At 63.7% G+C, this 448,049-nt stretch carries 422 protein-coding genes, 4 tRNA genes and 4 pseudogenes (2 of these 430 cut by a window edge); 225 read left to right on the forward strand and 205 right to left on the reverse strand.

Going from position 1 to position 448,049, the window contains the following annotated elements; genetic code table 11:
* The 6 genes in view from BIO17B3_RS02980 to BIO17B3_RS03005 are tightly spaced (at most 29 nt apart) and all read left to right on the forward strand, a layout consistent with a single transcriptional unit that may run on beyond the window.
* On the forward strand, positions 1-282 hold the final stretch of the coding sequence (locus BIO17B3_RS02980) for a phosphatase PAP2 family protein (protein ID WP_156052966.1). It extends 336 nt beyond the left edge of the window; the window shows 282 of its 618 coding nt (coding positions 337-618); the start codon falls outside the window, past its left edge; it ends in the stop codon at positions 280-282.
* Between the two features lie 29 nt (positions 283-311).
* Positions 312-1,706, forward strand: a complete 1,395-nt coding sequence (locus tag BIO17B3_RS02985; RefSeq protein WP_232054167.1) for a TolC family protein — start codon at positions 312-314, stop codon at positions 1,704-1,706.
* Entirely contained in the window at positions 1,703-2,773 is a 1,071-nt protein-coding gene (locus BIO17B3_RS02990; RefSeq protein ID WP_156052968.1) for an efflux RND transporter periplasmic adaptor subunit, read from the forward strand. Before BIO17B3_RS02985 ends, BIO17B3_RS02990 begins: the two co-directional genes overlap by 4 nt.
* Positions 2,770-5,973, forward strand: coding sequence for an efflux RND transporter permease subunit (locus BIO17B3_RS02995; protein WP_156052969.1), 3,204 nt, complete (start codon positions 2,770-2,772; stop codon positions 5,971-5,973). Before BIO17B3_RS02990 ends, BIO17B3_RS02995 begins: the two co-directional genes overlap by 4 nt.
* Positions 5,974-5,976: 3 nt before the next feature.
* Positions 5,977-6,654, forward strand: a complete 678-nt coding sequence (locus tag BIO17B3_RS03000) for a response regulator transcription factor (protein ID WP_156052970.1) — start codon at positions 5,977-5,979, stop codon at positions 6,652-6,654.
* Positions 6,651-7,991, forward strand: coding sequence for an ATP-binding protein (locus BIO17B3_RS03005; protein WP_156052971.1), 1,341 nt, complete (start codon positions 6,651-6,653; stop codon positions 7,989-7,991). The genes BIO17B3_RS03000 and BIO17B3_RS03005 overlap by 4 nt, the downstream gene beginning before the upstream one ends.
* Here BIO17B3_RS03005 and BIO17B3_RS03010 read toward each other — a convergent pair.
* Genes BIO17B3_RS03010 through uvrB form a run of 3 tightly spaced genes read right to left on the reverse strand, consistent with a single transcriptional unit; the run spans position 7,969 to position 11,950 of the window.
* Complete coding sequence (locus BIO17B3_RS03010) at positions 7,969-8,511, reverse strand: Uma2 family endonuclease (RefSeq protein ID WP_156052972.1); 543 nt, start codon at positions 8,509-8,511, stop codon at positions 7,969-7,971. The two genes, BIO17B3_RS03005 and BIO17B3_RS03010, sit on opposite strands and share 23 nt — an antisense overlap.
* A 49-nt stretch (positions 8,512-8,560) precedes the next feature.
* Complete coding sequence (locus BIO17B3_RS03015; RefSeq protein ID WP_156052973.1) at positions 8,561-9,802, reverse strand: PQQ-dependent sugar dehydrogenase; 1,242 nt, start codon at positions 9,800-9,802, stop codon at positions 8,561-8,563.
* A 54-nt stretch (positions 9,803-9,856) separates the two neighbouring features.
* Positions 9,857-11,950 carry an excinuclease ABC subunit UvrB gene (gene uvrB / locus BIO17B3_RS03020; RefSeq protein WP_156052974.1) on the reverse strand — a complete coding sequence of 698 codons (2,094 nt, stop codon included), beginning with the start codon at positions 11,948-11,950 and terminating at the stop codon, positions 9,857-9,859.
* Between the two features lie 145 nt (positions 11,951-12,095).
* Between uvrB and BIO17B3_RS03025 the strand changes: the two genes are divergently transcribed.
* The 5 genes from BIO17B3_RS03025 (at position 12,096) to queF (ending at position 16,953) form a co-directional block, all read left to right on the forward strand.
* A complete protein-coding gene (locus BIO17B3_RS03025; protein WP_013106227.1) occupies positions 12,096-13,301 on the forward strand; it encodes an amino acid aminotransferase in 1,206 nt (401 codons plus the stop codon).
* 235 nt (positions 13,302-13,536) lie between these two features.
* A complete protein-coding gene (locus tag BIO17B3_RS03030; protein WP_156052975.1) occupies positions 13,537-14,352 on the forward strand; it encodes an FRG domain-containing protein in 816 nt (271 codons plus the stop codon).
* A gap of 214 nt (positions 14,353-14,566) precedes the next feature.
* Positions 14,567-15,859, forward strand: coding sequence for a polyhydroxyalkanoate depolymerase (locus BIO17B3_RS03035; RefSeq protein WP_156052976.1), 1,293 nt, complete (start codon positions 14,567-14,569; stop codon positions 15,857-15,859).
* A 12-nt stretch (positions 15,860-15,871) separates the two neighbouring features.
* On the forward strand, positions 15,872-16,504 hold the full coding sequence (locus BIO17B3_RS03040; RefSeq protein WP_156052977.1) for an RnfABCDGE type electron transport complex subunit B: 633 nt from the start codon (positions 15,872-15,874) through the stop codon (positions 16,502-16,504).
* A gap of 29 nt (positions 16,505-16,533) precedes the next feature.
* The gene (gene queF / locus BIO17B3_RS03045; RefSeq protein WP_013123453.1) at positions 16,534-16,953 is read left to right on the forward strand and encodes a preQ(1) synthase; all 420 of its coding nucleotides are present in this window, start codon (positions 16,534-16,536) and stop codon (positions 16,951-16,953) included.
* A 20-nt stretch (positions 16,954-16,973) separates the two neighbouring features.
* Here queF and BIO17B3_RS03050 read toward each other — a convergent pair whose 3' ends face one another.
* The 4 genes from BIO17B3_RS03050 to dnaX form a co-directional block, all read right to left on the reverse strand.
* Positions 16,974-18,074 carry a hypothetical protein gene (locus BIO17B3_RS03050; protein WP_156052978.1) on the reverse strand — a complete coding sequence of 367 codons (1,101 nt, stop codon included), beginning with the start codon at positions 18,072-18,074 and terminating at the stop codon, positions 16,974-16,976.
* Between the two features lie 84 nt (positions 18,075-18,158).
* A complete protein-coding gene (recR, locus tag BIO17B3_RS03055; RefSeq protein ID WP_013106233.1) occupies positions 18,159-18,770 on the reverse strand; it encodes a recombination mediator RecR in 612 nt (203 codons plus the stop codon).
* 51 nt (positions 18,771-18,821) lie between these two features.
* Positions 18,822-19,151, reverse strand: a complete 330-nt coding sequence (locus BIO17B3_RS03060) for a YbaB/EbfC family nucleoid-associated protein (protein WP_156052979.1) — start codon at positions 19,149-19,151, stop codon at positions 18,822-18,824.
* A gap of 59 nt (positions 19,152-19,210) precedes the next feature.
* Positions 19,211-21,049: a DNA polymerase III subunit gamma/tau gene (gene dnaX, locus BIO17B3_RS03065; RefSeq protein WP_156052980.1), complete on the reverse strand. Its 1,839-nt coding sequence runs from the start codon at positions 21,047-21,049 to the stop codon at positions 19,211-19,213.
* A gap of 290 nt (positions 21,050-21,339) precedes the next feature.
* Here dnaX and BIO17B3_RS03070 point away from each other — a divergent pair, with 290 nt between their 5' ends.
* Positions 21,340-22,281 carry an alpha/beta hydrolase gene (locus tag BIO17B3_RS03070; protein ID WP_156052981.1) on the forward strand — a complete coding sequence of 314 codons (942 nt, stop codon included), beginning with the start codon at positions 21,340-21,342 and terminating at the stop codon, positions 22,279-22,281.
* 149 nt (positions 22,282-22,430) lie between these two features.
* Here BIO17B3_RS03070 and BIO17B3_RS03075 read toward each other — a convergent pair whose 3' ends face one another.
* Complete coding sequence (locus BIO17B3_RS03075) at positions 22,431-23,285, reverse strand: hypothetical protein (protein WP_156052982.1); 855 nt, start codon at positions 23,283-23,285, stop codon at positions 22,431-22,433.
* 83 nt (positions 23,286-23,368) lie between these two features.
* Entirely contained in the window at positions 23,369-26,965 is a 3,597-nt protein-coding gene (locus BIO17B3_RS03080) for a class I SAM-dependent DNA methyltransferase (RefSeq protein WP_172979094.1), read from the reverse strand.
* A 93-nt stretch (positions 26,966-27,058) separates the two neighbouring features.
* Here BIO17B3_RS03080 and BIO17B3_RS03085 point away from each other — a divergent pair, with 93 nt between their 5' ends.
* Positions 27,059-27,367: a hypothetical protein gene (locus BIO17B3_RS03085; RefSeq protein ID WP_156052983.1), complete on the forward strand. Its 309-nt coding sequence runs from the start codon at positions 27,059-27,061 to the stop codon at positions 27,365-27,367.
* A complete protein-coding gene (locus BIO17B3_RS03090) occupies positions 27,364-28,068 on the forward strand; it encodes a nucleotidyl transferase AbiEii/AbiGii toxin family protein (RefSeq protein ID WP_156052984.1) in 705 nt (234 codons plus the stop codon). Before BIO17B3_RS03085 ends, BIO17B3_RS03090 begins: the two co-directional genes overlap by 4 nt.
* 90 nt (positions 28,069-28,158) lie before the next feature.
* Here the strand turns inward: BIO17B3_RS03090 and BIO17B3_RS03095 are convergent, their stop codons facing one another.
* Together BIO17B3_RS03095 and BIO17B3_RS03100 are read right to left on the reverse strand one after the other, a co-directional pair.
* Positions 28,159-28,839 (reverse strand): 7-cyano-7-deazaguanine/7-aminomethyl-7-deazaguanine transporter, encoded by a 681-nt coding sequence (locus BIO17B3_RS03095; RefSeq protein ID WP_156052985.1) that lies wholly within the window; start codon positions 28,837-28,839, stop codon positions 28,159-28,161.
* A gap of 173 nt (positions 28,840-29,012) precedes the next feature.
* Positions 29,013-29,624, reverse strand: coding sequence for a hypothetical protein (locus BIO17B3_RS03100; protein ID WP_156052986.1), 612 nt, complete (start codon positions 29,622-29,624; stop codon positions 29,013-29,015).
* A 128-nt stretch (positions 29,625-29,752) separates the two neighbouring features.
* On the opposite strand from BIO17B3_RS03100, the gene BIO17B3_RS03105 reads away from it, so the two are divergent.
* Positions 29,753-32,593, forward strand: a complete 2,841-nt coding sequence (locus BIO17B3_RS03105) for a valine--tRNA ligase (RefSeq protein WP_156052987.1) — start codon at positions 29,753-29,755, stop codon at positions 32,591-32,593.
* A 235-nt stretch (positions 32,594-32,828) separates the two neighbouring features.
* On the opposite strand, the gene BIO17B3_RS03110 is transcribed toward BIO17B3_RS03105, so the two are convergent.
* The 8 genes from BIO17B3_RS03110 to gyrA form a co-directional block, all read right to left on the reverse strand.
* On the reverse strand, positions 32,829-33,161 hold the full coding sequence (locus BIO17B3_RS03110) for an integration host factor subunit beta (protein ID WP_156052988.1): 333 nt from the start codon (positions 33,159-33,161) through the stop codon (positions 32,829-32,831).
* Between the two features lie 147 nt (positions 33,162-33,308).
* Positions 33,309-35,012, reverse strand: a complete 1,704-nt coding sequence (rpsA, locus tag BIO17B3_RS03115; protein ID WP_013106245.1) for a 30S ribosomal protein S1 — start codon at positions 35,010-35,012, stop codon at positions 33,309-33,311.
* 74 nt (positions 35,013-35,086) lie between these two features.
* Entirely contained in the window at positions 35,087-37,066 is a 1,980-nt protein-coding gene (locus BIO17B3_RS03120) for a bifunctional 3-phosphoshikimate 1-carboxyvinyltransferase/cytidylate kinase (protein WP_156052989.1), read from the reverse strand.
* On the reverse strand, positions 37,053-37,967 hold the full coding sequence (locus tag BIO17B3_RS03125; protein ID WP_232054168.1) for a prephenate dehydrogenase/arogenate dehydrogenase family protein: 915 nt from the start codon (positions 37,965-37,967) through the stop codon (positions 37,053-37,055). Before BIO17B3_RS03125 ends, BIO17B3_RS03120 begins: the two co-directional genes overlap by 14 nt.
* 4 nt (positions 37,968-37,971) lie before the next feature.
* Positions 37,972-39,102 carry a histidinol-phosphate transaminase gene (gene hisC, locus BIO17B3_RS03130; protein WP_156052991.1) on the reverse strand — a complete coding sequence of 377 codons (1,131 nt, stop codon included), beginning with the start codon at positions 39,100-39,102 and terminating at the stop codon, positions 37,972-37,974.
* A gap of 35 nt (positions 39,103-39,137) precedes the next feature.
* Complete coding sequence (pheA, locus tag BIO17B3_RS03135; protein ID WP_156052992.1) at positions 39,138-40,235, reverse strand: prephenate dehydratase; 1,098 nt, start codon at positions 40,233-40,235, stop codon at positions 39,138-39,140.
* Between the two features lie 6 nt (positions 40,236-40,241).
* Positions 40,242-41,345 (reverse strand): 3-phosphoserine/phosphohydroxythreonine transaminase, encoded by a 1,104-nt coding sequence (gene serC / locus BIO17B3_RS03140; RefSeq protein WP_156052993.1) that lies wholly within the window; start codon positions 41,343-41,345, stop codon positions 40,242-40,244.
* A gap of 6 nt (positions 41,346-41,351) precedes the next feature.
* Positions 41,352-43,958, reverse strand: coding sequence for a DNA gyrase subunit A (gyrA, locus tag BIO17B3_RS03145; RefSeq protein ID WP_156052994.1), 2,607 nt, complete (start codon positions 43,956-43,958; stop codon positions 41,352-41,354).
* Positions 43,959-44,398: 440 nt separating this feature from the next.
* On the opposite strand from gyrA, the gene ompA reads away from it, so the two are divergent.
* From ompA to BIO17B3_RS03160, 3 genes are all read left to right on the forward strand, one after another.
* Positions 44,399-45,091: an outer membrane protein OmpA gene (gene ompA, locus BIO17B3_RS03150; protein ID WP_156052995.1), complete on the forward strand. Its 693-nt coding sequence runs from the start codon at positions 44,399-44,401 to the stop codon at positions 45,089-45,091.
* Positions 45,092-45,265: 174 nt separating this feature from the next.
* On the forward strand, positions 45,266-46,624 hold the full coding sequence (locus BIO17B3_RS03155) for an aspartate aminotransferase family protein (protein ID WP_156052996.1): 1,359 nt from the start codon (positions 45,266-45,268) through the stop codon (positions 46,622-46,624).
* 141 nt (positions 46,625-46,765) lie between these two features.
* Positions 46,766-47,638, forward strand: coding sequence for a cytochrome c oxidase assembly protein (locus BIO17B3_RS03160; protein ID WP_013123473.1), 873 nt, complete (start codon positions 46,766-46,768; stop codon positions 47,636-47,638).
* A gap of 44 nt (positions 47,639-47,682) precedes the next feature.
* Here the strand turns inward: BIO17B3_RS03160 and rnr are convergent, their stop codons facing one another.
* Positions 47,683-50,010 carry a ribonuclease R gene (gene rnr, locus BIO17B3_RS03165; RefSeq protein ID WP_156052997.1) on the reverse strand — a complete coding sequence of 776 codons (2,328 nt, stop codon included), beginning with the start codon at positions 50,008-50,010 and terminating at the stop codon, positions 47,683-47,685.
* A gap of 175 nt (positions 50,011-50,185) precedes the next feature.
* Here rnr and BIO17B3_RS03170 point away from each other — a divergent pair.
* The 7 genes from BIO17B3_RS03170 (at position 50,186) to BIO17B3_RS03195 (ending at position 55,213) form a co-directional block, all read left to right on the forward strand.
* A tRNA-Leu gene (locus tag BIO17B3_RS03170) sits at positions 50,186-50,270 on the forward strand.
* 84 nt (positions 50,271-50,354) lie between these two features.
* Positions 50,355-50,441, forward strand: a tRNA-Leu gene (locus tag BIO17B3_RS03175).
* 175 nt (positions 50,442-50,616) lie between these two features.
* Positions 50,617-51,843 carry an integrase arm-type DNA-binding domain-containing protein gene (locus BIO17B3_RS03180; protein WP_156052998.1) on the forward strand — a complete coding sequence of 409 codons (1,227 nt, stop codon included), beginning with the start codon at positions 50,617-50,619 and terminating at the stop codon, positions 51,841-51,843.
* A 162-nt stretch (positions 51,844-52,005) separates the two neighbouring features.
* On the forward strand, positions 52,006-52,623 hold the full coding sequence (locus tag BIO17B3_RS19150) for a hypothetical protein (RefSeq protein ID WP_232054169.1): 618 nt from the start codon (positions 52,006-52,008) through the stop codon (positions 52,621-52,623).
* Positions 52,544-54,478 carry a DNA topoisomerase gene (locus BIO17B3_RS03185; RefSeq protein WP_232054170.1) on the forward strand — a complete coding sequence of 645 codons (1,935 nt, stop codon included), beginning with the start codon at positions 52,544-52,546 and terminating at the stop codon, positions 54,476-54,478. Before BIO17B3_RS19150 ends, BIO17B3_RS03185 begins: the two co-directional genes overlap by 80 nt.
* Before the next feature lies 1 nt (position 54,479).
* Positions 54,480-54,635: a hypothetical protein gene (locus BIO17B3_RS03190; RefSeq protein WP_156052999.1), complete on the forward strand. Its 156-nt coding sequence runs from the start codon at positions 54,480-54,482 to the stop codon at positions 54,633-54,635.
* Complete coding sequence (locus BIO17B3_RS03195) at positions 54,632-55,213, forward strand: lytic transglycosylase domain-containing protein (RefSeq protein ID WP_156053000.1); 582 nt, start codon at positions 54,632-54,634, stop codon at positions 55,211-55,213. The genes BIO17B3_RS03190 and BIO17B3_RS03195 overlap by 4 nt, the downstream gene beginning before the upstream one ends.
* 12 nt (positions 55,214-55,225) lie before the next feature.
* Here the strand turns inward: BIO17B3_RS03195 and BIO17B3_RS03200 are convergent, their stop codons facing one another.
* The 3 genes from BIO17B3_RS03200 to BIO17B3_RS03210 form a co-directional block, all read right to left on the reverse strand.
* Positions 55,226-55,870, reverse strand: a complete 645-nt coding sequence (locus BIO17B3_RS03200; protein ID WP_156053001.1) for a hypothetical protein — start codon at positions 55,868-55,870, stop codon at positions 55,226-55,228.
* A gap of 326 nt (positions 55,871-56,196) precedes the next feature.
* Complete coding sequence (locus BIO17B3_RS03205; protein WP_156053002.1) at positions 56,197-57,900, reverse strand: IS1634 family transposase; 1,704 nt, start codon at positions 57,898-57,900, stop codon at positions 56,197-56,199.
* Between the two features lie 91 nt (positions 57,901-57,991).
* The gene (locus BIO17B3_RS03210) at positions 57,992-58,306 is read right to left on the reverse strand and encodes a hypothetical protein (protein ID WP_156055395.1); all 315 of its coding nucleotides are present in this window, start codon (positions 58,304-58,306) and stop codon (positions 57,992-57,994) included.
* Between the two features lie 125 nt (positions 58,307-58,431).
* Between BIO17B3_RS03210 and trbB the strand changes: the two genes are divergently transcribed.
* The 22 genes from trbB (at position 58,432) to BIO17B3_RS03325 (ending at position 82,861) form a co-directional block, all read left to right on the forward strand.
* Positions 58,432-59,388, forward strand: coding sequence for a P-type conjugative transfer ATPase TrbB (gene trbB / locus BIO17B3_RS03215; protein WP_156053004.1), 957 nt, complete (start codon positions 58,432-58,434; stop codon positions 59,386-59,388).
* A gap of 41 nt (positions 59,389-59,429) precedes the next feature.
* Positions 59,430-60,608, forward strand: a complete 1,179-nt coding sequence (locus BIO17B3_RS03220; protein WP_232054171.1) for an XRE family transcriptional regulator — start codon at positions 59,430-59,432, stop codon at positions 60,606-60,608.
* Positions 60,608-61,198 carry a hypothetical protein gene (locus tag BIO17B3_RS03225; protein WP_156053005.1) on the forward strand — a complete coding sequence of 197 codons (591 nt, stop codon included), beginning with the start codon at positions 60,608-60,610 and terminating at the stop codon, positions 61,196-61,198. The genes BIO17B3_RS03220 and BIO17B3_RS03225 overlap by 1 nt, the downstream gene beginning before the upstream one ends.
* Before the next feature lie 243 nt (positions 61,199-61,441).
* Positions 61,442-61,813 carry a hypothetical protein gene (locus tag BIO17B3_RS03230; protein ID WP_156053006.1) on the forward strand — a complete coding sequence of 124 codons (372 nt, stop codon included), beginning with the start codon at positions 61,442-61,444 and terminating at the stop codon, positions 61,811-61,813.
* Entirely contained in the window at positions 61,814-62,287 is a 474-nt protein-coding gene (locus BIO17B3_RS03235) for an LPD7 domain-containing protein (protein WP_156053007.1), read from the forward strand. It abuts the gene before it with no gap.
* Positions 62,288-62,361: 74 nt separating this feature from the next.
* The gene (locus tag BIO17B3_RS03240) at positions 62,362-62,700 is read left to right on the forward strand and encodes a TrbC/VirB2 family protein (protein ID WP_084440238.1); all 339 of its coding nucleotides are present in this window, start codon (positions 62,362-62,364) and stop codon (positions 62,698-62,700) included.
* A gap of 10 nt (positions 62,701-62,710) precedes the next feature.
* Positions 62,711-63,013, forward strand: coding sequence for a conjugal transfer protein TrbD (gene trbD / locus BIO17B3_RS03245; RefSeq protein ID WP_232054172.1), 303 nt, complete (start codon positions 62,711-62,713; stop codon positions 63,011-63,013).
* A gap of 42 nt (positions 63,014-63,055) precedes the next feature.
* Positions 63,056-65,503: a transporter gene (locus tag BIO17B3_RS03250; protein ID WP_156053008.1), complete on the forward strand. Its 2,448-nt coding sequence runs from the start codon at positions 63,056-63,058 to the stop codon at positions 65,501-65,503.
* A gap of 140 nt (positions 65,504-65,643) precedes the next feature.
* Positions 65,644-66,117 (forward strand): glycine zipper 2TM domain-containing protein, encoded by a 474-nt coding sequence (locus tag BIO17B3_RS03255; RefSeq protein WP_156053009.1) that lies wholly within the window; start codon positions 65,644-65,646, stop codon positions 66,115-66,117.
* Positions 66,118-66,184: 67 nt separating this feature from the next.
* The gene (locus tag BIO17B3_RS03260) at positions 66,185-68,848 is read left to right on the forward strand and encodes a DNA methyltransferase (RefSeq protein ID WP_156053010.1); all 2,664 of its coding nucleotides are present in this window, start codon (positions 66,185-66,187) and stop codon (positions 68,846-68,848) included.
* Complete coding sequence (locus tag BIO17B3_RS03265; RefSeq protein ID WP_156053011.1) at positions 68,845-69,195, forward strand: HU family DNA-binding protein; 351 nt, start codon at positions 68,845-68,847, stop codon at positions 69,193-69,195. Before BIO17B3_RS03260 ends, BIO17B3_RS03265 begins: the two co-directional genes overlap by 4 nt.
* 555 nt (positions 69,196-69,750) lie before the next feature.
* Positions 69,751-70,293 carry a CZB domain-containing protein gene (locus BIO17B3_RS03270; RefSeq protein WP_013106301.1) on the forward strand — a complete coding sequence of 181 codons (543 nt, stop codon included), beginning with the start codon at positions 69,751-69,753 and terminating at the stop codon, positions 70,291-70,293.
* An 18-nt stretch (positions 70,294-70,311) separates the two neighbouring features.
* Positions 70,312-72,405 (forward strand): bifunctional diguanylate cyclase/phosphodiesterase, encoded by a 2,094-nt coding sequence (locus tag BIO17B3_RS03275; protein ID WP_013106302.1) that lies wholly within the window; start codon positions 70,312-70,314, stop codon positions 72,403-72,405.
* 40 nt (positions 72,406-72,445) lie between these two features.
* The gene (locus BIO17B3_RS03280) at positions 72,446-72,976 is read left to right on the forward strand and encodes a pilin (RefSeq protein ID WP_156055221.1); all 531 of its coding nucleotides are present in this window, start codon (positions 72,446-72,448) and stop codon (positions 72,974-72,976) included.
* A 3-nt stretch (positions 72,977-72,979) separates the two neighbouring features.
* The gene (locus BIO17B3_RS03285) at positions 72,980-73,372 is read left to right on the forward strand and encodes an FHA domain-containing protein (protein ID WP_156053012.1); all 393 of its coding nucleotides are present in this window, start codon (positions 72,980-72,982) and stop codon (positions 73,370-73,372) included.
* Positions 73,373-73,385: 13 nt separating this feature from the next.
* Entirely contained in the window at positions 73,386-74,954 is a 1,569-nt protein-coding gene (locus BIO17B3_RS03290) for an STAS domain-containing protein (protein ID WP_156053013.1), read from the forward strand.
* Positions 74,955-75,008: 54 nt separating this feature from the next.
* Complete coding sequence (locus BIO17B3_RS03295; RefSeq protein ID WP_156053014.1) at positions 75,009-75,788, forward strand: MBL fold metallo-hydrolase; 780 nt, start codon at positions 75,009-75,011, stop codon at positions 75,786-75,788.
* Positions 75,789-75,890: 102 nt separating this feature from the next.
* On the forward strand, positions 75,891-80,945 hold the full coding sequence (locus BIO17B3_RS03300) for a diguanylate cyclase domain-containing protein (RefSeq protein ID WP_156053015.1): 5,055 nt from the start codon (positions 75,891-75,893) through the stop codon (positions 80,943-80,945).
* Positions 80,926-81,339, forward strand: a complete 414-nt coding sequence (locus tag BIO17B3_RS03305; protein ID WP_156053016.1) for a hypothetical protein — start codon at positions 80,926-80,928, stop codon at positions 81,337-81,339. The genes BIO17B3_RS03300 and BIO17B3_RS03305 overlap by 20 nt, the downstream gene beginning before the upstream one ends.
* Before the next feature lie 208 nt (positions 81,340-81,547).
* Positions 81,548-82,123 (forward strand): CZB domain-containing protein, encoded by a 576-nt coding sequence (locus BIO17B3_RS19160; RefSeq protein ID WP_156053017.1) that lies wholly within the window; start codon positions 81,548-81,550, stop codon positions 82,121-82,123.
* Positions 82,124-82,179: 56 nt separating this feature from the next.
* Positions 82,180-82,539, forward strand: coding sequence for a hypothetical protein (locus tag BIO17B3_RS03320; RefSeq protein ID WP_156053018.1), 360 nt, complete (start codon positions 82,180-82,182; stop codon positions 82,537-82,539).
* Positions 82,540-82,555: 16 nt separating this feature from the next.
* Positions 82,556-82,861 carry a hypothetical protein gene (locus BIO17B3_RS03325; protein WP_041608996.1) on the forward strand — a complete coding sequence of 102 codons (306 nt, stop codon included), beginning with the start codon at positions 82,556-82,558 and terminating at the stop codon, positions 82,859-82,861.
* A 514-nt stretch (positions 82,862-83,375) separates the two neighbouring features.
* On the opposite strand, the gene BIO17B3_RS03330 is transcribed toward BIO17B3_RS03325, so the two are convergent.
* From BIO17B3_RS03330 to BIO17B3_RS03345, 4 genes are read right to left on the reverse strand one after another with little or no spacing between them, the layout of a single operon-like run.
* Positions 83,376-84,848, reverse strand: coding sequence for a TrbI/VirB10 family protein (locus BIO17B3_RS03330; protein WP_156053019.1), 1,473 nt, complete (start codon positions 84,846-84,848; stop codon positions 83,376-83,378).
* 39 nt (positions 84,849-84,887) lie between these two features.
* Complete coding sequence (locus BIO17B3_RS03335; RefSeq protein WP_156053020.1) at positions 84,888-85,841, reverse strand: TrbG/VirB9 family P-type conjugative transfer protein; 954 nt, start codon at positions 85,839-85,841, stop codon at positions 84,888-84,890.
* A 33-nt stretch (positions 85,842-85,874) separates the two neighbouring features.
* Positions 85,875-86,519 carry a VirB8/TrbF family protein gene (locus tag BIO17B3_RS03340; RefSeq protein ID WP_156053021.1) on the reverse strand — a complete coding sequence of 215 codons (645 nt, stop codon included), beginning with the start codon at positions 86,517-86,519 and terminating at the stop codon, positions 85,875-85,877.
* Positions 86,473-87,261: a hypothetical protein gene (locus BIO17B3_RS03345; RefSeq protein WP_172979061.1), complete on the reverse strand. Its 789-nt coding sequence runs from the start codon at positions 87,259-87,261 to the stop codon at positions 86,473-86,475. Before BIO17B3_RS03345 ends, BIO17B3_RS03340 begins: the two co-directional genes overlap by 47 nt.
* Positions 87,262-87,267: 6 nt before the next feature.
* Between BIO17B3_RS03345 and BIO17B3_RS03350 the strand changes: the two are divergent.
* From BIO17B3_RS03350 to BIO17B3_RS03360, 3 genes and pseudogenes are all read left to right on the forward strand, one after another.
* A pseudogene (locus BIO17B3_RS03350) lies at positions 87,268-87,495 on the forward strand (integrase core domain-containing protein); the annotation flags it as partial.
* Positions 87,496-87,700: 205 nt separating this feature from the next.
* Positions 87,701-89,095, forward strand: coding sequence for an HDOD domain-containing protein (locus tag BIO17B3_RS03355; protein ID WP_156053023.1), 1,395 nt, complete (start codon positions 87,701-87,703; stop codon positions 89,093-89,095).
* A gap of 261 nt (positions 89,096-89,356) precedes the next feature.
* On the forward strand, positions 89,357-92,167 hold the full coding sequence (locus BIO17B3_RS03360; RefSeq protein ID WP_232054173.1) for a diguanylate cyclase domain-containing protein: 2,811 nt from the start codon (positions 89,357-89,359) through the stop codon (positions 92,165-92,167).
* Between the two features lie 50 nt (positions 92,168-92,217).
* Here BIO17B3_RS03360 and istB read toward each other — a convergent pair whose 3' ends face one another.
* The 10 genes and pseudogenes from istB to BIO17B3_RS03405 form a co-directional block, all read right to left on the reverse strand.
* Positions 92,218-93,021, reverse strand: coding sequence for an IS21-like element ISThsp10 family helper ATPase IstB (gene istB, locus BIO17B3_RS03365; protein ID WP_013104582.1), 804 nt, complete (start codon positions 93,019-93,021; stop codon positions 92,218-92,220).
* The gene (gene istA, locus BIO17B3_RS03370) at positions 93,011-94,537 is read right to left on the reverse strand and encodes an IS21-like element ISThsp10 family transposase (protein ID WP_156053024.1); all 1,527 of its coding nucleotides are present in this window, start codon (positions 94,535-94,537) and stop codon (positions 93,011-93,013) included. The genes istB and istA overlap by 11 nt, the downstream gene beginning before the upstream one ends.
* 77 nt (positions 94,538-94,614) lie before the next feature.
* Complete coding sequence (locus BIO17B3_RS19165) at positions 94,615-95,670, reverse strand: methyl-accepting chemotaxis protein (RefSeq protein WP_304940339.1); 1,056 nt, start codon at positions 95,668-95,670, stop codon at positions 94,615-94,617.
* A 119-nt stretch (positions 95,671-95,789) separates the two neighbouring features.
* Positions 95,790-96,056, reverse strand: coding sequence for a CZB domain-containing protein (locus tag BIO17B3_RS19445; protein WP_232054352.1), 267 nt, complete (start codon positions 96,054-96,056; stop codon positions 95,790-95,792).
* 174 nt (positions 96,057-96,230) lie between these two features.
* Positions 96,231-97,022 (reverse strand): annotated as a pseudogene (locus tag BIO17B3_RS19450) (methyl-accepting chemotaxis protein); the annotation flags it as partial.
* 72 nt (positions 97,023-97,094) lie between these two features.
* Positions 97,095-97,847, reverse strand: coding sequence for an MBL fold metallo-hydrolase (locus BIO17B3_RS03385; protein WP_156053026.1), 753 nt, complete (start codon positions 97,845-97,847; stop codon positions 97,095-97,097).
* A gap of 48 nt (positions 97,848-97,895) precedes the next feature.
* Positions 97,896-98,507, reverse strand: coding sequence for a chemotaxis protein (locus BIO17B3_RS03390; RefSeq protein WP_156053027.1), 612 nt, complete (start codon positions 98,505-98,507; stop codon positions 97,896-97,898).
* Positions 98,508-98,524: 17 nt separating this feature from the next.
* A complete protein-coding gene (locus BIO17B3_RS03395) occupies positions 98,525-100,501 on the reverse strand; it encodes a chemotaxis protein CheA (RefSeq protein ID WP_156053028.1) in 1,977 nt (658 codons plus the stop codon).
* 18 nt (positions 100,502-100,519) lie between these two features.
* Complete coding sequence (locus tag BIO17B3_RS03400; RefSeq protein WP_156053029.1) at positions 100,520-101,008, reverse strand: chemotaxis protein CheZ; 489 nt, start codon at positions 101,006-101,008, stop codon at positions 100,520-100,522.
* Between the two features lie 15 nt (positions 101,009-101,023).
* A complete protein-coding gene (locus tag BIO17B3_RS03405) occupies positions 101,024-101,419 on the reverse strand; it encodes a chemotaxis response regulator CheY (RefSeq protein WP_156053030.1) in 396 nt (131 codons plus the stop codon).
* Between the two features lie 92 nt (positions 101,420-101,511).
* Here BIO17B3_RS03405 and BIO17B3_RS03410 point away from each other — a divergent pair.
* The 9 genes from BIO17B3_RS03410 to BIO17B3_RS03450 all read left to right on the forward strand — a co-directional run bounded on the left by BIO17B3_RS03410 (position 101,512) and on the right by BIO17B3_RS03450 (position 108,102).
* Positions 101,512-102,275 (forward strand): IS5 family transposase gene (locus tag BIO17B3_RS03410; RefSeq protein WP_156052812.1). Its coding sequence is split into 2 segments (ribosomal slippage): positions 101,512-101,884 and positions 101,884-102,275, totalling 765 coding nucleotides; the frame shifts between segments, so codons are not numbered across the junction.
* Between the two features lie 740 nt (positions 102,276-103,015).
* Entirely contained in the window at positions 103,016-103,411 is a 396-nt protein-coding gene (locus tag BIO17B3_RS03415; protein WP_156053031.1) for a hypothetical protein, read from the forward strand.
* An 18-nt stretch (positions 103,412-103,429) separates the two neighbouring features.
* Positions 103,430-103,828, forward strand: coding sequence for a hypothetical protein (locus BIO17B3_RS03420; RefSeq protein ID WP_156055385.1), 399 nt, complete (start codon positions 103,430-103,432; stop codon positions 103,826-103,828).
* An 18-nt stretch (positions 103,829-103,846) separates the two neighbouring features.
* Positions 103,847-104,077: a hypothetical protein gene (locus BIO17B3_RS03425; protein WP_156053033.1), complete on the forward strand. Its 231-nt coding sequence runs from the start codon at positions 103,847-103,849 to the stop codon at positions 104,075-104,077.
* A gap of 514 nt (positions 104,078-104,591) precedes the next feature.
* Positions 104,592-105,551, forward strand: coding sequence for a hypothetical protein (locus BIO17B3_RS03430; RefSeq protein ID WP_156053034.1), 960 nt, complete (start codon positions 104,592-104,594; stop codon positions 105,549-105,551).
* A gap of 284 nt (positions 105,552-105,835) precedes the next feature.
* Complete coding sequence (locus tag BIO17B3_RS03435; RefSeq protein WP_156053035.1) at positions 105,836-106,693, forward strand: hypothetical protein; 858 nt, start codon at positions 105,836-105,838, stop codon at positions 106,691-106,693.
* An 11-nt stretch (positions 106,694-106,704) separates the two neighbouring features.
* Positions 106,705-107,304, forward strand: coding sequence for a hypothetical protein (locus BIO17B3_RS03440; RefSeq protein WP_156053036.1), 600 nt, complete (start codon positions 106,705-106,707; stop codon positions 107,302-107,304).
* Positions 107,305-107,559: 255 nt separating this feature from the next.
* Positions 107,560-107,751: a hypothetical protein gene (locus BIO17B3_RS03445; RefSeq protein ID WP_156053037.1), complete on the forward strand. Its 192-nt coding sequence runs from the start codon at positions 107,560-107,562 to the stop codon at positions 107,749-107,751.
* Between the two features lie 33 nt (positions 107,752-107,784).
* Complete coding sequence (locus BIO17B3_RS03450) at positions 107,785-108,102, forward strand: hypothetical protein (protein WP_156053038.1); 318 nt, start codon at positions 107,785-107,787, stop codon at positions 108,100-108,102.
* A gap of 4 nt (positions 108,103-108,106) precedes the next feature.
* On the opposite strand, the gene BIO17B3_RS03455 is transcribed toward BIO17B3_RS03450, so the two are convergent.
* The 3 genes from BIO17B3_RS03455 to BIO17B3_RS03465 are packed head-to-tail and all read right to left on the reverse strand — an operon-like array spanning position 108,107 to position 109,043.
* Complete coding sequence (locus BIO17B3_RS03455) at positions 108,107-108,439, reverse strand: hypothetical protein (protein WP_156053039.1); 333 nt, start codon at positions 108,437-108,439, stop codon at positions 108,107-108,109.
* Positions 108,440-108,453: 14 nt separating this feature from the next.
* Complete coding sequence (locus BIO17B3_RS03460; protein WP_156053040.1) at positions 108,454-108,792, reverse strand: type II toxin-antitoxin system HicB family antitoxin; 339 nt, start codon at positions 108,790-108,792, stop codon at positions 108,454-108,456.
* Positions 108,789-109,043: a type II toxin-antitoxin system HicA family toxin gene (locus tag BIO17B3_RS03465; RefSeq protein ID WP_156053041.1), complete on the reverse strand. Its 255-nt coding sequence runs from the start codon at positions 109,041-109,043 to the stop codon at positions 108,789-108,791. Before BIO17B3_RS03465 ends, BIO17B3_RS03460 begins: the two co-directional genes overlap by 4 nt.
* A 102-nt stretch (positions 109,044-109,145) precedes the next feature.
* Between BIO17B3_RS03465 and BIO17B3_RS03470 the strand changes: the two genes are divergently transcribed.
* Both BIO17B3_RS03470 and BIO17B3_RS03475 read left to right on the forward strand, forming a co-directional pair.
* On the forward strand, positions 109,146-109,631 hold the full coding sequence (locus tag BIO17B3_RS03470) for a hypothetical protein (protein WP_156053042.1): 486 nt from the start codon (positions 109,146-109,148) through the stop codon (positions 109,629-109,631).
* Positions 109,628-110,851 (forward strand): hypothetical protein, encoded by a 1,224-nt coding sequence (locus tag BIO17B3_RS03475; RefSeq protein ID WP_156053043.1) that lies wholly within the window; start codon positions 109,628-109,630, stop codon positions 110,849-110,851. The genes BIO17B3_RS03470 and BIO17B3_RS03475 overlap by 4 nt, the downstream gene beginning before the upstream one ends.
* A 40-nt stretch (positions 110,852-110,891) precedes the next feature.
* On the opposite strand, the gene BIO17B3_RS03480 is transcribed toward BIO17B3_RS03475, so the two are convergent.
* From BIO17B3_RS03480 to BIO17B3_RS03505, 6 genes are all read right to left on the reverse strand, one after another.
* On the reverse strand, positions 110,892-111,215 hold the full coding sequence (locus BIO17B3_RS03480) for a hypothetical protein (protein ID WP_156053044.1): 324 nt from the start codon (positions 111,213-111,215) through the stop codon (positions 110,892-110,894).
* Between the two features lie 27 nt (positions 111,216-111,242).
* Entirely contained in the window at positions 111,243-111,704 is a 462-nt protein-coding gene (locus BIO17B3_RS03485; protein ID WP_156053045.1) for a hypothetical protein, read from the reverse strand.
* A gap of 39 nt (positions 111,705-111,743) precedes the next feature.
* Positions 111,744-114,614, reverse strand: a complete 2,871-nt coding sequence (locus BIO17B3_RS03490; RefSeq protein ID WP_156053046.1) for a hypothetical protein — start codon at positions 114,612-114,614, stop codon at positions 111,744-111,746.
* Positions 114,615-114,712: 98 nt separating this feature from the next.
* Positions 114,713-115,141: a hypothetical protein gene (locus BIO17B3_RS03495; RefSeq protein WP_156053047.1), complete on the reverse strand. Its 429-nt coding sequence runs from the start codon at positions 115,139-115,141 to the stop codon at positions 114,713-114,715.
* Complete coding sequence (locus BIO17B3_RS03500) at positions 115,138-115,317, reverse strand: AlpA family transcriptional regulator (protein WP_156053048.1); 180 nt, start codon at positions 115,315-115,317, stop codon at positions 115,138-115,140. Before BIO17B3_RS03500 ends, BIO17B3_RS03495 begins: the two co-directional genes overlap by 4 nt.
* Positions 115,318-115,457: 140 nt before the next feature.
* Positions 115,458-116,069 carry a hypothetical protein gene (locus BIO17B3_RS03505; protein WP_156053049.1) on the reverse strand — a complete coding sequence of 204 codons (612 nt, stop codon included), beginning with the start codon at positions 116,067-116,069 and terminating at the stop codon, positions 115,458-115,460.
* A gap of 403 nt (positions 116,070-116,472) precedes the next feature.
* Between BIO17B3_RS03505 and BIO17B3_RS03510 the strand changes: the two genes are divergently transcribed.
* A complete protein-coding gene (locus BIO17B3_RS03510) occupies positions 116,473-117,015 on the forward strand; it encodes an NUDIX hydrolase (protein ID WP_013105391.1) in 543 nt (180 codons plus the stop codon).
* 14 nt (positions 117,016-117,029) lie between these two features.
* Here BIO17B3_RS03510 and BIO17B3_RS03515 read toward each other — a convergent pair whose 3' ends face one another.
* Positions 117,030-117,770 carry a sulfite exporter TauE/SafE family protein gene (locus BIO17B3_RS03515; RefSeq protein ID WP_156053050.1) on the reverse strand — a complete coding sequence of 247 codons (741 nt, stop codon included), beginning with the start codon at positions 117,768-117,770 and terminating at the stop codon, positions 117,030-117,032.
* Between the two features lie 58 nt (positions 117,771-117,828).
* Between BIO17B3_RS03515 and BIO17B3_RS03520 the strand changes: the two genes are divergently transcribed.
* The gene (locus tag BIO17B3_RS03520; RefSeq protein ID WP_013122765.1) at positions 117,829-118,566 is read left to right on the forward strand and encodes a helix-turn-helix domain-containing protein; all 738 of its coding nucleotides are present in this window, start codon (positions 117,829-117,831) and stop codon (positions 118,564-118,566) included.
* A 58-nt stretch (positions 118,567-118,624) separates the two neighbouring features.
* Here BIO17B3_RS03520 and BIO17B3_RS03525 read toward each other — a convergent pair whose 3' ends face one another.
* The 9 genes from BIO17B3_RS03525 to hrpA form a co-directional block, all read right to left on the reverse strand.
* Positions 118,625-119,104, reverse strand: coding sequence for a FixH family protein (locus BIO17B3_RS03525; RefSeq protein WP_156053051.1), 480 nt, complete (start codon positions 119,102-119,104; stop codon positions 118,625-118,627).
* Positions 119,105-119,130: 26 nt separating this feature from the next.
* The gene (gene ccoG / locus BIO17B3_RS03530; protein WP_156053052.1) at positions 119,131-120,549 is read right to left on the reverse strand and encodes a cytochrome c oxidase accessory protein CcoG; all 1,419 of its coding nucleotides are present in this window, start codon (positions 120,547-120,549) and stop codon (positions 119,131-119,133) included.
* Positions 120,550-120,656: 107 nt separating this feature from the next.
* Entirely contained in the window at positions 120,657-121,601 is a 945-nt protein-coding gene (gene ccoP / locus BIO17B3_RS03535; RefSeq protein WP_013105386.1) for a cytochrome-c oxidase, cbb3-type subunit III, read from the reverse strand.
* Positions 121,598-121,792 (reverse strand): CcoQ/FixQ family Cbb3-type cytochrome c oxidase assembly chaperone, encoded by a 195-nt coding sequence (locus BIO17B3_RS03540; RefSeq protein ID WP_013105385.1) that lies wholly within the window; start codon positions 121,790-121,792, stop codon positions 121,598-121,600. The genes ccoP and BIO17B3_RS03540 overlap by 4 nt, the downstream gene beginning before the upstream one ends.
* Before the next feature lie 9 nt (positions 121,793-121,801).
* The gene (gene ccoO, locus BIO17B3_RS03545) at positions 121,802-122,443 is read right to left on the reverse strand and encodes a cytochrome-c oxidase, cbb3-type subunit II (RefSeq protein WP_013105384.1); all 642 of its coding nucleotides are present in this window, start codon (positions 122,441-122,443) and stop codon (positions 121,802-121,804) included.
* Positions 122,444-122,462: 19 nt separating this feature from the next.
* The gene (ccoN, locus tag BIO17B3_RS03550) at positions 122,463-123,905 is read right to left on the reverse strand and encodes a cytochrome-c oxidase, cbb3-type subunit I (protein ID WP_013105383.1); all 1,443 of its coding nucleotides are present in this window, start codon (positions 123,903-123,905) and stop codon (positions 122,463-122,465) included.
* Between the two features lie 170 nt (positions 123,906-124,075).
* Positions 124,076-124,294, reverse strand: a complete 219-nt coding sequence (gene ccoS, locus BIO17B3_RS03555) for a cbb3-type cytochrome oxidase assembly protein CcoS (protein ID WP_156053053.1) — start codon at positions 124,292-124,294, stop codon at positions 124,076-124,078.
* Positions 124,295-124,303: 9 nt separating this feature from the next.
* A complete protein-coding gene (locus BIO17B3_RS03560; RefSeq protein WP_232054174.1) occupies positions 124,304-126,808 on the reverse strand; it encodes a heavy metal translocating P-type ATPase in 2,505 nt (834 codons plus the stop codon).
* A 204-nt stretch (positions 126,809-127,012) separates the two neighbouring features.
* A complete protein-coding gene (gene hrpA / locus BIO17B3_RS03565) occupies positions 127,013-130,930 on the reverse strand; it encodes an ATP-dependent RNA helicase HrpA (protein ID WP_156053055.1) in 3,918 nt (1,305 codons plus the stop codon).
* Positions 130,931-130,979: 49 nt separating this feature from the next.
* Between hrpA and argA the strand changes: the two genes are divergently transcribed.
* The 4 genes from argA (at position 130,980) to BIO17B3_RS03585 (ending at position 135,583) form a co-directional block, all read left to right on the forward strand.
* The gene (argA, locus tag BIO17B3_RS03570; protein WP_156053056.1) at positions 130,980-132,305 is read left to right on the forward strand and encodes an amino-acid N-acetyltransferase; all 1,326 of its coding nucleotides are present in this window, start codon (positions 130,980-130,982) and stop codon (positions 132,303-132,305) included.
* A 22-nt stretch (positions 132,306-132,327) separates the two neighbouring features.
* A complete protein-coding gene (locus BIO17B3_RS03575) occupies positions 132,328-132,600 on the forward strand; it encodes an oxidative damage protection protein (RefSeq protein WP_013105378.1) in 273 nt (90 codons plus the stop codon).
* Positions 132,601-132,971: 371 nt separating this feature from the next.
* Positions 132,972-134,102 carry an OmpP1/FadL family transporter gene (locus BIO17B3_RS03580; RefSeq protein WP_232054175.1) on the forward strand — a complete coding sequence of 377 codons (1,131 nt, stop codon included), beginning with the start codon at positions 132,972-132,974 and terminating at the stop codon, positions 134,100-134,102.
* 71 nt (positions 134,103-134,173) lie between these two features.
* On the forward strand, positions 134,174-135,583 hold the full coding sequence (locus BIO17B3_RS03585) for an exonuclease domain-containing protein (protein WP_156053058.1): 1,410 nt from the start codon (positions 134,174-134,176) through the stop codon (positions 135,581-135,583).
* Between the two features lie 11 nt (positions 135,584-135,594).
* On the opposite strand, the gene fdx is transcribed toward BIO17B3_RS03585, so the two are convergent.
* The 7 genes from fdx to iscR form a co-directional block, all read right to left on the reverse strand.
* Positions 135,595-135,933: an ISC system 2Fe-2S type ferredoxin gene (fdx, locus tag BIO17B3_RS03590; RefSeq protein WP_013105374.1), complete on the reverse strand. Its 339-nt coding sequence runs from the start codon at positions 135,931-135,933 to the stop codon at positions 135,595-135,597.
* Between the two features lie 20 nt (positions 135,934-135,953).
* Positions 135,954-137,849, reverse strand: a complete 1,896-nt coding sequence (gene hscA / locus BIO17B3_RS03595; RefSeq protein WP_156053059.1) for a Fe-S protein assembly chaperone HscA — start codon at positions 137,847-137,849, stop codon at positions 135,954-135,956.
* Positions 137,850-137,938: 89 nt separating this feature from the next.
* Positions 137,939-138,475 carry a Fe-S protein assembly co-chaperone HscB gene (gene hscB / locus BIO17B3_RS03600; protein ID WP_156053060.1) on the reverse strand — a complete coding sequence of 179 codons (537 nt, stop codon included), beginning with the start codon at positions 138,473-138,475 and terminating at the stop codon, positions 137,939-137,941.
* 48 nt (positions 138,476-138,523) lie between these two features.
* Positions 138,524-138,847 carry an iron-sulfur cluster assembly protein IscA gene (gene iscA, locus BIO17B3_RS03605; RefSeq protein WP_013105371.1) on the reverse strand — a complete coding sequence of 108 codons (324 nt, stop codon included), beginning with the start codon at positions 138,845-138,847 and terminating at the stop codon, positions 138,524-138,526.
* Positions 138,848-138,892: 45 nt separating this feature from the next.
* A complete protein-coding gene (iscU, locus tag BIO17B3_RS03610) occupies positions 138,893-139,318 on the reverse strand; it encodes a Fe-S cluster assembly scaffold IscU (RefSeq protein ID WP_041609169.1) in 426 nt (141 codons plus the stop codon).
* Between the two features lie 119 nt (positions 139,319-139,437).
* Positions 139,438-140,658 (reverse strand): IscS subfamily cysteine desulfurase, encoded by a 1,221-nt coding sequence (locus tag BIO17B3_RS03615; RefSeq protein WP_013105369.1) that lies wholly within the window; start codon positions 140,656-140,658, stop codon positions 139,438-139,440.
* Positions 140,659-140,779: 121 nt separating this feature from the next.
* Positions 140,780-141,316 carry a Fe-S cluster assembly transcriptional regulator IscR gene (iscR, locus tag BIO17B3_RS03620; protein ID WP_013105368.1) on the reverse strand — a complete coding sequence of 179 codons (537 nt, stop codon included), beginning with the start codon at positions 141,314-141,316 and terminating at the stop codon, positions 140,780-140,782.
* A gap of 279 nt (positions 141,317-141,595) precedes the next feature.
* Between iscR and BIO17B3_RS03625 the strand changes: the two genes are divergently transcribed.
* From BIO17B3_RS03625 to BIO17B3_RS03640, 4 genes are all read left to right on the forward strand, one after another.
* The gene (locus BIO17B3_RS03625; protein WP_156053061.1) at positions 141,596-142,495 is read left to right on the forward strand and encodes a LysR family transcriptional regulator; all 900 of its coding nucleotides are present in this window, start codon (positions 141,596-141,598) and stop codon (positions 142,493-142,495) included.
* 18 nt (positions 142,496-142,513) lie between these two features.
* Positions 142,514-143,590, forward strand: coding sequence for a selenide, water dikinase SelD (gene selD / locus BIO17B3_RS03630; protein ID WP_156053062.1), 1,077 nt, complete (start codon positions 142,514-142,516; stop codon positions 143,588-143,590).
* A 244-nt stretch (positions 143,591-143,834) separates the two neighbouring features.
* A complete protein-coding gene (locus BIO17B3_RS03635; protein WP_156053063.1) occupies positions 143,835-144,428 on the forward strand; it encodes a TRAP transporter small permease subunit in 594 nt (197 codons plus the stop codon).
* The gene (locus BIO17B3_RS03640; protein WP_156053064.1) at positions 144,429-146,228 is read left to right on the forward strand and encodes a TRAP transporter large permease subunit; all 1,800 of its coding nucleotides are present in this window, start codon (positions 144,429-144,431) and stop codon (positions 146,226-146,228) included.
* A 72-nt stretch (positions 146,229-146,300) separates the two neighbouring features.
* Here the strand turns inward: BIO17B3_RS03640 and BIO17B3_RS03645 are convergent, their stop codons facing one another.
* Positions 146,301-146,927, reverse strand: a complete 627-nt coding sequence (locus BIO17B3_RS03645; RefSeq protein WP_156053065.1) for an SCO family protein — start codon at positions 146,925-146,927, stop codon at positions 146,301-146,303.
* A 162-nt stretch (positions 146,928-147,089) separates the two neighbouring features.
* Between BIO17B3_RS03645 and BIO17B3_RS03650 the strand changes: the two genes are divergently transcribed.
* Complete coding sequence (locus BIO17B3_RS03650; RefSeq protein WP_156053066.1) at positions 147,090-147,338, forward strand: hypothetical protein; 249 nt, start codon at positions 147,090-147,092, stop codon at positions 147,336-147,338.
* Between the two features lie 6 nt (positions 147,339-147,344).
* On the opposite strand, the gene BIO17B3_RS03655 is transcribed toward BIO17B3_RS03650, so the two are convergent.
* Positions 147,345-147,971, reverse strand: coding sequence for an SCO family protein (locus BIO17B3_RS03655; RefSeq protein ID WP_156053067.1), 627 nt, complete (start codon positions 147,969-147,971; stop codon positions 147,345-147,347).
* Positions 147,972-148,241: 270 nt separating this feature from the next.
* Between BIO17B3_RS03655 and BIO17B3_RS03660 the strand changes: the two genes are divergently transcribed.
* Positions 148,242-149,198, forward strand: coding sequence for a hypothetical protein (locus BIO17B3_RS03660; RefSeq protein WP_156053068.1), 957 nt, complete (start codon positions 148,242-148,244; stop codon positions 149,196-149,198).
* A 36-nt stretch (positions 149,199-149,234) separates the two neighbouring features.
* Here BIO17B3_RS03660 and clpB read toward each other — a convergent pair whose 3' ends face one another.
* The 3 genes from clpB to BIO17B3_RS03675 all read right to left on the reverse strand — a co-directional run bounded on the left by clpB (position 149,235) and on the right by BIO17B3_RS03675 (position 155,257).
* Positions 149,235-151,820 carry an ATP-dependent chaperone ClpB gene (clpB, locus tag BIO17B3_RS03665; protein ID WP_156053069.1) on the reverse strand — a complete coding sequence of 862 codons (2,586 nt, stop codon included), beginning with the start codon at positions 151,818-151,820 and terminating at the stop codon, positions 149,235-149,237.
* Between the two features lie 104 nt (positions 151,821-151,924).
* Positions 151,925-154,327, reverse strand: coding sequence for a Tex family protein (locus tag BIO17B3_RS03670; protein ID WP_156053070.1), 2,403 nt, complete (start codon positions 154,325-154,327; stop codon positions 151,925-151,927).
* A gap of 63 nt (positions 154,328-154,390) precedes the next feature.
* Complete coding sequence (locus BIO17B3_RS03675; RefSeq protein WP_156053071.1) at positions 154,391-155,257, reverse strand: MBL fold metallo-hydrolase; 867 nt, start codon at positions 155,255-155,257, stop codon at positions 154,391-154,393.
* Positions 155,258-155,353: 96 nt separating this feature from the next.
* On the opposite strand from BIO17B3_RS03675, the gene BIO17B3_RS03680 reads away from it, so the two are divergent.
* From BIO17B3_RS03680 to BIO17B3_RS03705, 6 genes are all read left to right on the forward strand, one after another.
* Positions 155,354-155,698 (forward strand): helix-turn-helix transcriptional regulator, encoded by a 345-nt coding sequence (locus tag BIO17B3_RS03680; protein ID WP_156053072.1) that lies wholly within the window; start codon positions 155,354-155,356, stop codon positions 155,696-155,698.
* 114 nt (positions 155,699-155,812) lie between these two features.
* A complete protein-coding gene (locus BIO17B3_RS03685) occupies positions 155,813-156,262 on the forward strand; it encodes a YeeE/YedE family protein (protein WP_013105355.1) in 450 nt (149 codons plus the stop codon).
* Between the two features lie 3 nt (positions 156,263-156,265).
* Entirely contained in the window at positions 156,266-156,733 is a 468-nt protein-coding gene (locus BIO17B3_RS03690) for a DUF6691 family protein (RefSeq protein ID WP_156053073.1), read from the forward strand.
* Between the two features lie 155 nt (positions 156,734-156,888).
* The gene (fdxA, locus tag BIO17B3_RS03695) at positions 156,889-157,212 is read left to right on the forward strand and encodes a ferredoxin FdxA (RefSeq protein ID WP_156053074.1); all 324 of its coding nucleotides are present in this window, start codon (positions 156,889-156,891) and stop codon (positions 157,210-157,212) included.
* A 73-nt stretch (positions 157,213-157,285) separates the two neighbouring features.
* Entirely contained in the window at positions 157,286-158,377 is a 1,092-nt protein-coding gene (locus BIO17B3_RS03700; protein WP_156053075.1) for an NAD(P)/FAD-dependent oxidoreductase, read from the forward strand.
* 72 nt (positions 158,378-158,449) lie between these two features.
* Positions 158,450-158,525, forward strand: a tRNA-Asn gene (locus tag BIO17B3_RS03705).
* A 156-nt stretch (positions 158,526-158,681) separates the two neighbouring features.
* On the opposite strand, the gene BIO17B3_RS03710 is transcribed toward BIO17B3_RS03705, so the two are convergent.
* Positions 158,682-161,027 carry a UvrD-helicase domain-containing protein gene (locus tag BIO17B3_RS03710; RefSeq protein ID WP_156053076.1) on the reverse strand — a complete coding sequence of 782 codons (2,346 nt, stop codon included), beginning with the start codon at positions 161,025-161,027 and terminating at the stop codon, positions 158,682-158,684.
* 121 nt (positions 161,028-161,148) lie between these two features.
* On the opposite strand from BIO17B3_RS03710, the gene BIO17B3_RS03715 reads away from it, so the two are divergent.
* Both BIO17B3_RS03715 and BIO17B3_RS03720 read left to right on the forward strand, forming a co-directional pair.
* Positions 161,149-162,126: a GMP reductase gene (locus BIO17B3_RS03715; protein WP_013105331.1), complete on the forward strand. Its 978-nt coding sequence runs from the start codon at positions 161,149-161,151 to the stop codon at positions 162,124-162,126.
* A 70-nt stretch (positions 162,127-162,196) separates the two neighbouring features.
* Entirely contained in the window at positions 162,197-163,408 is a 1,212-nt protein-coding gene (locus tag BIO17B3_RS03720) for a YbfB/YjiJ family MFS transporter (RefSeq protein ID WP_156053077.1), read from the forward strand.
* Here BIO17B3_RS03720 and rfaD read toward each other — a convergent pair whose 3' ends face one another.
* The 4 genes from rfaD to BIO17B3_RS03740 are packed head-to-tail and all read right to left on the reverse strand — an operon-like array spanning position 163,409 to position 166,806.
* A complete protein-coding gene (gene rfaD, locus BIO17B3_RS03725) occupies positions 163,409-164,401 on the reverse strand; it encodes an ADP-glyceromanno-heptose 6-epimerase (protein ID WP_156053078.1) in 993 nt (330 codons plus the stop codon).
* Complete coding sequence (rfaE1, locus tag BIO17B3_RS03730) at positions 164,398-165,327, reverse strand: D-glycero-beta-D-manno-heptose-7-phosphate kinase (protein WP_156053079.1); 930 nt, start codon at positions 165,325-165,327, stop codon at positions 164,398-164,400. The genes rfaD and rfaE1 overlap by 4 nt, the downstream gene beginning before the upstream one ends.
* Positions 165,324-166,496: a lipopolysaccharide assembly protein LapB gene (lapB, locus tag BIO17B3_RS03735; protein ID WP_156053080.1), complete on the reverse strand. Its 1,173-nt coding sequence runs from the start codon at positions 166,494-166,496 to the stop codon at positions 165,324-165,326. The genes rfaE1 and lapB overlap by 4 nt, the downstream gene beginning before the upstream one ends.
* Positions 166,486-166,806 (reverse strand): lipopolysaccharide assembly LapA domain-containing protein, encoded by a 321-nt coding sequence (locus tag BIO17B3_RS03740; protein WP_156053081.1) that lies wholly within the window; start codon positions 166,804-166,806, stop codon positions 166,486-166,488. Before BIO17B3_RS03740 ends, lapB begins: the two co-directional genes overlap by 11 nt.
* Before the next feature lie 211 nt (positions 166,807-167,017).
* Here BIO17B3_RS03740 and BIO17B3_RS03745 point away from each other — a divergent pair, with 211 nt between their 5' ends.
* Positions 167,018-168,535, forward strand: coding sequence for an AMP nucleosidase (locus BIO17B3_RS03745; protein WP_156053082.1), 1,518 nt, complete (start codon positions 167,018-167,020; stop codon positions 168,533-168,535).
* 8 nt (positions 168,536-168,543) lie between these two features.
* On the opposite strand, the gene purM is transcribed toward BIO17B3_RS03745, so the two are convergent.
* Entirely contained in the window at positions 168,544-169,587 is a 1,044-nt protein-coding gene (gene purM, locus BIO17B3_RS03750) for a phosphoribosylformylglycinamidine cyclo-ligase (RefSeq protein ID WP_156053083.1), read from the reverse strand.
* 155 nt (positions 169,588-169,742) lie between these two features.
* Between purM and BIO17B3_RS03755 the strand changes: the two genes are divergently transcribed.
* From BIO17B3_RS03755 to folK, 5 genes are read left to right on the forward strand one after another with little or no spacing between them, the layout of a single operon-like run.
* The gene (locus tag BIO17B3_RS03755) at positions 169,743-170,801 is read left to right on the forward strand and encodes an AI-2E family transporter (protein ID WP_013122729.1); all 1,059 of its coding nucleotides are present in this window, start codon (positions 169,743-169,745) and stop codon (positions 170,799-170,801) included.
* A 3-nt stretch (positions 170,802-170,804) separates the two neighbouring features.
* On the forward strand, positions 170,805-171,557 hold the full coding sequence (gene hda, locus BIO17B3_RS03760; protein WP_156053084.1) for a DnaA regulatory inactivator Hda: 753 nt from the start codon (positions 170,805-170,807) through the stop codon (positions 171,555-171,557).
* Positions 171,558-171,584: 27 nt separating this feature from the next.
* A complete protein-coding gene (locus tag BIO17B3_RS03765; RefSeq protein WP_156053085.1) occupies positions 171,585-172,256 on the forward strand; it encodes an HAD family phosphatase in 672 nt (223 codons plus the stop codon).
* Complete coding sequence (gene pcnB, locus BIO17B3_RS03770) at positions 172,253-173,689, forward strand: polynucleotide adenylyltransferase PcnB (protein ID WP_156053086.1); 1,437 nt, start codon at positions 172,253-172,255, stop codon at positions 173,687-173,689. Before BIO17B3_RS03765 ends, pcnB begins: the two co-directional genes overlap by 4 nt.
* Positions 173,690-173,695: 6 nt before the next feature.
* A complete protein-coding gene (folK, locus tag BIO17B3_RS03775) occupies positions 173,696-174,202 on the forward strand; it encodes a 2-amino-4-hydroxy-6-hydroxymethyldihydropteridine diphosphokinase (protein ID WP_156053087.1) in 507 nt (168 codons plus the stop codon).
* A gap of 21 nt (positions 174,203-174,223) precedes the next feature.
* On the opposite strand, the gene BIO17B3_RS03780 is transcribed toward folK, so the two are convergent.
* Positions 174,224-174,652, reverse strand: coding sequence for a TM2 domain-containing protein (locus tag BIO17B3_RS03780; RefSeq protein ID WP_156053088.1), 429 nt, complete (start codon positions 174,650-174,652; stop codon positions 174,224-174,226).
* A gap of 9 nt (positions 174,653-174,661) precedes the next feature.
* Positions 174,662-175,189: a GNAT family N-acetyltransferase gene (locus BIO17B3_RS03785; protein WP_156053089.1), complete on the reverse strand. Its 528-nt coding sequence runs from the start codon at positions 175,187-175,189 to the stop codon at positions 174,662-174,664.
* Positions 175,190-175,433: 244 nt separating this feature from the next.
* On the opposite strand from BIO17B3_RS03785, the gene rpsP reads away from it, so the two are divergent.
* The 6 genes from rpsP to BIO17B3_RS03815 all read left to right on the forward strand — a co-directional run bounded on the left by rpsP (position 175,434) and on the right by BIO17B3_RS03815 (position 179,481).
* Entirely contained in the window at positions 175,434-175,682 is a 249-nt protein-coding gene (gene rpsP, locus BIO17B3_RS03790) for a 30S ribosomal protein S16 (RefSeq protein ID WP_013105316.1), read from the forward strand.
* Between the two features lie 92 nt (positions 175,683-175,774).
* Positions 175,775-176,317 carry a ribosome maturation factor RimM gene (gene rimM, locus BIO17B3_RS03795; RefSeq protein WP_013122724.1) on the forward strand — a complete coding sequence of 181 codons (543 nt, stop codon included), beginning with the start codon at positions 175,775-175,777 and terminating at the stop codon, positions 176,315-176,317.
* Positions 176,318-176,328: 11 nt separating this feature from the next.
* A complete protein-coding gene (gene trmD / locus BIO17B3_RS03800; RefSeq protein ID WP_232054353.1) occupies positions 176,329-177,093 on the forward strand; it encodes a tRNA (guanosine(37)-N1)-methyltransferase TrmD in 765 nt (254 codons plus the stop codon).
* 110 nt (positions 177,094-177,203) lie between these two features.
* Positions 177,204-177,608 (forward strand): 50S ribosomal protein L19, encoded by a 405-nt coding sequence (gene rplS, locus BIO17B3_RS03805; protein WP_013105313.1) that lies wholly within the window; start codon positions 177,204-177,206, stop codon positions 177,606-177,608.
* Positions 177,609-177,700: 92 nt separating this feature from the next.
* Positions 177,701-178,411 (forward strand): CoA pyrophosphatase, encoded by a 711-nt coding sequence (locus BIO17B3_RS03810; RefSeq protein ID WP_156053091.1) that lies wholly within the window; start codon positions 177,701-177,703, stop codon positions 178,409-178,411.
* A gap of 95 nt (positions 178,412-178,506) precedes the next feature.
* On the forward strand, positions 178,507-179,481 hold the full coding sequence (locus tag BIO17B3_RS03815; protein WP_156053092.1) for a CobD/CbiB family protein: 975 nt from the start codon (positions 178,507-178,509) through the stop codon (positions 179,479-179,481).
* Positions 179,482-179,551: 70 nt separating this feature from the next.
* Here BIO17B3_RS03815 and htpG read toward each other — a convergent pair whose 3' ends face one another.
* Positions 179,552-181,516 carry a molecular chaperone HtpG gene (gene htpG / locus BIO17B3_RS03820; RefSeq protein WP_156053093.1) on the reverse strand — a complete coding sequence of 655 codons (1,965 nt, stop codon included), beginning with the start codon at positions 181,514-181,516 and terminating at the stop codon, positions 179,552-179,554.
* Between the two features lie 60 nt (positions 181,517-181,576).
* The gene (locus BIO17B3_RS03825; protein ID WP_156053094.1) at positions 181,577-182,452 is read right to left on the reverse strand and encodes a TatD family hydrolase; all 876 of its coding nucleotides are present in this window, start codon (positions 182,450-182,452) and stop codon (positions 181,577-181,579) included.
* Between the two features lie 180 nt (positions 182,453-182,632).
* Between BIO17B3_RS03825 and BIO17B3_RS03830 the strand changes: the two genes are divergently transcribed.
* The 10 genes from BIO17B3_RS03830 to maiA all read left to right on the forward strand — a co-directional run bounded on the left by BIO17B3_RS03830 (position 182,633) and on the right by maiA (position 197,926).
* Complete coding sequence (locus BIO17B3_RS03830; protein WP_156053095.1) at positions 182,633-185,533, forward strand: bifunctional glycoside hydrolase 114/ polysaccharide deacetylase family protein; 2,901 nt, start codon at positions 182,633-182,635, stop codon at positions 185,531-185,533.
* Positions 185,534-185,564: 31 nt separating this feature from the next.
* Positions 185,565-189,320, forward strand: a complete 3,756-nt coding sequence (locus BIO17B3_RS03835; RefSeq protein WP_156053096.1) for a tetratricopeptide repeat protein — start codon at positions 185,565-185,567, stop codon at positions 189,318-189,320.
* 37 nt (positions 189,321-189,357) lie between these two features.
* On the forward strand, positions 189,358-189,942 hold the full coding sequence (locus BIO17B3_RS03840; protein WP_156053097.1) for a penicillin-binding protein activator LpoB: 585 nt from the start codon (positions 189,358-189,360) through the stop codon (positions 189,940-189,942).
* Between the two features lie 34 nt (positions 189,943-189,976).
* A complete protein-coding gene (locus tag BIO17B3_RS03845; RefSeq protein WP_013105305.1) occupies positions 189,977-191,452 on the forward strand; it encodes a hypothetical protein in 1,476 nt (491 codons plus the stop codon).
* On the forward strand, positions 191,449-192,597 hold the full coding sequence (locus tag BIO17B3_RS03850; RefSeq protein ID WP_013105304.1) for a HEAT repeat domain-containing protein: 1,149 nt from the start codon (positions 191,449-191,451) through the stop codon (positions 192,595-192,597). Before BIO17B3_RS03845 ends, BIO17B3_RS03850 begins: the two co-directional genes overlap by 4 nt.
* 14 nt (positions 192,598-192,611) lie before the next feature.
* A complete protein-coding gene (gene pelF, locus BIO17B3_RS03855; protein ID WP_013105303.1) occupies positions 192,612-194,279 on the forward strand; it encodes a GT4 family glycosyltransferase PelF in 1,668 nt (555 codons plus the stop codon).
* The gene (gene pelG / locus BIO17B3_RS03860; protein ID WP_013105302.1) at positions 194,280-195,650 is read left to right on the forward strand and encodes an exopolysaccharide Pel transporter PelG; all 1,371 of its coding nucleotides are present in this window, start codon (positions 194,280-194,282) and stop codon (positions 195,648-195,650) included. It begins immediately after the preceding gene.
* 70 nt (positions 195,651-195,720) lie between these two features.
* Positions 195,721-196,266, forward strand: coding sequence for a VOC family protein (locus BIO17B3_RS03865; protein WP_013105301.1), 546 nt, complete (start codon positions 195,721-195,723; stop codon positions 196,264-196,266).
* Positions 196,263-197,276 carry a fumarylacetoacetate hydrolase family protein gene (locus tag BIO17B3_RS03870; RefSeq protein WP_013105300.1) on the forward strand — a complete coding sequence of 338 codons (1,014 nt, stop codon included), beginning with the start codon at positions 196,263-196,265 and terminating at the stop codon, positions 197,274-197,276. The genes BIO17B3_RS03865 and BIO17B3_RS03870 overlap by 4 nt, the downstream gene beginning before the upstream one ends.
* A gap of 5 nt (positions 197,277-197,281) precedes the next feature.
* Positions 197,282-197,926: a maleylacetoacetate isomerase gene (maiA, locus tag BIO17B3_RS03875; RefSeq protein WP_013105299.1), complete on the forward strand. Its 645-nt coding sequence runs from the start codon at positions 197,282-197,284 to the stop codon at positions 197,924-197,926.
* Between the two features lie 19 nt (positions 197,927-197,945).
* Here the strand turns inward: maiA and phhA are convergent, their stop codons facing one another.
* Both phhA and hppD read right to left on the reverse strand, forming a co-directional pair.
* A complete protein-coding gene (gene phhA, locus BIO17B3_RS03880) occupies positions 197,946-198,812 on the reverse strand; it encodes a phenylalanine 4-monooxygenase (RefSeq protein ID WP_013105298.1) in 867 nt (288 codons plus the stop codon).
* Between the two features lie 16 nt (positions 198,813-198,828).
* The gene (gene hppD / locus BIO17B3_RS03885; RefSeq protein ID WP_013105297.1) at positions 198,829-199,944 is read right to left on the reverse strand and encodes a 4-hydroxyphenylpyruvate dioxygenase; all 1,116 of its coding nucleotides are present in this window, start codon (positions 199,942-199,944) and stop codon (positions 198,829-198,831) included.
* 176 nt (positions 199,945-200,120) lie between these two features.
* On the opposite strand from hppD, the gene kynB reads away from it, so the two are divergent.
* The 4 genes from kynB to BIO17B3_RS03905 are packed head-to-tail and all read left to right on the forward strand — an operon-like array spanning position 200,121 to position 203,413.
* Positions 200,121-200,759 carry an arylformamidase gene (gene kynB, locus BIO17B3_RS03890; protein WP_013105296.1) on the forward strand — a complete coding sequence of 213 codons (639 nt, stop codon included), beginning with the start codon at positions 200,121-200,123 and terminating at the stop codon, positions 200,757-200,759.
* A gap of 16 nt (positions 200,760-200,775) precedes the next feature.
* Positions 200,776-202,059, forward strand: coding sequence for a kynureninase (kynU, locus tag BIO17B3_RS03895; protein ID WP_013105295.1), 1,284 nt, complete (start codon positions 200,776-200,778; stop codon positions 202,057-202,059).
* Positions 202,056-202,913 (forward strand): tryptophan 2,3-dioxygenase, encoded by an 858-nt coding sequence (kynA, locus tag BIO17B3_RS03900; protein WP_013105294.1) that lies wholly within the window; start codon positions 202,056-202,058, stop codon positions 202,911-202,913. The genes kynU and kynA overlap by 4 nt, the downstream gene beginning before the upstream one ends.
* Before the next feature lie 11 nt (positions 202,914-202,924).
* Positions 202,925-203,413 carry an Lrp/AsnC family transcriptional regulator gene (locus tag BIO17B3_RS03905; RefSeq protein ID WP_013105293.1) on the forward strand — a complete coding sequence of 163 codons (489 nt, stop codon included), beginning with the start codon at positions 202,925-202,927 and terminating at the stop codon, positions 203,411-203,413.
* Positions 203,414-203,520: 107 nt separating this feature from the next.
* Here the strand turns inward: BIO17B3_RS03905 and BIO17B3_RS03910 are convergent, their stop codons facing one another.
* From BIO17B3_RS03910 to BIO17B3_RS03920, 3 genes are all read right to left on the reverse strand, one after another.
* The gene (locus BIO17B3_RS03910; RefSeq protein WP_041608919.1) at positions 203,521-203,793 is read right to left on the reverse strand and encodes a hypothetical protein; all 273 of its coding nucleotides are present in this window, start codon (positions 203,791-203,793) and stop codon (positions 203,521-203,523) included.
* Positions 203,787-203,990, reverse strand: a complete 204-nt coding sequence (locus BIO17B3_RS03915; protein ID WP_013105291.1) for a DUF3563 family protein — start codon at positions 203,988-203,990, stop codon at positions 203,787-203,789. Before BIO17B3_RS03915 ends, BIO17B3_RS03910 begins: the two co-directional genes overlap by 7 nt.
* A gap of 149 nt (positions 203,991-204,139) precedes the next feature.
* Positions 204,140-205,792 carry a PAS domain-containing methyl-accepting chemotaxis protein gene (locus tag BIO17B3_RS03920; RefSeq protein WP_156053098.1) on the reverse strand — a complete coding sequence of 551 codons (1,653 nt, stop codon included), beginning with the start codon at positions 205,790-205,792 and terminating at the stop codon, positions 204,140-204,142.
* 431 nt (positions 205,793-206,223) lie between these two features.
* Here BIO17B3_RS03920 and BIO17B3_RS03925 point away from each other — a divergent pair, with 431 nt between their 5' ends.
* A complete protein-coding gene (locus BIO17B3_RS03925) occupies positions 206,224-206,370 on the forward strand; it encodes a hypothetical protein (RefSeq protein ID WP_155816238.1) in 147 nt (48 codons plus the stop codon).
* 40 nt (positions 206,371-206,410) lie between these two features.
* On the opposite strand, the gene cysE is transcribed toward BIO17B3_RS03925, so the two are convergent.
* Both cysE and BIO17B3_RS03935 read right to left on the reverse strand, forming a co-directional pair.
* Complete coding sequence (gene cysE, locus BIO17B3_RS03930; RefSeq protein ID WP_013105289.1) at positions 206,411-207,178, reverse strand: serine O-acetyltransferase; 768 nt, start codon at positions 207,176-207,178, stop codon at positions 206,411-206,413.
* A 70-nt stretch (positions 207,179-207,248) separates the two neighbouring features.
* Positions 207,249-208,031 (reverse strand): RNA methyltransferase, encoded by a 783-nt coding sequence (locus tag BIO17B3_RS03935; protein ID WP_013105288.1) that lies wholly within the window; start codon positions 208,029-208,031, stop codon positions 207,249-207,251.
* A gap of 61 nt (positions 208,032-208,092) precedes the next feature.
* On the opposite strand from BIO17B3_RS03935, the gene BIO17B3_RS03940 reads away from it, so the two are divergent.
* A complete protein-coding gene (locus BIO17B3_RS03940; RefSeq protein WP_041608918.1) occupies positions 208,093-209,121 on the forward strand; it encodes an inositol monophosphatase family protein in 1,029 nt (342 codons plus the stop codon).
* A 224-nt stretch (positions 209,122-209,345) separates the two neighbouring features.
* Positions 209,346-209,906, forward strand: a complete 561-nt coding sequence (gene phaP, locus BIO17B3_RS03945; protein ID WP_013105286.1) for a TIGR01841 family phasin — start codon at positions 209,346-209,348, stop codon at positions 209,904-209,906.
* Between the two features lie 181 nt (positions 209,907-210,087).
* Here the strand turns inward: phaP and BIO17B3_RS03950 are convergent, their stop codons facing one another.
* Positions 210,088-211,092 (reverse strand): ketopantoate reductase family protein, encoded by a 1,005-nt coding sequence (locus tag BIO17B3_RS03950; RefSeq protein WP_013105285.1) that lies wholly within the window; start codon positions 211,090-211,092, stop codon positions 210,088-210,090.
* A gap of 80 nt (positions 211,093-211,172) precedes the next feature.
* On the opposite strand from BIO17B3_RS03950, the gene BIO17B3_RS03955 reads away from it, so the two are divergent.
* From BIO17B3_RS03955 to waaC (BIO17B3_RS03975), 5 genes are all read left to right on the forward strand, one after another.
* Entirely contained in the window at positions 211,173-213,263 is a 2,091-nt protein-coding gene (locus BIO17B3_RS03955; RefSeq protein WP_156053099.1) for an FUSC family membrane protein, read from the forward strand.
* 70 nt (positions 213,264-213,333) lie between these two features.
* Positions 213,334-215,499 (forward strand): methionine--tRNA ligase, encoded by a 2,166-nt coding sequence (gene metG, locus BIO17B3_RS03960; protein ID WP_156053100.1) that lies wholly within the window; start codon positions 213,334-213,336, stop codon positions 215,497-215,499.
* A gap of 54 nt (positions 215,500-215,553) precedes the next feature.
* Positions 215,554-216,066: a TIGR00645 family protein gene (locus BIO17B3_RS03965; RefSeq protein WP_013105282.1), complete on the forward strand. Its 513-nt coding sequence runs from the start codon at positions 215,554-215,556 to the stop codon at positions 216,064-216,066.
* Between the two features lie 49 nt (positions 216,067-216,115).
* Positions 216,116-217,015 (forward strand): Kdo hydroxylase family protein, encoded by a 900-nt coding sequence (locus tag BIO17B3_RS03970; RefSeq protein WP_156053101.1) that lies wholly within the window; start codon positions 216,116-216,118, stop codon positions 217,013-217,015.
* On the forward strand, positions 217,012-218,028 hold the full coding sequence (waaC, locus tag BIO17B3_RS03975) for a lipopolysaccharide heptosyltransferase I (protein WP_156053102.1): 1,017 nt from the start codon (positions 217,012-217,014) through the stop codon (positions 218,026-218,028). Before BIO17B3_RS03970 ends, waaC (BIO17B3_RS03975) begins: the two co-directional genes overlap by 4 nt.
* 343 nt (positions 218,029-218,371) lie before the next feature.
* On the opposite strand, the gene BIO17B3_RS03980 is transcribed toward waaC (BIO17B3_RS03975), so the two are convergent.
* On the reverse strand, positions 218,372-219,220 hold the full coding sequence (locus BIO17B3_RS03980) for a DMT family transporter (protein ID WP_156053103.1): 849 nt from the start codon (positions 219,218-219,220) through the stop codon (positions 218,372-218,374).
* A gap of 90 nt (positions 219,221-219,310) precedes the next feature.
* Between BIO17B3_RS03980 and BIO17B3_RS03985 the strand changes: the two genes are divergently transcribed.
* The 10 genes from BIO17B3_RS03985 to BIO17B3_RS04030 all read left to right on the forward strand — a co-directional run bounded on the left by BIO17B3_RS03985 (position 219,311) and on the right by BIO17B3_RS04030 (position 229,330).
* Positions 219,311-219,988: a winged helix-turn-helix domain-containing protein gene (locus tag BIO17B3_RS03985; protein ID WP_156053104.1), complete on the forward strand. Its 678-nt coding sequence runs from the start codon at positions 219,311-219,313 to the stop codon at positions 219,986-219,988.
* Positions 219,989-220,139: 151 nt separating this feature from the next.
* Entirely contained in the window at positions 220,140-222,485 is a 2,346-nt protein-coding gene (locus BIO17B3_RS03990; protein WP_156053105.1) for a TonB-dependent receptor, read from the forward strand.
* Between the two features lie 90 nt (positions 222,486-222,575).
* Positions 222,576-223,292: a MotA/TolQ/ExbB proton channel family protein gene (locus BIO17B3_RS03995; protein WP_156053106.1), complete on the forward strand. Its 717-nt coding sequence runs from the start codon at positions 222,576-222,578 to the stop codon at positions 223,290-223,292.
* Between the two features lie 92 nt (positions 223,293-223,384).
* On the forward strand, positions 223,385-223,792 hold the full coding sequence (locus tag BIO17B3_RS04000; RefSeq protein WP_156053107.1) for a biopolymer transporter ExbD: 408 nt from the start codon (positions 223,385-223,387) through the stop codon (positions 223,790-223,792).
* Entirely contained in the window at positions 223,789-224,553 is a 765-nt protein-coding gene (locus BIO17B3_RS19420; RefSeq protein ID WP_156053108.1) for an energy transducer TonB, read from the forward strand. The genes BIO17B3_RS04000 and BIO17B3_RS19420 overlap by 4 nt, the downstream gene beginning before the upstream one ends.
* Positions 224,553-225,584: an ABC transporter substrate-binding protein gene (locus BIO17B3_RS04010; protein ID WP_156053109.1), complete on the forward strand. Its 1,032-nt coding sequence runs from the start codon at positions 224,553-224,555 to the stop codon at positions 225,582-225,584. Before BIO17B3_RS19420 ends, BIO17B3_RS04010 begins: the two co-directional genes overlap by 1 nt.
* A 19-nt stretch (positions 225,585-225,603) precedes the next feature.
* Positions 225,604-227,325, forward strand: coding sequence for an iron ABC transporter permease (locus BIO17B3_RS04015; RefSeq protein ID WP_156053110.1), 1,722 nt, complete (start codon positions 225,604-225,606; stop codon positions 227,323-227,325).
* Positions 227,326-227,328: 3 nt separating this feature from the next.
* On the forward strand, positions 227,329-228,429 hold the full coding sequence (locus BIO17B3_RS04020) for an ABC transporter ATP-binding protein (RefSeq protein WP_156053111.1): 1,101 nt from the start codon (positions 227,329-227,331) through the stop codon (positions 228,427-228,429).
* On the forward strand, positions 228,429-229,172 hold the full coding sequence (locus BIO17B3_RS04025) for a COG4280 domain-containing protein (protein ID WP_013105269.1): 744 nt from the start codon (positions 228,429-228,431) through the stop codon (positions 229,170-229,172). Before BIO17B3_RS04020 ends, BIO17B3_RS04025 begins: the two co-directional genes overlap by 1 nt.
* The gene (locus tag BIO17B3_RS04030; RefSeq protein WP_172979059.1) at positions 229,169-229,330 is read left to right on the forward strand and encodes a hypothetical protein; all 162 of its coding nucleotides are present in this window, start codon (positions 229,169-229,171) and stop codon (positions 229,328-229,330) included. Before BIO17B3_RS04025 ends, BIO17B3_RS04030 begins: the two co-directional genes overlap by 4 nt.
* A 25-nt stretch (positions 229,331-229,355) precedes the next feature.
* Here BIO17B3_RS04030 and BIO17B3_RS04035 read toward each other — a convergent pair whose 3' ends face one another.
* Entirely contained in the window at positions 229,356-229,841 is a 486-nt protein-coding gene (locus tag BIO17B3_RS04035; protein ID WP_156053112.1) for a hypothetical protein, read from the reverse strand.
* Between the two features lie 196 nt (positions 229,842-230,037).
* On the opposite strand from BIO17B3_RS04035, the gene BIO17B3_RS04040 reads away from it, so the two are divergent.
* Both BIO17B3_RS04040 and BIO17B3_RS04045 read left to right on the forward strand, forming a co-directional pair.
* On the forward strand, positions 230,038-232,731 hold the full coding sequence (locus BIO17B3_RS04040; protein WP_156053113.1) for a bifunctional YncE family protein/alkaline phosphatase family protein: 2,694 nt from the start codon (positions 230,038-230,040) through the stop codon (positions 232,729-232,731).
* A gap of 181 nt (positions 232,732-232,912) precedes the next feature.
* Positions 232,913-235,021, forward strand: a complete 2,109-nt coding sequence (locus BIO17B3_RS04045; protein ID WP_232054176.1) for a TonB-dependent receptor — start codon at positions 232,913-232,915, stop codon at positions 235,019-235,021.
* Between the two features lie 16 nt (positions 235,022-235,037).
* Here BIO17B3_RS04045 and BIO17B3_RS04050 read toward each other — a convergent pair whose 3' ends face one another.
* On the reverse strand, positions 235,038-236,741 hold the full coding sequence (locus BIO17B3_RS04050) for an IS1634 family transposase (protein WP_156053114.1): 1,704 nt from the start codon (positions 236,739-236,741) through the stop codon (positions 235,038-235,040).
* A 139-nt stretch (positions 236,742-236,880) separates the two neighbouring features.
* Here BIO17B3_RS04050 and BIO17B3_RS04055 point away from each other — a divergent pair, with 139 nt between their 5' ends.
* Positions 236,881-237,120 carry a TonB-dependent receptor gene (locus BIO17B3_RS04055; protein ID WP_172979058.1) on the forward strand — a complete coding sequence of 80 codons (240 nt, stop codon included), beginning with the start codon at positions 236,881-236,883 and terminating at the stop codon, positions 237,118-237,120.
* The gene (locus BIO17B3_RS04060; protein ID WP_156053116.1) at positions 237,120-238,532 is read left to right on the forward strand and encodes an alkaline phosphatase; all 1,413 of its coding nucleotides are present in this window, start codon (positions 237,120-237,122) and stop codon (positions 238,530-238,532) included. The genes BIO17B3_RS04055 and BIO17B3_RS04060 overlap by 1 nt, the downstream gene beginning before the upstream one ends.
* A 27-nt stretch (positions 238,533-238,559) precedes the next feature.
* Here BIO17B3_RS04060 and BIO17B3_RS04065 read toward each other — a convergent pair whose 3' ends face one another.
* Entirely contained in the window at positions 238,560-239,759 is a 1,200-nt protein-coding gene (locus BIO17B3_RS04065) for an ammonium transporter (RefSeq protein WP_156053117.1), read from the reverse strand.
* 239 nt (positions 239,760-239,998) lie between these two features.
* Between BIO17B3_RS04065 and BIO17B3_RS04070 the strand changes: the two genes are divergently transcribed.
* From BIO17B3_RS04070 to panC, 4 genes are all read left to right on the forward strand, one after another.
* Positions 239,999-240,196 carry a DUF3460 family protein gene (locus tag BIO17B3_RS04070; RefSeq protein WP_013105261.1) on the forward strand — a complete coding sequence of 66 codons (198 nt, stop codon included), beginning with the start codon at positions 239,999-240,001 and terminating at the stop codon, positions 240,194-240,196.
* Positions 240,197-240,236: 40 nt separating this feature from the next.
* Complete coding sequence (locus BIO17B3_RS04075; protein ID WP_156053118.1) at positions 240,237-241,085, forward strand: ScpA family protein; 849 nt, start codon at positions 240,237-240,239, stop codon at positions 241,083-241,085.
* An 86-nt stretch (positions 241,086-241,171) separates the two neighbouring features.
* Positions 241,172-242,032, forward strand: a complete 861-nt coding sequence (panB, locus tag BIO17B3_RS04080) for a 3-methyl-2-oxobutanoate hydroxymethyltransferase (RefSeq protein ID WP_156053119.1) — start codon at positions 241,172-241,174, stop codon at positions 242,030-242,032.
* Positions 242,033-242,053: 21 nt separating this feature from the next.
* On the forward strand, positions 242,054-242,899 hold the full coding sequence (gene panC / locus BIO17B3_RS04085; protein WP_156053120.1) for a pantoate--beta-alanine ligase: 846 nt from the start codon (positions 242,054-242,056) through the stop codon (positions 242,897-242,899).
* A gap of 30 nt (positions 242,900-242,929) precedes the next feature.
* On the opposite strand, the gene BIO17B3_RS04090 is transcribed toward panC, so the two are convergent.
* Positions 242,930-243,709, reverse strand: a complete 780-nt coding sequence (locus tag BIO17B3_RS04090) for a class II aldolase/adducin family protein (RefSeq protein ID WP_156053121.1) — start codon at positions 243,707-243,709, stop codon at positions 242,930-242,932.
* Between the two features lie 157 nt (positions 243,710-243,866).
* Between BIO17B3_RS04090 and nadB the strand changes: the two genes are divergently transcribed.
* From nadB to BIO17B3_RS04110, 4 genes are all read left to right on the forward strand, one after another.
* Entirely contained in the window at positions 243,867-245,432 is a 1,566-nt protein-coding gene (nadB, locus tag BIO17B3_RS04095) for an L-aspartate oxidase (protein ID WP_156053122.1), read from the forward strand.
* Positions 245,433-245,438: 6 nt separating this feature from the next.
* The gene (locus BIO17B3_RS04100) at positions 245,439-246,275 is read left to right on the forward strand and encodes an inositol monophosphatase family protein (RefSeq protein ID WP_232054177.1); all 837 of its coding nucleotides are present in this window, start codon (positions 245,439-245,441) and stop codon (positions 246,273-246,275) included.
* Positions 246,276-246,449: 174 nt separating this feature from the next.
* Positions 246,450-246,839 carry a MarR family winged helix-turn-helix transcriptional regulator gene (locus BIO17B3_RS04105; RefSeq protein ID WP_232054178.1) on the forward strand — a complete coding sequence of 130 codons (390 nt, stop codon included), beginning with the start codon at positions 246,450-246,452 and terminating at the stop codon, positions 246,837-246,839.
* A gap of 33 nt (positions 246,840-246,872) precedes the next feature.
* Positions 246,873-247,268, forward strand: a complete 396-nt coding sequence (locus BIO17B3_RS04110) for a DUF1398 domain-containing protein (protein ID WP_156053125.1) — start codon at positions 246,873-246,875, stop codon at positions 247,266-247,268.
* Between the two features lie 106 nt (positions 247,269-247,374).
* Here the strand turns inward: BIO17B3_RS04110 and BIO17B3_RS04115 are convergent, their stop codons facing one another.
* Genes BIO17B3_RS04115 through BIO17B3_RS04130 form a run of 4 tightly spaced genes read right to left on the reverse strand, consistent with a single transcriptional unit; the run spans position 247,375 to position 251,423 of the window.
* Positions 247,375-248,208, reverse strand: a complete 834-nt coding sequence (locus tag BIO17B3_RS04115; protein ID WP_156053126.1) for a DUF4197 domain-containing protein — start codon at positions 248,206-248,208, stop codon at positions 247,375-247,377.
* 16 nt (positions 248,209-248,224) lie between these two features.
* Complete coding sequence (locus tag BIO17B3_RS04120; RefSeq protein WP_156053127.1) at positions 248,225-250,060, reverse strand: GspE/PulE family protein; 1,836 nt, start codon at positions 250,058-250,060, stop codon at positions 248,225-248,227.
* Positions 250,061-250,096: 36 nt separating this feature from the next.
* Positions 250,097-250,882: a spermidine synthase gene (locus tag BIO17B3_RS04125; protein WP_156053128.1), complete on the reverse strand. Its 786-nt coding sequence runs from the start codon at positions 250,880-250,882 to the stop codon at positions 250,097-250,099.
* A gap of 1 nt (position 250,883) precedes the next feature.
* On the reverse strand, positions 250,884-251,423 hold the full coding sequence (locus BIO17B3_RS04130; protein ID WP_232054179.1) for a DNA-deoxyinosine glycosylase: 540 nt from the start codon (positions 251,421-251,423) through the stop codon (positions 250,884-250,886).
* 71 nt (positions 251,424-251,494) lie between these two features.
* Between BIO17B3_RS04130 and BIO17B3_RS04135 the strand changes: the two genes are divergently transcribed.
* Positions 251,495-251,568 (forward strand) — tRNA-Gly (locus tag BIO17B3_RS04135).
* A 34-nt stretch (positions 251,569-251,602) separates the two neighbouring features.
* Complete coding sequence (gene trmB / locus BIO17B3_RS04140; RefSeq protein WP_156053129.1) at positions 251,603-252,313, forward strand: tRNA (guanosine(46)-N7)-methyltransferase TrmB; 711 nt, start codon at positions 251,603-251,605, stop codon at positions 252,311-252,313.
* A gap of 12 nt (positions 252,314-252,325) precedes the next feature.
* Here the strand turns inward: trmB and BIO17B3_RS04145 are convergent, their stop codons facing one another.
* The 3 genes from BIO17B3_RS04145 to BIO17B3_RS04155 form a co-directional block, all read right to left on the reverse strand.
* Positions 252,326-253,174: an undecaprenyl-diphosphate phosphatase gene (locus BIO17B3_RS04145; protein ID WP_156053130.1), complete on the reverse strand. Its 849-nt coding sequence runs from the start codon at positions 253,172-253,174 to the stop codon at positions 252,326-252,328.
* 55 nt (positions 253,175-253,229) lie between these two features.
* A complete protein-coding gene (locus tag BIO17B3_RS04150; protein WP_156053131.1) occupies positions 253,230-254,486 on the reverse strand; it encodes an NRAMP family divalent metal transporter in 1,257 nt (418 codons plus the stop codon).
* Between the two features lie 121 nt (positions 254,487-254,607).
* Positions 254,608-255,888, reverse strand: a complete 1,281-nt coding sequence (locus BIO17B3_RS04155) for an Nramp family divalent metal transporter (protein ID WP_156053132.1) — start codon at positions 255,886-255,888, stop codon at positions 254,608-254,610.
* A gap of 200 nt (positions 255,889-256,088) precedes the next feature.
* Between BIO17B3_RS04155 and BIO17B3_RS04160 the strand changes: the two genes are divergently transcribed.
* Both BIO17B3_RS04160 and BIO17B3_RS04165 read left to right on the forward strand, forming a co-directional pair.
* On the forward strand, positions 256,089-256,739 hold the full coding sequence (locus BIO17B3_RS04160; protein ID WP_156053133.1) for a protein-L-isoaspartate O-methyltransferase: 651 nt from the start codon (positions 256,089-256,091) through the stop codon (positions 256,737-256,739).
* Between the two features lie 186 nt (positions 256,740-256,925).
* The gene (locus tag BIO17B3_RS04165; protein ID WP_013105241.1) at positions 256,926-257,270 is read left to right on the forward strand and encodes a rhodanese-like domain-containing protein; all 345 of its coding nucleotides are present in this window, start codon (positions 256,926-256,928) and stop codon (positions 257,268-257,270) included.
* Here BIO17B3_RS04165 and BIO17B3_RS04170 read toward each other — a convergent pair.
* From BIO17B3_RS04170 to BIO17B3_RS04180, 3 genes are read right to left on the reverse strand one after another with little or no spacing between them, the layout of a single operon-like run.
* The gene (locus BIO17B3_RS04170; RefSeq protein WP_156053134.1) at positions 257,264-258,571 is read right to left on the reverse strand and encodes a 3-deoxy-D-manno-octulosonic acid transferase; all 1,308 of its coding nucleotides are present in this window, start codon (positions 258,569-258,571) and stop codon (positions 257,264-257,266) included. The two genes, BIO17B3_RS04165 and BIO17B3_RS04170, sit on opposite strands and share 7 nt — an antisense overlap.
* A complete protein-coding gene (gene waaC, locus BIO17B3_RS04175) occupies positions 258,568-259,620 on the reverse strand; it encodes a lipopolysaccharide heptosyltransferase I (RefSeq protein WP_232054180.1) in 1,053 nt (350 codons plus the stop codon). The genes BIO17B3_RS04170 and waaC (BIO17B3_RS04175) overlap by 4 nt, the downstream gene beginning before the upstream one ends.
* A complete protein-coding gene (locus BIO17B3_RS04180; protein WP_156053135.1) occupies positions 259,617-260,993 on the reverse strand; it encodes a phosphomannomutase/phosphoglucomutase in 1,377 nt (458 codons plus the stop codon). Before BIO17B3_RS04180 ends, waaC (BIO17B3_RS04175) begins: the two co-directional genes overlap by 4 nt.
* Positions 260,994-261,094: 101 nt before the next feature.
* Between BIO17B3_RS04180 and BIO17B3_RS04185 the strand changes: the two genes are divergently transcribed.
* From BIO17B3_RS04185 to BIO17B3_RS04195, 3 genes are all read left to right on the forward strand, one after another.
* Positions 261,095-261,949, forward strand: coding sequence for a symmetrical bis(5'-nucleosyl)-tetraphosphatase (locus BIO17B3_RS04185; protein WP_156053136.1), 855 nt, complete (start codon positions 261,095-261,097; stop codon positions 261,947-261,949).
* A 143-nt stretch (positions 261,950-262,092) separates the two neighbouring features.
* Positions 262,093-263,814 carry an AMP-binding protein gene (locus tag BIO17B3_RS04190; RefSeq protein ID WP_156053137.1) on the forward strand — a complete coding sequence of 574 codons (1,722 nt, stop codon included), beginning with the start codon at positions 262,093-262,095 and terminating at the stop codon, positions 263,812-263,814.
* A 54-nt stretch (positions 263,815-263,868) separates the two neighbouring features.
* Positions 263,869-264,567: a class I SAM-dependent methyltransferase gene (locus BIO17B3_RS04195; protein ID WP_156053138.1), complete on the forward strand. Its 699-nt coding sequence runs from the start codon at positions 263,869-263,871 to the stop codon at positions 264,565-264,567.
* Between the two features lies 1 nt (position 264,568).
* Here the strand turns inward: BIO17B3_RS04195 and orn are convergent, their stop codons facing one another.
* Positions 264,569-265,180 (reverse strand): oligoribonuclease, encoded by a 612-nt coding sequence (gene orn / locus BIO17B3_RS04200; protein ID WP_156053139.1) that lies wholly within the window; start codon positions 265,178-265,180, stop codon positions 264,569-264,571.
* 96 nt (positions 265,181-265,276) lie between these two features.
* Here orn and BIO17B3_RS04205 point away from each other — a divergent pair, with 96 nt between their 5' ends.
* The 4 genes from BIO17B3_RS04205 to BIO17B3_RS04220 are packed head-to-tail and all read left to right on the forward strand — an operon-like array spanning position 265,277 to position 268,241.
* Positions 265,277-266,590 carry a M48 family metallopeptidase gene (locus BIO17B3_RS04205; RefSeq protein ID WP_156053140.1) on the forward strand — a complete coding sequence of 438 codons (1,314 nt, stop codon included), beginning with the start codon at positions 265,277-265,279 and terminating at the stop codon, positions 266,588-266,590.
* Between the two features lie 6 nt (positions 266,591-266,596).
* Positions 266,597-266,941 carry a 4a-hydroxytetrahydrobiopterin dehydratase gene (locus tag BIO17B3_RS04210; protein WP_156053141.1) on the forward strand — a complete coding sequence of 115 codons (345 nt, stop codon included), beginning with the start codon at positions 266,597-266,599 and terminating at the stop codon, positions 266,939-266,941.
* Between the two features lie 17 nt (positions 266,942-266,958).
* Positions 266,959-267,924 carry a ribosome small subunit-dependent GTPase A gene (gene rsgA, locus BIO17B3_RS04215; RefSeq protein ID WP_156053142.1) on the forward strand — a complete coding sequence of 322 codons (966 nt, stop codon included), beginning with the start codon at positions 266,959-266,961 and terminating at the stop codon, positions 267,922-267,924.
* Entirely contained in the window at positions 267,921-268,241 is a 321-nt protein-coding gene (locus tag BIO17B3_RS04220) for a putative signal transducing protein (protein WP_156053143.1), read from the forward strand. The genes rsgA and BIO17B3_RS04220 overlap by 4 nt, the downstream gene beginning before the upstream one ends.
* Here BIO17B3_RS04220 and BIO17B3_RS04225 read toward each other — a convergent pair whose 3' ends face one another.
* From BIO17B3_RS04225 to BIO17B3_RS04235, 3 genes are all read right to left on the reverse strand, one after another.
* The gene (locus BIO17B3_RS04225) at positions 268,242-269,285 is read right to left on the reverse strand and encodes a hypothetical protein (protein WP_156053144.1); all 1,044 of its coding nucleotides are present in this window, start codon (positions 269,283-269,285) and stop codon (positions 268,242-268,244) included. It lies immediately after the preceding gene.
* A gap of 121 nt (positions 269,286-269,406) precedes the next feature.
* On the reverse strand, positions 269,407-270,342 hold the full coding sequence (argF, locus tag BIO17B3_RS04230) for an ornithine carbamoyltransferase (RefSeq protein WP_156053145.1): 936 nt from the start codon (positions 270,340-270,342) through the stop codon (positions 269,407-269,409).
* Between the two features lie 30 nt (positions 270,343-270,372).
* Entirely contained in the window at positions 270,373-271,560 is a 1,188-nt protein-coding gene (locus tag BIO17B3_RS04235; protein ID WP_156053146.1) for an acetylornithine transaminase, read from the reverse strand.
* Positions 271,561-271,794: 234 nt separating this feature from the next.
* On the opposite strand from BIO17B3_RS04235, the gene BIO17B3_RS04240 reads away from it, so the two are divergent.
* Positions 271,795-272,208, forward strand: coding sequence for a DUF3579 domain-containing protein (locus BIO17B3_RS04240; protein WP_156055224.1), 414 nt, complete (start codon positions 271,795-271,797; stop codon positions 272,206-272,208).
* Positions 272,209-272,330: 122 nt separating this feature from the next.
* Here the strand turns inward: BIO17B3_RS04240 and rpsT are convergent, their stop codons facing one another.
* On the reverse strand, positions 272,331-272,651 hold the full coding sequence (rpsT, locus tag BIO17B3_RS04245) for a 30S ribosomal protein S20 (RefSeq protein ID WP_156053147.1): 321 nt from the start codon (positions 272,649-272,651) through the stop codon (positions 272,331-272,333).
* A gap of 113 nt (positions 272,652-272,764) precedes the next feature.
* Between rpsT and murJ the strand changes: the two genes are divergently transcribed.
* From murJ to glp, 5 genes are all read left to right on the forward strand, one after another.
* A complete protein-coding gene (murJ, locus tag BIO17B3_RS04250) occupies positions 272,765-274,303 on the forward strand; it encodes a murein biosynthesis integral membrane protein MurJ (RefSeq protein WP_013105222.1) in 1,539 nt (512 codons plus the stop codon).
* Between the two features lie 87 nt (positions 274,304-274,390).
* Positions 274,391-274,777 carry a TraR/DksA family transcriptional regulator gene (locus BIO17B3_RS04255; RefSeq protein ID WP_013105221.1) on the forward strand — a complete coding sequence of 129 codons (387 nt, stop codon included), beginning with the start codon at positions 274,391-274,393 and terminating at the stop codon, positions 274,775-274,777.
* 10 nt (positions 274,778-274,787) lie between these two features.
* Positions 274,788-275,141 (forward strand): hypothetical protein, encoded by a 354-nt coding sequence (locus tag BIO17B3_RS04260; protein WP_156053148.1) that lies wholly within the window; start codon positions 274,788-274,790, stop codon positions 275,139-275,141.
* Between the two features lies 1 nt (position 275,142).
* A complete protein-coding gene (gene mobA, locus BIO17B3_RS04265; protein WP_156053149.1) occupies positions 275,143-275,748 on the forward strand; it encodes a molybdenum cofactor guanylyltransferase MobA in 606 nt (201 codons plus the stop codon).
* Complete coding sequence (gene glp / locus BIO17B3_RS04270) at positions 275,745-277,031, forward strand: gephyrin-like molybdotransferase Glp (protein ID WP_156053150.1); 1,287 nt, start codon at positions 275,745-275,747, stop codon at positions 277,029-277,031. The genes mobA and glp overlap by 4 nt, the downstream gene beginning before the upstream one ends.
* Before the next feature lie 18 nt (positions 277,032-277,049).
* Here glp and BIO17B3_RS04275 read toward each other — a convergent pair whose 3' ends face one another.
* The 3 genes from BIO17B3_RS04275 to upp form a co-directional block, all read right to left on the reverse strand.
* Positions 277,050-277,493, reverse strand: coding sequence for a hypothetical protein (locus BIO17B3_RS04275; protein ID WP_156053151.1), 444 nt, complete (start codon positions 277,491-277,493; stop codon positions 277,050-277,052).
* Positions 277,494-277,579: 86 nt separating this feature from the next.
* Entirely contained in the window at positions 277,580-278,899 is a 1,320-nt protein-coding gene (locus BIO17B3_RS04280; RefSeq protein WP_156053152.1) for a solute carrier family 23 protein, read from the reverse strand.
* Positions 278,900-278,975: 76 nt separating this feature from the next.
* Complete coding sequence (gene upp / locus BIO17B3_RS04285; protein ID WP_156053153.1) at positions 278,976-279,611, reverse strand: uracil phosphoribosyltransferase; 636 nt, start codon at positions 279,609-279,611, stop codon at positions 278,976-278,978.
* Between the two features lie 215 nt (positions 279,612-279,826).
* Between upp and BIO17B3_RS04290 the strand changes: the two genes are divergently transcribed.
* The 9 genes and pseudogenes from BIO17B3_RS04290 to BIO17B3_RS04325 all read left to right on the forward strand — a co-directional run bounded on the left by BIO17B3_RS04290 (position 279,827) and on the right by BIO17B3_RS04325 (position 289,254).
* The gene (locus BIO17B3_RS04290) at positions 279,827-281,104 is read left to right on the forward strand and encodes a cytochrome c (RefSeq protein WP_156053154.1); all 1,278 of its coding nucleotides are present in this window, start codon (positions 279,827-279,829) and stop codon (positions 281,102-281,104) included.
* 199 nt (positions 281,105-281,303) lie between these two features.
* Complete coding sequence (locus tag BIO17B3_RS04295) at positions 281,304-282,551, forward strand: amino acid ABC transporter substrate-binding protein (protein ID WP_156053155.1); 1,248 nt, start codon at positions 281,304-281,306, stop codon at positions 282,549-282,551.
* A gap of 93 nt (positions 282,552-282,644) precedes the next feature.
* Entirely contained in the window at positions 282,645-283,526 is an 882-nt protein-coding gene (locus BIO17B3_RS04300; protein ID WP_156053156.1) for a branched-chain amino acid ABC transporter permease, read from the forward strand.
* On the forward strand, positions 283,519-284,454 hold the full coding sequence (locus BIO17B3_RS04305) for a branched-chain amino acid ABC transporter permease (protein ID WP_172979057.1): 936 nt from the start codon (positions 283,519-283,521) through the stop codon (positions 284,452-284,454). Before BIO17B3_RS04300 ends, BIO17B3_RS04305 begins: the two co-directional genes overlap by 8 nt.
* A complete protein-coding gene (locus BIO17B3_RS04310) occupies positions 284,444-285,160 on the forward strand; it encodes an ABC transporter ATP-binding protein (protein ID WP_013122628.1) in 717 nt (238 codons plus the stop codon). The genes BIO17B3_RS04305 and BIO17B3_RS04310 overlap by 11 nt, the downstream gene beginning before the upstream one ends.
* Positions 285,157-285,882, forward strand: a complete 726-nt coding sequence (locus BIO17B3_RS04315; protein ID WP_156053157.1) for an ABC transporter ATP-binding protein — start codon at positions 285,157-285,159, stop codon at positions 285,880-285,882. The genes BIO17B3_RS04310 and BIO17B3_RS04315 overlap by 4 nt, the downstream gene beginning before the upstream one ends.
* A gap of 42 nt (positions 285,883-285,924) precedes the next feature.
* Positions 285,925-286,227, forward strand: a pseudogene (locus tag BIO17B3_RS19345) (MASE2 domain-containing protein); the annotation flags it as partial.
* A gap of 45 nt (positions 286,228-286,272) precedes the next feature.
* Entirely contained in the window at positions 286,273-287,010 is a 738-nt protein-coding gene (locus BIO17B3_RS04320; protein WP_255421409.1) for a GGDEF domain-containing protein, read from the forward strand.
* A gap of 102 nt (positions 287,011-287,112) precedes the next feature.
* Positions 287,113-289,254, forward strand: coding sequence for a sensor domain-containing diguanylate cyclase (locus BIO17B3_RS04325; RefSeq protein WP_156053158.1), 2,142 nt, complete (start codon positions 287,113-287,115; stop codon positions 289,252-289,254).
* Between the two features lie 94 nt (positions 289,255-289,348).
* Here the strand turns inward: BIO17B3_RS04325 and BIO17B3_RS04330 are convergent, their stop codons facing one another.
* From BIO17B3_RS04330 to BIO17B3_RS04360, 7 genes are all read right to left on the reverse strand, one after another.
* Entirely contained in the window at positions 289,349-290,284 is a 936-nt protein-coding gene (locus BIO17B3_RS04330; RefSeq protein WP_156053159.1) for a fasciclin domain-containing protein, read from the reverse strand.
* Positions 290,285-290,393: 109 nt separating this feature from the next.
* A complete protein-coding gene (locus BIO17B3_RS04335; protein WP_156053160.1) occupies positions 290,394-291,137 on the reverse strand; it encodes an SDR family NAD(P)-dependent oxidoreductase in 744 nt (247 codons plus the stop codon).
* Complete coding sequence (locus BIO17B3_RS04340; protein WP_156053161.1) at positions 291,130-292,320, reverse strand: FAD-binding domain-containing protein; 1,191 nt, start codon at positions 292,318-292,320, stop codon at positions 291,130-291,132. The genes BIO17B3_RS04335 and BIO17B3_RS04340 overlap by 8 nt, the downstream gene beginning before the upstream one ends.
* The gene (locus BIO17B3_RS04345) at positions 292,317-293,876 is read right to left on the reverse strand and encodes a cryptochrome/photolyase family protein (protein WP_156053162.1); all 1,560 of its coding nucleotides are present in this window, start codon (positions 293,874-293,876) and stop codon (positions 292,317-292,319) included. The genes BIO17B3_RS04340 and BIO17B3_RS04345 overlap by 4 nt, the downstream gene beginning before the upstream one ends.
* Positions 293,863-294,060 carry a DUF2256 domain-containing protein gene (locus BIO17B3_RS04350; protein WP_156053163.1) on the reverse strand — a complete coding sequence of 66 codons (198 nt, stop codon included), beginning with the start codon at positions 294,058-294,060 and terminating at the stop codon, positions 293,863-293,865. The genes BIO17B3_RS04345 and BIO17B3_RS04350 overlap by 14 nt, the downstream gene beginning before the upstream one ends.
* Positions 294,057-295,541: a cryptochrome/deoxyribodipyrimidine photo-lyase family protein gene (locus BIO17B3_RS04355; RefSeq protein ID WP_156053164.1), complete on the reverse strand. Its 1,485-nt coding sequence runs from the start codon at positions 295,539-295,541 to the stop codon at positions 294,057-294,059. Before BIO17B3_RS04355 ends, BIO17B3_RS04350 begins: the two co-directional genes overlap by 4 nt.
* A gap of 82 nt (positions 295,542-295,623) precedes the next feature.
* Positions 295,624-297,519: a chorismate-binding protein gene (locus tag BIO17B3_RS04360; protein WP_156053165.1), complete on the reverse strand. Its 1,896-nt coding sequence runs from the start codon at positions 297,517-297,519 to the stop codon at positions 295,624-295,626.
* A gap of 142 nt (positions 297,520-297,661) precedes the next feature.
* Between BIO17B3_RS04360 and BIO17B3_RS04365 the strand changes: the two genes are divergently transcribed.
* The 6 genes from BIO17B3_RS04365 to BIO17B3_RS04390 all read left to right on the forward strand — a co-directional run bounded on the left by BIO17B3_RS04365 (position 297,662) and on the right by BIO17B3_RS04390 (position 305,311).
* Complete coding sequence (locus BIO17B3_RS04365) at positions 297,662-299,974, forward strand: TonB-dependent siderophore receptor (protein WP_156053166.1); 2,313 nt, start codon at positions 297,662-297,664, stop codon at positions 299,972-299,974.
* Between the two features lie 266 nt (positions 299,975-300,240).
* Positions 300,241-301,563 (forward strand): branched-chain amino acid ABC transporter substrate-binding protein, encoded by a 1,323-nt coding sequence (locus BIO17B3_RS04370; protein ID WP_156053167.1) that lies wholly within the window; start codon positions 300,241-300,243, stop codon positions 301,561-301,563.
* Between the two features lie 34 nt (positions 301,564-301,597).
* Complete coding sequence (locus tag BIO17B3_RS04375; protein WP_156053168.1) at positions 301,598-302,572, forward strand: branched-chain amino acid ABC transporter permease; 975 nt, start codon at positions 301,598-301,600, stop codon at positions 302,570-302,572.
* On the forward strand, positions 302,569-303,813 hold the full coding sequence (locus tag BIO17B3_RS04380; RefSeq protein WP_156053169.1) for a branched-chain amino acid ABC transporter permease: 1,245 nt from the start codon (positions 302,569-302,571) through the stop codon (positions 303,811-303,813). The genes BIO17B3_RS04375 and BIO17B3_RS04380 overlap by 4 nt, the downstream gene beginning before the upstream one ends.
* On the forward strand, positions 303,810-304,604 hold the full coding sequence (locus BIO17B3_RS04385; RefSeq protein ID WP_156053170.1) for an ABC transporter ATP-binding protein: 795 nt from the start codon (positions 303,810-303,812) through the stop codon (positions 304,602-304,604). The genes BIO17B3_RS04380 and BIO17B3_RS04385 overlap by 4 nt, the downstream gene beginning before the upstream one ends.
* Positions 304,601-305,311, forward strand: coding sequence for an ABC transporter ATP-binding protein (locus BIO17B3_RS04390; protein WP_156053171.1), 711 nt, complete (start codon positions 304,601-304,603; stop codon positions 305,309-305,311). Before BIO17B3_RS04385 ends, BIO17B3_RS04390 begins: the two co-directional genes overlap by 4 nt.
* Here BIO17B3_RS04390 and BIO17B3_RS04395 read toward each other — a convergent pair.
* Together BIO17B3_RS04395 and BIO17B3_RS04400 are read right to left on the reverse strand one after the other, a co-directional pair.
* Positions 305,294-305,608, reverse strand: coding sequence for an RnfH family protein (locus BIO17B3_RS04395; RefSeq protein WP_156053172.1), 315 nt, complete (start codon positions 305,606-305,608; stop codon positions 305,294-305,296). The genes BIO17B3_RS04390 and BIO17B3_RS04395 overlap by 18 nt on opposite strands.
* Positions 305,595-306,035, reverse strand: coding sequence for a type II toxin-antitoxin system RatA family toxin (locus tag BIO17B3_RS04400; protein ID WP_156053173.1), 441 nt, complete (start codon positions 306,033-306,035; stop codon positions 305,595-305,597). Before BIO17B3_RS04400 ends, BIO17B3_RS04395 begins: the two co-directional genes overlap by 14 nt.
* Before the next feature lie 75 nt (positions 306,036-306,110).
* Here BIO17B3_RS04400 and smpB point away from each other — a divergent pair, with 75 nt between their 5' ends.
* The gene (smpB, locus tag BIO17B3_RS04405; protein WP_013105193.1) at positions 306,111-306,554 is read left to right on the forward strand and encodes an SsrA-binding protein SmpB; all 444 of its coding nucleotides are present in this window, start codon (positions 306,111-306,113) and stop codon (positions 306,552-306,554) included.
* Positions 306,555-306,601: 47 nt separating this feature from the next.
* Here the strand turns inward: smpB and nadA are convergent, their stop codons facing one another.
* Both nadA and nadC read right to left on the reverse strand, forming a co-directional pair.
* The gene (gene nadA, locus BIO17B3_RS04410) at positions 306,602-307,699 is read right to left on the reverse strand and encodes a quinolinate synthase NadA (RefSeq protein WP_156053174.1); all 1,098 of its coding nucleotides are present in this window, start codon (positions 307,697-307,699) and stop codon (positions 306,602-306,604) included.
* A 32-nt stretch (positions 307,700-307,731) separates the two neighbouring features.
* Complete coding sequence (nadC, locus tag BIO17B3_RS04415; protein ID WP_156053175.1) at positions 307,732-308,571, reverse strand: carboxylating nicotinate-nucleotide diphosphorylase; 840 nt, start codon at positions 308,569-308,571, stop codon at positions 307,732-307,734.
* Positions 308,572-308,854: 283 nt separating this feature from the next.
* On the opposite strand from nadC, the gene BIO17B3_RS04420 reads away from it, so the two are divergent.
* A complete protein-coding gene (locus tag BIO17B3_RS04420) occupies positions 308,855-309,670 on the forward strand; it encodes a Crp/Fnr family transcriptional regulator (RefSeq protein WP_013122609.1) in 816 nt (271 codons plus the stop codon).
* Positions 309,671-309,791: 121 nt separating this feature from the next.
* Here BIO17B3_RS04420 and BIO17B3_RS04425 read toward each other — a convergent pair whose 3' ends face one another.
* Both BIO17B3_RS04425 and BIO17B3_RS04430 read right to left on the reverse strand, forming a co-directional pair.
* Positions 309,792-310,424: a ParA family protein gene (locus BIO17B3_RS04425; RefSeq protein ID WP_156053176.1), complete on the reverse strand. Its 633-nt coding sequence runs from the start codon at positions 310,422-310,424 to the stop codon at positions 309,792-309,794.
* 85 nt (positions 310,425-310,509) lie between these two features.
* The gene (locus tag BIO17B3_RS04430; RefSeq protein ID WP_156053177.1) at positions 310,510-311,100 is read right to left on the reverse strand and encodes a malonic semialdehyde reductase; all 591 of its coding nucleotides are present in this window, start codon (positions 311,098-311,100) and stop codon (positions 310,510-310,512) included.
* 98 nt (positions 311,101-311,198) lie between these two features.
* On the opposite strand from BIO17B3_RS04430, the gene BIO17B3_RS04435 reads away from it, so the two are divergent.
* Positions 311,199-311,627 carry a DUF1841 family protein gene (locus tag BIO17B3_RS04435; RefSeq protein WP_156053178.1) on the forward strand — a complete coding sequence of 143 codons (429 nt, stop codon included), beginning with the start codon at positions 311,199-311,201 and terminating at the stop codon, positions 311,625-311,627.
* Positions 311,628-311,677: 50 nt separating this feature from the next.
* Here BIO17B3_RS04435 and recJ read toward each other — a convergent pair whose 3' ends face one another.
* A complete protein-coding gene (recJ, locus tag BIO17B3_RS04440; protein WP_156053179.1) occupies positions 311,678-313,402 on the reverse strand; it encodes a single-stranded-DNA-specific exonuclease RecJ in 1,725 nt (574 codons plus the stop codon).
* 76 nt (positions 313,403-313,478) lie between these two features.
* Between recJ and BIO17B3_RS04445 the strand changes: the two genes are divergently transcribed.
* A complete protein-coding gene (locus tag BIO17B3_RS04445) occupies positions 313,479-314,414 on the forward strand; it encodes an alpha/beta hydrolase (protein WP_156053180.1) in 936 nt (311 codons plus the stop codon).
* An 11-nt stretch (positions 314,415-314,425) separates the two neighbouring features.
* On the opposite strand, the gene BIO17B3_RS04450 is transcribed toward BIO17B3_RS04445, so the two are convergent.
* From BIO17B3_RS04450 to BIO17B3_RS04470, 5 genes are all read right to left on the reverse strand, one after another.
* Complete coding sequence (locus BIO17B3_RS04450) at positions 314,426-315,631, reverse strand: bifunctional diguanylate cyclase/phosphodiesterase (RefSeq protein ID WP_232054181.1); 1,206 nt, start codon at positions 315,629-315,631, stop codon at positions 314,426-314,428.
* A complete protein-coding gene (locus BIO17B3_RS04455) occupies positions 315,615-316,700 on the reverse strand; it encodes an IS630 family transposase (RefSeq protein ID WP_370512643.1) in 1,086 nt (361 codons plus the stop codon). Before BIO17B3_RS04455 ends, BIO17B3_RS04450 begins: the two co-directional genes overlap by 17 nt.
* A gap of 61 nt (positions 316,701-316,761) precedes the next feature.
* Positions 316,762-317,934, reverse strand: a complete 1,173-nt coding sequence (locus tag BIO17B3_RS04460; RefSeq protein WP_232054182.1) for a hypothetical protein — start codon at positions 317,932-317,934, stop codon at positions 316,762-316,764.
* 235 nt (positions 317,935-318,169) lie between these two features.
* A complete protein-coding gene (locus BIO17B3_RS04465; RefSeq protein ID WP_156053182.1) occupies positions 318,170-319,855 on the reverse strand; it encodes an electron transfer flavoprotein-ubiquinone oxidoreductase in 1,686 nt (561 codons plus the stop codon).
* 91 nt (positions 319,856-319,946) lie between these two features.
* Positions 319,947-320,633, reverse strand: coding sequence for a hemolysin III family protein (locus BIO17B3_RS04470; protein ID WP_156053183.1), 687 nt, complete (start codon positions 320,631-320,633; stop codon positions 319,947-319,949).
* Between the two features lie 155 nt (positions 320,634-320,788).
* Here BIO17B3_RS04470 and BIO17B3_RS04475 point away from each other — a divergent pair, with 155 nt between their 5' ends.
* Positions 320,789-322,030 (forward strand): MFS transporter, encoded by a 1,242-nt coding sequence (locus BIO17B3_RS04475; RefSeq protein WP_156053184.1) that lies wholly within the window; start codon positions 320,789-320,791, stop codon positions 322,028-322,030.
* Between the two features lie 166 nt (positions 322,031-322,196).
* The gene (locus tag BIO17B3_RS04480) at positions 322,197-322,613 is read left to right on the forward strand and encodes a hypothetical protein (protein ID WP_156053185.1); all 417 of its coding nucleotides are present in this window, start codon (positions 322,197-322,199) and stop codon (positions 322,611-322,613) included.
* A 45-nt stretch (positions 322,614-322,658) separates the two neighbouring features.
* Here BIO17B3_RS04480 and BIO17B3_RS04485 read toward each other — a convergent pair whose 3' ends face one another.
* From BIO17B3_RS04485 to BIO17B3_RS04495, 3 genes are all read right to left on the reverse strand, one after another.
* A complete protein-coding gene (locus BIO17B3_RS04485) occupies positions 322,659-323,255 on the reverse strand; it encodes a DUF3365 domain-containing protein (RefSeq protein ID WP_156053186.1) in 597 nt (198 codons plus the stop codon).
* Positions 323,256-323,438: 183 nt separating this feature from the next.
* Entirely contained in the window at positions 323,439-324,218 is a 780-nt protein-coding gene (locus BIO17B3_RS04490) for a 2OG-Fe dioxygenase family protein (RefSeq protein ID WP_155816318.1), read from the reverse strand.
* A complete protein-coding gene (locus tag BIO17B3_RS04495) occupies positions 324,218-325,987 on the reverse strand; it encodes a glutamine--tRNA ligase/YqeY domain fusion protein (RefSeq protein ID WP_156053187.1) in 1,770 nt (589 codons plus the stop codon). Before BIO17B3_RS04495 ends, BIO17B3_RS04490 begins: the two co-directional genes overlap by 1 nt.
* 203 nt (positions 325,988-326,190) lie before the next feature.
* Here BIO17B3_RS04495 and BIO17B3_RS04500 point away from each other — a divergent pair, with 203 nt between their 5' ends.
* On the forward strand, positions 326,191-326,577 hold the full coding sequence (locus tag BIO17B3_RS04500; RefSeq protein ID WP_013105175.1) for a hypothetical protein: 387 nt from the start codon (positions 326,191-326,193) through the stop codon (positions 326,575-326,577).
* Between the two features lie 11 nt (positions 326,578-326,588).
* Here the strand turns inward: BIO17B3_RS04500 and BIO17B3_RS04505 are convergent, their stop codons facing one another.
* A complete protein-coding gene (locus BIO17B3_RS04505; RefSeq protein ID WP_156053188.1) occupies positions 326,589-328,103 on the reverse strand; it encodes a helicase HerA-like C-terminal domain-containing protein in 1,515 nt (504 codons plus the stop codon).
* Positions 328,104-328,237: 134 nt separating this feature from the next.
* Between BIO17B3_RS04505 and BIO17B3_RS04510 the strand changes: the two genes are divergently transcribed.
* Together BIO17B3_RS04510 and purD are read left to right on the forward strand one after the other, a co-directional pair.
* Positions 328,238-328,960 carry a YebC/PmpR family DNA-binding transcriptional regulator gene (locus BIO17B3_RS04510; RefSeq protein WP_013105173.1) on the forward strand — a complete coding sequence of 241 codons (723 nt, stop codon included), beginning with the start codon at positions 328,238-328,240 and terminating at the stop codon, positions 328,958-328,960.
* Positions 328,961-328,975: 15 nt separating this feature from the next.
* A complete protein-coding gene (purD, locus tag BIO17B3_RS04515; protein WP_156053189.1) occupies positions 328,976-330,259 on the forward strand; it encodes a phosphoribosylamine--glycine ligase in 1,284 nt (427 codons plus the stop codon).
* Here purD and BIO17B3_RS04520 read toward each other — a convergent pair.
* The 5 genes from BIO17B3_RS04520 to BIO17B3_RS04540 form a co-directional block, all read right to left on the reverse strand.
* On the reverse strand, positions 330,249-331,202 hold the full coding sequence (locus tag BIO17B3_RS04520) for a 1-phosphofructokinase family hexose kinase (protein ID WP_156053190.1): 954 nt from the start codon (positions 331,200-331,202) through the stop codon (positions 330,249-330,251). The genes purD and BIO17B3_RS04520 overlap by 11 nt on opposite strands.
* Positions 331,203-331,225: 23 nt before the next feature.
* Complete coding sequence (locus BIO17B3_RS04525) at positions 331,226-334,855, reverse strand: hydantoinase B/oxoprolinase family protein (protein ID WP_156053191.1); 3,630 nt, start codon at positions 334,853-334,855, stop codon at positions 331,226-331,228.
* A gap of 9 nt (positions 334,856-334,864) precedes the next feature.
* Positions 334,865-335,956, reverse strand: coding sequence for an iron-sulfur cluster carrier protein ApbC (apbC, locus tag BIO17B3_RS04530; RefSeq protein WP_156053192.1), 1,092 nt, complete (start codon positions 335,954-335,956; stop codon positions 334,865-334,867).
* Positions 335,957-336,542: 586 nt separating this feature from the next.
* Positions 336,543-337,595, reverse strand: a complete 1,053-nt coding sequence (gene pdxA, locus BIO17B3_RS04535) for a 4-hydroxythreonine-4-phosphate dehydrogenase PdxA (RefSeq protein ID WP_255421396.1) — start codon at positions 337,593-337,595, stop codon at positions 336,543-336,545.
* On the reverse strand, positions 337,564-338,307 hold the full coding sequence (locus tag BIO17B3_RS04540; RefSeq protein WP_156053193.1) for a Nif3-like dinuclear metal center hexameric protein: 744 nt from the start codon (positions 338,305-338,307) through the stop codon (positions 337,564-337,566). Before BIO17B3_RS04540 ends, pdxA begins: the two co-directional genes overlap by 32 nt.
* Positions 338,308-338,370: 63 nt before the next feature.
* Here BIO17B3_RS04540 and BIO17B3_RS04545 point away from each other — a divergent pair, with 63 nt between their 5' ends.
* Positions 338,371-339,552 carry a S1C family serine protease gene (locus tag BIO17B3_RS04545; RefSeq protein WP_156053195.1) on the forward strand — a complete coding sequence of 394 codons (1,182 nt, stop codon included), beginning with the start codon at positions 338,371-338,373 and terminating at the stop codon, positions 339,550-339,552.
* A gap of 18 nt (positions 339,553-339,570) precedes the next feature.
* On the opposite strand, the gene tatC is transcribed toward BIO17B3_RS04545, so the two are convergent.
* From tatC to BIO17B3_RS04665, 24 genes are all read right to left on the reverse strand, one after another.
* On the reverse strand, positions 339,571-340,374 hold the full coding sequence (gene tatC, locus BIO17B3_RS04550; protein ID WP_013105164.1) for a twin-arginine translocase subunit TatC: 804 nt from the start codon (positions 340,372-340,374) through the stop codon (positions 339,571-339,573).
* Positions 340,375-340,452: 78 nt separating this feature from the next.
* Complete coding sequence (gene tatB, locus BIO17B3_RS04555; protein ID WP_156053196.1) at positions 340,453-340,941, reverse strand: Sec-independent protein translocase protein TatB; 489 nt, start codon at positions 340,939-340,941, stop codon at positions 340,453-340,455.
* 129 nt (positions 340,942-341,070) lie between these two features.
* Positions 341,071-341,313: a Sec-independent protein translocase subunit TatA gene (tatA, locus tag BIO17B3_RS04560; RefSeq protein ID WP_013105162.1), complete on the reverse strand. Its 243-nt coding sequence runs from the start codon at positions 341,311-341,313 to the stop codon at positions 341,071-341,073.
* Positions 341,314-341,338: 25 nt separating this feature from the next.
* The gene (locus tag BIO17B3_RS04565) at positions 341,339-341,689 is read right to left on the reverse strand and encodes a histidine triad nucleotide-binding protein (RefSeq protein ID WP_013105161.1); all 351 of its coding nucleotides are present in this window, start codon (positions 341,687-341,689) and stop codon (positions 341,339-341,341) included.
* A 29-nt stretch (positions 341,690-341,718) separates the two neighbouring features.
* Positions 341,719-342,087: a hypothetical protein gene (locus BIO17B3_RS04570; protein ID WP_156053198.1), complete on the reverse strand. Its 369-nt coding sequence runs from the start codon at positions 342,085-342,087 to the stop codon at positions 341,719-341,721.
* Between the two features lie 10 nt (positions 342,088-342,097).
* Complete coding sequence (gene hisIE / locus BIO17B3_RS04575) at positions 342,098-342,853, reverse strand: bifunctional phosphoribosyl-AMP cyclohydrolase/phosphoribosyl-ATP diphosphatase HisIE (protein WP_156055227.1); 756 nt, start codon at positions 342,851-342,853, stop codon at positions 342,098-342,100.
* Between the two features lie 47 nt (positions 342,854-342,900).
* Positions 342,901-343,674 carry an imidazole glycerol phosphate synthase subunit HisF gene (gene hisF / locus BIO17B3_RS04580; RefSeq protein ID WP_013105159.1) on the reverse strand — a complete coding sequence of 258 codons (774 nt, stop codon included), beginning with the start codon at positions 343,672-343,674 and terminating at the stop codon, positions 342,901-342,903.
* 31 nt (positions 343,675-343,705) lie between these two features.
* Positions 343,706-344,440, reverse strand: coding sequence for a 1-(5-phosphoribosyl)-5-[(5-phosphoribosylamino)methylideneamino]imidazole-4-carboxamide isomerase (gene hisA, locus BIO17B3_RS04585; RefSeq protein WP_013105158.1), 735 nt, complete (start codon positions 344,438-344,440; stop codon positions 343,706-343,708).
* A gap of 54 nt (positions 344,441-344,494) precedes the next feature.
* Entirely contained in the window at positions 344,495-345,154 is a 660-nt protein-coding gene (gene hisH, locus BIO17B3_RS04590) for an imidazole glycerol phosphate synthase subunit HisH (RefSeq protein ID WP_013122586.1), read from the reverse strand.
* 80 nt (positions 345,155-345,234) lie between these two features.
* Entirely contained in the window at positions 345,235-345,822 is a 588-nt protein-coding gene (gene hisB, locus BIO17B3_RS04595) for an imidazoleglycerol-phosphate dehydratase HisB (RefSeq protein ID WP_013105156.1), read from the reverse strand.
* Between the two features lie 70 nt (positions 345,823-345,892).
* The gene (gene hisC / locus BIO17B3_RS04600) at positions 345,893-346,978 is read right to left on the reverse strand and encodes a histidinol-phosphate transaminase (RefSeq protein WP_156053200.1); all 1,086 of its coding nucleotides are present in this window, start codon (positions 346,976-346,978) and stop codon (positions 345,893-345,895) included.
* Between the two features lie 12 nt (positions 346,979-346,990).
* Positions 346,991-348,328 carry a histidinol dehydrogenase gene (hisD, locus tag BIO17B3_RS04605; protein ID WP_156053201.1) on the reverse strand — a complete coding sequence of 446 codons (1,338 nt, stop codon included), beginning with the start codon at positions 348,326-348,328 and terminating at the stop codon, positions 346,991-346,993.
* The gene (hisG, locus tag BIO17B3_RS04610) at positions 348,325-348,993 is read right to left on the reverse strand and encodes an ATP phosphoribosyltransferase (RefSeq protein WP_156053203.1); all 669 of its coding nucleotides are present in this window, start codon (positions 348,991-348,993) and stop codon (positions 348,325-348,327) included. The genes hisD and hisG overlap by 4 nt, the downstream gene beginning before the upstream one ends.
* 10 nt (positions 348,994-349,003) lie before the next feature.
* Positions 349,004-350,296 (reverse strand): UDP-N-acetylglucosamine 1-carboxyvinyltransferase, encoded by a 1,293-nt coding sequence (gene murA / locus BIO17B3_RS04615; RefSeq protein WP_156053205.1) that lies wholly within the window; start codon positions 350,294-350,296, stop codon positions 349,004-349,006.
* 71 nt (positions 350,297-350,367) lie between these two features.
* Entirely contained in the window at positions 350,368-350,619 is a 252-nt protein-coding gene (locus tag BIO17B3_RS04620; RefSeq protein ID WP_013105151.1) for a BolA family protein, read from the reverse strand.
* 5 nt (positions 350,620-350,624) lie between these two features.
* Positions 350,625-351,380: an ABC transporter permease gene (locus tag BIO17B3_RS04625; protein WP_156053207.1), complete on the reverse strand. Its 756-nt coding sequence runs from the start codon at positions 351,378-351,380 to the stop codon at positions 350,625-350,627.
* Positions 351,377-352,276, reverse strand: a complete 900-nt coding sequence (locus tag BIO17B3_RS04630; RefSeq protein WP_156053209.1) for an ABC transporter ATP-binding protein — start codon at positions 352,274-352,276, stop codon at positions 351,377-351,379. Before BIO17B3_RS04630 ends, BIO17B3_RS04625 begins: the two co-directional genes overlap by 4 nt.
* 62 nt (positions 352,277-352,338) lie before the next feature.
* Positions 352,339-352,629 carry an STAS domain-containing protein gene (locus BIO17B3_RS04635; protein WP_156053210.1) on the reverse strand — a complete coding sequence of 97 codons (291 nt, stop codon included), beginning with the start codon at positions 352,627-352,629 and terminating at the stop codon, positions 352,339-352,341.
* A 13-nt stretch (positions 352,630-352,642) separates the two neighbouring features.
* The gene (locus BIO17B3_RS04640; protein ID WP_156053211.1) at positions 352,643-353,275 is read right to left on the reverse strand and encodes a phospholipid-binding protein MlaC; all 633 of its coding nucleotides are present in this window, start codon (positions 353,273-353,275) and stop codon (positions 352,643-352,645) included.
* A 72-nt stretch (positions 353,276-353,347) separates the two neighbouring features.
* The gene (locus tag BIO17B3_RS04645) at positions 353,348-354,184 is read right to left on the reverse strand and encodes a VacJ family lipoprotein (RefSeq protein ID WP_156053213.1); all 837 of its coding nucleotides are present in this window, start codon (positions 354,182-354,184) and stop codon (positions 353,348-353,350) included.
* Positions 354,181-354,657 (reverse strand): outer membrane lipid asymmetry maintenance protein MlaD, encoded by a 477-nt coding sequence (gene mlaD / locus BIO17B3_RS04650; protein WP_013105145.1) that lies wholly within the window; start codon positions 354,655-354,657, stop codon positions 354,181-354,183. Before mlaD ends, BIO17B3_RS04645 begins: the two co-directional genes overlap by 4 nt.
* Positions 354,658-354,684: 27 nt before the next feature.
* Complete coding sequence (gene mlaE / locus BIO17B3_RS04655) at positions 354,685-355,470, reverse strand: lipid asymmetry maintenance ABC transporter permease subunit MlaE (protein WP_013122577.1); 786 nt, start codon at positions 355,468-355,470, stop codon at positions 354,685-354,687.
* On the reverse strand, positions 355,467-356,300 hold the full coding sequence (locus BIO17B3_RS04660; RefSeq protein ID WP_013105143.1) for an ABC transporter ATP-binding protein: 834 nt from the start codon (positions 356,298-356,300) through the stop codon (positions 355,467-355,469). Before BIO17B3_RS04660 ends, mlaE begins: the two co-directional genes overlap by 4 nt.
* Before the next feature lie 98 nt (positions 356,301-356,398).
* Positions 356,399-357,076: a Crp/Fnr family transcriptional regulator gene (locus BIO17B3_RS04665; RefSeq protein WP_232054183.1), complete on the reverse strand. Its 678-nt coding sequence runs from the start codon at positions 357,074-357,076 to the stop codon at positions 356,399-356,401.
* A gap of 174 nt (positions 357,077-357,250) precedes the next feature.
* Here BIO17B3_RS04665 and BIO17B3_RS04670 point away from each other — a divergent pair, with 174 nt between their 5' ends.
* The 8 genes from BIO17B3_RS04670 to BIO17B3_RS04705 all read left to right on the forward strand — a co-directional run bounded on the left by BIO17B3_RS04670 (position 357,251) and on the right by BIO17B3_RS04705 (position 366,352).
* A complete protein-coding gene (locus tag BIO17B3_RS04670; RefSeq protein ID WP_156053217.1) occupies positions 357,251-359,206 on the forward strand; it encodes a long-chain fatty acid--CoA ligase in 1,956 nt (651 codons plus the stop codon).
* Between the two features lie 88 nt (positions 359,207-359,294).
* A complete protein-coding gene (locus tag BIO17B3_RS04675; RefSeq protein ID WP_156055228.1) occupies positions 359,295-360,068 on the forward strand; it encodes an ABC transporter ATP-binding protein in 774 nt (257 codons plus the stop codon).
* Between the two features lie 6 nt (positions 360,069-360,074).
* Positions 360,075-360,971: a branched-chain amino acid ABC transporter permease gene (locus tag BIO17B3_RS04680; RefSeq protein WP_013105139.1), complete on the forward strand. Its 897-nt coding sequence runs from the start codon at positions 360,075-360,077 to the stop codon at positions 360,969-360,971.
* A 14-nt stretch (positions 360,972-360,985) separates the two neighbouring features.
* Positions 360,986-362,050 carry a branched-chain amino acid ABC transporter permease gene (locus BIO17B3_RS04685; RefSeq protein WP_156053219.1) on the forward strand — a complete coding sequence of 355 codons (1,065 nt, stop codon included), beginning with the start codon at positions 360,986-360,988 and terminating at the stop codon, positions 362,048-362,050.
* Between the two features lie 64 nt (positions 362,051-362,114).
* The gene (locus BIO17B3_RS04690) at positions 362,115-363,458 is read left to right on the forward strand and encodes an ABC transporter substrate-binding protein (RefSeq protein WP_156053220.1); all 1,344 of its coding nucleotides are present in this window, start codon (positions 362,115-362,117) and stop codon (positions 363,456-363,458) included.
* A 64-nt stretch (positions 363,459-363,522) separates the two neighbouring features.
* Positions 363,523-364,353, forward strand: coding sequence for an ABC transporter ATP-binding protein (locus BIO17B3_RS04695; protein WP_156053221.1), 831 nt, complete (start codon positions 363,523-363,525; stop codon positions 364,351-364,353).
* Positions 364,354-364,396: 43 nt separating this feature from the next.
* Entirely contained in the window at positions 364,397-365,710 is a 1,314-nt protein-coding gene (locus BIO17B3_RS04700; protein WP_156053223.1) for a phenylacetate--CoA ligase family protein, read from the forward strand.
* 15 nt (positions 365,711-365,725) lie between these two features.
* Positions 365,726-366,352: a cyclopropane-fatty-acyl-phospholipid synthase family protein gene (locus BIO17B3_RS04705; RefSeq protein WP_156053225.1), complete on the forward strand. Its 627-nt coding sequence runs from the start codon at positions 365,726-365,728 to the stop codon at positions 366,350-366,352.
* Here the strand turns inward: BIO17B3_RS04705 and BIO17B3_RS04710 are convergent.
* The 5 genes from BIO17B3_RS04710 to BIO17B3_RS04730 all read right to left on the reverse strand — a co-directional run bounded on the left by BIO17B3_RS04710 (position 366,271) and on the right by BIO17B3_RS04730 (position 370,798).
* Positions 366,271-367,110 carry a Crp/Fnr family transcriptional regulator gene (locus tag BIO17B3_RS04710; protein ID WP_156053227.1) on the reverse strand — a complete coding sequence of 280 codons (840 nt, stop codon included), beginning with the start codon at positions 367,108-367,110 and terminating at the stop codon, positions 366,271-366,273. The genes BIO17B3_RS04705 and BIO17B3_RS04710 overlap by 82 nt on opposite strands.
* 264 nt (positions 367,111-367,374) lie before the next feature.
* Positions 367,375-367,674 (reverse strand): H-NS family nucleoid-associated regulatory protein, encoded by a 300-nt coding sequence (locus BIO17B3_RS04715; protein WP_156053229.1) that lies wholly within the window; start codon positions 367,672-367,674, stop codon positions 367,375-367,377.
* 114 nt (positions 367,675-367,788) lie between these two features.
* Positions 367,789-369,225, reverse strand: a complete 1,437-nt coding sequence (locus BIO17B3_RS04720; protein WP_156053230.1) for an NAD(P)(+) transhydrogenase (Re/Si-specific) subunit beta — start codon at positions 369,223-369,225, stop codon at positions 367,789-367,791.
* 103 nt (positions 369,226-369,328) lie between these two features.
* Positions 369,329-369,631 (reverse strand): NAD(P) transhydrogenase subunit alpha, encoded by a 303-nt coding sequence (locus BIO17B3_RS04725; RefSeq protein ID WP_013122565.1) that lies wholly within the window; start codon positions 369,629-369,631, stop codon positions 369,329-369,331.
* A gap of 45 nt (positions 369,632-369,676) precedes the next feature.
* Positions 369,677-370,798: a Re/Si-specific NAD(P)(+) transhydrogenase subunit alpha gene (locus tag BIO17B3_RS04730; RefSeq protein WP_156053231.1), complete on the reverse strand. Its 1,122-nt coding sequence runs from the start codon at positions 370,796-370,798 to the stop codon at positions 369,677-369,679.
* Positions 370,799-371,036: 238 nt separating this feature from the next.
* Here BIO17B3_RS04730 and BIO17B3_RS04735 point away from each other — a divergent pair, with 238 nt between their 5' ends.
* Positions 371,037-371,525, forward strand: a complete 489-nt coding sequence (locus tag BIO17B3_RS04735; protein WP_013122563.1) for an NUDIX hydrolase — start codon at positions 371,037-371,039, stop codon at positions 371,523-371,525.
* A 27-nt stretch (positions 371,526-371,552) separates the two neighbouring features.
* On the forward strand, positions 371,553-372,659 hold the full coding sequence (gene mnmA, locus BIO17B3_RS04740) for a tRNA 2-thiouridine(34) synthase MnmA (RefSeq protein WP_156053232.1): 1,107 nt from the start codon (positions 371,553-371,555) through the stop codon (positions 372,657-372,659).
* Positions 372,660-372,665: 6 nt separating this feature from the next.
* Here the strand turns inward: mnmA and BIO17B3_RS04745 are convergent, their stop codons facing one another.
* The 7 genes from BIO17B3_RS04745 to BIO17B3_RS04775 form a co-directional block, all read right to left on the reverse strand.
* Positions 372,666-372,959 (reverse strand): metal-sensing transcriptional repressor, encoded by a 294-nt coding sequence (locus tag BIO17B3_RS04745; RefSeq protein WP_141130520.1) that lies wholly within the window; start codon positions 372,957-372,959, stop codon positions 372,666-372,668.
* Positions 372,960-373,064: 105 nt separating this feature from the next.
* Positions 373,065-374,072 (reverse strand): SLAC1 anion channel family protein, encoded by a 1,008-nt coding sequence (locus BIO17B3_RS04750; protein ID WP_013105127.1) that lies wholly within the window; start codon positions 374,070-374,072, stop codon positions 373,065-373,067.
* Between the two features lie 12 nt (positions 374,073-374,084).
* Positions 374,085-374,309 carry a DUF2892 domain-containing protein gene (locus BIO17B3_RS04755; protein WP_013105126.1) on the reverse strand — a complete coding sequence of 75 codons (225 nt, stop codon included), beginning with the start codon at positions 374,307-374,309 and terminating at the stop codon, positions 374,085-374,087.
* A gap of 38 nt (positions 374,310-374,347) precedes the next feature.
* Entirely contained in the window at positions 374,348-377,674 is a 3,327-nt protein-coding gene (locus tag BIO17B3_RS04760) for an efflux RND transporter permease subunit (protein ID WP_232054184.1), read from the reverse strand.
* Positions 377,667-378,758 (reverse strand): efflux RND transporter periplasmic adaptor subunit, encoded by a 1,092-nt coding sequence (locus BIO17B3_RS04765; protein WP_232054185.1) that lies wholly within the window; start codon positions 378,756-378,758, stop codon positions 377,667-377,669. Before BIO17B3_RS04765 ends, BIO17B3_RS04760 begins: the two co-directional genes overlap by 8 nt.
* A gap of 84 nt (positions 378,759-378,842) precedes the next feature.
* Positions 378,843-380,315 carry a TolC family protein gene (locus tag BIO17B3_RS04770; RefSeq protein WP_156053234.1) on the reverse strand — a complete coding sequence of 491 codons (1,473 nt, stop codon included), beginning with the start codon at positions 380,313-380,315 and terminating at the stop codon, positions 378,843-378,845.
* A 260-nt stretch (positions 380,316-380,575) separates the two neighbouring features.
* Entirely contained in the window at positions 380,576-381,196 is a 621-nt protein-coding gene (locus tag BIO17B3_RS04775; RefSeq protein WP_156053235.1) for a thioredoxin fold domain-containing protein, read from the reverse strand.
* Positions 381,197-381,235: 39 nt separating this feature from the next.
* Between BIO17B3_RS04775 and BIO17B3_RS04780 the strand changes: the two genes are divergently transcribed.
* The 12 genes from BIO17B3_RS04780 to BIO17B3_RS04835 all read left to right on the forward strand — a co-directional run bounded on the left by BIO17B3_RS04780 (position 381,236) and on the right by BIO17B3_RS04835 (position 392,275).
* Entirely contained in the window at positions 381,236-381,808 is a 573-nt protein-coding gene (locus tag BIO17B3_RS04780; RefSeq protein WP_013105120.1) for a hypothetical protein, read from the forward strand.
* A 50-nt stretch (positions 381,809-381,858) separates the two neighbouring features.
* Positions 381,859-382,320, forward strand: a complete 462-nt coding sequence (locus BIO17B3_RS04785; RefSeq protein ID WP_156053236.1) for a PTS sugar transporter subunit IIA — start codon at positions 381,859-381,861, stop codon at positions 382,318-382,320.
* Positions 382,289-382,558: an HPr family phosphocarrier protein gene (locus BIO17B3_RS04790; protein ID WP_013105118.1), complete on the forward strand. Its 270-nt coding sequence runs from the start codon at positions 382,289-382,291 to the stop codon at positions 382,556-382,558. The genes BIO17B3_RS04785 and BIO17B3_RS04790 overlap by 32 nt, the downstream gene beginning before the upstream one ends.
* A gap of 108 nt (positions 382,559-382,666) precedes the next feature.
* Positions 382,667-383,239 carry a Spy/CpxP family protein refolding chaperone gene (locus BIO17B3_RS04795; protein WP_156053237.1) on the forward strand — a complete coding sequence of 191 codons (573 nt, stop codon included), beginning with the start codon at positions 382,667-382,669 and terminating at the stop codon, positions 383,237-383,239.
* A gap of 83 nt (positions 383,240-383,322) precedes the next feature.
* Entirely contained in the window at positions 383,323-384,069 is a 747-nt protein-coding gene (locus tag BIO17B3_RS04800) for a response regulator (protein WP_013105116.1), read from the forward strand.
* Positions 384,070-384,071: 2 nt separating this feature from the next.
* A complete protein-coding gene (locus BIO17B3_RS04805) occupies positions 384,072-385,187 on the forward strand; it encodes a HAMP domain-containing sensor histidine kinase (protein WP_156053238.1) in 1,116 nt (371 codons plus the stop codon).
* Between the two features lie 243 nt (positions 385,188-385,430).
* Positions 385,431-386,297: an ABC transporter substrate-binding protein gene (locus BIO17B3_RS04810; RefSeq protein WP_156053239.1), complete on the forward strand. Its 867-nt coding sequence runs from the start codon at positions 385,431-385,433 to the stop codon at positions 386,295-386,297.
* Between the two features lie 229 nt (positions 386,298-386,526).
* Positions 386,527-387,321 carry an ABC transporter substrate-binding protein gene (locus BIO17B3_RS04815; RefSeq protein WP_231836394.1) on the forward strand — a complete coding sequence of 265 codons (795 nt, stop codon included), beginning with the start codon at positions 386,527-386,529 and terminating at the stop codon, positions 387,319-387,321.
* A gap of 57 nt (positions 387,322-387,378) precedes the next feature.
* Positions 387,379-388,269 (forward strand): amino acid ABC transporter permease, encoded by an 891-nt coding sequence (locus BIO17B3_RS04820; RefSeq protein WP_231836392.1) that lies wholly within the window; start codon positions 387,379-387,381, stop codon positions 388,267-388,269.
* Complete coding sequence (locus BIO17B3_RS04825) at positions 388,266-389,030, forward strand: amino acid ABC transporter ATP-binding protein (protein ID WP_013105111.1); 765 nt, start codon at positions 388,266-388,268, stop codon at positions 389,028-389,030. Before BIO17B3_RS04820 ends, BIO17B3_RS04825 begins: the two co-directional genes overlap by 4 nt.
* A gap of 79 nt (positions 389,031-389,109) precedes the next feature.
* On the forward strand, positions 389,110-390,090 hold the full coding sequence (locus BIO17B3_RS04830; RefSeq protein WP_156053240.1) for a TAXI family TRAP transporter solute-binding subunit: 981 nt from the start codon (positions 389,110-389,112) through the stop codon (positions 390,088-390,090).
* Between the two features lie 100 nt (positions 390,091-390,190).
* A complete protein-coding gene (locus BIO17B3_RS04835; RefSeq protein WP_156053241.1) occupies positions 390,191-392,275 on the forward strand; it encodes a TRAP transporter permease in 2,085 nt (694 codons plus the stop codon).
* A gap of 4 nt (positions 392,276-392,279) precedes the next feature.
* Here BIO17B3_RS04835 and BIO17B3_RS04840 read toward each other — a convergent pair whose 3' ends face one another.
* Together BIO17B3_RS04840 and BIO17B3_RS04845 are read right to left on the reverse strand one after the other, a co-directional pair.
* Positions 392,280-392,768, reverse strand: a complete 489-nt coding sequence (locus BIO17B3_RS04840; protein ID WP_156053242.1) for a GNAT family N-acetyltransferase — start codon at positions 392,766-392,768, stop codon at positions 392,280-392,282.
* Between the two features lie 70 nt (positions 392,769-392,838).
* A complete protein-coding gene (locus BIO17B3_RS04845; RefSeq protein WP_013122545.1) occupies positions 392,839-393,243 on the reverse strand; it encodes a hypothetical protein in 405 nt (134 codons plus the stop codon).
* A 164-nt stretch (positions 393,244-393,407) separates the two neighbouring features.
* Between BIO17B3_RS04845 and ptsP the strand changes: the two genes are divergently transcribed.
* From ptsP to BIO17B3_RS04870, 5 genes are all read left to right on the forward strand, one after another.
* Positions 393,408-395,159, forward strand: coding sequence for a phosphoenolpyruvate--protein phosphotransferase (gene ptsP, locus BIO17B3_RS04850; RefSeq protein WP_156053243.1), 1,752 nt, complete (start codon positions 393,408-393,410; stop codon positions 395,157-395,159).
* A 75-nt stretch (positions 395,160-395,234) separates the two neighbouring features.
* The gene (locus BIO17B3_RS04855; protein WP_156053244.1) at positions 395,235-396,797 is read left to right on the forward strand and encodes a M48 family metalloprotease; all 1,563 of its coding nucleotides are present in this window, start codon (positions 395,235-395,237) and stop codon (positions 396,795-396,797) included.
* A gap of 87 nt (positions 396,798-396,884) precedes the next feature.
* Complete coding sequence (locus BIO17B3_RS04860; protein WP_156053245.1) at positions 396,885-398,735, forward strand: O-antigen ligase; 1,851 nt, start codon at positions 396,885-396,887, stop codon at positions 398,733-398,735.
* A 114-nt stretch (positions 398,736-398,849) separates the two neighbouring features.
* On the forward strand, positions 398,850-399,602 hold the full coding sequence (locus BIO17B3_RS04865) for an AzlC family ABC transporter permease (RefSeq protein ID WP_156053246.1): 753 nt from the start codon (positions 398,850-398,852) through the stop codon (positions 399,600-399,602).
* A 13-nt stretch (positions 399,603-399,615) separates the two neighbouring features.
* Positions 399,616-399,942, forward strand: coding sequence for an AzlD domain-containing protein (locus tag BIO17B3_RS04870; protein ID WP_013105102.1), 327 nt, complete (start codon positions 399,616-399,618; stop codon positions 399,940-399,942).
* 35 nt (positions 399,943-399,977) lie between these two features.
* On the opposite strand, the gene BIO17B3_RS04875 is transcribed toward BIO17B3_RS04870, so the two are convergent.
* Positions 399,978-401,333 carry a sensor domain-containing diguanylate cyclase gene (locus BIO17B3_RS04875; protein WP_156053247.1) on the reverse strand — a complete coding sequence of 452 codons (1,356 nt, stop codon included), beginning with the start codon at positions 401,331-401,333 and terminating at the stop codon, positions 399,978-399,980.
* A gap of 191 nt (positions 401,334-401,524) precedes the next feature.
* On the opposite strand from BIO17B3_RS04875, the gene pyk reads away from it, so the two are divergent.
* The gene (gene pyk, locus BIO17B3_RS04880) at positions 401,525-402,958 is read left to right on the forward strand and encodes a pyruvate kinase (protein WP_156053248.1); all 1,434 of its coding nucleotides are present in this window, start codon (positions 401,525-401,527) and stop codon (positions 402,956-402,958) included.
* A gap of 205 nt (positions 402,959-403,163) precedes the next feature.
* Here the strand turns inward: pyk and BIO17B3_RS04885 are convergent, their stop codons facing one another.
* The 14 genes from BIO17B3_RS04885 to purE form a co-directional block, all read right to left on the reverse strand.
* Positions 403,164-404,867 carry an IS1634 family transposase gene (locus BIO17B3_RS04885; RefSeq protein ID WP_156053002.1) on the reverse strand — a complete coding sequence of 568 codons (1,704 nt, stop codon included), beginning with the start codon at positions 404,865-404,867 and terminating at the stop codon, positions 403,164-403,166.
* 183 nt (positions 404,868-405,050) lie between these two features.
* On the reverse strand, positions 405,051-405,722 hold the full coding sequence (locus BIO17B3_RS04890; protein ID WP_156053249.1) for an FHA domain-containing protein: 672 nt from the start codon (positions 405,720-405,722) through the stop codon (positions 405,051-405,053).
* A 54-nt stretch (positions 405,723-405,776) separates the two neighbouring features.
* The gene (locus BIO17B3_RS04895) at positions 405,777-406,559 is read right to left on the reverse strand and encodes a Stp1/IreP family PP2C-type Ser/Thr phosphatase (protein ID WP_232054186.1); all 783 of its coding nucleotides are present in this window, start codon (positions 406,557-406,559) and stop codon (positions 405,777-405,779) included.
* Positions 406,556-407,266 carry a TerC family protein gene (locus BIO17B3_RS04900; RefSeq protein ID WP_013105097.1) on the reverse strand — a complete coding sequence of 237 codons (711 nt, stop codon included), beginning with the start codon at positions 407,264-407,266 and terminating at the stop codon, positions 406,556-406,558. The genes BIO17B3_RS04895 and BIO17B3_RS04900 overlap by 4 nt, the downstream gene beginning before the upstream one ends.
* Positions 407,267-407,363: 97 nt before the next feature.
* A complete protein-coding gene (gene sucD, locus BIO17B3_RS04905) occupies positions 407,364-408,260 on the reverse strand; it encodes a succinate--CoA ligase subunit alpha (protein WP_156053250.1) in 897 nt (298 codons plus the stop codon).
* Positions 408,261-408,288: 28 nt separating this feature from the next.
* The gene (gene sucC, locus BIO17B3_RS04910; RefSeq protein WP_156053251.1) at positions 408,289-409,452 is read right to left on the reverse strand and encodes an ADP-forming succinate--CoA ligase subunit beta; all 1,164 of its coding nucleotides are present in this window, start codon (positions 409,450-409,452) and stop codon (positions 408,289-408,291) included.
* Positions 409,449-410,150: a DUF2889 domain-containing protein gene (locus BIO17B3_RS04915; RefSeq protein WP_156053252.1), complete on the reverse strand. Its 702-nt coding sequence runs from the start codon at positions 410,148-410,150 to the stop codon at positions 409,449-409,451. The genes sucC and BIO17B3_RS04915 overlap by 4 nt, the downstream gene beginning before the upstream one ends.
* 61 nt (positions 410,151-410,211) lie before the next feature.
* Positions 410,212-410,676 (reverse strand): recombination regulator RecX, encoded by a 465-nt coding sequence (recX, locus tag BIO17B3_RS04920; protein WP_156053253.1) that lies wholly within the window; start codon positions 410,674-410,676, stop codon positions 410,212-410,214.
* Positions 410,677-410,686: 10 nt separating this feature from the next.
* The gene (gene recA, locus BIO17B3_RS04925) at positions 410,687-411,748 is read right to left on the reverse strand and encodes a recombinase RecA (protein WP_013105092.1); all 1,062 of its coding nucleotides are present in this window, start codon (positions 411,746-411,748) and stop codon (positions 410,687-410,689) included.
* A gap of 139 nt (positions 411,749-411,887) precedes the next feature.
* Positions 411,888-412,619, reverse strand: a complete 732-nt coding sequence (locus tag BIO17B3_RS04930) for an OmpW family protein (RefSeq protein WP_156053254.1) — start codon at positions 412,617-412,619, stop codon at positions 411,888-411,890.
* A gap of 36 nt (positions 412,620-412,655) precedes the next feature.
* Complete coding sequence (locus BIO17B3_RS04935) at positions 412,656-413,969, reverse strand: SGNH/GDSL hydrolase family protein (RefSeq protein WP_156053255.1); 1,314 nt, start codon at positions 413,967-413,969, stop codon at positions 412,656-412,658.
* 199 nt (positions 413,970-414,168) lie between these two features.
* Positions 414,169-415,290 (reverse strand): L-threonylcarbamoyladenylate synthase, encoded by a 1,122-nt coding sequence (locus BIO17B3_RS04940; protein ID WP_370512633.1) that lies wholly within the window; start codon positions 415,288-415,290, stop codon positions 414,169-414,171.
* A 10-nt stretch (positions 415,291-415,300) separates the two neighbouring features.
* Positions 415,301-416,470 carry a 5-(carboxyamino)imidazole ribonucleotide synthase gene (locus BIO17B3_RS04945; RefSeq protein ID WP_156053257.1) on the reverse strand — a complete coding sequence of 390 codons (1,170 nt, stop codon included), beginning with the start codon at positions 416,468-416,470 and terminating at the stop codon, positions 415,301-415,303.
* Positions 416,467-416,955, reverse strand: a complete 489-nt coding sequence (gene purE / locus BIO17B3_RS04950) for a 5-(carboxyamino)imidazole ribonucleotide mutase (RefSeq protein WP_013105087.1) — start codon at positions 416,953-416,955, stop codon at positions 416,467-416,469. The genes BIO17B3_RS04945 and purE overlap by 4 nt, the downstream gene beginning before the upstream one ends.
* A 170-nt stretch (positions 416,956-417,125) precedes the next feature.
* Between purE and trxA the strand changes: the two genes are divergently transcribed.
* Positions 417,126-418,022, forward strand: coding sequence for a thioredoxin (gene trxA / locus BIO17B3_RS04955; RefSeq protein WP_156053258.1), 897 nt, complete (start codon positions 417,126-417,128; stop codon positions 418,020-418,022).
* Positions 418,023-418,086: 64 nt separating this feature from the next.
* On the opposite strand, the gene BIO17B3_RS04960 is transcribed toward trxA, so the two are convergent.
* The gene (locus BIO17B3_RS04960; protein WP_156053259.1) at positions 418,087-418,668 is read right to left on the reverse strand and encodes a DJ-1/PfpI family protein; all 582 of its coding nucleotides are present in this window, start codon (positions 418,666-418,668) and stop codon (positions 418,087-418,089) included.
* A gap of 118 nt (positions 418,669-418,786) precedes the next feature.
* Here BIO17B3_RS04960 and BIO17B3_RS04965 point away from each other — a divergent pair, with 118 nt between their 5' ends.
* Entirely contained in the window at positions 418,787-419,671 is an 885-nt protein-coding gene (locus tag BIO17B3_RS04965) for a phosphoribosylaminoimidazolesuccinocarboxamide synthase (RefSeq protein WP_156053260.1), read from the forward strand.
* Here the strand turns inward: BIO17B3_RS04965 and ubiA are convergent.
* The 3 genes from ubiA to galE all read right to left on the reverse strand — a co-directional run bounded on the left by ubiA (position 419,661) and on the right by galE (position 422,220).
* Positions 419,661-420,518, reverse strand: coding sequence for a 4-hydroxybenzoate octaprenyltransferase (ubiA, locus tag BIO17B3_RS04970; protein WP_156053261.1), 858 nt, complete (start codon positions 420,516-420,518; stop codon positions 419,661-419,663). The genes BIO17B3_RS04965 and ubiA overlap by 11 nt on opposite strands.
* 66 nt (positions 420,519-420,584) lie before the next feature.
* Entirely contained in the window at positions 420,585-421,088 is a 504-nt protein-coding gene (locus BIO17B3_RS04975) for a Dps family protein (protein WP_013122523.1), read from the reverse strand.
* A 109-nt stretch (positions 421,089-421,197) separates the two neighbouring features.
* Positions 421,198-422,220, reverse strand: coding sequence for a UDP-glucose 4-epimerase GalE (galE, locus tag BIO17B3_RS04980; RefSeq protein ID WP_156053262.1), 1,023 nt, complete (start codon positions 422,218-422,220; stop codon positions 421,198-421,200).
* A gap of 114 nt (positions 422,221-422,334) precedes the next feature.
* On the opposite strand from galE, the gene BIO17B3_RS04985 reads away from it, so the two are divergent.
* Genes BIO17B3_RS04985 through bamC form a run of 3 tightly spaced genes read left to right on the forward strand, consistent with a single transcriptional unit; the run spans position 422,335 to position 425,037 of the window.
* The gene (locus tag BIO17B3_RS04985) at positions 422,335-422,898 is read left to right on the forward strand and encodes a bifunctional 2-polyprenyl-6-hydroxyphenol methylase/3-demethylubiquinol 3-O-methyltransferase UbiG (RefSeq protein ID WP_156053263.1); all 564 of its coding nucleotides are present in this window, start codon (positions 422,335-422,337) and stop codon (positions 422,896-422,898) included.
* A gap of 31 nt (positions 422,899-422,929) precedes the next feature.
* Positions 422,930-423,832 carry a 4-hydroxy-tetrahydrodipicolinate synthase gene (gene dapA / locus BIO17B3_RS04990; protein WP_156053264.1) on the forward strand — a complete coding sequence of 301 codons (903 nt, stop codon included), beginning with the start codon at positions 422,930-422,932 and terminating at the stop codon, positions 423,830-423,832.
* Between the two features lie 56 nt (positions 423,833-423,888).
* Positions 423,889-425,037: an outer membrane protein assembly factor BamC gene (gene bamC, locus BIO17B3_RS04995; RefSeq protein WP_156053265.1), complete on the forward strand. Its 1,149-nt coding sequence runs from the start codon at positions 423,889-423,891 to the stop codon at positions 425,035-425,037.
* 105 nt (positions 425,038-425,142) lie between these two features.
* Here the strand turns inward: bamC and BIO17B3_RS05000 are convergent, their stop codons facing one another.
* From BIO17B3_RS05000 to BIO17B3_RS05010, 3 genes are all read right to left on the reverse strand, one after another.
* A complete protein-coding gene (locus tag BIO17B3_RS05000) occupies positions 425,143-425,376 on the reverse strand; it encodes a hypothetical protein (protein ID WP_079668456.1) in 234 nt (77 codons plus the stop codon).
* 182 nt (positions 425,377-425,558) lie between these two features.
* On the reverse strand, positions 425,559-426,047 hold the full coding sequence (locus BIO17B3_RS05005) for a hypothetical protein (RefSeq protein ID WP_156053266.1): 489 nt from the start codon (positions 426,045-426,047) through the stop codon (positions 425,559-425,561).
* Between the two features lie 20 nt (positions 426,048-426,067).
* Positions 426,068-427,225 (reverse strand): JmjC domain-containing protein, encoded by a 1,158-nt coding sequence (locus tag BIO17B3_RS05010; protein WP_156053267.1) that lies wholly within the window; start codon positions 427,223-427,225, stop codon positions 426,068-426,070.
* A gap of 74 nt (positions 427,226-427,299) precedes the next feature.
* Here BIO17B3_RS05010 and BIO17B3_RS05015 point away from each other — a divergent pair, with 74 nt between their 5' ends.
* Positions 427,300-427,806 carry a peptidylprolyl isomerase gene (locus tag BIO17B3_RS05015; RefSeq protein WP_156053268.1) on the forward strand — a complete coding sequence of 169 codons (507 nt, stop codon included), beginning with the start codon at positions 427,300-427,302 and terminating at the stop codon, positions 427,804-427,806.
* Positions 427,807-427,836: 30 nt separating this feature from the next.
* Here the strand turns inward: BIO17B3_RS05015 and BIO17B3_RS05020 are convergent, their stop codons facing one another.
* Genes BIO17B3_RS05020 through alaS form a run of 4 tightly spaced genes read right to left on the reverse strand, consistent with a single transcriptional unit; the run spans position 427,837 to position 433,141 of the window.
* Positions 427,837-428,421 carry a DUF2062 domain-containing protein gene (locus BIO17B3_RS05020; protein WP_156053269.1) on the reverse strand — a complete coding sequence of 195 codons (585 nt, stop codon included), beginning with the start codon at positions 428,419-428,421 and terminating at the stop codon, positions 427,837-427,839.
* 26 nt (positions 428,422-428,447) lie between these two features.
* Complete coding sequence (gene dut / locus BIO17B3_RS05025; protein ID WP_156053270.1) at positions 428,448-428,903, reverse strand: dUTP diphosphatase; 456 nt, start codon at positions 428,901-428,903, stop codon at positions 428,448-428,450.
* Between the two features lie 53 nt (positions 428,904-428,956).
* The gene (coaBC, locus tag BIO17B3_RS05030; protein WP_156055231.1) at positions 428,957-430,156 is read right to left on the reverse strand and encodes a bifunctional phosphopantothenoylcysteine decarboxylase/phosphopantothenate--cysteine ligase CoaBC; all 1,200 of its coding nucleotides are present in this window, start codon (positions 430,154-430,156) and stop codon (positions 428,957-428,959) included.
* Between the two features lie 15 nt (positions 430,157-430,171).
* Complete coding sequence (alaS, locus tag BIO17B3_RS05035; RefSeq protein ID WP_156053271.1) at positions 430,172-433,141, reverse strand: alanine--tRNA ligase; 2,970 nt, start codon at positions 433,139-433,141, stop codon at positions 430,172-430,174.
* A 115-nt stretch (positions 433,142-433,256) separates the two neighbouring features.
* Here alaS and BIO17B3_RS05040 point away from each other — a divergent pair, with 115 nt between their 5' ends.
* The gene (locus BIO17B3_RS05040) at positions 433,257-434,750 is read left to right on the forward strand and encodes an NAD-dependent succinate-semialdehyde dehydrogenase (protein WP_156053272.1); all 1,494 of its coding nucleotides are present in this window, start codon (positions 433,257-433,259) and stop codon (positions 434,748-434,750) included.
* Between the two features lie 15 nt (positions 434,751-434,765).
* Here BIO17B3_RS05040 and BIO17B3_RS05045 read toward each other — a convergent pair whose 3' ends face one another.
* Entirely contained in the window at positions 434,766-435,698 is a 933-nt protein-coding gene (locus BIO17B3_RS05045) for a histone deacetylase family protein (protein WP_156053273.1), read from the reverse strand.
* Positions 435,699-435,788: 90 nt separating this feature from the next.
* Between BIO17B3_RS05045 and BIO17B3_RS05050 the strand changes: the two genes are divergently transcribed.
* From BIO17B3_RS05050 to BIO17B3_RS05065, 4 genes are all read left to right on the forward strand, one after another.
* Positions 435,789-436,712 (forward strand): MoxR family ATPase, encoded by a 924-nt coding sequence (locus BIO17B3_RS05050; protein ID WP_013105060.1) that lies wholly within the window; start codon positions 435,789-435,791, stop codon positions 436,710-436,712.
* A 208-nt stretch (positions 436,713-436,920) separates the two neighbouring features.
* Positions 436,921-438,006 carry an IS630 family transposase gene (locus BIO17B3_RS05055; protein ID WP_370512643.1) on the forward strand — a complete coding sequence of 362 codons (1,086 nt, stop codon included), beginning with the start codon at positions 436,921-436,923 and terminating at the stop codon, positions 438,004-438,006.
* A 104-nt stretch (positions 438,007-438,110) separates the two neighbouring features.
* Positions 438,111-439,022, forward strand: a complete 912-nt coding sequence (locus BIO17B3_RS05060) for a DUF58 domain-containing protein (RefSeq protein ID WP_232054356.1) — start codon at positions 438,111-438,113, stop codon at positions 439,020-439,022.
* Positions 439,022-441,094: a DUF3488 and transglutaminase-like domain-containing protein gene (locus BIO17B3_RS05065; protein WP_156053274.1), complete on the forward strand. Its 2,073-nt coding sequence runs from the start codon at positions 439,022-439,024 to the stop codon at positions 441,092-441,094. Before BIO17B3_RS05060 ends, BIO17B3_RS05065 begins: the two co-directional genes overlap by 1 nt.
* A gap of 93 nt (positions 441,095-441,187) precedes the next feature.
* On the opposite strand, the gene rpoH is transcribed toward BIO17B3_RS05065, so the two are convergent.
* Positions 441,188-442,096 carry an RNA polymerase sigma factor RpoH gene (rpoH, locus tag BIO17B3_RS05070; RefSeq protein WP_013105057.1) on the reverse strand — a complete coding sequence of 303 codons (909 nt, stop codon included), beginning with the start codon at positions 442,094-442,096 and terminating at the stop codon, positions 441,188-441,190.
* A 165-nt stretch (positions 442,097-442,261) separates the two neighbouring features.
* Between rpoH and BIO17B3_RS05075 the strand changes: the two genes are divergently transcribed.
* From BIO17B3_RS05075 to BIO17B3_RS05090, 4 genes are all read left to right on the forward strand, one after another.
* Positions 442,262-442,687: a hypothetical protein gene (locus BIO17B3_RS05075; protein ID WP_156053275.1), complete on the forward strand. Its 426-nt coding sequence runs from the start codon at positions 442,262-442,264 to the stop codon at positions 442,685-442,687.
* Positions 442,688-442,782: 95 nt separating this feature from the next.
* On the forward strand, positions 442,783-444,222 hold the full coding sequence (locus BIO17B3_RS05080; protein WP_156053276.1) for a TolC family protein: 1,440 nt from the start codon (positions 442,783-442,785) through the stop codon (positions 444,220-444,222).
* Between the two features lie 19 nt (positions 444,223-444,241).
* Complete coding sequence (locus tag BIO17B3_RS05085) at positions 444,242-445,612, forward strand: multicopper oxidase family protein (protein WP_156053277.1); 1,371 nt, start codon at positions 444,242-444,244, stop codon at positions 445,610-445,612.
* Positions 445,613-445,672: 60 nt separating this feature from the next.
* The gene (locus BIO17B3_RS05090; RefSeq protein WP_156053278.1) at positions 445,673-446,059 is read left to right on the forward strand and encodes a copper-binding protein; all 387 of its coding nucleotides are present in this window, start codon (positions 445,673-445,675) and stop codon (positions 446,057-446,059) included.
* Positions 446,060-446,114: 55 nt separating this feature from the next.
* On the opposite strand, the gene BIO17B3_RS05095 is transcribed toward BIO17B3_RS05090, so the two are convergent.
* Positions 446,115-446,567 carry a tetratricopeptide repeat protein gene (locus BIO17B3_RS05095; protein ID WP_156053279.1) on the reverse strand — a complete coding sequence of 151 codons (453 nt, stop codon included), beginning with the start codon at positions 446,565-446,567 and terminating at the stop codon, positions 446,115-446,117.
* Positions 446,568-446,775: 208 nt separating this feature from the next.
* On the opposite strand from BIO17B3_RS05095, the pseudogene BIO17B3_RS05100 reads away from it, so the two are divergent.
* The 3 genes and pseudogenes from BIO17B3_RS05100 to BIO17B3_RS05110 all read left to right on the forward strand — a co-directional run.
* Positions 446,776-446,886, forward strand: a pseudogene (locus tag BIO17B3_RS05100) (PIN domain nuclease); the annotation flags it as partial.
* 156 nt (positions 446,887-447,042) lie between these two features.
* Positions 447,043-447,270: a SlyX family protein gene (locus BIO17B3_RS05105; protein ID WP_156053280.1), complete on the forward strand. Its 228-nt coding sequence runs from the start codon at positions 447,043-447,045 to the stop codon at positions 447,268-447,270.
* A gap of 67 nt (positions 447,271-447,337) precedes the next feature.
* On the forward strand, positions 447,338-447,622 hold the full coding sequence (locus BIO17B3_RS05110) for a YbeD family protein (protein ID WP_156053281.1): 285 nt from the start codon (positions 447,338-447,340) through the stop codon (positions 447,620-447,622).
* Positions 447,623-447,627: 5 nt separating this feature from the next.
* Here BIO17B3_RS05110 and BIO17B3_RS05115 read toward each other — a convergent pair whose 3' ends face one another.
* Positions 447,628-448,049, reverse strand: the final stretch of a protein-coding gene (locus BIO17B3_RS05115; protein WP_156053282.1) for a BatD family protein. Its footprint extends 1,045 nt past the window's final position; 422 of the gene's 1,467 nt are visible here — the last part of the coding sequence; its start codon lies off the right edge, out of view; its stop codon occupies positions 447,628-447,630.

Below are 448,049 nucleotides of genomic sequence, written 5' to 3' on the forward strand. Positions count from 1 at the left end.
ACCGTGATCGCCTCGGTCGCGACGAGCCTGCTCCTCACGCCGACATGGCGCCGGGCCGGTCTGCTGCTGGCACTGCTGGGCCTGCCGGTGGCCTGGGCGCGGGTGTATCTCGGCGTGCATTGGCCGCTCGACATGGCGGGCGCCGCGCTGGTGGGATTGATGGCCGCGCTCGTCGTCCATCTGGCGCGGCATCGTCTGCTGGAGCCCGCCATGCCCTTGCTCACGGGCCTCTATCGCAAACTGTTCGCACCGGCCATTCGTCAAGGCTGGGTTTTACGATGAAGCAAATTGTCACCCCACAGCCCACTGCCATGACGGTTCCCCATTTATCTCGCAGCGTTTTGCTCGCCGCTCTGCTTCTAGGCGGTTGCGCCAGCTATCACCCCGAGCCGCTGCCGACTTCCGCCGATCTGGCCGCATCGGCGAACCACCTGGATGTGGCGCGCAGCAAAATCGCGCTGCCCGCGCTGACCCGCTACAACTTCGATACCGCCAAGCCGCTGGACGCCACCGGGCTGGCCATCCTCGCCGTGCTCAACAACCCGCAGCTCAAGGCCGAGCGCGCAAGGCTGGGCGTGGCCCGCGCGCAAGCCTTCGACGCCGGGCTGCTGCCCGATCCGCAACTCGGCCTGTCGCAAGACTTCCCCGGCAACAGCGCGGGAGCAACGACTTCGGCGTACAACCTCGGGCTGTCTTACGACATTGCCGCGCTCATCACCCACCACGCCGCGCAAAGCGCCGCACAACAAGCCGCAACCCAGGTCAACCTGCAAGTGCTGTGGGCCGAATGGCAGACCGTGGCGCAAGCCCGCCTGCTCTACACCCAGATCACCGGCAACGCGGCGCGGCTGAAACTGCTGGAGCAGGAACGCGCCTTGTTCGCGCAGCGCCTGCAGCGCAGCCAGGCCGCGCTGGCGCAGGGCAATGTCACCCGGCTCGACGTGGACGCCCAGCTCGTCCCGCTGCAAGCCCTGACGCAAACCATCCAACAGATCGAACGCCAGCAACTCGGCCTGCAATCTCAGCTCCATGCCCTGCTCGGGCTGCAGGCCGATGTACCGCTGCCACTGGCCGCGCCCTCTGAACAAGCCGCGCCCACTGCCGCGCAGGTGGCCGCAGCGCTCGAGCAGCTGCCGCGCATCCGCCCCGATCTGATGGCGCTGCAAGCTGGCTATGCCGCGCAGGAGCAGAAGGTCTGGCAAGCCGTGCTCGGGCAGTTTCCGGCCTTCAATCTGGGCTTCACCCGCGCGCGCGACACCGCCGGGGTGAACACCGTGGGCTTCGGCGTGAGCATCAGCCTGCCGCTGTTCAACCGCAATCAGGGCGTGATCGCCACGCAGCGCGCGACCCGCGCGCAACTGCTGGCCGACTATCAGGCCCGGCTCGATCAGGCTGACGCCGATGTACGGCAGGCGCAGGCCGACATCGCGCTCCTGCAGCAGCAGCGTCAGACTCTGCAGGACGCCCTGCCCGCGCTGGAATCGGCCGATGCCGCCGCACAGCAGGCGCTGCAGCAGGGCGGCATGAGTCTGCTGGAATTCATCAACCAGCGCACCGCCCTGCTCGACCAGCGTCTGGCGCTGCAGGCCAACGCGCAACAGCGCGCCGAGCAAATTCTGGCCTTGCAACTGCTCACCGGTCTTGGCCCCTACCGTCAGACCGCCGCCCAAGTTACCCCGTCCAAATCCAACGCCGCACCGCTATGACCCTGCCCACTCGTGCCCGCCTCGCCCTTCTCGCCGTGCTGAGTCTGCCCTCGCTTTTCCTGACCCTTGGCAGCCTGCCGAGTGCGTTCGCCGCAGACAGCCCCATCTCCGCACAGGTACAGACCGCGCCGCTGCAACGCGGCGAGCTGCTGCATACCCTGCGCGCCTATGCCGTGGTGCAGGTGCCTGCCAGCCAGACTCAGGCCATCACCTTCCAGCATGCCATGCAGGTGCAAACCGTGGCCGTGCATGTCGGCCAGGCCGTGCGCAAGGGCGCGGTGCTGGCCACGCTGCACAGCGACGCCAGCACCGCGCTGGCCTACAGCCAGGCGCAGACCGCCGTTTCGTTTGCACAGGGCGAGCTGGGCCGCATGACCGCGCTCAAGGCGCAACAACTCGCGACGCAGGCGCAGGTCGATGCGGCGCGCAAGGCCCTGACCGACGCGCAGGCGCAACTGCACAGCCTGCAGCAACAAGGCGCGGGACAGGCGGCAACGCGGGTGCTGGCGCCGCAAGACGGCATCGTGCTGGCGGTAAGCGCCGCGCCGGGTGATCTGCTCGCGACAGGCAGCCCGTTGCTGCAACTCGGGCGCAGCGGCAGCCTGCAAGCGCTGGCCGGCGTGCCTCCGGAAGACGCGCCGCGCCTGCAGCCCGGCCAAGCCGTGCGGCTGACCTCGGTGTTCGACCCGGCGCAGCACTGGCAGGGCACCATCCGCAGCGTTGGCGCGGCCATCAACCCCAAGACCCAGCGCCTGGACGTGCAGATCGCCCTGCCTGCTCAGGCCGGTCTTCCTCCGGCTGGAGCCAGCGTGCAGGCCGACATGGTGCTCGGCCGCTGGCGCGGCTGGGTGGTGCCGCGCGACGCCGTGCTGCAGGACGAGCGCGGCGCCTTCGTGTTTCAGGACGACCACGGCAAGGCGCTACGCATCCCCGTGCAGATCGCCATTGAAAGCGGCCTGCAAACCGGCATCACCGGCGCTTTGAATCCGGCCATGCCGCTGGTCGTCGCCGGCAACTATGAACTTCGCCCCGGCATGGCGCTGCGCGTGATGGGAGCCCAGCGATGAGCAGCGCCTCGGTCTGGCTGCAACGCCATCGACGCTCCGTCTTATTTCTGCTCGCGCTGCTGGCAGTCGGCGGGGTGTTTGCCGCGTTCAAGCTGCCGGTGGGGCTGTTTCCCAATGTGGACTTCCCGCGCGTGGTGGTCAGCGCCGATGCGGGCGACCGCCCCGCCAGCCAGATGATGTTGCAAGTCACGCAGCCGCTGGAGCAGGCGGTACGCCGCGTTCCCGGCGTGGTGGATGTGCGCTCGACCACCAGCCGCGGCACCGCCGATATTTCGGTGAGCTTCAACTGGGGCACGCCCATGGCGCTGGCCGCGGTACAGGTCAACGAAGCGGTCACGCAGATGCTGCCGCAACTGCCGCCCGGCACCCAGGTGTCGAGCAAGCGCATGGACCCCACGGTCGACCCGGTCATCGCCTACAGCCTGACCTCCAAAACGCTCACCCCAACTCAGCTCTACGACCTGGCCGAATTCCAGTTGCGGCCGCTGCTGTCCAGCATCGGCGGGGTGGCGCGGGTGCAGATACAGGGGGGTGCGCAGGAGGAATATCACGTCACCCTCGACCCGCTGAAACTGCAGGCGCTGGGGCTGGCGCTGCAGGATGTGAGCAACGCCGTCAGCGCCGCCAACGGCGTGCAGGCCGTGGGCCATCTGCAAGACCGCTACAAGCTCCTGCTCGCCCTGGCCGACTCGCGCCTGCATGATGCCGCGCAGATCGGCGACATCGTGCTGCGGGCCGGGCCGGACGGCGTCATTCGCCTCAAAGACGTGGCGCGCATCTCGCGCAGCACCGTGCCGCAATGGGTGCGCATCACCGCGAACGGGCAAGACGCCGTGCTGCTCAACATCTACCAGCAGCCCGGCGGCAACACCGTGCAGATCGCCCGCCATGTGCGCGAACTGCTCGCCAAAACCCCGCTGCCGCCCGGCGCGCATCTGGCCAGTTGGTACGACCAGAGCACCCTGGTGGTGGACAGCGCCGCCAGCGTGCGCGACGCCATTCTGATCGGCGTGGCGCTGGCCGGGCTGGTGCTGCTGCTGTTTTTGCGCAGCCTGAAAATCACCCTCATCGCCATGATCACCGTGCCCGCCGTGCTGGCCGCCACCGTGGTGCTGCTCTACGCCCTGGGGATGAGTTTTAACATCATGACCCTGGGCGGCATGGCGGCCGCTGTGGGCCTGGTGATCGACGACGCCATCGTGATGAGCGAGCACATCGTGCGGCGATTGAGTGCCCCCAGGGCCGGGCTACGCCCAGCCCGCCCCCCGTGGGGGTCAAGGAAACTTGGGGCGGCCCGGCGTTTCCTTGAGAGCGAAGCACGTCATCGCGGCGAAGCGCAAGCGCGGCACAGCGGCATCCTGCATGCGGCGATGGAGTATTTGCGGCCGCTGGCCGGGTCGAGTGCGTCCACCGTGGTCATCTTCCTGCCGCTGGCCTTCCTCTCCGGCGTCACCGGCGCTTTTTTCAAGGCGCTGTCGCTGACCATGGCCGCCGCCCTGGTCATCTCCTTTTTCGTCGCCTGGCTGGCCGTGCCGCTGCTGGCCGACAAGCTGCTCTCACCCAAGGACATCGCGCGTGAAGCACAGCGTGAAAACGGCCGCTGGCTCTCTGCCGTGCAACGCGGCTATGCGCGGGTGCTGGGCGCCAGCCTGCGCCGCCCGTGGCTGGCCGCGCTGGGACTGGCGCCACTGCTGCTCGCGGGCTGGCTGGCTTACGGGCAAGTGGGCAGCGGCTTCATGCCACATATGGACGAAGGCGGTTTTATTCTCGACTACCGCACCCCGCCCGGTACCTCGCTGACCGAGACCGACCGCATCCTCGCGCAAGTGGAGCAGATTCTGCGCACCACGCCCGAGGTGCAAACCTGGTCGCGCCGCACCGGGGCGCAGCTCGGCGGCGGCGTGACCGAAGCCAACGAAGGCGACTTTTTTGTGCGTCTCAAACCCCCGCCGCGCAAGTCCATCGACGTGGTGATGGAGGAGGTGCGCCAGCGCATCGAAACCCAGGTGCCCGGTGTGAAAATCGAACTGGCGCAGTTGATGGAAGACCTGATCGGCGACCTCACCGCCGTGCCGCAGCCCGTGGAGATCAAAATCTTCGACGACAACCCGCAGCAGCTCGCCGAGCTTGCGCACCATACGGCGGCGGCCATCGGCAAGATTGCCGGCATCGTCGATGTGCGCAGCGGCATCAAGCCCGCGGGCGACGCGCTCGACATCCATATCGACCCCACCCGCGCCGCGCTCGAAGGCGTCGATCCGCAGCAAGTGCAGCAGCAGTTGCAAACCTTGATCGGCGGCAGCGTGGTGACGCAAATCCAGCAAGGTCCGAAGATGGTCGGTGTGCGGCTGTGGGCGCCGCTGGCGCTGCGTCAAACTACAGACGACATCGCCCGCCTGCCGCTGCGTGCGCCCGACGGCCATGTGTTCACCCTGGGTCGCATCGCCAGCCTCAAGGTGCTCACCGGCCAGCCGGAAATCCACCGCGAAAACCTCAAGGCGATGGCCGCGGTCACCGCGCGCATCAGCGGGCGCGATCTGGGCTCGACCATTGCCGACGTCAAAAAAATCATCGATGCGCCCGGCTACTTTCCGCCCGGCGTCTATGCCCAGCTCGGCGGGCTGTACAAGCAGCAGCAAATCGCGTTTCAAGGCCTGATCAGCGTGCTCGGCGCGGCGGTGCTGCTGGTGTTTTTGCTGCTGCTTTTTTTGTACGAGCGCTTCAAGGTGGCGATCAGCATCCTGGCCATGCCGCTGCTTGCGCTGCCCGCGGTGTTCATTGGCCTGTGGGCGGCAGGCATCGAGCTCAACATCTCGGCGATGATGGGCATGACCATGATCGTGGGCATCGTCACCGAGGTCGCGATTTTCTACTTCAGCGAAGTGCAGTCCTTGCTGCGCGAGCACCCTGAGCAGGGCCTGGACGCGGCGCTGGTGGCCGCCGGGCAGAACCGCATGCGCCCAATCGCCATGACCACGCTGGCGGCCATGCTGACGCTTGCGCCGCTGGCCCTCGCGCTGGGGCAAGGCTCTGCCATGCAACAGCCGCTGGCCGTGGCCATCATCGCGGGGCTGGCGGTACAGATGCCGCTGGTGCTGCTGGTCATGCCCGTGCTGTTCAAGCTGATGCGAGGCCGGCTGGACGACGCCGAGGCCGACGACAATCTGCCGCTGTCTGCAGTCTCTCCCCCTACCGAGTGAACCATGCGCATTCTCCTGGTTGAAGACGATCACATGCTGGGCGCCGCCACGCGCGAAGCCCTGCGCGACGCCACCCACGCGGTGGACTGGGTACTCGACGGCGCTTCGGCGCTGAGCGCGGCGCAAGGCGGCGAATACGAGCTGATGCTGCTCGATCTCGGCCTGCCCAAGCGCGATGGCCTTTCGGTGCTGCAGGCGCTGCGGCAGTCAGGCAGCAACCTGCCCATCCTCATCCTCACTGCGCGCGACGCGCTCGAAGACCGGGTGCGCGGCCTCGACCTGGGCGCAGACGACTATCTGGTCAAACCCTTCGAGAGCGCCGAGCTGCTGGCGCGCATCCGCGCGGTGGCGCGGCGCCAGGGCGGACAGGCGCAGCCAGTGCTGTCCAACGGTGTGCTCGAACTCGACCCCGTCTCCCGCGAGGTGCGGTTTCAGGGGCAGACGCAGCGTCTGACCGCGCGCGAATACGCCCTGCTCCACGCGCTATTGCTGCGCCCCGGCGCCATTCTGTCGCGCAGCGAGCTTGAAGACCGCATCTACGGCTGGAACGAAGAAGTGGAAAGCAACGCGGTGGAGTTTCTCATCCACAGCCTGCGCAAAAAACTCGCGCCAGAAGTCATCAAAAACGTGCGCGGGGTGGGCTGGCTGGCGCCGCGCGGCGATACGGACAAGGCGCCATGAATCCCCTGGCCGCACTGCGCCATTGGGGCGCGCAATCGCTGCTGCGTCGGCTGTGGCTGTGGATGACGGTGAGTGTGGTTGTCGTCGGTCTGGGCACGGCGGCGCTGTCGTACTTTTTCGGCTATCAGGAAGCCAACGAACTGCAGGACGCGCAACTGCGCCAGATCGCCAGCCTGGTGCACCGCTGGGGCCATCTTCCTGACAGCGCACTCAACCCCGCCGGGGCCGATGTCGATAAAGACGCCCGCATCGTGGTGCAGAAGCTCGGAGCACCTGTCGGAGCGCACGGCCTGCAGCTCTCCAAAGACCTGAGCGACGGCATGCATGTGGTGCAAAGCGGCGACCATGCCTGGCGCGTGTTCGTGCAGCAGGGCGACAAAGGCCGCATCGCCGTGGCGCAGCGCACCGATGTGCGCACCGACGCCGCCATCGACAGCGCGCAGCGCACCCTGTTTCCGCTGCTGGCGCTCATTCCGCTGCTGGCCCTGCTGTCTGCTTGGGTGGTGCAGCGGGCGCTGCGGCCGCTGCGGCAAATGGCGCAGGGCGTGGACGCGCGCAGCGAAGCCGATCTGCAGCCCCTGCCGCAAACCGATGTGCCGCAGGAAATCCTGCCCTTCGTGCACTCCATCAACCGCCTGCTGCAACGGTTGAATGCCTCGATGGAACAGCAGCGCCGCTTCGTCGCCGACGCCGCGCACGAACTGCGCACGCCCATCGCCGTGCTCAGCATGCAGGTGGACAACCTCAAACCGCTGCAGCTCGAACCGCAGGCGCGGCAGCGCATCGGCGCGCTGCAAGACGGCCTGCGCCGCGCCCGCACCGTGGTGGAACAGTTGCTCAGCCTCGCCCGTTCACAAGGCGAGCAGACGACGCTGCGGCAGACGCTCGACCCGAGCGGGGTGATGCGCGAAGTGATCACCGATCTGCTGCCGCTGGCCGAGAGCCGCGGCATCGACCTGGGCATCGACCGCGCCGATAAGGTGGAGATCGACACCGATCCCGCCCAGCTCTACACCCTGCTGCGCAACGCGGTGGACAACGCGCTGCGCTACACCCCGGAAGGCGGACGGGTCGATCTGCGGGTGCGGGCCGAGGGCGAACGCGCGGTCATCGAAGTGCAGGACAGCGGCCCCGGCATTGCGCCCGAGCAGTTGCAGCGCGTATTCGACCCCTTCGTGCGCCTGCCGGGCGCGCAAAGCGAAGGCAGCGGGCTGGGCCTGTCCATCATCCGCCAGATTGCGCAGCGCCTGGGCGGCGAGGTGACGCTGCAAAACGCCGCAGAAGGCGGACTGATCCTGCGCTACAGCCAGCGCCTCACTTCGGCCAGATCCGGCTGAAGTCGAAGGCGATGCGGCACTTGCCGAGGTCGAACTCCAGGGTTTCGTCCGCCACGTCCGCCAGCTTGAGGTAGCGCCCCTGCTGCAGGTGAAAGACTTTGCAGACACGATCGTCCACATTCACCAGGACGTAGTACCGCACGCCTTCGGTCTCATAGATGGTGAACTTGGCGTGCTGGTCTTTGCTCGCGGTGGACTTGGAGAGAATTTCAAACACTAATTCCGGCGCGCGGGTGATGTAGGCACCCTCGACCGGATGGCAGATCACCAGATTGTCGGGCTGCACCACGGTATCGTCGCTGATGCGCCAGTCCACGGGAAGCAGCGCGCGGCAATCGGCGCAATTCTGCAACGCGGTTTCCAGCAGCCAGGCGATCTTGTTGCTCACCTCCTGATGCGCAAGCGACGGCGCGGGCGACATGGCGTAGGCCGTGCCGCCAATCAGCTCCCAACGCCCTTCCCACAATTTGTAGTCGTCGTAGGTGTAGTGCGGCGGGTCGAATGCGTAGGCTCGGGACATGGTTCGCTCCTAGGGTGAATGCAATCTTAAACCCGCTTCAAAGCCGCTTTCACATCGGCTGCAGCCGGTAAATCTTGGCCGACGCGCCGTCTGAAATCAGGTAGATCGCGCCATCCGGCCCCTGGCGCACGTCGCGGATGCGCTCGCCCAGATCGGCCAGCAGCGCCTCGCGCGCGACCACCTTGTTGCCGCCGAGTTGCAGCCGCCACAGCGCCTGCCCGGCCAGCGCGCCGATGAAAAGGTTGCCGCGCCATTGCGGAAAAACACTGGCGGTGTAGAACGTCATGCCGCAGGGCGCGATGGATGTGGGCACCCAATAGGTCACCGGCTGCTCCATACCGGGCGCGCTGGTGGCGCCGCCCACGGGCGGGCAGTTGCCCACCGGGGCGCCATATTCGCAGCCGTAGGAAATTTTCGGCCAGCCGTAGTTGCGCCCGGCGCGGGTGATGTTGACTTCGTCACCACCCTGCGGGCCGTGCTCGCTCGTCCACAACTCGCCCGTTACCGGATGGATCGCCGCGCCCTGCACATTGCGGTGGCCGTAACTCCAGATCTCCTCGCGCACCCCGGCGCGGCCGGCGAAAGGGTTGTCTTTCGGCACGCTGCCATCCGAGTGAATGCGCACCACCTTGCCCAGGGTGTTGGACAAATCCTGCGCCGCATCGCGCTGGCTGAAGCGGTCGCCCAAAGTGATAAACAGCGTGCCGTCAGGCGCGAACACCAGCCGCGAGCCGAAGTGCGCGGTGCTGTCGATTTTGGGCGTCTGGCGGAAAATCACCTGCACGTCGCTCAGCCGCGTGCCGTCGTTTGAGAGCACCCCACGCGCCACCGCGGTGCCGTTGCGCCCGGCCTCGGCTCCCGTGCCCGCTTCGGCATAGCTCAAATACACGCGGCGATTGGCGGCAAAGGCGGGATCGAGCGCCACGTCGAGCAAGCCGCCCTGCCCGCGCGCGTCCACTGCGGGCACACCGGCAATCGGCGCCGCCACCTTGCCGTCCAGACCGACGATGCGCAGCGCGCCGGTGCGCTCGGTCACCAGCATGCGGCCATCGGGCAGAAAGGTCAGCGCCCACGGCCGCGACAGACCGCTGGCCACAATCACCGCAGCCGCTTTGACCGCGGGCTGCGTATCGCCCGGCAACGGACTGGACGCCGCCGAGGCCGGGGTTTCGCCCCACACCAGCACCGCCCCGCCGCAGCAAGCGCCCAGCACGGTGCTGCCCAGCCCTGCGCCCAGCCAGCGCAGGGTGTGGCGGCGGGTGGGCAAAGTCGGATGCGATGGCGTTTGCATGGTCAGCCTCCTGGGATCCTGGGATCGTGATGGGGATGCGAAGCAAAAACAGATTCAGGCGCTTTGCTGGGCGTCGGTGTCGTGATCGTCGCCGCCGCCGAACACCCGCTGCCGCAGCAGCCCGAGCTGGTCGCGCACCCGTGCGGCCTGCTCGAATTCGAGATTGCGGGCGTGCTCGATCATGCGCTTTTCCAGACGCTTGATCTCACGCGCCACGTCCTGCGCGTTGTCGATCTGCAGTTCAGCAATTTCACGCTCCACGCTGCCCGCGCGCAAGCCCTTGCCCGGCGTCTGCACCACGCCATCGATCAGATCGCGCACCGATTTGTTGAGCGCTGTGGGCGTAATGCCATGTTCGGTGTTGAACGCAATCTGCTTGGCGCGGCGGCGCTCGGTTTCGTCGATGGCGCGACGCATGGAGTCGGTGATGCGGTCGCCGTACAAAATGGCCATGCCGCTCACATTGCGCGCCGCGCGGCCGATGGTTTGGATGAGCGAACGGGTGGAACGCAGAAAGCCCTCCTTGTCCGCATCCAGAATGGCCACCAGCGACACCTCGGGAATGTCCAGCCCCTCGCGCAGCAGGTTGATGCCCACCAGCACGTCGAACACGCCCAGCCGCAGGTCGCGCAGAATTTCCACGCGTTCAACCGTGTCGATGTCGGAGTGCAGATAGCGCACCTTCACGCCGTTTTCGTCGAGATAGTCGGTGAGCTGCTCGGCCATGCGCTTGGTGAGCGTCGTGATCAGCACGCGCTCGCCCTTGTTTACCCGCAGGCGAATTTCGCCCAGCACGTCGTCCACCTGGCTGCTTGCCGAGCGCACCTCGATGAGCGGGTCCACCAGCCCGGTGGGCCGCACTACCTGCTCCACCACCTGATCCGCGTGCTGGCTTTCATAGTCCGCCGGGGTGGCGGAGACAAACACGGTCTGCCGCATCTTGCGCTCGAATTCGGCAAACTTAAGCGGCCGGTTGTCCAGCGCCGAAGGCAGCCGAAAGCCATAGTCCACCAGGGTTTGCTTGCGCGCGCGGTCACCGTTGTACATGCCGTTGAACTGGCCGATGAGCACATGGCTTTCGTCGAGAAACATGATGGCATCTGGCGGCAGATAGTCCACCAAGGTAGGCGGCGGCTCGCCCGGCGCGGCGCCCGACAGATGCCTTGAATAGTTTTCGATGCCCTTGCAGTGGCCGATCTCGGTGAGCATCTCCAGATCGAAGCGGGTGCGCTGCTCCAGCCGCTGCGCCTCCACCAGCTTGCCCATGCCGGTGAGCTCTTTCACCCGCTCGCGCAACTCCTGCTTGATGCCCTCCGCCGCTTCGAGCACCTTTTCTCGCGGGGTGACGTAATGCGAACTGGGGTAGATGGTGAAGCGCGGAATCTTCTGCCGCACCACGCCGGTGAGCGGGTCGAACAGGGAGAGCGACTCGATCTCGTCGTCGAACAGTTCGATGCGCACCGCCAGCTCGGCGTGCTCGGCCGGAAAGACGTCGATGCGGTCACCGCGCACGCGGAAGGTGCCGCGGGTGAAATCGACCTCGTTGCGCTGGTACTGCATGCGCACCAGTTGTGCGATCACGTCGCGCTGGCCCATGCGGTCGCCGGTGCGCACCGTGAGAATCATGGCGTGATAGTCCGACGGATTGCCGATGCCGTAAATCGCGCTCACGCTCGCCACAATCACCACGTCGCGCCGCTCCAGCAGACTTTTGGTGGCCGACAGGCGCATCTGCTCGATGTGCTCGTTGATCGCGCTGTCTTTTTCGATGAACAGGTCGCGCTGCGGAACATAGGCCTCGGGCTGGTAGTAGTCGTAATAGCTGACGAAATACTCCACCGCGTTCTTTGGAAAAAATTCGCGGAATTCGCTGTAGAGCTGCGCGGCCAGCGTTTTGTTGGGCGCAAACACAATGGCCGGGCGCCCCATGCGGGCAATCACATTGGCCATGGTGTAGGTCTTGCCCGAGCCGGTCACGCCCAGCAAAGTCTGGTAGCTCAAACCGTCGCCCAGCCCCTCGGCCAATTGCGCAATCGCGGTGGGCTGGTCACCCGCCGGCGGGTAGGGCTGATACAGGCGGAAGGGCGAGTCGGGATAGCTGACGAACTTGTCCGGGTCGAGCGAGGGAACGGGTTGCGGTGCGGACATGGGCGGAAGGTGGGAATCGGAAATGCCGTCTGCACGGCGTCACAGCGCGCCTTCAAAGGGCGACGCGGGGCGTAAAATTGCGGTTTTTTGCGGCACTCATTGTCCCGCAAGCCCGGTTTTCCCGTCACCTCACCTCCCATCTCCCATGACCCAGTCGCTTTTTTCCCGCGTGGAAATGGCCCCGCGCGATCCCATCCTCGGCCTGAACGAACAATTTGCTGCTGACCCCAACCCCAACAAGGTCAACCTGGGCATCGGCGTCTATACCGACGCCGACGGCAAGCTGCCGCTGCTGGCCTGCGTGAAAGCGGGAGAAGCGCAGCTCATGCAGGCGCCCAAGCCGCGCGGCTATCTGCCCATCGACGGCATCGCCGCCTACGACAAAGCGGTGCAAGGACTGGTGTTCGGCGCCGACCACGAGGCCGTGACCTCCGGCCGCATCGCCACGGTGCAAGGCCTGGGCGGCACCGGCGGGCTGAAAGTGGGCGCAGACTTTCTCAAGCGCCTCAACCCCAACGCGCAAGTGCTGATCTCCGACCCCAGCTGGGAAAACCACCGCGCGCTGTTTGAAGCCGCAGGCTTCAACGTGGGCACTTATCCCTATTACGACGCCGCCAAGCAGGGCGTGAACTTCGACGCCATGCTCGCTGCGCTCAACGCTGCCGCCGCGGGCACCATCGTCGTGCTGCACGCCTGCTGCCACAACCCCACCGGCTACGACATCAGCCCGGCGCAGTGGGAACAGGTGATTGCCGCCCTCAAGGCGCGCAAGCTCGTGCCCTTCCTCGACATGGCCTACCAAGGCTTCGGCGAAGGCATTGCCGAAGACGGCGCGGTCATCCAGCAGTTCCTCGCCGCCGGTCTCGATTTTTTCGTCGCCACCTCCTTCTCCAAGAGCTTCTCACTCTACGGCGAGCGCGTCGGGGCGCTCAGCGTGGTGTGCGCCAGCAAAGAAGAAGCCGGCCGCGTGCTGTCGCAGATCAAGCGCGTCATCCGCAGCAACTACTCCAACCCGCCCACCCACGGCGCGCAAATCGTCGCTACCGTGCTGGGCTCGCCTGAACTGCGCGCCCAGTGGGAGCAAGAGCTTGCCGGCATGCGCGAGCGCATCCGCGCCATGCGCAGCACCCTGGTGGAAAAACTCGCCGCCGCCGGTGTGAAGGGCGACCTGTCCTACATCACGCGCCAGAAAGGCATGTTCAGCTACTCAGGCCTCTCCGCCGCCCAAATGGAGCGCCTGCGCACCGAATTCGGCGTCTACGGCGTATCCACCGGCCGCATCTGCGTGGCCGCGATCAATCTGCACAACGTGGACTACGTCGCCAAGTCCATCGCGGCGGTGATGCAGTAACAAAAACGAAGTAGCGCACACTTCTCAGCTCGCGACCCAGATCCAACAATCGGATGGACTTGAACTCTGGCGTGCTGGAATTTCTGGCCCCGTTAACACTGATCATTAGATTAGTGCAATGACAAAACGCCAGCGTTCAAGCGCTGTTACGAGACGCCTTTGCTGCCGCGTTAGGGCAACAGCGGCGATTATTAGGGAAACAAGAGCCTGTCGCTCTATAACGAGTTAGGCACCAATGACCCAGACCATTGCTAGCCTCGAGGGGTACGTTCGAAAGATCCGCAATGTCCAGGCGGCGGATGACGAGGTGCTGATCTATCGAGGCCACTCAAATCGTCGTGAATACAAGCTGATTCCATCCCTATTGCGAGAGGATAAGTACCGGCACGCAGAGCACACGATCCTTCGGGAGCTTGTGGCAACCCACCCTGGAGAGTTCGAAGCAGATCGCACAACTCTAGAACAGCTTGTGCGGGTTCAGCACTATTCCCTTCCTACGCGCCTACTCGATGTGACTTGGAACCCGCTCGTTGGTCTCTATTTCGCTGTGAAGAGCGGCAACGGCCCTCCAGCAGAAGTAGTCATCTTTCGGGTTAAGGCCGAACTGATCAAGTTCTACGATAGCGATACAGCCAGCTGTATCGCGAACCTCGCGCACCTGAGCATCGAAGAAAAGAATGCCATTGATTTCGGCCTGGCCGACGATGAGTTCAATGCACAAAAGCCGATAGACCGACTCATTCAGTTCATCCGAGTTGAGAAACCGCACTTTCGAAGCGGAATCGACCCACAGCACCTTCGCTCCGCGATTGTGGTAAAGCCGAAGCTGAACAACAAACGCATCATTGCTCAATCGGGCGCCTTCCTCCTGTGTGGCCTATCTGTTGACCTTGAGGGCGCGCCACCAGGCGGAATCACTATCGAGAGAATCAAAATCAATGGGAACAAGAAATCGATCATTCGCGATGAGTTGGATCGAATGGCTGTGAACGACAGCACCATGTTCCCTGAAATCGAGAAGACCGCGTTGTACATCAAGGGGAAGCTATGAGGTGCCGCAGATTGGTGCCTAACTCCGGCGTTAGCAGGCTGCTGAAACTTTGCAGCACGTGGTCAGGTCTGGCCTCGTAGCACTTGTTTCGGTTTGCAGCGCATGCTGTTTGCTCTTTCCCGCCGAGAAGACGGGGTAGCAAAACCCCTGCTGCGCTGGCAGCTCTACGCGAGTAAAATTTGTGCATCGCAACAAGAAAAGGTCGGAGTCCATCATGGTGTATGACCTGTATGAAACCCAGCGCTCGCTGATGCGGCCGCTGGCTGATTTTGCCGAGGCTGCCGCCAAGTTTTACGCCAATCCGGTGTGGCCTGCGGTGCCGCACAACGTCACCCAGCGTGTCTCGGCCAGCTACGACCTTATGCACCGGTTGCTCAAAGACTACGAAAAACCCGAGTTCGGCATCAATAGCGTGCAGATCGAGGGCAAGACTGTCGCAGTGCAGCAACGGGTCGTGCTGGAAAAGCCTTTCTGTCGTCTGCTGCGGTTCAAGCGGTTTTCTGACGACGTCAGCCTGCTGGGCAAACTCAAGGATGATCCGACCGTGCTTATCGTGGCGCCGCTGTCGGGCCATCATTCCACCTTGTTGCGCGACACGGTGAAAACCATGCTGCAAGATCACAAGGTGTTCATCACCGACTGGACCGACGCCCGCATGGTGCCCACCGAGCAGGGCCGTTTCAGCCTGGACGACTACGTGGCTTACATCCGCGAGTTCATTGCTGCCATCGGCCCCGATGTGCATGTGATGTCGGTCTGCCAGCCCACGGTGCCGGTGCTGGGCGCCATTTCGCTCATGGCCAGTGCGGGCGAGATCGCGCCGCGCAGCATGATCATGATGGGCGGCCCCATCGACGCGCGCAAGTCGCCCACGGCGGTGAACAACCTGGCGATGAACAAGAGCTACGAGTGGTTCGAGAACAATGTGATCTACCGCGTGCCCGCCAACTACCCCGGCGCGGGTCGGCGCGTCTATCCCGGCTTTTTACAGCACAGCGGTTTCGTGGCGATGAACCCCGACCGCCACCTCACCTCGCACTACGACTACTTTCTCGACCTCATCCGCGGCGACAACGATGATGCCGAGTCGCATCGCCGTTTTTACGACGAGTACAACGCCGTGCTCGACATGGACGCTGATTACTACCTCGACACCATCAAGCTGGTGTTCCAGGACTTCGGATTGGTCAACGGCACCTGGACAGTAGAAGGCGAGGCGGTGCGCCCGCAAGACATCCACCGCACGGCGCTGCTCACCATCGAAGGCGAACTCGACGACATTTCCGGCGCGGGGCAGACCGAGGCGGCGCACGACCTGTGCACTGGCATCGCTTCGGTCAGCCGTCAACATTACGTGGCCGAAGGCGCCGGGCATTACGGCATTTTTGCAGGACGGCGTTGGCGCGAAAAGGTCTATCCGGTGGTGCGCGACTTCATCGCCGCGCATCCTCAAGGGGCTGCGGGCGATCCGCCGCGCAAACCGGCACGATCCCGCGCCTCCGCCTGAACCTGTTGACTCATGCCCGTTGCGACCGCCGCCCTGGCCGCGCAAATCGACGCCCTGCTGCCGCAAACGCAGTGCACCCGCTGCGGCTACCCCGACTGTGCCGCCTACGCGCAGGCCATCGCCGAAGGCCAGGCCGACATCAACCGCTGCCCGCCCGGCGGCGCGCAGGGCATTGAAAAACTCGCTCATCTGCTGCAGCGCCCGGCTACCGCGCTCGACCCATCCTGCGGAACGGAAGGCCCGCGCGAGCGCGCCGTGATCGACCCGGCCCTGTGCATCGGCTGCACCTTATGCATTCAAGCCTGCCCGGTGGACGCGATCGCCGGTGTTTCCAAACGCATGCACACCGTCATCGACGACTGGTGCACCGGCTGCGCCCTGTGCCTGCCGCCCTGCCCGGTCGATTGCATCCGCATGGAAGCGCTGACCGACCCCGCTATGGCCACCCGCAGCAGCTGGAATGCCTGGAGCCCGGCGCAGGCCGACGAAGCCCGCCAGCGCTATGCTCGGCACCTCGAACGTCACCCTCGCCCACTGGCGCGGACTGAGCCACCCGCCACACCGGCTCCTGCGGCAGACCACAAGACCGCCCTGCTGCAAGCGGCTCTGGAGCGCGCCCGGCAGCGCCAGCGCAGTGCTCCTTGAATTCTGAATTTCAGCCAAATCGCAAGAAAATGACCACAAAGCCCAGTAAATCGCTACAAACCTTCCCGAACCCCGCCCCTGAGCGCGACTATCACATCCACATGCAGGTGCCTGAATTCACCTGCCTGTGCCCGCTCACCGGCCAGCCGGATTTTGCCCGATTCGACATCGACTTCATTCCCGACAAGAAGTGCGTCGAGCTCAAAAGCCTCAAGCTCTATATGTGGAGCTATCGCGACGAAGGCGCCTTTCACGAAAAGGTCACCAACGCCATCCTCGACGATCTGGTAAAGGCCATGTCGCCACGCTTCCTGCGCGTGACGGCGCGCTGGTATGTGCGCGGCGGCATTTACACCAATGTGGTGGTCGAGCACCGCAAGCGTGGGTGGAAACCAACGCCGCGCGTCGATCTGACGCAGTTCGACGCCGCCGAACCCGCAGCGAATTAAGACGACTTAACGAAACTTGCTCAAGCCTTGAGCAGTTTTGACGGCTGAATGCGCAAAATGGCGTTCAGCCCCGTCACCAGCACCGAGCCGTCGGCCAAGGCGAGCACACCGTAGGGCAGATGCAACTCGGCGGGCAAGGCGCCCGTGGTCACCTTCTCGCCCGCGCCGGTTCCGGCCAAGGTGGAAACTTCGCCTTGCGGCGATATGCGGCGCACCCGGTTATTGCCGGTATCGGCCACGATCAGGCTGCCATCGGGCGCGAACGACAGGGTTTGTGGGTGTAAAAATAGCGCCTCCTCCACCTTGCCATCGGCAAAACCGCCCTTGCCGGGTTTGCCCGCAAAGGTCGTTACCGTGCCATCGGGCGTGATTCTGCGAATGACGTTGTTGAAGTATTCGCTCACGTAAATCTGCCCTTGCGCGTCCAGCGTCAGCCCGACCGGGGTGTTGAAGCGTGCCTGCGCTCCCCGCCCATCGCGCCAGCCGGTATCGCCGGGTGAACCGGCCAGGGTGCTGACCACCCCTTGCGCGCTGATGCGGCGCACCGTGCTGTTGTAGGCATCGGCCACATACACCACGCCTTTTGCGTTCACGCCCAGCCCGACGGGGTGATTAAATCGCGCCTGCTGGCCCGGCCCATCGGCAAAGCCTTCGACCTCCAGCTTGCCCGCTAGGGTGCTGACCCTGCCCTCCCGGCTGATGCGGCGCACCGTGTTGCTACCGGAATCGCTCACAAACAGCGTGCCATCGGTGGCCACCGCCACACATTCGGGCGAATAAAACCGCGCCTGCAGCGCCGGGCCGTTGCGGGCGTCGCGCTGCTCCACCTGCCCGGCGACAATGCTGACCTGGCCGTCAGTGCCCAGCTTGCGCACCACGCTGTTGACGTAGTCGGCCACAAAGATGTTGCCCTGCGCGTCCAGCGCCATGCCGCGCGGGTCGTGAAACCGCGCCTGGGCGAAGTCGCCGCCGTTGTACATGCCAGGGCCAATGGCGCCTGCAAAGACCTCCAGCGTGCCTGCGGCCTGCGGCGCAGCAAAAGCGGTTTGGCTGATCAAAGGGGACAAGGCCGTGCCCAGCGCCAGGGCTCCGGCCGATTGAATGAAGTGTCGTCGCTGCATGAGAGTTCAGGGGAAGTGCCCGCGACGGTTGCGCGGTTCAGGCTCAAGCTTATGTCAGCAGATTTTTACTTGCAGGTGTGCCACTCAAGTGCCGCGCCGGTCGACCAGTGCGCGGGCGATCGTGCCGAGATCGACATACTCCAGCTCGGCCCCGGCGGGCACGCCGCGCGCCAGGCGGGTAACGCGCAGGCCGCGCGGACGCAGGGTTTCGGCGATGACATGTGCCGTCGCCTCGCCTTCGTTGGTGAAGTTGGTCGCCAGAATCACCTCTTCCACTGCGCCGTCGAGCGCGCGGGTCATCAGCCGGTCGAGGCCGATTTCCTTCGGCCCCAGGCCATCGAGTGGGCTGATGCGGCCCATGAGCACGAAATACAGGCCGTGGTAGGTCAGCGTCTGCTCTACCGCGGCGAGATCGGCGGGGCTTTCCACCACGCAAAGCTGGCGGGCGTCGCGCCTGGGGTCAGCGCAGATGCTGCAGACCGCGTCTTCGGTGAGGGTGTTGCAGCGCGCGCAGCGCTGCACCGCGCCCAGCGCCGCGTCGAGCGCGCGGGCGATGTGCTGCGCGGCCTCGCGGTCGTGTTCGAGCAGGTGATAGGCCATACGCGACGCCGACTTCGGCCCGACGCCGGGCAAATGCCGCAGGGCGTCGATCAGCGCGTCGAGCGCGGGCACATGGCCGGGCGCGGCCTCATGCATGACGTGTCGAGGTCAAGTTCGGGGCCACTTCAGTTCAACTTCGCCCGTCGCTCAGAACGGCAGTTTCATGCCGGGCGGCAGGGGCATGCCTGCGGTGGCGGCGCTCATTTTTTCCTGCGATGTGGCCTCGGCCTTGCGCACCGCGTCGTTGAAGGCGGCGGCCACCAGGTCTTCGAGCATGTCGCGGTCTTCGGCCACCAGACTGGGGTCGATGTTCACGCGCTTGACGCCGTATTTGCAGGTCATCGTCACCTTCACCAAGCCCGCGCCAGACTGACCTTCGACCTCGATCTGGCCAAGCTCGTCCTGGACGCGCTTGAGGTTGTCTTGCATCTGCTGCGCCTGCTTCATCAGGCCGGAAAGTTGTCCTTTGTTGAACATGGGGTGTCCTTCGATTGAGAAATGAAATCGCCGCGCTTGCAGCAACGCGGCATTGTCGGTCAGGCGGGTGTCGGCTGCGCTGACGGGGGCATGGGTTTGAGGCTGCCGGGCACGATTTGCGCGCCCAGATCGTGCATGAGCTGCAGCACCAGCGGATCGTTGCGTATCGCAGCCTCGGCATCGGCCTGCGCCTGGGCCTTGGCGCGCGCGTCGCGCTGCATCACGCTGTCAGTCACTTCGCCGGCTTCGGCGCGCAGCACGATGTCTTGTCCCAAGGCCTGACGCACGGCAGTCTGCAGCTTGTCGAGCGACCCGGCGCGGGTGAGCTGTTCGTTGGGCACGCGCAGCAGCCACTCCGTGCCTTGCATGGCCACCAGTTCGCTTTGCTGCGCCAGCGCGCGCGGCAGGCCCGCGGGCACGTCGAGCCGCTGCACCAGCGTGGGCCAGTCGGTATCAGACGCGATGTGGGGCGTGATCTGCAGGGGCGGCTTGATGTCGGCGGGGCGGGGTGGCGTGGGCTGCGGCTGGGTTTGCGGTTCGGGCTTAGCCGCATAGTTAGTCGCCGGCGCTTCCTCCGCGGCGAGCACGGGGGCGGCGGGCGCCAATGGGGCGCTCAAGGTCGCTGCGGTACGCGGCATGGCCTTGGCTGCGGTTTGCACCGGGGGCGCGGATTTGGTGGCCGGTTGCTCGCGCTGTGCTGCGACCTGCGCCGCGGCCGACTGCGACGGTGGCGAAGCCGGAGCCGCCGCCTTGGGCAGCGCCAGCCCGCCTGGCGGCAAGCTGGGCACGCTGCCCGCGATGACCGGGGCGAAGGCCAGCAGGCGCAGCAGGGTCATGGTGAAGCCGGTGCGGTCGTCCGGGGCGAGCGACAGCTCGTTGCGGCCATGCAGCACCGTGGTGTAGGCCAGTTGCACCAGCTCCGGGCTGAGTTGTGCGGCCAGGGCGACCAGCGCTTCATGTTGCGGGTCGTCGGCATCGGCGGCCTGCGGCACGAGTTGCAGCAGGGCGATGGTTTGCAGCAGCGCGGCCAGCTCTTCCAGCGCCGCGCCGAAAGACAGACCGCGCGCTTCCAGCGCATCGGCCTGATGGATGAGCGCCACACCGTCCTGCGAGGCCAGCGCCTGCAAAATAAGGAGCAGATCGCTGCGATCGACCGTGCCCAGCATCTGCTGCACCGCCTCGGTCTCCACCCGCCCGGCGCAGTAAGCCAGCGCCTGGTCGGTGAGCGAGAGCGCATCGCGCATCGAACCGTGCGCGGCGCGGGCGATGAGCCGCAGCGCGGCGTCGTCTGCCGGCACGTTCTCGGCCTGCAGCACCTGCTGCAAATGGCCGACGATGGCGCCCGGCATCATCTGTTTGAGGTTGAACTGCAGGCAGCGCGACAGCACCGTGACCGGCACTTTCTGCGGGTCGGTGGTGGCGAGCACGAACTTCACATAGTCGGGCGGCTCTTCCAGCGTCTTAAGCATGGCGTTGAAGGCGTGGTTCGAGAGCATGTGCACCTCGTCGATCATGTACACCTTGAAGCGCCCCGCCGTGGGCTTGTAGACCGCCTGCTCCAGCAGCGTGGTCATGTCTTCGACGCCGCGATTGGAGGCGGCGTCGAGCTCGATGTAATCGACAAAACGCCCGGCGTCGATCTCGGTGCAGGCCGGGCACACGCCGCACGGCTGGCTGGTGACGCCGCCCTGCCCGTCCGGCCCGGTGCAATTGAGCGCCTTGGCCAGAATGCGCGACACCGTGGTCTTGCCCACCCCGCGCGTGCCGGTAAACAAATAGGCGTGATGCAGACGGTCGTGGTCGAGCGCATGCGTGAGCGCCCGCACCACATGGTCTTGTCCCACGAGGGAGGCGAATGATTTAGGGCGCCACTTGCGCGCCAGCGCGACGGAAGTCATGGGCCGGATTCTAGGAGCCTGTCGGGCTTGGGTCGCGTAGAGCGAAAAAAGGGTGTAGGGATGGCCTGTGGCGGCGGATTTGCCGCTCCATAGCCGAAGCTATGGAGCAAGAAGCCGCTGCCGCAGGACGCCGTACAGCCTTTTTGCAGCCCGCGATTCCCAAGTCCGACAGGCTCCTGGGAGCCTGCATCATCCCCTCTGGCTGAATCCAAAACCGTCGTGGCGCCGTAGAGAGAACAAACCCCAATCCAAGCAGACCTGCCGCCCGCTGACACCTTGCTCCACGCCCCATGCGCCCTTCCTTGCCGACCCTGACCCGACTCTGCCAGCGTCTCGCCCTGGCCTGCCTCGCCCCGCTCATGGTCGCCTGTTCGCCGGTCACCCTGATCAACCGGCTCACCCCGACCGACACCTACAGCTTCAGTGGCGACATCGCCTACGGCCCCGCCCCGCGCGAAGCGCTGGACATCTACCGGCCCAACGCTGCCACGCTGCGCAAGCCCCAGCCCGGCGGTGCCCCGGTGGTCGTGTTTTTCTACGGCGGCAGCTGGACCAGCGGCAACCGCGCCATGTACCGTTTCGTCGGCGAGGCGCTGGCCGCGCGCGGCATCGTCACCGTCATTGCCGACTACCGCCTCTATCCCGAAGTGCGCTACCCCGACTTCCTGCGCGACAACGCCCGTGCCGTCGCCTGGACGGCGCAGCACATCGCCCAGTGGGGCGGCAACCCGCACCAGATCTACCTCATGGGCCACAGCGCCGGGGCCTACAACGCCGCCATGCTGGCGCTCGACCCGCGCTGGCTGCACGCCGTCGGTCTGCGCCGCGCCGATCTGGCCGGGTGGATCGGGCTGGCCGGGCCCTACGACTTTCTGCCCATCACCGACCGAGAAGTCCAGCCCGTCTTTCACTTCCCCGACTACCCCGCCGGCTGCATGCCCATCGACTACGTTCACGACGCCCGCGTGCCGCGCACCTTCCTCGGCGCAGCGCGCGTCGACAGCCTGGTCAACCCGCAGCGCAACACCGTGCAACTCGCCCAAGCCCTGAAGGCCGACGGCGCCCAGGTCACGCTCGACCTCTACCCAGGCGTCAACCACGAAACCCTCATCGGCTCGTTCGCCACCCCGCTGCGCTGGATGTCGCCCGTGCTCGACGACGTGGTGGATTTCGTGCACCACGCGCCCCAGCCGAGCACGGCAGCTCTTGCGGCCACCCAAGCCACCCCCTGATCGACGGCCTTGCGCCGTGCTGGCGGAGCACCCAAAGTTGTCTTCCATCCGCACCCGCGGGCGGTTGGGAGACCGCTCATGCCCACCCTCACCCGAGTCCTCGCGACCCGCAGCCCAAGCTCGCGGCCGCGCTCAGCCTGGCCGCCCCGCTATTCAGTGAGCTTGCCGATGATCTTCACCGCAATACCCCCGCCCGGCACCACCGCACCGGCCAATTCGCAACCCGCGTCGAGCAGCATCTCGCGGGTCATCACCTTGCTCAGCTTGTCCTTGAACCACTGACCGTTCTCGCTGACCTCGCCAGTCAGCCCGTTCACCTCGATGACCCCGCGCTTGTCGGCGGTCGACCAGATGAACTCGAATGCGAACACCGGTCGCCAGTAAAGGTGCAGGCGCTCCACCACAATGGCGTCCGACTGGATGTGATGCGCGTTGATGCTGTTGCCGTTGAGCGCGGTGCTGGCGGCCAGCAGCGCCGCTTGCTGCGGCACCGTGGGCTTGATCAGTTCCGCGCGCTCGATCTGCTCGACCTCGGAAAACTTGTATTTGGTGCGATAGCCATCGAGCGTGCCCGGCTTGATGTCGCGCCCAAGACCATCGGAAAACTGGTCGAAAGCCATCTTGCGGTGACACATCTCGGTCACCGCAAGATCGATGCGCGCCTTGTCGCCCTGCCGCGTGACCTCGTACTGCTCGCCGTTGAGTTCAACTTTGTGCGCATAGGGGTTGTGCACCGGCACCGGGTAGGTCATCTGCGTGGTGTAGTCCACGCTGCGCGTGGAGGTCACATGCCAGAACGGCTCCAGCCGGAACTCCTTGCGGCTCAGGCGCACCGTGTCATCGCGCGGACGATTGAGCGGGTTGAACTTGGCCAGCATGCCGAACGCCGAGAGCTTTTTCTTCTCCGCCTGTTCCTCAGCGGCGCGGGCCGGGTACACCTCATCGAACAAATAGATGCGGATAGCGGATTCGTCGAGTTGCAAAGTCTGCTGCGGGAAGCTCATCGCGGGTGGTCCTGAGAGGGTGTCGCCTTGTTGGCGGCCGGGTTTCGGTGTTCAAAGTCTAAGCGCATGCCAGATCGCCAAGCTCACCCCCGCCAGCCCTGCCCCTCGCGCCGGGCGCGGCCCAGGGCTTCGAGGGTTTCGAGGATGCGGGGCAGGCTTTTTTTCCAGGGGCCGCGGCCTTTGAAGCGCGAGGTGAGCGCTTCGAGGTCGAGCGGCTGCGCGCTGGCGGCGAGCAGGTCGGCCACGGCGCGCATCTGTTCGGGCAGGGTGGACGGCCAGGGCTGGGCGGGTGGCTCGGGGATGCGCGCGGGGGTGGCGGCCACGGGCTGCTCCCCCTCACCCTCCATGCCAAGCGTGGCTTGGGTGGGTGGCGCGGCGCTGGGTTGCGGGTGCTGGAACGCCGGGCGCAGCCAGCGCACGGCGCCTGCGGCTTCTTCGGCCGCGCGGGCGTGGTTGAGGGCGAGCAGGCGGGTGAGCAAGACGGTTTTGGCTGTCGAATCGCCGTCCTCGGCGGCTGTTGGCGCAGCAAGCGGCGCAGCGAGGTCGCTCCAGCCGTAGGCGGCCAGCACGGCGGCGTCGAGTTCGGCGTGCAGTTCGGCGAGCACGGCGACCAGGCCGAGCTGATGCACCGTGCGCTCTTTGGGAGTGAGGGCGCGGCCTGCGCGCAGGGCGTCGAGCACGTTGTAGAGCGCGGTGAGGGTGAGCGCGCCGGGGTGCGCGGCGAGCACTTGTTTGCGGTGGGCGTCGATGGCTTCGGCGCGTTCGGCGATGCGCTGGCGCAGCGCGGGGGTGAGGCCGGTGTCGGCGTCGGGGAAGGGGAAGGTTTCGAAGCAGCGGGTTTTGACGTAGACCGGATCGTTACCAACTCCCAACCAACTTCCTGTTCCCAGCGCCCAGGCGACATGCGCGCTGCTGGACAGCACGCCGAGATGGAAGGCATCGTCAAGAGCGATGGCGACCAGCTTGTGATCGGGAAAAATGCCGACATCAAGGAACTGAAAAATCCGATGCTTGGCGGTTTCAACCGTGGCGATATAGCGTGATAGTCCTACCAGAGCAGATCGGAGCAAACGGCGAGGCTCGCCGAAGATCCACCAATCGCGTTTCAGTTTGGGCCGGTTGTTGAGATCGCGTTCGGGTTTCACTCGCTCCAGTAGCCATTGATAAGCAGCGGGGAAGCGCAGACGCACCTGTTCGGCTGTCAGCCCGTAAAAATCGATGATCAGTAAGCCGCGGTTGCCCCCAGTGAGATCGCGGCCGCTGCGGTAAGCGTGAATGTGAGCATCCAATCCAGGCACACGGCCCATGCCCATGTCCACTGCCTGCTCGGAGGTCACGAGAAAGCCATCGCCCGCTCGCATGACGCCATTGCTGCTGATGTTCTGCATCGCGAGCAGCGCGGGCGCCGCCGCCAAGTTGGGGCCGACTTTGAGGTCTGCATGGATCAGCCCGGTCTGTTCGCGCAGTTGCACGGTCATTTCGCCGTATTCGCCGGGGGTCTCAGTGATGACGGTTTGCAGGCGGCCTTCGCCGGCGCCGGGTTCGGCCACGGTCATGGCGATGCGCACGGCGGCGCCGCTGGCGCTGTCCACCCAGGGGTGGTCGGGGATGGCGTAAACGAGGTGTAAATCTCCGTTGAGGGCGCTTTGCACCACGCGGCGGTTGAAGGTCTGGCGCAGGCTGTTGGTGGTGATGAAGCCGAAGCGCTGCGCTTGGCCCGCCGCCACTTTGCGCGCGGCGGCGTGCCACCAGTACATGACGAAGTCGGCGCTCTCAGGCATGTCGGGCCAGGCGGCGCGCAGGGCATCCACATAGCCCTCGCCGAGCGCTTCGCGCAGCCGCTTGTCGCCGATGAAGGGCGGGTTGCCGACGATGTAGTCGGCCTGCGGCCAGTCGGCGGCGCGGGGTTGGTCGTAGGCCCATTGCGGCACTTGGGCGGCGGGGTCGGGGACGGGTTCAAAGGTGGCGGGGTGGGCGGTGTAGGTGCGGCCGTCCCAGCGGGTGCGGGGCTGGCCCTGGGCGTCGAGCAGGGGGCGCTGGGCGCTCCAGGCGAGCACGGCGTCGCGGCAGACGATGTTGCCGTAGTCGTGCACGACGGGTTCGGCCACGGCGCGGTCGCCGCGGGTGCGGATGTGCCATTGCAGGTAGCCGATCCACAGCACGAGTTCGGCCAGCGCGGCGGCGCGGGCGTTGACTTCGAGGCCGAGAAGCTGCTGCGGGGTGACGGTTTCGCCCTCTAACGCGAGTTTGTTCTGGGTTTCGCCAAGGGCGCCGAGCTGGTTGAGCACTTCGCCTTCGAGGCGCTTGAGGTGTTCGAGGGTGACGTAGAGGAAGTTGCCGCTGCCGCAGGCGGGGTCGAGCACGCGCAGGGTGCACAGGCGGTGATGAAAGCGGCGGAGTTCGGCGCGGGCGGCGTCCATCTTGGCGTCGCGCGGGCGGCCGTCGAGTTCGGCGGCTTCGTGGGCGAGCAGCAGCGCGGCGGCCTGGGCGTCGGCCCATTCGCGGCGCAGGGGTTCCATCACGGTGGGCAGCACGAGGCGTTCGACGTAGGCGCGCGGGGTGTAGTGGGCGCCGAGGGCGTGGCGTTCGGCGGGGTCGAGCGCGCGTTCGAGCAGGGCGCCGAAGATGGCGGGCTCGACTTCGCGCCAGTTGGCGCGGGCGGCGGCGAGCAGCAGATCGACCTGCGCGCGGGTGAGCGGCAGGGAGTAGGCGTCGTCGGCCGCGCCCTTGAACAACTTGCCGTTGAAGCGCAGCACGGTCTGCGCCAGGGCGACGGAGAAGCCGCCGCGGTCCATGTCGGCCCAGAGCGCGGCGAGCATGCGCTGCAGGGTGACGGGGTCGTCGCGGTGGCGCTTGAGCAGGGTGACGAAGCCGCCTTGGTCGCCCTGCCCGCCCTGTGCACTTTGGCCACCCTGCCCGCCTTCGCCCGCGCCGGGCAGCAGGCCGACGTCTTCGGCGAACATGGAGAACAGGCAGCGGGTGAGGTAGGCGGCGACAAGCTGCGGCGCGTGGCCGCTGGCTTCGAGCGAGCGGGCGAGTTCGGCCAGTTGCGCGGCGACTTCGCGGGTGACGCGGGCGCTGGCGCGGGCGGGGTCGAGGCCGAGCGGGTCGAGCCAGATACGTCGCAGAGTGTCGCGCACCTCGGCGCGGGCGAGGTCGGCGAGCGCGATGCGGTGGCTGCGCGGATCGGGGAATGGGGTGTAGGTGGCGCCGCTGCGGGTGAATTCGGCGTAAAGCTCGATCACCTGGCCAACATCGACCACGAGCAGAAAGGGCGGACGGCCGCCCGCGGCGAGTTCGGCGGGTTCGAGCGCGCGGGCGTAGCCCTCCGCCTGGGCGCGGGCGCGCAGCAGAGCGTCGTCGAAGCGGCGGGTGTCGGCGCTGGCACGCAGCTTTTTGGCTTCGAGCACGAAGGCGCCGCGCCGGTAGCAGTCGATGCGGCCGGGGCTGCTGCTGCCGTCGCCGTGGCGAAAGGTGATGGGCCGCTCGAACATGTAGTCGAGCCCGGGCGTGGGGTGCGGCACAGGCACGCCGAGCAGCTCGCACAACTCGCGCACGAAGCTCTGCGCGGTGGAGAGTTCGGAGGCGGCAACGCCGCTCCAGCGGGCGATGAAGTCGGCGGCGCGGGCGGCGTCGGGCTGTGGGACGGCGGAGGGTGACGTGGAAGGATGGGCGGTCATGGCGTGGGCGGCGTTTGGCGCGATGGTAGGGCGACCGCGCGCGCTGCCCTTCGGGCTGGCGTTCGGCATGGCGATTTGCGGCAAAATGGCCGCATGCACAGCAAACTCGATCTCGCGGTCGGACACCTGAATGCGGCTGTCGGCACGGTGGTTCGCGCCGAGGATCTCGCGCGGGCGTTGCGCGAGGGCAGCGTGGCGAATTTGGCGAGCGGCCCAGAGGCGCCGCTGGTTCGCGGGCTGCTGCACAGCGTGTTCGTCGAGATCGATCCAGCGCTCATCTTGAGCTGCGCCCGCGAGGCGCAGTCAGACTGGCAGCACGCTCATCAGCTTTACACCGAATCCCTGGCAGAAGGCCTGCCGCGCGTCAAGGCCTGGGAGCAACTGGTCGCGCAGCGGACATGACCTCGAACATGACCACACACCACGACGTGCTGCGCTTCAAAACCAGCGGTTCTTGGCTTGAGCTTGCCCGCATCGCGGTTGATTTGGTGACGGATGCCGAACAACACGCGGGGGTTGCCATGCACCCCAGGCTGGGCGGCGGCACCAGGCTGATGCTGGCCCTTGATCACCGGATCAGTGACGACATCGATCTGTTCATCCGCGATCCACAGTGGATCGGCTATCTCTCGCCACGGCTGAATGATCGTTTCGAATCGGTCGTGACGGGCTATGAAGAATCGGCCAACGCGCTGAAACTGCGATGTCCGGCGGGGGAGATCGATTTCATCGTGAGCATGTCGCTGCTGGGTCTGCCCGACGAGTTCGCGGCCGAGGTGTCTTTTGCGCTTGAGCCGATAGAAGAAGTTCTCGCCAAAAAATTGTTCTATCGGGGCTGGGCATTGACGCCACGCGATCTGTTTGACTGGCGGGCGGTGACTCGTCGGCACAGCCCGACCGGGCCTATGGGCAAGCGGATGGCCGGACTTCTTTCAGGCGACCGTCTGGCGGCGATTCGGGAGGCGCTGCTGGCCATGAAGACGTCAAACGCTGCGGCGGTCGCGTGGGAGGCGATTCGCGCCCCCGACAAGCCCGCGCTGGGCGAGTCGATCGATTGGGCGCTGACCGAGACCGAGAGCTACGCGCGCGCGGCTTCTGCGTAGGCCACGGCGGTTCGGCTTGGCCTATTGTGAGCGTTCATTTGTGAGCGTTCATTCGGGAGCGTTCCTTCGGGAGCGCCCGTTCACATCCCTTCAAGCCGCCACAGCCTGCACCGCGCTACGCGCCAGCCAGCGCTGCAGCCCGGCCAGCAGCAGGCCATAGAGCGGCAGCACGCCGAGCACGGCCATTGCCAGCTTGACCGCGTAATCCACCAGCGCGATCTCGACCCAGTGTGCGGCCATGAAGGGGTCGCTGCTGGCGTAGAAGGCGATGGAGAAGAACAGCACGCTGTCCACCAGATTGCCGAACACACTCGACACCGAGGGCGCCAGCCACCAATGGCGGCTACCGGCCAGCGTGGCGCGCAGGCGCGAGAACACGAAAATATCGAGCATCTGCCCCACGGCGTAGGCGATGAAGCTGCCCAGGGCGATGCGGAAAACGAACAGGTTGAACCCGCTCAGCGCCGCCCACCCGGCAAACGCGCCGTCGTGAAACAGCACCGAGATGGCGTAGGACAGCACCAGCGCGGGCAGCATCACCCAGCGCACCACGCGCCGCGCCGGGCCCGCCCCGAGCAGCCGGGCGGTGAGATCGGTGGCGACGTAAACCAGCGGGAAGCTGAACGCCGCCCAGGTGGTGTGCAGGCCGAACAGGGTGATGGGCAACTGCACCAGGTAGTTGCTGGCGATGATGATGGCGATGTGCAGCGCGGCCAGAGCGGCTACGACGGCGCGCTGGCGAGCGGCGCTCAAGTCAAGCGTGAACAACATGGACGACCTTTTTGCTTGGACGGTGGGTAAGGGAACCACCGGCGGCTGGCGCTCTATCGCGCAGCCTAGTTGTGAAAAAACGCAATTTTAAACCACAGCGTCGTGTGCTCGCCGCGCGCCGCTCGCAGGCAACCCAAGGCCGTCCGAAGTTGGCTTGCCGCCCGCGTTGGCGCTCAGTATCGCCCGAGCACCGATTGACCGAAGCCCTGCAGCGGCCCCAGTGGATTGCGCGTGGTTTCCACTTCCGAGATTTCAGGCTGCCCGCCCCAGAGCTTATAGACCACACGATCATCCACCACGAGCAAGAGCATGTTGAAACGCCAGCCGGTAGTGATGGTTTCGCGACGGAAGTCGAGAAAGTCGAGCCAGAAATTGCCCACCCGCTTGCGGTCGATATGGCGCTGGTCGATCTCAAAACCGCGACAGGCGGTTTGCGCCTGCATGCAGTCGCGGATGCCGGGATCGAGGGCCAAGTCATTGCCCGAGGGCGGCAGCAGCCGCCGCACGATATCGGCGTAGTTCAGGATGGTGATATTGGGCGTGGTCAACGGGTCGATGCCCTCCTGACGCAACTGGGCGGTTGTGGTGCGGTAAGGCGTAATCCGTTCATACGCGGCATGCGCCTGGGAGAAGTTGCTCCAGGGCTTGCTGGTCTGCGCCTCGCCGCGCGGCAGCAATGCGGCGCAACCGCTGAGCGCTCCGGCCAGATACAGACCAGATACCGCGGCGAGGAGGCCTCGCCAGAGCGAATACCTTGCGGAACGGCTGGAATCAGGACAAGACATTTATTGAGTGTAGAACGGCGCGACGCGCGCCCGTAAAATCGGGCGCCTTGCTTGGGCGTCGCGTCATTTGCCGCGCCCAGCGCATTTCATCCGAACCGCGACAAGCCGCCGCGCACCCGCACATTCCCATGACCGAACTTGCCAAATCGTTTGAGCCCCACAACATCGAAGCCCGCTGGACTCAGCGCTGGGAGGAACTGGGCGTGTTCGCCCCCACGCTGGACGCCGCCAAACCGTCGTTCTGCGTGCAACTGCCGCCGCCCAACGTCACGGGCACGCTGCACATGGGCCATGCGTTCAACCAGACGGTGATGGATACCCTGGTGCGCTACCACCGCATGCGCGGCGACAACACCCTGTGGGTGCCGGGCATGGACCACGCGGGTATTGCCACGCAGATTGTGGTGGAGCGGCAATTGCAGGCTGCGGGACTGAGCCGCCACGACCTGGGGCGCGCCAAATTCGTCGAAAAAGTGTGGGAATGGAAGCAGCAGTCGGGCAACACCATCACCAGCCAGATGCGCCGCATGGGCGACTCGGTGAGCTGGGAGCACGAGTACTTCACCATGGACGACAAGCTGTCCAAGGCCGTGGTGGAGACCTTCGTGCAGCTTTACGAACAAGGCCTGATCTACCGCGGCAATCGGCTGGTGAACTGGGACCCGGTGCTCAAGAGCGCGGTGAGCGATCTGGAGGTGGAAAGCCAGGAGCACGACGGCTTCATGTGGCACATCCTCTACCCGTTCAGCGACGGGCCCATCGACGGCGTGCGCGGCATGCACATCGCCACCACCCGGCCCGAAACCATGATGGCCGACGGCGCGCTGGCGGTGCATCCAGAAGATGAACGCTACGCCAAGTTCATCGGCAAGTATGTCGACTTGCCGCTGTGCAACCGCAAGATTCCCATCATCGCCGATGGCTTCGTCGAGCGCGATTTCGGCTCGGGCTGCGTGAAAATCACCGGCGCGCACGACTTCAACGACTACGCCTGCGCGCTGCGCCACGACATTCCGCTGATCACCATCTTCACCGAAGACGCGCGCATCAACGAAAACGGCCCTGCCGCGTACCAGGGGCTCGACCGCTACGCCGCGCGCAAGGCGCTGCTCAAAGACCTGGAAGCGCAGGGCTTTCTCGAAAAAGCGGTGCCGCACAAAAACATGGTGCCGGTCTGTGCGCGCACCGGCCAGATCGTCGAGCCCATGCTCACCGATCAATGGTTCGTCGCCACCACCAAGCCCGGCCCGGACGGCAAGAGCATTGCGCAAAAGGCCATCGACGCGGTGGCCGACGGCGAGGTGAAGTTCGTCCCCGAAAACTGGGTGAACACCTACAACCAGTGGATGGCCAATATTCAGGATTGGTGCATTTCGCGCCAGCTTTGGTGGGGCCACCAGATCCCGGCGTGGTATGGCGAGAACGGCGAAATTTTTGTGGCCCGCAGCGAAGCCGAGGCGCGCGACAAGGCGTCCGCCGCGGGCTACAACCGCACGCTCACCCGCGATCCGGACGTGCTCGACACCTGGTATTCCTCCGCGCTGGTGCCCTTCGCCACCCTGGGCTGGCCCGAGCCGACGAAGGAGATGGATCTGTTCCTGCCCTCCTCGGTGCTGGTCACGGGCTTCGACATCATTTTCTTCTGGGTGGCCCGGATGATCATGATGACCACGCACTTCACCGGCAAGGTGCCGTTCAAGCACGTTTACATCCACGGCCTGGCGCTGGACGCGCACGGCAAAAAAATGAGCAAGAGCGAGGGCAATGTGCTCGACCCGGTCGATCTGATCGACGGCATCGATCTCGCCCCCCTGCTCGACAAACGCACCACTGGCCTGCGCAAACCCGAAACCGCACCCGCGGTGCGCAAGGCCACCGAGAAAGAATTCCCGGGCGGCATTCCCGCCTACGGCGCTGACGCGCTGCGCTTCACATTCGCCTCGATGGCCACGCTGGGCCGCAACATCAACTTCGACACCAAGCGCTGCGAGGGCTACCGCAATTTCTGCAACAAGCTGTGGAACGCCACGCGCTTTGTGCTGATGCAGGTGAGCGAGTTGTCGGCGTTCGACCGTGGCATGGATCAATGTGGCGGCGACTGCGGCCCCGAAGGCTATATGCACTTCAGCGCCGCCGACCGCTGGATCGTCTCGCAATTGCAGCGCACCGAACAGCAGGTGGCGCAGGGCTTTGCCGACTACCGCCTGGACTTCGCCGCCCAGGCCATCTATCAATTCGTCTGGGACGAGTATTGCGACTGGTATCTGGAAATCGCCAAGACCCAGATCGCCCACGGCACACCGCAGCAACAGCGCGCCGCCCGCCGCACCCTGGTGCGCACGCTGGAGGCCGTGCTGCGTCTGGCCCACCCCATCATGCCCTTCATCACCGAAGAACTATGGCAGACCGTCGCGCCGCTGGCCGGGCGCAGCGGCGCCAGCCTGGCCGTGGCGCCCTACCCGCTGGCGCAGCCCGAGAAAATAGACGCGGCGGCCGAAGCGGAAATTGCCGCCTTCAAGCAACTGGTCGACGCCTGCCGCAATCTACGCGGCGAACTGGGCGTCTCGCCAGCGCAGCGTCTGCCGCTGCTGGCCTGCGGCGACGTGAGCCTGATCGAGCGCCACCGCCCCGCCCTGCAAGCCCTGGCCAAGGTGTCGGAGGTCAAGGTGTTCGCCGACGAGGCCGCCTGGAAAGCCGCCACGCAATCCGCACCCACCACCGCGCTGGGCGCCACGCAGTTCGCCCTGTTCGTCGAGGTGGACGCCGCAGCGGAGCACGCGCGCCTGGGCAAGGAAGTGCAGCGGCTGCAAGCCGAAATCGCCAAGGCGCAAGGCAAGCTCTCCAACGCCAGTTTCGTTGACCGCGCCCCGGCCGCCGTGGTGGCGCAGGAGCAGGAACGTCTACGCGATTTCCAGGCGCTGCTGCTCAAGGTGAAAGAGCAGATCGCGCGTTTGCCGACTGCCCCATAAAAAAGTCCCGTGCCCTTCGCAGGGCACGGGACTAGGAGTCTGTCGGGCTTGGGGCGTGGATGGCGAAAAATGGCGGTGTGGATGCCCTGTGGCGGCGGATTTGCCGCTCCATAGCCGTCGCTATGGAGCAAAAAACCGCTGGCGCAGGGCGCCGCAGCGCCATTTTGCAGCCCGCGATCCTCAAGTCCGACAGACTCCTAGGGTTCAGTCGCCAGAATCGACCGCTAAAGCACGCTCAATCGACCACGTTCTCGGTCTGATTTCGCCCATCCACCTTGCGCTCTTCGGTCTGGTAATCCACCAGTTCACGCAGAGTCTTGCCCGGCTTGAAATGCGGGATGCGCTTCTCGGGCACGGCCACCTGCTCACCCGAGCGTGGATTGCGCCCGATGCGGGCCGAACGATGGCTGACACTGAAGCTGCCGAAGCCTCGGATTTCGACACGATGCCCGTCATCGAGGGCCTGCGCCAGCGCGTCGAGAATGGTCTTCACAGACAGTTCAGCGTCGCGGTGGGTCAGTTGGGGAAACTGAGCGGCCAGGATTTCAACGAGATCAGAGCGAGTCATAAGGGGTACAGGTGAAAACGGCGGCCCCGGTGAACACCGTAGGCCGCCGCACATCAGGACCGCGTTGGGTTTGCGCCAAGTTCGACGCTACCCAACACAGCAGCCCGCACGGGCGAGTCGATCAATGCAAACGAGCAACGCAACTGATCAAGAGCCTTTGTCCATCTTGGCGCGCAGCAGCGCACCGAGGTTAGTGGTGCCGGCTTCGCGGGTGTCGCCCGCCAGACGGTCCATGGCTTCCTGCTGTTCGGCGGCGTCTTTCGCCTTGACCGACAACTGGATGTTGCGGGTTTTGCGGTCGATGTTGACGACGACCGCAGAGACTTGATCGCCTTCCTTGAGCACGTTGCGGGCGTCTTCGACGCGCTCGCGCGAGATCTCGGAAGCACGCAAATAGCCTTCGATGTCGCTGCCCAGATCGATGGTGGCGCCCTTGGGGTCCACCGCTTTCACGGTGCCTTCGACGATCTTGCCCTTGTCATTCAGCGCAGCGAAGGACATGAACGGATCGTCGAGCATCTGCTTGATACCCAGCGAAATGCGCTCGCGCTCGATGTCGATGGCCAGCACCACGGCTTCGACGTCCTGGCCCTTCTTGTAGTTGCGCACTTCAGACTCGCCGGTGTCGTTCCAGGACAGGTCGGACAGGTGGATGAGGCCGTCGATGCCACCGGGCAGGCCGATGAACACGCCAAAATCGGTGATCGACTTGACCGGGCCGGCAACCTTGTCACCACGCTTGTGGTTGGCGGCGAATTCGTCCCAGGGGTTGGCGCGGCACTGCTTCATGCCCAGGCTGATGCGGCGACGGTCTTCGTCGATTTCCAGCACTTGCACTTCGACCTCGTCGCCCAGTTGCACCACTTTGCTCGGAGCGACGTTTTTGTTGGTCCAGTCCATTTCGGAGACGTGAACCAGGCCTTCGATGCCCGGCTCGATCTCGACGAACGCACCGTACTCGGCGATGTTGGTGATCTTGCCGAACAGACGCGTGCCCGCGGGGTAACGGCGCGAAACGCCATGCCACGGGTCGTCGCCCATCTGCTTGAGGCCCAGGGAAACGCGGCCCTTCTCGGCGTCGAACTTGAGCACTTTGGCCGTGACTTCCTGACCGGGGGTGACCACTTCGCTGGGGTGACGCACACGACGCCAGGCCAGATCGGTGATGTGCAGCAGGCCGTCGATGCCGCCGAGGTCGACGAAGGCGCCGTAGTCGGTGATGTTCTTGACCACGCCGGTGACCAGCGAGCCTTCTTGCAGGGTTTCGAGCAGCTTGGCGCGTTCTTCGCCTTGGCTGGCTTCGACCACGGCGCGGCGCGACAGCACCACGTTGTTGCGTTTGCGGTCGAGCTTGATGACCTTGAACTCCATGGTCTTGTTCTCGTACGGCGTGGTGTCCTTCACCGGCCGCGTGTCGAGCAGCGAGCCGGGCAGGAAGGCGCGAATGCCGTTGACCATGACGGTCAGGCCGCCCTTGACCTTGCCGGTCGTGGTGCCTTCGACGAATTCGCCGGTTTCCAGTGCCTTCTCCAGCGACAGCCAGGAGGCCAGGCGCTTGGCCTTGTCGCGCGACAGCACGGTGTCGCCGCGGCCGTTTTCCAGCGCGTCGATGGCAACCGAGACGAAATCGCCAACGTGAACGTCGGCTTCACCCTGATCGTTGTGGAACTCTTCGATGGGGATGTAGGCGTCGGACTTCAGCCCGGCGTTGACCACGACAAAGTTCTGATCGACCGCAACGACTTCGGCGGTAATGACTTCGCCGGTGCGCATGTCGCGTGATTGCAGGGATTCTTCAAACAGTGCGGCAAACGACTCGGTGGAAGCAGCACTTGGGGAGACAGAGGACATTGAGTTAAGACCTTCAAACCACGAAAGACCGTGGGGTTGGAGAGAGAAAAAACTGAGACGCGCAGGGCGCGCGTTCAGACGGATTGACGCCACAAAGCCAACACAGCTTCAACCGTTTGCTCAAGGCTCAGATCGGTGCTGTCCAGCAGTTGGGCGTCTGGTGCGGGCTTCAGCGCAGCCACGTCACGCTGGGTATCGCGTGCGTCGCGCAGCTCAAGCTCCGCAAAAACGTCTGCAAGTATAGCGGGAATCCCTTGTGAAATCAATTGCTTATACCGGCGCTCGGCGCGACTGTGGGCACTGGCGGTGAGGAAGACCTTGAGGGGCGCGTCTGGAAAGACGACAGTGCCCATGTCTCGACCATCGGCCACGAGCCCCGGCGCGCGCCGAAAGCTGCGCTGCAAGGCAAACAAGGCTTCGCGCACGGAGGGAATGGCGGCGATGGTCGAAGCGGCTTGCCCCACGGCTTCAGTGCGAAGTTGTGCCGCGTCGAAAACTTGTCCGTTCAGATCGATGCCGCCCGCAGTAAAGGTCACGGGCAGATCGGCCGCGAGCCGGGCCAGCGCGTCGCTGTCGTCCAGCGGCACGCCCTGCTGCAATGCCTCCCAGGCGGTGAGGCGGTAGAGCACGCCCGAGTCGAGGCAATCGAAGCCCAGCGCCTCGGCCACGGCGGTGGCGATACTGCCTTTGCCGGAGGCGGTGGGGCCGTCGATGGCGATGACCGGCACGGGCCGGGCGATGCGGGCAAAGTCGTCGAAATAGCCGGGGTAGGTCTTTGCCACACAGCCCGGATCGAGAATGCGGATGTCGGCATGGCCGAAGCTGGCGAGCGAAAAACACATGGCTATGCGGTGATCGTCGTAAGTGGCGATAGCCGCACTGCGCCACTGCGCTGCGGGCAAGGGATGCACACGCAGCCAGTCGGGGCCGGATTCGACCTGCGCCCCGAGCTTGGTCAACTCGGTGGCCATGGCGTGGATGCGGTCGGTTTCTTTCACGCGCCAACTGCCGATGGCGGTCAGCGTGGTGGGCGCGTCGGCGAACAGCGCGGTCATCGCCAGGGTCATGGCAGCGTCGGGAATGGCCAGACAGTCGATGTCGCCACCGCGCAGCGCGGTCAATCCGGCTTGCAGGCCGTCGGTTTCGATAAAGTCGTCGCCCCAGCGCACTTGGGCGCCGAGGTCTTCGAGCACACGCGCAAACGCCACGTCGCCCTGAATGCTGTCGCGCCCCACGCCCTCCACCCGCACCGGCGCGCCCCTGCCGTGCCATTGACCCAGTACGCCCGCCGCCAGAAAGTAGGAGGCCGACGACGCATCGCCCTCCACGGCGATGCGGCCAGGGCTGCGCAAGCGGCTGCCCGCAGGAATGACAAACCGTTCCCACCCGGTGCGCTGCACCTGCACGCCAAAGCGCCGCAGCAGGTTGAGGGTGATCTCGATATAGGGTTTGGAAATCAGCTCGCCCTGCACCGCAATGGCGATGTCGTGATCGCTCGCCTTGAGCGGCAGCGCCAGCAACAGGGCGGTGAGAAACTGGCTGGAGACATCGCCGCGCACGGCCACGTCGCCATTCAGGCGGAAATGGCTGGCCCCGATGTGCAGCGGCGGATAGCCTTCCTGCCCGGTGTAGCGGATGTCGCAACCGAACTGCCGCAGCGCATCGACCAGATCGCCGATCGGGCGCTCATGCATGCGGGGCACGCCGTGCAGCGCATAGTCGCCTCCCAGCAGCGCCAGCGCGGCGGTCAGCGGCCGGATCGCGGTGCCCGCGTTGCCCATGAACAGATCGGCCTGCGCTGCCGGAAAGCGCCCTGCCCCGCCCTGCACATGAGCCGTCTGGCCCTCGCGCCGCACGGCAATGCCCAGCGCTTGCAGCGCAGCGAGCATCACGCGGGTATCGTCGGAATCGAGCAGGCCGGTGATCTCGGTCTGCCCCTCTGCCAGCGCCGCAAGCAGCAGGACGCGATTGGAAATGCTCTTGGAACCGGGCAGCTTCACCCGTCCGCCCGCGCCGATGAGCGGCGGCAGATCGCGCGCCTCAGACGTCATCATCGGACGACGCCGGAGCGTCCCAGCCCTGCCGCACCTGGCTGGCGCGGCGAATCAGCGCCTCGACCGCGCTCCAGTTGCCCTGCTGAATCTGCGCTTCAAAACCCGCCAGCGCCTGTTTGTAGAGTTGCAGTTGCCGCAGCACTTCGTCGCGATTGGCCTGCAGCACGTCGCGCCACATGTGCGGATCGCCCCCGGCGATGCGGCTGAAGTCGCGAAACCCCGGTCCGGCCAGTTGCAAAAAGGCGCTGCCCTGCGGCTGGCTGGAGAGCGCATACACATAGCTGAACGCCAGCAGATGCGGCAGGTGGCTGACGGCGGCAAAGGCCGCATCGTGCTCTTCGGGCGACATCACCGAAACCACGCCGCCGATCGACTCCCACGCCTGGGTGGCGATGTCCACAAAGCTGTCGCTGTTGGCCGCAAGCGGCGTGATGACCACGCGCTTGCCGTCGAACAAACCGGCTTCGGCATGCAGCACCCCGCTCTTTTCCTTACCCGCTATTGGATGGCAGGGCACGAACTGGCTTTGCCGCGCGCCGAGTTGCGACTGCGCCGCCGCCACCACATTGCCCTTGGTGCTGCCGACGTCCATCACCAGGGCGTGGGGTTCGAGCCCGTGCCGCAACTGCTTGAGCAGATCGCCGGTGGACACCACCGGCACGGCCAGCAGCACGAGATCGGCGCCATGCACCGCACGCAGCGCCGAATCGGCCTCTTCGTCGATGATGCCGCGTTCCAGCGCGGTGCGGGTGGTCGTGGGCGACTTGCTGTAGCCCACGACGCGCCGCGCCAGCTTGGCACGACGCGCAGCCAAGGCGAACGAGCCGCCGAGCAGGCCGACCCCGAGAATGGCCAGACGCTCGAACTGTACAGAGGCTTCGTCGCCGATCACAGTGTCCATGGCCTCAGCTTGCGGCATAGTGGTCGCGCAGTGCGACGATGCAGGTGGCGTTTTCCGCCTCGGTACCCACCGAAATGCGCAGCCATTGGGGCAGTCCGTAGTTGTCCACCGGACGGGCGATCACGCCGCGCTGCAACAGCGCCAGATTCAATCGCGCGCCAGCCTTTGCATCATCGCCCACCTTCACCAGAATGAAGTTGCCTTGCGAGGGGATGTAGCGCAGGCCCAGCGCATCGAACGCCGCAGCCAGCTGCGCCTGACCAGCCCGGTTGACCGCATAGGCCTGATCGATGAAAGCCAGATCGTCCAGCGCGGCAAGCGCCGCGGCCTGTCCTAGCGTGCTGGTGTTGAAGGCCGAGCGCACCCGGTTGAGCACATCGGTCAGCGCCGGCTGCGACACGCCGTAGCCCATGCGCAGGCCCGCCAGGCCGTAAGCCTTGGAAAAGGTGCGCGAAACAATCAGATTGGGAAATTCGCGCACCCAAGCCATGCTGTCGTAACGCAGCGCGGGTTCGATGTATTCCACATAGGCTTCGTCGAGCACCACGGCGATGTGCGACGGCACCTTGCGCAGAAAGTCGTGCAACTCGTCAGCCGGCAAAAACGTGCCGGTTGGATTGTTGGGGTTCGCCACGAAGATCAACTTGGTCTGCGGGGTGATGGCGGCCAGCATGGCGGGCAGGTCGTGACCAAAATCGCGGTCGGGCACGACCTGATGCGTTGCCCCTACGCCCTGCACCGCTTGCGTGTAAACGATGAAGCTGTAGCGCGAATACATGCCGGCATCGGCGTCGGTCAGCAAGGCACGCGCGGCCATTTCCAGCAGGTCGCTCGAACCATGGCCGAGGGTGATCCACTCCGCCGGCACACTCAGCTTGCTGGCCAGCGCCTGTTTCAGCGCGTAGCCGTCGTTGTCGGGGTAGCGGGTGCTGTCGGCCATCGCGGCCATGATGGCCTCACGCGCCTTGGGCGACATGCCCAGCGGGTTTTCATTCGAGGCCAGCTTGACGATGCGCTCGGGCTGCAAACCAAACTGCCGCGCGACTTCGGCGATGGGCTTGCCCCCGACGTAAGGTGAAATGGCCTGGACGTAATCGGCGCCCCAGCGGGCTTGGGTGGCGTGTTGTTCTGACATGTTCAAACTCTCGGGAGATGCGAGCCGTGCTCAGCTCAGTTGTCGCGTGGTTTTTTATCGATGGGGTAGGAGCCCAGGCACTTGTACATCGCGCATACTCCTTGCAGCTCGCGCAACGCGGTTGCCACACGGGGTTCGTCTTGGTGCCCTTCGACGTCGATATAAAAAGCGTATTCCCATTCGCCCGAGCGCGCCGGGCGCGACTCGAACCGGGTCATGCTCACCCCGTGCGCGGCCAGCGGTTTGAGCAGGTCGTACACCGCACCGGCGCGATTGGGCACGGAGAGAATGAGGCTGGTGCGGTCGGACCCGGTGGGTTCGGGCTGCGCCGCGCCGAGCACGACAAAGCGCGTGGTGTTCTGCGCCTCGTCCTGAATGGCGCGCGCGGCGATGTGCAGGCCGTAAAGCACCGCGGTCGCCTCGGCGGCGATCCCGGCGATGCTGGCGTCTTCCGCAGCCAGCCGGGCGCCCTCGGCATTGCTCGATACGGGACGAATTTCGGCATTGGGCAGATGCGTACGCAGCCAGCCTGCGCACTGGGCCAAAGCTTGAGGATGCGCAGCGACCGTCTGGATGCCCTGTAGATCAGGCTCCTGCCGCATCAGAAAATGCCGCACCGGCAAACTGACCTCGCCGCACAGATGCACCGGATGCGCCAGCAGCAGATCCATGCTGCGCGCCACCGCACCTTCGGTACTGTTTTCCACCGGCACGATGGCGAACTCGCTCTCACCACTTAGATAGCTGCGAAACACATCGTCGATGGTCGCGCAGGGAAAGCCTTGCGCACTGGCGCCGAAGAACCGCCGCGCCGCCTGCTCGCTGAACGTGCCCGCAGGGCCCAGATACGCCACGCGCTGCGGCGCCTCCAGCGCGCGGCAGGCCGACATGACTTCGCGCCAGATGGCGCTCACGCCGGCATTGCGCAGCGGCCCGGCATTGTGCTCATGTAGCTTTTCGATCACCTGGCGTTCACGCTCGGGACGGAACACGGGCATATTCAAGCGCTGCTTGATATGGCCGATCTGCTGCGCGGCTTCGGCCCGCTGGTTGAGCAGCGCCAGAATCTGTTTGTCGAGGGCGTCGATCTGGTCACGCCAGGGGCTCAGGTCATCTTGGGAATCTTGGCTCATCGGATTTCAGCCGTGGCGTTTTTCAAAGTCTTGCAAGTAGTTCACCAGCGCCTGCACGCCTTCGAGCGGCATGGCGTTGTAGATCGAGGCCCGCATGCCGCCCACCGACTTGTGCCCCTTGAGTTGCAGCAGCCCAGCCGCCTCGGCGCCTTGCAGGAAAGCGGTGTTCAAAGCGGTATCACGCAGATGAAACGGCAGATTCATGCGCGAGCGGCAATCGCGGGCCACGCGGGTTTCGTAAAGCTGCGAGGCATCGAGCGCGTCGTACAGCAGATGCGCCTTGGCAATATTGCGCGCTTCCACCGCGGCCAACCCTTCAAGTCCATCGAAACGCTGGCGCTTGATCCACTGCAACACCAGTCCGGCGATGTAGATCGCGTAAGTGGGCGGCGTGTTGAACATGGAATGGTTGGCCGCCACCACGGCGTAGTCGAAGGCGCTGGGGCAATGCGGCAGGGCATGGCCCAGCAGATCGCGGCGAACGATGACCAATGTCAGCCCGGCGGGGCCGATGTTCTTTTGCGCACCGCCATAGATGCAGGCGTAGCGCGACACCTCCACTGCACGCGACAACAGGTGCGAGGACATATCGGCCACCAGCGGCACGCCGCGGCTGTCGGGCACGAAGTGAAACTCCACCCCGTCGATGGTTTCGTTGGTGCAGACGTGCAGATATTGCGCGTCGGGGCGAATGCTCCAGGCGGCGTTGTCGGGAATACTGCCGTAGCCTTGATCGTCGTGGGCGCTGGCGCTCAGGTGCACATCACAGTATTTGCGGGCCTCTTGCTGGCTTTTTTGCGACCAGCTTCCGGTCACCACATAGTCGGCCTTGGCCCCGCGCGATAGATTCAGCGGAACAATAGCGTTCTCCGCAATCGCCCCGCCTTGCATGAACAGCACGGCGTAGTCGTCAGGGATCTGCAGCAACTCGCGCAGATCGGCCTCGGCCTGCGCGATGATGGACTCGAACTGCGGCCCGCGGTGGCTCATTTCCATCACGCTCATGCCGCAGCCGTGCCAGTCGAGCATCTCGGCCGCGGCCTGTTCCAGCACCTCTTCAGGAATGGCGGCCGGTCCGGCAGAGAAGTTGTAGGGGCGTTGCTTGACCATCTCGGCTCACTCCGCGGCCGTGTCGGCGCCGCTGTCTTCCGCCGGGGGCGGCTCGGTCGGGGGCAGCTCGTCGTCGTCCGCCTCCACCACCGGCTGCACCTGGATGAGATGCGCCTTGGCGTCAAGCGCGATCAGGGTGACGCCCTGCGTCGCCCGGCCCATTTCACGAATCTCTTCCACCCGCGTGCGCACCAGTACACCGGTATCGGTGATGAGCATGATTTCATCGCTGGTCCGCACCAGGCAGGCCGCCACCACCTTGCCGTTGCGCTCCGAAGTCTGGATGGCGATCATGCCCTTGGTACCGCGCCCATGACGGGTGTATTCGGTGATGGACGTGCGCTTGCCGAAGCCGTTTTCCGTGGCGGTCAGCACGCTCTGGGTTTCGTCTTCGGCCACCAGCAAGGCGATGACGGACTGATCGGCTTCAAGCTGCATGCCGCGCACCCCGCGCGCCTCGCGGCCCATCGGGCGTACGTCGGCCTCGTCGAAACGCACCGCCTTGCCCGCATCCGAAAACAACATGACGTCGTGCTGACCATCGGTGATGGCCGCACCGATGAGGTAGTCGTCGTCATCGAGCCCGACCGCGATGATGCCCGCGGTACGACGGTTGGCGAACGCCGTCAGCGGCGTCTTTTTCACCGTGCCGCGCGCGGTCGCCATGAACACATAGTGCTGCTCGTCGAAGGCCTTGACCGGCAGTACGGTGGTGATCTTCTCACCGGCCTGCAACGGAAACAGATTGACCAGAGGTTTGCCGCGCGAGCCGCGTCCGCCCATCGGAGACTCGTACACCTTCATCCAGTACACCCGGCCCCGGTTGGAGAAGCACAGCAGCATGTCGTGGGTGTTGGCCACGAACAGTTGCTCGACCCAGTCGTCTTCCTTGGTGCCCGTGGCCAGCTTGCCGCGGCCGCCGCGGCGCTGCGCACGGTATTCCGCCAGAGGCTGGCTCTTGACGTAGCCCGAGTGCGAGATGGTGACTACCAGGTCTTGCGGGGTGATGAGGTCTTCGACGTCGATGTCGTAGGCATTGACCTCGATGTGCGAGCGACGCGCATCGCCGAACTCGGCACGCAGGGCGCTCATTTCGGTGGTGATGATTTCGGTCATGCGCTCAGGCTTGCCAAGGATGTCGAGCAGATCGGCGATCTGTTCCATGACGTCCTTGTATTCGCTCACGATCTTGTCCTGCTCCAGGCCGGTCAGGCGCTGCAGCCGCATCTGCAGGATTTCCTGCGCCTGCGTCTCGCTGAGGTAATAACCGTCGGGTTTGAGGCCGTAACGCGCGTCGAGATCGTCGGGTTGGAACTGGGTGATGTCACCCTCCACGCGCGACAGCATGGCGCGCGCCTCGCCCGGCTCCCAGGCCTGCGCCAGCAGACGCTCTTTCGCCACCGGCGGCGTGGGCGCGGCCTTGATGAGTTCGATCATGCGATCGACATTGGCCAGCGCCACAGCCAGACCTTCGAGCACATGCCCACGTTCACGCGCTTTGCGCAGGTCGAACACCGTGCGGCGGGTGATGATCTCGCGGCGGTGCGACAAAAAGGCCGCGATCATCTGCTGCAGGTTGAGCAAACGCGGCTGACCATCCACCAGCGCCACCATGTTGACGCCAAAGGTGTCTTGCAGCTGGGTCTGCTTGTACAGATTATTGAGCACCACTTCAGGCACTTCGCCGCGCTTGAGTTCGATGACCACGCGCATGCCCGACTTGTCGGACTCGTCCTGGATGTGGCTGATGCCTTCGATCTTTTTCTCTTGCACCAGCTCGGCGATGCGCTCAAGCAAGGTGCGTTTGTTGACCTGGTACGGCAACTCGTCGACGATGATGGCCTGACGCTGGCCCTTTTCAAGATCTTCAAAGTGGCAACGCGCCCGCATCACCACCCGACCGCGTCCGGTGCGGTAAGCGTCGCGCACACCCGAAGTGCCATAGATGATGCCCGCCGTCGGGAAGTCGGGCGCAGGCACGCGCTCCATCAACTCCTCGATCGTCGCCCCAGGGTTGCGCAGCAAATGCAAACAGGCGTCGAGCACCTCGCCCAGGTTGTGCGGCGGAATATTGGTGGCCATGCCCACCGCAATGCCCGACGAGCCATTGATCAGCAAATTGGGCAGACGCGCAGGCAAAAGAAGGGGCTCCTGCTCGGAGCCGTCATAGTTGGGGCCGAAATCGACGGTTTCCTTGTCGATATCAGCCAGCATTTCGTGCGCGATCTTCGACAGCCGGATTTCGGTGTAGCGCATGGCCGCGGCGTTGTCGCCGTCCACCGAGCCAAAGTTGCCCTGTCCGTCCACCAGCATGTAGCGCAAGGAAAAATCCTGCGCCATGCGCACGATGGTGTCGTACACCGACTGGTCACCGTGCGGGTGGTATTTACCGATCACGTCACCCACGATGCGCGCCGACTTCTTATAAGGCCGATTCCAGGCATTGCTCAATTCGTGCATCGCATACAGCACGCGCCGATGCACCGGCTTGAGGCCATCTCGCACATCGGGAAGTGCACGACCCACGATCACGCTCATCGCGTAATCGAGGTAGGAGCGGCGCATTTCCGTCTCTAGGCTGATTGGCAGGGTTTCTTTGGCAAAAACGGACATGAGTGAGTGCTTCGCAGCAATAGATCAGACGTCGGAGCGACCAGACCGGGCCCGACAAACCGGGCGTCGCCCGTCTAGCAGACACGCCCCCAGTCAAGCGAACGATGTTAGCAGCCCGTATTTCGTGGTCCGGTTTCAGCGCAGCAGCGAAATGGATGACGGAATGTGGAGCAGAAAAATCACGCTAATGTTGCGAAACAGCAACGTCGGTATGCGCACCTCGGGGCATAACGTAAACGAATCGTTTCAGCAATTGAACGTCACAGACGCTGTGGCACAATGTCTTCGGGTTTACTAGTAGTGAATGCGTCAGGTGTCGGGTTCTCGGGCAGTGAACGAGTTCAAGCGGCAATTGCTCACACCCCAAAGCATCCTGGCGCTTATTATGGCAACACGCAGTTCTGGCTGCGATGAACGATCAACGACCGAGAGGAAATAACATGATCCACCCCAAAAAAATCGCAAAATTGTTCGCAGCTGCGGTTCTCGCAACATCTTCGCTGGCGGCTGCCCATGCCGGTGAGGCTCGCAGCATCAACAACTGGCAAGACCCGTACGGTCTGACCTGGATGAACGGCGACAACAAGCTGTGCTGGCAAGACAACTTCTGGACGCCGGCAACCGCCTCCAGCGAAGCTTGTGGCCTGCCTGTCGTGGCCAAGGCTGAACCTGCTCCGGCGCCTGCCCCCGCACCTGCCGCCGCGCCTGCGCCCGCCCCCGCCCCCGCTCCGGCCCCTGTGCCTGTGAGCGAAAAGGTCACCTACAACGCCGACGCCTTCTTCCAGTTCAACAAGGCTGTTCTGCTGCCCGCTGGCAAGGAAAAGCTCGATGATCTGGCTGGCAAGATCAAGGCCATCAATCTGGAAGTCGTGATCGCCACCGGCTACACCGACAGCTTCGGCAGCGTGGCTTATAACCAGAAGCTCTCCGTTCGCCGTGCTGAAGCCGTGAAGGCTTATCTGGTGAGCCAGGGTGTCCCGGCTGACAAGATCTACGTCGAAGGCAAGGGCAAGACCGACTTCCGCGTCGATCCCAAGAGCTGCAAGGGCACGTTCAAACAACAAGTGGAATGCCAAGCCCCCAACCGCCGCACGGTGGTTGAGGTTGTCGGTACCCACATGGTCACTAAGTAAGCTGTTTCAAGAAAGCTGCCGACTTAGAGCTGACTGCTTCACCGAAAAAGCCCCGCCCTGCGGGGCTTTTTCTTTTTGGCGCGGTGCCGCTGCTTGACAACGCCTTCGCTATATTTGAGGGGGCACAGACCGAAACATCGGAGCCACACACATTCCCGTTCACAGGAGAGTTTCATGGATCAAGCCGAACTTCAGCGTTCTGGCGCAATGACCGAGCTACCGTCGATGGACCAGCTCTGGATGCCGTTCACCGCCAACCGGCAGTTCAAGGCCGCCCCCCGATTGCTCGTCAGTGCGCAAGGCATGTATTACCGCTCTCACGACGGACGTCAAATTCTGGACGGCACATCGGGCCTGTGGTGCGTCAACGCGGGCCACGGCCGACCGGAGATCAGCGCGGCCATTGCCCATCAGGCGCAGGAGATGGACTATGCCCCCCCATTCCAGATGGGCCACCCTGTGCAGTTCGAGGCGGCCAATCTGCTGGCCGAAATCGCCCCCGCTGATCTGAAAAAGGTGTTTTTCACCAACTCCGGCTCAGAGTCGGTGGACTCGGCCCTGAAGATCGCCCTGGCCTATCACCGGGCGCGCGGTGACGGAACGCGCACCCTGTTCATCGGGCGTGAGCGCGGCTATCACGGCGTGGGATTCGGGGGCATCTCCGTGGGCGGTATGGTGGCGAATCGCAAGACCTTCCGCGGTTCGCTGCTGCCCAATGTGGATCATCTGCCCCACACTTACGCGCCTGACCATCAGGCTTTTTCGCGGGGCGTACCGGAATGGGGCGGACACCTTGCCGATGAGCTCGAACGCATTGTGGCGCTGCATGATGCGAGCAATATCGCCGCCGTGATCGTCGAGCCCGTCGCTGGGTCAACCGGTGTGCTTGTGCCGCCCAAGGGGTATCTGGAACGGCTGCGCGCGATATGCGACAAATACGGCATTCTGTTGATTTTCGATGAGGTCATCACCGGCTATGGTCGGCTGGGCACGCCGTTTGCCGCACAGTATTTCAAGGTCACGCCCGACATCATCACCACCGCCAAGGCGGTGAACAATGCGGCGGTGCCGCTGGGCGCAGTGTTCGTGCGTAATGGCATTTACGACGCGGTCGTGAACGAATCTCCGGACGGCACCGTCGAATTTTTCCACGGTTACACCTATTCGGGCCATCCTCTGGCCATGGCCGCTGCCGTCGCGGCGCAAAAGATTTACAAGCGCGACCAGCTGCTCACCCGCGTGCAGGACGACGGCATTGCACACTACTGGCAGGAAGCGCTGCACGCCCTGCGAGACGTGCGACACGTCAAAGACCTGCGCAATATCGGGCTGATCGGCGCCATCGAGCTGGAGTCGCGGCCTGCCGGCGTGGGCAAACGGGCCTTTGAAGCGTTTGTCGGCTGCTACGCACGCGGCCTGCTGGTGCGGTACACGGGCGACACCCTTGCGCTGTCGCCGCCGCTCATCATCGAGCGCGGCCAGATCGATCAGATCATGTCGACCCTTCGGGACGTTCTGCGCACCATCGACTGAACGGTTCGCCCCCTTTGTCAACCCGGCCTCGCGCCGGGTTTTTCATGTCTTGTCGGCCTCTCGACCTCGAGACTGTCGCCGCGCGTTAAAGTGCGTGTCTTATCGCGAATTCCACTTTCCTTTCTTTTTTCCCCTCCACACATGGACTCCCTGCTGCGTTGGTTCATACCCTGGGAACTGTCTCCAACGGCCCTCGTCCTGTTGGCGACTGCGGCTGTTCTCTATGTGCGCGGCTGCCGCAGACGGAAGATTTCAGTCTCGCGCCAGGTTCGGTTCTGGCTGGGATGGGTGCTGATGTGGCAAGCCTTCCAAACCCGCTGGGACTACTACGCCGAACATCAGTTTTTCGTGCATATCTCGCAGCAAATTTCGCTGCATGATTTCGCGCCGCTGCTCATGATGTGGAGCTATCCGCTCGCTGTGCTGCGAGCCGGCATTCCCGTGAGCATCAGGGTGCGCTGGCTGAAGCCTTTTCAGCGCAACGCAGTTGTACGGGCGACCAAGCTCGTGCTGTTCAACCCTTACTTCGCCGCGTTATTGTTTGGCGGTATGGCATTGCTCTGGCTGATTCCGTCTTTTCACCCCTTTGTCATGCTCAATGCGCCGACCTACCGGTTGATGAACTGGAGTATGGCGCTTGATGGTCTTTTGTTCTGGTGGCTGGTTCTCGATACCCGTCCCAATCCGCCTGCCCATCTCTCGCCGGGAAAGCGGGTTTTTCTACCTCTGCTGAGCATGCTACCGACCATGGTATGGGGCGCGATCCTCGCTCTGAGCATGACCGACTACTACCCGATTTATGAAATTTGCGGACGCGCGCTGAGCCTCGACCCATTGACTGACCAACACCTTGGCGGCCTGATCCTGTGGATTCCGGGCTCTTTCCCCATGATCCTGGCCAGCATGATCGCGTTGCGCAGTTGGATGCGGCTTTCAGACCGAGGCCGACTCAAAACGCGGCCTAATAAGCGCACCGTTGCTTCGGCTACGCCCGCCGTACCACCCGTCGTTTGAGACTTTGCACCTGTCGAGTTCGAACGGCGCAGGCTGCAAGCGGCTCAGCGGGCCCGTTTGCGCGGGCTGGTCGACTTGCCAGTCTTGCGATCTGCGGACGATTTTCCATTCGCCGCCTTGCCGTTGGCACTTGACGCGGCCGCGGTTTTAATCGCGGCCTCCACGGGGCCCCGCTGGCCCTTGCCGCCCGATTTGGCCACTCCTTTGCCCACCCCGTTTGACGACGTCCGGGATTTGCGCACACCGGCCGACATTTGCGGATTCAGCGCAAACACGTCTTCGTCGACTCCCTTGATCTCTCCGGAAGTCGGTAAAGGCTTGTTCGACGGGCTGGACTTGCCGCCTTCGCGCACCAGACGGAAGTCAATCTTGCGGCCATCCAGATCGACCCGGCTGACCTGCACGAGCAGACGCCCGCCCAAGGCGTAACGAATACCGGTACGTTCACCGCGCAACTCGCCGCGCGCTTCGTCGTAGCGAAAGTAATCGGCGCCAATTTCCGAGACGTGCACCAGGCCTTCGACAAACAGGGCATCGAGTTGCACAAAAAGGCCAAAGCCGGTCACTGCGGTGATCGTGCCCGCATACTCCTCGCCGAGCTTGTCGCGCATATACCAGCACTTCAGCCAACTCTCGACATCGCGGCTGGCCTCGTCGGCCCGACGCTCATTGGACGAGCAATGTACCCCGGCCGCCTCCCAGATCGGCATGTCCTTAGCCTGCTCCTTGGATACCGGAGCTGCCGGAGCCACGCTTGCAAGCTGACGCTGCGGCGCGCGGCGCGCGTTCTGCTCGCCACGATTGAGTTCGATGCGTTCGCTGAACTTCGGGGTGTAATGCGTGCCGTGCAGAATGGCCTTGATGCCGCGATGGGTGAGCAGATCGGGATAGCGACGAATCGGGCTGGTGAAATGGGTATAGGCGGGATAGGCCAGGCCGAAATGCCCGCTGTTGTGCGGCGTATAAATAGCCTGCTGCATGGAACGCAGCAGAAGCGTCTGAATCTGTAGGGCGTCCGGCCGCTCCTCGATGGACTGCGCCAGCGCCTGATAGTCAGCGGGTTCGGGCGCCCCTTTGCTGCCTAGCGTGAGCCCGAGATTGCCCAGCAGGGTGCGCAGCGTTTCGAGCTTTTCGGGCGTGGGGCCTTCGTGAACGCGATAGAGCGCAAGCTGTTTGTTGCGTTCCAGAAAATCGGCGGCACACACATTGGCTGCCAGCATGCATTCCTCGATCAGCCGGTGCGCGTCGTTGCGATGTCGCGGCACGATGGCCTCGATCTTGCCCGCGGCATTCACCACAATCTGCGTTTCGGGAATATCGAGATCGAGCGCGCCCCGAACCTGCCGCGACTTGAGCAAGGCGTGAAACACGGCACGCAGATTGAGCAGATGTGGCACCAGCGGCGCACGTTCGCGCGCTAGCTTTCCTGCCGTGTTCGACAAGATGTCTGCAACCTCCGTGTAGGTCAGTCGCGCCTGCGAACGCATCACCGCCGGATAAAACTGATAGGCCTTGAGCTCACCCTGCGCGGAGATCAGCACGTCGCACACCATGCACAGACGATCCACCTGAGGGTTCAGCGAGCACAGGCCGTTGCTCAGCTTTTCCGGCAGCATGGGAATCACGCGCCGCGGAAAATACACCGAGGTCGCACGCTCCAGCGCATCCGCGTCGAGCTCCGTCCCTTCGCGCACGTAATGCGAGACATCGGCAATCGCCACCAGCAAACGCCAGCCCTTGGCGCGACCGATTTTCGCGGGCTCGCAATACACCGCATCGTCGAAATCCCGCGCGTCCTCGCCGTCGATGGTCACCAGCGCCACATCGCGCAAATCGATGCGCCCGGCCGAGTCGGCATCACGCACCGCGTCAGGCAAAGCCGCACTTTCGCGCAGCGCGCCGCTCGAAAACAAATGCGGTACGCCGTATTTGCGCACCGCAATTTCAATCTCCATGCCGGGGTCATCGAGTTCCCCCAACACCTCCAGCACCCGCCCGACCGGCTGCACGTTGGGCAGCGGCGGCTGGGTGATTTCAGCGCTCACCACCTGACCAGCACGCGCCTTGCCAATGGCATCGGGCGATATCAGAATGTCCTGCACATAGCGCTTGTCCTCGGGCGCCAGCAACCACGTTCCGCCCTCTTGCAACAAACGCCCGATGATGGGTCGCGTGCTCCGTTCCAGAATGCCGATGATCTGTCCTTCAGTCCGCCCCCGCCGATCGGGCTTGCCCACACGTACTCGCACCCTGTCCAGGTGCAGCACAGTACGCATCTGCTGCGGCGGAAGATAAACATCGGGGCCGCCATCATCGGGCGTGACAAAGCCATGACCATCGCGATGACCGCGCACGATACCTTCAACAATCACGGAGAATCCTTTTTTTGACTGCAGACCACTGCAGAGTCGCGGCCTTGGCGCCGCATGGAAATGAAGCCAAACATTGTTCTGACTAGTGCATTATCACCGCGGACCCCGATCAACCTCAAAAGCGCGGCCCAGTCTTTACAAGCACGAACTTTATGCTAAGATGTGTCGCTTCGTTGCCCAGATGGCGGAATTGGTAGACGCACTAGTTTCAGGTACTAGCGCTGCGAGGCGTGGAGGTTCGAGTCCTCTTCTGGGCACCAAAATTGCAGAAAGTACAGACGGGGGATTTCGATTCCCCGTTTTGCTTTCCGTCAGGCACAAATGCAAGAATGCCTGATCTCCCAGCCGGGATGGCGGAATCGGTAGACGCACTGGATTCAAAATCCAGCGCCCTTAAAAGCGTGCGGGTTCGAGTCCCGCTCCCGGCACCAGAGGCACGTTTCAGGCGTTTCCGCAACGTCTCAGCGAAAGCAAAAACAGCCTATAAAATCATCAACTTGCAACGCAAACACGTTGCCTGATGTTGCAGGTCATTCCTTGCATTCTCAAGTGGTCTTCCAGTAACCTTGCCAGTAAGCGCAGCATGCGAGTTACTGGTTACTGGAAATGGCTTCCAACTTACTGTCAGACGCGGCCCTGCGCCGTGCAAAGCCCACAGACAAGCTTCAGCGCCTGCGCGATGGCGATGGGCTGTATCTCCTGCTGAGACCGGATGGCAAGCGCTGGTGGCGCTTTGACTACCGCTGCGGTGGCAAGGACAAGACGCTCAGCGTGGGGGTCTATCCTGATGTGACGCTGGCGCGGGCTCGTCAGCGCGCGGATGAAATACGTCAACAGTTACTTGACGGCATCGATCCCAGCGTCGCACGCAAGGCCAAAGTTACTGGCGTGGTTACTGGCGTGGTTACTGGCGAAGTCTCCGATTCCTTCGAGATCATCGCCCGAGAATGGCATGCTGGACGGGCGCCTACGTTGTCCGGTAACACCTCAAAAAATATCCTGCTGCGGCTGCAAAACAACGCGTTCCCCTACATCGGCCAGAAGTCCGTGCGTGAACTACGCGCGCCGGATGTGCTGGACGTGCTGCGTCGCATCGAAGCGCGTGGGCTGGGTGAAACGGCCAGGCGGGTGCATCAACTTATTGCCCAGGTGATGCGCTATGCCGTCGCCACGGGGCGCGCGGACGCAGACCCTACTCCCGCCCTACGGGGAGCGCTCAAGCCCGTCATGGTTCGGCACCATGCTGCGGTCATCGAGCCGGTTGAGCTTGGGGCCATGCTGCGGGCCTTCGAGGGCTACTCGGGCGGCGTGGTGGTACGAACTGCTGTGCAGTTGCAGGTCATGCTGTTCGTTCGGCCTGGTGAGTTGCGGCGCATGGAATGGGCGGAACTCGATCTGGACGGCGCGCAGTGGCGCATACCGGGCGAGAAGATGAAGATGCGCGAACCGCATATCGTGCCGCTACCCCAGCAGGCCGTTGCTCTGCTCAAGGACTTGCGGCCGTTCTCCAGCCGCAGCCGGTATGTCTTCCCGTCGCCGCGCAGCAAGGATCGCCCCATGAGTGAGAACGCGGTGAACGTCGCCCTACGGGCTTTGGGTTTCGACAGAGACACCGTGACAGGCCACGGCTTCCGCGCCACTGCCCGCACCATCCTCGATGAGCATCTGCGCTACCGGGTCGAAGTCATCGAAATGCAGCTTGCGCACGCGGTGCGCGACCCGCTGGGTCGGGCCTACAACCGCACCAAGTACCTGGAAGAACGCAAGGACATGATGCAGGCTTGGGCTGACTACCTGGACAAGCTCAAGGCCGATTCCGCAATATCGCGTTGATCGAGGGTATCTCGCGCACACAGTGCAAAAAGGCAGGGGCAAGGAAATAGATGGAACCCGTTCCGCTGCCGCTGCCACAGTTGCGGCAGGAAATCGCAGGCTGCGCGCGACTGCGACGAATTCCGAAGTGGTTCCATCGACGACTCAAAAACAGACGATTTGATGGAACTGGTACCGTCTATAGCTATAGATACTCTTATAGCTATAGACGGTACCAGTCTCTTGAACCCAAAAAGCGGGAACGAAAAAACTCCACACAGCCAAGTCTTTCCTTTGCCCCTGCCATTGCCTTGGTTGGTGCCGCGCCAGCGGCATGCCTTGGCTTTTCGTTCTTCCGCGACACCCGCGCCTCGTGCCGCCCCGGCGCATATCTATATGCCGGGTGCGGTTCGCGGATTTCCTGCGTTGCTCCTTTGCCGCGATCTGCGGGTGGTGCCGACGCACCCGGCTCCTTTTTTGGAGCCGAAGATGCGCCTCATCATTGCCGAAAAACCCTCAGTCGCCCAAGCCATCGCCGGTGTCATCGGTGGAGCCAAACGCAGTGACGGTTACATCGATTGCCCGCAGGCCAAGACCCGCGTCACCTGGTGCTTCGGCCATCTACTTGAGCAGGCCAAGCCCGAAGACTATGTTGCGGGCGGCAAGGTGCTGGCGTCGCACTTGCCTGTCATCCCCACGGACTGGAAACTCTCGCCACGCGATGGCGGCGCAAGCAAGCAAGCAAGTCAAGGTGATCCGCGATCTGCTAAAAGAAGCCGCCGAGGTCGTCAACGCAGGTGACGCCGACCGCGAAGGTCAACTGCTGGTCGATGAGGTCTTGCTGTTCCTGAACTGGAAGGGCAAGACCTCGCGCCTGTGGCTGTCCAGCCTGGATGATGCCAGTGTGCGCAAAGCGCTTGCTGGCATCAAAGACAACACGTCCATGCGCCCGATCTTCGAATCCGCCCTGGCGCGTCAGCGGGCCGACTGGCTCATGGGCATGAACTGCTCGATTGCGCTGAGCCGCAATCTGCAAGCCTGCGGCGTGCCGGGCGCATGGAGTGTCGGTCGGGTGCAGACCCCGACCCTGGCGCTGCTGGTGGATCGCCAGCGCGAGATTCAGAACTTCAAACCGCGCGACTTTTATCAAGTGGTTGCGCATCTGGACGGCGACATCAGGGCTGCATGGCAGACGCCGGACGATCTGGTGGATGAAGATGGGCGCCTGCTTGACAAGGCTCGCGCTGATGCAACCTCGCATCAGATCACCGGCAAGGCTGCGAGGGTCACCCGATACACCCGCAAGACCGGCGAACGCGCGGCACCCTTGCCCTACACGCTGGGCGGGCTGCAGAAGGCCGCCAGCAGCCGTCTGGGCCTGTCCGCCAAGGACACGTTGGCCGCGGCGCAGGAACTCTACGAAGCCAAGATCACGACCTACCCGCGCACCGACTGCCCCTATTTGCCGCTGGAAATGCACGGCGATGCGGCTGGCGTTCTGAACGCCATTGGCGGCTCGGACATTGCGGGGATCGACCCCGCGCGCAAGCATGCGGCCTGGAACACCGCCAAGGTCGAGGCGCATCACGGCCTCATCCCGACCGGGCAGAACCCCGATGCGGCCAGCCTGTCGGCCAATGCCAAACGCGTGTTCGGTCTGATCCGCGAGTCCTACATCCGCCTGTTCATGCCGCCCGAGAAATTTGAGACGCGGGAAGCGATTTTCGACATTGACGGGCTGACGTTCCGCGCTGCGGCACGCATGGCGCTCGATCCCGGCTGGACGAAGCTGGGCAGCAAGGATGAAGACGAGGGGCAAGAGGAAGGCGAGGCTCAAGGCACGCTGCCCGATCTGCGAGAGGGCGAGGCCCGTACCTGTGAGCGCGGCGAGGTCGTCGCCAAGCGCACCACGCAGCCCAAGCCCTACACCGACGGCACGCTGATTGCCGTCATGACGGGCGTGCATAAGCTGGTCACCGACCCGAAACTCAAGGCGCGCCTGAAGGAGACTTCGGGGCTGGGCACTGAGGCGACCCGGGCATCGATGATCGAGGTGCTCATCACCCGCGAGTACGCCGAGCGCAGCAAGAAAGAGATCAGGCCGACACCTCGCGGCGTGCAGTTGATCGACATGCTGCGCAAGGTGGCGCCTGATCTGGCCGACCCTGGCTATACAGCACTGCAAGAGGATGCTTTGGCGGACATCGCGGCAGACCGCGCGCCTCTGGCTGCGTTCATGCAGGCGCAGGTGGATGCCACGCGGGAGTTTTCGCGGACGCTGCTGGACGGCAAGTTGACGGACAGCCAAATGGTCATGCATGCCTGCCCGGCCTGTGGCGGCAGTCGCTGCGCAAAACTCAAAAGCAAGGCCGGGAACGCCTATCACCGCTGCATGGACTGCCAGGCTGCCTTCGGCGATGACGGCGGCAAGCCGGGCAAGCGGTTCGAGGATAGACCTCAGGGCGATGGCGCACAGAAAACATCGAGCGCGTCGAGCGCTGCCGCCACCGGCCCGAAGTGCCCGACCTGCAAGAAGCCGACGTTCAAAAACGAAACCAAGACCGGCAAGGTGTACTACCGCTGCGGCGGGTGCAAGGGCGCCTGGTGGCCGGATCGTAAGGATGAAGGAAAGCTCGGCACGAAGTGGGGCCTATGAAATGAGTAACGACGAGAGTAACGGAGATTCCGGTCTCTGTGGAGAGTTTGAGGATTCCGGCTGGTTTCTCGGCACGCTTGCTGCCGTTGCCATCATCGCGTCCGCGGCGCTGGTGGCAAGCGTCTGGTTCGGTATGCTGGGTGGAGCCGCGAAATGACGCCCGTCGTAATGCTTGAGCAATGCGCACCTCAGATCGCGCCCGTGACTCTGGCGGCGATCGTTCAGCAAGAAAGCGGCGGCAATCCGCTGGCGCTGCATGACAACACCAGCGGAAAGAGCTATCGGCCTGCGAGCGTGGCGGAAGCTGCGCGCCTGACGAGGGAGTTGATCGACCGGGGGCACTCGGTGGACATCGGACTGGCGCAGATCAACAGCAAGAACCTGCACGGGCTGGGGCTGGATGTCTATCAGGCTCTCGATCCTTGCGCGAATCTGCACGCCGCGCAGACGGTTTTGATGGAGGGGTGGAAGCGCTCGGGCGATCTACGCGCCACCTTGTCTGAGTACAACACGGGCAAGCTCCGCAGCCCTGTGGGAATGGCTTATGGGGAGAAGGTGTTCGGGAAAGCTGGCGTTGTCGTGCCCGCCATCCCGGGTGGCCAGATGGCGCGGTGGGCCGCCAATGGCGGTAGCGCAGCCGCCGCGCTGCGGCCGGTTCGCCCTGTCCTCGCTTGGACGCCGCAGGCGAGCCCGCTGGCGCCCCAGGGCGGCGGACTCGAAGTGGCGCTGCGTTGATGAGGTTAAAAATCAAGACTCAACGAACAGCACGTCGCGCAAACGGGGCATCAAACGCGCAACCTCATCGCCGAGTTTTTTGGCTTTTATTGTTGAGAGAATTTCTTTTTTCCGCTGGTCTTTTTTGACGCGAAGAAGTCGTCCTGACAGCCCGGTCGCTTCCTTCCACTCGTCTTCTGTGGTACCAAACAAAGCGAAATCTTTTTCGCCCACCCCAATTTTTTTGAACAGTTCCTGGATCGCCTCGGCGTGATCCGCTTCGTCCTGCTCGTTGCTGGCGACATCGAAAAATTGGTCGTAGATTTCACCAATGTCATCGCCCTCCACATCGGACACACTCATGGGCGCATGGTTTGCATTAGCAATGCCGAAAAAACAGTATCTAGCAACCTGGTGAAAAAATGTAATCTGATCAAGATTGGGTTTTGGCGGCTCTTTTTTGAGCCGAGCAAGCACGCGAACGATAATTTCTGCCGTGCGCTCTTCCTGGTTTGCATATAGCCCCCCGGACTGCATGCTCCCGTAGTTTTCGCGGAAGGCCGGGTTATTGCGCCAAAACAGCGCCGCGCGCTTTGCCTCGCGCATCAGGGCCTCTGGCGGCCATGCGTGGAGCGGCGTAACAGAAAGCTGTGGGTTGATATTTTTTTTGGTGTTCATGATCGGATCCATTTGATGGCGTGGTTAATCAGTTCGAGAAAATCGAGAGGGCCAATTCCATTTGCCCGCTATTGCTTTTTTTGTTTCGCGGAGGCCGAATATCAAGCACCGGGGCCACGGCTCGCACCGCCCACAGGCCGAGAAAAAATACAAAATGGAGAAAGTCGGCGACGACCTGGCTGCCTGCGGCTTTTGCTTTTCTCGCCAATTTTTCGAGCGCCAGGATTGCGTGTCGCGCGACGACGTAACCCCGCGCCGCGCCCCGGAGTTCGACAGTTACGCTCGTAAGTCCGCGATATCGTTAGGGTGAGCGTCGAAACGTGCCCCTACAGGAGTGCGAGTTGGTCGTCGATCGAGGGTTTCGGGAGCTTGAGTCCTTGAAGGATGGCGTGGTCGGCGTCGCTGAGCGAGGACGTGCCGTCGCGGCGCTCGCCGCCGAGGTGAACCTGGTGGTACTGGATGCGCCGCAGTTGCTCCAGGGCACGTTCGGGTGACAGCTTGGAGTCGGCATCCTTGAGGCGCATGCGCATGACGCGGTACAGCACCAGGGCGATGAAGCAGATCAGCGCATGGGCACGGATGCGATCGGGCAGGCGGTGGAACACCGGGGCGATCTCGATCTCGGATTTGAGGATCTTGAAGCCGCGCTCGATGTCGGCCAGGCTCTTGTAGCGCCGCAGCACCTCGAGCGCCGACAACTCGGGCACATTGGTCACCAACAGCAGCTTGCCGTCGTTGAGCTCGGCACGGGCCAGCGCCTTGTCGTCGATAGCGTAGGTGAACAGGTCCGATTGCAGATCGACCTTGATGATCGAACCCAGGTGCGCCTCGGAGACCGAGCGGAACAACCAGGCCTTGGCACCGGAGTCGCTCAAGCGCCGGCCTCTGAAGGCGGTGCCGCCTTCTTGCGCATCGAGCTTGCCAGCGCGCCGCTGGGCCTCCTGCGTGAGCTCTTCGATATGCTGGCGGCGCGCTGCGGTTTGTTCCTGGGCGCGGCGTGGATCGTGGGCCCAGACCAGGCGCATGTCCTGCCAGCGGGTCTCGCCGAGGACCTCGCGGTTGGCCGTTGCGCAGCGCTGCGCGTGGATCGGCTCCAGAATCTCCGCGAACTCCGCATAACGCCGCCCCGGCACGGCCAGGATGAACTCCAGGGGCTGCTCGGTGCCGCCCACGCGTTGCTCGCGCAGCCACTCCAGATTGTCCAGGCTGAGCAGCCCGCGATCGGCCACCAGCACCACGCGCTTGACCGGGTACAGCGCCAGAACCTCCTGGACCACGGCGCTGAGCGTGGGTGCCTCGGCCGTGTTCCCTTCCCAGACCCGATGCGTCAGCGGCAGTCCCTCGGCCGTCTGCACCACCCCGAGCATGAACTGGCGACGAATCCCCCCGTCCTTGGACATGCCGAACTGGCGCAGGTCGCCGGCCAACTCGGTCTCGCCCTCCACGCCGATGGTGGTCATGTCGTAGAACACCACGGACAGGTCCTGGTCGATCAGCGGGCGCAGCAACCCGGCCAACGCCGCTTGCACGCGGTCCTGGTGCGCGACCAGCGCGTCCATCGCCCGCAGCAACTGCTGGTGGGTCACGGCCTTGGGCGCAAAGCGCGGCAGCGCCACCGTCTGCAGCCAGCGCAGCACCCCGAGCTTGGACGTCGGATCGCACAGGCGGTTGAGCACCATCAGGCGCACCAGCGCCTCGACGTCGATGCGGCTGCGCGTTCGACCAAAAACCCGCCGCAGTTCACCGAACCCCAGTTCGTCCCAAAGCTCAGTCAGCACCCACACATCGCCCAGGGCGCGGCTGGACTCAAACCTCACGTCGGCCACGGTCGCCACCGCCCCGGCGTCTGGGGGCGTGTCGCCCCGAAGTCGTTGCAGGCCGCGGATCACGCTCTCAAGCTGGCCGCCGGCTTGGTCGGCGCGCCCCAGGGTGGCCACCGTGCGTTTCTTCACCCGTCCGCTCTCATCCCGATAAGACTCGACGAGCTGGATGTAGCGGCGGCCGCCGGAGGTGGTGACTTTGATGAACATGCCGCCACAATATATCAAGCCATTCACAAATGGCAAGCGGCCTCACCATGTGGAAAAACGTGCCACCACAGGCACTTTGCGAAAAACAGCGCTAACCCCTTGTTCTGTCAAACCCAGGGTAGGCGTTTTCAGTCAATTTTTGGCTCAAGCTGTCGAACTCCGGCGCGCCGCGCGCTGCGGTCTTACTATTTTGCGCCGCGAGCATTGCCAGCCGCCGTCCAGCGCGGCCAAGTTCCCAGGTTTTTATGAATGCTGTTGGCGAGTTACAGAACTCCAGCCATACAAACCCAGATTTTTTTTGGGGCACGCTGTTAATAATGTCTTGTGCTCGTTCTGAGGCGGTCTTGCTCATTTTGGTCACCCTTATGTTCCAGTGACCACAATTTTCTTGGCGCGGCGCATCCATGTCGAATATCCACTAATAATCCAAGAATAATCAACAAATTCGCGCAGCCACTGCGCTGGGCTGAGCCTGCCGCCCGCCACTTGCCGCCTCGCGGCATATCCCTGTATCAACCACAGGGGCAAGAAATGAGCGGAGAACACCACCAAACATCGCGCGCGCGGCAGACCGAGGCGCTGCGGCGGGCCATGGGGCCTGAAATCCTCACCCCGCTCGACGACCCCAAGGTGGTTGAAATCATGCTCAACCCGGATGGCACGCTCTGGGTTGATCGCCTGGGCGAGGGCATGCAACAGACCGGCCGCATCGACGCCGTGCGGGCGCTGACCATCGTCAACACTGTGGCGGCCATGCTGGACGCCGTTGTGACGCCACAACAACCCATCCTCGAATGCGAGCTGCCCCTGGATGGCAGCCGCTTCGAAGCCTTGATCCCGCCGCTGGTCGAACGCGCCAGCTTTGCTCTGCGGAAGAAGGCGACGCTGGTCTTTACGCTTGATGACTACGTCTCCAAGGGCATCATGACGCACGCCCAGCGCCAAGCGCTCGAAGAGGCGGTCGCCGGGCGGTTGAATGTTTTGGTAAGTGGGGGAACAGGCACGGGGAAGACGACGCTGTCTAACGCCATCCTCGACGCCGTAGCCCGGCTCGACGGCGACCACCGCATTGTGGTGATCGAAGACACGCGCGAGCTGCAGGTCAATGCTGAAAACGTCGTCTTCCTGCGCACCAGCGACAACACCGACATGACCCGGCTGCTGCGCGCCACCATGCGGCTGCGGCCAGACCGTATCGTTGTGGGCGAAGTGCGTGACGGCAGCGCCCTGGCCTTGCTCAAAGCCTGGAATACGGGTCACCCCGGCGGCGTTGGCACGGTGCATGCGAATGACGCCAGCGCTGCGCTGATCCGCATCGGCCAACTCATTCAGGAAGCGGGTGTACCACCCAACCCCGAACTCATCGCCGAAGCGGTGAATGTGGTCGTTTCCATCAAGCGCACCGCCGATGGGCGCCGAGTCGAGGAAGTGGCAGCCGTGCGCGGCTGGTCGTCCAGCGGCGGGTTTCACGTCGAGCGGCTGGCCTGAAAGGTGCGAGCACTGAATGTGCACGAAAACCCACGTATAACTTGATCAAACTTGATTTATGGATGCTCGTGGACGAGAATAGACCTGCTATGCAAAAAGTTATACACAGCAACCGAGTCAAGCAGGCACTGCAAGATCGCGGGTGGACTCAGAAAGACCTTGCGAGTGCGTTGAATGTGACGGCTCAGGCGGTGACGAACTGGCTCAAGGGTGCGGACTTCCCGCGCCCAGACAAGCTGCTTAAACTGGCCAGCGAACTGCATCTTGGTTTCGGGGATCTGGTTCTGGACCCGAACGCCCAAGCGAATCAGCCCGTCATTGCTTTCCGCAAGAAGGGCGCGGCAAAGACAACCGACGAGCACATCCTGAAGGCCATGGCCATGGCCGCCTTGCTCAAACCTTTGGCCCCCTTTCTCGGCGCTGCACGCTCGCTTCGGACACAGATTCCCTCCCCGTCTACTCGCTACGAGGATCTGCAGGCTACTGCGGCAGAGGTGCGCAGGGCTATTGGAATGGGTGCGCAGGCGGTGCTGCCCTACGAGCATCTAATTGACCAGTTTCTGTCCAATGGGGCCGTCATCGTGCCGGTGCTGTGGGGCGAAAAGCGCAACCACAAGAACGCGCTCCACATCCTGCTGCGTCAAGAGCAGGTGACCTTCATCTTCCTGAATTTGGACACCCACCTAGAGGACTTCAAGTTCTGGATGGCCCACGAACTCGCGCATGTTTACACGCCCGATCTCGCCGGTACTGACGAGGGAGAAGACTTCGCGGATGCGTTGGCAGGCGCACTACTGTTTCCAATGTCATGCGCAGAGGATGCATACCGCGAGGCGTCCAAGCAACATACCGCCTCGCGCGAACTCCAGGTCCTGCAGCGGCACGCCGACGCGCACAGCATCTCGTTGTTTAGTGTGTTCCTTGAAGTCAACCGGTACGCTAGTGCGCAAGGACAGTCGGCGTTGCGCTGCACAGAAGCCGATATTCATGCGGCGCGTAACGGGCGGCGAGGTCAGTTGGTCAGCGAGAGTTTGTTCGAGCCAATGCCGCCCGATCCTGCCGCCTACATCACAGCGTCGCAGAGCGTGTTCCGTAGTGCCTTTTTCCCCGCGCTTCGGAGAATGCTCAAGTGCAAGGGAACCGGTCCTGGCTACATCCAACAGATCATGGATATCCCAATGCAAGATGCCGCGATGCTTCATGCGGAGATGAGCCGCTGATGCTGGTTCTGCTTGACACGAATGCCTATCTCCGACTGGCAAAGCGTGTCAGGCCCGTTATAGGGATCAAGTTTGGGCAGAAGGGCTACGTTCTCACGATCCACCGCTTCGTTGAGGATGAGGTCCGTCGTAACCCGAGGCTCCGCGCGAACTATCCATGGTTCGATGGGCCGGAATTCGCCAGCGAGCGCCTCGCCAAGCAGATCCGACTAACTGCGGACGAAAAAACCAGTATTGATGCGGCCCAAAGCGTGCTGCATGGATGGGTGTTGGCGGATCCCGATTCCTACACCTCTGGTGGGCGTTCTCCGCCTGGACCAACTGACTGCTGGCTGCTTGCTCTTGGGCAAGTCAAACCAGCTATCGTTGTGACGGATGACCTCGGCATGCATGCGCTGGCGAATGACTTCAGCATCACCGTTTGGCACGGCTTCGAATTGTTGGACAAACTTCGGTCCGCCAAGGCCGTTGATGCGCCGCTGATCAGAGAAATATTCGATGCCCTGGAGGCGAACAACGACATGCCAAAAACATGGCTCGAGGCGAAGCACACCTTGTTTATGAGGATCTTTGGACCGAAGGCTCGTTGATGTGATCTGTTTGTCCGCAATCAGCAATGGTTGGGGCCCTTCGCCGCATCTGAACAATAGCTTCGATCGCGCGGCAGTCCGCAACAGCGCACAAGTCTGAAAAACACAGGCAAGACCAAAGTATCGGGCGCGGTCGTTGATCCTTTCTTTGCCCCTGCCTTTGCCTTGACTCCACGCGCAGCGCGCGGGTTCTGTTTGCCGCCATCATGCATATCTCCGTAAGCACACCTTACGGAGATTCCCATGCCCGACTTGGCCAACTACAAGAACAAACCCAAGCGCGATCCGCGCGAACTTTTTTTTCATTTCCGCTGCACACGCACGGAAATCGACGCCATCAACGCCCATGCCGCGCAAGCGGGCATGCGTCCCGGCGTTTTCGTGCGCGACCTCGCTCTGTCTGGCGGCAAGCTGCGCATCGTCTCCCGTGTAGATGAAAGCGCGGTGTTTGAGTTACGCCGCCTAGGCGCGATGCTCAAGGGCCTGTACCCCAGAGAAGCGAACTGGACAAACGAAGAAAAACGCCACTACTGGTCGGCCATGAAGTCGGTGCTGGAGCACGCTGACCGACTCGCGGGCGGCAAGGGTGAAGGCGACGAGCACGAGGGCGCTTGAATGCTCGCCAAGGTCATCAAGCTGCACAACGCCCGCGGCGGGCGGGTCTCCGCGCACCACGGCGTGCAATACATCTTCCGCGAGGGCGGCGAAGAGCATGCGCTGGAAGCATTTGCGCTGGAAGACGCCCGCATCGAGATCGACCGCCGCCACCAGCGCATCGAGTACAGCGACCAGGCTGGGCGTGTGCGCATGACCGATTCTGGCCCGCGCGTCGATGTCCACATTGCGGATGCCGACACGATTCAGGCTGGCCTGCAACTTGCCGCGCAAAAGTTCGGCGGCGAGGTTTACATCACCGGCGATGCCGCATTCCGCGAGCAGGCTGCACGACAGGCCGCTCGCCTGGGTGTTGGCGTCAAGGATGCCGACCTGCAGCAGGTCGTCGAGCAGGAACGCGCGCAGATCGCGGTCGAGCGCACGCCGTCCCGGCCTCTGCGTCCTGACCGGCAACGTGATCCGCCCCTGCGCTGAATCGCGCCGTGCCGCCCCTGGGCATATCCCATCAAGCGGGCCGTCCGCTGCACTCGATCACGAAAGGATCAGTCATGAAGTTTTCCACCATCCGCAATCTGCGCGCCGCCGTCGTGCGTCGCCTCACCCTCGCTGCCGCTGTGTTTGCGGCGACCACCATGGAAGCGTTCGCTTCCACCTCTGGAGGCCTGCCGTGGGACACCCCAATCCAGACCCTGCAGAACGACTTGACTGGCCCGGTTGCCACCGGCATCAGCGTCATCGCCTTCCTCGCCGCAGGCGCTGCCCTGGTGTTCGGCGAAGAGCTGGGCGGAATCGCCAAGAAGGCCCTGTACGTCGTGCTGGGCGTGGCCATGATCGTTATGGGCAACAAGTTCTTGTCCGCCCTTGGCTTGTCCGGCGCTGTGATCTGAGGTGGCGGCCGTGGACGATCAGGACATTTCCGCGCCAATCCACGGTTCGCTCAACCGCCCGCTGCTCATGCTGGGCGGTGAGCGCACCCTGGTTCTCGGTCTGATGACTCTCGCCGGGGTGTTCGTGTTTTCGCTGGCCAAGCTGTGGGCGGCGGGTCTCGGGGTCGGCCTCTGGGTGCTCGGCACTTGGGCGCTGTCCCGCGCTGCGTCGTTTGATCCACAACTTTCCAAGACCGGACGCCGCTCCCTTGCATTCAAACGCTTTTACTCCGGTCGCGCCACGCCGTTTGGCAAGTCGCGCGAGTGGAAGTAACCCCCGGAAGTGACCCCGGAAGCAACCAACAAAGGAACACCCATGCTTGCTCTGAAAGAATTCCGTGACCGCGCCGCCGGTCTGCCCGACCTGCTGCCCTGGGCGGCCTTGGTCGATGATGGCATTGTGCTGACCAAGGCTGGCGCTCTGCTTGCGGGCTGGTGGTATCAAGGCCCCGATCTCGACTCTGCCACGAAAGGCGAACTCGGCGCCATGGCCGCGCGCATCAACAACGCGCTGTCGCTCGACGATGGCTGGGTTGTGAACTGCGACGCGATCCGCCAACAGGCTCCCGGCTACGCTGCAACCGGGGCGTTCCCCGACCGCACCACACGCCTGATCGATGACCTGCGCCGCGCGCGGCACGAGGGCCAGCATGCTGGATTCGAGAGCCGCTTTGCGCTGACGATTTCCTGGTTCCCCGATCCCGACGCCGCGGACAAAGCCGCGTCGATGTTCATCGACGGCGGTGAAAAAACCGGCGTCGCCGCCCGCAATCTGCAGCGATTCAAGGACGGCATCCGCGAAGTTGAATCGCGCCTGTCCACGGTCGTCAAGATCAAGCGCATGGTGGACACCGTGGAAGAGCACACCGGCGCTGTCACCAGCGAACTGCTGGGCTATCTGGACTCGTGCATCACGCTGCAAGCGCCGCGCCGGGTGCGCATGCCCGAAGTCCCGATGTACCTGGACGCGGTGATCGGCCAGCACGACTTCACGACTGGGTTTGAGCCGCGACTGGATGGCCGCCCCATGATCTGCCTGGCCGTTGAAGGCTTCCCGGCTTTTTCTGCCCCTGGCATTCTCGATTTCCTCTCCCGCCTGCCGGTGGCCTACCGCTGGAGCAACCGCTTCATTTACTTGTCGCAAGCGCAGGCCGACAAGGTGCTGAATTCCTACCGCAGCAAGTGGGCGCAGAAGCGCAAGAGCATGATGAACCTGGTGCGTGAGGCATCGGGTGGCGCAGCGACGCATCTGAACATGCACGCCGTGGAGCAGACCGAAGACGCGGTGGCCGCGATCAGCGAAAACCAATCCGGCGCGGTGCGCTTCGGCTACTACACGAGCGTCATTCTGCTGGCGCATGACGACAGCACGGCGCTGGATGAAATCGCCCGCGAAGTGCGCAAGATCATCGAAAACGCTGGCTTTGGCGCGCGCATCGAAACCGTCAATGCGGTTGAGGCTTACCTGGGCACGATGCCAGGCAACACGCACGCCAACGTGCGCCGTCCGCTGATCAACACGCTGAATCTGGCGCACATGCTGCCGTTCACGGCGGTTTGGGCTGGCCCGGACACCAACCCCTGCCCGTTCTACCCACCCGCCAGCCCTCCCCTGCTGTACGCCAAGACCGACGGGGCAACCCCGTTCCGCCTGAGTCTGCACGCGGGCGATCTGGGGCATACCGTGATTCTCGGACCGCCCGGCTCGGGCAAGTCCACCCTGCTGTCCACGCTGGTCGCACAGCAGTTTCGCTACAAAAAAGCGCAGGTGTTCGCCTTCGACAAAGGCTATTCCATGTTGCCCCTGTGTTGGGGCGCAGGCGGCCAGCATTACGACATCGGCGGCGAACATGGCGATCTGGCCTTTTGTCCGCTGGGCCGCTGCGATGAACCCCACGAGCAGGCCTGGGTCGCAGAGTGGATCGAGCAACTGTGCGAACTGCAGAACGTGCGCGTCACGCCCGAGCATCGCCAGAAGATCTATCGCGCTGTTGTGCAACTCGGTCAGTCCACCGACGCGATGAGCCAGCGCACGCTGACCAACTTCCTGATTCAGTTGCAGGATGCGGAACTGCGCGACGCGCTGAGCTATTACACGATCAGCGGCGCAGCCGGGCACTTACTCGATGCCGAGACCGATGCGCTGGCCGAAGACCCGTTCCAGGTGTTTGAGATGGAACACCTGATGAACAAGGGTGACAAGATCGTCTTGCCGGTGCTGTCCTACCTGTTTCACCGCATCGAGCAGCGCTTCAAGGGCCAGCCGACCTTGCTCGTGCTGGACGAAGCCTGGATCATGCTCGGCCACCCGGCGTTCAAGGCCAAGATTCGGGAATGGCTCAAGGTGCTGCGCAAGGCCAACGTCGCGGTGGTGTTCGCCACGCAATCGCTGACCGATCTGACCAAGTCGGGCATCGCCGATGTGATCTTCGAGTCCTGCCCGACCAAGATTCTGCTACCCAACCCCGAGGCGATGACCGAGAACATCCGGCCCCTCTATGAGGGTGTCGGGCTGAATCATCGCCAGATCGAGATTCTGGCGATGGCCACACCCAAGCGCCAGTATTACGTCATTCACCCGGACGGTCGCCGGTTGTTCGAACTGGGGCTGTCCGCGCCCGAACTCGCTTTTGTCGGGGTGTCAGGCAAGGAAGACATCGCGCGCATTCGAGAACTGCGCGACACGCTTGGCGATGCCTGGCCTGCGCAGTGGCTGCGCGAACGTGGGCAGTTTGATGCTGCCCAGACCTGGGAGGGGTACTGACCGGACGCTGCGCGCGGTGCAACTGCACCCGCCTACGGCGGCGCACAGGCAGGGGCAAAGAAAGTGGTTTCATCAGCCGACTCTGCCTCGTGCCGCCCCCTCGTATATCCAGGCATCAGCACTCAACACACGAGTCCATCATGCACAAACTCCTGATCCCCATTCTTTTTGCCCCTGCTTTTCTGTCTGCGTGCGCCAATCCGGGCGTGCCTGACGCGTCCGCCTTGAACTACACCGTCCAGGGATCGCAACAGGCGCAGGCCGTCCAGTTCGGCACGGTGATGGCGATTCAGCTCGTGCTGATCGCGCCGAACTCTACCGGCATCGGCACGCTGGGCGGCGCTGCTGCCGGGGGTTATCTCGGCTCGCGCATCGGCAACGGCAATGGCTCTACAGCCCTGGCCATCATCGGCGCAGTCGCTGGCGGCATCGCCGGAAGTGCGGCGGAAGGCGCGGCAACCCGCGAACAGGGCCTGCAGATCACGATCCGGCTGGACGACGGCCAGGCGGTTGCGATCACGCAAGCCGCTGATGTGCAGCTTGCAGTCGGTCAGCGCGTTGAAGTCGTCGGCAACTTTTATGGCGGCAAGGCGCGGGTCATCCCGGTGGGTTGAACGCTTTGCCGTGGTCACGGCATAACCAGACACGAGCCCAAAAACAGGGGCAAGAAAGGAATTCGCCGTGAACCTCAAAAAATTCACCCTCGCCGCCGCATTGGCGGCTTTGCCGTTGCTGGCGTCCGCGCAGACCTATCCAGCCCCGGCGCCCACGCCCGATCCGACTGCCCAGCAGAGCCTGGGCGCGTCTGCGAATCAAAACTCGACCAGCGCCTACAACGGCGGGATGTCTTACTACAACCAGCAGGCGTACCAGGCTGCGTCGAACACGGCGCAGGACATCTCGAATCAGGATGCGTCCAATTCAGGGAGCGGATACGACGGCATCGGCACCAGCGACGCCTGGCAGCAAGCCGCTGATCAGGCGCAATCGGTCGCCAACGACAACCAGGCACAAGCTGGCGCCCAGATTCCTGTGCAGCAGCAGGCGGCCACGTCTCAAAGCGCGTCATATAACGCCGAGGTGTCCGCTGCACCCGCCGTCGCACAGTCCAACAACTCCGCCGCGCAGTCCGCTGCGTCGTCCGGCGCCGCACAATCAACGGCCAGCATCACGCAGAGCACCGGCGTCCAGCAAGGTCAACCCACGGTGACGAATAACACGGGCGAATACCTGATCGCCGGGGCAGCAACGCAGGCCGCGATGAACGGCTTGACGACTACCGGCTTCACCGCGAACAAAGCCGCCTACCAGGACGCGCAAAACGCCGCGTCCTGCGGCAATCCGTGGTGTGCTGCGGGCTGGATGGCCGCCAATGCGGTTGAGCAGAACATTGCCAACGGCGCTTATGCCGCCAACGTCGCCGCAGCCCCGGTACTGGGCACGGCGCTGAACGTCGCAGCCGCCGCATCGGCGCTGAACAGCGCCAAGGGCACCCGCCGCGAACTCGGCGCGCACTACACCAGCGAGCGCAACATCCTGCGCGTGCTCGGGCCCCTGTGCATGGACGATCTGCGCGACGAATTCGCCGCCGCCCGCCACAGCAAACCCCGGCTGCAAGCCCTGTACGACAAGCTGCCCACGCTCACCTTTATCGACCCCGCCTGCGGCTGCGGCAACTTTCTGGTCATCGCCTACCGCGAGCTGCGCCGCCTGGAGAACGAAGTCATCGAGCTGCTGTTCAGCAAAGGCGGGCAGACGCGCGGCCTGCTCGACGTCTCCACCCTGTCGCGCCTGCGGGTGAGCCAGTTCCACGGCATCGAGATCGACGAATCCGCCGCGCACATCGCCCGCGTCGCGCTGTGGATCACCGACCATCAGATGAACCTCGAAGCGGCTGAGCGCTTCGGCACCACCCGCCCCACCGTGCCGCTGGTCGATAGCCCGCACATCCACCACGCCAACGCCCTGCGCACTGACTGGGCCGAAGTGCTGCCGCCCGAGCAGTGCAGCTATGTGCTGGGCAATCCGCCGTTCGTCGGCAAGAGCAACCAGAACGCCGAGCAGAAGGCCGACATGGCGCGGGTGTTCGCCAAGGTCAAAGGCGCAGGCGTGCTCGATTTCGTCGCCGCCTGGTATGTCAAGGCCGCCGCCTACATCCAGCGCAACCCGGCGATCGACGTGGCCTTCGTCTCCACCAACTCCATCACCCAGGGCGAGCAGGTCGCCGCGCTCTGGCCCACGCTGCTGCAGGCCAGGGTGAAGATTCGCTTCGCCCACCGCACCTTTCAGTGGAGCAATGAAGGCAAGGGCATCGCCGCGGTGCATTGCGTCATCATCGGCTTCGGCCTGCGCGAGCCGCAGCACTGCACCCTGTTCGATTACGGCGACGACATCAAGGGCGACGGCCAGCGCATCACGGCCAAGTGCATCAATCCCTATCTGGTCGATGCGCCGGATGTGGTGATGACCAGCCGCAGAACGCCGATACAGAACGTGCCGGAGATGGCATTTGGAAGCATGCCCAATGATGGCGGGTATTTGCTGCTCACGCCAGAAGAGCGCGCCGCACTACTCGATACAGAACCGCAAGCCGAAAAGTGGATTCACCAGTACCTTGGTGCCGATGAGTTCATTAACAAGCTCCCGCGATACTGTCTGTGGATGGTCGGCATTTCACCGGCGGAACTACGCGCCATGCCCGAGGTCTATCGCCGGGTGCAGGCGGTCAAGGCGGTGCGGTTGAAAAGTACCAGACCGACGACACAGGAGCTTGCCGCCACTCCTTATCTTTTCGGAGAAAACCGGCAACCAGACACTCCCTACCTTTTAGTGCCCAGTGTGTCGTCAGAGCGCCGCGAGTTCGTGCCGATTGGTTTCATGCCGCCCGAAGTCATCGCCAGCAATCTGGTGCTCACGATCCCCGGCGCCACGCTCTACCACTTCGCCCTCCTCAACAGCACCCTGCACAACGCCTGGCTGCGCGCCGTGGGCGGCAGGCTCGAAAGCCGCTACCGCTATTCCGCCAGTATCGTGTACAACAACTTCCCCTGGCCCGAGCCGACCGCGGCGCAGCGCGAGGCCATCGAGGCCGCAGGCCAGGCCATCCTCGACGCCCGCGCCCGCTATCCCGACGCCACCCTGGCCGACCTTTACGACCCGCTGACCATGCCCGCCGAACTGCGCCGCGCCCATCAGGCGAACGACCGCGCGGTGGACGCCGCCTACGGCTACAAAGGCGACCGCGCGGACGCCCCGCGCGTGGCGTTTTTGTTCAGCCTGTATCAGCGGCTGACCAGCCTGCTGCCGCCCCCGAAAAAGCAGGATCGGCGCGAGGTGGCGATATGACCCGATCCGAACTGATCGACAGACTGCTGGAGAGCCACCCTCACCTTGCGCGCAAGGATGCCGAAGAGGCTGTAGAAGTCATTTTGAACGCCATCATGGGGGCGGTGGCCGAGGGAAAGCGGGTGGGAATTCGCAATTTCGGCGTTTTCAGCGCTTCGCTTCGCAAGGCTCACCTGGCGCGCAATCCGAAGACCGGCAAGCCGGTGCCGAAGGCCTCCGCCCGGTTTCCAAAGTTCAGGGCTGGCAAACCGTTGCAGGCGCTGGAGCCGATTGCCCTGAAGCAAACAGCCCTGAGTCCTGTTGCCCTTGATGCGGCGAGTGCGTCGCCCATTGCGACGTCGTTCTAAAAAGTTCAGACCCGCCAATCCGGACCATGCTCGCGCAATTAAGGGGTAGACCTGCTTCGCGATCAACGGCCTGCGCGAAATGATCGGGGGTTTGACTAGAGGGTCGCGGGCATCGTGCGTCGGAATTCCGGCCAAACCATGCACAGCACTTTCACACAATTCGCTACATCGAATACACATCGTTTTATTAGGATTTGATCATAGTCAATACTAATATTATTTATAACTAGTAGCAAAAAACAGAAAACTTTGTCATTTATGAGAAATAAATCACAGAATTAAGTTTTCCGTGCGCCCCTGCAATAAGGGGATGGAAATTTCTGCCTGAAACCTGCTTAGGATGTCGTTTGTAAAGTCTGAAATTTACATTTCACCGACCTCCCATCCATGTTTTTCCCTGCGTTTGTTCCTTTGCGCCTTGCCCCTGCGCCGGCTCAGTCTCGCCACTTGAGGCACTTTTGCGTCAAGTTCTTGCATCGGGATAACACGCTTGGCTCGATGCCAGTCGCGCAGCACTGCGTTACCGGTTGACCCAACCCTACCCCGGAGAAAATGATGAGCTGGCTTGACTGGCTGCGCAAACAAGCGACCGCGAACGATCTGGGTCGCCAGACGCCCCACCCAACAACCGCCACGGCATCGTCTGCGGCAGAGGATCATCCATCCGACCTGCCCACGCCCGAAGAAGGCGACGTGCCGTCAGAACTGGCCGGTTTGGATTTCTATTCAGCCATCGCCACGCATCAGCGCTGGAAAAATCGTCTCAAAGATGTGGTCAGAGGGCAATCGCAAGAAACCCTGGACCCCGCCGTGGTGGGACGGTGCGATGTCTGTACCCTCGGCCAATGGCTGACCACGCAGGAGGGCGACCTGCGCATCGCGCCTGAGCTGATGACCCGCCTCAAAGAGGAACACGCGCACTTTCACAAGCTCGCGGCAGAGGTCATCCGCCTGTCTGATCAGGGGCTGCACCAGCAAGCGCTCGATGCCTTGCGCACCGACGCCCCCTATAACCGCTGCTCGCATCGCGTCACCAAGCTGCTGAGCCAAATCTATTTTGAGCTGAGCGAGTTTCATAAGCCCGATTCACGTTCATGACACGCCCATGGCACGCCTATGACAACCTCCAGCCCCTTCTCGATTGCAGTGCAGATGGAAGACCTGCTGCGCCATCTGCCCAGCGCCGTAGTGGCGTTTGATGCGGCAGGCCAGGTGGCGCAAATCAATCCCGCCTGCCTGGAGCTGTTTAGCCTGCGCCGGCATCCGGCAGAACTGATCGGCCTGGGGTGGCGGTCCTTTTTTGATCATCTGGCGCCGGCTTTTGAGGATTCTGAAGCGGAATTGGCCCGCATCAAGACACTGATCCAGCAGGACGCCCCAGACCAGGCGGAACTCCGCCTGCGCGACGGGCGGATTGTCTTACGCCACTACGTCCCTTTTGTGCATGAGGGCGAGATTCAAGGCGCGCTGTGGCAATTGCAGGACGTGACTGCCATCCAGGAGCAGCAAAAGCAGCTTGAATATCTCACTGAACGCGATCCGCTAACCGGGCTGCTGAATCGACGCGGCTTTGACCGTCGGCTCACCATGCTGGAGCGTCATCCATTGGGGCAACATGGCTTCACTCTGGCCTTGATTGATCTGGATGATTTCAAGCGGGTCAACGACACGCTGGGGCATCCTGCCGGAGATGCGGTGCTGGCCGAGGTGGCAGACCGGCTCAAGGCGCTGGTGCGCCTGACCGACATGCCCGCGCGCATCGGCGGAGACGAGTTCGCGCTCCTCATGCCGGAATGCCGCACGGAAGAGCAGGCCGTTCAGATTGGCGAACGCCTGCTGCGCGTGATGGCAAAGCCCATGCAGATCGCCGGAGTCGAACTCTGGCAGTCCTGCTCCATCGGCCTGGCGGTGCAACGGGGCTCGGGGCGCAGTTCGACGCCGATGTTTCAACGCGCCGATCTGGCGCTTTACGACGCCAAAACCGCCGGCCGCAATCGGTTCAAGCTGTTTTCGCAGCGGCTCAAACACCAGCATGACACCCTGCATCATCAAAGAGAGATGTTGCGCGACGCTTTGCAACAAGGCCGACTGCAACTCTTTTACCAGCCCATTCTCACGCTGGAACCGGAGCACAACGGATTTTTTGTCCACAAATTCGAGGCGCTGCTGCGGCTACACGATGAGCAGGACCAGTTGCGGCGCGCGGAAGAATTCGAAACCGCGCTGGCCGATCCGCAGTTGGGCATCGAAGTTGACCGATATGTGCTCGACGCAGCGCTGCAACAGTTGACCTTCTGGAAGCGGCAAGGCTCGCCGCTGCGTCTTGCCATCAACATTTCTCCGCATCATTTTTCGCATCCAGACTTCGTGGGCACGGTGCGCGAGCGCCTTCAGGCCTACCCCGAGGTGAGGCCGCAAGAACTCAGCCTGGAAATCACCGAGCACGGCCCCTCACTGAGTTCGCGCGTGGTGAATGCCACCATTCTTGAATTGCGGCGGCTCGGCCTGTCCATCAGCCTGGATGACTTCGGCACCGGCAACGCGAGTCTGGCGCATCTGCAACAGTTCGATGTCTCGGTCGTCAAAATCGATCGCAGTTTTGTGCGCGATCTGCTGCAGGACGGCATCGATCTGAGTCTGAGCTATGGCATGCTGCGCCTGGCGCGCATGCTGGGTATCAACGCCATTGCTGAAGGGGTGGAAACGCGCGCGCAGTGCGCAGCGTTGTGCCTGATCGGTTTCCGGCACCTGCAAGGCTACGCGTTTGCACGACCCATGCCTGCGGAACAGGTGATGGGCTGGCTCGACTCTTTTGAAACCGAACTGTCCTGGCTGGGCGTCCTGGCCAGACCGCAGGTGCTTGATGCCGAGCGAGCGGTTCAGGCGCTCGTGTCCCACCGCATGCGCGCACGCAAACTGCTCTCTCATACCCTGGATGACGCGGAGATGGCAGAACTGCGGCATCCACAAGCCACGCAGCGCTGCTATCTAGGGCGCTGGCTGGCGTCGCAGACCGATCTGTATGCGCAGCAGCCGCAGTTTCAACGGCTGGTGCAAGCGCATGCGCAGTTCCACCAGAGCTTGAGTGCCGCTATCGTCAAGACCGATGTCGATGTCGATGCCGACATGCAGCTCAGCCAGTGCAGCGATGAAGTGCATGCCGCGTTCTGGGACTGGGTGCTGCACGCGCCGCAATTGCAACCCGCCTGAGCTTGGAGCGGCTGCCATGAATAACAACCCCATGAAGGCTATGTGCAAGGGCCGCAGGCCAAGCGTTCAGCGAGATCACGGCTTCACGCTGATCGAATTGATGATCGTCGTGGCCATCATTGGCATACTCGCCGCCGTGGCCATACCCCAGTATCGCGACTACATGGTGCGCGCCCGAGTAACCGAAGGCATCAACCTGGCCTCCGGCATCAAAACCGCAGTGGCCGAGTATTGGGCCACGCACGGCAGCTTCATTTCCGACTGGCCCAGTACCGATCCCGTGTGCACCGGCGCCACCGCGGCTTGCACTCGCGCCTACGGCGCCGAACCGCCGTCGGGCACCTACAGCATCAGCGTGCTCGTGGGCTATGGCGGCACCATCATCATCACCTACAACCAGCTTCTCAACCCCAACCAAGCCACTGGATACACGCTGGTGTTGCAACCAGCGCCCGGTGAAGGCAGCTTGCGCTGGGTGTGTTTTTCCGGGGGGCAGACCAGCAAAGACGGCGTGACCACCAATGCGACCCCCACCCTGCCGTCTAAGTATGCCCCGCCACCTTGCCGTTGAATCATGAGCAAAATCCTGATCTTCTTGCCAGACGCAGTCAGCCATGCCATCGCGCTGCGCCAGCCCCGCCTGCATATCGGCCGACACCGCCACAACACCATTGCGCTGCCCGATCCGCACGTCAGCGGCGTCCATGCGGTTCTGCAGCAGACCGACGGTGACTGGTGGATCGAAGACCTCGGCAGCACCAACGGCACCTGGCTCAATGGCAAGCGCATCAACGCCTCGATCCTGCTTCCGCAAGACACGCTGCGCATCGGCGGCTGCACGCTGCGTCTGCTGCCCTCCGCCCGCGAAAACTCCGACAAACCCTCGCGGGAAAGCAGCGATCAGTTCCATGAAGCGCTCACCGTGCCCGCTGATTTCGGGCCGACCGATTTGATGCGGTCGATTTGATGCTACATGTGACATGAACAAGCGGACCAAACCCCAGCCACATACCAGTTTTCTGTCGCGTATCGCCCGATTCGTGCGTCATCCGACCACGGACTGGGCGCAAACGCGACACGAGCAGGGTGAGGTTCTCGACAAAGCAAAACAAAAAGCGCAACAACGCGAGGCGCAATGGGCGGCGCAGGCGGCCATCCTGGTTCGCAATCGTGAGTTTGACATCCTGCGCCGCGAAATGCGCAATCGGCATGCCCTCAAGAGCGAGCGGCTCGAAGGACTGTCTTTGCCGTCCACGCTTCCGCCGCCCGCGCCTGCCGCGACCCGGCAGCACACCCTGCACAAGATCGATGCCATCGAACGGCAGATGAAGAATGAACAAAGGCGGGAGAGTCGTTCCACCTTGCTAGGCGGCATGATTGAACACAGCGGTCTGGCGCATGTGGGGTTTGCCGCCTCCACGCTGCGTCCGGGTTCGTTGCGCCGCAGTCAGACGCCGCGTTGGGCGCAAAGCCAACTCCTGCCTGCCTCCCGGCTGAAAACGTCTTCGGCGCCTGCCACACGACCGCAAGGGTTGTGGGGACAAACCGTGCTGCCCATCCCCGCCGTGATCGAGCTGGCCGCCTTCGATTTCGCCGAGGGGCGAGATGCGCAAGTGGAATCGCATCTCCTGACCAGCTTGCAGACTGAGCAGGAACTGTTTACTGTGCAGCAGCTTTTCCAAGCTTTGCTCGATTTTTACTGGGCCACCGGCCAACAGGACAAACTGCAATCGCGTTCGCTCGATTATGTGCAGCGGTATGGTCAGACGCCCCTGCCTCGGCCCGAACTGGACGCTGTGGCCGCCGCGCCCCTGCAAACCGCGAGCTTTCTCGCTGCCGAGCAGTTCGACATCCTGCAGTGGCACGCCTTCGAGCGTTTCGTGGCGGATCCCGCCCGGCATCTGGTGCTGGACTGGAGCGCGCTGATCGGCATTGCCGAGCCGCTGCAGGCGGAGTTGGGCCAAGCGCTGCAAGTCCTCAATGATCGACCGGTCGAACTCGAGCTGCACGGCGAGGACATGCTGTTGGCCGCGACCCGGCTGCAGTCCAGCCCGGCGACTGCGGCGCAGAGTGCGCTGCGCCTGCAAGCCCTGCGGCTGGTCGGCGATGAAGCCGGATTTGCCGATCTTGCCGTGGAGTTGTCCATCGCCTGTGCTTGCTCCCCGGTGGACTGGGTTGCCCCGCGCTTCAAGCGCGTCGGCGCATCCGAGCGCGGCCTCACCACCTTGCACAGCGCGCACCAACCTTCCCGCATGGGCACCCAGGCGGGCGCCCTGGACGCCGGATCGATCCAGACCAGCGTGCGCCTGAGCGGAAAACTCTCCGGCAAAGACGCTACCTTCCTACGCAATCTGAGAGCGCAGTCCTTGCGAGCCGATACAGTCTCTGTGGACCTGCAGGCCGTGCAGCGCGTCGATTTTGCGGCGGCGACTGATTTGCTCAATTGGGTGGAAGCGCAGACACACCTTGGCAAATCCATTGAGCTGCGTGGCGCGCATACCCTGCTCGTGCCCTTTTTGCAATCGGTCGGTCTGCAGGTGCAGGCCTGATCCAAGCCCTCGCCTTCGTTTTCCTGTTTGTTTTTCTTCTCTTGACTGCGTCCCATGTCCATCGAACTCTATAAAGACGCCAACCACGCTTGCGTGCTGTTCACCGATCTCGTCCCCGACGAAGAAGCGGTGCAGGCCAACCAGTTCCTGATCGTTGATCACGGGGAAGGAGTCATCCTCGATCCGGGCGGAAACATGACCTACAACGAGCTCAGCTTGACCATGCGCAAATACATCGCGCCGAGCAAGCTCGACTACATCCTGGCCTCGCATGCCGACCCCGACATCATCGCCTCGCTCGACCGCTGGATGACCTCCACCCAGGCCAAGCTGGTGATTTCCTCCCTCTGGGCCCGGTTTGCCCCGCACTTCTGCAAACTGGGCAAGACCGATAACCGCGTCATCGCCGTCCCCGACGCGGGTGGCAGATTGCGCTACGGCCAGACCAGCCTGTGGCTGCTGCCGGCGCACTTCATGCATTCCGAGGGCAACTTCCAGTTCTATGACCCGGTGAGCAAAATCCTGTTCTCCGGCGATCTGGGCGTGTCGCTGCTCAGCGGGGAGAAAGCCGGGCACGCCCTCACCAGTCTTGACCCCTTTCCGCCGGGCATGGAGGCCTTTCACCGGCGATATATGGTGAGCAACAAAATCCTCAAGCTCTGGGTGCGCATGGTGCGCCAGCTCGACATCGCCATGATCGCGCCCCAGCATGGCGCGCCGCTGGTCGGCGCGGCCATCGGCCAGTTGCTCGACTGGCTCGACGGCCTGTCTTGCGGCATTGATCTCATGGGGCCGGGGCAGTATCAGATTCCATCGGGAGAACTGAGTGTTTGAGCGTTGTCCGCGCGCAGGCCTCAAGACATCTACCGCGATCCAAACGGCCCATTGCCCGCAGAACATCACGCGCCGCAGCGATTTCCCTCCGCGGAGTCGCGCATGACGCTTGCTCAGCCCCGTCAAACCCTGCGCTGGGCGCTGCTGAACGGCGCGCTGTTCCTGGGCTATGCCTTGCTGGGCACGCTGCCCGCGCTGATTTTCAGCGGGGTCTCGCCCTTCTGGCCGCCTGCGGCGCTGGCCGTGTTTGCCGCCCTGGTGTGGGGCTGGCGCGCGATGCCAGCGATTTTTCTGGGATCGCTATGGGTAAACGTCACATTGTTCGACTGGAGTCTGGCGGGCGCGCTTTGGGTGTCCTTGGGCAATGTGCTCGCGCCGATGGTCGCAAACTGGGGTCTGCGACGCAGCACCGAGGTGAAGCCGCAGTTTTGGAACTCGCCTGCAGCCGTCATCTGGTTTTTGCTCTGGATGGGCGCTGTCCAGGGGCTGCTGTCGGGCTTGATCGGCGCGGTCGGACTGGTCGCGTTCGAAGGACAGGGGATGGAGCGACTCCTTCCAACCTGTTTGGGATGGGCCATCGGCGATGCTTCCGCAGCGCTGATGCTGGCGCCCGTGGCGCATTTGCTATGGCTGCGCCGCGGCACACGCACGGGCTGGTGGCGTTTGCTGTTGCATGCGGAAGGGCTGGCCGCGCTGGCCTTCAGCCTGATGGTTTGGGGCGTTGCGTTTTTTGCGCCGAGCCTGAGCCTGCCCGCGCGCCTTGGCGTCCTGGGTATGCTGCTACTGCCGCCCATCTGGTCAGTGTTTCGATTGGATCAGTGGCTCACGCTCTTGCATCTGGCCGTCGCCTTTATTCTGGTTCTCGGCGCGACGATGGCAGGCTATGGCCCTTATGCGGGCTTGCCCATGACCGAGGCCGTCATCGGCGTGGAACTCCTCGGCATGGCGATGTCAGCGGCCATTTTGTTCGCCGGCGCCCTGCAAAGCCAAAGACAGGAGGCCATGACCGCACTGCGTGCGCTCAATAGGGAGCTGGAAAGCCGGGCGCAGGAACGTGCCCAGGCCTTGTTGCGCAAAGAGCACAATTTCCGCGACATGATCGAGCGCCTGCCCGCGCCCATCGTGATGACCAGCCCGGACGCCGCGCAGGTGCTCTATGCCAATCCGGCGGCGCGCGAACTGTTTGCCCACGGTCAGACCGACCAGTCCGATAAGGACGACCTGTCCGCCTTGGCGCAATGGCTCGACCCCGACATACGCCAGCTCCTGCTGGGCGAAGTGCGGCAACACCATGCCGCACAAAACCGTGAAATTGCCTTTCGCCGCTGCGATGGCACGGTGGTGTGGGTGCTCGCCTCGGTGATTCAAACCCAGTTCGACGAAGCGGGCGCGCTGCTGTTCGCATTCAAGGACATTTCCGAGCGGATACAGCGTGAGGTGCTGCTGCAGGCGCAGGCACTGACCGACGCGCTCACCGGCGTGCCCAACCGGCGTCACTTCATGGCGCAGGCCGCCGTGCGGCTGCGCGAACTGGTCGCGCAACAAAAAGCGGCGGCCTGGGTACTGTTCGATCTGGACGACTTCAAACTCGTCAATGACACCCGCGGGCATGCCTGCGGCGATCAGGTGTTGCAGCAAGTGGCCAGTCTGCTGCAGGCCAAGGTCCGGTCACAGGACGTGTTCGCGCGCCTGGGCGGAGAGGAGTTCTGCCTGCTACTGACTGACCTTGACGCCAACCAGGCGCTGCAACGCGCCGAAGAGATGCGCCTGGAGATTGACGGCCAGGTGACCCAATGCCCCGATGGCCAAGCGCTGCCGCTGCCAACAAGCAGCATCGGCGTGGCGTGGTGTCCCGCCGCGGCGCTGCAGGGCGTCGATGACGAGACCCGGCTCGCCGTGCTGATGGACTGCGCCGACACGGCGCTGTACGCAGCCAAAGCCCAAGGAAAAAACCGCTGCGTTCTATTCGATGGCCCTCTGCCGACGACGGATGCCGCGCCTGCAGCCCCGCGCCACGGCGTCCCGCGCGCAAACGCACAGGCTTTGCTGCCGCTCTCCTTGTTGCGCTCGCTGGCGCGCGAAGTGCATTTCGGCCGATTCTTCGAACGCGCTGCGCAGGCCGCCGCGCATCTGGTCGGCGCCGATGGCGCGGCCTTCATCGAGCGCGACGACGACTCGCTGAGCTATCGCTTTTTTCACGGCCTGCCCGACGCTTACCAGCAACGATTCGCCGCCTATCGTTTCCCCGTTGAGGCCGGATCAGCAGGACAGGCGATCCGCGAAGGCCGCGAGATTTTCCAGCCGGACTACGCCTCGGACCCCCAAGCCCTGCCGGATTTCGTGGACAGCGGCCTCAAAGCCAATTACCTCGTTCCGGTGCGCGCTGGGAGCCAAACGCTGGCCATTCTGGCGCTGGCCTGGTTTTCTCGCCACCCGGCATACGCACCCGATGCACAGCAGGCCGAGAACGTCCGGCTGCTTGCCGATTTGATGGCAGGCGCGCTGCGGCGAGAACGCCTGGAACGCAAGTTGCGCCAGCGCGCCACCCGCGATGTGCTTACCCAACTGCCCAACCGCGCCGCCCTGGAACTGCATCTGTCGCGCGCCATCAGCCGGGCGCGGCGCCAGCAACAGATTCTGGCCGTGGGCATGCTCGATCTGGACGATTTCAAACCCGTGAACGATCGCTGGGGGCACGCTGCAGGCGACGCCTTGTTGCGCGACTTTGCCCAGCGCATCCAGCAGGCTCTGCGCGATACCGATTTCATCGGCCGCCTGGGTGGTGATGAATTCGTTCTCGTACTGGAAAATTTGACGCAACAAGCCGATCTGGAGACCGTGCTGTCGCGTCTGCGCGAGGTGGTGCAGGCGCCGTTCGACTTGCCCGACGGTCAACGCGCCAGCGTCGGTCTGAGCCTGGGACTGGCGCTCTATCCCCAAGATGCCGCCGACGCCGATGCGCTGATTCGCGCCGCAGACGCCGCGCTCTATGCCAGCAAGTCCAACAAGAGCGGGCGAGCGCGTTGGTGGCTACTTTATGGCGAGCTTGGGCAACACCCCGGGCAGGCGCCTGCCGATGCGATCTGGACTGAGGTCGCATCCGGCGCCGTGCCGCCCTATGGCCCCGAGGCTGGGCGTCTATTGGGTTTGCTGCAGCCGCAAGTCGGCGCCTTTGCCGCAGGTTTTGTGCAACGGTTCTATGCCGACATGGCGCGGCAGCCCGACATGCAGGCCGTTTTGCAAACTCTCAGCGAGCCGGAGCTGGCGCATCTGCAGCAGATGCAGCAAACGCATCTGCTGAGCTTTTTCTCTGCGGATCTGGAGGAAGCGTCGCACCGCGAAGACGCCCGCAAACTGGGGCGCGTGCATGCCTTGACGGGAGTGTCCACCACGGCGCTAGTCGACGCCTTCGAGATGTATCTGCAACAGGCGATGACGCTCATCCAGCACAGCCCGCTGCGCGAGGCCGATCGCCTGGCGCTGCAACGCATCGCCACTAGCCGCTTGCGCGTCGAGCTGCGGGCGCAGGCGCAAGGCGAGCAGACCGTGCAGGAACACTACGCGACTTCGGTCCAGTCTCTCTGGCGGTCGCCCCAAGGCTTCACTAACCGCATCGACTTCCTGCGCTGGCTGCTCGACGAACTCACGCATCTGCCCGGCATGGTGGCCGCAGCCTTTGGGCGTCCGGATGAACAAGGGCGCATGGTGGTGGAATTCTCCACGCCGCGCTTCGAGACCTATGTGACGCATTTCCGGCGCCATCAGCAAGACTACCTGCCCGGGGTCGCGGACAGCGATCGCTTGGCGCAAGCCAGTCAGAGTCGCGCCTGGCGCAGCGAGCGCATCGAAACCGTGTTCAGCTTTGCCCGCGATGCGCGCGCCGAACCCTGGCGGGCGGCGGCGCAGGAGGTCGGGTTTCGTAGCGCCGCGTCGATACCCCTGCGCGATGGCGAAGACCGCATGGTCGCCATTCTCAGCGTGTATGGCGCTTATCCCAATCAGTTCGAATCGCACTGGATTCAGCGCCATCTCACGCTACTCGGGCAAGCGGTCGGGCAGGCCTTGGCCGGAATGCGGCAAGCGCCGCGCCAGGTGCTGTCCGATCAGCAGCGCCGACAATGGCGCGCTCGGCTGACGCCCGAGGGCTTGCACATGTGGGTGCAGCCGGTCATCGATTTGCGTCTTGGACGTCTCATCCGCGTCGAGGCGCTGGCGCGGCTGCGTGCAGCCGATGGACAGTGGGCCAGTCCGGCAGCGTTCCTGCCCTGGTTTGGCGCGAGCGAAATCATCCGGCTGTTCACCCTCGGCCTGGACAAGGCGCTGCAACATCTGCGCGCCTGGGAAGCGCAAGGCAGGCGCACTGCGCTGTCGATCAATCTTCCGCCCGAAGTGCTGCTGCAGCCAGACTGCGCGCGCTGGATCACCCAGGCCCTCGAGCGCGCAGCAGTGCAACCGGATCGGCTCCATCTTGAACTTCTGGAGAGCGCGGACTTCCCCGATCCACAGGCGCGGGACGCGGCGGTGCGCGCCCTGTCTGACCTTGGCGTGCATCTGGAAATGGACGATCTCGGGTCGGGATACTCCAGCCTGCTGCGCCTGAGGAGTCTGCCCTTCCAGACCGTGAAAATCGACCAGGGACTGGTGCGCGAAGCGGAAAAAGAACCGCGTCGCGTGATCGGCTTCATCGGCTCGCTCATCCGTCTGGCGCATACGCTTGAACTCGATGTGGTGGTCGAGGGGCTGGAATCACCCGGGCTGATCGAGGTGGCTGCCATCCTCGGGGCGGACCAGGGTCAGGGCTTCGCCTTGGCCCATCCCATGCCCGCTGATGGTCTGGCGGAGTGGAGCAAGACCTTCGCGCTGTCCATCGACCCGTTCCAGCCGCAGACCGTGCTGGGCGCTTTGGCGGCGCATTGGCGCTGGGAATACGGAGAACGCGACGCCCATATCACCGTCGCCGCACCAGCGCATGAGCAATGCCTCCTGGGCGGCTATCTGCGCCGCAAAGGTCTCGTGGACAGCGAGATTGGTCGTCTGCACGCGCAATTGCACGTCCTCGCCCGCGAACAAGACATTCATTCGCCGCAATACCGCGCGACTACCGACCGCATGGTCGACTTGTTGATGAAAGCCGAGCATGAGCCACAAAGACCTTGATCCCACGCAGCGCCTCGTCGATGTTGACTGGAACAAACCCGAGCTGCAGGAGTTGCTGCGCAAAACGGCGCATTTGCATCTGGACAACCGCTACCCGGTCAACAAGCGCCCCGTCTTGCTGCGGCAGGGTTGGCATACCAGCGCGCCAGCGCAGGCTGCCATCTGGGTCGATCTCGGCCCCGACGCGGCGCAGCGCGTCCTGCTCACCACCTTTGCGCTGGAGCCCGGGGAACCCATCATGCTCGATCGACGCAAACCGGGCGCTGACGAACCCGACTGGATTTACGCCGAGGTGTCCTCTTGCCGCCAGGGGCAACGCGTCGGTGACGAAGGCCTGTTCGTCGTGACGCTGCGCCTCATCATTCGCCCTCCCGTGCTGGCGGCAAGGCCATAGCCCGCGCCGAGGCCAACGCCGCTCCAAATGCAGCCTGTCATGCTTGATACGCCGTGTGCAGCCCCTGCCGGAACCAGATCGCGCGCACTAAAAGTGGGGTGCGCATTTTTGTGAGACTCTCCTCCAAAATTCGATCTGGCGCAAAGACCGGCGCGGCCTGCGCCGTCAGAATCCAATTGATGGATTTGAGAATTAGACGCCGCACACGATGAATGCTCACACCTCGCACTCGATTCGGCTGCCGCGAGCAGACCAGGAGATCGTCCCGCTGCGTTTGCGACGCTTCGCCACGCACCTGCTGCACAGTATTCGACGCGCGCAGAATATCCATATTGGGTCTTCGCCGCGACCGCCCGAACCCGCCAATCCCCACAGAATTCGCGCCCTCCCCTGCACCCCGCAATCGGCCGAGATGGATTTGCAGGACGTGATCGCAGACCACCAGCAATGGAGCGCCCGTCTGCGTCGATGCGGGTTGGGGGATCTGGGCGAGCGACTAGACGCAGAAACCGCCTGCCATCCCAACCGTTGTGCCTTAGGCCAATGGCTGAACCGCCACCGCCCGTTGGCTGCTGTGCATGCGCACGATCTGGATCGCCTCCTGCAAGAACACGCCGATTTCCACACCAAGGCCGCCGTCGTGGTTGCCTTGATTCAAGCAGGCGCAGCAGAGAGCGCCCTGCAATCCGTTCAGCATGGGGACTTTGCACAGATCTCCCAACGCCTCCTGCGCCATCTCACCGCCCTACGCGATGCCTTGGCTGGGTCAAATTCTTCGGACTGACGACGGTCCGCCTGTCCATGCGTCCCACCCTGCCTGAGTGGCCAGCACCTCGTCGAATGCCCCGCTGGGCTGTCGGCGCCGCGTTCGGCCTGGTCGTGGGTGAACTGACTGCCGCCGTAGTGTGGCAGCATGTTTCCATCCTGGAGACTTTGATCCCGCTGCTGTCCATCCTCTGGGTGGCGGGCATGAAACAGGTTTTTGCGCGCTTGCCGCGTATCCAGGTCGGATTAGCTCTGTGTGTGCTTGTAGGGACGATGTTCCTGATTCACTGGGGGGCTGCACAAGATCCGCAAGCGCTGTTCCTCTTTGACTTCATCTTGCCTTTGGCGGTGACGGCTGTTTTTTGCTCTATCTGGACGCGCAAGCGGTATATCGTGCCGCCATGTGCGCAACGCTTGCGCGCACGGCGCCCCTGAGAGGGCCTTTTCAGCAATGCCACCCTATCTTGACGCATCCGTACTGATCTCACGTCTCGAAGCCGCGCAGCGCGTGATCGCGATGGCGCGCCTGGGGCGCAAGCCGACCCGAGATGCGGCAAGGCAAACGCTCGATATGATCGATCTGGCGGAAAATCAACTCAAACGTCACAGCGGATCGGGCGTGTTCGATCTATCCGCCGCTCGCGCTGCGGCAGCGGTCCTCGCGCTGGATCATCTCCCCAATGAAGCGACCTGTATCGGCGCAGTCCGCGTGTTGGGTTGGACGATTTCCCAATTGAGGGAGAATGATCCCGCATGATTACGTCGTCAGGCCGAGTCAGCGGTGCGGCTCTGCACGAAACCGACTGCGCGGAAAGATCTGCTCGCAGCGGCTCTCGCTGCCAAGGGTGCGCGGTACGCAACATCGCTCTGTTTTCAGCACTCCAAAGCGCAGACTTGGATGACTTGCCTCTGCCGATTGATGATCTGCAGTTCTCCAACGTCAACCAAAGCGGAGGAAATCGTCGTCAGCGTTTTACGCTGCCACGCCGGTGCCGCAAGCGTGGCAAACCCCGCCGAATTGGCCGCGCCTCGCGATCTGAAGATGGCATATCCCCGCGATCCGTATCTGGCCAAAGTCGCGCAGGCCTCTGAACCGCAAAGAGAGAACCTCGTTTATGCAGAGGTGCTCTCTTGCTGCCGCGGAGTAAGAGTCGGAGATGACGGCCTTTATGTGTTGGTTCTGCGTGATCTCAAGCGGCCGCCGTTGCTAACCAGCGGCTGATCCTCACGTCACACAGAAATTTGGCTGAGTCCGGCTTGCCGTATCCGGTTCATCTCCCCAAATACGGCGGCAGAATCATCGTCCGCTTCACCAGCACGTTGAACGTGTAGCCCGGCCGGATGTTGAGCGTCGGCTGAATGTTCAGGTTCTTGTTCAGCAGGTTCGTCCCGACGGTATCGATCTGCTGCGACAAGGCGCCTGCAGCCTGCTGGCTGGCGCTCGGTGTGGTGAGCGCATTGCCGGTCTGAGGTTGGCTCAACTGCGCACCGACACCCAGCAGGCTCATCAGGATGGCGCTGCCGAAGATGCGGGCGTAGTGGTTGTCCGTCTGGTCATGCAATCCGGCCTGTCCGATGCCGTCCGTACCGCTCATGCCTTTCAGATCGATCATCGCGCCGTTCGGAAAAATCAGGCGGTTCCAGGCCACCAGCACGCGGCTCTGGCCGTAGGCCACGTCGCTGCTGTACGCTCCGATGATCTTGGTGCCTTGCGGGATCAGCACGACACTCGGATTCAGGCTGTCGTACACGGTCTGACGAACCATGCCGGTGATGGTGCCGGGCAGATCGCTGTCGATGCCGGTTTGCAACACGGCAGGAATGACCGAGCCGGCAAACAGTTCGTGGTTGGACGCCTTGGGCTGCACGGCGGCTTGCAGGTAGCCGTTGCCATCCTTGTTCTGCTGCGCGTCAAGGAACCCTTGGTTGCCTTGATTGCCCGATTGCGCCCCGGCTCCGCCCATGCCCGCACCGTTCATCCGGCTCAAAGCGGCCATCAGACTCTGCGCATTGGGGTCGTTCGCGGCCTGCGGGTTCTGTGCCATAGCTTGCGCCAGTTGATGCTGCAACGCCAGTAAGTCTTGCGGGCTGGTCTGGTTCGTCGTGGCAGTCTGCATCAAGCCCTTGCCGCCGACCCCGGTTTCAGAGAGGTGCGCGCTTTGGTCTGCCAGCACAAGCCCTTCGAGATGCTTGTAATGCTGGTCAACGAGCCATTGGTGATATTTCTGCGCGGGTGTCAAGGCCGTGGGTTGGCCCGGCTGCAGCGTGGCGCCCTGCGGATGCGCCAAGGCATCCCCGGCACCGCTGGCTGTCGCGGCGGGGGTTGATCCCGCAGGCGCGACTTGCCCGCGCACGGTAAACGCGCTGGACTGGGCCGCTTCCTGCATCGCGCTGGGTGCGGGCGGAGCGCTCATGCCGACCTGATCTGTGCTGCTCGCCGATGCGCTATCAGCGGGTGCGGATTTGTTGCCCGACGTGGCGACGCCCAGGATGATCAGCGCGCTGAGCACGGTCAGTCCGCCGAACATCAGCGTCTTGCTTTTCTTGGACAGGCGCTTGCCTTGCTTCGGGTCGGCCTTGAGCTTCATGCCCTTGCCCTTTCCGTCGCCTTTGCCCCCATCTTTTCCGCCCTTGGTTTTGCCCGGCCCGATCACGTCAGCGATCGGGGGAAGTTCTGCGGGCGCAGTGGGAGCGGGCAGCGCCGCCCCTTCGATCGCGCCTGCGGGTTCTTTGTCGTCGTTCATGTTTCTTGCCCCTGTGTTGTGGGTTCTGCCGTGAATGGCTCAGCGCGCCCAGCCGAAGAAGCCGGCGTTGCCTTGCCCGCCGTGCTGGCACACCACGGTCTGCGCAGCCTTGCCAACACCCAGCGTCAGGTTGAACTTGCTCGGCAGGCCGTCGATGACGTAATAGCCATGCACCAGGCGGCTGTTCATCAGTTCGGTGCTGCCATTGCTGGTGTTGAACACAGCGGGCGCATCGGTGTACTTCATCGACTGCGGCATCTGCAAATAGGTGTGGCCGCCACCGGCGAACACGCGCACGGGCAGCATGCTGGTGTCGTCATTGCCGTTGTCCGCCTTGCAGGTGAAGTCAAAGTCCAGCTTGGCCGGGTCGATGTCGCCCAGCGGCGCAACCACGGCCTGCTTTTTGGCTTCAGCTTTGGCTTGCTCCGCGGCGCGGGCCTGCGCGGCCTGCTGCTGCATGTTGATCACCAGCGCCTGCGGGTCGTAGAAGCCGACCAGTGGCACATAGTCGTGCGCATCACTTTCCAGGGTCATGTAATAGACCCGTCCGGCATCGGTCGTCACGACCAGGTTGGTCACCAGCCCGGCTTGCGTCGGCTTGACGATGACGACGGGGCGATCTCCGGCGTTGGTCGGTTGAACCAGCCAGCGCACGCTGTCTCCAATGCTCAGGCTGGTGATGTGCTCGCCCTGCACCAGGTTGATGACGCACACATGCAGTGGCGCGCAGGTCATGGTGGGGCGGCTCTGGCCGTAGGCGTACATCACTTGCCCGTTCGTGCCGATGATGTCATTGGCGACGCCGGTTTGCAGCCATTGCTGTGCGGCGGCGTCGGTCGCCCGGTACGACAGCGGCACGGGCGGGGTCTGGTTCACAAGCTCGTGGCTCGTGAGCCCGTTGTCCGGCGTGCCGACCTGCCGGATCGTGTTGGCGGCAAAGGCAGGGGCAAAGAAAGAGGCCGACAGGGCAGCGGCGATCAGGGTGCGTTTCATGGGGGTTTCTCCGTGGGATGGAATCGGGGTGGATCAGGACACGCTCTGCGTCCAGTTCAGGGACTGAATGAAGATGCCCAGCGGGTTATCGAGCATGACTTGCGGCTTGTCGGCCAGCTTGGCGTCCACGCCGACGGTGATCTGCGCTTTCCAGTGCGTCGTCGTGCTGTTCTGGCCAGGGATGGCTTTGACTTCGGTCCAGTTCACCTGGTAGGTGTTGGCGCCCGTCGGCAACACGCTGTTGACCTGCGGGTTGACGGTGTAGGCCGCACCGAACGGGCTGTTGGCCTTGAACCAGTCGCTGACCGTGCTGGCGGCATTGCTGGACAGCATGGCGTAGCTGCGGTTGAGCAGCGTTTGCTGCGCGGTCTGGTCGGGCAACACCATGCGGGTGTTGACGATCCAGTTGGCAAGCTGGGCTTCGATGATGCGCTGGGTCACGCCCGAGCCGTTGCTGGGTTGCGCCACGGCAATCGGGCTGCCCATCTTGTCGATGGCAACGACGAAGGGCTTGATCTTGCTCTGCGCGCCGATGTAGGCCACGCCCGCCACAGCGACTGTCGCGACGGCAAGTGCGGCAATGGCGGCAATGCGCCAGGACTTCGCACGGGCGATCTGGTCGCCGTAGCGCTCATCCCACTCGCGGCGGGCGTTCAGGTAAGGGTTGGCTTGAGCCATGTTGCGTTCTCCGGTTCAGGAATGAGGACTGTTCGTAGGGATATACGCAGGGGCGGCACGGCGTGAGCACGCTGGGCGAATGCCCCAGGCGCGCTGCAATTCCAGGCCGACAGTCCAGCCGAGTTCTGAGGGTTGGCGAAGACTGCGCGCAAAGTGATGCACGGCCTTGTTTTGTGGCGACGGCACTTTCGTGCGTGCGGCGATGGGCGGGCGACTGCTGAACATTTCGGCATCTCCGAATGTGCGGTTGCGCTGCCAGCGAAATCACGTCGCCACGCGAGACGTTGATCTCCCGGTCCAGGGTCAGGGTCACCGCGCGGCCGACCGGTGCCACGCTGAGCAGGCCGTCCATGGTGACGATGCCGCTCACGCCGGCCGTCTGCCCCGAGGCGGTGACGCGGATCTCGTCGCCCGGGCGCACACTGCCGTCGGCCACCGTCCCGCAAAACCCCCGGAACTCGGCATTCGGCCGGTTGACCCACTGCACCGGGAACACCAGGCGCTCGATCGCCCGCGGCACCACCTCGACCGCTTCCAACCACCCCATCAACGTTGGCTCGGTGTACCAAGGGGTCGAGGTCGAGCGCGAGGTCACGTTGTCACCGTGCAGGGCGCTGAGGGGGACCGCCGTCACCGAGGCAAACCCAAGCGGGGCCGCGAAGTCCGCGAAGGCCAGGCAGATCGCCTCGAACGCCTCGTACCGGAAGTCCAGCAGGTCCATCTTGTTGACCGCCAGGGCCATATGGCAGACCGCCGCAGCGCCTGGCGGGATAACGTGTTCGTCGAGCGGATCTGGCGCTCGGTCAAATACGAGCGGGTGTACCTATGGGCCTACGCCAGTGTGTGCGAAGCGCGGGCCGACATCGGCCAGTACATTGACTGGTACAACCGCGATCGGCCGCATTCCAGCCAGGACGGCAACACGCCCGAACAAGCGTATCTGGCTGGCCTGCCTATCCTGCCGGAGGCTGCCTAAAATGATTCCCAGGTGCGCCCCGAGTTGCCCACCGCGTCGGCCGTTCGTCGCAAGGTGAAGTCATCCAGTGAATGACTTCACACCCGCCGCCGTGGACAACTCTGCACCGTCCCAACCTGCCAGGCGTCCACTTATCTCTCGGGGAAATCTGTTCAGATCAACCGAGATGCCACTTCTTCCCTATCACGGCTCAAATTAGCTTTCCATGCCCGCAGCTCCAACCTTACCCAGTCAGCGCCTGATCCGATTCATCGCGGAAAAAAATCTTCCTGCTTTTGGTTTGACCTTGCAAGAAGTATTGACGGCAGCAGACAGCGATGTCTTGTCAGGCCACCAGATGGCCGAGGTGATTCTGCGTGATCCAGCATTGACCTCGCGGGTGCTGCGCGCCGCCAACGCAGCGCACCTTGGCCATAGCGGCCATGCCAAGGTCGTCACGGTCAGCCGGGCGGTCGTCATTCTGGGGGTCAATGCGATTCGCTCACTCTGCATTTCTGCATTGACGGTTGAAACACTCTCCGCTGCAACGCAGTACGGACACCGGGTTCAAGAGGCGCTGGGCCGATCACTGCATGCCGCGGTGCAGGCACGCGACCTGGGCAGACGCCAGCAGATGAACAAGGACGCCGTCGAGCGTTTGTTCGTCGAAGCCTTGCTGAGCGGCATTGGTGAAATGGCGTTCTGGTGTTTCGGAAACGAGATGGCCGATCAGCTCGAGCGTGAACTGCAATCAGGCACAGCACCGGCCAAAGCCGAATCGAAGGTTTTGGGGATCACCCTGACGCAATTGGGGCGCGAGCTTTTGCAAAACTGGAGCCTGGCATCGGTGCTTCAGGATTCCCCCGAAGTCGCTTTGGCACGCCAACTCAGCCTGGTTTCTCCTCAGGGCTGGTTGATCTCAGCGACGCGGCAAACAACGCGCGACATCGCTGTGCTGCTCAAAACCCCGGACGCCGAAATGCTGGAATTCCTGCAAGCCAATGCGACGGAAGCCGCCGCGTTGGCGACCGCACTCGGAGCTCGCCAAGCGGCTCAAGTGATTCCTGCAGAGCTACAGCACAGCGAGGAGATTCTGGACACACTCGCCCCAGATGAGAAAGGCTATTTCCACATGCCCGTCATCCACCAACAGTTGCGGGTACTCACCGAAATGGGCCATGTCGCCACGTCGCGAAAGGACCTTCCCATATTGCTGGAAACCTGTCTGGAAGGGTTGTACCGGGCGGTCGGTCTCGATCGCTGCGTGTTTTGCCTCTTGTCTCCAGATCGGACCCGACTTCAAGCCAGGATGGCCACTGGACCCGCAACAGACAGCCTGCGGCAGCGCTTCCAATGGGAATGGGGGGCTGAGATGGAATCCTGGCTGAAACCCCAGATGGTTATCTGGCATGACGTCAACACGCCAAGTCCGGATTTTTTGACCCGTGCCAGTGAAACCCTGGACTGTTTCACAGGGACGTTCTCCATTGACCAGAAAGCGGTTGGCTTTTTTTATGCCGACCGAAAACCTTCTGGCCGTCCCCTGACTCCCGAGGGTTTTGAGGGCTTTAGCAGCCTGGTTGCTCAGGCCGAATTGGTCATGCGGGCGCTTCCAAGATGAAATGACGGTGGTTGCCGGGTCAAGGAGCATCGCCCCAAAGACGGCGCCACCGCAAATTCATCACAAGAGTGACATCTTCAAGATCACGGCCTGTGTAGGATTGTGTGATCGACTTTACAAACTTCGGCGTACCTCCCGTCAAGACAACTCGGTAGCCCCTGCAGGGCATTCCTTCATTTCATCCATGCAGCGCATTCTCATTTCCGGCCGACGAACTGGCCTGCATTCATTCAGCGCGGGGATCACGTGCAGCAACCCCCGATGAACGCTTCCCTGCGCAAAACCGCGGTTCGCGTGCTGCTCTGGCTGCCCGTCGTATTCACGGTGATCTGGTTTATCAACCAGGAGCGGCTGGATTTCGAGGAAGCGCGTGAGGTGGTGAGCGAGCAAGCCCGGCATGCCGCTTTGGCCGAGGGACAGGTGATCCAACTGCGGCTGATGCAGCAATTTCAACAATTGGCCTTTGTCGCCAAGGCCATTGTGGGCGAACAAGCGCCCGAAGCGCTGGACTCCCGGGCGCAGGCTCTGCTTCGACGCTATGTTGCAAATCACCCTGAGATCCTCGCGATCAATGTTCTGACACCCGATGGCGAACGTATCGCCTGGTCGAGTTACACGCAATCCACTAAGCCGATCTTTCGCCCGGAGGATTTCACGGCATTGCCTGGTCGGCCCGATGAGTTTCTGGGACAAGACCATTATGCCAAGCGCTTTCATGCCGACGTGGTGTCGATGCGCTATCGCATGCGAGATGCGCACGGCCAGACCTTGTATTTCATTGGCACGCCCTATCGCATGGATGCCCTGCTCGCTGAGTTATCCCCCCAGGGCTGGACGATGAGCGTGCTGGATCAGCGCGATGGTCGTCTGATGAAAAGTCCGACGGCAGGGCCTGTACCGCAGTCAGCCTACTCGAGCGATCACAGCGTCGTGGAGCCCATCAACGGGTTGCCCCTTTCAGTGAGGGTGGCATGGCCCAGAGCAAAGGTCTGGCAACTCTATCGCCAAGGGCTGGCGTTGCGTTTGTTAGGGCGCTTCATTGTTCTCGGCCTTTTCGTTCTTGCGGCGCTTAGCATCAGTCGCCTGTTGCGCAGCAGAGAGCGTCTTTTGGAGAAGAACGCTCGCTTCGCGAGGTTCAACGCCCTATTGGCGCATGTCAATCAAGCAATCGCACAGGCCAGTGATGTGCCCGATCTGCTGGAAAGAGCCTGTCGTCTCGCGGTACGCGATGCTGGCATTGCACTGGCCTGGATTGGTCGTCCCGATTCACAGGGCCACTTCGTTTTTTTGGCCAAGGCCGGTGCGGCAGTTGATTACGTTAACGATCTCATTCTCAGCTCCGATGCCTCGGTGCCGGAGGGGCAGGGGAGTGCGGGTGTGGCCTGGCGCGAAGATCGGGCGATCTTCACGAGTGATGCACAGCACGCGGCTTCTCTGAGCCCTTGGCGGGAACGTCTGCAACGCTTCGGCCTGAATGCCGGAGCCAAGCTGCCCTTGCGCCGCAGCAAAACCGTATGGGCGGTGTTGCACCTTTACTTCGTGGATTCCGCGGCAGTCACTCCCGATCTGCAGCGGATCTTGCTGGATTTGGCCGACGATCTGTCTAACGGTCTCGATCGACTTGATCTGCGCGATAGCCAGATCAGGCTGCAGCGGCAACACGCCTGTCTGCTGGGCAATACGGTCGCGGGTGTGGTGATGGTCCGTTATCCGGGGGCCATCATTGCCGAGGCGAACGAGGCCGTCGCCCGCATTTTCGGCGCCCCCAGTGTTCGAGAGCTATTGGGGCGCAAAGTGGGGGATGTCGTCCCCTCTTTGCTGGACGACCGCATGGTTCAGGCGACAAGGGTGGCACTCAAGGAGGGGCAAGTCACCCTGGATGCGCTCGATATTTTGCGGCTCGATGGTCAGCAGGCTTGCATTGCAATCTCCGGTCGGCGACTTGAATCGGACCCTGGGGGCTCAACCCTGGTGGTTTGGACGGTGGTTGATGTCACAGAACGCCAGCACCTGGTGCGGCAACTGGAACAACTCAGTCGCGCAGATCCGCTAACCGGCTTGCCCAACCGGCGAGCGCTGGAACAACATCTGGATCGCGCGATCGACCGCGCGTCGCGATTGGGCTGTGCCGTTGCGGTCGGCCTGATCGATTTGGATGACTTCAAGGCCGTCAACGACCGCTATGGTCATGAGACGGGGGATGTTCTGCTCAAACAACTCGGCGAGCGCCTTCTGGCGTGCACGCGGGGTTCGGACTTGATTGCCCGGCTGGGCGGCGACGAGTTTGTGCTCGTGATCGAAGATATCGATCCTGAAGACGCCATGATGCAGTTGAGCGTCATTTTTGGGCGACTCCATCAAACCGTCGAGACGCCATTCGACCTTGGGGAGGAACGCTCTGCCAGTGTCGGTATGAGTATGGGGGTGGCCCTGGCGCCAAAAGACAGTGGCAACGCCGACTCGCTCCTGCGCCTGGCGGACGCTGCGATGTATCGCATCAAAGCCCGCAAATCCTCGCGCACCCAGTGGTGGGGACTTGTGAGTCTGGAGCATTTGGATGAAGCGCCGGAGCCGCCATTTGACCCCTTTGGCTCCGACGCGCAGATGCTGCTTGACCCGATCCACGATCTGCTGGAGTTGGTCGAGCGAGAGTTTGTGGAGACTTTCTATGTCGAACTCGCGCAACGCGCCGAGACGGCGGCCATTTTTTCCGCGCTGAACGACCAAGAGTTGGCGCGGCTGAAGTCCCGGCAGGCGGCACACTTGCGTTTCCTGCTGGACTCAGCGACGACGGCTGCGCAGATTCAGGAGCGCGGAAGGCATCTCGGCACTGTCCATGCGTTGGTTGGCGTTGCATCGTCTTGGTTGAGTGTTTCGATGCAGCTCTATCGCGACCTGCTGCATTGGCACTTGGACGCCAGCGACAGAGGTGCGCGGGAGCGCGGCCGATTGCAGCGGATCTTTGATGCCCGCATCCAAATCGACCTGCAGAGCCAGCTCGATGCCATGCTGGTCGTACAGAACGCCTACAACGCTTATCTGGCCCGCCCGTTGATTTCCATGCAAACCTGACCCACTATTTCCATCTCGATCTGACCCACCCTTGTTTGTGAACTTGAAGCTCACGTTGTGGATAAGTTCTTGGGTATCTTCTCCTTCTTGGTCGTCTGTGGGGGTTGCTGTGCAGAGCTGTTTTTGAACCGGAAGCTGTCGTTACCGGTTTCCAGAATATGGCAGTGATGCGTTAGCCGGTCTAGCAGTGCCGTGGTCATTTTGGCATCCCCGAACACGCCGGCCCATTCGCTGAAGCTCAGGTTGGTGGTGATCACGACACTGGTGCGCTCGTACAGCTTGGACAGCAGGTGAAACAGCAAGGCACCGCCTGAAGCGCTGAACGGCAGGTAACCCAGCTCATCGAGAATCACCAGATCGGCATAGGCCAGCCGGTGGGCCAACTGTCCGGACTTGCCGTTGGCCTTCTCCTGCTCCAATGCATTGACCAGCTCCACCGTGGACAAGAACCGAACCCTGCGGTGATGGTGCTCAATGGCCTGCACACCGAGGGCTGTGGCAATGTGGGTCTTGCCAGTGCCGGGCCCGCCCACGAGGACCACGTTGTTGGCATCCTCCAGGAACGCGCACCGATGCAACTGGCGCACCAGGGCTTCGTTCACTTCGCTGTGCGAGAAGTCAAAGCCTGCCAGGTCCCGATACGCCGGGAATCTTGCCCCCTTCAACTGGTAGGCCACCGAGCGCACTTCTCGCTCGGCGGTCTCCGCTTTGAGTAACTGCGACAGGATCGGCTGGGCTGCCTCGAAAGCGGGAGCACCTTGCTCGGCCAGTTCAGTGACCGCCTGGGCCATGCCGTGCATCTTGAGCTCGCGCAGCATGATCACGATGGAAGCGATGGCAGGGTCATGACGCATAGCGGACCTCCCTCAGTTGGTCATAGCGAAGCACGTTGGCCTGGGGTTCCACAGACAGCTTGAGTGCCTGGGGAGAGGTGACAGGCGCCGGGGCCGGCTTGCCATCGAGCAAGCGGTGCAAGACATTCAGGATGTGGGTCTTGCTGGCGGCTCCGGCCTCCAAGGCCAGTTCCACCGCCGCCAGCACAGCCTGCTCGTCGTGGTGCAGCACCAGCGCCATAACCTCCACCATCTCCCTATCTCCACCCGGCTGTTTCACGAGTGCAGCCTGCAGTCGCTTGAAGGCTCCAGGCAGCTCCAGGAACGGAGCACCGTTGCGCAGGGCCCCGGGCTTGCGCTGCAGCACCGCCAGGTAGTGGCGCCAGTCGTAGACGGTCTGGCCAGCGCCATGGTGGTTGCGCTCGATCAGGCGCTGATGCTCACAGACGATCTGGCCCTCGGCCGCGACAACCAGGCGATCCGCGTAGACCCGCAGGCTCACAGGCCGATTGGCATACGGCGCTGGCACGCTGTAGCGGTTGCGCTCGAAGTGGATCAGGCAGGTGGGCGAGACCCGCTTGGTGTGTTCCACAAAGCCATCGAAGGGCCGTGGCACCGGCATCAAGGCGGCCCGCTCCTGGGCCCAGACGTGAGCTACGGTACCCGGCAGCTTGCCATGCGCAATCTCGCGCCATAGCGCCTGGCAGCGTTGTTCCAGCCAGACGTTGAGCTCGTCGAGGGCCGGGAAGGCCGGCACGACTTGCCACAGCCGGTGGCGCGCATCACGCACATTCTTCTCCACCTGGCCCTTCTCCCAGCCGGAGGCGGGGTTGCAGAACTCGGCCTCGAACAAGAAGTGGCTGGCCATGGCCGCAAAGCGTGCGTTGACATCCCGTTCCTTACCCCTGCGAACCCGATCCACAGCGGTGCGCATGTTGTCATAGATACCCCGGCGCGGCACGCCACCGAACACCGCAAAGGCGTGGTTGTGCGCGTCAAACAGCATCTCGTGGGTCTGCAGCAGATAGGCGCGCAGGTAGAACGCCCGGCTGTGGCTGAGCTTGAAGTGCGCCACCTGCAGCTTGGTGCGCACTCCGGCAATAACCGCCCAGTCCTCACTCCAGTCAAACTGAAAGGCCTCACCTGGGCCGAAGGTCAGGGGCACGAAGGTGCCACGGCCCGTAGTCTGCTGGGCCACCAGGCGCTCCTCGTGCCAAAGCCGGACGAAGGCCGCGACGCGGTTGTAGGAGCCCGGGTAGCCCAGGGTCTGTAGATCCGCGTGCATCTGCTTGACGGTGCGCCGCTGCTTGCGTGATCGGCCAGCCTCGGCCTTGAGCCAGCCAGCGAGTTTGCCAGCGAAAGGATCGAGCTTGCTGGGGCTGACCCGCTTGGCGTAGTGCGGTTCGGACTCGCCTGCGCGCAGGTACTTGCGGATGGTGTTGCGAGAAAGACCGGTGCGGCGGGAGATCTCGCGGATGGACATCTGCTCGCGCAGGGCCCAGCGTCTGATAACACTCAGTGTTGCCACGTCTATCACTCCTGGTCTCCTGCTGCTTAACAAAGCAGCAGGTTAGGGTTAGTACGTGGGTCAGATTTAGATGGAAATCCTGGGGGTTACTGGGTCAGTTCTGGATGGAAATCAACAGTCATCATGGCCTCGAAGCGTTGCACCAGCACCTGCATCAGCGCGGCGGCCTGTTCGGCATCCAGGCGCTGGCGGTCGGCGTCGCTGACCAGTTGGCGCATCAGAGCGGTCTGCTCGGTCGTGACGGTGCGTACCTTGCCGAGCATGCTCTTGACCTCAACCAGCGTTTCGCCGGTATTGGTGACCAGAGCGCCGACACGCTGCACCCGTTGCACCGAGCGGGCCATATCAGTGCCGACGTCGGACGACTGGTCGCGCAGACTGTGGGTGAGGTCTTCGATCTCGTGGGTGATGCGCGCGGTCTTGCGCGCCAGATTGCGCACCTCGTCGGCGACCACGGCAAAGCCGCGCCCGTGTTCGCCAGCGCGAGCGGCCTCGATGGCGGCGTTGAGCGCCAGCAGATTGGTCTGCGAGGCGATTTCGCTGATGCCCGCAGTCAATGCTTCCACTGAGCGAACGGCATCGACAAAGCCGGTGAGCTTGGTTTCGGTGTTGGAAATGAAACGCGACACATCGGCCACTTCTTCAAGCGTGGTGGTGATGGCCTTTTCGCTGTGCTCGACTGAGGTATGGGTGGCTTCCACGCCGCTCTGCAGATCGTCGAGCTGGGTTTGCGCGGTGTGGGTTTGCAGTGCGGCGCTTTGCAGCCGTGCCGCCATATCGCCCACCCGCTGCGACAGGCCGTGGATGTCGTGATCGAAGCCGGCGGTGCGGCTTTCGGCGAACGCGAGCGACTGCGTGGTGGTGCGCAGCGCGTCCACGCCGTGCAGCAACATCTGCCGCACGCCGCCGAGCTTCTGCGCCCAATCGTCGGCGTCGATCAGGTCGATATCGCGCAGCGCGGCTTCGCCCTTGCCGCTGATCAAGTCGAGCACAGCTTGTAACACGCGCTCGCGGTCTTCGCGCACGCGTTCAAGCAGGCCGGCCTGAGGGGAAGTCTGCTGTGCACTTACAGTCAAAGCGTTTTGTATATCGCCCTGCAGAATCGGTGCAGTCGTTTCAACTTCGGGACGGATGGATTCCACTTGTTGTCTCCACACTATGCGCGGGGCGATGCGACATGCTCAACGTGCCCTGCCGTTCTCGATTGCAGTTGCCTTGCTTCGAGCCCATCAACTGGCTGCCGCCGAGGCATCACTTCGCCTCAGTCCTGAACGGCTTGCGCCAAGGATTGCAATTGCCGAAGAATCTGAGCTTCCTGTTCGACGAGTTCAGCCCCTAAACGCGTGGCGTCATCCCCACGCCCAGCATGTGTTGCTTCGAGAAGCTGCCTCGCGACGGCATGAACCTTGGCATGCACAGGCTCCAGTTCCCGAAACGCAGCAAGCCCTCCATAGGCCTGTTTTCCCGTCGTGTCGTACCACTTTCCCAAGCGACATTGATGGTGATCCGGCGCATCGCCTGCTGCCATACAGCGTTCGCCCTTGCCTGATTCGTCGAGGATTTTGGCAACGAAGATGCGGTGGTCGTCCTGGACGCCATGAAACAGAATACTCAGCGCCAATTGTTTCTGGCGATGAACTTGAGATTGCAGGTTCTGGGTCACTTCTTCGACCGAGTGAACTTCCTTGGCAGCGCTTTCACTCGTTTGGGCGATCGTCTGAGCCTGAAGGCTGATCGTCTGTGTGCTGGATTCCACCTCGATGGTGGCCGATTGCACGCGTTTTGCCAGATTGCGAACTTCGTCTGCCACGACAGCGAATCCGCGCCCTGCCTCACCGGCGCGTGCTGCTTCAATCGCGGCATTGAGGGCCAAGAGATTGGTTTGATAGGAAATCTCGCGGATGGTGGCCACAATGCGGTTGATCGACTTGACCTGCATTTGCAGGTCAGAGATAGCCTTTCCATTCCCATCAACGGCCGTTCCGACGTGGTGAACAGCGCGCTTGGCACGATCCATTGATGTTTCGATGGCGGTACTGGATTCCTCTAGTTCAGAGATCACTGTACGGGTGCGTACGGACATTTCTTCGGCTGTTTTATTCAATGTAACGTCCCGCCACGAGGCATGAAAGGCAACAACTTTTCCATCTTCATCGTGGATGGGCATGAAACGCAAGGAAAACGTCACCGTGCCGACGGTCATCACCGTGGCATGCAATTTGGTCTTACCGGCCAGCATCTCCCGAAAGATGTTTTTAATACGTTCAGGATCCTTGTGATACTGGTGGATGGATTTGTTGAATGCATTGCGCACATCCGCACCACGCAGCGCGGAATTCAGCCCGTGATGAAACCGCGCCATGGTGTCAAGAGCGGTGCGATTCATGTAGAAAATTTTGTTCTCAAAGGCGTCATCGGCGCTGGCCAGCATTTCCAGGGTGTCAAACTGTCCCAGAAACGCATCCGCCCAAAAAGTGAGTTGTTCGGTGTTCATCGTTGTGTCCTCGATTCAAGTGGGAGTTGTGTCGCGCAATCGGACTGTGGGATCAAAGGGTGCATCTGGGGGTCATGCAATGGCATTCCCCACATCGAGCGCGTCAAACCAATCGATGAAACGTTTGACGTTGTCGCCGGTATAAATCGCCCCGTGCTGCGGGCACAGGAATTCAATGTCGAGCTTGCTCACGCGTTCGCACCAGTGGCGCTTGGCCGCGTTGCTTGGCATCCAGCGTTTGTGGAAATACTCCGCGTGTTTGATGTGTGCATCGAATGCCGCGGCAGAATCGACCTCCCGCCGTTCAACAAACGCTGAATGTCCATGTGGCAGCAAAGCCGCGCCAACATCCCCGGAGAAAAACACCTTCGCCTTGGGGTCGTAAAGATGAAAATTCGCCGAGGCATGCAGATAGTGCGCGGGGATGATCTGCAGACGGGCCGAGCCCACGGCCAGCTCGCCTCCCCCGTCTGGGATGCCCTGAAGATCAGCGTCCAGTGCACCGTAGTGCCGGATGAAACCCACCCAAAGTTCCGAGACATGCCATTTGATGGTGGATTCGCAGGCGTTCCACAGGGGCAGGCTTGATGCAATGTCAGGATCCTGGTGGCTGATGAAGGCTTGTTTGATCGACGAAGGCGGGAGCACACTGACCAGCGCCGAAAAGACCTGTGGAAAAATCTCGAATCCTCCGGGATCGCACAGCAGCGTCTGGCCATCAACTTGCAGCGCATAGACATTGGAGTCAATCACGCGCTGCTCGTCCTGGTCGTAAATCGTGAACCACTGATGGGAACCTTCGGAGTAGACTTTTTCGGCTTTCATGGGAGATCCTGGGGAGGAAGTTGGTGGTCTTGCAGTGCGAGCTCGCGTTCAAAGAAGACCGTCGACACACTCGCGATAGGTGCGAAGGATCTTGCGGACTTGGGCAACGGCTTTGTCCATCTCGGAAGAAACCTGGGCGAGCGTGGCTTGGGCACTGCCCTTCAGGGCAGCCTCGATCCGTCCGTTGATCACCACGTATTCGATCTCAGCGACGATCGACTCGAAACGCCCAAGTGCTTGATTCAAACGCTGCGCAGAATGCTGAGTTTGTGTCGCTCCCCGCTCAAGTGCGCGTTGATAATCTGTAATAGTGCTATCTATCTGCGGCGCTTGTTTCCGGATGTCTTCGGGGAGCCCTACAAGTTTGTCGATTTGCTGGGTGTCACGCAGTGTTTGCATGAAACCGAGCATCAGCGGCTGAATCGTTTGCTGCACCGTGGCACTGGCGTTTTGTAATTGCTGCGCCCCTTCGCGGAACGACTGTGCCACCACGCCATAACCGATCAGTTCCTTGCCGTGACGCTTGACAAGGACTTGGGCGTTCAGGGCCTTGCGATCGATTTCTCTCAATCGGCGGCGCAGATCAATTTCGAAGGCGAAGGTCGCATCGGCCACGCCGATGAATCGTGTGCGCAAAATATCGAGCGTGTTGGAGGTCATGGACAGTTCCTAGAAGATCAGGGGTAAGCCAGCGCTTCGGTCGCACTCATCCTGGCTCCGTCTTGTTGAGTCCGAATGGCACGCGTAAGCGCTTGGGGGTCCACAATGAGGACGACAGCACCGTCACCCGAGATCGTGGCCCCCTGATACCAGGAGGCCTGGGCCGAGATATCCAGCGGCTTGACCACTGAATCTTCGGTGCCGATAGCCTCTGAAACGATGAGCAGACCCTGCTCGGTGAGAATGCCTTCCACGTCATCCTTGCCAAGTTGAAGGGTGCGGCCTTGGAGATGCAGACCCAGGTCGAGATAAGGCACGATGCGATCTTTGCCAACGTGCGCCATCAGGCGCCCTGAGATGCTGTGGATTTGGGCGGGATCGACCTCCATCAGGCTATCCACCACAGCCACCGGAAGTGCATAGGTCTCGCGCCGCAACCGAAAATACAGCACGGGCAGCACCGCCAGGGTCAGCGGGAGCTCCAATGTCAACGTCGTCCCTTGGTTGGGTTGGGTGTCAATGTCCACCCGTCCTCGCAGCGCCTGTACCGCAGAGCGCACCACATCCATGCCCACACCGCGGCCAGAGAGTTCACTGACCTGTTCCTTGGTGGAAAAGCCCGGCAAGAAAATCAGATCGAGCATTTCGCGCTCGGAGAGGTGCGCGGCATCGGCCGCGCTGATCACGCCTTTTGCAAGCGCCGATTGCAGGATTTTTTGGGGGTTCATCCCCCGGCCGTCGTCGTGAATGCGAATCTGTACTTTGTCGCCGAGATGGATGGCGGCGACCTCCAGCACGCCCTCTTCGGACTTGCCGCTGTCCATGCGCTCGGCTGGGGGCTCCAGTCCGTGATCCAGCGCGTTGCGCACCAAGTGGATCAACGGGCCTGAAAGCGCGTCAATCACGGTCTTGTCGATTTCCACGTCTTCGCCGCGCAGATCCAACCGCACCTTCTTGCCAAGGGCACGACTGGCATCTCGCACCACACGGGGCAGACTCTGAAACAAGCGCTTGCAGGGCTGCATGCGCAAACGCATCACGGTGTTCTGCAGATCGTTGACCGCCAAGTCGGTTTCGCGCGCCATCCGGACGAGTGACTCATCTTCAGTATCCATCCGGGCAACGGCCGCGGACAGCCGGTTACGCAGCAACACCAGTTCGCCGACCTGGTTCATCGCCTGGTCGAGCCGGGTGGAATCCACCCGCATGGTGGTGTCTGCCGTTGCCTCATGGCCTCCAGAAGCGGAGGACACAGCGCTCGCCTGCGCAGCGGGGGCCGTGACCGGGCTTGGAGGATGGCTCGCTGACGGCGCCATCGCTGCAGACAAGCTGGCACCGGGGGCATTATCTTTGCCGTATAGGCGGTCAAGCGTCTGGTTAAACAGCGCCTCGAGATCGTCTTCACCAGAACCCACCTGCTTCAATGAGGGTACGTCCAGGCGACTGCCCTCGGATGCTCTGCGGTTTTCGACATGAAGAACGGTCTGCCCGCTCTCGCTAAAGCGAGCCTCGATCCAAGTCTTGTCGGTCTGTTGCGCGGTAAGCGGGTCTCGCTGTGGCTTTGAACCTGCCGCTGGCTCCGGATGCGAGGACGACACCTGGCCTTTGACAGGCGCGTCGCCTCGCGCATACGCCTGCACCAGAGCGCCGAGTTCAGCAGGCCCAGGGGTGGGGTTCTCGCCTGAAGCCATTTCATCAAGCATGCGCCCAACGACATCACTTGCGCGAAGGATGGCGTCGATCATGCTGCTATCAGCCGTGAGTTTTTGGGCGCGCAGCTTATCCAGCAGGTCTTCGAGATGGTGGCACCAGTCCACCATGTTCTGGGCTTCGAGAAAGCCTGCTCCTCCTTTGAGGGTGTGGAAGGCGCGGAAGATGGCGCTAAGCGCGGCAGCGTCGGTGGGCGTAGCTTCCAAGCGCAACAATTGGCTCTGTGCGTCGGTCAGCAACTCGCGCGATTCGGCGATGAATTCCTGTAGGAGGTCGTTGTCCATGGCGAAGGGTTGAACGGTTCAAATGCCGAGTTGAGCGAGCAAATCATCGACGTTGGCCTGATCCAGGCGCTGGCCGGTGAAAGTGTCTTCCGCCCTTGCAGATTGATCCCGCAGGCAGCCGAGTTGCTCAAGCGCTTCCTGGATGCGGGTTTCGACGGCCTGCAGCAAGGTGATGGTTTTTTTCAGGCGCTGCCCAGCGAGATCCTGGCCTTGCTGGCTGGTGAGAATGGTCTGGAGGTTGTTCTTGATCGCATCCAGTTGCCCATCGATAAAGCCCCCTGCGATGGCTGTCTCTTCGATGGCCTGGATTTGCCGTTGTGCCGATTCAGCGGCATCCATGGTGACCATGGCTTGTTCTTCGCTCAGCCGCAATGCTTCTTGCAGCGGCTGGCTGGTGCCGGGGAGGTCAGTGGCCACGCCCATGATGCGCTGGACACCTTCGGCGAGAAGGGCATCGGCTTCGCGAAGTTTGCGCAAGGCGTCAGGGGTTTCAAGGAGATCTGTCATGATGCGGATGGCTGGTCAGGTTGACGGGTGGCTCAAACGGGCAAGAATGCTGTCCAATTTGGTCTTAAGCGTGTCGGCCGTGAATGGCTTGACGATGTAGCCGTTCACGCCAGCCTGCGCCGCTTCGATGATGTTTTCTTTTTTGGCTTCGGCTGTGACCATGAGCACAGGGAGGGCGCGAATGGCGGGGTTATCTGAAGCGCGAATGTGTCGGAGCAGATCGATTCCCTGCATGTTGGGCATGTTCCAGTCAGTGACGACAAACTCGATGCCTCCAGCCTCTAGCCGTTTCAACGCATGCACTCCGTCTTCCGCCTCATCAATCGCACCGGTGACATGGCCGGTCTGCATCAAAAGGCCTTTGACAATGCGACGCATCGTGGGGAAGTCGTCGACGACGAGAAACTTCAACTCAATCTCCTTCTGTACGTTTCCAACTGCTTAGATAGAGTCGTCACGAGTTGTGGCATGATGGCGCTGTTCATACCAACCGCGCTATTGAGATGCCCGAGACGCTTCATCGACACGATCTATCAGATCGGCACTGGGAATTGCTCGAACCCCACTTGCCTGGACGAGCGGGAGTTTGGGGCGGGGTTGCGCGGGACAACCGCCAATTCATCAACGCCGTGTTCTGGATTCTTCGCACCGGTGCGCCGTGGCGAGACCTGCCCGCCTCATATGGCGGCTGGAAAAACACCCATCGGCGTTTTTGCCGCTGGCGCGACAAGGGCATTTGGGAGTCGCTCCTGGAGCAGTGCATTGATGAGCCCGATTTCGAGTGGATCATGATCGATGCCAGTCACTGCAAGGTTCATCCGCACGCAGCGGGTGCGCGGGGTGGCAATCAGGCGATGAGCCGCACAAAAGGGGGCTCAACACCAAGATACATCTGGCCGTGGATGCGCATGGTCTGCCGCTCCGAGCGGTTATTACAGAAGGTACCCGAGCGGATTGTGCAGAGGCTGAGCGGTTGATGGACGGGTTCAAGATGGACTACCTGCTTGCCGACAAAGGCTACGACAGTGACGCCATCGTGGCGCATGCCCAAGCGCAAGGCGCGCAAGCCGTGATTCCGCCACGCAAGAACCGCAAGCAACCCCGCACGTATGACAAAGCACTCTACAAACTACGTCACCTGGTCGAGAACGCCTTCCTGCATCTCAAGCGGTGGCGGGGCATCGCCACGCGCTACGCGAAAAACGTCGCCTCATTCGTTGCCGCCGTGCAAATTCGCTGCCTTGCCCTCTGGCTGCAAATCTTGTGACGACACTATCTAGAACTTGCATGCCCTTTATATCGGCACAGATTAAAAATGCTTTATAAAAATATTGCTTCAACTTGTAATTTGAATTTATATATATACATATATATATTTATATAAATAAATGACGCATCACAAACAACTCCGAACCGCATCTCACAGGACGGTCTGATGCATGCCTGGAAAACGAGCGTGTTCGAAGCCGTGTTCAGCTTTGTGTGATGCCGATGCCGATTTGAGTCATCCGCCGGGTTTGCTGCGGGCCGGTTGGAACGCGCCAAAATTCAAGCCTGGCGATGTGCGCAGTTCGTTTGCCATGGCTCGGCCATCGGTCGGCATCGGCACCAATAAGCGCTGTTCCAAATGCTGCATCTCATGCGCAATGAGCCGGTCATGCCTGATCGAGATGGGAGCGCCTAAAGGAGGAGAGCTAGGGCGAGGTGCGCATTTTTTGCTGGCGCTTCCTCCAGAAATTCGATCTAAAGCAAACACCGGCGCTGCCTGTCTCGTAAAAATGTAGCTACAGGATCGGATGTCATGGTCCGCACAAGATGAACGCTGACAGCCCACACTTGATTCGACTGCCGCAAGCAGGCCAGGACATCTTCCGGCCCCGTTTACGACGTGTCGCCGCTCACCTGCTACAAGGATTTCGACGCGCGCAGCAAACTCGCGCGTGGTTGCAGCCGCCGCGACCACACGAACCCACTGATGCCCATGGGATTTGCTCAATTCCCTGCGCCATGCAATCGGCCGTGCTGGATTTGCAGACCGTGATAGCAGATCACCAGCAATGGACCGCCCGTCTACGCCGGTACGGTATGGGTGAGCTGGGCGAGCGACTAGACGCAGAAGCCGCTTGTCATCCCAACCACTGTGCGTTAGGCCATTGGCTGCTCTGCCAGCGCCCGATGGCGATCGCTCATATGGCGCATGTGCAGGATCTGGATCACCTCCTGCAAGAGCACGCTGATTTCCACGCCAAGGCCGCTGTCGTGGTTGCATTGATTCAGGCCGGCGCAGCAGAAAGCGCCCTGCAATCAGTTCGGTATGGCGACTTTGCGCAGGTCTCCCAGCGCCTCTTACACCATGTCACCGCTCTGCGCGATGCCCTGACTGCGGCAAACTCTGCGAACTGAATAAGGGTCCGCCAGCACATGCGTCCCGCCCTGCCTGAGTGGCCAGTGTTTCGTCGAACGCCCCGCTGGATAGTCTGGGCCGCGTTCGTCGCGGTCGTGGGCGAACTAACGGTGGCCGTCGAATGGCAGCACGTCTCCATCCTGGAGAGCTTGAGCGCGCTGCTGTCCATCCTCTGGGTGGTGGCCATGAAGCAGGCTTTTGCGAGCTTGCCGCGCGTCCAAGTCGGATTGGCGCTGTGTATCCTCGTGGGAATCATGTTCCTGATTCACTGGGTGTCCGCACATGATCCGCAAGAGCTGTTCCTCTTCGATTTCGTCCTGCCGTTGGGCGTGACGGCTATGTTCTGCTTCATTTGGACGCGCAAGCGGTATATCGTGCCACCGTGTGCGCAGAGCTTGCATGCGCGGCGCCCCTGAGAGGCGGCAGGTCCGGCGATGCCTCCCTATCTTGACGACTCCGCGCTGATCTCACTTCTCGAAGCAGCACAGCGCGTGATCGCGATGGCGCGCCTGGGGCGCAAGCCGTCCCGAGATGCCGCAGGGCAAACGCTCGATACGATCGAGCAGGCGGAGAATCAACTCAAAAGATACAGTGGATCGGGCGTGTTTGATCTGTCCACCGCGCGCTGCGGCAGCGGTTCTCGCACTGGATCATCTCCCCAGTGAAGCGGCCTACTTCCGCTACGCTCGCTCGGGAGCCTATGTTTTGGCGTTCAAGGCGCAGCCGAGAACGCTGCCTTTCGGGTCTCGGGCGAAGCCTGAGCAGGTGGGGACGGGACACAAACGCAGGAAACCAAGCGCGCCAGCGCGCAGGTTTTCGAGGCTTGTGACCACGGCCCCCTACCCTGTACTTGTTTATTGACGGTTGGCTTGAATTGTTACGCCTGTCAGATCGTTTTTGAATCCTGTCAGTACGCCTGTCGATGCGCCTGTCAGATCACTTTTGAAACCTGTCAAATCGTTTCTGAAACCTGTCAGTGTGCTTTTGAATTCCTGTCGGAACGATCTGCGCGGCTGTCAGATGGAATTGTTGCGCCTGTCAGATCGTTTTTGAATCCTGTCAGGGTGATTTTTAATTCCTGTCGCTCGCATTTCGATTCCTGTCACGCCGCCTGTCGAATCGAGTCTGCCGCCTGTCGCTATATCCGCGCATCAACCCACAGGGGCTGCGGAGCGTGATATGGATACAGCGAACACGGAAAATTTCATTGAAGACCCTGCCGAGCGCATCCGCCAGCGCGCGGACGCTACATTGACGCGGCGACTGCAAGACCCGCAACGCCTGTCGCCGGGCTCGCTCGTGCGTGTCCTTTTCCCCGTCATCGAGAAGCATCTAGCGGCTGGACTGACGCTGGAAGACATCGCTGCAGCCTTGCGGGATGATGGTTTCGCCATCAAAAGGACCCATCTGGTTCGGCATCTGGGCATCATTCGCGCTGAAAATGGGCTGCCGCCGCTGCAACGAGGCGTGAAAGCCGCGCTCCAACCCCAAGGGGCAAAGAAAAATGCCGACGGCCCGCACCCCGAAGTGCAGCCTGCCGCGCCCGCGCCCGCCCTGGCTCAGCCACAGACCCGGCCCACCCCGCCCGCGTCACCCCGGCCCGCCATGCCCGCCGCCCCGTCCTCGCCCGCCCCGTTCCCGGAAATCCCGCGCGGTGAGTTGACCCACACAGAGCGCTCTGAGCTTGCCAAGAAGTGGTTAGCCTCGCAGTTTGGTGACCGGCATCCGACACAGGTCAAGCCCGATGAGCTGACACCCGCCGCGCAAGAATGGCTGGAAAAGCTGTGGGACAGGCCCGCGCCGGTCAACCCGAAGACCGGCCAGCCGTATGCGTTCAAGCGGTTCACCCCGGATGGGCGGCTCACCTACGACGAACCGTGGTGGCCACCGGAAGCGGTTTCGATGGAAAACAGCAAAAGCGGGTATCACCCGGTACACGACGCGGCCACGCGGGAGACCCTCAAGAGGTATGGGCTGCGCCTCATTGCCACCAGTGAGCGGCTAATGGAGATCAGGGACAAAAACGGCAGATATTGCGTCGGCGGGTTCGGGCAAGATGACGCGGCTTGCCTGATCAGGTCGGTGCGCGAGGTGGCACAGGGGATCGAGGAAAGACGAAAGAACGGCATCCACTACTAATTTGCAGGCGAAAGGTTGCCCCTGCTTTTTGTTTTTTGGGTTCAGGAGACTGGTACCGTCTATAGCTATAGATAGTCTTATAGCTATAGACGGTACCAGTTCCATCAAGCCGTCGATTTTTGGGGTGTCGATGGTTCCACTTTGGAGTTCGGCGCGGTCGTGAGGTGGTGCGCTACGTCCATTCTGGACACGGTAGGAATCCCGGCCCGAGGGCCGAGGGCCGGGGGATGTCATTTGCCGCCCCCGCCTATATCCAGTTGTGTCCCTACCAACTGGAGATCGTGATGATCAAAACCTATTTCGTGGACGGCGACAAGGGCGGCGTCGGCAAGAGCTGCACCGCGCGCGCCCTCGCCGACATGCTGATGCAGTCCGCACGTTTCAAATTGCCGCGCCCGGTCAAGCGCCTGTTTGTCGTTGACGCGGATGCGTCGAATCAGGATGTGTGCGGCGATGGCGGGTTCATCCCGGAGCGCGTCGGTGATTGCGATGTTTCCATTCTGATGCGCGGCATCGAAACGCCCGAGCAGTGGGTGTCCGTCGGGAATGAAGTCTTCGACCTGATTCAGGACTGGCCGGAAGACGAGGACAGCCGCATTGTGTTTTCTCTGCCTGCTGGCGCGGGGCTCGCGATTGCGTCGGCAGGTGAAGTCACTGAGGTCATGAAGGCGCTGAACGCCGTGCATGTCTGGGTGATCGGAACCGATTATGAATCGGTGCGGCAGTTGCAGGATCGTTTCAACCAGTTCCCCAAGTTCTACGAACGCGGGTTCGTCGTCCTCAACATGCGTCACGGCACTCGCGACAAGTTTGCGCACTGGGACAAGAGTGGGACGCGCACGCAGGCCCTTGCGAGTGGCTGGCAGGAAATTGAACTGCCAGTGCTCACGCCATTCGTCGCGGCAGAGTTGTCGCGCACGCCGCTTCATCACGCCGAGATCAACAAGGCGGTCAACGGCGGCAAGCGTCTCGGCCTGGGTTCCCTGATCGCGGTCAAGACTTTCCGCGGGATCGCCGGTCAGCGATTAGCCGAGATGGAGCGGGAAACCGTCAGCGAGGAAAGCCTGGATGATGGAGCCATGGATGATGAAGTCCCTTCGTCCGGCAGCTTTACCGTCCGCCCCGATACGGCAGACATTTAAGGAGCGCGCCCATGAGCATTTATTCCGATTTGATCGAACGCTTCGCGCCGGACGGGTTGTCTTCACAGCAGCAAGCCGAAATCGACTCTATCCGTCTGGCGACCCAGTTCGACGACAACGATAGCCAGTGGGGCGTGATCCTGCCGATGTATTTCCTGTCCAACCGTCGCGAGCAGGCGCGCGTTGATCAGGAAGCCCTGCTAAGGGCCGTCCAGAACATCACCACGGGCGGCATTGACGCGGAAAAGCTGGGCAAGCTCATTGGCCCGCATATCGACGCCAGCGAAATCAACGTCCCTGTGCCGGAGATCAACGCAGCCAAGATCGCTCAGGCGATCGCCAAAGCAACCCTGCCTGCTTTCGAGGCCGCCCTGGCGGACCGGGTGGTCAAGATGGATGCCAAGGAAGCCCACGAAGCGATCCGCGGCGCGGTCTCCGACACCTTGTTTTCGTGGCAGGTCGCCGCCGCGGTCGCTGCCGCGTTGTTGGTGGCGATTGCGGGGTATTGGTGGGGCGGCAAGCAAGTGGAATGGCGCGACCAGCCGGTGATGCAGCAGATGCAAAGCCAGATCCAGCAATTGCGGGCTGAGCAGGCCAGAGGCCGGCGCTGAGAATTTGCCGCCCCTTGCAATATCTCTATGCGGGGGCCTAGCTGGGTGTGGTGACCGCGAGGGTGTTGTTCACGCCCTGATAACCCCAGCAGGCGGCGCGGCGTCAGACCTCCGCCGTGAGCCGCCAGGATGCCGTGATCCCTTATTCAACCCATCGCCGTGGCCGCGCCCACGGCGATTTCGGGAAGCTGACATGACGCAACAAAAGATCAGACCAGACCAGATCGACGATGAGGCGCACTACGGCATCGTCAGGTGCTCGAACTCCTCGCCGCATGGTCATGCGGCAATGACGTCCCGATGAGCGACGAGGACGCTGACTGGCTTGATGAGCAGATTGAACTGGGAATGCTGAACCGTGAGGTTTTGCCGCCAGATGTTCACCAGCAGGTCATGCAAATTTACGAGTCCGTCGAACTGACGGAACAACTTATCAAGAAACTGTGATGGGCAAGAGCAATGAACGCAACCATGAACTGTATGACTGAAGCGCAATGGGGTAGGTTGTTCGTCGCGCTGGGGCAAGTGCCGGCGATCGACGTTGCGATGAACCTTGACCGCCGCGAAACGCGCGCGCTGCACGAGCTTGCCATGAAAGGGGCGGACGCCGCGCAGCGCCGGTTCCTGCACTACGGCGACGGCGACAAGCTCGATGCCCTTGACCTGGCGCAGAAGCTGGGCATCGACCCGCAAACCGCCGAGATCAAGCCCGCGCTGACCGATGAGGAACTGGCACGGGACGCGGCGCAAGACCGGTTCGATCGGTACCTTGACGATCTCGCCCACGCGGGCGAATGATGCTTTATTTGAGCGCCCGGCGCAGGTCGTTCCAGTCCGTGCGGATGCGCCAGATGCCTGCCTGAATCCTGCGGTTGGCCCTGAGCAACAAGTCGCCTGCGTGCGGGCTGGCCCATTGCCATGCAGCAGGAAAGAGAATGGCCCAGTACCGCCAGTACGAACGGAAGAACACCAGCACGGCCCCAGCGCCCAGGATGGCAAGCCAGAGTCCGCCAGCATCACCAAGACCCAGCGCCATGTGGAACACCCAGGCGGCCAACGCGAGGGGCCACAGCAGGAGAATCGCGCCCAAGGCGTTTCGGAAGTAAGACCAGTACAGCTTGATGGTTTGCCACATGATGGTTCTCCGGTTCAGCGATGCGATGTGGCGTCTGCCAGCACTTTCGCCACCCACTTGTTCATGCTCTGCCCCTCACGCGCTGCCGCTTTGGCTGCCGCCGCATGAATGCTGGGGTCGATCCGCAGCATCAATTTGCCGGACGCCGGTTTCTCCGCGGGCTGATTGAGCTTCGCGCAAGCGGCCATGTAGTCGTCGATCGCCTCGTGGAATGCCGCCTCGAACTCGGCCACGGACTCCCCGTGAAAAGCGATGATGTCGGCGATGTCCAGCACACGCCCGACCAGGATTTTGTCGTCCGGGTCATAGCTCATGCTGGCGGTGTAGCCTTTGTAGGTCATGACGTTGTTCATGGGGTCGCTCCAATCTTTTCCAGGTACTCCCGCACCAGTCTGACGCGGTATCTCAGTGCTTCTTTTTCGGGGTGGGGCCGGTGGAAGTAGGCGCGCAACCCGTCTTTCTCGAACGTCACGGATGATCCGCTTCCCTCGATGACGCGGCACCCTGTCGCCACAAGCAACGCTTCGATGCGCGCCCACTCCAGATTGCCGTTGACAGGGTTGGAGAAGATCGCCTCAAGCGTCTTTTTGTGCTTGCTGTTCATCTAACAATGATAGCAAATAAAGATTGCATGCACAAGTGAATTTGCTATCACAAAGCGTGCCGCTTTGCCGCATATCCCTGTGTACACACACCGGACATCGCCATGCGGCCAAACACTTCCCTTGCCCCCTTCTTGATCCTCTCGGCCCTGTCGCTGGTCATTGCGTCGCCTGTGACGCTTGCAGGCATGCTCAGCCTTGATCTGTCCACGACCTGCATCCACAACAGAGCCGAGGCGAGGCGCAGCCTGAACCAAGTCAACCCGGGCCTGGGCGTCGAATACCAGTTCACGCCTGATGTCGGACTGTCTGGCGGGTTCTACCGCAACAGTTTCCGGCGAGCCAGTGTTTACGCGCTCGCCACATGGACGCCGTTGCACCTGGCTCTTCCAGCCGGGTTGACGGCCCGGATTGGAGTGGCTGGTGGTGTGGTCAGCGGTTATTCCCGCGTCAACCCGTTCGCTCCATTTGCTGCCGCTGCGCTGCTTGCAGTGCGCAATCCGCAGGGGTGGGGCATCAACCTTGTGGCGGTGCCGAACATCGCGGCCAGCTCGGGATTCGTCGGTCTGCAACTGGTGGCTCCGCTATGACGCCCGCCGCCTGGCTTCGCCGACTACGCCTGGCCTTATCGATTTTCTTTCCCGCCCTGGCTGCACTGGCCTGGGTGCTTCCAGGCCCTGTGCTGGCTGGCCCAGCGCTGTCGCCACTGCTCATCGTCGGCGTCCTGCTGGCTGATGGGCCGCTGGGCCGTTTTGTCGCGGCGCTGGCCTATTTCGGCATTGGCGGCTCGGCCCTGCCTGCCGAAGTGCAGAGCTTCTTTGGTTCGGGCTGGGTCATCGGCATCGGCTTGTGGGCGCTGTCCAGTGTGATCCTGGCCGCGCCTTGGGCCTGGGCATCGCGCGGCTGGCCCGTTGTGGCCGTGCTGATCATTGAGGCGGTGCCGCCCATCGGGTTCTTCGGCTGGATGTCGCCCATCGCGTCGGCGGGGGTGCTTTATCCGGGGTTGGGGCTGGCGGGCTTCACGCTTGGGCTTGGGCTCTTGTGGGTGCTGGCAGTGCTGGCCCGACCTACCTCGACCCTCAGCGCCCTCACACTATCCATGGTGGCGTCCGTCGTGCTTTCCGGTACGTCCATCTGGGCGAACGCCGCTTATACGTCACCCGAGCCGCCTGCGGGCTGGATCGGGGTGAATACACATGTCGGGCAGGAATCAGACGATGTGATGGCCGAGGTGGTGCGCAATCAACGATGGATCGACCAGGCCGCTGCGGCGGTCGCGCAAGAGGCAAAGGCAGGGGCAAAGAGCAGGGTCGTGGTGCTGCCAGAGGATGTCGCGGGCACGTGGGGGCCCGGCACGGCGGCGCAGGTTCGCGCGGCCATGCGTCCCGGCGATGTGTGGCTGGCCGGCGCTTCGGTGCTGGCAGACCGTCCGCATTGGGATGGGCGCTATCTGGATGCGGTGGTTGGGCTTGGACGGCGCGGCGACGCGGTGTTGTTCGCTTCGCCGGTGCCCGTGCCTGGCGGTATGTGGAAGCCGTGGGAAGGTGAGAAGTCGTACACGGCGTCGCACTGGTGGGAACCCGTGCAGACGATCGCCGGAGTGCGCACCTGGGCGTCGATCTGCTATGACCAAGGCTTGGCCTGGCCGTGGCTCCAGGCGCTCGTGCAGTGGCCTGCCGTGGTGCTGCAGGTGTCCAACTACTGGTACGAGCCTGCCGGGGCTGTAGCGCCGCGTGTCGAGGCGGAAACGACCGCGGCTTGGGCAAGGCTCATGGGGGCTGCTGTGGTGACGGCGGTGAATCGGAGTTAGCGCTTGATGCCGGGTTGAAGTTGCTTCGCCGCCCGGCTCATCACCTGGCAAGAAAGCCAAAGGGCGTGTTCTGCCGCAAGGCAACGCCCTCGGCATCCGTGCGCAGCACTTCAGCTTGGAAATCTTTGGGTTCCAACCCAAGAATTCGCTTCCATGCCGCGATGTAACGGGGGCTGCAAAGATGGCCCCGCTCCCACCGATCGACCTGCAACTGCGCGCGACGACGAACGGCTTCGCGCGCTTCCGGCAAGGCGAATTGATCGCAAGCGATGCGATGGATGTCAAACAAACGCGCATCGACCGCAGTTTTTTCAGCGATGGCTTCTCGCCGAAGAACTAACGCCGCATCCCTGTCCGACTTCATAGATGATCCCGCCCCATGAGGTAGATTTTAGTAAAACTGAGGCCCAAGAAACCCGGCTATAACCGCGGAGCGTGTTTCGTAGCGCCACGCCTCGTCGTCTCCGTGCAGCTCTGACCACGGCGTCGCGTTGTAGTTAACCAGCGCCCGACGAAATGCCTGCTGCATAGCGCTGAGCGCTTCGGCGATGGTGCCGCAACGCTGGAACAAGATGGGTTTCTCGCGTCCACGTTCCCAGCAGGCAACCAGGTGGGCCGGGTCTTTCAACATGGGCTCGCGCATATAAAAAAACAGGCCCATCTCCTGGGCGGTCGGCTCCTTCGCGTCCATCATTTCCTTGCGCATTTCCTGGCAAGCTTTGGCGGTCTCCGGGTCGAGCCACTTCTTCTCACCGATCATGCGCAAACCCTCGTCGCGCACGACAGCGTTTTGCGCTTTGCGTGGGGTGACGGGCGCTGCTGTAGCGTCTTGGGCAAATGTAGAAACAGGCATGTCGAATCTCCGGTTGTTCGTGTGTCGGTACAGGCTTGCTCACAGCGAGGCTCCGCCGCCTGGGTTGTTGTAAGGGATATGTGTAAGGGCGGCAGGCCCGGCGTGCGGGGTTGTCAGCAGGTTGTCTGCGCGCTGCGCCCGCCGACCGCCTGGCGGCCCCTGCGGGCCGGGGTCGTCCGGTTCGGGGTCGCCCTCTTCGCGCGCCAGGTCGGCCTCGATCTCGGCTGCGACTTCGGCGAGCATGGCTTCGATCTCGTCGTCGGTCGGCAGGTGCGCTGAGAGAGTTGATGTGTTCTGCGCATCGTCAGAGGCAAAGTCAAAGGCACCCGCCTTCGGCGGCGTAGAGGCAGGGGCAAAGAAAGGGTTGAGGGCGGGGGTAAGTAAGCATTCCTGGTTCGTGATCTCACCGGCGCTTGTGCACTGTACCGAATTCCCACTATTAGTATCTTTATAGGAATTCGGTACAGTCGTTTCGGTCGTTTTGGTCTGCTCAGCCGTCGCAATACCCGCGCCGAATGATGGGAAACCCACTGTCTTTCCTTGCCCCTGCCTTTGGGGTTGCGGTTCGGCGAACACATCATGGCGCTCGACCGCAACCTCAACCGCAACGGTCGTCGCTGTCAGTTGCGCAACGACTTCTACATGGATATTGGCGGGGGCGGCACAAACCGATTCCGTCGTGTCGGCTGCCCCATCTCGCCGCACACGGGTTGCTGCCGGGATTACGCCAGTGGCGCGAAGCTCGCGAATGCGCTCCGAGATCGCATCAGTCGATGCGCTGCGGCGCAGGCCGACAAGTGCTGCGCGCACGCTGCGGACGCTGACGCTGCCGCCCGCTGCCAGCACCATGCTGATCGCCTCATCAACGGCCCCAACGTCAACTTTTGGACCAGAGACGCTGCTTGGGTTGCCCACTCGGTCATGCACGCTGACGCCGTACCTTCGCAGCGCCGCATCCATCTCCGCCGTCTGCAGACCACCCCACAGGTGGACCTGCAGCGGCTTGCAACCGCGTGGATGGTTCACCGCCCGGTTGCGCCCAACGGCCTGGGCGAGCCCTTGCGCATACTCGTCCACCAGCCATGCCCTTACATCCGGCATGACAGGCATCGGCGGGCCGTCTGCGTCGGCCTTGTCCTTGTCCATGACCCGATCCCACTCGGGCATCGGGATGCCACAGTCGATCATGGCCGCGCGCACACAGGCATAGGCGCCGGCGATGGATTCCTTGCTCAACAGAGGCATGCCCACAAGCGCAATGTTGCGCCCGCCCCATGCGTCCAGCCCCCGGTCGTGCTTTCCGAACCATCCAATTGGCACACCGGTTTCGGCCTGGAAAACCTGTGCCGCGATTTCTGCGGCGTCGTCGGATAAGTAGGCTTCTTGCGAGTATTTGAGGGACGCCTTGTGCGTGATGATCGCCGCTGGCTTGTCCATCTGCGGTGCGATGCAGTCGCGGATTTCTTGCATCCGCGCCTTGGCTTTCGCGGGGTAGTCTGGCTTCTTCACGTCACCACGCGAGTACAACCGCCCGGTGACCCGCGTCACCCACATGTTCTGGTCGGCTGAGGCGTGGTGGATGGCGCCGCCCTTGGCCTCGATGAACCGCCGCATTGACTGGCTCATCGTGGCGTCCAAAAACATGACGCCTCCATGATCCCGTGCCCACTCAATCACCGGGCTGGTTTCATAGGCAAACAAGACGCTCTTTTCCTGCCGCATAGACCCCGCGGCACAGTTGCGCGCCAGCGTCGCCAGCGCACGCAGTGGGATGAAAAAGCCGTCCTCTTCTCTGTCGTAGATGACCTTTTCCCATGTTGCTGTGCCGGCCGTCGAGCCGCCCGCTTTGCTGACCTTTTTTTGCAAATCGATGATGCGGACGGTGTCCGCGCCGATGGAGATGTCACCAGCGATTTTCGACGCGAGGGCGCGGAATGTCGCGTCGATTTCGGGGATCAGATCGCGCATAGTGCACGCCTGTTCGATCTCTTCGGTCTCTGGCTTGGTTAAGGTTGTCGCGTCCTTGGCTTGCAGGAACTCGATCCGTCGTTCAAGCCGCTCGGACAGCCCGTCCAGTCTGTTGCGCCAAACCGCAATATCGCCAGCACCGATGGCCACGTCATGCGCTAGGTCGATGTGCTCGTCGACAACGATCAGGCGTTGGACTTGCCTGATCGTCAGGCCCGACTCGATGTCAGCTTCACGCCATACACCGATCGCTTCAGAAAACGCCTGCACGGGGGCAATCAGGATGGGCGCGGCGAGCTGATCGGGCAAGCCTTTGAACAAAAACTGACACGGCGGCACGCCTTCGGCGTCGATGCCGTGCCGCTGGAAGAACTGTTGTGCGCGCTCGATCCGCGCCGGGTCGCTGACGTATTTCAGCGTCGCGGCCATTCCATTCGGGCATGTCGAGCACAGCCCTTGCGCAGGCCGCTGGTTCCGCTCGCCAGCTACCGCGATAGGGACAATGCGGTAGCAAGCATGTGCGCCGGGGTCAACCGGCGCACCATTGGGCGTGCCGACTGCGGGTTCGCGGCGACCGTGATACACAACGGCGCCCATGTTCGCCAGTCGCTGTTGATACTCTTCGGCGATTTCGTGATTTGGGACAAGAATCGTGATCGGCAACCCCGCATCCTGCGCGGCCTGCGCTATGCCTGTCACCGCATTGCTTTTGCCAAGACCGACGGTCGCAGCCACGCCAAGCGGGGGCAGTGGGGCAGGCACGGGCATGGTCTTGCCACCTTCCGCACGCGCTTTGCGGTTTGCCTCGCGCGTGGCGTCGATTTCCTCAATCTTTTTAGTGTGCGCCTGAAAATAAGCGGCCATCGCAGCAGCCATCACGGCGCGCACGGGTTGCAGCTCGGCAATGCGCCGGGCGATTTGTGTTGGGGTTGGGGTTGTCATGCCATCCACCTGCTGTTGCTGGTGAATGGATATGGATTGGGGCGGCACGGCAGGCGCGGCAACAGCCACGCCCGCCACTTGGGCGGTGGGCATGCTGATCACCCCCCACCAAGGCAGCGATGGACGTGGGCAGGTCCGCTCCACACGCTGTTCAACATGCTATTAGTCGTCGTGGCTGCACGCCCCGCGCCTGCGCGGTCGTCCAGATCTGTGGCCGGTGGCATGGCGAGTCGGCCCGCGGCGATCGCCATCCAGCGTGCGACGTCGGTAGCGGGGACGCGGTGGGCACCTTTCCTGATCACCGCCCGGTACGCGAGCCAGCGCTTATCGCCGCGCCGGACGCCTCGTTCGACGCTCGACGAGAGCGCGTGTGCGTCTTTTAGCTTCGCGATTTCGGTGAACCGCGCGACCGCCGCGATCTGCTCAAGACTCAGATAGTCCGGCCAGTCGCGCAGTTTCAGCGCTGCCGCGATCCGCAGCAAATTGCGATCGATGATCCGAATTTCGATTCCGGCGGCGGCGTTCATTGCACACCCCCGGCCAGCAGGATCAGCAGGTCAGAACCCAGGTAGCGCAGCGTGCGCCCCGTCAATCGCCGCGGGGTGAGTTCGCCGCGGCGCTCCATGCGCCAAAGGGTTTGTCGAGAGATGCGCAGCGCTGCGCAAACTTCGCTTGCTGTGTAAAAAGACTCTGGTGTAAACATGTTGTGACTTCCAAAATCAAAGTCACGCTGTTCACTGCTATGCGCACCGCGCCGGGTTTTGGTAATTCCCGCGTGCAATAAAAAACCGCCCGGCGCGGGATGCGCGGGGCGGTTGCGCTGGACTAACCTCGATCAGGAGGTCAGCAGGCCCGGCCCGCGTGGCGCGGGCCGTCGATGGGTCGTTGGGCGAGGATGCGTGGGACGAGGGTGATGGACGCGATAGCTCGCGCGCCAACCCGTGCCGCTGCGCGAGGCGGTGGTGCGGCAGTAGATGCCTCGATCTTGTCTGATGCTCCGCTGAAACTCGCTTTTACAGTCTCGGCGATGCGCGCCAGCAGCGCGGCGAGCGCGTCGCCCTGAAGCTTCAGCAAATGGATGTGCCACGCCCACGCGGCGCGCTGCTCGATAGTTCGAGGCGTCAGGGGCGCTTGCTCCATCGCATCTCGTGCTCGCTCCCCGCCGCTGAGAGCATGTCGCATCTGCGCCAAGAATTCGTTTACTTGCGAATGCGTGCTGCCCGCGTTTTCCAGCCGCTCAAGCGCAATCGCCTCCGCTGGAGTGAGGTCGGTTGGGTTCCCGTCGGCGTCGTACAGCACAACCGCATCGCCAATTTGTACCGCAAAATATTCACCCTCCCAGTAGCCACCGGCGCGCTCAGCTTCGTCCAGGCAACCCAGAGGCGGGAACGGCAGACAATCGTGCCGTCCGAATCCAATGGGCTGTTCAGTGTGGGGGGTGTGGGTGTGCTGCATAGCTTGTTTCTCTAGCTTCCATCTTAGGCCAGCCGTTCGCCTTCGCAAGTCGATTTGCTGATTGTATTTTCCTGTCTGTTGCCAGAAATAGATAGCTAAAGTAAAAAACTAACCGTTTTTGTATTGTATGCGCGCTAGCAAACTTTTTGCAATAGGGCGCCTTACCAGTAGATTTTCCAGTAGCGACCAGCCGACGCTACGACGGCATTCTTTTTTATTTCAATGTGTTGCATGCGATTTTCGAGTCCCGCTCCCGCACCATCTAATCGTTTTCGGCGGTGCACAGAAGTGCAAAAGCCCTAAAGCCATCAATGCGTTTAGGGCTTCTGTGCGATGACGGCACCGGGTTGGCACTGCATTGGGTTTGAAAATAAACTGCCCTTCTGCACACAGCCAAGCCCCCATGCACAATCCTCCCATACGCCATTGCACCGCCTGCGGCTCCCCGGTGATCTACCGCGTGCCTGAAGGCGATTCCCGTCCGCGCGCGGTTTGCCCGGCCTGCGGGCACATCCAGTACGAAAATCCGCGCAACATCGTCGGCGTCATACCGGCTTGGGGGCAACAGGTTTTGTTGTGCAAGCGGGCGATCGAGCCGCGCTATGGTTTGTGGACCTTGCCCGCGGGCTTCATGGAAATTGGCGAAAGCACCGAAGTGGGCGCCCTTCGCGAGACCCGTGAAGAAGCCGGTGCCGAAGTGGCGTTGAAGGGGCTTTACGCGGTCATCAATGTGCTGCCCGCGAATCAGGTCTATTTCTTTTACCGGGGGCAACTCACCCAGCCCCAATGGCAAGCGGGAGAAGAGAGTCTCGATGTCCAGCTTTTTCACGAAGCGGACATTCCCTGGGAGCAGATCGCCTTTCGCAGCGTGGCGCAAACATTGCAGCGCTACTTCGCAGACCTGCGCGCCGGGCACTTCCAGATTCACACCTTCGACATCGCCTAAAAGCTGGGGCTCGCTCAGGCGCAGCCGCCCATCGGCAATTCGCTGCCCGCATGGAACAGTTTCCAGAAGCCATAGGCGGCAAACAACAAGAGCAACGTACCGGCAGCCAGGTGAAACCAGCGCTGATTGGTGCGCTGACTTACCCAACGCAGCGTGTGACCGGCAAACAGCATATGCGGCAGAGTGCCCAGGCCGAAGGCCAGCATGGCCAGGGCACCCTCCCAAGCCGTAGCGCTGAGAAACGCCAGAGAAAGCGCGGAATACACCAGTCCACAAGGCAGCAAACCCCAGAGTAGCCCGGCGCCCAGCCGTTTGGGAAAGGTGTTGAAGGGCAGCAGCCGCGATAGCAAGGGCTGAGTCAACCGGGTCAATCCGCGCCCAACCCAACTGCCGCCGAGCCACTTCTGCTGCCAGGCCAGCCAGCGCGGTGAAAGCACCTGTTGCAGGATCATCCATAGGCCCACCGCAACGAGCACCAGGTTGCCAAGGGTAAAAAGGCTCAGTTGCACCGGCCGCGCGCTTGCGGCCCACACCCCAGCCCCGATCAAACCGGCGATTCCCCCCAAAATGGTGTAGGACAACACCCGTGCGCCCTGTAATTGCAGCTGATTTTGAAACAACTGACGCGCCGGAAGGAGCACATGCTCAGTGGATGCGCGCTCGGAGGCCACCACCAGTCCCCCGCACATGGCGGCGCAGTGCAGCCCGCCTGTGAGGCCCATCAACAACAGGGTCAGTGGAATGGTTGTATTCATGGTGTTCTGCTGTATTCTGTAAACATCAACTGAAGCAAATATCGCGACATCCAAATCTATGAAATCGACCCCTACCCCCACCGCCACGCAGATGGAAAAACCCCATCCTTGCGATGTGTGCTTTCAAAGTAAGTTCTGCCTGCCGATCGCGCTGCAGCCGTCGGAGATGGGGCGTATCCGAGACGTGATTCAGGCAACCGTGCGGGTGCAGAAGGGCGAAGCGCTTTTCAGCACCGGCCAGGCCATGACCAAGGTGTATTCGGTGCATGCAGGATCTTTCAAATCGTATGTCACCAGTTCCGACGGACGCGAGCAGATTGTCGGTTTCCACATTCCCGGTGAGTTGATGGGCCTGGAGGGTCTGGGGCAGCACACCTATTTCACCGACACGGTCGCGCTCGAAGATAGCGAGGCCTGCGAAATCGATCTGCGTGCGCTGGAAACCACCACGCGCGACCTGCCCGCACTGCAGCATCAGCTGCATTGCATCGTCGGCGGCAAGTTGGTGCGGGCGCAGCAAGATCAGTTTTCTCTGGGCAGCATGCATGCAGATGAGCGGCTGGCCCGCTTTCTGCTCGACTTGTCCGAACGCTTCAAGGCCCGTGGCCTGTCGCCCGATGAATTCGTCTTGCGCATGAGCCGCGAAGAGATTGGCAGTTATCTCGGCTTGAAACTGGAGACGGTCAGCCGTCTGATGTCCAAGTTTCACTCCGCGGGGTTGATTCATGTGGCGCAGCGCCAGATTCGCATCACGGATCGCCGCGCCCTCGCTGAATTGTTGATGCCGCAAACCTGATCACTCTGAGTGATAGCCAGTGAATTTAGGGGCTCCGAGAGGGGCCCCTTTGTTTTGTTCAGACACCCGGTTCGAGCGTCAGCGTCGTCCCCGGAATCCAGACACCCGCGAGGCGCCAGTCTGCCGTTTCCACATGCACGCGGTAACGCACGGGCTCAAGGGGTGGGGAGAAGGCGCTGTAAGTACCTGAGGCGCCGCGGTGCAAGTCGATCTGCACGTCTTTCTGCTTGGAAAAAGGATGACGCAACATCAAGTGCAGGGTGTCGGGAGCGATCTGCTGGTTGAGCTTGAGGTCAATGCGCCCGGCTGAGATCGAGATCTGTCCCGAAAGATGCAGGGCCTGGGCATGTCGCTCGCGCTGAATGTCGCCGCCTACAGCGAGCCCCTTTTTGTAGTAGTGGTCGGTCACCAGGCTGTCGGGGGTGCGGCTGGCCAGATAGATGGTGTAGACACTGGCCAAAACCGCGATCAGGGGAAGCGCGATCAAAAACCAGGGCCATGGCTCACGGTACCAGGGGCGGGAAGCGGCGGTTTGCATGGAAACTTCTCCTGCGGTTCGGGTGTTCAAGGGACGATGAAGGTGGTCTTGCTCGACGCAGAGATCGGCTTTTCGCCTTCCGATGTGGCAATGATCTCGATTTTGTAAACGCCCTTCTTCGCATTGTCGACCGGAATAGTCACTTCCAGCGGCTCGAGAATATTGGTCGATGCGGGCAACTCGTAAGCATTTCGATCATGCACCGCCACGCCCTCCAGGCCCTTGACCTCGACGCGAATCTTTCGCGCCTTTTCCGTGGTGTTCATCAGCTGGATCTGATAGACGTTCTCGACCAGACCACCGGGAATCTCGCGCGACAGCACGCCACGATCACGCATCACATTCATCTTTAAGGGATCGCGCGTAGCCAGCCCGCCGACAAACAGCCCCACCATGATGAGCAGCAACGCCGAGTAAATGAGAATGCGCGGTCGCAGTAGATGCGCCCATTGCTGGCGCTTGCTCCACTTGTTCTTCATGGCGTTTTCGCTGGAGTAGCGAATCAGCCCGCGCGGATAACCCACCTTGTCCATGACCTGATCGCAGGCATCGACACAGGCGCCGCAGCCGATGCACATGTATTGCAGGCCATCGCGGATATCGATGCCCGTCGGGCAGACTTGCACGCAGATGCTGCAGTCCACGCAATCTCCCTTGCCTTGCGCGCGCGGGTCGACATGCTTGCCCCGTTTGCCGCGCGGCTCGCCCCGTTCGGTGTCGTAAGTGACGATGAGCGTGTCCTTGTCGATCATCACCGACTGAAAGCGGGCATAAGGGCACATGTACTTGCAGACCTGCTCGCGCATAAACCCGGCGTTGCCATAGGTGGCGAAGCCGTAGAACAAAATCCAGAACGTCTGCCAGGGGCCTAGGTTTGCGCTGATGACCTGACCGGCCAAGGTCAGAATGGGCGTGAAGTAGCCCACGAAGGTGAAGCCCGTCCACAAGGCCACTGCAATCCACAACCCGTGCTTGAGCGCTTTTTTGCCGATCTTGCGAGCATTCCAATCGGAGCCGTCGAGGCGGATGCGCGCCAGCCGGTCGCCCTCGACCTTACGCTCGATCCACATGAAAATTTCGGTGTACACCGTTTGCGGGCAGGCATAGCCGCAAAACAGTCGCCCAGCGATGGCCGTGAACAAAAACAAACCGTAGGCCGAGATGATCAGCAGCAGAGCGAGGAAGATCACGTCCTGCGGCCACAGAATCATGCCGAAAAAGTAGAACTTCCGGGTGGACAGATCGAGCAGCACGGCCTGACGGCCATCCCACTGCAACCAGGGCAAGCCGTAGAACAGCGCCTGGGTGAACACCACCATGAACACCCGCCAGTTATTGAACCAGCCAGTGACGGAGCGGGAGTAGATTTTTTTGCGAACCTCGTACAGCCACTCTTCAGAGGCTGAAATATCGTCGTCGCTGGGTTCTGGCGCCTTGGCGTTCATCGCACGTTCCGGGCTGATAAATACGGGACTGACTCAAGCGGCATCGGGGCGCATTTGATCTTGCGCCCCGATGTGGGTCAGAGAATGAAAAGAATCGAGGACTGGACTTACTTCGCCGCTTGCGCACCATGACTGATGCTGTAAACGTAGGCCGCAAGCAAGTGAATCTTTTCGGGCGAGAGAAAGTCTTTCTGCGCAGGCATTTGGCCAGCACGACCCTTCTCAATGGTGTGCGAAATGGTTTCGATGCTCGACCCGAACAGCCACTGCCGCTTGGGGTCGGCCAGATCGGGGGCGCCCAGAGCCTTGTTGCCTGTGCCGTCGGCGCCGTGGCAAGCCGCGCAGGCCGTGGCGAACAAGGGCTTGCCCTGAGCCGCCAGTTGAGCGTCGTGCTTCATACCGCTGAGGCTGCGCACATAATTAGCCACGGCGAGCACGCCGGGTTTGCCGCCAACCGCGGCCTCCATCGGCGGCATCATGCCCAAGCGGCCGTTGGTAAGGGTTTCCACCAAAACCTCGGGGCTGTTGCCGTACAGCCAGGCATTGGCGTTGTGGACGGTCAAGTTGGGAAAGCCCTTGGTGCCCCCCGCGTCTGATCCATGACACTGAGAGCAATAGGTCAGAAACATGCGCTGACCGGTGGCCATGGCCGTGGGGTTGGCGGCGAGTTCGGGAATCGGCGTTTTCATGTAGGCCGCATACAGGGGCTCAATGCGCGCATCGAACGCGGCCGATTCCTGCTGGTACATCTTGTCGCTGGAATACCCGAGGATGCCCTTGTAAAACGCCAGGCCGCCGTAGAGCGACAGGTAGATCACTGCAAAAATCAGTGTCAGGATGAACAGCCCCATCCACCAGCGCGGCAAGGGGTTGTTGAACTCCTGCAGATCACCGTCCCAGACATGGCCGGTCGTAGCGATGGGATTGCCCGCCTTGTCGCGAAACACGGTTTGCCGTGCTGTACCGCGCAGAAAAAGGAACAGGGCAACGATGGAAACAATGGTGACGCCGCCGATCCAGAAGGCCCACCCGGGGGAATAGAACTGGTTCATGATTTGGTCTTGTCGGAGGTCTTGGACTCATCGCCCTTGTCGAAAGACTCGGGCGGGTGATTCTTGGAATCGAGGAAAGGGATCATTCCGTCCTTTTCATGCGTCTTTTTGAACCGGGGCGAAAACGCCCACCACACGATGCCGGCGAAGACCACCATGGAGAGCACGAGAACGATCGAACCGAAGGACATGGCGCTTCCTCAGTAGTTGATGTAGTTGGCCTTGGACTTGTAGTTGCTCAGCGCCGTGCCCAAACCCTGCAGGTAGGCGATCAGCGCGTCTTCCTTGGTCTTGCCTTCGAGCTCTTGCGGCGCCGCAGCGATCTCGGCTTCGGTGTAAGGCACGCCCAGAGTTTTCATGGCGCGCATCTTGGCCTGGATCTGATTGGCCTCGGCAGGCTGGTGCTGCAGCCAGGTGTAAGCCGGCATGATGCTCTCGGGCACCAGATCGCGCGGTTGACGCAGATGCAGGCGCTGCCACTCGTCGGAATACTTGCCGCCGACGCGGGCCAGATCGGGGCCGGTACGCTTGCTGCCCCACTGGAAGGGATGGTCGTAAACCGACTCACCCGCCACCGAGTAGTGGCCATAGCGCTCGACCTCTGCACGCAGCGGGCGGATCATCTGCGAGTGGCAGAGGTAGCAGCCCTCGGCCAGATACACATCGCGACCTTCGAGCTGCAAGGCGGTGTAGGGCTTGACGCCGGGAATGGGCTGGGTCGTGCTCTTGTCGAAAAACAGGGGCACGAGCTGAACCAGCCCGGCGATGCTGACGACGATTGCTACCAGCACGATCATCAGACCCACGTTCTTCTCGATGGTCTCGTGATTAAAAGTTGCCATGAATATCTCCGAATCGTGATCAGGCGTGGGCCACGCTCAGTGCGGGCACCGGCGCGTCGACGGGCTTGCCCTGGCGGATGGTGCGATAGGCGTTGTAGACCATCAGGCACATGCCGAAGAGATAGATCGAGCCGCCGATGGCACGAATGACGTAGAGAGGAATGACCGCCTTGACGCTCTCGATGAAGCTGTAGGTCAGCGAACCGTCAGCCTGCATGGCGCGCCACATCAGCCCTTCGGTCACACCAGCCACCCACAGCGAGGCGATGTAGAGCACCACGCCGATGGTCGCCGTCCAGAAGTGGACTTCGATGAGGCGCTTGCTCCACATCTGAGTCTGGCCCCACAGGCGCGGAATCAGGTAGTACAGGCTGCCCATGGTGATCATGCCCACCCAGCCCATGGCGCCGGAATGCACATGGCCGATGATCCAGTCGGTGTAGTGACCCAGTGCGCTCACCGTCTTGACGGAGAGCATCGGCCCTTCGAAGGTGGACATGCCGTAGAACGACAGCGCGGTGATCAGGAACTTGAGGATGGGATCTTCGCGCAGCTTGTACCAGGCGCCCGACAGGGTCATCATGCCGTTGATCATGCCACCCCAGCTCGGCGCCAACAGGATGAGCGAGAACACCATGCCCAGCGACTGCGTCCAGTCGGGCAGCGCGGTGTAGAGCAGGTGGTGCGGGCCGGCCCACATATAAGTGAAGATCAGCGCCCAGAAGTGCACGATGGACAGGCGGTACGAATAGATCGGGCGCTCGGCCTGCTTGGGGATGAAGTAGTACATCATGCCCAGGAAGGAGGTGGTGAGGAAAAAGCCCACGGCGTTGTGGCCGTACCACCACTGGATCATCGCGTCCTGCGCACCGCCGTACACCGAGTAGCTCTTCCACGACAGCAGGCTGATGGGCAGCTTGATGTTGTTGACGATGTAGAGCAGCGCAATGGTGATGATGTAGGCGCCGAAGAACCAATTCGCCACATAGATGTGCGGTGTCTTGCGCTTCATGATGGTGCCGAAAAACACCACGGCATACGCCACCCAGGTCACGACGATCAGCAGGCTGATCGGCCATTCCTGTTCGGCGTATTCCTTGCCGCTGGTGATGCCCAGCGGATAGGTGATGGCGCACAGCACGATGACCGCCGTCCATCCCCAGAAGGTGAACTCAGCCAGCTTGGGCGCGAACAGCGGCACCTGACAAGTGCGCTGCACGATGTAGTAAGAGGTCGCGAACAGCGCCGTACCGCCAAAACCGAAAATCACCGCATTGGTGTGCAGCGGACGCAAACGCCCCCAGCTCAGCCACTCCATGCCGTAGGTCATGTCGGGAAAGACCAGTTGCACCGCAATGAACACGCCAACCAGCATGCCCACCACGGCCCAAACCAGGGTCATGACGGTGAATTTGCGCACCAGCGCATAGTTGTAAGTCTGTTTAAGCGTCAGATCGCTCATCTGCTCCACCTGTTGATAAGAAGTAACGAACCGTAATGTAGAGTATGGTCATTTACTTATGGACACACTGAATTGACATGTATCAACACATTTCATTTCGTAAGGGTAAGCACTAGGAAGAGGCCGGGGTCGCTGCGCTGTCAATGCGACACCTTGCCGCAATGTGCAGATCAAGTCCGTTGTTGCGGCCCTTCAGCGTCGGCAGACTTGTCGGCGTCTTTGTCGGTTAGCGACTCAGGTTTGGGTTTATCGTCGTCCATCAGAATGGCGTGGGCCGGGCCTTCCATATCGTCGAACTGACCGCTGCGCGCCGCCCACCAAAGCACCCCCACGATGAGCAGCACCAGCAGCACACTGATGGGGATGAGAATGAGCAGAGAGCCTTCCATGGCGCGCTTTCAAGGAGTGGGCGCAACACGATCGCGGCGCGCCAGGCGAGCTGCATTGAGCACCACCAGCAGCGAGGATGTACTCATGCCAACCGCCGCCCAGACCGGGGTGATGAAACCCGCCACCGCCAGCGGAATCGCCAGCAGGTTGTAGACCACGGCCCATATCAGGTTCTGCCGCATCACGCCCACCGTGCGCCGTCCGGTGGCGACCAGCCGAGGCAAGGCGCGCATGTCCGGGTGATGCAAGATGACATCGGCCCCGGCCCGGGCAATCGGCGCGGCGCCGGCAAAGCTCACCGAGAGATCGGCTGCCGCCAGCACCGGGGCATCGTTCACCCCGTCGCCCACCATCGCCACCACCCGCCCCTGCGCGCGCCATTGGCGCATGCGTTCGAGCTTGTCTTCCGGGCTCAGGCCGCCCTCGGCGCGCGCGATACCGAGCCGCGCGGCCCAGGCCTGAACTGTGCGCACAGCATCGCCCGACAACACCGCAACCTCGGCGTCAGCGGCTTGCAGCGACAGCAAGGCCTCCTGCGCACCGGGGCGCAGCGTTTCGGCGATATCGAACACGGCCAGCGCCCGTCCATCGAGGCTCAGGCCAAGACGGGTGAGCGGAATATCGCTGGCTTCGGGTGGCTGCGCTTGCGCCACACCCGAGAAGGCTGCATGCCCCAGCCGCAGCGTCTGTCCCTGCCACACGCCCTGCATGCCGCCATGAGGGACGGCGCGCAAATCCTGCACCGCTTCTACGGCATCGCCCTGCCCGGCGGACGCCATGAACGCCCGCGCGAGCGGATGCTGCACCCCCTGCTCCAGCGCGCGCGCCAGCGCCAGCACCTGCTCACGGCTGTAGGACGGATCGAGCAGGCGCACGGCCGAGACAACGGGTTCGGCCGTGGTCAGCGTGCCGGTCTTGTCGAACAACCAGAGATCGACCTGCGGCGCACGGTCGAGCGCGTGCCCGCGTGCGAGCAGCACGCCGTGCCGCGAGAGTTGCGCGGTGGACGCCGCCAGCGCTGCAGGCACCGCCAGCGACAAGGCACAGGGGCAGCTCACCACCAGCACGGCCACCAGTGTCGGCACGATGCGCGCCGGATCGAGCCACCACCACAGCAGCACGGTAAGCGCAGCCACCGCCAGCAAACCCAGCGTGAACCATTGCGCGGCGATGTCGGCCAACTGGGCCGAGCGCGGCTTGCTGGCCAGCGCATGCTGCATCAGCTCGACCATCTGCGCGATGCGCGTGCCCGCGCCGGTTTGCGTGGCCCGCACGATCAGCGGCGATTGCCGGTTCATGCTGCCCGCCAGAATGGCGTCGCCCGCCTGTTTGGGCACGGCATGGCTCTCGCCGGTGAGCAGGGCTTCGTCCACCAATGACGCGCCCGAGATCACCACACCGTCCACCGCGGCTGCGCTGCCGCTGGGCAACTCCACCTCATCGCCCGCACGCACCTGGGTGATGGCCACACTGCGCCAATCTTCTTCGCCGCTGGCTCGCACCCGCACGGCGGCGGGCAGTTGTTCCATCAGTTCTTCGGCCGCGTTCAGGCTGCGCTGGCGCAGGCCGTCTTCGATCAGGCGCGCGGTGAGCAACAGAGCAAGAAACATCACCACCGAATCGAAATACACATGGCTCTGGCCGTGCAGCACGCTCCACACACTGGCGGCAAACGCGCTCCACAGACCGAGAGTGACGGGCACGTCCATCCCCAGGCGACGGTTGCGCACGTCGCGCAGCGCCCCCATGAGGAAAGGCCAGCCGGAAAACAGCAAGGCAGGCAAGGTGAGCGCCAGGCTGCCCCACTGGAAAATGCCCTGCTCTGCCGCGTTGAGCCCCTCGGCATCGAGGTAGCCCGGCCAGGCGAACATCATCACCTGCATCATCGCCAGCCAGGCCACGAGGGTGCGCAATATGGCCAGACGACGGGCGCGGCGGTGGTTGAGCTCGCTTTGGTGACGCGCGTTGGGCAGCGGGCGATACCCCACCTCGGCCAGCGCCTGAAACACCTGCGCCAGTTGTACGGTGTTGGCGTCCCACTGCAACGCCACGCGGCGGGTGGAGTAGTTCACCGTGGCGGCGAGCACGCCCGGAATGGCCCGCAGCCGCTGCTCGATCAGCCAGACGCAGGCGCCGCAATGAATGCCATCGACCGCAATCTGAGTGCTCCACCGGCCCTCGCCCAGCGACCTGGCATAGGCAGAGAGAAACGCCGGGTCGGCCAGCGCCATCCACTGTTGATGGAGTTTGTCGATCTCTTCGCGCGGCAGCGCGGCCAGCGCGCCTTCGCCTGCGGTGCGGCGGTCGTAATAGGCGCACAACCCGCCCTGCACGATGATCTCGGCGGCCGCCGCGCAGCCCTGACAACAAAAGCTGCGCCACTGCCCGTCCAGCTCCATGCGCACCGGCGCGTCGCCCAAAGGCAGGCTGCAGTGATAGCAGCCGGTCGCTTCAGCAGGGTGCTTCGGCATCTGATTGGGGGCGCCGGACAGGGGAAGGATGGAACTCGACATGATGACCATGCTAGAAACTGCGCCCTCACCCCGCCTTGAGATGTATCAAGAAGTATCTATACATTGTCGAGGGTATTCCCGGATCAGCCCAGATTGTTCATTAGGACACGGGATGATGGCACGGCGGCTTGGGGATGGATTGGCCCCAAACCGCCCGCCAGCGCCCGTGTAGGGGCAAAGCCCCGCCTAATGGACAGTCTGGGATCAGCCCTGCCACTGCGCCCAGACTTTTTCCAGACGCTTGAGCGATACCGGCATGGGCGTGCGCAGCTCTTGGGCGAACAGCGACACCCGCAGTTCTTCGAGCAGCCAACGCAGCTCTTGCAGGCGTGGCGGCAAGTGCCCGTGATAACTCGCCGCCTCGCGCTGCCAGCGGGTGAGCCAAGGGGCGAGCTGGGTGCCGAGTTGCGCATCGCGGGCCGGATCGGTGCGAAATTTATCCAGCCGCCGCCCGATGGCCTGCAGATAGCGGGGAAAGTGCGCGATTTGCGCGGGCGGCGTTTCGGCGATGAAACGCGGGGGCAACAAGGCCTGCAGCTGGGCGCGGATGTCGGCGTGCAGCGCGGGCTGGTTCTTGAACGCGGCGAGTTTTTTCTGCACTTGCGCGTATTCGTCCAGAATCTGCGCCGCCAGCCGCGCCATTTCGGCGGCCAGCAGTTGAAAGCGGGGCTTGCCCTCGCTCAAGCGTTGGGCGAAGGCAGATTTGTCGGCAGGCAGCGGCTCGGCGAGAAAGGCCCGGTCGAGCGCCGCATCCACAATCTGCGCGCGCAGCAGTTCGGCGGTGCCCAGCGACATGAACTGCATCGCCGCCTGCTGGAATCCGGGCAGATTTTTTTCCGCGTGCTTGATCTGATCGCGCAGTTGCAGGGCGAACAGACGCCGCAGGCCGCTACGGTGCAACCGCGCGGCTTCCTCGGCGGTGTCGAACACCTCCACATCGACCGCGCCGCCCTTGTCCACCAGGGCGGGAAAGCCGATCAGGGTGTGCGCGCCCCGGCGTAGTTCCAGTAGTTCCGGCAGGGCGTCGCAAGTCCAGTCGGTCAGTCCTTGCAGCGCATCGGTGGGCACATTGATGGGCGCCTCGCTCGGCGCTGCGGCCGCCGCGCCGGCCGCAGCGCGGGGAGGTGCCGGGGCTTCGGACGGGGCCTTGGCGTCTTTTTGCGGAGACAGCCCGGTGCGCAGTTTGGCCAGTTCGGCAAACGCGCTGCGTGAAGCCTGACCGTGATCGGCGCGCAGTTTGTCGATGTCTCGCCCGACGTCGATGCGCCGTCCGTGGGCGTCGATCACCTGCACGTTGAAAAACAGATGGGGCCCGAGGGTTTCGAGCTTGAAGTCGGTGCGCTGCAGCGCCAGCCCGGTGTGCTCGCGCACCAGATCGCGCAAGGCGTCGAGCAGATCGCCCTGGCCGAATCGCTCGGCCGTCGTGAGCTGCGCGGCGAACGCCTCGGCGGTTTGCGGCAGCGGCACGAGGCGTGAACGCGGGCGCTGCGGCAGACTTTTGAGCAGCGCCAGAATCTTTTCCTTGAGCAGCCCCGGCACCAGCCATTGCAGCCGCTGCGCCGGTATCTGGTTGAGCGCTGCCAGCGGCGCCTGCACCGTGACGCCGTCGCGCACGCCGCCGGGGTCGAAGGTGTAGTCGAGCTGCAGCTCGAGCGCGCCGAGTTTGAGGCGATTGGGAAACGTCTCGGTGGTGATGCCGGCCGCTTCGTGGCGCATCAACTCGTCGCGCTGCAGGAACAGCAGCTTCGGCTTGGCCCGCACCGCATCGCGATACCAGCGGTCGAAACTGGCGCCGCCGTGCACTTCGTCGGGCACTTGCTGGTCGTAGAAGGCGTAGATCAGTTCTTCGTCCACCAGCACGTCGAGCCGCCGCGCCTTGTGTTCGAGACGTTCGATGTCGGCGATCAGCGCCTGGTTGTGCTGGAAAAACGGCCAGCGGCAGTCCCACTCGCCCGCCACCAGGGCCTCGCGCAGAAAGATCTCGCGCGCCTGCTTGGGGTCGAAACGACCAAAATCCACCCGTCGCTGGTTGTAAACCACCAGTCCGTACAGCGTCGCGCGCTCGAAGGCAGTGACTTGCGCTGGCTTCTTTTCCCAATGCGGATCGAGCAGGCTGGTCTTGAGCAGGTGCGCGCCTACGCGCTCCAGCCACTGCGGCTCGATGCGCGCCACGCCGCGGGCATACAGCCGCGTGGTTTCCACCAGCTCCGCCGCCATGATCCACCGCCCGGCCTTGCGCCCCAGCGGCGACGACGGATGGATGGCAAAGCGAATGCCTCTCGCGCCTAGGTACTGGGCATTGTCTTCGCCCTTGTAGCCCACGTTGCCGAGCAGGCCGCTGAGCAAAGCGCAATGAATCTGCTCATAAGTGGCTTCGGTCGTGTTGAGCCGCCAGCCCTGCTCGGCTACCAGGGTGTGAAGCTGGCTGTGCACGTCATGCCATTCGCGCAGGCGCAGCGGCGACAGATACTGGCCACGCAGTTCGCCCCACAATTTGCGCTGCGACTTTTTGTGGGCAATGGCCGCGTGGTAATGCGCCCAGAGCTTGAGCAAGCCGAGAAATTCGGAGCGCTCGTCGCTGAACTTGCGATGCGCTTCATCGGCCGCCTGCTGCGCCTCGGCGGGGCGTTCGCGCGGGTCTTGCACCGACAGCGCCGCGGCGATGATCAGCACTTCGGTCAGTGCCTCGCGGTTGCGCGCCTCCAGAATCATGCGGCCGATGCGCGGGTCCAGCGGCAGTCGGGCAAGCTCGCGGCCCAGAGGGGTGAGCGCATTGCGGTCGTCCACCGCGCCCAGTTCGGTGAGCAGCTGGTAGCCGTCGGCAATCGCCTTGCCCGGCGGCGGCTCGATGAAGGGAAACTGCTCGATGGAATCCAGCCCCAGCGCCTTCATGCGCAGAATGACCGCGGCCAGCGAAGACCGCTGGATTTCCGGCGTGGTGAAGCGCGGCCGCTCGGCGAACTCGGCTTCGCCGTACAGCCGGATGCACACGCCGTTGGCCACCCGGCCGCAACGGCCCGCGCGTTGCTGCGCCGCCGCCTGGCTGATGGGCTCGACCTGCAGCATCTCCACCTTGTTACGGTAGCTGTAGCGTTTCACCCGCGCCAGACCAGCGTCGATGACGTAGCGGATGCCAGGCACGGTCAGCGAGGTTTCGGCCACATTGGTTGCCAGCACGATGCGCCGCGCACCGCCCGAGGCAAACACCCGGTCTTGCTCGGCCTGCGACAGGCGGGCGTAAAGCGGTAGGATTTCCACGCCGACACGCTTGGTGTCGAGATGGTGTTTGCGCAGCGCCGCCTCGGCTTCGCGGATTTCGCGCTCGCCAGGCAGAAACACCAGAATGTCGCCGGAGCCGAGCCGCCAAAGCTCGTCCACCGCATCGCAGATCGCCGCAGACTGGTCGCGGTCGTCGCCCTTGTCGATGCCAAAAGGCCGCCAGCGCACTTCCACCGGATACAGCCGCCCCGAAACTTCGATGACTGGAGCAAGGCTGCCCGAAACATCGGCAAAGTGCTCCGCAAACCGCTGCGCATCGATGGTGGCCGAAGTCACGATCACCTTCAGGTCAGGACGGCGCGGCAGCAACTGTTTGAGGTAGCCCAGCAGCACGTCGATGTTCAGGCTGCGCTCGTGCGCCTCGTCGATGATCAGGGTGTCGTAGGCGCGCAGCAGCGGGTCGGTCTGGGTTTCCGCCAGCAAGATGCCGTCGGTCATCAGCTTGATCGACGCCCCGGGCTGCAGCCGGTCGTTGAACCGCACCTTGTATCCGGCAATCGCGCCCAGCTCGCTGCCGAGTTCCTGCGCCACGCGCTTTGCGATACTGGTGGCCGCCAGCCGCCGCGGCTGGGTGTGGCCGATCAGCCCCGTTCCGCCCGCTCCTAGCCCGCGGCCGATGGACAGCGCGATCTTGGGCAACTGTGTGGTCTTGCCCGATCCGGTTTCGCCGCAGACGATCACCACCTGATGCTCGCGCAGCGCACGCGCGATGTCTTCGCGCCGCAGCGAAACCGGCAGATCTTCAGGAAAGCGCACTTCGCCCACGGGCGTGGCCGCCACAGGCTTGCGCGGCGCGGCAGCATGGCGCTGGCGAGGGGGTCGGGCGGCGGTGGATTCGGGCATGGAAGACATCAAAAACAAAAGCAACCCGACATTTTCGGATAATCGGGCCATGATCGCCCAGCAAGAACAATTCGTCGATTGGCTGCGCTCCGTCGCGCCTTACATCCATGCCCATCGCGGCAAGACCTTTGTGGTCGCCATCGCCGGCGAACTGATCGCGGCCGGACGCCTCAACGCGCTGGTGCAGGACGTTGCGCTGCTCACCGCGATGGGCGTGCGCATCGTGCTCGTGCACGGCTTTCGTCCGCAGGTCGAAGCGCAGTTGCGCGAAAAAGGCGTCGGCGCGCGCTACTCGCACGGCATGCGGGTGACCGATGAAGTCGCGCTCGATGCCGCGCAGGAAGCCGCGGGCCAGTTGCGCTTCGAGATTGAAGCTACGTTCTCGCAAGGCCTGCCCAACACGCCGATGGCCGGCGCCACCGTGCGCGTGGTCTCCGGCAATTTCATCATCGCCCGCCCCGTGGGCGTGATCGACGGCCTTGATTTCCAGCACACCGGGCTGGTCCGCAAGGTCGATGCGCCCACCATTCAGCGCGCGCTTGAATATGGCGCGGTCGTGCTCATGTCGCCCTTCGGCTACTCGCCCACGGGTGAAGCCTTCAACCTCAGCATGGAAGACGTGGCCAGCAGCGTGGGCGCGGCCATCAAGGCGGAAAAGCTCGTGCTGATCACCGAGGTGGACGGCGTGATCGACGACGCGCACAACCTCATCCCCGAACTGACCGTGGCGCAGGCCGAGAGCCTGCTGTCGCGCCTGCCCGATCCGCAACAGCCCACCGACACCGCGTTTTATTTGCGCCACGCGGTACGCGCCGTGCGCGGCGGCGTGACGCGTGCGCACATCGTGCCGTTTGCCATCGACGGCTCGCTGCTGCTCGAACTCTTCACCCACGACGGCGTGGGCACCATGATCGCCGACGAGCATCTCGAACATCTGCGGCAAGCCACGGCCGACGACGTGGGCGGCATCCTGCAACTCATCGAGCCGCTGGAAGAACAAGGCGTGCTGGTCAAGCGTAGCCGCACCGAAATCGAACGCGACATCAGCTACTACACGGTACTGGAGCACGACGGCATCATCTTCGGCTGCGCCGCGCTCTACCCCTTCGCCGAGCAGAAAACCGGCGAAATGGCCGCGCTCACCGTTCACCCGTCCGCCCAAGGTCAGGGCGATGGCGAGCGCATCCTCAAACACATCGAACAACGCGCTCGGGCGCTGGGACTGCACAGCATTTTTGTGCTCACCACCCGCACCATGCACTGGTTTCTCAAGCGGGGCTTTGTGCTGGTCGAGCGCGAATGGCTGCCGCCCGAGCGCCGCCTGCGCTACGACGACCAGCGACGCTCGCGTGTGCTGGTCAAACATCTCGGTTGAAACCTCAATAAAGGACACTTTCATGGCACGCACGATTCACTGCATCAAACTCGGCCGCGAGGCTGAAGGCCTCGATTTCGCCCCCTACCCCGGCGAACTCGGCGCACGCATCTACAACAACGTCTCCAAAGAGGCCTGGGCCGCCTGGCTCAAACACCAGACCATGCTGGTGAATGAAAACCGCCTCAACCTCGCCGATGCCCGCGCCCGCCAATACCTGGCGCGGCAGATGGAAAAATACTTTTTCGGCGAAGGCGCCGAAATGCCGCAAGGCTATGTGCCGCCCACAGCCTGAGTGAACTGAGCAGCCTGAAGCTGGACGCAATACAGATACCGCACACTCACCGCACGAATACTCTATGCAGTATTTTGTGCGGCTTTTCCGGATTCCTACAACAATTCACACAGTCGCGCAATCAACACTAAACACAATGTGGTGTATGCGCATGCCCTCCTAACATCACCTCAGCCTCAAATACTCAAATCAGTATTTCGAGTCATCGCCGTGTTGGAGCGGCGCCATCAACCACCTATGGAGGCCGGGCTGCTCGCTCGGTAGGAGACAAAAGAATGCATCTGAAAAAACTGGCACTCTCGCTGGCCCTGGCCGGCATCGCACTTCCCGCAGCGCACGCGACCGACGGGTACTTCCAGCCCGGCTTCAGCGTGAAGGCCAACGGCATGGGCGGCGTGGGCATCGCCCTGCCACAAGACGCGCTGGCCGCCGCTACCAACCCGGCTGGCATGGCCCTGATTGGTAATCGTGTTGACGGTGGGCTCAGTCTGTTCCGCCCGAACCGTGAGGCCAAAATCAACGGCACGACCTACAGCGGCAATGATCAGCAGAACTTCATCATCCCGGAAATCGGCGCCAACTACATGATCAACCCGACCATGTCGGCTGGCGTGAGCTTGTATGGCAACGGCGGGATGAACTCGGGCTACAGCAACATCGGCGGATCCATGACGGGTCTGGCCAATGGCGCCGGCGTCGATCTGCAACAGATGTTCATTTCGCCCAGTTTCGCCTGGCGCGTAACGCCGACTCAAACCATCGGCGTGGCAGTGAATTTGGTGCATCAAACCTTCCGAGCAAATGGCCTGGGTGCTTTTTCTATGGCATCGCAATCCCACTCGAATCTGACGGATAACGGACACGATTCCTCCAATGGCGTCGGCGTGCGCATCGGCTGGATTGGCGAACTGGCACCCGGTTTCTCGCTTGGCGCCACCTATCAGCCCAAGACGCACATGAGCAAATTCAGCAAATACAGCGGTCTGTTTGCTGACAGCGGCAGCTTTGATATTCCGGCGAATTACGGTATCGGCTTTGCCTGGAAAACTGGCCCGCTGACGGTTGCTGGTGATGTTGAACGCATTCTCTACAGCGACGTCAGCGCGATCGGCAACACATCGACCACCTTTCTGCAGAACCCCCTTGGCGCCCCGAATGGCCCTGGCTTCGGCTGGAAAAACATCACCGTTGTCAAACTCGGCGTGGCTTATGCGATCGACCAGGCTTTGACGGTGCGCGCCGGGTGGAACCACAGCGACAATCCGGTCACCTCGCAGAATGTGTTCTTCAACACCATTGCTCCTGGGGTGATCAAGGATCACCTCACGCTGGGCATGACCTACGCTGTGAGCAACACGATGGAAGTCTCGGCCGATTACATCCACGCCTTCAAGAGCGACGTGACTGGCAATCTCGCACCGCCGCCTTATGGCCCCGGTGGCACCGAGGACCTGTCCATGTCCCAGAACACTCTGGGCGTGTCGGTGGGCTGGAAGTTCTGATTCGCCCCAACCCAGAAAACCGCGGCCTCGGCTGCGGTTTTTTTATTCCCGTTTCCCCGACAATTCCAGCCATGCTGCCCTGCTACGTTCTGCTCGATCTCGAAACCACCGGCTCTAATCCGGTGCTCAATCGCATCACCGAAGTGGCGGTCATGCGGGTTGAGCAGGGGGAAGTGGTCGCGAAGTGGAGTCGGCTGGTCAATCCGGGGCAGCGCATTCCGCCTTTCATCCAGCAGCTCACTGGCATCGACGACGCCATGGTGGCGGGAGCTCCGGCGTTTGGCGAGGTGCTGCCCGAACTACTCGCCGCGTTGGACGGCGCCGTGCTCGTGGCGCATAACGTGCGCTTCGACCACGGTTTTCTGAAGCAGGCCGCGGCGCGCGAAGGAGTGGATCTGCGGGTGAAAACCTTATGCACCGTACGCCTGTCGCGCAAGCTCTACCCGCAGGCCCGCGGGCATGGGCTGGACGCCATCATGCGCCGCCACGGGCTGCACACCACGGCGCGCCACCGGGCGATGGGCGATGTTGAGCTACTGCATCAATGGCTACATATCGCCCAGACGGAACTTGGCCCTGCCTCGGTGCAGACTGCGGCTCTGGAGTTGTTGCGCGGCAGTGCGAGCCTGCCGCCGCATCTGGAAACCCCGGTGGACGACATTCCCGAAGCGTCCGGGGTCTATCTGTTCTACGGCGAAGGTGAAGTGCCGCTCTACATCGGCAAGAGCGTGCGTCTGCGCGCCCGGGTGCTGTCGCACTTTCAGGCGGATCACCGCGACGCGCGGGAATTGCGCCTGGCGCAGGAGGTGCGGCGGGTCGAATGGCGCGAGACGGCGGGTGAGTTTGGCGCCCTGCTGCTGGAGATGCGGCTCATCAAGGAACTGCAGCCCCTGCTCAACCGGCAACTGCGCCGCGAGCGACAGCTTTGCGCCTGGCGGCTGGCGGAAGATCCCGTGGCGCGGCCGCTGCTCACGCTGGTGCGCGGTGACGCACTCGATCCGCGATTTTTCCCGCAGTTGTATGGCTGTTACCGGAGCAAGCGACAGGCCGTCGAGGCCTTACGCGCCCTCGCCCAGCGCCACGCGCTGTGCCCGCAGGCGCTGGGGCTTGAATCGGGCAAGGGCCGCTGCTTCGCGCAGCAAATCGGTCAGTGCAAGGGGGTGTGCTGTGGCCTCGAATCAGCCGAGCGGCATCACGCCCGCCTGCTGCTGGCGCTGGCTGCGAAACGCCTGCGCGCCTGGCCTTACGACGGGCCCGTCGGGCTGCGCGAGCACAGCCCTGAGCAGGATCGCACCGAGGTGCATGTATTCGACCAATGGCGGCATCTGGGCACGGCGCGTTGCGAAAACGATCTGGCCGAGTTGATGGAGGGCCGACGCGAGGCCGACAGCGGCGGCTTCGACCTGGACATCTATCGTCTGCTGCTGAGCCGTTTAGCGGGCGCCAAGGGCCCGCCGCCCGATCTGATCCGCCTGCGGTGAACCGCGACGGCTCAGCCGTGTTCCTTGGCGTGGTTGATCGAGTATTTCGGAATCTCGATGGTCACGTCTTCGTCAGCCAGAATGGCCTGGCAGGATAGACGCGAGGTGGGCTCCAGTCCCCAGGCGCGGTCGAGCAGATCTTCTTCGCTTTCGTCGAGTTCACCCAGGCTGTCATAGCCCTTGCGCACCACCACATGACAGGTGGTGCAGGCGCATTGCATGTCGCAGGCGTGTTCGATGGGCACGCCGTTTTCCAGCAGGGCCTCGCAAATCGAGGTGCCGCGCCCGGCGCTGACTTGTTTGCCTTGCGGGCAGTATTCGGGATGCGGCAGAACCGTGATGATGGGCATGGTGAGAATCGAGAAAAGTCTCAGGACGCCGTGCTGGACGGCGTGTCGGTGAGCTGCGCGATCTGATCGACGGATTGACCCGCCAGCGCGCGTTGAATGCTGCGGTTCATGCGCCGCTCGGCAAACGCATCGGTCTGCCGCGTCAGCGCCTCGGTGGCGAGGCGGATCTGATCGATGTCGCCGCCTTGTTCGGCCTGCGCCAGCGCGGCCATGTCCGTGTGAATCTGCGCGACTTCCTGCTCGCTCAGCAGATCGCGGTCGAGCTGCATGGCGTTGCGTGTGGCGGCCAGCAGGGCCTGAGCGTCCACCCGCGCTTCCTGCAGCATGCGGGCGTCGCGGTCATCTTGGGCGTGGGCCACGCTGTCGTGCAGCATCTGCGCTATTTGCGCGTCGTCCAGGCCGTAAGCCGGTTTGACCTGCACCTGGGCCTGCACGCCGGTGGTCAGCTCTTGCGCGCTGACTTCGAGCAGACCGTCGGCGTCGACGGCGAAGGTCACGCGGATACGCGCGGCGCCCGCCACCATGGGCGGAATGCCGCGCAGCTCGAAGCGCGCCAGCGAACGACAGTCGCTCACCAGTTCGCGCTCGCCCTGCACCACATGAATGGCCATGGCGGTCTGCCCGTCGCGGAAGGTGGTGAAGTCTTGCGCTCGCGCCTGAGGAATGGTGCTGTTGCGCGGCAGAATGTGCTCGACCAGCCCGCCCATGGTTTCGACGCCCAGCGACAGGGGAATGACATCGAGCAGCAATACATCGTCGGCCCCGGCATTGCCCGCCAGCGCGTTGGCCTGAATGGCTGCGCCCAGCGCCACCACTTCGTCAGGATTGAGATCGGTGAGCGGCGCCTTGCCCATGACGCGCGCAACCGCCTGGCGAATCATGGGCATGCGCGTGGCGCCGCCCACGAGCACCACGCCCTGCACGTCTGAGGCACTGACCTGCGCATCGCTCAAAGCGCGGCGCAACAGCGCAAGGGTGCGTTTCACCAGATCGGCGCTGGCCTGCTCGAAATCGTCGCGCTGCAAAGTGCCGGTGTGAGAGGCCCCATCGGCCAGTGCCACGGTGTATTCCACCGAGCTGGCCGCGCTCAGCGGTTCTTTGGCTTGGCGTGCGGCCATGCGCCACCGCCGTTGCAGGCTGGCTGACAGCTCGGGATTGCCGGCCTGCTGCCGCATCAGCGCCTCGATGCGCTGGTCGAAATCGTCACCGCCCAGCGCTGTGTCGCCGCTGGTGGCGACCACTTCGAACACTCCTTTGCTCAGCCGCAGCACGGAAAGATCGAAGGTACCTCCGCCCAGGTCGTAAATGACATACAGACCTTCGGCGCCATGATCGAGGCCGTAGGCCAGCGCCGCGGCCGTGGGTTCGTTGATAAGGCGCAGCACATGCAAACCCGCGAGTTGCGCGGCGTCTTTGGTCGCCTGACGCTGGGCATCGTCGAAGTAGGCGGGCACGGTGATCACCGCACCGACCAGCTCGCCGCCCAGCGTGTCTTCAGCACGCCAGCGCAGCACGCGCAGGATGTCGGCCGAGACTTGAACCGGCGTCATCTCGCCAGCGGCGGTCTGGAATCGGACCATGCGCGCATCGTGATTGATGCGGTAATGCGCGAGCGCCGTCGGCGGCAGATCGCTCGGGCTGCGACCCATATAGCGTTTGACCGAAACGAGGGTATTGGCCGGATCGAGCGCCTGCTCTTCACGCGCGCGCAGGCCCACTTCGGCGCGGCCATCAGCGTGGTAGTGCACCACGGAGGGCAGCAGCACCTCTCCCTGCGCATCAGGCAGACATTGCGGTGAGCCGCTGAGCACGGCGGCGACGAGCGAATGCGTGGTGCCCAGATCAATGCCCACGGCACGTCGGTGCTGGTGCGGGTCGGGCGATTGTCCGGGTTCGGAGATTTGCAACAGGGCCATGGCAAAAGGGAGGTAATCGCTCAGCTCGGCCAGTGTTGAATCGAGGTGCCGGAGCGAGGAAATGAAATCAATCGAGTATCAAACGGGCATCAAGCGGAGGGCTGCGGCAAGGAATCGGCCGTGCGCCGCAGCTCTTCGACAAAACGGTCGAGAAACAACAGGGCGCGCACCTGCTCGGCGGCCGCTTGAGGGGCGTTCTGTTCATCGAGCGCCTGACGAATGGCTTCGATGCGCTGAGCGCGCTGCGCCTGCACCTCGGCCCGCAAGGTCTCAAGCCCGCTTGCATCGGCCGCTTCCCGCAACTCATCGAGCGCTTCGCGCCATTGCATCTGCTGCATCAGAAATTCGGTCGGCATGGCGGTGTTGTTCTCTGCCTGCACCGCCACGCCACGCCGCTCGCACAGGTAGGACGCGCGCTGAACCGGGTTCTTGAGGGTGAGGAAGGCCGCGTTGGCTTGCGCCGCCATCTGCATGGCCAAGCGCTTGTCGCGATCCGACCCGGAGGCGAATCGGTCGGGATGCACTTGCGACTGCACCGCGAGCCGCGCCCGTTCCAACTGCGCTGCGTCGAGGGAAAAGGTTTCGGGAAGGCCGAACAGGGCGAAATAAGACTGAGCGAGATCCATCAGATCAAAGGCGCCGAGCGACGTCCATGAGCAAGGCGCCGAAGCCGCTCAAACCCGGAACGACTCGCCGCAGCCGCAGCGATCTTTTTCGTTGGGGTTGTTGAACTGGAAGCCTTCGTTCAAGCCCTGGCGCACGAAATCAAGCTCGGTGCCGTCCACGTAGGCCAGGCTCTTGGGATCGACCAGAATCTTGACACCGTGGCTGTCGAACACCTGATCTTCCTCAGACGCTTGATCGACGAATTCGAGCTTATAGGCCATGCCGGAGCAGCCGGTGGTCTTGATGCCCAGGCGCACTCCCAGCCCCGCACCCCGCTTGGCGAGATGGCGCTGCACCTGCTCGGCCGCGCGCTCGGTCAATGTGACTGACATCTTCAGTTCCCTCGATTCCCTTGGTCTACGTCTAATTGAGCGCGCTCAGGCTGCCTGGGCCTGCTCAGTGGCTAGCGCTTGCCCGGCAGTACGACCATGACGCTGCTGGTAATCGCTCACTGCGGCCTTGATGGCGTCCTCGGCCAGGATGGAGCAATGAATCTTGACCGGCGGCAGCGCCAGTTCTTCGGCGATCTGGCTGTTGCGAATTTCAAGCGCTTGATCGAGCGTCTTGCCCTTGACCCACTCGGTCACCAGCGAAGACGAGGCTATGGCCGAACCGCAGCCGTAGGTTTTGAAGCGGGCATCTTCGATCACGCCTTGATCGTTGACGCGGATCTGCAGCTTCATCACATCGCCACACGCCGGAGCGCCCACCATGCCGGTGCCGACCTGCGGGTCGTCCTTGGAAAAAGAGCCCACGTTACGCGGGTTTTCATAATGGTCCACCACTTTGTCACTGTAAGCCATGATCTTGTCCTCCTCGAAGCGCTCGCCGGAAGCGGCGAACGACACATCCAATAATTCCGATCTCTATTGTCGGCTATTTGCACAACCCTGATGCAGATAGGCGCTTAGCCGCAAGGAGCTCAGTGCGCCGCCCACTGGATGGTGCTGATATCGATGCCTTCCTTGTACATGTCCCAGAGGGGCGAGAGATCACGCAGCTTGGCCACACTCTCGCGCAGCTGACGCACGGCGGAGTCGATTTCCTCTTCGGTGGTGTAGCGACCGATGGTCATGCGCAGCGAGGAATGCGCCAGCTCATCGCTGCGGCCCAGGGCGCGCAACACATACGAGGGCTCCAGGCTGGCGGAAGTGCAGGCCGAGCCGCTGGATACTGCAATACCCTTGATCGCCATGATCAGCGATTCGCCCTCGACATAGTTGAAACTGATGTTGAGGTTGTGCGGCACGCGGCGCTCGAGGTCGCCGTTCACATAAACCTCTTCGATGTCTTTGAGGCCGTCGAGCAGGCGCTGCTGCAGCATGCGGGCGCGCTCGATGCTGGCCCCGAGTTCGGCCTTGGCGATGCGAAACGCCTCACCCATGCCCACGATCTGATGCGTGGGCAGGGTGCCCGAGCGCAGGCCGCGCTCGTGTCCGCCACCGTGCATTTGCGGAATCAGCCGCACCCGCGGCTTGCGCCGCACATACAGCGCGCCGATGCCCTTGGGGCCATAAGTCTTGTGCGAAGCCAAGCTCATCAGATCGACGGGCCAAGTTTGCAGATCGATCACCATCTTGCCGGTGGCCTGCGCCGCGTCGACATGAAAAATGATGCCGCGCTCGCGGCAGATGCGGCCGATTTCCGGAATGTCCTGAATCACGCCGATCTCGTTGTTGACCAGCATGACCGAAACCAGAATGGTGTCGGGCCGCAGCGCCGCCTTGAATACGTCGAGGTCGAGCAGACCGTTGGGCTGCACGTCGAGATAGGTGGCCTCAAAACCCCGGCGCTCCATTTCGCGCACGGTATCGAGCACCGCCTTGTGCTCTGTCTTGACGGTGACGATGTGCTTGCCCTTGCCTTGATAGAACTCCGCAGCGCCCTTGATGGCGAGGTTGTTCGACTCGGTGGCACCGGACGTCCAGATGATTTCCTTGGCGTCGGCGTTGATCAGCGCGGCCACTTGCTCGCGAGCCTTTTCCACCGCAGCCTCCGCCTCCCAGCCCCAGGCATGACTACGAGACGCCGGGTTGCCGAAATGCTCGCGCAGCCAGGGAATCATGGCATCGACCACCCGCGGGTCCACGGGCGTGGTTGCTGCGTAGTCCATGTAAATCGGAAGATGAGGCGTGGTGGACATGGTGGGAATGCTCAGTGGAAATGCTCAGGATGTGTGCTCGTTATCGGCGAAAATTCATCGCGAAATGCACCCGACACGTACCCGGCGCGCAGCGCCGGGCTCAAATCTCTTGAAACCAGGCTTAATTCAAAGTCTGCGCGAGGTTGAACACCGAGTTCGGCGCCTTGACCTTGATCGGCTTGGCCGTCACCGGCAACGGAGACACGGGTTTACGGGTGATGGCCACTTCTTCCACCGTGACCCCCTTGGCGAGGTTCTGCTCGACCAACCCTTTGAGGTTGACCGAATCGAGAAACTCCACCATCTTGGCATTGAGCTGCGCCCAGAGGTCGTGCGTCATGCAAGGGCCGTTGTCTTCCCCGTTGCAATTTTCTTTGCCGCCGCACTGAGTGGCGTCAAGCGGCTCGTCCACTGCGATGATTATGTCGGCAATGCTGATTTCTTCAGATTTGCGCGAGAGCGTGTAGCCGCCACCAGGGCCGCGCACGGAATCCACCAGCTCATGACGGCGCAGTTTGCCGAACAGCTGCTCCAGATAAGAAAGGGAAATATGCTGGCGCTGGCTGATGCCGGCCAGAGTTACGGGGCCGAGATGTTGACGCATGGCCACGTCGATCATCGCGGTTACGGCAAAACGTCCTTTGGTGGTCAGTCGCATGGCGGCTCTCCTCAACATGAATGATGGCCAGTTGCAACGTCAGGGCGACCGCCTTGGGCAGGCTTGCAGCAGACATTACACAGTGCCGGAATGGAAAATACCCGACGAAACTAGTGGGCTAATTCTACAAATCCCGATCTTTTTCGTCAACATCTCAGACTTTTCCCCAGCCCCAAAGTTCCGACACGGAAGGCAATTTTTTCTGTGATGGCTGCGTGGGTATTCAAGCCGTCTGGTTTATGCTTGGCTTGAAATCAATCCAACGAATAGATCAAACTCATGCGACTGACCCTGCGGCAAATGGAAGTGCTGGTGGAGATTGCGCACAGCCGCAGTGCCACCGCCGCAGGCGACACCCTGTCGATGTCGCAGTCCGCCGTCAGTGCGGCGCTGGCGGAACTGGAAGCGCAGCTCGGTGAACGCGTCTTCGACCGGGTCGGCAAACGGCTGGTGCTCAATGACTCCGGCCGCCTGCTGTTGCCCCGCGCCATGGCCATCCTCGACCAGACCCGCGGCATCGAAGCGCTGTTCAGCGCGGGCGCCGCGGCGCTGCGCATCGGCGCGAGCAGCACCGTGGGCAACGCCATTCTGCCGGGCATCATGGCGGAGTTCTGCCGTGAGTTTCCCGCTGCGCAGTTCTGTCTGCGTGTGGGCAACACCCAGGCCATCGCCGAGGCCGTGGCGCAGTTCGAGGTCGATCTCGGGCTCGTCGAAGGCGCCTGTCACCGCGACGACCTGGCCATTGCACCGTGGCTGCGCGATGCGCTGGTCGTGGTTTGCGCCCCAGACAGTCCTCTGGCGGGCCGCGAGGTCAGTCTGGAGGAGTTGCGCGCAGCCCGCTGGCTGCTGCGTGAGCCGGGTTCGGGCACCCGCGAAACCGTCGAAACCCTGCTGCTCGAACATTTGCACGGCTTCGAGCGGGCCATGGTGCTGGGTAGTTCGGAGGCCATACGCGGCGCGGCCATCGCCGGCCTGGGGCTGACCTGTATTCCCCGCCGATTGGTGCGCGATGCGCTGGATCACGGCCACCTCGTCACCGTGCGCAGCCCGCTGCCGCCCATGCACCGCACGCTCTACATCGTGCATCATCAGAAAAAGACCTTCTCCCAGCCGCTGCAACGCTTTTTGCAGTTCTGCCAGAACTGGCAGGACGATTCTTTTGTTTCTACTCCTGGCTGATTCACAAAGCCTTGTCCCATGAACTCAGCTCCCAACACCCCTGCCGCAACCGCCGCCCCCCGCCTCACCTCGCTGTCGCATGGCGGCGGTTGCGGCTGCAAGATTGCGCCGGGCGTCCTGTCCGAAATCCTGAAAAAGCACGCGCCGCTACTGCCCAGGCCTGAGGCCCTGCTGGTCGGCAACGAGTCTGCGGATGATGCGGCGGTGTATCTGCTCAACCCCGAACAGGCGCTGATTGCCACGACCGATTTCTTCATGCCCATCGTGGACGATCCCTTCGACTTCGGACGGATCGCCGCGACCAACGCCATTTCCGACATCTACGCCATGGGCGGCACGCCCATCATGGCGCTGGCGCTCGTGGGCATGCCCATCGGCGTGGTGCCGCTGGATATCGTGGGGGACATTTTGCGGGGCGGCGAAACCGTTTGCGCGCAGGCCGGCATTCCCATTGCAGGGGGGCACAGCATCGATTCGGTCGAGGCCATTTACGGACTGGTGGTCATGGGTCTGGCGCACCCCAGCCACATCCGCCGCAACGACAGCGCCCGACCCGGCGACGTGATAGTGCTGGGCAAACCGCTGGGCGTGGGCATTCAGTCGGCTGCGCTCAAAAGCGAAGCGCTCGATGCCGCGGGCTACGCGCGCATGATTGCCAACACCACGCAGCTCAACACCCCCGGCAAGCAACTGGCCCTGCTGCCCGGCGTGCATGCCCTGACCGACGTCACTGGTTTCGGCCTGCTCGGCCATCTGCTGGAAGTCTGCCGCGGCTCGGGACTGCGGGCGGAAGTGCGCTTCGCCGATGTGCCCCTCATCGAAGGCGTGGCGGAGCTGGCGAGCGCCGGCCACATCACAGGCGCATCGCGCCGCAACTGGGCCAGCTATGGCGGCGAAGTCGCGCTTGCCGCCGATCTGCCGCCGCTGGCTCAAACGCTGCTCACCGATCCGCAGACCTCCGGCGGCCTGCTCGTGAGCTGCGCGCCGGATCAGGTTGACGAGGTGCTGCGCGCCTTCCGCGACGAAGGCTTTGCCCAAGCCGCCGCCATCGGCCTATTGAAAGCGGGCACTCCGGGCATTGACGTGCGCGCCTGAGCACCGTTATCGCGCGTCCCCCTTCTTGCGCGCGGCGGCGGCGATTACCGCCGCCGCGCGCAAGACTGCTTCACCCCCTCCCCTGCGGGCAAACCCGAGCCCGGAAATTTCAGTTCGCGTCTGTTACATCTTTATACTTCGGGCGCGGACTGTTTCATCTCTGTCATGCAATAAAGCCTTGCCATGACACTTCTCTGAACAAACAGCCGTCAACGACTCGTTCACAAAACAATCGGGAGATGTCTTGAACGCCTTACTTGCCCTATCCCGCGGGATTGACTGGCTCAACGAGCGCGTGGGCCGCTTTGCCCTCTGGCTCATTCTTGCTTCGGCCATCATCAGCGCACTCAATGCGGTCGTACGCAAAGCCTTCGACTACAGCTCGAACGCCTTTCTGGAAATTCAGTGGTACTTCTTCGCCGCAGTGTTTCTCCTGGCGGCCGGCTACACGTTTTTGCACAACGAGCATGTGCGCATCGACGTGCTCTCCAGCAAGCTCTCGCCGCGTGGGCGCAACTGGATCGACATCATCGGCATCGTGTTCTTTCTGTTTCCCTTCGTGGTTGAAACCGTGCGGCTGTCGCTGCCCACGGTGATCAACGCCATCGCCTCGGGCGAGATGTCGAGCAATGCCGGCGGGCTGATCCGCTGGCCGGTTTACATCCTCGTGCCCATTGGCTTCTCGCTGCTCGGGCTGCAGGGCGTGTCCGAGTTGATCAAGCGCGTGGCATTTTTGCGCGGGCTGATCGACGACCCGCTGGTGAAGAAAAACGAAAAAACGGCAGAAGAAGAACTGGCCGAATTTATGTTGGCGCAGAAAAAAAACGAGGCCCAATAAATGACCGCCTTTCTCATTGCGAATATCGCGCCCATCATGTTCGCGGCGCTGGTGCTGTTTTTGCTGGTCGGCTTTCCGGTGGCGTTCAGCCTGGCAGCCTGCGGCCTGCTGTTCGGTTTTATCGGCGTGGAACTCGAGCTGATGCCGCAGGCGCTGCTCGAAGCCATTCCGCTGCGCATCATCGGCATCATGCAGAACGACACCCTGCTGGCCATTCCCTTCTTCACCTTCATGGGCCTGCTGCTCGAGCGCAGCGGCATGGCCGAAGACCTGCTGGAAACCATCGGCCAGTTGTTCGGCCCGATTCGCGGCGGCCTGGCGATCGCGGTGATTTTTGTCGGTGCGCTGCTGGCGGCAACCACAGGCGTGGTGGCGGCTTCGGTGATTTCGATGGGCCTGATCTCGCTGCCCATCATGCTGCGCTACGGCTATGACCGCCGTCTGGCCTCGGGGGTGATCGCCGCTTCAGGCACGCTGGCGCAGATCATCCCGCCGTCGCTGGTGCTCATCGTCATGGCCGACCAGCTCGGCCGCAGCGTGGGCGATATGTACAAGGGTGCGTTCATCCCCGGATTCGCGCTCACGGGTTTATACCTCGCTTACGTCGTGGGCGTGACCTTGATTAAACCGCAATGGGCCCCGGCGCTGCCACCCGAGGCCCGCACCATTCGCGAGCCCAACGGCGATAGCGGCCTGCGTTCGCTGGGCATTCTGTTTGGTGTGGTGTTGATTTCCAGCATCGTGCTGGCCCGCAACTACAGCGCGCTGCTGAGCTGGCGCGCGGGGCACGAAGTGATTGCTGCGACGGATGAAACCATCGTCGTGGCCATGACCTTCGGCGTGATTCTTTCGCTGGTGCTGTCGCTGCTCAACCGAGCCTTCCGACTCAATCTGTTGTCGCAGATGGCCGAGCGCGTGACATTCGCTCTGGTGCCGCCCCTCACACTGATCTTCCTCGTGCTGGGCACCATTTTCCTGGGCGTGGCCACGCCCACCGAAGGCGGCGCGATGGGCGCCGTGGGCGCGCTGATCATGGCGCTTAGTCGCAAACGGCTCAATATCGATCTGCTCAAGCAGGCGCTCAACACCACGACCAAGCTCTCCACCTTCGTGTTGTTCATCCTCATCGGCTCCACGGTGTTCAACCTGGTGTTCCAGGGACTCGATGGCCGCGTCTGGGTGGAGCATCTGCTCACCAGCCTGCCAGGCGGTGTGCTGGGCTTCCTCATCGTCGTGAACATTCTGGTGTTCGTATTGGCCTTCTTCCTCGACTTTTTCGAGCTGTCGTTCATCATCATTCCGCTGCTTGGCCCTGTCGCGGAGAAGCTGGGCATCGACCTGATCTGGTTCGGCGTGCTGCTGGCGGTGAATATGCAGACCTCGTTCATGCACCCGCCCTTCGGGTTTGCGCTGTTCTACCTGCGCAGCGTCGCGGCCAAGGACGACTACACCGACAAGGAGACCGGCAAGCGCATCGCCCGCGTGACCACCGGGCAGATCTACTGGGGTGCGGTGCCTTTCGTGCTGATTCAGATCATCATGGTTGGCTTGGTCATTGCCTTCCCGGGTCTGGTCACCAGCGGCCTGGACCATCATGCTGAAGTCGATATCAACAAGGTGCAGATCATTGGGCCGTCTGATGACAACAGCTATGAGTCCATCGCCCCACCGAGCTTTGGTGCATCAGAGGCTGCCCCGGCCGAAGGTGGCAGTGCACCAGCCGCTGTAGAGGAAGACCCCGCCGCTGCGGTGATGCGCTCGCTGCAGGCCGAGCCATCGGCGAGTGGGGCAGCGAAATAGCGCGGTTGTCGCCCATGAAAAAGGCCCGGAATTCCGGGCCTTTTTCATTCCTGGCATCAACGCACGGTTGCGTCAGCCCTCGTCGGCGATCAGTTGCTTGAGGTCGTGCACAAACGCGGCGGGAGGATTGGTGTCAGAACCCAGCAGATGAATGCGTCCACTGCGACCAAAAATGTAAACCCCCGCGCTGTGATCCACCACATAGTTCCCCTGCGCATCGGGCTTGCCATAGCTGAAGGCCACGCGGTAGCGCCGAGTCAAATCATCGATCTGTTTGATGGTGCCGGTCAGGCCGACGGCGTTGGGGCTGAATGCTGCGGTGTACGCCTTGAGTATGGTGTTGGAGTCGCGCTTGGGGTCCACGCTGACGAACAGGATACGGACATCCTTGCCCTGCGGGCCAAGCTGCTGCACCACATTCGACATGAGCTGCATGGTGGTCGGACAAACATCGGGGCAATGGGTGTAGCCGAAGTAGAGCAAAACAACCTTGCCCTTGTAGTTCTCCGCGGTGACCTTCTGCCCCAGATCGTTGGTGAGATTGAATTCGAGATTGGGCATCACTCCGGTGATGTTGCTGAGCTGCCAGGTCTGGTTGTTGTGGTGCCCGCAGCCCGCCAGCGGCAAGGCCAGCGCTCCCAGCAAAACGAGGCGGCGCGACAGGGATCGAGATTGAGACAAGATGGGAGGCAACGTCATGGTGAATTTCGCAAAAAACTTTCGTTTTCAAACAGGCTCGCATTGTGCCGTGTCCGGGCTCGGCTGAGCGTCACAACTCGCGTCACAACTCTTTACCGGGCAAGACGCAACCAAACGTCACCCAGCCACTCCAAAGCGTTCTGACTGCATCTGGAGTGTGCCATGTCCAAGCGCGCCCTTCTCAAAGCCCTGCTGGCCGGTGGGCTAACCACCCTGGCCACCGCGGCACTCACGGTTGCGGCCAGCGCGCCTCAAGCGCCGTTGATGGCGATCAATGTGCTGCATATCGCCCCGCTCGATCATCACGCATTGCCCCTCACCGCCCTGCCGCCGGGGCAACGTGTGATCGTGGTCAACGACACGCATCGTCCCTTGCAGGTCAAGGGCTTCGCACGCGGCGGCAGCGCTTAATCGCCGTCAAACCAGCTTTTGCCACCAGCTTTTGTGGGCGTCGGCGAGAAGCTGGTGCACGTCGTGGGCGATGCCTTCGGGCGGCGTGAGTTCGGTGCCGATCAAGCGGCCATTGCCGTGGGGGCCGAACACATAGATTGCTGCGCTGTGATTGACCACATAGTTGCCATGCGCATCGGGCTTGCCGTAGGAATAGCTGACGTGATAGCGACCCGCCAGCGTTTTGGTCTGCGCCACGGTGCCGCTCAGACCGATGGCGCTGGACATGAAGGCCTGGACATAGGCATCGAGCACCTTCGGCGTATCGCGCTTGGGATCGACCGTGACGAAGATCACCTGCACGTCCTTGCCCTGCGGCCCGAGCAGTTGCTCGGCGCGGGCGAGGTGCGCCATGGTGGTCGGGCAGACGTCCGGGCAGTGGGTGTAGCCGAAATACAGCACCACCACCTTGCCGAGAAAGTCCTTGGACGACTCCAGCTTGCCGCTGCTCGAAGCCATATCGGTGAATTGCAGCGGCTGCATGATTTTCGGACCGATGTAGTCCATCGCCCATTTCTGTTCATGCGGCTGCTGGGCACAACCTGAGAACGCCAGAACCAGCGCGCTCATCAACATCCATTTGAAAGCAACCATTCCCCCAGGCTCCCGATCTTTGTTTCTGTGCTGTGGTGGAGTCTGCCGACAACGTGCGAGTTCGGCGCAAACACATGCACGCACAGACTTCACATTCTGTCAGCCCCAGGGAAACTCCTGATCGGCCAAACTCAGCCCAACTGTAAAGTGAGGCGTCTCATTCAATGTATTACAGCAGCGCACTGAAATCGAAGCCGACCCGTTGCGCCACTTCCCGGTGCAATTCAACGCTCACAAGTCGCCTGACTGTCCACGGGGCCCCACCACATCATGTTCTCTTCCCATCTGCACACAGATCCAGGGCAAACGCGCCCCATCCTCTCATTTGCCGCCGTGGGCGTGCTGCTGGTCAGCTTGTTCTGTGGTGGCCTGGCGACCCGCCAGGCCGAGGCCGCGCCAACGCCTGCGGCCGCATCCGCAGCGCCCTTGCTCATGGGCTTTCAGTTTGGACTGGCCGCTGAAAACCAACAAGCCCTGAATGTCATCGGGCAGACACTCAGCGATGTCGTCAGCAACGCTGTCAGCCGCAAGGTATTGTGGTTACCGAACTTCGACCTCAAGACCGCGCAGGCGAGTTCCGAGGCGAGCAGCTACAGCTTTGCCTTTGTCAAACCGCCCAACCTGACTGCCGCCCTGCTGGCCAAGGGCTGGCAGCTGGTTGCCGTGGGCAAAGACACGATGCACTTCGGCACCGATCTGATCGCCCGGCAATGTCCCAATCAGGCCGGGAAAATTCTCGTTGGCGGCGGCAGTCTGAGCGTGCTCGGGCTCAGCACCGCTGTGCCGGAGACCTGCATCTCACCCGACGCGGTGTGGAATTCGCCGTCGGCGGTGTTGCTTGCGCCGCAAAAGGGCAGCCTGGTGGACATGATTGCGCAAAAGCTGTGGCTGGGGCATGCCAAGCAGCTGCCCAAAGTTGTCCACGTCAAAACGCAGAATGCGGTCACAGGTCTGATGCGCGACATGCATGTTGCGGCCATCGGGGTGGTGACCCCCGTGGTCTCTAAGCAGTGGCTGGCCGAGGGCGGCGTATTGTTGCAGCATCAGCCCATGCCCATGTGGGCGGTACTGGCCGCCCCAAGCGTGCCGGAGGACTCGGTGGCCAAAGTGCGCGCCGATTTGCTCGGCGCGGCTTCGGAGCGGGCCAACAAAGCCCTGGGCCTCACCGGATGGGAAGTCGGCAGCCCGAAGGCCTATGCCGACTTCCTCAAGTGGCTGAAAAGCTGAACGCTCCGCCCTTCAGCCGGTCACCCTGGCCGGTGTTCAGCCCCGTTCGAACACGATCTGACCGTTTTTGAGGTTGACCGGAATCACATCCTTCGGACCGAAGCGGCCTTCGAGAATCAGCTTGGCCAGCGGGTTCTCGATGCGCTGCTGAATCGCCCGCTTGAGCGGCCGTGCGCCGAACACCGGATCGAAGCCTTCTCGGGCAATCTCGGCCAGTGCTTCGCTGCTGACATCCAGCCGCATATCGAGCTGCGCCAGTCGCCCTTCCAGACCGCGCAACTGGATGCGCGCGATATCCGCGATCTCTTTCTCACCCAGAGCGTGGAACACCACCACCTCGTCGATGCGGTTGAGAAACTCCGGACGGAAATGCGCCTTCACCTCCTCCCACACCGCATCGCGGATGGCCTGCTGCGGTTGGCCGCTCATCGCCATGATCTGATGCGAGCCCAGATTGCTGGTCATCACAATCACCGTGTTCTTGAAGTCCACGGTGCGGCCCTGACCGTCGGTGAGCCGCCCGTCGTCGAGCACCTGCAGCAGCACGTTGAACACGTCCGGATGCGCTTTCTCCACCTCGTCGAACAGCACCACGCTGTAGGGCTTGCGGCGCACGGCTTCGGTGAGATAACCGCCTTCGTCATAGCCCACATAGCCGGGCGGCGCGCCGATGAGTCGGGCGACCGAATGCTTCTCCATGAACTCGCTCATATCGAGGCGCACGATGTGCTCGTCGGTGTCGAACAGGAACTCGGCCAGTCCCTTGGTCAGTTCGGTCTTGCCCACGCCCGTCGGGCCGAGGAAGAGGAAAGAACCATACGGCCTGCGCGGATCGGACAGCCCGGCGCGCGAGCGGCGAATGGCGTCGGACACCGCGCGAATCGCCTCGTCCTGCCCCACCACGCGGCGGTGCAGGCGCTCTTCCATATGGACCAGCTTGTCGCGCTCGCCCTGCACCAGCTTGGACACCGGAATGCCGGTCGCGCGTGACACGACCTCGGCGATTTCCTCCGCGCCCACCTGGGTGCGCAGCAGGCGCCGCGCCTGCGGCTGGTCGCCGTCCGCGGTTTCCTTGGCCTGCGCCTCATGCAGCTTGCGCTCCAACTCCGGCAGGCGGCCGTATTGCAGCTCGGCCACCTTGTTGAAATCGCCCTTGCGCTTGAGTTCCTCGATCTCGAAACGGATTTTGTCGATCTCTTCCTTGATCGCGGCCGAACCCTGCACCGCGGCCTTTTCGGCCTTCCAGATTTCGTCCAGATCGGCGTACTCGCGGTCGAGCTTGGCGAGTTCTTCCTCGATCAGTGCCAGGCGCTTTTGCGAAGCCTCATCCTTCTCGCGCTTCACCGCTTCGCGCTCGATCTTGAGCTGAATGCGCCGGCGATCGAGCTTGTCCATCGCCTCCGGCTTGGAGTCGATCTCGATCTTGATCTTGGCCGCGGCCTCGTCGATCAAGTCGATGGCCTTGTCGGGCAGAAAGCGGTCGGTGATGTAGCGGTGGCTCAGCTCCGCCGCGGCGACGATGGCCGGGTCGGTGATTTCCACCCCGTGGTGCACCTCGTACTTCTCCTGCAGGCCGCGCAGGATGGCGATGGTGTCTTCCACGCTGGGCTCATCGACCATCACCTTCTGGAAGCGGCGCTCCAGCGCGGCGTCCTTCTCGATGTATTTGCGGTATTCGTCGAGCGTGGTCGCGCCGATGCAGTGCAGTTCGCCGCGTGCCAGCGCCGGCTTGAGCATATTGCCCGCGTCCATCGCGCCCTCGCCCTTGCCCGCGCCGACCATGGTGTGAATCTCGTCGATGAACACAATGGTCTGCCCGGCGTCTTGCGACAACTCCTTGAGCACGTTTTTCAGCCGCTCCTCGAACTCGCCGCGAAACTTGGCCCCGGCCAACAGCAAGGCGATATCGAGCACCAGCAAGCGTTTGCCGCGCAGGCTGTCGGGCACCTCGTCGTTGACGATGCGCTGCGCCAGCCCTTCGACAATGGCCGTCTTGCCCACGCCCGGCTCGCCGATCAGCACCGGGTTGTTTTTGGTGCGGCGCTGCAGCACCTGGATGGCACGGCGAATTTCGTCGTCTCGGCCGATCACCGGATCGAGCTTGCCCTGGCGCGCGCGCTCGGTGAGGTCGATGGTGTATTTTTTCAGCGATTCGCGCGCACCTTCGGCCTCGGCGCTGTTGACGTTCTGCCCGCCGCGCACCGCCTCGATGGCCGACTCCAGCGACTTGCGGGAGAGGCCGTTTTCACGCGCGATGCGTCCGGCCTCACCCTTGTCGTCGGCCACAGCGAGCAAAAACAATTCGCTGGCGACGAACTGATCGTTGCGCTTGGTGGCTTCTTTCTCGGTGATGTTGAGAAGGCCATTGAGTTCGCGGCTGACCTGCACATTGCCATCGGTGCCTTCGACTTCGGGCAGACGATCGATGGCCTGCGCGGTGGCTGCCGTCAACCCCGGCACATTCACCCCGGCGCGTGCGAGCAGCGCTTTGGGGCCGTCCTGGCCGAGCAAGGCGTGCAGCAAATGCACCGGCTCGATATAGGCGTTGCCGTGATTGACCGCAAGCGATTGCGCCTCGGCCAGTGCCTCCTGAAACTGGGTGGTGAGTTTTTCGATCCGCATGGAATCCTCCGTCTTGAACTGCCCTGTAGATACGGCGTCAGGAGGATATTTTCAAGCGCGACGGTGTCAGGGCAGTTGATCTGACACGGCAAACAGGCGCATCCTCAGCGCTTGAGTTTGGCGAAGGCGGCCGCCATGGCGGTGTTCTGTGGGGACGGTGCAGCGCCCGCGCGATGGCTGCCCGTGCGGCCGCCCTCCTGGCGTTCACGCGGACGGGACTGGCCCTGCCCGCCCTGCGGGCGCGCCGCATCGCGCGCCGGGTCGGCCGGCCGCATCGACAGCGCAATGCGCTTGCGCGCCACATCCACCTCAACCACACGCACCTTGACGATGTCGCCCGTCTTGACCACCTCGCGGGCGTCGTTCACGAAGCGCTGCGCCATTTGTGAGACATGCACCAGCCCGTCCTGATGCACGCCCAGATCGACGAACGCGCCAAACGCGGTGACATTGGTAACCGTGCCTTCGAGCTGCATGCCTGCTTCGAGTTGCTTGATATCGTGCACGCCATCGAGCAGCTTGGCCGTGCGGAATTCGGGGCGCGGATCGCGGCCGGGTTTTTCCAGCTCGGCCAACACATCGCGCACGGTGAACGCGCCGAAGCGGTCGTCCACGAACTGCTCGGGGCGCAGGCGCTGCAGCGCATCCCGGTTGCCCATCAACAGGCTGATCGGCTGGCCTGCCGCAGCCAGCACCTTTTCCACCAACGGATAGCTCTCAGGATGCACGCCGGTGCGGTCCAGCGGATTGTCACCGCCGTTGATGCGCAGAAAACCCGCGGCCTGCTCGAAGGTTTTGTCGCCCAGGCCGCGCACCGCCCTGAGTGCCTCGCGGTTGGCGAAAGCGCCGGTCTGGTCGCGGTGCAGCACGATCTGCTCGGCAATGCGCGCACTCAGGCCCGCCACGCGGGCCAGCAGCGGCGCCGAGGCGGTGTTCAGGTCGACGCCGACGGCGTTCACGCAGTCTTCGACGATGGCGTCGAGCTTGCGCGACAGCGCGGTCTGGTTCACATCATGTTGATACTGGCCGACGCCGATGCTCTTGGGGTCGATCTTCACCAGTTCGGCCAGCGGGTCTTGCACCCGGCGGGCGATGGACACCGCGCCGCGCAGGCTCACGTCCAGATCGGGAAACTCGCGGCTGGCCAGACTGCTGGCCGAATACACCGAGGCGCCGGCCTCGCTCACCGTGAGCTTGGTCAAGCCAGGCTGGTTGGCGTTGCGCAGCAGTTCGGCGGCGAGCAGATCGGTTTCGCGGCTGGCGGTGCCGTTGCCAATGGAGATGAGTTGCACGTCGTGGCGTTGCACCAGCGCCGCCAGGGTGGCGAGTGCGCCTTGCACGTCGCGCCGCGGCTCGAAGGGGTAAACCGTGGCGGTATCGAGCAGTTTGCCGGTAGCGTCGACCACGGCGACTTTCACCCCGGTACGAATGCCGGGGTCGAGTCCCATGACCACCTTCGGCCCGGCAGGGGCGGCCAGCAGCAGGTCGCGCAAATTGGCACCGAATACATCGATGGCCACCGCCTCGGATTGTTCGCGCAGGCGCGACAGCAACTCGCGCTCCAGCGTGAGGGAGAGTTTGACCTTCCAGGTCCACTGTATCGCGCGGCGCAACCAGTCGTCTGCGGCGCGGCCCTGATGGCTCCAGCCCAGCAGCACGGCAAGACGCCCCTCGGCCAGGGCAGCCAGCGTCGGTGCGACCGTGCCTTCGGGCATTGGCGGCAGGTCGATGCGGACATCGAGCATCTCTTGCGCCCGCCCGCGCAACACGGCCAGGGCGCGGTGCGAAGGCACTTTATCCAGCGGCTCGGCGTAGTCGAAATAGTCGCGGAATTTGGCGCCTTCTTGCTCTTTTCCGGCGCGCAACTGGCTGATCAGGTGGCCGGTCTGCCACAGCCATTCGCGCATCGGGGCGACCACCGCCGGGGCTTCGGCCCAGCGTTCACTCAGAATGTCGCGGGCGCCGTCGAGGCAGGCCTGCGGGGAGGACGTATCTGCCGCCTCGGTGCTGTCCTGCGGGCGGACGAAACCCGCCGCCGCCTGCAGCGGATCGGTCTGCGGCTGCAGCCAAATCAGATCGGCCAGCGGCTCCAGCCCGGCCTCGCGGGCCTTTTGCGCCCGAGTGACGCGGCGCGGCTTGTAGGGCAGGTAAAGGTCTTCGAGTTCCTGCTTTTGCCCAGTCGCGCTGATGGCGGCCTGCAGTTCGGGCGTGAGCTTGCCCTGCTCGGCGATGGACTGCAGCACCACGGCGCGGCGGTCTTCGAGTTCGCGCAGATAGAGCAGGCGCTCTTCCAGCGTGCGCAGATGGTCGTCGCTCATGCCGCCCGTCACCTCTTTGCGGTAGCGAGCAATGAAGGGCACCGTGGCCCCGCCATCCATCAGTTCGATGGCCGACTGAATCTGCTGCGCCGGGAGCTGCAGTTCGGCGCTGAGCGCCTGCAGCACCCGCCGAGCGGCGGCCTGCGGGTTGGCATACGGATTCTGGGAAGCGGTATCGGCAGCGGTCATGGCGGATCAGAAGACAGGCAAAAGCCCAGCAGTCTAACCAGCCCGGACCGGCTCCGACATGGTTTACAGCGCGTTCACCGGCAGCTTGAGATAGCTGACCCCATTGGCTTCGGGTTTGGGCATTTCACCGGCGCGCACATTGACCTGCACCGAGGGCAGGATGAGCGCGGGCATGCTCAGCGTGGCGTCGCGCTTTTTGCGGAAAGCGACGAACTCCTCCTCGGTGGTCTGGGCATTGAGCTGGACATTGCCCTCACGCTCGGCCTGCACCGTGGTCTGCCAGATGGGGTCGCGTCCGCCGGGCATGTAGTCGTGGCAAAGGTAGAGCTTGGTCTGCGGCGGCAGGCTGTAGAGCTTGTGCACCGATTGGTAAAGCACATGCGCGTCGCCGCCCGGAAAGTCGCAGCGCGCCGTGCCGTAGTCGGGCATGAACAGAGTATCGCCGACAAAGGCGCTGTCGCCCACCAGATAAGTGACGCAGGCGGGCGTGTGGCCGGGGGTATGCATCACCCGGGCTTGCAGCTTGCCAATGGCAAAGGTCTCACCGTCCTTGAACAGATGATCGAAGGGCGAACCGTCGGTGGGCATGGTGCTGTCGTTGAACACCTGGCTGAACACCTTTTGCACGTCCTGAATGTGTTCGCCAATCGCGATCTGGCCGCCGAACAGCTTTTTGAGATAGGGCGCGGCGGAGAGGTGGTCGGCATGGGCATGGCTTTCCAGCAGCCAGTCCACCGTGAGCCCCTGCTCGCGCACGTAGGCGGCGATCTGGTCGGCAAAGTCGGTTTTGGTGCGACCCGAGGCGTAATCGAAGTCGAGCACGCTGTCGAGAATTGCGCAGTGGCGAGTTTCGGGGTCGATGATGCAATGGGTCGCCGTAAAGGTGGGCGCGTGAAACCAGCTCTGAACGGTGGGGGTCTGCGTACTCATACGGGTATCTCCTAGGCGGAATGCGTTGCAGAAACACTATAGAAAAGAATATATTGTTTTTCCATTAGGAGTTACCTGATTGAGTGAGCCATATCAATGTCAAGCACGCAAGATTTTGAGATTCCCAGCGTCGAGCTCATGCGGCGCAACTCGGAACAGGCGGGCGCCTTGTTGAAAACCCTGGGCAATCCTGACCGTTTGCTTATTTTGTGTCAGATCAACCGCGGGGAGATCTGCGTCAGCGACCTGGAGGTGGCCTGCGACGTCAGCCAGCCCACGCTCTCGCAGCAGCTCACCGTGCTGCGTGCGCAAGGCCTGGTGAAAACCCGTCGGGAGGGCAAGCGGGTGTATTACAGCCTGGCCAGCCCGGCAGCCAGCGCGGTGCTGATGACCCTCTATAAGATTTACTGCCACGGCGGCAACGAACCGCCTGGCAAATGAGTTGGTACCGCGACGCTCGCATGTCGGCGCGGTACGGCAAACGGCCTGACCAGAATACTGGCTGGCGTCAATAAAACCAGAGACAAACATGCCCATGTCACGAAGGAGAGACAAATGTTCAGCATCGATTGGGCGCATTTCACGCCCGGCACGGCCATTCTCGGCGGGGCGCTGATTGGCGCGGCAGCGGGCGCCATGGCGCTGGGCGGCGGCAAGATCGCCGGGATCAGCGGCATTTTCGGCGGCGCCATCAACGAAGCCCTGCAGGCCAAACGCCCCACGCCATGGCGGCTGTGGTTTCTCGGCGGACTGATCGCTGCTTCGTTCATCTGGGTAATGTTCCGCCCGGTGCCCGGCGCACATTACGGCGAGTCGTGGCCGGTGATTGCGATCGGCGGATTGATTGTAGGCTTCGGCACCCGGCTGGGCTCGGGCTGCGCCAGCGGCCATGGCGTCTGCGGGCTATCCCGGTTTTCGCCGCGCTCGATGGCGGCAGTGGGCACCTTCATCGGCATGGGCATGGCGACCACGTTCGTCATGCGCCACATCCTCGGAGGGGCCTGAGCCATGAAAACCCTCGCCTTTCTCAGCGGCATCGTGTTCGGTATCGGCCTTCTCGTTTCAGGCATGACCGATCCCGCCAAGGTCATTGCCTTTCTCGACATCGCCGGGCCTTGGGACCCGAGCCTGATTCTCGTCATGGTCACCGCCGTGGTCGTCGCACTGGTGCCCATGCAACTGGCGCAACGACGCGCCCGATCGCTCGTCGGCGAAAAAATCGCCTTTCCATCGACCCGGGGCATCACCGGAAAGCTCATTCTGGGCAGTGCCATTTTCGGCATCGGCTGGGGCATGACCGGCCTGTGCCCGGGGCCCTCGCTCGCATCGTTGGCCGCCTCGACCTGGCAGGAGTGGGTGTTTTTCAGCAGCATGGTCGCGGGCATGATCGGCTTCGAGTTGTGGCAGCGCATGGGCCAACGCACGCGCAGTGCGTCGGCCGCGCCGCTGGTCGCAGCGACTTCGCGCAAAACCTGAGCGCGTTGCCACCACTCGACCACCGTTGCCTGCCTGCCGGGCGCGGTGGTTTTTTCATGGCCTCACCCCTGCGATAGCCGGGTTTTGATCTGATGCAGAGCCGACCTGGCCGCGCCAGTTAAAATTTTGACCCTTTGATACATCCGGTTCCGCAAATGACTTTCGTCGTTACTGAAAACTGCATCCGCTGCAAATACACCGACTGCGTTGACGTCTGCCCGGTGGACTGCTTCCGTGAAGGCCCCAACTTCCTCACCATCGACCCCGACGAATGCATTGACTGCGCCGTGTGCGTGCCTGAGTGTCCGGCCAACGCCATCTACGCCGAAGAAGATGTGCCGGGCGACCAGCAGGCTTTCATCAAGCTCAACGCAGAACTGTCTCGCCAGTGGCCCAGCATCACCAAGCGCAAAGCCGCGCCCGATGACGCGGACGAGTGGAAAGACAAGCCCGACAAGCTGCAATACCTGCAGCGCTGATCTGCTCACCGCACGTTCTAACTCCATCGGCGGCCGTGTTGCCGCCTTGATCTATTTCTCAAGACCCTCTCGCATGGACCTATCCAACGCCTCTCCCGTTTCAGTCGCGGCCGACATCATTGAAACGGACGCCGTCATCATCGGCGCGGGCCCAGTCGGCCTGTTCCAGGTGTTCGAGCTCGGCTTGCTGGAGATCAAGGCCCACGTCATCGACACCCTGGCTCACCCGGGCGGGCAATGTGTCGAGCTCTACCCCGACAAACCGATTTACGACATTCCCGCCGTGCCGGTATGTACCGGGCAGGAGCTGACCGACAACCTGCTCAAGCAGATCGAACCCTTCGGCGCCACCCTCCACCTCGGGCAGGAAGTCACTGTGCTGGAACGCCAGGCCGATGGCCGCTTCCTCGTGGAAACCACCAAATCCACCCGGCTGCTTACCAAAACCGTGTTCATCGCCGCCGGGGTGGGCTCTTTTCAGCCCCGCACCCTCAAGGTGGACGGACTCGATAAATTCGAAGGCAGCCAGTTGTTCTACCGGGTTCGCAACCCGGCGCAGTTCGCCAACAAAAACCTGGTCATCGTGGGCGGCGGCGACTCGGCACTCGACTGGGCGCTGCACTTCGTTCAGTCCAGCGAAAACAAGCCGGAAAGCGTCACGCTCATTCATCGCCGCGACGGCTTTCGCGCCGCCCCCGCATCCGTCGCGCAAATGCACGCCCTTTGCGAACAGCACGAGATGCAATTCCTCGTCGGCCAAGTCAGCGGCTACGAAGAAAACGCTGAGGGTCAGCTGCACATGATCAAGGTCACAGGCAACGACGGCATCACTCGCCGCCTGCCGCTCGATATGTTGCTCGTCTTTTTCGGCCTGTCTCCCAAACTGGGCCCCATCGCGGAATGGGGGCTGGAAATCGAGCGCAAGCAACTCGTCGTCGACACCGAAAAATTCCAGACCAGCATACCCGGCATTTTCGCAGTGGGGGATATCAACACCTATCCCGGCAAAAAGAAACTCATCCTCTCCGGTTTCCACGAAGCCGCCCTCGCCGCATTCGGCGCAGCGCCCTTCATCTTCCCGGAGAAAAAAATCCACCTGCAATACACAACCACCAGCCCGAAACTGCACAAGGTTCTCGGGGTGGAAACGCCAGTGTTCGACTGAGCGTCTTCGCGCATCACTGCGAAATCTATTGACGTCAGATTGATTGCGCGGTATAGTTTTGTGCTTTGCCGTTCCTCGATAGCTCAGTCGGTAGAGCGCCGGACTGTTAATCCGTAGGTCCCTGGTTCGAGCCCAGGTCGAGGAGCCACAGAATACAGAGAAAAATCAAGGCCTTACAGCTTTTGCTGTGAGGCCTTTTTTATTTTTCAAGCCGAAAACAGGGCATGTCAGCGCTTAGCGGTCGAAAACCTTGCATGAGACGGCTGGTTCAGCCGCCTCATGCAAGCAGCTGTGCAGACTGTCCCTAATTCACTGGCGTGAGTTTGGCGATGTTCAGCGCGAGCCACTTGGCGCCGTGACGGTTGAACTTGACTTGGGCTCTGGCGTCTTCGCCGTTGCCTTCCAAGCTGAGCACGACGCCCTCACCGAATTTGTTGTGAAACACGGCTTGCCCAATTCGCAGGCCATGCGAACGCGCTCCGGGCTGACTCGCCCCCCTAACGCCTGCCGGAGAAAACCCAGTGCTTAAGGGTGATCCGGCGTTGGAAGTCGCGGGCGTGAATGACGGCACCGACACTTTCGGGGTGTAACTCCAACTGCTGTGCTGATCGGTACCGAAACCGCCGCCGAACCCCGGCTGTTTGGCGCTGAGCCACTTGAGCGATTCGGTCGGAAGTTCGTCAAAGAACCGGCTGCGCAGGTTGTAGCGCGTCTGGCCGTGGAGCATGCGGGTCTGGGCCAGACTGAGGTAGAGACGCTTGCGCGCGCGGGTGATGGCCACATACATCAGCCGACGCTCTTCTTCCACGCCATCGGTTTCGCTCAGCGCGTTTTCGTGCGGGAACAAGCCTTCTTCCAGCCCGGTAATGAACACGGCGTCGAACTCCAGTCCCTTGGCGGCGTGGACGGTCATCATCTGAATGGCGTCCTGTCCGTTCTGCGCCTGGTTGTCGCCGGCTTCGAGCGCCGCGTGGGTGAGAAAGGCGGTCAGCGGCGAGAAGGTTTCGCCAGTGGCGGGGTCGATGCCGTCTGTAGCGGCGAAGCTGTCGGGCGCGGCTCCAAGGGCCTGACGCTGCTGAGCCGTCGCCTGTAGGCCAAAGCCTTCCTGGGTGACGAAGGCGGCAGCGGCGTTGACCAGTTCCTCCAAGTTTTCCAGCCGCTCCTGACCCTCGCGTTCCTCGCGGTAGTGGGCGTTGAGGCCGCTGGCTTCGAGCACATGGCGCACCAGTTCGGGCAGGCTCATCGCGGCGGTCTGAAAGCGCATCTGCGCGACCAGATCGAGAAAGGCCTGCAGGCTGGCTGCACCACGCCCCCCGAGGGCGTCCACGGCTTCGCTCAGCGGCGTGGCGCGCAGACGGGCGGCGTCTTGCAACTGCTCCAGAGTGCGCGCGCCGATGCCGCGCGCGGGGAAGTTGACCACGCGCAGGAAGGCGGTGTCGTCCTGCGGGTTGTCGAGCAGGCGCAGGTAGGCCAGCGCATGCTTGACCTCCGCTCGCTCGAAAAACCGCAGACCGCCATACACGCGGTAAGGCAACCCGGCATTGAACAGCGCCCCTTCGATGACCCGCGACAGCGCGTTGGCGCGATACAGCACGGCGATCTCGCTGTGCACGAGCCCCTCGCGCAGCAATTGCCGGATTTCCTCGATCAGCCACTGGGCTTCGGCATAGTCGCTCGGCGCCTCGAACACGCGTACCCGTTCGCCCGCACCGGCCTCGGTGCGCAGGTTCTTGCCCAGGCGGCGCGCGTTGTTGGCGATCAGGGTGTTGGCGCTATCGAGAATGTGGCCGTGCGAGCGGTAATTACGCTCCAGTTTGATGAGGTGACGCACACGAAACTCGCGCTGGTAATCTTCCATATTGCCAGCGTGCGCCCCGCGAAAGGCATAGATGCTCTGATCGTCGTCGCCCACGGCAAACACGCAAGCGCCCTGCGCGTCCTCCGGTCCGGAGAGCAGTTTGAGCCACTGGTATTGCAGGCGGTTGGTGTCCTGAAACTCGTCCACCAGGATGTGCCGGAAGCGCTGGCGGTAATGCGAACGGATGGCGGCGTTGTCGCGCAGAATCTCGTAGGAACGCAGCAACAGCTCGGCAAAATCGGCCACGCCGTCGCGCGTGCATTGGGCCTCGTAGGCCAGGTAGATCTCGGCCAGTTGTCGGCTTTGCGGATCGCGCGCTTGCACATCGCCCGGACGCAGACCCTGATCTTTGGCGCCGTTGATGAACCATTGCACCTGCTTGGGCGGGTGGCGTTCATCGTCCACATTCAGCGCCTTGAGCAGCCGTTTGATGCTGGCGAGCTGATCCTGGATGTCGAGAATCTGAAAAGTCTGCGGCAACCCGGCCCCGCGCCAGTGCGCCCGCAGAAAGCGGTTGCACAGACCGTGAAAAGTGCCGATCCACATACCCCGCACCGGAATGGGCAGTTGCGCCGACAACCGCGCCATCATTTCCTTCGCCGCCTTGTTGGTGAAGGTCACGGCCAGAATGCCTGCGGGCGTGACTTGCCCGGTGGAAATCAGCCAGGCAATGCGCGTGGTGAGCACCCGCGTTTTGCCGCTCCCGGCGCCGGCGAGGATCAGGGCATTTTCAGCAGGCAGGGTGACAGCGGCGTGCTGCTCGGGATTGAGTTGTTGGATGAGGGCAGACATTGCGGAATTCTAGGGTGCCGAAGCGATGTGCATCGGCCTAGAATGAGTCACCGGGCCGCAAATTTCTTGCCGCCCGGTTTTTTGTGCGCGCTGCCAACGTGCGCCGCTTCTGGAGACTGTGATGGACATCTTCGACTACGACAACATTCTGCTGTTGCCGCGCAAGTGCCGGGTGGAGAGCCGCAGCCAGTGCGACCCGTCGACCGAGTTTGGCGGGCGGCGCTTTCGCCTGCCGGTGGTGCCGGCCAATATGAAAACCGTGGTCGACGCCAACGTCTGTCGCTGGCTGGCGGCCAATGGCTACTTTTATGTGATGCACCGCTTCGATGTGGATGTCGCGGCCTTCGCCCGCCAGATGCGCGATGCCGATTTGTTCATCTCGATCTCGCTGGGCGTCAAGGAAGACGACAAGGCGCTCATCGACCAACTCGCCGCCGAGGGCACGGGCGCCGACTACATCACCATCGACATCGCCCACGGTCATGCCGACAGCGTGCGGCGCATGATCGCGCACATCAAACACAAGCTGCCGCAAGCCTTCGTCATTGCCGGAAATATCGGCACCCCCGAGGCGGTGATCGATCTCGAAGCCTGGGGCGCCGATGCGACCAAGGTGGGCATCGGCCCGGGCAAGGTGTGCATCACACGCATGAAAACCGGCTTCGGCACCGGCGGATGGCAGCTCTCGGCGCTGAAGTGGTGCGCGCGAGTGGCGACCAAACCCATCATCGCCGACGGTGGCATCCGCGAACATGGCGACATCGCCAAGAGCGTGCGCTTCGGCGCCAGCATGGTGATGATCGGCTCCATGCTGGCCGGCCACGAAGAGTCGCCGGGCAAGATTGTGGAAGTCGATGGCCAGTTGTTCAAGGAGTACTACGGCAGCGCCTCCGAATACAACAAGGGCGCCTACCGCAACGTCGAGGGCAAACGCATTCTGGAGCCGCTCAAGGGCCGCCTGGCCGACACCCTGCGCGAAATGGAGGAAGACCTGCAAAGCTCCATTTCCTATGCCGGGGGCACGCAACTCGCCGACATACGCAAGGTCAACTACATCATCCTCGGCCAGAACAATGCTGGCGAACATGTGCTGATGTAAGCCGCTTGCAGGGGGCTGGGAATAGCATCTGCTGCGAGCGCTACGAGCGCCGCAAGCTCTGCGCCCCTTCATGCCAACCCGCCAATCCCCCCTCCCGATCGCTAGCAACGGCGCGCGCCTGCGTGTGCTGTTTGCAGGCATCTGCGCCCTCATCCTCACGGTGGGGCTCGCGCGCTTTGCCTACACCCCCATGCTGCCGGTGATGCACCGCGAGGCCGGTCTCACCACCCTGGCAGCGGGCTGGCTGGCGACCTTCAATTACGCCGGTTACATCACCGGCGCACTCATTGCCGCGGCGGTGGGCAATTTGCGGCAGAAGTTCGTGATGTATCGCATCGGGCTGGTGCTGGCCGTGGTGACGACCGCCGCACTGGGCTTCACCGACAACACCGCTGTCTGGGCGGTGCTGCGGTTTGTCTCCGGGCTGTCGAGTACGGCGGGGCTGCTGCTGGCCTCGGGCCTGGCGTTGAACTGGCTGATCCGCCACGGTCACCGGCCCGAGCTGGGTCTGCATTTCACCGGGCTGGGGCTGGGCATCGTGGTTTCGGGCCTGGCCGTTGGCGCCATGATGGATCGGCTCGGCTGGGCGCAGCAATGGGTGGGGCTGGGCTTGCTCGGTCTGGTGTTTTTCGTACCCGCCTGGCTATGGCTGCCCTCGCCCGCAGCGTCCGGGCCCTTGGGGGGCGCTGGTGTAAAAACCGCTGTCGTTCCGCCCCCGAGGCGCTGGATGGTTTTGTTCATCGCCGTCTATTTCTGCGCCGGTTTCGGCTATGTGATCAGCGCGACCTTCATCGTCGCCATTCTCGACAAACTGCCGGCGCTGGCGGACAAGGGCGGCTGGGTCTGGGTGATCGTGGGGCTTGCCGCGGCGCCGTCGAGCTTTGTATGGGATCGGCTGGCGCGCAGCATGGGCGACCTCCAGGCCTTGCTGCTGGCGTTCGGGCTGCAGACCGTCTCCATCATCCTGCCCGCGATGACGCTCAATCTGCCGCTGAATCTGCTCAGCGCCCTGCTGTATGGCGGCACGTTCGTGGGCATCGTCAGTCTCACGCTCACGCTGATCGGCCGCAGCTTTCCCGACAACCCCGCCAAGGCCATGGCCCGGCTGACTTTGAGCTACGGCGTGGCGCAAATTGTCGCCCCGGCGATGGCCGGTTCGATTGCCGCGCAAACAGGGAGCTACCGCAGCGCGCTGGTCATCACTGCGGTGGTGATGCTCGCGGGCATGGGGCTTTTACTGGTGATGCTGCGCGACACCGCACGGCAAGCGCAGCCGAATTGATCAGGCCGCGGCAAGCAGCGCGCGCATGTATTGCGCGGTGCCTTCTTCCACCGTGGCGAAGTGATGGGTGCAGCCCGCCGCGCGCAAATGGCTAAGGTCGGCCTGGGTGTGGCATTGGTACTTGCCGACCAGCGCATCGGGAAAAGGAATGTAGGCAATCTCGCCGCAATCCACCAATTCCGCCAGACTCAAGGCCGGTTGCCCCGCCTCCTGCCGCAGGGTGTTGACCACGGTTTGCGCCACATCGTTGAACGGCTGCGCACGACCTGAGCCGAGGTTGAAAATGCCGCTTTTGCCCGGATGATCGAAAAACCAGAGATTGACGGCCACCACATCGTCGATCCAGACGAAATCGCGTTCCTGCAACCCGGGGCCGTAGCCCTGATATTCGCCAAACAGCTTGACCTGGCCGTGTTCGCGGTATTGGTTGAAGTGATGAAACGCCACCGACGCCATGCGTCCCTTGTGCTGTTCGCGCGGGCCGTACACGTTGAAATAGCGAAAGCCCGCGATCTGCGTTGTGGCATGCGGCAGCACGCGCCGCACGATCTGATCGAACAACATCTTGGAGTAGCCATAGACGTTGAGCGGGCGCTCGAACTCGGGCGACTCACGAAACACGCTGCTGGCGCCGTAGGTGGCGGCGCTGGACGCATAGAGCAGGCGCACGCCCTGCTTCTGACCGGCGTCGAGCAGCATGCGGCTGCTGCGGTAGTTGTTGTCGAGCATGTAGCGGCCATCGTGTTCCATGGTGTCGGAACAGGCGCCCTGGTGAAACACGGCCTCGACCTTGCCGTAGTGGCCGCTGGCGAACTGCTCGAAAAACACCGTCTTGTCGATGTAGTCGCAGATCTGCAAGTCCACCAGATTGTGAAACTTGTCGCCGCGGGTAAGGTTGTCCACCGCGATCACTTCTGTAATGCCGCGGGCATTGAGCCCTTTGACGAGATTGCTGCCGATGAAACCGGCCGCACCGGTGACGATGACTCTCATGTCGTTCCCCAAAGTTCCTTCGGCGTCACGCTGGCGGTGCCCAACTTGCCGACCACAATGCCCGCCGCCCGGTTGGCCGTGCGCACCGCGTCTTCCATGGAAAGCCCGGCGCCGAGCATCACGGCCACCGTGGCAATCACCGTGTCGCCCGCGCCTGAAACGTCATACACCTCTTTGGCCTCGGTGGGAATATGCAGTTCACCGGTCTCGGTATACAGACTCATGCCTTCTTCCGAGCGCGTCAGCAACAGCGCCTTGAGGCTGAGCTTTTTGCGCAGGCCCTGCGCACGCGCGGTGAGGTCTTGCTCGCTGCTCCAGTCGCCCACCACTTGCGCCAGCTCGGCGCGGTTGGGCGTCAGCAGGGTGGCGCCGGCGTAACGGCTGTAGTCGCGGCCCTTGGGATCGACCAGAATGGTCTTGCCCTGGGTGCGCGCCAGATTCATCATCTGGTCGAGGTGTTCGAGGCCGCCTTTGCCATAGTCCGACAGCAGCACCACGTCGTGGAAGGCCAGTTCCTGCTCGTAGCGCTCCATCATCGCGGCGAGCACTTCGTGATCGGGCTTGTGCTCGAAATCCAGACGGATAAGCTGCTGCTGGCGCGACACCACCCGCAACTTGACCGTGGTCTTGAGCGTGGGGTCTTGCCGCATGGCGTTGCGGATGGGGGTATCGACCAGCAGCGTGACCAGCTTGCGGCCCGGCTCGTCCGCCCCGACCACCGACAGTAGCGTGGCCTGCGCCCCCAGCACGGCGGCGTTGAGCGCCACGTTGGCCGCGCCGCCCACGCGGTCTTCGTCGCGCTGCACACGCACCACGGGCACCGGCGCCTCGGGAGAAATGCGATCGGTCGAACCGAACCAGTAACGGTCGAGCATGACGTCACCGACGATGAGCACACGGGATTGGGCGAGTTGTTCTGCGTTCATGATCCAAGAAGGGAGAGTTCTTCCAGGCGACGGGGCGGGTAAGTCTCCCACCCCTGACAGCCTGGACAGTGCCAGAAATATTGCCGCGCCTCGAAGCCGCAGGCCGCACAGCGGTAGCGCTGGCGACTGCGCAAGGCATTGTCCACCGCGCCCTGCATGGCGGCTGCCGCTTCGGGCACGGTGGCGCCGGGCATGGGGTGTTCGAGCACGCGCTTGAGCGCCAGCAGGCTGCGATGCGACTGCAGATAGTCCTGCGCGCATCGGGCTTGCGAGGTGGGATCGGGGTCGAGCAGCAGCACGGCGTCGAGCAGGTCGATGGCGGGTGTCTGCTGCAAACGCTGACGCAGCCACATCAGCCCCTCGGCCACCTGACCGAGCTGCTGGCGCAGTTGGGCGATCTGCACCGCCGCCAGCGCAATGAATTCAGGCTGCACCAGATCGATGGATTCCAGTATGCGCAAAGCCGATTCCAGTTCACCGTGCTGCTGCGCCCACTGTGCGCGTAGCAAGCGCGGCCGCACGCCCTGAGGCGCCGCCTGCAACGCGGCGTCGAGCGACTGCTGGGCTTCCTGCAGCCGCCCTGCCGCGTGATGTTGCACGGCCAGCTCGCACCAATACTGCGCAATCTGCCGCTGATAGGCGCCGGTGGCGCGCAGCTCCAGTTCGCCGGCACGCGTAATGGCCTTGTTCCAATCTTGGGTGCGCTCGCTGATCTGCAGCAGCGCCGTCAGCGCCTGCGAGGCATAGACGCTGCGGCGCAGATCTTCGTAGGCGGATTCGGCGCGGTCGAGCAGCCCGGCCTTGAAAAAATCCTGCGCCAGGGCAAGTTGCGCGCGTTCACGCGCTTCGCGCGGCAGGTCGGCGCGGGCGAGCAGGTTCTGGTGTACCCGCACCGCGCGCTCATACTCGCCGCGGCGGCGAAACAGATTGCCCAGCGCAAAGTGCAGATCGACGGTATCGGGATCGGCAGTCATGGCTTCGATGAAGGCGTCGATGGCCTTGTCCTGCTGCTCGTTGAGCAAGTGGTTGAGACCCCGGTAGTAGGCCTGCGGGGCATCACGCCGCAGGGCGCGCTCCTTGCCCACCTGCCGCAGATCCACGCGCGCCGCCAGCCACCCCAGCGCGAACATCAAGGGCAGGATAAGCAGCCACCAAAGATCAAACTCCATCGATCGGCCTGTCGATTGGATGCTGCGGGAAATCGACCGGACCGACGCCGGTGGCAGCAGACGGCTTGAGCGCGGGCTCACTGTCGCGCGCCACCCGGCCCTGCTTGCGGTGCCGCATCCACGAAGGCAGCAGCGCCAGCGCGCCCAGCACCGCGCCCAGGGCGAACACCACGAGCAGCAGCACGATCATGGGCGTGCGCCACTCGGTGCCGAACAGCAAGTGCAGGGTGACGGTCTCCAGATTGTTCAGTGCCAGACCGAACAAAAGCAGGAAGACCACCAACCGCAAAAACCAGCTCAGGATGCGCATGGAAATAAAACCGAAACAGGGAAGATAGGGGCAACCGAGCAAGCATATTGCATTCGCCGCCGCGCGCTCTAGGAATCCGTCGGACTTGAGGATCGCGGGCTGCAAAACGGCGCTGCGGCGCCCCAAGCCCGACAGACTCCTGGTGATGTGAAAAACTCCGGGTGGACAATACCGGCCATCGTTCCGCCACTTCTCGCCATCAGCCTGCAACATGTCGCACCGCCCTCACGCCCTGCATTGCCCCGCCCCGACCGCCAGCGCCATCTTCACCGACGCGCAAGCCGCGCTCGATCAGGTGCAGGCCCTCTATGCCGCCGCCGTCACCCATCTGCGCGACAAGCTGGCCGAGTTCATCGCGGGCACTCTGCCGCCCGGCCGCGTGCGGGCCTGCTATCCGGTGGTTCGGGTGCGCATCGACAGCGTGGCGCACCCCGACTCGCGTCTGGCCTACGGCTTCGTCGCCGCTCCCGGCGTTTACGAAACCACCCTCACCCGGCCGGATCTGTTCGCCGACTATCTGCTCGCCCAGTTCCAGTTGCTGCTGACCAACCACGGCGTTGCGCTGGAAATCGGGGTGGGTGAACAGCCAGTTCCGCTGCATTTCGGCTTTGCCGGTCAGGCGCATGTCGAAGGCCATCTCAGCGTCGAGCAGCGCCAGCAACTGCGCGATATTTTCGATCTGCCCGATTTGGCCGCGATGGACGACGGCATTGCCAACGGCACCCACGACACGCCAAACGACCAGCCCATGCCGCTGGCCTTGTTTACCGCTCCGCGCATCGACTACTCGCTGCACCGCCTGCAGCACTACACCGGCACCGCGCCCGAACACTTCCAGAACTTCGTGCTGTTCACCAACTACCAGTTCTACGTCGATGAATTCGTGCGCATGGCGCATGCTCTGATGAGCCAGCCCGCCGCGTCTGCGACCGACGACGATGCGCCCTACACCGCCTTCGTCGAACCCGGCAACGTCATCACCCACCGGGCCACCGCCCAGGGCGCGGCGCGAACCGAGGGACAGGCCTCCACCCGACTGCCGCAGATGTCGGCGTATCACCTCATCCTGCCGGGTCACGGCGGCATCACCCTGGTCAATATCGGCGTCGGCCCGGCCAATGCGAAAAACATCACCGACCACATCGCCGTGCTGCGGCCGCACGCCTGGATCATGCTCGGCCACTGCGCCGGGCTGCGTAACTCGCAGCGCCTAGGCGACTACGTGCTGGCGCACGGCTATGTGCGCGAAGACCATGTGCTCGACGAGGAACTGCCGCTGTGGGTGCCCATTCCGCCGCTCGCCGAGGTGCAACAGGCGCTCGAAGGCGCCGTGGCCGACATCACCCAGTTGCACGGCTACGAACTCAAGCGCGTGCTGCGCACCGGGACGGTGGCCAGCACCGACAACCGCAACTGGGAACTACTGCCCTACCCCGGCCCCGATCGGCGCTTCAGCCAGAGCCGGGCGATTGCGCTCGACATGGAAAGCGCCACGGTGGCCGCCAACGGCTTTCGCTTCCGCGTGCCCTACGGCACCTTGCTGTGTGTGAGCGACAAGCCGCTGCATGGCGAGCTCAAGCTTCCGGGCATGGCCGACCAGTTCTATCGCCAGCAAGTCGAGCAGCATCTGCGCATCGGCCTGCGCGCCATCGCGCGGCTGCGTCAGCAGACCATGGGGCGTCTGCACAGCCGCAAGCTGCGCAGCTTCGACGAAGTGGCGTTTCAGTAAAACCGGGCTCAGCCGGTGTAGCGCACCTGATGCGCATCGGCTTGAGGACGCGGCTGAATATCCCCGATGATCCAGCCGGTCTCACCTTCGGCACGCAGGGTGGCGAGTACGGCCTCGGCCTCGGCCGCGGCCACCACGAGCACGAAGCCCACGCCGCAATTGAAGGTGCGGCGCATTTCGGCGTCATCCACGCCGCCTTCGCGTTGCAGCCAGGCAAACAACCCGGTCTGGCCCCAGGTGGAAGGGTCGAGCACGCACTGCACATTTTCGGGCAGCACGCGCGGAATGTTTTCGCTCAAACCCCCGCCGGTGATATGGGCCATGCCCTTGATGGTGTGCTGCGCCAGCGCCTTCAGCACGGGTTTGCAGTAAATGCGCGTCGGCGCCATCACCGCGCTGCGGAAATCCTGTCCGTCCAGCGTTGTAGGCAGCTCGTCCGGCCCGATGCGAGCGATGATCTTGCGCACCAGCGAATAGCCGTTGGAATGCGCGCCGCTCGACGCTAGGCCGATGACCCGGTCGCCCGCGCCAATGGTGCGGCCGTCGATGATGCCGCTTTTCTCCACCGCGCCCACGGCAAAACCCGCCAGGTCATATTCGCCCGCCGGATACATTCCGGGCATTTCCGCAGTCTCGCCGCCGATGAGCGCGCAACCGGCCTGCTCGCACCCTTGCGCCACGCCGCCGATCACTTGCGTGGCGGTCTGCACCGCCAGCTTGCCGCAGGCGAAATAGTCGAGAAAGAACAGCGGCTCGGCCCCTTGAACCAGCACATCGTTGACGCTCATCGCCACCAGATCGATGCCCACCGTGTCGTGTCGGTTCCACTCGAACGCGAGTTTGAGCTTGGTGCCCACGCCATCCGTCCCGGACACCAGCACCGGCTCGCGATAGCGCTTGGGCACCTCGAACAGCGCCCCGAAGCCGCCGATACCCGCCAGCACGCCGTCGCGCAGCGTGCGCCGGGCCAGGGGCTTGATCGCATCGACCAGCGCATCTCCAGCGTCGATATCCACACCGGCGTCGCGATAAGTCAGGGGAGTTTTTTGCATGATGGGCAGCAGAGGAAGAGGAACGGGAGCGCAGCACCCGCCCCGCATAAAATGCCAAGGCGAAGATTTTATCGAGAGCGCGCACGCGCCTGCTGCTTCGCTCCGACGCTGGCGCCGTTGCGCAAGCCTTTTTCCCCGACGCCCCGACCGCCCCCATGCTCCTGACCCCTCCCGTCAAGAATGCCCTCATCTGGCTGGTCATCGGCCTTGTCGCGCTTTGGCTGATCTGGCTGCTCGGCAGCATCCTGATGCCCTTTCTCGTCGGGCTGACGCTGGCCTACGTGCTGCATCCGCTGGTCGAGCGACTCAAGCGGCGACGCATTCCGCGCGCACTCGGCGCTGCGGTGGCGATCATCGTGGCCATCGGTCTTTTCGTCGGCCTGTTTCTCTTGCTGGTGCCTGTGGTCACTGAAATCGTGCCCTTGATCCGCGAAAAATTCCCGCTGCTGCTCCAGACCATCATCAACTGGGGCACCCCGCTGCTGGCGCGATTCGACATTCATGTGAAGTTCGATACCGCCAGCGTGCAGCAGACTCTGTCCAAATACCTGTCCGCGCACGGAGAAGACTGGGCCGGACTGCTGCTGCGCTCAGCCAGCACTGGCGGCATAAGCCTGCTGGTTCTGTTGGGCAATCTGACGCTGATTCCGGTCGTGGCCTTTTATCTGCTGCTCGACTGGACGCCAACGCTGGTGCGAATTCGCGGTCTTATCCCCCCCAAACACCGCGACGCCGTGCTGAGTTTTTTTCATGACTGCGACGTCATCCTCGGCCAGTATCTGCGCGGACAGTTGCTGGTCATGCTGATTCTGGCGTTCTATTACTCCCTCGGCCTGGTGATTGCCGGGTTCAATCTGGCCCTGCCCGTGGGCATCTTCACCGGGCTGGCGGTATTCGTCCCTTATGTAGGCTTCGGCCTGGGCCTGCTGCTAGCACTGCTGGCCGGGGCGCTGCAATTTCTGAGCTGGTACGGCGTGATTGCCGTGGCCATCGTGTATGGCATCGGCCAGTTGATCGAAAGCATGTACATCACCCCGAAGTTCGTCGGCGAGAGCATTGGTCTGCATCCCCTGCTGGTCATTTTCATTCTGCTGGCCTTCGGCACCCTTTTCGGCTTCTGGGGCATTTTGCTGGCCCTGCCCGCGGGCGCCGTGCTGCTGGTCGTGGTGCGCCGCCTGCTGGCCTGGTACCGGCAGAGCGCGCTGTTCGTCTGACCCATGCTGCAAACTACGCGCCAGCAGATTCTGCCGCTGGAATGGCAGGATGAGCGCAGCTTCGACAATTTCGATCCCGGCGTTCAGCCCGAAAATGCGCTAGCGCTGCAAGCGCTGCATGATCTGCTGCAACAGCGCCGCCACAATGCGCTGTATCTCTGGGGCGAGACCGGCAGCGGCAAAAGCCACCTGCTGTGGGCCGCCTGCCACGAGCTCCAAAAACAAGGACGTTGGGCGCTGCTGCTCACCCCGCAAACCCCCGCATCGGCCTGGCCGGATGTCACCGATCTGCTCGCCCAACAAGCCGGCGGCCTGCTGGCGGTGGACGACGCGCAGCAGCTTTCCGACTGGCAGCAGGACTGGCTGTTCGGTCTATACAACGCCGCCCGCTCGGCCGAGCTCGCCTTTCTCGCCTGCGGCAACGCCGCCCCAGCCGCGTTGCCCCTGCGCACCGACCTGCGCACCCGCCTGAGCTGGGGACTGGCGCTGCGCCTGCAAGCGCCCGACGACGCCGTGCGCGCCCGCGTGCTTCAGCGCCTGGCGCACGAACGCGGCTACTCACTCAGTCCCGAATTGCTGCACTACATGCTGACCCACCTCAGCCGCGACCTGTCGCAACTGGGCGTACTGATGGCCGCGTTTGACCGCTATGCTTTGGCCGCGCAGCGACCGGCCACCGTGCCTCTGCTCAAATCGCTGCTGGCCGCACAGCCGCAATTGCTGCACGCGGCGTCGCCCGAATCCGTTTCAGGCTGATCCCTACAGACCCAGCCTTCACACTCCATGCGCAAGCTCGCCCTCTTCGATCTCGACAACACGCTGATTCCTTTCGACTCCGACCACGCCTTCGGGCAGTACGTTGCCGAGCTGGGCTGGGTCGATGCCGAGCAACACCGCCAGCAGAACGAGGCGTTCTATCGGCAGTACAAGGCCGGCACCCTCGATCTCGCCGCCTATCTGCGTTTCGCCCTGCAGCCGATTGCCGGGCGCGACCTCGACGAACTGCACGCCGCGCATGCCGGTTTCATGCGCGACGTCGTGCAGCCGCAAATGCAACCGGCCGCGCAGCAACTGGTCGACCGTCACAAAGCCGCAGGCGATCTGTGCTGCATCGTGACTGCGACCAATACCTTCGTCACCCGCCCCATCGCCGACGCCTTCGGCGTCGAGCACCTCATCGGCGTCGAACTCGAACGCGACGCGCAGGGCCGCTACACCGGCAACTGGGTGGGCATTCCCTCGTTCCGCGAAGGCAAGATCGTTCGCACCGAACAATGGCTAGCCGCGCAAGGACTGGGCTGGGACGACTTCGACCAGATCTGGTTCTACAGCGACTCCATCAATGATCGCCCCCTGCTCGAACACGCCACCCACCCCGTGGTCGTCCATCCCGACCCCTTGCTGGCCGCCGTCGCCCAGGAAAAAGGCTGGCCCACACTTCAGTTGTTGACATGATCCGCAAATTCATCAGTCGCCTGTTCACCTCGAACAAAGCCGAAACCAACCCGCAAAACCGTGGCCAACGCCGCGACCTGCCCCGCTCCCAGCACCAAATCGACGCCAGCCGCCTTTCGCAGAACGCCCGCAACACCGTGCAGACCCTGCAACAGGCGGGTTTCGAGGCCTACATCGTCGGCGGCGCGGTGCGTGACCTGCTGCTGGGCCTCAAGCCCAAAGACTTCGACGTCGCCACCAATGCCACGCCCGAGCAGGTCAAGCCGCTGTTCAAGCGCGCTTTCATCATCGGCCGACGCTTTCGCATCGTGCACGTCATGTATGGCCGCGACATCATCGAGGTCTCCACCTACCGCGCCCTGCACGATGCGCAAGCCGCCGAGTCTGTGGACGGCAACGAGCGCACCTCGCGCCGCGCCCTGGCCGACAAGACCCTGGCGGTGGACAGCAGCGGCCGCGTGCTGCGCGACAACGTCTGGGGCACGCTCGACGACGATGCCGAGCGCCGCGACTTCACCATCAACGCGCTCTATTACGACCCGATCCGCGACGTGGTGGTCGACTACCACCGAGGCATGAAAGACCTCAAAGAGCGGCGCCTGCGCATGATCGGCGACCCCGCCGCCCGCTACCGCGAAGACCCGGTGCGCATGCTGCGCATCGCCCGCTTCGCCGCCAAACTCGGCTTCGATATCGACCCGGCCACGCTCGCGCCCATCGGCCCCAGCGCCGATCTGCTCGCCAATGTGCCGGCCGCTCGCCTGTTCGACGAAACCATCAAGCTGCTGCAGACCGGCCATGCGGTCGCCTCGCTGCAACAACTGCGCCGCCTGGGCCTGCATCACGGCCTGCTGCCGCTGCTCGATCCCGTACTGGAAAAACCCGAGGGCGAGCGCTTTATCACCAATGCGCTGCAAGACACCGACGAGCGCATCGCCCAAGGCAAGACCGCCAGCCCCAGTTTCCTCTTCGCCTGCCTGCTTTGGCATGACGTGGAGCAACGCTGGAACGCGTTGCTGGCCGAAGGCATCGCCCCCCTCATGGCGCTCGATCAGGCCGCTGACGAAGTGCTGGCCGCGCAGGCCGAGCGCCTGGCCATCCAGCGGCGCATCGCCACCGACATGCGCGAAATCTGGTCGCTGCAATCGCGCTTCGAACGCCGCACCCCGCGCTATGCCAACAGTCTGGTCGAACACCCACGGTTTCGCGCTGCCTACGACTTTCTCAGCCTGCGCGCGCGCAGCGGCCAGGCCGAGCCGGAGTTGGTGCAATGGTGGGAGGCTTTCCAGTTCGCCGACGCCGAGGGCCGTGCCGACATGCTCGCCACCGCGCCGCAGCCCAGCGCAGCCAGCAAACCCCGGCGGAGGCGGCGGCGCAAAAAACCGTCTGAAGCGAACCCTGCCGACGGCGCCAGCAACGACAGTTCCGAGTGAAACGCGATGTCCTGCGCCGATGACGTCGAAGCGTTCGTCGCCCTTGGCGCCAATCTGGGCGACGGCGCAGCCACCCTGCGTGCTGCGGTGCAAGCCATCGATGCCCTGCCGCTGACGCGCGTCGCCGCCCGCTCCAGCCTCTACCGCACCGCACCGCAACACGCCAGCGGCCCCGATTATTGGAACGCCGTCATTCTGGTGCGCACCGCCCTATCGCCCGACGCCTTGCTCGACGCGCTGCTGCGCATCGAATCCGACCTCGGCCGCCAGCGCCCCAGCGGCGAAATCAACGCCCCGCGCACCCTCGATCTCGACCTTCTGCTCTACGGCAGTCTGCAACGCCAAAGCGAACGGCTGACCCTGCCCCATCCGCGTATGGCACAGCGCGCCTTCGTGCTGGCCCCGCTGGCCGAAATCTGGCTGGAAGGCCGCATCGACGGCACGCGCGTCGCCGAACTGGCCGAACAGCGCGTCGCCGAAGGGCAGGCGATCGAAAAACTCGGGCCGCTGTGACTTGAGCCCCTCATCTCTCGCTCAACTACCGCCAAAAAATCGCTGCAGCACATAGGCGAGCCCACCGGTGAGCGAACCCACGCTCATGAACAGCGCAAAGATCACGATCAGCACCGGGCCCCAGCCGTTCTGACTGCGACGGTCAGCCGCCGTGTTCCAGCGCGCATCCCATTTGGCGTCCGGAGTGAGGCCGATCACCAGAGTCTGCACCACCACAGCGATCACCACGGCGACAAAAACCGCCAGCAAGGCCCAAGTCAGCGGGTCATCTTGATGATGGGCGACAAAGCGCCAAACCCCAAGCAAACCCAACAGAAACAAGGGGCCGTGCAGCCAGGCCAAAGGATCTCGCAAGCCGCGCAGGTAAAATCGGTGACCGCCAAGCACGCCGGTCAGCAGAGCCAGTAAAGCGGCGGTGAATTTATTTTTGAATCCGGTCTGAGCAGTCATGGCGGGCCGTCAAATCGGAGAGGTTTCGGCGCCCGCGCCCAGCGCGCGTTGCATGAACACGACATCGAGCCAGCGATCAAATTTCCAGCCGACTGCCGGCATACGCCCCAGTTCCTCGAACCCACGCGCCTGGTGCAGACCGATTGAACCGGCGTTTGCGGAATCTCCGATGACAGCCAGCATCTGCCGCATCCCGCTTCGGGTACATGTGTCGATCAAGGCATCAAGCAACTGGCCGCCAACCCCTTGACGCAAGCCGTTCGGGGCAATGTAGATGGAGTCTTCGACCGTAAACCGGAAAGCCTCGCGCGCTCGAAACCAGTTGGCATAGGCGTAGCCGATGATCTCCTGGCCGCGCACGGCGACCAACCAAGGCAGCCCGCGCGACTGCACTTCCTGCAGACGGCGCAGCATCTCGGCCTCGTCAGGCGCCAGGGTTTCGAAGGTGCCTGTGCCATGCATAACATGATGACCATAAATGGCGGTGACAGCGGGTACATCTGCCGCAGCGGCGGCGCGAATGGTGAATTCAGGCATGAAGTGCATTACGGGAGATGAGCATGTTTATAATGGCGAGTTTATTCGAGCGCCGCGCCCCAAGTTTTTGAAGGCAATACTCGTCCGACGGACGGCTGCCCTACAACACCGGTATTTGCTGCAAGGCACCTACCCAGAAAGCCTGGTTCCACGCGGTTGGTTGCCAGCGCTTGACCCAAGCGATGCCCAAACACATGGCCCACGACCCCCTCGTTGGCTCTCATTTTTTTGACAAGGAAGCAAAATGGTTGTGATCCGTCTGACCCGTGCCGGTGCCAAGGCACACCCCTTCTACCACATCGTCGCCACCGATTCACGTAGCCGTCGTGATGGTCGCTACATCGAGCGCCTGGGTTATTACAACCCGGTTGCCCGTGGCGCCGAAGTGCCCCTGCACATTGCGACCGAGCGTCTGAACCACTGGACCAGCGTGGGCGCACAGGTCTCCCCGACCGTGCAGCGCCTGGTAAAAACCGCGCAGAAGTCTGCTTGATCGGTCAGCCTGACGGGTTTTGCCTGCAGCGGGTCGGCTGAAAAGTCGTCCCGCTTTTTACTTGCTTTTTTCATCCGCGCACCGGCTTGTAAGTGGCCATTCCAGACGATCTTTACCTCGTGGGGCATATCCTCGACGCCTGGGGCGTGCGCGGCTGGGTGAAGGTCGCCCCGGACGCCCCGCAAGCGACCGCGTTGCTCAAATCCAAGACCTGGTGGCTCAGCCGTCCAGGCTTTGAAAACGAGCCCACGCCGATTGCGGTACGTCTGGTTCGGCGTCACGGCAGCGCCCTGGTCGCACTGCTCGAAGGACCGGAAGACCGTAGCGGCGCCGAAGCGCTGCGCGGGCGTCAGATCGCCGTGCGACGTGCCGACTTTCCCCCACCTGACGAGGGCGAGTTCTATTGGGCCGACCTGATCGGCTGCGAGGTGCGCAGCCCGGAAGGGGCCGATCTCGGCCGGGTCATTGGCTTGATGGAAAGCGCCGCCCACGCCGTTTTGCGCGTGCAGATTCCGCAGGCCAGCGCGGACGCCAAACCGCGCGAACGGCTGATTCCCTTCGTCGAGGCTTACATCGTCTCGGTCGATCTGCCCGCGAAGACCATCATCGCCCTGTGGGACGCCAGTTACGACTGACCCGCCCCATGCTGCGCTTTGATGTCATCAGCCTGTTTCCCGCCTATTTCGAGCCGCTGAAGTACCACGGCGTATCGCGCCGCGCCTTCGACTCGGGACAGTTGCAACTGCAATGCTGGAATCCGCGCGATTTCACCACCGATGCGCACCGAACCATCGATGACCGTCCCTACGGCGGCGGCCCCGGCATGGTCATGCTGGCCGAGCCGCTGGAACAAGCGCTAGACGCCATCGCCGACGACCGGCGTCTTGCATCGCACCCGCAAGCCCCGGTTTGGCTGTTTTCGCCGACCGGACGGCGCTTCGACCAGCGACTCGTGGAAGACCTGGCCCAATCCGGTGGCGTGACCTTGCTTTGCGCCCGCTACGAAGGTGTGGATCAACGCCTGATCGACCGCCGGGTGGACGCGGAGATCAGCTTGGGCGACTTCGTGCTCTCGGGCGGTGAGATTCCGGCCCTGGCGCTGCTCGATGCCGTCTGCCGATTGCTGCCAGGCGTGCTGGGCAGCGCCGATTCAGCCCAGCAGGACAGCTTTTCCAACGGTCTGCTCGACTGTCCGCATTACACGCGGCCCGAGCACTATCAGGGCCACGGCGTGCCCGAAGCCCTGCTCAGCGGCGATCATGCCCGCATCGCTCAATGGCGCAGGGAACAGTCTTTGCGCCTGACCTTGCAGCGGCGCCCTGACCTGATCGCGCAGATGCAGGCTGCCAACCAGTTGAGCCAGAAAGATCTGCGATTTCTGGCTGCTCTGGGGTATACTCTTCAGGTTTGATCCTCTGCTGGCCTAGCCGCTAGGCTAACTGCACTTGTTAGTGCATCATCAGCGCTGCGGCAACCACAACTGACCCACACCGGCACGGCAAGATCATTGGAGAGCATGAAATGAATCTGATCGCAACTCTGGAGCAGGAAGAAATCGCCCGCGTCAGCGCTGGCAAAACTTTTCCGCAGTTCAACCCGGGTGACACTGTCATCGTGTCCGTCAAGGTGGTTGAAGGCAACCGCAAACGTAACCAGGCCTACGAGGGCGTGGTGATCGCCAAGCGTAATCGTGGGCTGAATTCCAGCTTCATCGTGCGCAAAATCTCGGCCGGCGAAGGCGTGGAGCGTACGTTCCAGCTGTATTCGCCGCAGATCGCGTCGATCGAAGTCAAGCGTCGTGGTGATGTGCGCCGCGCCAAGCTGTACTACCTGCGCAGCCGCTCCGGCAAGTCCGCACGCATCAAGGAAAAACTGGTGCTCAAGTCTGCCGCCGCGGCTCAGGCAAACGCAACTGCAGAGGCCTAATCAGCGTTTGTCCCTGGTCATACCGGCCCAGCCGGATCACCGCCGAAGCCGACTTGCACTGCACGTCGGCTTTTTTGTTTTCTACATCAAACGTGTCCATTCTTCGCCTCACGCCCATCGACCCCGAAAGCGCTGACCTGATCGGCCGCGATGACGGTCTGCCCGCCGTCGCCCCGGAGCGGTTTGAGCCGGATTGGCTGCGGCGCCGCTTTGCCTCACCCACCGCGTGGACACCGGAGCTGTTTGAAGATTCACTACGCCTGAGTTCCCAAGCGCTGCGAGGCGCCGCCGTTCTCATTCCATTGGTACCGCGCGCCGAAGGCCTGCAGGTGCTGCTCACCCGCCGCAATCTCCACCTGCACGAACATGCCGGCCAGATCAGTTTCCCCGGCGGGCGCTGCGACCGCCAGGACATACATCCTGCCGCAACCGCACTACGCGAGGCCCATGAGGAAATCGGCCTGCGCCCGGCGGGGGCCGAAGTGCTCGGCACGCTGCCGCTGTATTGCACTGCATCGCGTTACGCCGTCACCCCCGTGGTGGCGCTCATTCCCGCCGCTGAAAACCTGCAGCCTCAACCCGACGAGGTCAGCGAGGTCTTCGAAGTACCGCTGGCTTTCCTGATGAACCCCCGGCATCACGAGCTTAGGGAGTGGAGGCCGGGCAACGATGTTGCGCCCAACCCTGTTGCCGTGCGGCGCCGCTTTCTGGTCATGCCCTATGTCGCAAACGGGCAGCGCTACGTCATCTGGGGCGCGACGGCCGCCATGCTGCGCAATTTGTACCGCTTGCTGGTTGCGTAAGGCCAAGCCCAGCCCTTCCCGCACAGCCCAACGACACGGCCCAACGAAGCTGCGAGGCGCAAAAGGCTTGTTCAGGGTTGCCTTAGGATAGATGCATGGCTTTTCTCTCCGTTCTGATCGCCCTGCTTGTCGAGCAACTCAAACCCCTGGGCCGCGGCAGCGCCGTGTATCGGCTGCGCCAGAGTCTGGCCGATGTTGCCGCGCGCAACTTCGATGCGGGACGGCCGCATCACGGCGTCGCGGCCTGGTTCATCGCCGTGTTGCTGCCCGCCTTGATCACACTGGCGATTTATCTCGTCGCGCTGCACTACAGCCTGCTGCTGGCCCTGGCGTGGAATGTGGCGGTGCTGTATTTCACCCTCGGTTTTCGCCAGTTCAGCCACTACTTCACTGATATCCAGGACGCGCTCAATCACAACGATGCAGCCACCGCGCGCAGCCTGCTCAAACAGTGGAAAGCGCTCGATACCGTGGACATGAGCACCAGTGATGTCACCCAGCAGACCATCGAACATGCCCTGGTGTCGGTGCAGCGCTATGTGCTGGGCGTGTTCTTCTGGTTCATTCTGCCCATCGGCCCGGCGGGCGCCGTGCTATATCGCCTCAGCGACTATGTGGCGGGCAAATGGAATCAGACCGACAGCGAAGCCAGCCCCGCGCTGCAGAGCTTTTCGCAAAAAGCCTTCGACCTGCTCGACTGGGCGCCCGCCCGCCTGACCGCCAGCGGTTACGCCATCGTCGGCAATTTCGAGGATGCCGTCGATGTCTGGCGCGGCTATTCGCAGCTCTGGGCCAACCGCAATACCGGGGTGATGCTGGCCTCTGCCGCGGGCGCAGTAGGCATTCGGCTCGGAGCAACAGCCGCTGCCACGCCCGCCGCCCCGACAGAGCCCGGCTGGACCCAGGAAGGCGAGAACGGCGATCTGGGCATGAGCGGCCTTGCAGCCACGATGCCCGGCGCCATCCCCCAGCCCGCGCATTTACGCAATGTGGTGGGGCTGGTGTGGCGCTCGGTGCTGCTGTGGATGCTGCTGCTGGCCATGCTCAGCGTGGTCAGCTGGGTGAGCTGAAACCAAGCTGAGAACCCCCGGTCGGGCCAAAGCCAACCCGGGAGAAGTGTTCAGCCCGGGATACCCCGGCTCAGCCCGCCAGCAAAGCGTTGACCCGGCGAACATAAGCCGCCGGATCGTCGAGTTGGCCCCCTTCGGCCAGCAAGGCCTGATCGAACACCACCTGAGCCAGATCGTCGGCATGGGCATCGTCAGTCGCCACGCGCTTGACCAGCACATGCGCCGGATTGATCTCCAGCACCGGTTGGGTCGAGGGTATTTCGTCGCGCCCGGCCTGCTTGAGCAAGCGCGCCAGATGCGCGCTCATGCCATCGTCGGCGGCGACCAGACAGGCCGGAGAATCGACCAGCCGCTTGGAAATGCGCACCTCTTTCACCCGCTCGCCCAAAGCCTGCTTGAAGCGCTCGATCAGGGCCTGATGATCGGCAGACGGCTCTTTGTCGTCCTTGGCCTCGTCGGCCTTGTCCTCCGCGCCTTTGATGTCGCTGAGATCGACCGCCCCGCGCGCCACCGATTGCAGCGGCTTACCGTCGAACTCATTGAGGAAGCCCAACATCCATTCGTCTACCCGGTCGGTGAGCAGCAGCACCTCGATGCCCTTCTTGCGGAAGATTTCGAGCTGCGGGCTGGAGCGGGCGATTTTCGGCGTCTCAGCGGTGATGTAGTAGATGGCTTTCTGGCCCTCTTTCATCCGCGCGACATAGTCGGCCAGTGACACGCTCGGCGCATCATCCTCGCTGAGCGTGGAGGCCGCGCGCAACAGCTTGGCCAGGCGCTCGCGGTTGCTGAAATCTTCGCCGAAGCCTTCCTTGAGCACCGCGCCGAACTCGGCCCAGAACGCGGCGTACTTGTCGCGCTCGGCCTGGTCTTCGCTGCCCGCCAGGTCCTCGAGCATGGACAACACGCGCTTGACCGAGCCTTCACGGATGGCGCGCACATCGCGGCTTTCCTGCAGCATTTCACGCGACACATTCAGCGGCAGATCGGCGCTGTCGATCACCCCGCGCACGAAGCGCAGATAGGTGGGCATCAGGCTTTCGGCGTCATCGGTAATGAATACGCGCTTGACATACAGCTTGACCCCGGCTTTCTGCTGCCGGTCCCACAAGTCCATCGGCGCCTTGGCCGGGATGTAGAGCAACTGGGTGTATTCGCTGCGGCCTTCGACGCGGTTGTGCGTCCAGCGCAGCGGCGGCTGACTGTCGCCGCTGAGTTGTTTGTAGAACTCGAGATATTGTTCTTCGGTGATCTCGGACTTGCTGCGCGTCCACAGCGCCGCAGCGCTGTTGATTTGCTCCCACTCGTCGGTGGCGACGTATTTGCTCTGCTCGGCGTCCCACTTCTCCTTGCGCATTTCGATGGGCAGGGAGATATGGTCGGAGTATTTGCCGATGAGGTCTTTGAGCGTCCACACCCGCAGGTATTTGTCGATCTTGTCCTCGTGCGGCGTGTCGTCGGCATCGGCGCGCAGGTGCAGGATGACATCGGTGCCCCGCTTGGCGCGGGTGATGGTTTCCACCGTGAACTCGCCCGTGCCGTCGGACTCCCAGCGCACGCCCTCGGCCTGCGTCATGCCGGCCCGGCGCGACTCGACGGTGATGCGCTCGGCCACCATGAAGCCGGAGTAGAAGCCCACGCCGAACTGTCCGATCAGCGCCGCATCGGGCTTTTGTTTGTCGCCGAGTTTTTGCATGAACTCGCGCGTGCCCGACTTGGCGATGGTGCCCAGATGCTCGACCGCCTCTTCTAGGCTCAGGCCGATGCCGTTGTCGCTGATGGTGAGCGTGCGCTTCTCGGCGTCCACCGCAATGCGGATACGCAGATCGGCATCGCCCTCCATCAACGAGGCGTCGTCGATGGCCTGAAAGCGCAGTTTGTCGCAGGCGTCGGAGGCGTTGGAAATCAGCTCACGCAAAAAGATGTCGCGGTTGGAATAGAGCGAATGGGTGACGAGGTGCAGCAGTTGCCGCACTTCAGCCTGAAAGGCGTGGGTATGCGCGGCGGCAGGGGCAGGAGTAGTTTGTTCAGTGCTCATGGTGCGTGCGGAAAAAGAAAAGAAAAAACCTACAGGCAGATACGGTCAAGACTTCAAAAATCAAGCCCCAGATTCGATCCCGAGGTTCAACGCACCGCCTAAGCGCGGCAAGGCGCGCAGGGCATTGGCCGTGGTCTGCCGGGCCGTTTGTTCCGGCGACCAGCCGCGCAGCATGGCCAGGGTTTGCGCGATGCGGGGCAACTGTTCGGACGAGTTGGGGGTCGGGGGCGAGTCGTCGCGCGCCTCGCGCGGACGGTAAAGCCAGACCGGCGGGATATCGGGCGCATCGGTTTCGAGCACCGGCGCGGTCTCGGCAACCTCGGCCGCCAGTCGGCGGATATTGAGCGCGCGCTCGAAGGTCATGGCGCCGCCGAATCCCAGAGAAAAACCCAGATTGATGAAGCCCTGCGCCTGCTGCAGGCTGCCGTTGAAGGCATGGGCGATGCCTGCGGGCCGTCCTGGCCCGAAGCCCGCGCGGCGCAGTCCGGCGAGCAAGGCGTCTTGCGATTTGCGCACATGCAGAATCACCGGCAAATCAAAGTCGCGGGCGATGTGCAACTGCGCCTGATAGAAACGCTGCTGTTTTTCGAGATCGAGTCCGGGGACGAAAAAATCCAGCCCGATCTCGCCCAAACCGACAAAACGCGGATCGACCAACGCCTCGCCCACGCTGTGCCGCAGCGCCTCCAGATCGGCCTCTTGCGCCCGGTCGACATAGAGCGGATGAATGCCCAGGGCGTAGGCCCACCCGCAGGTCTGGGCAAGCTCACGCACCGTGTCGAAATTGCTGCGCTCGACGGCCGGAATCACCCCGCCCACCACCCCCGCCTGCCGGGCATGAGCAGCCACCTCCCGCGCCCGTCCGCCAAACTCGGCGGCATCGAGATGGGCGTGGGTATCGATCCAGCCCATCGTCTGCATGGGGAACGCCGCCATCAAAACTCCTCCAAACTATGCCCTAAGCGTAAAAAATCACAGTTCCAGGCCAAATCCCCAGGCAAACCCTATAAGCGCTCCCAAAACTCATGGAAAATTGCGGACATAGTCCGTGTAGATCACAGAACGGTTCACTTCAAGGCGCGCTTTGAACGTGTGTCGTCCACCCTGAAATTCCTCATGCAACGCCGCCAATTTCTCCAATCTCTTGCGCAGAGCCGCCTGCTTGCCAACCCTTTGGGCCGCAGAGGCCTGTTGGGCTTGGGCTTGCTCGGCGCCACTGCCGGCCGAGCCCTGGCCCAGTCCGCCGCCTGCACTTGCGGAAATTGCCCCGACTGCCTGCAGGGCGGCAACACCACGCCGCCCGCAGTCGCTTTTTACTACGGCGCCCGCATTCCGGTGGACGATCTGCGCGCCTTCGACTGGGTGGTGCTCGAACCGCAGCATGCCCTGGCGCAAGATACAAAAATGGTCTCCGCGCTGGGGCAGGACACCCTGGCGCTGGCCTATGTCTCGGTGGGCGAAGTCACTGCGGATCGGCCCTACTACGCCGACATGCCCAAGGCTTGGCTGCCGACGTCGAACGCCGCCTGGGGTTCGAGGGTGATCGACCAGACCGCCGCCGGCTGGCCGCAATTCCTGCGCGAGCGCATCGTCAAACCGCTGTGGGACGCGGGCTTTCGCGCCTTTTTCCTCGACACCCTCGACTCCTATCAACTGCTGGCTAAAAGCCCGCAGGCGCAGCAACAACAGGCCAAGGCGCTGGCGGAAACCCTGCGCGGCCTGGTTGCCGCCTATCCGGGCATCCGCCTGATGCTCAACCGCGGCTTCGAGCTGGTCGACGCCACCCTGGCGCCGAGCATTCTGGCCGTGGCCGCCGAATCGCTCTATCGCGGCTGGAATCAAGCCGAAACCACCTATGTCGAAGTGAAGGCCGACGACCGCGAATGGCTGCTCGCCCGCTTTGGCGAGATGCGCAGCCGGTTCAAGCTGCCGTGCATCGCCATCGACTATTGCGCCCCGCAAGACCGCGCTGCTGCCCGGCAGACGGCGCAGCAAATCGCCGCGCAAGGGCTCATTCCCTGGGTGGCCGACCCCACGCTGGAAAGCCTGGGCGTGGGCACAGTCGAGCTGGTGCCGCGCCGCGTGCTGTTGCTGCATTCCTGCGAACAGGGCGACAGCCCGGAGCTGCAGGCGCAGAGCGCGCACCTTTACGGCGCCATGCCGCTGGAATATCTCGGCCTGGTTCCGGAATACCGTTTTGTCGGCGCCCCCGCCATCACCGAACCGCTGGCGGGCCGCTATGCCGCCGTGGTGCTCTACCCCGATGACGGCAAGATTCCACCGGACATCCGCACTCTGCTCAAGCGCGCCAAGGCTGAAGGTGTGCCCGTGGCTGTGCTGGGGTATGCCGATCTCGGTGTGCTCGACGATCTCGGCGAGCACATCGGCGACAACTCACTCTCCGCGCCGATCAAGGTACAGCGCCAGCCCGGCACGCCCAATGGTGAAGTCATACCACTCATCAGCCCGCAAGACACGGTGCCGCTGACTGCCAGTGCCGGATCGCAGGTCTGGCTGCGCGCCACCGGCGCCGATGGCCGGAGCATGGACGGCGCCGCCATCACGCTTTGGGGCGGATATGCGCTGGGCGGGTTCGGCGTGTTCAATCTACCGGGCAACACCGGCACGCGCTGGTCGGTCGAGCCGATCGAGTTTTTCCGCGCGGCGCTGCGCGTGGGCGCAGACCCCATGCCCGACATCACCACCCGCACCGGGCGACGGGCGTTTTTCGTGCACTTCGACGGCGACGGTTGGCCCAACGCCTGTGACCAGCCCGGCTCGCCGCTGGCCTGCGAAGTGCTGATCACCGAATTCCTCGAAAAATACAAGGTACCCACGCTGGGCTCGGTGATCATCGGCGAAATCAGCCACGAAGGGCTGTATCCCAAACTGGCCGATCAGTCGCAGAAATGGGCCAAACGCATGTACGCCCTGCCTTGGGTGGAAGTCGGCAGTCACACCTGGTCGCACCCGTTCAACTGGGTGGAGGCAAGCAAGACCCACAGCCTGGGCAAGCCGAGCAAGGAATATCCCTACGGTTTTTACCTGCCGCTGCCCAACTACACCTTCAGCACCAAGAGCAATGTGGTCGGCGCCGCAGACTTCATCGACCAGAAGCTCTGCCCGCCCGGCAAGAAATGCAACATGATTCTCTGGCCTGGCGACTGCAATCCGCCTGACGAGGCCGTGGCCATGGCCTATCAAACCGGCCTGGGCAATATCAACGGCGGCGGCGCACCCATCAGCAAGACCAGCCCCACCCTGTCGAACATCTGGCCCATGGGCATTCCCAAGGGCAAGTATTTTCAGGTGTATGCCGCGCAGTCGAATGAGGAAGACTTTACTCACAACTGGACCGGCCCGTTTTTCGGCTTCGAGCGCGTGGTCGAGAGCTATCAGATTACCGACTCTCCGCGCCGCATCAAGCCCATTGACCTGTATTACCACCCTTACATCGTCACCAAGGCCGCGGGCGCCAAGAGCCTGCATTTCGTTTACCAATGGGCGCTCAAGCAACCCACGCACGCCATCTTCGGCCACCAATACTTCCGCAGCGTCAACGACTGGCGGCAAGCCACGGTGGCCCGGCTGCTGGCCGGTGGCTGGCGTCTGCGCAGCGGGGCAGAAATGCGCCAGTGGACCCAGCCTGTCACCGCCGCCACGCCCGCACTGGCCAATTGCCAGAACCTCGTCGGCTGGAACGAGCATGAACAGCAGCGTTATCTGCACGCGACGGCTGGACAGGCCGTGCTGCGTAGCCAAGCCGCGGGCCAGTCCCCGGCCGCGACTGTCCCGCGTCTGATCGAGGCCAATGCCGACGTCACCCGCTGGGCCGTGCAAAACGACCGCAGCGTACAAATCAGCCTGCAAGGACATCTGCCCGTCGAAGCCCTGTTTCAACTGCCCTCCGGCTGGAGCGTGCAGGCGGCCAAAGGGGCGAAAGTCGAGCAGGCGGCCGCAGCGGTGCGGGTCAGCAGCAGCGGCGGCACCGTCGATCTCACGCTGAAGCGGGCCTGACCGACCGAGCGCTGACCGACAATCCGCCTCAATGCTGGAAAAAACCCGCCCCGCCACCCGCGACCCGCTGCACATCTCTCCAGACGATCCGCAGCGCAGTCGTCTATTTCCGCGTGGCGCCTTGCTAGGGCTGGGCCTGTTGTGCGCCGCAACGCTCGCGCTGGTCTATCCGGGGCAGAACCTGATGCGGCTGCTGAGCACCAGCGCCGACGACGGGCTGGCCATCGACTACCTGCGCCATCTCGTCGATCTGCGCGGCGGCAATATCGACCTGCGCCTGATGCTGGCGCAGCGCTATATGCACATCGGCAAATCGCAACAAGCCCTTGACACCCTGCGTTCGGTGCACACCCCGCAGGCCGACGCCCTTCGGCTGCAAATCTGGAAGGCCCGCTGGTTCGATGCCCGCGCCCTGGGGAAGACAAAAGAAGAAGCGCAGGCCCGGCAGGCCCTCTCCGCGCTGCTGCAGCGCACCCAACCCGCCAACTTCAACGAATGGCGCGACACCCTGATGCTGCTGCAAGGCCTCGACGAGCCGCAAGCCGTGCAGCGGCTCACCGGTATGTTGACCCGATTTCTGCCGCTGCCGCCCGCCGCCGCACTGCAGGCTGCGCGTCTGCTGGTGGGCGTGCACGCCGAGCCACTGGCTGCGCAGGTCTTGTTCGCCACCGCCAAGACCCGGGTGACTGAGGCCGAGCGTGAGCAACTCATCGAGCAGGCCGCCCGCGCTCTGCTGGCCTTAGGCGATCCGACGCAGGCCTATCGCCAGACCGCTGCAGCGCTGGGCAAAGGCGCGGTTGCGCCGCAGATGGCGTGGTTCATGGTGAAGCTGGCACTGGGCGCCAACCAGCCCGCCGAGGCGGGTGACTGGCTGCGCAAAGCCGTCGATCTCGACCTGCCCGCCGCCGCGCTGGGCAAGGCCCTCACTGCGGCGCAGCGCGAACTGGCCTGGCAAGTGCTGCTGGCCGGGGGCGATCTGCGCGGCGCGGTGCACATCGGCGATGCCGCGCTGGCGCAGCAGCCGGGCAGTCGCACTTGGGCCGAACGCCGCGCCCAGGTGCTGGAGTGGAGCGGCCAGCCCGACGCCGCCATGCAACAGTGGATCGCCCTGCTGCGCGCCCAGTTCACCCGCCACGCCCTCGACGAACTACGTCGGCTGGCGCTCGCGCTGCATTCGAGCAGCGGCCTGGACGCCTATTGGGAACAACGCGCCGCGCACACCGCGCTCACCACAGATGAGTGGCTGCAATACGCCCAGGCGCTGGAGGTACGCGGCCATCCTGAAAAAGCGGTGAGCATTCTGCGCCAGGCTGCGGTCAAGCAGCCCGAGGTGCTCACCTCCCTGGCTTGGCTGCTGGGCAATATGGGCGAGGTGGACGCTTCGCTGGCGACGTACGCCGAGGCGCTCGCGCGCGGCACGCTCAGTCTGCGCGGCAGTATCGACTACGCCATCGCCCTGCTGCAAAACGGCCAGTTCGAGCAGGCGCAGCAGACGCTTGAGCAAACCCAGCACCTCTCGGATGACACGCCCTGCCACAACGCGCCCGCTGCTGCAGTCATCACCGATGGCAGCGCCGCCGCCCAAACCCCGCCTTGCAACGATGTCGATTTGCTCGCTGCGCACCAGGGTTTGCTGGGCGACATCGCCTGGGACATGGGCGAACAGCGCAGCGCGCAAAGCGCCTACGGCAGCATCTGGAACAACCCGCAACTGCGCGACCGCATCAAGCCCTATCAGCTGCAACGCTTCATCATGCTCACGCAAAAATCGCAGGGCGACGCCGCCGCGCTGCGTCTGCTGCCGCAGGCCTGGGCCAAGGCCCCGTCGGAGGCGCTGGCGCTGTTGTGGCTGCAATCGCTGGTGCGTCAGCCCAGCGCCCAAGGCATCGCCGAGTGGGAACGCGTCGTGCTGGGCAGTGCCGCGGGCGCGCCGCTGCGCCAGCAGCCGCAGATGTACGCCGCACGCGCGCAGGTCTGGCGCGCGCTGGGCCGTACCGACCGGGCGCTGGCCGACCTGCACGAGGCCCTGCGTCTTTCACCCGGCAATACCGATAACCAGATCGCCCTGCTGTGGATGCTGATCGATGCCAACCAGCTCGACGCCCTGCGGCAAGACGTGGCACTCTACAGCCGCAGCCTGCAAGGCCTGCCCAATGGCCTCGACGTGCTCTCCGCCGCGGCGCAAACCCTGGGCGATAACGCCGCCGCCGTGCGCTACGGGCAGCAGCTCTACCCCCGCAAAAAGACCGATGCACTCTGGCTGCTCAACTACGGCGATCTGCTGGCGCAGGCCGGTGACAGCCGCCGCGCGCAGGCGGCCTACAACCAATCGTGGGCGCTGCTGCAAAAAGCCGCCGCTAGCGGGAAAAAATCTGTCGGCAAAACCACCGACCAGGAACTGAACGCACTGCTCGCCCGCCTGCGCCTGAGTCACGCCCGGCTCGATGGCGCGGGTCAACAAGCGTTGCTCGGACAGTTGCGCGACAAGCTGCGCAGCGGCGATCTGACCGGCCCGCAAACCCTGCAGGCCAACGCCGCGATTGCCGACTGGCTGCTGCGCCTGGACACGAATTCGGCCGCCCGCTGGTGGCTGGCGCGGCGCGTGCTCACCCCGGCGGCGCGGCAATCCATCGAGCTGCAAATGGCGCTGCGCGCGGGCGACCGCGAGGCTGTCAATCGGCTGTTGCAACAAGGCGCGGCCCGCCCTCTGCTGCCGCAAGACCGGGCGGAGGCCGAGCGCGTTGCCGGTCGGCCGCTGCAGGCCCTGGCGACCGCCGAAAAAGTGCTGGAGACGGCCGCCGAGCGCGGCCAGGACAACCCCGCGCTGCAAGCCCTGGCCCGGCAGACCGCCGAGCATCAACTGGCGCTGGCGCACCGCGCCACCGTTACGCTGGAACATCGCCAGATCGATAACGTGATCCGCCAGGGGCCGGTGCTGCGGTTGTCGCTGCAACTCGGCGGGCAGTGGCGGCTGCAGGCGCAAGCCAGCCGCCAGTCCATGCACAGCAACAACACCGCGGCGCTGGTCGGCGTGCCGTCCACCTGGAGCGACGCGGAGCTCGGCCTGCAGTGGCAGGGCGAGCGTTCGCAACTCGGCGGCACGCTCACCCACAACACCGCCGTGGGTCGCTTGAGTGGCTGGCGCATCGAGGGCGGCACGCAGCTTCCGGGTCAGGTACGGGCGCAGCTTGAAGCGGAACACCACGCCGTGGCCGATGAATCCGGCCCGCTGCAGATCGCAGGCGCGCGCGACCGGTTGGCGCTGCGACTGTCGCGCGATTTCGGGCGGGTGTGGGCTAATGTGAGCACGGCGGTGATGTCGTATGACACCCGCCGCGGCAATCCGCTGGGGCATGGCGCGAGCACGCAATTCGAATTGGGCTTTTGGTTTCGCCGCAGCGAGCCCGACCTCAGTGTGAAGCTGCTGGGCTATTCCAATCAATTCAGCGCCAACGCCGGGCCGCCGCTGCCCGACTACGCGCCGCTGGTGCCGGGCGGCGCCGCGCCCAATGCCGCGTTTTTCATCCCGGCCGGTGACGATGTGTACGGCCTGGGTTTCGGCTTCAATATGGCGCACAGCGACACCTACACCCGCCGCTGGATGCCCTATGCCGAGGTCGATGTGCTGCAATCACGCCGGTTGGGGCTGACCAATAACCTGAACCTGGGGCTGCACGGCCCGGTGTTCGGGCCCGATCAACTGTCTTTGAGTTACCAGCGCCAGCAGAACACCTCAGGCCTGAACCGGCAGTGGAGTCTGCAGTACCGTTTGTGGTTCGGTCGATGACCGCGTTCTTTTCACCCCGATGAAGCAGGAGAGTTCCATGTCCCCATCCCCCACTCCACACTCCCCCGCCCGCCGCGCCGCGCTCGGCCTGGCCGGCGCCGCCGTGATGCTGCTCGCGGGCTGCGCCGTCACCGCCCTGCCCGGCCAGTCGCTCTCGGTGCCGGCCGATGCCAAGTTCGCCGTGCTGCCGCTGAGCAACGCCACCGATGTGCCGCTGGTCGAGCGCAGGGCGCAGGCCATCACCGTCTCGCTGCTGCAGCAAAAGGGCTTGCGCGAGGTGGTGGTCTATCCGCAGAAATCCACCGACAACCCGCTCGAGGCCGAGCCCGCCGCCAGTGCCATCCAGGCGCTGGCCTGGGCCAAGCAGCAAGGCGCACGCTATGCGCTCTCCGGCACGGTCACCGAATGGCGCTACAAAACCGGGGTGGACAGCGAGCCCGCCGTGGGCATCACGCTGCAGGTCACCGATGTGCCGACAGGCCAGGTGGTCTGGAGCGCCAGCGGCGGCCGCTCGGGCTGGGGCTATCAGGCGCTGGCCGCGGTCGGGCAGTCGCAGATCGAATCGCTGCTGCGCGGTATTCGCGTGACAGCCTCTGTCGAAAAACCCGCCGCCAAGCCCTGAAGCGCTCAGCGCACAACGCCTTCCCCACCGCTGCATGAAACTCGACAATCTCTCCACCCGCGTCAGCCGCCGCATGCGCAGCGAGTCGGCGCGCATGCGCTGGCAATGGCTGCGCTATTGGCGGCCGAATACGCAGTCGGGGCGGCTGATGGCGATGTTCGAAGCCGTGCTGCTGCCGGTGCTGGTGCTGTGGCTGGGCGCCAAGCTCAGGCCGGATGATCCGCTGGGCGCTCACGCCGGTTTTCCCTGGGCCTGGTTCGGCCCCTGGCTGATCGCGGTGCGCTACGGCGCCGGGTATGGGCTGTTCGGCGTGGGGTTTTACGCGGCGTTCTGGAAGTTCTCCCCCACGCTGTTCCATAGCGCCCCCGCCGTGGAATTTCCGGCCGAGTTCTTTCTCGGCGGCATGCTGATGACCCTGATTCTGGGCGAGTTCGGCGCGGCCTTCCGCAACCGGCAGGTGCTGCACCGCGAAGTCACCAAAGACCTGACGGCGCGGCTGGAGCGCACCAAGCGCCGCCTGTTCGTCATCAAGGAAGCACTGTCCACCCTGGAGCAGGAGCTCACCGACCGTCCCATGACCCTGCGCGACGCCCTGCTCGACCTGCGCCGCACCTTCACCTTCCAGGGCAACCGTCCGGCGCTGGCCGCCCCTGCAGCCACACCCGGCCTGCCGACGCCCGCGCCCCTGCCCGACCCGCGCGCCTTTCTGCAGCTGCTCAGCCAATCGTGCCGCCTGGTCGAGGCGGGCATCTTTGTGCGTGAAATCGGCCCGCAGGGGCTGCAATGGCGGCTGGCCGCCTCGCTGGGCCAAACCCTGCCCCCGCTCGATCCCGGCGAGGTGCTGATCAACCGCATTCTGGAAACGCATCAGTCGGTGCACATCGCCCAAGCGCACCTGAACGAAACCGACGGCAGCAACCCCTGGGTCTTCGCCGCCCCGCTGCGGCTCGACGAATACGACGAGGTCGATGCCCTGCTGGCGGTGCATACCATGCCCTTCATGTCGTTCGAGGAAAACAATCTGCAGCGCCTGCAGGTTCTGTGCGCGTCCTATCTCGATTTCAGCCAGCTCGAACTCAGCGTGGAAGATGTGCGCTCGGCCTGGGTGCAGGCGCCCATCGGCCTGCAGCAAGAGTGGGCGCAGCTCAGCGAACTGGGGCAGAACTTCAAGCTGCGCAGCTACTGCGCAGTGTGGAGCGGGCAAGGCCGTGTGAGCGACGACGTGCTGGCCGAGTTCGCCGGTCTGCAGCCGGTGGAGAGCTCCACCTGGACGCTCAAGGGCCGGGGCGGCAAACCCGCGCTGATCGTGCTGCTGCCCTTGTTGAGTTCCGGCGGGCTGGCGAATTACCGCCGCGACATGGCGAGCCAGCTCGTGCAGATTCTCAGCCGCAGCAACCAGCGCCCCGATCAGGCCTTCGATCTGGACTTTCTAGAAGTCTCGGGCGCCCCCAGCTTCCTGGAGTTGCGCCGCCTGCTGAGCAGCGCCGCCGCGGAAACCAAGACCTCATGAATCCCCTGTTCTACAAGCTCGGCTCGCTCATCGTCCTGCTGGAGACGGTGGCGGCCTGGCTGCTGGTCAGCCGCGACGACACGGACCTGCTGCTGTTCTGGGCGGTGCATGGTGCGGCGGCCGTGCTGGTCGGGCTGCTGCTGTGGACGCTGCTGCCCGCCGAACTGCGCAAACCCAAGCGGCTGTCACTCACCCTTTTGACCTTGCTGGCGTTTTTCTTTCCGGTCGTCGGCGTGTTCGGCCTGCTGATCGCCGCGCGGCTGGCGCAATGGCTGCCCATGCGCCACCAGGCCACCGAGCACCTGCGCGAAGCGCCGTCGCTGCAGGTGTTCTCCGTCTCGCATATCGACGACGACCAGCGCCGCGACTTGCCCGCCGGCCAAACCGCGCGCATTGCCCGCGACCAGAGCCAGCCGCAGGCCCAGCGCATTCGCGCCGTGCTGGCGCTGCGCGAAATGTCGCCGCGCATGACCCTGCCGGTGCTGCGCAAGCTGCTGTCCGACCCCGATGAAGAAATCCGCCTGCTGGCCTACGGCATCAGCAACACCTGGGAGCAGCGACTGACCGACAGTCTGCAGGACGCCCTGCGCGAAGTCGAAGTCTTACGCCACACCGCGCCCAGCGGAGCGGCACTGGCGCGTGCTGCGCAGCGCGTCGCCGAGTTGCAGATGGAGTTCATCTATCAGGGCCTGGCCCAGGGCGATCTGCGCGACTTCGCCTTGCAGCAGGCGTTGCACTACTGCACGATCGCCCGCGACGCGCTGCCGCAAGACACCGGCCTGCAGATGATGTTCCTGCGCCTGTCTCTGGCCGCGGGCAAGACCGATGCGGCACGCGAGGTGCTCGAACATCTCGCCTCGGAAGGCGCCAGCCCGACGTTGTGGCGCCCTTACGCCGCGGAGCTGGAATGGATTGAGCGGCGATTCGGCCGCATCACCGGCGTGCTGCAACCGCTGGGCACTCGGCAGGTGGCCCCCCGGCTGCGTCCCGTGGTGCGGGTCTGGCAGACCGAAACCCCGACTCGAAGCGAGCCGGTCATCTCCGACACACCCGCCTTGCAGCGCCCAGGCAGTGCGCCGCGCCCTGCCGAGCCCACCCCGGCGCCCGGCCCGCTGAGCGATGCCGACCGCCTGCTGCTGAGCTGATCTTCTCCCTGCCCATGACGCAACCCGACTTCACCGACACGCAACCCGAGGGCCGCGAAGCCCCCTTTGAGATCGACGTCATGCTGCTACTCGAAGGCACTTACCCCTATGTCTCGGGCGGCGTGTCGAGCTGGGTGCACCAGATCGTGAGCGGATTTCCGCACCTGCGCTTTCATCTGGTGTTTCTCGGCTCGCGCGAGGAAGACTATGGCAAGCCGCGCTACCAGATGCCGCCCAATGTGGTCGGGCTCACCCATCACTATCTGTTCAGCGACGCGGTGCTGCCCGCCGCGCGCGAAGAACGCGGCGACGCCGCGACCGCCGAACTGGTGGAAAACCTGCACACCCTGATTCGCGATGGCCAAGACGCCGCCAGCCGCGCCGAAGTGCTGCGCGCCAGCCTGCAAGCCATGCAGGACAAGCTTGATCTGCACTACTTTCTGCACTCGCATCAATCGTGGGGCTACCTCACCGCCCAGTACCAACTTCGCTGCACCGATCCGTCCTTCGTCGATTACTTCTGGACAGTGCGCACCATGCACACCCCCATCTGGACGCTGGCGACGCTGGCCCGCGAACTGCCACGCGCCCGCATCTATCACACCGTCTCCACCGGCTACGCCGGGTATCTGGGCGCGGTTCTCGCGCGGCTCTACAACAAGCCGCTGGTGCTGTCGGAGCACGGCATCTACACCAAGGAGCGGCGCATCGACCTGTTTTCGGCCAATTGGATCAGCGACAACACCCCGGTGCTCGAACGTACCGCGGGCGAGGCCGGCTATTTCCGCCAGCTCTGGATACGTCTGTTCGAGTCGCTGGGCCGCATGTGCTACGACGCCGCCGATCCCGTCATTGCGCTGTACGAAACCAACCGCCTGCGGCAGATCGCCGACGGCGCCAACCCCATCACCACCTGCTGCATCGCCAACGGCATCAACGTGCCGCCCTTCGCCGCGACCCGCGCCTTGCGCCCTGCTTCGCCCCCGCTGGTGATGTGCCTCATCGGCCGGGTGGTGCCGATCAAGGACATCAAGACCTTCATCCGCGCGGTACGCGTGGCCAGCAACCGCCTGCCCGGGCTCGAAGGCTGGATCGCCGGGCCGGAGGACGAGCACCCGGAATATGCCCGCGAGTGCCACGATCTCGCCGAGAGTCTGCAACTGGGCGACACCCTCAAGTTCCTCGGCTTCCAGAAGCTCACCGAGCTCATGCCCAAGATCGGGCTGGTGGTGCTGTCGTCCATCAGCGAGGCGCTGCCGCTGGTCATGCTCGAAGGCTATGCCGGGGGCGTGCCCTCGGTCACTACCGACGTGGGCTCGTGCCGTCAGCTCATCTACGGACTGGGCGCGGAAGACGAAGCGCTGGGCGCCTCAGGCGCCGTGGTCGGCATCGCCGACGCGCAGGCGCTGGGCGAAGCCTGCGCCGAACTGCTAGGCGACACGGCCCGCTGGCAAGCCGCCAGCGCCGCAGGCATCGCCCGGGTCGAGCGCTACTACACCCAACCCATGATGTTCGACAACTACCGCGCGGTGTACGACGACGCCCTGCAACGCAGCGCCGCCCGCGACGTCGGCCTGAGCGATGAAGTCGGCGCAGTCGCCACCTGGCTGCGCGGCGAGCCGCCGCTGGACGAGCCGCCCCTCGCAGTCGATTCGAAGGCAGACGAAAAGGACTTGGCATAAATGGCCGGCATCGGCTTCGAACTGCGCAAGCTGTTGCGCTCCGAGTCCTACCTCGGGCTGCTGCGCGCCTACACCTATGCGTCCATCATCAGCTCCGGGCCGTGGGTGTTTTCCATCATCGGCCTCATCGCGGTGGGCGTGCTGTCGCTCGGCGTGGTCACGCCCGACGCGCTCATCACCCAGTTCCAGGTGACGGTGACCTATCTCATCATGGCCTCGCTCATTCTCACCGGCGGGCTGCAACTGGGTTTCACCCGGTGGGTGGCCGACCGACTGTTCGAGAAGCGCAAGGACGACATCGCTCCGGCCTATTTCGGTGTGGTGCTCGTGACCACGGCAGTGAGCGGCGCCTTGGGTTGGCTGGTGGCGCTGCTGGGGTTTGACGGCGTGGGCAATCTATACCGGGTGCTCATCGTGGTCGGGCTCACGCTGCTGTCGAACCTGTGGATCACCACCGTGTTCCTCTCGGGCCTGAAGCAGTACCGCGCCATCGTCGGCCTGTATGCGCTGGGCTACGGCATCTCGGTGCTGCTGTCATACTTCGCCCGCCGCTGGGGGCTCGACGGCTTGCTGCTCGGGTTTATCGGCGGGCAGTTTGTCATGTGGGTGCTGATGCTGTGGCTGGTGCTACGCAACTTTCCCGTGGTTCGCCCCATCACGCTGGCCTGCTTCCGCCCGCGGCAGATGTATCTCTCGCTCATCGCGGGCGGCATGCTCTACAACTTGGGCGTGTGGGCGGACAAGCTCACCTTCTGGTTCACCACCGGCACGTCCACCCCGGTCATCGGGCCGCTGCGCGCTTCCACCATTTACGACCTGCCGGTGTTTCTCGCCTATCTGTGCGTCATCCCGGGCATGGGCATTTTTCTGGTGAAGTTCGAGACCGACTTCGTCGAGTGGTACGACAAGTTCTACACCGCCGTGCGCGAAGGCGGCGCGCTGCAAGACATCGCCCGCTATCACGACGGCATGCAGGGCGTGGTGCGCGAGGGGCTTTATCAAATTCTGAAGGTGCAGGCGCTCACGTTGTTGGCGGTCTACACCTTCGTGCCGGCGCTGTTTTCGTGGATCGGCATCAGCAGCCTCTACATCCCGCTGTTTCTGGTGCAGGCCGTAGCGGCGAGCTTCCAGGTGATGTTGCTGGCCGTGCTCAACGTGTTCTATTACCTCGACCGCAGACGCGATGTGGTGGTCATCACGGCCACGTTGACGGTGCTGAATTTTGCGCTGAGCATGCTCTCCATCCACCTTGGCCCGGCCTTCTTCGGCTACGGCTTCGGCGTGGCCCTGCTCCTCACGCTGATGCTGGGCATGATGTTGCTGCAGCGCCTGTTCCGCAAGCTGGAGTATCAGACCTTCATGCTGCAGTAGTCTCCCGCGGGCCTGCAAACCGACTGTTTTGGGACTAGAGTTTCAAAGTTAACAAAACAGGAGACTCATCATGCTGGTCCAAAAGATCCATCATGTTGCCTACCGCTGCAAAGACGCGCTGCAGACCGCGCGCTGGTACGAGCAGCATCTGGACATGAAACTGGTGCTGTGCATCGCCGAAGACACCGTGCCCTCCACAGGCGAAGCCGATCCCTACATGCACATCTTTATCGACGCGGGCCAGGGCAATATCCTGGCCTTCTTCGAGCTGCCCACGCAGCCCGAGATGGGACGCGACCCCAACACCCCCGTCTGGACCCAGCACCTCGCGCTGGAGGTCGGCTCCATGGACGAACTCCTCGCCGCCAAGCAGCGCCTGCAGAACGCCGGCATCGACGTCATCGGCCCGACCGACCATGCGCTGTTTCAGTCCATCTACTTCTTCGACCCCAACGGCCACCGCCTGGAATTAGCGTGCAATACCTCCAGTCCCAAGATGCTCGCCGCGCTCGACGCCGTGAAGTGGGACATGCTCGAAGAATGGAGCCAGACCCGCAAAGCCCCGAAGCATGCCGCCTGGATGCATGACGGCCGCTACAAGGAGATGTTCCAGTGAGGCTGGCCACGCTGAAAACCGCGGCCCCGGACGGCCGACTGGTCGTGGTCAACGACACCCTGACCCTGTGCCAGCCGGTGCCCGACATCGCCCCGACCCTGCAGGCCGCGCTCGACGACTGGGCGCGCTGCGCCCCGCTGCTGCGCGATGCGGCGCTGGCCCTGCAAGCCGGAACAGCACGGCACACCCAGCCCTTCGACGCCGCCGCCTGCCACTCGCCCCTGCCGCGCGCCTTCCAATGGGCCGACGGTTCGGCCTACATCAACCATGTCGAGCTGGTACGCAAGGCACGCAAAGCCGAAGTGCCCGCCACCTTCTACACCGACCCGCTGATGTATCAGGGCGGCTCCGACAGCTTCATCGCTCCCTGCGACCCCATCGTGGCCAAGGAGAGCTGGGGCATCGACTTCGAGGCCGAGGTGGCCGTCATCACCGGGGAGGTGCCGCTGGGCGCCACGCCCGCGCAGGCGGCGCAGGCCATCCGTCTGGTGCTGCTGGTCAACGACGTCTCGCTGCGCCATCTCATTCCGGCGGAACTGGCCAAGGGCTTTGGCTTCTTCCAGAGCAAACCCGCGTCAGCGTTCAGCCCGGTGGCACTCACGCCCGACGAACTCGGCGCGGCGTGGCACGACAACAAGCTGCATCTGCCCCTGCGGGTGGAGGTCAACGGCCGCCTGTTCGGTCAACCCAATGCCGGGGTGGACATGACCTTCGACTTCGCCCAACTCATCGCGCATGCGGCCAAGACCCGCCGGTTGGCTGCGGGCACAATCATCGGCTCGGGCACGGTGTCGAACAAGCAGGGCGGGCTGTGGGGCTCCAAGGTCGAGCACGGCGGCGTGGGCTATGCCTGCATCGCCGAGGTGCGCACCTACGAAACGATCGAACAGGGCGAGGCCACCACGCCCTTTCTGCGCGACGGCGACGGGGTAGAGATCAGCATGCACGATGACCGGGGTTTGAGCCTGTTCGGCAGCATCCGCAACCGCGTGCAGGCGCTGCCGGAATGAGACCGATGAAGCTCTACACCTACTTCCGCAGTTCTGCCGCCTATCGGGTTCGCATCGCGCTGCACCTCAAGGGGCTGGCTTTCGAATCGGTGCCTGTGCATCTGCTGCGTGACGGCGGCCAGCAACACGCCGCTGGCTATGCCGCGATCAACCCCAACGAAACCGTGCCCACTCTGGACGACAACGGCCAGATCCTGAACCAGTCCCTGGCCATCATCGAGTACCTGGACGAGACCCACCCGAACCCGCCGCTGCTGCCGGGATCGGCGGCAGACCGCGCGCGTATTCGCGCCATCGCTCAGATCATCGCCTGCGACATTCATCCCATCAACAATCTGCGCGTGCTGCAGCACCTCACCCGTACCTTCGATCTGAGAGAGGCACAGAAAGCCGAGTGGTATTGCCACTGGGTCGAACGCGGGCTACAGACCGTGGAGAAAATGCTCGCAAGCGACCCGCGCACCGGCCGCTTCTGCCACGGCGACACGCCCACCCTGGCCGACTGTTGCCTCGTTCCGCAGGTGTTCAATGCCCGCCGCTTTGGCTGCAGCCTGGCGGGGCTGACCACCGTGGAGCGCATCTGCGCGGAATGCGACGAGTTGGACGCCTTCGCGCGCGCCGCGCCTGCGCGTCAGCCCGACGCCGAATAGACCCTCCTGCCCGACCGCCTCAGTCCGTTTCGGCGCTAACCATTTCGTCCACCTCGTCGGGCAGCAGCGCCCCGGCCTCGATCTCCGGAAGCATGGCGGCTTGGTCGTAGAACGGGGTGAAGTCGGGCGCCGTCGCATCGAACAATTGCTGGAAGTTGTCGATGATGAAATAGGTTGCCTGATATGAGTCGATGCGATAGCGGCTGCGCAGCAGCCGAAGCAGATCAAAGCGCACGCGCCGCGCTTGCGGGCTGTGGAGGCTGTGTTCCACCTCGCCGCCCGATGACAGAATGCCCGCACCATAAATCCGCAAACCTTGCGGGGTACGAATCAGTCCGAACTCCACCGTGTACCAGTACAGCCGCGCCAGAAACTGCAGCGCATGCTGCCCTTGCGCCTTGAGCCCGCCCGCACCGAACGCCTGCATATAGTCGGCAAACCGGGGCTCGAACAACAGCGGCACATGGCCGAACAGATCGTGAAACAGATCGGGCTCGACGATGTAGTCGAACTCCTCTGGCTTGCGCAGCCACACCGTCACCGGAAAACGCCTCGCCGCCAGCAGGCTGAAAAACGCCGCTTCGGGAATCAGCCCCGGCACGGCCACGATTTCCCAGTCCGTCGCCGCTTTCAGGCGGACGTTGATGTCGTCAAACCGCGGAATGCTGCTGCGCGCCTGCAGATGCGGCAAAGCCCGCACAAACTCCTCGCAAGCCCGCCCCGGCAACAGCGCCATCTGCCGCGCATAGAGCCGCGCGAACAACTCGTGCTCTTGCGGGGTGTAGCGCGCCCATTGCTGCGCGCAGGTGTAGTCGGCATCGCAATGCGCGTAGTCACCGCGCGGGGTGATACTGGCTTCGCCGTAAGTCACCGGAACGCTGGACATGATCGCCCTCCTATGCTCAGGCGTTCTGCGTTTCCAGCACGCCGCGGCGCATCTGGTCGAGTTCGATGCTTTCGAACAGCGCCTTGAAGTTGCCCTCGCCAAAGCCCTGGTCGCCCTTGCGCTGGATGATCTCGAAAAAGATCGGGCCGATGACGGTCTGGGTGAAGATCTGCAGCAGCAGGCGTTTTTCAGGTTGCGTCGTGCCGTCGAGCAGGATGCGATCGGCGCGCAGGCGCTCCACCGCTTCACCGTGGCCAGGCAGGCGTTTGTGGAGCAGTTCGTAATAGGTGTCGGGGGTGCCGAGAAACTCCACCCCGGCGCGTCGAAGGCCTTCCACCGTGGCGTAGATGTCGTCGGTGGCCAGCGCAATGTGCTGAATACCCTCGCCGTGATAGCGGTCGAGATACTCCTGAATTTGTCCCGCTTTCTCCTGCCCCTCCTCGTTGATGGGGATGCGGATCTTGCCGCAGGGGCTGGTCATGGCCTTGCTCTTCACCCCGGTCACCTGGCCTTCGATGTCGAAGTAGCGGATCTCGCGGAAGTTGAACAGCCGGGTATAGAAATCCGCCCATTCGCCCATGCGGCCGCGGTGCACGTTGTGGGTGAGGTGATCGATGGTGGTCAGGCCGGCGCCCACGTGCTCCGCCGCAGCATCGTTCACTGGCTCGAAGTCCACGTCGTAAATCGAGATGTCGCCGATGCCGCCGTTGCGCCCATCCTTGCCGCGCCAGCGATCGACGAAGTAGATCAGGCTGTCGCCGATACCCTTGATCGCCGGGATGTTCAGCTCCATCGGGCCGCTGCGGCTGTCGAAGCCCCAGGCGCCCAGTTCCAGCGCGCGCTTGTAGGCGGCGTTGGCGTCGTGCACACGGAAGGCAATGGCGCAGATGCTGGGGCCGTGCAGCCGGGCGAAGCGCTGCGCGAACGAGTCTGGCTCGGCGTTGACGATGAAGTTGATGCCGCCCTGGCGCCACAAGGTCACGTTCTTGTGACGATGGCGGGCCACCGCGCGAAAGCCGAGTTGGGCGAACAGAGCGCCGAGCTTTTCGGGCTCCGGCGCGGCATACTCGACAAACTCGAAGCCGTCGGTGCCCATGGGGTTCGAGGCGGAGGAGGTATTCAAGGTATTCATGCGGCTGTCTCCTTTTTTTGGAATACACAAACTGTAGGCCAGCACTCGCGCAGGGTTTCAGCAAAACTCGCGCCATTTTGGCGTATTGCGGGAAAATCCTGCGCGCATTATCCCGTACGATCCGATAAGCTGCACACATCCGCAACCCACTATCCAATCCGAGCGAAGGCCCGCCCATGAACCGCCCGCCCAGGAGCCGCGTATGGGACATCTCCCCGACTGTCTCGCCCTCCGCCCCGGTGTTTCCGGGCGACGAGCCGTTTTCTCTGGAGTGGACGGCGCGGCTCGGCCCCGGCTGCCCGGTCAATCTCAGCGCCGTGCGGTTTTCGCCCCACGTTGGCGCGCATGCGGACGCGCCGCTGCACTACGCGAACGACGGCGCGAGCATCGACGCGGTAGGCCTTGCGCCGTATCTGGGCCCATGCCGGGTGATTCACGCCCTGGATTGCGGCGCCCTGATCGACATCGCCCATCTGCAACATGCCGCAGCAAACCTGCCCCCGCGCGTGTTGGTGCGTACCCGCCACCGCGCGCTGACGGTCTGGACGGAGGACTTTGCTGCGTTCGCCCCCACGACGGTGAGCTGGCTGGCCGTGCAAGGCGTGACCCTCATCGGGCTCGACACCCCGTCGATCGATCCCGCAAGCAGCAAGACACTCGACAGCCACGCGCAACTCTTGCAGCATGAGCTGCGCGTGCTCGAAAACCTCGTGCTCGATGACGTTCCCGAAGGCGACTATGAGCTGATTGCCCTCCCCCTGAAGCTGCAAGGCGCCTGCGCCTCGCCGGTGCGCGCGGTGCTGCGCGAACTTTGACCTCCTCCTTCTTCCTATGCCAACGCTACAACGCCAAGACGGCCTCGCGCTCGACGCCGCCGATCCCCTCGCCCCGCTGCGCGAACAGTTCACCCTGCCCGACGGCGTCATCTACCTCGACGGCAATTCGCTCGGCGCCCTGCCCCGGGCAACCGCCGCGCGCGTGCAAACCGTGCTCACCGAGGAATGGGGCGAAGGCCTGATTCGCAGCTGGAACACGGCGGGCTGGATCGATCTGCCCCGGCGCGTGGGCAACAAGATCGCCCGCCTCGTGGGCGCCGCGCCCGACGAACTGGTGGTGACCGACTCCACCTCCATCAACCTCTACAAAGTGCTCAGCGCCGCGCTGTCCATCGCCCGCGCCGATGCGCCGCAGCGCCGCGTCATCGTTTCCGAGCGGGAAAATTTCCCGACCGATCTCTATATGGCCCAGTCGCTCGCCGCGCAGCACGGCATGCAGCTTGAACTCGTGGAGCAGGGCCAGGCCCTCGGCCGCCTGCACGACGACGTGGCCGTGCTCCTGCTCACGCAGGTGAACTATCGCAGCGGTGCGCTGTACGACATGGCCGCTGTCACCGCAGCGGCCCACGCGGCGGGTGCACTGACGGTGTGGGATCTGGCGCATTCCGCCGGGGCGGTGCCGGTCGATCTCAACGGCGCGCAAGCCGATTTCGCCATCGGCTGCGGCTATAAATACCTCAACGGCGGCCCGGGTGCGCCCGCCTTTGTCTGGGTGCATGCGCGCCATGTCAACCGGGTGGAGCAGCCGCTGTCAGGCTGGCACGGCCACGCGGCGCCCTTCGTTTTCACCCGCGACTACCAGCCCGCTCAGGGCATTGCGCGCTACCTCTGCGGCACGTCGACCTTGCTTTCGCTGGCCGCGCTCGATTGCGGCGTGGACACGCTGCTCGCCGCCGAGCCCATGGGCGGCATGCAGGCGCTACGTCGCAAGTCTGTGGCGCTCAGCGACCTGTTCATCCGCCTCGTTCACGAGCAACTGAGCGCGTATCCGCTCACCTTCGCCACCCCGCTCGACGCCGCCCGGCGCGGCAGCCAAGTCTCGCTGACCTTCGACGGCGACGGCTACGCCGTGATGCAGGCCCTGATCGCCCGCAGGGTGATCGGCGACTTCCGCGCCGGAGACAAAACCCGCGGCGATGCCGACCTGCTGCGCTTTGGCTTCACTCCCCTTTACCTGCGTTATGTCGATGTGTTCGACGCCGTGCAGACGCTGCGCGACGTACTCGACAGCGGCGTCTGGCGAGAGGCGCGATTCGCCCGCAAGGGAGCAGTGACATGAGCGCCGCTCAGCCAGCAGCCAGAGGCGAGGAGATCGTGCGCGAGGAAGGCGCGCAACTCGATTTTTCGCAGTCGATGAGCTATGGCGACTACCTGCATCTCGACGAGCTACTCGGCGCGCAGCATCCGCTCTCGCCCACGCACAACGAGATGCTGTTCATCATTCAGCACCAGACCAGCGAACTCTGGTTGAAGCTGATGCTGCATGAGTTGCACGCCGCGCTCGATTGCGTGCGCGCCGACGCGCTGCAGCCGGCGTTCAAGATGCTGTCGCGCGTGTCACGCATCATGGAGCAACTCGTCCACGCCTGGGACGTTCTCGCCACCATGACGCCCAGCGAATACACCGCGCTGCGGCCGTATCTGGCCAGTTCCAGCGGTTTTCAAAGCTGGCAATATCGATGCATTGAATTCCGGCTGGGCAACAAAAATGCGGCCATGCTGCGCCCGCATGCCCACCGGCCGGACCACCTCGCCACGGTAGAGGCCGCCTGGCGCGCGCCCAGCCTATACGACGAAGCCCTGCGCCTGCTCGCCCGCCGCGGCCTGCCCATTCCCCAGACCCACCTCGATCGCGACTGGGCGCAACCGTATGCCGCCCACGCAGAAGTGGAGCAAGCTTGGCTGACGGTATACCGCTCGCCCGAAGATCACTGGGACCTTTACCAGCTCGGCGAAGAACTGGTTGATCTCGAAGATGCGTTTCGCCTCTGGCGCTTCCGCCACGTCACCACCGTCGAGCGCGTCATCGGTTTCAAGCGCGGCACCGGCGGCACCGGCGGCGTGCCTTATTTGCGCAAGATGCTCGACACCGTGCTGTTTCCCGAGTTGTGGACTCTGCGCACCGATCTGTGAGCCCGCCCGCCATGCGCAAACCCCCGACTGAAGACATCGACCGCATCGACCGCAAGCTGCTGGCCCTGCTGCAGACCGATGCACGACTGACGCAGGAAAAGCTGGCCGAGCAGATCGGGCTTTCCGCCTCGGCCGTTCAGCGACGCATCCGGCGGCTGGAGCAGATCGGGGTCATCGAGGGCTATCGCGCCATCGTCAGCCCGCGCGCACTCGGCCTCAGCCTGAGCGCCCTGCTCAGTGTCCGCCTGGAAAAACACCGTGCCAGCAACCAGCGTTCGCCGCAAGACCTTTTTCGCGCCGCCGTTCAAGGCTGGCCCGAAGTGGTGGAATGCCTGGCGATGACCGGCGAGATGGACTACTTGCTGCGCGTGCATGTGCAAGACATGGAGCACTACGCCCACTTCGTGCTCGAAACCCTGCTCAAACACGAAAGCGTCGAAGACGTGAAATCCAGCTTCGTGCTCACCGAGGTCAAACCCTTCACCGGCATTTCAGTCTGATCGTCTACGTGAGCCGCTCATGAGAAAACGCAGGGCCGCCCCAAGTTTTCTCATCCCCCTCGGGGGGCCTGACGCGAACGCGGCAGGTCTGGGGGCGCTCTCAGCAATCAGACCCGCCGGGCATAGCTGCCGAGCAAGGCCTGCTCCAGTGCCGCGGTTTTGCGCTCGAACTGGGACGACGCAATGAGCGAGCGCTCGATCAGCCCCGCACGCACGGCAGTAGCGTACTGATCTCGCAGCGCGTCGAACGGCCAGTAAAGCACCTGCCGACTGACCGCATGGACCGATCCTACCCAGCCTTCGGACAGAGCCAGCCACGGCGCAGACGCTGCAGACGCGCACACCGGGCCGTGCTGCGCTGCAGCAAACGACGTCACCATGAATGGCGCTCCGTTTGATTTCGCGCCACATCGACCCAGGTCCAATCTTGGGTATGAGAGCCGCGCATTTCCAACTCGCGCACGCGGCGTTCAAAGTCACAGGCGTCGACGGATTGGGCAAGATAGTGCTCGTCCGCGCCCTGGTGCGTCTCGATGCTGGACAGGAGTTTGTCGAGAAAATGCTTGAAGTGATTCATGATGAGGTGCGGGTGATTCCTTGTGGGAACAGCCGCAAAAGAATAAGGGATAACCCTAATATTAGCCTGCTTGCCAACAAGCTGCGCGATCAGGGCTATTGCATGTTGCGTTGCAGCATCACTGCACCCTTCCCGCAGTACTCTTCCCATCAGAACGCGGTGAATCCTCCTTCGCTGGCCAGCGAACCCGTGCCCGGCATGTCCTGTGCGCCTTGCCGCTTGCGCTCTGCACGCGACAGCACGACGGGAACGCGCTCACCATTCAGGCGGAACTGCACCATGGCCTTTTCGAGAAACTTCGCCTGCTCGCTCAAGTCTTCCGCCGTCGCGGCCAGTTCTTCTGATGCCGAGGCGTTGTGCTGGGTCACCGTGTTGAGTTGCGCGACGGCCTGAGAGATTTGCTGAACCCCCGTGGCCTGCTCGCTTGACGCCGCGCTGATTTCATCCACGAGCTGCGAAGTCTTGGCGATGGCGGGCACGATCTCCTGGAGCAGATCACCCGCCCGATCGGCTTGGTGAAGCGTGGAGGTCGCCAGTTCGCTGATTTCGCGCGCGGCCGCCTGACTCTTTTCGGCCAGCTTGCGCACTTCGGCCGCAACCACCGCAAATCCCTTGCCTTGCTCTCCGGCCCGCGCGGCTTCAATCGCGGCGTTGAGCGCCAGCATATTGGTCTGGTAGGCGATGTCGTCGATGATGGAAATCCGCTCGGCGATGCTTTGCATCGCCTGCACCGTTTGCGCCACCGCGGTGCCGCCTTCGCTCGCCTGATGCGCAGCGGCCTGCGCAAGGGTGTTGGTCTGCCGGGCGCTCTCGGCATTTTGTTCGATGGAGGCACCCGTCTGCTCCAGCGTGGCCGACGTCTCTTCGACCGAGGCGGCCTGCTCCGACGCGGCCTGTGCCAGCCCCTGCGAGGCCGAGGCGATTTCCTGCGAACCTGTCGTGATCTGCGCGGCGGCGGCGCGAATGTCCTGCACCATGCTGCTGAGGTTGCCGCGCATGGTGTCCAGCGTCTGGCGCAAACGGTTTGCGCCACGCGTGTCGGTGGACACTTCGCCCAAGATCAGATTGCCCGCCGATACGGCTTCCATCTCTTTTTGCAGCGCATCGATGGGCTGCAACAGTTGACGCCGCACGGTCCAGACGAGCGATGCCAGTCCGCCCATCAGCACCACCGACAGCCCCATCTGCAGTGTGCTGATCGCCAAGCCTGCAATTTGCAGATAGCCAGCTTGCTCGGCTCCGCCAAGCGCCAGCATCAACAGGGCGATGAGCAGCAAACCCGCGCTGAAAAAGGAAACGGCCCGCTGTTGCAACACCTGCGCACCCTCGCTCAACCATCCGCGCAAGCCGGTGCGCGCTGGCTTTCCATGCCGCACCGTCCAGCCCTGCGCGCGCCCTTCTCGCAGCGAAGCGTAGAACTCTTGCGCCGCCCTCACCTGCTCGCGGCTGGGGAGCACCCGCAGTGACATATAGCCCACCATCCGGCCCTCTTCCCAGATGGGATTGGCATTGGCCTGAACCCAGTAGAAATCGCCGTTCTTGCAACGATTCTTCACCATGCCCTGCCACGGTTTGCCGGCTTGAAGATGGCGCCACATGTCATCAAACGCCTCAGGCGGCATGTCCGGGTGGCGCACGATGTTGTGGGCGGAACCCAGCAATTCGTCCTCGGAAAATCCGCTGATCTCCAGAAAAGGCCGATTCACATAGGTGAGCCGCCCTTTGAGGTCGGTCTTGGAGACGATGTATTCATTTTTCCCAAACAGGCGCTCGGTCTGGGTGACGGGCTGGTTGTTGCGCATGACTCCTCAAAGCCGCATGCTGGAGAACTTTTTCTGCATGACACGCGGCATATTCGAATATCTAGATAACGGCCCCCAAGGCTCGCGCTTGAGGCGCATCGCACAATAGTTTGATCTAGATCATGCCAATCAGGCAGCCGCTCATCGGCCTAACATAATGCTGTGGTCGGTTCTAAGGATGGATTTGGATGCCCTCGTCCAGTTCACCGTAAAGGATCACGCCGGAATGATGATCAGCCGACGCCCCAGGCGCAGCGCAAGCGCTCAGACAAAGACAGGCCAGCGTGAGCCAGATCAAAAGTCTCATGAGTCGGTTCCTTTTCATCGCCCATTGCGCACGGAGCGGTCTCCCCCTCGAGGGGGCAGCCGAGCAAAAAAAACCTGGCGCCCCTTAGAATGCGGGTTAACCCTAGACTTACATCGGTGCCATCATGGGCATAGTGAAACAAATTCTCAATTTCTTCTTCGGCTCAAACGGCAGCTCTGCCGAAACGATCCGACTTTTTGCCGTGCGTACAACCAGCCTGAATGAGCTGGAGCACATGCTGCGCGACCGTCGCGCTCTTCATCGGCATTGACGCGGCGATCATCCTGCGCGCAAGGCGCACCCCTGCGCCTTCACTCCACCAGTTTTTCCAGCTTGGCTTTATCGAAATGCTCGGTGCGCAGCGCCTCGGGCGGACAGGTCTCGGCCGGGCAAACGCCGTGACGCTCAAGCGCTTGCCAGAGCAGCGCGACCTGATGTTCGAGCTGCGCGGCATGGTCGATCAACCCGAGCACCGCGCGTGATTGCGGGTCGTCGCCGTTCTGAGTGACGGCATAGGCGGAAAACCCCATGCGCGCTGCCGTGGCCTCGCGCTGCTGATCCACTTCTTTCTGGAGGATGCGCGCGGGGTTGCCCACAGCGGTCGCCCCGGCTGGAACCGCCTTGACGACCACCGCGTTCGAGCCGATGCGCGCGCCCTCGCCCACGGTGAAGCCGCCGAGCACTTGCGCCCCGGCGCCGACCACCACGCCCGCTTCCAGAGTGGGGTGCCGTTTGGCGCCCTTATAGAGCGAGGTGCCGCCCAGCGTCACGCCTTGGTAGATGGTGCAGTCGTCGCCGATTTCCGCCGTTTCACCGATGACCACGCCCATGCCGTGGTCGATGAACACGCGCCGACCAATGGTGGCGCCGGGATGAATCTCGATGCCGGTGAGCCAGCGCCCCCAGTGCGAAATCCACCGCCCGAGCCAGTGCCAGCCGCGCTTCCAGCAGGCATGCGCCATGCTGTGAAACAGCAAGGCGTGCAGGCCCGGATAACAGGTGACAACCTCCCAGGTCGAACGCGCGGCAGGGTCGCGCTCCAAGATGATCTGGATGGTCTCACGCAATCGTTGCAGCATGGATCGGTCGCTTTACAGCTAGTGAAGGGAAAGGTCAGTGTATTGAACCCTGATTTTCCATGCCGCGGCATCAGCCCTTCGGCACTTTGCGCAGTACGGCGGTGCACACCCCGCGCAAAATCTGCACTTCGTCGCGCGTGAGTTCTGCTCGCGAAGCCAGACGCTGCAACCTCGGCAGCAGTTTGCGCGGCGCGTTGGGGTCGAGCACCTCCAAGGCCAGCAAAGCCTGCTCGACATGCGCCAGCATCCCCTGCACCTCTCCCGCCGTCGCCGCCACGCTTTCGGTCTGCGCAGGCTGCACCGCATGCAGCCCGACCTCTTTACGCCACTCCCACGCGATGACCTGCACCGCCTGCGCGAGATTGAGCGAGGTGTAGGCCGGATTGGCGGGAATGCTCAGCAGGGCATCGCAGCGATACACGTCGGCGTTGCTCAGCCCGAAGCGTTCGCTACCGAAAACAAACGCCACGCGCCGCCCCTGCTCCGCACTTCGCTGCGCCAGTTGGGGCAACCACTCCGGCGTGTGCAGCGGAGGGCCGAAATCGCGCACCCGCGCCGACAGCGCCACGACCACGCCGCAGTCCGCCACGGCGTCACCCAGTTCTCCGTGCACTTGCGCAGTCTTCAGCACATCTTCCGCGCCGCTGGCGAAAGCCAGGGTTTCGGGCTGTGTGAGCACATCGGCAAAGCGCGGAGCGACCAGCCGCAGGTTGGCGAAACCCATGTTCTTGAGGGCGCGCGCCGCGGCGCCCACATTGCCCGGATGACTGGTGCCCACGAGCACGAAGACCGTGTCATCCAGCGACGGTGCACACGCGGCCGCCTCGGCGTCGATAAAATGCGCGTCTTTCATCTGTTCTTTGTCACTTCCCGAAATTTCTCGCGCCATTGTCGTTGCTGGCGCTCAGGACACCATGCACCCCATGCTCAATGTGGCCGTTCGCGCAGCGCGCGAAGCCGGCAAAATCATCAACCGCGCGAGTCTCGATATTGACCTGCTGCGCGTCGCGCAAAAAGCCGCCAACGATTTCGTCACCGAAGTCGATCGCGCCGCCGAGCAAGCCATCATCGACGTGCTGCTCAAGGCCTATCCGCAGCATGGCATTCTGGGAGAAGAGACTGGTAGCGCCTTCGGCGATGCCTCGTCGGAATATCAGTGGATCATCGACCCACTCGATGGCACCACCAACTTCATACACGGCATGCCGGTGTACGCCGTCTCCATCGCACTGGCCCATCGCGGCGTGGTGCAACAGGCCGTGGTTTACGACCCGACCCGCGACGAACTCTTCACCGCCACGCGCGGCGCCGGGGCGTTTCTCAACAGCCGCCGCATCCGCGTTTCCAACCGCGTGCGGCTGGAAGACAGTCTCATCGGCACCGGGTTTCCGTTTCGCAAGAACGACGACATCGACACCTATCTCGAAATGTTCAAGCTCGTGGCGCAGCGCTGCGTCGGCCTGCGCCGCCCGGGCGCTGCCGCCATCGACCTGGCCTACGTGGCTGCGGGGCGCTACGACGGATTTTTCGAAACAGGGCTCAAACCCTGGGACATTGCCGCCGGCAGTCTGCTGATCACCGAGGCCGGTGGCCTGGTGGGCAATTTTGCCGGCGATGGCGACTTCCTTTTCACCGGTGAAGTGCTCGCCGCCACGCCCCGCGTCTATGGTCAGATCGTCAGCCTGTTGCAGCGGTTTTCCAAAGTCTCCCCAGCAGAATCAGAATCGGGGCGCCGCGCGGAGCCCGATTCCTCTATGACCGCCGCTCAAGTCGAGCTGATGACTGCTGCGGCCGACAAAAAATCGGGCACTCTGGCCGTACCCGAAAGCAAACGGGTGAAGGCGGCACCGCGCCGCATCAAAGCCAGCGACGTTGCCCAGCCGCGGCAAACCGAAAAGTCGCTTCCCCCTTCCGTCTACAAGCCCAAACGCCCTAAGGAATAGATCGGCAACTCATTGAAATTATTGAGATTTCAATAATTTTGCTGCAACGCACAAATTTTTCTTGCAATTCAAGAAGTCATCTCTACAATATGGATTGTGCAGTGCACAAATGAACCTGAGAAGGCCGTCATCTTCGTGACACCGTTGCGGGTTCAAAATGTGTTGGCTGCCGCCCCCTTTAGCAGTTCAACCGCAGCCAACGCCCTCAACCCAGGAGAGACATCATGATGACCCCCGAGCAATTCGCCGCAGCACAAAAAGCCCAGTTCGAAACCTTTTTCGGTCTGGCCGCCAAGTCCATGGACAACATGGAAAAACTGGTTGACCTGAACATGCAAGCCGTCAAGACCTCGCTGCAAGAAAGCGCCGATCACACCATGGCGCTTCTGTCGGTCAAAGACCTGCAAGAACTGTCGACCCTGCAATCGGGCTGGATGCAGCCGATGGCCGAGAAGGTTCTGTCCTACTCACGTCATGCCTACGAAATTGCCTCTGGCGCCCAGGCCGAATTGGCCAAGACCGCCGAGTCGCAAATTTCTGAAACCCACAAGAAGTTCATGGACCTGGCCGAATCCGCCGCCAAGAATGCCCCGGCCGGTTCGGAAACCGCCGTGGCCATGATGAAAAGCGCCATGAACGCTGCCAACAACGCCTATGACTCGGTGCAGAAAGTCACCAAGCAGGCCGCCGAAGCAGTGGAAGCCAATATGAACGCCGTAACCAGCACCGCAATGAAAGCGGCGCAAACCACCAGCCGCACCGCCGCCAAGCGCGCCGCAGCCTGATCGTTCAGCCGTTATTTCGCGGTGTGGTGGCTTGTCAACTTTTGCTCCCACGCTGCGTTGATGGCTCATGTGGCTGAGCGGCCGATTCAAAAAGCGCCGCCTATCGCCCAAACAGTTGTCTCCTCGGTACCCCAAAGGTACCCTTCCAGCCGGTCTCTGACCGGCTTTTTTTTGCCAATCTTCAAGCCTTGCAAACCTGCCGATCAAGCTCACCCAACAGAGCGCTCAGCGTTTGCAGGGTGGTCATGGGATGGTGGGCGAGGCGGGCCATTTCCAGCGGAGCGTGCAGCAAGGCGGCGATCTCCAGTGCGCGGCCGCGCTCCAGGTCTTGCAGGGTGGACGTTTTCACCGGGCCGATGCCGCGGGCGATCTCCATGCGCTGCTCGATGCTGACCAGCGGATCGCAGCCATAGGCCCGCGCCAGGCCCATGATCTCGGCCATGCCGTCGCGGATGAGGGCGACGAGTTCGGGGTTGTCGCAGATGGCGTTCATGCGCGCTCGCGTCAGCGCGGCCACCGGGTTGAAGGTGGCATTGCCGACGAGTTTCATCCAGATAGCGTCGCGGATGCGGTCGGTGACTTCCGGCTCGCAGCCCGCCGCACGCAAGAGGTCGGCCAGCGCCTGCACGCGTGGGCTGCGCGTGTGTGTGGGTTCGCCGATCACATAGCGGTATTGCCCATTGCCGCGTATCACGCCGGGGCTGGCCACCTCGGCGCTGGCGTGCACGACGCAGCCCACGAGATGCGCCGGGTCGATGGCGCCCAGCAAGCGGCCACCGGGGTCGATGCTTTCCAGATGCGCGGTGCGCCCCTGCGCCGTGCGCGCCTGCGGGCTGGTGTCGGCGTGGAAATACCACCAGGGCACGCCGTTGATGGCGGGCAGCACAACCGTATCGGCATGCAGCAAAGGGCGAAGCTGCGGCAGAACGGGGCCGAGTTGATGCGCCTTCAGGCCCAGAATCACGAGATCTTGCGGCGCGAAATCGGCCAGATCGTCGCTGGCCTGCACCTCGACACAAACCCGCTCTTGCGGGTCTTCCAGACACAGCCCGGCGCGCTGAATCGCCTGCAGATGCGCACCACGCGCCAGCACGCTGACCGTGTGTCCGGCTGCCGCAAGCCGAACGGCCAGCGTACCGCCCACGGCGCCTGCGCCAACAACCAGAATTTTCCAGGGGGATGCCATGCTCTTGCTCCTCGTAGCACGTTCAGCCGTGCGCAAATAGACAACTCTCCAACGACAATAGCACGCAAAAAACTCCTCCCATGCTGACACCGCGACAAGTCCTCGTATTGCTCCACGGCCGCTACTTCACTAGCGGGCTGGTGTCGGCCGTGGGCGTCGCCCTGTTCGGCTTGGTGACTTACGCAATCGCGGGCTTGGGCCCTGCGATCGCCCTGGGCAGCGGCGCGCTCACCGTCTGCTTCGCCGACAACCCGGCGCCCACCCGGGTCAAGCGTGTGGAGTTGTTGTTTACCAGCGTGGCGAGCACGGTTGCCTTCGCGCTGGTCGGCGCCAGCCTGTGGTGGCCTGCGGTGCAGATCGTGCTCATTCCCGTGCTGGGTTTTATCAGCGGGTTGATCGCCGTGTGGGGCAAGCGGGCGCTGGCGATGAGTTTCAGCGTGCTGTTCATTTCGGTCATCACCGTGGGTTCTCCGCCATTGCAAGGCCCGGTGCAACTGGCGGCGGCCGTGGCGCTGTTTTTCATCGGCGCATTGCTCTACACCGCCTATGCCCTGCTGCTGGCGCGCTGGCTGCGTCGGCGAACCAAAGAGCAGGCGTTGGCCGAGTTGCTGGCGCAGTTGGGACAGTTTGCGCATTGGCTGGCGAATCACTTCGGCGGGCAGTCTTCTGGATTGAGCGGCGCGGTAGCGCAACTCACCGCGATCAACGACACCTTGCAGAACACGCGCGACATCGTGCTGCGGGATGTGCGCACCGCGGCGGATCGCGCCCTGGCGGCGCGGCTGATTCTGCTGCTGGAGGTCAACGAAGCCCTGCTGGCCGGCCAGACCGATGGCGACCTGATTCTCAAGCAGTTCGACGCCACGCCCGTGCCCGATGCGCTGCGCGACTGGGCGCAGCGCATCGGCAATGCCCTCGACCAGCGCGCCGACGCCTTGTTGCGCGGCAGGCCGGCCAACACCCTGCCGGCCCACCTGCCCTGCGCGCAAACCATCGAGCATGCACTCGCCACCCTGCAGCCCAGCCAGCCCAGCGCCGAATTCGAGCAGGCCCGCATGGCCTTGCGCGCCAGTGCCGACAAGTTTCAGCGCATCAGCGATCTGCTCGCTCAAGAAAAACCCGTCGGGTCGCCGACTCAGCCCGATCCACTGCAGGGTATGGATCTGCAGGCCTTTCTCAGCCCGCTGCGCTACGACCCGAACGCGCTGTGGCAATCCATCCGCTTTGAATCACCTATCCTGCGTTATGCCATCCGTCTAGCGCTGGCCTTGTTCGCAGGCGAGTTGGTGCTGCGCGCCCTGCCCTATCACCCGCATGACTACTGGGTGTTGCTGACCATCGGCGTGATTCTGCGGCCGAATTACAGCGTCACCCGCCAGCGCATCAAAGACCGTGTGCTGGGCACGCTTCTGGGCTGCATCCTGGTTGCGGCCCTGCTCTCCACCCACCCGTCGTTGGGGGTGATGACGCTGGGGGTGTTTGTCTCCCTGGCCTTTGCGCGCACCTTCATCACTCTCAACTACCGCTTCACCGCCCTGTTCGCCAGCGTCAACGCCCTGCTGCTCGTGGCCTTGCTGGAGCCGGGCACCCAGTTTCTGGTCACCCAGCGCCTGCAAGACACGCTGATTGGTGCGGCGCTGGCCTGGGCTTTCAGCTTTGTGCTGCCCAGGTGGGAGGCCAACGATCTGCGCCGCCAGGTCGATGCCCTGCAGCGCGCCGCGCTGGGCTATGCGCGGGCCGTGCTCGACCCGCAGCAGGTCAGCGACCTGAACTACCGCCGCGAGCGCAAGCGCATTCAAGACGCGCTCGCCGCCGTGGGCGGCCTGCACGCCCGCATGCTGGAAGAGCCGCGTCAGCATCAGCTCATGCGGCGCGAACTCGCCGCGTTCATCGCCCACAGCGATCTGCTCAGCGCCCACCTCGCCACCTTGCGCGTGCTCAGGGCGCAGCGCGGCGACCGGGTGCTGTCTGCCGCCGAGCAGGCCCGCCTGCGCCACACCCTAGCCCTGTTGCAAGGCTGTCTCGGTCTAGACGGGCAGGCGACGTGCATCGAAGCGGCCGAAACCGGCGCCATCGACACCCCGATCGAGCGCCGCCTGCGCGAGGTGGAAGCGGAAGGGCGCACGATCGCCCAGTTGTCGCGTCAAATCCTTTCGCCCGTCGGCACCTAAAATAGTCGTTTGCGCGGCAACGCCCGCACGCCCCGGCACTCCCGGCCGGGCGCACTCCACCCCGTTCACCATGACTTCCAAGCGCCGATTCTTCGTCACCACCGCCCTGCCCTACGCCAACGGCCCGTTCCACATCGGCCACATCATGGAATACATCCAGGCCGACACCTGGGTGCGCTTTCAGCGCATGCAGGGCCACGAGGTGCACTTCGTCGGCGCCGACGATGCCCACGGCGCGCCCATCATGATCGCCGCCGACAAGGCGGGCAAGACGCCGCAGCAGTTCGTCGCCGACATCGCCGCCGGGCGGGCGCAATACCTCGACGGCTTTCACATCCGCTTCGACAACTGGCACAACACCGACGCGCCGGAAAACCATCAACTCGCGCAGGACATCTACCGCGCGCTGCGCAAGAACGGCCTGATTGCGATGCGCGACATCGAGCAGTTTTTCGATCCGGTCAAGGGCATGTTCCTGCCCGACCGCTACATCAAAGGGCAGTGCCCCAAGTGCGGCGCGGCCGATCAGTACGGCGACGCCTGCGAGGTATGCGGGGCGGTGTACGCGCCCACCGAACTCAAGCACCCTTATTCCACACTTTCCGGCGCCACGCCCGAGCTGCGCAAGAGCGAGCACTACTTCTTTCAGCTTTCGTCCGACCGCTGCGCCGACTATTTGCGCGACTGGACGCAGGCCGCCAACGCCCACGGTCAGCCGCATCTGCAAACCGAAGTGCTCAACAAGGTGCGCGAGTGGTTCACCACCAACGAAAACGGCCACGGCGGCCTGGCCGACTGGGACATCTCGCGCGACGCCCCCTACTTCGGCATCGAAATTCCCGACGCGCCGGGCAAATACTTCTACGTCTGGCTCGACGCCCCCATCGGCTACCTCGCCAGCCTGAAAAACCATTTCGACAAAGGTCAAGCCGCGCAGCACTGGCACGCGCCTTCGCGCACCGCGCAGAGTTTCGACGCCTTCGTCGCCGATCCGGCGGTGGAGCAGGTGCATTTCATCGGCAAGGACATCGTCTATTTCCACACCCTGTTCTGGCCGGCCATGCTGCACTTCTCGGGCCGCAAGACGCCCAGCCAGATCAATGTGCATGGCTTTGTCACTGTCGGCGGCGAGAAGATGAGTAAAAGCCGGGGCACCGGCATCTCGCCGTTGAAATACCTCGACATCGGCCTCAACCCCGAGTGGCTGCGCTATTACCTCGCCGCCAAGCTGACCGCTCGGGTGGAAGACGTGGACTTCACGCCGGAAGATTTCGTCGCCCGGGTCAACAGCGACCTGATCGGCAAATACGTCAACATCGCCAGCCGCGCCGCCAAATTCATCAGCCAATACTTCGACGGCAAGCTGGGTTATGCCCACAACACCGGCGATTTGCGCGACGCCGCAAAGGCGCTGGCCGACGACGTGGCCGCGGCTTTTGAAGCGCGCGAATACGCCCGTGCGCTGCGCGAAATCATGGCCTACGCCGACCGCATCAACACCGCGTTCGACGCTGCCCAGCCCTGGATTCTGGCGAAAGACGAAGGCCGCCGCGCCGAACTGCAAGACGCCTGCTCGCAGGCCTTGGCCGGGTTCTGGCTGCTGTCGGTCATGCTCAACCCGGTGCTGCCCGCGCTCACCGCTCGCGTGGCGCGCGAGCTGTTCGGGCTGGAGCGCGATTTCGTCTGGAGCGACGCCACCGAACTGCCGCAACACGCCGCGCCCTATCAGCACCTGATGCACCGCATCGACCCCAAGCGCCTCGACGCCCTGTTCGAGACCGATCCGCCCGCAGCGCCCGTCCTTGCCAAGCCTGTTGCCAAGCCCGCCGCCCAAGCCATGACGCCCACAGCACCGACTGCCGACGCCACGCAAGACCCCTTCATCACCATCGACGACTTCGCCAAGATCGATCTGCGCATTGCTCGCATCGCCCATGCCGAAGCCGTGGAAGGCTCGACCAAGCTGCTGCGCCTCACCCTCGACGTGGGCGAAACCACGCCCGACGGCCAGCCGCGCACCCGCAATGTGTTCTCCGGCATCTCCAGCGCCTACAAACCTGAAGACCTGATCGGCAAGCTCACCGTACTGGTGGCCAACCTCGCGCCGCGCAAAATGAAGTTCGGCCTGAGCGAAGGCATGGTGCTGGCCGCCAGCGCCGCCGACGAAAAGGCGCAGCCCGGCCTCTACATTCTCGAACCGCATACGGGAGCGCAGCCCGGCATGCGGGTGCGGTAACGCAGCCTCGTTACAGTCGCGCGCATCTCCGTCTCTCCTTTTCGCAAAGCCCTCATGAAACGCGTCGAACATGCTCTGGAAGTTCTGATTTTCGGCAGCCGCTGGCTGCTGGCGCCGTTCTATATCGGCCTGGTGCTGGGCATCGTTTTGCTGCTGGTGAAGTTTGTCAAAACCTTCGTGGGCGCGGTGTCCGTGGTGTTTTCCGGCACGGGCGGCGAGGCCATGCTGGCCATTCTGTCTTTGGTGGACATCGCCCTGGTGGCCAATCTGCTGATCATCATCATTTTTGCCGGCTACGAGAACTTCGTCTCCAAGATCGACACCGGCGGCCACGAAGACCGCCCCAGCTGGATGGGCCACGTCACCTTTTCCGATCTGAAGCTCAAGCTCATCGGCTCCATCGTGGCAATCTCGGGGGTCGAACTGCTCAAATATTTCATCAATGTGCGCCAAGCCAGCCGTGACGACATGGCGTGGGCCATCGCCATCCATCTGGTGCTGGTGTTTTCCGGCGTGATGTTTGCGCTCATGGACCGGCTGTCGGGCATCAAGGCGGACAATCACTGAGCACCCTATTCTGTGCACCGTAGGCAGTCTATTTTTTGCAGGAGGTCATATGGCCGCACTCGACGACACCATCCGCAACTTTCCCGATACCGCCTGGGATGCCAGCCCTACCGAGCGCGCACCTACCGCAGGAGTGGAGCACCTGCTCGAAGGTGGCCATGTGCTGTGCTTCCCGCAGCTGCACTTCGAACTGAGCGCAAGCGAGCGCCGCTTTCTCACCCCGTCCATCAGCGACGGCAAAGCCAAAAATATCAGCTTGCGCGATGACGGCAGCATTCGCGGCGCGTCGGGCAGCCCCCAAGACCAGGCCGAATTGCGCGACATGATTCAGCGATTCTCCCATCAGGCCCAGTCCCTGGTCGACCGGCTGTTTCCGCACTATCGGGGCAAGCTGCGCGCGGCCAAGGCCTCGTATCGCCCAATTCAGGTCGAGGGTCGCGAGACGAGCTGGCGCAAAGACGATACCCGGCTGCACGTCGATGCCTTCCCCTCCAACCCGATTCATGGCGTGCGGCTTTTGCGCGTATTCACCAATCTCAATCCCGAAGGGCGGCCGCGTCAGTGGCGGGTGGGCGAGCCCTTCCCCGAATTTCTGCAGCGTTTTGCACCACGGCTCACCCCTCCCGTGCCAGGCTCGGCGGCGGTGTTGCGCGCGCTCAAAATCACCAAATCGCACCGCACCGACTACGACCACTACATGCTGCAGTTGCACGACAAAATGAAGGCCGATCTGGCCTATCAGAAAGACGCGCCGCAGCGCAGTGTGGACTTCGCGCCGGGCACGACCTGGGTGGTGTTTTCCGATCAGGTGCTGCACGCCGTCATGGGCGGGCAATACATGATGGAGCAAACCTTCTACCTCGAACCTCGGCACCAGCTCTATCCGCACACCGCGCCGCTCAAGTTGCTCGAAGACCTGATGGGCAAAGCCTTGCTGCCCGCCGCATGACGCGAGCGCAGCTCCCACTGCGGTGGGGTCAGGGCGCCCTGCCGTCAGCCCCGCAGCGCATGCTGCTGGTGCAGTTGTCCGCCATGGGCGATCAGGTGCAGACCCTGCCCGCCGTTTCCGACATCGCCGCACGCTGGCCCGGCATCGAAATCGATTGGGCGGTCGATGCCCGCTTCGCCGACATTCCGCGGCTGCACCCCGCCGTGCGTCACGTCTTTTCCCTGCCGCTCAAGGCAGTGCAGCAGCAGCGCAGCCTCGCCGCATGGCGCGAGTTGCGCGCTGTTCTACGCGCCTTGCGCGCCGAGCGCTACGACCTGATCTGGGACCCGCACAGCGTGCTCAAAAGCGCCATCATCTCCCGTCTGGCGCGTGGCGCGCTGCGCGTCGGCTATCGCGCGCAAGACTGCGGCGGCGAGCCGCTCGCCGCCCGCGCCTACCACTTCCATTTCGCCCGACCCGTCGGCTTGCATGGCACCGAGGGGCGGCGGGTGTTTGCGCAGGCCGTGCTCGACACCGACCTGCACCGCCCGGTGGACTATGCGATCGATCAGCGCTACGCCCGCAAGCCAAGGGCGACCGAGGCCGATACGGTCTTCCTCGCGCATGGCGCTTCCAAGCCGGAAAAGCTCTGGCCGCTCGACCACTGGCAGGCGCTATCCGCCCGCCTGGTGCAGGCTGGCCTGCGGCTGCAACTGACCTGGGGAAACGCCGCCGAGCAGGAGCGTGCGCAGCGCATCATCGCCGCGCTTCCGCCGGGCAGTGCGCAGATTCTCGACCGCCGCAGCCTGCTCGACATGCTGCCCGTCATTGCGCAGAGTCGGCTGGTGGTGGGCGTCGATACCGGCTTCACCCATCTCGCCGCGGCGCTGCGTCGCCCGGTGGTGGGGCTGTTCGTCAGCACCGGGCCCGAGCTGTTCACCCCCACATCACCCCACCTGGCCCGCACCCTTGGCGGCGATGGCATTACGCCGAGCATTGACGCCGCCTGGCAAGCGGTCGAAGAATTGCGCTGACCTACACTCGCATCCCGCGTTGATGATGCGGTGCTTATGCGGCCGCCATGTCGGTGCGTCTGGCCGTGCCCCTGCTCCGGCCACCAGAACACCGAGCGATATATTGGTCACACCGCAAACCCACTGGCTGAATAGCGCCACGGGGCGCACTCTGGGCCGGCGAGCCGCGGACTTGCAGCAAGCGCAAACCCTGGCCAATCAGGGCAAGTCTCTATAGGGCTTGTCTGACTCCCAGCAACCCCAGCTTGCGCGTGAGGTAGTTGCCTGTAGTTGCCGATCTACGGTGAGCGCATCGAAGTCGGCCTGTGTGGCCCGCCAAAATCACGCTACCTGATGAAAAAACTCAGTCTTTCACCCGCATGGCCAACAACGCAGCGCCGACGATCAGCACCGTTGCCAGACCGATCCAGATGGTCAGCGCGCGCCCGGTCACGGCAATCAGCAGCAGGGTCGACGCCAAAGGCGTGAGGTAGCTCAACACCCCGATGGTGCGCGGATCCCCCAGTTTCAGCGCCCGGTCCCACAACAAAAAGGCGCCGCCCAGAGGCCCCAGCCCCATCACCCCGATCAGCAAGCCATCGCGCAGGCCGAGGTGCAAAGGCGGCTCCAGCCAGACATGACAGGCCAGCGCGAGCAGGCCCGAAATCAGGCCGAACAAGCCCAGCGCCGCCGTGGGAAACCCTTTGCCCGACTGCGCCATGCGGCGGCTGCCCAGCGAGAACGTAGCCCAGATCAGCGCCGACCCCAGGGCCGGAAGGTAGCCCCAGGCCCAGGCCGCCTCTAACGAGTGACCGCCCAGAATCGCCAGCCCCGCCCCCAGAAAACCCAGGCCGGCCGCCAGCACATGCGCCGACCGCAAGCGTACCCCGGGCAAGAGCAGCGGCGCCAGTACCACGATCAACAAGGGCCAGAGGTAATTCACCAGATTAGCCTGCACCGGCGGCGCGTGGCGCAAGGCGATGAACAACAGAAAATGGAATCCGAACAGGCCATACACGCCCAACGCCAACGCCGCGCGAGACACGCGCCACTGCCGCCAATGGCCCCACGTCGGCACGCTGCCGATGATCAGTGCCAACCCGGTCAGCGCGAAGGCCGGCACCTGAGAAAGCGCCACCCCTAGGGTAGCGAGCGTTGCCCATAGGGCAATGGCGCCGAGGGCGTAGAGATTGGCTTGGGTGCTGAGTTTCATCGCTGCGCATGGTAGTGGGCCGACCTGTCACGCTTTTGTCAAAACGGTTACGCACACTTGGCTCTCATCAGCGGACCACCTGCCCAGATCGTGCCGATCAAACATTCTGTTCTATCGCTTCAATTCGCCTCAGCCCCCACACCCTGCCAGGACAGTAACAGCCAGCCTGTCGATGCCGATGAGGCCCTACGGCGGCTGAAAGTCGGTGATGCCTGGGCCGTACTGGCTGTCAGCGGCGAGGACGTGCATGAACTGACCAACTGGCTGATGCGACTGCGACATCCACTCGGAGGCCAAACGTCCCGAGTCATCGCCTTTTTGCCAGACTGCGCCTCACCCGGCGCCATGGCTGCGCTAAACGCGGGCGCCGATGCCCTGCTGCCGATCGACAGCCCGCCGCAGCTCATACGCGCCCAGCTCGCTCGCCTGCGTGAACGCCTCGCACCGCAGACTGGAGACCGCGTCCAGCTGGAACCCCTTCTGGAGCTCGACGGACAAACGCGGACGCTCCGCATTCAGGATCATTGCCTCAGTCTGCCCTCGCAGCAGTTTCTGCTGTTGTGGGCTCTGGGCGCACGTCCGGGCGACATCCTGAGCCCGCAAGAGCTGCGATTGGCCATGGACATTCCCGCACGCGCGCACGCCGATACCGTACACACCGCGGTGGCTCGCCTGCGTCGGCACCTTCGTCCGCATGATCTGCATCAGCGTGTGCAAACCGTGCATGGCGCGGGGTATCGCTGGGCCACGGAAAAGTCGATGCAGTGAAGCGAAGCATTCGCACTGTCAAGATTTGTTTACATCTTTGGCACGGCTGGACAGGATTCAGACAGGTTCTTGCAACCCCGCGGACATATCGCAGGAATGGAATGACAGCTTTCGTCAACCCACCCGCCACCGCCCAAGGGAGCAATCAGTCATGTCTCGCCATCGACCCACCTTCAAGCCATCGCGACTCACCCAGTCCGTCCTGGCCGCCCTGCTCGTCATGCCGTTTGCCGCAGCCCACGCGCAGACCTCTCCCGAGAGTCTGGGCACGGTGCAGGCGGGCGGGCAGGAAGGTCAGAAACCTCAGCCGGCGAAAAGTCACGACGCAACCAAGCTTGAACAAACCCATGTGTTCAAGTCGGACCAATCGATCAAAGTACTCAGTAAGCGGGAGTTACAAGCAGCAGGCCCCGTCGGCGGCAGCGCGCAAGCCCTCTCGCTGGCCCCCGGAGTTGGCGTAACGGGCTATGGAGCGACGGGATCGACCAAAACCTCCATCAGTATCAATGGCATCAAACAGGGTTGGGGCGGGTTTTCAGGCGGCCAAATCGACAACGGCAGCATTGCCGTGACCTTCGATGGCGTCCCCATGTCGAATCCATCGACCGGATTGTGGGAATCGCCGCAAGTGCCGCAGCTTGGCCTCCTACAGGGAATCGGCATCACCTATGGCCCAGGCAGCGCCAAAGATCGTTGGTACAACAACATCGGCGGCGAAATTGCTTTCGTGCCGCTGCAGCCCACAGCCAAGGCGGGCGGCACGGTCGGTCTGAGTGTCGGCAGCTACGGCGCACGCAATCTGTCGTTGAGTCTGCAAAGCGGCATGCACGACGGCTGGGCCACAGTTCTCGCCGGAGGAGTAGGTTCCTCCGACAGTTATCGCACCAGCAGCGACGGCTTCAAAAACCATAGCCATAACTACGCCTGGTTCCTGAAAACACGCAAGACATTCGAAAAAGGCGATTTTTCCTTGGGCTTTTATCAGGCTGAAGGTCAGGGATATCGCCCAGTGCCGATCCCTTTGCAGCCGATCAGTGGCGTCACACTGGATGGCACTCCGAACACACCCTTGTACAGCCAATCCACATCCGGCTATTACAGTTCAATCCCTGCCAACGTCTGGTTCAAAGACGACACCAACAAGACGCGCATCATTTATGGCAAGGCCAATATTCAGGTGGACGACACCTTGTCACTGCACAATCTAGTATGGTATCGAATGGGTGAACGCCTGCATTATCACTACAATAATTATGGCCTGAGCAATCCTGCAAATCTTTACGAATACAACAACCCAAGCACGCAGGTTTATGGCGACAAAGCCTGGGCAGATATTTCATTACCTCATAATCTTGTGAGTCTAGGTGGTTTTTTCCTGAAAAGCCATTACAATTCCAGAAACGCATTCTACAATACAAATCCGCCTTATAACGGCAGCCAGAGCGTGCCAAACGCAAAATATCGCAGCGATTATTGGGATCAGACCGATCTAGCGCTGTTCATGCAAGATAAGATCAGTCCAATTGCGAACTTCGACATCACTCCAGGTATCCGGTTCATCAACTATCAAACAAATTACTACCCTGCTGGGCAGAGCGATTTCAGCCAAGCCTACGCACTGTATCCGCAGCACGACCAAGGCAAATTGCCTGCGGCGAACGTGGCACATCATGAGACCGAACCGTCGATCGCCGCCAACTGGCGCATCACACCGACGCTGGCGCTGTTTGGAAACTATGCAGTGGCGTACAAAGAGCCACAGGTCGGCGGCGGCGGGGGTATTTATCAGTCCACGCCCCCGGTTTACAACCTGGAAAAGAGCACGGACTACAACCTCGGGTTCAAGATGCATGTGAAAAACGATGGCATGCTGCGCAACTTCTTGCTGAGTGTGTCGTATTACCACCTGCACTATACGAACCAGTACATCACGCTGAGTGACGCAAACGGTAATTTCCTCGGCGATGCCAATGGCGATTCGGTTTACAAGGGCTTCAACATCGCGGTAGCGGACGACATACTGTACAACCTGCACGCGTTTGCCAACATGAATTTTGAGAGCGCCGATTTCAATAACTACACAACAGGCGGCGTGAGTTATGCAGGACTTCCCGTCTCAAACGTACCCAACAAGACTTTCAATGTCGGATTTGCCTACGAAGACTACATCTCTGGAATATTGTTAACACCTCGCATATGGTATCAATATGTCGGCAAACAGCATATGTTCGACAATAATCTCGGGGCCCCAAGCCAGAAAACCATCCCTGCCTATGGTCTGCTGAATGTCGGGCTCGATGGCGAAGTACCCTTCAGCCATGCAGCAGTGCACGACGTACGTTTCAGCGTGAATATTCTTAACGTGCTGAACAAACAATACAACCCGTTTGAGGAAGTGACCAGCGGTGGCCTGCTAGGCGGCAATTCGCAAGGGCAGATTCTGGGGCTTCCGGGTGCGCCGCGCACGCTTTACGCCAGTCTAAGTGCAAGTTTTTGACGTTAATCCGGTTGCTCGCAATCCGTCATCGGCTCTTCACCTGGGCCGGTCAAACTGCACACTGGTTCCTTGAACATCTGGAGTTAGATCATGTCTCTCGACACCCTCACCCACCTGGCCCAGACCTCGGGCGGGATTCTTTACATCATGGCCTTGCTGTTGTTTGTCGCGCTGGCCGTCAGCGTGGAGCGCTTCTGGGCGATTTCGCGCATGCTGGCTTCGGCCAAAGGCTGGATCCGCGAGCTCAAGAGCCACGCGCATGTGGATGTGAAGCAGCTCAAAGCCAAGGTGGAGGATGACGCCGATTCGCCCGCGGCACAGGTGGTCGCCGTGGCGCTGCAGCACGACCTGGCCGACCCGCTCGATCACTTCACCGACCGGCTGGAAGAAGCGGTGATGGATCAGGCCCCGCGCATCGACCGCGGGCTGTGGATGCTCGACACCATCGTCACCCTGGCGCCGCTGCTCGGTCTGCTGGGCACCATCATCGGCATGTTCAACACCTTCTCGGCGCTGTCCAACCCGGGGGCGGCCACGCAAGCGGTCACCGGCGGCGTGGGCGAAGCGCTGCTGGCCACGGCTGCGGGGCTGTTCATCGCCGTGCTCGGGTTGGTGGCCTTCAACGCGCTCAACCAGCGCGTGCGCCTGGTGATGCATCAGCTCGAGCGCATCAAGCTCATGCTGTCCAACCGCATGTACCCGCATTACCGCGAGGGCGGCGTGCGCCCGGTGGTCGTGGCGCAGAACGGGCAGGCCGTGCGCCCGGCGGCACAGCCAGCCGCAACTCTGCAGCAAAAGATGGCCTGACGCCGTTCGCACAACTTCTCCAGGTCGCGTGCGCTGGAGTTCGCACGCTTGGGCTGCGGCGCAATCTCCGCGGCATTTTTGTTTGATCCGCCATGAAATATTTTGAAGCGAAAAAAGCGCGCATCGAGATCATTCCGATGATCGACATCATGTTTTTCCTGCTGGTGTTTTTCATCATGGTCACGCTGCACATGATTCCAGACGCTGGCATCGCCTCGCGCCTGCCCACCAGTTCCACCGCGCAAAGCATGCCCAAGCCGCAGATCACCCTGGCGGTGGACAAGTCCGGCGCCATTCACTATGACAGCAAGGTGTTGTCGCCGGAGCAACTCACCGCCCTGCTCAAGAGCAAGCCGGACACCGATGCGATGCAGGTCACCATCGCCGGGGAAGAAGACGTTTCTCTGCAGCAACTCATGACGGTCATGGACGCCTGCCGCGTTGCCGGGGTCACAAAAATCGGGCTGGCAGCCCGGCAAGCCGGGGACGGCGGGCAATGAGCGCCGTGCTGCATCACCCCCCCGCCCCGTGGCGCGAAGACCAGGACGGCAAACGCTGGCCCCTGGCTGCGCTGGCGGCGCTGTTGCTCGAAGCGGCACTGATCGCCGCCATCGTGTGGTGGAGCAGCCACCCTGCGCCACCACCCCCGCCGCCGCCCGTGCAGATCGTGCTCGAAGCGCCCAAGCCCGCCCCCAAGACCGTGACCCCGCCCACGCCGAAACCGCCGGAGCCCAAACCCTTGCCCAAGCCGGTGGTCAAGCCACTGCCCAAACCTATCGTCCACAAGGTGCAACCCAAGCCGGTGCAGCCACCGCCGCCGCAGCCTGCTCCACAGCCCGCGCCTGAACCCACACCCAAGGTGCAGGCGCCGCCCGCACCCGCGCCCGACACCCGGCCCGCCATGCCGGTGGCCGCGCCCACGCCGCCCGCACCGCCGCAGCCCCCTGCTCCCCCAGCGCCGGATGTGGCCTCGATCAAGGCCACTTTCGAGGCCGAGTTGCGCAGCGCCATCCAGGCCGCGGTGCGCTATCCGCAGGCCGCCCGCATGATGCAGCTCACCGGCAAGACGCTGGTGGGCTTCGACTTCCGCGACGGCGCCGTCAGCCATCTGCACGTCGTCACCTCCAGCGGCGCCGACCTGCTTGACCATGCTGCGCTGGAAGCCGTGCGCAACGCCCCCTACCCCGCAACACCCAAGGAACTGCAAGGCAAGAACATGGCCTTCACCATCTGGGTGCGGTTTCACCTGAGCGATTCCTGATGCCAGTCTCCTTCCGTTCTTTCGTCAACAAGCTGGCGCGCCTGCTGGGCAGCACCGCGCTTTGCGCCGCCGCCCTTGGCACGGCACACGCCGCCACCCTGACCGTTTATGGCGCCATGGGCTATGACCAGCATGTGGCGCAGGCCTTCACCCAGGCCACCGGCATTCCGGTCAACCTCATTCACCTGAGCACCGGTCCGCTGCTGGCGCGGGTGCAGGCCGAGAGCCGCAACCCGCAGTGGGACGTGCTCTGGCTCGACGGCAACCAGGCCATGCAGACCTTTGCCGCGCAGGGCCTGCTGCAGTGCGGCTGGACGCCCGGGGTGCGCTACACCGCGCTGGGCCAGCAACTCGAGCCGCCCAGCCATTGCTGGCAGCCGGTAGGCGTGACCTATGCCGGCGTCATCCTCTACAACCCCAAGGCCATCGCACCGGCCGACTGGCCCAAGACCTGGAACGATCTGGCCAAGCCCGCGCTGCGCGGCAAGGTGGGCATGGACAACCCGGCCATCTCCGGGCCGACTTATCCGCTGGTCGCTGGTCTGCTGCAACACCTGGGCGATGCGCCTGGAAAGGCGTTTTTCGCGCGCCTCAAGGCCAACGGCCTCAAGGTCTTCCCCACCAATAGCGTGACCCTGCGCGCGCTGCAATACGGCCAGATCGACGCCGCCGTGGTGCAGAGTTCGGCGGCTATCGGCTTCCTGCACGAAATGCCCGGTCTGCGCATCGCCACCCCGACTCCGGCCACGGTGCTGCCGTCCGATCTGGCCATCGGCAAACAGGTTTCCGGCCCGCTCAAGCAGCAGGCGCAGCGCTTTGTGCAATGGGTGTTGTCGCCAGCGGGACAGGCCGCGATGCAGCAGGGTGATGCCAATGCAGATTCCAACTACCTGCCCCTGGTCGAGGGCGTCGCCCCGCTGCCCAGCCTCAAGCAACTGGGCACGGTGCAGCCGCTGGTGATCGACCCCGCGGTCTGGGGGCCGAAAGAGCCGCAGGTGATCGACTGGTTCACCGCGCACATCGCCCGCTGAGATTGAACAGCCACGCACCATGATCGCCCTGCTTCAAGCCATGAACTGGCTGCCCGGCGCCAAGGTCTCGCCCGCGGCCGGGCGCAAGGAACTAAGCCAGCGCCGCTGGGCGCTGCGTCTCGGCCTGCTGCTGGCTACCGCCGTATTCATCGCACTCTGGGCCTATCCGCTGCTGGGCTTTCTGCTCTCGGCCTGGGTGCCACATCTGCTGCAGGGTGACCTGCGACCGACGCTTGCTCCGCTGCGGCACGCCGTGCAGGGCTATGAACTCCATGCCCTGTTCAACTCGCTGTGGGTGGCGCTTACCGTGGGCGCTCTGTCGCTGCCGTTCGGTCTGTGGCTGGCCTGGCTGCGCGAACGCACCGATCTGCACGGACGCGGCTGGATTGAAGCTGGGGTGTGGCTGCTGCTGATCTTTCCGGATTTCTTCCTCGCCTCGGGCTGGATGCTGCTGGCCGCGCCCATCGGCCCGCTGGCCGCATGGCCTGCGGCGCTGCATGCGGCGCAATGGCTGCTCGGGCCGGTGGGCATCGTCATCACTCTGGCGCTCAAGGTCGTGCCCTATGTGTTTCTGGTAGCGCAAGGCAGCCTGCGCCACACCAGCGCGGCACAGCAGGAGGCAGCGCGCGTGCATGGCCTGTCCAGGCTGTGGCGGCTGCGGCTCGGGCTCAACGCCCTGCTGCCCGCACTGGCAGCCGGGTTTGCCATCGCCTACGCCGAATCGCTGCGCAACTTCGCGGTGGTGGCCACGCTGGGTGCGAGTAGCGGCTTCACCATGGGCACGTATGCCATCTATCAGGCGGTCAACGGCATGCCGCTGAACTTTCCGCTGGCCGCGGCCACGTCCTGGCTGCTGCTCGGGCTGGTGATTCCCGCGCTCATCCTGCAGCACCGCGTGGGGCAACGCGCCAGCCAGCACCAGACCCTGGGCGCCAAGCACCGCCCCGCCGCGCGGGTGCGGCTGCGGGCCAGCCATCAGTTGCTGCACGGCGTTTTGCTGATCGCGCTGGGCCTGTTCGCCCTGGCGCTGCCCAGCTTCGCCGCACTGGGCGTGGCCTGGCCCAAGGCGGGCTGGATGCAGATTGCCGCGTCACTGCCGCCGCTGCTTGCCGCCATCGGCTATTCGCTGCAACTGGCGCTGGTGGCCGCCAGCCTGACGGTGGGCATCGCCCTGCCGATTGCCTGGCTGATTGCCCGCCCCGGTCGCGTGGGCCGCCTACTCGACGTGGCCTTGCTGGCGATGATGGCGTTGCCGCTCATCGTGCTGGCCGCCGCCTATCTGCAGGCCTACAACCAGCCTTACGCGCCGCTGTATGGCGGCAGTCTGCTGCTGGGCATGGCCTATGTGGCGCTGGCCGTGCCCGTTACCAGCCGCGTGCTCATGGGGCCGGTGGCGCAGTTGCACCGTTCACTGGCCGATGCGGCGCGGGTGCATGGGCTGTCGCGCTGGCAAACCCTGCGCCATATTCATTTGCCGCTGTTGTCCGGCGCTCTGTTCTATGGCTGGCTGCTGGCGGTGCTGTCGATTGCCTTCGAGCTGCCGGCCTCTGAGTTGCTCTACCCCGCCGGGCATCCGCCGCTGGCCGTGGCGCTGCTGCAATACGCCGGAGGTTTCCAGTTGCATCAGCAGGCGCGGCTGCAGGTGCTGGGCATGGCCGTGCTGCTGGCTTTTGCCTTGCTGGCGCGCTGGGTCTATCAGCGTTTCACCCCCGTGGCCTGGCGCCAACTCGGCGCCCACTGAACCATGACCCTGCTCCACATCGATTCGGCGCGCAAGCGCTTCGGCGGCACCACCGCGCTGCACGACCTCAGCCTGCAACTGCAGGAAGGCGAGATCCTTTGTCTGCTCGGCCCCTCCGGCTCGGGCAAAACCACGCTGCTGCGCCTGGTGGCCGGACTGGAGCGGCTCGATGGCGGCAGCATGCGCCTGGGCGCCACCGTGATCGATGCCGCAGGCGGCCCCTTTCTGCCGCCAGAGCAGCGCCAGCTCGGCATGGTGTTCCAGGACTATGCGCTGTGGCCGCACTTGAGCGCGCTCGACAACGTCGCCCTGCCGCTGCACCGCCTGGGCCGCGACAAGTCGCGCGAACAAGCCCGCGCCATGCTGGCCGATGTGGGCCTGGCCGATCTGGCCGAGCGCCATCCGCATGCGCTCTCCGGCGGGCAGCAGCAGCGCGTGGCGCTGGCCCGCGCGCTCGCGGTGCGGCCTCGGCTGCTGTTGTGCGACGAGCCGCTGTCCAACCTCGACGCCGGGCTGCGCGAAGAACTGCGCGATCTCATCGGCAGCGTGGTGCGCGAGCACGGCATCAGCGCGCTCTACATCACCCACGACCACCGCGAAGCCCTGGCCCTGGCCGACCGCGTCGGCGTGATGGCGCAAGGCCGCCTGCTGCAGCTCAGCAGCCCGCGCGCCCTGTTGCGCCAGCCGTCAACCGAGTTCGTCGCCCGCTTCACCGGGGCGCATGGACCGTGGCCGGCGCAGCTGCGTGCTGGGCGCTTGCATGCGCCTTGGGGTGAGGTGTGTGCACCGCCGCAATGCAAGGCGCTGGCCGATGGGCCGCTCTGCCTGTATTTGCGCACCACGGCGCTGCACCTCCCCCATGTCCGCGTCAACCAGGACGCTCTGCTCTGGCCGGTGCAGGCCCGGGTGCTCAGTCGCCTCACCGTGGGCGAGCACACCGAATTGCGCATCGACCTGCACGGCGTGACCCTGCGCCTGCCTGTGCCCGATGACCTTGCGCCTGCTGCGGGCAGCACCGTCTCCTTACGCATCGCCGCCGAGCAAACCCTGTTCTACCCCACCATGACTCCCACACGCAAAACAACGACAGAGGAACTCACCTGATGAACGCAACCCAATGGGGCGGTATGACCGCCATTTTCCTGGCCTCCGCCGTCGAGTGGGTGGAAGCCTTCACCATCGTGCTCGCCGTGGCACTGACCATCGGCTGGGCCCGCGCCGCCGGAGCAGCCGCCGCCGCATTGGCGGTGGTGGCCGCGCTCATCGCCGTCACCGGCACGGCGCTGAATGTGGTGCAGGCCGACATCGACCTCATCCGCGCCGCCATCGGCCTGTTTCTGCTGCTGTTCGGTCTGCGCTGGTACGTCAAAGCCATCCGCCGCTACGCCGGGCGCACCAAGCTGCACGACGAAGCCAAGGAATTTGCCGAAACCCGCCACAAAATCGACCACGCCGAAGCCCGCGTCGCCTGGGCCGTGGCCTTCAAGGGCGTGCTGCTCGAAGGGCTGGAAGTCTGGCTGCTGGTGGTGGCGCTGGGCCGCTCCATCAGCTACGGACAGGCGGCGGGCAGCGCGGTGGCCGCCTTGCTCGCCGTCATCGCAGTGGGCCTAGTGCTGCGCGCACCGCTGACCAAAGTGCCTGAGAACACCCTCAAGTTCACCGTGGCCTGCGCCCTGCTCGCCTTCGGCACCTTCTGGAGCCTTGGCGGCCTGCTCGACGAAGCCAAAGTGTGGCCGCTGGGCGATGCCACGCTGCTCTTGCTGTTCGCCGTTTATGTCGTCGCGGGCCGCCTGTCTGCATTCAAGCTGCGCGTACCGCAACTCACCCCCCAAGGAGCCCGCGCATGAAAAAAGTCTTGCAACTCATCTTCGGCGACGCCCGCAATGTGGCCTCGGTGGCCGTGGCCGTGGCGCTGGCCTGGGGCGCCGCGCAATGGCAGCCTGCAGCCAGCGGCTGGGTGCTAGTAGCCGCACTGATCGCTGCGACGTTCTGGCAGGCAGTCTGAGCGGACTCAGCCCCGATGCAAGGTCTTACTTCGCCTTTTTCGGCCTGCCGGTCTTGATGGCGGGCACGGCCTCCAACGCGGCCAGCAAGGCGGCATCGTTGAGCGCGGCCAGCACGGCAATGCCGGCGCGCAGCACTTCGCTTTTTTTCGCAGGACGCGTCAGCTTGACCAGACGATCCTTGATCGCATCGAGCATCTCGTACTCAGCGCGAGGAATGGTGAAACTGTCGCGCACCAGTTTGATCTTGGGCGGCTTGCTCAATGCGGCAGGCGCGGACGTTGATTTCTCTGCCTTGGCGACTGCCGCCTTGCGTGCGGGCGCCTTGACGGTGGGTTTAGTCGCCCCCTTGGCAGGTGTCTTGGCTACCGCATGAGGGGTCGCCCGCTTCGCTGCGGTCTTTTGCGGCGTGGCGGGCTTGGCGGTTTTGCGTGGCCCGGAAGCGGGCGCTCGTGCGGGCACGACGGCGGATTTAGTGACTTTGGCGGACGGGTTGGATTTGGCAACAGGCATGGTGGCCTCCTTCAATGAAAATCGAATAAACAGTTTATACCGTTTTTCCAACACCGCAATTTCGCGCAGGCGATGCCTCTTGTCTGACACAAATGGTCACCTCTTTTTTTGATCTTGACATGCCCGTGACGCTGTTCCTGCCTATGTTCAACAGCTACTTGTTCAACGCCAAATTCAATGACCAGAGGTCTCCACGATGACTCGCCTTTACCCCCCTTACCCATCCCTCCTTGTGTTCGGCGCCCTTAGCCTGTCCCAGAGCGTCCTCGCGGTTCAAGCGCCAAGCGCGCTCCTGCCCAGCGGCCGCCTGCTCACCCCGGCAGGACAAATCGTTGAAACCCCGAACTTCCCCACCCAGATCGCCCTCAGCGACGGCCATGTGGCCGTGCTCACGGGAGGGGCGAGCAAACAACAAAACGTGCTGCGTTTCGCTGCCGAGACCCTGCAGCCCGAGGGCCGGGTGGGTGCCCTTTTTGCCAAGGACAAAAAGCATGCAGCACCCGGAGCGACGGTGGCACAGGGCGATCAGAATGGCGGCAAAGCCGATGACGGCGAGCAAATCATCAAGGGCCAAAGCCTGTTTCAGGGGCTGGCCGCGGGGCCTGACGGCACGCTCTACGCCACGGGCGGCAATAGCGACGACCTTCTGGCCCTCGGCTCGTCTGGCAACGGCCCGCTGCATCTGCTTCGCCGTTATCGCTTGCAGTGGCAGCCCTTCCCTCAGGATCAATACCCCTATCAATATGCCGGCGACTGGCAGCAGACCCGTCACTTCTATCCCGACAGCGTGGTCATCGGCCCGCACGGGCGGCACGCCTATGTGACCGGGATGCTGGCCAACAGTCTGGCGCGCATCGACCTGCAGACTGGGGTGACCCACTATCTCAACGTGGGCAGCTACCCCTTCGCCGTCACTCTGGCCGATGGCAGCAAACGGCTGGTGGTGAGCAACTGGGGCGGCAATGGCGTCACCATCATCGACCGCGGAGCCTGGAAGGTGCTGGGCGCAGTGCCCACAGGCCCGGTGCTCGGCCCGCGCAGCGGCGCAGCCGGCGCCCATCCCACCGCGCTGGCGGCGCAGCCCGACTCACCGAACGTCTGGGTGGCCGACGCCAACCTCGACCGCCTCGTCGCGGTGAACACACAGACCCTCAAAGTCGTGCGGGTGATCGACGACAGCCCCTACCCCGGCGCGCCGCCCGGCTCTTACCCGGACGCACTGGCGGTGTCGCAAGGCAAGTTGTTCGTGGCCAACGCCGGCAACAACGATGTCGCGGTGTACGACCTCGCCAGTGGCAAACGCCTCGCCCTCATTCCGACGGCTTGGTATCCCACAGCGGTGACGGTACAGGGCAACGCCCTGTACGTTGCCAGCGCCAAGGGCATGGGTGGCGGGCCGAATATCCACCATCAATGGGTGGGCAATTTCATGCAGGGCGTGCTGCAACGCATCGACCTGCGCGAGCTGCCCATACACGCCCCGGCCTGGACGCAAGCTGCCTTGTCGAACAACGGCTTCAGCGCCGCGCAGCGTCGGCAACTGGCGTCCGACAACGCCAAAGCCGCAGCCTGGTTGCACGGCCACATCCAGCATGTCGTGTTCATCCTGCGCGAGAACAAGACCTTTGATGAAGACTTCGGCAAGTACGCTGCGGCGGGTCATTGGGCCGACCCCGCGCTCAACCTCTACGGCCCGCGCGAACTGCCCAACCTCTACCGCATGGCCGACCTGGGCGCGCTGTTCGTCAATTTCTACGCCGATGGCGAAGTGACCTCGCAAGGCCATCAATGGACGACCGCCGGATCAGACTCCGACTTCCTTCAGCGCACCTGGCCGTTGTACTACTCCGACCGCGGCTACATCGCCAATTCGGGTTGGACGCAGTCGCTCGCACCCGGCGCCAGCGATGCGCGCAACCCTTATGCGATCTACAAAAATCTCTCCGCGCTCGGGCATTGGAGCAACCCCTGGATCACCTACCCGGCGCGGCTGTTTCTGTTCAACGATCTGCTCGCGCACAAGGTGAGTTTCGAAGACTTTGGGGAGTTTGCCTCGCGCAACAAAATCGGCGACATCTCGCCTGCACTGCGCGCCCATCTGGCCATGGACTACCCGGCCTGGGATCGCCTCATCCTCGACACCGACCGCGCCAAAGTCGTGGACAACTGGCTGCGCCATCACCCCCTGCCGCGCGCGCTCTATATCTGGCTGCCCGACGACCACACCGCCGGCCGCCACCCCTGCCTGCCCAGCCCGGACAGCTATGTGGCCAACAACGATGAAGCCACCGCGCAGGTCATCCACAGCCTGTCCAAACTGCCGGGTTGGAAGCACACCCTGGTGCTGCTGACCGAGGACGACGCGCAGTCGGGCGCCGATCACATCGACGCCCACCGCACCTTCGCCGTCGCCGCCGGGCCGTGGGTCAAGCCTGGCGTGCGGGTCACGCAGCATCTCTCGCAGGTCGATCTGCTGCGCACCATCGAAACCGTGGCCGACATTCCGCCGATGTCGCAATGGGACGCCAACGCCCATGTGCTTTCCGGCATCTGGCGCAGCACGCCCGATGCCGCGCCCTACCCCGTGCTGCCGTCTCTAGTGCCGATGCAGCGCAACCCTGGCGTCTGCCCAGTCGACGCCCCTTTTCGCGCACTGCCTGAAGTCGTGGTGCCGGGTGTCGGCCAGGTGGCCCAAAGCGCACCGCCCCCCGCTCACCGCTATACCCCGACCGCTCTGCTCAAGGTTTCCGGCCCCGAGCAGATGCGGCAGGAATGGCTGGCCAGCCGAGGCCCAGCGGCCTACGCCGCCATGCTTGCGCATGTGCAAGCCCTGGCCAAAGCCCAGCGGCGACCTGCCTCCAGCCTGATTGCCGGTCAAGACGACGACTGAAATCGATTCACCCCAAAAAGGCTTTCAAACCCATCTCACCAGGCCCCGAAAGGGGCCTTTTTCATGGCAAGAAATCCCGCGTCTGCAGAAAAACAACGTCATCGTTCTGACACATGAATTCAACAGATCTTCACATCGTGTCTCAAAAATAACGAGTTCTTTTCCCCCTTCTGCAACCACCATGAAACCCGCTGTGCATTGCCCATCACAAAACCCACTCAAGCGATCAAACCTCAAGCTCACCGTCGCCCTCGCGCTGGCTTTTGGCGCCGCAGCGCAAGCCCACGCGCAAACCAGTCTGGGCGAAGTGCAGGCGCAAGGACAGACCAGCGCCACAAAGCCGGGGGACAGCTTTTTCCTCAAAGCGCCATCGGGCACGGTAACCTCCATCCCCGAAAGCCAGCTCAACACCATCCAGCAGTTCAACCCTGAGGCCACACAGGCCCAAACCGAAATCACTGCCGGCCAGTTTCAGTCGCTCGACCCCACCGACTCGTTCACCCGCGGGCTGGAAAACATGCCCAATGTGGTCGTCAGCAGCGATGGCGACAGCATGAACGGCGACACGGTGTACATCAACGGCTTCGGACAGAATCTCATCAACTGGACACTCGACGGCATACCGCTGAACGACAACGACAGCTACGCCTTCTACACCAACGAGTTCATCCCCACGCGCCTGATCGCGGGGACGCGTTATTTTCCGGGAGCCGCTTCAGCCGCCATTCCGGGCCTGGCCGCATTTGGCGGCTCGGTCGAGACCTATTCGCTGAACCCGAGCGCCAAACCTTCCGTTTCCCTGCTCGGCGGATACGGCTCCTTCGGCAAATACAACTTCGGCACCCTGGTCAACTCCGGGCTGCTCGGCGCCAATAGCGGCGCCCCGACTTCGCTGTGGTTCTACGCGAACAAAACCCACAGCGACGGCTATTTCGACAACACGCCCAGCGACCAGAAGCAATACCTGTTCAAGAGCGTGACCCAACTCGGCACCGGCGCGCTGACCCTGTTCTACACCCAGAACAACCAGAAGTTCAATTACTACGGCGGTTGCACCAAGGCCGACTACGCCAAATATGGCGACACCTGCAACGTCTACCGCGGCGACCCGGTCGTCAATGGCAAACAAAACGGTCTCTCGCCCACCTACAACTACAACCAATATCAAAACTGGCTGACCTATGCCAAATACGAAGCCACCTTCGGCAAGGTCACCGTCTCCAACCAGCTTTATTACTACCGGGGCAACGGCTACAGCGGCGGCGCTTACACCAACAGCACCTACAACCTGCTGCAGCCCAATGGGGTGTATGGCTCGGTCAAGGCGCCAGTGGGCGGCCTGTTCATGTCGCATGGCATCAACGACACCCGGCGCTGGGGCAATATTTTCAAGCTGACCACGCCCATTACCGACAACCTGGGGCTGGAAGCTGGCATTTGGTTCAACAAGAACGACACCACGCACGACCAGCAGTTCATCAGCAGCACCACGGGCCAGTATCTGGGTTCGGTGTACGAAGAACCGGTCTCGACCAAACTCTACGAGCCCTATTTCAACTTTACCTTCAAGCCCACCGACCGCCTGACCCTGCAGGCCGGACTGAAATATCTCAAGACTGAGCGCGACTTCATCGACTATGCGGCAGTCGCCAAATCCAAGGGCGCTGCGGGGCAGTACAGCTCCAGCTTCTCGACCACCATGCCCTCTCTCGGCGTGAACTACAAGCTGGCGCAGGGCATCAACGTCTACGCCAACTACACCCGCAACAGCAATCCGCCGCAATACAACCAGTACTACACCGGCACCTACAACCCTGATCTCGCCCCGCAGAAGGCCACGACCTACGACGCTGGCGTGATCTACGACTTCGGCATGTGGAGCGGCGGCGTGGATGTATTCCGCGTCAACTTCGACGACTACATCCAGAGTTTCAGTTACACGCCGCCCGGCGCCACCCAGTCAGTCTCCATTCTGGCCAACGTGGGCAAGGCTGTGAATGAGGGCATCGCCTGGCAGAACAATTTCCAGATCGACAAAAACTGGTCGGCCTACGCCAACCTGGGGCTGCTCAACGCGCAGTTCACCTCGGCCAAGGTGCCCATGCCGTATTCGCCGCACTCCACAATGGCGCTGGGCGGCATCTACACCGTCGGCCCGTGGCGAGCCAAACTGGGCGTGCGCCACACCAGCGAGGCCTACTGGACGGACTTCAAGTCCCCCATTCCGGCGCACACCATCGCCCCGGAGTTCGACAGTTACGCTCGTAAGTCCGCGATATCGTTAGGGTGAGCGTCGAAACGTGCCCCTACAGGAGTGCGAGTTGGTCGTCGATGGCGGGTTTCGGAAGCTTGAGTCCTTGGAGGATGGCGTGGTCGGCGTCGCTGAGCGAGGACGTGCCGTCGCGGCGCTCGCCGCCGAGGTGAACCTGGTGGTACTGGATGCGCCGCAGTTGCTCCAGGGCACGTTCGGGTGACAGCTTGGAGTCGGCATCCTTGAGGCGCATGCGCATGACGCGGTACAGCACCAGGGCGATGAAGCAGATCAGCGCATGGGCACGGATGCGATCGGGCAGGCGGTGGAACACCGGGGCGATCTCGATCTCGGATTTGAGGATCTTGAAGCCGCGCTCGATGTCGGCCAGGCTCTTGTAGCGCCGCAGCACCTCGAGCGCCGACAACTCGGGCACATTGGTCACCAACAGCAGCTTGCCGTCGTTGAGCTCGGCACGGGCCAGCGCCTTGTCGTCGATAGCGTAGGTGAACAGGTCCGATTGCAGATCGACCTTGATGATCGAACCCAGGTGCGCCTCGGAGACCGAGCGGAACAACCAGGCCTTGGCACCGGAGTCGCTCAAGCGCCGGCCTCTGAAGGCGGTGCCGCCTTCTTGCGCATCGAGCTTGCCAGCGCGCCGCTGGGCCTCCTGCGTGAGCTCTTCGATATGCTGGCGGCGCGCTGCGGTTTGTTCCTGGGCGCGGCGTGGATCGTGGGCCCAGACCAGGCGCATGTCCTGCCAGCGGGTCTCGCCGAGGACCTCGCGGTTGGCCGTTGCGCAGCGCTGCGCGTGGATCGGCTCCAGAATCTCCGCGAACTCCGCATAACGCCGCCCCGGCACGGCCAGGATGAACTCCAGGGGCTGCTCGGTGCCGCCCACGCGTTGCTCGCGCAGCCACTCCAGATTGTCCAGGCTGAGCAGCCCGCGATCGGCCACCAGCACCACGCGCTTGACCGGGTACAGCGCCAGAACCTCCTGGACCACGGCGCTGAGCGTGGGTGCCTCGGCCGTGTTCCCTTCCCAGACCCGATGCGTCAGCGGCAGTCCCTCGGCCGTCTGCACCACCCCGAGCATGAACTGGCGACGAATCCCCCCGTCCTTGGACATGCCGAACTGGCGCAGGTCGCCGGCCAACTCGGTCTCGCCCTCCACGCCGATGGTGGTCATGTCGTAGAACACCACGGACAGGTCCTGGTCGATCAGCGGGCGCAGCAACCCGGCCAACGCCGCTTGCACGCGGTCCTGGTGCGCGACCAGCGCGTCCATCGCCCGCAGCAACTGCTGGTGGGTCACGGCCTTGGGCGCAAAGCGCGGCAGCGCCACCGTCTGCAGCCAGCGCAGCACCCCGAGCTTGGACGTCGGATCGCACAGGCGGTTGAGCACCATCAGGCGCACCAGCGCCTCGACGTCGATGCGGCTGCGCGTTCGACCAAAAACCCGCCGCAGTTCACCGAACCCCAGTTCGTCCCAAAGCTCAGTCAGCACCCACACATCGCCCAGGGCGCGGCTGGACTCAAACCTCACGTCGGCCACGGTCGCCACCGCCCCGGCGTCTGGGGGCGTGTCGCCCCGAAGTCGTTGCAGGCCGCGGATCACGCTCTCAAGCTGGCCGCCGGCTTGGTCGGCGCGCCCCAGGGTGGCCACCGTGCGTTTCTTCACCCGTCCGCTCTCATCCCGATAAGACTCGACGAGCTGGATGTAGCGGCGGCCGCCGGAGGTGGTGACTTTGATGAACATGCCGCCACAATATATCAAGCCATTCACAAATGGCAAGCGGCCTCACCATGTGGAAAAACGTGCCACCACAGGCACTTTGCGAAAAACAGCGCTAACCCCTTGTTCTGTCAAACCCAGGGTAGGCGTTTTCAGTCAATTTTTGGCTCAAGCTGTCGAACTCCGGATCGCCGATGCCTCGCTGCGCTACACCTGGAAGGGCGGCGACACGGTGCGCGGCTTGGGTCTGCAAAAAGTCAGCGTGGGCTTCAATGTGAACAATCTGTTCGACAAGCGCTACATCACCAAATACAGCACCGGCTTTCCGGGCAGCGCCAAAGACCCGCTCATCAAATACAACCTGCCACGCAGCTACTACCTCAGCCTGGAGGCGCAGTTCTGATGGGCGCGGCACCGAAAACCGCGTTGATCCCTCCGACCCGCCGCGCGTTCCTGCGGGGCGGTCTGGTGACTTCCGCGCTGCTGGCCACTGGGCAATGGCCCTTTCCTGCAGCCTGGGCTGAACCAGCCGCCCCCGGCGTGCTCTACGCCGGGCCGATGCAGGGCTATGTGGCTGCACGCTCTGCCCTCATCTGGGTGCAGACGCCCGGCGCAGCCGAAGTGGCGTTGGAGTATGCCCCAGAGAATCAGCCCGGCGAGAAAAAGCGCTCCGCGTCGGTTCGCACCGATGCGGCAGGGCAGTTCTGCGCTCATCTGGTCATGGACGATCTCTCTCCCGGCACGCGCTACCGTACTGTGGCCTGGGTCAATGGCAAACCGGCTGCGAATCGCACCCTCGTCGTGCGCACGCAGCCCATCTGGCAGTTTCGTTCACCGCCGCCCGATGTCACCCTCCTGACGGGTTCTTGCGCGTATCTGAACGACCCGCTGTTCGACCGGCCGGGCCAGCCTTATGGCGGCGGCTACGAAATCTATGAGCCAATGACGCAGGAAGGCGCCGATCTGATGGTGTGGCTGGGCGACAACCTCTATTACCGCGAGGTGGATTGTCAGAGCCCGCAAGGTATGGCGCTGCGCTACCGCCAACAGCGCGGCTTCGCTCCGCTGGATGCGTTTTTACGCTCAACCCCGCAAGTGGCGATCTGGGACGACCATGATTACGGCCCGAACGACAGCGATGCGAGTTTCGAGTTCAAGAACGCCTCGCTCGATCTGTTCAAAACCTACTGGGCCAACCCGACGTATGGCGTTGGCGACGTCGCCGGAGTGTTCACCAAGACCAGCATCGCCGATGCCGATATTTTTCTGCTCGATGATCGTTGGTGGCGCAGCGCAGACGCCACCAGCCCAGGTGACCGCGGCAAGGTGATGTTCGGCCCGGCGCAGATGCGCTGGCTGCGCAACGCCTTGCTGTCCTCGCGCGCCCGCTTCAAGATCGTCGCCGCCGGCGGCCAGTTTTTCAACGACGACGACGCTTACGAGGGCTGGAACCAGTTTCCCGAAGAACGCGCCGCATTTCTCGGCTGGCTGCAGCAATACCGCATCCCCGGCTTGCTGTTTCTCTCGGGAGACCGGCACATCACCGAGCTGATCCGGTATCCGCGTCCGGCCTACGGCGGCAAGCGCGACTATCCGCTGGTGGAGTTCACCTGCTCGCCGCTGAATTCCGGGCCGGCCAAAGGCGACGGCAATCCCAACCGCGTACCCGGCACGCTAGTCGCTGAGCGCAACTACGGCGTGCTCAAATTCAGCGGCGAGGGCAAGGAGCGGCGGCTGGAGCTGCAAGCCAAGAACGTCGACGGCAAGCTGCTGTGGTCGCACACCCTGGCGCTGGCCGACCTGGGCTGGAGCTAGAGCGCACATTCGCTGCCCACCGACGCCTCACCACGACGCCTCGCGCTCCGGGGTGGCGCTGATGCGGTGGATGGAGAGGTCGGCGCCGTTGAATTCCTCTTCGGCGTCGAGGCGGATGCCGAGGGTCTTTTTCAGCACGCCGTAGACCACGAAGCCGCCGATCAGGGCCACTGTGATGCCCATCAGCGTGCCGACGATCTGCGAGGCCAGCGACACCCCGCCCAGCCCGCCCAGCGCCTTCATGCCAAAAATGCCCGCGGCAATGCCGCCCCAGGTGCCACACAGGCCGTGCAGCGGCCACACCCCCAGCACGTCGTCGATCTTCCAGCGGTTTTGCGTCAGGGTGAACATCCAGACGAACAGCGCCCCGGCCACCGCGCCGACCACCAGCGCGCCCAGCGGGTGCATCACGTCTGAACCCGCGCACACCGCCACCAAACCGGCCAGCGGCCCGTTGTGCAGAAAGCCAGGGTCGTTTTTGCCCGCGGCCAGCGCCGCCAGGGTGCCGCCCACCATCGCCATGAGCGAGTTCACCGCCACCAGACCGCTGATCTGGTCGAGCTTTTGCGCGCTCATCACGTTGAAGCCGAACCAGCCCACGATCAGTATCCACGAACCCAGCGCCAGGAATGGGATGGACGAGGGCGGATGCGCCGATATCTGCCCGTTGGCGTGATAGCGGCCGCGACGCGGCCCGAGCAAGAGCACGGCGGGCAGCGCGATCCAGCCGCCCATCGCATGCACTACCACCGAGCCGGCGAAGTCGTGAAAGGGCGCGCCGAAAGTGGACTGCAACCATGCCTGAATGCCCAGATTGCCGTGCCACACAATGCCCTCGAAAAACGGGTAGATGAAGGCGACGATGGTGAAGGTGGCAATGAGCTGGGGCCAGAACTTGGCGCGCTCGGCAATGCCGCCGGAAATGATGGCGGGAATGGCCGCGGCGAAGGTCAGCAAAAAGAAAAATCGGGTCAGCTCATAGCCATGATCGCGGGTGAGCACGTCATCGCCCACGAGAAAATGATGACCGTAGGCGATGCCGTAGCCGATCAGAAAGTAGGCAATCGCCGAGACGGAAAAGTCGGTGATGATTTTGGAGAGCGCGTTGACCTGGTTTTTCTTGCGCACCGTGCCCAGCTCAAGAAAGGCGAACCCGGCGTGCATGGCGAGCACCAGAATGGCGCCGAGAAGGATGAACAACACATTTCCACTGGAGGCGTCTTGCATGGTTGGGGTTCCTGATCAGAGTGAGATAGAGAGAGCAAACTTCGTGCCCATAAATGGCGCACGGTGCCCCTGTTGGGTTCACAACCGCTCACAAACTGCGCATTTTCGGTGCATGACAGGGCTTGGTTCGCACCATATCAAGGCGTTGCGCACCGTATTCGGGCGCATTGATCAGAGCAGCCGCTTGCTTAGAATGACGAGCTCGTTGTTCCTCCTGCGGTTTCCATTCGAGAACGCCCATGCCTTTCAAAGTCAAACCTTACGTTTCTGAAGTGACGCATTTCATCCAGGATCTGAAGCACAGCGATCCGCAGCTTGAGGCCAAGCAAAAAGAAGGGCGTGCCCGGCTTTGGGACAAACCGCAAAACCCCGAGCTGACCCGGGAATTCCAGGCGGCCCGCGTGCCGCAGAAAGCCTACGTTTACGGCAGTCACTGAAGTCGCCCCGAGCGTGGCGAGCTTCGCTGCAGGCCATTCCATGACCGCCGCGCCCGGCGACGCCGCGCTGATGTCTCCGGAGGTGGACAGCACCCCGGCCACGGTCGACGGCATGGCGGTGGCGCGGCTGTACGGCGAGCCGCTGTTCGAGCTGCCGCAAGACCTCTACATCCCGCCCGATGCGCTCGAAGTCTTTCTCGAAGCCTTCGAAGGGCCGATGGATCTGCTGCTCTACCTCATCCGCAAGCAGAACTTCAACATCCTCGACATTCCGCTGGCGCAGGTCACGGCGCAGTATCTGAGCTATGTCGAGCAAATCCGCCGACACAATCTGGAGCTGGCCGCCGAGTATTTGCTGATGGCGGCCATGCTCATCGAGATCAAGTCGCGCATGTTGCTGCCGCGGCCGCCCACCGAGCCCGGCGCCGAGCCCGAAGACCCCCGTGCCGAACTCGTGCGCCGGCTCTTGGAATACGAACGCTTCAAGCTCGCCGCGCAGCAGCTCGACGCCCTGCCCGTGCTCGGACGCGACTTCTGGCGTGCGCAAGCGCTGTTCGACCGCGACGCCGCACCGCGCCTGCCCGAGGTGACGGCCGACGAACTGCAACAGGCGTGGAGCGACATTCTCAAGCGCGCCAAGCTGCATACCCACCACAAGATCACCCGCGAGCAGCTTTCTGTGCGCGACTACATGAGCCGCGTGCTGCGCCAGTTGCAAGGCAAGCGCTTCCTCGAATTTCACGAACTGTTCGACCCCGCACAGGGCGTGCCCGTCGCCGTAGTCACGCTGGTGGCGCTACTCGAACTCACCCGGGAAGCGCTGGTGGAAATCACCCAGGCCGAAGCCTTCGCCCCTCTGTATGTGCGGCTGGCTTACACCCCGAGCTGATGTCGCCAGGCTGGGAATCGAACGCTCGTTCGCAAAAACAAGCGTAGCGCGGGCATAATTCGCCGGTTTCCACCTGAGCTCAAGCCATGTCAGCAGACTCTCCCGCGCCCTACGGCGCTGCGCCCCGCAGTGATAGCGCTCCGCGCAAACCGCTCACCCTGCACCGCCTGCGCGCCATGCGTGAGGCCGACGAAAAAATCGCCATGCTCACCGCTTACGACGCGGCCAGCGCCAGCCTGCTCGACGCCGCCGGGGTCGATTGCCTGCTGGTGGGCGACTCGCTGGGCATGGTGATGCAGGGCCACGGCTCCACCCTGCCCGTCACGCTCGAACAAATGGTCTATCACACGCAGTGCGTGGCGCGCGGCAATCGCAGCGCCTGGCTCATTGCCGATCTGCCCTTCGGCAGCTACCAGGCCGGAGTCGAGCAGGCCGTGGCCAGCAGCGTGGCACTGATGCAGGCCGGTGCGCAGATGGTCAAGCTCGAAGGCGGCGGCTGGACCGCGCCCGTCATCGCCGCCCTCGTGGAACGCGGCATTCCCGTCTGCGCCCACCTCGGCCTCACGCCGCAGAGCGTGCACGCACTCGGCGGGTACCGCATTCAGGGCCGCGACGCGCAATCGGCCGACACCCTGCGCCGTCATGCGGCCGAAGTCGGCGCTGCGGGCGCGGCCATGCTGGTGCTCGAACTCGTGCCCTCCGATGTGGCAGCGCAAATCAGCGCGGCCTATCCCGGCATCACCATCGGCATCGGCGCGGGCGCGCGCACCCATGGCCAAGTGCTGGTGCTGCACGACATGCTCGACATCACCCGCGGCCCCAAACCGCGCTTCGTGCGCAACTTCATGCAGGGCGCGCCCAGCCTTCTCGACGCCGTGCGCGGCTATGTCGACGCCGTCAAGCAAGGCACGTTCCCCGACGAAGCCCTGCACGGCTATGCCGCCTGATTCTTCCTCCCGCCCTTGCCCATGCTGACCGTCCACACCGTCGCCGACCTGCGCGCCGCGCTCAAACCGCACCCCGATTGGACCCTGGTGCCCACCATGGGCAATCTCCACGCCGGGCATCTGGGGCTGATCGCCCGCGCGCGGCAGGAGAACGTTCCGGTGGTGGCGAGCATTTTCGTCAACCGCCTGCAGTTCGGGCCGAACGAAGACTTCGACCGCTACCCGCGCACCCTTCCGCACGACGCAACGCTGCTGGCCGACGCCGGCTGCGACCTGCTGTTCGCCCCTGACGAAGCCGAGATGTACCCGCAGCCGCAGACCTTCCGCGTGCTGCCCGATCCGGCCATCGCCGGCATTCTCGACGGCGCCGCTCGCCCTGGTCATTTCGAAGGCGTGGCCACCGTGGTGATGAAGCTGTTCCAGATGGTGCAGCCGCGCCATGCCGTGTTCGGCAAGAAGGACTATCAGCAGTTGCTCCTCATCCGTCGCATGGTCGAGCAGTTCGCCCTGCCCATCACCATCATCGGCCTCGACACGGTGCGCGCCGACGACGGACTGGCACTGTCTTCGCGCAACGGCTACCTCACGCCCGAAGAACGCGTGCAGGCGCCGCAACTCCAGGCCGCCCTGCGCGCCCTGGCCGAAGACGCCCGCAGCGCGACCGACCCCGAGCAGATTCACCTGCTCGAACAACAGGCCATGACCCGCCTCGACCATCTCGGCTGGACGCCCGACTACCTGACCCTGCGCCGCCGCGCCGACCTGCAGCCGCCTACCGCGCAAGACCTGCACCGCGGAACGCCCTGCGTCGCGCTGGCCGCCGCCCGCCTGGGCCGCACCCGGCTGATCGACAACCTGGAGTGCTGAACGCCCCCCGGCAACCTTGAGACGGCGCCCTCAAGCCCGGTATCCGGGATCGGTGCGTTCGAGCTTGCGCAGCAGCGCAGGCCAGACAAAGGCGCCCCCCATGCCACCGGTCTGCACTCGCATGGCCTCTGCCACGCCGCTGAGAATGCGCGGATGCACCTGGCGCAGCCCTTCCGCCCCCTGCTGACCCGCCAGCGCGGCGATCTGGATCTGACAGGCGCTCTCCAGCACATACATGCCCAGAAAGGCATCGGCGATGCTCGCGCCCACGGTCAGCAGGCCGTGATTGCGCAGAATGAGGAAGTTGGCGTCCCCGAGATCATCCTGCAGACGCGGTTTTTCGTCGGGGCGGAACGCCACGCCCTCATAGTCGTGATAGGCCACCGACGCCAGCACGAAAGTGCTCTGCTGACTGATGGGCAACACGCCGTGCTCCTGCGCGCTCACCGCCACTCCGGCGCGGGTATGGGTGTGCAGCACGCAGCCCGCGTCCGGCCTTGCCTCGTGCACCGCACTGTGGATGACGAAACCTGCGGGATTGACCGGATAGGGGCTCTCGCTCAGCTTGTTGCACTCGGCGTCCACCTTCACCAGACTCGACGCCGTGATCTCCTCGAACATCAGGCCATAGGGATTGATGAGAAATTGGTGGTCGCCACCGGTCAGCGAAAGCGGCAGCTTGGCGCTGATGTGAGTGAACACCCGATCGCTCCAGCCGTGCAAGGCCACCAGCCGATAACAAGCCGCCAGATCGCAGCGCAGCGCCCATTCCTGCGGGTCCACCGCGTGTTCCAGGTTCGGTATGTTCATGTTTGTCTCCTTCGTTTTTATGGAAGCTGATTTTCGGCCCATTTGCGCGCCTTGTCAGCGAACAAGGCGCTGGCCGCGCGAACAAGGGACAATCACCTTTTCATCACCCCTTCACTGACGCCCCTCCTGCAAGCGCTGACCCACGCGTTGACCCACCATGCCCCAAAGTGATGTTCTGATCCTCGGTGCCGGTCTGGCCGGCCTGTCCACCGCACTGCATCTTGCCGAGCGCTTCAAGGTGACGGTCCTAGCCAAACGCACGCTTGACGTCTCGTCCAGCCAATGGGCGCAGGGCGGCATTGCCGCGGTGCTGGCCGAGGGCGACAGCTTCGAGGAGCACGTGCACGACACCCTGGTCGCCGGTGCGATGCTGGGCGATCTGCCGGCCACGCGCTTTGTCATCGAGCACGGGCCGGACGCCATCGCCTGGCTGCGCGAACAAGGCGTGCCCTTCGACACCGAAGGCGCCGCGCTGCACCTCACCCGCGAGGGCGGCCACAGCCAACGCCGCATCGCCCATGTGGTGGACGCCACAGGCGCGGCCATCCAGACCACGCTGCTCGCCCGCGCCAAGGCCCATCCCAACATCACCCTGCTGGAAAACCATGTCGCCGTCGATCTCATCACCGACCGTCATGTGGACGGCAAGGCCAGCCCGCGCTGCTGGGGCGCATATGCCCTCGACACCGCCAGTGGCCGGGTCGAGACGTTCGCCGCAGCACACACCGTGCTGGCCACTGGCGGCGCCGGCAAGGTGTATCGCTACACCACCAACCCCGACACCGCCAGCGGCGACGGCATCGCCATGGCCTGGCGCGCGGGCTGCCGCGTGGCGAATATGGAATTCATCCAGTTCCACCCCACCTGCCTGTATCACCCCAAAGCCAAGAGCTTCCTCATCACCGAAGCGGTGCGCGGTGAAGGCGGCAAACTCGTGTTGCCCGACGGCACCCGCTTCATGCCCGCGCACGACCCGCGCGCCGAACTGGCCCCGCGCGACGTGGTGGCCCGCGCCATCGACTTCGAGATGAAAAAGCGCGGCCTCGACTGCGTCTACCTCGACATCACCCACAAAGGCGAAGCCTTCATCCGCCAGCACTTCCCCACCATCCACGCCCGCCTGCTCGAACTCGGCATCGACATGGCCCGCGAGCCCATACCCGTGGTGCCCGCAGTGCACTTCACCTGCGGCGGCGTGCTCACCGACCTTTCGGGCCGCACCGATCTGCCCGGCCTCTACGCCGCGGGCGAAGTGGCCTACACCGGCCTGCACGGCGCCAACCGGCTGGCGAGCAACTCCCTGCTGGAATGCGCGGTGTTCGGCAAGGCCGCTGCGCTCGCCATCCTGGAAGCCGCGCCCCCCGCCGTGCCCACGCCCCGCCGCTGGGACGAAAGCCGCGTGAGCGACGCCGACGAACTCGTGGTCATCAGCCACAACTGGGACGAGCTGCGTCGCATGATGTGGAACTACGTCGGCATTGTGCGCACCGACAAGCGGCTGGAGCGCGCCGCCCACCGCATCGCCCTGCTGCAAGCCGAGGTGGACGAGTTCTACGCCAACTTCCGCGTCACCCGCGACCTGCTGGAGCTGCGCAACCTGCTGCAAGTCGCCGCCCTCATCGTGCGCTCGGCGCAGTTGCGGCACGAAAGCCGCGGCCTGCACTACAGCCTCGACTGGCCGCAGACCGCCGCGCCCGCAGCGCCCACCATTCTCGTGCCCTGAATGCCCATGCCCACACCGCACGCCCTCCCCGATCTCGCCCTGGTCAGCGCCTTGCTGCGGAACGCCGCACGCGCCGAAATTCTGCCCCGCGCGCAGTCGCCCGACCCGCGCCTGAAGGCCGACGGCACCTGGGTCACCGACGCCGATCTGGCCATGCAAACCCGTGTGCAACACGAACTCGCCGCCCTCTGGCCGCACATCCCTTTACTGGGCGAAGAAATGTCCGCCGAAGCGCAACAGCAACTCATGGCGAAAGAAGCCGCCTCGCCAGACGGCCCCGGCCTGTGGGTGCTCGACCCGCTGGACGGCACCAGCAACTTCTCCGCCGGCCTGCCGGTGTTCGGCCCCTCGCTGGCGTGGATACAGGGCGGCCAGGTTCGGCTGGGTGTCGTCGTCGATGTGATGCGCGACGAAGTCTTTAGCGCCGCCCTGGGCGCCGGCGCATTTCTCAACGGCCAGCCCTTGCGCGTACCCGCAACACAGGTACCGCTATCCAAAACCATTGCCTGCATCGACTTCAAGCGGCTTTCAGCCCCCCTGGCCACGCAGTTGGCGATGCGCCCACCCTACAGCTCGCAACGCTCCATCGGCTCAGTAGCGCTCGACTGGTGCTGGGTCGCCGCCGGTCGCTTCCACCTCTACCTGCACGGCAGCCAAGGCCTATGGGACTACGCCGCAGGCAGCCTCATCCTCAGCGAGGCCGGCGGGCGTGAGCAAACCTTGGCAGGCGACGCCGTGTTCAACAACACCCTGGAAAAACGCTCGGCCGTGTGCGCAGGCGATGCAGAACTGTTCGCCCAATGGACTCACTGGCTGGCCGCAAACGACGGCGCCCCTCGATGAACTGATCTGGCTTGCTCTTCGTGTAAGCAATCCGGCAGTCTTGACATAGGTTTCCTTAGAAACTACATTTCAGATAGTTTCCAAGGAAACCTAATGGTTAATCGAAAAAAACAAACTGCCCTCTCTCCGCTGGAAGCCCACCTGGGCTTCTGGTTGCGTTTCGTATCCAACCACGTGTCTAGTCGCTTCCAGCAGCTGCTTGAGGACAAGGGCGTCACGGTGACCGAATGGGTGGCGCTACGCACACTCTGGTCGCAAGACGAAACCACGCATGCCGAGCTGATCTGCGCCTTGGGTATGACCAAAGGCGCTGCGTCCAAGGTCGTTTCGCGGCTGGAAGAAAAAGGGCTGGCCGGGCGGCAGCTGGCTGATGGCCGCGCCCGCGAGCAGAGCTTGAGTCTCACCGCTGCAGGGAAGGACTTGGTGCCACAGTTAGCAGCGCTGGCTGATGCCAACGACGCCCACTTCTTTGGCCACCTGCCCGCCGCAGAGCGTGATGCGCTGACCCAATCCATGAAGGCTCTGGTGCAGCGCCACCAGCTCAAAGAAATTCCCACGGCCTGATCCAAAGGGCATTACTTCAACAGAGGACAAACCATGAACGAAACAACTCTTTCAAAAATTTGCGCAACTTTTGAAGCCTCCAACCAGGGCACCATCCACTTCGGCCAAGTGATCAGCCAGTTAGTAGAAGCCGGGGTGGAGTCGTACTACGTGGACTACCGCAGTGGTCGCACAACCTATTACCTGCCAGACGGTAGCACCGCCGACTTCAGCTTCGAGCGTCCTCAGCACCGTATTGCCGATGCTTTTGATGGCGACGCTGTACGCGCAGCCATCTTGGGTGCGCAGCAGGGTAAGGTGATGTACCCCGAGTTCAAGACGCTGTCACAACGCGCAGGTTGTGTGGCCTACACGGTCTGGATTGCAGGCCGACACGTGGTTTATTTGGGCCGCCGGGGTGAAACACACATTGAGCGTTTCCCTGGTTAAGGAAGGTCTGTACAACCCGTGCCGAAACGCGAGTTGATGGGGACAACCGGGGTCAGAACAATCAGGATCTAGCCTTCCAACATCCGATCAATCATGTGCCCGCTTTTCACCGCCCCAGCGCCGCGCCGAAGACTTTGCTTAGGAGCTTGCTGCCGGTGCCCACCGGGTCGGTACGGATGGCTTTTTCTTGTTCGCCGATGGCCTGGTATAGGCGCTTGAGCGCCTCTTGGGTGACGTACTGCTGAATGCTGGCCTGATCGGCCTTGACGAGGCCGAACTGCGCGGCCTGCCCGGCGAAGCGGTTGTAGATCTGGGCGAGGCCGACCTTGTCAGTGGCCTTGGCGACGATGGGCAGGAATTTTTGCGTCAGGGTTGCTTCGGTCTTGCGTTTGAAGTAATCAGTCGCGGCCTCGTCGCCCCCGGTGAGAATGCCCTTGGCGTCTTGCACTGACATGCTTTTCACCGCATCCACCAGCAAGGTTTTGGCTTCGGGCACGGCGGCTTCGGCGGCGCGGTTGATGGCCAGATCGAGCTGGTCGGCCTGAGCGCCCATTCCGGCCATACGCATCAGGCCGCTAGCCTTCTCGATGGCGGGCGGAAGGGGAATGCGCCACTTGGCGTTGCCATAGAAGCCGTTTTCGCGGCCCAGTTCTTTCACCGCGATCTCTGCGCCGCGCGATAGTGCGGTCTTCAGCCCCTGATCGACTTCGCCGTTGCTCAACGCCGCCACCGCGGCATTCACCGCGCCCGAAGACGCCCCGTCGCTCTGCCCGGCCGAGTTCGGCTGCGCGGCTGGCTGCGCAGGCGCTTGCGCCGTGCCCAGCGCGCCGCTGAGCTGGTTGGTCAGGTTGCCGAGATCGAAGGCCATCGCGGGCAGTGGCGCAGCGAGCGCCAGCACGGCGGCAAGGGCAACGGGCAAGGCAAGGGGACGTGTTTTCATCGTGCTCTCCGGTGGGTCAGCGTTGTGGATCGGGGGTGGCGCGCAGCACTTCGTCGAGGGTGGTGACGCCTTCGGCCACCTTGATGGCGCCAGCCAGGCGCAGCGGCTTCATGCCGTCTTTGATGGCCTGCGCGCGCAGCGGCCCGAGTTCCGGGCTGCGCACCAGCAGCGCCCGCAGCGCCTCGCTGCAACTCAGCAGCTCATACAGGCCGATGCGGCCGAGATAGCCGGTGTTGCGGCATTCCACGCAGCCCACGGGTTTGTAGGGGCGCACCTCAGATTGCGTTTTCCACGGCGCCACGGCCGCGCGAAAGGCCTCTTGGTCGAAGGCGTCGTCGGGCTGCTTGCAATGCGGGCAGAGGGTGCGCACCAGACGCTGCGCGAGCACGCCGAGCAAGGTGGCACTAGCGAGGTAGGACGGCACGCCGAGTTCGAGCAGGCGGGTGATGCTCGACGGTGCGTCGTTGGTGTGCAGGGTGGAGAGCACCAGATGCCCGGTGAGCGCCGCCTGCACCGCCATGTCGGCAGTCTCGCGGTCGCGGATTTCGCCGACCATGATGATGTCGGGATCTTGCCGCATCAGCGCGCGCAGGCCTTCGGCAAAGCTGAGGTCGATGGCGGGCTGCACCTGCATCTGGTTGAACGCGGGTTCGACCATCTCGATCGGGTCTTCCACGGTGCAGACGTTCACCTCCTCGGTGGCTAGGCGCTTGAGGGTGGAATATAGCGTGGTGGTCTTGCCGCTGCCCGTGGGCCCGGTGACGAGGATGACGCCGTTGGGCTGATGGGTCAGGCGCTGCCAGTCGCGCGCTTCGTGCGCCGGAAAGCCGAGGGCGGGCATGTCGCGCACGACCACGTCGGGATCGAAGATGCGCATCACCAGCTTCTCGCCAAACGCCGTGGGCATGGTGGCTAGGCGCAGCTCCACCTCGTCGCCCGAAGGTCGACGGGTCTTGATGCGGCCATCTTGCGGACGGCGCTTTTCGACCACGTCCATGCGGCCGAGCAGCTTGACCCGGCTGGTCATCGCGCCCATCACCGAACCGGGCACCTGATAAACCGTGTGCAGCACACCGTCGATGCGAAAACGGATGACTCCCATGTCGCGCCGCGGCTCGAGGTGGATGTCAGAGGCGCGCTGCTCGAAGGCGTATTGCCACAGCCAGTCGACCACCTGCACCACGCCGGCGTCGTTGGCGTCGAGCGCCTTGCCGCTGCGGCCCAGTTCCACCAACTGCTCGAACTGGTTGACCCCGCCGGTGCTGCCGTTTTTCTGCGCATGTTTGACCGAGCGCGCGAGGTTGAAAAACTCCACCGTGTAGCGGGTGATGTCGGCGGGGCTGGCGACCTGCAGCTCGATGGGGCGGCGCAGCATGCGCTCCATCTCGGGCACCCAGCCGCGGTCGAACGGCTCGCAGGTGGCGATGGTGACCGCCTCGGTCGAGGCCGCCACGGGCAGAATGCGGTGGCGCTCGGCGTAGCTGGTGGACATGAGATCGCCGATTTTGCTGATCTCGACCTTCAGCGGATCGACGCGCAAATAGGGCAGATTGGCACGCTGCGCCAGCCATTCGGTCAACACATCCAGATCGAGTGTGCGGCCGTCGCTCAGACGCTTGAGCCCGGCCAGCGCCACGCGCTGCAGCGCATGCAGCTTGCCGCTGGCGTGGGCGCAGCGCTCCCAGCCGTAGCGGCCAGCAGCCGCGTCAATCAGGCCGTCGGCCTCCAGCCACTGCAGCAGTTCGCGCCAATCGAGTCGACCCTGCGCCGCAGGCGGCGCACCCGGTGCAGATTGCGCCTTGGGCGGGGCGGAAGGGTCGGCCGAGCGAGTGGGAGTGCGGGGGGCGTCCATAAAACCGAGTGTAGGACAGCCCCTTGTGACGCCGTGTTAACGCGCCGGATGCAGGCGCTTGAGCAAGCGCGCCCAGCGCCGCGCCGGCAGGCCGCCAGTGCGCTGCGCCACGGCATCGGCGCGCTCCAGCAGTTGCGCGCGCGTCGGCAGCGGGCTCTGCGTGGCGTCGCGCAGGGCGATGGCGATGAGGTTACCGTCGCGGTTGGGCGGCAGCTGCCACACGCTGTCGCCCGGCTGGTTGAACGCCGCGACGATGCGCTGCAGATTGCGCTCCAACACGCGCACATGGCCCGGCCCGCTGAACAGATTGACCACTATCACCCCCTGCTCGCCCAGCAGTTGGCGGCATGCGGCATAAAACTCGGCAGACTCCAGCGCGGGGGCTGCGGCTTGCTCGTCGTACATGTCCACATGCAATACCGCCGCACTGCCCGCATGGGCGGGGTCGGCCGCATACGCGCCGGCATCCGCGCACAGCACTTGCAACTTGCCGCCCGGCTCTGGCAGCGCAAACCAGCGATGCGCGGCCAGGATGACGCCCGGATTCAGCTCCACCGCCACGCAGGGCAGCCGCAAGCGCTTGAGCATGAATTTGGTGATCGCCGCGGCGCCCAGGCCCAGCTGCACCGCCGTGCCGCCGCGCCAGGCTTTGTCGGGCAACAGCAGCATCCAGGCCATCATGCGCTGCACATACTCCAGTTCGAGATCGTTGGGACGGGCGATGCGCATGCTGCCCTGAATCCAGGGCGTGCCCAGATGCAAATGGCGCACGCCGTCTTCTTCGGAAAGGGTGGGTTGGGGAAAGGTGGGTTTACGGGCCATATCAAATGAGTTTTGCAGCGATGAATGCCTCCCGCCAGGCGGCACGCTTGCGCTCCAGACTCCAGCTCGCATTCGCTGGGCTGGTGGAGGGCAGACGGCGCACCTCGGGGCCGAGGCTGCGGGTGATGCGCATGGCGCGGGCCGATTCGCCCCCGTTGTGCGCGATGAGTTGCAGCAAAGGCAGGCCCGCCACGAGCGCAGGAAGATCATTGGGCAGCGCATCCGCAATGGCACTGTCCAGACTGCCCTCGCGGCGGCAGTGGGCGTACACATCCCAGATGCCCAGCCCGCGCTCGCACACCGCCTCGATGCGCTGCGCGTAGGGCCGCTGCATCAGATCCAGCCCGAACAAATCGCCCACGATGGGCCAGAACTGATTGCGCGGATGCGCGTAATACTGCTGCGCCTGCAACGAGGCGACGCTCGGGAAGCTGCCCAGCACCAACAGGCGGCAATCGCCCCGCACCGCAGGCGCCAGCCCCCGCAGCATCGGCGCGGAAGGCGCAACAGGAGCAAGGGCGGAAGCGGACGAACGAGCCATGCCGTCATTGTCGTCGCTGCCGCCATGTCCACCACCAAGCACCTGCCTATAATCGCCAGCTTTATCGCGCTGCGGGTGTAGTTCAATGGCAGAACGGCAGCTTCCCAAGCTGCATACGAGGGTTCGATTCCCTTCACCCGCTCCAAATCATCTCCGGCTTGAGCCGGATTTTTTTCGCCATGACGGCTGACCCAAACCCCGCAACAGACGACGCCGACGCGCTCCGGCAACGCGGCATCCGCAGCTTTGTGCTGCGCGCCGGGCGTACCACCGAGGCGCAGACGCGCGCACTGGCGGAACTGGGGCCGCGCTGGATCGTGCCTTATGCCGACGCCGTCACCGATTGGTCCGCCGTATTCGGCCGCGCCGCGCCGCGGGTGCTCGAAATCGGCTTCGGCATGGGCGACGCCACGGCGCAGATCGCCGCAGCAAAGCCCGAGATAGATTTCATCGGCGTGGAAGTGCACCCGCCCGGCGTGGGCGCGCTGCTGCAGCGCATCGACGCCGCGAAGCTCACCAATTTGCGCATCGTGCAGCATGACGTGGTGCAGGTGCTGCAGCACATGATCGCGTTGCACAGCCTGGACGGACTGCACATCTACTTTCCCGATCCGTGGCCGAAAAAGCGGCACCACAAGCGGCGCCTGATCCAGCCGGAATTCGTGCGGCTGGCCATCAGCCGTCTGCGCCCGGGCGGCTATCTGCACTGCGCCACCGACTGGCAGCCCTACGCCGAGCACATGCTGGAGGTGTTGCGCGCCGAGCCGGGACTTGTCAACACGGCCGCCGATTACGCCCCGCGTCCGGACTGGCGCCCGGTGAGCAAATTCGAGCGCCGCGGCCTGAATCTCGGCCACGGCGTCTGGGATCTAGTGTTCACCACCCGGTGAACCCGCCAGACTTCATCCAGACCAGTTCACCCAGCCGCCCCAGGCGGTGACCAGCACCAGCGCGCCGAACACCACCCGGTACCAGGCGAAGGGCACGAAGCTGTGCCCGCCCACATAGCGCAGCAACCAGCGCACCACCATCAGCGCCGAGACAAATGCCACCGCCATGCCGAGGCCGAAGGTAGGCACATCGCTCAGGCTGAGCAGAGCGCGATTTTTGTAAAGCTCGTACACCGTGGCGGCCAGCAGAGTGGGAATGGCGAGAAAGAAGGAGAACTCGGTGGCGGCCGCGCGGCTGAGGCCGAACAACATGCCGCCAATAATCGAAGCACCCGAGCGGCTGGTGCCGGGAATAAGCGCAAACGCCTGCGCGATGCCAACCTTCAGCGCGTCGCTCGCACGCATGTCATCGACATGGTGAATGCGCACATGCTGCGTCGACCGCTTCTGCCAGGCTTCTGCCCAGAAGATCACCAAGGCGCCAACGATAAAAGCCAGCGCCACCGGCACGGGTGCGAACAGCCAGCGTTTGATAGCGCTGGCAAACAGCAAGCCCAGAATGGCCGCCGGGATGAAGCCGATGAGCACATTGATGGCAAAGCGCCAGGCGGTGCTGCGCCGCGCGGGTTCGGCTGCGGCCAGTCCGGTGAGCACTTCGCCAATACGCACGCGGTAATGCCACATCACCGCCAGAATGGCGCCGCTTTGAATCGCGATTTCAAACACCTTGGCCTTGTCGCTCACCCAGCCCAGCAAGCTGGCGGCGAGAATGAGGTGGCCGGTGGAAGAAATCGGCAGAAATTCGGTGATGCCCTCGACCAAGCCGAGAATCACCACCACGATGGCGGAATGCGCGTCCATGCTGACCCTTGTGACAAAAGGTTGCGATTATGCGCAAACTTTGCGTCAAAAGGGCTCACACCAGGCTGCTCAGCCCCCCATACACCCCTAAACCAGCGGTCAGCACCACCACGGCGACGACCACCCAGAAGTACGCGCCGCGCAGGCGATGTTCCGGGGGCAGTGCCTTGGTGGCCAGCGCCACCAGAAACCCCAGCACCAGCGGCAGCATCAAGGCGTTCATCACTTCCACCCCGATGGACAGGGCGACCAGATCAGGCACGAAGGCCACCACCAGCGCCCCGCCGATCACCCCCGCGCTGAACACGGTGTAGAACCACGGCGCTTGCCTCGGATGCAGTTCCAGCGAATGCTTGTAGCCGGTGACTTCGCCAAACCCCCAAGCCGCCGCCAGCGCCACCACGATGGCGGCCACCATGGCTGCACCCAGAATGCCCAGGCCAAATACGGTGCGCCCCAGCGTCTCGCCAAGCGTCGGGGTGAGCGCCTGCGCTATTTGCCCCACGGTGTTGAGCGGCGCGGTGCTGTGCCCGCTCCAAAGCACCGCTGCGGTCACCATCAGCACCGCCGCCATGATGAGCTGGGTAAGCACGGCGCCCACCGCCGTGTCCCAGCGGGCGGCGGTGTATTGCTCCGGCTTGAGCCCCTTGTCGGCCACGGCGGACTGTTGATAGAACACCATCCACGGCATGATCACCGCGCCGATATTGGCCGCCACCAAATACCAGTACGCCGGATGCTGCACCGGCACATGGCCCAGCCCCTGCAACACCTGCGCGCCATCGATGGGCGCGCGAAACGCCACCCAGACGAACACCAGTTCGAACAACCCGAGCGCGATGGCAATGCGCTCCACCCGGCGGTAAGACCCCGTCCACACCACCGCCAGCAGAAAGAACGCCGCCAGGCCGAGGCTCCAGCCGCGCGGCACGCCGAACAGCGCCCCGACCCCGGCCACCCCCGAAAACTCGGTGATGATGGCCCCGACCGAAGCCACCGCCAGGCCCGCCACCGACACCCAGGCCCAGCGCGCACCGAAGGTTTCGCGAATCAACTCGCCATGCCCCTTGCCGGTGAAAATGCCCAGCCGCACGGTGAGCTCTTGCACCACATACAGAATGGGGATGAGCACCAGCTGCAAGCTGAGCAACTGGTAGCCCCATTGCGCCCCGCTTTGCGCCGCGGTAATCACGCTGCCGACATCGGTATCGGCCAGCATGACCACCAGCCCCGGGCCGAGCACGGCCAGAAAAATGGCCAGTCGGGACAGCGCCCGCGGGCCGGGCTGTGGCAGGGTGGAACTTGCGGACATGGCATTTGCCTCTCATCTGCCCACGCTGGCGCGTAGGCTTATGCAGCAAATGCTATTCACTTTTATTTGTAATTCAATCGCATTTACTCCTGCTCACACTTCTTTCGTTCTTCGCCAACCATCAAATCAGCTTGCACAGCAATAGCGCATTCAGTGCGATGATCAGCGCCGTCACCGCCCAGCCAACCCAGCGCACCGTCGGCCGATTGACCAATTCGCCCATCAAACCCCGGTTGGAGGTGAACAGCAGCAAGGGCACGAGTGCGAAGGGAATGCCAAACGACAGCACCACCTGCGAAAACACCAGCGTGCGTGTCGGATCGATGCCCAACATCACCACCCCGACAGCCGGCAAGCTGGTGACCAGACGGCGCACCCACAGCGGCACGGTGAAACCCACCAGCCCCTGCATCACCACCTGCCCCGCCATCGTGCCCACCACACTGCTCGAAATGCCGCTGGCCAGCAGCGCCAGGGCGAACACCGTGGCCGCCCCAGCGCCCAGCATCGGCGTGAGAGTGCGATAGGCCTCGCTCAGATCATTGGCCGCGAGGCCCTGCTGATGAAAGGTGGCAGCAGCCACCGCCAGCATGGCCATATTGATCAGACCGGCCAGCCCCATCGCCAGCATCACGTCCTTCCAGGCGAAGCGCATCAGCAGTGCCCTGCGCTGAACCGGCACCTGAATGCGCCGCTGTGTCAGGCTGGAATGCAGATAGATGACATGCGGCATGACGGTGGCGCCCAGAATGCCCACCGCCAAATACACCGCATCGGAGCTGCCGCCGAAACTCGGCCTCAGCGTGCCTTGGAGGATGGGAAGCAAAGCAGGATGGCTCAGCGCCAGTTGCAGGCCGTAGCCAAGCGCAATCACTCCCACCAGCGCGGCCACCACCAGTTCCAGCGGACGAAAACCCTTGCGCTCCAGCGTCAGAATGCTCATCACCACGACAAACGCCGCCAGCACCGAAGCCCCCATGGGCAGGCCGAACAGCAGATGCAGCGCCAGCGCCGCGCCGAGAAACTCCGCCAGATCGGTCATCATCGCCACGATCTCGGCCTGCACCCAGTAAAACCACACCAGCTTGCGCGGAAAACGCTCGCGGATGAGTTCGGGCAAATTGCGTCCGGTGGCGATGCCCAGCTTGGCCGACAGACCCTGCACCAGAATCGCCGCCAGATTGGCCCAGAGCACCACCCACAGCAGGGTGTAGCCATGCTGCGCGCCCGCCTGAATGTTGGTGGCGAAGTTGCCCGGATCGACATACGCCACCGAGGCCACCACCGCCGGGCCAATAAAAGGCAAGATTCGCCGCAGCCCCTGCACGCTTTTTGGGTCTCCGCTCAGGGCGACATGCGCGGCCTGAGCGGTGCGTTGATCGAGTGTGGAGGCATACGACATGACCTTCTCCCTGCTGAACGTCTTTTCGATAATTTATGTCAATTACCGTAACTTTCTAATTGGATTTGAATATGGCAGTCTTAGCGCGGAACAATGCGGCAACCGGCGCGAAATTTGCTCTTCGGCAGACACCGCACCGCCCGCCGGTTTTGCATCACAAATTAAACTGTGGCACTTTCACCCTGCGTTGCGGAGAACCCATGAGCATCGAGCAAGCCCGTTTCAACATGATCGAGCAGCAGATCCGTCCCTGGAATGTGCTGGACGCCGGCATCCTCGAACTGCTGGGCAGCGTGCGCCGCGAAGACTTCGTGCCCGCGGCCTATCGCGGTCTGGCCTTCATGGACACCGAAATTCCCCTGCCCTGCGGCCAGAACATGCTCGCCCCCAAGGTAGAGGCGCGCATCCTGCAAGAACTCGCGGTGCGCAAGGATGAATGGGTGCTCGAAATCGGCGCGGGCAGCGGCTTCATGGCCGCCCTGCTCGGTCACCGCGCCGCTGCGGTGCAGACCCTGGAAATTCATGAAGAACTGGTGACCATGGCGCGCGCCAACCTGCAGCGCGCCGGCATGAACAACGTCACCGTCGAGCAGGCCGATGGCGCGCACTACGCCAAAAGCGCCGAATTCGATGTGATCGTGCTCTCCGGCTCGGTCGCGCAAATTCCGCAATACCTGCTGCAACGCCTCAAACCGGGCGGGCGGCTGGCGGCCATCGTCGGCGACGAACCCGTGATGCGCGCGCAGATCGTCACCCGCGCCACCGCCACCGACTTCCGCACCCGCGATCTGTTCGATACCGTGGCCACGCGGCTGGAGCATTTCCCCGAGCCCTCGCGCTTCCAATTCTGAACAGAGAGGGTGTGAATGACTCCGCCATGCCCGCTCATCGCGCCCAAAGCGTCCCAACTCGGCGTTGCAAATGCGCGCCGTGCCTACGGGCACGGCTGTGCTTTGCGCCTTGATTGGAACCCTCTGGGTGCGCTGCTCTGTCACGCCGGACTCATTCACACCCTCTGACAAAACAAGGACTCCCTGATGATCAAGCAACTCAGCGTGCGCGAACTGGCCGACAAGATCGAAGCCGCCACCGCCCCCATCACCGATTGGCAATTCCTCGACGTGCGCGAGCCCTGGGAATTTCAGATGGCGGCGATCAAGCATCCGCACTGCCCCGTCACTCACATCCCCATGAGCATCGTACCCCTGCGGCAAAACGAGCTCGATCAGAGCAAGCCGCTGGTCGTCATCTGCCGCAGCGGCAACCGCAGCATGATGATCGCCCGCTTTCTGGAGCAAAACGGCTTCGGCGAGTTGTACAACCTCAACGGCGGCATGACCGCCTGGTCGCGCGAAATCGACCCCTCGGTGCCAATTTACTGATCCGCTTGCGGGCGCTGCGAAAGCGCCTTCCCCGCGTTCTCCACAATCCAATCCGCCTGGCGCTGCGCCGCGCCCTGATGCGCCGCGGCGAAGGCGCGGGCGCTCTGGCTCGCCTGTTGCCGCAAAGGCGGGTCGTCGAGCCAACGCGCAAAAGCCGCCCACACCTGCGCCGCATCCGCCGCCCGCAGTGCGGCCCCGCCGTCGATCGCTGCCTGAGCCGCTGCAGCGAAGTTGAACTGCGACGGCCCCAGCACCACGGGGCAGCCGCAAGCGCAGGCTTCGATCAGGTTCTGCCCGCCCAAAGGCAGCAGGCTGCCGCCGATGAACGCCGCATCGGCCATGGAGTAGTAAGCCGCCATCTCGCCCAGTGAGTCGCCCAGCCACACGGCAGTCTCGGCCGTCGGGGCCCCCATGCTGCGGCGCTGCACGGCGTGGCCTTGACCCGCGAGAAGTTGCGCGACCGCATCGAAGCGCTGCGGATGGCGCGGCACCCAAACCAGCAGTGCCCGCTGCGCCAGCGCCAAAGGCAGCGCGGCCAGCAGCAACGCCTCCTCGCTCTGCCCGCCCTGCTCGCGGGTGGACGCCAGCAGCAACACCGGGCGCGCAGCAGCCGCTTTCCACTGCTCGCCGAGTTGCATCAGCGCGGGGTCGGGTCGCATGTCGAACTTCAGATTGCCCAGACTCGTCGCCTGCGCCGCTCCCAGCGCCTGAATGCGCCGTGCATCTTCAGGTGTTTGCGCCGCAGCGAACAAGCCGCCCCAGGCCACGCGCGCCAAAGACGGCCAGCGTTGCCAGCGGCTCGCACTGCGCGCGCTCAGCCGCGCATTGGCCAGCAGCACCGGCACCCCGGCTGCGCGACATTGCTCGGCCAGATTCGGCCACACCTCGGTTTCCATCAGCACCGCCACACGCGGCTGAAACCGGCGCAGAAAACGCCGCATCGGCCCCGGCAAGTCATACGGCAGCCAGACCTGCACATCGCCAGGCTGCAGCAGCTCAGCCCCGGCGGCGCGGCCAGTGGCGGTCATTTGCGTCAGCAAAAGGCGCATCTGCGGCAACTTCTCGCGCAGCGCCTCGATCAACGGCGCAGCGGCGCGGGTTTCGCCCAAAGACACCGCATGCACCCAGACCCGCGGCCCCGCAGTTGTCGCAGAAGCCGACTTGCCGCTGAACCACCCCAGCCGCTCTGCCCAATACTGCCGATACAGCGGCTCGGCGCGGCCGCGCCACCACAGCCGCAGCAAGGCAAAGGGCAAAACCAGCCGCCAGAGCAGGCCATAAACCCGCAAGGTCAGTTTCATGCCGGGGAGCGGCGATCCGCCGAAGCCGCCAGTACGTCCCGCGTGGCATTCAGCACCTCGGCCACAGCAGGCTGCTGGCCGGTGTCACCCAGACTGCGCCAGGGCCCCGCCGACTCGAAATCCACACTGTGCGGCGACGAGCCGGTGTAAACAGCCACCGCGGGCGTGCCCACTGCGGCAGCGAGATAGAGCAGACCGGTATCGACTCCAACCACCACGCTGGCCGCACGCAACACCCGCATCCATTCTGCCAGGCCGAAGGCAGCGGGGGCAACACAAGCGCGTGTCGTCGTGCCGTCCGACGCGGCGGCATTCACCGCCTCGGCCAGACGCTCAGCGCGGGCACGCTCGGCTGCATTGCCCCAGGCGAACACCCCGATACGACCTTGCGCTGCAAGCGCTTGCCCAAGAGCGACCCAGCGCGCTTCCTCCCACAGCTTGCGGTCTTTGGCGGTGGCGCTCAGCAGCAAGGCATAGGGTGCATCGCCAGCCAGCCATGCGGGACGCTCGGCCTGCAGGCTCAGACCGTATTGCGGCTTGCCTTGCGGGGCATAGCGCAAGGCCCAGGCGACCAGCGCCCGGTAGCGCGGCACGGCAGCTTCAGTGCGATGCAAGTCGGTCTTCTGACGATGGGCGTAGAACAAGGGCGCGAGCGCCTCGCGTGCGTTGCCCCACGACAGGCCATAGAGCGGACCGCGCGCCAATCGGGCGATGAGGGCGCTTTTCACCAGCCCTTGCAGGTCGATCACGGCGTCATAGGTCTCGGCGCGCAAACCAGCCTTCCACTCCCGCCATTCCTGCCGAATTTCTGGGCGCCAGAACTGCTTGCGCCAGCGCCGCAGCGCCAGCGGAATCACTCGCCTGACCCCGGGATGGGCGCGCACGATGTCGGCGTAGGCCTCCTCGACCAACCAGTCGATTCTCGCCCCCGGATGCGCGGCCAGGATGTCGTGCACCACCGGCAGCGCGTGCACCACGTCGCCCATCGAGCTGGTCTTGACGATCAGCACGCGCAAGGGCGGTGTGGACGGATTCAATACCGTGGTCAAAATGGCAGTTTCAACGAAGCATCGAGCGCCAGCAACGCGGCGCGGAACTCGGCCTGCACCCGCGCCAGCGCCGCCGCATCGGCGCCCTCGAATCGCAGCACCACGCAGGGCGTCGTGTTGGAGGGCCGCGCCAGGCCGAAACCATCGGCGTAGTCGGCACGCACGCCGTCGATGGTGGAAATATTCAAAGCGCCGGGAAAGCGGCCTTCGCGCTGCAAACGCTCGCACAGCGTGAAGTTGGCGCCCTCGGCCGTCTCCAGCTTCAGCTCCGGGGTGGAGACGGAATCGGGCAGGGCTTCGAGCACGGCCCCCGCATTCTCGGCACGAGAAAGAATTTCCAGCAGCCGCGCCGCGCCATACTGCGCGTCGTCGAAGCCGTACCAGCGATCCTTGAAAAAGATGTGGCCGCTCATCTCGCCAGCCAGCGGTGCGTCGATTTCTTTCATCTTGGCCTTGACCAGCGAATGCCCGGTGCGGCCCATCACCGGCTCGCCGCCGTGACGCCGCACCCAGGCGGGCAGCTGCGCGGTGCATTTCACGTCGAACAGAATGGGCGCGCCGGGATGGCGCTCCAGCACATCGGCGGCGTAGAGCATGAGCTGGCGATCGGGCCAGATGACGGCCCCACTGGGCGTGACCACGCCGAGACGGTCGCCGTCGCCGTCGAACGCCAGCCCCAGTTCGGCGCCGGTGTCGCGCACGGTGCGGATGAGATCTTCGAGGTTGTGCGGATCGGCGGGATCGGGATGATGGTTGGGAAAGGTGCCATCGACTTCGCAGAACAACTCCACCACCTCGCAGCCCAGGCTGCGCAGCAAGCGCGGCGCAAAAGCGCCGGATACGCCGTTGCCGCAATCGACCACCACTTTCATCGGCCGCGCCAGCTTGATGTCGCCTTCGATGCGGCCCAGATAGTCCTCGACGATGGAGGCCTGCCGCGTGCTGCCCTGTCCTTGTGCGAAGGCTTCGCTGCGGGTCAGCGCCAGCAATTCCTGAATCTGCTCACCGAACAGGGCATTGCCGCCGAGCACCATTTTCAGACCGTTGTACTCGGGCGGATTGTGGCTGCCGGTGATCTGAATGCCGCTGACCACCGGCGTGGTGGCGCAGGCGTAATACAGCATGGGCGTGGCGTTCATGCCCAGATCGATCACGTCCACGCCCCCGGCGCGCAAGCCTTCGCTGAGCGCCTGCGCCAGCGCCGGGCCGGACAGACGCCCGTCGCGGCTGATATTCACCGCCGTCTCGCCATTGCGCCGCGCCAGCGTGGCGAAGGCCTGACCGATCGCGTGGCAGGCGTCCTCGGTCAGCGTTTTGCCAACGATGCCGCGAATGTCGTAGGCCTTGAAAATCGTGGGATCAAGCTGCGCCATGCGGGGCTCCGGTGGGATGGATTGTCGAGAAGAGCACGCAAGCGTCAACTTGCGTCATTACGATGATGCGTTTGGTAAACCACGCATTTTAGGGAGAGGCTTTGGCAACGTACCTGATCGGCGATGTGCAAGGCTGCGCCGACGCCTTTGACGCCCTGCTCGACGCGCTGCAGTTCGACCCGGCGCACGACCGGCTCATCGTGCTGGGCGATCTGGTCAATCGCGGCCCGCAGTCGCTCGCCAGCATGGAGCGGCTGATGGCGCTGGGCGACAGCGCGCAATGTCTGCTGGGCAATCACGACCTGCATCTGCTGGCCGTGGCGCATGGCGTGCGCAAGGCACACCGCAGCGACACGCTCGACGACATCCTGCAATCACCACGGCGCACTGAGCTGATCGACTGGGTGCGCCGCCGCCCGCTGGCGCTGATGGAGCGTGGCTGGCTGCTGGTGCACGCCGGGGTGCTGCCGCAATGGTCGGCCGACAAAACCCTGCAACTCGCCGCCGAGGTGGAACGCCGCCTGCGCGCGCCCGATTACGTCGATTTCCTGCGTGTGATGTTCGGCAACCAGCCCGACGAATGGAGCGAGAGTCTGGCGGGGTTCGACCGTCTGCGCATCGTGGTCAACACCCTCACCCGCGCCCGTTTTCTGCAGGCCAGCGGCCCGAATCGGGGACGGCTGGATTTTCACAACAAGCAGGCCAGCGCCAACGGCGCCTCCTCCGAACTCCTGCCCTGGTTCGCCCTGCCGCAGCGCGAGACCGCGCAGACTCCCATCGCCTTCGGCCATTGGTCCACCCTGGGCCTGCGCTGGGAACACAACGCGCTATGCCTGGACAGCGGCTGCCTGTGGGGCGGCGCGCTCAGCGCATTAAAGCTGCCGCCCGCGGGTCAGCCTTGGCTGGAATTCACCCAGATCCCCTGCACCCGCAGCCTGGAGCCCATGCCGGACTGAGCTGCAAGGCCCCTGGCTTGCTGCGCAAGCCGCCCCGAGGGGGATAACTGACATCGACCTGACTGTCGACCTCTGTGCTTTCCCGCTGGCCCGCCTCAGCGGTGCGGGCTAAAGTGGGCGCATAACAACATCAGGAGACTTCGATGCAGATCAGCCACCCCATCAGCCACCCCGGCGCCCATGCCAGTTTCGTGCAGGCGCGCGACTTGCTGCAGCGCCACCGCACCGATTACGCCCGCGCCTACGCCGATTTCCGCTGGCCCGCGCTCGACCGCTTCAACTGGGCGCTCGATTATTTCGATCCCATGGCCCAAGGCAATGACGCGATTGCGCTGTGGATCGTGGAAGAAGACGGCAGCGAGGCGCGCTACAGCTTTGCCGACATGGCGCAGCGCTCGGCGCGCATGGCCAACTTCCTGCGCGCGGGCGGCGTGGCGCGCGGCGACCGCGTGCTGCTCATGCTGCCCAACTGCATCGAGCTGTGGGACGCCATGCTCGCCTGCATCAAACTCGGCGCGGTGATGATTCCCGCCACCACCCTGCTCACCCCCACCGACCTCCAAGACCGCATCGTCCGCGGCGGCGTGCGGCATGTGATCTGCCTGCCGGCCGACACCGCCAAATTCCACGACCTGCCGCAAACCGTCTGGACGCAGGTGCAAGGCCGTTTCACCGCAGGCAGCGCGCCCATCGGGTGGACAGCGCTTGCCGGGGCGCAAACAGCGGCCGCCGACTTCGCGCCCGAGGCCGACACCCGCGCCACCGATCCCCTGCTGCTCTACTTCACCTCCGGCACCACCTCCAAGCCCAAGCTGGTGCTGCACACCCATCAAAGCTACCCCGTGGGTACGCTGGCCACGATGTACTGGATCGGCCTGCAGCCCGGCGATGTGCACTGGAACATCAGCTCCCCCGGTTGGGCCAAGCACGCATGGAGCAGTTTTTTCGCCCCATGGAACGCCGGTGCGGCGATCTTCGCCTTCAACCAAAGCCGCTTCAACGCCGCGGCCACGCTGCAAACCCTGTCTCGCTGCGGCGTCACCACGCTGTGCGCGCCGCCCACGGTGTGGCGCATGCTCATTCAGGAAGACCTGAAGCGCTATCCGGTCAAACTGCGCGAACTGGTCGGCGCTGGTGAGCCGCTCAACCCGGAAGTGATCGAGCGGGTGCGCGCCGCCTGGGGCATCACCATCCGCGACGGCTACGGCCAGACCGAGACCTGCGCGCTCATCGGCAACAGCCCCGGCCAGCCGCTCAAACCCGGCGCCATGGGCCGCCCCATGCCGGGCTACCGCATCCGCCTGGTCGATGTGGACGGCAACTCAGCGGAAGAAGGCGAAGTCTGCGTCGAGACCGAGCCGCGCCCCACCGGTCTGCTCGTCGAATATGCGGGCGACGCCGAGAAAACCGCGCAGGTCATGCACGACGGCCTCTACCACACCGGCGACGTGGCGCAACGCGACGCCGACGGTTATTACACCTTCGTCGGCCGCACCGACGACGTGTTCAAGTCGTCCGACTACCGCATCAGCCCGTTCGAGCTGGAAAGCCTGCTGATCGAACATCCCGCCGTGGCCGAGGCCGCCGTGGTGCCCTGCCCTGATGCGCTGCGCCTGACCATCCCCAAGGCCTTCGTGTCATGCCGCGTCGGCTTTACGCCCAGCGCCGAACTGGCCCGGGACATTCTGCTGTTCGTGCGCGAACGCGCCGCGCCCTACAAGCGCATCCGCCGCATCGAGTTCTTCGACCTGCCCAAGACCATCTCGGGCAAGATTCGCCGGGTTGAGTTGCGCAAAATCGAAATCGACCGTGCGGCAGGGGTGCGCGGCGAACTAGAGTTTTACGAGGACGATCTCCCGGGCTGAAAGCGCCGCGCTCCGTCTCTAAAATCGCGGCCTTGCCCACCCCCAAGGCCCCCCATGATCCACAACGAACTCGACGTCCTGACCGAACTGGTCCCGCTGGGCAACGGCCTGAAGGTCATCGAACTGGGTTGCGGTAGTGCCCGGCTGCTCACCGAGCTGCTGCAGCGCTGCCCGGCCTGCGAAGCGCTGGCGCTGGAAGTCGATGCGGTGCAGCACGCCAAGAATCTGGCGCGTCTGCCCGAAATGCTTGCGCCGCGGCTGCGCTTCGTGCAGGAGAGCGCCACGGCCATACCGGCCGCGGACTGCGGCTTCGATCTGGCGCTGATGCTCAAGTCGCTGCACCACATTCCGCTGCACGCCATGCAAACCGCACTGGCGGAAACCTGGCGCGTGCTGCGCCCGGGCGGCTGGCTCTACGTCTCGGAGCCCGTCTACGACGGCGCGCTCAACGACATCGTCAAGCTCTACAACGACGAAGGCCCGGTGCGCGCCGCAGCGCAGGCCGCGCTCAACCAAGCCCTGTCAACCGGGCAATGGCAGCAGACCGCCGAGCGCCGCTTCGACATGCCCGCGCACTTCCCCAACTGGGAGTCTTTCGAGCAGCGCATGCTCTACCCCAGCTTCGCCGATCATCAGATCACCGACGATTTGCGGCAGCGCGTCAAGGCCGCCTTCGACCCGCATTGCGGCGCCGACGGCGCGCACTTCACCCGCCCGATACACGTCCGGCTACTGCAAAAGCAAGCGGCTTGATTCACCCCGCCACTTCCGGATCGACGCCCGCCACCGGCACGCGCAGGAAGTGCTCGCGGTAGTGGCGCAACTCGTCGATGGATTCCTGAATGTCGGCCAGCGCGGTGTGGGCCTGCTGCTTTTTGAAGGCGCTCACCAGCTCGGGGCGCCAGCGCCGCGCCAGTTCCTTGAGGGTGCTCACGTCGAGGTTGCGGTAGTGGAAATAGGTCTCCAGCTCGGGCATGCCCCGGGCCATGAAACGGCGATCCTGGCAAATGGTGTTGCCGCACATCGGCGACTTGCCAGCGGGCACGTATTTTTTGAGGAAAGCGATGATCGCCTTGCTGGCCTGCGCTTCGTCCACGGTGCTGGCGCGCACCCGGTCGGTGAGGCCGGATTTGCCGTGGGTGTTCTGGTTCCAGGCGTCCATGCCGGCCAGCACCGCGTCGCTTTGATGGATGGCCAGCACCGGCCCTTCCACGCGCACGGTGAGCTGCGGGTCGGTCACGACCACGGCCACTTCGATGATGCGATCGGTGTCGGGATTCAGCCCCGTCATCTCCATGTCGACCCAGATGAGGTTGTCGTCGTGACAGGTGAGGATGGAAGCGGCGGACGTGGCGGAATCGGACATGAAATGCATTCAAGTAGGGGAATGGCGACGGCGGGTCGCGAGGACAGGCCGGGTGGGATAATCTGACTGAACCTAAAGACTGACAAGGATTTTCGCATGAGCCCGCAACATCTTGCCCTCGCCTGGAGCGCGCTGTTCGCCGCCGCGCTGATAGGCGGCACGGCGCTGAAGCTCTGGCTGGCCCAGCGGCAGCAGCGCCATGTGCTCGCGCACCGTGATGCCGTGCCCGCGCCATTCCGCGCCAGCATTTCGCTCGAAGCCCACCAAAAGGCCGCTGACTACACCGTGGCGAAACTGCGCTTTGGTCTGTGGACGACGCTGTTTTCCGCCATGATCGTGCTGGTGTGGACGCTCGAAGGCGGGCTGCAGTTGCTCAACGGCTGGGTGAGCGCCACTTTCGGCACCGCCTTGGGCGGGCAGCTTGCGCTGCTGGCGGCCTTCGCCGTGATCGGTTCGCTGCTCGATCTGCCCTGGGAAGTGGCGCGAACTTTCGGGCTGGAATCGCGCTTCGGTTTCAACCGGCTCACCCCGCGCATGTTCGTGGTCGATCTGCTCAAAAACGCGCTGGTCGGCGCGGTACTCATACTGCCGCTGGCCCTGCTGGTGCTCTGGATCATGCAGGTGGCCGGGGGTTGGTGGTGGCTGTGGGCCTGGGCGGGGCTTACCGCCTTCAGCCTGCTGATGATGGTGGCGTATCCGCTAGTGATCGCCCCGTTGTTCAACAAGTTTCAGCCGCTGCCCGACGGCGAGGTGAAAACCCGCGCGCAGGCGCTCATGCAGCGTTGTGACTTTGCGTTATCCGGCCTGTTCGTCATGGACGGTTCGCGTCGCAGCGCTCACGCCAACGCCTACTTCACCGGCATGGGCGCGGCGCGGCGCGTGGTGCTGTTCGACACCCTGCTCGACCAGCTCAGCCCGGCGCAGATCGAAGGCGTACTGGCGCACGAGGTCGGGCACTACAAGCGGCGCCACATTCTCAAGCGCATGGGGGTGATGTTCGGCGTCAGTCTGGCGGGCTTTGCGCTGCTGGGCTGGCTGTCCAACCAAGTGTGGTTCTACGTCGGCCTGGGCGTCATGCCCAATCTGTTCGCCCCCAACCATGCGCTCGCGCTCATTCTGCTCAGTCTGGCGCTGCCGGTGTTTGGCGTGTTTTTCAGCCCGCTGGGTGCGGCCACTTCGCGCAAACATGAATTCGAGGCCGACGCCTACGCGGCCCAGCACAGCGACGCCCGCGCGCTAGGCGAAGCCCTCGTCACCCTCTACCGCGACAATGCCAGCACGCTCACGCCCGACCCCGTCTATGTGCGCTTTTATTACAGCCACCCGCCCGCCCTGCAGCGACTGGAACGGCTGGGCGCATTGCCCTCATCCATCGCGCCCTCTTCGGCCCACACTCCGGCGACAGCCTGAACAGCCATGACACTCCAGGATTTGCTCGACAGCCACTGCATGCCGCTAGACGCCAGCCAGCGCCTGGATACCGCGGCCATGACGCCCTACCTGCAACTGCTGGACGGCTGGCAGTTTGAAGACGGCAGCATCCGCAAGACCTACGCCTTCGGCAACTACTACCAGACCCTAGCCTTCGTGAATGCGCTGGCGTGGGTGGTGCACCGCGAAGACCATCACCCCGACTTGCTGGTGCAATACAACCGCTGCAGCGTTGCGTTCAACACCCATTCGGCCGGCGGTATTACCCGAAAAGACTTCATCTGCGCGGCCAAAGCCGACGCGATGTTTGCCCAGGGCGCCGCGCGCTAAACCGCCAAACGGCCGGCATGGACGACCTAGAGCGCCACAACCCCCAACGCCCCAAGGGCAAGCGCAGCACCAAATCCGCACCGTCCACCTCCCACGGTTTGACCGCACGCATCGTCGGCGCATTTGGGCGGCACTATCTGGCGCAGCTTGACGATGGCTCGGTGCTCGCCTGCGTGCCCCGCGGCAAGCGCGCCGAGGTGGTCTGCGGCGACCGTGTCACCCTCGCCCCGGGTGACGCGCCGCTGGCCATCGAACAGGTGCATGCGCGACGCAATGCGTTGTGGCGCGAAGATCTCTGGCGCAGCAAGATGTTTGCTGCCAACCTCGACCGGGTGATGCTGGTCACCGCCACCTATCCCGGCATCCAGCACGGCCTGATCGGCCGCGCGCTCATCGCGGCAGACGCGGCCGACATTCCCGCAACCCTGCTGCTGAACAAATGCGACCTGCCGCAAGCCGAAGCGGCGCGGGCCGAAATGCGGCTGTATCGCGATTTGGGCTATGAAGTGCTCGAACTCTCGGTGCGCACCGAGCCGCAAGCCGCGCTGGCTGCGCTGACCCCCTTGCTCAGCGGCCAGACCACGCTGCTGCTGGGCGCCTCCGGCGTGGGCAAGTCCAGCCTGACGAATCTGCTGGCGCCGCAGGCGCAGGCGCCTACGCGGGAAATTTCCGAGGCACTGTCAGCCGGCAAGCACACCACGACCGCGACACGGCTATACGACCTACCCGGCTTTCCGTCGGGAAGCGTGCTGATGGATTCGCCGGGCTTTCAATCCTTCGGTCTGCATCATCTCTCGGTGTCGCAGTTGCAGCACGGCTTTCCGGAAATCCGCGCGCGCAACGGGCAGTGCCGTTTTCAGAACTGCACCCATCGCGACGAACCGGGCTGCGTGTTCACCACCGACCCGCAAGCCATCTCTGCGTCGCGGCTGGCGCTCTACCGCACGCTCTACGCTGAACTCACCTCGGCTGCACCGCGATGAAGCGGGTGGACATCGCGCCCAATCTGGTCATCGCCACGCTTTGGGCTGATGCGCTCAACGCCGCAGGCCTGCGCGCCGAAGTGTTCTCGCGCTACCTCACCAGCATCGCGGGCGAGATTCCGCCCGATCAATGCAACCCAGCGGTCTGGGTGCTCGACGACGGCGATCTGGCGCGCGCCAAACAGTTGCTGCAGGAATTGCGCACCCCCCTGCGCGGCGCGTTCTGGACCTGCCCCGACTGCGGCGAACGTCACGGCCCGCAATTCGCCCAGTGCTGGAAATGCGGCCACAGCCGCCCGGATTCGCCCTCGTTCTGATCAGGCCGCATCGCCATCCCGGCGCATTTCAGGCGGCGCAGTCGCAACCCCAGGAGGCGCCGCGTCGAGCCAAGGGTGCGCCGCCAAAAGAAGCCCGAAAAGCCACGCCCCTATCGCCGCGGCACCGAGCGTGTCTGCCTGACTGCGGGGAAAAAAACCCAGCGCCCCGCTCAGGCTCCAGGCCAGCAGGCTGAAGATCAGCCCGCTCCACAGCAGCCAGCGGCGCGACCCGCGCGACAGCCACGGCGCCAGCAGCAAACCCGCGGCGATCAAGGTGTCGACCAGCGCGATCAGCACGGCGAACGCACCCATGCCGAGCGCTTGTGCGAGACCGGCCCAGGCCGCAATCCACTCCGCCTGCCCGTTTGGCGCGTGGGCCTGCGCCTGAATCAAAGCGTCCGACAGGCGCAGCCCGAGGCCCGGCTGCCAGACCGTCCAGACGATAGCGACCCAAAGCAGTCCGACCAGCCAGAAGGCCCAGCGCACCTGCGACAGACCGGGCCTGCGCAGCGCCGCGTCAGACCACGCCGAACCCTGCCATGCCCGCAGCAACAGCGATAGCGCAAAACCCAGCGCATAGACCAGGGCCACCGTGCCAGCGCCGCCGCCGAGAGCGCTCCACACCAGCAGTTCGTAGGCCAGCCCCAGCCATCCCATTGCCGGAAATCCCCAGCCCGTCAACAGCCCGACGGTGAGCAGGGCCTCGATGCCAAACAGCAGCGCCAGGCCCTTGCTCACCCCGGCAGCAGACAAAACGCGCCAAACCGCACCGTCCCACACGGCAAGCCAGTGCGGTTGAGCCGCCACATCAGCGGCTTGACGCGCGAACTGTGCGGCATATTGCGGGTGCAAGTGCAGCCCGAGGTTGATGGCGAAGCACACCCCGAACACGAGGCGCAGCCAACGCAGCGCCCGCATCGCAGTCTGATCGGCCACACCCGGCGGCCCAGTCTTCTCGGCGTCGGCCTGAACAAGCGGCAGCCTGACGTGAGGAACGCCATGGCCGTGCTGCGGCGCAGAAGAATTTTGTTGTGTGAACGCCATGCCTGAACTCCCGAACGATGCATCGCCTGACGATGCACCGCAACAAGATTTTGCTCAGGCCGACTTAAATGCGACTTAGGGCGGGCGTTACGGCCACCCGACCTCGCCTAGGAGAACAGTGTCAATCCAGGCGCCCCAAAAGCAGGAATTCCATCAGCGCCTTCTGGCCGTGCAGGCGATTTTCCGCCTCGTCCCACACCACGCTCTGCGGCCCGTCGATGACTTCGGCCGCCACTTCCTCGCCGCGGTGCGCCGGTAGGCAGTGCATGAACAGCGCATCGGAATGGGCGCGGGCCATCATCTCGCCATCCACCATGAAGCCCTTGAACGCCTGCTCGCGCGCCAGTTTTTCCGCCTCATAGCCCATGCTCGTCCACACATCGGTGGTGATGAGATGCGCGCCCTCGCAGGCTTGCCGCGGATCGTCGAACTCGCGCAGGTGCGCGATCTGCGCCGCGCTCAGGGGATAGCCCGGGCGGTTCTTTTCGACGCCATAGCCTTTCGGCCCGGCGAAGTGCAGGGTGAAACCGAGCACCTCCGCGGCCTGCAGCCAGGTGTAGAACATATTGTTGGCGTCGCCGATCCAGGCCACGGTCTTGCCTTGAATCGGGCCGCGATGCTCGATGTAGGTCATGACATCGGCGAGGATCTGGCAGGGATGAAACTCGTTGGTCAGGCCGTTGATCACCGGCACGCGCGAATGCGCGGCGAAACGCTCGACGATCTCCTGACCATAGGTGCGAATCATCACCAGATCGACCATGCGCGAAAACACCTGCGCCGCATCTTCGATGGGCTCACCACGGCCCAACTGGCTATCGCGGGTATTGATGTAAATGGCCGCGCCGCCGAGCTGGTGCATGCCGGCCTCGAAGCTCAGCCGGGTGCGGGTGGAGTGCTTCTCGAAAATCATCGCCAGGGTGCGATCGACCAAGGGCTGGTGCGGCTCGTAGCGCTTGAACTTGGCCTTGATCAGCGCAGCGCGGGCGAAAACGTAGTCGTACTCCTCGCGGTTCAGGTCAGAAAATTGCAGATAGTGCCGCAGCGTGGTTTTCATCACAGCCTCCTTGGATGTCTTTTGCGTGTCTTATTTCGCGGGCGCGTCCTGCAAAAAATCAAGCACCGCGGGAACCAGCGCCTGCACCAGCGCGTCGGCTTGCTCCTGGGTGAAGATCAGCGGTGGCAACAGGCGGATAACCCGCTCCTGCGTGACGTTGAGCAACACCCCGCGCTCCAGCATCCGCCCCACCAGCGCACCGGCCGGCCGGTCGAGCTCGATGCCGATCATCAGACCCTGACCGCGCACCTCCACCACGCCGGCGTGGCCGGCAAACGCATGACGCAGCGCATGCTGAATCTGCTCACCGCGCGCCTGCGCGTTGGCCAAAAGGCCATCGTCTTCGATCACGGCGAGGGTTTCCAGCGCGGCACGGCAGGCCAGCGGATTGCCGCCAAACGTGGTGCCATGCTGTCCGGGGCCGAAAGTGGTCGCGGCCGCCCCGCGCGCCAGAATGGCGCCGATGGGCACGCCCGAAGCCAGCCCCTTGGCCATGGCGATCACGTCGGGGCTCACCCCGGCCCACTGATGGGCGAACCATTTGCCGGTCCGCCCCGTGCCGCATTGCACTTCGTCGATCATCAGCAACCAACCGTGACGATCGCACAGCGTGCGCGCAGCGCGCAAGAAATCAGCGTGCGCTGGTTGAATGCCGCCTTCGCCCTGAATCGCCTCGATGAATACCGCCACGACATTGGGGTGCGTCTCGGCCACGCTTTGCAAGGCCGAGGCGTCGTTCAGCGGCACGCGCACGAAACCTTCGACCAGCGGCTCGAAGCCTTTTTGCACTTTGGGATTGCCTGTGGCCGAGAGCGTGGCCAGCGAGCGCCCATGAAACGCCCGCTCGAACACCACGATTTCCGGACGGTCGATCCCTTTGTTGTGACCGTGCAAACGCGCCAGCTTGATCGCCGCTTCGTTGGCTTCCAGCCCCGAGTTGCAGAAAAACGCCGTGTCCATGCCGCCCAAGGCGCATAAACGGTCGGCCAACTGCTCCTGCAGGGGAATCTGATACAGATTGGACGTGTGGATCAGCTTGCCCACCTGATCGGTCAGTGCGGCGACCAACCTCGGATGCGCATGCCCCAGCGTGTTGACTGCGATGCCCGAAAGCGCGTCCAGATAGCGTTTGCCCTGCGTATCCCACACCCACGCCCCCTCGCCATGCGCCAGGGCAATGGGGAGCCGCGCATAGGTGTTCATCACATGAGAGGGCATGGTCATTTCTCCTTTGCAAAAAAAGCAAACCCGGCGGGCAAGGCATAAAAAAGCACTGCGCCTCCGGGGGCAAAGTGAAATTATAGAGATCGGCGCATGACAGCTGAACTCAGGCAGCCCAGAGCATTTGTTGCAACTGCAACACAGAATCACCGTTCGGGTTTACCCGGTAATACTGCATTGCAGCATAATTGCGGCACCGCAGCAAAACTGCCTCTTCAAGGATTCACAGCCATGAGCGCCTTTCCACACTCCCTAGAACTGGTCAAACCCAGAGAAATTTTCATTCGCGGCGTCACCACCGAGGGACGCACCTTCCGCCCGAGCGACTGGGCAGAACGCCTGGCAGGCCTGATGGCCCGCTTTCGTCCCGTCGGTCTGTGCCGCAAAGAAGCCCACCTCGGTTACTCGCCCTATTGCGTGCCCACCTTGGTGGACGGCGTGCGTTGCTTGGTGGTGAGCGAGTCGCTGCGTGATATCGAGCCCATGGCGTTTGATTTTCTGCTCAACTTCGCCCGCGACAACCAGCTCGACGTGGTTGAAGCCTGCCTGACGCAAGTCGCCGCAATTGACGCTGAAATGGATGCCGAGGTAGAGGACCTGCAAACGGCGCGCGAAACGCTGCAGCGCGTGTTTCAAACCGCTTGAGTACTTCCCGCCCCCGCGCTGACTTGAAGACATAGGCGCACACAAAAAAGCCCGCAGATGCGGGCTTTTTTGTGGTCAATCTTTTGGTCAACCCAGAGGCCGACCAGAGCAGGCAAGGCAAATCAGGCCGCGACGCCGGTAGCGGCAGATGAGGCCAGCGCCTTGATCGCCGCGTTCAGGCGGCTCTTATGACGCGCTGCGGTGTTCTTGTGGAAAATCTTTTTGTCGGCGATCGAGTCCAGCACCGGGGCGTTGGCCTTGAACACTTCCATCGCCTTGGCGTGATCGCCAGCGGCGATGGCCTTGCGAACCGACTTCACAGCCGTGCGAAAACGCGAACGCAGCGCGGTGTTGGCGGCGTTGGCCTTGACGGATTGACGCGCGCGTTTGCGACCCGACGGGGTGCGAACGCTCTTCTTTTTGGCTGCGGCTTTGGTTGCCATAGTTGAAATCCTTCTGTATTGCCTGCTCGGGAAACCGGTCATTATAGACAAAAAATGGCGGGGCGCCAGCCTCTTTCGAGGCCGAGGCCTGCACATTCCTATAATGCTGCCCGGTGAATCTGCTCAAGGCCGCCTCCACCATCTCGCTTCTCACCCTGACCTCGCGCATCACCGGCCTGGTGCGGGAAATCATGGTGGCGACTTATTTCGGCGCCAGCGCCTGGACCGATGCGTTCAACGTGGCGTTTCGCCTGCCCAATCTGCTGCGCCGCATGTTTGCCGAGGGCGCGTTTTCGCAGGCCTTCGTGCCGCTGTTGTCGCAGACGCGGCAGACCCAGACGGAAGAACAAACGCAGGAGCTGATCGATCAGGTGTCCACCGCGCTGTTGTGGATACTCGCGGCGATCAGCCTTGTCGGCGTGCTACTCGCGCCCGTGCTGGTGTGGCTCACAGCGTCCGGCCTGCATCCCGAAGCGTTTGACGCGGCCGTCTGGATGACACGGCTGATGTTTCCCTACGCGGGGCTGATTTCACTGGTGGCGCTCAGCGCAGGCATTCTCAATACCTGGAAGCACTTCGCGGTGCCCGCGGTCACCCCGGCGCTGCTCAACCTGGCCATCATCGGCGCCGCGGTGGCGTTTCACAAACTGGTGCATCCGCCCATTTTCGCCCTGGCGATCGGGGTGATGATCGGCGGGGTGGCGCAGTTGGCGGTGCAATGGCCGGCGCTGCGCAAATATGCCGTGGTGCCACGCTTTCGGCTGAGCTTTCTCAAGGCCTGGCGCTCTGAGGGCGTGCACCGCGTGGTCAAGCAGATGCTGCCCGCGAGCCTGTCGGTTTCGGTGGCGCAGGTGTCCATCGTCATCAACACGCAGATCGCGTCGCACCTGCATGCGGGCAGCGTCTCCTGGCTGGCGTATGCAGACCGGCTGATGGAATTCCCCACCGCTATTCTCGGTGTGGCGCTGGGCTCGGTGCTGTTGCCCAGCCTGTCGCGCGCCAGCGCCACGCAAGACGTGGCCAAGTACAGCACCCTGCTCGACTGGGGGCTGCGCCTCACCCTGGTACTGGCGCTGCCCAGCGCCATCGCGCTGTTGATCTTCGCCCAGCCGCTGGTATCGATGCTTTACAACTACGGCCGCTTCGACCATGCGGATGTGCTGGCCACGACGAGCGCACTGCGGGCTTATGGCATCGGCCTGATCGCGTTGATTGGCGTCAAGATTCTCGCCCCCGGCTTCTACGCCCGGCAAGATTTGCGCACCCCGGTGAAAATCGCCCTGGTGGTGCTGGTGTGCACCCAGCTGATGAACCTGCTTTTCGTGCCGTGGCTGGGGCACGCTGGACTAGCGCTGGCCATCTCCGTGGGCGCGCTGCTCAATGCCAGCCTGCTGTTTCGCGGGCTGCGCCGACGCGGCATGTTTCAGCCGCAACCGGGCTGGGGGCGGTATGCGCTCAAGGTGGCTCTGGCACAACTGCCGCTGGGCGGGGTGATGTTGTGGGGCGCCGTCGCCCTGCCGTGGGACCGGGCGCATGGCGACCTGCTGCGGCTGGGCATGGGGCTGGGCCTGCTGGCCGTGGCCGCCGTGCTGTATTTCGCTACGCTGCGACTGCTCGGTTTCCGTCTGCGGCAATTCATGCACAGTGAATGATGTGTTGCGCCAACGCAAGCCGGTGCCCGCTCAGACCTTCCACAATGGGCGCATCATCTGCTGCATCAGCACAACAAGGAGAACGACATGAGCCTCGCCACTGACCTGCGCAACACCCTGCGCGACAAACTGCAGCAACGCCGCGTCCAGATGCTGGCCGACCTGAGGGACGAGTCCATCAGCGACGAGGGCACGCTCGCGGTGCGCAGCCACCGCGGCGAAACCGACGATGAGGCCGTGGTCGAATCGATGGACGCGGTGGAAATCGCCTCGACCGCGCGCGACGCCACCGAGCTTGCCGCCATCGACAGCGCGCTACAGCGTCTGGATACGCCTGACTTCGGCATCTGCATCGACTGCGGCGCGGAGATTGAGCCCGCCCGGCTGCTGGCCGAGCCCACCGTGCTGCGTTGCACCGCCTGCCAGCAGCGTTTCGAGCATCAGCATCACACGCCCGGCGGCGCGCGGCTGTAGCATCCGGGGCATGTCTGCAAGCCCCGTCACTCCTCCCCGCACCCCGCTCGGCGCACCCGGCCTTGAGCGGGTGCTCACCCGCTGGCTGATTCCGGCCTACGTGATCGGCGTGAGTCTGCCCTGGATCATTGGCGCGTGGATCAAGACCGGCTATCAGCCCGGTCTGGTGAACGGCGACCCGCAGCCCACCCGCGATCTGATCGATATTTTTTGCATCGGCATGAGCCTGTTCGACGCCACTCTGGTGTTCACCGTGGGCATCGGCTGCCTGGTGGTGTCCATCATGAAAGGCCCGGTGCGCTGGGCCGACGCCTCTTACGCCACACAACAGGTGCGCGAACCGGGCGAGCGCGAGAGGTTTTGAGATGCCTCACGCCATCGCCGTCGCCGACATCACCGGTCTGATTCTCGCCGGGGGCCGCGGCAGCCGCATGGGCGGGGTGGACAAAGGCCTACAGCCCTGGCGCGGCCAGCCGCTGGCACGGCAAGTGCTGCAGCGGCTCAGGCCCCAGGTGGGCACGGTGCTGCTCAACGCCAACCGCCACCTCGAGGTCTATCGCGGCTGGGGCCTGCCGGTGTTGACCGATGCCGCGCCGGACGAATTTTCGGGGCCGCTGGCCGGCTTTCTTGCCGGACTGCAAGCGTGTGTCACGCCGTATCTGCTCACCGCCCCCTGCGATTCACCGCTGTTGCCCACCGATCTGGCCGCGCGTCTGGGAACGGCGCTGCTGGAGTCTTCTGCGCGCATCGCGCTGCCCCGCGCGGGAGGGCGGCTGCAGCCCGTGTTCTGCCTGATGGAGGCCAGTCTGCGCGACGATCTGGGCGCCTTCCTTCAATCCGGCGGCCGCAAGATCGAGCATTGGACCGCGCAGCACCCCACGGCCATCGTCGACTTCGACGACACCCGAGCCTTCGAAAACATCAACACCCCGGACGACCTGCAGCGGCTGGACGCCGACGTTTCACCATGACCCCTTCATTCGATCTGCAGCACATCATCTCCTGCGTCAGCGGCTATGACCCCAACGCGCTTCGGGTGGACGCGGCGCTGGCGGTCATTCAGGCCAGCATGCAGCCGGTACAGGCCAACGAGCGCCTGGCGGTGCGCGCGGCACTCGGCCGGGTGCTGGCGCAGGACATCATTTCGCCCATCGACGTGCCCGCCCACGACAACTCGGCGATGGACGGCTACGCCCTGCGCGGCGCCGATCTCGCAGCGCAAGGCGACACCGTGCTTTCGATCGCCGGACGCGGGCTCGCCGGTCATGCCTTCAGCGGCGAAGCGCCCGCGGGCAGCGCCGTGCGCATCATGACCGGCGCGGTGATGCCCGCGGGCTGCGACACCGTGGTGCCGCAGGAGTTTTGCCGCGTCGAAGGCGATCAGGTCATTTTCCCGCCCGGCCTGGTGCGGCCCGGCGACAACCGCCGCCTGCGAGGCGAAGACCTGGCGCGCGGCAAGGCGGCCCTGCCCGCAGGCAAGCTGCTGCGCCCGGCCGATCTGGGCCTGATGGCCTCGCTGGGCATGGCCGAAGTCTCGGTGCGCCGCAAGCTGCGCGTGGCCTTCTTCTCCAGCGGAGACGAGCTGCGCTCGGTCGGCCAGCCGCTCGATCCCGGCTGCGTTTACGACAGCAATCGCTACACCCTGTGGGGCATGCTGGAACGTCTGGGCTGCGAAGTCATCGACCTCGGCGTGGTGGCCGACAATCCGCAGGCAGTGGAAGCCGCGCTGCGCACCGCGACCGAATGCGCCGATGTGGTCATCACCTCGGGCGGCGTGAGCGTGGGTGAGGCCGACTACCTGCGCAGCACCCTGGCGAATATGGGCGAAGTGGTGTTCTGGCGCATCGCCATGCGGCCGGGCCGTCCGCTGGCTTTCGGCCAGTTGCGCGCGGGTGCGCACAGCGCCTGGCTGTTCGGCTTGCCGGGCAATCCGGTGGCGGTGATGGTGACGTTCTACGCCTTCGTCCGCCCAGCGCTGCTGCACTGCATGGGCGCCAGCCCGCAGCCGCAGCCGATGCTGCGCGCCGTCAGCGCGCAAACCCTGCGCAAAAAACCCGGCCGCACCGAATACCAGCGCGGCCTGCTCACCCCTTTGCCCGATGGTCGCTGGCAGGTGAGCGCCATCGGCAATCAGGGATCGGGCGTGCTCAGCTCCATGTCGCAAGCGCACGGTCTGATCGTGCTGCACCATGAGCAGAGCACCGCACAGGTTGGCGATTTGGTGGACGTGCTGCTGTTCGACGGGCTGGTTTGAGCGTTCTGTTTGGGTCGCTCAGAAAATCTTGTTGATCAGATCGTCGCCCAGCCCCATACCCGCGCCCATTTCCATCGCGCGGCCAAAGCCGGAGTTGAGAAAACCGTCGAGCGCGCCCATGATGCCGCCGCCCTGCTGCTGCTGCATGGGCATGGCCGAGTTCTGCGCCATCATGCCCTGAGGCATATAGCCGGGCTGCATGGCGGCCGGCATCGCCTGCATCTGCTGCGCCTGGTTTTGCCACATGCCGTGGATGGCCTGCAGCACTTGCCCCATCTGTTGCTGCTCGGCCTGCACGCCCAGCGCAACTTCGCGCAGATCGAGCAACCATTCGCGTGCGTCCTGGTTACCGCCCTGGGCCGCCGTCTGCAGCTTGGCGGCCAGCGCCTGCAACTGCTGCCCGACCTGCTGCGCCTCGCTCTGCAATTGCTGATACTGCTGATCGATGGTCTGAATATCCATGCGGAAGCCTCCGGGTTGTTCAAAGACCTCTATTGCACCGCAGCGCCAGCGCCTTGCGGGTCAATGGATGTCAAAGTGGCAACAATTCATTCAAGCGCGTCCATCAGTTTGTCCCGCTCATCGTGTTTCGGCTGCCCGCGGCCCAGCAAGGCGTAGAGCAGGATGGCGCCGAAGGTTGCCGTGCCGATGCCGCCCAGTGCGAAGTCGCCGAACTTGAGGGTGAAGTCCGCAGTGCCGAGCATCAGGGTGATGGCCACGATGATGAGGTTGCGGCTGTCGGAGAAGTCCACCTTGTTGTCCACCCAGATGCGCGCGCCGGAAACCGCGATTAAGCCAAAAATGACAATGGCCACGCCGCGCAGCACCGGCAGCGGAATGAGGTGAATGAGCGCGCCGAATTTGGGGCTGAAGCCGAACACAATGGCAATCACCGCGGCGGTGGCGAAAATCAACGTAGAGTAGATCTTGGTCGCGGCCATCACGCCGATGTTCTCGGCATAGGTCGTCACCCCCGTGCCCCCGGCCGAGCCCGAAACAATCGTGGCGAGACCGTCGCCGAGAAAGGCGCGGCCCATGTAGCGATCGAGGTTGCGGCCGGTCATGGCGGTGACGGCCTTGATGTGGCCCAGGTTCTCCGCCACCAGAATGACCACGACGGGCACGATCAGCGTCATCGCCTTGGGCTGGAACACGGGCGTGGCGAACGTCGGCATGCCGAACCAGGCGGCATTGGTCAAGCCGGAGAAGTCCATCGGCGTGCCCAGGCCCAGGCCATTGGTGAGCACGGCGTAAATCACGCTGGCGATCAGCAAACCCACCAGAATGAGCAGCCGCTGCACCATGCCGCGAGTGTAAACCGCCACCAGACCGATGCTGACGAAGGAGATCAGCGCCATCCAGTCGTCGAAGTTGCTCGCGCCGTGACTCTTGATGGCGATGGGTGCCAGATTCAGCCCGATCACCGCGACCACCGAGCCGGTCACCACCGGCGGCATGAGCCGCTCGATCCATTTCACCCCCACGCCCATGACGATGAGGCCGATCACCGCATACACCACGCCGCAGGCGATGATGCCGCCCAGCGCAACACCGATATTCGGGTTCGCCCCGCTACCGGAATAGCCACTGGCCGCAATGACCACGCCGATGAACGAGAACGACGAGCCGAGATAACTCGGCACCCGGCCGCCGACGACCAGAAAGAAAATCAGCGTGCCGATGCCGCTCATCAAAATGGCGATATTGGGACTGAAACCCATGAGCAGCGGCGCGAACACCGTCGAGCCGAACATGGCCACCACATGCTGCAGCCCCATCACCAGGGTCTGCGGCCCGGGCAGGCGTTCATCCGGGGCGATCACCCCGCTGGTCTTGAGTTGCCATTTAGGAAAGTAGCCATCGGCCATATTGCGCTCCGCCTTGGATTGAGAGTGGGTGGGATCGGGCTTGAGCTCCGGCGTATGCCGACCGCTGCCCCGGTTTTTACTTGGTGCCGAAAATGCGGTCGCCCGCGTCGCCCAGACCCGGCACGATGTAGCCGTGATCGTTGAGCCGCTCGTCGATGGCGGCCAGGGTGATGGGCACGTCCGGGTGGGCGGCGCGCACGGTGCGCACCCCTTCGGGCGCGGCCAGCAGGTTCACCAGCTTGAGCGAGGTCGCTCCGGCGCGCTTGAGATGGGTGAGCGCGGCGGCGGCCGAGTTGCCGGTGGCGAGCATGGGATCAACCACGATCACCAGGCGTTCGGCCATGTCTTCGGGCACCTTGAAGTAATACTCCACCGGCTCCAGCGTGGCCGGGTCGCGGTACAGGCCGATGTGGCCGACGCGGGCGTTGGGCAGCAGGTCGATCATGCCGTCGAGCATGCCGTTGCCCGCCCGCAGGATGGACACCAGACACAGCTTCTTGCCCGCGAGGATGGGCATGCGGCACTGCGCCACCGGCGTGGTCACCTCGACCAGTTCCGTGGGCAGATCGCGGGTGGCTTCATATGCCAGCATGGCGGCGATTTCGCGCACCAGTCGGCGGAAGTTGTCGGTGGTGGTGTCCTGGCTGCGCGCCAGCGTGAGCTTGTGCTGCACCAGCGGATGCGAGACGACGTGGACCTGGGAATCATTCATGGCGGGCTCTTTTTGGAATTGTGACGTTGGAGTAAGAACGGCAATTTTGCGTCATCCCGCTGTACCCACCTGCTACAGCCGCAACCGTTGGTGTGCAAACTGCCGGGAATCGGATGCTACGGGTTTGCACTGAGGCGTTTGTTGAACCATACTGCAGTGCAACAGAAAAAAGAGATGCGATTCGCACCGCCCCCATTCCAACCAGGAGACTCTCAATGCGTTTACCCCTTTTGACCCTGCTTGCGGGCTGCGCGCTGGGCCTGCAGGCCCAGGCCGCCTTTGCCGCGCATCCCACCCCGAACGACCCCGAAGTGATGCGCGGCGCCTATCTGGCCCGTGCCGGCGATTGCATCGCCTGCCACACCGCGCCGAAAGGCAAGCCCTTTGCCGGCGGCCTGCCGATGAATCTGCCCATGGGCATCGGCAAGGTGTACTCGCCCAACATCACGCCAGATAAAAAGGACGGCATCGGCAACTGGACCTTCGCGCAATTCGACGAAGCCGTGCGCCACGGCAAGTCGCCGCGCCTGGGCTACCTCTACCCGGCCATGCCTTACCCCTCGTATGCCCGCATCGAACCGCAGGACATGCGTGCGCTCTACGCCTATTTCATGCACGGCGTGCAGCCAGTGGCGCAGGCCAACAAGCCCGAATACATTCCCTGGCCGCTGAACATGCGCTGGCCGCTGGCGGTGTGGGACTGGATGTTCGCCCGCGACGGCGTTTACAAACCCGACCCCAAGCAGACCGCGCAATGGAACCGCGGCGCTTATCTCGTTGAAGGACTGGGGCATTGCGGCGCCTGCCATACCCCGCGCGGCCCGTTTCTGCAAGAAAAAGCTCTGGCGCCCGGCGGGGCGGATGGCAGCCTGTATCTCTCTGGCGCGCGCATTGACAACTGGTACGCGGCCAATCTGCGCGGCGACCAGTCCGACGGTCTGGGCCGCTGGACTCCAGCCGAACTGGTGCAACTGCTCAAAACCGGGCGCACCGCCAACTTCACCATTGTCGGCAGCATGACCGATGTGATCCACGACAGCACCCAGCATCTGAATGACGGCGATCTGGAAGCGATTGCCGTGTTCCTCAAGTCGTTGTCGCCCATCCACCCGAATGCGGCGATCAACCGGCCGCAGACCCCGGTGATGACCGCCAGCGCCAAAGCTGGCGATCCGCTGTACGCGGCGCATTGCGCCATGTGCCATCAGGCGCAGGGCCAGGGCATTCCCAATGTGTTCCCCGCTCTGGCGCTCAACCCCACGGTCAATACGCCCGACCCGATCAACACCATTCGCATGATGCTGCACGGCGGACATACGGTCGAGACCAAAGGCAACCCCACGCCCATGGCCATGCCCGATCTGGGCGCCACGCTCAACGACACGCAAGTGGCCGAAATCGCCAGCTATGTGCGCAGCAGCTGGGGCAACGACGCGCCGAACGTCAGCGCGGACGAGGTGGCGAAAATCCGCAAACTCGTCGCGGCGAAATAATCCAAGCAGCCCTTCCAGGCCCGGCCCAGCCGGGTTTTTTTGCGCCCTCAAGAAAACGCCCGGGCGCCAAAGACACGTCCAGTTTCAAATCAACGCACTTGTTCACCGCTTTGCGCAAAGTCCAGACCGAGAATGAATCATGACATTTCGAAGACGCGCCAAGCACGCGTCGGTTCAGTTTCATCCTCTGGAGACTCTCATGTCCATTCGCGCATCCAAAAAAATTCTGCGTCACCTCGCAGCCGGTCTGGCTTTGAGTGCCACGGCCGTTGCCGCCCACGCCGCGGCGGCTCCGTCGCAGATCAAGATCGGCACGCTCTACGCCAGCAGCGGCCCCTTCGCCGTCGCCTCGCAAGGCCAGTATGAAGGCCTGAAGTATTGGGCCGACGCCATCAACAAAGAGGGCGGCGTGTTCGTCAAGGCGTTCAACAAAAAGATTCCCGTCAAGCTCGTCGCCTACGACGACCAAAGCTCTACCTCCACCGCGACCACGCTCTACAACCAGCTCATCACGCAAGACAAGGTGGATGTGCTCGTGGCCGACTTCGGCTCGGTGCTCACCTCGGTGGCCGTGCCGCTGGCCGCCGAGCACCACATGCTGCTGATCGACCCGACCGGCTCGGGCGCCAACTTCTTTACCAAGCCCACCAACTACCTCGCCGATGTGAGCATTCCGTCGAGCACGGTGTGGCCGGTGCCGCTGGCCAACTATCTGGTGCAGCAGAAGATCAAACGCGTGGCCATCGTCTATAGCGCCAACGATTTCGACGCCTCGCAGGCCGCCACCCTCAAGGACGTGCTGGCCAAGGCCGGCATCAAGCCGGTGTATGACCACGGCGTGCCCACCAGTGAGTCGAACTACACCATCCTGCTGCACACCATCGCCGCCACCCAGCCCGAGGCGGTGCTGGAGTTCGGCTATGCGCCCAACGACATCGCCTTCCTCAAGGCGCTGCACCAGAGCGGGCTGCATTTCCCCATGACCTTCACCATCTTTCCGGGCCAGCTGCTGTCGCTGCTGACCAAGAACGTGGGTGAAAAAGCGCTGGCCTATACCTACACCTACCCGACTCCGCCGCTGGTGAAGTACGACAAGGTGAGCTACGGCATGAACACCCAGCAGTTCGTCGATGCCTTCAAGGCGGCCATGAAAAAAGAGCCCAACTTCCTCGATTGCTCGGGCTACAACACCGGGCTGATCGTGCAGCACATGCTCGACACCGCGCCCAAGTTCGACCAGCTCGCCTTCCATCAGGCCGTCATGGATATGTCGGGCAAGACCACCACCCTGCTCGGCCCCTTCGACGTCAACGCCAACGGCGCCCAGCTCGGCCAGCCCTTCCCGGTGGCGCAACTACAGCCCAAGGACGGCAAGCTCGACGTGGTTGTGGTCTATCCGCAAGACAAGGCGACCGGCAAAGCGGTGTATCCCGCGCCCAAGCCGTAAGCGCGACAAGGCGGGTGACAAAGCGGCGCGGCAGGTGCGGCCTGTGCGCCGTTTCATTCGACTAATCCACCAAAAGCAGCTCAGGGAGGGCGCGTGGAACTGCTTGAATACGCCATCATCGGCGGCATTCTGTATGGCATTTATTTCAGCCTGATCGGCATCGGACTGAACCTGATCTTTGGCGTCATGCGCATCATCAATCTGGCGCATGGGCAGTTCATCGTGCTGGGCGCGTATGCCGCCTGGCTGGTGTCGCGCCACTTCGGTTTCAACCCGCTGTGGGGCGTGCCGACGGTGATCGTGGCCGCCATCGTCATCGGCTATCCGCTCTATTACGCCGTGGTGCCCCGACTGCAGCGCAGCGGCGACCCGGAGATGCTGTCGTTCATTCTGTTTTTCGGCGTGGGGCAGATGCTCGAAGCGCTCACCGGGCTGGGCTTCGGCGCCGATCAGCGTTCGCTGCCCAGCGAGGCGCTGGGCTCGGGCAATCTTGGGGTATTTGGGCAGGAGTTTCCGGATAGTTGGTGGTGGGCTGCCGGAGTGAGCATCGCCGCCATCGTGGCGCTGTGGCTGTATTTCACCCGCACCCGGCTGGGCTACGCCACCCGCGCCATCATGGCCAGCCGCGAAGAAGCGCTGGCGACCGGCATCAACGTGAACAAGGTCTCGGCGCTGGCCTTCGTGGCCGGGCTGGCGCTGGCGGGCATCGCCGGGGTGTTTCTGCCCTACCTACTCGGCTCGGTTTCGCCCGATCTGGGCGACAGTCTCACCACCACCTCGTTCGCCATTGTCATCATCGGCTCGCTGGGCAACCCGCTGGGCACCATCATCGGCGGCCTGGTGTTCGGGCTGGGCACGATGTTGATGCAGACCTATTACTCCTCCTGGTCCAACCTCGTGCCGTATGTGCTCTTGCTGGTGATCGTGCTCATCCGCCCCACGGGCCTGCTCGGAAAGGCGGTGCGCAGTGTCTGAACATTCTTTGCTACAACGCTGGCGACCGGGGCTCATCGTGCTGGCCTTGCTGATTGCGGTGTTCCTGTTTCTGCCGCATGTCTACGGCAACGAGTCGCTGCTGTTCACGCTGATGACTTTCATCGTGCTCGCGCAGGGCCTGAATCTGCTCTATGGCTTTACCGGCTACTTGCCCTTCGGCTATGTGGGCTTTTTCGGCTGCGGCGCTTATGCCACCTCGCTGCTGGTGCTGCACAGCGGTCTGCCGGTGCTGCTGTGCGTGGTGGGAGGCGGGCTCGCTGCGGTGGTGATGGGGCTGATTCTCGGGCCGCTGCTGCGGCTCTCGGGCGCTTACTTTTCCATCGCCAGCCTGGCGGCGTCGCAAATCCTGTATTTCGTCGTCTCCAACACCAATCTGGCCGACATCACCGGCGGGCCTTACGGGCTGAAAATCGAACAGGTGTACGCGCCTAGCGCGAGCTATCACACCATGCTGGCGGTGCTGGTGCTGGCCACCGCGCTGGCCGCCTACTTTCGCGTCTCGGCCTTCGGCATGGGGCTGCGCGCCATGAAGCAAGACCCGGTGAGCGCGTCCATGGTCGGCATCAACATCGTGCGCGCCCGGCTCATTACCTGGCTGATTTCGGCTGGCGTGGCCGGCTTGGCCGGCGGGGCCTATGCGTGGAATCTGTCGGTGTTCTATCCCGAAGCGGTGTTCACCTTGCAGATTTCGGTGTTCGCCATCGTGTTCTCGTTGTTTGGCGGGGTGGGCACGGTCATCGGCCCCATCATCGGCGCGGGAGTGCTTTACAGCTTGTATTCGGCGATCGGCATTTCAGAGCCGCAGTATTTCCAGTTGATCTACGGCGGGCTCATCGTGCTGCTGGTGTTGTTCATGCCCGGCGGCGTGCTGTCGCTGTTGACGCGGAGGGGCGTGCGTGTCTTCTGAAACCCTCCTTCAGCTTCAGGGCGTGAACAAGCGCTTCGGCGGTCATGTGGTGCTCAACGACGTGAGCTTCAGCCTCGCACCGGGAGAGATCGTCGGCCTGGTCGGGCCAAACGGCTCGGGCAAGACCACGACCATCAATGTCATCTCGGGCCTGTATCGCGCCGACAGTGGCAGTATTGCGTTCGACGGCAAGCCGGTGCACAAGGTGCCGATGCACAAGCTGGCGCAGCTCGGCATCAACCGCACTTTTCAGGTGCCCAAGACCTTTCGCGATATGACGGTGCGCGAGAACATTGAAGTGGCCGCGCACTTCGGCCATGCCGCGGGCGCGGTGGACATCAACGCCATCCTTCACGACATCGAGTTGGACAAGCAGGCCGACAAGCTGGCGGGCTCGCTCACGGTCAACCAGCAAAAGCTGCTCGATCTCGGGCGCGCGCTGGCCACGGGGCCGAAGTTGCTGCTGGTCGATGAAATCGGCGCAGGGCTCAACCCGGCCGAGCTGGGCGGCATTGCCGAGCTGCTGCGCAAGCTGTCGCAGCGCGGCATCGCCCTCATCGTGGTGGAACATCTGATGGCGTTTCTCGGCAGCATCACCCAGCGCGTCATCGTGCTCGGGGCCGGGCGCATGTTGTTCGAGGGCTCGCTCGACGCCGCCTCGCGCCACCCGGAAGTCGTGGCCGCATTCTTCGGGGGACAAGCATGAGCGCAGCAGAGACGAACGCCGCCGCCCTGCTCTCGCTACGCGATGTGCAGACCGGCTATGGCGCGCTGCAAGTGCTCTGGGGCGTCGATCTGGAGGTGATGCCCGGCGAGACGGTGCTGCTGCTCGGCGCCAATAGCGCGGGCAAGTCCACCCTGCTGCGCACCCTCATTGGGCTGCTGCCGTGCTGGCGGGGCGAGATTGCCTTCGAGGGCGAACGCATCGACCGTCTCGCACCCGATCAGCGCATTCGCCGCGGCATGGCCTATATGTCGGAACTCGGGGTGTTTCCCACCCTGTCGATCGACGAGAACATCGCCCTGGGCGGCTACTTTCTGAGCGATGTGCAGATTCGCAAACGCAAGGAGCAGTTGTTCGCGCTATTCCCCGATCTCGCCGCCAAGCGACGCGACGCGGCGGGCACGCTGTCGGGCGGGCAGCGCAAGATGCTGGGCATCGCCAAGGTGCTGATCTCCGAGCCCAAGCTGCTGCTGATGGACGAGCCGTCCTCGGGCCTGGCGCCGGTGTTCGTCAAGCAGGTCATCGAAGTGCTCAAGACCAGCATCGGCGCGGGCACCGCCCTGCTCATCGCCGAGCAGAACGTGGCCTTCCTGGAACTGGCCGACCGCGGCTATCTGGTCGATCACGGCAAGGTGCGTCTCTCGGGCACGCGGGCCGAACTCGAAGCCAGCGACGCGGTTCGCGAGACTTACTTCGGGCTGTAAACTCGGCGGCAACGATGCGGCATGTTGTCGCGTGTTGCCGCCATGCCCTACTCCACCTCCCAACAAGACGCCTTCAAACAGAGCACCTATCGCCGCATCTACCCGCTGCGCGTGGTCGGCATGGGGCTGGGCGGGCTGGCGATAGCCGGGGTGCTGATCGAACAGCACGCGCACCCGTGGCGCTGGGCGCTGATGATCGCAAGCTGCCTGCTGTGACCGCAGATCGCCCTGCTGCGAGCGCGGCTGAGCACCGACAGCTACCGCGCTGAAAAACACAACCTGCTGATCGACTCGGCCATCGCCGGCATGTGGGTGGCGTTGATGCATTTCAACCTGCTGCCCAGCGTGGTGCTGGTCACCGTCACCACCTTCGACAAACTCAGCAGCGGCATGCGCCGCCTGTGGCTGATCTCGCTGCCGGGGCTGTTTGGCGCGGCAGTGCTTACCGCGTTGATTCTGCGCCCGCCGGTTCAACTTGAAAGCTCGCTGCTGGTCGTTGCCTGCACCTTGCCGCTGCTGGTGGTGCACACCCTGTCGAGCAGCATCGGCAGCTACCGGCTCATTCGCACCGTGTCGCGGCAGAACAAGCTGCTGGAACAACTGCGCCGCACCGATGCGCAAACCGGTCTGTTCGCCCGCGACCACTGGCAGCAGCAGGCCGACGCCGCGCTGCAGCTTTTTCAGGCCGTGGGGCAGCCGGCCTGTCTGCTGATGATCGATGTGGATCACTTCAAGCAGGTGAACGATACCTACGGCCACACGGCCGGAGACGACGCCATCCGCGCAGTCGGCCAACTCATCCGCGACTGCATCCGCGAAGAAGACTGCGCCGGTCGCTACGGCGGCGACGAGTTTGCAGTGCTGTGCCAGAACACCGGCCAGCCCGACGCGCTGGGCATCGCCGAGCGCATCCGCACCGAGTTGCTGACGCTGCGGCTGCCGCATCACCCCGATGTGCGGCTGAGCAGCAGTATCGGCGTAGCCGCTGCCGCCCCGGCATTCAGCAACCTGCAAGCCTGGATGCAAGTCGCCGAAGCTGCGCTTTACTCGGCCAAGCACCAAGGGCGCAACCAAGTAGCGAGTCACCCGACTGCTCCTTACGCTGCAGCGCAGGTTCGCCCCGCCTGAATCAAAGGCCACCTACGGCGGCAATAGTTGGCAATTCGCCCGGTGCAGGTCGCCTTCGCCCCTTCAATTGAGGGGGATGTCCGTTTACATTTCTTGGCATTGATGCGCACTGACCCCGCCCCCATGCCGCACGAAGCCCAGATCACGACTGCACCGCACGCCATTGCTGCGGCACGCGTGCGGCTGTTGCTCGCCACGGTGCCGGTTTCTGCCGTGACCAATGCCTCGGTGGCGCTCATCGCCATGGCGTTTCTGCACGGCGGCGCACCCGCCGGCTTTTATGCGGTCTGGGGTGGCGTGATGATCGGCCTGCAGGCGATTCGGCTGTTGGTCTGGCTGATCTGGCGCGGGGCGTCGGCGGAAAACCTTCGTCCGGTGCAGCGCTCGCTGCGACTGCGCGTGCTGCGGGCCGCGTCCTGGGCCACGGGGATGAGTTGGGGCGCGATTCCCGCCGCCCTCTTTCCCGCGAGCCCCATCGAGCAATCGTTCGTCGCCTTCTTCTTGGCTGGGGTGAGCGGGGCTGCGGTGGCGGGTCTGGCGTTCGACGCCTGGGCTTCCGGGCTGTTCGTCGTCTCGGTCATCGTGCCGCTGGCGCTGCGCCTGATGGGGGTGCAGACCTCTTTGTCCACGGCGATGGCGGCCATGGTTTGCATCTATCTGCTCTACCTCGGCGTGGCGATACGCCGCGGGCAGCTCCAGTTCCTGCAACTGCTCGATTGGCGCACGCGGGCCGAAACCGCGCGCGCGCGCACCGCGCGGCAAGCCCAGCTCAACGCCCTGCTGGCCGAAGCCAACCAGCTTGGCACCAGTGCGCCCAATGCCGCAGCGCTCTATGCCGCGATCTGCCGCACCTACGCAGCGCTGGACGGCCAAGCGCCGCTAAGCATCGTGCAGCGCGACCCCATCACAGGAGATTTCGAGATCGCCGCGCAGTCCGGCCCGGCGCCACTGGACGTGCTGGACACCTCGCTGCTCGACACCGCCTGGGGCCAGAATCGCCCGCAGTTCCAGGGCGATGGCCGCACGCTGGACGCCTGCATCCCGCTGCATGCGCAAGGGCAGGTGTGCGCCTTGCTGCGCGTGGTCTGCGCCAACGCGGCTGAGCGGCTCCCTTGCGAAATGGACGACAGCCTGCGCGACTGGCTGCTCAACCTCGCCGCCAGCGTGGATCGCGGGCTGCAAGCCATCAGCCAGCGCGAGCGCATCGACCGGCTGCAAAACCTCTACCGCGCCCTGATCAGCGAAGGCGAAGTGGTGCTGCAGTCGCGCAGCGCAGAAGAGATGCTGCAGCGCACCTGCGACACCCTCGCCACCGACACCCAGTTCCATGCCGCCTGGCTGGCGCGGCCGGACGACAGCGGCGCCTTTCGCGTGCTGGCGCGCGCAGGCGAAGGCGCCCTGCAGCTCGATCACTTTCGCGTGCATCTGAACGACCCCAACCGCGTGCCCCTGGTGCTGCGCGTCTGGGATACCCAGACCCTGCAGGTCTGCAACGATCTGCTCCGCGACCCGGACATGCAGCCCTGGAACTCCACACTGTCGCGCTATCGCTGGCATGCCGCCCTGGCCACCCCCGTATGGCGCGGTGGCGCGCTGTGGGGGGTGCTGGTGTTCACCTCGCCACAGGCGCAGGCCTTCGACGAGCAGACCATCGCCCTGTGCGAGCAGGTCGCGGCCCTGCTGGGCTATGGGCTCGATGAACTCGACGTGAAAGAGCGCCTGAGCCATCTGCAGCGCGTCGAAGCTCATCGCGCACGCCACGACACCCTCACCGGCCTGCCCAACCGCTATGCCCTCGAACAATACCTGCCCGAAGCCATCGCCCGCGCGCGTCGGCAAGGCAGCCTGTTCGCCGTGGGCATGATCGATCTCGACGGCTTCAAGCTGATCAACGACACCTGGGGCCACAGCGCGGGCGACCGGGTGCTGCGCGAACTCACCCGTCGCCTGCAGGCCGTGCAGCGCCAGACCGATTTTCTGGTGCGACTGGGCGGAGACGAATTCGTCGTGGTGATGGAAGACCTCAACCCGCTCGAAGTCCAGACCGGCTATGCCAACAGCGTGCAGCGCCTGCGACAAGCCGTAGCCGCCCCGTTCGACATTGCGCCGAATGTGCAACTACCCATCGACATGAGCATCGGCATCTCCGCCTTCCCATTCGACGCGCAGGATGCCGACACCCTGATGCGACTGGCCGACAAAGCGATGTATGCGGCCAAAGGCCACAAATACTCAGCTTTATGAGCGCCCGGGGGCAAGGAAACTTGGGACGGCCCGGCGTTTCCTTGAGAGAACAAAAAACGCGCCCGTCAGGGCGCGTGAATGAGTGCAAACTTGATCAGAGAGTTGGAATCAGCACCTTGTTGATCACATGAATCACCCCATTGCTTGCCAGCACATTGGTGGCAATGATGTCGGCTGGTGTGCTGGTGGTATCGGTAATCGTCGGCGGCGTACCTTGGTTAATGGTGATGTCCTGTCCTGCCAGCGTAGCAATGGGGGTACCGAAAGGAATTTGCGACGCCAACACTTCTTTGTCCAAGACATGGTAGAGCAGCACGGTCTTGAGCTGATCGGTTTTCAAACCCGTGGGCGCGGCGGCAAATGCGTCATTCGTCGGCGCAAACACGGTAAACGGCCCCGGTCCGCTCAGCGCACCTTGCAGATTGGTCGCCACTACGGCCTTGACGAGGCTTGAGAAAAGTGGATTGACCTGCGCCATCTGCACCACATTGAGCACGCCGGGCGGAATCAGCACCTTGTCGATGACGTGGATCACGCCGTTTGAAGCGCCAACGTTCGGCTGCGTCACGTTCGCTTTGGTCAGCGCCGCATCGGTGATTTGAACCCCGCTCGCGGTACTGATCGCCAGCGTGGTGGGCTGACCGTTATAGCTGTAGAGCGTCTGCTGTGTCGGCCCTCCAGCGGCCAAGTTCTGCGAATTTTTCACTCCAGAGAGCACGTGATAGAGCAAAATATCCTTCAGAGTGGCCGCAGGCAAGACATCGACCATCGCGGTCGCACTGGCAAAACCCAACTCGGTCGCCAGGTTCGTAAAGGCCTGATTGGTGGGTGCGAATACGGTCAGGTTGGCACCGGGCGCATTCAGGGTATCAACCAACCCTGCTTTGGAGGCGGCTGCCACCAAAGCAGTAAAACCCTGTTGCTGCGCGACCTGCGCAAGGGTGCCTGGCGAACTGCCGCCATCACCTCCACAAGCCGCAAGGCTGAGTGCTGCACCCAGCGCGGCAAACCATTTGATCCATCTGTTCATCACACTCTCCTTTGCATCCGGGGGTTGGAAAATCGGCGGTAACACGCCGAAACGAATGTTGCTGGAAAGCGAATAACCTCGACAAATAAACGGTTTTGTCTAGGACACACTATTTCACCAGTGGCCTGATGGTTGTGAAGCCCCCATCCACCGCGATGCACTGGCCGGTGATGCGGCTGGCGGACTCTGACAGCAGAAAGGCCATGACTTCGGCGATTTGCTCGGCCGTCTGCACCCCGCCCAGCGGATATTGCTTGCCCGCGCCCTCTCGCATGGCGGCCACTTTGAGCATGCCCGCGGTCAAAGGCGTGTCGGTCATGCCGGGCGCCACGGCGTTGACGCGCAGACCGATCGGCGCGTAGGTCGCCGCCGCGCTGCGCACCAGTCCTTCCACGCCCGCTTTGGCCGCAGCAATGGCTTCGTGGTTGGCTACCCCGATCTGCGCGACGACAGAACTCACCAGCACCGCCGCGCCCAGTTGTTGCGCTGCGCGGCGCGCCTCGATCCACGCGCCGAGCACGCAAAGGGCGCTATCGAGGTTGACGCGCAGCACCTCGCGCCATTGCTGGGCGCTGGTGCGGTGCAACGGTGCGATCAGGGTGCTGCCCACGCAATGCGCCAGATGCGACGGCGTCTGGCCCAGTTGCTCCGCGCACTGCGCGATGGCCTGCGCCGCGCCCTCGGGCGTGGTGACATCCGCAGTAATGCGCACGCTGGACGGCACATCGGCCAGCGCCGCTGCGTCTCGCCCAACGGCGGCCACGCGCCAGCCCTGCGCATGCAACTGCGCACTCAGCGCCCGGCCCATGCCGCCGCGCGCACCGGTAATCAAAACAATGGGTTGCTCACTCATGAAACAGGTCTCCTTGAATAGACGATGACGGTGAAAGGATTTGCACGCGCGACCAATACGCAGAAAACGAACGGCAACGCTGCGTCGGCTCGGCAAAAGCCAGCGGCGGCATGGCCAGAGCAAGATCGTTCCAGGCTGCGGAAAGATGCGGGTTATGCCAGCCTTGCACCGAGCGCGCCGCCTTGAGCGCCTCCAGCAAAGAGGCCGTCGTCCCAAACCAGCGCACGGGCGCAAGCGCCTGCATGCGCGCGGCCACAAACTGCCAACGCGCGGCAGACCAGGGCCAGCGCGCGTGCCAATCGGTATCGCAAACCGCGACCGGCAGCCTGCCTTCTGGAACCGGCCCCAGCGCCCAGGGGTGAACCAGCCAGACATCTTGTGCGGCCACGGCCCGCGCATCCGCTTGCGAAAACCCGCCTGCGGGCGGCTCGGAGAACAAGGCGGGTTTTGCCACGCCGAAAAATTCGCCGGGTTCAGGGCCGAGGTCTCGTGGTTGACGCGCAAGCGCATCCAGTCTTTCGTAAGACGCATCGATCACGGTGCCCGGGCTATGCCAGGCGGCAGGCGCGTACTTCGCCACGTTGTCGGCATTGAACAAATAGGGCTTGGAGCTGCCCGTGCCCGCCACCCATTGCCAAGACAGGTGGTTGCTGGCGAGATCGCCATCGAGCAGGTGCGCAACCATCCAGTCGGCCCCGGCGCGCCAGTGCACCTTGCGCAGATGCACGGTGTAGGAAGCCAGCCACATGCGCGCGTGGTTGTGCAAATAGCCCGTGGCATAGAGCGCGCGCACCGCCTGGTCGATCACCGGCACGCCGGTGCGGCCTTCGCGCAGGTCCGCGGGCAAGGCGGGGGCGTAAGCACGGTCTGGCAGCGGGCCGGGGTGCTGCGATTGCAGAATGCCGCTGCCCTCGTGACGCCAAACCTGCTGAAAAAAAGCGCGCCAACCGAGTTCCTGCAACAGCTTGTCCTGCAGCCCGAGGCCGTGGCGCATCGACAGGTGCTGCACCACGTCGCGCAGACCGAGAAAGCCATGCGTCAAATACGGTGAGAGCCGGGTGACGTGCCCTTCCAAATGGTTGCGGCTGCGGGCGTAGTCTGCAGGACGCACCGCAGCGAGGCGGCGCTGCGCTGCCGCAAGGGTCGGCTCGAAAAGCGTTGCTGGTTCGGTTGCCAGAGTCATGCCGCGTCCCGGATCGACTGGGCTTGCGCCTGGATACGCGCGCGCTCGTCGGCCGACAACCGCGCCAGATTGCGCACCTGCATCACCGTGCGCGGATTGGCCGCAAGACGCGCCTCGTGCCGCAGCAAAAAGTCCCAATACAGCGTGGTGTAGGGGCAAGCCCGCGCGCCGGTGCGCTGCGCCGGATCGAACCGGCAGGCCGCGCACAGGCTGCCGCCGCTCATGCGCTGAATGTATTTGCCGCTGGCGATGTAGGGCTTGCTGGCCATCAGGCCGTCGTCCGCCGCCTGGCTCATCCCCAGGGTGTTGGGCAGTTCCACCCACTCCACCGCATCGACATAAACGGCCAAAAACCACTGGTGCACCTGCTGCGGCTGCACCCCGTGCAGCAAGGCATACAGGCCGATGACCATCAGCCGCTGGATGTGATGGGCGTAACCGTAGCGCAGGGTTTGCGCCAGGGCGTCGCGCAGGCAGGCCATGTCGGTCTGGCCGGTCCAGAACCAGGCGGGCAACGGCGCCTGCGCGCCCAGCGCGTTGCGCTCGGCGTAGCCGGGCATCTGCGTCCAGTAAATGCCGCGCACATATTCGCGCCAGCCCAGAATCTGGCGGATGAAGCCCTCGGCGCTGTGCAGCGGCGCTTTGCCCTGACGCCAAGCGGTCTGCGCCGCCTCGACCACTTCGCGCGGATTCAGGAGCTTGAGGTTGAGCGCGGCAGAAAGGTGGGCATGCCAGAGCCAGGGCTCGTTGGGCCAGAGTGCGTCTTGCCACTGGCCGAATTGGGGCAGGCGCTCGCGCATGAAGCGCTCCAGCGCCTGCAAGGCCTGCGACCGCGTCACCGGCCAGGCGAAATCGGCCAGCGTGCCCGGGTGGCTGGCGAAGCGCTGATTCACCAAAGCGATGACCTCGCGCGTGATGGCGTCTGGCGCAAACTGCGCGGGGCTGGGCACATGGCTGGGGCCGGACTTGGGAAACGCCTCGCGGTTGTCGGCATCGAAATTCCACTGTCCGCCAGAGGGCTGATCACCCTCCATCAACACATCGTGTCGCTGGCGCATGGCGCGGTAGAAAAACTCCATGCGCAACTGCTTGCGGCCTCGGGCGTGCGCGGCAAAGTCGCTGGACGAAGCGTAGAAGTGCCGGTCTTCGCGCACTTCCAGCGGCACGCCGAGCGCAGCAGCGGCAGCCTTGATCGACTGCATCACCCGCCAGTCGCCGGGCTGGGTCATGACCAACTGAGTAGGGCGCAGGCGCTGCACAGCGCGCTGCAGTTCGGCAGCCAAACTGCCCGCGTTAGCGGCGTCGTCAAGCTCGGTGTAATGCACTGTGAGGCCGGCGGCACGCAAGTCTGCCGCGAAGTGGCGCATTGCCGCCAGAAACAAGGCGATGCGCGGCTTGGAAGACCAGACATGGGTGGACTCTTCCGCCACTTCGGCCATCCACACCGCATCTTGCACGGGGTCGAACCCGTCGAACGCGCTGGCCTGCGGGTCGAGCTGATCACCCAGCACCAGCACCAAATGGCGCAGCGGCCTCGCAGGATCAGGGCTCGTCATGCCACGCTCCAACCTGGCTCTTGGCCTTGTTCCGATTTTTGCGGCAGGCTTGCGAGCAGTAGCGCACCGCCTCCCAGTTTTTCGCCCAGGCGCGACGCCAACTCATGGGGCGACCGCACACCGCGCAGGGTTTGCTGGCCAGAGCCGCCTTGTTCCCCTTGTGACCGCTTGCCGCTGCGCTCATTCGAACAACTCCTGCTGTCGCGGTGGCGCGGGTGGCGCGACCGGCGGCTTGCGCGAGCGGGAGCCGCTGGGCGGCAGGCCGCTCTTGCGCGAGCCGTGCCGCTGCTGCACCGCCCGCGCCTCGTCACTCGCCTGCGGGCTTAGGCGGATGGCATAGATGCGGTCTTTGGCCCGCTTGACGGCGCTGCGCTCATCGACGATGGGGGGTGGGTAAGACGATGTGCCCCACTCCGGCACCCACTGGCGGATGAACGCGCCCTGCGGATCATGGTCAGCTTGCTGCTTGGACGGGGAATACACGCGCAGGGTGTTGATGCCGGTGGTGCCCGATTGCATTTGCATCTGGCTCCAGTGAATGCCCGGCTCGAAATCGAGAAACTGCCGCGCCAGATGCAGCCCCGGCTCGCGCCAATGCAACCAGAGGTGATAGGCGGCGAAACTCACCAGCATGGCACGCATGCGAAAGTTGATCCAGCCGGTTGCGTTGAGGCAGCGCATGCAGGCGTCCACCATCGGGAAGCCGGTGTTGCCACTACGCCAAGCCTCGAAATACGCGGCGTTGAATTCGGGTTCGCGCAAGCCGTCGTAGGCGCGCGCAAAGTTGTGGAACTCGATGCCCGGTTCATCTTCGAGCTTTTGCATGAAGTGGCAATGCCAGCGCAGCCGCCCGGCAAAACCGCGCAGGTGATACGCCATGTTGCGCGCCGACGGCTCGCCGCTGGCCTGCAAGGCGCGAATGCGCTGCTCGGTGGCCTGATGCACCTGCCGCATGGAGAGCGTGCCGAAGGCCAGATGCGCGCTCAGGTGCGAGCAGCCCTGCGCTGCCGTGAGCGGGCTGGACAGATCGCGCCGGTACTGCGCGCCCCGCGTGTCCAGAAAGCTGTGCAGAGTGGAGAGGGCCGCCGCCGTGCCCGCAGCGGGCGTGGGGCGGGCCGCGGGCAAGCGCAGATCGCGCAGGGCCGGAAAGTCGCCCGCTGCCAGCGGCTTGGATGCGTCGCGCAGGCCCTGCGGCACAGGCACTTGCGGCGCATCCATGCGCCTTTGCCAGCGGGCCGTCCAGCCCGCACGATCACGCAGACGGCGCACCACGCCGTTTTGCGGCCATTCCTGCCAGATCACGCCTTGCTCTCGGCACCAATGCGCCACCCGTTTGTCGCGCGCATAGGTCCAGCCTGGACCGGTTTCTTCGTGGCTGAACAGATGGGTGAAACGCACCTCGCGGCGAATGTCCTCGAACACCTGAGGCACATCGCCCACGCGCACCAACAGCCTGAGACCGGCTTGCATCAGCGACTCCCTCAGCGCGGACACGCAATCCGCCGCGAACTGCACATGCTGCGCATCGCACTCCGGGCTGGCGATCCACTCCGGTTCCACCACATAAAGCGCCAGCGCCGCATCGCATTGCGCGGCGGCGTGCAACGCGGCGTGATCCTGCACACGCAGGTCGCGTTTGAACCAAACAAGCGCAAGAGTTGACATGATTCGATGATGCCATGTCCCCGTGGCACGCCGCTGCGCGCCGTCGAGTGCCATGACGGCGCCTACGGAAATTTCCGCCACTTCACAACGCGGCCGCCAAAACCCCACGCAAACTATTGACCACGGCGATTTGCTGCGCGCGCAGCAGGGCATCGGCTTGGAGCACACACTCGCGCACCCCGCCGTGGTCGATCAGCCATTGCCGCCCGACTCCGGGCAACAGGCCGCTTGTCAGCGCCGGAGTGCACCACGCGCCGCCCAAGCGCAGCAGCAGCGAGCTGCGCCCGCCTTCGCACAGTTCGCCGCGTTCGTTGCAGAAGATCTGGTCGAACGCTCCCTGCGCCTCGGCGGCGCGCCAGGCGGCGTCGTAGCGCGCACGGTGGGTGGTCTTGTGGCGCAGGAACAGGTCGGCCGAATCGAGCGCTTCGGCGGCCCGCAGCAGCCGCACCGGTTGCTGCGGCGCGGGCGGCATGGGCTGCACGTCGATCTCGACCGCGCCCGATTTGCGCAGCACCAACCGCGTGCGCCAGGGCGCGGGAGCCAGAGCCGCGCTGGCGGCCTGCCACGCCTCACAGCCATCGGCCAGTGCGGGCGCCGAAAGCGCAACGAGGCCGCGATGCGCCTCGGCCAAGGCTTGCCGGAACGCGGGCAGATCACAGGCAAAGCCGAAAAACGCTGCCGAGCGCGCCAGCCGGGCCAGATGCCGCTCGATGCGCCCGGTCTGCGCGGGCCACACGGCGGCGAAGGTTTCGATCAGACCGAAGCCCGGATCGTGCGCGGTGACAAAGCGCAGCTTGTCCCAGCATTCCTGCCACTCGGCGGCGGGGTCGGAGTCGATCACCACGCCGCTGCCCACGCCCAGTTGAAAAGCGCGGGCTCCGGCGGCCTCCCCTGTGGTCTGCACGTGGTCTTCGACCTGCAAGGTGCGAATCGGCACGCTGAACACCGCCAGCGGCCCTTGCCCGGCGTCGCGCGGGTCGATGAAGCCCAGCGCGCCGGTATAAAGCCCGCGCGGCCCGCCCTCCAGCGCGCGAATGGTCTCCATGCTTTTGCGCTTGGGCGCGCCCGTTACCGAGCCGCAGGGAAACAGCGCGGCAAAAATCTCCGCCCAGCGCCGTGGCCCGCCGCGCTCGTCGAGCACGGCCTGCACGCTGGAGGTCATCTGCCACACAGTGGGATAGCGCTCGACGGTGAAGCTCTCAGGCACGCACACCGAACCCGGCACGGCCAGCCGCCCCAGATCGTTGCGTAAGAGGTCCAGGATCATCAGGTTCTCGGCGCGGTTCTTGGGATCGGCAGCCAGCGCCAGCGCGGCCTGCGCGTCGGCTTCTGCGTCGGCGCTGCGCGCAGCGGTGCCCTTCATCGGCCGTGCGCGCAGCGTGGCCCCCTCACGCGAGAAAAAGAGTTCGGGCGAAAAACTGAGCACCCAGCGCCCGCCGAGTTTGGCCAGGCAGGAATAGCGCGTGGGCTGCGCCTGCCGCAGCGCGGCATATAGCGCCAACGGATGGCCGAACGCCTGCCCGCGCAGCGGCCAGGTGAAGTTGATCTGGTAGCTATCACCCGCGCGCAGATGCTCGGCTATGCGCGCCAGCGCCGTGGTGTAGTCCGCCTGCGTGATGCCGGGCTGCAGAGCGGCCACGCCGCAGGGCTGGCCATCATCGAGGCTGGCGCTTTGCGCTTGGAGCCACTGCTGCGTCTCGGCGGCGGTCATGCGCGTGGCCGCATCGAACGCCAGCGCCTCGACCAGAGGGGTGGCCAGGGGAGCATGCACGGGCAAGCCAGCCAGCGCCTGCGCGGCTTCGTAATGGACGAACAAGGCGACCTGACGCCCAGCGTTCAATGCGTGTTCGAGCTGCTGAAAAGCACTCTCGACTTGCTCTGCCTGCCACGCCTGCCAGTGCGCCACCGGCTGCTGGTACAGGCGGGTCAGCGGCTGCGACGGCTCCAGCGCGTCGTCGAACAACACAAAGTCTTGCATGGCGGTGAGGCGAATTCGGGGAAACCCCTGTGACAGGAGGGCGACAAATGCGACGTTTTGTCGCGCTCGGGGCGCAACAGGCATTCCTACAGTGAGACCGTCATTTTTGGCAACGGTTTGAATCCATCGCTTTCAATTGTCCATGCAAACATCTTTCTGTCCTCCGTCAAGCTCGCGTTTGTCGCGCACCGCCCTTTCAATCGCCCTGAGTGCTGCACTGGCTGCCCTGTGCGCCAGCAACGTCCAGGCCGCCGAGACCGCCTTGCCCGAAGTCGTCGTCTCGGGCGCGGCCGCTGGTGCGCAGTCCTGGGCGCAATGGCAAAGCGCCATCGATCTGGCCCAGCGCCGCGCCGCAACGAATGACACCGCCAGCCTGCTGCTGGGCATTCCCGGCCTGTCGGTCAACGCGGCGGGCGGCGTCTCCGGGCTGCCGCAGTACAACGGCCTGTCGGACGACAACCTCAACATCCAGCTCGACGGCATGGGGCTGATCGCCAGCTGCCCCAACCATATGAACCCGGTGCTGTCTTACGCCTCGCCGTCGCAGGTGCAGAGCATCACCGTGTATCCGGCGGGCATGGTGCCGGTGTCGGTCGGTGGCGACGCCATCGGCGGCGCCATCGAGGTGAAAACCCGCGCGCCGCAGTTCGCCCCGGCGGGGCATGCGTCGATCACAGGCGGCGAGGTCAGCGCGGGCTATGCCAGCAACAGCGATGCGCGCAGCCTCGGGCTGAACGCTTATTACGGCACGCCGTCGTTCGCCATCGCCTATGACGGCGCACTGACCAAGGCCGACGACTACTCCGCCGGGGGCGACTTCAAAACCCTCACCGCCACCGGCCGCCCGGGGCAGAGCCTCGCGCGCGACGTCGTCGGCTCCACCGCCTACGACGTGCGCAACCACACCTTGGGGCTGGCGTGGAAGGGCAGCGATCAATTGTTCGAAATCGGTCTGGGCTATCAGGACGTGCCGTATCAGCTCTATCCCAACCAGCGCATGGACATGCTGGGCAATACCGAAAAACGCATCAATCTGCACTGGCTCAAGCAGTTCGGCTGGGGCTCGCTCGATGCGCGCGCCTACCATGAAACCGTCGATCACTTCATGGACTTCGGCGCAGACAAACGCTTCTGGTACGGCAGCCAGACCATGCAGGGCAGCGTGGGCGGCTATCCCTGCAGCCCGATCTCGCCCACCTGCGCCGCCGGCATGCCGATGTATAGCCAAAGCCGCACCACCGGGGTGAAGCTGCAGGCGAGCATCGATCTGTCGGCGCAAGACGTGTTGCGCACCGGAGTCGATCTGCAGCGCTATCACCTCGACGACTACTGGACGCCTTCGGGCGGGATGATGTGGCCCGGCACCTTCCTCAACGTCAACGACGGCAAGCGCGACCGCATCGGCGTGTGGGGCGAATGGCAAAAGCAGCTCAGCGCACAGTGGCAAACCCTGGCGGGGCTGCGGGTGGAGCGCGTGCGCACCGATGCCGGGCCGGTGCACGGCTATGCCAACAGCAATGGCATGGGCACGATGATGAACTACCAGTTGCGCGACGCCACGGCGTTCAACACCATCGACCGCGCGCGCACCGACACCCATGTCGATGCTTCGCTGCTGTCGCGCTGGACGCTCTCGCCCGAGCAGGACCTCTCGGTGGGCCTGAGCCACACCACCCGCTCGCCCAACCTCTACCAGCGCGATCCCTGGAGCACCTGGTCGATGGCTGCAGTGATGAACAACTTCGTCGGCGACGGCAACGGCTACATCGGCAACCCCAATCTCAAGCCGGAAAAAGCCACCACCCTGTCGGCCAGCTTCGATCTGCACAGCGCCGACCGCGCTTGGACGTTCACCGCGCAACCGTTCTACACCCATGTCAGCGATTACATCGACGCGGTGCAGTGGAACGCAATGGCCAACGCGCCGCAAGCCACGCCGCTGAAAAACCAGTTCGTCGTCCTCAAATACGTCAACCAGACCGCGCGGCTGTATGGGCTGAATCTCTCGGGCAAGATGCCTTTGGGCGATGGCGCGCTCGGCCGGCTGGGGCTGCAAGGCGTGGTGAACTACACCCGAGGGGAAAACACCACCACGGGAGACAACCTCTACGCCATCATGCCGCTCAACGCCCGGTTCAGTCTCACCCAGCAGTTGGGCGGATGGAACAACACGCTGGAATGGGTGCTGGTCAAGGCCAAGACGCAGGTTTCCGCCGTGCGCAATGAAATCCCGACCGGCGGCTACGGCCTGCTCAACCTGCGCACCAGCTACAGCTTCAAGCAAGCGCGGGTCGATTTCGGCATCGACAACCTGCTCGACAAGTTTTACGCCCTGCCTACCGGCGGTGCCTACGTCGGCCAGGGCACGACCATGTCGATCAACGGCCTGCCCTGGGGCATTGCCGTGCCGGGGCCGGGACGCTCGGTGTACGCGCGGGTGGGGGTGAAGTTCTAAGCTGCCCGGATGGCGTTGAACCCGGATTTTCCATGAGGACACGGGATGATGGCGCGGCGGATTGGGGATGGATTCGGCCCTGCGCGACAAGCCCATAGCCCGAGCTATGGGCGCGAAGCGCGGGGGCGAAGACGCCTCAAGCCGTCCGCCAGCGCCCGTGTAGGGGCAAAGCCCCGCCGAATGGGAAATCCGGGTTGAAATAGCATTGCCTTTTTGCGCCGCCCCTGAAAACCGGGGCGACTGTTCCCTCACAAGGCTTTGCTCGCATGCACACCACCCGCAGAAGTTTTATTTCCACCCTGGCCGGTGGCTTGTTGCTCGGCGCCGCGCCAGTGCATGCGCGGCAGATTCCCACCGTCAAGCTCGCTTTCATCGACCCGCTCACCGGCCCCTTCGCCGCAGTGGGGCAGAACCAGTTGCAGAGTTGGCAGTTCGTGGCCGACCGGGTCAACCGCGGCAACACCGCCGGGGTGCGCTTCGAGATCGTGCCCTTCGACAACAAGGGCGCGGTGCAAGACACGGTCAATGCACTGCAGGCCGCGGTGGATCAGGGCATCCGCTATGTGTTGCAGGGCGACGGATCGGGCGCGGCGATTGCGCTCTCTAAAGCGGTGAGCCGTCACAACACCCGCCATCCCGGCAAGGAAGTGCTCTATCTCAACTACGCCGCGGTCGATTCCGCACTGACGGGCAGTGACTGCAGTTTCTGGCACTTTGCGCTGCAGCCCAGCGTGCCCATGACCCTGCAGGCGATGACCGACGACATCCGCAGCCGGCCGGAGATCAAGCGCGTCTATCTCATCGAGCAAGACTATTCCTTCGGCCATCAGGTGGCGAAGTACGCCCGCGAAATGCTGGCGCTCAAACGGCCCGACATCCAGATCGTGGGCGAAGACTTCGTGCCCCTCGGGCAGGTCAAAGACTTTTCGCCCTATATCGCCAAGGTGCAGGCCGCCAAGGCAGACTGCATCATCACCGCCAACTGGGGCCCCGACCTCACCCTGCTCATCAAGGCGGCGCAGCAAGGCGGGCTCAAGGCCGATCTCTACACCTTCTACGCCAGCAGTCTGGGCGCGCCCAGCGAAATCGGCCCGCACGACGCCGGGCGCGTCAAGCTGGTCTATTACAGCAACCCCAATCTCCCCGGCGTGCTGCAAAGCCTGCAAAAAGGTTTCCGCGACAAGTACAAGCAAGACTTCTCGGTACCCGCCACCTACACCGGACTGGCGCTGCTTACTGCCGCCATGACCAAGGCGCACAGCACCGAGCCGCTGAAGGTCGCCCGCGCGATGGAAGGGCTCAAGTTCCACACCTTCAACGGCGAGGTCACCCTGCGCGCGGCCGATCACCAATTGCTGCAGCCCATCTATGTCAGCGACTGGCAGCCGGTCTCGCCCGCCAACCCTTACGACGTGGAAAACACCGGCTACACCTTTGCGCTGGAGCACACCTACCGCCCCGCGCAGACCACCCTGCCCGCGCAATGCACCATGCAGCGGCCGCTGATGACCGAGGTCTATCCGGTCAAACCGCCCAAGGTGACGGCCAGCGCGGTGCCCGGCGCCAGCCAGGGCACGCCGTCGCGCTAAATCCGGGAGTCTGATCCCTGGCCACGGCTGCTGCATGGAGGCGCTCGCACTCTCCGCCCTCAATGGCCTGAGCTACAGCCTGCTGCTGTTCCTGCTCGCCTCAGGGCTGACGCTGATCTTTTCGCTGCTGGGCGTACTCAATTTCGCCCACGGCGGTTTCTACATGCTCGGCGCCTATCTGGCCTGGCAAAGCAGCCAGTGGCTGGGATTCTGGGGCGGACTGCTGCTTGCGCCGCTGGGCGTGGCCGTGGTGGCCACCGGGTTTGAAGTCGGCGTGTTGCGACGTCTGCGCTCGCAGGGGCATCTGCCGGAGTTGCTCGCCACTTTCGCCTTCGGCGTGGTGCTGGTGGAAGCGGCCCGGCTGTTGTGGGGCAGCGGCCCGGTGCCCTATGCCATACCCGCATCGCTGCAGGGCGCGCTGTTCGCCTTGAGCGGGGTGGACTTTCCGGTGTACCGCGGCTTTGTCATGGCGACGGCGCTGGCCGCGCTGGCGCTGGCCTGGCTGCTGCTGTGGCGCACACGCGCCGGGCTGATCGTGCAGGCCGCGCTGACGCACGCGCCCATGACTTCGGCTCTGGGGCACGATGTACGCGCGGTGCAGACCGGGGTGTTTGCCGTGGGCGGCGCACTGGCCGGGCTGGCCGGTGCGGTGGGAGGGCCGCTGCTCGTCACCGAGCCGGACATGGCCGCGCAAATGGGCGCGCTGCTGTTTGCCGTCATCATCATCGGCGGTCTGGGGTCGTTGCGCGGCGCGCTGCTGGGTGCGCTGCTGGTGGGCGAGGTGCAGACCCTCGCCGTGGCCGTCAACGGCTCCTTGGCCGACGGCCTGCAACGTCTGGGCTGGAACGCCCCGGCCGCCTGGCCTGCGAGCGACGGCATTCTCCCCAGCCTGCTGCACCTCGACCTGGCCCGCGCCGCACCGCTGCTGCCCTATGTGATGTTGGTCGGGGTGCTGGCGCTGCGCCCGCAGGGGCTGACGCGCGCGCTGTCTCGGGACGACGCGCTGTGAACGCCGCCGTGCCCGCCCCGGCGCGCGGCCGCGCTGCGCTGTTTTCGCTGCTGGTCGCGCTGCCGCTGGCCTTGCCGCTGAGCAGCGCCGGTTTCAGCCTGCTGTCGCAACTGGCCAGCGCCTGGCTGCTGCTGCTGTCGGTGGGGCTGTTGGTCACCCGCGCCGGGCTGCTCAGCTTCGGGCAGGCGATGTATGCGGGGTTGGCCGCCTATGCCGCAGCCCATGCGATGAACACGATTGCCGCCTCCGGCTGGCCGCTGCCCTTTGCCCTGGCGCCCTTGTATGGCGGCATGTTTGCCGTGGCCGTGGCGCTGGTGTTCGGCCCGATCAGCGTGCGGCGAGGCGGTTTGAGCTTTGCCATGATCACGCTGGGTCTGGGCCTGCTGGTGGCGTTGGCCGCGCCCATGCTGCAGGGGTTTTTCGGCGGAGAGGGCGGTGTTTCCACCGACCGCACTGCCGGCCCGGTCTGGCTGGGGCTCGATTTTCTGTCGCAGCGACAGCTCTATGGCGTGAGCGCCGCTTATGTGCTGCTGGGCGCGGCCTTGATGCGTGGGCTCGACGGCACCCGGCTCGACCTGCTGGCGCGCGCAGTGCGCGACAACCCCTTGCGCGTTGCGGTCAGCGGCGCCACACCGCGACGGGTTCGGCTGCAACTGGTGCTGGTGAGCGCCTTTCTCGCGGGCCTGTCCGGCGCCTTGCAAACCCTGCGGCTCGAACAGGTGAGCGCCGGATCACTCGGGCTGCCGCAATCGAGCATGGCCCTGCTGTTCAGCCTGGCCGCAGGCAGCGGCACGGCCTGGGGCGCCTTGCTGGGCGCGGGCTTGATGGTGGGCAGCGAGTCGGTTCTGGCCTCGGTTTCGCAGGCCTGGATGCTGTATGTCGGGCTCGGCTTTCTCGCCATCGTGATCTGGGCGCCGCAGGGTTTGAGCGGGGTCTTGTGCGATTTGGCGCAAGGGCTTCGCGCCCGCCGCAATCCCGATCTGCTGTGGGGCCTGGCAGCGCTATTGATCTGCGGCGGCTTGTCGCTCATCGGCGCAAGCAGCCTGATCGAACTGCTCTACGCCGTGCGTCAACAACTGCAGGTGGGCAGCACTCTGCGGCTGTATGGCGTGCCGCTGCCGATCGGCAGCGCCGATGTCTGGGTTGGCGCGGCGCTGCTGGCCGCCACGGGCGCGGGGCTGTGCGCCCTGGTGTGGCAGGCACTGGTGCCGCAGCTGCGCGCAGGCGGAGCCCGCGAATGAATGCCACATCCAACGTCACCGCCAACGCCGCATTCAACGCCACTGCGCGCCCGCCCCTGCTCGACGTGCGCGGTGTGCACTGCGTGCTCGGCGGCCAGCCCATCCTCACCGATCTGCATCTGCAGATCGAGGCTGGCGAACGGGTGGCCCTCATCGGCCCCAACGGTGCGGGCAAGTCCACCTTGTTTCAGGTGATCAGCGGCCTGCGCCCCTTGCGCGCCGGGAGCGTGTGGCTGGCGGGCCGACGGATCGACCGCATGAACCCCGCGCAGATCGCCCAGGCGGGAATCGGCCGCAGCTTCCAGTCACCGCAGGTTTTTTCCCGCTTGAGCGTGGCGGACAATCTGCGCACCTGCCTGCTTGCGGCACAACCGGCCCGGCGCTGGTGGCTGCCGTACCGACGCGATGCCGAACTGCAGCAGCAGGTCGCACACTGGCTGCAGGCGCTGCAACTGCAAGACTGCGCTGATACGCCGGCGCAAAGCATCGACTATGCCCGCCTGCGCGCGCTGGAACTCGGCCTCGGGCTGATCAACCGCGCGCCTTTGCTGCTGCTCGACGAGCCCACTGCCGGCATGAACCGGGCGCAGGCCGCGCACATGCTCGACCTGATCGAGCAGCTCTGCGGCGACCGCACCCTGCTGCTGATCGAGCACGACCCAGACGCCGTGTTCCGCCTGGCCACACGAGTGGTGGTGCTGCATCAGGGCCGCGTGCTGGCCGACGGCGCGCCTGAGGCCATTCGCCACGACGCACAGGTGCAGGCGGTCTATCTGGGCACGGCGCCATGAAGCTCCCGCCCGAGAAAACCGCGCTGCTCGATGTTCGCTCGCTGCAGGCGGGCTACGGACCTGTGCAGGTGCTGCGCGGCGTGCATCTGCAACTGCGCGCGGGGGAATTGCTGCTTGTTCTCGGGCGCAATGGCAGCGGGCGCAGCACCCTGCTCAAGTCGCTGATGGGCCTCATTCCCGCAACGGGCTACGCGAGTCTTGCCGGACAAGAACTACTCGGCCTGCCCGCGCACCGCCGCGCCCGGCTGGGGCTGGGCTACGTGCCGGAGCAGCGGGAGATTTTTCCGCGTCTGAGCGTGCGGCAGAACCTGCTTTTGGGCGCCAAGCCCGCGCGAATAGTCCCGTCGCGCTGGAACGAGGCAGCGGTGCTGTCCTTGTTTCCGGCACTGGCGCCACGCCTGCACGCGCCCGCCCAGGCACTTTCCGGCGGCGAACAGCAAATGCTCGCCATCGCCCGCGCGCTGATGGGCAACCCCGATGTGCTCCTGCTCGACGAGCCGACCGAAGGTCTGGCGCCCCAGCGGGTGGCCGCGACGGCCACGCTCATCCAGCAACTGCAGGAGCAGGGGCTGGGCGTGCTCATGGTCGAGCAAAAACCGTGGGCGCGCGAGCTGGCGGGTCGCGTCATCGTGCTCGGTGACGGCCTCACGCAGTTCGAAGGCCCGCCCGCCGACATACCGCCCGAGATCTCAGCGGCGTGGCTTTGAGGCGGCAGCCCGCAAGCGCCGCGCGGTCATGGGATCGACCTGCAAGGGACGGCACAGATCGATGCGGTCGCCGTCCTGAAGCACCTGCTGCAGCGTGACGCGCTGGCCGTCGATGCCGTAGAGGATGTCGATCCAGGTCAATTCGGGATGGGCGCTGAGCATGCCGCTGGCCTGCAGGGCCTGACCAACCGTGGCGCCTGTTGGCAGCGCAAGCCGCCTCAAGTCGGGTTCGCCGCGTTCGGGCGCGTAGAACACCGCAATGTTCACCCTGCCAACCACGGCTTCAACGCGGCCCATAAACCTGCTTGGCGCGCTGCACGAAGGCATCGACAAAGCTGCTGGCGATATGGTTGAACACCGGGCCGATGACCTTCTCCACCAGAAAGTTGGAGAACTTGTAGTCCAGCAGAAACTCGACCTTGCATGCCTTGCCGTCGGCAAGGGGGTTGAATACCCAGCGCCCGTGCAGGGCGGAAAAGGGCCCGTCCACCAGCCGCATGCGCACTTCCTGACCGGGCACGTTGGTGTTTTGCGTGGTGAAGCTCTGACGGATGCCCTTGAAGTCGATGGTCACACTGGCGCGCACCGTATCGCCGTCTTCCGACTGCACCGAGGCGCCCCCGCACCAGGGCAGAAACTGCGGATAGGCGGCCACATCGGTGACCAGGTCGTACATCTCTTGCGGGCTGTACCAGATGAGGACGGATTTGTGAACCTGGGGCATGGGCGAACGTGGGCGGATCAAGGCTTCTTAGAATGAGATGATTGTATTGAGGGCCGAACGCCCCATATTCCCCGCATGAGCATCGCCGAAAACCGCAAGGCCCATTTCAATTACTTCCTCGAAGACCGTTTCGAAGCGGGCATCGTGCTCGAAGGCTGGGAGGTCAAATCCGTGCGCGCCGGGCAGGTGCAACTCACCGACGGCTATGTGGTCATCCGCGACGGCGAGCTGTTTCTGATCGGCATGAACGTCACCGCACTCAACAGCGCCTCCACTCATGTGCGGCCGGATGCGTCGCGTACGCGCAAACTGCTGATGCACAAGGATGAAATCCGCAAGCTCATCGGCAAGGTCGAGCAACGCGGCTACACCCTGGTGCCCATCAACCTGCATTACAAGGGCGGCCGGGTGAAGCTCGATCTGGCGCTGGGCAAGGGCAAGAAAGACCACGACAAACGCGACACCGAAGCCAAGCGCGACTGGCAACGGGAAAAGGCGCGCATCATGAAGACGCGATAGCGTTTCGAAAAACGCCATGGTGCGCCAGGTTGGTGCGTCGGCGCCCGCTACGCCGCGCCGACGCCCGGAACCAGACTGCCCGCCATCGCTGCAGTCTTTTGCGCTGCTGTGAAGTCGAGCATACGCTGCACCGCCACACGGGCGCGGGCGGCCAGAGCGGCGTCGAGTTCGATGGCATTCGCCCCGGTCTCTAACACACGCGCCAGGCCAGCCAGGCTGTTCATCGCCATCCACGGGCAATGCGCGCAGCTCTTGCAGGTGGCGGCATTGCCCGCGGTGGGCGCGGCGATGAAGGTCTTGCCGGGATTTTGCTGCTCAAGCGCGTGGAACATGCCGGCATCGGTGGCGACGATGAATTCAGGCGCGTCGAGCTCGCGCGCAGCCTTGAGAATCTGCGAGGTCGAGCCCACCACATCGGCCAGCGCCACCACTGCCGCCGGGCTTTCGGGATGCACCAGCACGCGCGCGCTGGGATGCTCGGCCTTGAGCAGTTCGAGTTCGAGCGCCTTGAATTCGTCGTGCACGATGCATGTGCCCTGCCACAGCAGCATGTCGGCGCCGGTTTGCTGCTCGATATAGCCGCCCAGATGACGGTCTGGCGCCCAGAGGATTTTTTCGCCGCGCACATGCAGATGCGCCACGATGTCGAGCGCGCAGCTCGAAGTCACGACCCAGTCGGCGCGCGCCTTCACCGCCGCGCTAGTGTTGGCATAAACCACCACGGTACGGTCGGGATGGGCATCGCAGAAGGCGCTGAACTGCCGTGCGGGGCAGCCCAGATCGAGCGAGCAGTTGGCGTCGAGGTCGGGCATGAGCACGCGCTTGTCCATCGACAACATCTTGGCGGTCTCGCCCATGAAACGCACCCCGGCGACGACCAGGGTGCGCGCTGGATGACGGGCGCCGAAACGCGCCATTTCCAGCGAATCGGCCACCAGCCCCCCCGTGGCCTGCGCCAGATCCTGCAGATCGGGATGGGTGTAGTAATGCGCCACCAAGACGGCGTCCTGCGTGCGCAGCAGTTGGGCGCAGCGCGCCATCAGCGCGTCACGCTCGGCGGGGCTGGGCTCCACGGGCATGCGCGCCCAGGCCTGCGCGGTGCCGCTGACCGGGCTATCAAAGGCGATCGAAAAAGTGGCGGACATGCGGACTTCCTCTCGAATGAATGCGCAACAAATCAAAGCGCCGTAAAACGCATCGACAGATCGACGGCCTGCACATCCTTGGTCAGCTTGCCCACGGAGATGCGGTCCACGCCGGTTTCTGCAATGGCGCGCACGGTTTGCAGATCCACCCCGCCAGACACTTCCAGCACGGCGCGCTGGCCGGTGAGGCAGACCGCCTCGCGCAGTTGATCGAGCGACATATTGTCCAGCAGCACCATGCGCGCGCCTGCGCGCAGAGCCTCGTCGAGCTGGGCCAGGGTTTCCACCTCGATCTGGATGAACTGCGCCTGCGCCGCCACCGCCTGCGCCCTTTGCAGCGCCAGTGCCACCCCACCTGCGGCGGCGATATGGTTTTCCTTGATCAGCACAGCGTCGAACAGGCCGATGCGGTGATTCATTCCACCGCCCACACGTACGGCGTATTTCTGCGCCAGACGCAAGCCCGGCAGGGTTTTTCGGGTATCGACAATTTGCGCCCGTGTGCCGCGCACCACGTCCACATACTGCGCGGTACGCGTGGCCACCGCGCTGAGCAATTGCAGGAAATTGAGCATCGTCCGCTCGGCGCTGAGCAGCGCACGTGCGTTGCCTCTAATCTCCAAAAACACAGCATCTGCTTGCAACGTAGCGCCTTCAGGCGCTAACCACTCCAAATGCGCCGCCGGGTCGAGCGCGCGCACGCAGGCATTGGCCCACGGCGTGCCGCACAACCGCGCGGCCTCACGGCTGCGCACCGTGGCACGCGCCACGGCCTGCGGGTCGATGAGCGCAGCGGTGAGGTCGCCGCTGCCCAGATCCTCCTCCAAAGCCCGCCGCACATCGCGTGCGGCCAGAGTGTGCACATCCATCATGGTGATCGCGCCTTTCGTCTTTACAGGCTGAAAAGCGTTGCAGTGTAGGCGGATCGGCAAACCGTCCCGGGCGGCGCGGGTGTGTCAGGTTGTCGCGGATTGGGCACAAAGGGCTACCGCACCCGCGACAGATTGCCGCAGTTTTGTGCGCTGCAAAAATCGATATTCCGCAATGAAGCGCGCCAAAAATCAGGGTTAGTCCTAGTTATCACGGTGAATTCCCTATATTGACAAGGCCATATCAGTACTCGCTAATATTGCGCTAAATCAATGAAAGCGAGTTATGGAAACCACTTTTGCCAATCCGCAGACAACCACGGCGATTCCGCTCGCGACCCTGCGCAAAACCTTGCCGCGCAGCAAGCAGCCGGAAGCTAACCGCCTGGCGCATACCGAGGTGGTCAACGCCTGGCGCGGCGCTTCCGACTGCCGCAGCTGCGGCGTGCGCCGTATTGCGCTGTTCGGCGCGCTGCGCATGGAAGACTTCGACACCTTCCATCAGGTCATCGACGACATGCAATTTGCCCCCGGACAGCAGCTGTTCAGCGAAGGGCAGCGGGGCGACTGGCTCTACACCATCAAGACCGGCTATGTGAAGCTGGAACGCGTGCTGCCCGACGGCACCCGCCGCATCACCCGCGTGGCGCGGCGCGGCGATCTGATCGGGCTGGAGTGCTTCATTCAAGAGCCTTATATGCATCACGCTTCGGCCATCGGCGCGGTGCGGGTGTGCCGCATTCCGGTGGAAGTGATTCGCAAAATGGAAGAGCAGGTGCCCAATCTGCGCCAGGAGTTTCTGGAGCGCTGGCACCGCGCGCTGCGCGACACCGACGAATGGGCGCTGCTGCTCGGCTCGGGCGCGATACCCGCGCGCATGGCTCGTCTGCTGCTCAAACTGGCCGACCCGGAACTCAACGACACCATCACCCTACCCAAGCGCAGCGACCTCGGCGCCATGCTCGGCGTGGCGCTCGAAACGGCCAGCCGCGTGATCGCCCAGTTCGAGCGCGACAAGCTGCTCGAACATGTCGGCCCGCGCTTGTTCCGCGTCAACCGCCCTGCGCTCGGTCTCGTCGCGCAACCCGAACGCGCCGCCTGAGGCGGGCCGAAACCATCCCTTCGACAAAACGGCAGAGCGAAAGTCCCTAAAAACCGCAGCCGCCAGCTTCCTTGCAGCTTGGGCACATCCGACGCAATGTTTGCAGGATGTGCCTATTTTTTTACCCGCGCCCTGACGGCTGCTGCAGCCAGCGAGTGATGGGCTGCCATTGCTCCAGGTCTTTGGCCGCCTGGCTGGGCGGCAGGTCCCACAGGGTGAGGCCATGCGCGGCCATCTGCGGGTACAGCGTGGTCTGGCGCAGATTGCTCAGCATCGGCAGGCCGCTTTGCGTCACGAAGGCTTGTAATTGCTCGGCGGCATGGGTGCGCGGGTCGATGCGCACGCCCACTAGGCCGACATCGAAGCCGTGTTTTTCGCGCGCCTCGCGCAGTTTTTCCAGGAATTCCTGCGTGGCGTAGATGTCGAAAATCGACGCCGACAGCGGCACCAGCACTTTGTCGGCCTGTTTCATCACATCGTTCAGCCGCCAGCCATGCAGCCCGGCGGAGGTGTCGATCACCGCGTGGGTCGTGCCCTTGGGCGGTTTGGCGATGTAATCAAAGCTCATCTCCCAGGTGTCGATGCGCGGCAGCGCTGAAGCGCGCAGCGACAGCCAGAGGCGGGCCGATTCCTGCCGGTCGGAGTCGCCCAGCATGACCCCATGGCCTTGACTGGCGAAAAATCCGGCAACCTGCGTGGACAGGGTGGATTTGCCCACCCCGCCCTTGGGATTGGCGACAACGATGACCGGCATGAGGCGTCCTTTCTGCTTTGTGTTCTGGTGATGGGTACGAAATTACCAGAACCGACGCACAAACTCCACGCCGCGCACGCGCGCCCTATGCGATGCGACAAGCCTGCTCGAAGCTCAGACGCGGGCTGCGGGGGAACAACGCGCTGGCGTCGCCATAGCCGAGATTGCACAGAAAGTTCACCTTGACTTCGGTGCCCGCGAAAAATGTGGCGTTCACCGCATCGGCATCGAAACCGCTCATCGGGCCGCAGTCCAGGCCCAGCGCGCGGGCCGCGAGAATAAAGTAGCCGCCTTGCAGGCTGGAGTTGCGCATCGCCGAGGAGGCGATGAAATCCGGCTTGCCCGCAAACCAGTTGCGCGCGTCGAGATTGTGCGGAAACAGCTTCGGCAGCTGTTCGTAAAACGCCATATCCATGCCGATGATGGCGGTCACCGGCGCTTTGAGCGTCTTGGCCCGGTTGCCCTCGCTCATGCAGGGCGCAAGGCGGGCCTTGGCCTCCTGCGACTGCACAAACACGATGCGCGCCGGGGAGCAGTTGGCCGAGGTTGGCCCCCATTTCATCAGGTCGTAGAGCTGGTGCAGCAGGTGCTCGGGCACGGGCTGGTCCAGCCAGGCGTTGTGCGTGCGGGCTTGGTCAAACAGTTGGCGCAGGGCGCTGGCGTCGATCATGGGCATGGTGAGTCTCCTGAGAACAAGCTGAAATGGTCGCTCAAAACCGATTTGTAAGTGCATGCGAATCACGGGCGGATCGGCTGCGGGACAATACGCCCACCATGTTCAATCCCAGCAAAGACGAGGTTCGGCAGTTTTTTCTTTCCGCCTGGCAGCGGCATCGTGCTGGCGGCGTGCTCACGCCGCTGGAACTCATCGCGGCAGACTGGATGGAACTGCACCCCGAATATCACGCCGAGCTCACCGACCCGCAAAGCGCCAGCCGCGACTACGCCGTGGAGCAGTGCCGCACAAACCCGTTTCTGCATCTGTCGATGCATCTGACGATCGCCGAGCAGGTGTCCATCGACCAGCCGCCGGGCATCCGCCAGGCCTTCGAGCTGCTGCGCAGCAAGCTGGGCGAGCACGAAGCACACCATGCCATCATGGAATGCCTGGGCGAGATGTTGTGGACGGCGCAGCGCAGCGGTCTGCCCCCGGATGGCGCCGCCTATGTGGACTGCGTGCAACGCCGCGCAACGCGGCGCTGAGATCCCTTTGGGCGAGAACCGGGCGCAGCGAGGTTTTCGGACGCGCGTCTTCAGCCTTCGACGGCTTCGAGCACCAGTTGCACCTGGGTGAGTCCTTGCCAGGTATTGCTCTCCAGCCGGTAGGCGATACGCGCCTCATCGGGCAGAAAATCGGTGCGGCCCCAAGCCACGAGGTCGAATTGCGCGTTGCCGGGCGCGCCCTCGCTGTCGAGCAGCCGCACCTTGGCTTTGAGATGCCGTTCGCCGAGCAGCCGCTGCTGCCGCACCTGCACCCGGGCGCTGAAAAGGGGCGCGGCGAAGCCCTGCCCCCACACCTGCGCAGCAAGCAGCGACGCCATTTCGGGCAGCAGCCATTGCGCGGGTAGCGGCCCGTCCACCTCGATTCGGCGCTGCAACTGCACCGGCGCCAGCCATTCGGCGGCCACTTGCGCAAACGCGGCACGAAAGCGCTCGAAGCCATCGTCCACCAAGGAACAACCCGCCGCCATGGCGTGGCCGCCGAAGCGCAGCAACAGACCCGGCTCGCGCTTGGACACCAGATCGAGCGCATCGCGCAGATGAAAACCGGCAATCGAGCGGCCCGAGCCGCGCAGCGTGCCGTCTTCAGCCGGGGCGAACACAAAGGTAGGACGGTGCTCACGGTCTTTGATGCGCCCGGCAACGATGCCGATCACGCCTTCGTGCCAGTTGGGCGCGAACAGGCTGATGGCGGGGGCGCTGCCTTCCGCACCGAGATCCAGCCCCTCCAGCATGGCCAGCGCCTCGGCCTTGATGCCGTCTTCGATGCTGCGCCGCTCGCGGTTGAAGGTGTCGAGCAGTTGCGCGAGTTGCAGCGCGCGGGCGGGGTCGTCTGTGGCGAGGCACTCGATGCCTACGGTCATATCGGCCAAGCGCCCCGCGGCGTTGATACGCGGCCCCAGCGCGAAACCCAGATCGGCGCTGTTCACCCGCGCCGCCTCGCGCCCCGCCACCTGCAGCAGCGCTGCAACACCCGGCTGCATGCGCCCGTCGCGGATGCGCTTGAGCCCCTGCGCCACCAGCAGCCGGTTGTTGGCATCGAGCCGCACCACGTCGGCCACAGTGCCCAGCGCCACGAGGTCGAGCAAGGCGTCGAGGCGCGGCTGGCTGGCGGCGTCGAACACCCCGCGCTGGCGCAGTTCAGACCGCAGCGCCAGCAGTACATAAAACATCACCCCCACCCCGGCAATGGACTTGCTCGGAAAGTCGCAGCCCGGCTGATTCGGGTTGACGATGACCTCGGCCTCGGGCAGCGTGTCGCCCGGCAGGTGGTGGTCGGTGACGAGCACGCGGATGCCCTGCTCGCGCGCCCGCGCCACGCCCTCCACACTGGCGATGCCGTTGTCCACGGTGACGATCCAGTCGGGCTTGCCATCGGCGTGCTTCAGCGCCAACTCCACCACCGCGGGCGACAAGCCATAGCCCGTGGTGAAGCGGTTGGGCACGAGGTAGGAAACCGCCGCCCCCATCGCCCGCAGGCCGCGCAGCCCCACGGCGCAGGCGGTGGCGCCGTCGCAGTCGTAATCTGCGACGATGAGCAGGCGCTCGCCGCGCGCAATGGCATCGGCCAGCACCACCGCAGCGGTTTCCGCCCCCTTGAGCAGCGCAGGCGGCAGCAAATGCGGCAAGGCCAGTTCCAGCTCGTCCGCCTCTTTCACCCCGCGCGCAGCGAACAACTGCGCCAGCAAGGGATGCGTGCCGGCCGCTTGCAGCAGGTGCTGAGCGCGGGGATCGGGTTGGCGCAGAACGAATTGCATGGGTTCGTGTCGAGAGTCAAAACACTATTGGAACCGATGCCGCAGCGGCCCACCCCGCCCCTACACTGCGCAGTCCATGTCGCGCTCCAAACTCGTCTCTGCTCTCCTGCCCACGGTGCTGCCGTGGATGACCACGCCGCCGCTGCGGCCGCTGCTCAACTGGGGGCTGCGCCGCAGCCTGCGTGCGCCGCGCCTGGCGCACACCCGCAGCCCGGCCGACTTCGGCCTGGCGTTTGCCACCGTGCGCATCCCCACCGCCATCGGCAAAACCCTGCATGCCTGGCATCTGCCCGCACCGCAAGCCGCGCCGCGGCCCTCGCCCGCCCTCGTCATCGTGCATGGCTGGGGCAGCAATGCCGACCTCATGCTGCCACTGGCCCCCGCGCTGCATGCCGCCGGGCTTGCGCTGCTGTTCATCGACACCCGCTGCCACGGCGCCAGCGATGACGAGCCCTTCACCTCGCTGCCGCGCTTCGCCGAAGACACGGTGCACGCGGTGGACTGGTTGGCCGCCCAACCCGACATCGACCCAAGCCGCATCGCCCTGCTCGGCCATTCCGTCGGCGCGGGCGCGGTGCTTTTGGCGGCCACCTGGCGGCCGCAAATCGCCGCCGTCGTCAGCCTGGCCGCCTTTGCCCACCCCGCCGACATGATGCAGCGCTGGATGGCCGAACAAAACCTGCCAGATGCCGTCATCGGCCCCTACATCCTGCAGTATGTGCAGCGCACCATCGGCTATCGCTTCGACGCCATCGCCCCGCTCACCACCCTGCCGCAACTGCGCTGCCCCGTGCTGCTGATGCACGGCGAGCACGACACCACGGTGCCGGTGGAAGATGCGCACCGACTGCAGGCCGCTGCCGCAGCGCGCGACAGCGTGCAACTGCACATCGGCCCTGGCGGGCATGATTCGATGGACGCTTTTCTCGAGCAAATGCCCCAGGTCATCGGCTTCCTGAATCAGGTCAACAGCGCACCGTCAGATCTGGCAAACCGCATCGCCACGGACTAGGGTTGCGGCTGCTACGCCTCGATCTCCGGCCGTCCCCAGTAGTAGCCCTGTGCCCAGTCCACGCCGATGCGGCGCATGACTTCGGCGGTGGCCTCGTCTTCGATGCCTTCGGCGATGGTCAGGATGCCCAGCTCGTGCGCCATGCTGTTGATCGATCGCACCATGGCCTGCGCCCGCGCGCTGTGCGCGGCTTCGCGCACCAGCTCGGCCTCGATCTTGAGGTAGCTCACCGGCAGCTTGAGCACATAGAGATACGACGAGTAGCCGCTGCCGAAATCGTCCACCGCGAGCTGGAAACCAAAATCGATCAGCGGCTGCACCAGTTGGCGCACGGCCTCGGCATCTCCGATGAGTTGACGTTCGGTGATCTCGATGACCATGGGCTTGGCCTTGCCGGTCATATCCACCGCGCAAGTGCTGCAGAAATGCTGCGCCCGGTCGAGCAGTTGTTGCACATCTTCCGGTCGACTCAGGAAGTCGGCAGAGCAGTTGATCATGTACTTCATCGGCGTGCCGGTCTGCTCCATGCGCTGGCTGCAGCGCGCCATGACCTGCTTGGACACACGCGAATCGATGCGGTGCTCCAGGCGCAGACGGTTGGCCACGTCGATGAACTGCCCGGCCGCAATCACATCGCCGTTCTCCGCAACCAGCCGCGCGAGGGCTTCAAACCCCATGATCTGCCCGTCGGCCAGGGATACCAGCGGCTGATAGGCCACGCGGATGCGGTCGTCCTCAATGGCGCGCTTGAGGGTGAAGCCCTGCAGGTAGTCCTGCGCCGACTTGCCCTCGAACTGCTTGACCCGGTTGCGCCCGCCGGCCTTGGCGTTGTAGAGCGCGGAGTCGCACTGCCCCAGCAACTCGGCCACGGTCAGCTGGCTGTCATGCTCCCAAGCGGATACCCCGAAACTCGCCGTCAGCCGCAATTCCGCGCCGCCCACGGACATGCGGGTATGCGAGATCAGCTCGCGCAGCTTCTCCGCCGTGGCGTGCGCGGTCTCGAGCGACGAATCGGGCAGCAGCACCAGAAACTCCTCGCCGCCCCAGCGCGCCACCTGGTCTTCCTTGCGCACCCTGGTTTGCAGCAGGTGCGCGACCTGCTGCAGCACGGCGTCGCCCGCGGCGTGGCCGAAGCCGTCGTTGATCAGCTTGAAGTGATCGAGGTCGAACAGCACCAACGCGTAACCGATGCCATGGTCTCTAGTGTAGTGTTCCATTCTGTTTGGAACTTAAGCGTCTATTCGCGCGAATGACCTTCTGCAGGATGTCGCGAGCGCTCTTGGTCCAGATGAACGGCTTGGGGTTGACGTTGTGATGTGCGACGTATTCGTCGATGGCAGCCACGAGTTCGGGCACGCTGGTGAACACCCCGCGGCGCAGCCGCTCGGTGGTGATGTCGCGGAAGAATCTCTCGACCATGTTCAGCCACGACGCAGAGGTGGGCGTGAAGTGCATGTTGAACCTGGGGTGCTTGGCCAGCCACTCCTGCACAGCCGGGTGCTTGTGTGTGGCGTAGTTGTCGGCGATCAGATGCAGCGTCTTGTCCTTGGGCGTCTCGCGGTCGATCTGGCGCAAGAACTTCAACCATTCAACGTGGGTATGGTGCTGCTGGCACTGGCCGATGACCTGGCCGTCAAGCACGTTGAGTGCGGCAAACAGCGTGGTCGTGCCATTGCGCTTGTAGTCGTGCGTCATGGTGGCCGCACGGCCCCTCTTCATGGGCAAGCCCGGCTGCGTGCGGTCCAGCGCCTGGACCTGGCTCTTCTCGTCACAGCACAGCACCAGCGCATGCTCGGGCGGGGACATGTACAGCCCCACGATGTCTTCGAGCTTCTCGACGAATTTCGGATCGCGCGAGACCTTGAAGCCACGCACGATATGAGGCTTCAGACCGTGCGCCTGCCAATGCCGCATGACAGTGCTCGCACTGACGCCCAGAACCTCACCCATCTTGCGTGTGCTCCAGTGCGTGGCGGTCTCGGGCGTGCTTTGCGTGGTCAGCTCCACCAGCTTGGCTGCGTCCACCTTGACCGGCGGCGCGCCACGTGGCAGGTCGCGCTCGATGCCTTGCAGCCCCGCTTGCAGATAGCGCTCGCGCCAGCGCGCGACCTGCACGCGACCGATACCAAGCTGCTCGGCGATCTCCTTGTTCTGAACGCCCTTGGCGGCCAGCAGCACGATGCGCGCGCGCTGCGCCAGTCGCACGCTGGTGCGCTTGGAACGCGCCAGCCGCGTCAGCTCGCTTTCCTGCTCGGTGGTCAATTCAATCGCCGGGGCAACGCGCACTTGCTCTCTCCAATGCAAACCGTAGTAAAACATTGGAGACAAGCAACTCAATTAAGTTCACTCAAGAATCAAACACTACACTAGCGCGATCATGGGCGCGCTGCAGGTATTCGCCCATGCCGCGGCGGTTGAGCAGCCCGGTGAGGCTGTCCTGATTGGCCAGGCGGTACATGATTTCGGACCGATCGCGCAGTTGCGCGCTGTCGCGCTCGGCTTGTTTGCGCACCAGCCGATAGGCCAGCGTGAGCACCGCCAACCACAGCGCCAGAATAGTCAGCGCAGGCCAGTAGGCGCGCCAGAAATCACGCCAGATCAAAGCGCGCGGCACGGTCATGTTCACCAGCACGTCGTAGTGCGGCAGGCGCACCCAGGCGCCCAGGCGGGGAATGTCGTCCGAGTCCACCCGGCCGCTGAACACGCCGGAGGTGGCGCCATCCGGCGCATGCCGCGCGGCACGGGCCAGTTCTCCCTGCCGCTTGGCGCTGTAAAAGCGCGGCAAATCGTCCGTCTTGGGCGCGGGCCAGCGCGCGAGCAGGTAGCCATCTACGCGCATCAGCGCGATCGACATGCCCGGCATGGCATATTCCGCAGCCGCTACGGAACGCCGCCAGCGCTCGAGAAAGTCATTGAGCTCCACGGGCACCGCAATCAGCAACTGCGGCTGCCCCGCGGCGTTTTTCACGATCAGGCGCAGAGGAATCACCCAGCGATGCAGCATGGGGCCATACACCGCCTTGCCCACCTCCAGGCCCCCTGTGCGCCCCGCCTGCTGGATGCCCGGCCAGATGTCGGGCATGTTGCGGAAATTGGGCAAGCGCCTCTGTCCGGGCAGGGTCGTGGCAAACATCTGGCCATCGGCCATGGACAAATTGATCGACAAGGCCTGATCCGGCCCGAGCAGGGCGCGATAGCGCTGCAACAGCGGCTGGAGCTGATCGGGTGCGGCCAGCAATTCAGGACGCGTCAGCAGATCGTTGCCCAGCGCGGACATGACCGATTCATAGCGGTCGAGATAGGCCGAGGTGGCGTCCGCGAGAAACGCCGTTTCCACCCGCAGGGTGCTGCGCAGCGTGTCGTCCTGTCGCTGCCAGTTGATCCAGGCCAGCCAGGCCGCGAAAACCAAGGTGAGCCCGACCAGACCCCAATAGCCGCGACGCAGTCGGCGCGGCATGGCCGCGGCGCCTTGCGGCGCAAGCGTCTGGGCGGGGGAAAACAGCGGGGCGGAACCAGGCATGCAGCAAAAAATCTCGTACCGGTATCCCGCACGATGCTGTGCGATCTGCGCCGGTTTTTTTTAAGTTGGGCGCAGTGTAAATGCGCCTTGTCTGAAGAGCCCGTCGATTACTTCACACTTTGGCGGCCACCCCCGCGAACGCGCGTGATCCGCGCGTGATCCATCTGGCCGCTGCGCCCTGCGTCGGCAGATCGAGCCCGGGTGCACCGATAGCGATCTGCAGCGTTGACAGGCCCTACATGCCCACGTAGTTCGGCCCGCCCCCGCCTTCGGGCGCAACCCAGACGATGTTCTGCGTCGGGTCTTTGATGTCGCAGGTCTTGCAGTGCACGCAGTTCTGCGCGTTGATCTGCAATTTGTCGCAGCCGTCCGGGCCCTTGACGAATTCGTACACCCCGGCCGGGCAGTAGCGGGTCTCCGGCCCGGCATAGGTCTTGAGGTTGACCTGCACCGGCACCGACACGTCCTTGATAGTCAGATGGGGCGGCTGATTCTCCTCGTGATTGGTGTTGCTCAAATAGACCGAACTCAGCCGGTCGAAAGTGAGCACGCCGTCGGGCTTCGGATAGTCGATACGCGGGCAGTCGGCGGCCGGCTTGAGCATGGCGTGGTCGGGCACATGGTGATGCACCGTCCACGGCGGCGACTTGATGCCGATGCGCGGCAGAAACCAGCGCTCGATGCCGGTCATCAGCGTGCCCACCAGTCGGCCCTTCTTGAACCACTGCTTGAAGTTGCGCGCGGTCTTGAGTTCGGCATGCAGCCATGACTGCTCGAACGCCGCGGGATAGGCGCTGAGTTCGTCCTGCGCGCGTCCTGCAGCCAGCGCATCGGCGATGGCCTGCGCCGCCATCATGCCGGTCTTGATCGCCGCATGACTGCCCTTGATGCGCGAGGCGTTGAGAAACCCCGCTTCGCACCCCACCAGGCAGCCGCCGGGAAACACCAGCTTGGGCAAGCTCAGCAGCCCGCCGGCCGTGATGGTGCGTGCGCCGTAGCCCAGACGCTTGGCGCCGTCGAACAAGCCGCGAATTGCCGGATGGGTCTTGAGCCGCTGAAATTCCTCGAACGGACTCATCCACGGATTGGTGTAGTCCAGCCCGACCACAAAGCCGATGGCCACCTTGCGGTCTTCGAGGTGGTAGATAAACCCGCCGCCGTAAGTCTTGGGATCGAGCGGCCAGCCCGCGGTGTGCAGCACTAGCCCAGGCTGGTGTTTGTCGGCGGCGACTTCCCACAGCTCCTTGATGCCAATGCCGTAGCTTTGCGGATCGCGCCCGGCGTCGAGCTTGAAATGCGCGATCAACTCGCGGCCCAGCTGACCGCGCGAGCCTTCGGCGAACACCGTGTACTTGGCCCGCAATTCCATGCCCAGCGCGAAATGATCGGTCGGCTCGCCGTCCTTGCCCAGCCCCTGGTTGCCTGTGGCCACGCCGCAAACACGGCCCTGCTCGTCATAGAGCACCTCGGCCGCGGCGAAGCCGGGGAAAATCTCCACGCCCAACGCTTCAGCCTGCTGCGCCATCCAGCGCACCAGATTGCCCAGGCTGATGACGTAGTTGCCGTGATTCTTGAAACAGTCGGGCAGAAAAGCCGCGGGCGCGGGCTTGGCGTTGGCGTCGCTCAGGAACAAAAACTGATCCGCCGTGACCGGCTGATTCAGCGGCGCGCCCATCGCCTTCCAGTCAGGGAACAGTTCGGTCAGCGCGCCGGGATCCATGATGGCCCCGGACAGAATGTGCGCCCCCGGCTCGGAACCTTTTTCCAGCACGCAGACCGAGATCTCGCGCCCGGCCTGCTGCGCCAACTGTTTGAGATGGATGGCCGTAGCCAGTCCGCCAGGGCCGGCCCCGACGACGACGACGTCGTAATCCATGGCCTCGCGCGGGCCGAATTTTTCCAAGAGTTGATGCGGGGTCATCGCGGTCTCCACGGTCAGGCTGTTTTGAGCAGCATTTTAGGCACGGCGCCACAAAAAAAGAACGGTCGTTCTATTTTATGACGACGGCATTTCAGACAGCGTAATAGAGCACCGCGAAAAAATGACAAACGGTCCCGGCGAGCACGAACAGGTGCCAGACGAAGTGCGCGTAGCGCCAACGTTCGTCGAACACAAAAAACACCACCCCCAGGGTGTAAGACACGCCGCCCGCCACCAGCCAGAACAGCCCCATCGGCGCGATGCGCTCGGCCAGCGGCACTATGGCGATCAGTACCACCCAACCCATGCCCAGATAGAGTGCTGTGGACAGGTGCGGAAAGCGCACCCCGGCAAACGCCTTGAGCAGCAGCCCCATCGCCGCCAGCCCCCAGACCACGCCGAACAAGGTCCACCCCCATCCCCCGCGCAATACGCCCAGGGTGAATGGGGTGTAGGTGCCGGCGATCAACAGGTAAATGGCCGCATGGTCCAGTCGCTGAAACACTGCCTTGAGCCGCGGCTGCGGCAGGGCGTGGTACAGAGTGGAGGCGAGATAGAGCAGGATGGCGCTGGCGCCGAAAATCGTTGTCCCCACCACGCTGGCCACCGGCTGGTGCTCAACCGCATGAACGATGAGCACGGGCAGCGCAGCAATGGACAGCAACAGCCCGAGCCCGTGGCTGATGCTGTTGGCGATCTCTTCGCCCAGACTCTGCGATCGCAGAGCGGCGATGTCGGTTGCGCCCTCGGTTGCGCGTTCAGTTGCGATTTGTGCCATGCAGCAAATATTAAGCCGCTCCCTGAATTCGCGCACCCGACAGGCTCCTGGAAAATTCCCTGCCTGTGCAAATATCTCCCTGCCGCACTATCCTTGCGCTCACGCAAATTAAGGCTATTTTTGTGTTTTCCCGCACTCCCACAAAGATCCAGACCGTGAGTTCCACCCCCACCACCGCTGCACTCGCCCCGGCTGACAACGCCCCGGCGGAGCAGACCCGCTTTCGCATCCTCGGCGCGATCAGCTTTTCGCATTTCCTCAACGACATGATCCAGTCGTTGATTCTGGCGATCTATCCGCTGTTCAAAACCGATTTCCATCTGAATTTCGCCCAGATCGGTCTGATCACCCTCACCTATCAATTCACCGCCTCGCTGCTGCAGCCGCTGGTGGGCTACTACACCGACAAATATCCCAAGCCCTACTCGCTGGCTGTGGGCATGGGCTGCACCCTGGCCGGGCTGCTGACGCTGTCGGTGGCGCCCACCTTCCCCATCCTGCTGCTGGCCGCGGCCATGGTGGGCACCGGCTCCTCGATCTTCCACCCGGAGTCGTCGCGCGTGGCCCGCATGGCCTCGGGCGGACGCCACGGTCTGGCGCAGTCCATCTTCCAGGTGGGGGGCAATGCGGGCACCGCCACCGGGCCGCTGCTGGCCGCGTGGATCGTGCTGCCGCATGGGCAAAAAAGCGTGGCCTGGTTTTCGCTGGCCGCCCTGCTGGCCATCGTCGTGCTCATCGGCGTGGGTCGCTGGTACAGCCACCAGCACCGCCTGCCGAAGAAGCCCTTCGCCATCAAGCATTCACCGGTTCCGCCGTATCTGGTGCGCCGCACGCTGGCGGTGCTGCTGGCGCTGATCTTCTCCAAGTTTTTCTATTTGGCGAGCATCAACAGTTATCTCATTTTTTATCTGATGCACAAATTCCACGTCAGCACGGAAATCGGACAGTACCACCTGTTTGTTTTCCTCGCCTCGGTCGCTGCGGGAACGCTGATGGGCGGCCCGATCGGCGACCGGGTCGGCCGCAAGGCGGTGATCTGGGTGTCCATCCTCGGCGTGGCGCCCTTCACCCTAATGCTGCCTTACGCCAGTCTGGAGATGTCGGCGGTGCTCAGCGCCATCATCGGTTTCATGCTGGCCTCGGCATTTCCGTCGATGGTGGTCTATGCGCAGGAGCTCATTCCCGGCAAGGTCGGCACCGTGGCCGGGCTGTTCTTCGGCTTGGCGTTTGGCTTGGGCGGCATCGGCGCGGCGGTGCTGGGTCAGTTGGCCGATATGTGGGGCATCGACGCGGTGTACAAAATCTGCTCCTTCCTGCCGCTTATCGGACTCTTGGCCGTGTTTCTGCCCAATCTGCATCAACCCAAGGCAGCGCCGCCCAAACCCGCAGCCGCCTGACGGCGTTTCAGCCAAACCCGGGGCCAAACCCCGCCCCGGCGGGGTTTTTTCATGGCCGCAGAAAAATGAAACGAGGCTGAAGGGCTGCCGCCCACGGGCGAACCCGGCCCACCGGGCAAGGTCTATTTCAGGGGGTGTTCACGCAAGTCTTGAAAGGATCATCATCATGTCCATCTCGTATCAAGCCCTGCGCCGGGGCGCACTGATCGGCGCTTTAGTGGGCGTGTCGGCGGCTGGCTTGCTCAGCCCCACTCTGAGCCAGGCTGCGGAGGTTCACCACGCGGGAGATATCTCTTACCTCTGCGGCGGCGTGGGCCAAGGCAGCCTGAAAGCGCTGCAGGCGCGAGCGCCCGAATTCAATCTCGGCTTCTGGATGGTGGAAGGGCCGCAAGGGGCCTATCTGGCCGATGTGCCGATCCATGTCATGCAGCACGGCAAGACCGTGGCCCAGTTCACCGCTGGCGGCCCTTTGTGCTATCTCAAAGCGCCTGCGGGTCGGTACACCATCGTCGGGCTGCACAAACAGCAGGAACGCAAAATCGAGATGCAGACCGGAAACAAAAACGCCTACCTGCGCTGGTGAGGCGCGGGCAGGCGTTGTGCCGTTGTGCCCTGCTTCTGCGGTTGATTACAGCGGGCGGCTGATGACTACGGCGCCGCGCAGCTGTCCCGGCGCGTAGCCAGTGGCCGCATCGTGCGGGTAGTCGGTCTTGAGTTTGTCGGCTACGCCGGGTGCGAGTTGCGCGGTGTTGCCGTGGCAAGCCAGGCATTGCGTTTGCAGCACGATGGCCTTGGCGTAATGCAGGGTGGGCTTGCCGTTCTCAGTCACCACTTCGCTCCATTCCAGGGTTTCGGGCTTGACGCCGGATTTCAGATCGGCGTTCAGGTGGCCCAGCGCCTTGTGCTGCCAGACGTTGGGTGTGCCCATGTCGATATTGCGCACTCGGGTGCCCACGCGGGTGATCTTCCAACCGGTCTTGTCGGCCAGACCCATGGCAATTTCGGGGGCGATGGTTTTGCAAACCGTGATCGAGCCCGCCGGGCCGTTTTCCTTCATGCTGGCCTGCAGCTTGCCGCTCAGGGTTTTGAGCAGCTCGCCGGTGACGGCGCGAGTGGCCTGCATCTGTTCGGGGCTTGCGGCCTGTTGCGCAAGAGCGGAAACCGGCACAGCTGCAACGGCCAGCGCAGCCATCAAGGGTGGCAAATGACGAGTCAAATGACGCATGAGCATCTCTCCAGAAAATCGCGTCCTGACGACTTGCCGGACACCTTGGCGAGATTATGTAACTAATTGTGTTTCAAGTCTGCCCTAGTTCGCGAGCTTGAGCTTCATATTGATCGAAATCAAACTCGCGACAGACGACCGTCTGACAGCGGCGACATGTCGCACTTTTTTGCAGTCCCAAACTCAGGTCTGCGGATCGAGGAAGCCCCCCGCGCGATAAGTCAGCACCAAGGTATCGCGCCAGCCGCCTCTGGTTTCGCCTGCGGGCAGGACGGGGGTACTTTCGTGAATCACGCGGGTGTCGTCCATCAGCAGCACGCTGCACGGCTCGGCCAGAGTGAAGCGCACGCCGCGTTGTCCGGCGAGCTCGAACACCCGGGTTTCGCCACCGCGAATGTCGTGCCGCGAGATCAGCACCACGGCCACAAAATCCACGCCGTCGCGGTGCGCCCCTTCCGGCGTCGGGCGGCCCACACCTTCGCGGGTATCGATGCGGAACTGGTGCGCTTCGATGAACCATTGCGGCGCCGGGCGCACCTGTGCGAACAGCCGCCCCAGACCGAGCAGCAAGGGCTGCCAGAACGGTGCCCGCTGCAGCTCGTCGGTCAAGGGTGCGAACCAGCGCAACATGCCGCCGTGCAGCGCGTTATAAGAGGTCGGCTGCCAATGCGCACGGTGCGGCGCGGTCTGAAGCTCCGCCTGCCCTGCGGCCGGCTGCCGGGTCTGAATGAAGCTGCCGTGACGCCGAAAGCGATAGTGCCCGCCGTCTTTGAGGTAATCGTCGGGCGGCAGGTCGTTCCACAAACCGAGGGCCGGCGCACAGCTCGCCAGGTCATAACCCGCCATGGCGGCCAGATCGGCGGCGCCCAGCACACAAAAACCTTGCTGCTGCAAGCGCGCCAGCGCGCTGCTGCCCGCGGGCATGGGCGCGCCAAAACTCAGGGTGTCATCGGGCGCCTGCATCACTTACCCCAACTGTCTCTGAGCGTCGTGGTGCGGTTGAACACCGGCTGCGCCGAGGAATGATCGACCCGGTCGGCGACAAAATAGCCGTGCCGCTCGAACTGAAACGAGGCTCCGGCAGGAGCTATGGCCAGCGCGGGCTCGATATAGGCCTGCACCGTCTGCTTGCTTTGCGGATTGAGCACAGCGAGAAAATCGCGGCCACCCGCGTCGGGATGCGCCTCGGTGAACAGGCGGTCGAACAGCCGCACCTGCGCGGCCACACCCAGACTGGCGCTCACCCAGGTGATCACGCCTTTGACCTTCACCGCGTCCGCCCCCGGCGTGCCGCTTTTGGTGTCGGGCAACAGTTCGGCCAGCACCTTGGTGACCCGCCCATCGGCATCTTTTTCACAGCCGGTGCAACGAATCACGTAGCCGTATTTCAGCCGTGCGAGGCCGCCGGGCGTGAGGCGGTGATAGCCCTTGGGCGGAACCTCCATGAAGTCTTCACGCTCGATCCAGACCTGCGCGGTGAGGTCGAACTGCCGCCGCCCCATCTCGGAGTGGCCGGGATGGACGGGCGCGCTGCAGGGCTCGGCGTGCGCCGCATTGCCGAACACCTCGGCCCAGTTGGTGAGTTCGAGCTTGAGGGGATCGAGCACGGCCATCGCACGCGGAGCGCGCGCATCGAGGTCATCGCGCAAAGCCTGTTCGAGCACGCTGTAGTCGATCCAGGAATCGGCCTTGCTCACGCCGATGCGGTCGGTGAACAGACGCAGGCTCTCAGGCGTGTAACCGCGCCGACGCAAGCCCACCAGCGTGGGCATGCGCGGGTCGTCCCAGCCGCCCACATGGCGCTCGGCCACGAGTTGCGCGAGCTTGCGCTTGCTCGTCACCACATAGGTGAGATTCAGGCGGGCGAATTCGTACTGGTGCGGCCGCGGACTGGCGACCAAGCCCAGCCGCACGAGATGATCGAGCAGCCAGTCGTAGAACGGCCGTTGATCCTCGAACTCCAGGGTGCACAGGCTGTGGCTGATGCATTCCATCGCGTCTTCGATCGGATGCGCGAAGGTGTACATCGGGTAAATGCACCAGGTGTCGCCCGTACGGTGATGGTGAGCGAAGCGGATGCGGTAAATCGCCGGATCGCGCAGATTGATATTGGGCGCGGCCATGTCGATCTTTGCGCGCAACACCATGCTGCCCTCCGGGTGCTGGCCCGCGCGCATTTCCTCGAAACGCCGCAGGTTTTCCTCGGGCGTACGGTTGCGCCAGGGGCTGTCCACACCCGGCTCGGTGAGCGTACCGCGGTTGCGGCGCATGTCGTCGGCGTTCTGCTCATCCACGTAAGCCAGACCGTGTTCGGTCAGCGCGCAGGCGCAGCGGTACATGAAATCGAAGTCGTCGCTGGCATAGAACAGATGCGAGACACCGCCCGCATTCCAGTCGAAGCCCAGCCAATGCACCGCATCGAGAATGGCATCGACGTACTCCTGGTCTTCTTTTTCGGGATTGGTGTCGTCGAAACGCAAATGGCAGACCCCGCCGAAATCCTGCGCCAGACCGAAGTTCAGGCAGATGCTCTTGGCGTGGCCGATGTGCAAATAGCCGTTGGGCTCGGGCGGAAAGCGGGTGCGGATGCGCGCCGGATCGGTCTGCCCCGCAGCATGTCCGGCAGCGTCGGCCGGATGACCGGCAAAGCGCCGGTTCGCATAAGTGCCTTGCGCCAGATCGCGCTCGATAATCTGACGCAGGAAGTTCGAAGGTTTGTCAACAGTTTCCATAGCCCCGCTATTTGAACAGGTCTGGAAAAGGCAGGACGCGGCTGTGTTGCAGTGCAAACAGGCGGCCCTGTCCTGCGCCGGGCTGAAAGGCAAAAATCTGCCCCGATTGAAGCGCGGGAAAAAACTTCACACGTGCTGTCGGCAAGCCGGAATGGCTCTCGTTACTCAAGCACCAACCACAAGATGTTCAGGAGGTTTCCATCATGTTCCGTCACATCGTTCTGGCCCTTGCGGGCAGCGCCGCACTCATTGCCGCACCGGCGGCGCATGCTGACCGGGTGTTTTGGTCGGTCAACGTCGGCGTTCCCGGGGTGGTGACCAATTTTTCGAATGCTTACCCGGTGTATCAGGCGCCGCCGGTGGTGTATGCACCGCCGCCGCCCATGCCGCCGGTCTATTTCGCCCCACCTCCGCCCCCGCCGCGCCCGGTGTACTACGGCTATGGTCAGGTTTACACCCCGGTGGCAGTCGCGCCGCCCTACTACTACGGCGCTCCGGTGCGCCGCTGGGACCGCGATCATTGGCGGCATGACCGCGGACACGGCTGGGGTCATCGCGACCACGACCGCGGCGATTGGGATCGCCGCTGATGACTCCATGCTCAGCGGCGCTTACTGCTCCCCAGCAGGCTGCCCAGCACGCCGCGGATGATTTCTCGGCCCACGGTGCTGCCGATGCTGCGCGCAGCCGACTTGGCCAGGGTTTCGAGCATGGAATCCTTGCGGCCCGAACCTCTGGCCAGACCGCCCAGGCCCTGCCCCAGCGAATCGAGCAGACCGCCGCCTGAACCGGTTGGCGCTCCGGCAGTTGGCGCGGGCGCGGTGGCTTCTGGCGCGGCTTGCACCCGACCTTTGAGCAGTTCGTAGGCCGATTCGCGGTCTACCGTTTTTTCATACACCCCCGCCACCAGCGAACCCTGCATCAGCGCCTTGCGTTCCTCGGGGCTGATCGGCCCGATACGGCTGCCCGGCGCCAGCATCCACACCCGCTCGGTCGGTGTAGGGCGACCCTTTTCGTCGAGCAGCGACACCAGCGCCTCGCCCACCGCGAGTTCGGTGATGGCCTGGGCCACGTCCAGACCCGGGTTGGGACGCATGGTGTCGGCCGCGGTTTTCACTGCCTTCTGGTCACGCGGGGTAAACGCGCGCAGCGCGTGCTGAATGCGGTTGCCCAGCTGGCCGAGCACGGTGTCGGGAATGTCCAACGGGTTCTGCGTGACGAAGAACACGCCCACGCCCTTGGAGCGGATGAGCCGCACGACCTGCTCGATTTTTTCCAGCAGCGGTTTGGGCGCATCGTTGAACAGCAGATGCGCCTCGTCGAAAAAGAACACCAGCTTGGGTTGATCGGGGTCGCCAATTTCGGGCAGACGCTCGAACAACTCGGACAACAACCACAGCAGAAAGGTCGCATACAGACGCGGCGCCTGATAGAGCTTGTCGGCGGCGAGGATGTTGACCATGCCGCGCCCATTGCCGTCGGTCTGCATCAGGTCGTCGATGTTGAGCATGGGCTCGCCGAAGAACTTGTCGGCGCCCTGGGTTTCAAGCTGCAGCAACCCGCGCTGAATGGCCCCCACGCTGGCCGCGCTGATATTGCCGTACTCGGTTGTGAAGCTCGCCGCGTTGTCGCCCACCTCCTGCAGCATGGCGCGCAGGTCTTTCATGTCGAGCAGCAGCAGGCCGTTGTCGTCGGCGATTTTGAACACCAGATTGAGCACGCCGGTCTGCGTCTCGTTGAGTTGCAGCAACCGCGCCAGCAGCAGCGGCCCCATGTCGGAAATGGTGGCGCGGATGGGATGGCCCTGCTCGCCGAACACGTCCCACAGCGTCACCGGGCAGGCGCCGAAAGTCGGCTCGGGCAGGCCGAGGGTCTTGAGGCGTTCGGCCAGCTTGGGGCTCAGACTGCCCGCTTGTGAAATTCCGGTCAGGTCGCCCTTCACATCGGCCATGAACACCGGCGTGCCGATGCGCGAAAACGCCTCGGCCAGCACCTGCAGACTCACGGTCTTGCCGGTGCCGGTCGCGCCGGTGATGAGGCCGTGGCGATTGGACAGGCGCGGCAACAAGTGGCATTGCCCCTTGCCGTGCTGGGCGATGAGGATGGGGTCGGACATGGCGGTAGCCTGGGTGTGAAGGGGGTCGGGCGGGAATCGGGCGTACGGCGCGAAAGTAGAATTCGCAGTCTATCAACGCCCTCGCTGCACGCTGTCACCCTGCCGCAGGGCATCCTCAGGAGCATCGCACCACCATGGCCGGACATTCCAAATGGGCCAATATCCAGCACCGCAAAGGCCGTCAGGACGAAAAACGCGGCAAGGTCTGGACCAAGATCATTCGTGAAATCTCGGCCGCAGCCCGTCTGGGCGGCGGCGACCCCAACGCCAATCCCCGACTGCGCCTGGCGGTCGACAAGGCCAAGGCGGCGAATATGCCCGCCGATACGGTGAAGAAAAACATCGACAAGGCCACCGGCGCGCTCGAAGGCGTGCATTACGAAGAAATTCGCTACGAAGGCTATGGCGTGGGCGGTGCGGCGATCATCATCGACTGCCTGACCGACAACCGCGTGCGCACCGTGGCCGAAGTGCGCCATGCGCTGTCCAAGAACGGCGGCAATCTGGGCACCGAGGGCTCCGTGGCCTTCCAGTTCAGGCATTGCGGCCAACTCGTGTTCGCGCCGGGCACCTCGGAAGACAAGGTGATGGAAGTGGCGCTGGAGGCTGGAGCGGACGACGTGATCACGGATGACGACGGCGCGATCGAAGTGCTCACTCCGCCGGCCCAGTTCGAGGCGGTGCGCGCCGCGCTCGAAGCCGCCGCGCTGCAGCCGGAACTCGCCGTCATCACCATGCGCGCCGACAACACGGTCGAGCTGGCGGGCGACGACGCCGAAAAGATGCAAAAACTCATCGACGCCCTGGAAGACCTTGACGATGTGCAAGAGGTCTATCACAACGCCGCCTTTGCCTAAACCACCGCATTCACCATGAAACTCCTCGTCATCGGCTCCGGCGGACGTGAACACGCCATCGCCTGGAAGCTGGCGCAGGCGCCGCGGATACAGAAGGTCTATGTCTCTCCCGGCAACGGCGGCACCGCGCTCGACTCCCGGCTGGAGAACCTGCAGGTGGCCAACGCCGAAGAGCTGGCCGCGTTCTGCGTGCGCGAAAAAATCGCCTACACCGTGGTCGGGCCCGAAGCGCCGCTGGCCGCAGGCATCGTCGATGGCTTTCGCGCCCGCGGGCTGAAAATTTTCGGTCCGACGCGCGCCGCCGCGCAGCTCGAAAGCTCCAAAGCCTTCTCCAAGCACTTCATGGCGCGGCACCACATTCCTACCGCCGCCTACGCCACTTTTGAAGACGCCGCGGCGGCCCATGCCTATGTGGACGAGCACGGCGCGCCCATCGTCGTCAAGGCTGATGGCCTGGCCGCAGGCAAGGGCGTGGTGGTGGCGCAGACTGCCGACGAAGCCCATGCCGCCATCGACGACATGCTGCAGGCCAACCGCTACGGCGTGCAGCACAACGCGGGCCGCGCACGCGTGGTCATCGAAGAGTTTTTGCAGGGTGAGGAAGCCAGTTTCATCGTCATGGTCGACGGCCTGCATGTGCTCGCACTGGCCTCCAGCCAGGATCACAAACGCCTGCTCGATGGCGACAACGGCCCCAACACCGGCGGCATGGGCGCCTACTCACCAGCGCCCGTAGTCACACCCGAAGTGCACGCGCGGGTGATGCGCGAAATCATCCTGCCCACCGTCAAGGGCATGGCGGCCGACGGCATTCCGTTCACCGGCTTTCTCTACGCCGGGCTGATGATCGACGCCCAGGGCCGCGCCAAGACGCTGGAATTCAACTGCCGCATGGGCGACCCGGAAACCCAGCCCATCATGGCCCGCCTCAAGAGCGACCTCTCGGTGGTGTTCGAGAAGGCCATCGCCGGGCAGCTCGATCAGGTGGAACTGGAGTGGGACCGCCGCACCGCCCTGGGCGTGGTGCTCGCCGCACATGGCTACCCTGAAAGCCCGCGCAAAGGCGATGCGATCACCGGCATCCCGCCCGAGGCGGCCGACTGCATCACCTTCCACGCAGGTACCACGCTTGACCCGCAGGGCGTGCTGCGCACCTCGGGCGGTCGGGTGCTGGCGGTCACCGCGCTGGGCGATTCGCCGCGCATCGCGCAGCAGCGCGCTTACGAGGCCATCCACACGATTCACTTCGACGGCATGCAATGCCGCCGCGACATCGGCTGGCGGGCCATCAAGCGATAAGCTGAACGTTGACCTGCGCCTGCAAGCCGGGCAAAGCGGCCGGATCGAACAATTCGGTGCCGGGTTGCTGAGAAGTGCCGCTGCCGCAGGCCAGGGCGAGACGCAGGGCATCGGCGGGTGTTGCATGGCGTGAAAGCGCGGCGACCAAACCGCCGACCATCGAATCGCCCGCGCCGACGGTGGACACCACCACCACCTCGGGCGCGTGGCCGATATAGGTCTCGGCGCCCACCAGCACCGCGCCTTCGCCGCCCAGAGAGACACAGACCCACTCCACGCCTTGCGCGTGCAGCACGCGGGCCTCGCGGATGACCTCATCCCGCGTGGGCAGGGGGTGGCCGACGAGCCGTTCGAGTTCGAAGCGATTGGGCTTGATGAGAAAGGGCCGGGCGGCCACGGCCTGCGCCAGAGCCTCGCCCTGCGCGTCCACCACGGGCTTTGCGCCTTGGGCGCGCAGGGCGGCGCACAACTCGGCGTAGTAGCCGGGCGGAACGCCAGGAGAACGCGAGCCGGTGAGCACAGCGTAGCCATTGCGGGCGAGTTCGAGCACTTCGGCGCTGATGCGGTCCAGCGTCGCGGCGTCGATCACCGGCCCGGTGGCGCTGACCTCGAACTGGGCACGCGGCTGGCGCTGCTGCAAGGTGGTGTTGATACGGGTTTCGCCGTCGATGCGCACCAGATGAGGATGGTCGATCTGCCCGCCGATCAGTCGCTCGAACAGCATGCCGATTTCGCCCGCCACGGTGGCGCAGGCCCATGCCGGAATGCGCAGCCTCTTGAGCGCGCGCGCCACGTTGATACCGTTGCCGCCGGGATCAAGCCGCGTGGCGGTGGCGTGGACTTTCTGGTCTTCGATCAGTTGCGGGATGTCGTAGCTCACGTCCACGCAGGGGTTGAGCGTGAGGGTAACGATGGGCGGCATGTCGGCTTGAACGGGGGTCATGCGGTTTCCTCTTTGCGATGCCCTCAACCATAACCGCCGCCGCCGGGCGTTTGGATGACGAACACATCTCCCGGCTGCATTTCTGCGCTGGCGCAAGCGGGCAGCGGCTCGACGCGGCCATCGGCGCGCTCGATCTGGTTGACGCCCACGGCGCCAGGGGCGCCGCCCGCCATGCCGAAGGCGGGCACGCGGCGGCCATTGGAGAGAATGCCCGCGGTCATCGGCTCTAGAAAGCGGATGCACCGCACCCCGCCGTCGCCACCGCGCCAGCGCCCGGCGCCGCCCGAACCGGTGCGGATGGCGAAGCTCTCCAAGCGGACGGGATAGCGCCATTCCAGCACTTCGGGATCGGTCAGGCGGGAGTTGGTCATATGGGTCTGCACCACGGAGGCGCCGTCGAAGCCGCCGGTCTGCTGGCCCTGGGCATCGAACACGCCTCCCGCGCAGGAGCCGCCCGCGATGGTCTCGTAATACTGATGCTGCGCGTTGCCGAAGGTGAAGTTGTTCATGGTGCACTGGCTCGCGGCCTGCACGCCCAGTGCGCCGAACAGCGCGTTGGTCACGCACATGCTGACCTCCACATTGCCTGCGACTACGGCGGCGGGCGGCCGCGGCGCCAGCATCGAGCCCTCGGGCACGATGAGGTGCAGGGGCTTGAGGCAACCGGCGTTGAGCGGAATGTCGTCGTCCACCAGGCAGCGAAACACGTACAGCACCGCCGCCACGGTAACAGCCTTGGGCGCGTTGAAATTGTCGGGCTGTTGCGGCGAGGTGCCGGTGAAGTCGATCTCGGCTTCGCGCCGCTCGCGGTTGACACGGATGCTCACGCAGATGCGTGCGCCGCTATCGAGCTCCAGGCTGAACGCGCCGTCATGCAGCGCGCCGATCACCCGGCGCACCGCGGCCTCGGCGTTGTCCTGCACATGCTGCATATAGGCGCGCACCACGTTCAGCCCATAGTCGGCCACGAGCTTGCGCAATTCGTATGCGCCGGTCTGGTTGGCCGCGATCTGCGCCTTGAGGTCGGCCAGGTTCTGCTGCGGATTGCGCGCTGGCCAGCGTCCGCCAGACAGCAGCGCCAGCACCTCGGCCTCGCGCAGGCGGCCTGCGTCCACCAGCTTGAAGTTGTCGATCACCACGCCTTCTTCAAGAATGCTGCACGAGAACGGCGGCATGGAGCCCGGCGTGATGCCGCCGATGTCGGCATGGTGGCCGCGAGAACCCACGTAGAACAGCACCTCGCTCCCTGCGGCGTCGAACACCGGCGTGACCACGGTGACATCGGGCAGATGCGTGCCGCCGTGATAGGGGTCGTTGAGCATGAACACATCGCCGGGCTGCATGCTGGCGCGGTTTTCGCGAATGACCGTCTGGATGCTCTCGCCCATCGACCCGAGATGCACCGGCACATGCGGCGCATTGGCGATGAGCTGGCCCTGCGCGTCGAAGAGCGCGCAAGAGAAGTCCAGTCGCTCCTTGATGTTGACCGACACGGCGGTGTTTTGCAGTTGCACCCCCATCTGCTCGGCGATGTGCATGAACTGGTTGTTGAACAGTTCCAGCCGCACCGGGTTGACCGCGGTGTCTTCATCGCGCGCGCGGGTCTGGGTAGCCTGCCGGTGCAATTCCACATGACCGGCCGCGGTGATGCGGGCACTCCAGCCGGGCTCGACGAGCAGGGTGGTGTGGGCATCAGCGAGCAACGCGGGGCCCTCGACATGCTGGCCCGGCTGGCACTCGGCGCGCCGCACCAGCACGGTGTCTTGCCAGCGGCCGTCGATGAACACGGGCAGCCGGGCGTGCGGCGGCATGGCGCCCGTCACTTCCGTCTGCAGCGCCTCGTGGTGCAGCGGTGCGCCGCCGCCCGCGGCCTCCACCGACAACGCCTCGACCACTAGGCCGCGTTCGGGCATGTGGTGGGCATAGCGCTGCAGATAGATGCGCTCGAATTCGGCCCGCATCGCCGCCGCGTCTTGCAACGCCACCGGCAGCGCGGTGTCGCTGCCCGCATAGCGCAACAGCACGCTGACCCGCAGACGGATGCTGCCCGCGTCCACGCCCTGCGCCTGCAGTTCCTGCCTAGCCTGCGCCGCCAGCGCGTCGCGCACATCGTGCAGGCGCGGCAGCAGATCGTCGTGCAGCGGCGCTTCCACACTGCGCTGCTGCATGGCGGTCTGCTCGGCCAGCCCCATGCCGTAGGCGGAGAGCACCCCGGCGTAGCGATGGATGAACACCCGCACCATGCCCAGCGCATCGGCCACGCTGCAGGCGTGCTGCGCCCCGGCGCCGCCAAAACATTGCAGGGCGTAGGGCGCCACGTCATAGCCGCGCGCCAGCGAAATGCGTTTGATCGCCCCGGCCATGGCCTGCACCGCAACGGCGAGATAGCCCTCGGCTACATCCTCCGGGGTTTGTGGCTGGCCGGTGTCGCGGGCGATGCGCGCGGTCAGTTCGGTGAAGCGCTCGCGCACCCCGTCGGCGTCCAGCGGGGCGTCGCCCCGCGGCCCGAACACGGATGGAAAATGCTCGGGGCGAATGCGGCCGAGCATCACATTCGCATCGGTGATGGTCAGCGGCCCACCGCGACGGTAGCTGGCCGGGCCGGGGTTCGCCCCGGCCGAATCGGGCCCCACGCGCAGCCGGGCGCCGTCGAAATGCAGAACGGAACTGCCCCCCGCCGCCACGGTATGGATGTGCAACATCGGCGCGCGCACCCGCACCCCGGCCACCTGGGTATCGAACACCCGCTCGAACTCGCCCGCGTAATGCGACACATCGGTCGAGGTGCCCCCCATGTCGAAGCCGATGACCTTGGCATGACCCGCCTGCTGCGCGGTGCGCGCCATACCGACGATGCCGCCTGCCGGGCCAGACAGAATCGCGTCCTTCCCATGAAAAGCATGCGCCTCGGTCAGCCCGCCGCTGGACTGCATGAACAGCAGCCGCACCCCCGGCATTTCGGCGGCCACCTGATCGACATAGCGCCGCAGAATGGGCGAGAGATAGGCGTCGACCACCGTGGTGTCGCCCCGCGAGACAAACTTCATCAGCGGGCTGGTCTGGTGAGAGGTGCTCACTTGCGTGAAGCCGACTTCGCGAGCAATGCGCGCCGCAGCAAGCTCATGCGCGGACTCGCGCCAGCCGTGCATGAACACAATCGACGCCGCACGCAGCCCAGCATCAAAGGCATCTTGCAAATCGCGCCGCAAGGCCTCGGCGTCGAGCGGCTGCAACACCGCGCCGTCCGCGCCCACGCGTTCCTGCGCCTCGATCACCCGGCTGTAAAGCAGCTCGGGCAACACGATGCGGCGGTCAAATAGTCTGGGACGGTTTTGGTACGCAATGCGCAGCGCATCGCGAAAGCCGCGCGTGGTCACCAGTACCAGCGGCTCGCCCTTGCGCTCCAGCAGCGCATTGGTCGCCACCGTCGTGCCCATGCGCACGCTCTCCACCTGCCCCGGCGTGATCAAAGCCCCCTGCGGCAACCCCAGCAGTTGGCGGATGCCCGCCACCGCCGCGTCGCGGTACTGCTCCGGGTTTTCCGACAGCAGCTTGTGCGCCACCAAACTTCCATCGGGCCGACGCGCGACGATATCGGTAAACGTGCCTCCGCGGTCGATCCAGAATTGCCAGCGATCGGTCGGGGCAAGCATGGCAGAGGTTCAGCTGTTCTGTACGCTGATGGTCGGGAACTTGGCGGTGTAGTCGCGGCCTTGCTGCGCCACTTTCACCGCTACGGCGCGGGCGATGGATTTGTAGCTCTGGGCGATGGCGCCCTCCGGGTCGGCCACCACGGTGGGACGGCCGCTGTCGGCCTGTTCGCGGATGCGGATATCGAGCGGGAGGCCGCCAAGATAGTCCACCTTGAAATCAAGGCTCATCTTTTCGCCGCCACCCGCGCCGAAGATGTGCTCGACATGACCGCAGTTGGAGCACACATGCATCGCCATGTTCTCGACGATGCCGAGAATGGGCACGCCCACCTTCTCGAACATCTTCAGGCCTTTGCGCGCATCGAGCAGAGCGATGTCTTGCGGCGTGGTGACGATGATGGCGCCGGTCAGCGGCACGCGCTGGCTCAGGGTCAGTTGAATGTCGCCGGTGCCCGGCGGCATGTCCACGATGAGGTAGTCGAGGTCTTGCCACGCGGTCTGGCGCAGCAGTTGTTCGAGGGCCTGCGTGGCCATGGGGCCGCGCCAGATCATGGGGTTGTCGGCTTCGATCAGAAAGCCGATGGACATGATCTGCACGCCGTAGTTTTCCAGCGGCTCCATGTTCTGGCCGTCGCGGCTTTGTGGCTGGCCGGAGACGCCCATCATCATGGGCTGGGACGGGCCGTAGATGTCAGCGTCAAGCAGGCCGACACGGGCACCCTCCGCCGCCAGCGCGAGCGCGAGGTTGGCCGCGGTGGTGCTCTTGCCCACCCCGCCTTTGCCCGAGGCCACCGCGATGATGTTCTTCACTTCCGGCAGGGGTTTGAGCCCGCGCTGCACCGCGTGCGACACCACCCGGCTGCGCACCGCCACCGAGACGTTCTGCACCCCCGGCACGGCGCGCAGCGCGGCGATGACTTGCTTTTGCAGATCGGCATGCAGGCTGCGCGCTGGGTAGCCGAGTTCAACTTCGAGCGACACGTCGCCGCCGTCCACGCGCAAGTTTTTGATGGCTTTTTCCGCGACCAGCGAAGCGCCGGTTTGCGGGTCTTGAAGGGTTTGCAGCGCGGCCTGAACCGCAGAATCGAGAGCTTGGGACATGGTCAAACTGATGGAGGGGTGCCGAGTTGTTCGTGCCGATGGAATTTTGAGCCACCGTGCCGATTCAATTTTGACCCGGGGTCTGAGGGCGACTGCTGGGCAGCCGGATGGCAATAAGTCTACGGTTTTTGCTCAGGGTTGGCTTTTGGTGGGCGGGTTTGGATCCTAGGAATCTGTCGGACTTGAGGATCGCGGGCTGCAAAATGGCGCTGCGGCGCCCTACGCCAGCGGCTTTTTGCCCCATAGCTGCGGCTATGGGGCGGCAAATCCGCCGCCACAGGGCATCCCCATCGCCATTTTTCGCCATCCGCGCCCCAAGCCCGACAGACTCCTTGAGGCAAGCTGCGTCGGGCGCGGCACAGAGCGTTGTGCTGGCGGAAATGCAACCGCCGGACCTTGCCAATCATGTCCATGGTGATCACTCCTGCGCCAGCGCCTAAAAAAGCAGCAGGGCAGGTGGAACACCCGAGTCAATTCTCGCTCGGGCCGACAGGCTCCTTTCAAGCTGCCGCAGGGCAGCTTGAAGCCGCGGGCCTCATCCCCCTCTCGGGAGCCAGACGTGAACGCGGCAGGGCTGGGGGCGCTCTCAGTGCAGTACGGCAAGATCGCGGGCCATGCGAATGGCCGCAATCAGGCTGGAGGGGTCGGCTTGGTCGCGGCCGACGATGTCGAACGCCGTACCGTGATCGGGGCTGGTCCGCACAAAGGGCAGTCCCAGCGTGACGTTTACGCCCTGCTCCACGCCAAGATACTTCACCGGAATCAGTCCCTGATCGTGATACATCGCCACCACGATGTCGAAGGCGCCCGGGTGCTCGGGCGGTGCGTGACGCGCGCGCATGAACACGGTATCAGGCGGGTAAGGCCCGCTGGCGGCAATGCCCTCGCTGCGCGCCTGAGCGATCGCCGGGGCGATGATCCGCTCTTCCTCGTCGCCGAACAGACCTGACTCGCCCGCATGCGGGTTCAGCCCGGCAACGGCGATGCGCGGCTGCTCCAGCCCCCAGCCACGGGCAGCCTGATGAGCGATGCGCAAAGTCTGCAAAACGGCTTCGGTCGTCACCGCATCGATGGCTTGCCGCAAGGCCATGTGCACAGTCACCAGCACGGTCTTGAGTTGCTCGTTGGCGAGCATCATGCGCACGGGTACGCCGCCAGCCATGTGCTGCAGGATTTCGGTATGCCCGGGAAAGTTCACGCCCGCGGCATGCAGCGCCGCTTTGTGGATGGGCGCCGTCACCACGGCGGCCACCCGACCCGCGAGGGCGTCTCGGGCCGCGGCTTCGATGCACGCGTAGGCCGCTGCACCCGCGCGGGCGTCCACCTGCCCGATGACGAGATCGGCAGGCAGCGCGACGATGGGCAGCACGGGAATGGCCCCGCGCGGAACCTTCTTCCACTCGGCCAGTTCGTCGAGTTCCACGATGGCCGGACGGCTGCTGTCGGGTGAAAACCGCAGGGTGCGCGCCGTACGGGCCAGCCAAGCCGCGTCGCCGTAAACCACGCACCCATTCGCCTCGCCTTGCGCAAAAGCCCGCACGAGGGTTTCGGGGCCGATGCCGCAGGGATCGCCCATAGTCAGGGCGATCGGGCGGCTGGGCGCGGATTCAGGCGGGGTTGTCGAGGTCGATGAAGACATGGTCGAGTCCGTAGTGAGCGGCCAGATGGTCGCCGAGTGCACGAATGCCGTCGCGCTCGGTGGCATGGTGGCCGCAGGCCAGATAAGTGATGCCCATTTCACGCGCGAAATGCGCCGTGGGTTCGGAAATTTCGCCGCTGACAAAGGTGCGTGCCCCCGCGGCCCAGGCGTCTTCGATCCAGTCCTGCGCGCCGCCGGTGCACCAGGCCAATGTCCCGACAGGCGCATCGCCCTCGCCCACTACCAGGGGCGTGCGCCCCAGATCGCGCGCAACGGCCTGCGCGAGTTGGCCGATGGTCGCTTGCGGCGCGCTGCCCAGACAGCCCAGTTGCTGTTTGCCGAAGCGGCCCTGTACCGACCAGCCCAGCCGCCGCGCCAGCATGACGTTGTTGCCGACTTCGCCATGCGCGTCGAGCGGCAGGTGATAGGCGAACAGGTTGAGATCGGCGGCGAGCAGCAGCCCCAGGCGCTTGCGCTTCTGGCGGATGATGCGTGGATCTTCTCCGCGCCAGAAATAGCCATGATGCACCAGCAGCGCATCGGCCCGCAGCGCGATGGCGCGCTCGATCAGCGCCAGGCTTGCCGTAACGCCGGTGACAATGCGCGCAATCTCTTCCCGACCCTCGACCTGCAGGCCGTTTGGGCAATAATCGGTAAAACGCGCGCAATCGAGATAAGTGTCGATTTCGCCCTGCAAATGGTCTCTGCGCATGGTGGCCTTGAAGCGTGATGACGCGCCGCCATGTGGGGAGACATCTCCTCACTCGGTCCCTGTATGCGACGCCTCTGGCTGCTATTTTCCCAGACTGTGACGATTGCGCTAGCCGCGCTGTTCGTCGTCTCCACACTCAAGCCGGAATGGGTGCGTTTCGGCACTCCGGATTCCACGCTGGCAAACGCGCCGGCTGTCGTCACCATTCAGGACGCCCCGGCCGCGCCTACCGCTGCGCCCGCTGCGGGAAGCTATAGCGCCGCAGCGCTCAAGGCCATGCCGGCCGTCGTCTCCATCACCACCTCGAAGGCTCCGCGCCGTCTGCCGGGCCGTGACCCTTGGCTGCGCCAGTTTCAGGGCAGCCGCCAGCCGACCGTCGGCCTCGGCTCGGGCGTGATCGTCAGCCCGGATGGCTACATCCTCACCAACAACCACGTCATCGAAGGCGCGGACCAGATCGAAGTCAAGCTGTCCGATGGACGCGAAGCCCGGGCCACCCTGGTCGGGCGCGATCCCGATACCGATCTCGCGGTGCTGCGCATCGGGCTGAACAAGCTACCGGTCATCACATTCGGCAGCGATGCCAACGCGCATGTGGGCGATGTGGTGCTGGCCATCGGCTATCCGTTCGGCGTGGGCCAGACGGTCACGCAGGGCATCATCAGCGCCCTGGGCCGCACCCAGCTGGGCATCAACACCTTCGAGAATTTCATCCAGACCGATGCCGCCATCAACCCCGGCAACTCCGGCGGCGCGCTGGTGGACGCGAACGGCAACCTCATTGGCATCAACACCGCCATCTTCTCGCGCAGCGGCGGCTCGCTGGGCATCGGCTTCGCCGTTCCGGTCTCGACGGCGCGCAATGTCATGCAGCAACTCATCAGCACCGGACAGGTGGTTCGCGGCTGGATCGGCGTCGAACCGCAGGACGTGACCGATCAGCTCGCGCGCACCCTGAATCTGCCGCATCCGGAAGGCGTGGTGATCATCGGCGTGCTGCGCAAAGGCCCGGCTGACGAGGCGGGCGTGCGCCCCGGCGATGTGGTGCTCGATGTGGCGGGCAAGCCGGTGGTCAATACCGGCCAACTGCTTAACGCCGTGGCGGCGCTCACGCCCGGAAGCGAAGCCGCGATTAAGGTGCTGCGCGGCGGCAAGGCCACCACGCTGCAGGTCCGCATCGGCACCCGTCCGCAGAACATCGGCCAGATGCCGCCCGCTGAAAACGGAGAAGGCGTGCTGCCCTGAGCTTGTTTAGCGTAGCGCTCAGGCTGCTGGCGACTGCGCGTCTTTCTCTTCGTCGGAAGGCGGCGCCGAGTACTTGACCAGATACTTCGCCGCGAGAATGCCGACCTCGAACAGCAGAATCATCGACAGCGCCAATGAAGTCTGCGACACCACATCCGGCGGCGTGACGATGGCCGCCACGATGAACGCCACCACGATGAAATAGCTGCGCCAGGATTTGAGCTGCTCAACCGTCACCAGACCGAAGCGCACCAGCACCATGAGCACCACCGGCACCTCGAACGCGGTGCCGAACGCCATGAACATGGTCAGCATGAAACTCAAGTACGCCTCGATGTCCGGGGCAGCGGTGATCACTTTCGGGGCGAACCCCTGAATGAAGGTGAACAACCGCCCGAACACGAAGAAGTAGCAAAACGCCACCCCCATGTAAAACAACAGCGTGCTGCTGATGATCAGCGGCATGACCAACCGCTTTTCATGGGTGTAGAGACCAGGCGCAACAAAGGCCCAGACCTGATAGAGCACTGCAGGCAAGGCGATCATGAACGCCACCAGCAGCGTGACCTTGATGGGCACCACAAAAGGTGAGATCACGCCAATGGCGATCATCGTCGAGCCCTTGGGCAGATGCGCGATGAGCGGTTGGGACAGCAGATCGAACAGACCCGAGGGGCCGGGGTAGATCGACAGCACAAGGAACACCACACCGATGGCCGCAATGGCGCGGATGAGTCGATTGCGCAGCTCGATCAGATGCGAGATGAACGGCTGCTCGGCCTCGGGGCTGTCCGGTGTCACTGTTTTCTTGGGGTCAGACACGGGCGATGCACTCGATTGCAAAGAGAGGATGGAACAAGCAGAAGGGGCGCCGCATCGGCACACTGATCACCACGGCGATCAGCGTTTGACGCGGTAACGCGCCATACGCGCCGCACCCGACAAGGCCTGGGTGCGCACGCGCGCCTGCCGCCGGTACCACTGAGGAACCGTATTGCCCGAGAGTTTTTTGCGTTTCTTGGTCGGATAGTCCGGGCTGGGCAGACTGGGGGACGAAAAACCATCGGCCATGGAAGGCTCGGCCTCGCCGCTCAGACCCGCCGTGGCTTCCTTCCAGGCATCGTCAAAGCTGCCCTGAACCTCGGCCAGGTTGTCGCTCACCGACTTTTTCATATCCTGCGCTGCGGTCTCAAGGGACGATTTCACGTTGCGCAGCTCTTCAAGATCGATTTGGCGATTGACCTCGGCCTTCACTTCAGCCAAGTAGCGCTGCGCGCGGCCCAGCAGGTTGCCCGCAGTGCGAGCCACGCGCGGCAGCTTCTCCGGCCCGAGTACAACAAGGGCCACCACGCCGATCAGGCCGATTTCGGACATTCCGATGTCAAACATGGGCGGTCAGTGGAAGCAATGGCTCAGCAGGCAAGCCGAGCAGGAAAAAAGATACGAAATACGATATACAAAAAAATCGGGGCAAGACAAAAAACCGGCATCGCTGCCGGCTCGCGGTGAGGGCCAATTTCAGGAAGACGACTTCTCTTTGGCTTGCACGTCAATGGCTTCTTTCTTGGCGCTAGCTTCAGCGGCAAGCTGCTTGTCGGCCTCGGCAGGTTTGTCATCTGCGCTGGCATCGCGCATGCCGTCCTTGAAGCCTTTCACCGCAGAACCGAGGTCGGAACCCATGTTCTTCAGCTTCTTGGTGCCGAACACCATCATCACAATCACCAGCACGATCAGCCAGTGCCAAATGCTAAATGAGCCCATGATTTACTCCTTCGCCGCAAAAAAATTAAGGGGCCTGTTTTTTCCACGGACGGGGACCGCCCATAACGTGCAAGTGCAGGTGAAACACTTCCTGCCCTCCATTCTGGCCGGTGTTGATGACGGTACGAAACCCGTCATCACAACCCTGCTCACGCGCCAGTCGGGGTACAAGCTGCAACATTTTACCGAGTAAAGCCTGATGCTCCGTACCCACATCGAACAAAGACGATAGATGCAGTCGGGGAATGATCAGGAAATGGACGGGCGCCGCCGGGTGAATGTCGTGAAATGCGACCACATCCTCGTCCTGGTACAGCACTTTGGCGGGCAGTTCACCCGCGGCGATTTTGCAGAAAATGCATTGGGAATCAGTCATGGCGGGACGGCAATAGCGAGGGAAAAGATTCAGAGAGAAGGACGCACCTGCTTGCGCTCGGTGAGTTTGAGCCAGCCTTTGACCACACGGTAAATGGTCCAGAAATACACCACGGCCAGCACCAGAAAACCTAGACCAAAAACCCAGATCAGGGCAAAGCCGATCACCGACCAGAACAGCGCCCACCAGAAGGTGCGAATCTGCCAGCGCAGGTGATTCTCCACCCAGGTGCCGCGGGCGTCATCGAGCTTCACATAGTCGATGATTACGCCGATGACCGCCGTGATGCCCCAGAAAAAACTCAGCGCCTGCAACACATAGACGACCAGCGCAATCGTTTTGAGACCCTCGACGTCTTGAGGGCCGGGTTGATCGATGAGGGTTCTTGGATCGTTCATGGCGCCGAGCTCAGGGGTTGACCGCGCGCGCGGCAAACTCGGCCAGACCCGACCTGCCTTCGCGGCGCTCCAGTTCGGCAAGCACTTGCTGCGGCGTGAGGCCATGCTGGGCCAGGGCGATCAGGCTGTGGAACCACAGGTCGGCGGTCTCGTACAGAATTTTCTCCGCCTCGCCATCCTTGGCCGCCATGACGAGCTCGGTAGCTTCTTCGCCGATTTTTTTCAGAATGGCGTCTTCGCCCTTGTGAAACAGCCGCGCCACATAAGACGCGCTCGGGTCGGCCCCTTTGCGGCTGACGATAGTGGCGTAGATGCGCGCGAGCGCCGCGCTGGAATCGGCGGCCCCGGCCGCGTCAACCTGGCCATGCGCGGACGCGCCGTCATAGATCTGTGCCGGGTCTTTCAGTACCGGATCAGCCACCTTCCAATGGCCGTGATCGAGGCTGTTGAAAAAACAGGACTCGCGCCCGGTGTGGCAGGCAATGCCGCCCGCCTGCTCCACTTGCAGCAGCACCACGTCGCCGTCGCAATCGAGGCGGATATCGCGCACGGTCTGCACATGGCCGGACTCTTCGCCCTTGTGCCACAGCTTGTGGCGCGAGCGCGACCAATACACCGCTTCGCCGCGTTGGTGCGTCAGCTCCAGCGCCTCGCGGTTCATCCAGGCGAACATGAGCACGCGCCCAGTATGCGCGTCTTGCGCGATGGCGGGCACGAGCCCGCGGGCATCCCATTTGACTTGATCGAGCCAGTTCATGGAATGGATTTTAGGCGTTCCACCCCCGCCCTGACCCAGCAGTTTGCGCAGGACGCTCACAGCGCCAGATCGGGCCGCATGGCGATGCCGCGCGCGGCCAGGTACTGCTTGGCCTGCCCCACGGTGTATTCACCATAGTGGAAGATGCTGGCGGCGAGCACGGCGTCGGCGTGGCCTTCGAGAAAGCCCGCAGCAAGGTGGTCGAGACTGCCCACGCCGCCCGAGGCGATGACGGGCACGCTCACCGCGTCTGACACGGCGCGGGTGAGCGCCAGATCGAAGCCGATCTTGGTGCCGTCGCGGTCCATGCTGGTGAGCAGGATTTCACCCGCCCCCGCCTGCGCCATGCGCACCGCCCACTGCGCGGCGTCGAGCCCGGTCGCCTTGCGGCCGCCGTGGGTATAGACCTCCCAGCCCTCGCCGTCGGCGCGGCGCTTGGCGTCGATGGCCACGACGATGCATTGCGCGCCATATTTGGCCGAAGCATCGGCGATGACTTGCGGGTTGGCCACTGCGGCGGAGTTGAAGCTGACCTTGTCGGCCCCGGCGTTGAGCAGGCGGCGCACGTCGTCCACGGTGCGCACGCCGCCGCCCACGGTGAGCGGAATGAAGACCTGCGACGCGACCGCCTCGATCTGGTGCAGCAGCAGATCGCGGGCGTCGCTGGTGGCGGTGATGTCGAGAAAGGTGAGTTCGTCCGCGCCCTGGGCGTTGTAGCGAGCGGCGATTTCCACCGGATCGCCGGCATCACGCAGTCCGACGAAATTGACGCCTTTGACCACGCGGCCGCCGTTCACGTCGAGACAGGGGATGATGCGTTTGAACAGCATGATGGGGTCGCCTAGAGTGCGTCAGGCCGCGTCAGCGGCTGGTGACGTAGCGTTGGGCGGCGGCGAAATCGAGCGTGCCGGTGTAGATGGAGCGGCCGCAGATCACGCCTTCGACGCCGCTGCTTTCCACCGCGCAGAGCTTTTCGATGTCGTCCATGCCCGACAGGCCGCCGGAGGCGATGACCGGCACATCGAGCACTTCGGCCAGTCGCACGGTGGCCTCGATATTGATGCCGGTGAGCATGCCGTCGCGGCCGATGTCGGTGTAGATCACGCCTTCGATGCCATAGTCTTGGAACTTACGTGCCAGATCGGCGACTTCGTGGCCGGTGAGTTTGCTCCAGCCATCGGTGGCGACTTTGCCGTCGCGGGCATCGAGGCCGACGATGATGTGCCCGCCAAAGGCGCTGCAGGCATCGCGCAGGAAGCCGGGGCTTTTCACCGCGGCCGTGCCGATGATGACAAAGCTCAGTCCCTGATCGAGATAGGCCTCGATGGTGTCGAGATCGCGGATGCCGCCGCCGAGCTGCACCGGAATCTCATCGCCCACCTCGTCGAGAATCGCGGCAATGGCCTCGGCATTGCGCGGCTTGCCCGCGAAGGCGCCGTTGAGATCGACCAGATGCAGGCGTTCAGCACCCTGGTCGATCCAGTGCCGGGCCATGGCGGCGGGATCTTTGGAGAACACCGTGGCGCCTTGCATTTCACCTTGTTCGAGGCGAACGCACTGGCCGTCCTTGAGGTCGATTGCCGGAATGAGCAGCATGATGTCAGGGCAAATGAAAAGAGTGGCTCGAAGAAAGTTGAGGAAACCGCACCGTCAGGGCGACCAGTGCAGAAAATTGCGATACAGCATCAGCCCCGCGTCGGCGCTTTTTTCGGGGTGAAACTGGGTGGCGAAAAGATTGTCGCGCGCCACCGCGCTGGCAAACCGCACGCCATACTCGGTCTCGCCAGCACTGTGGTTGCCGTCTTGCGGCGCGGCGTAAAAACTGTGCACGAAGTAGAACGCCGCACCATCAGGCACCTGCGCCCATAGCGGATGCAGCGCCCCACGCGCATCGCGGCCCTGCCACACCGCGTTCCAACCCATATGCGGCACTTTGTAGCGGCTGCCATCGGGCTGCAACTGGCCGTCGAGCTCGAAGCGCTGCACCTGGCCGGGAATCAGGCCGAGACCATCGACATGACCTTCGGTGCTGTGATCGAGCAGCATCTGCATGCCCACGCACACGCCGAACAGAGGTTTGCTGGCGGCCGCTTGCAGCACGGCCTCTTGCAGGCCAGACTCGCGCAGCTCACGCATGCAGTCGGGCATGGCGCCCTGGCCGGGCAGCACTACGCGGTCGGCTGCGCGCACCACGGCGGGGTCGGAGGTCACGACCACGTCGAACTCGGAGCCTGCGGCGACATGCGCCACGGCTTGCGACACCGAGCGCAGATTGCCCATGCCATAGTCCACAACGGCAACGCGTTTCATCGATTCAGGAAAGGAGGCGGTTTGACTTCAGCAAAGCAGCGCGAAAGACAGAAAGACAAGAGCGGACCTGTAATGCCAATTTACAGCGAACCTTTGGTCGAGGGAATCACCTCGCCCATGCGAGGATCGCGCTCGGCGGCCGCACGCAGGGCGCGACCGAAAGCCTTGAACACGGTTTCGCACTGGTGATGAGCGTTGTCGCCGCGCAGATTGTCGACATGCACGGTGATGGCGGCGTGGTTGACCAGCCCCTGAAAAAACTCGTGGGCCAGATCGACGTCGAATTCGCCAATCATCGCACGGGTGAACGGCACATGCCATTCCAGACCGGGGCGGCCTGAAAAATCGATGACCACGCGGCTCAGGGCTTCATCGAGCGGCACATAGGCATGGCCGTAACGGCGGATGCCCTTCTTGTCGCCGATGGCCCGCGCCAGCGCCTGGCCCAGCGTGATGCCCACGTCTTCGACCGTGTGATGCGCGTCGATATGCAAATCGCCCTTGGCCTGGATGTCGAGGTCGATCAGCCCGTGCCGGGCGATCTGGTCGAGCATGTGATCAAAGAAGCCCACACCGGTGGACAGTTTGGAGACGCCGGTGCCGTCGAGGTTGAGGGACACGGTGATTTGCGTCTCGGCGGTGTTGCGGGAAACCTGGGCAGTGCGCATGGGAAAGTGGCGTCAAAAACGGCGGTCAATACGGTAGCCAATACGGCGGTAAATAGGCGCAATCCTAACGTCAGCGCGACGCCGCCGCCTGCTGCGCAACGGCGTCGTAAGCGTTCAGCAAGGCTTCGCACTGCTGCGGGGTGCCGATGGTGATGCGCAGAAAGTCGGCAATGCGCTGCGGGCGGGCGAATTGCCGCACCAGAATGCGCTGCTTGCGCAACTGCGCCGCCAGGCTTGCGCCCTCGTGTGCGGGGTGGCGCGCGAACACGAAATTCGCCTGCGAAGGCAGCACCTCGAACCCACGCGCGCGCAGGCCTTCGCTCAAGGCCTCACGGCTGGCTTGAATGCGTGCGCTGGTCTGCGCCAGCCAGGCGGCATCCGACAGGGCGGCTGTGGCACCAGCGAGCGCGAGACGGTCTAGGGGATAGGAATTGAAGCTGTCTTTCACCCGACTGAGTGCTTCGATCAGATCGGGGTGGCCCAGCGCATAGCCCACGCGCAAGCCGGCCAGCGCCCAGGCCTTGGACAGGGTACGGATCACCAGCAATTGCGGATAGCGGTCGATCAAGGGTGCAGCGGTCTGCGCACCGAAATCGACATACGCCTCATCGACCACCACCACGGAATCGGGATTACCCGCCAGCAGACGTTCCACTTCCGCCAGGGGCAGCGCCATGCCGGTTGGGGCATTGGGATTGGGAAAGATGATGCCGCCATTCGGCCCGGCCTGCAGATAGTCATCGACGGCAATCGAGAAGTCGGCACGCAGCGCGATCTCGCGAGTCTCGATGCCATACAGGCGGGCGTAAACGGGATAGAAGCTGTAGGAAATGTCGGGATGCAACAACGGCGCCGGATGACGCAGCAAGGCCATGAAGGCATGGGCCAGCACTTCGTCCGAGCCGTTGCCGACGAAGACCTGCTCGGCCTTCAGTCCGTGATGGTGTGCAATCGCGGCCTTAAGCCCGGTGGCCTGCGGATCTGGGTACAGACGCAAATCGCCCGTGGTCTGCGCCGCGATAGCCTGCAGCACCTTGTCGCTGGGCGGATAGGGGCATTCGTTGGTGTTGAGCTTGATCAGCCCATCGATGCGCGGCTGTTCGCCCGGCACATAAGGGGTCAGACCGTGAACGACTTCGCTCCAGAATCGGCTCATGGCAGCTCCGTTTCAGCGCAGCCGCATTTCGGCGGCGCGGGCGTGCGCGGTCAGCCGCTCGCCGTGGGCCAGCACGCTGGCGATACGGCCGAGTTGCTGCGCGCCCTCGGCGCTGACCTCGATGATGCTGGAGCGCTTGATAAAGTCGTACACCCCCAGCGGCGAGGAGAACCGGGCCGTGCCCGAAGTGGGCAAGACATGGTTGGGCCCGGCGCAGTAGTCGCCGAGCGACTCGGAGGTGTAGGCGCCGAGAAACAGCGCGCCAGCGTGCTTGAGCGCGGGCACATATTGATGCGGGTTCTGCGCGGAAATCTCCAGGTGCTCTGGCGCGATGCGGTTGGCCAGCTCACAGGCCTGCGCCATGTCACGCACGCGGGTGAGCGCGCCGCGGCCGTTCAGCGAGGCGGTGATGATGTCTCTGCGCGGCATGTCGGGCAGCAGCCGGTGGATGGCCTCGGCCACGGCGTCGATATAGGCCGAATCGGGACAGAGCAGGATGCTCTGCGCCAGCTCGTCATGCTCGGCCTGGCTGAACAGATCCATCGCCACCCAGTCGGGCGGCGTGCTGCCGTCGGCGAGCACCAGAATCTCGGACGGCCCGGCGATCATGTCGATGCCGCAAACGCCGAACACCCGCCGCTTGGCCGCGGCCACATAGGCGTTGCCAGGGCCGACGATTTTGTCCACCGCGGGCACGGTGGCCGTGCCGTAAGCCAGAGCGCCCACCGCCTGCGCCCCGCCGATGGCGAAGGCGCGGCTCACGCCGGCCACGGCCGCAGCGGCCAGCACCAGCGGATTGCGCTCGCCGCCCGGCGTGGGCACGACCATGATGATCTCTTGCACACCCGCCACATGCGCCGGAATGGCATTCATCAGTACCGAAGAGGGATAGGCCGCCTTGCCGCCGGGCACGTAAATGCCCACGCGGTCGAGCGGCGTGACCTTCTGGCCGAGCAGAGTGCCGTCTTCATCGCGGTACTCCCAGCTCTGGCCGACTTGTTGCAACTGGCGCTCGTGGTAGCGGCGCACCCGGATGGCGGCCGCCTCCAGCGCGCTGCGCTGCTCCGCAGTGATGGCGGCAAGCGCGGCCTGTAGCTCGGCCTGACTGATTTCGAGCGCGGCCATGTCGGGCGCGTCCAGGCGGTCGAATCGGCGCGTGTAGTCGAGCACGGCGGCATCACCGCGCTGTTGCACATCGCGCAGGATGTCGGCCGCGCGGGCATCGATCTCGGCGTTTTCATCGGCCATGCGGGCGAACAGGGCGCGGTATTGCGTCTCGAAATCGGGGCCGGTGGCGTCCAGCCGTCGCAGTTGCAGGGCATGGACCGGAGCATTGAGCGGGGCGTTCATGCAGCGGCCTCCTCGGTGGTTTGCGCGGCTTGGCGCAGTTGGTCGATCAGAGGTTTGAGCAAAGCCGTGCGGGTTTTGAGCGCGGCCTGGTTGACGATGAGACGCGCAGAAATGTCCATGATGTGTTCCACCTCAACCAGGCCATTGGCCTTGAGCGTGCCGCCAGTGGACACCAGATCGACGATGGCATCGGCCAGCCCGGTGAGCGGCGCCAGTTCCATCGAACCATAGAGCTTGACCAGATCGACGTGCACGCCCTTGGTGGCGAAGTGCTCGCGTGCCATGTGCAGGTATTTGGTGGCCACCCGCAGACGCGCGCCCTGTTTGACCTGGCCTGCGTAGTCGAAATCATGCCGTACCGCCACGCTCAGGCGGCAGCGGGCAATGCCCAGATCGACCGGCAGATACAAGCCGTCCGCCCCGCTGCCGGCGAAGTATTCGCGCAGCACGTCCAGCCCGGCCACGCCGATGTCGGCGCCGCCATAGCGCACATAGGTGGGCACATCGCTGGCCCGCACCAGCACCACGCGCACATCGGGCCGATTGGTCGGCAGGATGAGTTTGCGCGTGGACTCGGGATCGCCCGACACCGTGATGCCCGCCCGCGCCAGCATGGGCAGGGTGTCTTCGAAAATTCGTCCCTTGGACAGTGCGAGGGTCAGCATGTCGGTTTCCTTACTTGCCGCTGATGCGGTCGCTGATACGTTCGATCTGCGCGCCCAGGCCGCGCAGCTTGACCTCCATGGCGTCATAGCCGCGGTCGAGGTGATAGATGCGGTCGATCACGGTTTCGCCTTCAGCCGCCAGCGCCGCCACCACCAGGCCCGCCGAGGCGCGAAGGTCGGTCGCCATGACGGTGGCGCCAGAGAGCTGCGGCACGCCATGCACCACGCAGGTGTGACCGTCGATATCGATCTGCGCACCCAGCCGCATGAGCTCCTGCACATGCATGAAGCGATTCTCGAAAATGGTCTCGGTCATGCGCGCGGCGCCTTCTGCCAGGCAGTTGACCGCCATAAACTGCGCCTGCATATCGGTGGCAAAACCGGGGTATTCGGTCGTGCGCACAGAGACGGCGCGCGGACGACCGCCGGGCAGCGCATCGGCCCGCAGGCGAATCCAATCGGCGCCGGTGTCGATCTGGGCTCCGGCTTCGCGAAGCTTGTCGAGCAAGGCGTCCTGGTGTGCAGGCTCGGCTGCCTGCACCGTCACATCGCCGCGCACGGCCAATGCGGCGCACAGAAAAGTGCCGACTTCGATGCGGTCGGGAATGATGCGGTGCGACGCGCCGTGCAAAGCGTCCACGCCCTGAATACGAATCTGCGAGGTGCCGTCGCCGCGGATCTGCGCGCCCATGGCACGAAGCAAATTGGCGAGATCGACAATCTCGGGCTCGCGCGCCGCGTTGTCGATCAGGGTCTCGCCCTCGGCCAGCGTGGCGGCCATCATCAGGTTTTCGGTGCCCGTCACGGTGACCATGTCGGTGGTGATGCGCGCGCCGCGCAACCGGCCCGAAGGCGTCGCCACGCGGGCCACGATATAGCCATGTTCCACCGCGATGTCCGCCCCCAGCGCCTGCAAGCCCTTGATGTGCTGATCAACCGGGCGTGCGCCGATGGCGCAACCTCCGGGCAGGCTCACCCGCGCCTGCCCGAATCGCGCCAGCAAGGGGCCGAGCACCAGCACCGAGGCGCGCATGGTCTTGACCAGCTCATACGACGCTTCGTAGTGATTCACCGCTGCGGCACTGAGGCGGATCTGCCCGCCGTCCTGTTCGACCTGAGCGCCCAGGCTGCGCAGCAGTTTGGCCAGGGTGCGCACATCCATGAGCTGCGGCGCGTTGCTCAACTGCACCGTCTCGGCGGTGAGCAGCGCGGCGGCGATCAACGGCAGCGCGGCGTTCTTCGCCCCGCTGGCCTGCACCACGCCTTGCAGCGTGCGCTGCCCGGTGATTCTGAGTTTGTCCATGATGACCTTCAGCTCGGCAGTCTTGCGCTACCCAGCAGCACGCGTCGTCGCGCGCGAAAAAGGACGGGATTTTAGGCGTTAGGCATTGCCGCGAACTCCTGCGGGGTGAGCGTTTTCATGGACAGCGCGTGAATTTCCGCGCGCATGCGCTCGCCGAGTGCGCCGTAGACCAGTTGATGCCGCTGCACCCGGTTGCGCCCCTCGAAAGCCGCGCTGACGATGGTGGCGTAAAAATGCTGGCCGTCGCCTTCGACGTGCAGATGGCTGCATTCCAGCCCGGCGGCGATGTAGCGGTGGAGGTCTTGGGGGGTGGGCAAAGACATGGGGTTCAGTTCCGAAGTTTGGTGCCGCGCACCAGCATGGCCAGGGCGATGCCGCCGCAAAGCAGGTTACCCAGCAGCGCCGCCAGCAGACTGACCCAGGGCGAAACGTCGCCCGAGCCGAAAAAGCCGTAGCGGAAGCCGTCGATCAGGTAGAAAAACGGGTTGAGGTGCGAGGCCAGTTTCCAGAAACCCGGCAGGCTGTGAACCGAGTAGAACACGCCCGACAGAAACGTCGCGGGGGTGATGATGAAGTTCTGGAAGGCGGCCATCTGATCGAACTTCTCCGCCCAGATACCGGCAATCAGGCCGAGCGCACCCAGCATGCTCGCCCCCAGAATGGCAAAAATAAGAATCCATAGCGGATACACAAAGGTCAGCGGCACGAACCACATCGTCACCAGCAGCACCCCGGCGCCGACCATCAGCCCCCGCAGCACCGAAGCGCCCACGTAGGCCACGAACAGTTCCCAAGGTTTGAGCGGCGACAGCAGCACGAACACCAGATTGCCGGTGATCTTGGACTGGATGAGCGAAGACGAGGTGTTGGCGAACGCGTTCTGCAACACGCTCATCATCATCAGACCGGGGATGAGGAAGGCGGTGTACGGCACATGCCCAAACACCTGCAGGTGCGCCGTGAAGGCGTGGGAGAAAATCAACAGATAGAGCAGCGCCGTGACCACGGGAGCCGCGACAGTCTGGAAGCCCACTTTGATAAAGCGCTGCAGTTCCTTCTGCAGCAGGGTGTACAGCCCGGTCATCGCGCGGCTCCGATCAATTCGAGAAACACGTCTTCGAGGTCGGCGCGGCGCAGCTCCAGTTCATCGATCTCACAGCCCGCCTGGCGCAGCGCGGCGAGCTTGGCCTCCACATCCTGCGCGCCCCGCACCGCCAGCGCGACGCGCCCGCCCTGCTCGGCGCCCAGCCCTTCGGGCAAGCGTCCCTTGAGCAGGCGGAAGTACAGCACCGACGACGCAAACCGCTGCAGCAGCGCCTCGGTGCGATCGAGCGCGACCACCTTGCCGCCCTTGATCACCGCGATGCGTTTGCACAGCGCCTCGGCTTCTTCGAGATAGTGCGTGGTGAGCAGCACGGTATGGCCTTCGGCGTTGAGCCGGGCGATGAACTCCCACAGTGATTGCCTCAGTTCGACATCGACTCCCGCAGTGGGCTCGTCGAGCACGATGACCTGCGGCCGGTGCACCAGCGCCTGCGCCACCATCACCCGGCGTTTCATGCCGCCGGACAAAGCCCTCATGTTCTTGTCGGCCTGCGCGGTTAGCCCGAGGTTGTGCAGCAATTCGTCGATCCACGGATCGTTCTGCCTGAAGCCGAAATAGCCCGATTGAATGCGCAGCACCTGGCGCACGGTGAAAAACGGGTCGAACACCAGTTCCTGCGGGACGACGCCCAGCAGACGGCGGGCCGCAGCGGCGTCGCGCTGCACATCAAAGCCGGCCACTCGCACATGACCCGAAGTCGGGCGCGTGAGGCCGGCCAGCATGCTGATGAGCGTGGTTTTTCCCGCGCCGTTGGGGCCGAGCAGACCGAAGAACTCGCCGTCGGCAATGTCGAGCACGACGCCATCGACGGCCAGGTTCTGGCCGTACTGCTTGACGACGCGATCAAAGGAAACAGCAGGAGGATTTGATGACATGGACGATGAACAGCGCCCGCGCAGACCGGGCGCGACGCGCCGCTCCGCTCGGGCGAGAAAAATCAGGGATGCTCGGCTGCCGGGCCGAACAGAAACTCAAGCCCGTAAGCCTTCGCCAGATCACGTAATCGGGCAGGAATGGCCTTTACCTCTAGGGCTTGCTGAGGGGCGACACGGCGCAATTCGAGCAAGAGGGCCAGCGCGGCGGAATCGAAGGTGTGCAAGGCGCCCGCATCGACCACCCAAGGCGTTGACTGCGCACCCGAAGCCTCACCTAAAGTCGCCAGCGCTTGGCGCCGCACGGCCGAGGCGGTATCGAGGGTCAGGTCGGCGGGCAGGGCGTAAACCGGCATGGTGCAATCCAGATCAGCCCTTGGCCTGGGCGAGGTTCTGGTTTTTTTCCTTCAGCGTGGCGATCAGGCCATCGATGCCTTTTTGCCCGATCTCCTGGGCGAACACGCTGCGGTAGTTGTCGACCAGCCAGATGCCCATGACGTTGACATCGGTGATCTTCCAGCCAACCGGGGTGTTCTCCAGGCGGTAGTCGAGTTGCAGCGGTTCGCCGTTGTTGATCACGCGAGTGCGCACCGTCACATCCTGCGCATTCGCGGGTTCACGGTAAGGCAGCATCTTGACCTTCTGATCCTTGATCTGCTTGACGGCGCCGGCGTAGGTATAGACCAGCAGTTGTTTGAACTGCTGCTCCAGCGCGGTGCGCTGTGCCGGAGTGGCTTCGCGCCAGTAGCGCCCCAAGGCGCTCTGAGTGATTTTCTGGAAGTCCACATTGGGCAGGATTTTCTGCTCCACGAACTGCATGACCACCTCGGGATTGCCCGAGCGTAGTTTTGGATCCTGCTGCACATCGCGAATGATCTCGTTCGACATGGTCTCGATCAATTGCGGCGGCGAGAGCGTGTCTGCGGCCTGAGCGAGCACCGGAACCCCGGCCAGCATCACCGCGGAGGACAGGGATAAAGCCATGAAGTGGCGTCGAAGCATGGGAGGTTCTCCAGTTCTTGTGTTGTGTCGATTAACGCGCGGCCGCCCCTGAGGATGACAGCGGCAGTCGGTTCAGTGCGAGGGGGCGTCTGGCTTGGCGTCTGCCTTGGCAGCCGAGTTCGCCGCACTGGCCGCGGCAGTTGGCGTCGGGGAGGCAAAACTCATCAGGCCCCCGTTCGCGTCGTCGTAGCTGTACTTAGCCAGCGGATTGGGCTCGCCCAGATCGATGATGGGCCGGTCGCGCACCTCTTCAACCTGGGATTTGCGGCGCTGTTCGTAGGCGCTGCGTGTAAAGACGTAGGGATCGAGCGCAATCTGGTCGAACAGATTGGAGGCGCTCAACAGATTGGCGCGGGTATTCACCAGATTGAGCGCCAGTGCGCCATAGCTGGCGCTGGGCGGGCTGATCTGCGCCGTTGGGCCATAAGCGAGAAACACCCCGGTGCCAGCGGCGTCGCGCACCGTGCTCGGTCCGTAGAACGGCAGCACCACATACGGCCCGGAACCCACGCCCCAGCGCGCCAGCGTGAGCCCGAAGTCGTTGGGATGTTTGTAAATGCCCATCTCGGTAGCGATGTCGAGGGTGCCAAACAGACCGAACACCGAGTTGACCCCCACGCGCATAAAGGTACTCAAACCATCGTGCACATTGCCCTGCAGAAAGTCATTGGTCATCGACCACACATCGCCAAAATTGCCGAAGAAATTGGTCACACCGTGGCGAATCGGCGTGGGTGTGACGGCTTTATAGCCGGTGGCAACTGGTTTGAGCACGGCCTTGTCGACCTTGTCATTGATGGTGAACATCGCCCGGTTGTAAGGCTCTAGCGGGTCTTGCGGGTTGTGCGTGGCACAGCCGCCCAGGGCAGCCAGCGCCAACAACGGAATGAATCGCGCCATCGGTTTCATTTGCCGTCTCCCGCCCCGCTCGAAGCGGCTTTGTTGTAGAGGAATTGACCGATCAGATTTTCGAGCACCACGGCCGACTGAGTATTGCGAATCACTGAGCCGTTGGCCAGATTCTTTTCACTGCCACCGGGGCTGAAATCAATGTATTGATCGCCCAGCAAACCGGCCGTCAGAATCTTGGCCGAAGTATCCACCGGGAATTTGAAACGCTGATCGATGGCCATGTGCACATCGGCCTGGAAGGTCTGATTGTCAAAGGTGATGGACGTCACCCGCCCCACGACCACGCCCGCGCTCTTCACCGGCGCGTCTGCCTTGAGGCCGCCAATATTGTCAAACCGGGCCGTCACCGTATAGGTTGGCCCCCAGTTGATCTGCAGCAGATTGCCCGCCTTGAGCGCCAGAAACAGCAAGGCGGCAGCTCCCAGCACAACGAGTATGCCCACCCACAGATCGATTTTTCGTTGATTCATTTGCGACAACTCCAGGGCCTCATGCCCTCAGGTGCTGAACATCATGGCGGTCAGCACAAAGTCCAGTGCCAGTACCGCCAGCGAAGCAATGACCACGGTGCGCGTGGTGGCCCGCGACACGCCCTCGGGCGTCGGCTGACTGCGCCAGCCCTGCAACAGCGCGACGAAGGTGACGGCCAGGCCGAACACCACGCTTTTGATCACCCCATTACCCACATCCTTGAACACATCGACGCCGCTTTGCATCTGCGACCAGAACTGCCCGGCATCGACGCCGATCATCACCACCCCCACCACATAGCCGCCCATGATGCCCACCGCGCTGAACACAGCCGCCAGCAGGGGCATGACAATCACACCAGCCCAGAACCGCGGAGCAAGCACCCGCACCACCGGATCGACGGCCATCATCTCCATCGCCGCAATCTGCTCGCCGGCCTTCATCAGACCGATTTCGGCAGTCAGCGAGGTGCCCGCGCGACCGGCAAACAGCAAGGCGGTGACGACGGGCCCGAGCTCGCGCACCAGCGACAGCGCCACCAGCACCCCCAGCGCGCTCGACGAACCGTAGCGCGACAAGGTGTAGTAGCCCTGCAGCCCGAGCACGAAGCCGACGAACAGGCCTGACACCGCAATGATGACCAGCGACAGATTGCCGAGAAAATACATCTGCTGAATCAGCAGGCTGGGACGCATGAACACCCGGCCGACCAGCCACAGCAGCCGCACGAACAAGCGCGCCGCATAACCCAGGCTGGACAGCAGTTGCCGCGTGCCAACGCCGATGGAAACCAGTCTGTCAGCCACCGTCATGCCCGCTCCTTGCGCACGCTGTCAGGCCGCAAAAAATCATCGCCAATCGCCGCGGCCGGGTAATGAAAATGCACCGGGCCGTCGGGCTCGCCGCGCACGAACTGATGCACCAGGGGATCGGTGCTCTCGCGCATCTGCTGCGGCGTGCCGTGGGCGATCAAGCTGCCATTGCCCAGGATATAAACATAATCGGCGATGTCGAAAGTCACCTCGACATCGTGCGACACCACAATGCTGCTCAGGCCCAGCGCGTCGTTGAGGCTGCGGATCAACCGCGCCGAGATGCCCAGCGAAATGGGGTCGAGCCCGGCAAACGGCTCGTCATACATCACCAGCGCCGGATCGAGCGCAATGGCCCGCGCCATCGCCACCCGTCGCGCCATCCCGCCCGAAAGCTCTGCGGGATAAAGATCGCGCGCTCCACGCAGCCCGACGGCGTTGAGCTTCATCAGCACCAGATCGCGAATCATCGAATCCGGCAAATCCGTGTGCTCGCGCAAGGGAAACGCCACGTTGTCGAACACGCTCATATCGGTAAACAGGGCGCCGAACTGAAACAACATGCCCATGCGCCGCCGCATGGCGAAAATCTGATCCTGCGACGCACCGGCCAGGTCTTGTCCCTCGAACCGCACCGAACCCCGCTGGGGCCTGACCTGCCCGCCGATCAGCCGCAGCAGCGTGGTCTTCCCCCCGCCCGATGCGCCCATCACCGCGACCACCTGACCCCGCTGAATGGTCATGTCGATGTGACGCAGAATCGGCCGCTCGCCATACCCAAAATCGAGCGCGTCGATCTGGACAATGGGCCGAGCAAAAGTGTCTTGCATGTTTGGAGGGATGTTGGGCGGGAAAGACAGACGAGACGATTCAGTCTTCTCTTCGGAAAATGCCCCGCACCGCAGGGCAACTGGCGCATTCTAAGGACTTACCCTAGACCTCGCAGAACCGATGCTTCGCCCTCGGCCCCGTCGGATTCGTATGCCCGCAGCGCATTGAGATCGGGCACTTCAATTCCGCCATAGCGTAGCTGCAGTAATCCCAGACTGCAGAGATGACTCAACGCCTTGTTCACCCGTTGACGCGATAGACCGCAGAGATATCCAAGCTCTTCCTGAGAGATGCGCAGCCACCTATCCACGCCGGGATAAAGGATGGGATGAAACATAGCGGCAACCGTACGGGCAACCCGTTCATCTGCACCTGAAAGTCGGTCAATTTGGAGTTGGCCTATGAACTGCCCGAGCCGCTCGTTGAGTTGGTTGACGATGACCCGATTGAACTCGAGACTACGGTCCAACAGCCAGAAAAAGCACTCGGCCGGCAACAGACCGATATGGCTATTGCGCAACGCAATGACGTCATAGCGCCAATGCTCGCTTTTTAGCAGAGTGCCCTCACCGAACCATCCGCCCGGTGCCACGCCCGTGTAAGTCAGAGATTTTCCGCTGACCGAGACCGAGGAAATCTTGACCAGCCCGTCCAGCACACCTACCCAGTACCGCGCCTCATCGCCACGGTGACAAATCATCGCACCCGCATCAACATTTTGCCGATGCAAGGAGCCACGCACCCGCTCTCGCTCGTGCTCGGTCAGGACATGCATCCAAGCGCACGACCCTTCACTCTCCGTGTAATCCCTAGTCATTTTCTGGATGAATTGTCAGCTGGAAGACAAATATGCACCAAACAACTGCATACACTCCGTTTCAAAATGTAATTTCACCTGGGTTTTTGTCATTCGGTTGTAACCGTCTACCCGGTAGCCAAAGGAGGAGACATGGAGTATGCGCATTCCGCTGGGAGGACATTCCCCCAGCTTCTTTGCGAGCAGGCCAGAATCCGTCCCAAGGGAATCGCGTGGCGCGAAAAGGAGTTGGGCATCTGGCAGGAAACCACCTGGGATCGGGCACTCGACTGGGTACAGCAGCTTGCAGGTGGTCTTGCCAAATTGGGGGTCAGCCGAGGCGACCATATTGCAATCATCGGCGAGAACCGGCCGCGCCTTTATGCCACCATGCTGGCCGCTCAATGTTTGGGCGCAATCCCCTCACCGCTTTACCAAGACGCCGTCGCAGCCGAGTTGGTCTACCCACTGCAAATCGCCGAGGTGAAACTCGCGGTGGCGGAGAACGAGGAGCAGGTCGACAAGCTGCTGGACATCCGCGATCAGCTTCCATTTCTGCAGCACATTCTTTATCACGATCCGCGCGGGCTCAGAAAGGCCGAGGCGGCCTGTCTCCTCAGTCTTGATCAGATTGAAACCGAGGGCGCTGACTGGTGGACCCACCATTCTGGCGGCTTCGATGCCGTCGTGCAGTCCATCGAGACAGACGACGTGGCTGCACTCTTCTTCACTTCTGGCACCACCGGCAAACCCAAAGGGGTTGTGCACACGCACGGTAGTTTGATCGACCGCGCTCGTGCCGGTGCTGCCTTTGACCGACTTGGGCCACAGGAAGAGGTACTCGCCTACCTGCCACCGGCTTGGATCGGACAGAACATCTTTTCCTACGCCCAGCATCTGGTCTGCGGATACACGGTGAACTGCCCGGAATCGCCTTCGACCGTGGCGATCGACCTGCACGAAATCGGCCCGACTTATTACTTCGCCCCGCCCCGGGTATTCGAAGCGCTGCTCACCGACGTGCGCGTGCGCATGGACGATGCCGCAACCCCCAAGCGCCGCTTGTTCGACGCCAGTCTGGCCATCGCCCAAAGGGTGCACGCGGCGAAAGACAATGGCAAGCCGCCCCGCAAGCTTGATCTCTTGTTGTTGCCCATAGCCGACCTATTGATACTGGCGCCGCTGCGCAACGTGCTGGGAATGAGCCGAATCCGCGTGGCCTATACCGCGGGAGAGGCAATCGGGCCGGAACTATTCCGTTTCTATCGGTCTATTGGCATCAACCTCAAACAGCTCTATGGCTCCACTGAAACCGCCGTCTTCGTCTGCATGCAACCCGATAACGGCGTGCGCAGCGACAGCGTCGGTCTTCCAGCGCCGGGCGTGGAACTGCGGGTCGCTGAGCACGGAGAAATTCTGCTTCGCAGCGCTGGTCTGCTGCGCGAGTACTACAAGAACCCGGAGGCCACTTCCGAAGTGCTTGATGCCGACGGTTGGTACCACACCGGAGACGCCGGTTGGCTGGAACCGGATGGTCAGCTGCGCATTATCGATCGCGCCAAGGATGTGTCGGCACTCTCGGGCGGAGCGTTGTTTGCCCCCAAACTGATTGAAAACAGGCTGAAGTTTTTCCCGGCAATCAAAGAGGCGGTGGCCTTTGGGGCAGGACGCGACCATGTGGTCGCAATGATCAATATCGACTTTCCAGCGGTAGGGAGTTGGGCCGAAAAGTTCGGTCTGCCGTACACCGGTTACGCCGATCTTTCAGGCAAGTCAGAAGTCGCCGATCTCGTGGCTGAGTGCGTAGCCAAGGTCAACGCCGATCTTGCCGCAGACCCACACACGGCCGCCTTGCAGATCCACCGCTTTGCCGTACTCCACAAGGAGCTCGATCCGGACGACGACGAACTCACACGGACTCGAAAGGTACGCCGCCGTTTCGTGGCAGAAAAATACGGCAGTCTTGTCGCTGCGTTGTATGACCCCGCTCAGACTCATCACCATCTGAGCGTGCAGGTGCGCTTTGACGATGGCCGCACGGGCACCGTTCAGTCTGACTTGAGACTGCGCAATGCCCAGGTTTACCCGGCACTGCGCTCGGCTGCCTGATCTCGTGAGACCCACCATGGCCGCCCTGTTCGACACCGCATCAGCCTTCACACAACCTTCGTCGGCGCAAGCGCTCGCCGCACCCCAAATGCCGGTGTTGCGGCTGGAAGATATCCACCTGCAATTCGGTGGCATCAAGGCGCTGCAGAGTATCGGCTTCGATGTTCAGCCAGGCGAAATCCGGGCGATCATCGGACCCAACGGCGCCGGAAAGAGTTCACTGCTCAATGTGATCAATGGCGTCTATCAGCCCCAGCAGGGACGCTTGACTTTTGCCGGCCAAACGCTGGGTTTGATGCGCCCCGTTCTCGCGGCAAAATTGGGCATTGCACGTACCTTCCAAAATCTGGCGCTGTTCTCGGGCATGAGCGTGCTCGACAACATCATGGCGGGTCGCAATCTGCACATGCGCTGCGGCCTGCTCTCTCAGGCCTTGCGGCTCAGACCAGCCGTGCGCGAGGAGGTCACGCACCGCTTGGTGGTCGAACGCATCATCGATTTCCTCGAAATCCAGGCTTGGCGCAAAGTGCCTGTGGGACGTCTGCCTTACGGTCTGCAGAAACGGGTAGACCTGGGCCGCGCCTTGGCGATGGAGCCCAAGCTACTACTGCTCGATGAGCCTATGGCCGGCATGAATCTGGAAGAAAAGGAAGACATGAGCCGCTTCATCCTCGAAGCGCGCGAGGAGTTCGGCACAACGATCGTATTGATCGAACACGACATGGGGGTGGTGATGGATCTGTCAGACCGAGTCGTTGTGCTGGACTATGGCAGCCAGATTGCCGATGACACCCCTGATGCGGTACGCGCGAACCCGGAGGTGATCCGCGCCTACCTCGGATCCGCCACACAGGAAGGGTGAGAAACCATGGGATTTTTCATCGAAACCATCATCGCCGGCCTCATGTCCGGCGTGCTCTACGCCCTGATCGCGCTGGGCTTCGTGTTGATCTACAAAGCCTCCGGGGTGTTCAACTTTGCCCAGGGTGCAATGGTGCTATTCGCCGCGCTGGCCATGGCGCGACTCCAGGAACACATGCCCTGGCCGCTGGCCTTTCTGCTGGCTTTCGCCATCATGGTGGTGCTTGCCTGGTTGATTGAAAGGCTGGTGCTACGCCATTTGATCAATCAGGAAGGCGTCACCTTGTTGATGGCGACCCTTGGCGTGGCTTACTTCCTCGAAGGGCTGGGACAAATGGTCTGGGGTGACGACATTTACCCCATTGATCTCGGCATGCCCAAGCAGCCCACCATCATGTTGGAGTCATTGATACCGGGCGGCATCCTGGTGAGCAACGAAGACCTCATCGCCGCAGGTTCGGCAGCGGCCCTAGTTGCTCTGCTCACCCTATTCTTCCAGAAATCGGGCGTTGGTCGGGCATTGCGTGCCGTCGCCGACGACCACCAAGCAGCGCAGTCCATCGGCATCCCGCTGTCACGCATGTGGGTGATTGTGTGGTCCATCGCCGGCTTGGTCGCTTTGGTGACCGGAATGATCTGGGGCTCCAAGCTGGGGGTGCAATTTTCGCTATCGCTTATTGCCCTCAAGGGTCTGCCGGTGGTCATTCTTGGCGGGCTCACCTCGGTGCCGGGAGCTATCGTCGGTGGCCTCATCGTCGGCCTCGGCGAGAAGCTTGCCGAGGTCTACCTCGGCCCATTGCTCGGTGGCGGAATTGAAAGCTGGTTTGCCTACCTGCTTGCCCTACTGGTACTTCTCGCGCGGCCGCAAGGGCTTTTTGGCGAACGCATCATCGACCGCGTTTGATAGGAGGCAACTCGATGCTCTATCGTGAAAATGGCCAGTTCAAGACCCGCTACGTCGATGACGCCCAGATCTTCCCGATCCGTCAGGATCGCTTGTTCATCGGCGCCGTGTTGTTGATCGCCTTTGTCGCCGTGCCCTTGCTGGGCTCGGATTACCTGCTTCGCGCTTTATTGGTGCCGTTTCTCATACTGGCGCTGGCCGCTATTGGTCTCAATGTATTGGTCGGCTACTGTGGCCAGATTTCGCTTGCCACGGGCGCTTTTATGGCAGTAGGCGCCTACGCGGCCTTCAACTTGATGGTGCGTCTGCCCGGCATGCCGCTACTGATCGCGCTGGTACTGGCCGGACTGATTGCTGCCCTGGCTGGCATGGTGTTCGGTCTACCGAGTTTGCGCATCCGAGGGCTATATCTGGCCGTAGCCACACTAGCCGCGCAGTTCTTTTCCGACTGGGTATTCGCTCATGTGCCGTGGTTGACCAATGGGTCATCGTCTGGGTCTGTTACTGCCCCTCAGTTGCAGGTCTTTGGCTTCGTGATTGACAGCCCCACCCGCAAATATCTGTTCTGTCTAGTCATACTGAGCGTTCTCGCCCTACTCGTCAAAAACCTGGTGCGTGGCCGTAAGGGTCGCGAATGGATGGCCACGCGCGACATGGATGTGGCGGCCAGCGTGATCGGAATTTCTCCGGTGCGTGCCAAGTTGTCCGCGTTCGCCGTGAGCAGCTTCATTGTCGGCATCGCGGGCGCACTCTGGGCCTTCGTTCATCTCGGATCCTGGGAGCCTGCCGCGTTCAATATTGATCTCTCGCTCAAGCTGCTGTTCATGATCATCATCGGCGGCCTAGGCTCGGTGATGGGCAGTCTGTTCGGCGCGGCCTTCATCGTGCTGCTTCCCATTTTTCTCAACCGCCTGCTCAGCTTTCTCGGGCTGCAAGCGTCCACTAGTTTTATTTCGCACCTGGAGTTGATGACCTTTGGGGTGTTGATCGTGCTGTTCCTGATCGCTGAGCCGCATGGCATGGCAAAGCTATGGAGCACGGCCAAGAACAAACTGCGGCTATGGCCTTTTCCGCACTGAGTTTTCCAAGCGGCGTAATCGCCGCACCTTGCCTGACCTCACCAAAACGATGAAGGAGACCCTCATGAACATGCGAAAAACCCTATTGGGCGCGACCGCCATGGTCGCGCTGGCAGCCTCGCTCGCTGGCCCGCTGGCGCAGGCTGCGGCAAATGAACAGTTCTTCCCAGTGCTTGTCTACCGTACCGGCCCCTACGGCCCGAACGGCGTACCGTGGGCCAATGGGTACGTCGACTATCTCAAAATGATCAATGCACGAGATGGTGGCGTCAATGGCGTAAAGCTCACCTGGGAGGAGTGCGAGACGGCCTACGCAACAGACCGCGGCGTTGAATGCTACGAGCGCCTCAAAGGGAAAGGCCCGACTGGGGCCACCGTAGTGCAACCACTATCCACCGGGGTGACGTTTGCTCTCACGGAAAAAGCCCCAAAGGACAAGATTCCGCTGATCACCGCAGGCTACGGACGGTCTGAATCCGCCGACGGCGCAGTCTTCAAGTGGAACTTCCCGATGCTCGGCACCTATTGGACCGCTGCGGACATCATCGTGCAGGCGCTCATCAAGCGTGAGGGCGGGGCCGGAAAGCTCAAGGGAAAGACGATCGCACTCGTCTATCACGACTCTCCCTACGGGAAAGAGCCCATCGCGATGCTTGAGGCCCGCTCCAAGATGCACGGTTTCAAGTTCATCAAGTTGCCGGTCACCCACCCTGGCGTCGAGCAGAAGGCGACTTGGCTGCAGGTCCGCCGGGAACGGCCCGATTATGTGCTGCTGTGGGGATGGGGCGTGATGAATGCAACCGCGCTGAAAGAGGCCGTAGCCACAGCCTATCCACTGGATCGGATGTATGGCGTGTGGTGGTCTGGCGCTGAGCCGGATGTGAAGGATGTTGACGAATCCGCCAAAGGCTACAACGCGCTTGCCATGCAGTACGGCGCTGGAGTCGGCAAGGTGCAGCAAGACATCTTGAAATACGTCTATGACAAGAACAACGGCACTGGCGCACGGGATCTGGTCGGCCAAGTGCTCTACAACCGCGGTCTGTATTCCGCCATGCTCGCAGTCGAAGGCGTGCGCCGCTCCCAAGAACAATATGGCAAGAAACCCATGACTGGGGAGCAGGTGCGCTGGGGCCTGGAGAATCTGAACTTCAATGACGCTGCGCTGAAAAGACTGGGCATCGAAGGACAGCTTCGACCCCTGCGAACCACCTGCGATGACCACATGGGATCAAGCTGGGCGCGCATGCAGACGTGGGACGGGAAAAAGTGGGTGATGCACGACGCCTGGTATGAGGCCGACATGCAGATCATCAAGCCCATGGTCCGCGAGGCCGCAGCCAAATACGCCAAGGAGCACAACATTACGCCGCGCGACTGCGCAAAGGAAATGACCTCGGGCTCCTGATGATCCACCCTGCCCGGCCAAGCTCACTGCAGGTCGGGCGCCCACCCGATTTTCTAGGCGACCCATGACTACCCACACCACTGCGCAGGCTGTCCCACCCATGCTCGACGTGCAGGGCATTGAGGTGATTTACAACCATGTCATCCTCGTCCTCAAGGGGGTGTCCATTCGCGTCGACAAGGGACGCATTGCAGCGCTGCTCGGAGGCAACGGGGCAGGGAAAACCACGACCTTGCGCGCAGTGTCGTGCCTGCTTCGTGCCGAGCGTGGCGAGGTCACCAAGGGTTCCATTCACTATGAAGGCCACCGGATCGACATGGAGGACGCGCCCGCTTTGGTTCGCCAAGGTGTGGTGCAGGTCATGGAGGGACGACACTGCTTTGCCCACCTGACCATTGAGGACAACCTGCTTGCCGGCGCCTACAGCCGCCGCGATGGCAAGGGTGCGGTGCAAGCGACCCTCGATAAGGTCTACAGCTATTTTCCACGCCTGAAAGAGCGTCGTCACAGCCAGGCCGCCTATACCTCAGGCGGCGAACAGCAAATGTGCGCCATCGGCCGTGCGCTCATGGCGAGTCCCAAGCTCATCCTCCTCGACGAACCTTCGATGGGCCTTGCGCCGCAGGTCGTCGACGAAGTGTTCGCGATCGTTCGCGAGCTCAACCAACGCGAAGGTACGACTTTCCTGCTGGCCGAGCAGAACACGGCCATGGCCTTGCGCTATGCCGATCACGGCTACATCCTGGAGAACGGCCGTGTGGTCCTCGATGGCGCTGCGGCGGATCTGGCCGCCAACGATGACGTACGGGAGTTCTATCTCGGTCTGGCCGACCGGGGCCAGAAGTCATTCCGGGAGGCGCGAAGCTATCGCCGTCGAAAACGCTGGCTGAGTTGACCCGGCGGAAACCGTCAACAGATACCGAGGAGTAACCGTAGTCATGGAATGCCACGATACCCCCTATGACGCCCTTGAGACTCGGTCCGGAGATCAGCGAGAAGCCGAGTTCTGGAAGGCCCTGAAGCTCACCGCCGCGCATGCCAAAGCCAATGCATCAGCCTGGGCAGATAGGCTGCGCGAGATAGAACCTGAAGAACTTACTGGGCGCGACGCACTCGCACGCATTCCAGTCTTGAGAAAGAGCGAGCTGCTGGCATTGCAAAGAGCAAGTTGCGAGCGCGGTGGCGATGTGTTTGCTGGCCATGCCACCGTTGGTTGGACCACGCAGCAGCCACGTCGGGCCACCGCACTCCGCGTATTCAGCTCCCCTGGCCCCATCTATGAACCTCAAGGCAGCGGCATCGATCCCTGGCGCATGGCGCGCGCCCTGCACGCAGCTGGGTTGCGCCCTGGGGAATTGCTGCACAACAGCTTCTCGTACCACTTCACCCCGGCAGGGGCCATGCTCGAAGGAGGCGCGCATCGGCTCGGATGTACGGTTTTTCCCGCTGGAATCGGACAGACCGAGTTGCAAGTGCAGGCCCTCGCCGATTTGGGCGCGCATTGTTATGGCGGAACCCCCTCATTTCTCGGCATCCTGGTCGATCGCGCCCAAGCGTTGGGCATCGCGCTGCCAAGACTGACCAAGGCACTCGTCTCTGGAGAAGCATTGAACAGTGCGCTGCGCGAGCGGCTGGATGCCGCAAACATTACCGCATTGCAATGCTATGCCTCCGCAGATGTGGGTCTGATCGCCTTTGAAACCCGAGAACGAAACGGATTGCTTATCGATGAATCCGTGCTGATCGAAATTTTGGATCCAAACAATCGTCCCGTCCCTGATGGCGAGGTCGGTGAAGTGGTTGTCACCGTACTCAACTCGGCATACCCGCTGATTCGTTTCGGCACAGGTGATCTGTCCTCTATCGTTCCCGAATCGCGTCACACTCCGCTATCTTGCGGCCGCACGCAATTGCGCATCGCAGGCTGGATGGGCCGAGCTGATCAGGCCACCAAAGTAAGAGGCCTTTTCGTTCACCCGCATCAGGTTCAGGATGTTCTGAAACGCCATCCAGAAGTCCGCTGGGCACGACTGGAAGTGTCGCAGCGCGACGGAGAAGATCAAATGCAACTGATCTGCGTCTCGGAAGTGGCATCGCCCAACCTGGCCCAAGCCCTGCAACAAACGATGCGCGACCTCACAAAACTGCGCGCCGAAGTCACCTGGCAGTCCAGCGAAAATTGGCTGCAGAATGCACCTACCATTTCAGACCTTCGCCCCAGACCTTTAAGCCAAGCTCAGGCCGATGGTTGAGGCGACAACCCCATCATGCCCGGACCGACCGCTGAATTTTGGAACGAACGCTTTCGCACCCACACGACTGGATGGGATCGCGGCGCGGTGCATCCACAACTTCTGCACTGGATCGCCGAGGGTGCGCTCGAACCCTGTCGCATTCTGGTGCCGGGCTGTGGCGCGGGGCATGAGGTTTTGCATCTGGCGGCCGCAGGGTTTGAAGTCACCGCGTTGGACTACGCGGAGCAGGCCGTCGCCCTGGTGACCGAGCGCTTGCAGAAACAGGGTTTGAGCGCGACCGTTTTGCAAGCCGACGTGCGGCAATGGAACGCCCCACAACCGTTTGACGCCATCTGGGAGCAAACCTGCCTGTGCGCGCTTTACCCGGACGATTGGATGGTTTACGCCAATCGGCTGCATCACTGGCTGGCACCATATGGGCGGCTCTTCGCCCTGTTCATGCAGACCGCAAAACCCGGCGCAGAGGAAGGGTGGATACAGGGCCCGCCCTATCACTGCGACATTCTGGCCATGCGCGCAGTATTTCCTTCCACACGATGGCAGTGGCCCAAGCCGCCCTACCCGCGCGTTCCGCACCCCGGCGGTTCGGCCGAACTGGCGCTCGTGCTCTCCCCAGTCGTATCAGACGCGCGGAAATAATCGGCCATGCCGTTCGATCTGGGCAGCGCGGCAGGTCGCCGCTTGAGCAGCGATTTTTCCGACGTTTTGGCGTTCAAACAACGAAACTCCCAAGCCCGCAGTTTGTCCGCATCGAGAATTTCCACCCCGCCATACCGCAGATGCAGCACACCGTCCGCCTCCAGGCGCTGAAAGGCCTGATTCACCCGCTGGCGCGACAAATGACAAAGCTGGCCGATTTCTGACTGGGTGACTTTCAGCGCGTCGCCATTCGCGCCGGCAAGCGGGTGAAACAAATGCCGCAGGGTTCGGGCGACAATCGATTCAGCACCGCTTTGCTGATCGTCCAGCGCCTGCAAGGTCATCAGTTCGAGGCGGTCGTTGAGTTGCTGCAGCAAATAATGGTTGAAGGCAATATTGCGCTCCAGCAACCAGAGAAAAGTTTCGCGCGGCACCAGCGCCAATTCGCAAGTGCGTATGGCTTGGGCCTGATAGCGCCACACCCCCAGTCGCATCAGCGTTCCTTCGCCGAACCAACCGCCAGCCCCCACGCCGGAATAAACCAACGGTTTGCCGCTGGTCGTTGTCACGGTAAATTTCGCAAGCCCCGACATCAAGCCGATCCAATGCTGGGCCGTTTCGCCCAGAGGCTGCAGCGCCTGCCCTGCTGGCACGCTCTGGTAGCCCACTTCCGAAGCCACACGGGCCTTTTCTACTGGCTGCAAACGCTCCCACCAGCCGCTGCGGGCTGCCCAGATTGGCGTTTTAGAGTCGTTCATGCACATGTTTCCTGGCTCAGGCTCTATGCTCGCGATTTTTTGCCGTCACTCGTATGACTGCGTGTAAATATCATGACTTAACGCAATGCATCGTTGAGAGCGCCCCCAGACCTGCCGCGTTCGCGTCAGCCCCCCGAGGGGGATGAGAAAACTGGGGCGGCCCGGCGTTTTCTCATGAGCGTCCCCCATAAAAAAACCGGGGCATCCCCGGTTTTTATGTTACGAGCCTCACTCGCAACATGCAGACAAAGCGCCGTACTGTATTCAGATCAGGAAAGATTCCTTGCTTTTGCCGCCGTCCACCGCGCTTTGAAGCCAGCGCGGCATTTTTCCGCGGCCAGTCCAAGTTTCGCCCGTCTGCGCGTTGCGATATTTCGGCGCGACCGTCGATCCCTTGGAAGACGCCCCGCCACGACGCGAACCGAGATCGGCCAAGGTAATACCGTATTCATCCATTTTGGCGCGAATATCGCTCACCACGGCAGCAATCTCTGCCTTGCGTTGCATTTCAGCCTGCTGTTTGAGGGCTTCAATCTGTGACTGCAATTCTTTATACGTTGCCATGAGCACCTTCTCCTGTGTTGAAAGTTAAAACCAGAATCATCATACGACAAAACAAAAAATAAAAAAGCCCGCACAAGGCGGGCTCATTCATATGCACTGGAATGCTTCAATCCATCATTCGATGGCCTTGGTGATATCTTCCACGACCTTCTTAGCATCGCCGAAGACCATCATGGTTTTGTCCATGTAAAACAGTTCGTTATCCAGGCCCGCATACCCTGCAGCCATCGAACGTTTGTTCACGATCACGGTTTTTGCCTTGTAAGCCTCAAGAATCGGCATACCGGCAATCGGTGATTTTGGATCGGTCTTCGCCGAAGGATTGACCACGTCATTGGCGCCAAGAATCACGGCGACATCAGCTTGCCCGAACTCTGGGTTGATATCGTCCATTTCGAAAACCTGGTCGTAGGGCACCTCCGCCTCGGCAAGCAGCACATTCATATGGCCCGGCATGCGGCCAGCCACAGGATGAATCGCATATTTCACATTCACGCCGTGCTCGGTGAGTTTCTGCGCCAGTTCCTTGACCGCATGCTGCGCTCGGGCCACGGCCAAACCGTAACCGGGCACGATGATGACTGTTTCGGCATTGGACAAGAGAAACGCGGCATCATCCGGGCTGCCCGATTTCACCGGGCGTTGCTGCACCGCTGCGGCGGTTGTGGAAGACTCGGCGCCAAACCCGCCCAGAATCACGCTGATGAAAGACCGGTTCATCGCCTTGCACATGATGTAGCTCAGAATCGCACCGGAAGATCCGACCAATGAACCGGCGATGATGAGCATATTGTTTTCGAGCGAAAAACCAATGCCAGCCGCAGCCCAACCGGAATAGCTGTTGAGCATCGACACGACCACGGGCATATCGGCGCCGCCGATGGGAATAATCATCAGTACGCCCAACACGAAGGCCAACGCCATCATGATGAGAAAGGGCGTCCAAGCCGCCGTAGCCCAGAACCAAAGACCAAAAGCGATAGCCGCCAGAAAAATAATCAGGTTGAGCCAATGCTGCCCGGCAAACCGCACGGGCGCGCCCTGGAACAGGCGGAATTTGTAGCGCCCAGCGAGTTTGCCAAAGGCGATGACCGAACCGCTGAAGGTAATGGCGCCCACGACCGTGCCGATGAAAAGCTCGATACGGTTCCCCGGAGGCAGCGGGTCACCTGCAGCTTGAACGATGCCGAAGGCGTGAGGCTCGGCGACTTCGGCCACGGCGATACACACTGCGGCCAGACCGATCATGCTGTGCATGAAAGCCACCAGCTCGGGCATTTTGGTCATTTCGACGCGGTTGGCCATAAAAGCGCCAACGCCGCCGCCGACCACCAGCCCGAGTAGCACATATCCGAGACCAAGCGCCCCGGCATCGCCGCCCACCTTGATAATCAAGGCGACTGTGGTGAAGACGGCGATGACCATACCTGTCATGCCGAACACATTTCCGCGCCGGCTGGTCGTTGGGTGCGACAAGCCTTTGAGCGCTTGAATGAAAAAGACCGCTGCGAGCAAATACAGCAGGGTCACGAGATTCATGCTGAGTGTCATAAATTGAGTCCTTGATGCTGCGCGTCACCGGCCGCGGTTCGAAACAGATCGGTGCGACATCTGTTGGCGAAGCGGTAACGTCAGGTATCTATTGGGGTGTAATTTAGCTCTTGCCGGCTGTTTTCTTTTTGAACATGGCCAGCATGCGCCGCGTCACGAGAAAGCCGCCGAATACATTGACCGCGGCCAGCGCAACCGCGAGGGTTCCCATGATTTTGCCCAGAGGCGTCACGGTCAACGCGGCGGCCAGCATGGCGCCCACGATGATGATGGCGGATATGGCGTTGGTCACCGCCATCAGCGGGGTATGCAAAGCCGGGGTGACATTCCAGACCACGTGGTAGCCCACATAAATTGCCAAAACAAAAATAGTGAAATTGATCACCAGAGGAGAGATTTCATGCATGGCTCAGTCCTTTTTCAGGATGAAAATCATTGACAGAGTGGAAAATCAGGCCGTCTTGCGCAGCAACTGTCCATCGCGGCACATCAGGCACGCGGCGACGATGTCGTCTTCCATATTCACCACAAAGCCCTTTTCCTTGTCGAACACCAGTTTCAGAAAATCGAGCACGTTGCGCGCGTATAGAGCCGATGCATCGGCGGCCACGAGAGCGGGGAGATTGGTTTCGCCCACCAGGGTCACGCCATGCTTGACCACGGTTTTGCCAGCTTCGGTCAAAGGGCAGTTGCCGCCCTGCGCTGCGGCCATGTCGATAATCACCGAACCCGGTTTCATCGACTTGACCATTTCCTCGGTAATCAGCACCGGCGCCCGGCGGCCCGGAATCAGCGCTGTGGAAATGACCACATTAGCCTGCTTGACCCGCTCGGCAACAAGGGCGGATTGCCGCTGCATCCAACTGGCGGGCATCGGACGGGCATAACCGCCGACGCCTTGGGCAATATCGCGCTCTTCATCGGTCTCGAAGGGCACGTCGATGAACTTCGCGCCCAGCGACTCGATCTGCTCTTTGACCGCAGGGCGCACGTCCGAAGCCTCGATCACCGCGCCCAAACGTTTTGCCGTGGCAATGGCCTGCAAACCCGCCACCCCGGCGCCCAGAATCACCACGCGCGCGGCCTTGACCGTGCCCGCAGCCGTCATCAGCATGGGCATGAAACGCTGGTAAAGATTGGCCGCCAATATGACGGCCTTGTAACCGCCGATATTGGCCTGGCTGGACAATACGTCCATGCTCTGCGCGCGCGAGGTACGCGGCGCCGCTTCGAGCGCAAACGCTGTCAGGCCCGCGTCGGTCATGGCCTGCAAGCCTTCAGCGTTGAACGGGTCGAGCATGCCGACCAACACAGTGCCGGGCTTCATCAGCCCGAGTTCCTCGGCTGTGGGGGGCCTGACCTTGAGCACCATTTCGGCCGCAAAGGCCTCGGTGCGATCACCGATGGTGGCGCCCACGGCGATGTAATCTGCGTCGGGGGCGTCAGCGCGCAGGCCAGCATCGGCTTGCATCACCACGGTGTGCCCCTGGGCAATCAATTTTTTGACTGTTTCCGGTGTTGCTGCAACACGGGCTTCGCCGGCCAAAGTTTCCGCCGGAATGCCGATACGCATGGAGTCTCTCCTTTGAAGTCTGCTTTATCGGGGTCTGAACGCAGCACGAACACGAGATCGTTTCAGCCCCACTCAGTCGGAACAAATCTGTTTGCCTAAGCAATAGATCCAAGCGCAGCATTATCCCGCGTTTTCCCTAAGATTGCTGCAGCGCAAATTACGTACATCAGGAAATCTCTTTTGCTTTTTTTAATATTTTGCATCAAGCCCTATTTCTATTTCTTGCATTCTTGCCGACATGCGATTTGATCCCTCTGCGCGTCCTCGCGTCACCGTTGCCGCCATCGTCGAACAGGACGGTCGTTTTCTGCTCGTCGAAGAGCAGACGGCGGGTGGCTTGCGCCTGAACCAGCCCGCAGGCCATCTGGAAGTGGGTGAAAGCCCGCTACAGGGCGCGGTACGTGAAGCACTGGAAGAAACCGGCCGGGTGTTCGTCCCCACCGGCCTGGTGGGCGTGTATCTGTCGCGCTCCCAGCGTCAAACGGCCAGCGGTCATCAGGACGTGAGCTATCTGCGACTCGCGTTCTGCGGCGAAGTCTCTGCTGCAGACCCTGGGCGCGCGCTGGACGAGGGCATTGTGCGCACGTTGTGGATGGACTTCGACGCCCTGCGCGCCAGTGCCAGCCGTCATCGCAGCCCGCTGGTTTTGCGCTGCGTCGAGGATTACTTGCGGGGGCAGCGCTACCCCCTGGAACTGATCGCCACCGACCCGAGTGTGTTCGGTTGAGCCCAGCCTTCTTTCTACAATTTGCGCATGACATCTTCTTCTCGCGGCACCGTTGTGGTCGGGCTTTCCGGCGGGGTCGATTCCTCCGTTTCCGCCTGGCTGCTCAAACAGCAGGGCTACACGGTCGTTGGCCTGTTCATGAAAAACTGGGAAGACGACGATGACAGCGAATACTGCTCCACGCGTCAAGACTGGCTCGACGCCGCGAGCGTGGCCGACCGCATCGGCATCGATATCGAGGCGGTGAATTTCGCCGCGGAATACAAAGAGCGGGTGTTTGCCGAATTTCTGCGCGAATATGCCGCCGGACGCACGCCCAACCCGGACGTGCTGTGCAACGCCGAGATCAAGTTCAAGGCCTTTCTCGACCATGCCATGCGCCTGGGCGCAGACCGCATCGCCACCGGACATTACGCGCGGGTACGTGAGACCGACCACGGCTTCGAGCTGCTGCGCGGGCTGGACGCCTCGAAAGACCAGAGCTACTTTCTGCACCGACTCAATCAGGCGCAGCTCGCGCGCACACTGTTTCCGGTGGGCGAGCTGAACAAGACCGAAGTGCGCAATGTGGCCGAAGCGATAGGCCTGCACAACGCCCGCAAAAAAGACTCCACCGGCATCTGCTTCATCGGCGAGCGCCCGTTTCGCGACTTTCTCAGCCGCTACCTGCCCACGCAACCCGGCCCGATGAAAACCCCGGAGGGCAAGACCGTGGGCCAGCATCTGGGACTGGCGTTCTACACCCTCGGGCAACGCAAGGGCATCGGCCTGGGGGGAAGCAAGAGCGGCAACGGCGAGCCCTGGTTCGTGGCCGGAAAAGATCTGGAACGCAACCAACTCATCGTGGCACAAGGCCACGATCATCCGCTGCTGCTAAGCCACACGCTGCAGGCGCTGTCGGCCAGTTGGGTGTCGGGTACGGCGCCCGCTGAAGGGGCCTGTGGCTACGGTGCGAAGACCCGCTATCGTCAGGTGGACGCCGCTTGCCGTTTTCAGGGCCAGGGCCCTGAGCGCTTCACCTTGAAGTTCGACGCACCGCAATGGGCGGTGACACCAGGACAGTCTGCGGTGCTGTATGACGGCGAGGTCTGCCTGGGCGGCGGCATCATCGAGGCCGCATCGAGGAACGACTGAAAACCCTCAGTTCATCCGGGCCAGCAGGGTTTCAACTTCGTCGAGCATGGCGCTGAGCCTGGGCTGCTCGCCGCCCTCGGTGGGCTCCAGACGCCCGTCGAGTTCCTGCTCCAGAAAGCACACGGTCATGCGCACAAAAGTGCTGTCGAGCGCCTTGCGAACGGCTGAGAGCTGCTGAGCCACCTTCAGGCAGGGTTCGCCCTCTTCGATCATTCGCTGCACGCCGCGCATCTGCCCTTCGGCACGCTTGAGGCGGTTGAGAATGTCCGTGCGAGAGGCTTCGTTGGTCAGAACTGACATGGTGATGGCTCCGGGAATCTGTATGGGCTTGGTACTGCGTTTCATCCAATCTTCTCCATCATAGGCGAGCGGCTCGAATCCGTCGGCCGCGCTCCCCAAGCCCATTTAAGCCGCATGAATCAACGCCACCGGCTCGGGTGCGAGCAAGCTGCCATCGCGCAGGCCGCGCGCCGTCGCCAGGGTCAACCAGCCGATGATCACCGAGGCCAGCGCCAGCGCCAGAATGGCAAAGGTCTGCATCGCGCCGTTTTGCGTCATGAGGGCGAGGTGCATCGACAGTCCGGCAAACGCAGCCAAGGGAAAGGACAGCGCCCAGTGGCCGATGGTGAAGGCCTCCTGCATCATCGGCTTGAAGGATAGAAAGCTCAGAATGACGAAAAACAACGCAATGCCCCACGCCCCTTCCAGTGCCTCGACGGGTGCGCCCAACTGGGCAAGGCCCAGGCCGCCGGCCGCCGGAGGCGCTACTGTGATGAACAGCATGGGCAAGAGCTTGCGCGGCAGCATGCCGAAGGCCGTAACGCGCACCATGAACAGCACCTGCACCACGACAAAAAACAGTGCACCGATGGTCCATTGCGCTACAGACCAGATCTGAAAACCGAGAGCGACGCCGGCAAAGGGCACGACCACATTGCCCGCCGCAGCCAGAAAGAGCGCAGGGGTAATGCCCGCCCAGTTGGGGCCTTTGTCAGTCGCTGCGCTCTGCCGCAGGCGATGAAAGACCCAGACCGTCGCAGCCAACTGAGCCAAGGCGCCGAACATCCAGAATCCAGCCATCCAGACGTTGTTGGCGCCCAGCACCTGCACGACAAACCCGGCTATCACCAGCATCGCCATGGGCACCAGGGCCAGCACGGGATGTCGCACAGGGTGGCGCACATCGGCCAGCCAGTCGGATGCATGCCGCTGCAATCTCAGCCCGGTAAGCAGCGCGAGCAAGCCCAGCGCGCCGATGGCGGCCCAGCCCAGCACTTGCGAGATCATGGCCGCAGGTTCGCCGAGCAGGGCCGTGGCCTGATGCCAAGCCAAAGCGAGGCCGCCCCAGCCCAGCACCACGGCAAACCAGCCGGGCGCGAGGAACTTGAGGCGGGGATGAGCCGAACGTGCCATCACCCTGCCCGATCAGCCGCAGCAGTTGGCTTTGGAATCGGGCACACCCAGCTTGCGCAGGAAAAAGCCCAGCGGGCACAGATTGGTGAAACCGAACTGCAGCAGATTGGCGCCCACGAAACCGGTGAACAGCAGGAACCACTGCGAGACGAAGATCGGGCTCGCGGGTGCGCCCAACAGTACTGAGATCAGGATGAATGTGCCGGCAATGACACGGATATAGCGTTCGACAGTCATTTGAAAATCTCCAAGGTTGTGTTGTTGAATCGTCAGATTCAGGTCGTCAGCACAGGTTCAGCCGGTGCGGCCGGAGCCTTGGGCGGAACTTTGGGCTTCACCCGGATCTGCCAGACGTAGTAGAGCAGAGGGATGACGAGCAGGGTGAGGATGGTGGACAGCAAGGTGCCGAAGATCAGCGATACGGCCAGGCCGCCAAACACCGGATCGGACACCATGATGGCCGAGCCGAACATGATGGCCAATGCCGTGAGCAGAATCGGCCGCAGGCGCACTGCCCCTGCCTGCGCGACCGACTCTTGCAGGCTGTAGCCGCGAGCCCGGTAATCGAGGATGAAGTCGATGAGCAGCAGCGAGTTGCGCACCACCACGCCCGCGAGCGCGATGACCCCGATCATCGAGGTGGCGGTGAACGACTGATGCGTGATCCAGTGACCGGGGAACACGCCGATGAGCGTCAGCGGAATGGCCCCCATCACAATGACCGGCAGCAGGAAGGACTTGTAATACGCCACCAGCAGCAGGTAGATGAACACCAGCGCCACCATAAAGGCCGCGCCCAGATCACGGAACACGTCGAGCGTGAGGCGCATTTCGCCGCCCCACAGCAGTTGATAGCCCTTGAGGTCGCTCGCGGGAGTTTCGGTGAAGCCGAGGTTGCCGGTGGTGAAGGTGGTGCCGTTGGCCAGCTTCTTGCCGTCGAGCATGGAGTTCAGGCTCAGGGTGGCATAGACCGGGCTGGAATGAATCATTTCGCCGCCCACGTAAACCACGGGATGCTGGTCACGGCTGTAGATGGGTTTGGCCAACGTGGTCTTCTCCACCGTGGCGATGCTCGAGAGCGGAATGACCTTGCCTTGCGCATTCTGGATCGGCACGTCGAGCAGTTGCTGCGGGCTCTGGCGATCGGCGCGCGGCACGCGCACGATGATGTTGACCGGCTCCAGCGCGTTGCTGTCATGCACCGCACCGACCTTCAGCCCGGATACATAGTTGTGCAGCAGCTGGATGATCTGCCCGGGCACGATGCCCGACATCGCCGCTTTCTGGCGGTCGATCTTGATGCGGTATTCCGACGTCGTGGACGTCACCGAGTCGTCCTGGTTCATCAGGCCGTAGGTTTTGTCGAAATCGCCCAGCACGTCTTTTGCGGAGGAGCGCAGAGTCGCGTAGCTCGGGCCATACAGCTCGGCCATGACCTGCGCACGCACCGGCGGGCCCGGCGGGGTTTCGAACAGTTTGATGAAGGTCGATGGGAAACGCGCACGCACCGGGGCGAGCTGCTCGTAGAGCTTCTGCACAATGGCATGCGACTCCACCGAGCGCTCGTCCTTGCCCACCAGATTGACGCGAATCTGCGCAAAGTTGTCGCCGCGCTTGAGCATGTCGCCGCGCACCAGCGAGGCGAAGTCGATCGGCGCCGCCTGCCCAACAAAGGTCTGGTAATCGACCACATAAGGATTGGTCGCCAGCACATCGCCCACCGCACGCGCCACCTGATCGGTGCGCTCGAGCGTCGAGCCCGCCGGGGTGTCGATCTGCACCAGGAAGGTATTGGTGTTGTCGTTGGGCAGCATCTTGAGTTCGACGCCCAGAGCCGACAAGGGGCCGTTCATGCCCGAGGGGCGGATGAACTGCCAGGCCGGCATCAGCATGGCCACGATGAGCAGCAGCAGCACGGAGAGGAACATCAGGTTGCGTTGAACACGGTTGCGCAACAGCGGCTCGATCAGTTTCAGATAGGCCGTGTGCAACTTGTCCTGCTTGTGCGCGCCTTCTTCTTCTAGGCTGCTGCTGTGCGCCAGCGCCTCGCGCATCGCTTTTTTGCTCAGCCAGACGCGCGCCGCCCAGGGCACCACGGTATAGGCCAGGATGAGCGAAGCGATCATGGCCACCGGTACGTTGATCGGAATGGGCCGCATGAAGGGCCCCATCATGCCGCTGACAAAGGCCATCGGCACGAAGGCCAAAATCACCGCCAGCGTGGCCATATTGGTGGGATTGCCGATCTCGTTGGTCGCCTGAATCACCGTTCGATTGAAGTTCTTGACCGGTCCGCCATGCAGGTGTCGGTGGATGTTCTCGATCACCACAATGGCGCCATCGACCAGCAGACCCAGCGAAAGAATGAGCGCGAACAGGGTGATGCGGTTGATGCTCTGGCCGACGATCAGATCGACCGTGAGCACGGCAAACAGCGTCAGCGGCACGGTGAGCGTCACGATGCCGGCCTCGCGCCAGCCGAGGAAAAACCACAGCAGCAGCGACACGCTGACAATGGCGATGCCCAGATGCTCCACCAGCGTGTTCACCGCCTCGTTGGCCTTGTGGCCGTCGTCGCGGGTCACGGTGACATGCACGCCCTGCGGCAGCGCATAGCTCTCGATCTCGCTGAGCTTGGCGAGCACATCGTGCACCACGACCACCGCATTGGTGCCCGATTTTTTGGCGATGGCCAGGGTGACCGCGCTCATCTCCTGACCATGCGGCTTGCCCTTGGCGGCCAGGCCCCAAGCGAAGTGCGACAGATCGTCCACCTGTTCCGGCCCTTCGGTGACCTTGGCCACATCCCTCAGATAAACCGGCTTGCCGTTTGGCGCGCCGATCAGGATGTCGCCCACCTGCTGTGCGTTGCCGAGGAAGCTGTCGATGCGTACCGGGGTGACCTTGTTGCCATCGACCAGATTACCGATGGGCGCCGCCGCGTTGCTGCCTTGCAGAATCTTGTCGAGCTGTTCGAGCGGAATGCCGGCGGCCGCCAGCTTGCTCGGCGAAATCGCCACGTTCACCGCACGCGGCGCGCCCCCCACCACTTCGGTGAACGACACCCCGGGCACGTTGCGCAGATGGGCCAGCACTTTTTCGCCCACGTCGCGCAATTGCATGCCATTCATCGTCGCGGACGACAGCGTGAGGGTGAGGATGGGCACGTCGTCCACATTGATCGGCTTGATCACCGGCTGCATCGCCCCGGGGGGAATGCGGTCGAGGTTCTGCATCAACTGGTTGTACATCTTGACCAGGCTTTTTTCCTGGTCTTCGCCCACTTTGAACTGCACTGTGACCACGCCGAAATCGTTGGTCGCATAGCCATAGGTGTGATCGACGCCGGACATCGAGGCCATGATGGCTTCAAGCGGCTTGACTACCAGATTCTGAATCTCCTGCGGCCCGGCCCCCGGCTTGGCGACGATGATGTTCGCCGCCGGCACCACGATCTGCGGGTTGTATTCGCGCGGCGTGACCAGCAGCGCCAACACCCCGGCGAGGGTGAGGCCGACCATGATCAGGGCGGTGATTTTTGATTCGATAAACGTGCGGGCCAGCTTGCCCGCGCTGTTCATGGGAGCCGCATGTTCAGCCACGGTTGCCTCCGCCGATCTTCACGCCGTTTTCCACTGCAGGCAGATTGCTGGTGACAATGGTGTCGTCCGCGTTCAGCCCGGCCTGAATTTCGACATCGGCGCCCATCTCCGCGCCCAGACGCACCAGACGGAAGTGAGCAATGCCGTCCTTATCGACGACGAACACCCCGGTCATTCCGGCGCGATCGACCACGGCGCTTTGCGGCACGCGCAACTGCGGCGAGCTGCCGACGGCAAAGCCCACGCGCACGAAGCTGCCGCTGTCCAGCCCGGCGTTGGCCGGCAGGTCGATCTTCACCGTGTGGGTATGGCTCATCGGATCAGCCACCGGCACGGTCTGGGCGATGGTGCCCTGCAGCGATTTGCCGTTTGCCAGCACCTGCACCTTGTCGCCCACCTTGATCTTGGCGAACACCTCACCCGGCACCTGCGTCGTCACCTGCAGCTTGCCCTGCCCTTCAATCACCAGCACCGGGCGGCCCGGCGCGGCCAGGTCACCCTGGTTGGCCATCTTCTGCACCACCACACCGGTAATCGGCGAGGTCACGGAGGAATACCGCATCTGCGCGGCAGCGGTGTTGTAACCGGCCTGGGCCGCAGCCACCTGCTCCTGCGCCACCTGATAGCGCAGCTGCACCTGATCCCATTGCTGCTTCGGGATCGCCTGCTCCTTGTAAAGATTGCCAAAGCGCTCGAAATCACCCTTGGCGTTGGCCAGATTGGCCTGCGCCTGCGCCAGCCCGGCGCGGGCCTGCGCCACCTGGCCCTGAATGTCGGTGGGATCGACCTGGAACAGCAACTGCCCGGCCTTCACCGTCTGCCCTTCTTTGACATTGAGGGTGCGGATATAGCCCATCAACCGCGAGGCGACCTGCACCTGATTGCTCGACATCACCGTGCCCGACAGCAGGGTGAGGTTTTGCTGATCGCTCGAAGCGAGCTTGAGGGTTTGCGCCGCCACCACGCGGGGTGCGGCGGCGGTTTGCGCAGTCTCGGTGGGATGGCCGCAGGCCGACAACAGGGCCGTGGACAGCGCGAGGGCCAGCGGCGCGCGGCGCAGCAAAGGCAGGACAGAATGATTCATGGCGGTCATGAGAGAAAGATCAGATTCGGATGCACTTCGGAAAACGACAGGCTGCGAACGGGAACAGCACCCAGACGGTCGCGCTCAAGGGTTGGAAGGGGAGACAGCCGCAACAGCCTGCGCCGTCGCGAGCTGCGCCACCGGCTTGATCGGCTGCGTGGCGTCGAGCGTCAGATCGCCGATGGCTAGCCGCAATGCGGCGCGCTGCAGATTGACCTGCTGCTTGGCCATGATGAGATCCGCACGGGCCTTGTCGAGCTGTGCCTGTGCGCCCTGCACTTCCACCAGCGTGCCCACGCCATCGGCATAGCGCTTGCTGACAATGCGCGCGGCTTCTTCCGACTGCTTCACCGCCAGCTCGCGAGTCTTGACCTGATTGGCGGCATCGACCGCCTTGCGATAACTGTCTTGCACCTGCATGCCGAGCTGGTTCTGTTCGCTCTGCAGTTTGGCCTGCAGTTCCATACGCTGGGCCACGGCCTGATCGACCGCGTTGCGCGTCACGCCGCCGTCGAAAATCGTCCAGTTGAGCTGTGCCCCCACGGTGTAGCTGCGCGATTCGAAGCCGAGGTTGGGATCATTGGTATCGAAGCGCGCCATGGCGCCGACTTGCGGATAACGGTCAGCGCGCGCCACCTCGATCTTGCCGCCCGCCGCGGCGATTTGGTGCTGCAGCGCCTGAATTTTCGGATTGCGCTCCATCGCCTGTCCGACCCACGCATTCGGGTCGCCCTCGGGCATGGTCACCATGACTTCCGGCCCCAGGGTGATGGGCTGATTCAGCGGCACACCGAGCACCACATGCAGCGCGTCCATCGCCTGCGCTTCCATATCGGCGGCCTGATCCTGTTGCAGCTTCACGTCTTCCTGACGCACCTGCGCGGAAAGCAAATCGCTCTTGATCACCACGCCTTGCTTGAACAGGCTGTCCACCGTTTTCACCTGGCTTTGCGCCGCCTCCAGCGCCTTCGCCGCGACGCCCTTGAAGGCACGCGCGGTGTACACGCCGTCATACGCCTGCAGGGCGTGGTAGATGATCTGCTGCCTGGCCGCCTGATCACCGGCCTGCGCCGCCATCAACATGGAGCGGGCCTGTTGCAGATACCCCTGCAGCTTGCCACCGGTATAAATCGGCAGCTCGGCCTGGATGCGGGTGTTGAAATTGTTGACCGAACCGGGGTAATTGAGCGAGTTGGGCGCCACGCTCAGCACATTGGGGTTGGTCGGGTCGAACTGCCCAGCGCCGAAATCGTTGAACGTCGCTTGCCGCTGCGACAGCTTGATGCCGAAGGCATTGAGCGCGTCGTTAGTGCGGGTCACCCCTGCCGACACGGTAATCTTGGGCATTTTGGCGCCCTCGGCCTGATTGATGCCGGCACGCGCCTGCGCCATCTGCGCTTGTACCCCCATCAGATCGGGGTTTTGCTTCAGCGCCACATCCACCGCCTGGCGGAAATCCAGCGTTTCAGCCTGCGCCGACGCCAAACTCCCCAGAACGTAAAGACAAGCACCTGCCAACAACCCGACGCGCACGCGTCGAGGTATGGAATCCGTCATCATCCAGCTCCGCCAGAAAGAGGAAATCTAACCAAGGAATGCGTGTAACCGCCCCTGAAGCACCACACCCTCAGGTGTATAGCCCCCACGCGGGGCAAACTGCTGCCGAGAATAGCCGCCCTGCTGGGCGAGGTCACGCGATATATACAGGCCGGAGTATATCAATACTCATGGGGGTATATGATTTCCCGTTTTGCAGAGGGGCGATTTGTCGCCAAGTCGCGACAAACCTCTTTCCGACCTTTCCGACCTATCCGCGCTCAGGCCGCGCCCGGTTTGGCCTTGAGCGCCTGCGCACTTTCTTTCAGCGCGCGGTCGATGAAGGCGCCGTAAAAATCCGCCGTCGGCGCCCCGGTGATGCGCTCGCCAATCTCTTTACCGCCGGGCCCGAAAAACAACACTGTCGGCGCAAGCCGGATGCCGAACTGCCGAGCCAGTTGGACGCCCGTCGTCGGCTTGCCATCGAATCCGGTGACCGGGGTGCGACTGGTGATCTCGATCTGCTGCACCACATAGCCTTCTTTGGCCATGAACTGATACTGAGTGCGCCGCAGCTTTTCGCAGAACGGGCAATTGGGCAGACTGAACATGACGATGAGAGGCTGATCCTTTGCCGCGGCCTGAAGTGCACTCTGCTGCAGGTTCTGCACCGGCGGCAGCGGCGTTTCCGCCCAAGCCGCGCCTGCCGTCAGGCTCAGCAAAAGCAGTGAAACAAAGCGCAGAAACTGTCGCCACTGTTGGTTTATTGCGACGAAGCCCTCGCGAAGATCGCACTGAGCGCCCCCAGGGCTGGGCTGCACCCAGCCCGCCCCCCGTGGGGGGCAAGGAAACTTGGGGCGGCCCTGCGTTTCCTTGAGAGAAAACACCTTCACCTTCGACATACTGACACCTCGACTCCGAAGTCACGGGATAATGGGGGTATGTTATCCACAGCCCGATACCCAGCGGCAGCGTCGGTGATCCGTTTTTCCACCCTGCTGCTTACCGCTGCGGCGCTTCTCAGCGCCTGCTCTCCCGCACTCGACTGGCGCGATGTGCGACCGAAAGACATCAACATTCTGCTGACCTATCCCTGCAAACCGGAGCAGATCGCGCAGGACGTGGAGCTGGCCGACCAGAAAATAAAAATGAGTATGACCGGCTGCGTGGCCGACAAAATGACCTTTGCGCTCGCCCACGCCCAGCTGCCCAACCCCGCGCTGGCCGCCCGGGCGCTGGCTCAGTTGCATCAGGCCGCGGTGGACAATGTGCATGGCAAGGTCACCTTCTCGTCGCCTGACATTCCCAAAAATGCCACACCGGGTCTGCCAGACGGCCTGGATCTTCGCATCGACGGTCAGACGCCTGACGGCAAGCCGGTGCGAGAGCGGGTTTTGCTGTTTTCTCAGGGCAATAACGTCTACCAGGTCACCGCGTTTGCCCCCACAGACGACTTCAAGGATGAAGCGGCGCAAACTTTCGCCGGATCTGTGAATTTATCCCCCTCCCCCTGAAAACCAGCGACCTATCATGCAAAGCAGGTTCACTCGCCGGTAAGGTTCGTATGCCCGGTCTATTCATCATTGCCCACGCCCCGCTCGCCAGCGCCTTGAAAGAATGCGCCAGCCACGTGTACGCCGGATGTCCGCAAAAGTTGCTGGCTTTCGACGTGGCGCCCGACGCCGTGGTTGAAGACACCGCGCAGGCCGCCCTGCCCGCGCTGCGCCAGTCCGCGGCAGATGGCAGCGCCCTGGTGCTGGTCGACGTTTTCGGCGCCACGCCGAGCAATATCGCGCTGCGACTGTCCGAGCTGGCGGGCGACCTCAAGCTCAAGATCGTGGCCGGGGTGAACCTGCCCATGCTGCTGCGGTCGGTGTGCTATCAGGCTGAGTCGCTCGACGGTCTGGCCGCCCGCGCGACGGCTGGCGCCGTTCAGGGCGTGGTTCAGGTTTCCGCCGACGCCCCACAACAACAGTCCCTCCGCAGTCCTTCTCATGCCGCAACGCATCATTCAAGTCAGCAATAAGCTGGGTTTGCACGCCCGCGCGTCGGCCAAGCTCACCAAGCTCGCGGGACAGTTTCCCTGCGACATTTTCATTTCCAAGGGCGCGCGCCGCGTCAACGCCAAAAGCATCATGGGGGTGATGATGCTGGCGGCGGGCATCGGCTCCACCGTCACCGTCGAAGCCGAAGGCGATCAGGCCGATATCGCCCTCGACGCAGTGCAGGCGCTGTTCGACGACAAGTTCGGCGAAGGCGAGTAAGCGCGGCGCAAGGCCTCGCAGCTTTACATATCTTCACCCCCGCGAGACTTGCGGGCAATCGCCGCCTCGCAAAATGGATTCATCGTCACTTCCTTTTCAAGGACTGCCATGAATCCTCAAACCTCTTCTCCTTCCACGTCCGCCAAGGTGTCGCGGCTGCGCCGCACTCTGGGCATGGTCAGCGCCGCAGTCGTCGTCGCCGTGGCCAGCCACGCCGCGCTGGCCAGCGCGCAAACCCCGCCGCCAGATGCCCCCATGCAGCACGGCGCCATGGGGGGCAAGATGGGCCATTGTGGCCCCGGCAAACACGGCGAACGCGGCATGGAGCGCATGCTTTCCAAAGCTGGCGTCAGCCCGGAGCAACGTGACAAAATGCGCGCGCTGCAAAAACAATCCTGGGAAAAAGCTCGCCCGGAAATGGAGCAAATGCGCGGTCTGATGCAGCAGCGCATGAAGCTGCTGGCCGCGCCGCAGATCGATCGCGGTGCACTCGAGGCCTTGCGCGACAAGCAGATGGCCCTGGCCAACCAGCTCTCGCGCAACCGCACACAGACGCAGTACGAAATGGCGCAAATCCTCACCCCCGAGCAACGCGCCAAGCTCTACGCCATGATGGAGCACCGCATGGAGCGCATGGAACATCGTCACGGCCACGGCATGGGCCCTGGCATGATGCAATAAGGTTTCTTCACAGAGGGACGCAGGCCGCTTGTCGCGGCCTGTCTGTTTTTACTGAAACTTTGTTTTGCTCAACGGGATTTCCCATGACCCCGCAAACCCGCACCTCCCCCAGCCAGCTGCTGCTGGTTGAAGACGACCTCCGGCTGGCCCAACAGGTCAGCGACTTCCTGCAGAGCGCCGGCTGGCAGGTGACGCATGCGGCCAATGCTGCGCAGGCCGAGGGCGAACTCAACCCGCGGCGCGGCGACGCCCTGGGTTTCGACGCGCTCGTACTCGACCTCATGCTGCCCGACGGCGACGGCCTCGACATCTGCCGCCGCCTGCGCACCCACAGCGATCTGCCCGTGCTCATGCTGACGGCCCGCGGCGACCCGTTCGACCGCGTGGTCGGGCTGGAGATCGGCGCCGACGACTATCTCACCAAACCGTTCGAGCCGCGCGAGTTGCTGGCGCGGCTGCGCGCCATTACCCGCCGCCGCGCGGGCAGCCTGTCGCCGCGCGATCCGCAGGCCGAACAAATCCTGCGCTTCGGGCGCCTCGATATCGACCCTGCCGCCCGTCAGGCGCGCATCGATGGGGAAGACCGGCCGATGACGGCCTACCAGTTCGATCTGCTGCAAGTGCTCGCGCGCCATCCGGGCCGGGTGCTGACGCGCGAGTTCCTGCTGGGCGCCGTCAAGGGGGAATCGCTCGAAGCCTTCGACCGCTCCATCGACGTGCATATCAGCCGCATCCGCGCCGCGATCGAAGACGATCCGCGCCACCCCCGCCGCATTCTCACCCTGCGCGGCGCGGGTTATGTGTTCACCAAATCGCAGGACGGCATCTGAACATGGCTTCGCCCATGCCGCCCGGCGCCGTGCCGACCCCGCCCGCAGCGACGGAGCCCGGCGTAGACAAGCAGGCCAAACTCTGGAAGCGGCTGTGGGTCGCCCTGATTCTGGCGCTGCTGGTGCAGGCGCTCGTTTCCGCCCTGGTGTTTCATTGGGTGTTCGAGATGGATCCGCAGCGGGCTCAGTTCCGGCGCGAAGTCTTCCGCGCCTTCATGCTGCAACACGGCATCGGCCCGCCCTCGCCCTGGCGACATCTGCTGATGTCGCCCTTCTTCGGCACCGTGGTCACCGCCATTCTGCTCAGCCTGGTCACTTACCCCATCATGCGGCGGCTGACCCGACGGCTGGAAAATCTCCAGCAGGGCGTGCGAGCCTGGGGCGGCGGCGACCTGAGCGCGCGCGTGCCCGTGCAAGGCCGCGACGAAGTGGCGCAACTCGCGCAGAGCTTCAACACCGCCGCCGGGCGAATTGAATCGCTGATGCAGAGCCACAAATCGCTGCTGGCCTACACCTCGCACGAACTGCGCACCCCGCTCACGCGGCTGCGTCTCAGCCTGGAAACGCTGTCCACCCCCGTGCCCGCCGCTGCGCGCGATGTCGCCGCGCGGGCTGCCAAGCACGATCTCGCCGAGCTCGATGCGCTGATCGACGACATCCTGCTCTCCAGCCGACTCGATGCCGCGACCGGACAAACCCTGCAGCTCGAAGAACTGGACCTGCTCGCCCTACTGGCCGAAGAAGCCGCACGTTTCGACGTTGAAGTGCACGGCGACTGGATCACCCTGCAAGGCGACGAACGCCTGCTGCGCCGCGCCGTGCGCAACCTGCTCGACAACGCCCAGCGCCACGCGCCGGGCGCCGCGCCGCAAGTCAGCCTGACCGCGGTGCAGGGCGGCGGCATCATCCGCGTCTGCGACCAGGGGCCGGGCATTCCCCCGGCCGATGCGCAGCGCATTTTCGAGCCTTTCGAGCGCCTGTCCGGGCGCGGAGAAGGCACCGGGCTGGGCCTGGCCCTGGTGCGCCGCATCGCCCGCCAGCATGGCGGCGAAGCCCGCTGCCTGCCCCGCGCGGGCGGCGGCACCTGCTTCGAAATCTGGCTCGGACGCAAGCCCTGAGCGCGGCGCCGCCGTTGCCGCCGCGCGCAAGACTGGCGCAATACTTGCTTGGCCCGTGCCTGCTTTCAGAACCTCCCATTGGAGCGACCGAAAGCTCCGGTTTTTTTAATACCATGCGTGACCGGACGCGGAAAGTCGCAGCAAAACAGGGGCTATTCGTTCTGCTTCGAGAGCATCCTGGGCAGCCTGCCATCGCTGGCGAACATCAAAACATCGCAGTTCACACCTCTTAAGGAAAAAATCATGACGTTCACTCTTCGCAAGCTCGCATCGCCGCTCCGTCTGGGTGCGTTGACGGGTTCCGTGGCGCTTTGCGCGGTTTTCTGCGCCAGCGCATCTGCAGCCTCCATCGACCTGCCGCAGAAATACAAGCAACAAGGCCACCTGACCATCGCTGCCGACGCCACCTATGCGCCGATGGAATTCATCGCCAAGGACGGCAAGACCGTCGTCGGCGCCGACGTCGATCTGGGCAAGGCCATCGCCAAAAAGCTCGGCGTGAAGGCCGATTTCATCAACGCCAGTTTCGACAGCATCATTCCGGCGCTGCAGTCGGGCAAGTACGACATGAGCATGTCGTCGTTCACCATCACCAAAAAGCGTGAAGAAGTCGTCGACTTCGTCAGCTATATGACGGCGGGCACCTCGTTCTACGTCAAGGCCAAGGGCGGCCCCAAGGTCAATGGGCTGGCCGATCTGTGCGGCATGTCCGTGGCCGTGGAAAAAGGCACGACCCAGGCCGCAGACGCCGCCAAGCAGAGCCAAGAATGCGTGGCCGCCGGCAAGAAGGCCGTGACGGTGTCGGTGTTCCCCGACCAGAACGGCGCCAACCTCGCCATCGTCAGCGGCCGCGCACAAGTGGGCATGGCCGACTCGCCGGTGGCGGCCTGGATCGTTGAAGAGTCTCGCGGTCAGTTCAAGCTGACCGGCGAGTCCTACAACTCCGCGCCCTATGGCATTGCGATTCCGAAGAACAGCGGCCTGGCCGAGCCGGTATTGCAAGCCCTCAAGGAAGTGATCGCCAGCGGCGAATACGCCAAGATCCTGCACAAATGGGGCATCACCCAGGGCGGCATCAAAGACCCCGCCATCAACCCGGCCGTGCAGTAAGCACCCTCGCAGCCAAGCTATGTAGTCGACCTGATAAGACTTGGTGCCCTGCGCCCGGGCGGCAAAAGAAGCCAACCTGGGGCAGGGCTGCAACCGTATCGGCGCTTGCTCGTCCTGGGTCTTCCTCTCTTATCCCCATCAGTTTAGGAATCGAATGATGATTCGCGTTCTCCGAGGCTTCGCCTCTCTCCGCTGCGGCTTGGCCGCCCTTAGCGCAATCGCAATCGGCATGACCCTGGCCTCTTCGGCTGCGGCGGCCACGATCGCCCTGCCCGCCAAGTACAAGCAGCAAGGCGAATTGACCTTTGCTTTCAATGCCGCCTACGCGCCCATGGAGTTCATCGCCAATGACGGCAAGACCATGATCGGCCTCGACATCGATCTGGCCAACGCCATTGCAAAAAAGCTTGGCGTCAAGGCCAAGTTTGTCCAAGCTGGTTTTGACACCATCATTCCTGGGCTGCAATCGGACAGGTATGACTTGAGCATGTCGTCTTTCACCATCACCAAAAAGCGCGAGGAGGTGATGGACTTCGTCAGCTACTTCACTGCTGGCACCTCCTTTTACGTCAAGGCCAAGGGTGGCCCCGCGGTTGCCTCGTTGGGAGATTTGTGCGGCCTGAGTGTGGCTGTGACCAAGGGCACGATTCAATCCGAAGACGCCACCAAGCAGAACCAGGAATGCAAGGCTGCGGGCAAGAAAGGCGTGGACGTGCAGTTCTATCCCGACCAAAACGCCGCCAGCCTGGCTATGGACAGCGGCCGCGCGCAAGTGTGCATGGCCGACTCTCCGGTGGCGGCGTGGATCGTTAAGGAATCGCGCGGCAAGTTCAAGCTTTCGGGTGTGCCCTACAACTCCGCGCCCTACGGCATTGTCATTCCCAAGAACAGCGGCCTGGCCGAGCCGGTGCTGCAGGCGGTCAAGGCGGTCATGGCCGATGGCGAGTACACCAAAATCCTGAAAAAGTGGGGCGCTGAGCAGGGTGCGATCACCACGCCTGAAATCAACCCTGCCGTGCAGTAAGTTCAATCCCCCGCTGTGACCGCGCGCCACAGCGGGTCGCCTGATCGGTTCCATTCCATGCGACCTGACGATATTCAAGCCATCCCGGCCCGACATCCCGGCCGCTGGGTGGCCGCTGCCGCTGTTTTTGTGCTTCTCCTAGCCACGGCCTACTCATTGACGACCAACCCGCGCTTCGAGTGGTCGGTCGTCGGTGAATATTTCTTCTCTGTGCGCATCCTGCACGGTTTGCTGCTCACGCTCGAACTCACCGTGATTTCGATGGTCATCGGCGTGGCGCTGGGCGTGCTGCTGGCGGTCATGCGGCTTTCGCACAACCCGATGGTCTCGAAGGCGAGCTGGTTCTACATCTGGCTGTTCCGCGGTACCCCGGTGCTGGTGCAGATTCTGTTCTGGTTCAACATCACCGCGCTCTACCCCAATATCGGCTTTGGCTCCTGGAGTTTCGATGCCAACAACCTGATCACCCCCTTCGTCGCCGCCATTCTGGCGCTGGGCCTCAACGAAGGCGCTTACATGGCCGAGATCGTGCGCGCGGGCATTCTGTCGGTGGACGAAGGCCAGAGCGAGGCCGGGGCCGCCCTGGGCATGTCGCGGTTGCAGATCATGCGACGCGTGGTGCTGCCGCAAGCCATGCGGGTCATCGTGCCGCCCACCGGCAACGAGGCGATCTCGATGCTCAAGACCACCTCGCTGGTCAGCGTGATCGCCGTAAGCGATTTGCTGTATTCGGCGCAACTCATCTACTCCGTGAACTACCGCACCATTCCGCTGCTGCTGGTGGCCAGCATCTGGTACCTGATCGTGACCACGTTGCTGTCGATCGGGCAGTTCTACATCGAACGCCATTTCGGCCGCAGCGCCACCCGTCAACTGGCCCCCACGCCATTGCAGCGTCTGCGCCAGCTCGCCTTCGGACGGGGCGCAAACAACGAGGGCGCCCAATGAACCAGCCCATGGTCAAGGCCGAAGGCGTGCACAAACGCTTCGGCTCCGTCGAGGTGCTCAAGGGCATTTCGATGGAGGTCGCGCGTGGCGAAGTGGTCTGCCTGTTGGGTGCATCGGGCTCGGGCAAATCCACCTTTCTGCGCTGCATCAACCACCTAGAAAAAATCGATGCCGGCCGTCTGCTGGTCGATGGCGAGTTGGTCGGCTATCGCCAGATCGGCGAACGGCTGCACGAGTTGCACGACCGCGACATCTGCCGCCACCGCGCCGAAGTCGGCATGGTGTTTCAGCGCTTCAATCTGTTCGGCCACATGACCGCGCTGGAGAACATCATCGAAGCGCCCATGCTGGTGCGCAAAATGCCCAAGGCGCAAGCCACCGAGCGTGCCCGCGAGCTGCTCGCCCGCGTCGGGCTGGCCGATCGCGGCAGCGCCTATCCCAACCAGCTCTCGGGCGGGCAGCAGCAGCGCGTCGCCATCGCCCGCGCACTGGCCATGAGCCCCAAGCTCATGCTGTTCGACGAACCGACCTCTGCGCTCGACCCCGAACTGGTCGGCGAAGTGCTCGACGTCATGAAGTCGCTCGCGCGCGACGGCATGACCATGGTGGTCGTCACCCACGAAATGGGCTTTGCCCGCGAAGTGGCCGACCGCGTGGTGATGATGCACCAGGGAAAAATCATCGAATCCGCGCCGCCGGAGCAGTTTTTCGGCGCGCCGCAGCACGAGCGCACGCGGCAGTTCCTGTCCAAGATTCTCTGAGGTCATTGCCCAATTGCATTTGGCCCCAGAGGCATTAGCATCGTTTCCGTTTGTAACAACACAGCCACGGAGATCGATCATGACTCGCAGCCCCACCTCCCCCGCTCGCCGCCGCGTTCTTGCGCTCGCTGGCGGCGCCGCTTTGCTCTCCCCTCTTGCTCTGCGCCCTGCGTTTGCGGCCGAGTACCTCACCATCGCCACCGGCGGCACCAGCGGCGTGTACTACCCACTAGGCGTTGCGCTCTCACAGATCTACACCAAGGCCATACCTGCGGCCAAGAGTTCAGTCCAGGCGACCAAGGGATCGGTGGAAAACCTCAATCTGCTTGAAGCAGGCCGCGCCGAGCTGGGTTTCTCGCTGGGCGATTCGTTGTCGGACGCCTGGAAAGGCGAGGCCGACGCCGGGTTCAAAGTCCCGCTGAAAAAACTGCGCACCATGGCAGCGATCTATTCCAACTATGTACAGATCGTGGCGCGCGCAGATTCGGGCATCAAAACCTTGGCCGATCTGAAAGGCAAGAGCATATCGGTGGGTGCCCCCAAGAGCGGCACCGAACTCAACGCTCGCGCCTTGATCAAGGCTGCCGGGCTGAGCTACAAAGATTTTTCCAAGGTGGAATACCTGCCTTTCGGTGAGTCGGTGGAACTGATGAAAAACCGTCAGCTCGACGCCACGCTGCAATCGGCCGGGCTGGGCGTGTCTTCGTTGCGTGATCTGGCTGCGTCGCAAAAAATCGTGGTGGTTCCCGTGCCTGCTGACATCATCGCCAAGGTGGGCGATCCGGCGTATCAAAGCGGGGTCATTCCAGCGAACACTTATGAAGGCCAGACCGCCGCCGTGCCGACAGCGCGCATCCAGAATTTCCTCGTCACCCGCGAAGGGCTGAGCGAAGAGATGGTCTATCAGATGACCAAGGCGATGTTCACCCACCTGCCCGAACTCGTGGCGGCGCATGCCGCGGCCAAAGGCATCAGCCTCAAGGACGCGCCGCTGAACTCGCCCGTGCCGCTGCACCCCGGCGCGGCCAAGTACTACCGCGAAGCGGGTGTGCTGAAGTAAACCCCAGCAAGGCTTTTTCGCCTCGGCCCGCCTGCATGGGCCGTCTCATCCATCGTGTGGCGCCGCCACGAGCGGCCTTCACCCGCCTCGGATTCCAGCCATGAGCACCACCGCCGACGACTTGATCCACACTTCCTCCGAGCCGCACGCCGACAGCGGCCACCAGCGCAGCTTATCCGGCCTTGCCCAGCGCAGCGTCATGGCGGCGGCGCTGGCGTTTTCGGCCTATCAGCTCGTCGTAGCCGCCTTCCACCCGCTGTCGAGCCTGGTGATGCGCTCGCTGCATGTGGGCTTTCTGATGTTGCTGGTGTTCTGGGTCGTGCCGGCGTTCAAGCGCGGGAGCTGGATGCACCGCATTCCGTGGTTCGACTGGTTGCTGGGCGCAGCCGCCTTCGGGCTCGGGCTGTATCACTGGTTTTTCGAAGCCGACCTGATTCAGCGCAGCGGCGACCCGACGCTGTCAGACCTCTGGGTCGGCGCCGCGGTGGTGGTGTTGCTGTTCGAGGCGGCCCGGCGCAGCCTGGGCTTGGCGCTGCCGCTGGTGTGCGCGGCCTTTCTGCTTTACGGCCTGTTCGGCCAGTACCTGCCTGATGCCATCAGCCACCGCGGCTACGGGCTCGACCAGATCATCGGTCAGCTCTATCTCGGCACCGAGGGCATTTACGGCATTCCCACCCTGGTGTCGGCGACCTACATCTTTCTGTTCATTCTGTTCGGCGCGTTTCTCGAACATGCCGGCATGATTCGGCTGTTCAACGCCCTGGCGCTGGGGCTGGTGGGCAAGGCGCGCGGCGGCCCGGCCAAGGTGGCCGTCATCTCTTCCGGATTGATGGGCACCATCTCCGGCTCCGGCGTGGCCAATGTGCTCACAGTAGGCCAGTTCACCATTCCGCTGATGAAGCGCTTCGGCTACTCGCCGGTGTTCGCCGGGGCGGTGGAAGCTACGGCCAGCATGGGCGGGCAGATCATGCCGCCGGTCATGGGCGCGGTGGCCTTCATCATGGCCGAAACCCTCAATGTGCCGTATGCCGACATCGTCAAGGCCGCCGTCATTCCGGCCGTGCTCTACTACCTCACCGCGTTCTGGATGGTGCATCTGGAGGCGGGGCGCAAGAAATTGCTCGGCCTGCCTGCCGACCAGATTCCCAACTCCTGGAAGGCGCTGAAGGAAAACTGGCATCTGGCCCTGCCGCTGGCCGCGTTGGTGTGGATGCTGTTCCACGGCTTCACCCCGATGTTCGCCGGCATGATGGGGCTGTCGCTCACCGCCATTTTGCTGCTGGGCGCAGCCATCGCCGCGCGAATTTCGCATACGGCGTTCCGCATGGTGTTCTGGTTTGCCTGCGGTCTGGGCGCGGCGGCGTTTCTGCAGTTCGGCATCTTGCCGGTGTTGGGGGTCATTGCGGCGCTGGTCGCCATCAACTTGGTGGTCAAGGGCGGACGTCAGACGCTGCGCGTTTTGCGCGACAGCCTGATCGACGGCGCCCGGCAGGCCCTGCCCGTGGGCATCGCCTGCGCCATCGTCGGCGTGATCGTCGGTGTGCTCACCCTCACCGGCGCTGCCACGAGCTTTGCCGGGTTCATCGTGGACATCGGCGCGCACAGCCTGCTCCTCTCGCTGCTGCTCACCATGGCGGTCTGTCTGGTTTTGGGCATGGGCATTCCCACCATCCCGAACTACATCATCACCAGTTCGATCGCCGCGCCCGCCCTGCTTAAGCTGGGCGTGCCGCTCATCGTCAGCCACATGTTCGTGTTCTATTTCGGCATCATGGCCGACCTCACGCCGCCCGTGGCGCTGGCCGCGTTCGCCGCAGCCTCTGTGGCCAAGGCTTCGCCGATGCGCATTGGCTTCAAGGCCACGCAGATCGCGTTGGCGGGCTTCGTTGTGCCGTATATGGCGGTGTACGACCCGCAGCTCATGCTGCAAGGCGACTGGACCTGGCTGGGTGTGGCCTTTGTGACGGCCAAGGCCATTTTGGCCATTGTGCTGTGGGGCGCGGTGGCCGTGGGTTATCTGCGCGGACCGATGTCGGTGCTTGAACGCCTGCTGGCGTTCTGCGCTGCCGCCTTGCTGATCACTGCGCTGCCGATGACCGACGAGGCCGGGTTCGCCTTGGCGGCCATCGTGCTGCTCTGGCATGGCCTGCGCGCACGCGGACTGGCCGCACACGCGGCGACCTGAAAGATCAAAGCTTTTTCTGCCAGAACAGAGCCCGGCCAAAGGCCGGGTCGAGCGCATAGGTCTCGAAGCCGAAGCGCCGATAACTCGCAATGGCTGACGCGTTGCCGTCGAGCACTTCCAGGGTGAGCTTGCCGCAGCCCCGAAGGCGCGCCACGTCTTCCACCCGCTGCAGCAGGCGGTGCGACAGGCCCTGGCCGCGGTAGTCGGGCTCGACGTAAACGTCGTGCACGTTCATCAGCGGTAGCGCCATGAAGGTGGAGAATCCTTCGAAGCAGTTGATCAGCGCGGCGGGTGTGGCACCGTCCAGGGCAAGGACGCCAAAATAGTCAGAACGCTCGCGCAGGCGCTGCACCAGCACGGCCTTGACCTCGGGAGCGAGGTCTTCGCCGCCTCCCATCGGATCGCGGGCGTAGCGGGAAATGAGTTCCAGCAGCGCGCGGGCATGCTCAGGAAGGGACAAATCGACATCGACAAGGGTGATCACGCTGCACATCTCCAATGAAAACGGGGCGCCTTCGCGACGCCCCGTGTTGGCAGAAATGGTAGCGCGAGGCCGGTTCAGCTTATTTTTTGATGTCGCCGCAAGCCACGTATTTCTTCAGGTCCTGCGCGCTTTCATGCACGTTGATGGCCATGGGCTCCTTGAACAGATCGTCCATGCTCACGGACGGCAGCTTGGTGACCGACTTGCCGTCCACCACGTTTTCCAGCGGATACTTGGGAACCGGGTTGAGGTTGGCGCAGGTGCCGGGGTGGATATGGTCGGGCTGCGCCACGCCTTTGGGTCCGCCCTTGATATGGACGGTGACTTCGATGCCCTTGCCCATGGGCTTGATCAGGGCGTAGCCGGTTTCGCCGGAATTGTTCTGGGCGGCAAGCTCGATCTTCAGTTCGTGCGGCATGGTGGAGGCAAAGGCCGGTGCGGCAGCAAAGCCGAGCAGGGCCAGGGAGAGTGCAAGTTTGTGCATGGTGAACTCCAGGGAAAAGGGCATTGATCAGGGAAAACACCGCGCGCTCTGCGGCGCAAAAGTGCTTTACGAAGCTTAATGAGCCGCGCATCTCCATGCTGGCCCGTCTGGTATTGCGTGGCGCAGGGTGTTTTGCGCCGCCGCGCCGCCGTTACCATCGCCGCATGGCTCTTCAACTGTTCGGAATTCCGGTTTCTCGCGGCATGGCCATCGGGCGTGCCGTCATCCTCGCTTCGGCCCGGCTGGACGTGGCGCATTACTTCGTCGACCCCGGCACGGAAGAGGCGGAAATTGAGCGCCTGCGCGCCGCGCGCCGCGCCGTGCGCGCCGAACTCGACACCCTCAAGGCGGATCTGCCCCCCGATGCCCCGGCCGAAATGGCCGCCTTCATCGATGTGCACAAAATGCTGCTCGATGATCGGCAGATGGCGCTCGACACCATCACCTGGATACGCCAGCGCCGCTACAACGCCGAGTGGGCGCTCACCGCCCAGCTCGACGTCATTTCGCGCAATTTCGAGGAAATGGACGACACCTATCTGCGCGAACGCATCGCCGACGTCGAGCAGGTGGTCGAACGCGTGCTGCGCGCCCTTCGCGGCAGCGCGGGGCTGGCCCGCTCGGCCAGCGGCAATGGCGATCTGGTGCTCATCGCCCACGACATCGCCCCGGCCGACATGCTGCAGTTCAAGACCGGGGTGTTCCGCGGCTTCGTCACCGATGTGGGCGGCAAAACTTCGCATACCGCCATCGTCGCCCGCAGTCTGGATATTCCCGCGGTAGTCGGCGCGCGCTCGGCCGGCAGCCTGATCCGCCAGGACGATCTGGTCATCATCGACGGCGACAGCGGGCTGCTCATCGTCGATCCGTCACCCGTCATCCTCGAAGACTACCGCCTGCGCCAGCAGGAATCGCAGCTCGCCCGCGAACGGCTCAAGCGCCTGAAATTCACCCCGGCGCGCACCCTCAACGCCGAGCCGGTGGAGTTGCTCGCCAACATCGAGCAGCCCGAAGACTGCGCGCCCGCGCTTGAAGCCGGTGCGATGGGGGTGGGCCTGTTCCGCACGGAATTCCTGTTCATGAATCGTGGCGACCATCTGCCCGGCGAAGACGAGCAGTACGCCGCGTACAGCCGCGTGATGCAGGCCATGCAGGGCAAGCCGGTCACCATCCGCACCATCGATATCGGCTCGGACAAACCGCTCGACGCCGAAGACTATCGCGACGGCGAGTTCACCCACCTCAACCCGGCGCTAGGGCTGCGCGCCATTCGCTACAGCCTGTCCGACCCGGCGATGTTCCGCATGCAGTTGCGCGCCTTGCTGCGCGCCGCCCGGCTCGGGCCGCTGAAGGTGCTCATCCCCATGGTGGCCCACGCCAGCGAAATCCGCCAGACCCTTGCCGAACTCAACAAGGCCCGCGCCGAACTCGATGCCAAGGGCGTTTCATACGGCCCGGTGGAACTGGGCGCGATGATCGAAGTGCCGGGCGCCGCCTTGGCGCTGCCCTTGTTCCTGCGGCATTTCGACTTCCTGTCGGTCGGCACCAACGACCTGGTGCAATACACCCTGGCGATCGACCGCGCGGATGAGAGCGTCTCCAACCTCTACGACCCGCTGCATCCCGCAGTGCTCAACCTGCTGGCGCAGATCATCAGCCAGACCCGTGCTGCGGCCGCCTGGAAGGGCCGGCCGGTGGAAGTGAGCGTGTGCGGCGAAATGGCCGGCGACCCGAGCATGACCCGCCTGCTGCTGGGCATGGGCCTGCGCAGTTTTTCCATGCATCCGTCGCAGATCCTCGCGGTCAAACAAGAAGTGCTGCGCGCCGACCCCGACAAGCTCGCGCCGCTGGTACAGACCGTGCTGTCGAGCTTCGAGCCCGAAGAACTGCAGGCGGCGCTCGCGGCGTTGGGTTGAACCTGGCGGGAACCTGTCGAGCCAGGGCCAGTCTTCACCTGCAGACCTCCTGACGCCCTTTTCTCCGACCGATCCGTGCGCTTCGCCTCGCCTCATTTCCGCCTACGCCGCCTGCGCCGCATCAGCCAGCAAGCCACCCTCTGCCTGCTCGGCGCCGCGCTATCTGGCGCGCCGGTTTGGGCGCAAGGCGCTGACACCCGCGCCCCCGGCTACGCCAGCAGCCTGCCGACCTTGGGAGACCCCGCGCAGGGCAGCCTGTCTTCGGTACAGGAAAAACGTCTGGGCGAAATCATCATGCGAGAAATGCGGCAGGAGCCCGACTACCTGCACGACAGCCTGCTGCGCGACTACCTCCAGGCCATCGTCGACCGCCTCACGCCCGCTGCCCGGCGCACCGCCGAGATGGAGGCACCCGCGCACTTTCGCGTGTTTCTGCTGCGCGACCGCAGCTTCAACGCCTTTGCCCTGCCCGGTGGCTGGATCGGGGTGCACACCGGGCTGATCATCGACGCGCAATCGCACGATCAAGTGGCGGCCGTGTTCGCCCATGAAATGTCGCACATTACCCAGCGACACATCGCCCAGCGGCTGGCGCAGATGGGCCGCGACAGGCTGCTGAGCATCGGCTCGCTGCTGCTGGCCGTCGCCGCCGCGAGCGCGGGGCAGGACCAGGCCGCGCAAGGTCTGGCGATGGGCGGGCAGGCCGCAGCCATCGACAGAGCTCTGCGTTTTTCGCGCAGCAACGAGCGCGACGCCGACCGCACCGGCGAAGAGGTGCTGGCGGAATCGGGCTATCCACCGCAGGCCATGGCCAGCATGCTGCTGCGGCTGCAAAACCTCTCCCGGCTCGACGACTCCGATGTGCTGGCCTTCCTGCAAACGCACCCGCTGACCAGCGAGCGCATCGCCGACGCCCAGGCACGCGGCGGCAACCATCCCCTGCCACCCGACCACGATCTGATGTTCTGGCTCATGCACGCCCGCGCCCGCGCGCTCACCCCAACCAAGCGCGACGCCATGCAGCGCGAGGAAAAGCGTTTCAGCGCCGACAAAGCCGCCTTCCCCGCCCAGCAGGCCGCCATCGCCTACGGGCAGGCCGTGTTGCTGCAAAGGCTGGGCCGGTTCGACGCCGCCGCGGCGGCGCTCACGCGGGCGCAAGCCGCGGCCGCCAGCGCCCCAGCCGCCGAGCGTCTGCCCCTCGATCTGCTGCAGGCCGAATTGCTGCTGGAGCATCAACCCGCGCAGGCCGCCGATGCAGCGCGTGCGCTTTACCGCCAGTTTCCGCAGTCCACCGCCGCCCGGCATCTGCTGGCGCGCTGCCTGCTGGCTTTGCCCGATAAAAAATTGGCGCGCGAGTTTCTGCGCCAGCAGACCGTGGCGCATCCACAAGACATCGTGCTGTGGCAAGACCAGGCCCGCGCCGAGGCCGCCCTGGGCGCCTTTGCGGCGCAACATCGCGCCACGGCCGAGGCTTACGCCCTGCAAGGAAAGACCGAAGCGGCCATCGAACAACTGCACATTGCGCAGCGCACGCCGGGGGCGGATTACTTCGAGGCGTCGATCATCAACGCCCGTCTGCGCGCCCTCGAACAAGCGCACGCGCAGCAGGTGCAGATCGACAAGACGCTGCCGCAGTGAACGCTGCGCCGGAGCAATCGAATCTGCCGCGCAAGGATAATGCCGCGCATGGCTGCGCCTTCACCGACATCCCCTGCCCCGACCTCCGTGTCTGACCGATTCCCGCTATCGCAATCGCTTGCCCTTGGCCTGCTGGGGCTGGCCATGTCGCTGCCGCTGATCTGGCCTTTCGATCCGGGCGTGGTGGCCAAGATGGGCACCACGCTGGTTGCCGCCGCGCTCTGGGCCGCCGTGTTTCTCGCCGCAGCCTGGAGCGGCCTCACGCCGCGCTTCGGCCTGGCGGCGCTCGGCTTTGGCGTGGCCGCTGCCGTGGTCGGCCTGCAGACGCTCAGCGGGCAGCTCGCCTACGCCAGCCAGGGCGCGATCACCGTGGCGGTGTTGTTGAGCGCGGCGCTGATCGCTGGGCTGGGCAACGCCGCCGTGCGGCGCACCAGTCGTGCAGGCGCGGGTATGGACCCACACCCCTGGCTCGACGTGGCCGCGGCCGGACTGCTGCTGCAAGGGGTGATTCAGGTGGTGTTCGGACTGGTGCAGTTCGCCCTCTGGCAGATGCCGTCGCTGGCCTCCTGGCTGGCGGCGCATGCACCGCTGTACGCCGACCTCATCAGCTACCCCTCGACCGGGCGGGTGTTCGGCAATCTGCGGCAACCCAATCATTACGCCACCGCCGTCGCGCTCGGCCTGGCCGGGCTGGCCTGGTGGGCGCCGCGAGTGCGCGTAAGCGTGGTCTGGGCCGCCGTCATCGGCATGAGCTGGGCGCTGGTGGTCTGCGGCTCGCGCACGGGCATGGTGCAGGCGGTCGTCGCCGCCATTCTGGTGCTGATCGCGGTGCGCGGAGCCTGGCGCGACCCACGCTGGGCGGCGCTGGTGGCGGTGCCGGTACTGTATGCGCTGTGGTGGCTGGCGTTGCGCGAAGCCGATCACCTCGGCTGGATCAGCTTTCTCGATGCCGTGACGCGCCAGCTCGACCAGCCCGTCAATGCCCGCGCGCTGATCTGGCGCAACGCCTGGCAGGTGTTCGAGCATCTGCCCTGGTTCGGCGCGGGCTGGGGGCAATTGGGCTGGGGGCTGCAACACGCGGCCATTCATCATGCCCTGCACCCACTGCCGCTGGACAATATCGACAACGCCCACGATCTCATTCTGCAACTGCTGGCGGAAACCGGGCTGGTAGGCACCCTGCCGATTGTGATCGTCGCCCTGGCCTGGCTGTGGCGCTCGGCCCGGGGCTGGATGCAACAGGGCCGCGCCGCGCCGAACGACGCCTCGCCGATCGCCCTCACCGCCTGGATGGGCGTGGCGTTTCTGGGCCTGCACAGCTTGGTCGAATATCCCCTGTGGTATCTCTATTTCCTCTGGGTGTTTGCTTTTCTTGCAGGCTGGATGGACGGGTTCGGCCGCGGTGAGGCCGCCCCGGTCGCGCTGACGCTGCCCCGCCCTGCGGCACTCGCCGTGGGCGCGCTGGCCGTTGCACTGGTCGCCAAGGCGGGCTACGACTACAACCTCACCAACACGGCGTACTCCGCAGATCGCGTTGAGGCCGCTGCGGCCATCCGGCAGGCTCAGCGCAGCGATCTGTTCTTCCGGCCGCTGATCGGCTTTGCCGTGGCCAGCAGCCTTCAGGTGCGCGCCGCCGACTCTCACGCCGAGCTGCTGCGCGAGCAGGCCGAGATCGATCGCGTCAGCCATGCCTATGGCGATCCCAATCTGCTGATCCGGCGCATTCTGTTGCTCAGCCGCCTCGGCCACGCGCAGCAGGCGCTGGCGCTGGCGCGCTACACCGCCAGTTCGTTCTGGCTGTATGCCCCCGGACTGGTCAAGCAGTTCCCCGCGCAAGCCGCGCAGGCCGGTCTGTCTGCAGCGCAAACCGCACCTTTGCTCGCAGCCTTGAAGCAAGCCCCCGTGCTGCGACGGGTTGTCGTACCGGCCAATCACTGAACTCACCTCCCGCTGCACGCGGGAGGTGTGCAGGATTTGTCACAACGATCATCGCGCCGCTTGTCGAGGTCTTTTGATGCGGCGCAAAATAGACACTTACTCTGACGATTTCCCATGCCTTCCCTCGCCCGCGTACAGTCGATGTTGACCCAACCCGCCTTTCGGGAGGGGGTGCGCGATATGCGCGCCGTGTCTCTAGGCATCGCCGCCTGGGGATTGGTAACGGGCGTCGCCATGGTGAAGTCGGGGCTCAGCGTGCAACTGGCGCTGGCCATCAGCCTGTTCGTGTTTGCGGGCAGCGCCCAGCTCGCCGCGCTGCCGCTGATCGCAGCCGGAGCACCGCTCTGGCTAATTCTGGGCACCGCGTTTTGCGTCAATCTGCGTTTTGTCGTCTTCAGCGCGCAAATGCGCCCCTATTTCGAGCAGGTGCCGCGGTGGCGCCGTCTGGCCTACGGCTACCTGATCGGCGACCTGAACCAGGTGCTGATGATCCGGCGCCATCCCCACCCCACCCACGATCCGCAGCAGGCGCAATACTTTCTCGGCGTGTCGCTGACCAACTGGGTCGCCTGGCAGATTCCCTCGCTGCTCGGTATTGCAATGGCGCAGCACATTCCCGGCAGTTGGGGGCTGGCGTTTGCCGGCACGTTGGCGCTGCTGGGCATCGTGCTCTCGCTGCTGGCCGACCGCACGATAGCCGGGGTGATCATCGTCGCCTCGGCCTTGAGTGCGCTGTTGTTCTGGCTGCCGCTACGGCTCAATCTGGTGGCAGCCATCGTCGGCGCGCTGATCGTGGGCATGGCGTGGGAAGTCTGGAGCAGCCGCCAGCTCACCGCGAGCGCTGTACTCGACGGCACCAAACCTTGAGAATCGAGCGGCCATGACCTTGTTCCAGCAGATCGCCCTCGTGGTCGGCATGACGGCCGTCACGGTGCTGAGCCGCAATCTGTTTTTGCTCTCGCGCAAAGCCATGCCCTTGCCCGCGCGCGTCAAGATCGCCCTGCGCTTCGCACCCGCGGCAGCGCTGGCCGCCGTGGTGGCGCCCGAGTTGTTTTTACTCACCCCGCTCGGGCCGCCCTGGGTGAAACTGGGCGCCGCCGTCATTGCGGCGGGCTATTTTTTCGCACGCCGGGGCATTCTGGGCACCATACTCAGCGGCATGGTCGCCTATTGGGCCTTGAGCTGGATCAGCCACACTTGGGCTTGAGAACAACGGCGGGCAAAATTTACTCGCGCGTCGTATTACGGGTAATGCGGTGCGAGGTCGGCTCCACCGATGTGTCGGTGACACAGGTTCCAGCGATTTTTACCCTGCTGTTTTGCCACATACATGGCGTCATCGGCGCGTTGCAGCAACTCGAAGCTGCTGCGCGCATGCGTGGGAGCGGCCGCCACACCGATACTGGCCGTCACCCGCATGCCCGAGAGCAGGTCGTAGCCCGCCGCCGCGCAAACCTCGACGAGCTTGGCCGCGAGCGACTGCGCGGCCGACAGATCGGCCACGGCGCTAAGCGCCACAAATTCATCGCCGCCGATGCGGCCTATGGCGTCGTCGCGCCGCAGCACGTCCTGCATGGCGTGCGCCACCTGCACCAGCAAACGGTCGCCGCGCACATGACCGAGGCGGTCGTTGATCTGCTTGAAGCCGTCGAGATCGATGAAGCACAGAGCGAGCATGTCGTCGCGGGTGCGTCGCGCCAGCGCGGTATCGAGACGCTCCATAATGGCGCGGCGGGTGAGCACCCCTGTCAGCGCGTCGCGTTCGGCGCGGTGCAGCAGCCGGGCGTGGGTGTCGATCTGGTGGGTGATGTCGCGCACGAAGGTCAGTAGCGAAACCACGCGCCCTTCCTCGTCGCGCAGCGCCGACAACGTCCATTCCACCCAGATCCGCCGCCGGTCCTTGCGAATGTATTGCGCCTGTTCTACCCAGTTGTCGATCTCTCCGCGCAGCAAACGCTCGTAAACCGCCAGGGTGCGCGCGCGCTCCTCCTCGGGCACCCCCATGGCCAGGCGATGCGTGCCCAGGCGTTCGGCCTCGGAGTAGCCCAGAATGGCCTCGGCCGAACGCGACCAGCGCGTGACGATGAGTTCGGCGTTGCTCTCGATCACCCCCCAGGGCAGATTGTCCAGCGCCTGTTCGAGCAACCAGTTCGAGCGTTTGAGCGCCATCGCCGCGGTGACGTCGTCGTGCACATCGTGCGCAATGGTGTAAATGGCCTCGATGCGCCCGCCCACGCCACGCTCGGGAAACACCTGGATGCGCGCCCAGCGTGGCGGATCGAGGTGTCGCAGCAGGCGCAGATAATCGGCCTGCTGGCCCGCGAAACCCCGCTCGAACGCGGGCTGCGCCGCAGCCCAGGCCTCATCGCCGTAAAGCTCTTTGAGCGTTCTGCCGCGCAGTTGGTCAGGATTTCGCCGCGCCCAGCTCACATAGGGCGGATTGAAAAAGGTCAGCCGCCCGTCGGCGTCCCAGCGGCCTATGGGCAGATCGACCGCTTCGAGCAGACTTCTAACTTCCGGCACGGCGGCCAGTCCGGGCAAAAGCTCTACCTCGGGCATCGGGGCCGGGTTGGGCTCGGGCTGAAAGGGGTCGCTCATGGAGGAAGACAAGTGAGGTGTCGGGATTTTCGGAGTGCGCCGGGTGAGCCAGGTCAACCAGGCTGACGAGATTCTGACGGCTGGCGCGAAGTCGTCAAGAGCACGCTCTACACTACACCCCGGTTTCCTGTGAGGGATTCCACATTTTCGCTGATCGCATTATTTTGCCCATCCCCAATATCCCGCTACCCATGTCCCGCGCCACCAAAATCGTTGCCACCATCGGCCCTGCAAGCTCCTCGCCAGACATCCTCGAACGCATGCTCGCGGCCGGGGTCGATGTCGTTCGGCTCAACTTTTCTCATGGCAAGGCGCAAGACCATATCGACCGCGCCCAACTCATCCGCGAAACGGCCACCCGCCTGGGCAAGTCCGTTGCCATCATGGCCGATCTGCAAGGCCCGAAAATTCGGGTCGGCCGGTTCAAGGACGGCAAGGTCATGCTGCAACCCGGACAGAAATTCACGCTCGACGCCACCTGCGAAGTCGGCGATGAAACCCGCTGCGGCCTGGACTACAAAGACCTGCCGCGCGACGTGCACGCGGGCGACCGTCTGCTGCTCAACGACGGTCTCATCGTGCTTACCGTCGAGAGAGTGAGCGGGGAACAAATCCACACCGTCATCACCATCGGCGGCGAACTATCGAACAACAAGGGCATCAACAAGCAGGGCGGCGGTCTGTCGGCCCCGGCCCTCACCGCCAAGGACATGGAGGACATTCGTACCGCGATGTCCTTCCAGGCCGACTATCTGGCCGTGTCCTTTCCCAAAAACGCCACCGACATGGAGCTGGCGCGGCAACTCGCCAACGTCGCTGGCGAGCCCTACCACCACAAGCCCGCGCTCATCGCCAAGATCGAGCGGGTCGAGGCGATTCCGGCGTTGGCGGAAATTCTGCGAGCCTCCGACGGCATCATGGTGGCGCGGGGCGACCTCGCAGTGGAAGTCGGCAATCCCGCCGTGCCCGCGCTGCAAAAACGCATGATCCGCATGGCGCGCGAAATGGATCGTGTGGTGATCACCGCCACGCAGATGATGGAGTCGATGATCGTCAACGCTGTACCCACCCGCGCCGAAGTGTCCGACGTCGCCAATGCGGTGCTCGACGGCACCGACGCGGTCATGCTGTCGGCGGAAACGGCGGCCGGCAAGTACCCGGTGGAGACGGTCGAGGCGATGGCCAGCATCTGCGAGGCGGCGGAAACCTACGAAGAGGTCAAGCTCGAACACGACTTCGTCAACAAGCAGTTCACTCGCATCGACCAGTCGATCGCCATGGCCGCGCTGTTCACCGCGCACCACCTCGGCTGCAAGGCCATTGTGGCGCTGACCGAATCAGGCTCCACCGCGCTGTGGATGAGCCGCCACCGTGTCAATGTGCCGATTTATGCGCTGTCGCGCAGCGAAACTTCGGTGCGGCGCATGTCGCTGTATCGCAATGTGCGCCCGATGCTGCTGAGCTTCAGCACCACCGACCGCGACGCCCTGCTCAACCAGGCCGAAGCCCGGCTGATCGAGAAAAACGCCGTGGCCTCCGGCGACAGCTACGCCATCACCTGCGGCGAGCCGATCGGCACGGCGGGTGGCACCAATATGCTCAAGGTCATGCGCGTGCCCCGCTAAACAGCCCGCTGCAGAAAAACGCCCGCAAGGACTATGCTCGACGCGGGCGTTTTGCTTTGAGCGCTCCTCTCAAGGAAACGCAGGGCCGTCCCAAGTTTCCTTGTCCACCTCACGGCTTGCAAGCCGCTCGGATTCGGCTCCCCGGAGTTCGACAGTTACGCTCGTAAGTCCGCGATATCGTTAGGGTGAGCGTCGAAACGTGCCCCTACAGGAGTGCGAGTTGGTCGTCGATCGAGGGTTTCGGGAGCTTGAGTCCTTGAAGGATGGCGTGGTCGGCGTCGCTGAGCGAGGACGTGCCGTCGCGGCGCTCGCCGCCGAGGTGAACCTGGTGGTACTGGATGCGCCGCAGTTGCTCCAGGGCACGTTCGGGTGACAGCTTGGAGTCGGCATCCTTGAGGCGCATGCGCATGACGCGGTACAGCACCAGGGCGATGAAGCAGATCAGCGCATGGGCACGGATGCGATCGGGCAGGCGGTGGAACACCGGGGCGATCTCGATCTCGGATTTGAGGATCTTGAAGCCGCGCTCGATGTCGGCCAGGCTCTTGTAGCGCCGCAGCACCTCGAGCGCCGACAACTCGGGCACATTGGTCACCAACAGCAGCTTGCCGTCGTTGAGCTCGGCACGGGCCAGCGCCTTGTCGTCGATAGCGTAGGTGAACAGGTCCGATTGCAGATCGACCTTGATGATCGAACCCAGGTGCGCCTCGGAGACCGAGCGGAACAACCAGGCCTTGGCACCGGAGTCGCTCAAGCGCCGGCCTCTGAAGGCGGTGCCGCCTTCTTGCGCATCGAGCTTGCCAGCGCGCCGCTGGGCCTCCTGCGTGAGCTCTTCGATATGCTGGCGGCGCGCTGCGGTTTGTTCCTGGGCGCGGCGTGGATCGTGGGCCCAGACCAGGCGCATGTCCTGCCAGCGGGTCTCGCCGAGGACCTCGCGGTTGGCCGTTGCGCAGCGCTGCGCGTGGATCGGCTCCAGAATCTCCGCGAACTCCGCATAACGCCGCCCCGGCACGGCCAGGATGAACTCCAGGGGCTGCTCGGTGCCGCCCACGCGTTGCTCGCGCAGCCACTCCAGATTGTCCAGGCTGAGCAGCCCGCGATCGGCCACCAGCACCACGCGCTTGACCGGGTACAGCGCCAGAACCTCCTGGACCACGGCGCTGAGCGTGGGTGCCTCGGCCGTGTTCCCTTCCCAGACCCGATGCGTCAGCGGCAGTCCCTCGGCCGTCTGCACCACCCCGAGCATGAACTGGCGACGAATCCCCCCGTCCTTGGACATGCCGAACTGGCGCAGGTCGCCGGCCAACTCGGTCTCGCCCTCCACGCCGATGGTGGTCATGTCGTAGAACACCACGGACAGGTCCTGGTCGATCAGCGGGCGCAGCAACCCGGCCAACGCCGCTTGCACGCGGTCCTGGTGCGCGACCAGCGCGTCCATCGCCCGCAGCAACTGCTGGTGGGTCACGGCCTTGGGCGCAAAGCGCGGCAGCGCCACCGTCTGCAGCCAGCGCAGCACCCCGAGCTTGGACGTCGGATCGCACAGGCGGTTGAGCACCATCAGGCGCACCAGCGCCTCGACGTCGATGCGGCTGCGCGTTCGACCAAAAACCCGCCGCAGTTCACCGAACCCCAGTTCGTCCCAAAGCTCAGTCAGCACCCACACATCGCCCAGGGCGCGGCTGGACTCAAACCTCACGTCGGCCACGGTCGCCACCGCCCCGGCGTCTGGGGGCGTGTCGCCCCGAAGTCGTTGCAGGCCGCGGATCACGCTCTCAAGCTGGCCGCCGGCTTGGTCGGCGCGCCCCAGGGTGGCCACCGTGCGTTTCTTCACCCGTCCGCTCTCATCCCGATAAGACTCGACGAGCTGGATGTAGCGGCGGCCGCCGGAGGTGGTGACTTTGATGAACATGCCGCCACAATATATCAAGCCATTCACAAATGGCAAGCGGCCTCACCATGTGGAAAAACGTGCCACCACAGGCACTTTGCGAAAAACAGCGCTAACCCCTTGTTCTGTCAAACCCAGGGTAGGCGTTTTCAGTCAATTTTTGGCTCAAGCTGTCGAACTCCGGGGCTCCGGCCCAGGGGGCGCTCAGACCTGCAGAAACTGCAACTGAATGCCGGTGAGGTTGATCACATCGCCGGAGCGCAGCACCACCGGCATGAGGCCGAGCGAGACGCCATTGACCTGCGCCCGCTTTTCGCCTTCGACCTGCACCAGTTCGTAGCCGCGCGGTTTGTGCATCACGCTGACCACCAAGGTGCCGCGCTGGCCGAAGGTGGTCTGCTCCTTGCTGAGCAGAATTTCCCGCCCCGCCGCATCCCCGCTGAGCACCCTGATCTTGTAGCTGCGCTCGGCATCTCCCGCCCGGGTGCGCGAATCCGAAAAACCCGAATTACCGAAACGGGAATTGCCAAACCCGGTAGTGGCGCCAAAACGTGACGGGCCGAAGGTGGTCTGCCGCGTATCGGACAACAGCCGCAGGCTGTACTTGCCGATATCGACCGTGTCGCCTTCGCGGAAGGGGCTGGACTTGATGGGCGCGCCGTTCAGATAGGTGCCGTTGGTGCTGCCTAGGTCTTGAATGGTGTAGCTCTCGGCATCCGTTCCGCTATCGCGCAGTAACACGGCGTGCTCACCGCTGACCGCCAGGTTGTCGATGACCACATCGTTGTACGGACGACGCCCGAGCGTCGTGCGGTCTTTGCTGAGCACGACCTCTTTCAAAACTTTGCCATCCAGGGTAATCACGAGTTTGGCCACGATTTGAAGTCCGTTTAATGAGTCAGATCAGAATAGAAAAACGCATCGGCTGAGTCAGCGCACAGTCACCAGAATGACGGAAACATTGTCGCGCCCACCAGCCACATTAGCGTCATCCACCAGCTGGCGCGCAGCCGCCGCAGGATGTTCAGCATATTGCCGCAATATGTTTTCAATTTTGGCATCTGTCAACATATCGTTCAAGCCATCCGAACACAGAAGCAACAAATCCCCCGTCATCATGGGATGCATTGCGACATCCGGGTCGAGTCGGGCATCCACGCCTAGCGCCCGCGTCACCAGATTTTTGCCGCCTATCGTTTCCGCGTCCTCGGGCAGAATCAGCCCCATGTCGATCTGCTCCTGCAGGGCCGAGTGGTCGTGCGTGAGCAGGCGCAGTTGATTCTGCCGCAGCAGATAAGCGCGAGAATCCCCTGCATGGGCGATCACCGCCACATTTCCAGTAAACGCCACGGCAACCAGCGTGGCGCCCATCCCGGCATACTGCGCATTGCTGCGCGCGGCCCGCAGAATCTCGGCGTTCACATGGCGCACCGCAAAACGAAGTTCGGTGGACAGATCGAGCGCGGTCACCTTCGGATATTCGGCCTTCAGGCGGGCAATGCGCGCGCAAATCTGCGCCGTCGCCATGCCGCTGGCTACCTCTCCAGCAGCGTAGCCCCCCATGCCATCGGCCAGCACGGCAACCTGCGCCAGGGCATCGAACGCCACCGCGTCTTCGTTGTGCTCGCGCACCCGCCCCGTATGGGTGAGGCTGATCATTTCATACTGCAGGGCGGGGCTGGAACTGGGCGTTTTGGCCATGATGGTGCTCATGCCGCAGATGCCGAGGGGCGGCGATAAATCAGCTTTGCCACGGCCCACACCACGATGGCGCCGATCAGCCCGGCAATTTTTTCTGCGTAGGCCGCCCAGGGCAGCGCTTCAACCCAGTGCTCCACTGCGGGATCGGTGACCAGCAGGCCACCGGCAATCCAGCCCAGCAGCATGGCCCCGAGGGTGATCACCACCGGAAAGCGCTGCATCAGGCGGATGACCAACTGGCTGCCCCAGACGATGATGGGCACGCTCAGCAGCAGACCAAACACCACCAGCAGCATGCTGTGCTGCTCCCCGGCGTTTTGCGCGGCTCCGGCAATGGCGATCACGTTGTCCAGGCTCATCACGAAGTCGGCGATGATCACGGTCTTGACCGCAGCCCACAGCTTGTCCGCCGCCTGCACATCGCCGTGCCCCTCTTCCTCTTGCGGAGCGAGCAGCTTGATGCCGATCCAAAACAGCAGCAACGCACCGACAATCTTGAGCAAAGGCAGCTTGAGCAGGGTCAGCGCGAAAAAAATCAACACCACACGCAGCACGATGGCGCCCGCGGTACCCCACAGAATGCCGAGCTTGCGTTGATGCGGCGGGAGCTTGCGCGTGGCCAATGCAATGACCACGGCGTTGTCTCCGCCCAGAAGAATGTCGATCAGAACGATCTGACCGATGGCCGTCAAGAACTCGACGGTGAGATAGTGTTCCATGCCGATGGCTGCCCCAGGAGGTATCGATGCAGTCCCATCGGGACTTGTCTTGCATCATACCGTTTGTAACCGGGGGCAGCCCCGGCGTTCGCATGGATCAGCGCAGGACTTGCTTGAGAAGTTTGCCCATTTCAGACGGATTGCGCGTCACGGTAAAGCCACATTCCTCCATGATGGCGAGCTTGGCATCGGCCGTGTCGGCCCCGCCGGAGATCAGTGCCCCGGCATGGCCCATGCGCTTGCCCGGGGGCGCGGTGACGCCCGCGATGAAGCCGACCACCGGCTTTTTCATGTGGGCTTTGCACCAGCGCGCGGCTTCGGCTTCGTCAGAGCCGCCGATCTCGCCGATCATGATGACGGCATCGGTATCGGGGTCGTCGTTGAACGCCCGCATGATGTCGATGTGCTTGAGACCGTTGATCGGGTCGCCACCGATGCCCACCGCGCTGCTCTGGCCCAGCCCGAGTTCGGTGACCTGCGCCACCGCCTCGTAAGTGAGCGTGCCCGAGCGCGAGACGATGCCGATGCGACCCTTGCGGTGAATGTGTCCGGGCATGATGCCGATCTTGATTTCATCGGGCGTAATCAGGCCGGGACAGTTCGGCCCGAGCAACAGGGTCTTCTTGCCACCGGCCGCCTCCTTGGCCTTCATGCGGTTGCGCACCAGCAGCATGTCCTTCACGGGAATGCCCTCGGTGATGCAGATCGCCAGATCGAGATCGGCCTCCACCGCCTCCCAGATGGCGGCAGCCGCGCCTGCCGGGGGCACATAGATGACGGAAACCGTGGCGCCCGTGGCTGCCTTGGCGTCGGCCACGGTGCCGTAAATGGGAATGCCCTCGAAATCTTCGCCGGCCTTTTTAGGGTTGACGCCAGCGACAAAGCAGTTCTTGCCATTGGCATAGTCGCGGCACATGCGGGTATGAAACTGCCCTGTTTTGCCGGTGATGCCCTGGGTGATGACCTTGATGTCTTGATTGATCAGGATAGCCATGTTGTCCTCTTGTTCTGTGGGGTGCGGCTCAGGCCTGCGCGGCGTGAACGGCGGCTTGCGCCGCCTCGCCCATGGTGTTGGCGCTGATGATGGGCAGGCCGGAGTCGGCCAGCATCTTGCGCCCGATCTCTTCGTTGGTGCCCTTCATGCGCACCACCAGGGGCACGCTCAGGCCCACCGTGCGCGAGGCGGCAATGACGCCCTCGGCAATGGTGTCGCAGCGCATGATGCCGCCGAAGATGTTGACCAGAATCGCCTTGACATGGGGGTTGTGCAGCATGATCTTGAACGCCTCGGTCACCTTTTCAGTGGTGGCGCCGCCGCCCACATCGAGAAAGTTGGCGGGCGAGCCGCCGAACAGCTTGATGGTGTCCATCGTCGCCATCGCCAGCCCGGCGCCGTTGACCAGGCAGCCGATATTGCCGTCAAGCTGGATGTAGGCGAGGTCGAATTTGTGCGCCTGCACCTCGGCCGGGTCTTCCTCATCGAGATCGCGCAGCGCCTCGATTTCGGGGTGGCGGAACAGGGCGTTGTCGTCGATGTTGAACTTGGCATCGAGCGCCTTGATCTGGCCGTTGCCTTCGAGAATCAGCGGGTTGATTTCCACCAGCGAGGCGTCGGTGTCCATATAGCACTGGTAGAGCTGCTTGAGCACGGCAACAGCCTGCGGCTGCGACGCGGCGGGAATACCGATGCCCGCGACCAGTTCCAGACCTTGCGCGTCCTGCAAGCCAACCAGCGGATCGACAAACACCTTGAGAATTTTCTCCGGCGTCTTGGCGGCCACTTCCTCGATATCCATGCCGCCTTCGCTCGACGCCATGACCACCACTTTTTGCGTGGCACGGTCGGTAAGCACGGCGACGTAATACTCTTTTTGGATATCGGCGCCCTCCTCGATCAGCAGCCGTCGCACTTTCTGCCCCGCAGGCCCGGTTTGATGGGTGACGAGCTGCATGCCCAGGATTTGCAGGGATAGTTGCCGGACTTCGTCCAGCGTTCGCGCCAGCTTGACACCGCCGCCCTTGCCCCGCCCGCCAGCGTGAATCTGCGCCTTCACCACCCAGACCGGGCCGCCCAACTCCTGCGCTGCGGCGATGGCCTCATCGACGGAAAACGCGGGCTTGCCGTTTGGTACCGGCACACCGTGTTCTCTCAATAGTTGCTTGGCCTGATATTCATGAATTTTCATGGCGTCTCGTCCTCGACTTGTGGTGCAGGCATTGTGCCTTCGGTGCGTTGTGGCGCAGTTTGTTGCGCCCAACGGGGATAAAACTCGGCGACTGCTGGGCTGTCCAGCCGCAGGGCGTGGCAGCGGTTGAGCTGAAAAGGCATACTGGCGGCACGCTCCGTGTCTAAACGCCCCCTGGGTCGGCTCGCCGACCCGCCCCCCGAGGGGATCAAGAAAGCTTGGGGCGGCCCTGCGCCTTCTTGAGGCTCCGGCAAGGTAATCGTCGTCAACCCGGCCAGCCCTTGAATGGCTGCGGTTGGCAGCACTTGCGTCAATTCGGTGAGGTGGGTGCAGCCCAGCACGCCCCCCAGGCGCTCGCGCACAGCGAAACGAAATCCGCGCAGCAGATTGAGGCCGATCAGCCGCCGGTAGGCGTCATCGTGATCGCCGCAGGTGTCGTAAGGGCTGAACAGAGTGTGCGAGCGGGCATCGACGATGTCGAGCGCGTCGTCGATGGTGACGATGAGCAACATGTCATGCACCGGAATGCCCGCCGGTCGGGTGCGTTCGGACAGGGTGAGATCGCGCGTTTTCACGTCCCGCAATTCGGCCTGCAGATCCCACAAGCCATCCTCTCGCGCATAGACCTCGATACTGAGACTGCGGCGGTGAACCAGACGGCGATTGGGCGAAGACGGGGCGGCAGGAGTGTCGCGCATGGTGGATCAATTTTTGATGAAGCGCAAGAATCAGTGTAGCAGCCTGCTGCGGCGCAGCAAGTCAGTCGACGTCTTCCGTGCCCTCGCCGCGCAAAACCGCGCGGACGGCGTCCCCGCTGAAGCCACGTTGAGTCAAAAACCGAGCCTGTTTGGCCCGCTCGGCAGCGTCTTGCGGAAGCGCCTGGAATTTTCGCGCCCAAGCGGCATGGGCGCGAGTCAGTTCGCTGTCTTTCAGGGACTGACGCAGATTTGCCGTAGTATCGGACGATAGGCCGTGAGCGTCGAGTTCTTGTGCGATGCGCAAATTGCCGCAACGCTGCTGTCGCCGATGAATGAGCGACTGGGCAAAACGCTCACTGCTGAGCAAACCCGCCTGCTCCAGACTGGCGAGCAGGGCATCGATCTCTTCGGGCGCCTCGCAATAGCGCAGCAGCTTGCGCCGCAGTTCCAACGGGCTGTGCTCCCGTTGCGAGAGATAGCGCACGGCCCGCGCACGCAAAGAAGGCTGGGCGCGAGGCAAACTCATGGCAACGGACTCAGTCTTGCTCTTCCTCGGACATATCGGCCGTCATCAGCGCATTGGCCTCAGGCACGCCGAGGCTGGCGCGGACCTTGTTCTCGATCTCGCGGGCGATGTCGGGATTTGACTTGAGAAATTCGCGCGCGTTGTCCTTGCCCTGGCCGATTTTCTCGCCGTTGTAGGCATACCAGGAGCCGGACTTCTCCACCAGTTTGGCCAGCACCCCCAGGTCAACGATTTCGCCTTCGCGCGAAATACCTTCGCCATAGAGGATGTCGAACTCCGCCTGTTTGAACGGCGGCGCCACCTTGTTCTTCACCACCTTGACGCGGGTTTCAGAGCCGACGACTTCTTCGCCCTTCTTGATGGCGCCGATGCGGCGGATGTCCAGGCGCACAGAGGAGTAGAACTTGAGCGCGTTGCCGCCGGTCGTCGTTTCGGGATTGCCGAACATCACGCCGATTTTCATGCGGATCTGGTTGATGAAAATGACCAGGCAGTTGGTGCGCTTGATGTTGGCGGTGAGCTTGCGTAGCGCCTGGCTCATCAGCCGGGCCTGCAGACCCGGCAGCGAATCGCCCATCTCGCCCTCGATTTCGGCCTTGGGCGTGAGCGCAGCCACCGAGTCGATCACGATCATGTCCACCGAGCCGGAGCGCACCAGCGCGTCGACGATTTCAAGCGCCTGCTCGCCGGTATCGGGCTGAGAAATCAGCAAATCAGGTAGTTGCACTCCGAGTTTGGAGGCGTATTGCACGTCGAGCGCATGCTCGGCATCGATGAAGGCGCAAGTGCCGCCGAGCTTCTGCATTTCGGCAATGACCTGCAGGGTGAGCGTGGTCTTGCCCGAGGACTCTGGCCCGTAGATTTCTACCACCCGGCCGCGCGGCAAGCCGCCTACGCCCAGGGCGATGTCCAGGCCCAGCGAGCCGGTGGACACCACCTGAATGTCGCGCTGCGCCTCGCCATCATCCATGCGCATGATGGTGCCCTTGCCGAACTGCTTTTCGATCTGCGACAGCGCTGCGGCAAGCGCCTTGGCTTTTTCTGGATTCACTGCGGATTTTCCCTGTTCCATGGCATGGTCCTCAAGTCTGAATAGCACTGCGCCTCAATGTAGCACAGCTGTATATAAAGACAGATTTTTTCTGCTTGCGGCGCCCAAAAAAAGAGGGCCGAAGCCCCCTCTTTCCACAACTTGCAGCGTGAGCAAGCTTTTAAAAACTATAGCCCACCGCCAGGGTGTAGATGATGGGATGGAAGTTGATATGCGTCTTCGCCTGCGAGGTGATGACCGAAGGGTTGACGGGTGAATAGGACGTGGAAGTCAGATTGCTCTGCACGTCTGCAACGGCCACGGTACCCACCACCGACCACTTGGAATTGAAGCGGTAGATCAGGCCGACGTGCGCCGCCGCCCCCCAGGAATCCGAGAGGTTGATCTTTGTCGGGCCTTGCGCACCCGTCAGCGGCGGCAAGGCCTTGGTATTGGTGAACTTGGTGTAGTTCAGACCCACGCCGACAAAGGGATCCCACTTGGCATAGTCGCCGAAGAAGTGATAGTTGATGAATGCCGTCGGAGAGTAGACATCCACATCCGTCACGCCCGCCCCCCGCAGCGCGCCCCAGCCCGATCCCGCGGCATCGGTGCGTACCCGCGGCGGGTAGCCCAGCACCAGTTCGAAGCTGAACGGCCCCGGCAGGTCGCGCACATACACCAGCCCCAGCGTGGTGGCATCGCCCACATCCAGATTGAGATTGGGTGGCGTGTTGTACCCGCTCAGGTTGGCCGATTTGGAATGGTTCTGCAAATAAGCCAGTCCAACAAACACGGTGTTTTGCGGCCCGGCATCGTCAGCCATGGCGGCCGGTGCAAACACCGCCCCGGCCATCAGCCCCGCAGCCATCAAAGCACCGCGCAAAACATTGAATCGCGATTGACGCATCATGAGTTCTCCTCAATAGTGATATGAGTGCTGCGGTGTTTATTGTGTCCAACCAAAACTCTTCATCGACTGCAGGGTCGTACTGGCAATAATTTTGTAGCCAGCGGGTGTGGGATGAACCGCATCGGCAAAAAGAGACGTATTCGGATCAAGCCCGCTCACCAGCGTGCTAGTATTGCAGAATAGCGATGAATTTCCAAGTTTCGAAAGCACCGGGCCATTAATATCACAAACCGGAGCTGCAACATTCGTCAAACCAAATTGACCAGGGGTGGCAATTTCTTTGTTCAACAATCCGAAACCGTCCATCATTTTTACGGGCTGACCTTGAAGATCGTTCAACAAGCGCTGATTAAAAACCTGGACTAAGTTGGAGAGCAGATAACAAGGTGTATGGATGTCGGTGTTATCACATGTGGTGCCGCCAGAAAGTGATTGACCAAAAGGCGTCAACGACGAATCTGGCAATGTGTAAACAAGAACGTACTTGGCATTATTCTTCAGCATCAACTGAACCTGCCCCGCAAGCTGGTCGGCCGCAGCGGCAACCGTAGCCTGAGCAACTGCAGCGGCTTGCGAGGTCGCCTGCGATTTCACTGTAGCCAGTTGATCAGCTGTCAGTGGTGTCCCCGCCTGCGCTGCTTGTGTGGCCGCTTGAGTCACCGCTGCTGTGACCTGCGTGCTCACATTCGAGAGCGCCGTGAAAATATCATTGTTGCCCGCAAGCACGGTGATCAACTGATTGCTGTTGAAAGCTCCAAATTGAGTCAGATAATTTTGCACCTGCTGAGTTAACGGATATGTCAGCGCTCCAGTACTGTTTCCAATCCCCGCAGGAGTACTGATCATTGAACCGCCTTGCGCAAACCCATAGCAGTTTGTCTGCGCCGTGAACGGGCAGTAAATAGGCGTAGCACTAGGTGTCTTCGGATTCGATGGATTAAAATACTGACCTGCATAACCGATCACATTAGGGGTGATTGGCAAACCCAGAGAAGTTGCGAGATCACTCACCCAATTTCCTGTTGCAAGTCCGTTGACAGTGAATTGGCCGCCTCCGGCATAAGCAGCAGGAGGATTCCATGCCGGAATACTAGCGTCGTATAAAGGTGACGCTGGATTTGCGTAAGTGCTGTATGCCGCCAAGGTATAGGTTCCAACATCAGAGAGACTATCTCCGAATGACACTACAGCCTTGAACCCGCCACTCGGCGGCGATGTCGGCGCCGTGCTGGCCGCATTCACACTGGCCACTGTTGCCAGCGTCGGAGCAGAAGGATTTCCGCCACCGCCGCAACCTGCCAAGCCCAAGGCACTGGCCAGGGCCAGCGCAATCCAGACACGATTCCGCATGAACATCTCCTCAAACATTGTTGTATGCCTGCTGGCCTGCAGGCGGGCGGGTCAAAAAAAGAACGACCGTTCGCTTTAGCGTAGCCGAAGGAAAATGGCGTCGCAAGAGTGGTACTGCGCATTTGCCACAGGTTTGCCGATTTGCAACAAAAGGATACATGTTCGCCTTTTGTGGCGAACCACCCGCTCTTGCAGGACGTCAGCGACCCGAGCCATGCACTGCGCGCGTCAGCCGGTCGCGCAGCGCCAGCCAGACAGGTGATGGCGGCAAGACTTCAACGCAAATCTCCTCGAGCCCTGCCGCATCCAGTTTGCGTAAAACAGCGTAAAGCTGTTGCGCATAGGCAGCCGGATCGGCTGGCAGCGTGACCCATGAGGGATGGGGTGCATGTGGCTGCGGCGGGAATGCCAGCACACCGATGCGCCGCCTCGCGCCCGCGCCCGCGTCTGCGTCTGCGTCTGCGTCTGCGTCTGCGTCTGCGTCTGCGTCTGCGTCTGCGTCTGCGTCTGCGTCTGCGTCTGCGTCTGCGTCTGCGTCTGCGTCTGCGTCTGCGTCTGCGTCTGCGTCTATCTCCCAGCGTGCATTGATTTGCTCGCGTGAACACCACTGCAGCGGTGTGCGCGGGGCGTAATGCGCCGGCAGCACACCCGCCACACGCGGGGCAGAGTCTGCCGAGCGCAGCAAGTCGGCCTCGGCCACGCCCAGGGTTTGCGCGATGTCAGCCGCCTGCAACTGCCCCGGGCGCAGGATGCGCGGGGGTTGCACGGTGCAATCGACGATGGTGCTCTCGATGCCCACGGCGCAGGCGCCGCCGTCGAGCACCAGCAGGTCGTCACCGAGTTCTGCATGCACATGCGCCGCCGTGGTAGGGCTGATGCGGCCAAAACGGTTGGCCGAAGGCGCCGCCAGCCCGCCCTGCCCACCTTTGAAAATCGCCAGCACGGCCTGGGCGACGGGATGGGAGGGGCAGCGCAGGCCGATGGTGTTCTGTCCACCGGCGCAGGCGTCGGCCACGCCGGGTTTGCGCGGCAGGATCAAGGTGAGCGGCCCGGGCCAGAAGGCGGCGGCAAGCTTGCGCGCGGGTTCAGGCACATCGGACGCCCAATGCCCCAGGTCGGCGGCGCGGTGGATATGCACGATCACGGGGTGGTCGGCAGGCCGCCCTTTCGCGGCATATATTTTGGCGACGGCCTGCGCGTTCTCGGCGTCGGCGGCCAGGCCGTAAACGGTTTCAGTCGGCAGGCCGACCAGTTCGCCCGCCTCCAGACGCCGCACGGCCTCAATGATCTCGCGCGGACGCACTTGGGCGTCGGTGTTCACCTCGCTCACCTCAGAACGGCTCCAGACCGAGAACGGTGCAGGCGTGCAGCGCGGTTTGGCGCGCTTCGGCAGGGGTGGCCGCCGTGCAGGTGAGGTGGCCCATCTTGCGGCCCTTGCGCGGCGCGTGCTTGCCGTAGAGATGAAGGTGCGCGCCGGGTTGCGCCAGCACGGTGGCCCAGTCGGGCTCGCGCTGCTGGCCGGTGGCGTCGAACCAGAGATCGCCCAGCAGGTTGAGCATGACGGTGGCGCTGTGCTGCCTGGGCACTAGCAACGGCGCGTTCACCAGGGTGCGCCACTGCAGTTCGAACTGCGACACGGTGCAGGAGTCGATGGTGTGGTGGCCGGAGTTGTGCGGGCGCGGCGCGATTTCGTTGGCCAGCAGGCGACCATCGCGCAGCACGAAAAATTCCACGCAGAGCACGCCGACATAGTCCAGCCCCTCCGCTACGGTGGCTGCGGCGTTCTGCGCGGCCTCGGCGATGTCGGGGGTGATGGGCGCGCCGGGCGAAAAGCTGGCGAACAGAATGCCGTCGCGGTGCAGGTTTTGCTGCGGCTCGTACAGCACGGAGCAACCGTCGCGGCCGCGTGCCATCACCACCGACAGTTCATAGGCCAGATCGAGCTTTTTCTCCAGCACGCAGTCCACACCGCCCAAGGCAGTCCATGCCGTAGGCAGGTCGGTGGCTGTTTGCACCGCGATCTGCCCTTTGCCGTCGTAGCCCAGCCGGGATGTTTTGAGAATGCCGGGAAACAGCTCAGTGCTCACCGCACCAAGGCCGCCGCTCGCGGTCAGCACCGCGTGCGGCGCGCAAGGCACGCCAAGCCGCGCAAACAAGGCCTTTTCCTGCGCCCGGTCCTGGCACACAGCCACGGCCTGCGGCGCGGGCGCCAGCGGCACGCGCGACTCCAGCCACTGCATCGAGTACGCCGGAATATTCTCGAACTCCACCGTCACCGCAGCGCAGTCACGGGCGAGTTGGTCGAGCGCCAACGGGTCGTCATAGCGGGCTGCCAAATGGATGCCGGTGACCTGCGCTGCCGGCGCGGCTTCGTCGGCTTCGAGCACGGCCACGCCATAGCCCGCGCTCTGCGCCGCCTGGGTAAACATGCGGCCCAACTGCCCGCCGCCGAGCACGCCCAGCGTGGCGCCGGGGGGAATGAATGCGGCAGACTTGCTCATGCCGGGCTACCCACATGCATGGCCCGCGCTGCGGCGGTTTGCTCCGCGCGGAAGGCGTCGAGCTGATCGCGCAGGCCCGCGTCATGCGCCGCCAGCATCGCCACGGCAAACAGCGCGGCATTCGCCGCCCCGGCCTCGCCGATGGCAAAAGTGGCCACCGGCACACCCTTGGGCATCTGCACAATCGATAGCAGCGAATCTTCGCCGCGCAAATACTTGCTCGGCACCGGCACGCCGAGCACCGGCACCGTGGTCTTGGCCGCGAGCATGCCCGGCAGATGCGCCGCGCCGCCCGCACCGGCGATGATGGCGCGCAGGCCGCGCTGCTGCGCACTGTCGGCATAGGCAAACAGATCGTCGGGCATGCGGTGGGCCGAGACCACCTGGCAGTCGTGCGCCACCCCGAAGCGGACGAGGATGTCCGCCGCATGGCGCATCACCTCCCAGTCGCTTTGCGACCCCATCACCACGCCGATTGCGGCCATCTGCTCTCTCCTGTGCAACGCCTGTAAACGAGTGATTTTAAGAAGCAGTGGATCAAGCCCTTGAAATCGCGCCCCGCTATGCTCCATCCAAACGCAGATCGTGCGCCTGCATACACCCCTTGGTATGGCGCCGACCGCCCCCATTTGCCCTGCTCATTCAGGAGTCGAACATGATTGATGCCACCGTTGCCAATTTTGAAACCGAAGTCGTCGAAGCCTCCCATACCGTCCCGGTGTTGGTCGATCTGTGGGCCCCGTGGTGCGGCCCCTGCCGCGCGCTTGGCCCCATTCTCGAAAAGCTGGAAGTGGCTTACGAAGGCCGTTTCAAGCTGGTGAAAATCAACACCGAAGAAGAGCAGGAACTGGCCGCTGCGTTCGGCGTGCGCAGCATCCCCATGGTCATGCTGCTCAAAGACGGCCAGCCGGTGGACGGTTTCGTCGGCGCTCTGCCCGAAGGCCAGATCCGCGAATTTCTCGACAAGCACGTTCCCGACACCGCGCCGGAGCAGACGGACGAGGCCGAACCGAGCGATGCCAAAGCCGAGTCTGCACCTGCGCTGCCGCCGCTGGAAAAGCTGCAGCAAGACTTGGCCACCAATCCGGCCAACGACAACGCGCGCAAGGCGTATGTCGAACTGCTGCTGAAGGACGGCCGCACCGCCGACGCCAAGTTGGCGTTCGAGCCCATTGCCGGCAAGGCGCTGGCCGACGCCCGCATCCAGGCGCTGGCCGACTGGCTTTCCGCCGCGCAGGCCGCGCCCGGCCTGCCCCCTGTTGCCGCGCTGCAGGCCAGCATCGCCGCCAACAAGCGCGACTTCGACGCCCGCTACGCCCTGGCGCAGCAACACATGGCCGCGCAGCAGTGGACCGCGGCGCTGGACGAACTGCTCGACATTCTCATGCGCGACAAAAGCTGGAGCGAAGACCGCGCGCGCAAGACCTTTGTCAACATTCTGGAGCTGATGACGCCTGCAGATGCCCCCAAGCCCGCGCCCGGCCAGCCCCCGGTCACCGATCCCACGGTGGAGAGCTACCGCCGCCGCCTGAGCATGACGGTACTGAGCTGAACTCCTGGCCGCCCACAAAAACGCCGACTAGAAGTCGGCGTTTTTCATGGCGTTTGCACACGCGTTACAGCGTGATCTGCGTCCCCAGCAGCTTGAGAAACTGTCCCATCCACGCCGGATGCGCGGGCCAGGCCGGGGCGGTCACCAGATTGCCCTGCGTCACCGCCTGATCGACTGGAATATCGGCATAGTCGCCGCCGGCCTCACGCACTTCCGGGCCGCAGGCCGGATAGGCCGAGCACTTGCGACCTTGCAGCACGCCCGCCGCCGCCAGAATCTGCGCGCCGTGGCATACCGCCGCCACCGGCTTGTCGGCGCTGAAAAAATGCCGCACCAGATCGAGCACCTTGGGGTTGAGCCGCAGGTACTCGGGGGCGCGTCCGCCGGGGATGACCAGCGCGTCGTAGTCCTCGGCCTTCACTTCGGCGAAAGTGGCGTTGAGGGTGAAGTTGTGGCCGGGCTTTTCGGAATAGGTCTGCGCGCCCTCGAAGTCGTGAATCGCGGTTTTCACCTGATCGCCCGCCTTCTTGTCGGGGCAGACCGCGTGCACCGTGTGGCCCACGGCCAGCAGGGTCTGGAACGGCACCATGGTTTCGTAGTCTTCGGCGTAATCACCCGCCAACAACAGAATGCGTTTTGCAGCCATATCGAGTCTCCATCGAGAGTAGGCCGCACATGCGGCCCGCCTATTGTGAAACGCGGCGGGTGAAAAACTCAACCCTGCGAATTTCTACAATCGCTCCATTCCTCACGAAAGCCCGCCCATGACCTCTGCCCTGCTGCAATCCTCCCTGCATTCCCTGCCCTTGCTGTCGCGCGGCAAGGTGCGCGAAAACTATGCTGTGGGCGCCGACCGCCTGCTGATGGTGGCCACAGACCGCATCTCGGCGTTTGACGTCATCATGGCCGAGCCCATTCCCGGCAAGGGCGAAATTCTCAACCGCATGGCGCGGTTCTGGTTCGGCCTGCTGCACGACGTGGCGCCCAACCATTTGCTCGACATCGATCCCGAGGCCGTGGTGGCCGCAGACGAGCGCAGTCAGGTGCGCGGTCGCGCCATGGTGGTCAAACGCCTCAAACCCCTGCCGGTGGAAGCCGTGGTGCGCGGCTATCTCGCGGGTTCGGGCTGGAAAGACTATCAAGCCACCGGCGCGGTCTGCGGCGTCGCCCTACCAAAAGGCTTAAAGCTCGCCAGCAAGCTGCCCGCGCCCATTTTCACCCCCGCCACCAAGGCCGAACTGGGCGAACATGACGAGAACATTTCCTTCGCGCAAATGGAGCAGGCCATCGGTGCCGAACTCGCCGCGCAAGTGCGCGACATCAGCATCACCCTCTATCAACGCGCTGCCGACTACGCCGCCGCGCGCGGCATCCTGATCGCCGACACCAAGTTCGAATTCGGCCTCGATGACAACGGCACCCTCACCCTGATGGACGAAGTGCTCACCCCGGATTCCTCGCGCTTCTGGCCCGCCGACACTTGGTTGGAGGGCAGCTCGCCGCCGAGCTTCGACAAACAGTTTCTGCGCGACTGGCTCGAGGGCGTGCCCGGCTGGAACAAACAACCGCCGCCCCCCACCCTTCCCGCCGACGTCATTGAGCACACCCTGGCCCGCTACCGTGAGGCACTGGAACGGCTCACGGCTTGATGGCGTAAGCGCAGACGACCCCGACAAACATCGCCAAACCCAGATAGTGGTTGAGCCGGAAGGCGCGAAAGCATTGCGCCGGATCGCGCTCGCGGATGAGGGTGTAGTGATACCCGGCCTGCGCTGCGGCGGCGGCCACGCCCAGGAAGTAAGGCCAGCTCAGTTGCAGCGCCCACCCCACGGCAGCCCATAGCGCGATGTAGGCGCAATAGCTCGCCATGACCGCCGCCACGTCGGCGCGGCCGAAGGTGATGGCCGAGGTCTTGATGCCGACCTTGAGATCGTCTTCGCGGTCGACCATGGCGTATTCGGTGTCGTAGGCCAGCACCCAAAACAGATTGCCCAGCAGCAGCACCCAGGCCAGCAGCGGCACGTCGCCGCGCGCTGCGGCAAAGGCCATGGGAATGCCGAAGCTGAAGGCCACGCCGAGATAGGCCTGCGGCAGCGCGAGCCAGCGCTTGGTGTAGGGATAGGCGATGGCGATCAGCAACGCCGCGACCGACATCTGGATGGTGAGCAGGTTGGTGGTGAGCACCAGGCCGAAGGCCGCGAGTGCGAGCGCCGCGCCGACCAGCAGCGCCTCCCGGCTGGACACCTTGCCCGAGGTGACCGGACGCTGCGCGGTGCGGCGCACGGCGCGGTCGAAGTCTTGGTCGGCCACATCGTTCACCGCACAACCAGCCGAACGCATGAGAAACGTACCCGCGATGAACACGACGACCAGCCACCAACTCGGTCGCCCGTCGCTGGCGATCCACAAAGCCGACAGACTCGGCCACAACAAGAGAAGAGAACCGACCGGCTTGTCCCAACGGATCAAGGCCAGCCATAAGCGCAAACGTTCCATGCGTGAATTATCGCCACGCAGGGAACGTCGATGAAACGGATGACGGGGGAAACGACTGAACGCCGATCAGCCTTCGAGCAGCGAGCGCAGCATCCAGGCGGTTTTTTCGTGAATGTCCAGGCGCTGGGTCATTAGGTCGGCGGTGGGCTGATCGTTGACCTCGTCGGCCACGGTGAACACCGCGCGCGCCGTCTTGGCCACAGCCTCGTGGCCCTTGACCAGAATGCCGATCATCTCCTGAGCCTTGGGCGGCTGCGCCGGCACGTCGGCCAGGCTGGAGCGCGAACTGAAACCGTGATAGGAGCCGGGCACGGAGAAGCCGAGTGCGCGGATGCGCTCGGCAATCGGATCGACCGCATTCCACAGCTCGGTGTACTGATCCATAAACATCAGATGAAGGGTGTTGAACATCGGCCCGGTCACGTTCCAGTGGAAGTTGTGCGTGGTGAGATAGAGCGTGTAGGTATCGGCCAGCAGATGCGAGAGCTGCTCGGCCACTTTGGCGCGGTCGTCATCCGAAATGCCGATGTGAATCGGGGTCGATGAGGCATGCAGGGTGCTTTTGCTCATGATGTTCCTTTCAGTCTGTTAGATCAAGGCTAACCATAGCGCCCGGCGGCAAACCGGCGCAAGCACGGGGCATCAATAAAACGAGAGATCGGCCTGTCAGTCGCAGCGCTCAAGCGCCATAGCCTTCCGGGTTGCCCTGCTGCCAGCGCCAGGCGTCGGCGCAAATGGTGTCGAGCCCGCGTTTGGCGCTCCAGCCCAGAAGGGCTTTCGCCGCCGCCGGATCGGCCCAGCATTCGGCGATGTCGCCCGGACGGCGCGCCACGATCTCATACGGCAGATCGCGGCCGATGCTCTTGCCGAAGGCCTGCACCATCTGCAGCACCGAGTAACCTTGGCCGGTGCCGAGGTTGACGGTGAACATGCCCTCATGGCCCAACAGATAACGCAGCGCCGCCACGTGCCCCTCGGCCAGATCCATGACATGGATGTAGTCGCGCACGCCGCTGCCGTCCACCGTAGGCCAGTCGCCGCCGAACACCCGCAGCTTCTGCAGGCGGCCCACCGCCACCTGGGTGATGTAGGGCATGAGGTTGTTGGGAATGCCGCGCGGGTCTTCGCCGATGAGCCCGCTTTCGTGCGCACCCACCGGGTTGAAGTAGCGCAGACGGGCGATGCGCCAATGCGGTTCGGCCCGGTGCAGATCGCCGAGAATTTCTTCGATCATCAGTTTGCTGCGGCCGTAGGCATTGGTCGCGCTGAGCGGAAAGTCTTCACGGATGGGCGTCGAAGCGGGATCGCCATAGACCGTGGCCGACGACGAGAAGATGAGGTTGTGCACCTTGGCGCGTTGCATCGCCTCGAGCAGAACCACCGTGCCGCCGACGTTGTTGTCGTAGTAGATCAGCGGTTTTTCCACCGACTCACCCACCGCCTTCAGTCCGGCGAAGTGGATCACGGCGTCGATCTTGTGCTGCGCGAACACGGCGTCGAGCCGCGCCGCATCGCGGATGTCGGCCTGCATGAATGCAGGGCGCTTGCCGGTGATGCGCTCCACCCGCGCCAGCGACTCGGCACTGCTGTTGCACAGGTTGTCGTACACCACCGGGAGGTAACCCGCTTCGATGAGAGCGACGCAGGTGTGCGAGCCGATGTAGCCGGCGCCGCCGGTGACGAGGATGGTGGCTGTGGTCATGTCGTTTTGCGGTGAAAGTCGAGGAATGGATGGGAGAAGGGTTTCCCCTATTCTGCCTTGTCAACATGAGGCACAAACATCTTTCACACGGGCGCCCCGTTACGATGCTGCGCCATGACCCCAGAAGCCCGCAACGACGCCCCGCCTTCCCCCTGGATAGTCCGCCATGCCTCGCTGCTGCGCGCGGGCGGCAACGTGCTCGATGTGGCCTGCGGCGGAGGTCGCCATGTGCGCTGGCTGCAGCAACGCGGCCATACGGTGTTTGCGGTGGACCGCAACGCTGAAGCCCTCGCCGGGCTGCGCGATCTGGCGCAGGTGCTGGTGGGCGACCTGGAAGCCGGTCCCTGGCCCTACGGCGAACAAACTTTCGATGCGGTGGTCGTGACCAACTATCTCTGGCGCCCTTTGCTGCCGCGCATCGTGGAAGCGGTCGCCCCCGGCGGCTTTCTGCTCTACGAAACCTTCGCCCTCGGTCAAGCCAGCGTGGGCAAGCCGTCGAATCCTGATTTCTTGCTGCGGCCTGGCGAGTTGCTCGACGCGGTGCGCCCGGCGCTGCGCGTACTGGCCTTCGAAGACGGCTTTGTCCAAGCGCCTCACCCCGCGTATGTGCAGCGCATCGCCGCCGTGCGCGAAGCGCCCAACGCCAGCGCGGCAGACCGATACAATCTTTCCATTTGACAGGCAGCTCACAAGCAGCACACGCAGACCAATGTCCTCCCAACCTCTGGTCATCCGCGGCAGCATCGTCGCCCTGGTGACCCCCATGCACTCCGATGGCAGCGTGGACTACCCCGCGCTGCGCAAGCTGGTCGACTGGCACATCGAACAAGGCACCGACTGCATCAGCCCCTGCGGCACCACGGGCGAATCTCCCACCCTGCCGGTGGACGAGCACATCGAAATCGTGCGCACGGTAGTCCAACAGGCGGCTGGCCGCGTGCCCGTGATGGCCGGCGCCGGTGCCAACTCCACCAGCGAAGCCATCGAACTCTCCAAGCGCTGCCAGGAAGTCGGGGCCGATTGTGTGCTCAGCGTCGTGCCTTACTACAACCGTCCCACGCAAGACGGCATGGTGGCGCATTTCACCGCCATCGCCGAGGCGATCGACATCCCCGTGGTGCTCTACAACGTGCCGGGCCGCACCGTGGCCGATATGCAGGTGGACACTGCCCTGCGTCTCGCCCAGGTGCCCGGCATCATCGGCATCAAAGAGGCCTCAGGCAACATCGACCGCGCCGCACAGCTCATTCGGCGCGCTCCGTCTTCGTTTGCCATTTATTCCGGCGACGACCCGACCGCCGTGGCGCTGATGCTGCTGGGCGGGCATGGCAACATCAGCGTGTCGGCCAACGTCGTTCCACGCCGCATGCACCAACTGTGCACGGCCGCGATGGCGGGCAACGCCGCGCTGGCCAGCAAACTGCATTTCGAGCTCATCGAGCTCAATCAGCTACTGTTCTGTGAGCCCAACCCCATACCCGTCAAGGAAGCACTGCGCCTCATGGGTCGCATCGACTCGGGCCTGCGACTACCCCTGACCCCCTTGCAATCGACCTTTCACGCCCCGTTGCGTGCGGCCTTGCAGGCACTGGGCCTGCCGGTGGTTCACTGATTTCGTTCACTGATTTTCCCCATTCACCCCTTCGCATCTCCGAGACCTTCTTGCGTATGAACCTATCCAATCACTGGCGGTTGAGCGCCTTGGCCATTGCCCTGAGCGCCGGCGCCTTCCTCAGCGGCTGCTCATCCCTGAACACCGTTGTTCAGGGCAAGGGAGTGGACTACGAAAGCGCCAAACAGGGCAATCCGCTCGAAGTGCCGCCCGACCTCACCCAACTTGCGCGACAAGAGCAATACGTCGTTCCGGGCAGCCCCAATGCCCCGGTGAGCGCGCTCGCTTACGACAAGGGAGTGCAAACCGCCGAGCAAGTCGCCAAGACCAACACCGTTTTGCCGCAATACCCTGGCATGCGCATCGACCAGGCGGGCGGTCAACGCTGGCTGGTGGTCGACTCCAGCCCCGATCAACTCTGGGAAAAAGTCAAAGGTTTCTGGCAGGAAAACGGCTTCTATCTCACCCAGGCTGATGCCACAAACGGCGTGATGGAGACCGACTGGGCGGAAAACCGGGCCAAACTGCCGCAGGACTTCATTCGTAAGTATCTCGGCAAGGTGTTCGACAGTCTGTACGACACCGGCACGCGCGACCGCTTCCGCACGGTGTTCGAGCGCACACCCGACGGCAAGGGCACGCAGATCTACATCACCCACCAGACGATGAAAGAGGTCTACAACTCCAACGACAAATCGACCACGGCCTGGGAGCCCGCAACACCCGATCCAGGGCTCAACACCATCTTTTTGCGCAAACTCATGGTCACCCTGGGTCTGAGCGAGGAGGCGGCGAAACAACGCATCGAAAATCCGGTGCAACTGGCCCAACCCGTGGCCTCAAAACTCGTGGACGACGGCCTGGCGCTGCAATTACAAGACGGCTTCGAAACCGCTTGGCGTAAGGTCAGCCTGGCGATCAATACTGCAGGCTTCACCGTGATTGAACGCAACCGCGCAGAAGGCCGCTTCGATGTGCGCTACATCAGTGCTGAAGCCGCGCTCAAGGCCTCGCAGGACAGCACGGGATTTTTCGGCAAGCTGTTCGGCAAAAAGGAAAGCGAGCCCAAACCGGCCGACTACCGCATTGCCCTGCAAAACGCCGGGACGCAAACCGTGGTGACCGTGCAGACACTTGAGGGCAAGCCGCTGCAGACCGACGACGCGCGCAAGATCCTGCAAATCCTGCAACAGCAGATTCAGTAAGTCGTAAGTCACCCAAGACCATGGCCCACTAGAGGGCTATGGTCGGCCAAAATTTAGACCACAAAAAAGCCGACTTGCGCCGGCTTTTTTGCGTCTGCAAAGAAATTACTTGGCAGCGCTGGCGCCAGATGCAGCAGCAGCCGGGGCCGAAGCAGCGGCGGGAGCCGAAGCAGCAGCGGGAGCCGAAGCAGCAGCAGGTGCCGAGGCCGGAGCCGAGGCAGCAGCGGGCGCAGAGGCAGCAGCGGGAGCCGAAGCAGCCGGAGCGGCCTCTTCTTTTTTACCGCAAGCGGCCAGGGCGAGAGCGGCGATCATGGATGCCAGCAGAAGGGACTTTTTCATTACTTTCCTCTAAGCGTCAGTCAAAATGGGGGTTGGCCCGAAAAAATTCTTTACCGTCCTGATTGAACCCAATCGCAACCAGAACCGGTTTGCATATCAAGTTCAGCGCATAAGTATAGTGGGACTTCGGGTTATCCCCGTGTTGCAATTTCAAGGTTCCGAATTGCCGTGTTGCAAAATTGTCACAAACCCAGAATCACCGCAGGAAATGCCGGGGTGGCCTGCTCCCAGACCTCGTCGAAACGCATGCGCAAGGCGTGCACACGCGCAGCCGTCTGCAAGGTCTCGCCCGACATCCATGTCGCGGTATGTGCATAGACGGCGCAACGAGGCGATCCTGCCATTTCGACCAATCCGCGAGCGCCCGTTTCGGCAATCTGGCGACAACTCACCAGGTGAGCAAAGTCGCGGCGGAACGCGGCGAAGCGCGGAAAACGGCCTCTCACCTGGCTCCAGTCCAGCGCCAAAAACCGCAGGGCATCGAGACGTCTGGCATCGCGCAGCGCCCATTGCTCCAGTTGCTGGATGAACGCGGGCTGATTCAACGGCCAGGCGCGATAGTCGGCGCTGAAACAGTAAAGACTCGCTCCATGATCGGCCACAAGCGCGCCGAGGGCCGCATAGGCTTGAGTGCGCGTCTCGAAGGGCAGGTCTTGGCCGATCGGCGTCATCTGGATGTCACTCGAGTTTGCTATGCGGGCGAACTCTCGGCTGAACGCTCATGGCCCGGTTGCAACCAGCCGATAGAGCACCAGTCGGTCAAGGCGGCCTGTTCTGCCGAAGTCGCCGTCTGAACCTGCGCAGCGCTCAGGTTTTGCTGATCGGCCAGTTGGCGCAGCAACGCGGAGGAGGCCAATGCAGCATCCACCGCCTCTCCATTGAGGAACAGCGCCTGCGCGGTGTAGAGCATTTTGCTGCGGCGATCGAGCCGACAACCCGTCTGCCGACACGCGTGGCGCAATGTGGCTGCAGGGGTTTCGACGCTTTCGAACCAGACCTGAGGCTTGGGAGTGGTGAGGTAGAGACCGAGCACGTTCTCGAACATCGCAGCGTCGGGTTTGAGGCGGCTGAAAGCCTCGCGGGCAAACTTCACCATGGCCTCAGGAAGCAGCGCGGGAGACGCCCCAGAGCGCAGCGGCGGATCGCGGTAGATCGCGCCGCTTTGCTGCGCTTCCGCCAGTTGCCACAGCACTTCCTTGAGCAACTCGCCCTGCGGCGGCGCGCGAAAGCCCACCGAGTAAGTCATGCAATCACCGCTGGCCGCGATGCCGTCGTGGCCCCAGCCAGGGGGCAGATAAAGCATGTCGCCGGGTTCGAGGATCAGGTCTTCCTCGGGCGTGAATTTCGCCAGCAGCTTGACCGGTTTGCCGGGTTGTAGCGTGGCGTCTTCCACCGGACCGATGCGCCAGCGCCGCCGTCCGGCGGCTTGCAGCAGGAATACGTCGTAAGCATCTTGGTGCGGCCCAACGCCGCCGCCCTCGCTGGCCCACGAAATCATCAGGTCGTCGAGCCGCGCGTCGGGAATGAAGCGGAATTGCCGCAGCAAATCGCCTGCGGCATCGACGTGCAGGTTCACCCCCTGAACCAGCAGCGTCCAGTTGCGCTGTTCGACGGGCGGAAGCTGCTTGCGCGAAAAAGGCCCGTGATCGAGCTGCCAGCGGCGGCCCGCGCGCTGCAATAGGCGCGATTCGACATCGTCATGCCCAGCCAGAGCGAACAGTTGCGCCCGGCTGAGCAGGGGCTTGAAGCCCGGAAAGGCCTGGCGCAGCAGCAGCGGTTTACGCTGCCAGATTTCGCGCAGGAAGCGGGCTTCGGTGAAGGCCCCCCAATGAAGCGTCGCAGTTGACATCTTTGTCATGTTCCAATGCGGGCGAACTTTTGGTCGTTCCCCGTTTCCATATTCAAACTCCAGCGAGCATAACCATGAAAATTACCGAAGGCCTTGTCGCCACCCTGTCCTGGCGCATGACAGACTCGCAAGGCGAGTTGATCGACGAAAACGCCGAAGGCGACGACTTCTATGTCGGCGGCGACGATCTGCTGCCGCGCATGGCCGAGCAGATGCTGGGCATGGGCGTGGGCGACAAGGGCGACATCTATCTGCAGCCCGAAGATGCGTTCGGCGACTACGACGCCGACTTGCTGCTGGTCGAAGACCGCAAGCTGTTTCCCGCCGAACTCGAAGAGGGCATGATGTTCGAGCAACTGCCCGAGGGCTGCTCGCCGGGCGATGCCGATGCCTTCTACACCGTGACCGAAATTCACGACGAAAAGGTGCTGCTCGACGGCAACCATCCGCTGGCAGGTATGGCGCTGCGCATCGAATACACCGTGCTCGACGTGCGCGAAGCCGATCCCGACGAAATCGAGGTGCAGAGCGCGCTGCTCGATTCGGCTGATGCAGGGCTGTTTCTCCCCGGCGAGAAATAAACCTCGCGGTAAACCCCGCCGGTATTCAATTCATTCTCGGTTTTTCTGCTGCGCGCTGGCCGCTTCGCGCGCCAGCCGCGCTTTTTTGCGCGCGCGCCATTCCAGCCGCAGGTGCAAACTCCAACCGAACAGGGTGATGAAATAACCGGCAACGGCCAGAATGAGCGCCAGCAGCGGCACGCCGACGAACAGCGGCGTGCCCAGATTCCAGGCCCAGTGCGCCAGCGCGACGGTCGAATCCCAGAGGTGCAGCCAGTCGAAATCGGGCGGCGCGGTGAGCCTGTGCGCAGCATGCGCGGGGCTGACCAGCACGCCGAGCTTGTAGGCCACGAGGTAGAGCGGCACGATGGTGAGCGGATTGCTGTAGAGCGTCACCACCAGAGCGATGGGAAAGTTGCAGCGCACCATCACAGCCAGAATGCCCGCGGTGAGCATCTGGAACGGGCCAGGAATCAAGCCGCCGATCATGCCCGCCGCCACCGCCAGCGCCACGCTGCGGCGGTTCAGGCTCCACAGCGCCGGGTGCGCAATGTATTTGGCGAAGGGACGCAGCCACGGGCTGCTTTGCATCACCTCGAACTTGCGTACCAGCAGCTTGGCCCAGCGACGCGCCATGTCACAGCCCTATGGGTTTGCGCGGATCAGTGCGCGCCGGTGGAGCCAAAGCCCCCGGCGCCGCGCTCGGTGGCGTCGAAGTGCTCCACCACCTCCCACTGCGCCTGCACCACCGGCACGATGACCATCTGCGCGATGCGTTCCATCGGTTGCACGGTGTAGGCCGCGCTGCCGCGGTTCCAGCAGCTCACCATCAGCGGGCCTTGATAGTCGGAATCGATCAGCCCGACCAGATTGCCCAGCACCACGCCATGCTTGTGTCCCAGGCCGGAGCGCGGCAGCAGCATGGCGCACAGGCCGCAGTCGTCGATGTGCATGGCCAGGCCGGTGGGAATGAGCTCGGCCTGCCCCGGTTGCAGGGTCAGCGGGGCGTCGATGCAGGCGCGCAGATCCATGCCCGCGCTGCCCGGGCTAGCGTAGGCGGGAAGCTGCTCGCGCAGACGGTCATCGAGAAGGCGGACGGCGATGCGGGGATGAGACAAGAGGATTCCTCGGTGGATGAAGCGATTCAATCGCTGGCGGCGGCACACACCGCTCAGAGACCAGCACGTTCAAGCCGGGCCGCGATCTCATTGATGAGCTTGCGCGCCAGCACGAGCTTGTCGCCACTGCCCAGAGGGTGATGACCGGCAGCGTCGAACAGTTCCAGCCGGTTGTCGTCGCGGCCGAAAGTGTCCGGCCCGAGGTTGCCCACCAGCAGCGGCACGTTTTTGCGCTGGCGCTTGGCTGCGGCGTGTTCCGCCAATTTTTCGCTCTCGGCGGCAAAGCCCACGCAGAACGGCGGCTGCGGCAAAGCGGCTACCGTGGCGAGAATGTCCGGGTTGGCCTGCAAGGCAATGGTCGGAGCGCCCTCGCCTTCGCGCTTTTTCTGTTTCTGCGCATGAACCTGTGAAGGCCGCCAGTCGGCCACGGCCGCGGTGGCGATGAACACCTGCGCGGCGTCAACCTGCGCCATCACCGCGTCGAACATCTCCTGCGCGCTGGTCACGTCCACCCGCTGCACGCCATGCGGCGCGGGCAGCGCGGTCGGGCCGCTGACCAGCACCACGCGGGCCCCGGCCTCACGCGCCGCGCGGGCCACGGCGTAGCCCATCTTGCCGCTGGAGCGGTTGGTGAGACCGCGTACTGGGTCGATGGCCTCGAAGGTGGGGCCGGCGGTGACCAGCACGGTGCGGCCTTTGAACAATTTGGGCTGAAACGCGGCGACGATGTCTTGCAACAAATCTTCGGGTTCGACCATGCGGCCTTCGCCGACCTCGCCGCAGGCCTGCTCGCCCGCGGCCGGGCCGCTGATCAGCGCACCGTCTTCGCGCAGCCGGGCGACGTTGCGCTGCGTGGCCGGATGGCCCCACATCTCGCGGTTCATCGCCGGGGCGAACAGCACGGGCTTGTTGGACGCCAGCAGCAGGGTGGAGAGCAGATCGTCCGACAAGCCGCCCGCCGCCTGCGCGAGCACATTCGCCGTGGCTGGCGCGACGACCACGAGATCGGCGGCGCGCGTCAGCTCGATATGCGCCATGCCGTTGCCCACGCGGGTATCCCACAGGTCATCGAAAACCGGCCGACCGGTGAGCGCCTGGAAGGTCGCGGCGCCGACAAAGCGCGCACCCGCAGCCGTCAGTACGACCTGCACCGTCGCCCCCGCCTTGACCAGCAGCCGCGTCAACTCGGCCGCCTTGTAGGCCGCGACTCCGCCGGTGACGCCGAGAACGATGTGTTTGCCCTGCAAGTCCATGGCCACTGCGCGCATTCAGGCGCCGAGACGCTGTTGCAGCAGGCTCATGGCCTGGGCCAGCGCGGCGTCGATCTGCTCGGGCTGAGTACCGCCGGCCATGGCGAAGTCAGGCCGACCGCCACCCTTGCCGCCCACGGCCTGCGCCGCGGCACTAACCAGATCGCCGGCCTTGATCTGACCCACGCGGTCAGCGCTCACTCCTGCGGCGAGCTGCACCTTGTCGCCCTCGGCGCTTGCCAGCAGCACCACGGCCGTCTTGAGTTTGGACTTGATGCGGTCCACCGCTTCGCGCAAGCCCTTGGCGTCCAGCCCGTCCATGCGCGCCAGCAGCACCGAGGTGCCGCCGATGGTGATGGCCTGCGACACCAGGGCGTCGCCCTGGGCGGCGGCCTGCTGCGCCTTGAGCTGGGCCAGGTCTTTTTCGAGCTGGCGCTGCTGCTCTAACAGTTGCTCGACCTTGGCCGCAGACTCCTCGGCCGGCGCCTTCAGGGTGCGCGACAGCCGCGCGACCAGCGCATTCTGCTTCTGCACAAAGGCCAGCGCGTTCAGGCCGGTGATGGCCTCCACCCGGCGGATGCCCGCGGCCACACCGCCTTCGAACACGATCTTGAACAGCCCGATGTCGCCGGTGCGCGCCACGTGGGTGCCGCCACACAGCTCGCGCGAAGTGCCGATGTCGAGCACCCGCACGGTGTCGCCGTACTTCTCGCCGAACAGCATCATCGCGCCCAGCCCCTTGGCCTCGTCGATGGGCATCACGCGGGCTTGCGTTGCGGCATTAGCCAGAATTTCCTCATTCACCAGGCGTTCGACTCGGGCGATCTCGTCGTCGCTCATCGGCGCGTCGTGGGCGAAGTCGAAGCGGGTCTTGTCGGCATCGACCAGCGAACCCTTTTGCTGCACATGATCGCCCAGCACCAGACGCAGCGCCTTGTGCATCAGGTGGGTCACACTGTGGTTGCGCATGACCGCCAGACGGCGCTCGCCGTCCACCTGCGCGGCCACGATTTCGCCCACTTTGAGGCTGCCCGACTCGAGCGTGCCGTGGTGGCCGAACACGTCCGCCTGCAGCTTTTGCGTATCGTGCACGACAAAGCGCAGATCGCAGGAGTCGCCCTCGAACAGCACACCGCTGTCGCCCACCTGCCCGCCGGATTCGGCGTAGAACGGCGTGCGGTCGAGCACGACCACGCCTGGGTCGCCGGCCTGCAAGGTTGGCACCGAAGTGCCATCCTTGTAGAGCGCGACCACGCGCGCCTCCTTCACCAGCAGATGCTCGTAACCGTCGAAGCGGGTCTTGTCGCCGACGTAGTCGAGCGCGGCCTGCATCTTGAACTTGCCCGCTGCACGTGCTTGCTCGCGCTGGCGGGCCATGGCGACGTCGAAAGCGGCTTCATCCACATTCACCCCATGTTCGCGGCACACGTCCTGCGTGAGGTCGAGCGGGAAGCCGAAGGTGTCGTGCAGTTTGAAAGCCAGTTCGCCAGGAACTTTTAGATCATTCCAAGCCCGTTTCAACGACTCGACGCTATTCTCCCCGCGCCTACGTAAATCGTCAGATATCTTTTTGATCATCCCATCAGGAATCACACTCGGGTCATACACCAAGACGCTGTGAGTAAGGGGGAGTAAAGGGCTATGTTCCGAGAAATGGCAGAGAGTGATGCCTTCCCTGAATGGGCTAAAGCCATTCAATCTCCATTTGCGAGAAAACTCCCGGCCAGCTTGTTGGGCATCTAACCCAGCCTCAAGAAGTTGCATTCCTGACCCGACCGTCTCGAAAAACCGAGCCTCTTCCTGTTTCAATACTGCGGAAACCTTATCTTGATTCTCGGCCAGCTCGGGATAGGCCGCCCCCATCTGCTCCACCAGATCGGGCACCAGTTTGTAGAAAAACGGCTGGCGCACGCCCAGCTTGTAGCCGTGGCGGATGGCGCGACGCACGATACGACGCAGCACATAACCGCGCCCTTCGTTGCCCGGAATCACGCCATCGACGATGAGAAAAGCACAGGCGCGGATGTGGTCGGCGATGACCTTGAGCGAGGCATGGCCCAGATCGGCGGTCGCGGTCTCGCGCGCAGCGGCCTTGATGAGCGCCTGAAACAGGTCGATCTCGTAATTGCTGTGCACATGCTGCAGCACCGCGGCAATGCGCTCCAGGCCCATGCCGGTATCCACGCAGGGCTTGGGCAGGGGCTTCTGGCGGAAGACGGCCAGCTTGTAGCCTTCGCCATCCTTGCTCACCAGACCGATGCCGCCCTCGGCCTCGACGGCCTGTTTGCGCGCGGTGGCCTGATGTTCGGTCTCGAAGCGCTCCTCGCCAGCGGCATAGCGCTCGAACTGCATGAACACCAGGTTCCAGATCTCGATGTAACGGTCGCCGTCTTCTTCGGCCGAGCCGGGTGGGCCACCCCAGATCTCGGGGCCGTGGTCGTAGAAAATCTCGCTGCAGGGCCCGCAGGGGCCGGTATCGGCCATCTGCCAGAAGTTGTCTGAGGCGTAGCGGGCGCCCTTGTTGTCGCCAATGCGGATGATGCGCTCGACCGGCACGCCGACTTCCTTGGCCCAGATGTCGTGCGCCTCGTCGTCTTCGGCGTACACCGTCACCCACAGCTTCTCGGCCGGGAGCTTATAGACCGTGGTGAGCAACTCCCAGGCGTAGCGGATGGCTTCGCGCTTGAAGTAGTCGCCGAAGCTGAAGTTGCCCAGCATCTCGAAGAAGGTGTGATGCCGCGCGGTGTAGCCCACGTTCTCCAGATCGTTGTGCTTGCCGCCGGCGCGCACGCAACGCTGCGCCGTGGTGGCGCGCTTGTAGGGACGCTGGTCCTGACCGAGGAACACGTCCTTGAACTGCACCATGCCCGAGTTGGTGAACAGCAGCGTGGGGTCGTTGCCCGGCACGAGCGAGGAAGACGCCACGCGGGTGGAACCCTGCGATTCGTAATAGGCCAGAAATTTTTCGCGGATGTCGGAGACGTTCATGGGGCGGGTAAGTGGCTGTGGCACGGGCGCGGAACTGGCTCTGGCGCACGATCATGCAAAAGGTTAGATTTTAGGGCTTACAACCTGATCCCGTTCACCCCAACCGGAGCTGCCCATGAACCGGCCCGCCAATCCGCTGTCCCTGCTCAAAGACCCCACGCTGTTCAAGACCCAGGCCTATATCGATGGCCAGTGGATCGATTCCGCCCGCCGCTTCGCAGTCACCGACCCAGCCACCAATGCCGAACTGGCGCAGGTGCCCGCGCTGGAGCCCATGCATGCGCAGCTCGCCATCGACGCCGCAGATGCAGCCTGGCCCGCCTGGCGCGCCCTGCCGGCCAAGCAGCGCGCCGCCATCCTGCGCAAGTGGTTCGATCTGCTGGTGGCCAACGCCGACGACCTGGCCCGCCTGATGACCGCCGAACAAGGCAAGCCGCTGGCCGAGGCCAAGGGCGAAGTACTCTACGGCGCCAGCTTCGTGGAATGGTTCGCCGAAGAAGCCAAGCGGGTTTACGGCGAAACCATTCCCAGCCCCGACGCCACCAAGCGCCTGCTCGTCCTCAAGCAGCCCGTCGGCGTCTGCGCCGCGATCACGCCGTGGAATTTCCCCCTGGCCATGATCACCCGCAAGGTCGCGCCCGCACTGGCCGCCGGTTGCCCCGTGGTCATCAAGCCCGCCGAACAGACGCCGCTGACCGCGCTGGCCGCAGCCGAACTGGCCCACCGCGCCGGTATTCCGCGCGGCGTGCTCAACGTGCTCACCGCCGACGCCGAAGGGTCGATCGCCATCGGCAAGCTGCTGTGCGCATCAAAGGTGGTGCGTCATCTGTCGTTCACCGGCTCCACCGAGGTCGGCCGCATCCTCATGGCGCAGTCGGCGCCCAGCATCAAGAAGCTGTCGCTCGAACTCGGCGGCAACGCACCCTTCATCGTGTTCGACGACGCCGATCTCGACTCGGCCATCGAAGGCGCCATGGCGAGCAAGTACCGCAACGCCGGCCAGACCTGCGTCTGCGCCAACCGGCTGTATGTGCAGGACGGCATCTACGACCGATTCGTCGAGCGCTTGGCGCACGCCGTGGGCAGCCTGAAAATCGGCAGCGGCTTCGATGAAGGCGTGAATCTGGGCCCGCTGATCGACGATCAGGCGCTGGCCAAGGTCGAGAAGCACATCAGCGACGCCACCTCCAAGGGCGCGCGCATGGTGGTGGGCGGCAAGCGGGTGGAGACCGGCCCCAATGCCGGACGCTTCTTCCAAGCCACCGTACTGGCCGATGTGACGAGCGACATGCTCTGCGCCAGAGAGGAAACCTTCGGCCCGGTGGCGCCGGTGTTCCGCTTCAAGACCGAGCAGGAGGCCATCGCCGCGGCCAACGCCACCGAATTCGGCCTGGCTGCCTACTTCTTCAGCCGCGACGTCGGTCGCATCTTCCGCGTGGCCGAGGAACTCGAATACGGCATGGTGGGCATCAACACCGGCCTGATGTCCAACGAAGTCGCGCCTTTCGGCGGTGTGAAACAGTCCGGCCTGGGCCGCGAAGGTTCACATCACGGCATTGACGAATATGTCGAAATGAAATATCTCTGCCTGGGTGATTTAAACAAGTAGCGCCCGGCCAGCGCTTCAATCGAGCCCCGCCAGCACCCGCACGTGCTCGGCCACGCTGCGGCCGAGGGCGCTAAGGTTGTAGCCGCCTTCCAGGCAGGAGACGATGCGGCCTTCGCACTGCGCCTCGGCAAAGTCCACCAGTTGGCGGGTGATCCAGGCGTAGTCGGCTTCCACCAGGCCCATCTGACCCATATCGTCTTCGCGGTGGGCGTCGAAGCCGGCGCTGATGAACAGCATCTGCGGCGCAAATGCCCGCAGTCGGGGTAGCCACTGCTCGGTGACGATGTGACGCACCCCGTCGCCCTTGGTGTAGGCCGGAACGGGGACGTTGACCATATTCGGCTGCTCGCCTTCCGCGCCGCTGTAGGGGTAGAAGGGGTGCTGGAAGAAGCTCACCATCAGCACCCGTTCATCGCCCCGGAATATGTCTTCGGTGCCGTTGCCGTGGTGCACATCGAAATCGACGATGGCCACGCGCTCCATCCCGCGCACATCGAGCGCGTGGCGTGCGGCAATGGCGACATTGCCGAGAAAACAGAACCCCATGGCCTGATCGCGGGTGGCATGATGGCCGGGCGGGCGGACGGAGCAAAAGGCGTTGTGCAGATGACCGTCGATGACGGCATCGGTCGCGCTGATGGCCGCACCGGCAGCCCGCAGCGCGGCTTGCCAGGTATGCGGATTCATCATCGTGTCCGCGTCGATCCACTCATGCCCCTGCTCGAAATCACCGCGCTTTTTGAGATCGGCGACATACAGCGCCGAATGCGCGCGCTCAACGTCCTCCAGGCTGGCGGGCGGCGCGTCGTCGTGGCGTTCGAGCCAGGGCGCAATCTGCGCGGCGATCAACCGGTCTTCAATGGCGGCGAGGCGCTGCGGGCATTCGGGATGGTCTGCCCCCATTTCGTGCAGGGTGCAGTCGGCATGGGTGTAGAAGCCGGTCGTCATGGTTCTTGTCTCCTGCGGCATATCCCCAGATTCGGGGCATGCACGTCGTCCTCGTAGCATAGTGCGCTGTCGCCTCCCACTCCGCCGCTCGTGAAAACCCCAGCCCTGCCCAGTCTGCTCGACCAGCTCGAAACCATTATCAAAGGCAAGCGCCCGCAGGTGGAACTCGCCGTGTGCTGCCTCTTGGCCAGCGGTCATTTGCTCATCGAAGATCTGCCCGGGGTGGGCAAGACCACGCTGGCCCATGCCCTGGCCGCCACGCTGGGGCTGCAGTACGCCCGCGCGCAGTTCACCTCCGACCTCATGCCGGGCGATCTGCTGGGCATTTCGGTGTTCGACCGCAACCGCAGCGAGTTCGTGTTTCACCCCGGCCCGGTGTTTTCGCAGGTGCTGCTGGCCGACGAAATCAACCGCGCCGGGCCGAAGGTGCAAAGCGCCCTGCTCGAAGCGATGGAAGAGCGCCAGGTGAGTGTGGACGGACAGACGCGCCGCCTGCCCGAGCCATTTTTCGTCATCGCCACGCAAAACCCGTTCGACCAGCTCGGCACCTATGCCCTGCCCGAGTCGCAGCTCGACCGCTTTCTGCTGTGCATCTCGCTGGGCTACCCCAGCCGCGCCGCCGAGCGCGCCCTGCTCGAAGGCCGCGACCGGCGCGAGCTGATCGCGGAGCTGCAGCCGGTGCTGACCCCCGAGCGCTTGATCGAGCTGCAGCGACAGGCGCAGGCCGTGCATGCCGCTCCCGCCCTGCTCGACTATGTGCAGGAGCTGCTCACGCAGACGCGCAACGGGCGCTGGTTCATCGAGGGGCTCAGCCCGCGCGCCGGTCTGGGCCTGCTGCGCGCTGCCCGGGCCTGGGCGCTGCTGCAGGGCCGCGACTACCTCATTCCCGACGACGTGCAGCAAGTCCTGCCATTCGTTGCCGGGCACCGCTTGCGCACCCTCGACAGCCCCACGGTCAACCGCGCCGCCTCGTTGCAGGCAGTGCAATCGCTGCTGGAACACGTCCCGGTGTAACAAGGCCCGAAGGCCCGCGCGCCAAGCAGTGATCATGCCACCCTCCGCCGATACCGCCCTGCCTCAGCCCGCCGCGTCGAACACCCTGCGCGACGCCTTCGCGCAGCGCTTCGATGCCTGGGCGCTAGTGTAGTGTTTGATTCTTGAGTGAACTTAATTGAGTTGCTTGTCTCCAATGTTTTACTACGGTTTGCATTGGAGAGAGCAAGTGCGCGTTGCCCCGGCGATTGAATTGACCACCGAGCAGGAAAGCGAGCTGACGCGGCTGGCGCGTTCCAAGCGCACCAGCGTGCGACTGGCGCAGCGCGCGCGCATCGTGCTGCTGGCCGCCAAGGGCGTTCAGAACAAGGAGATCGCCGAGCAGCTTGGTATCGGTCGCGTGCAGGTCGCGCGCTGGCGCGAGCGCTATCTGCAAGCGGGGCTGCAAGGCATCGAGCGCGACCTGCCACGTGGCGCGCCGCCGGTCAAGGTGGACGCAGCCAAGCTGGTGGAGCTGACCACGCAAAGCACGCCCGAGACCGCCACGCACTGGAGCACACGCAAGATGGGTGAGGTTCTGGGCGTCAGTGCGAGCACTGTCATGCGGCATTGGCAGGCGCACGGTCTGAAGCCTCATATCGTGCGTGGCTTCAAGGTCTCGCGCGATCCGAAATTCGTCGAGAAGCTCGAAGACATCGTGGGGCTGTACATGTCCCCGCCCGAGCATGCGCTGGTGCTGTGCTGTGACGAGAAGAGCCAGGTCCAGGCGCTGGACCGCACGCAGCCGGGCTTGCCCATGAAGAGGGGCCGTGCGGCCACCATGACGCACGACTACAAGCGCAATGGCACGACCACGCTGTTTGCCGCACTCAACGTGCTTGACGGCCAGGTCATCGGCCAGTGCCAGCAGCACCATACCCACGTTGAATGGTTGAAGTTCTTGCGCCAGATCGACCGCGAGACGCCCAAGGACAAGACGCTGCATCTGATCGCCGACAACTACGCCACACACAAGCACCCGGCTGTGCAGGAGTGGCTGGCCAAGCACCCCAGGTTCAACATGCACTTCACGCCCACCTCTGCGTCGTGGCTGAACATGGTCGAGAGATTCTTCCGCGACATCACCACCGAGCGGCTGCGCCGCGGGGTGTTCACCAGCGTGCCCGAACTCGTGGCTGCCATCGACGAATACGTCGCACATCACAACGTCAACCCCAAGCCGTTCATCTGGACCAAGAGCGCTCGCGACATCCTGCAGAAGGTCATTCGCGCGAATAGACGCTTAAGTTCCAAACAGAATGGAACACTACACTAGCGCGCCATCCGGCCGGCGGCAGCACGCGGCTGACCCACCGCAACGTCTACATCCTGCCCACCCGCACCGGCTGGTTTTTCGCCCTGCTGCTGCTGGTCTTGCTGGTGCTGAGCATCAACTACCAGCTCAATCTCGGCTATCTGCTCACCTTCCTGCTGGCGGGCAGCGCGATGATGGCCATGCATGTCACCCACAACAATCTTCGCGGCTTGCAGCTCACCGCGCGGCCGCCCGAAGGCCTGCTGCACCAGGGCCAGAGCGCCCGTCTCGGCCTGCTGCTGCAAGGCGGCGCACGCGACCGCTGGGGGCTGGCCCTGCGCCCGGCAGGCACCCAAGCTACGCCGCCCGCGCCCCAGAAGAAGGCCCGCCGCAAGGCGTCCAGCCCGCCCTACCCCTGGGCCTACGCCGACTGCGCCCGCAACAGTGAAACCGCCCTCACCCTGAGCTGGACGCCGCCGCGCCGCGGCCTGCTGGCCTGGCCCCTGCTCACCGTCGAAAGCTATTACCCGCTGGGCGTCTGGACGGCCTGGAGCCGCTGGCAGCCGCAGATCGAACTGCTCGTGCTGCCCGCCGCCGAGCATCCCGCCCCGCCCCTGCCGCCCGCCCGCCCCACGCCAGGCAACGGCCCGGCGCTTGCGCGCGGCGGCGGCGAAACCGATGGCGTGCGCGCCTACCGCACCGGCGATTCGCTACGGCATGTGCTGTGGAAAAAATTCGCCCGCAGCGACGAACTCATCAGCCGCGACACCGCCCAGCCCCAGGCCTGCGCCGAACTCTGGCTCGACTTCGCCACGCTGCCCGCGCAGCTCGATATCGAAGCCCGGCTGTCGCGGCTGTGCGCCTGGGTGCTGGCGGCCGACCGCACCGGCACGCCCTACGGCCTGCAGCTCGGCGGCCAGCAAATCAGGCCAGCCACCGGCGCCGCGCACCGAGCCGCCTGCCTGCGCCTGCTCGCGCTGCATCCCGGCCCCCTGTTGCAGCCCCGTTCGGGCGCCGCCCCGCGAGCCAAGTCGTGATGCAGTCCAACCCCAGCCAGACGCTGCTGGCCCGCTGGACCCACCGCACCAACGCCCTGCCGCGCGATGCGCGCGACACCTTGTTTCTGCTCGGCGTGTCGCTGCTGCTGATGCTGCCGCTGTTCGTCCATCTGCCTTGGTGGACGAGCGCGCTGGTGCTCGGCCTGCTGGCCTGGCGTGCGGCGCTGGCCTGGCGCAGTGCGCCGCTGCCCCGGCGCGGCGTGCTGGTGCTCATTTTGCTGTTCTCCGTCGTCATCACCCTGTGGGATTTCCACACCGTACTCGGGCGCGATGCCGGAGTCGCGCTGCTGTGCGTGCTGCTCGGCCTCAAGACCCTGGAGATGCGCTCGCGCCGCGATGCCCATGTGCTGTTCTTCCTCGGTTTTTTCACCATCGCGGCCAACTTTCTGTTCTCGCAATCGCTGGGCACCGCCCTGGTCATGGTGCTGGCCACCTGGGGCATGCTGGCCGCGCTGGTCAACGCCAATCTGCCCGCCGGGCGGCCGCCGCTGCGGCAGTCGCTGCTCACCGCGCTCAAGATGATGGCGCTGGGCGCGCCCGCGATGGTCGTGCTGTTCATGGTGTTTCCGCGCCTGAGCGCGCCGCTGTGGGCCTTGCCGCAAAGCGGCGCGCAGGCCATCACCGGGCTGTCGGCCAGTATGTCACCGGGGCAGATCGCCGAGCTGGCGCGAGACGACTCGGTCGCCTTCCGCGTGGTGTTCCACGGCCAGCGGCCGCCCGACCGCGAGCTTTACTGGCGCGGCCCGGTGCTGAGCGTGTTCGACAACGGCGTGTGGCTGCCCGACCCGCGCCAGCGCGACCGCGCCACCCTCAGCCCGCCCGCCGATCTGCACCTGAGCGGCCCACCCGTGCGCTACACCGTCACCCTGCAGCCCACGCAGCAGACCTTCGTCTTCGCGCTCGACGCCCCGGCGGCCGCGCCCGAGATCGAGGGATATCGGGTGCAGTGGCTGCCCGACCTGCAACTGGTCACCGGGCGGCCGCTCGACCATCTCTCGCGCTACACCGTCGAGTCGTCACCGCAGTTTCGCTACGGCCCCACGCAATTCAGCCCCGCCCTGCGTGCCGACGAAGCCCTGCCTGCGGGCTTCGATCCGCGCAGCGTGGCGCTGGGAAGGCAACTCGCCGCGCAAGCCAAGGCGGCCGGACAGGGCGGCGCCTTCGTCGCGCAAGCCCTGCTGCAGATGTTTCGCAACCAACCCTTCCGCTACACCCTCAACCCCGGCACCTACGGCCGGCGCGACGGCGTGGACCAATTTCTGTTCGACCGCCGCGCCGGTTTTTGCGAACACTACGCGCAGGCGTTCGTCGTGGTGATGCGGGCCGCAGGCATTCCCGCGCGCATCGTCACCGGCTACCAGGGCGGCCGCTTCAACCCGGTAGACGACACCTGGGTGGTGCGCCAAAGCGACGCCCACGCCTGGGCCGAATACTGGCTGCCCGAACGCGGCTGGGTGCGCGCCGACCCCACCGCCGCCGTTGACCCGGCGCGCATCGACCGCAGCGGCGCCACCCTGGCCGCGCGCGAGCCCCTGTTGGGCGTGGCCGCGCTCGGCCCGCGCGACGCCGCGCTGCTGCTGCAACTGCGCAACCAATGGGACGCGCTCAACAACACCTGGAACCAGTGGGTGCTGCACTACGGCAGCCAGCGCCAGCTCGACCTGCTGAACAAGCTCGGCCTGCACCAACCCGACATGGCCACCCTGGCCGCGCTGGCCATCGCCACCCTGCTGGTGGCCACCGCCATCGGCGGCGCGTTTCTGGCGCTGGAGCGCCGCAGGCACGACGCTTGGACGCAGACCTACGCCCTGCTGCGCGGCAAGCTGGAGCAGGTCGGCATCGACAGTGAACCCTCTACCCCGCCGCGCACTCTGGCGGGCCGCATCGACCCTGCCCGACTGGGCGCTGACAGCCTCCCGCCCCAATCCGCGCACGCCGCCATTGCGCTCCTGCTGCAACTCGAACGCTGGCGCTACGCCCCGCCAGTTGATGCCCGCCAGCGCAAAACGCAATGGGCCGCGCTGCGGCAGGCCGTGCGCCGCTGGCGCTGATGCGCGTGCGACAAACATCAAAAAAGCCCGTCATCGACGGGCTATTTTAGACGGTGCGACGACAGATTCAGGCAAACGAACCAAGCAAACGAATCAGGCAAATTCCGCCAGCGACTTGCGCATTTTTTTCATCGCCGCCACCTCGATCTGGCGGATGCGTTCGGCCGACACGCCGTATTCGGCGGCCAGTTCGTGCAGGGTCTTGCCGCCGCTGCCGTCATCATTCACCTGCAGCCAGCGCTGCTCGACAATGGCGCGGCTGCGGGCGTCGAGCAGTTCCAGCGCGTTTTCCAGCCCTTCGACCTGCAGCCGGTCGTGGCTGCGCGCTTCGAGCACGGCCATCGGCTCCTGCGTGTTGTCGGCCAGATAGGAAATGGGCGCGTAGCTCTCTTCGCCATCTTCCACCGTGGGATCGAGCGCGATGTCGGCGCCGCCCATGCGGCTTTCCATCTCGATCACGTCTTCGCGCTTGACGTTAAGCGCCTGCGCCATGTCGTCGATCTGCGCCTCGTTCATGCCGGCGTTGGCCGTTTTCATCGAGCGCAGATTGAAAAACAGCTTGCGCTGCGATTTGGTCGTGGCCACTTTCACCAACCGCCAGTTGCGCAGGATGTATTCGTGAATTTCGGCCTTGATCCAGTGCAGGGCGTAACTCACCAGCCGCACGCCATGCGCCGGGTCGAAACGCTTGACCGCCTTCATCAAGCCGATATTGCCTTCTTGAATGAGGTCGGCATGCGGCAGGCCGTAGCCCAGATATTGCCGTGCGGTGGAAACCACCAGCCGCAGGTGCGACAGCACCAGTTTGCCCGCCGCGTCTTTGTCCCCCTGCTCGCGCCAGGTGCGAGCCAGCCGCGCCTCTTCTTCCGCGCTGAGCATGGGCAGGCGGTTGACGGCGCTGATGTAGGCGTCCAGATTGCCCAGACTGGGCAAGGCGAGCGGAAACGCGCCATCGACCTGGGCCGGGCGCAGAACGATTGCGGCTGACTGAGTGTGGGTCATGGATGGAATCCTCCTGTTTGTGTTTGATATTAGCACTCACAGTGAGAGAGTGCTAAAGACCAATAGTTCCCTGCCGGGCCGGGGCGAAAACCCATTTTCCGCACGTTCTATGGGGGGTTTGATGACGGCAGTGTGCCTGCGAATTCTTAGGTTAGACTTTGCTGCATGTCTCGCTTGCTGCGTCCCATTCTGGTCTTGCTGCTCGTCTTGCTGCCTCTGCGCGGCTGGGCGCAGGTCAGCATGAATTTGGGCGACGGAGTGCAAACCCCGGCCCAGACCACGGCGCAGGCGCAGGCGCAGGCGCATGAGATGACCTCAAATGACATGGCCTCAATGGCGGATCTGCACTCGCTGGCGGCAGATCAAGACACGTCGGAAGCCATGCCGGGCTGCCACGTCGACGCCAACACCCCAGCCGATTGCGGCTCTCACGATCACCAGCATTGCGTGATCTGCCATCTGGCTGTGGCTCAGCCCCCGGCCTTCACCCTGCTGCTGACCGACGCCGCGCAGCACTCGTGCCCCTCCGCCGCCAACACCGCGTGGCACAGCGCCGATCTGCGCACCCTGCAGCGTCCTCCCAGAGCCTGAACCCCGTTTGAGTCCCGGTTGCAGCGCGGGTCGCCAGACTTGCGCTGCGCATCGTGTCGCCGCGCGCTGTCGCGGCTCGAATGAGGTGTCAATTCATGTGGAACCCACCCAGACCGCAGGTGCGCCTGCGGGCGCTGCGGCTCGCCCCCCTGGCCGCAGCCGCGCTTCTGGCAGCCTGCGCGCCCTTGCAAACCCGGCAGTCGCTACAGGCCGTCAATGTCATTACCCTGCCCCACACCGGCACGCCGCTGCACTTGCTGCGCGACCCCGCGCAGCAGCAAGACGCGCAAGCCCAGATCGACGCGCTGCTGTCCAAACCCCTGTCTGCCGATGACGCCGTGCGCATCGCGCTGCTCGGCAGCCCCGCATTGCAGGGGCTGATCGCGCAGACGCAGGCCGACTCGGCCGACTCCACGCAAAGCGCCCGGTTGACCAACCCGGTTTTCGGCTTCGAGCGCCTGCTCATCGGTGGCGGGGTGGAAATCACCCGTAGTCTCAGCTTCGGTCTGCTCGATCTGCTCACCTTGCCCACGCGTTCGCGCCTGAACGACACGCAGCAGACGCAACTTCGGCTCAGCCTCGCCCGCGCGGTGCTGCGCACGGCGGCGCAGGCGCGGCTGAGTTGGGTTCGCGCCGTGGCGGCACAGCAAACTGCCGCCTACGACCGCGATGTGGTGGAAGCGGCCAAGGCCACCGCCATTCTGGCTGACCGCATGCGGCAGGCAGGCAACTTCACCAAGCTCGACGCGGCGCAGCAAGGCCTGTTCGCCGCCGACAGCCAGCTACGCCTGAGCCGCGCCGAACTGGCCGCCACGCAAAGCCGCGAAGCGCTGGTGCAGGCGCTGGGGTTGTCGGCAGAACAAGCCGCCCGCCTCGCTTTGCCGACGCAACTGCCGGAGGTGCCGAAGCAGCCGAGCGCAGCCGCGCCGATGGCGCTGCAAACCGCGCTCGACCAGCGTCTGGACGTGCAGCTCGCCCGCGCCGACTACACGGCCACCGCGCAAGCTGCAGGGCTGGCGCGCGCTACCAGCCTGATCGAGCATGTCGAACTCGGCGGCGTGCGCAAGACCTATAGCGACGCGCCGCCGCAAAACGGCTTCGACCTCAGCCTGCCGCTGCCGCTGTTCGATCTGGGCGACGCCCGCCGCAGCGCCGCCGCCGACCGCGTGCTCGCGGCGCGCAACCGCGCCATCGCCACCGCGCGCCGCGCCGCCTCGCAACTGCGCGAGGCCGACGCCCTGCGCGGCAGCGCCTGGCAACAGCAGCGCCTCAGCCGCGAGCAGATCGTGCCCCTGGCGCTGACCGTGCTCGATGAGAGCCAGCTTCGCTACAACGGCATGCTCATCGGCACCTTTCAGCTCGTCGCCGCCGCGCAGACGCAGGTGCAGGCGGTGCGAGAGGCCATCTCCGCGCAGCGCAATTACTGGCTGGCCGACGCCGCCTGGCAAGCCGCCCAGCTTGGCGTGGACGCAGGCCCGGGCGCCCTGCCCGACTCCACTTCTTCCAACGCCGCCCCGGCCGTCTCCAGCCACTGACCCACAGGACTTTCACAGCATGAATACCCGACGCCATTTTCTCGGCGCTGCCGCGGCCCTCGTCGCCGCAGGCGCCGCCAGCCGCAACGCCCTGGCCGCCGCACCCGAACCCCATCAATACAGCAGCGCCGATACCGCAGCCCCGCTGCATCCCCACGCCGGCCGGCCCTACAACCCGGTCGTCACCCTCAACGGCTGGAGCCTGCCCTTTCGCATGAAAGACGGCGTGAAGGAATTTCACCTCGTCGCCGAACCCGTGGTGCGCGAAATCTCGCCCGGCATGACGGCCAAGCTCTGGGGCTACAACGGCTCCAGCCCCGGCCCCACCATCGAAGCGGTGGAAGGCGACCGCGTGCGCCTGTTCGTTACCAACAAGCTGCCCGAGCACACCACGGTGCACTGGCACGGCCTCATCCTGCCCAACGGCATGGACGGCGTGGGCGGGCTGACGCAGCCGCAGATCAAACCCGGCCAGACCTTCGTCTATGAATTCGAGCTGCGCAAAAGCGGCACCTTCATGTACCACCCGCACGCCGACGAAATGGTGCAGATGGCCATGGGCGCGATGGGCCTGTTCATCGTCCACCCCAAAAACCCGCGGCAGATGGCGGTCGATCGCGACTACGCCTTTCTCATCAACGCCTACGACATCGATCCCGGGTCGAGCGTGCCCAAGGTCAACACCATGCTCGACTTCAACCTCTGGACCTGGAACAGCCGCGCCTTTCCCGGCATCGCCCCGCTGGTGGCGCGCACCGGCGAGCGCGTGCGCATCCGCATGGGCAACCTCACCATGACCAACCACCCCATCCACCTGCACGGCCATGTGTTCGAAGTGGCGGGCACCGATGGCGGCTGGGTGCCCAAGAGCGCGCGCTGGCCCGAAGTGACGGTGGACATTGCCGTGGGGCAGATGCGCGCCATCGAGTTCATCGCCGACAACCCTGGCGACTGGGCCTTCCACTGCCACAAATCGCACCACACCATGAACGCCATGGGCCACAGCGTGCCGACGATGATCGGCGTGCAGCAGGACGACCTCACCCCCGCGTTGCAAAAGCTGCTGCCCGACTACATGGCCATGGGCAGCCAGGGCATGGCCGAAATGGCCGAGATGGACATGCCCCTGCCCGACAACACCCTGCCCATGATGACCGGGCGCGGCCCTTACGGCTCGGTGGAAATGGGCGGCATGTTCAGCGTGCTCAAAGTGCGCGACGACCTCGCCCACGGCGACTACCGCGACCCTGGCTGGTACCGCATGCCGCCCGGCACCCAAGCCCACGCCGTGCCCACCGCCGATCTGCCGCCCGCGCGCACCGACCCCACCGAACCCCAAGCCACCCAAGACACGCTGCAAGTGCGCAAGCCCCAGCAGCATGCGCATTGACCGCCCTCGCCCTGCCCCTATCCCCTTTTTGTTTCTTCAACCCCTGCAAAGGAACCCACCATGAACAAGTCACTGAAAACCTGCTCCCTTCTCGCCCTGGCCGCAGCACTCTGCACGCCCGCCCTGGCCGCGCCAAGCCACGCTGACCACGACCATTCCACCCCCGAAGGCATGGCGCAACACATGCAGATGATGCAGCCCGCTGCATCCGGCGCGCAAGGCGAACACCAGACCGAAGGTGTAGTGCGCAAAATCGACGCCGCAAGCGGCAAGATCACCCTGCGCCACGGCCCCATCCCCGCGCTGGGCATGGGCGCGATGACCATGAACTACCGGGTGCGCGACAAAGCCCTGCTCGATGGCCTCAAGGTCGGCGACACGGTGGAATTCAGTGCGCAGCAGATCGACGGCGCCTACACCGTCCTCACCCTGAAACGCAAACCTTGATGGGGAGAAATCGCCCGGCCGCCCGCTGTCGCCTGGCCGCGCAGGGCGCCGCCGCTCAGACCTTGGGCGGCTGGCGCCGGTGGCGCATCACCCCGAAGACCAGATAGCCCGAAATCAGCACGAACAGCGCCGCCAGCGCGGCCTGTCCGTAACCCGCGAACCCGGACGGGTTCTTCCACTGGTGCTTGAGCACCTCGTTGGCCAGCGCCTGCACCTGCTCCTGCGGCCCGAAGCTCAAGGTCGGATCGAGGCGACGCGCCAGTTCCAGCTCCTGCTCCGCCAGCGGCCACTTGCCCTCTGCGGCCAGCAGCCGCGCGTCCAGATAGTGCGCCTGCGCCGAATGCGGCTGATCCGCCAGCACCTGCGCGAAGACGTGGTCAGCCTGCGTCAAATGCCCCGCATCCAGCAAGGCAGACGCCTGATCGAGCGTAGCCGCCTGCGCGGTACTCAGGGCCAGCAAAAAGGCGGCGAAAAGAGAGGCGAGGTGTTTTGATTGGATGGTCAGCATGGGAGAGCAGGGCAGAGGAGCCGATGAGCTTTCTACCTTACTACAGGCCAAGAAAGGCGATCGGCAGCGGCGGTTGGTTTCGGCAGCACTGAATCAAAAAAATTTGAGACGAAAGTCAGCAAACGCTGTAGGGCTAGAACTCGGCTTGCTGACTCTCGTCAGGGCCGACTCGGTAAAGCCGGGCGTGTGATTGAGGTAATGTCCCGCTGAGGCCGATTACCTGGTGACGTGCGACCGGCGGGCCGGGCTGCTGCAACATGGCCGCATCGGGCGCACACGCATCGTCACGCCGACCACCATCTGCGCCGAGGCGCTTTGAGCCTATCTTCGCACCCACGGCGTTCGGCGCGGAAATGATGTCGGTCGTTTTACGCGAGCTCATCGATCCCGAGCGAGGCATGAGCGCTTATCGCCGCGTGCGGGAATTTGCTCAAATGTCTTGCTCGCTCCTGCGCCGAATTGAATAAGAACTCCCATGAATCCTTCCCCCACCGATGCTGAAACCAACGCCCGCCTGACCCGGCTGGAAGAAAAATTCGGTTATGCGGAAGACCTGCTCGACGCGCTCAACGCTTTGGTGGCCAAGCAGCAAGATCAGATCGCGCAGTTGTTGCGGGAGGTCGCGCAGTTGCAGCGCCAGCGTGCGGACGATCAGCCTTCAGCGCCCACAAGTTTGTGGGACGAGTTGCCGCCGCATTACTGAAGGTCTCGGATACGCGCCGCGTCAGCCCGGATAATTCACGGCCAGACGTATTTCTGTTGAGGTTGCCATGAATCCGATTTCCACCCCGCCCGGCGATGAGAGTCTTATCAAATATCCGTCCGACTTCCCCATCAAAATCATGGGCGCCAATGTGGACGGCCTGGCCGATGCGATTGCCGCCGTGGTGCTGCAACACGCGCCCGACTTCGATCCGGCGACGATGGAGTTGCGCCCTTCCAGCGGGCGCAACTATCTGAGCTGCACCTGCACCATCCGCGCCACCAGCCGCGCGCAGCTCGACGATCTCTACCGCGCGCTCACCAGTCATCCGATGGTGAAGATAGTGCTGTAGCGGCGTCAATCGCTTCGCCGCCTCGCCGCCAACGCAGCGTGCACAGCGCGGCGCAGCGCGGGGAAGTCGGGCATTGCGTGCAGCCCGTAGAGATGGCGCTGCAGGCGCTCGGCAAGAGGGTGCAGGGGATGTGGCGGCGGCAGGGCTGCATCGCTTAGCCATTGCGCGAGGGTAGCGGCGCGCGGCAGGCCGCGCCGGGGAGGCAATGCCAGCCAGGCTTGCTTGAGCGCTGCTGCATCGGTGGCTTGCCACACAGCTTGCAGCGCGCGGCGCTCACGCCAGCTACGGCAAGCCCAGCAGCCCACTGCACGCAGCGCAAACAACAGCAAGAGCAGCGCCGCGGCGCCGCCCAGGCCGATGGCGATATGCAGCGAGCGGGCATCGACCACGGTGAGCAGTGGCGGCACCCAGCGCGCGGTGGCGGGTA

Origin of the sequence: Thiomonas sp. OC7 (genome assembly GCF_900634595.1) — a bacterium.
Taxonomy (GTDB): domain Bacteria; phylum Pseudomonadota; class Gammaproteobacteria; order Burkholderiales; family Burkholderiaceae_C; genus Thiomonas; species Thiomonas arsenitoxydans.

What these genes read in the sequence shown, in the direction of transcription:
- BIO17B3_RS02985 (WP_232054167.1), top strand. Translation starts at nt 312, where the DNA reads ATGACGGTTCCCCATTTATCTCGCAGCGTTTTGCTCGCCGCTCTGCTT.
- BIO17B3_RS03625 (WP_156053061.1), top strand. Translation starts at nt 141,596, where the DNA reads ATGCGACTGACCCTGCGGCAAATGGAAGTGCTGGTGGAGATTGCGCAC.
- BIO17B3_RS04340 (WP_156053161.1), bottom strand. Translation starts at nt 292,320, where the DNA reads ATGACTCTGGCAACCGAACCAGCAACGCTTTTCGAGCCGACCCTTGCG.
- BIO17B3_RS03185 (WP_232054170.1), top strand. Translation starts at nt 52,544, where the DNA reads ATGGCGGCGCAAGCAAGCAAGCAAGTCAAGGTGATCCGCGATCTGCTA.
- BIO17B3_RS03335 (WP_156053020.1), bottom strand. Translation starts at nt 85,841, where the DNA reads ATGAAACGCACCCTGATCGCCGCTGCCCTGTCGGCCTCTTTCTTTGCC.
- BIO17B3_RS04675 (WP_156055228.1), top strand. Translation starts at nt 359,295, where the DNA reads ATGCCGGTGTTGCGGCTGGAAGATATCCACCTGCAATTCGGTGGCATC.
- hisC (WP_156053200.1), bottom strand. Translation starts at nt 346,978, where the DNA reads ATGAGCCGATTCTGGAGCGAAGTCGTTCACGGTCTGACCCCTTATGTG.
- BIO17B3_RS03295 (WP_156053014.1), top strand. Translation starts at nt 75,009, where the DNA reads ATGTCCATCGAACTCTATAAAGACGCCAACCACGCTTGCGTGCTGTTC.
- rfaD (WP_156053078.1), bottom strand. Translation starts at nt 164,401, where the DNA reads ATGAGAGTCATCGTCACCGGTGCGGCCGGTTTCATCGGCAGCAATCTC.
- BIO17B3_RS03660 (WP_156053068.1), top strand. Translation starts at nt 148,242, where the DNA reads ATGTTCTCTTCCCATCTGCACACAGATCCAGGGCAAACGCGCCCCATC.
- BIO17B3_RS04775 (WP_156053235.1), bottom strand. Translation starts at nt 381,196, where the DNA reads ATGTCGAAGGTGAAGGTGTTTTCTCTCAAGGAAACGCAGGGCCGCCCC.
- BIO17B3_RS04975 (WP_013122523.1), bottom strand. Translation starts at nt 421,088, where the DNA reads ATGAGCAAAAGCACCCTGCATGCCTCATCGACCCCGATTCACATCGGC.
- BIO17B3_RS03300 (WP_156053015.1), top strand. Translation starts at nt 75,891, where the DNA reads ATGACGCTTGCTCAGCCCCGTCAAACCCTGCGCTGGGCGCTGCTGAAC.
- BIO17B3_RS04010 (WP_156053109.1), top strand. Translation starts at nt 224,553, where the DNA reads ATGCCAGTCTCCTTCCGTTCTTTCGTCAACAAGCTGGCGCGCCTGCTG.
- BIO17B3_RS04255 (WP_013105221.1), top strand. Translation starts at nt 274,391, where the DNA reads ATGAGCCTCGCCACTGACCTGCGCAACACCCTGCGCGACAAACTGCAG.
- selD (WP_156053062.1), top strand. Translation starts at nt 142,514, where the DNA reads ATGAACTCAGCTCCCAACACCCCTGCCGCAACCGCCGCCCCCCGCCTC.
- BIO17B3_RS04465 (WP_156053182.1), bottom strand. Translation starts at nt 319,855, where the DNA reads ATGACCCCGCATCAACTCTTGGAAAAATTCGGCCCGCGCGAGGCCATG.
- BIO17B3_RS03785 (WP_156053089.1), bottom strand. Translation starts at nt 175,189, where the DNA reads ATGCCTGAATTCACCATTCGCGCCGCCGCTGCGGCAGATGTACCCGCT.
- BIO17B3_RS04445 (WP_156053180.1), top strand. Translation starts at nt 313,479, where the DNA reads ATGTCGCGCTCCAAACTCGTCTCTGCTCTCCTGCCCACGGTGCTGCCG.
- pcnB (WP_156053086.1), top strand. Translation starts at nt 172,253, where the DNA reads ATGATCCGCAAATTCATCAGTCGCCTGTTCACCTCGAACAAAGCCGAA.
- BIO17B3_RS04430 (WP_156053177.1), bottom strand. Translation starts at nt 311,100, where the DNA reads ATGCCCATGATCGACGCCAGCGCCCTGCGCCAACTGTTTGACCAAGCC.
- BIO17B3_RS04115 (WP_156053126.1), bottom strand. Translation starts at nt 248,208, where the DNA reads ATGAAAACACGTCCCCTTGCCTTGCCCGTTGCCCTTGCCGCCGTGCTG.
- iscU (WP_041609169.1), bottom strand. Translation starts at nt 139,318, where the DNA reads ATGGCTTACAGTGACAAAGTGGTGGACCATTATGAAAACCCGCGTAAC.
- trxA (WP_156053258.1), top strand. Translation starts at nt 417,126, where the DNA reads ATGATTGATGCCACCGTTGCCAATTTTGAAACCGAAGTCGTCGAAGCC.
- hscA (WP_156053059.1), bottom strand. Translation starts at nt 137,849, where the DNA reads ATGGCCCTGTTGCAAATCTCCGAACCCGGACAATCGCCCGACCCGCAC.
- BIO17B3_RS04520 (WP_156053190.1), bottom strand. Translation starts at nt 331,202, where the DNA reads ATGACCCCCGTTCAAGCCGACATGCCGCCCATCGTTACCCTCACGCTC.
- BIO17B3_RS03325 (WP_041608996.1), top strand. Translation starts at nt 82,556, where the DNA reads ATGCCACCCTATCTTGACGCATCCGTACTGATCTCACGTCTCGAAGCC.
- BIO17B3_RS04290 (WP_156053154.1), top strand. Translation starts at nt 279,827, where the DNA reads ATGCGTTTACCCCTTTTGACCCTGCTTGCGGGCTGCGCGCTGGGCCTG.
- BIO17B3_RS04155 (WP_156053132.1), bottom strand. Translation starts at nt 255,888, where the DNA reads ATGTCGTATGCCTCCACACTCGATCAACGCACCGCTCAGGCCGCGCAT.
- BIO17B3_RS03765 (WP_156053085.1), top strand. Translation starts at nt 171,585, where the DNA reads ATGCGCAAGCTCGCCCTCTTCGATCTCGACAACACGCTGATTCCTTTC.
- BIO17B3_RS04770 (WP_156053234.1), bottom strand. Translation starts at nt 380,315, where the DNA reads ATGACGGATTCCATACCTCGACGCGTGCGCGTCGGGTTGTTGGCAGGT.
- purE (WP_013105087.1), bottom strand. Translation starts at nt 416,955, where the DNA reads ATGGCCGCAATCGGCGTGGTGATGGGGTCGCAAAGCGACTGGGAGGTG.
- BIO17B3_RS03390 (WP_156053027.1), bottom strand. Translation starts at nt 98,507, where the DNA reads ATGACCTCCAACACGCTCGATATTTTGCGCACACGATTCATCGGCGTG.
- BIO17B3_RS04350 (WP_156053163.1), bottom strand. Translation starts at nt 294,060, where the DNA reads ATGAGCGCAGCGGCAAGCGGTCACAAGGGGAACAAGGCGGCTCTGGCC.
- BIO17B3_RS04510 (WP_013105173.1), top strand. Translation starts at nt 328,238, where the DNA reads ATGGCCGGACATTCCAAATGGGCCAATATCCAGCACCGCAAAGGCCGT.
- BIO17B3_RS03495 (WP_156053047.1), bottom strand. Translation starts at nt 115,141, where the DNA reads ATGAACGCCGCCGCCGGAATCGAAATTCGGATCATCGATCGCAATTTG.
- ccoO (WP_013105384.1), bottom strand. Translation starts at nt 122,443, where the DNA reads ATGGCAACTTTTAATCACGAGACCATCGAGAAGAACGTGGGTCTGATG.
- BIO17B3_RS03740 (WP_156053081.1), bottom strand. Translation starts at nt 166,806, where the DNA reads ATGCGCATCCTGAGCTGGTTTTTGCGGTTGGTGGTCTTCCTGCTTTTG.
- argA (WP_156053056.1), top strand. Translation starts at nt 130,980, where the DNA reads ATGATCGCCCAGCAAGAACAATTCGTCGATTGGCTGCGCTCCGTCGCG.
- sucD (WP_156053250.1), bottom strand. Translation starts at nt 408,260, where the DNA reads ATGGCTATCCTGATCAATCAAGACATCAAGGTCATCACCCAGGGCATC.
- BIO17B3_RS05040 (WP_156053272.1), top strand. Translation starts at nt 433,257, where the DNA reads ATGAACCGGCCCGCCAATCCGCTGTCCCTGCTCAAAGACCCCACGCTG.
- BIO17B3_RS03515 (WP_156053050.1), bottom strand. Translation starts at nt 117,770, where the DNA reads ATGAATACAACCATTCCACTGACCCTGTTGTTGATGGGCCTCACAGGC.
- BIO17B3_RS04495 (WP_156053187.1), bottom strand. Translation starts at nt 325,987, where the DNA reads ATGGAAACTGTTGACAAACCTTCGAACTTCCTGCGTCAGATTATCGAG.
- BIO17B3_RS03990 (WP_156053105.1), top strand. Translation starts at nt 220,140, where the DNA reads ATGTCTCGCCATCGACCCACCTTCAAGCCATCGCGACTCACCCAGTCC.
- BIO17B3_RS04110 (WP_156053125.1), top strand. Translation starts at nt 246,873, where the DNA reads ATGAACGAAACAACTCTTTCAAAAATTTGCGCAACTTTTGAAGCCTCC.
- BIO17B3_RS03050 (WP_156052978.1), bottom strand. Translation starts at nt 18,074, where the DNA reads ATGCAGCGACGACACTTCATTCAATCGGCCGGAGCCCTGGCGCTGGGC.
- rpsT (WP_156053147.1), bottom strand. Translation starts at nt 272,651, where the DNA reads ATGGCAACCAAAGCCGCAGCCAAAAAGAAGAGCGTTCGCACCCCGTCG.
- fdxA (WP_156053074.1), top strand. Translation starts at nt 156,889, where the DNA reads ATGACTTTCGTCGTTACTGAAAACTGCATCCGCTGCAAATACACCGAC.
- BIO17B3_RS04875 (WP_156053247.1), bottom strand. Translation starts at nt 401,333, where the DNA reads ATGAGCGACCCCTTTCAGCCCGAGCCCAACCCGGCCCCGATGCCCGAG.
- BIO17B3_RS04715 (WP_156053229.1), bottom strand. Translation starts at nt 367,674, where the DNA reads ATGGCAACGTATAAAGAATTGCAGTCACAGATTGAAGCCCTCAAACAG.
- BIO17B3_RS03320 (WP_156053018.1), top strand. Translation starts at nt 82,180, where the DNA reads ATGCCCCGCTGGGCTGTCGGCGCCGCGTTCGGCCTGGTCGTGGGTGAA.
- BIO17B3_RS19150 (WP_232054169.1), top strand. Translation starts at nt 52,006, where the DNA reads ATGGAACTGGTACCGTCTATAGCTATAGATACTCTTATAGCTATAGAC.
- BIO17B3_RS04810 (WP_156053239.1), top strand. Translation starts at nt 385,431, where the DNA reads ATGACGTTCACTCTTCGCAAGCTCGCATCGCCGCTCCGTCTGGGTGCG.
- BIO17B3_RS03435 (WP_156053035.1), top strand. Translation starts at nt 105,836, where the DNA reads ATGATCAAAACCTATTTCGTGGACGGCGACAAGGGCGGCGTCGGCAAG.
- BIO17B3_RS04205 (WP_156053140.1), top strand. Translation starts at nt 265,277, where the DNA reads ATGAGCCCGCAACATCTTGCCCTCGCCTGGAGCGCGCTGTTCGCCGCC.
- ptsP (WP_156053243.1), top strand. Translation starts at nt 393,408, where the DNA reads ATGGCTCTTCAACTGTTCGGAATTCCGGTTTCTCGCGGCATGGCCATC.
- BIO17B3_RS03815 (WP_156053092.1), top strand. Translation starts at nt 178,507, where the DNA reads ATGGCTTTTCTCTCCGTTCTGATCGCCCTGCTTGTCGAGCAACTCAAA.
- BIO17B3_RS03780 (WP_156053088.1), bottom strand. Translation starts at nt 174,652, where the DNA reads ATGACTGCTCAGACCGGATTCAAAAATAAATTCACCGCCGCTTTACTG.
- BIO17B3_RS03340 (WP_156053021.1), bottom strand. Translation starts at nt 86,519, where the DNA reads ATGGCTCAAGCCAACCCTTACCTGAACGCCCGCCGCGAGTGGGATGAG.
- BIO17B3_RS03275 (WP_013106302.1), top strand. Translation starts at nt 70,312, where the DNA reads ATGACAACCTCCAGCCCCTTCTCGATTGCAGTGCAGATGGAAGACCTG.
- BIO17B3_RS03180 (WP_156052998.1), top strand. Translation starts at nt 50,617, where the DNA reads ATGGCTTCCAACTTACTGTCAGACGCGGCCCTGCGCCGTGCAAAGCCC.
- ccoN (WP_013105383.1), bottom strand. Translation starts at nt 123,905, where the DNA reads ATGAGCGATCTGACGCTTAAACAGACTTACAACTATGCGCTGGTGCGC.
- hisF (WP_013105159.1), bottom strand. Translation starts at nt 343,674, where the DNA reads ATGCTGTTCAAACGCATCATCCCCTGTCTCGACGTGAACGGCGGCCGC.
- BIO17B3_RS04540 (WP_156053193.1), bottom strand. Translation starts at nt 338,307, where the DNA reads ATGCGCAGAGACCATTTGCAGGGCGAAATCGACACTTATCTCGATTGC.
- BIO17B3_RS04480 (WP_156053185.1), top strand. Translation starts at nt 322,197, where the DNA reads ATGTCCATCTCGTATCAAGCCCTGCGCCGGGGCGCACTGATCGGCGCT.
- BIO17B3_RS03510 (WP_013105391.1), top strand. Translation starts at nt 116,473, where the DNA reads ATGCACAATCCTCCCATACGCCATTGCACCGCCTGCGGCTCCCCGGTG.
- apbC (WP_156053192.1), bottom strand. Translation starts at nt 335,956, where the DNA reads ATGTCCCAAGCTCTCGATTCTGCGGTTCAGGCCGCGCTGCAAACCCTT.
- BIO17B3_RS03950 (WP_013105285.1), bottom strand. Translation starts at nt 211,092, where the DNA reads ATGGCATCCCCCTGGAAAATTCTGGTTGTTGGCGCAGGCGCCGTGGGC.
- BIO17B3_RS04630 (WP_156053209.1), bottom strand. Translation starts at nt 352,276, where the DNA reads ATGTCATCAAATCCTCCTGCTGTTTCCTTTGATCGCGTCGTCAAGCAG.
- nadA (WP_156053174.1), bottom strand. Translation starts at nt 307,699, where the DNA reads ATGTCCGCCACTTTTTCGATCGCCTTTGATAGCCCGGTCAGCGGCACC.
- BIO17B3_RS04120 (WP_156053127.1), bottom strand. Translation starts at nt 250,060, where the DNA reads ATGGACGCCCCCCGCACTCCCACTCGCTCGGCCGACCCTTCCGCCCCG.
- BIO17B3_RS04150 (WP_156053131.1), bottom strand. Translation starts at nt 254,486, where the DNA reads ATGTCCGCAAGTTCCACCCTGCCACAGCCCGGCCCGCGGGCGCTGTCC.
- BIO17B3_RS03520 (WP_013122765.1), top strand. Translation starts at nt 117,829, where the DNA reads ATGAAATCGACCCCTACCCCCACCGCCACGCAGATGGAAAAACCCCAT.
- alaS (WP_156053271.1), bottom strand. Translation starts at nt 433,141, where the DNA reads ATGAACGTCTCCGACATCCGCGAAAAATTTCTGGCCTATTACGAATCG.
- pelG (WP_013105302.1), top strand. Translation starts at nt 194,280, where the DNA reads ATGGCCGGCATCGGCTTCGAACTGCGCAAGCTGTTGCGCTCCGAGTCC.
- BIO17B3_RS04680 (WP_013105139.1), top strand. Translation starts at nt 360,075, where the DNA reads ATGGGATTTTTCATCGAAACCATCATCGCCGGCCTCATGTCCGGCGTG.
- kynB (WP_013105296.1), top strand. Translation starts at nt 200,121, where the DNA reads ATGAACCGCCCGCCCAGGAGCCGCGTATGGGACATCTCCCCGACTGTC.
- BIO17B3_RS04015 (WP_156053110.1), top strand. Translation starts at nt 225,604, where the DNA reads ATGATCGCCCTGCTTCAAGCCATGAACTGGCTGCCCGGCGCCAAGGTC.
- BIO17B3_RS03360 (WP_232054173.1), top strand. Translation starts at nt 89,357, where the DNA reads ATGAACGCTTCCCTGCGCAAAACCGCGGTTCGCGTGCTGCTCTGGCTG.
- BIO17B3_RS05080 (WP_156053276.1), top strand. Translation starts at nt 442,783, where the DNA reads ATGTGGAACCCACCCAGACCGCAGGTGCGCCTGCGGGCGCTGCGGCTC.
- clpB (WP_156053069.1), bottom strand. Translation starts at nt 151,820, where the DNA reads ATGCGGATCGAAAAACTCACCACCCAGTTTCAGGAGGCACTGGCCGAG.
- BIO17B3_RS03640 (WP_156053064.1), top strand. Translation starts at nt 144,429, where the DNA reads ATGACCGCCTTTCTCATTGCGAATATCGCGCCCATCATGTTCGCGGCG.
- BIO17B3_RS03430 (WP_156053034.1), top strand. Translation starts at nt 104,592, where the DNA reads ATGGATACAGCGAACACGGAAAATTTCATTGAAGACCCTGCCGAGCGC.
- BIO17B3_RS04700 (WP_156053223.1), top strand. Translation starts at nt 364,397, where the DNA reads ATGGAATGCCACGATACCCCCTATGACGCCCTTGAGACTCGGTCCGGA.
- istB (WP_013104582.1), bottom strand. Translation starts at nt 93,021, where the DNA reads ATGCGTCATGACCCTGCCATCGCTTCCATCGTGATCATGCTGCGCGAG.
- BIO17B3_RS04425 (WP_156053176.1), bottom strand. Translation starts at nt 310,424, where the DNA reads ATGCCGGTCATCGTTGTCGCCAATCCCAAGGGCGGGGTGGGCAAATCC.
- kynA (WP_013105294.1), top strand. Translation starts at nt 202,056, where the DNA reads ATGAGCGCCGCTCAGCCAGCAGCCAGAGGCGAGGAGATCGTGCGCGAG.
- BIO17B3_RS04360 (WP_156053165.1), bottom strand. Translation starts at nt 297,519, where the DNA reads ATGCAAGACTTTGTGTTGTTCGACGACGCGCTGGAGCCGTCGCAGCCG.
- BIO17B3_RS04840 (WP_156053242.1), bottom strand. Translation starts at nt 392,768, where the DNA reads ATGTGCAGCGTGATCACCCTTGTCGATGTCGATTTGTCCCTTCCTGAG.
- nadC (WP_156053175.1), bottom strand. Translation starts at nt 308,571, where the DNA reads ATGATGGATGTGCACACTCTGGCCGCACGCGATGTGCGGCGGGCTTTG.
- BIO17B3_RS03940 (WP_041608918.1), top strand. Translation starts at nt 208,093, where the DNA reads ATGCACCCCATGCTCAATGTGGCCGTTCGCGCAGCGCGCGAAGCCGGC.
- BIO17B3_RS03995 (WP_156053106.1), top strand. Translation starts at nt 222,576, where the DNA reads ATGTCTCTCGACACCCTCACCCACCTGGCCCAGACCTCGGGCGGGATT.
- BIO17B3_RS05020 (WP_156053269.1), bottom strand. Translation starts at nt 428,421, where the DNA reads ATGGCGCGTCGCTGGGCCAAGCTGCTGGTACGCAAGTTCGAGGTGATG.
- BIO17B3_RS04145 (WP_156053130.1), bottom strand. Translation starts at nt 253,174, where the DNA reads ATGGACGCGCATTCCGCCATCGTGGTGGTGATTCTCGGCTTGGTCGAG.
- BIO17B3_RS03110 (WP_156052988.1), bottom strand. Translation starts at nt 33,161, where the DNA reads ATGACTCGCTCTGATCTCGTTGAAATCCTGGCCGCTCAGTTTCCCCAA.
- BIO17B3_RS05000 (WP_079668456.1), bottom strand. Translation starts at nt 425,376, where the DNA reads ATGAAAAAGTCCCTTCTGCTGGCATCCATGATCGCCGCTCTCGCCCTG.
- BIO17B3_RS03285 (WP_156053012.1), top strand. Translation starts at nt 72,980, where the DNA reads ATGAGCAAAATCCTGATCTTCTTGCCAGACGCAGTCAGCCATGCCATC.
- BIO17B3_RS03830 (WP_156053095.1), top strand. Translation starts at nt 182,633, where the DNA reads ATGCAACGCCGCCAATTTCTCCAATCTCTTGCGCAGAGCCGCCTGCTT.
- hisD (WP_156053201.1), bottom strand. Translation starts at nt 348,328, where the DNA reads ATGAACGCCCCGCTCAATGCTCCGGTCCATGCCCTGCAACTGCGACGG.
- metG (WP_156053100.1), top strand. Translation starts at nt 213,334, where the DNA reads ATGACTTCCAAGCGCCGATTCTTCGTCACCACCGCCCTGCCCTACGCC.
- BIO17B3_RS03910 (WP_041608919.1), bottom strand. Translation starts at nt 203,793, where the DNA reads ATGGTGACGTCGTTTGCTGCAGCGCAGCACGGCCCGGTGTGCGCGTCT.
- rsgA (WP_156053142.1), top strand. Translation starts at nt 266,959, where the DNA reads ATGGACGACCTAGAGCGCCACAACCCCCAACGCCCCAAGGGCAAGCGC.
- BIO17B3_RS04160 (WP_156053133.1), top strand. Translation starts at nt 256,089, where the DNA reads ATGAGCATCGAGCAAGCCCGTTTCAACATGATCGAGCAGCAGATCCGT.
- argF (WP_156053145.1), bottom strand. Translation starts at nt 270,342, where the DNA reads ATGAAAACCACGCTGCGGCACTATCTGCAATTTTCTGACCTGAACCGC.
- hppD (WP_013105297.1), bottom strand. Translation starts at nt 199,944, where the DNA reads ATGAATACCTTGAATACCTCCTCCGCCTCGAACCCCATGGGCACCGAC.
- htpG (WP_156053093.1), bottom strand. Translation starts at nt 181,516, where the DNA reads ATGAGCACTGAACAAACTACTCCTGCCCCTGCCGCCGCGCATACCCAC.
- BIO17B3_RS03485 (WP_156053045.1), bottom strand. Translation starts at nt 111,704, where the DNA reads ATGCCTGTTTCTACATTTGCCCAAGACGCTACAGCAGCGCCCGTCACC.
- serC (WP_156052993.1), bottom strand. Translation starts at nt 41,345, where the DNA reads ATGGTCAAGCAACGCCCCTACAACTTCTCTGCCGGACCGGCCGCCATT.
- BIO17B3_RS04000 (WP_156053107.1), top strand. Translation starts at nt 223,385, where the DNA reads ATGAAATATTTTGAAGCGAAAAAAGCGCGCATCGAGATCATTCCGATG.
- BIO17B3_RS03965 (WP_013105282.1), top strand. Translation starts at nt 215,554, where the DNA reads ATGAAACGCGTCGAACATGCTCTGGAAGTTCTGATTTTCGGCAGCCGC.
- BIO17B3_RS04040 (WP_156053113.1), top strand. Translation starts at nt 230,038, where the DNA reads ATGACTCGCCTTTACCCCCCTTACCCATCCCTCCTTGTGTTCGGCGCC.
- BIO17B3_RS03505 (WP_156053049.1), bottom strand. Translation starts at nt 116,069, where the DNA reads ATGCAGCACACCCACACCCCCCACACTGAACAGCCCATTGGATTCGGA.
- BIO17B3_RS04125 (WP_156053128.1), bottom strand. Translation starts at nt 250,882, where the DNA reads ATGGCCCGTAAACCCACCTTTCCCCAACCCACCCTTTCCGAAGAAGAC.
- BIO17B3_RS04420 (WP_013122609.1), top strand. Translation starts at nt 308,855, where the DNA reads ATGGAAACCACTTTTGCCAATCCGCAGACAACCACGGCGATTCCGCTC.
- BIO17B3_RS05085 (WP_156053277.1), top strand. Translation starts at nt 444,242, where the DNA reads ATGAATACCCGACGCCATTTTCTCGGCGCTGCCGCGGCCCTCGTCGCC.
- BIO17B3_RS03690 (WP_156053073.1), top strand. Translation starts at nt 156,266, where the DNA reads ATGAAAACCCTCGCCTTTCTCAGCGGCATCGTGTTCGGTATCGGCCTT.
- BIO17B3_RS03585 (WP_156053058.1), top strand. Translation starts at nt 134,174, where the DNA reads ATGCTGCCCTGCTACGTTCTGCTCGATCTCGAAACCACCGGCTCTAAT.
- BIO17B3_RS03575 (WP_013105378.1), top strand. Translation starts at nt 132,328, where the DNA reads ATGGCACGCACGATTCACTGCATCAAACTCGGCCGCGAGGCTGAAGGC.
- BIO17B3_RS03200 (WP_156053001.1), bottom strand. Translation starts at nt 55,870, where the DNA reads ATGAACACCAAAAAAAATATCAACCCACAGCTTTCTGTTACGCCGCTC.
- BIO17B3_RS03105 (WP_156052987.1), top strand. Translation starts at nt 29,753, where the DNA reads ATGACCGAACTTGCCAAATCGTTTGAGCCCCACAACATCGAAGCCCGC.
- BIO17B3_RS03280 (WP_156055221.1), top strand. Translation starts at nt 72,446, where the DNA reads ATGTGCAAGGGCCGCAGGCCAAGCGTTCAGCGAGATCACGGCTTCACG.
- ccoS (WP_156053053.1), bottom strand. Translation starts at nt 124,294, where the DNA reads ATGGAAGGCTCTCTGCTCATTCTCATCCCCATCAGTGTGCTGCTGGTG.
- hisH (WP_013122586.1), bottom strand. Translation starts at nt 345,154, where the DNA reads ATGAAACGCGTTGCCGTTGTGGACTATGGCATGGGCAATCTGCGCTCG.
- BIO17B3_RS04075 (WP_156053118.1), top strand. Translation starts at nt 240,237, where the DNA reads ATGACCGCCGCGCCCGGCGACGCCGCGCTGATGTCTCCGGAGGTGGAC.
- purD (WP_156053189.1), top strand. Translation starts at nt 328,976, where the DNA reads ATGAAACTCCTCGTCATCGGCTCCGGCGGACGTGAACACGCCATCGCC.
- BIO17B3_RS03250 (WP_156053008.1), top strand. Translation starts at nt 63,056, where the DNA reads ATGCTTGCTCTGAAAGAATTCCGTGACCGCGCCGCCGGTCTGCCCGAC.
- BIO17B3_RS04625 (WP_156053207.1), bottom strand. Translation starts at nt 351,380, where the DNA reads ATGACCGGGCTGTACACCCTGCTGCAGAAGGAACTGCAGCGCTTTATC.
- upp (WP_156053153.1), bottom strand. Translation starts at nt 279,611, where the DNA reads ATGAATGATTCCCAGGTCCACGTCGTCTCGCATCCGCTGGTGCAGCAC.
- lapB (WP_156053080.1), bottom strand. Translation starts at nt 166,496, where the DNA reads ATGGAGTTTGATCTTTGGTGGCTGCTTATCCTGCCCTTGATGTTCGCG.
- BIO17B3_RS03715 (WP_013105331.1), top strand. Translation starts at nt 161,149, where the DNA reads ATGGACATCTTCGACTACGACAACATTCTGCTGTTGCCGCGCAAGTGC.
- ubiA (WP_156053261.1), bottom strand. Translation starts at nt 420,518, where the DNA reads ATGGAACGTTTGCGCTTATGGCTGGCCTTGATCCGTTGGGACAAGCCG.
- sucC (WP_156053251.1), bottom strand. Translation starts at nt 409,452, where the DNA reads ATGAAAATTCATGAATATCAGGCCAAGCAACTATTGAGAGAACACGGT.
- panB (WP_156053119.1), top strand. Translation starts at nt 241,172, where the DNA reads ATGTCAGCAGACTCTCCCGCGCCCTACGGCGCTGCGCCCCGCAGTGAT.
- BIO17B3_RS03700 (WP_156053075.1), top strand. Translation starts at nt 157,286, where the DNA reads ATGGACCTATCCAACGCCTCTCCCGTTTCAGTCGCGGCCGACATCATT.
- BIO17B3_RS03955 (WP_156053099.1), top strand. Translation starts at nt 211,173, where the DNA reads ATGCTGACACCGCGACAAGTCCTCGTATTGCTCCACGGCCGCTACTTC.
- BIO17B3_RS03645 (WP_156053065.1), bottom strand. Translation starts at nt 146,927, where the DNA reads ATGACGTTGCCTCCCATCTTGTCTCAATCTCGATCCCTGTCGCGCCGC.
- BIO17B3_RS03075 (WP_156052982.1), bottom strand. Translation starts at nt 23,285, where the DNA reads ATGAGCTTCCCGCAGCAGACTTTGCAACTCGACGAATCCGCTATCCGC.
- BIO17B3_RS04690 (WP_156053220.1), top strand. Translation starts at nt 362,115, where the DNA reads ATGAACATGCGAAAAACCCTATTGGGCGCGACCGCCATGGTCGCGCTG.
- BIO17B3_RS03720 (WP_156053077.1), top strand. Translation starts at nt 162,197, where the DNA reads ATGCCAACCCGCCAATCCCCCCTCCCGATCGCTAGCAACGGCGCGCGC.
- bamC (WP_156053265.1), top strand. Translation starts at nt 423,889, where the DNA reads ATGAACCTATCCAATCACTGGCGGTTGAGCGCCTTGGCCATTGCCCTG.
- BIO17B3_RS04835 (WP_156053241.1), top strand. Translation starts at nt 390,191, where the DNA reads ATGAGCACCACCGCCGACGACTTGATCCACACTTCCTCCGAGCCGCAC.
- BIO17B3_RS04725 (WP_013122565.1), bottom strand. Translation starts at nt 369,631, where the DNA reads ATGCATGAAATCTCTCCTCTGGTGATCAATTTCACTATTTTTGTTTTG.
- BIO17B3_RS03395 (WP_156053028.1), bottom strand. Translation starts at nt 100,501, where the DNA reads ATGGACAACGACCTCCTACAGGAATTCATCGCCGAATCGCGCGAGTTG.
- BIO17B3_RS03920 (WP_156053098.1), bottom strand. Translation starts at nt 205,792, where the DNA reads ATGCGCAACAACCAGCCCGTCACCCAGACCGAGCGCCTGTTTGGGAAA.
- BIO17B3_RS04190 (WP_156053137.1), top strand. Translation starts at nt 262,093, where the DNA reads ATGCAGATCAGCCACCCCATCAGCCACCCCGGCGCCCATGCCAGTTTC.
- ccoP (WP_013105386.1), bottom strand. Translation starts at nt 121,601, where the DNA reads ATGAACCAGTTCTATTCCCCCGGGTGGGCCTTCTGGATCGGCGGCGTC.
- BIO17B3_RS04705 (WP_156053225.1), top strand. Translation starts at nt 365,726, where the DNA reads ATGCCCGGACCGACCGCTGAATTTTGGAACGAACGCTTTCGCACCCAC.
- recJ (WP_156053179.1), bottom strand. Translation starts at nt 313,402, where the DNA reads ATGCAATTCGTTCTGCGCCAACCCGATCCCCGCGCTCAGCACCTGCTG.
- recX (WP_156053253.1), bottom strand. Translation starts at nt 410,676, where the DNA reads ATGAGTTTGCCTCGCGCCCAGCCTTCTTTGCGTGCGCGGGCCGTGCGC.
- BIO17B3_RS03255 (WP_156053009.1), top strand. Translation starts at nt 65,644, where the DNA reads ATGCACAAACTCCTGATCCCCATTCTTTTTGCCCCTGCTTTTCTGTCT.
- orn (WP_156053139.1), bottom strand. Translation starts at nt 265,180, where the DNA reads ATGTCCGATTCCGCCACGTCCGCCGCTTCCATCCTCACCTGTCACGAC.
- hscB (WP_156053060.1), bottom strand. Translation starts at nt 138,475, where the DNA reads ATGGATCTCGCTCAGTCTTATTTCGCCCTGTTCGGCCTTCCCGAAACC.
- iscA (WP_013105371.1), bottom strand. Translation starts at nt 138,847, where the DNA reads ATGTCAGTCACATTGACCGAGCGCGCGGCCGAGCAGGTGCAGCGCCAT.
- mlaD (WP_013105145.1), bottom strand. Translation starts at nt 354,657, where the DNA reads ATGAATCAACGAAAAATCGATCTGTGGGTGGGCATACTCGTTGTGCTG.
- BIO17B3_RS03470 (WP_156053042.1), top strand. Translation starts at nt 109,146, where the DNA reads ATGCGGCCAAACACTTCCCTTGCCCCCTTCTTGATCCTCTCGGCCCTG.
- tatB (WP_156053196.1), bottom strand. Translation starts at nt 340,941, where the DNA reads ATGTTTGACATCGGAATGTCCGAAATCGGCCTGATCGGCGTGGTGGCC.
- BIO17B3_RS04785 (WP_156053236.1), top strand. Translation starts at nt 381,859, where the DNA reads ATGCCCGGTCTATTCATCATTGCCCACGCCCCGCTCGCCAGCGCCTTG.
- BIO17B3_RS03540 (WP_013105385.1), bottom strand. Translation starts at nt 121,792, where the DNA reads ATGTCCTTCGGTTCGATCGTTCTCGTGCTCTCCATGGTGGTCTTCGCC.
- BIO17B3_RS04570 (WP_156053198.1), bottom strand. Translation starts at nt 342,087, where the DNA reads ATGAACGATCCAAGAACCCTCATCGATCAACCCGGCCCTCAAGACGTC.
- BIO17B3_RS03525 (WP_156053051.1), bottom strand. Translation starts at nt 119,104, where the DNA reads ATGCAAACCGCCGCTTCCCGCCCCTGGTACCGTGAGCCATGGCCCTGG.
- BIO17B3_RS03450 (WP_156053038.1), top strand. Translation starts at nt 107,785, where the DNA reads ATGACTGAAGCGCAATGGGGTAGGTTGTTCGTCGCGCTGGGGCAAGTG.
- BIO17B3_RS03455 (WP_156053039.1), bottom strand. Translation starts at nt 108,439, where the DNA reads ATGTGGCAAACCATCAAGCTGTACTGGTCTTACTTCCGAAACGCCTTG.
- BIO17B3_RS04795 (WP_156053237.1), top strand. Translation starts at nt 382,667, where the DNA reads ATGAATCCTCAAACCTCTTCTCCTTCCACGTCCGCCAAGGTGTCGCGG.
- hda (WP_156053084.1), top strand. Translation starts at nt 170,805, where the DNA reads ATGCTGCAAACTACGCGCCAGCAGATTCTGCCGCTGGAATGGCAGGAT.
- iscR (WP_013105368.1), bottom strand. Translation starts at nt 141,316, where the DNA reads ATGCGACTGACCACCAAAGGACGTTTTGCCGTAACCGCGATGATCGAC.
- kynU (WP_013105295.1), top strand. Translation starts at nt 200,776, where the DNA reads ATGCCAACGCTACAACGCCAAGACGGCCTCGCGCTCGACGCCGCCGAT.
- BIO17B3_RS04325 (WP_156053158.1), top strand. Translation starts at nt 287,113, where the DNA reads ATGCGCACTGACCCCGCCCCCATGCCGCACGAAGCCCAGATCACGACT.
- BIO17B3_RS03240 (WP_084440238.1), top strand. Translation starts at nt 62,362, where the DNA reads ATGAAGTTTTCCACCATCCGCAATCTGCGCGCCGCCGTCGTGCGTCGC.
- BIO17B3_RS03210 (WP_156055395.1), bottom strand. Translation starts at nt 58,306, where the DNA reads ATGGATGCGCCGCGCCAAGAAAATTGTGGTCACTGGAACATAAGGGTG.
- BIO17B3_RS04750 (WP_013105127.1), bottom strand. Translation starts at nt 374,072, where the DNA reads ATGGCACGTTCGGCTCATCCCCGCCTCAAGTTCCTCGCGCCCGGCTGG.
- BIO17B3_RS04525 (WP_156053191.1), bottom strand. Translation starts at nt 334,855, where the DNA reads ATGCTTGCCCCGACCGATCGCTGGCAATTCTGGATCGACCGCGGAGGC.
- BIO17B3_RS03670 (WP_156053070.1), bottom strand. Translation starts at nt 154,327, where the DNA reads ATGACCGCTGCCGATACCGCTTCCCAGAATCCGTATGCCAACCCGCAG.
- BIO17B3_RS04545 (WP_156053195.1), top strand. Translation starts at nt 338,371, where the DNA reads ATGCGACGCCTCTGGCTGCTATTTTCCCAGACTGTGACGATTGCGCTA.
- recR (WP_013106233.1), bottom strand. Translation starts at nt 18,770, where the DNA reads ATGCATGAGGCCGCGCCCGGCCATGTGCCCGCGCTCGACGCGCTGATC.
- BIO17B3_RS04670 (WP_156053217.1), top strand. Translation starts at nt 357,251, where the DNA reads ATGGAGTATGCGCATTCCGCTGGGAGGACATTCCCCCAGCTTCTTTGC.
- BIO17B3_RS04065 (WP_156053117.1), bottom strand. Translation starts at nt 239,759, where the DNA reads ATGCAAGACGCCTCCAGTGGAAATGTGTTGTTCATCCTTCTCGGCGCC.
- mlaE (WP_013122577.1), bottom strand. Translation starts at nt 355,470, where the DNA reads ATGACGGTGGCTGACAGACTGGTTTCCATCGGCGTTGGCACGCGGCAA.
- BIO17B3_RS04050 (WP_156053114.1), bottom strand. Translation starts at nt 236,741, where the DNA reads ATGTTCATCAAAGTCACCACCTCCGGCGGCCGCCGCTACATCCAGCTC.
- BIO17B3_RS05075 (WP_156053275.1), top strand. Translation starts at nt 442,262, where the DNA reads ATGTCTCGCTTGCTGCGTCCCATTCTGGTCTTGCTGCTCGTCTTGCTG.
- BIO17B3_RS04390 (WP_156053171.1), top strand. Translation starts at nt 304,601, where the DNA reads ATGAAGCTCCCGCCCGAGAAAACCGCGCTGCTCGATGTTCGCTCGCTG.
- BIO17B3_RS03080 (WP_172979094.1), bottom strand. Translation starts at nt 26,965, where the DNA reads ATGACCGCCCATCCTTCCACGTCACCCTCCGCCGTCCCACAGCCCGAC.
- BIO17B3_RS04865 (WP_156053246.1), top strand. Translation starts at nt 398,850, where the DNA reads ATGCCTTCCCTCGCCCGCGTACAGTCGATGTTGACCCAACCCGCCTTT.
- BIO17B3_RS03840 (WP_156053097.1), top strand. Translation starts at nt 189,358, where the DNA reads ATGTCCCCATCCCCCACTCCACACTCCCCCGCCCGCCGCGCCGCGCTC.
- BIO17B3_RS04965 (WP_156053260.1), top strand. Translation starts at nt 418,787, where the DNA reads ATGACCTCTGCCCTGCTGCAATCCTCCCTGCATTCCCTGCCCTTGCTG.
- BIO17B3_RS04900 (WP_013105097.1), bottom strand. Translation starts at nt 407,266, where the DNA reads ATGGAACACTATCTCACCGTCGAGTTCTTGACGGCCATCGGTCAGATC.
- dapA (WP_156053264.1), top strand. Translation starts at nt 422,930, where the DNA reads ATGTCCTCCCAACCTCTGGTCATCCGCGGCAGCATCGTCGCCCTGGTG.
- mobA (WP_156053149.1), top strand. Translation starts at nt 275,143, where the DNA reads ATGCCTCACGCCATCGCCGTCGCCGACATCACCGGTCTGATTCTCGCC.
- BIO17B3_RS04895 (WP_232054186.1), bottom strand. Translation starts at nt 406,559, where the DNA reads ATGAGCACCATCATGGCCAAAACGCCCAGTTCCAGCCCCGCCCTGCAG.
- BIO17B3_RS03100 (WP_156052986.1), bottom strand. Translation starts at nt 29,624, where the DNA reads ATGTCTTGTCCTGATTCCAGCCGTTCCGCAAGGTATTCGCTCTGGCGA.
- BIO17B3_RS04790 (WP_013105118.1), top strand. Translation starts at nt 382,289, where the DNA reads ATGCCGCAACGCATCATTCAAGTCAGCAATAAGCTGGGTTTGCACGCC.
- BIO17B3_RS04070 (WP_013105261.1), top strand. Translation starts at nt 239,999, where the DNA reads ATGCCTTTCAAAGTCAAACCTTACGTTTCTGAAGTGACGCATTTCATC.
- BIO17B3_RS03355 (WP_156053023.1), top strand. Translation starts at nt 87,701, where the DNA reads ATGCCCGCAGCTCCAACCTTACCCAGTCAGCGCCTGATCCGATTCATC.
- BIO17B3_RS03040 (WP_156052977.1), top strand. Translation starts at nt 15,872, where the DNA reads ATGCCCGTTGCGACCGCCGCCCTGGCCGCGCAAATCGACGCCCTGCTG.
- folK (WP_156053087.1), top strand. Translation starts at nt 173,696, where the DNA reads ATGTCCTGCGCCGATGACGTCGAAGCGTTCGTCGCCCTTGGCGCCAAT.
- BIO17B3_RS05015 (WP_156053268.1), top strand. Translation starts at nt 427,300, where the DNA reads ATGAAAATTACCGAAGGCCTTGTCGCCACCCTGTCCTGGCGCATGACA.
- BIO17B3_RS04330 (WP_156053159.1), bottom strand. Translation starts at nt 290,284, where the DNA reads ATGAACAGATGGATCAAATGGTTTGCCGCGCTGGGTGCAGCACTCAGC.
- BIO17B3_RS04645 (WP_156053213.1), bottom strand. Translation starts at nt 354,184, where the DNA reads ATGAAACCGATGGCGCGATTCATTCCGTTGTTGGCGCTGGCTGCCCTG.
- rpoH (WP_013105057.1), bottom strand. Translation starts at nt 442,096, where the DNA reads ATGACCCACACTCAGTCAGCCGCAATCGTTCTGCGCCCGGCCCAGGTC.
- BIO17B3_RS03230 (WP_156053006.1), top strand. Translation starts at nt 61,442, where the DNA reads ATGCCCGACTTGGCCAACTACAAGAACAAACCCAAGCGCGATCCGCGC.
- BIO17B3_RS04450 (WP_232054181.1), bottom strand. Translation starts at nt 315,631, where the DNA reads ATGGAACACTACACTAGAGACCATGGCATCGGTTACGCGTTGGTGCTG.
- tatA (WP_013105162.1), bottom strand. Translation starts at nt 341,313, where the DNA reads ATGGGCTCATTTAGCATTTGGCACTGGCTGATCGTGCTGGTGATTGTG.
- BIO17B3_RS04815 (WP_231836394.1), top strand. Translation starts at nt 386,527, where the DNA reads ATGACCCTGGCCTCTTCGGCTGCGGCGGCCACGATCGCCCTGCCCGCC.
- BIO17B3_RS05090 (WP_156053278.1), top strand. Translation starts at nt 445,673, where the DNA reads ATGAACAAGTCACTGAAAACCTGCTCCCTTCTCGCCCTGGCCGCAGCA.
- BIO17B3_RS03845 (WP_013105305.1), top strand. Translation starts at nt 189,977, where the DNA reads ATGAAACTCGACAATCTCTCCACCCGCGTCAGCCGCCGCATGCGCAGC.
- BIO17B3_RS03850 (WP_013105304.1), top strand. Translation starts at nt 191,449, where the DNA reads ATGAATCCCCTGTTCTACAAGCTCGGCTCGCTCATCGTCCTGCTGGAG.
- BIO17B3_RS04915 (WP_156053252.1), bottom strand. Translation starts at nt 410,150, where the DNA reads ATGCGCGACACTCCTGCCGCCCCGTCTTCGCCCAATCGCCGTCTGGTT.
- BIO17B3_RS03650 (WP_156053066.1), top strand. Translation starts at nt 147,090, where the DNA reads ATGTCCAAGCGCGCCCTTCTCAAAGCCCTGCTGGCCGGTGGGCTAACC.
- BIO17B3_RS04730 (WP_156053231.1), bottom strand. Translation starts at nt 370,798, where the DNA reads ATGCGTATCGGCATTCCGGCGGAAACTTTGGCCGGCGAAGCCCGTGTT.
- BIO17B3_RS04165 (WP_013105241.1), top strand. Translation starts at nt 256,926, where the DNA reads ATGATCAAGCAACTCAGCGTGCGCGAACTGGCCGACAAGATCGAAGCC.
- BIO17B3_RS04695 (WP_156053221.1), top strand. Translation starts at nt 363,523, where the DNA reads ATGACTACCCACACCACTGCGCAGGCTGTCCCACCCATGCTCGACGTG.
- BIO17B3_RS04210 (WP_156053141.1), top strand. Translation starts at nt 266,597, where the DNA reads ATGACACTCCAGGATTTGCTCGACAGCCACTGCATGCCGCTAGACGCC.
- BIO17B3_RS04370 (WP_156053167.1), top strand. Translation starts at nt 300,241, where the DNA reads ATGCACACCACCCGCAGAAGTTTTATTTCCACCCTGGCCGGTGGCTTG.
- BIO17B3_RS03120 (WP_156052989.1), bottom strand. Translation starts at nt 37,066, where the DNA reads ATGATGACGTCTGAGGCGCGCGATCTGCCGCCGCTCATCGGCGCGGGC.
- dnaX (WP_156052980.1), bottom strand. Translation starts at nt 21,049, where the DNA reads ATGACTTCCGTCGCGCTGGCGCGCAAGTGGCGCCCTAAATCATTCGCC.
- BIO17B3_RS04315 (WP_156053157.1), top strand. Translation starts at nt 285,157, where the DNA reads ATGAGCGCAGCAGAGACGAACGCCGCCGCCCTGCTCTCGCTACGCGAT.
- BIO17B3_RS04500 (WP_013105175.1), top strand. Translation starts at nt 326,191, where the DNA reads ATGTTCCGTCACATCGTTCTGGCCCTTGCGGGCAGCGCCGCACTCATT.
- phhA (WP_013105298.1), bottom strand. Translation starts at nt 198,812, where the DNA reads ATGTCCAGCGTTCCGGTGACTTACGGCGAAGCCAGTATCACCCCGCGC.
- coaBC (WP_156055231.1), bottom strand. Translation starts at nt 430,156, where the DNA reads ATGGACTTGCAGGGCAAACACATCGTTCTCGGCGTCACCGGCGGAGTC.
- BIO17B3_RS04280 (WP_156053152.1), bottom strand. Translation starts at nt 278,899, where the DNA reads ATGGCCGATGGCTACTTTCCTAAATGGCAACTCAAGACCAGCGGGGTG.
- BIO17B3_RS03675 (WP_156053071.1), bottom strand. Translation starts at nt 155,257, where the DNA reads ATGAGTACGCAGACCCCCACCGTTCAGAGCTGGTTTCACGCGCCCACC.
- mnmA (WP_156053232.1), top strand. Translation starts at nt 371,553, where the DNA reads ATGACATCTTCTTCTCGCGGCACCGTTGTGGTCGGGCTTTCCGGCGGG.
- BIO17B3_RS04805 (WP_156053238.1), top strand. Translation starts at nt 384,072, where the DNA reads ATGGCTTCGCCCATGCCGCCCGGCGCCGTGCCGACCCCGCCCGCAGCG.
- BIO17B3_RS03060 (WP_156052979.1), bottom strand. Translation starts at nt 19,151, where the DNA reads ATGTTCAACAAAGGACAACTTTCCGGCCTGATGAAGCAGGCGCAGCAG.
- hisA (WP_013105158.1), bottom strand. Translation starts at nt 344,440, where the DNA reads ATGCTGCTCATTCCGGCAATCGACCTCAAGGACGGCCAGTGCGTTCGC.
- BIO17B3_RS04935 (WP_156053255.1), bottom strand. Translation starts at nt 413,969, where the DNA reads ATGCGGAATCGTGTCTGGATTGCGCTGGCCCTGGCCAGTGCCTTGGGC.
- BIO17B3_RS04260 (WP_156053148.1), top strand. Translation starts at nt 274,788, where the DNA reads ATGTCTGCAAGCCCCGTCACTCCTCCCCGCACCCCGCTCGGCGCACCC.
- BIO17B3_RS03655 (WP_156053067.1), bottom strand. Translation starts at nt 147,971, where the DNA reads ATGGTTGCTTTCAAATGGATGTTGATGAGCGCGCTGGTTCTGGCGTTC.
- pheA (WP_156052992.1), bottom strand. Translation starts at nt 40,235, where the DNA reads ATGAGCCAAGATTCCCAAGATGACCTGAGCCCCTGGCGTGACCAGATC.
- gyrA (WP_156052994.1), bottom strand. Translation starts at nt 43,958, where the DNA reads ATGTCCGTTTTTGCCAAAGAAACCCTGCCAATCAGCCTAGAGACGGAA.
- BIO17B3_RS04470 (WP_156053183.1), bottom strand. Translation starts at nt 320,633, where the DNA reads ATGGCACAAATCGCAACTGAACGCGCAACCGAGGGCGCAACCGACATC.
- BIO17B3_RS04320 (WP_255421409.1), top strand. Translation starts at nt 286,273, where the DNA reads ATGCGCCGCCTGTGGCTGATCTCGCTGCCGGGGCTGTTTGGCGCGGCA.
- trbB (WP_156053004.1), top strand. Translation starts at nt 58,432, where the DNA reads ATGAGCGGAGAACACCACCAAACATCGCGCGCGCGGCAGACCGAGGCG.
- BIO17B3_RS04485 (WP_156053186.1), bottom strand. Translation starts at nt 323,255, where the DNA reads ATGCGTCATTTGACTCGTCATTTGCCACCCTTGATGGCTGCGCTGGCC.
- BIO17B3_RS04665 (WP_232054183.1), bottom strand. Translation starts at nt 357,076, where the DNA reads ATGCATGTCCTGACCGAGCACGAGCGAGAGCGGGTGCGTGGCTCCTTG.
- BIO17B3_RS04345 (WP_156053162.1), bottom strand. Translation starts at nt 293,876, where the DNA reads ATGACGAGCCCTGATCCTGCGAGGCCGCTGCGCCATTTGGTGCTGGTG.
- BIO17B3_RS04660 (WP_013105143.1), bottom strand. Translation starts at nt 356,300, where the DNA reads ATGCAAGACACTTTTGCTCGGCCCATTGTCCAGATCGACGCGCTCGAT.
- BIO17B3_RS04220 (WP_156053143.1), top strand. Translation starts at nt 267,921, where the DNA reads ATGAAGCGGGTGGACATCGCGCCCAATCTGGTCATCGCCACGCTTTGG.
- BIO17B3_RS04710 (WP_156053227.1), bottom strand. Translation starts at nt 367,110, where the DNA reads ATGAACGACTCTAAAACGCCAATCTGGGCAGCCCGCAGCGGCTGGTGG.
- BIO17B3_RS04385 (WP_156053170.1), top strand. Translation starts at nt 303,810, where the DNA reads ATGAATGCCACATCCAACGTCACCGCCAACGCCGCATTCAACGCCACT.
- BIO17B3_RS04765 (WP_232054185.1), bottom strand. Translation starts at nt 378,758, where the DNA reads ATGAATCATTCTGTCCTGCCTTTGCTGCGCCGCGCGCCGCTGGCCCTC.
- BIO17B3_RS19160 (WP_156053017.1), top strand. Translation starts at nt 81,548, where the DNA reads ATGAATGCTCACACCTCGCACTCGATTCGGCTGCCGCGAGCAGACCAG.
- pelF (WP_013105303.1), top strand. Translation starts at nt 192,612, where the DNA reads ATGACGCAACCCGACTTCACCGACACGCAACCCGAGGGCCGCGAAGCC.
- BIO17B3_RS04885 (WP_156053002.1), bottom strand. Translation starts at nt 404,867, where the DNA reads ATGTTCATCAAAGTCACCACCTCCGGCGGCCGCCGCTACATCCAGCTC.
- BIO17B3_RS03385 (WP_156053026.1), bottom strand. Translation starts at nt 97,847, where the DNA reads ATGAAAGCCGAAAAAGTCTACTCCGAAGGTTCCCATCAGTGGTTCACG.
- BIO17B3_RS03265 (WP_156053011.1), top strand. Translation starts at nt 68,845, where the DNA reads ATGACCCGATCCGAACTGATCGACAGACTGCTGGAGAGCCACCCTCAC.
- BIO17B3_RS03305 (WP_156053016.1), top strand. Translation starts at nt 80,926, where the DNA reads ATGAGCCACAAAGACCTTGATCCCACGCAGCGCCTCGTCGATGTTGAC.
- BIO17B3_RS04170 (WP_156053134.1), bottom strand. Translation starts at nt 258,571, where the DNA reads ATGAAACTGACCTTGCGGGTTTATGGCCTGCTCTGGCGGCTGGTTTTG.
- BIO17B3_RS03005 (WP_156052971.1), top strand. Translation starts at nt 6,651, where the DNA reads ATGAATCCCCTGGCCGCACTGCGCCATTGGGGCGCGCAATCGCTGCTG.
- BIO17B3_RS05010 (WP_156053267.1), bottom strand. Translation starts at nt 427,225, where the DNA reads ATGTCAACTGCGACGCTTCATTGGGGGGCCTTCACCGAAGCCCGCTTC.
- BIO17B3_RS02990 (WP_156052968.1), top strand. Translation starts at nt 1,703, where the DNA reads ATGACCCTGCCCACTCGTGCCCGCCTCGCCCTTCTCGCCGTGCTGAGT.
- BIO17B3_RS04365 (WP_156053166.1), top strand. Translation starts at nt 297,662, where the DNA reads ATGCAAACATCTTTCTGTCCTCCGTCAAGCTCGCGTTTGTCGCGCACC.
- BIO17B3_RS04030 (WP_172979059.1), top strand. Translation starts at nt 229,169, where the DNA reads ATGAAAAAAGTCTTGCAACTCATCTTCGGCGACGCCCGCAATGTGGCC.
- BIO17B3_RS03440 (WP_156053036.1), top strand. Translation starts at nt 106,705, where the DNA reads ATGAGCATTTATTCCGATTTGATCGAACGCTTCGCGCCGGACGGGTTG.
- BIO17B3_RS04275 (WP_156053151.1), bottom strand. Translation starts at nt 277,493, where the DNA reads ATGGATATTCAGACCATCGATCAGCAGTATCAGCAATTGCAGAGCGAG.
- BIO17B3_RS03330 (WP_156053019.1), bottom strand. Translation starts at nt 84,848, where the DNA reads ATGAACGACGACAAAGAACCCGCAGGCGCGATCGAAGGGGCGGCGCTG.
- waaC (WP_156053102.1), top strand. Translation starts at nt 217,012, where the DNA reads ATGACGCGAGCGCAGCTCCCACTGCGGTGGGGTCAGGGCGCCCTGCCG.
- BIO17B3_RS03615 (WP_013105369.1), bottom strand. Translation starts at nt 140,658, where the DNA reads ATGTCCACCACGCCTCATCTTCCGATTTACATGGACTACGCAGCAACC.
- BIO17B3_RS04025 (WP_013105269.1), top strand. Translation starts at nt 228,429, where the DNA reads ATGAACGCAACCCAATGGGGCGGTATGACCGCCATTTTCCTGGCCTCC.
- BIO17B3_RS19445 (WP_232054352.1), bottom strand. Translation starts at nt 96,056, where the DNA reads ATGGCAGCAGGCGATGCGCCGGATCACCATCAATGTCGCTTGGGAAAG.
- ccoG (WP_156053052.1), bottom strand. Translation starts at nt 120,549, where the DNA reads ATGAACGCCAAGGCGCCAGAACCCAGCGACGACGATATTTCAGCCTCT.
- pyk (WP_156053248.1), top strand. Translation starts at nt 401,525, where the DNA reads ATGTCCCGCGCCACCAAAATCGTTGCCACCATCGGCCCTGCAAGCTCC.
- rpsA (WP_013106245.1), bottom strand. Translation starts at nt 35,012, where the DNA reads ATGTCCTCTGTCTCCCCAAGTGCTGCTTCCACCGAGTCGTTTGCCGCA.
- BIO17B3_RS05065 (WP_156053274.1), top strand. Translation starts at nt 439,022, where the DNA reads ATGCAGTCCAACCCCAGCCAGACGCTGCTGGCCCGCTGGACCCACCGC.
- BIO17B3_RS03085 (WP_156052983.1), top strand. Translation starts at nt 27,059, where the DNA reads ATGCACAGCAAACTCGATCTCGCGGTCGGACACCTGAATGCGGCTGTC.
- BIO17B3_RS04460 (WP_232054182.1), bottom strand. Translation starts at nt 317,934, where the DNA reads ATGCCTGGTTCCGCCCCGCTGTTTTCCCCCGCCCAGACGCTTGCGCCG.
- BIO17B3_RS03345 (WP_172979061.1), bottom strand. Translation starts at nt 87,261, where the DNA reads ATGGCCCTGGCGGTCAACAAGATGGACCTGCTGGACTTCCGGTACGAG.
- cysE (WP_013105289.1), bottom strand. Translation starts at nt 207,178, where the DNA reads ATGCTGCAACGATTGCGTGAGACCATCCAGATCATCTTGGAGCGCGAC.
- BIO17B3_RS04780 (WP_013105120.1), top strand. Translation starts at nt 381,236, where the DNA reads ATGTTATCCACAGCCCGATACCCAGCGGCAGCGTCGGTGATCCGTTTT.
- BIO17B3_RS03425 (WP_156053033.1), top strand. Translation starts at nt 103,847, where the DNA reads ATGCCTCCCTATCTTGACGACTCCGCGCTGATCTCACTTCTCGAAGCA.
- hisC (WP_156052991.1), bottom strand. Translation starts at nt 39,102, where the DNA reads ATGTCAGAACAACACGCCACCCAAGCCCGCTGGGGCGCCGATTACGTC.
- BIO17B3_RS04400 (WP_156053173.1), bottom strand. Translation starts at nt 306,035, where the DNA reads ATGCCCCAGGTTCACAAATCCGTCCTCATCTGGTACAGCCCGCAAGAG.
- BIO17B3_RS03030 (WP_156052975.1), top strand. Translation starts at nt 13,537, where the DNA reads ATGACCCAGACCATTGCTAGCCTCGAGGGGTACGTTCGAAAGATCCGC.
- ompA (WP_156052995.1), top strand. Translation starts at nt 44,399, where the DNA reads ATGATCCACCCCAAAAAAATCGCAAAATTGTTCGCAGCTGCGGTTCTC.
- BIO17B3_RS03560 (WP_232054174.1), bottom strand. Translation starts at nt 126,808, where the DNA reads ATGTCGAGTTCCATCCTTCCCCTGTCCGGCGCCCCCAATCAGATGCCG.
- BIO17B3_RS04845 (WP_013122545.1), bottom strand. Translation starts at nt 393,243, where the DNA reads ATGCACAAACTTGCACTCTCCCTGGCCCTGCTCGGCTTTGCTGCCGCA.
- hisG (WP_156053203.1), bottom strand. Translation starts at nt 348,993, where the DNA reads ATGCTGACCCTCGCACTGTCCAAGGGACGAATTTTCGAAGACACCCTG.
- BIO17B3_RS03710 (WP_156053076.1), bottom strand. Translation starts at nt 161,027, where the DNA reads ATGTCTGCCCTCATCCAACAACTCAATCCCGAGCAGCACGCCGCTGTC.
- BIO17B3_RS03270 (WP_013106301.1), top strand. Translation starts at nt 69,751, where the DNA reads ATGAGCTGGCTTGACTGGCTGCGCAAACAAGCGACCGCGAACGATCTG.
- BIO17B3_RS03010 (WP_156052972.1), bottom strand. Translation starts at nt 8,511, where the DNA reads ATGTCCCGAGCCTACGCATTCGACCCGCCGCACTACACCTACGACGAC.
- BIO17B3_RS04620 (WP_013105151.1), bottom strand. Translation starts at nt 350,619, where the DNA reads ATGTCTTTGCCCACCCCCCAAGACCTCCACCGCTACATCGCCGCCGGG.
- BIO17B3_RS04335 (WP_156053160.1), bottom strand. Translation starts at nt 291,137, where the DNA reads ATGAGTGAGCAACCCATTGTTTTGATTACCGGTGCGCGCGGCGGCATG.
- BIO17B3_RS04745 (WP_141130520.1), bottom strand. Translation starts at nt 372,959, where the DNA reads ATGTCAGTTCTGACCAACGAAGCCTCTCGCACGGACATTCTCAACCGC.
- BIO17B3_RS03415 (WP_156053031.1), top strand. Translation starts at nt 103,016, where the DNA reads ATGCAATCGGCCGTGCTGGATTTGCAGACCGTGATAGCAGATCACCAG.
- trmB (WP_156053129.1), top strand. Translation starts at nt 251,603, where the DNA reads ATGACGGCTGACCCAAACCCCGCAACAGACGACGCCGACGCGCTCCGG.
- BIO17B3_RS03125 (WP_232054168.1), bottom strand. Translation starts at nt 37,967, where the DNA reads ATGGACACTGTGATCGGCGACGAAGCCTCTGTACAGTTCGAGCGTCTG.
- BIO17B3_RS03500 (WP_156053048.1), bottom strand. Translation starts at nt 115,317, where the DNA reads ATGTTTACACCAGAGTCTTTTTACACAGCAAGCGAAGTTTGCGCAGCG.
- panC (WP_156053120.1), top strand. Translation starts at nt 242,054, where the DNA reads ATGCTGACCGTCCACACCGTCGCCGACCTGCGCGCCGCGCTCAAACCG.
- BIO17B3_RS04720 (WP_156053230.1), bottom strand. Translation starts at nt 369,225, where the DNA reads ATGACACTCAGCATGAATCTCGTGACCCTGCTGTATTTGCTCGCAGCG.
- BIO17B3_RS04640 (WP_156053211.1), bottom strand. Translation starts at nt 353,275, where the DNA reads ATGCTTCGACGCCACTTCATGGCTTTATCCCTGTCCTCCGCGGTGATG.
- BIO17B3_RS04800 (WP_013105116.1), top strand. Translation starts at nt 383,323, where the DNA reads ATGACCCCGCAAACCCGCACCTCCCCCAGCCAGCTGCTGCTGGTTGAA.
- BIO17B3_RS04635 (WP_156053210.1), bottom strand. Translation starts at nt 352,629, where the DNA reads ATGCCGGTTTACGCCCTGCCCGCCGACCTGACCCTCGATACCGCCTCG.
- maiA (WP_013105299.1), top strand. Translation starts at nt 197,282, where the DNA reads ATGAAGCTCTACACCTACTTCCGCAGTTCTGCCGCCTATCGGGTTCGC.
- BIO17B3_RS03400 (WP_156053029.1), bottom strand. Translation starts at nt 101,008, where the DNA reads ATGACAGATCTCCTTGAAACCCCTGACGCCTTGCGCAAACTTCGCGAA.
- BIO17B3_RS04225 (WP_156053144.1), bottom strand. Translation starts at nt 269,285, where the DNA reads ATGGCGTTCACACAACAAAATTCTTCTGCGCCGCAGCACGGCCATGGC.
- hrpA (WP_156053055.1), bottom strand. Translation starts at nt 130,930, where the DNA reads ATGCCCGAATCCACCGCCGCCCGACCCCCTCGCCAGCGCCATGCTGCC.
- BIO17B3_RS04060 (WP_156053116.1), top strand. Translation starts at nt 237,120, where the DNA reads ATGGGCGCGGCACCGAAAACCGCGTTGATCCCTCCGACCCGCCGCGCG.
- fdx (WP_013105374.1), bottom strand. Translation starts at nt 135,933, where the DNA reads ATGCCCATCATCACGGTTCTGCCGCATCCCGAATACTGCCCGCAAGGC.
- BIO17B3_RS03755 (WP_013122729.1), top strand. Translation starts at nt 169,743, where the DNA reads ATGCTCCTGACCCCTCCCGTCAAGAATGCCCTCATCTGGCTGGTCATC.
- BIO17B3_RS03745 (WP_156053082.1), top strand. Translation starts at nt 167,018, where the DNA reads ATGTCGCACCGCCCTCACGCCCTGCATTGCCCCGCCCCGACCGCCAGC.
- BIO17B3_RS04020 (WP_156053111.1), top strand. Translation starts at nt 227,329, where the DNA reads ATGACCCTGCTCCACATCGATTCGGCGCGCAAGCGCTTCGGCGGCACC.
- BIO17B3_RS04490 (WP_155816318.1), bottom strand. Translation starts at nt 324,218, where the DNA reads ATGCAGGCGCCCGATGACACCCTGAGTTTTGGCGCGCCCATGCCCGCG.
- uvrB (WP_156052974.1), bottom strand. Translation starts at nt 11,950, where the DNA reads ATGTCCGCACCGCAACCCGTTCCCTCGCTCGACCCGGACAAGTTCGTC.
- murA (WP_156053205.1), bottom strand. Translation starts at nt 350,296, where the DNA reads ATGGACAAACTCAGAATCACCGGGCAGCGCACGCTGCAAGGCGTGGTG.
- smpB (WP_013105193.1), top strand. Translation starts at nt 306,111, where the DNA reads ATGAGCATCGCCGAAAACCGCAAGGCCCATTTCAATTACTTCCTCGAA.
- BIO17B3_RS03190 (WP_156052999.1), top strand. Translation starts at nt 54,480, where the DNA reads ATGAGTAACGACGAGAGTAACGGAGATTCCGGTCTCTGTGGAGAGTTT.
- BIO17B3_RS04435 (WP_156053178.1), top strand. Translation starts at nt 311,199, where the DNA reads ATGTTCAATCCCAGCAAAGACGAGGTTCGGCAGTTTTTTCTTTCCGCC.
- hisB (WP_013105156.1), bottom strand. Translation starts at nt 345,822, where the DNA reads ATGCGCACTGCCCAGGTTTCCCGCAACACCGCCGAGACGCAAATCACC.
- BIO17B3_RS03155 (WP_156052996.1), top strand. Translation starts at nt 45,266, where the DNA reads ATGGATCAAGCCGAACTTCAGCGTTCTGGCGCAATGACCGAGCTACCG.
- BIO17B3_RS03095 (WP_156052985.1), bottom strand. Translation starts at nt 28,839, where the DNA reads ATGTTGTTCACGCTTGACTTGAGCGCCGCTCGCCAGCGCGCCGTCGTA.
- BIO17B3_RS03205 (WP_156053002.1), bottom strand. Translation starts at nt 57,900, where the DNA reads ATGTTCATCAAAGTCACCACCTCCGGCGGCCGCCGCTACATCCAGCTC.
- BIO17B3_RS03070 (WP_156052981.1), top strand. Translation starts at nt 21,340, where the DNA reads ATGCGCCCTTCCTTGCCGACCCTGACCCGACTCTGCCAGCGTCTCGCC.
- BIO17B3_RS03925 (WP_155816238.1), top strand. Translation starts at nt 206,224, where the DNA reads ATGGGCATAGTGAAACAAATTCTCAATTTCTTCTTCGGCTCAAACGGC.
- BIO17B3_RS03235 (WP_156053007.1), top strand. Translation starts at nt 61,814, where the DNA reads ATGCTCGCCAAGGTCATCAAGCTGCACAACGCCCGCGGCGGGCGGGTC.
- BIO17B3_RS04195 (WP_156053138.1), top strand. Translation starts at nt 263,869, where the DNA reads ATGATCCACAACGAACTCGACGTCCTGACCGAACTGGTCCCGCTGGGC.
- BIO17B3_RS04825 (WP_013105111.1), top strand. Translation starts at nt 388,266, where the DNA reads ATGAACCAGCCCATGGTCAAGGCCGAAGGCGTGCACAAACGCTTCGGC.
- BIO17B3_RS05005 (WP_156053266.1), bottom strand. Translation starts at nt 426,047, where the DNA reads ATGACGCCGATCGGCCAAGACCTGCCCTTCGAGACGCGCACTCAAGCC.
- BIO17B3_RS04100 (WP_232054177.1), top strand. Translation starts at nt 245,439, where the DNA reads ATGCCCACACCGCACGCCCTCCCCGATCTCGCCCTGGTCAGCGCCTTG.
- BIO17B3_RS03195 (WP_156053000.1), top strand. Translation starts at nt 54,632, where the DNA reads ATGACGCCCGTCGTAATGCTTGAGCAATGCGCACCTCAGATCGCGCCC.
- BIO17B3_RS04395 (WP_156053172.1), bottom strand. Translation starts at nt 305,608, where the DNA reads ATGGGCCGCGTTGAAGCCGTGGTTGGCAGGGTGAACATTGCGGTGTTC.
- BIO17B3_RS04820 (WP_231836392.1), top strand. Translation starts at nt 387,379, where the DNA reads ATGCGACCTGACGATATTCAAGCCATCCCGGCCCGACATCCCGGCCGC.
- BIO17B3_RS03290 (WP_156053013.1), top strand. Translation starts at nt 73,386, where the DNA reads ATGAACAAGCGGACCAAACCCCAGCCACATACCAGTTTTCTGTCGCGT.
- BIO17B3_RS03000 (WP_156052970.1), top strand. Translation starts at nt 5,977, where the DNA reads ATGCGCATTCTCCTGGTTGAAGACGATCACATGCTGGGCGCCGCCACG.
- purM (WP_156053083.1), bottom strand. Translation starts at nt 169,587, where the DNA reads ATGCAAAAAACTCCCCTGACTTATCGCGACGCCGGTGTGGATATCGAC.
- rfaE1 (WP_156053079.1), bottom strand. Translation starts at nt 165,327, where the DNA reads ATGAACGCAGAACAACTCGCCCAATCCCGTGTGCTCATCGTCGGTGAC.
- BIO17B3_RS03480 (WP_156053044.1), bottom strand. Translation starts at nt 111,215, where the DNA reads ATGAAGTCGGACAGGGATGCGGCGTTAGTTCTTCGGCGAGAAGCCATC.
- BIO17B3_RS04930 (WP_156053254.1), bottom strand. Translation starts at nt 412,619, where the DNA reads ATGATGCGTCAATCGCGATTCAATGTTTTGCGCGGTGCTTTGATGGCT.
- BIO17B3_RS03935 (WP_013105288.1), bottom strand. Translation starts at nt 208,031, where the DNA reads ATGAAAGACGCGCATTTTATCGACGCCGAGGCGGCCGCGTGTGCACCG.
- nadB (WP_156053122.1), top strand. Translation starts at nt 243,867, where the DNA reads ATGCCCCAAAGTGATGTTCTGATCCTCGGTGCCGGTCTGGCCGGCCTG.
- BIO17B3_RS03160 (WP_013123473.1), top strand. Translation starts at nt 46,766, where the DNA reads ATGGACTCCCTGCTGCGTTGGTTCATACCCTGGGAACTGTCTCCAACG.
- BIO17B3_RS03225 (WP_156053005.1), top strand. Translation starts at nt 60,608, where the DNA reads ATGCTGGTTCTGCTTGACACGAATGCCTATCTCCGACTGGCAAAGCGT.
- BIO17B3_RS04130 (WP_232054179.1), bottom strand. Translation starts at nt 251,423, where the DNA reads ATGGCTCGTTCGTCCGCTTCCGCCCTTGCTCCTGTTGCGCCTTCCGCG.
- BIO17B3_RS03865 (WP_013105301.1), top strand. Translation starts at nt 195,721, where the DNA reads ATGCTGGTCCAAAAGATCCATCATGTTGCCTACCGCTGCAAAGACGCG.
- BIO17B3_RS04960 (WP_156053259.1), bottom strand. Translation starts at nt 418,668, where the DNA reads ATGGCTGCAAAACGCATTCTGTTGTTGGCGGGTGATTACGCCGAAGAC.
- BIO17B3_RS19420 (WP_156053108.1), top strand. Translation starts at nt 223,789, where the DNA reads ATGAGCGCCGTGCTGCATCACCCCCCCGCCCCGTGGCGCGAAGACCAG.
- BIO17B3_RS03475 (WP_156053043.1), top strand. Translation starts at nt 109,628, where the DNA reads ATGACGCCCGCCGCCTGGCTTCGCCGACTACGCCTGGCCTTATCGATT.
- BIO17B3_RS04830 (WP_156053240.1), top strand. Translation starts at nt 389,110, where the DNA reads ATGACTCGCAGCCCCACCTCCCCCGCTCGCCGCCGCGTTCTTGCGCTC.
- BIO17B3_RS04235 (WP_156053146.1), bottom strand. Translation starts at nt 271,560, where the DNA reads ATGCCCTCTCATGTGATGAACACCTATGCGCGGCTCCCCATTGCCCTG.
- galE (WP_156053262.1), bottom strand. Translation starts at nt 422,220, where the DNA reads ATGACCACAGCCACCATCCTCGTCACCGGCGGCGCCGGCTACATCGGC.
- BIO17B3_RS03970 (WP_156053101.1), top strand. Translation starts at nt 216,116, where the DNA reads ATGGCCGCACTCGACGACACCATCCGCAACTTTCCCGATACCGCCTGG.
- BIO17B3_RS03835 (WP_156053096.1), top strand. Translation starts at nt 185,565, where the DNA reads ATGCTGGAAAAAACCCGCCCCGCCACCCGCGACCCGCTGCACATCTCT.
- BIO17B3_RS04180 (WP_156053135.1), bottom strand. Translation starts at nt 260,993, where the DNA reads ATGGCGCAGCTTGATCCCACGATTTTCAAGGCCTACGACATTCGCGGC.
- rplS (WP_013105313.1), top strand. Translation starts at nt 177,204, where the DNA reads ATGAATCTGATCGCAACTCTGGAGCAGGAAGAAATCGCCCGCGTCAGC.
- BIO17B3_RS02995 (WP_156052969.1), top strand. Translation starts at nt 2,770, where the DNA reads ATGAGCAGCGCCTCGGTCTGGCTGCAACGCCATCGACGCTCCGTCTTA.
- BIO17B3_RS04090 (WP_156053121.1), bottom strand. Translation starts at nt 243,709, where the DNA reads ATGAACATACCGAACCTGGAACACGCGGTGGACCCGCAGGAATGGGCG.
- BIO17B3_RS04945 (WP_156053257.1), bottom strand. Translation starts at nt 416,470, where the DNA reads ATGAGCAAGTCTGCCGCATTCATTCCCCCCGGCGCCACGCTGGGCGTG.
- BIO17B3_RS04685 (WP_156053219.1), top strand. Translation starts at nt 360,986, where the DNA reads ATGCTCTATCGTGAAAATGGCCAGTTCAAGACCCGCTACGTCGATGAC.
- BIO17B3_RS04565 (WP_013105161.1), bottom strand. Translation starts at nt 341,689, where the DNA reads ATGACTGATTCCCAATGCATTTTCTGCAAAATCGCCGCGGGTGAACTG.
- BIO17B3_RS03680 (WP_156053072.1), top strand. Translation starts at nt 155,354, where the DNA reads ATGTCAAGCACGCAAGATTTTGAGATTCCCAGCGTCGAGCTCATGCGG.
- BIO17B3_RS03915 (WP_013105291.1), bottom strand. Translation starts at nt 203,990, where the DNA reads ATGAATCACTTCAAGCATTTTCTCGACAAACTCCTGTCCAGCATCGAG.
- BIO17B3_RS04985 (WP_156053263.1), top strand. Translation starts at nt 422,335, where the DNA reads ATGACCCCAGAAGCCCGCAACGACGCCCCGCCTTCCCCCTGGATAGTC.
- BIO17B3_RS04755 (WP_013105126.1), bottom strand. Translation starts at nt 374,309, where the DNA reads ATGACTGTCGAACGCTATATCCGTGTCATTGCCGGCACATTCATCCTG.
- BIO17B3_RS04870 (WP_013105102.1), top strand. Translation starts at nt 399,616, where the DNA reads ATGACCTTGTTCCAGCAGATCGCCCTCGTGGTCGGCATGACGGCCGTC.
- recA (WP_013105092.1), bottom strand. Translation starts at nt 411,748, where the DNA reads ATGGAACAGGGAAAATCCGCAGTGAATCCAGAAAAAGCCAAGGCGCTT.
- BIO17B3_RS03420 (WP_156055385.1), top strand. Translation starts at nt 103,430, where the DNA reads ATGCGTCCCGCCCTGCCTGAGTGGCCAGTGTTTCGTCGAACGCCCCGC.
- BIO17B3_RS04375 (WP_156053168.1), top strand. Translation starts at nt 301,598, where the DNA reads ATGGAGGCGCTCGCACTCTCCGCCCTCAATGGCCTGAGCTACAGCCTG.
- BIO17B3_RS03905 (WP_013105293.1), top strand. Translation starts at nt 202,925, where the DNA reads ATGCGCAAACCCCCGACTGAAGACATCGACCGCATCGACCGCAAGCTG.
- BIO17B3_RS04035 (WP_156053112.1), bottom strand. Translation starts at nt 229,841, where the DNA reads ATGCCTGTTGCCAAATCCAACCCGTCCGCCAAAGTCACTAAATCCGCC.
- glp (WP_156053150.1), top strand. Translation starts at nt 275,745, where the DNA reads ATGACCCCTTCATTCGATCTGCAGCACATCATCTCCTGCGTCAGCGGC.
- queF (WP_013123453.1), top strand. Translation starts at nt 16,534, where the DNA reads ATGACCACAAAGCCCAGTAAATCGCTACAAACCTTCCCGAACCCCGCC.
- pdxA (WP_255421396.1), bottom strand. Translation starts at nt 337,595, where the DNA reads ATGTCTTCATCGACCTCGACAACCCCGCCTGAATCCGCGCCCAGCCGC.
- BIO17B3_RS05105 (WP_156053280.1), top strand. Translation starts at nt 447,043, where the DNA reads ATGAATCCTTCCCCCACCGATGCTGAAACCAACGCCCGCCTGACCCGG.
- BIO17B3_RS04240 (WP_156055224.1), top strand. Translation starts at nt 271,795, where the DNA reads ATGAGCGCCTTTCCACACTCCCTAGAACTGGTCAAACCCAGAGAAATT.
- BIO17B3_RS03460 (WP_156053040.1), bottom strand. Translation starts at nt 108,792, where the DNA reads ATGAACAACGTCATGACCTACAAAGGCTACACCGCCAGCATGAGCTAT.
- BIO17B3_RS04505 (WP_156053188.1), bottom strand. Translation starts at nt 328,103, where the DNA reads ATGTCCGACCCCATCCTCATCGCCCAGCACGGCAAGGGGCAATGCCAC.
- BIO17B3_RS04735 (WP_013122563.1), top strand. Translation starts at nt 371,037, where the DNA reads ATGCGATTTGATCCCTCTGCGCGTCCTCGCGTCACCGTTGCCGCCATC.
- BIO17B3_RS03825 (WP_156053094.1), bottom strand. Translation starts at nt 182,452, where the DNA reads ATGGCGGCGTTCCCCATGCAGACGATGGGCTGGATCGATACCCACGCC.
- BIO17B3_RS04355 (WP_156053164.1), bottom strand. Translation starts at nt 295,541, where the DNA reads ATGTCAACTCTTGCGCTTGTTTGGTTCAAACGCGACCTGCGTGTGCAG.
- phaP (WP_013105286.1), top strand. Translation starts at nt 209,346, where the DNA reads ATGATGACCCCCGAGCAATTCGCCGCAGCACAAAAAGCCCAGTTCGAA.
- BIO17B3_RS04045 (WP_232054176.1), top strand. Translation starts at nt 232,913, where the DNA reads ATGAAACCCGCTGTGCATTGCCCATCACAAAACCCACTCAAGCGATCA.
- BIO17B3_RS03490 (WP_156053046.1), bottom strand. Translation starts at nt 114,614, where the DNA reads ATGACAACCCCAACCCCAACACAAATCGCCCGGCGCATTGCCGAGCTG.
- BIO17B3_RS05095 (WP_156053279.1), bottom strand. Translation starts at nt 446,567, where the DNA reads ATGCTGACCATCCAATCAAAACACCTCGCCTCTCTTTTCGCCGCCTTT.
- BIO17B3_RS03015 (WP_156052973.1), bottom strand. Translation starts at nt 9,802, where the DNA reads ATGCAAACGCCATCGCATCCGACTTTGCCCACCCGCCGCCACACCCTG.
- BIO17B3_RS05045 (WP_156053273.1), bottom strand. Translation starts at nt 435,698, where the DNA reads ATGACGACCGGCTTCTACACCCATGCCGACTGCACCCTGCACGAAATG.
- BIO17B3_RS03090 (WP_156052984.1), top strand. Translation starts at nt 27,364, where the DNA reads ATGACCTCGAACATGACCACACACCACGACGTGCTGCGCTTCAAAACC.
- BIO17B3_RS03025 (WP_013106227.1), top strand. Translation starts at nt 12,096, where the DNA reads ATGACCCAGTCGCTTTTTTCCCGCGTGGAAATGGCCCCGCGCGATCCC.
- rpsP (WP_013105316.1), top strand. Translation starts at nt 175,434, where the DNA reads ATGGTTGTGATCCGTCTGACCCGTGCCGGTGCCAAGGCACACCCCTTC.
- BIO17B3_RS05110 (WP_156053281.1), top strand. Translation starts at nt 447,338, where the DNA reads ATGAATCCGATTTCCACCCCGCCCGGCGATGAGAGTCTTATCAAATAT.
- BIO17B3_RS04295 (WP_156053155.1), top strand. Translation starts at nt 281,304, where the DNA reads ATGTCCATTCGCGCATCCAAAAAAATTCTGCGTCACCTCGCAGCCGGT.
- BIO17B3_RS03035 (WP_156052976.1), top strand. Translation starts at nt 14,567, where the DNA reads ATGGTGTATGACCTGTATGAAACCCAGCGCTCGCTGATGCGGCCGCTG.
- BIO17B3_RS03465 (WP_156053041.1), bottom strand. Translation starts at nt 109,043, where the DNA reads ATGAACAGCAAGCACAAAAAGACGCTTGAGGCGATCTTCTCCAACCCT.
- BIO17B3_RS03685 (WP_013105355.1), top strand. Translation starts at nt 155,813, where the DNA reads ATGTTCAGCATCGATTGGGCGCATTTCACGCCCGGCACGGCCATTCTC.
- BIO17B3_RS03980 (WP_156053103.1), bottom strand. Translation starts at nt 219,220, where the DNA reads ATGAAACTCAGCACCCAAGCCAATCTCTACGCCCTCGGCGCCATTGCC.